Annotated in this window: 394 protein-coding genes, 4 tRNA genes, 2 pseudogenes and 3 riboswitches (1 of these 403 cut by a window edge); of the genes and pseudogenes, 214 read left to right on the plus strand and 186 right to left on the minus strand. The window is 33.8% G+C overall.

The genetic code is table 11. The features are described from left to right. Positions 1-217: 217 nt before the first annotated feature. Positions 218-874 (minus strand): 3-keto-disaccharide hydrolase, encoded by a 657-nt coding sequence (locus HYN56_RS06960; RefSeq protein ID WP_109194741.1) that lies wholly within the window; start codon positions 872-874, stop codon positions 218-220. Between the two features lie 270 nt (positions 875-1144). Between HYN56_RS06960 and HYN56_RS06965 the strand changes: the two genes are divergently transcribed. After that, positions 1145-1714 (plus strand): helix-turn-helix domain-containing protein, encoded by a 570-nt coding sequence (locus HYN56_RS06965; RefSeq protein ID WP_109191513.1) that lies wholly within the window; start codon positions 1145-1147, stop codon positions 1712-1714. A 559-nt stretch (positions 1715-2273) separates the two neighbouring features. On the opposite strand, the gene HYN56_RS06970 is transcribed toward HYN56_RS06965, so the two are convergent. Then, the gene (locus HYN56_RS06970) at positions 2274-2504 is read right to left on the minus strand and encodes a helix-turn-helix domain-containing protein (protein WP_109191514.1); all 231 of its coding nucleotides are present in this window, start codon (positions 2502-2504) and stop codon (positions 2274-2276) included. A gap of 86 nt (positions 2505-2590) precedes the next feature. Between HYN56_RS06970 and HYN56_RS06975 the strand changes: the two genes are divergently transcribed. Continuing rightward, entirely contained in the window at positions 2591-2824 is a 234-nt protein-coding gene (locus HYN56_RS06975) for a hypothetical protein (protein WP_109191515.1), read from the plus strand. Positions 2825-3099: 275 nt separating this feature from the next. Here HYN56_RS06975 and HYN56_RS06980 read toward each other — a convergent pair whose 3' ends face one another. The 4 genes from HYN56_RS06980 to HYN56_RS06995 form a co-directional block, all read right to left on the minus strand. Then, on the minus strand, positions 3100-3861 hold the full coding sequence (locus HYN56_RS06980) for a hypothetical protein (RefSeq protein WP_109191516.1): 762 nt from the start codon (positions 3859-3861) through the stop codon (positions 3100-3102). After that, complete coding sequence (locus HYN56_RS06985; RefSeq protein ID WP_109191517.1) at positions 3854-4276, minus strand: hypothetical protein; 423 nt, start codon at positions 4274-4276, stop codon at positions 3854-3856. Before HYN56_RS06985 ends, HYN56_RS06980 begins: the two co-directional genes overlap by 8 nt. After that, positions 4260-5246, minus strand: a complete 987-nt coding sequence (locus HYN56_RS06990; RefSeq protein WP_109191518.1) for an SMODS domain-containing nucleotidyltransferase — start codon at positions 5244-5246, stop codon at positions 4260-4262. Before HYN56_RS06990 ends, HYN56_RS06985 begins: the two co-directional genes overlap by 17 nt. 182 nt (positions 5247-5428) lie before the next feature. Beyond that, a tRNA-Leu gene (locus HYN56_RS06995) sits at positions 5429-5510 on the minus strand. Between the two features lie 110 nt (positions 5511-5620). Here HYN56_RS06995 and HYN56_RS07000 point away from each other — a divergent pair. The 6 genes from HYN56_RS07000 (at position 5621) to HYN56_RS07025 (ending at position 12602) form a co-directional block, all read left to right on the plus strand. Beyond that, entirely contained in the window at positions 5621-7009 is a 1389-nt protein-coding gene (locus HYN56_RS07000) for a dipeptidase (protein WP_109191519.1), read from the plus strand. 1279 nt (positions 7010-8288) lie between these two features. Further along, a complete protein-coding gene (locus HYN56_RS07005; protein ID WP_109191520.1) occupies positions 8289-9386 on the plus strand; it encodes a glycosyltransferase 61 family protein in 1098 nt (365 codons plus the stop codon). A gap of 139 nt (positions 9387-9525) precedes the next feature. Beyond that, positions 9526-9948, plus strand: a complete 423-nt coding sequence (locus HYN56_RS07010) for a toxin-antitoxin system YwqK family antitoxin (protein WP_109191521.1) — start codon at positions 9526-9528, stop codon at positions 9946-9948. Between the two features lie 11 nt (positions 9949-9959). Beyond that, positions 9960-10922 (plus strand): DUF6624 domain-containing protein, encoded by a 963-nt coding sequence (locus tag HYN56_RS07015; RefSeq protein WP_109191522.1) that lies wholly within the window; start codon positions 9960-9962, stop codon positions 10920-10922. An 88-nt stretch (positions 10923-11010) separates the two neighbouring features. Continuing rightward, positions 11011-11382 carry a BlaI/MecI/CopY family transcriptional regulator gene (locus HYN56_RS07020; protein WP_026726910.1) on the plus strand — a complete coding sequence of 124 codons (372 nt, stop codon included), beginning with the start codon at positions 11011-11013 and terminating at the stop codon, positions 11380-11382. Next, positions 11379-12602 (plus strand): M56 family metallopeptidase, encoded by a 1224-nt coding sequence (locus tag HYN56_RS07025; protein WP_167398284.1) that lies wholly within the window; start codon positions 11379-11381, stop codon positions 12600-12602. Before HYN56_RS07020 ends, HYN56_RS07025 begins: the two co-directional genes overlap by 4 nt. A 120-nt stretch (positions 12603-12722) precedes the next feature. Here HYN56_RS07025 and HYN56_RS07030 read toward each other — a convergent pair whose 3' ends face one another. Further along, positions 12723-14087 (minus strand): saccharopine dehydrogenase family protein, encoded by a 1365-nt coding sequence (locus HYN56_RS07030; RefSeq protein WP_109191524.1) that lies wholly within the window; start codon positions 14085-14087, stop codon positions 12723-12725. A gap of 186 nt (positions 14088-14273) precedes the next feature. Here HYN56_RS07030 and HYN56_RS07035 point away from each other — a divergent pair, with 186 nt between their 5' ends. The 7 genes and pseudogenes from HYN56_RS07035 (at position 14274) to HYN56_RS07065 (ending at position 22396) form a co-directional block, all read left to right on the plus strand. Next, positions 14274-14660 carry a DUF423 domain-containing protein gene (locus HYN56_RS07035; RefSeq protein ID WP_109191525.1) on the plus strand — a complete coding sequence of 129 codons (387 nt, stop codon included), beginning with the start codon at positions 14274-14276 and terminating at the stop codon, positions 14658-14660. A 301-nt stretch (positions 14661-14961) separates the two neighbouring features. Continuing rightward, complete coding sequence (gene pckA / locus HYN56_RS07040; protein ID WP_109191526.1) at positions 14962-16569, plus strand: phosphoenolpyruvate carboxykinase (ATP); 1608 nt, start codon at positions 14962-14964, stop codon at positions 16567-16569. Between the two features lie 277 nt (positions 16570-16846). Further along, a pseudogene (tssD, locus tag HYN56_RS07045) lies at positions 16847-17245 on the plus strand (type VI secretion system tube protein TssD). 12 nt (positions 17246-17257) lie between these two features. Beyond that, positions 17258-20416, plus strand: coding sequence for a contractile injection system protein, VgrG/Pvc8 family (locus HYN56_RS07050; protein ID WP_109191527.1), 3159 nt, complete (start codon positions 17258-17260; stop codon positions 20414-20416). 2 nt (positions 20417-20418) lie between these two features. Beyond that, a complete protein-coding gene (locus HYN56_RS07055) occupies positions 20419-21246 on the plus strand; it encodes a hypothetical protein (RefSeq protein WP_109191528.1) in 828 nt (275 codons plus the stop codon). Positions 21247-21278: 32 nt separating this feature from the next. Continuing rightward, positions 21279-22046, plus strand: a complete 768-nt coding sequence (locus HYN56_RS07060) for a hypothetical protein (protein WP_109191529.1) — start codon at positions 21279-21281, stop codon at positions 22044-22046. Between the two features lie 11 nt (positions 22047-22057). Next, positions 22058-22396 carry a DUF4280 domain-containing protein gene (locus HYN56_RS07065; RefSeq protein WP_109191530.1) on the plus strand — a complete coding sequence of 113 codons (339 nt, stop codon included), beginning with the start codon at positions 22058-22060 and terminating at the stop codon, positions 22394-22396. A gap of 166 nt (positions 22397-22562) precedes the next feature. Here the strand turns inward: HYN56_RS07065 and HYN56_RS07070 are convergent, their stop codons facing one another. Together HYN56_RS07070 and HYN56_RS07075 are read right to left on the minus strand one after the other, a co-directional pair. Next, complete coding sequence (locus HYN56_RS07070) at positions 22563-23621, minus strand: phytase (protein ID WP_109191531.1); 1059 nt, start codon at positions 23619-23621, stop codon at positions 22563-22565. Positions 23622-23697: 76 nt separating this feature from the next. Then, positions 23698-26508: a TonB-dependent receptor gene (locus HYN56_RS07075; RefSeq protein WP_109191532.1), complete on the minus strand. Its 2811-nt coding sequence runs from the start codon at positions 26506-26508 to the stop codon at positions 23698-23700. Between the two features lie 266 nt (positions 26509-26774). On the opposite strand from HYN56_RS07075, the gene HYN56_RS07080 reads away from it, so the two are divergent. After that, a complete protein-coding gene (locus HYN56_RS07080) occupies positions 26775-27875 on the plus strand; it encodes a DUF4407 domain-containing protein (protein ID WP_109191533.1) in 1101 nt (366 codons plus the stop codon). 141 nt (positions 27876-28016) lie between these two features. Here HYN56_RS07080 and HYN56_RS07085 read toward each other — a convergent pair whose 3' ends face one another. From HYN56_RS07085 to ruvC, 9 genes are all read right to left on the minus strand, one after another. After that, positions 28017-28718 carry a PH domain-containing protein gene (locus tag HYN56_RS07085; RefSeq protein ID WP_109191534.1) on the minus strand — a complete coding sequence of 234 codons (702 nt, stop codon included), beginning with the start codon at positions 28716-28718 and terminating at the stop codon, positions 28017-28019. Positions 28719-28827: 109 nt separating this feature from the next. Further along, positions 28828-29196 (minus strand): MmcQ/YjbR family DNA-binding protein, encoded by a 369-nt coding sequence (locus HYN56_RS07090; RefSeq protein ID WP_109191535.1) that lies wholly within the window; start codon positions 29194-29196, stop codon positions 28828-28830. Positions 29197-29202: 6 nt separating this feature from the next. Then, a complete protein-coding gene (locus HYN56_RS07095) occupies positions 29203-29553 on the minus strand; it encodes a DUF4260 domain-containing protein (protein WP_109191536.1) in 351 nt (116 codons plus the stop codon). Then, positions 29550-29951: a GNAT family N-acetyltransferase gene (locus HYN56_RS07100; RefSeq protein ID WP_109191537.1), complete on the minus strand. Its 402-nt coding sequence runs from the start codon at positions 29949-29951 to the stop codon at positions 29550-29552. The genes HYN56_RS07095 and HYN56_RS07100 overlap by 4 nt, the downstream gene beginning before the upstream one ends. Positions 29952-30139: 188 nt before the next feature. After that, a complete protein-coding gene (locus tag HYN56_RS07105; RefSeq protein WP_109191538.1) occupies positions 30140-30889 on the minus strand; it encodes a cyclase family protein in 750 nt (249 codons plus the stop codon). 51 nt (positions 30890-30940) lie between these two features. After that, positions 30941-31318 carry a GxxExxY protein gene (locus HYN56_RS07110; RefSeq protein ID WP_091494133.1) on the minus strand — a complete coding sequence of 126 codons (378 nt, stop codon included), beginning with the start codon at positions 31316-31318 and terminating at the stop codon, positions 30941-30943. A 109-nt stretch (positions 31319-31427) separates the two neighbouring features. After that, positions 31428-32558: a radical SAM family heme chaperone HemW gene (hemW, locus tag HYN56_RS07115; RefSeq protein WP_109191539.1), complete on the minus strand. Its 1131-nt coding sequence runs from the start codon at positions 32556-32558 to the stop codon at positions 31428-31430. Between the two features lie 87 nt (positions 32559-32645). Next, on the minus strand, positions 32646-33023 hold the full coding sequence (locus HYN56_RS07120) for a four helix bundle protein (RefSeq protein ID WP_109191540.1): 378 nt from the start codon (positions 33021-33023) through the stop codon (positions 32646-32648). Between the two features lie 145 nt (positions 33024-33168). Next, positions 33169-33723, minus strand: a complete 555-nt coding sequence (gene ruvC / locus HYN56_RS07125; RefSeq protein ID WP_109191541.1) for a crossover junction endodeoxyribonuclease RuvC — start codon at positions 33721-33723, stop codon at positions 33169-33171. A gap of 113 nt (positions 33724-33836) precedes the next feature. On the opposite strand from ruvC, the gene HYN56_RS07130 reads away from it, so the two are divergent. Both HYN56_RS07130 and HYN56_RS07135 read left to right on the plus strand, forming a co-directional pair. Then, positions 33837-34781 (plus strand): lysylphosphatidylglycerol synthase transmembrane domain-containing protein, encoded by a 945-nt coding sequence (locus HYN56_RS07130; RefSeq protein WP_109191542.1) that lies wholly within the window; start codon positions 33837-33839, stop codon positions 34779-34781. Beyond that, positions 34778-35881, plus strand: a complete 1104-nt coding sequence (locus HYN56_RS07135; protein ID WP_109191543.1) for a glycosyltransferase family 2 protein — start codon at positions 34778-34780, stop codon at positions 35879-35881. Before HYN56_RS07130 ends, HYN56_RS07135 begins: the two co-directional genes overlap by 4 nt. Before the next feature lie 130 nt (positions 35882-36011). Here the strand turns inward: HYN56_RS07135 and HYN56_RS07140 are convergent, their stop codons facing one another. Continuing rightward, on the minus strand, positions 36012-36497 hold the full coding sequence (locus HYN56_RS07140; RefSeq protein WP_109191544.1) for a hypothetical protein: 486 nt from the start codon (positions 36495-36497) through the stop codon (positions 36012-36014). Between the two features lie 34 nt (positions 36498-36531). Further along, a complete protein-coding gene (locus tag HYN56_RS07145) occupies positions 36532-36876 on the minus strand; it encodes a hypothetical protein (protein ID WP_146194576.1) in 345 nt (114 codons plus the stop codon). A gap of 85 nt (positions 36877-36961) precedes the next feature. On the opposite strand from HYN56_RS07145, the gene HYN56_RS07150 reads away from it, so the two are divergent. Beyond that, a complete protein-coding gene (locus HYN56_RS07150) occupies positions 36962-37462 on the plus strand; it encodes a DUF456 domain-containing protein (RefSeq protein ID WP_109191546.1) in 501 nt (166 codons plus the stop codon). Between the two features lie 291 nt (positions 37463-37753). After that, complete coding sequence (locus HYN56_RS07155; protein ID WP_109191547.1) at positions 37754-38356, plus strand: DUF937 domain-containing protein; 603 nt, start codon at positions 37754-37756, stop codon at positions 38354-38356. A 62-nt stretch (positions 38357-38418) separates the two neighbouring features. Here HYN56_RS07155 and HYN56_RS07160 read toward each other — a convergent pair whose 3' ends face one another. The 7 genes from HYN56_RS07160 to HYN56_RS07190 all read right to left on the minus strand — a co-directional run bounded on the left by HYN56_RS07160 (position 38419) and on the right by HYN56_RS07190 (position 43932). Beyond that, positions 38419-39327, minus strand: coding sequence for a pseudouridine synthase (locus tag HYN56_RS07160; RefSeq protein ID WP_109191548.1), 909 nt, complete (start codon positions 39325-39327; stop codon positions 38419-38421). 357 nt (positions 39328-39684) lie between these two features. Then, entirely contained in the window at positions 39685-40641 is a 957-nt protein-coding gene (locus HYN56_RS07165; RefSeq protein WP_109191549.1) for a geranylgeranylglycerol-phosphate geranylgeranyltransferase, read from the minus strand. A 61-nt stretch (positions 40642-40702) separates the two neighbouring features. Continuing rightward, complete coding sequence (locus HYN56_RS07170; RefSeq protein ID WP_109191550.1) at positions 40703-41293, minus strand: DUF502 domain-containing protein; 591 nt, start codon at positions 41291-41293, stop codon at positions 40703-40705. 65 nt (positions 41294-41358) lie between these two features. Continuing rightward, positions 41359-42297 carry a mevalonate kinase family protein gene (locus HYN56_RS07175; RefSeq protein WP_109191551.1) on the minus strand — a complete coding sequence of 313 codons (939 nt, stop codon included), beginning with the start codon at positions 42295-42297 and terminating at the stop codon, positions 41359-41361. A gap of 3 nt (positions 42298-42300) precedes the next feature. Further along, positions 42301-42600: a type II toxin-antitoxin system RelE/ParE family toxin gene (locus HYN56_RS07180; protein ID WP_109191552.1), complete on the minus strand. Its 300-nt coding sequence runs from the start codon at positions 42598-42600 to the stop codon at positions 42301-42303. Next, positions 42597-42818: a hypothetical protein gene (locus HYN56_RS07185; protein ID WP_109191553.1), complete on the minus strand. Its 222-nt coding sequence runs from the start codon at positions 42816-42818 to the stop codon at positions 42597-42599. The genes HYN56_RS07180 and HYN56_RS07185 overlap by 4 nt, the downstream gene beginning before the upstream one ends. A 31-nt stretch (positions 42819-42849) precedes the next feature. Beyond that, the gene (locus tag HYN56_RS07190; protein ID WP_109191554.1) at positions 42850-43932 is read right to left on the minus strand and encodes a diphosphomevalonate/mevalonate 3,5-bisphosphate decarboxylase family protein; all 1083 of its coding nucleotides are present in this window, start codon (positions 43930-43932) and stop codon (positions 42850-42852) included. A gap of 153 nt (positions 43933-44085) precedes the next feature. Between HYN56_RS07190 and HYN56_RS07195 the strand changes: the two genes are divergently transcribed. Continuing rightward, complete coding sequence (locus HYN56_RS07195) at positions 44086-44562, plus strand: TspO/MBR family protein (protein ID WP_109191555.1); 477 nt, start codon at positions 44086-44088, stop codon at positions 44560-44562. A 35-nt stretch (positions 44563-44597) separates the two neighbouring features. Here HYN56_RS07195 and HYN56_RS07200 read toward each other — a convergent pair whose 3' ends face one another. The 15 genes from HYN56_RS07200 to HYN56_RS07270 form a co-directional block, all read right to left on the minus strand. Further along, the gene (locus HYN56_RS07200) at positions 44598-45311 is read right to left on the minus strand and encodes a carboxypeptidase-like regulatory domain-containing protein (RefSeq protein WP_109191556.1); all 714 of its coding nucleotides are present in this window, start codon (positions 45309-45311) and stop codon (positions 44598-44600) included. A gap of 14 nt (positions 45312-45325) precedes the next feature. After that, the gene (locus HYN56_RS07205; RefSeq protein ID WP_109191557.1) at positions 45326-46051 is read right to left on the minus strand and encodes a hypothetical protein; all 726 of its coding nucleotides are present in this window, start codon (positions 46049-46051) and stop codon (positions 45326-45328) included. 73 nt (positions 46052-46124) lie between these two features. Continuing rightward, positions 46125-46799 (minus strand): MBL fold metallo-hydrolase, encoded by a 675-nt coding sequence (locus tag HYN56_RS07210; protein ID WP_109191558.1) that lies wholly within the window; start codon positions 46797-46799, stop codon positions 46125-46127. A gap of 60 nt (positions 46800-46859) precedes the next feature. Continuing rightward, positions 46860-47432, minus strand: coding sequence for a Crp/Fnr family transcriptional regulator (locus tag HYN56_RS07215; RefSeq protein ID WP_109191559.1), 573 nt, complete (start codon positions 47430-47432; stop codon positions 46860-46862). A gap of 3 nt (positions 47433-47435) precedes the next feature. Beyond that, a complete protein-coding gene (locus HYN56_RS07220; RefSeq protein ID WP_109191560.1) occupies positions 47436-48083 on the minus strand; it encodes an HAD family hydrolase in 648 nt (215 codons plus the stop codon). Between the two features lie 6 nt (positions 48084-48089). Continuing rightward, entirely contained in the window at positions 48090-49298 is a 1209-nt protein-coding gene (locus tag HYN56_RS07225; protein WP_109191561.1) for a BaiN/RdsA family NAD(P)/FAD-dependent oxidoreductase, read from the minus strand. 202 nt (positions 49299-49500) lie between these two features. Further along, entirely contained in the window at positions 49501-50178 is a 678-nt protein-coding gene (locus HYN56_RS07230) for a glycerophosphodiester phosphodiesterase (protein ID WP_109191562.1), read from the minus strand. A 115-nt stretch (positions 50179-50293) separates the two neighbouring features. Further along, positions 50294-51961 carry an alpha-amylase family glycosyl hydrolase gene (locus HYN56_RS07235; RefSeq protein ID WP_109191563.1) on the minus strand — a complete coding sequence of 556 codons (1668 nt, stop codon included), beginning with the start codon at positions 51959-51961 and terminating at the stop codon, positions 50294-50296. 274 nt (positions 51962-52235) lie between these two features. Beyond that, complete coding sequence (locus HYN56_RS07240; RefSeq protein ID WP_109191564.1) at positions 52236-54095, minus strand: glycoside hydrolase family 13 protein; 1860 nt, start codon at positions 54093-54095, stop codon at positions 52236-52238. 92 nt (positions 54096-54187) lie between these two features. Then, positions 54188-54805, minus strand: coding sequence for a carboxylesterase family protein (locus HYN56_RS07245; protein ID WP_205727649.1), 618 nt, complete (start codon positions 54803-54805; stop codon positions 54188-54190). A 215-nt stretch (positions 54806-55020) separates the two neighbouring features. Beyond that, positions 55021-57135, minus strand: a complete 2115-nt coding sequence (locus tag HYN56_RS07250) for a glycoside hydrolase family 97 protein (RefSeq protein ID WP_109191565.1) — start codon at positions 57133-57135, stop codon at positions 55021-55023. A 27-nt stretch (positions 57136-57162) separates the two neighbouring features. Then, positions 57163-59466 carry a glycoside hydrolase family 65 protein gene (locus HYN56_RS07255; RefSeq protein WP_109191566.1) on the minus strand — a complete coding sequence of 768 codons (2304 nt, stop codon included), beginning with the start codon at positions 59464-59466 and terminating at the stop codon, positions 57163-57165. A gap of 144 nt (positions 59467-59610) precedes the next feature. Next, entirely contained in the window at positions 59611-60267 is a 657-nt protein-coding gene (pgmB, locus tag HYN56_RS07260) for a beta-phosphoglucomutase (RefSeq protein ID WP_109191567.1), read from the minus strand. Continuing rightward, positions 60260-61777 carry an MFS transporter gene (locus HYN56_RS07265; protein WP_109191568.1) on the minus strand — a complete coding sequence of 506 codons (1518 nt, stop codon included), beginning with the start codon at positions 61775-61777 and terminating at the stop codon, positions 60260-60262. Before HYN56_RS07265 ends, pgmB begins: the two co-directional genes overlap by 8 nt. Before the next feature lie 173 nt (positions 61778-61950). After that, on the minus strand, positions 61951-62982 hold the full coding sequence (locus HYN56_RS07270) for a LacI family DNA-binding transcriptional regulator (protein ID WP_109191569.1): 1032 nt from the start codon (positions 62980-62982) through the stop codon (positions 61951-61953). Positions 62983-63217: 235 nt separating this feature from the next. Here HYN56_RS07270 and HYN56_RS07275 point away from each other — a divergent pair, with 235 nt between their 5' ends. The 4 genes from HYN56_RS07275 to HYN56_RS07290 all read left to right on the plus strand — a co-directional run bounded on the left by HYN56_RS07275 (position 63218) and on the right by HYN56_RS07290 (position 71633). Continuing rightward, complete coding sequence (locus tag HYN56_RS07275) at positions 63218-66199, plus strand: SusC/RagA family TonB-linked outer membrane protein (protein WP_109191570.1); 2982 nt, start codon at positions 63218-63220, stop codon at positions 66197-66199. Between the two features lie 35 nt (positions 66200-66234). Further along, the gene (locus tag HYN56_RS07280; protein WP_109191571.1) at positions 66235-67842 is read left to right on the plus strand and encodes a RagB/SusD family nutrient uptake outer membrane protein; all 1608 of its coding nucleotides are present in this window, start codon (positions 66235-66237) and stop codon (positions 67840-67842) included. Positions 67843-67865: 23 nt separating this feature from the next. Then, a complete protein-coding gene (locus HYN56_RS07285; RefSeq protein ID WP_109191572.1) occupies positions 67866-68681 on the plus strand; it encodes a SusE domain-containing protein in 816 nt (271 codons plus the stop codon). A gap of 81 nt (positions 68682-68762) precedes the next feature. Continuing rightward, positions 68763-71633 (plus strand): alpha-amylase family glycosyl hydrolase, encoded by a 2871-nt coding sequence (locus HYN56_RS07290; RefSeq protein ID WP_109191573.1) that lies wholly within the window; start codon positions 68763-68765, stop codon positions 71631-71633. Between the two features lie 106 nt (positions 71634-71739). Here HYN56_RS07290 and HYN56_RS07295 read toward each other — a convergent pair whose 3' ends face one another. The 5 genes from HYN56_RS07295 to HYN56_RS07315 all read right to left on the minus strand — a co-directional run bounded on the left by HYN56_RS07295 (position 71740) and on the right by HYN56_RS07315 (position 75256). Next, the gene (locus tag HYN56_RS07295) at positions 71740-71964 is read right to left on the minus strand and encodes a DUF6814 family protein (protein WP_109191574.1); all 225 of its coding nucleotides are present in this window, start codon (positions 71962-71964) and stop codon (positions 71740-71742) included. A gap of 10 nt (positions 71965-71974) precedes the next feature. Next, on the minus strand, positions 71975-73468 hold the full coding sequence (locus HYN56_RS07300; protein ID WP_109191575.1) for an MFS transporter: 1494 nt from the start codon (positions 73466-73468) through the stop codon (positions 71975-71977). Positions 73469-73706: 238 nt separating this feature from the next. After that, the gene (locus HYN56_RS07305) at positions 73707-74690 is read right to left on the minus strand and encodes an ISAon1 family transposase (RefSeq protein WP_109191576.1); all 984 of its coding nucleotides are present in this window, start codon (positions 74688-74690) and stop codon (positions 73707-73709) included. Then, positions 74683-75057 carry an ISAon1 family transposase N-terminal region protein gene (locus HYN56_RS07310; protein WP_240622667.1) on the minus strand — a complete coding sequence of 125 codons (375 nt, stop codon included), beginning with the start codon at positions 75055-75057 and terminating at the stop codon, positions 74683-74685. Before HYN56_RS07310 ends, HYN56_RS07305 begins: the two co-directional genes overlap by 8 nt. Positions 75058-75183: 126 nt before the next feature. Then, positions 75184-75256, minus strand: a tRNA-Phe gene (locus HYN56_RS07315). 103 nt (positions 75257-75359) lie between these two features. On the opposite strand from HYN56_RS07315, the gene HYN56_RS07320 reads away from it, so the two are divergent. The 7 genes from HYN56_RS07320 to HYN56_RS07350 all read left to right on the plus strand — a co-directional run bounded on the left by HYN56_RS07320 (position 75360) and on the right by HYN56_RS07350 (position 82319). After that, positions 75360-76094 (plus strand): type III pantothenate kinase, encoded by a 735-nt coding sequence (locus HYN56_RS07320; RefSeq protein ID WP_109191577.1) that lies wholly within the window; start codon positions 75360-75362, stop codon positions 76092-76094. Further along, complete coding sequence (locus tag HYN56_RS07325) at positions 76087-77316, plus strand: hypothetical protein (protein WP_109191578.1); 1230 nt, start codon at positions 76087-76089, stop codon at positions 77314-77316. Before HYN56_RS07320 ends, HYN56_RS07325 begins: the two co-directional genes overlap by 8 nt. Before the next feature lie 51 nt (positions 77317-77367). Continuing rightward, positions 77368-77922 (plus strand): LPS export ABC transporter periplasmic protein LptC, encoded by a 555-nt coding sequence (lptC, locus tag HYN56_RS07330; protein WP_109191579.1) that lies wholly within the window; start codon positions 77368-77370, stop codon positions 77920-77922. Positions 77923-77931: 9 nt separating this feature from the next. Then, positions 77932-78126, plus strand: coding sequence for a hypothetical protein (locus HYN56_RS07335; protein ID WP_109191580.1), 195 nt, complete (start codon positions 77932-77934; stop codon positions 78124-78126). A gap of 2 nt (positions 78127-78128) precedes the next feature. Beyond that, positions 78129-79385 (plus strand): hemolysin family protein, encoded by a 1257-nt coding sequence (locus HYN56_RS07340; protein ID WP_109191581.1) that lies wholly within the window; start codon positions 78129-78131, stop codon positions 79383-79385. A gap of 107 nt (positions 79386-79492) precedes the next feature. Then, positions 79493-81592, plus strand: coding sequence for a peptidylprolyl isomerase (locus HYN56_RS07345; protein ID WP_109191582.1), 2100 nt, complete (start codon positions 79493-79495; stop codon positions 81590-81592). Between the two features lie 280 nt (positions 81593-81872). Beyond that, positions 81873-82319: a hypothetical protein gene (locus HYN56_RS07350; protein WP_109191583.1), complete on the plus strand. Its 447-nt coding sequence runs from the start codon at positions 81873-81875 to the stop codon at positions 82317-82319. 24 nt (positions 82320-82343) lie between these two features. On the opposite strand, the gene HYN56_RS07355 is transcribed toward HYN56_RS07350, so the two are convergent. Both HYN56_RS07355 and HYN56_RS07360 read right to left on the minus strand, forming a co-directional pair. Further along, positions 82344-83252 (minus strand): GYDIA family GHMP kinase, encoded by a 909-nt coding sequence (locus tag HYN56_RS07355; RefSeq protein ID WP_109191584.1) that lies wholly within the window; start codon positions 83250-83252, stop codon positions 82344-82346. A 95-nt stretch (positions 83253-83347) separates the two neighbouring features. Further along, positions 83348-84670, minus strand: a complete 1323-nt coding sequence (locus HYN56_RS07360; protein WP_109191585.1) for a hydroxymethylglutaryl-CoA reductase, degradative — start codon at positions 84668-84670, stop codon at positions 83348-83350. A 182-nt stretch (positions 84671-84852) separates the two neighbouring features. Between HYN56_RS07360 and HYN56_RS07365 the strand changes: the two genes are divergently transcribed. The 6 genes from HYN56_RS07365 to HYN56_RS07390 all read left to right on the plus strand — a co-directional run bounded on the left by HYN56_RS07365 (position 84853) and on the right by HYN56_RS07390 (position 92711). After that, positions 84853-87024, plus strand: coding sequence for a S9 family peptidase (locus HYN56_RS07365; RefSeq protein ID WP_109194743.1), 2172 nt, complete (start codon positions 84853-84855; stop codon positions 87022-87024). Positions 87025-87061: 37 nt separating this feature from the next. Continuing rightward, the gene (locus tag HYN56_RS07370) at positions 87062-88933 is read left to right on the plus strand and encodes a peptide MFS transporter (protein WP_240622668.1); all 1872 of its coding nucleotides are present in this window, start codon (positions 87062-87064) and stop codon (positions 88931-88933) included. Between the two features lie 85 nt (positions 88934-89018). Beyond that, complete coding sequence (locus HYN56_RS07375; protein WP_109191586.1) at positions 89019-90818, plus strand: oligopeptide:H+ symporter; 1800 nt, start codon at positions 89019-89021, stop codon at positions 90816-90818. 47 nt (positions 90819-90865) lie between these two features. Then, the gene (locus HYN56_RS07380; protein ID WP_109191587.1) at positions 90866-91333 is read left to right on the plus strand and encodes a thioredoxin family protein; all 468 of its coding nucleotides are present in this window, start codon (positions 90866-90868) and stop codon (positions 91331-91333) included. Positions 91334-91549: 216 nt separating this feature from the next. After that, positions 91550-92002, plus strand: a complete 453-nt coding sequence (locus HYN56_RS07385) for a thioredoxin domain-containing protein (RefSeq protein WP_109191588.1) — start codon at positions 91550-91552, stop codon at positions 92000-92002. Positions 92003-92261: 259 nt separating this feature from the next. Further along, the gene (locus HYN56_RS07390; RefSeq protein WP_109191589.1) at positions 92262-92711 is read left to right on the plus strand and encodes a thioredoxin domain-containing protein; all 450 of its coding nucleotides are present in this window, start codon (positions 92262-92264) and stop codon (positions 92709-92711) included. Positions 92712-92715: 4 nt separating this feature from the next. Here HYN56_RS07390 and HYN56_RS07395 read toward each other — a convergent pair whose 3' ends face one another. From HYN56_RS07395 to surE, 5 genes are read right to left on the minus strand one after another with little or no spacing between them, the layout of a single operon-like run. Next, a complete protein-coding gene (locus tag HYN56_RS07395) occupies positions 92716-94740 on the minus strand; it encodes a ComEC/Rec2 family competence protein (protein ID WP_109191590.1) in 2025 nt (674 codons plus the stop codon). A gap of 53 nt (positions 94741-94793) precedes the next feature. Further along, positions 94794-95279, minus strand: a complete 486-nt coding sequence (locus tag HYN56_RS07400) for a C40 family peptidase (RefSeq protein ID WP_109191591.1) — start codon at positions 95277-95279, stop codon at positions 94794-94796. Positions 95280-95289: 10 nt separating this feature from the next. Next, a complete protein-coding gene (lpxB, locus tag HYN56_RS07405; RefSeq protein WP_109191592.1) occupies positions 95290-96408 on the minus strand; it encodes a lipid-A-disaccharide synthase in 1119 nt (372 codons plus the stop codon). A 51-nt stretch (positions 96409-96459) separates the two neighbouring features. Beyond that, positions 96460-96729: a hypothetical protein gene (locus HYN56_RS07410; RefSeq protein WP_109191593.1), complete on the minus strand. Its 270-nt coding sequence runs from the start codon at positions 96727-96729 to the stop codon at positions 96460-96462. Next, a complete protein-coding gene (gene surE, locus HYN56_RS07415) occupies positions 96722-97501 on the minus strand; it encodes a 5'/3'-nucleotidase SurE (RefSeq protein ID WP_167398285.1) in 780 nt (259 codons plus the stop codon). Before surE ends, HYN56_RS07410 begins: the two co-directional genes overlap by 8 nt. Before the next feature lie 213 nt (positions 97502-97714). Here surE and HYN56_RS07420 point away from each other — a divergent pair, with 213 nt between their 5' ends. Both HYN56_RS07420 and HYN56_RS07425 read left to right on the plus strand, forming a co-directional pair. Continuing rightward, positions 97715-99901 carry a carboxy terminal-processing peptidase gene (locus tag HYN56_RS07420; RefSeq protein ID WP_109191594.1) on the plus strand — a complete coding sequence of 729 codons (2187 nt, stop codon included), beginning with the start codon at positions 97715-97717 and terminating at the stop codon, positions 99899-99901. 92 nt (positions 99902-99993) lie between these two features. Beyond that, positions 99994-100785, plus strand: a complete 792-nt coding sequence (locus HYN56_RS07425) for a DNA/RNA non-specific endonuclease (protein WP_109194745.1) — start codon at positions 99994-99996, stop codon at positions 100783-100785. On the opposite strand, the gene rpe is transcribed toward HYN56_RS07425, so the two are convergent. The 11 genes from rpe to HYN56_RS07480 all read right to left on the minus strand — a co-directional run bounded on the left by rpe (position 100762) and on the right by HYN56_RS07480 (position 114235). Continuing rightward, entirely contained in the window at positions 100762-101424 is a 663-nt protein-coding gene (gene rpe, locus HYN56_RS07430; RefSeq protein ID WP_109191595.1) for a ribulose-phosphate 3-epimerase, read from the minus strand. The two genes, HYN56_RS07425 and rpe, sit on opposite strands and share 24 nt — an antisense overlap. Before the next feature lie 381 nt (positions 101425-101805). After that, on the minus strand, positions 101806-102669 hold the full coding sequence (locus HYN56_RS07435; RefSeq protein ID WP_007804760.1) for a sigma-70 family RNA polymerase sigma factor: 864 nt from the start codon (positions 102667-102669) through the stop codon (positions 101806-101808). A gap of 312 nt (positions 102670-102981) precedes the next feature. Further along, a complete protein-coding gene (locus HYN56_RS07440) occupies positions 102982-103233 on the minus strand; it encodes a hypothetical protein (protein WP_109191596.1) in 252 nt (83 codons plus the stop codon). Positions 103234-103412: 179 nt separating this feature from the next. Continuing rightward, entirely contained in the window at positions 103413-104159 is a 747-nt protein-coding gene (locus HYN56_RS07445; protein ID WP_109191597.1) for a LytR/AlgR family response regulator transcription factor, read from the minus strand. After that, positions 104152-105693, minus strand: a complete 1542-nt coding sequence (locus HYN56_RS07450; RefSeq protein ID WP_240622669.1) for a tetratricopeptide repeat-containing sensor histidine kinase — start codon at positions 105691-105693, stop codon at positions 104152-104154. Before HYN56_RS07450 ends, HYN56_RS07445 begins: the two co-directional genes overlap by 8 nt. Positions 105694-105981: 288 nt before the next feature. After that, on the minus strand, positions 105982-106380 hold the full coding sequence (locus HYN56_RS07455; protein ID WP_109191599.1) for a hypothetical protein: 399 nt from the start codon (positions 106378-106380) through the stop codon (positions 105982-105984). Positions 106381-106526: 146 nt separating this feature from the next. Continuing rightward, complete coding sequence (locus HYN56_RS07460) at positions 106527-108317, minus strand: hypothetical protein (protein WP_109191600.1); 1791 nt, start codon at positions 108315-108317, stop codon at positions 106527-106529. Between the two features lie 13 nt (positions 108318-108330). Next, a complete protein-coding gene (locus tag HYN56_RS07465; RefSeq protein WP_109191601.1) occupies positions 108331-109557 on the minus strand; it encodes a DUF4249 domain-containing protein in 1227 nt (408 codons plus the stop codon). A gap of 4 nt (positions 109558-109561) precedes the next feature. Next, positions 109562-112348, minus strand: a complete 2787-nt coding sequence (locus tag HYN56_RS07470) for a TonB-dependent receptor (RefSeq protein WP_109191602.1) — start codon at positions 112346-112348, stop codon at positions 109562-109564. Continuing rightward, positions 112349-112996, minus strand: a complete 648-nt coding sequence (locus HYN56_RS07475; RefSeq protein ID WP_109191603.1) for a hypothetical protein — start codon at positions 112994-112996, stop codon at positions 112349-112351. A gap of 276 nt (positions 112997-113272) precedes the next feature. Continuing rightward, positions 113273-114235, minus strand: a complete 963-nt coding sequence (locus HYN56_RS07480) for a helix-turn-helix domain-containing protein (protein ID WP_109191604.1) — start codon at positions 114233-114235, stop codon at positions 113273-113275. Positions 114236-114341: 106 nt separating this feature from the next. Between HYN56_RS07480 and HYN56_RS07485 the strand changes: the two genes are divergently transcribed. Next, on the plus strand, positions 114342-115418 hold the full coding sequence (locus tag HYN56_RS07485) for a fatty acid desaturase family protein (RefSeq protein ID WP_109191605.1): 1077 nt from the start codon (positions 114342-114344) through the stop codon (positions 115416-115418). A gap of 71 nt (positions 115419-115489) precedes the next feature. On the opposite strand, the gene HYN56_RS07490 is transcribed toward HYN56_RS07485, so the two are convergent. From HYN56_RS07490 to HYN56_RS07510, 5 genes are all read right to left on the minus strand, one after another. Next, positions 115490-117625, minus strand: a complete 2136-nt coding sequence (locus tag HYN56_RS07490; RefSeq protein ID WP_109191606.1) for a polyribonucleotide nucleotidyltransferase — start codon at positions 117623-117625, stop codon at positions 115490-115492. 169 nt (positions 117626-117794) lie between these two features. Beyond that, a complete protein-coding gene (rpsO, locus tag HYN56_RS07495) occupies positions 117795-118061 on the minus strand; it encodes a 30S ribosomal protein S15 (RefSeq protein WP_008466503.1) in 267 nt (88 codons plus the stop codon). A 174-nt stretch (positions 118062-118235) separates the two neighbouring features. Continuing rightward, on the minus strand, positions 118236-119180 hold the full coding sequence (locus HYN56_RS07500) for an energy transducer TonB (protein ID WP_109191607.1): 945 nt from the start codon (positions 119178-119180) through the stop codon (positions 118236-118238). Positions 119181-119275: 95 nt separating this feature from the next. Next, entirely contained in the window at positions 119276-119971 is a 696-nt protein-coding gene (locus HYN56_RS07505; RefSeq protein WP_109191608.1) for a toxin-antitoxin system YwqK family antitoxin, read from the minus strand. 34 nt (positions 119972-120005) lie between these two features. Beyond that, positions 120006-120461, minus strand: a complete 456-nt coding sequence (locus HYN56_RS07510) for a GAF domain-containing protein (RefSeq protein ID WP_109191609.1) — start codon at positions 120459-120461, stop codon at positions 120006-120008. A gap of 71 nt (positions 120462-120532) precedes the next feature. Here HYN56_RS07510 and xrtF point away from each other — a divergent pair, with 71 nt between their 5' ends. From xrtF to HYN56_RS07540, 6 genes are all read left to right on the plus strand, one after another. After that, positions 120533-121069, plus strand: coding sequence for an exosortase family protein XrtF (gene xrtF, locus HYN56_RS07515; RefSeq protein WP_109191610.1), 537 nt, complete (start codon positions 120533-120535; stop codon positions 121067-121069). Continuing rightward, positions 121059-121505 (plus strand): exosortase F system-associated membrane protein, encoded by a 447-nt coding sequence (locus HYN56_RS07520; RefSeq protein ID WP_109191611.1) that lies wholly within the window; start codon positions 121059-121061, stop codon positions 121503-121505. Before xrtF ends, HYN56_RS07520 begins: the two co-directional genes overlap by 11 nt. Before the next feature lie 47 nt (positions 121506-121552). Further along, positions 121553-121951, plus strand: coding sequence for an HYC_CC_PP family protein (locus HYN56_RS07525; RefSeq protein WP_109191612.1), 399 nt, complete (start codon positions 121553-121555; stop codon positions 121949-121951). 121 nt (positions 121952-122072) lie between these two features. Continuing rightward, on the plus strand, positions 122073-124079 hold the full coding sequence (locus HYN56_RS07530) for a TonB-dependent receptor plug domain-containing protein (RefSeq protein WP_109191613.1): 2007 nt from the start codon (positions 122073-122075) through the stop codon (positions 124077-124079). A 67-nt stretch (positions 124080-124146) separates the two neighbouring features. Further along, positions 124147-124488, plus strand: a complete 342-nt coding sequence (locus HYN56_RS07535; protein WP_109191614.1) for a heavy-metal-associated domain-containing protein — start codon at positions 124147-124149, stop codon at positions 124486-124488. A gap of 134 nt (positions 124489-124622) precedes the next feature. Next, entirely contained in the window at positions 124623-125303 is a 681-nt protein-coding gene (locus tag HYN56_RS07540) for a DedA family protein (RefSeq protein ID WP_109191615.1), read from the plus strand. Positions 125304-125461: 158 nt separating this feature from the next. Here HYN56_RS07540 and rodA read toward each other — a convergent pair whose 3' ends face one another. The 6 genes from rodA to purH form a co-directional block, all read right to left on the minus strand. Then, the gene (rodA, locus tag HYN56_RS07545; protein WP_109191616.1) at positions 125462-126697 is read right to left on the minus strand and encodes a rod shape-determining protein RodA; all 1236 of its coding nucleotides are present in this window, start codon (positions 126695-126697) and stop codon (positions 125462-125464) included. 15 nt (positions 126698-126712) lie between these two features. After that, a complete protein-coding gene (gene mrdA / locus HYN56_RS07550; protein ID WP_109191617.1) occupies positions 126713-128686 on the minus strand; it encodes a penicillin-binding protein 2 in 1974 nt (657 codons plus the stop codon). Then, the gene (locus tag HYN56_RS07555; RefSeq protein ID WP_109191618.1) at positions 128683-129189 is read right to left on the minus strand and encodes a rod shape-determining protein MreD; all 507 of its coding nucleotides are present in this window, start codon (positions 129187-129189) and stop codon (positions 128683-128685) included. The genes mrdA and HYN56_RS07555 overlap by 4 nt, the downstream gene beginning before the upstream one ends. Then, positions 129182-130012 carry a rod shape-determining protein MreC gene (gene mreC, locus HYN56_RS07560; protein ID WP_109191619.1) on the minus strand — a complete coding sequence of 277 codons (831 nt, stop codon included), beginning with the start codon at positions 130010-130012 and terminating at the stop codon, positions 129182-129184. The genes HYN56_RS07555 and mreC overlap by 8 nt, the downstream gene beginning before the upstream one ends. A 110-nt stretch (positions 130013-130122) precedes the next feature. After that, complete coding sequence (locus HYN56_RS07565; protein WP_008466528.1) at positions 130123-131151, minus strand: rod shape-determining protein; 1029 nt, start codon at positions 131149-131151, stop codon at positions 130123-130125. 56 nt (positions 131152-131207) lie between these two features. Beyond that, complete coding sequence (purH, locus tag HYN56_RS07570; RefSeq protein ID WP_109191620.1) at positions 131208-132734, minus strand: bifunctional phosphoribosylaminoimidazolecarboxamide formyltransferase/IMP cyclohydrolase; 1527 nt, start codon at positions 132732-132734, stop codon at positions 131208-131210. Positions 132735-132899: 165 nt separating this feature from the next. On the opposite strand from purH, the gene HYN56_RS07575 reads away from it, so the two are divergent. Then, entirely contained in the window at positions 132900-134147 is a 1248-nt protein-coding gene (locus HYN56_RS07575; RefSeq protein WP_109191621.1) for an ABC transporter permease, read from the plus strand. 153 nt (positions 134148-134300) lie between these two features. Here HYN56_RS07575 and HYN56_RS07580 read toward each other — a convergent pair whose 3' ends face one another. The 4 genes from HYN56_RS07580 to tamL form a co-directional block, all read right to left on the minus strand. After that, positions 134301-134900 (minus strand): hypothetical protein, encoded by a 600-nt coding sequence (locus HYN56_RS07580; protein WP_109191622.1) that lies wholly within the window; start codon positions 134898-134900, stop codon positions 134301-134303. Positions 134901-134983: 83 nt separating this feature from the next. Further along, positions 134984-135841, minus strand: a complete 858-nt coding sequence (gene accD / locus HYN56_RS07585; protein ID WP_008466538.1) for an acetyl-CoA carboxylase, carboxyltransferase subunit beta — start codon at positions 135839-135841, stop codon at positions 134984-134986. A gap of 102 nt (positions 135842-135943) precedes the next feature. Continuing rightward, positions 135944-137011, minus strand: coding sequence for a class II fructose-bisphosphate aldolase (gene fbaA / locus HYN56_RS07590; protein ID WP_012023542.1), 1068 nt, complete (start codon positions 137009-137011; stop codon positions 135944-135946). A gap of 60 nt (positions 137012-137071) precedes the next feature. Further along, entirely contained in the window at positions 137072-139645 is a 2574-nt protein-coding gene (gene tamL, locus HYN56_RS07595; protein WP_109191623.1) for a translocation and assembly module lipoprotein TamL, read from the minus strand. A 37-nt stretch (positions 139646-139682) separates the two neighbouring features. On the opposite strand from tamL, the gene HYN56_RS07600 reads away from it, so the two are divergent. Further along, the gene (locus HYN56_RS07600) at positions 139683-140411 is read left to right on the plus strand and encodes a TrmH family RNA methyltransferase (protein WP_109191624.1); all 729 of its coding nucleotides are present in this window, start codon (positions 139683-139685) and stop codon (positions 140409-140411) included. A 9-nt stretch (positions 140412-140420) separates the two neighbouring features. Here HYN56_RS07600 and porT read toward each other — a convergent pair whose 3' ends face one another. The 4 genes from porT to HYN56_RS07620 all read right to left on the minus strand — a co-directional run bounded on the left by porT (position 140421) and on the right by HYN56_RS07620 (position 143295). After that, complete coding sequence (gene porT / locus HYN56_RS07605; RefSeq protein WP_109191625.1) at positions 140421-141143, minus strand: type IX secretion/gliding motility protein PorT/SprT; 723 nt, start codon at positions 141141-141143, stop codon at positions 140421-140423. A gap of 1 nt (position 141144) precedes the next feature. Continuing rightward, positions 141145-141876, minus strand: coding sequence for a bifunctional demethylmenaquinone methyltransferase/2-methoxy-6-polyprenyl-1,4-benzoquinol methylase UbiE (ubiE, locus tag HYN56_RS07610; RefSeq protein WP_109191626.1), 732 nt, complete (start codon positions 141874-141876; stop codon positions 141145-141147). Between the two features lie 579 nt (positions 141877-142455). Beyond that, a complete protein-coding gene (locus HYN56_RS07615) occupies positions 142456-142938 on the minus strand; it encodes a dihydrofolate reductase (RefSeq protein ID WP_109191627.1) in 483 nt (160 codons plus the stop codon). A gap of 12 nt (positions 142939-142950) precedes the next feature. Further along, positions 142951-143295, minus strand: coding sequence for a 2TM domain-containing protein (locus HYN56_RS07620; protein WP_109191628.1), 345 nt, complete (start codon positions 143293-143295; stop codon positions 142951-142953). 239 nt (positions 143296-143534) lie between these two features. Between HYN56_RS07620 and HYN56_RS07625 the strand changes: the two genes are divergently transcribed. Next, positions 143535-143831, plus strand: a complete 297-nt coding sequence (locus HYN56_RS07625; protein ID WP_109191629.1) for an isoamylase early set domain-containing protein — start codon at positions 143535-143537, stop codon at positions 143829-143831. Between the two features lie 38 nt (positions 143832-143869). On the opposite strand, the gene HYN56_RS07630 is transcribed toward HYN56_RS07625, so the two are convergent. The 4 genes from HYN56_RS07630 to HYN56_RS07645 all read right to left on the minus strand — a co-directional run bounded on the left by HYN56_RS07630 (position 143870) and on the right by HYN56_RS07645 (position 147347). Continuing rightward, the gene (locus HYN56_RS07630; protein ID WP_109191630.1) at positions 143870-144721 is read right to left on the minus strand and encodes a thymidylate synthase; all 852 of its coding nucleotides are present in this window, start codon (positions 144719-144721) and stop codon (positions 143870-143872) included. A gap of 54 nt (positions 144722-144775) precedes the next feature. After that, complete coding sequence (locus tag HYN56_RS07635; protein WP_109191631.1) at positions 144776-145399, minus strand: bifunctional nuclease family protein; 624 nt, start codon at positions 145397-145399, stop codon at positions 144776-144778. A 164-nt stretch (positions 145400-145563) separates the two neighbouring features. Next, positions 145564-146532, minus strand: coding sequence for an electron transfer flavoprotein subunit alpha/FixB family protein (locus tag HYN56_RS07640; RefSeq protein WP_109194746.1), 969 nt, complete (start codon positions 146530-146532; stop codon positions 145564-145566). A 68-nt stretch (positions 146533-146600) separates the two neighbouring features. Further along, a complete protein-coding gene (locus HYN56_RS07645) occupies positions 146601-147347 on the minus strand; it encodes an electron transfer flavoprotein subunit beta/FixA family protein (protein ID WP_109191632.1) in 747 nt (248 codons plus the stop codon). A gap of 502 nt (positions 147348-147849) precedes the next feature. Between HYN56_RS07645 and HYN56_RS07650 the strand changes: the two genes are divergently transcribed. From HYN56_RS07650 to HYN56_RS07670, 5 genes are all read left to right on the plus strand, one after another. Next, entirely contained in the window at positions 147850-148827 is a 978-nt protein-coding gene (locus HYN56_RS07650) for a pyruvate dehydrogenase complex E1 component subunit beta (protein WP_109191633.1), read from the plus strand. Positions 148828-148897: 70 nt separating this feature from the next. Next, complete coding sequence (locus tag HYN56_RS07655; RefSeq protein ID WP_109191634.1) at positions 148898-151399, plus strand: DUF5686 and carboxypeptidase-like regulatory domain-containing protein; 2502 nt, start codon at positions 148898-148900, stop codon at positions 151397-151399. A gap of 245 nt (positions 151400-151644) precedes the next feature. Then, a complete protein-coding gene (gene dapF, locus HYN56_RS07660) occupies positions 151645-152511 on the plus strand; it encodes a diaminopimelate epimerase (protein ID WP_109191635.1) in 867 nt (288 codons plus the stop codon). 146 nt (positions 152512-152657) lie between these two features. Beyond that, complete coding sequence (locus tag HYN56_RS07665) at positions 152658-153188, plus strand: inorganic diphosphatase (RefSeq protein WP_091493871.1); 531 nt, start codon at positions 152658-152660, stop codon at positions 153186-153188. Positions 153189-153301: 113 nt separating this feature from the next. Beyond that, the gene (locus HYN56_RS07670) at positions 153302-155848 is read left to right on the plus strand and encodes a sodium-translocating pyrophosphatase (RefSeq protein ID WP_109191636.1); all 2547 of its coding nucleotides are present in this window, start codon (positions 153302-153304) and stop codon (positions 155846-155848) included. Positions 155849-155938: 90 nt separating this feature from the next. Here HYN56_RS07670 and HYN56_RS07675 read toward each other — a convergent pair whose 3' ends face one another. The 4 genes from HYN56_RS07675 to HYN56_RS07690 all read right to left on the minus strand — a co-directional run bounded on the left by HYN56_RS07675 (position 155939) and on the right by HYN56_RS07690 (position 158183). Further along, positions 155939-156307, minus strand: a complete 369-nt coding sequence (locus tag HYN56_RS07675) for a helix-turn-helix domain-containing protein (protein WP_109191637.1) — start codon at positions 156305-156307, stop codon at positions 155939-155941. 1 nt (position 156308) lies between these two features. Continuing rightward, positions 156309-156605, minus strand: coding sequence for a type II toxin-antitoxin system HigB family toxin (locus HYN56_RS07680; protein WP_109191638.1), 297 nt, complete (start codon positions 156603-156605; stop codon positions 156309-156311). 148 nt (positions 156606-156753) lie between these two features. After that, positions 156754-157368 (minus strand): deoxynucleoside kinase, encoded by a 615-nt coding sequence (locus HYN56_RS07685; protein ID WP_109191639.1) that lies wholly within the window; start codon positions 157366-157368, stop codon positions 156754-156756. Next, the gene (locus HYN56_RS07690) at positions 157368-158183 is read right to left on the minus strand and encodes a hypothetical protein (RefSeq protein WP_109191640.1); all 816 of its coding nucleotides are present in this window, start codon (positions 158181-158183) and stop codon (positions 157368-157370) included. Before HYN56_RS07690 ends, HYN56_RS07685 begins: the two co-directional genes overlap by 1 nt. A 215-nt stretch (positions 158184-158398) precedes the next feature. Between HYN56_RS07690 and HYN56_RS07695 the strand changes: the two genes are divergently transcribed. From HYN56_RS07695 to HYN56_RS07705, 3 genes are all read left to right on the plus strand, one after another. Continuing rightward, positions 158399-159283 carry a GLPGLI family protein gene (locus tag HYN56_RS07695; protein ID WP_109191641.1) on the plus strand — a complete coding sequence of 295 codons (885 nt, stop codon included), beginning with the start codon at positions 158399-158401 and terminating at the stop codon, positions 159281-159283. Positions 159284-159331: 48 nt separating this feature from the next. After that, positions 159332-162028 carry a carboxypeptidase-like regulatory domain-containing protein gene (locus HYN56_RS07700; RefSeq protein WP_109191642.1) on the plus strand — a complete coding sequence of 899 codons (2697 nt, stop codon included), beginning with the start codon at positions 159332-159334 and terminating at the stop codon, positions 162026-162028. A 91-nt stretch (positions 162029-162119) separates the two neighbouring features. Then, positions 162120-164375, plus strand: a complete 2256-nt coding sequence (locus HYN56_RS07705; protein WP_109191643.1) for a hypothetical protein — start codon at positions 162120-162122, stop codon at positions 164373-164375. 73 nt (positions 164376-164448) lie between these two features. Here the strand turns inward: HYN56_RS07705 and metK are convergent, their stop codons facing one another. Next, positions 164449-165699 carry a methionine adenosyltransferase gene (metK, locus tag HYN56_RS07710; RefSeq protein ID WP_109191644.1) on the minus strand — a complete coding sequence of 417 codons (1251 nt, stop codon included), beginning with the start codon at positions 165697-165699 and terminating at the stop codon, positions 164449-164451. Between the two features lie 682 nt (positions 165700-166381). Here metK and HYN56_RS07715 point away from each other — a divergent pair. The 10 genes from HYN56_RS07715 (at position 166382) to HYN56_RS07765 (ending at position 177028) form a co-directional block, all read left to right on the plus strand. Beyond that, positions 166382-166567, plus strand: a complete 186-nt coding sequence (locus HYN56_RS07715) for a hypothetical protein (RefSeq protein ID WP_109191645.1) — start codon at positions 166382-166384, stop codon at positions 166565-166567. Positions 166568-166649: 82 nt separating this feature from the next. Continuing rightward, positions 166650-167954, plus strand: coding sequence for an O-acetylhomoserine aminocarboxypropyltransferase/cysteine synthase family protein (locus HYN56_RS07720; RefSeq protein WP_109191646.1), 1305 nt, complete (start codon positions 166650-166652; stop codon positions 167952-167954). A gap of 233 nt (positions 167955-168187) precedes the next feature. Beyond that, positions 168188-169276, plus strand: a complete 1089-nt coding sequence (locus tag HYN56_RS07725; RefSeq protein ID WP_109194747.1) for a homoserine dehydrogenase family protein — start codon at positions 168188-168190, stop codon at positions 169274-169276. A gap of 648 nt (positions 169277-169924) precedes the next feature. Then, positions 169925-170125, plus strand: coding sequence for a hypothetical protein (locus tag HYN56_RS07735; RefSeq protein WP_091493836.1), 201 nt, complete (start codon positions 169925-169927; stop codon positions 170123-170125). Between the two features lie 189 nt (positions 170126-170314). After that, positions 170315-170423: riboswitch (SAM riboswitch) on the plus strand. Between the two features lie 78 nt (positions 170424-170501). Then, positions 170502-171485 (plus strand): alpha/beta fold hydrolase, encoded by a 984-nt coding sequence (locus HYN56_RS07740; protein WP_240622670.1) that lies wholly within the window; start codon positions 170502-170504, stop codon positions 171483-171485. Position 171486: 1 nt separating this feature from the next. After that, the gene (gene thrA, locus HYN56_RS07745) at positions 171487-173901 is read left to right on the plus strand and encodes a bifunctional aspartate kinase/homoserine dehydrogenase I (RefSeq protein WP_109191649.1); all 2415 of its coding nucleotides are present in this window, start codon (positions 171487-171489) and stop codon (positions 173899-173901) included. 196 nt (positions 173902-174097) lie between these two features. Further along, positions 174098-174523: an OsmC family protein gene (locus HYN56_RS07750; protein ID WP_091493828.1), complete on the plus strand. Its 426-nt coding sequence runs from the start codon at positions 174098-174100 to the stop codon at positions 174521-174523. A gap of 122 nt (positions 174524-174645) precedes the next feature. After that, the gene (locus HYN56_RS07755; RefSeq protein ID WP_109191650.1) at positions 174646-175818 is read left to right on the plus strand and encodes a trans-sulfuration enzyme family protein; all 1173 of its coding nucleotides are present in this window, start codon (positions 174646-174648) and stop codon (positions 175816-175818) included. Between the two features lie 171 nt (positions 175819-175989). Beyond that, complete coding sequence (locus HYN56_RS07760; RefSeq protein WP_109191651.1) at positions 175990-176487, plus strand: RDD family protein; 498 nt, start codon at positions 175990-175992, stop codon at positions 176485-176487. 130 nt (positions 176488-176617) lie between these two features. Next, on the plus strand, positions 176618-177028 hold the full coding sequence (locus HYN56_RS07765; protein ID WP_109191652.1) for an RrF2 family transcriptional regulator: 411 nt from the start codon (positions 176618-176620) through the stop codon (positions 177026-177028). A 78-nt stretch (positions 177029-177106) separates the two neighbouring features. Here the strand turns inward: HYN56_RS07765 and HYN56_RS07770 are convergent, their stop codons facing one another. Further along, complete coding sequence (locus HYN56_RS07770) at positions 177107-177889, minus strand: sulfite exporter TauE/SafE family protein (RefSeq protein ID WP_109191653.1); 783 nt, start codon at positions 177887-177889, stop codon at positions 177107-177109. A gap of 313 nt (positions 177890-178202) precedes the next feature. On the opposite strand from HYN56_RS07770, the gene HYN56_RS07775 reads away from it, so the two are divergent. The 15 genes from HYN56_RS07775 (at position 178203) to HYN56_RS07845 (ending at position 198140) form a co-directional block, all read left to right on the plus strand. After that, complete coding sequence (locus HYN56_RS07775) at positions 178203-179105, plus strand: TSUP family transporter (protein WP_109191654.1); 903 nt, start codon at positions 178203-178205, stop codon at positions 179103-179105. A 26-nt stretch (positions 179106-179131) separates the two neighbouring features. After that, positions 179132-179842 (plus strand): phosphoadenylyl-sulfate reductase, encoded by a 711-nt coding sequence (locus tag HYN56_RS07780; protein WP_109191655.1) that lies wholly within the window; start codon positions 179132-179134, stop codon positions 179840-179842. Between the two features lie 206 nt (positions 179843-180048). After that, positions 180049-180948, plus strand: coding sequence for a sulfate adenylyltransferase subunit CysD (gene cysD, locus HYN56_RS07785; protein ID WP_008466601.1), 900 nt, complete (start codon positions 180049-180051; stop codon positions 180946-180948). 103 nt (positions 180949-181051) lie between these two features. After that, positions 181052-182296, plus strand: coding sequence for a sulfate adenylyltransferase subunit 1 (locus tag HYN56_RS07790; protein ID WP_109191656.1), 1245 nt, complete (start codon positions 181052-181054; stop codon positions 182294-182296). Between the two features lie 82 nt (positions 182297-182378). Beyond that, positions 182379-184469: a HEPN domain-containing protein gene (locus HYN56_RS07795; protein ID WP_109191657.1), complete on the plus strand. Its 2091-nt coding sequence runs from the start codon at positions 182379-182381 to the stop codon at positions 184467-184469. After that, positions 184462-185235 (plus strand): uroporphyrinogen-III C-methyltransferase, encoded by a 774-nt coding sequence (gene cobA, locus HYN56_RS07800; protein WP_109191658.1) that lies wholly within the window; start codon positions 184462-184464, stop codon positions 185233-185235. Before HYN56_RS07795 ends, cobA begins: the two co-directional genes overlap by 8 nt. 219 nt (positions 185236-185454) lie before the next feature. Next, positions 185455-186030 (plus strand): precorrin-2 dehydrogenase/sirohydrochlorin ferrochelatase family protein, encoded by a 576-nt coding sequence (locus tag HYN56_RS07805; protein WP_109191659.1) that lies wholly within the window; start codon positions 185455-185457, stop codon positions 186028-186030. Between the two features lie 195 nt (positions 186031-186225). Continuing rightward, entirely contained in the window at positions 186226-187278 is a 1053-nt protein-coding gene (locus HYN56_RS07810; RefSeq protein WP_109191660.1) for an NAD(P)/FAD-dependent oxidoreductase, read from the plus strand. A 361-nt stretch (positions 187279-187639) separates the two neighbouring features. Next, positions 187640-187756, plus strand: a riboswitch (SAM riboswitch). Positions 187757-188091: 335 nt separating this feature from the next. Then, on the plus strand, positions 188092-189096 hold the full coding sequence (locus HYN56_RS07815; RefSeq protein WP_109191661.1) for a homocysteine S-methyltransferase family protein: 1005 nt from the start codon (positions 188092-188094) through the stop codon (positions 189094-189096). 119 nt (positions 189097-189215) lie between these two features. Next, a complete protein-coding gene (locus tag HYN56_RS07820; RefSeq protein ID WP_109191662.1) occupies positions 189216-190217 on the plus strand; it encodes a PDDEXK nuclease domain-containing protein in 1002 nt (333 codons plus the stop codon). A 243-nt stretch (positions 190218-190460) separates the two neighbouring features. Continuing rightward, positions 190461-193136 (plus strand): methionine synthase, encoded by a 2676-nt coding sequence (gene metH, locus HYN56_RS07825; RefSeq protein WP_109191663.1) that lies wholly within the window; start codon positions 190461-190463, stop codon positions 193134-193136. 161 nt (positions 193137-193297) lie between these two features. After that, complete coding sequence (gene metF, locus HYN56_RS07830; RefSeq protein ID WP_109191664.1) at positions 193298-194254, plus strand: methylenetetrahydrofolate reductase [NAD(P)H]; 957 nt, start codon at positions 193298-193300, stop codon at positions 194252-194254. 299 nt (positions 194255-194553) lie between these two features. Then, positions 194554-195207 (plus strand): class I SAM-dependent methyltransferase, encoded by a 654-nt coding sequence (locus HYN56_RS07835; protein WP_109191665.1) that lies wholly within the window; start codon positions 194554-194556, stop codon positions 195205-195207. 194 nt (positions 195208-195401) lie between these two features. Further along, the gene (locus tag HYN56_RS07840; protein ID WP_109191666.1) at positions 195402-196625 is read left to right on the plus strand and encodes a dicarboxylate/amino acid:cation symporter; all 1224 of its coding nucleotides are present in this window, start codon (positions 195402-195404) and stop codon (positions 196623-196625) included. A gap of 108 nt (positions 196626-196733) precedes the next feature. Beyond that, on the plus strand, positions 196734-198140 hold the full coding sequence (locus tag HYN56_RS07845) for a pyridoxal phosphate-dependent decarboxylase family protein (protein WP_109191667.1): 1407 nt from the start codon (positions 196734-196736) through the stop codon (positions 198138-198140). Between the two features lie 84 nt (positions 198141-198224). Here the strand turns inward: HYN56_RS07845 and HYN56_RS07850 are convergent, their stop codons facing one another. Both HYN56_RS07850 and gldA read right to left on the minus strand, forming a co-directional pair. Beyond that, positions 198225-200339, minus strand: coding sequence for an outer membrane beta-barrel family protein (locus HYN56_RS07850; protein WP_109191668.1), 2115 nt, complete (start codon positions 200337-200339; stop codon positions 198225-198227). Between the two features lie 362 nt (positions 200340-200701). Then, complete coding sequence (gene gldA, locus HYN56_RS07855) at positions 200702-201598, minus strand: gliding motility-associated ABC transporter ATP-binding subunit GldA (protein WP_109191669.1); 897 nt, start codon at positions 201596-201598, stop codon at positions 200702-200704. A 148-nt stretch (positions 201599-201746) separates the two neighbouring features. On the opposite strand from gldA, the gene HYN56_RS07860 reads away from it, so the two are divergent. Together HYN56_RS07860 and HYN56_RS07865 are read left to right on the plus strand one after the other, a co-directional pair. Next, on the plus strand, positions 201747-202328 hold the full coding sequence (locus HYN56_RS07860) for an outer membrane beta-barrel protein (RefSeq protein ID WP_109191670.1): 582 nt from the start codon (positions 201747-201749) through the stop codon (positions 202326-202328). Between the two features lie 197 nt (positions 202329-202525). Further along, on the plus strand, positions 202526-203107 hold the full coding sequence (locus tag HYN56_RS07865; protein WP_109191671.1) for an outer membrane beta-barrel protein: 582 nt from the start codon (positions 202526-202528) through the stop codon (positions 203105-203107). A gap of 49 nt (positions 203108-203156) precedes the next feature. On the opposite strand, the gene HYN56_RS07870 is transcribed toward HYN56_RS07865, so the two are convergent. After that, positions 203157-203456, minus strand: a complete 300-nt coding sequence (locus HYN56_RS07870) for a helix-turn-helix domain-containing protein (RefSeq protein WP_109191672.1) — start codon at positions 203454-203456, stop codon at positions 203157-203159. Between the two features lie 8 nt (positions 203457-203464). Next, positions 203465-203796: pseudogene (locus HYN56_RS07875) on the minus strand (type II toxin-antitoxin system RelE/ParE family toxin). Positions 203797-204293: 497 nt separating this feature from the next. Here HYN56_RS07875 and HYN56_RS07880 point away from each other — a divergent pair. Then, complete coding sequence (locus HYN56_RS07880; protein WP_109191673.1) at positions 204294-205640, plus strand: deoxyguanosinetriphosphate triphosphohydrolase; 1347 nt, start codon at positions 204294-204296, stop codon at positions 205638-205640. A gap of 71 nt (positions 205641-205711) precedes the next feature. Here the strand turns inward: HYN56_RS07880 and HYN56_RS07885 are convergent, their stop codons facing one another. The 4 genes from HYN56_RS07885 to HYN56_RS07900 all read right to left on the minus strand — a co-directional run bounded on the left by HYN56_RS07885 (position 205712) and on the right by HYN56_RS07900 (position 210222). Then, complete coding sequence (locus HYN56_RS07885; protein WP_109191674.1) at positions 205712-206713, minus strand: DUF3078 domain-containing protein; 1002 nt, start codon at positions 206711-206713, stop codon at positions 205712-205714. Between the two features lie 31 nt (positions 206714-206744). Then, complete coding sequence (locus HYN56_RS07890) at positions 206745-208532, minus strand: 1-deoxy-D-xylulose-5-phosphate synthase (RefSeq protein ID WP_109191675.1); 1788 nt, start codon at positions 208530-208532, stop codon at positions 206745-206747. Between the two features lie 67 nt (positions 208533-208599). Then, positions 208600-209454 (minus strand): hypothetical protein, encoded by an 855-nt coding sequence (locus HYN56_RS07895; protein WP_240622671.1) that lies wholly within the window; start codon positions 209452-209454, stop codon positions 208600-208602. A 9-nt stretch (positions 209455-209463) separates the two neighbouring features. Beyond that, the gene (locus tag HYN56_RS07900) at positions 209464-210222 is read right to left on the minus strand and encodes a hypothetical protein (RefSeq protein ID WP_109191676.1); all 759 of its coding nucleotides are present in this window, start codon (positions 210220-210222) and stop codon (positions 209464-209466) included. A gap of 61 nt (positions 210223-210283) precedes the next feature. On the opposite strand from HYN56_RS07900, the gene HYN56_RS07905 reads away from it, so the two are divergent. After that, entirely contained in the window at positions 210284-210727 is a 444-nt protein-coding gene (locus HYN56_RS07905; protein WP_109191677.1) for a nucleoside deaminase, read from the plus strand. 11 nt (positions 210728-210738) lie between these two features. Next, positions 210739-211371 carry a hypothetical protein gene (locus HYN56_RS07910; protein ID WP_109191678.1) on the plus strand — a complete coding sequence of 211 codons (633 nt, stop codon included), beginning with the start codon at positions 210739-210741 and terminating at the stop codon, positions 211369-211371. A gap of 8 nt (positions 211372-211379) precedes the next feature. Here HYN56_RS07910 and HYN56_RS07915 read toward each other — a convergent pair whose 3' ends face one another. Beyond that, entirely contained in the window at positions 211380-211913 is a 534-nt protein-coding gene (locus HYN56_RS07915) for a hypothetical protein (protein ID WP_109191679.1), read from the minus strand. Between the two features lie 213 nt (positions 211914-212126). On the opposite strand from HYN56_RS07915, the gene HYN56_RS07920 reads away from it, so the two are divergent. The 3 genes from HYN56_RS07920 to pbpC all read left to right on the plus strand — a co-directional run bounded on the left by HYN56_RS07920 (position 212127) and on the right by pbpC (position 221083). Then, positions 212127-217811 (plus strand): alpha-2-macroglobulin family protein, encoded by a 5685-nt coding sequence (locus tag HYN56_RS07920; protein WP_109191680.1) that lies wholly within the window; start codon positions 212127-212129, stop codon positions 217809-217811. A gap of 130 nt (positions 217812-217941) precedes the next feature. Next, positions 217942-218532: a transposase gene (locus HYN56_RS07925; RefSeq protein ID WP_109191681.1), complete on the plus strand. Its 591-nt coding sequence runs from the start codon at positions 217942-217944 to the stop codon at positions 218530-218532. Between the two features lie 175 nt (positions 218533-218707). After that, complete coding sequence (gene pbpC / locus HYN56_RS07930; RefSeq protein ID WP_109191682.1) at positions 218708-221083, plus strand: penicillin-binding protein 1C; 2376 nt, start codon at positions 218708-218710, stop codon at positions 221081-221083. Positions 221084-221085: 2 nt separating this feature from the next. Here the strand turns inward: pbpC and HYN56_RS07935 are convergent, their stop codons facing one another. From HYN56_RS07935 to HYN56_RS07950, 4 genes are all read right to left on the minus strand, one after another. After that, complete coding sequence (locus HYN56_RS07935; protein ID WP_109191683.1) at positions 221086-221829, minus strand: hypothetical protein; 744 nt, start codon at positions 221827-221829, stop codon at positions 221086-221088. 17 nt (positions 221830-221846) lie between these two features. Continuing rightward, complete coding sequence (locus HYN56_RS07940; RefSeq protein WP_240622672.1) at positions 221847-222386, minus strand: hypothetical protein; 540 nt, start codon at positions 222384-222386, stop codon at positions 221847-221849. Between the two features lie 398 nt (positions 222387-222784). Further along, on the minus strand, positions 222785-224329 hold the full coding sequence (locus HYN56_RS07945) for an Rne/Rng family ribonuclease (RefSeq protein ID WP_109191684.1): 1545 nt from the start codon (positions 224327-224329) through the stop codon (positions 222785-222787). A 381-nt stretch (positions 224330-224710) separates the two neighbouring features. Further along, the gene (locus HYN56_RS07950) at positions 224711-225001 is read right to left on the minus strand and encodes an HU family DNA-binding protein (RefSeq protein WP_007805026.1); all 291 of its coding nucleotides are present in this window, start codon (positions 224999-225001) and stop codon (positions 224711-224713) included. A gap of 140 nt (positions 225002-225141) precedes the next feature. Between HYN56_RS07950 and mutY the strand changes: the two genes are divergently transcribed. The 4 genes from mutY to gldD are packed head-to-tail and all read left to right on the plus strand — an operon-like array spanning position 225142 to position 228549. Then, complete coding sequence (gene mutY / locus HYN56_RS07955) at positions 225142-226188, plus strand: A/G-specific adenine glycosylase (protein WP_109191685.1); 1047 nt, start codon at positions 225142-225144, stop codon at positions 226186-226188. 36 nt (positions 226189-226224) lie between these two features. After that, positions 226225-226665, plus strand: a complete 441-nt coding sequence (locus HYN56_RS07960) for a single-stranded DNA-binding protein (protein ID WP_109191686.1) — start codon at positions 226225-226227, stop codon at positions 226663-226665. A gap of 26 nt (positions 226666-226691) precedes the next feature. Continuing rightward, entirely contained in the window at positions 226692-227996 is a 1305-nt protein-coding gene (locus HYN56_RS07965) for a gliding motility-associated protein GldE (RefSeq protein ID WP_109191687.1), read from the plus strand. Then, the gene (gldD, locus tag HYN56_RS07970; protein WP_109191688.1) at positions 227989-228549 is read left to right on the plus strand and encodes a gliding motility lipoprotein GldD; all 561 of its coding nucleotides are present in this window, start codon (positions 227989-227991) and stop codon (positions 228547-228549) included. The genes HYN56_RS07965 and gldD overlap by 8 nt, the downstream gene beginning before the upstream one ends. Before the next feature lie 324 nt (positions 228550-228873). On the opposite strand, the gene HYN56_RS07980 is transcribed toward gldD, so the two are convergent. Continuing rightward, entirely contained in the window at positions 228874-229251 is a 378-nt protein-coding gene (locus tag HYN56_RS07980) for a heavy-metal-associated domain-containing protein (protein ID WP_109191690.1), read from the minus strand. A gap of 101 nt (positions 229252-229352) precedes the next feature. On the opposite strand from HYN56_RS07980, the gene HYN56_RS07985 reads away from it, so the two are divergent. Next, entirely contained in the window at positions 229353-230219 is an 867-nt protein-coding gene (locus HYN56_RS07985) for a DMT family transporter (protein ID WP_109191691.1), read from the plus strand. 149 nt (positions 230220-230368) lie between these two features. Here HYN56_RS07985 and HYN56_RS07990 read toward each other — a convergent pair whose 3' ends face one another. Both HYN56_RS07990 and HYN56_RS07995 read right to left on the minus strand, forming a co-directional pair. Continuing rightward, positions 230369-232417 carry an insulinase family protein gene (locus HYN56_RS07990; RefSeq protein WP_205727650.1) on the minus strand — a complete coding sequence of 683 codons (2049 nt, stop codon included), beginning with the start codon at positions 232415-232417 and terminating at the stop codon, positions 230369-230371. 12 nt (positions 232418-232429) lie between these two features. Then, the gene (locus HYN56_RS07995; protein ID WP_109191693.1) at positions 232430-233752 is read right to left on the minus strand and encodes a M16 family metallopeptidase; all 1323 of its coding nucleotides are present in this window, start codon (positions 233750-233752) and stop codon (positions 232430-232432) included. 273 nt (positions 233753-234025) lie between these two features. Between HYN56_RS07995 and rplU the strand changes: the two genes are divergently transcribed. The 3 genes from rplU to HYN56_RS08010 all read left to right on the plus strand — a co-directional run bounded on the left by rplU (position 234026) and on the right by HYN56_RS08010 (position 236163). Further along, positions 234026-234463: a 50S ribosomal protein L21 gene (rplU, locus tag HYN56_RS08000; protein WP_091493706.1), complete on the plus strand. Its 438-nt coding sequence runs from the start codon at positions 234026-234028 to the stop codon at positions 234461-234463. A 24-nt stretch (positions 234464-234487) separates the two neighbouring features. After that, positions 234488-234748, plus strand: coding sequence for a 50S ribosomal protein L27 (gene rpmA / locus HYN56_RS08005; RefSeq protein ID WP_012023622.1), 261 nt, complete (start codon positions 234488-234490; stop codon positions 234746-234748). A gap of 119 nt (positions 234749-234867) precedes the next feature. After that, a complete protein-coding gene (locus HYN56_RS08010; protein ID WP_240622673.1) occupies positions 234868-236163 on the plus strand; it encodes a hypothetical protein in 1296 nt (431 codons plus the stop codon). Between the two features lie 105 nt (positions 236164-236268). On the opposite strand, the gene HYN56_RS08015 is transcribed toward HYN56_RS08010, so the two are convergent. Continuing rightward, entirely contained in the window at positions 236269-239028 is a 2760-nt protein-coding gene (locus HYN56_RS08015) for an AsmA-like C-terminal region-containing protein (protein WP_109191695.1), read from the minus strand. Between the two features lie 52 nt (positions 239029-239080). Continuing rightward, on the minus strand, positions 239081-239662 hold the full coding sequence (gene miaE, locus HYN56_RS08020; RefSeq protein ID WP_109191696.1) for a tRNA-(ms[2]io[6]A)-hydroxylase: 582 nt from the start codon (positions 239660-239662) through the stop codon (positions 239081-239083). A gap of 114 nt (positions 239663-239776) precedes the next feature. Between miaE and HYN56_RS08025 the strand changes: the two genes are divergently transcribed. Continuing rightward, positions 239777-241021, plus strand: coding sequence for a glycosyltransferase (locus HYN56_RS08025; protein ID WP_109194750.1), 1245 nt, complete (start codon positions 239777-239779; stop codon positions 241019-241021). Here the strand turns inward: HYN56_RS08025 and HYN56_RS08030 are convergent. From HYN56_RS08030 to porU, 8 genes are all read right to left on the minus strand, one after another. Further along, positions 241018-241908 (minus strand): helix-turn-helix domain-containing protein, encoded by an 891-nt coding sequence (locus HYN56_RS08030; protein ID WP_240622674.1) that lies wholly within the window; start codon positions 241906-241908, stop codon positions 241018-241020. The two genes, HYN56_RS08025 and HYN56_RS08030, sit on opposite strands and share 4 nt — an antisense overlap. Before the next feature lie 86 nt (positions 241909-241994). Then, entirely contained in the window at positions 241995-242525 is a 531-nt protein-coding gene (locus HYN56_RS08035; protein WP_109191697.1) for a carboxymuconolactone decarboxylase family protein, read from the minus strand. Positions 242526-243128: 603 nt separating this feature from the next. After that, the gene (locus HYN56_RS08040; protein WP_109191698.1) at positions 243129-244976 is read right to left on the minus strand and encodes a hydrolase/aminopeptidase; all 1848 of its coding nucleotides are present in this window, start codon (positions 244974-244976) and stop codon (positions 243129-243131) included. A gap of 91 nt (positions 244977-245067) precedes the next feature. After that, positions 245068-246711, minus strand: a complete 1644-nt coding sequence (locus tag HYN56_RS08045) for a pyruvate dehydrogenase complex dihydrolipoamide acetyltransferase (protein WP_109191699.1) — start codon at positions 246709-246711, stop codon at positions 245068-245070. A gap of 4 nt (positions 246712-246715) precedes the next feature. Continuing rightward, the gene (gene pdhA / locus HYN56_RS08050; protein ID WP_095928018.1) at positions 246716-247714 is read right to left on the minus strand and encodes a pyruvate dehydrogenase (acetyl-transferring) E1 component subunit alpha; all 999 of its coding nucleotides are present in this window, start codon (positions 247712-247714) and stop codon (positions 246716-246718) included. A 159-nt stretch (positions 247715-247873) separates the two neighbouring features. After that, positions 247874-248356, minus strand: a complete 483-nt coding sequence (gene cdd, locus HYN56_RS08055) for a cytidine deaminase (protein WP_109191700.1) — start codon at positions 248354-248356, stop codon at positions 247874-247876. A gap of 81 nt (positions 248357-248437) precedes the next feature. Further along, the gene (gene porV, locus HYN56_RS08060) at positions 248438-249643 is read right to left on the minus strand and encodes a type IX secretion system outer membrane channel protein PorV (RefSeq protein WP_109191701.1); all 1206 of its coding nucleotides are present in this window, start codon (positions 249641-249643) and stop codon (positions 248438-248440) included. Between the two features lie 41 nt (positions 249644-249684). Beyond that, positions 249685-253521, minus strand: coding sequence for a type IX secretion system sortase PorU (porU, locus tag HYN56_RS08065; protein WP_109191702.1), 3837 nt, complete (start codon positions 253519-253521; stop codon positions 249685-249687). Between the two features lie 214 nt (positions 253522-253735). On the opposite strand from porU, the gene gldJ reads away from it, so the two are divergent. Together gldJ and HYN56_RS08075 are read left to right on the plus strand one after the other, a co-directional pair. Further along, a complete protein-coding gene (gene gldJ / locus HYN56_RS08070) occupies positions 253736-255421 on the plus strand; it encodes a gliding motility lipoprotein GldJ (RefSeq protein WP_109191703.1) in 1686 nt (561 codons plus the stop codon). Between the two features lie 114 nt (positions 255422-255535). Next, a complete protein-coding gene (locus HYN56_RS08075) occupies positions 255536-256822 on the plus strand; it encodes a UDP-N-acetylmuramoyl-tripeptide--D-alanyl-D-alanine ligase (RefSeq protein WP_109191704.1) in 1287 nt (428 codons plus the stop codon). A 39-nt stretch (positions 256823-256861) separates the two neighbouring features. On the opposite strand, the gene HYN56_RS08080 is transcribed toward HYN56_RS08075, so the two are convergent. Beyond that, positions 256862-259741: a helix-turn-helix and ligand-binding sensor domain-containing protein gene (locus HYN56_RS08080; protein WP_109191705.1), complete on the minus strand. Its 2880-nt coding sequence runs from the start codon at positions 259739-259741 to the stop codon at positions 256862-256864. Positions 259742-260085: 344 nt separating this feature from the next. Between HYN56_RS08080 and HYN56_RS08085 the strand changes: the two genes are divergently transcribed. The 13 genes from HYN56_RS08085 (at position 260086) to HYN56_RS08145 (ending at position 283205) form a co-directional block, all read left to right on the plus strand. Beyond that, positions 260086-263316 carry a SusC/RagA family TonB-linked outer membrane protein gene (locus tag HYN56_RS08085; RefSeq protein ID WP_109191706.1) on the plus strand — a complete coding sequence of 1077 codons (3231 nt, stop codon included), beginning with the start codon at positions 260086-260088 and terminating at the stop codon, positions 263314-263316. A gap of 16 nt (positions 263317-263332) precedes the next feature. Next, a complete protein-coding gene (locus tag HYN56_RS08090; protein ID WP_109191707.1) occupies positions 263333-265039 on the plus strand; it encodes a RagB/SusD family nutrient uptake outer membrane protein in 1707 nt (568 codons plus the stop codon). Positions 265040-265067: 28 nt separating this feature from the next. Next, the gene (locus HYN56_RS08095) at positions 265068-265859 is read left to right on the plus strand and encodes a hypothetical protein (RefSeq protein ID WP_109191708.1); all 792 of its coding nucleotides are present in this window, start codon (positions 265068-265070) and stop codon (positions 265857-265859) included. A gap of 1188 nt (positions 265860-267047) precedes the next feature. Next, positions 267048-270155: a SusC/RagA family TonB-linked outer membrane protein gene (locus HYN56_RS08100; RefSeq protein WP_109191709.1), complete on the plus strand. Its 3108-nt coding sequence runs from the start codon at positions 267048-267050 to the stop codon at positions 270153-270155. Between the two features lie 14 nt (positions 270156-270169). Then, positions 270170-271681 (plus strand): RagB/SusD family nutrient uptake outer membrane protein, encoded by a 1512-nt coding sequence (locus tag HYN56_RS08105; RefSeq protein ID WP_109191710.1) that lies wholly within the window; start codon positions 270170-270172, stop codon positions 271679-271681. Positions 271682-271710: 29 nt separating this feature from the next. Continuing rightward, complete coding sequence (locus HYN56_RS08110; protein ID WP_146194577.1) at positions 271711-272586, plus strand: hypothetical protein; 876 nt, start codon at positions 271711-271713, stop codon at positions 272584-272586. 148 nt (positions 272587-272734) lie between these two features. Continuing rightward, positions 272735-274189: a glycoside hydrolase family 30 protein gene (locus HYN56_RS08115; protein ID WP_109191712.1), complete on the plus strand. Its 1455-nt coding sequence runs from the start codon at positions 272735-272737 to the stop codon at positions 274187-274189. A 78-nt stretch (positions 274190-274267) separates the two neighbouring features. After that, positions 274268-275737, plus strand: coding sequence for a glycoside hydrolase family 30 protein (locus HYN56_RS08120; protein ID WP_109191713.1), 1470 nt, complete (start codon positions 274268-274270; stop codon positions 275735-275737). 30 nt (positions 275738-275767) lie between these two features. After that, positions 275768-277240, plus strand: coding sequence for a glycoside hydrolase family 30 protein (locus HYN56_RS08125; protein ID WP_109191714.1), 1473 nt, complete (start codon positions 275768-275770; stop codon positions 277238-277240). A 115-nt stretch (positions 277241-277355) separates the two neighbouring features. Beyond that, positions 277356-278429: a glycoside hydrolase family 16 protein gene (locus tag HYN56_RS08130; RefSeq protein ID WP_109191715.1), complete on the plus strand. Its 1074-nt coding sequence runs from the start codon at positions 277356-277358 to the stop codon at positions 278427-278429. 267 nt (positions 278430-278696) lie between these two features. Beyond that, positions 278697-279536: an endonuclease/exonuclease/phosphatase family protein gene (locus HYN56_RS08135; RefSeq protein ID WP_109191716.1), complete on the plus strand. Its 840-nt coding sequence runs from the start codon at positions 278697-278699 to the stop codon at positions 279534-279536. Beyond that, complete coding sequence (locus HYN56_RS08140; RefSeq protein ID WP_109191717.1) at positions 279537-280961, plus strand: glycoside hydrolase family 30 protein; 1425 nt, start codon at positions 279537-279539, stop codon at positions 280959-280961. A 12-nt stretch (positions 280962-280973) separates the two neighbouring features. Beyond that, complete coding sequence (locus HYN56_RS08145) at positions 280974-283205, plus strand: glycoside hydrolase family 3 N-terminal domain-containing protein (RefSeq protein ID WP_109191718.1); 2232 nt, start codon at positions 280974-280976, stop codon at positions 283203-283205. Positions 283206-283467: 262 nt separating this feature from the next. On the opposite strand, the gene HYN56_RS08150 is transcribed toward HYN56_RS08145, so the two are convergent. Together HYN56_RS08150 and HYN56_RS08155 are read right to left on the minus strand one after the other, a co-directional pair. After that, positions 283468-285489 (minus strand): hypothetical protein, encoded by a 2022-nt coding sequence (locus tag HYN56_RS08150; protein ID WP_109191719.1) that lies wholly within the window; start codon positions 285487-285489, stop codon positions 283468-283470. Positions 285490-285648: 159 nt separating this feature from the next. After that, complete coding sequence (locus HYN56_RS08155; RefSeq protein ID WP_109191720.1) at positions 285649-285906, minus strand: hypothetical protein; 258 nt, start codon at positions 285904-285906, stop codon at positions 285649-285651. A 287-nt stretch (positions 285907-286193) separates the two neighbouring features. Here HYN56_RS08155 and HYN56_RS08160 point away from each other — a divergent pair, with 287 nt between their 5' ends. Together HYN56_RS08160 and HYN56_RS08165 are read left to right on the plus strand one after the other, a co-directional pair. Continuing rightward, a complete protein-coding gene (locus HYN56_RS08160; RefSeq protein WP_109191721.1) occupies positions 286194-286949 on the plus strand; it encodes an NUDIX hydrolase in 756 nt (251 codons plus the stop codon). A 29-nt stretch (positions 286950-286978) separates the two neighbouring features. Continuing rightward, complete coding sequence (locus HYN56_RS08165) at positions 286979-287299, plus strand: MmcQ/YjbR family DNA-binding protein (RefSeq protein WP_109191722.1); 321 nt, start codon at positions 286979-286981, stop codon at positions 287297-287299. A 53-nt stretch (positions 287300-287352) separates the two neighbouring features. Here HYN56_RS08165 and HYN56_RS08170 read toward each other — a convergent pair whose 3' ends face one another. The 10 genes from HYN56_RS08170 to HYN56_RS08215 form a co-directional block, all read right to left on the minus strand. Next, on the minus strand, positions 287353-287961 hold the full coding sequence (locus tag HYN56_RS08170; protein WP_109191723.1) for an alpha-ketoglutarate-dependent dioxygenase AlkB family protein: 609 nt from the start codon (positions 287959-287961) through the stop codon (positions 287353-287355). Further along, positions 287948-288193, minus strand: a complete 246-nt coding sequence (locus HYN56_RS08175) for an Ada metal-binding domain-containing protein (protein WP_109191724.1) — start codon at positions 288191-288193, stop codon at positions 287948-287950. Before HYN56_RS08175 ends, HYN56_RS08170 begins: the two co-directional genes overlap by 14 nt. A gap of 85 nt (positions 288194-288278) precedes the next feature. Further along, positions 288279-288992 carry a 2OG-Fe(II) oxygenase gene (locus HYN56_RS08180; RefSeq protein WP_109194752.1) on the minus strand — a complete coding sequence of 238 codons (714 nt, stop codon included), beginning with the start codon at positions 288990-288992 and terminating at the stop codon, positions 288279-288281. A gap of 116 nt (positions 288993-289108) precedes the next feature. Beyond that, a complete protein-coding gene (locus tag HYN56_RS08185) occupies positions 289109-289951 on the minus strand; it encodes a bifunctional helix-turn-helix domain-containing protein/methylated-DNA--[protein]-cysteine S-methyltransferase (RefSeq protein WP_109191725.1) in 843 nt (280 codons plus the stop codon). Between the two features lie 238 nt (positions 289952-290189). Next, positions 290190-290651: a GNAT family N-acetyltransferase gene (locus HYN56_RS08190; protein ID WP_109191726.1), complete on the minus strand. Its 462-nt coding sequence runs from the start codon at positions 290649-290651 to the stop codon at positions 290190-290192. 23 nt (positions 290652-290674) lie between these two features. Beyond that, complete coding sequence (locus tag HYN56_RS08195; protein ID WP_109191727.1) at positions 290675-291634, minus strand: Fic family protein; 960 nt, start codon at positions 291632-291634, stop codon at positions 290675-290677. 41 nt (positions 291635-291675) lie between these two features. Further along, the gene (locus tag HYN56_RS08200) at positions 291676-292008 is read right to left on the minus strand and encodes a DMT family transporter (RefSeq protein ID WP_109191728.1); all 333 of its coding nucleotides are present in this window, start codon (positions 292006-292008) and stop codon (positions 291676-291678) included. A 45-nt stretch (positions 292009-292053) separates the two neighbouring features. Beyond that, positions 292054-293133, minus strand: a complete 1080-nt coding sequence (locus tag HYN56_RS08205) for a hypothetical protein (RefSeq protein ID WP_109191729.1) — start codon at positions 293131-293133, stop codon at positions 292054-292056. A 10-nt stretch (positions 293134-293143) separates the two neighbouring features. Beyond that, a complete protein-coding gene (locus HYN56_RS08210; protein ID WP_109191730.1) occupies positions 293144-293428 on the minus strand; it encodes a hypothetical protein in 285 nt (94 codons plus the stop codon). A gap of 23 nt (positions 293429-293451) precedes the next feature. Continuing rightward, positions 293452-293790, minus strand: coding sequence for a hypothetical protein (locus HYN56_RS08215; RefSeq protein ID WP_109191731.1), 339 nt, complete (start codon positions 293788-293790; stop codon positions 293452-293454). Positions 293791-294062: 272 nt separating this feature from the next. Between HYN56_RS08215 and HYN56_RS08220 the strand changes: the two genes are divergently transcribed. Next, positions 294063-295901, plus strand: coding sequence for a hypothetical protein (locus HYN56_RS08220; protein ID WP_109191732.1), 1839 nt, complete (start codon positions 294063-294065; stop codon positions 295899-295901). 113 nt (positions 295902-296014) lie between these two features. Here the strand turns inward: HYN56_RS08220 and ahcY are convergent, their stop codons facing one another. Further along, on the minus strand, positions 296015-297331 hold the full coding sequence (ahcY, locus tag HYN56_RS08225) for an adenosylhomocysteinase (RefSeq protein ID WP_091493592.1): 1317 nt from the start codon (positions 297329-297331) through the stop codon (positions 296015-296017). Positions 297332-297674: 343 nt separating this feature from the next. Here ahcY and HYN56_RS08235 point away from each other — a divergent pair, with 343 nt between their 5' ends. After that, positions 297675-298325 (plus strand): 4'-phosphopantetheinyl transferase family protein, encoded by a 651-nt coding sequence (locus tag HYN56_RS08235; protein WP_109191734.1) that lies wholly within the window; start codon positions 297675-297677, stop codon positions 298323-298325. A gap of 106 nt (positions 298326-298431) precedes the next feature. Here HYN56_RS08235 and HYN56_RS08240 read toward each other — a convergent pair whose 3' ends face one another. The 3 genes from HYN56_RS08240 to HYN56_RS08250 all read right to left on the minus strand — a co-directional run bounded on the left by HYN56_RS08240 (position 298432) and on the right by HYN56_RS08250 (position 299792). Continuing rightward, the gene (locus HYN56_RS08240; RefSeq protein ID WP_109191735.1) at positions 298432-298830 is read right to left on the minus strand and encodes a group III truncated hemoglobin; all 399 of its coding nucleotides are present in this window, start codon (positions 298828-298830) and stop codon (positions 298432-298434) included. Continuing rightward, positions 298827-299114 carry a hypothetical protein gene (locus HYN56_RS08245; protein WP_091493584.1) on the minus strand — a complete coding sequence of 96 codons (288 nt, stop codon included), beginning with the start codon at positions 299112-299114 and terminating at the stop codon, positions 298827-298829. Before HYN56_RS08245 ends, HYN56_RS08240 begins: the two co-directional genes overlap by 4 nt. Positions 299115-299195: 81 nt before the next feature. Next, positions 299196-299792: a Crp/Fnr family transcriptional regulator gene (locus HYN56_RS08250; RefSeq protein WP_109191736.1), complete on the minus strand. Its 597-nt coding sequence runs from the start codon at positions 299790-299792 to the stop codon at positions 299196-299198. A gap of 94 nt (positions 299793-299886) precedes the next feature. Between HYN56_RS08250 and HYN56_RS08255 the strand changes: the two genes are divergently transcribed. The 11 genes from HYN56_RS08255 (at position 299887) to HYN56_RS08305 (ending at position 312451) form a co-directional block, all read left to right on the plus strand. Next, the gene (locus HYN56_RS08255; protein ID WP_109191737.1) at positions 299887-300615 is read left to right on the plus strand and encodes a geranylgeranylglyceryl/heptaprenylglyceryl phosphate synthase; all 729 of its coding nucleotides are present in this window, start codon (positions 299887-299889) and stop codon (positions 300613-300615) included. 30 nt (positions 300616-300645) lie between these two features. Next, complete coding sequence (gene pnuC / locus HYN56_RS08260) at positions 300646-301269, plus strand: nicotinamide riboside transporter PnuC (protein ID WP_109191738.1); 624 nt, start codon at positions 300646-300648, stop codon at positions 301267-301269. Next, positions 301230-303344, plus strand: a complete 2115-nt coding sequence (locus HYN56_RS08265) for a DUF4301 family protein (protein ID WP_109191739.1) — start codon at positions 301230-301232, stop codon at positions 303342-303344. Before pnuC ends, HYN56_RS08265 begins: the two co-directional genes overlap by 40 nt. A gap of 1 nt (position 303345) precedes the next feature. Next, a complete protein-coding gene (arfB, locus tag HYN56_RS08270; RefSeq protein WP_109191740.1) occupies positions 303346-303747 on the plus strand; it encodes an alternative ribosome rescue aminoacyl-tRNA hydrolase ArfB in 402 nt (133 codons plus the stop codon). 268 nt (positions 303748-304015) lie between these two features. Beyond that, the gene (locus tag HYN56_RS08275; RefSeq protein WP_109191741.1) at positions 304016-306193 is read left to right on the plus strand and encodes a TonB-dependent receptor; all 2178 of its coding nucleotides are present in this window, start codon (positions 304016-304018) and stop codon (positions 306191-306193) included. A 258-nt stretch (positions 306194-306451) separates the two neighbouring features. Continuing rightward, positions 306452-306733 (plus strand): hypothetical protein, encoded by a 282-nt coding sequence (locus tag HYN56_RS08280; RefSeq protein ID WP_109191742.1) that lies wholly within the window; start codon positions 306452-306454, stop codon positions 306731-306733. Positions 306734-306813: 80 nt separating this feature from the next. Further along, a complete protein-coding gene (locus tag HYN56_RS08285) occupies positions 306814-307554 on the plus strand; it encodes a GLPGLI family protein (protein WP_109191743.1) in 741 nt (246 codons plus the stop codon). Positions 307555-307618: 64 nt separating this feature from the next. Continuing rightward, complete coding sequence (locus tag HYN56_RS08290; protein ID WP_167398286.1) at positions 307619-308344, plus strand: GLPGLI family protein; 726 nt, start codon at positions 307619-307621, stop codon at positions 308342-308344. Beyond that, complete coding sequence (locus tag HYN56_RS08295; protein WP_109191745.1) at positions 308341-309051, plus strand: GLPGLI family protein; 711 nt, start codon at positions 308341-308343, stop codon at positions 309049-309051. Before HYN56_RS08290 ends, HYN56_RS08295 begins: the two co-directional genes overlap by 4 nt. Before the next feature lie 27 nt (positions 309052-309078). Beyond that, positions 309079-309780 (plus strand): GLPGLI family protein, encoded by a 702-nt coding sequence (locus HYN56_RS08300; protein WP_109191746.1) that lies wholly within the window; start codon positions 309079-309081, stop codon positions 309778-309780. 1 nt (position 309781) lies between these two features. After that, positions 309782-312451: a carboxypeptidase-like regulatory domain-containing protein gene (locus HYN56_RS08305; protein WP_109191747.1), complete on the plus strand. Its 2670-nt coding sequence runs from the start codon at positions 309782-309784 to the stop codon at positions 312449-312451. Between the two features lie 2 nt (positions 312452-312453). Here HYN56_RS08305 and HYN56_RS08310 read toward each other — a convergent pair whose 3' ends face one another. Beyond that, positions 312454-312870 (minus strand): Rieske (2Fe-2S) protein, encoded by a 417-nt coding sequence (locus HYN56_RS08310; protein ID WP_109191748.1) that lies wholly within the window; start codon positions 312868-312870, stop codon positions 312454-312456. Positions 312871-313026: 156 nt separating this feature from the next. On the opposite strand from HYN56_RS08310, the gene greA reads away from it, so the two are divergent. Together greA and HYN56_RS08320 are read left to right on the plus strand one after the other, a co-directional pair. Further along, the gene (gene greA, locus HYN56_RS08315) at positions 313027-313503 is read left to right on the plus strand and encodes a transcription elongation factor GreA (protein ID WP_091493555.1); all 477 of its coding nucleotides are present in this window, start codon (positions 313027-313029) and stop codon (positions 313501-313503) included. A 29-nt stretch (positions 313504-313532) separates the two neighbouring features. After that, positions 313533-313922, plus strand: coding sequence for an HIT family protein (locus tag HYN56_RS08320; RefSeq protein ID WP_109191749.1), 390 nt, complete (start codon positions 313533-313535; stop codon positions 313920-313922). A 54-nt stretch (positions 313923-313976) separates the two neighbouring features. Here HYN56_RS08320 and HYN56_RS08325 read toward each other — a convergent pair whose 3' ends face one another. Beyond that, positions 313977-315128, minus strand: coding sequence for a sensor histidine kinase (locus HYN56_RS08325; RefSeq protein ID WP_109191750.1), 1152 nt, complete (start codon positions 315126-315128; stop codon positions 313977-313979). Between the two features lie 159 nt (positions 315129-315287). On the opposite strand from HYN56_RS08325, the gene HYN56_RS08330 reads away from it, so the two are divergent. From HYN56_RS08330 to HYN56_RS08345, 4 genes are all read left to right on the plus strand, one after another. Beyond that, positions 315288-316163, plus strand: a complete 876-nt coding sequence (locus HYN56_RS08330; RefSeq protein WP_109191751.1) for a flavin reductase family protein — start codon at positions 315288-315290, stop codon at positions 316161-316163. Positions 316164-316197: 34 nt separating this feature from the next. Next, the gene (locus HYN56_RS08335; protein WP_091493548.1) at positions 316198-316569 is read left to right on the plus strand and encodes a DUF3127 domain-containing protein; all 372 of its coding nucleotides are present in this window, start codon (positions 316198-316200) and stop codon (positions 316567-316569) included. Between the two features lie 163 nt (positions 316570-316732). Continuing rightward, complete coding sequence (aat, locus tag HYN56_RS08340; protein ID WP_109191752.1) at positions 316733-317371, plus strand: leucyl/phenylalanyl-tRNA--protein transferase; 639 nt, start codon at positions 316733-316735, stop codon at positions 317369-317371. A 1-nt stretch (position 317372) separates the two neighbouring features. Beyond that, positions 317373-318167: an MOSC domain-containing protein gene (locus HYN56_RS08345; RefSeq protein ID WP_109191753.1), complete on the plus strand. Its 795-nt coding sequence runs from the start codon at positions 317373-317375 to the stop codon at positions 318165-318167. Here the strand turns inward: HYN56_RS08345 and HYN56_RS08350 are convergent. From HYN56_RS08350 to HYN56_RS08410, 12 genes are all read right to left on the minus strand, one after another. After that, entirely contained in the window at positions 318164-318874 is a 711-nt protein-coding gene (locus HYN56_RS08350) for a HesA/MoeB/ThiF family protein (RefSeq protein WP_109191754.1), read from the minus strand. The genes HYN56_RS08345 and HYN56_RS08350 overlap by 4 nt on opposite strands. 48 nt (positions 318875-318922) lie before the next feature. After that, positions 318923-320035: a 2-iminoacetate synthase ThiH gene (gene thiH / locus HYN56_RS08355; protein ID WP_109191755.1), complete on the minus strand. Its 1113-nt coding sequence runs from the start codon at positions 320033-320035 to the stop codon at positions 318923-318925. A gap of 40 nt (positions 320036-320075) precedes the next feature. Then, positions 320076-320453 (minus strand): GxxExxY protein, encoded by a 378-nt coding sequence (locus HYN56_RS08360; RefSeq protein ID WP_109191756.1) that lies wholly within the window; start codon positions 320451-320453, stop codon positions 320076-320078. A gap of 134 nt (positions 320454-320587) precedes the next feature. Further along, positions 320588-321364, minus strand: coding sequence for a thiazole synthase (locus tag HYN56_RS08365; RefSeq protein WP_109191757.1), 777 nt, complete (start codon positions 321362-321364; stop codon positions 320588-320590). Further along, entirely contained in the window at positions 321345-321983 is a 639-nt protein-coding gene (locus HYN56_RS08370; protein WP_109191758.1) for a thiamine phosphate synthase, read from the minus strand. The genes HYN56_RS08365 and HYN56_RS08370 overlap by 20 nt, the downstream gene beginning before the upstream one ends. Further along, positions 321976-322728, minus strand: coding sequence for a hydroxymethylpyrimidine/phosphomethylpyrimidine kinase (locus HYN56_RS08375; protein WP_109191759.1), 753 nt, complete (start codon positions 322726-322728; stop codon positions 321976-321978). Before HYN56_RS08375 ends, HYN56_RS08370 begins: the two co-directional genes overlap by 8 nt. Further along, positions 322686-323306 carry a thiamine phosphate synthase gene (locus tag HYN56_RS08380; protein ID WP_109191760.1) on the minus strand — a complete coding sequence of 207 codons (621 nt, stop codon included), beginning with the start codon at positions 323304-323306 and terminating at the stop codon, positions 322686-322688. Before HYN56_RS08380 ends, HYN56_RS08375 begins: the two co-directional genes overlap by 43 nt. A 38-nt stretch (positions 323307-323344) precedes the next feature. Beyond that, positions 323345-325168: a phosphomethylpyrimidine synthase ThiC gene (gene thiC / locus HYN56_RS08385; protein ID WP_109191761.1), complete on the minus strand. Its 1824-nt coding sequence runs from the start codon at positions 325166-325168 to the stop codon at positions 323345-323347. 112 nt (positions 325169-325280) lie between these two features. Further along, entirely contained in the window at positions 325281-325487 is a 207-nt protein-coding gene (thiS, locus tag HYN56_RS08390) for a sulfur carrier protein ThiS (protein WP_109191762.1), read from the minus strand. A gap of 68 nt (positions 325488-325555) precedes the next feature. Beyond that, a riboswitch (TPP riboswitch) is annotated at positions 325556-325652 on the minus strand. 85 nt (positions 325653-325737) lie between these two features. After that, positions 325738-326301 carry a DNA-3-methyladenine glycosylase I gene (locus tag HYN56_RS08395; protein ID WP_109191763.1) on the minus strand — a complete coding sequence of 188 codons (564 nt, stop codon included), beginning with the start codon at positions 326299-326301 and terminating at the stop codon, positions 325738-325740. Between the two features lie 639 nt (positions 326302-326940). Further along, entirely contained in the window at positions 326941-327567 is a 627-nt protein-coding gene (locus HYN56_RS08405; RefSeq protein ID WP_167398287.1) for a hypothetical protein, read from the minus strand. Position 327568: 1 nt separating this feature from the next. Then, positions 327569-328240 carry a queuosine precursor transporter gene (locus tag HYN56_RS08410; RefSeq protein WP_109191766.1) on the minus strand — a complete coding sequence of 224 codons (672 nt, stop codon included), beginning with the start codon at positions 328238-328240 and terminating at the stop codon, positions 327569-327571. 171 nt (positions 328241-328411) lie between these two features. Between HYN56_RS08410 and HYN56_RS08415 the strand changes: the two genes are divergently transcribed. Beyond that, a complete protein-coding gene (locus tag HYN56_RS08415) occupies positions 328412-330466 on the plus strand; it encodes a M3 family metallopeptidase (protein WP_109191767.1) in 2055 nt (684 codons plus the stop codon). Positions 330467-330526: 60 nt separating this feature from the next. Here the strand turns inward: HYN56_RS08415 and tsf are convergent, their stop codons facing one another. The 6 genes from tsf to HYN56_RS08445 form a co-directional block, all read right to left on the minus strand. Then, positions 330527-331489, minus strand: coding sequence for a translation elongation factor Ts (gene tsf / locus HYN56_RS08420; RefSeq protein ID WP_109191768.1), 963 nt, complete (start codon positions 331487-331489; stop codon positions 330527-330529). Between the two features lie 140 nt (positions 331490-331629). Beyond that, the gene (gene rpsB / locus HYN56_RS08425) at positions 331630-332391 is read right to left on the minus strand and encodes a 30S ribosomal protein S2 (protein ID WP_109191769.1); all 762 of its coding nucleotides are present in this window, start codon (positions 332389-332391) and stop codon (positions 331630-331632) included. A 176-nt stretch (positions 332392-332567) separates the two neighbouring features. Next, positions 332568-332954 carry a 30S ribosomal protein S9 gene (gene rpsI / locus HYN56_RS08430; RefSeq protein WP_008466792.1) on the minus strand — a complete coding sequence of 129 codons (387 nt, stop codon included), beginning with the start codon at positions 332952-332954 and terminating at the stop codon, positions 332568-332570. Continuing rightward, a complete protein-coding gene (gene rplM, locus HYN56_RS08435) occupies positions 332954-333409 on the minus strand; it encodes a 50S ribosomal protein L13 (RefSeq protein ID WP_109191770.1) in 456 nt (151 codons plus the stop codon). The genes rpsI and rplM overlap by 1 nt, the downstream gene beginning before the upstream one ends. Before the next feature lie 193 nt (positions 333410-333602). Further along, positions 333603-334415 carry a ferritin-like domain-containing protein gene (locus HYN56_RS08440; RefSeq protein WP_109191771.1) on the minus strand — a complete coding sequence of 271 codons (813 nt, stop codon included), beginning with the start codon at positions 334413-334415 and terminating at the stop codon, positions 333603-333605. 25 nt (positions 334416-334440) lie between these two features. Next, positions 334441-335187, minus strand: a complete 747-nt coding sequence (locus HYN56_RS08445) for a ferritin-like domain-containing protein (RefSeq protein WP_109191772.1) — start codon at positions 335185-335187, stop codon at positions 334441-334443. 210 nt (positions 335188-335397) lie between these two features. Here HYN56_RS08445 and HYN56_RS08450 point away from each other — a divergent pair, with 210 nt between their 5' ends. Further along, positions 335398-336423 (plus strand): LacI family DNA-binding transcriptional regulator, encoded by a 1026-nt coding sequence (locus HYN56_RS08450; protein WP_091493493.1) that lies wholly within the window; start codon positions 335398-335400, stop codon positions 336421-336423. A gap of 242 nt (positions 336424-336665) precedes the next feature. Here the strand turns inward: HYN56_RS08450 and polA are convergent, their stop codons facing one another. After that, positions 336666-339503 carry a DNA polymerase I gene (polA, locus tag HYN56_RS08455; RefSeq protein WP_109191773.1) on the minus strand — a complete coding sequence of 946 codons (2838 nt, stop codon included), beginning with the start codon at positions 339501-339503 and terminating at the stop codon, positions 336666-336668. 283 nt (positions 339504-339786) lie between these two features. Here polA and HYN56_RS08460 point away from each other — a divergent pair, with 283 nt between their 5' ends. From HYN56_RS08460 to HYN56_RS08485, 6 genes are all read left to right on the plus strand, one after another. Then, entirely contained in the window at positions 339787-339984 is a 198-nt protein-coding gene (locus tag HYN56_RS08460; protein WP_109191774.1) for a hypothetical protein, read from the plus strand. A gap of 178 nt (positions 339985-340162) precedes the next feature. Continuing rightward, positions 340163-340837, plus strand: a complete 675-nt coding sequence (locus HYN56_RS08465) for a response regulator transcription factor (protein WP_109191775.1) — start codon at positions 340163-340165, stop codon at positions 340835-340837. A 9-nt stretch (positions 340838-340846) separates the two neighbouring features. Further along, the gene (locus tag HYN56_RS08470; RefSeq protein WP_240622675.1) at positions 340847-342175 is read left to right on the plus strand and encodes a sensor histidine kinase; all 1329 of its coding nucleotides are present in this window, start codon (positions 340847-340849) and stop codon (positions 342173-342175) included. A 105-nt stretch (positions 342176-342280) separates the two neighbouring features. Then, complete coding sequence (locus tag HYN56_RS08475) at positions 342281-342475, plus strand: hypothetical protein (protein WP_109191777.1); 195 nt, start codon at positions 342281-342283, stop codon at positions 342473-342475. A 159-nt stretch (positions 342476-342634) separates the two neighbouring features. Further along, positions 342635-343870, plus strand: coding sequence for a metallophosphoesterase (locus tag HYN56_RS08480; protein ID WP_109191778.1), 1236 nt, complete (start codon positions 342635-342637; stop codon positions 343868-343870). Positions 343871-343902: 32 nt separating this feature from the next. Then, positions 343903-344247 (plus strand): thioredoxin family protein, encoded by a 345-nt coding sequence (locus tag HYN56_RS08485; protein ID WP_394336280.1) that lies wholly within the window; start codon positions 343903-343905, stop codon positions 344245-344247. A gap of 30 nt (positions 344248-344277) precedes the next feature. Here the strand turns inward: HYN56_RS08485 and HYN56_RS08490 are convergent, their stop codons facing one another. Next, a complete protein-coding gene (locus tag HYN56_RS08490) occupies positions 344278-344919 on the minus strand; it encodes a polysaccharide deacetylase family protein (RefSeq protein ID WP_109191780.1) in 642 nt (213 codons plus the stop codon). Positions 344920-345017: 98 nt separating this feature from the next. Further along, on the minus strand, positions 345018-348296 hold the full coding sequence (locus HYN56_RS08495) for a glycosyltransferase family 117 protein (RefSeq protein ID WP_109191781.1): 3279 nt from the start codon (positions 348294-348296) through the stop codon (positions 345018-345020). Positions 348297-348541: 245 nt separating this feature from the next. On the opposite strand from HYN56_RS08495, the gene HYN56_RS08500 reads away from it, so the two are divergent. Together HYN56_RS08500 and HYN56_RS08505 are read left to right on the plus strand one after the other, a co-directional pair. Then, positions 348542-348612: transfer RNA gene (locus tag HYN56_RS08500), tRNA-Gln, on the plus strand. Between the two features lie 110 nt (positions 348613-348722). Next, a tRNA-Gln gene (locus HYN56_RS08505) sits at positions 348723-348793 on the plus strand. Positions 348794-348978: 185 nt separating this feature from the next. On the opposite strand, the gene HYN56_RS08510 is transcribed toward HYN56_RS08505, so the two are convergent. The 3 genes from HYN56_RS08510 to HYN56_RS08520 all read right to left on the minus strand — a co-directional run bounded on the left by HYN56_RS08510 (position 348979) and on the right by HYN56_RS08520 (position 352297). Continuing rightward, positions 348979-349800, minus strand: a complete 822-nt coding sequence (locus HYN56_RS08510) for an AraC family transcriptional regulator (protein ID WP_109191782.1) — start codon at positions 349798-349800, stop codon at positions 348979-348981. A 63-nt stretch (positions 349801-349863) separates the two neighbouring features. Then, positions 349864-351285 carry an aldehyde dehydrogenase family protein gene (locus tag HYN56_RS08515; protein WP_109191783.1) on the minus strand — a complete coding sequence of 474 codons (1422 nt, stop codon included), beginning with the start codon at positions 351283-351285 and terminating at the stop codon, positions 349864-349866. A 187-nt stretch (positions 351286-351472) separates the two neighbouring features. Then, on the minus strand, positions 351473-352297 hold the full coding sequence (locus tag HYN56_RS08520; protein WP_109191784.1) for a universal stress protein: 825 nt from the start codon (positions 352295-352297) through the stop codon (positions 351473-351475). Positions 352298-352471: 174 nt separating this feature from the next. On the opposite strand from HYN56_RS08520, the gene rimP reads away from it, so the two are divergent. The 4 genes from rimP (at position 352472) to HYN56_RS08540 (ending at position 357795) form a co-directional block, all read left to right on the plus strand. Further along, positions 352472-352936, plus strand: a complete 465-nt coding sequence (rimP, locus tag HYN56_RS08525; RefSeq protein WP_167398288.1) for a ribosome assembly cofactor RimP — start codon at positions 352472-352474, stop codon at positions 352934-352936. A gap of 19 nt (positions 352937-352955) precedes the next feature. Continuing rightward, positions 352956-354209, plus strand: coding sequence for a transcription termination factor NusA (gene nusA / locus HYN56_RS08530; protein ID WP_109191786.1), 1254 nt, complete (start codon positions 352956-352958; stop codon positions 354207-354209). Positions 354210-354268: 59 nt separating this feature from the next. Then, complete coding sequence (gene infB / locus HYN56_RS08535) at positions 354269-357151, plus strand: translation initiation factor IF-2 (RefSeq protein ID WP_109191787.1); 2883 nt, start codon at positions 354269-354271, stop codon at positions 357149-357151. A 134-nt stretch (positions 357152-357285) separates the two neighbouring features. Beyond that, a complete protein-coding gene (locus tag HYN56_RS08540) occupies positions 357286-357795 on the plus strand; it encodes a DUF4920 domain-containing protein (protein WP_109191788.1) in 510 nt (169 codons plus the stop codon). A gap of 72 nt (positions 357796-357867) precedes the next feature. On the opposite strand, the gene HYN56_RS08545 is transcribed toward HYN56_RS08540, so the two are convergent. Then, the gene (locus tag HYN56_RS08545) at positions 357868-358257 is read right to left on the minus strand and encodes an SPOR domain-containing protein (protein ID WP_109191789.1); all 390 of its coding nucleotides are present in this window, start codon (positions 358255-358257) and stop codon (positions 357868-357870) included. A gap of 220 nt (positions 358258-358477) precedes the next feature. On the opposite strand from HYN56_RS08545, the gene HYN56_RS08550 reads away from it, so the two are divergent. The 30 genes from HYN56_RS08550 (at position 358478) to HYN56_RS08695 (ending at position 408248) form a co-directional block, all read left to right on the plus strand. Then, a complete protein-coding gene (locus tag HYN56_RS08550; protein ID WP_109191790.1) occupies positions 358478-359815 on the plus strand; it encodes a c-type cytochrome in 1338 nt (445 codons plus the stop codon). A gap of 32 nt (positions 359816-359847) precedes the next feature. Then, entirely contained in the window at positions 359848-362907 is a 3060-nt protein-coding gene (locus HYN56_RS08555) for a TAT-variant-translocated molybdopterin oxidoreductase (protein ID WP_109191791.1), read from the plus strand. Between the two features lie 34 nt (positions 362908-362941). Continuing rightward, positions 362942-364345 carry an NrfD/PsrC family molybdoenzyme membrane anchor subunit gene (nrfD, locus tag HYN56_RS08560; protein WP_109191792.1) on the plus strand — a complete coding sequence of 468 codons (1404 nt, stop codon included), beginning with the start codon at positions 362942-362944 and terminating at the stop codon, positions 364343-364345. Continuing rightward, positions 364338-364862: a DUF3341 domain-containing protein gene (locus tag HYN56_RS08565; protein ID WP_109191793.1), complete on the plus strand. Its 525-nt coding sequence runs from the start codon at positions 364338-364340 to the stop codon at positions 364860-364862. The genes nrfD and HYN56_RS08565 overlap by 8 nt, the downstream gene beginning before the upstream one ends. An 8-nt stretch (positions 364863-364870) precedes the next feature. After that, the gene (locus HYN56_RS08570) at positions 364871-365416 is read left to right on the plus strand and encodes a c-type cytochrome (RefSeq protein WP_109191794.1); all 546 of its coding nucleotides are present in this window, start codon (positions 364871-364873) and stop codon (positions 365414-365416) included. 27 nt (positions 365417-365443) lie between these two features. After that, positions 365444-366838 (plus strand): cation-translocating P-type ATPase, encoded by a 1395-nt coding sequence (locus HYN56_RS08575; protein WP_109194753.1) that lies wholly within the window; start codon positions 365444-365446, stop codon positions 366836-366838. A gap of 19 nt (positions 366839-366857) precedes the next feature. After that, positions 366858-368048 carry a cytochrome c oxidase subunit II gene (locus tag HYN56_RS08580; RefSeq protein WP_109191795.1) on the plus strand — a complete coding sequence of 397 codons (1191 nt, stop codon included), beginning with the start codon at positions 366858-366860 and terminating at the stop codon, positions 368046-368048. A gap of 30 nt (positions 368049-368078) precedes the next feature. After that, positions 368079-369881, plus strand: a complete 1803-nt coding sequence (locus tag HYN56_RS08585) for a cytochrome c oxidase subunit I (RefSeq protein ID WP_109191796.1) — start codon at positions 368079-368081, stop codon at positions 369879-369881. A 109-nt stretch (positions 369882-369990) separates the two neighbouring features. Continuing rightward, a complete protein-coding gene (gene ruvB / locus HYN56_RS08590) occupies positions 369991-371013 on the plus strand; it encodes a Holliday junction branch migration DNA helicase RuvB (protein WP_109191797.1) in 1023 nt (340 codons plus the stop codon). An 11-nt stretch (positions 371014-371024) separates the two neighbouring features. Further along, on the plus strand, positions 371025-372371 hold the full coding sequence (locus tag HYN56_RS08595) for a cytochrome P450 (protein ID WP_109191798.1): 1347 nt from the start codon (positions 371025-371027) through the stop codon (positions 372369-372371). Beyond that, positions 372371-373294, plus strand: coding sequence for a tRNA epoxyqueuosine(34) reductase QueG (gene queG, locus HYN56_RS08600; RefSeq protein ID WP_109191799.1), 924 nt, complete (start codon positions 372371-372373; stop codon positions 373292-373294). Before HYN56_RS08595 ends, queG begins: the two co-directional genes overlap by 1 nt. 490 nt (positions 373295-373784) lie before the next feature. Beyond that, positions 373785-384689 carry an Ig-like domain-containing protein gene (locus tag HYN56_RS08605; RefSeq protein WP_109191800.1) on the plus strand — a complete coding sequence of 3635 codons (10905 nt, stop codon included), beginning with the start codon at positions 373785-373787 and terminating at the stop codon, positions 384687-384689. Between the two features lie 47 nt (positions 384690-384736). Then, a complete protein-coding gene (locus tag HYN56_RS08610) occupies positions 384737-385648 on the plus strand; it encodes a PorP/SprF family type IX secretion system membrane protein (protein WP_109191801.1) in 912 nt (303 codons plus the stop codon). A gap of 12 nt (positions 385649-385660) precedes the next feature. Further along, on the plus strand, positions 385661-387748 hold the full coding sequence (locus HYN56_RS08615; protein WP_109194754.1) for an OmpA family protein: 2088 nt from the start codon (positions 385661-385663) through the stop codon (positions 387746-387748). Positions 387749-388400: 652 nt separating this feature from the next. Then, on the plus strand, positions 388401-388826 hold the full coding sequence (locus tag HYN56_RS08620; RefSeq protein ID WP_109191802.1) for a CBS domain-containing protein: 426 nt from the start codon (positions 388401-388403) through the stop codon (positions 388824-388826). A 154-nt stretch (positions 388827-388980) separates the two neighbouring features. Beyond that, entirely contained in the window at positions 388981-391272 is a 2292-nt protein-coding gene (locus tag HYN56_RS08625) for an NADP-dependent malic enzyme (protein ID WP_109191803.1), read from the plus strand. Positions 391273-391350: 78 nt separating this feature from the next. Continuing rightward, positions 391351-391932 carry a Holliday junction branch migration protein RuvA gene (gene ruvA, locus HYN56_RS08630; protein WP_109191804.1) on the plus strand — a complete coding sequence of 194 codons (582 nt, stop codon included), beginning with the start codon at positions 391351-391353 and terminating at the stop codon, positions 391930-391932. Positions 391933-391956: 24 nt separating this feature from the next. Further along, the gene (gene sov, locus HYN56_RS08635; protein WP_109191805.1) at positions 391957-399162 is read left to right on the plus strand and encodes a T9SS outer membrane translocon Sov/SprA; all 7206 of its coding nucleotides are present in this window, start codon (positions 391957-391959) and stop codon (positions 399160-399162) included. A gap of 85 nt (positions 399163-399247) precedes the next feature. Next, entirely contained in the window at positions 399248-399628 is a 381-nt protein-coding gene (gene gcvH / locus HYN56_RS08640; RefSeq protein WP_095927914.1) for a glycine cleavage system protein GcvH, read from the plus strand. Further along, on the plus strand, positions 399621-400004 hold the full coding sequence (locus HYN56_RS08645) for a VanZ family protein (RefSeq protein WP_109191806.1): 384 nt from the start codon (positions 399621-399623) through the stop codon (positions 400002-400004). Before gcvH ends, HYN56_RS08645 begins: the two co-directional genes overlap by 8 nt. Positions 400005-400118: 114 nt before the next feature. After that, positions 400119-400862: a deoxyribose-phosphate aldolase gene (deoC, locus tag HYN56_RS08650; RefSeq protein WP_109191807.1), complete on the plus strand. Its 744-nt coding sequence runs from the start codon at positions 400119-400121 to the stop codon at positions 400860-400862. A gap of 19 nt (positions 400863-400881) precedes the next feature. Further along, the gene (locus HYN56_RS08655) at positions 400882-402987 is read left to right on the plus strand and encodes an energy transducer TonB (RefSeq protein WP_109191808.1); all 2106 of its coding nucleotides are present in this window, start codon (positions 400882-400884) and stop codon (positions 402985-402987) included. A 157-nt stretch (positions 402988-403144) separates the two neighbouring features. Continuing rightward, complete coding sequence (cyoE, locus tag HYN56_RS08660) at positions 403145-404047, plus strand: heme o synthase (protein ID WP_109191809.1); 903 nt, start codon at positions 403145-403147, stop codon at positions 404045-404047. Positions 404048-404049: 2 nt separating this feature from the next. After that, positions 404050-404637 carry a cytochrome c oxidase subunit 3 gene (locus tag HYN56_RS08665; protein ID WP_109191810.1) on the plus strand — a complete coding sequence of 196 codons (588 nt, stop codon included), beginning with the start codon at positions 404050-404052 and terminating at the stop codon, positions 404635-404637. A 42-nt stretch (positions 404638-404679) separates the two neighbouring features. Further along, positions 404680-405666, plus strand: coding sequence for a cytochrome c oxidase subunit 3 (locus HYN56_RS08670; RefSeq protein WP_109191811.1), 987 nt, complete (start codon positions 404680-404682; stop codon positions 405664-405666). Positions 405667-405686: 20 nt separating this feature from the next. Beyond that, positions 405687-406037: a cytochrome C oxidase subunit IV family protein gene (locus HYN56_RS08675; protein WP_091492369.1), complete on the plus strand. Its 351-nt coding sequence runs from the start codon at positions 405687-405689 to the stop codon at positions 406035-406037. A gap of 78 nt (positions 406038-406115) precedes the next feature. Continuing rightward, on the plus strand, positions 406116-406757 hold the full coding sequence (locus HYN56_RS08680) for a hypothetical protein (protein ID WP_109191812.1): 642 nt from the start codon (positions 406116-406118) through the stop codon (positions 406755-406757). Positions 406758-406769: 12 nt separating this feature from the next. Beyond that, the gene (locus HYN56_RS08685) at positions 406770-407456 is read left to right on the plus strand and encodes an SCO family protein (protein ID WP_109191813.1); all 687 of its coding nucleotides are present in this window, start codon (positions 406770-406772) and stop codon (positions 407454-407456) included. A gap of 2 nt (positions 407457-407458) precedes the next feature. Continuing rightward, a complete protein-coding gene (locus HYN56_RS08690; protein ID WP_109191814.1) occupies positions 407459-408001 on the plus strand; it encodes a DUF420 domain-containing protein in 543 nt (180 codons plus the stop codon). Beyond that, complete coding sequence (locus HYN56_RS08695; RefSeq protein ID WP_109191815.1) at positions 407991-408248, plus strand: hypothetical protein; 258 nt, start codon at positions 407991-407993, stop codon at positions 408246-408248. Before HYN56_RS08690 ends, HYN56_RS08695 begins: the two co-directional genes overlap by 11 nt. Before the next feature lie 23 nt (positions 408249-408271). Here the strand turns inward: HYN56_RS08695 and HYN56_RS08700 are convergent, their stop codons facing one another. Then, positions 408272-409999: an O-antigen ligase family protein gene (locus HYN56_RS08700; protein ID WP_109191816.1), complete on the minus strand. Its 1728-nt coding sequence runs from the start codon at positions 409997-409999 to the stop codon at positions 408272-408274. Between the two features lie 113 nt (positions 410000-410112). On the opposite strand from HYN56_RS08700, the gene HYN56_RS08705 reads away from it, so the two are divergent. The 10 genes from HYN56_RS08705 (at position 410113) to HYN56_RS08750 (ending at position 418803) form a co-directional block, all read left to right on the plus strand. Next, entirely contained in the window at positions 410113-411642 is a 1530-nt protein-coding gene (locus HYN56_RS08705; RefSeq protein WP_109191817.1) for a transglutaminase-like domain-containing protein, read from the plus strand. A 26-nt stretch (positions 411643-411668) separates the two neighbouring features. Then, positions 411669-412307 (plus strand): hypothetical protein, encoded by a 639-nt coding sequence (locus HYN56_RS08710; protein WP_109191818.1) that lies wholly within the window; start codon positions 411669-411671, stop codon positions 412305-412307. Between the two features lie 65 nt (positions 412308-412372). After that, on the plus strand, positions 412373-413833 hold the full coding sequence (locus HYN56_RS08715; RefSeq protein ID WP_109191819.1) for a T9SS type A sorting domain-containing protein: 1461 nt from the start codon (positions 412373-412375) through the stop codon (positions 413831-413833). Positions 413834-413836: 3 nt separating this feature from the next. Beyond that, the gene (locus HYN56_RS08720; RefSeq protein ID WP_146194578.1) at positions 413837-415252 is read left to right on the plus strand and encodes a hypothetical protein; all 1416 of its coding nucleotides are present in this window, start codon (positions 413837-413839) and stop codon (positions 415250-415252) included. Between the two features lie 9 nt (positions 415253-415261). Next, positions 415262-415684 carry a hypothetical protein gene (locus HYN56_RS08725; RefSeq protein WP_109191821.1) on the plus strand — a complete coding sequence of 141 codons (423 nt, stop codon included), beginning with the start codon at positions 415262-415264 and terminating at the stop codon, positions 415682-415684. Between the two features lie 5 nt (positions 415685-415689). Continuing rightward, positions 415690-416097 (plus strand): hypothetical protein, encoded by a 408-nt coding sequence (locus HYN56_RS08730; protein ID WP_109191822.1) that lies wholly within the window; start codon positions 415690-415692, stop codon positions 416095-416097. A 45-nt stretch (positions 416098-416142) separates the two neighbouring features. After that, the gene (locus tag HYN56_RS08735) at positions 416143-416544 is read left to right on the plus strand and encodes a hypothetical protein (RefSeq protein WP_109191823.1); all 402 of its coding nucleotides are present in this window, start codon (positions 416143-416145) and stop codon (positions 416542-416544) included. A 157-nt stretch (positions 416545-416701) separates the two neighbouring features. Next, a complete protein-coding gene (locus HYN56_RS08740) occupies positions 416702-417406 on the plus strand; it encodes a hypothetical protein (protein WP_109191824.1) in 705 nt (234 codons plus the stop codon). 75 nt (positions 417407-417481) lie between these two features. Next, on the plus strand, positions 417482-418192 hold the full coding sequence (locus HYN56_RS08745) for a hypothetical protein (protein ID WP_146194579.1): 711 nt from the start codon (positions 417482-417484) through the stop codon (positions 418190-418192). A 68-nt stretch (positions 418193-418260) separates the two neighbouring features. Then, positions 418261-418803 carry a hypothetical protein gene (locus tag HYN56_RS08750; protein WP_109191826.1) on the plus strand — a complete coding sequence of 181 codons (543 nt, stop codon included), beginning with the start codon at positions 418261-418263 and terminating at the stop codon, positions 418801-418803. 187 nt (positions 418804-418990) lie between these two features. Here the strand turns inward: HYN56_RS08750 and HYN56_RS08755 are convergent, their stop codons facing one another. After that, the gene (locus HYN56_RS08755) at positions 418991-420397 is read right to left on the minus strand and encodes a DUF4403 family protein (protein ID WP_109191827.1); all 1407 of its coding nucleotides are present in this window, start codon (positions 420395-420397) and stop codon (positions 418991-418993) included. Positions 420398-420573: 176 nt separating this feature from the next. On the opposite strand from HYN56_RS08755, the gene HYN56_RS08760 reads away from it, so the two are divergent. The 7 genes from HYN56_RS08760 to tsaB all read left to right on the plus strand — a co-directional run bounded on the left by HYN56_RS08760 (position 420574) and on the right by tsaB (position 428477). After that, positions 420574-421275, plus strand: a complete 702-nt coding sequence (locus HYN56_RS08760) for an ABC transporter ATP-binding protein (RefSeq protein ID WP_109191828.1) — start codon at positions 420574-420576, stop codon at positions 421273-421275. After that, on the plus strand, positions 421268-422512 hold the full coding sequence (locus HYN56_RS08765) for an ABC transporter permease (protein ID WP_109191829.1): 1245 nt from the start codon (positions 421268-421270) through the stop codon (positions 422510-422512). The genes HYN56_RS08760 and HYN56_RS08765 overlap by 8 nt, the downstream gene beginning before the upstream one ends. A gap of 2 nt (positions 422513-422514) precedes the next feature. After that, positions 422515-423780, plus strand: a complete 1266-nt coding sequence (locus HYN56_RS08770; protein WP_109191830.1) for an ABC transporter permease — start codon at positions 422515-422517, stop codon at positions 423778-423780. A 39-nt stretch (positions 423781-423819) separates the two neighbouring features. After that, positions 423820-424935 (plus strand): efflux RND transporter periplasmic adaptor subunit, encoded by a 1116-nt coding sequence (locus HYN56_RS08775; protein ID WP_109191831.1) that lies wholly within the window; start codon positions 423820-423822, stop codon positions 424933-424935. 86 nt (positions 424936-425021) lie between these two features. Further along, entirely contained in the window at positions 425022-426473 is a 1452-nt protein-coding gene (locus tag HYN56_RS08780) for a TolC family protein (RefSeq protein WP_109191832.1), read from the plus strand. A gap of 6 nt (positions 426474-426479) precedes the next feature. Continuing rightward, entirely contained in the window at positions 426480-427769 is a 1290-nt protein-coding gene (locus tag HYN56_RS08785) for an efflux RND transporter periplasmic adaptor subunit (protein WP_109191833.1), read from the plus strand. A 33-nt stretch (positions 427770-427802) separates the two neighbouring features. Next, positions 427803-428477, plus strand: coding sequence for a tRNA (adenosine(37)-N6)-threonylcarbamoyltransferase complex dimerization subunit type 1 TsaB (gene tsaB, locus HYN56_RS08790; protein ID WP_109191834.1), 675 nt, complete (start codon positions 427803-427805; stop codon positions 428475-428477). Here the strand turns inward: tsaB and HYN56_RS08795 are convergent, their stop codons facing one another. The 3 genes from HYN56_RS08795 to HYN56_RS08805 form a co-directional block, all read right to left on the minus strand. Beyond that, on the minus strand, positions 428478-429284 hold the full coding sequence (locus HYN56_RS08795; RefSeq protein ID WP_109191835.1) for a mechanosensitive ion channel family protein: 807 nt from the start codon (positions 429282-429284) through the stop codon (positions 428478-428480). A 93-nt stretch (positions 429285-429377) separates the two neighbouring features. After that, positions 429378-429788 (minus strand): YtxH domain-containing protein, encoded by a 411-nt coding sequence (locus HYN56_RS08800; RefSeq protein WP_109191836.1) that lies wholly within the window; start codon positions 429786-429788, stop codon positions 429378-429380. A 145-nt stretch (positions 429789-429933) separates the two neighbouring features. Next, positions 429934-430833, minus strand: coding sequence for a NifU family protein (locus tag HYN56_RS08805; RefSeq protein WP_109191837.1), 900 nt, complete (start codon positions 430831-430833; stop codon positions 429934-429936). Between the two features lie 143 nt (positions 430834-430976). On the opposite strand from HYN56_RS08805, the gene HYN56_RS08810 reads away from it, so the two are divergent. Both HYN56_RS08810 and HYN56_RS08815 read left to right on the plus strand, forming a co-directional pair. Next, the gene (locus tag HYN56_RS08810; RefSeq protein WP_109191838.1) at positions 430977-431969 is read left to right on the plus strand and encodes a PorP/SprF family type IX secretion system membrane protein; all 993 of its coding nucleotides are present in this window, start codon (positions 430977-430979) and stop codon (positions 431967-431969) included. Between the two features lie 13 nt (positions 431970-431982). Continuing rightward, positions 431983-432501: a gamma carbonic anhydrase family protein gene (locus tag HYN56_RS08815; RefSeq protein ID WP_109191839.1), complete on the plus strand. Its 519-nt coding sequence runs from the start codon at positions 431983-431985 to the stop codon at positions 432499-432501. Positions 432502-432587: 86 nt separating this feature from the next. Here the strand turns inward: HYN56_RS08815 and HYN56_RS08820 are convergent, their stop codons facing one another. From HYN56_RS08820 to HYN56_RS08840, 5 genes are all read right to left on the minus strand, one after another. Next, on the minus strand, positions 432588-433304 hold the full coding sequence (locus HYN56_RS08820) for a LytR/AlgR family response regulator transcription factor (protein ID WP_109194755.1): 717 nt from the start codon (positions 433302-433304) through the stop codon (positions 432588-432590). Between the two features lie 129 nt (positions 433305-433433). Beyond that, positions 433434-434549, minus strand: a complete 1116-nt coding sequence (locus HYN56_RS08825) for a sensor histidine kinase (protein ID WP_109191840.1) — start codon at positions 434547-434549, stop codon at positions 433434-433436. Continuing rightward, on the minus strand, positions 434550-434882 hold the full coding sequence (locus HYN56_RS08830) for a DUF4907 domain-containing protein (RefSeq protein ID WP_240622677.1): 333 nt from the start codon (positions 434880-434882) through the stop codon (positions 434550-434552). After that, on the minus strand, positions 434869-435873 hold the full coding sequence (locus tag HYN56_RS08835) for a Kelch repeat-containing protein (protein WP_109191842.1): 1005 nt from the start codon (positions 435871-435873) through the stop codon (positions 434869-434871). Before HYN56_RS08835 ends, HYN56_RS08830 begins: the two co-directional genes overlap by 14 nt. Before the next feature lie 16 nt (positions 435874-435889). Continuing rightward, entirely contained in the window at positions 435890-436720 is an 831-nt protein-coding gene (locus HYN56_RS08840; RefSeq protein WP_109191843.1) for a DUF6268 family outer membrane beta-barrel protein, read from the minus strand. Positions 436721-436952: 232 nt separating this feature from the next. Here HYN56_RS08840 and HYN56_RS08845 point away from each other — a divergent pair, with 232 nt between their 5' ends. Both HYN56_RS08845 and HYN56_RS08850 read left to right on the plus strand, forming a co-directional pair. Beyond that, positions 436953-438281 (plus strand): DUF4270 family protein, encoded by a 1329-nt coding sequence (locus tag HYN56_RS08845; protein ID WP_109191844.1) that lies wholly within the window; start codon positions 436953-436955, stop codon positions 438279-438281. Next, positions 438281-439516: an aromatic hydrocarbon degradation protein gene (locus HYN56_RS08850; RefSeq protein WP_109191845.1), complete on the plus strand. Its 1236-nt coding sequence runs from the start codon at positions 438281-438283 to the stop codon at positions 439514-439516. The genes HYN56_RS08845 and HYN56_RS08850 overlap by 1 nt, the downstream gene beginning before the upstream one ends. Positions 439517-439519: 3 nt before the next feature. Here HYN56_RS08850 and murI read toward each other — a convergent pair whose 3' ends face one another. The 8 genes from murI to HYN56_RS08890 all read right to left on the minus strand — a co-directional run bounded on the left by murI (position 439520) and on the right by HYN56_RS08890 (position 447945). After that, positions 439520-440296 (minus strand): glutamate racemase, encoded by a 777-nt coding sequence (gene murI, locus HYN56_RS08855; protein WP_109191846.1) that lies wholly within the window; start codon positions 440294-440296, stop codon positions 439520-439522. A 149-nt stretch (positions 440297-440445) separates the two neighbouring features. Then, positions 440446-440949, minus strand: a complete 504-nt coding sequence (locus tag HYN56_RS08860) for an OmpH family outer membrane protein (protein ID WP_205727651.1) — start codon at positions 440947-440949, stop codon at positions 440446-440448. Between the two features lie 14 nt (positions 440950-440963). Then, positions 440964-441995, minus strand: a complete 1032-nt coding sequence (locus HYN56_RS08865) for an OmpH family outer membrane protein (protein ID WP_109191847.1) — start codon at positions 441993-441995, stop codon at positions 440964-440966. A gap of 42 nt (positions 441996-442037) precedes the next feature. Continuing rightward, positions 442038-444764 (minus strand): outer membrane protein assembly factor BamA, encoded by a 2727-nt coding sequence (gene bamA, locus HYN56_RS08870; RefSeq protein ID WP_109191848.1) that lies wholly within the window; start codon positions 444762-444764, stop codon positions 442038-442040. Then, on the minus strand, positions 444697-445437 hold the full coding sequence (locus tag HYN56_RS08875) for an isoprenyl transferase (protein ID WP_109194757.1): 741 nt from the start codon (positions 445435-445437) through the stop codon (positions 444697-444699). The genes bamA and HYN56_RS08875 overlap by 68 nt, the downstream gene beginning before the upstream one ends. 1 nt (position 445438) lies before the next feature. Then, entirely contained in the window at positions 445439-446128 is a 690-nt protein-coding gene (porG, locus tag HYN56_RS08880; RefSeq protein ID WP_109191849.1) for a type IX secretion system protein PorG, read from the minus strand. A 173-nt stretch (positions 446129-446301) separates the two neighbouring features. Then, a complete protein-coding gene (locus HYN56_RS08885; protein ID WP_109191850.1) occupies positions 446302-447186 on the minus strand; it encodes an NAD kinase in 885 nt (294 codons plus the stop codon). A gap of 99 nt (positions 447187-447285) precedes the next feature. Beyond that, positions 447286-447945 (minus strand): CBS domain-containing protein, encoded by a 660-nt coding sequence (locus tag HYN56_RS08890; protein WP_109191851.1) that lies wholly within the window; start codon positions 447943-447945, stop codon positions 447286-447288. Positions 447946-448057: 112 nt separating this feature from the next. Between HYN56_RS08890 and HYN56_RS08895 the strand changes: the two genes are divergently transcribed. The 7 genes from HYN56_RS08895 (at position 448058) to HYN56_RS08930 (ending at position 454754) form a co-directional block, all read left to right on the plus strand. Next, complete coding sequence (locus HYN56_RS08895) at positions 448058-448771, plus strand: pyridoxine 5'-phosphate synthase (protein ID WP_109191852.1); 714 nt, start codon at positions 448058-448060, stop codon at positions 448769-448771. Positions 448772-448793: 22 nt separating this feature from the next. Beyond that, complete coding sequence (locus HYN56_RS08900) at positions 448794-449558, plus strand: alpha/beta fold hydrolase (RefSeq protein WP_109191853.1); 765 nt, start codon at positions 448794-448796, stop codon at positions 449556-449558. Between the two features lie 164 nt (positions 449559-449722). Beyond that, entirely contained in the window at positions 449723-450067 is a 345-nt protein-coding gene (locus HYN56_RS08905; protein ID WP_109191854.1) for a phage holin family protein, read from the plus strand. A 114-nt stretch (positions 450068-450181) separates the two neighbouring features. Next, positions 450182-451504: a trigger factor gene (locus HYN56_RS08910; RefSeq protein WP_109191855.1), complete on the plus strand. Its 1323-nt coding sequence runs from the start codon at positions 450182-450184 to the stop codon at positions 451502-451504. Positions 451505-451902: 398 nt separating this feature from the next. Then, positions 451903-452577 (plus strand): ATP-dependent Clp endopeptidase proteolytic subunit ClpP, encoded by a 675-nt coding sequence (clpP, locus tag HYN56_RS08920; protein ID WP_008467307.1) that lies wholly within the window; start codon positions 451903-451905, stop codon positions 452575-452577. A gap of 189 nt (positions 452578-452766) precedes the next feature. Next, positions 452767-453999 (plus strand): ATP-dependent Clp protease ATP-binding subunit ClpX, encoded by a 1233-nt coding sequence (clpX, locus tag HYN56_RS08925; protein ID WP_109191857.1) that lies wholly within the window; start codon positions 452767-452769, stop codon positions 453997-453999. A 101-nt stretch (positions 454000-454100) separates the two neighbouring features. Then, positions 454101-454754, plus strand: coding sequence for a murein L,D-transpeptidase catalytic domain-containing protein (locus HYN56_RS08930; RefSeq protein WP_109191858.1), 654 nt, complete (start codon positions 454101-454103; stop codon positions 454752-454754). Between the two features lie 142 nt (positions 454755-454896). On the opposite strand, the gene HYN56_RS08935 is transcribed toward HYN56_RS08930, so the two are convergent. Continuing rightward, complete coding sequence (locus tag HYN56_RS08935) at positions 454897-455862, minus strand: GlxA family transcriptional regulator (RefSeq protein ID WP_109191859.1); 966 nt, start codon at positions 455860-455862, stop codon at positions 454897-454899. Between the two features lie 141 nt (positions 455863-456003). On the opposite strand from HYN56_RS08935, the gene HYN56_RS08940 reads away from it, so the two are divergent. The 6 genes from HYN56_RS08940 (at position 456004) to serB (ending at position 459825) form a co-directional block, all read left to right on the plus strand. Next, a complete protein-coding gene (locus HYN56_RS08940) occupies positions 456004-456414 on the plus strand; it encodes a VOC family protein (protein ID WP_109191860.1) in 411 nt (136 codons plus the stop codon). A gap of 49 nt (positions 456415-456463) precedes the next feature. Beyond that, positions 456464-456868: an SRPBCC family protein gene (locus HYN56_RS08945; protein ID WP_109191861.1), complete on the plus strand. Its 405-nt coding sequence runs from the start codon at positions 456464-456466 to the stop codon at positions 456866-456868. Positions 456869-456987: 119 nt separating this feature from the next. Then, positions 456988-457398, plus strand: a complete 411-nt coding sequence (locus HYN56_RS08950; protein ID WP_109191862.1) for a VOC family protein — start codon at positions 456988-456990, stop codon at positions 457396-457398. 2 nt (positions 457399-457400) lie between these two features. Continuing rightward, the gene (locus HYN56_RS08955; RefSeq protein ID WP_109191863.1) at positions 457401-457838 is read left to right on the plus strand and encodes an SRPBCC family protein; all 438 of its coding nucleotides are present in this window, start codon (positions 457401-457403) and stop codon (positions 457836-457838) included. A gap of 163 nt (positions 457839-458001) precedes the next feature. Then, positions 458002-458445, plus strand: coding sequence for a VOC family protein (locus tag HYN56_RS08960; protein ID WP_109191864.1), 444 nt, complete (start codon positions 458002-458004; stop codon positions 458443-458445). Positions 458446-458595: 150 nt separating this feature from the next. Beyond that, complete coding sequence (gene serB, locus HYN56_RS08965; RefSeq protein WP_109191865.1) at positions 458596-459825, plus strand: phosphoserine phosphatase SerB; 1230 nt, start codon at positions 458596-458598, stop codon at positions 459823-459825. A 276-nt stretch (positions 459826-460101) separates the two neighbouring features. Here serB and HYN56_RS08970 read toward each other — a convergent pair whose 3' ends face one another. The 3 genes in view from HYN56_RS08970 to HYN56_RS08980 are tightly spaced (at most 32 nt apart) and all read right to left on the minus strand, a layout consistent with a single transcriptional unit that may run on beyond the window. Continuing rightward, positions 460102-460611 (minus strand): hypothetical protein, encoded by a 510-nt coding sequence (locus tag HYN56_RS08970; protein ID WP_146194580.1) that lies wholly within the window; start codon positions 460609-460611, stop codon positions 460102-460104. Between the two features lie 2 nt (positions 460612-460613). Next, positions 460614-460853, minus strand: a complete 240-nt coding sequence (locus HYN56_RS08975; protein WP_109191867.1) for a redox-active disulfide protein 2 — start codon at positions 460851-460853, stop codon at positions 460614-460616. A gap of 32 nt (positions 460854-460885) precedes the next feature. Further along, positions 460886-461373 carry the 3' portion of a GH3 auxin-responsive promoter family protein gene (locus HYN56_RS08980; protein WP_109191868.1) on the minus strand. Its footprint extends 1036 nt past the window's final position, so the window shows 488 of its 1524 coding nt (coding positions 1037-1524); the start codon falls outside the window, past its right edge — the gene reads right to left on this strand; the stop codon is at positions 460886-460888.

A 461373-nucleotide genomic window follows, 5' to 3' on the forward strand; every position in this document is an offset into this window, starting at 1 on the left:
AGTATTGTCATTTCGACGTAAGGAGAAATCGCACTAGAGATTCCATAAAGCATGTCGTCAATCTTTGTCGACACCCGAGTGCGATTTCTCCTTACGTCGAAATGACAAACTAGACAGATATGCTTTGTACAATAAGAGTGTTAAATGAATTGTCTTCTACTTTAGCAGGAGGTTTAAAGGTGTAAAAAAAAGACTTTATCCCAAAAAATATAAAGTATTACTCTTTTGAAATACTTTTAATTCTAATGTTTTTAAAATCAATTGGAGAGCGTTCGTAGTTTAAAGAAATTTTACCTTCAACAGTCGAAGCTTCCGTGCATTCGTTTACTAGTTTTCCATTCAAATACTGCGTGATTTTTCCGTTGAAAGATTTAATGAGTACAGTATTCCATTCTCCATACGGATTTTCATTGGCTAAAAACTTTGGAGAAACCACACTTGCGCCGGCTTCAACCAGTTTTCCGTTTACTTTTGCTGTTACCTGATCCAAGAATATAAAGTCGCCTGTCACATTTTCTTTTATTTGAAACTGAATTCCTTTTGGCCAGATTTTATCCGATGCATCTAATGGAATATTGTACATAACGCCACTGTTTTTAGTGCCTTTCATTTTGTATTTTTCTTCCATATTCCATCGGTATTCTAAGGTAAGCTCAAAGTTTTTATAGCTTTTTTTGGTCATTAAGCAGCCGAGGTCTTCTCCGTACATACGAATCATTCCATCCTTAAATTCATATACTTTTGAAGGTTCCTGTTGTGTGGTATTTGATTTTGTAAAAGCATACCAGTCGTTCATTTCTAAGCTTTTTTGCTGAACGGCACAGGAACTTAAAATAAAAAGAAGAATAACAACAAAAGTTGATTTTTGGAACATAGCTGTAAGTTTAAAACAAAGTTGATTAACCTGAATTGAAGATTTTTTTAAAGTAAAATTAGTAATACGAACTAATATAAAAAACTGGCAATTCCGGCTTTTTTGTTTTTTATCAGAAAATAATGATTTAGATAAAAACACTTATTCTTCTCCATTAAAATTAATGATATATTAGCGACATTATCAAATGTCGTAGAAATGCCGTAAGAAAACCGTTATCAAAATAGGCTTTTCGAAATAATTTTGGATTGAAATTTAAAAACATAAACCATGAGTTATATTGGCAAAAAAATTAGCGAAGCGAGAAAATTAAAAGGCTTTACACAAGAAGAATTGGCAGAATTATCGAAAGTTAATTTGAGAACAATTCAAAGAATCGAAAACAATAATAATGAACCACGTGGCAAAACGCTGGAATTAATTTGTGAAGTACTTCAAATTGATAAGGGAGAATTGCAAGATTTAAAAACATCAGAAAATAATAGAATTGGAGCTTTCGTTGTCAATGCGATTTTTTTGATTCTTTTAAATCTTGCCATAGCGCTTGCTTTTAGTTATATGGTGACACCTATAGAAGCTAGTGCCAACAGTAAATTTGGCGCAGTTCTTTTAAGTTTTTTTATGCCCTTTACCATTTTTTATTATACGCAGAACATGACGGCAACCGAACGTATTTTTAAATTTGGAATTTGCTGGATGATATATCTTACAACCTTATTATTTGCACAAGGTTTTCGTGCTGCGCTTGGTATTGGATTTAGAACATGGATTTTTCCCTGTATTTTAATCTATTTTGGCGTACTGTTTTATGGAAAGGTTTTGTTTAAATCAGAGAAATAAAAACATAAAAGACAATTTTTATGTTTTAATCTCGCGAAGACGCAGAAGCGCAAAGTTTTTCCAAACTGTAACCATAAAGTATTGTCATTTCAACTGAAAGGAGACTCGAGCGATAGCGAACAGGCGAAGTAAATCACACAAGAGAGCCTGTAAAGTTTTTTCCACAAAGTAACCATATAGTATTGTCATTCTGAGGAACGAAGAATCTCCGTAAGTAACTCCGCAACGATAATCGCCAATCTTTGTCGAGCTTCTCGCGGAGATTGCTTTGCCAGTTTGCTATCGCTCGTGTCTTCGTTCTTCAGAATGACAAACTAGAAAGATATGCTTTATCAAATAAGAAAGTTAAATGAATTGCCTCCTGCTTTAGCTGGAGGTTTTTTTATGATTGAAAGGGAAAAGGCTTTAGCCGAAAAGAATAACCGTTCAGTAACCACAATCTTGTCATTCTGAGGAACGAAGAATCGCACAAGTTGCTCCGTATGCAAAATCGCCAATCTTTGTCGAGTTTTGAGTGTGATTCTTCGTTCCTCAGAATGACAAACTGTACGAATATGCTTTATTTCAAAGAAAAATCAAGCAATTCTTTAGGTTCAATATCTAAAGCATTGGCGATTTTTATAAGGGTTTTTATACCTGTATTTACTTTCGCAACTTCTAATCTTGCTATTTGAGATTTGTTAATATTACAGTCGTCAGCTAAACCTTGTTGGGATAAGCCTTTCTTTTCACGTAATTGTCTAACGTGAATACCAAGATTTACGAGAAAAGTTTCTTCTGAAATATTCATATTTCAAAAGTGAAAAGATTTATTTTGTTCTTAGATGCTAATTCGCCTACAAATTACTATATTTGACCCAAACAAAAAATAAGATAATGACTACAGAATGTTTTTCTAAAGAAGTAGAAACTAGACTAAAAGTTTTTTTTAGTGATGTTGTGGATGTAAAAGATATGGCGAAGATGCTCCGACAGGTCAATTATGCTCTTTCGTTAAGTTCGATGCGAGGTTGCGAAACTCTGGATTCTGAGTTGTGCCATGTCGATGATAATTTTTACTGGCTCAACAGACTGGCAGAAGTTTTAGATCCTTATTTAGGTGTAGATTAAAAGAAATTGTGCTTTAAGCACCATCATTTCGACGAAAGGAGGAATTAAAGGCATATCAACAAATTCGAAAATTCCCTACAATTTTTTTCATTGTGTAACTATCGTTGGTATGCTGGAAATGCTCCTTTCGTCAAGGTGATTGTTAATATAAGGTTACCATAAAGTTTGTCATTTCTGCGTAATTTACATAAGTAACCCTACTATCAAAAACGCTAGTTTTACTGATTTACTTATTTAGATTAATTTTGCACAGAAATGTGCAAAATTAACATGGTTTAAACCTTGCAATGTTTTTGTTTAATTTTTTCCCATTCCAAAGAAAGCTCTGCATTCATTTTATTAAACATTTTGCTGTCTAGTAAAATGCCTGCCCATGATAAGTTCTTTTCATAAATGATTATGTTGTTAATAATGTTTTGAATAATATTTTCTTCATTTACTGATTTAAAAATTAATTTATAATTGTCAAATACTGATTTAACTTTTGAATTTAATTTGTAAAGTTTAAATGTTTGCAGAATTATTGTAAATGGTAATGCGGACTGAAAAACTAGAGTAATAATTTCTTTATTTGAAAATATACAGACAGATAGAAAAATTATAAATATGATGCTCAATTTTATGTATTCCTTTGGAAGCATTTTTGAAGTTATGCATTTCGTGAAAAAAACATTTTCAAAATTGTTTATGCCTAATTTATTTATGCCGGCTTTTACTTCGTCATTGGAAAAATAATCTGTAGAATTTTTTTCTGAAAAACTCGAATCTAAACTGTTATCAATAAAATCCAAGGTTCTGATATTTTCTGCTTTATGAAAAACATAGCTTTGGATGGAATCAATAACAAAATAAATCACTGAAAAGAATGCGAGACTGCAGTTGAAGAATTCTTTAATTGCTATTTCTGAGAATTTAGAAAATTCCAAAACGAGAAGAAAAACAGAAATAATAATTGAAACAATGAGAATTGAACTAGACAAAATACTTGTCTTGTTCAACCAATCATAATAATTTGCATGTGGAACTTTTTCACTCATCTTTTTTGTTGTTTTTAATATGTTCAACTTCTGGACCAAACCATTTACCAGTTTCAAGCCATACTTCATAAAAATAAATCCATCCTGCTGTCCAAGGAACTATATCCTTAGCGATTAATTTCCCATGAGACCATTTATAATCCTTCGGGTGGTAAAGGCATAAAGACTTACTCTCATGGTAGAAATGGATTGGTTTTTCAACTAATTTAGGGCTCAATATCCTTACTAATGGTCTCAAATTTCCTCGATATGTTATTGATACGGCATATTTTGGAAATTCTGGTTTTACAATTAATTCCCCAATGAATTCAATTTCACTTCCTCTTACAATTGATCTGAATTGAGGATAACTCGACTTCATTGCCTGAATCTGAATATTTGGATTATAATACTTTTTTTTATTTATTATCCCCATAATATCCTTTTGAAGACGTAATTGTTTTTCCTACTGTCGTTGATAATAAACCAGAAGAATTAATTTTCAAATTTCCTTTAATCAGCTCATTTGAAAAATTTTTCGCCTCTTCAATGTCGGCCGTTGGAAATTCTTTTCCGAAAATTTCTTTCCAAATTTTTATCGCTTCTAATTCTTGATTCGAATTAATTAATTCTTTAGCTTCTTCAAGTTTTTGTTTAACTTCTTCTATGTTATCTTTGCTTGAATTAAATTTTTTTTCAGAAGTAAAATCTTTAAGATTTAAGTGGCTTTTAGCGTTTGAAAACCAAAGACGAATTCCCTCCTCGAGATCTGAAAACTTATCAGTTTCAAAGATGTTAATCGCGATTTCTTCAATGATATATGAAGGGATCATTTTGTCATTTTCTCTGTTCCAATATTTTACTGCCTTGATTATTTTTTTTAAACTATAGTCGCAATATTTATCAGTATCCTCTAATCTTTGGGACAATCTAATTGGATTAGTAAATGTCCAACTTTTCAAATCATGATTTGGTATTAAGTAGCCATTTCCATCTTCAAAACTTGGAAGTACATCAAAATTAATTTTGCTTAATTCAATTGTGACGCAAGGTCTGGATTGAGAGACTTTTCCTTTATAGTCTCCAATTTCATTTAGGTAATCTTTGAAATTTGTAAGAACAGTTTGCGGATTAGGTAAATTACCATCTTCATCAATCCATTCATCTTTATCGAGAACAGCAAAAACGTCAACATCATCTAGAGGTCTTAGTATTGTATCTCTTTCCCATGAGCCGTTAGTGAATGTTTCTTTAACATACAAGTCGCAATCTTCATGAGTTAATTTGTTATTTAGATTTTCAACAGATGAAGTAATGCTATCTTCCTGCTTGTCTGTAACCGATATTTTTTCAATCATTTCGGTTATTTTTTTAATTAATTTGGCCATATTAGTAAATTTTAACATAAAATTCCCAAATTTTATACCAAATAACCAAACATGACAAAATGACGTATTTTCTGCCTAAATATCTTAAGAGTTTAATATTTAAAACTTTTATTTTTTGAAGTTTACGGGAAGTCTTAGTCAGAAGAATTTAAATAAAAACAAAAAAGCTTCTGAAAAATGATTCAGAAGCTTCTTAAAAGTGCGGATAATAGGACTCGAACCTACACGCCTTGCGGCACCAGATCCTAAGTCTGGCACGTCTACCAATTTCGCCATATCCGCGGTAATTGTGGGTGCAAAGATAGGCATACTTTTGAATTATCAAAGCATTTTTTGAAAATTTTTTTTAATTCTCTTTTTTGTACTTTTGGTTTTCTATAAAAATAATTTAAATGGAAAATATTAAGTCCTACGTTCAACAACATAAAGATCGGTTTATCAACGAATTGATCGAATTACTAAAGATTCCGTCGGTAAGTGCCGACACTGCATATTCTCAAGATGTTATTGACACAGCAGAGGCTGTAAAAGAAAGTTTATCAAAAGCAGGATGCGATTTTGTCGAAACTTGCGATACTCCGGGTTACCCAATTATCTACGGAGAGAAAATTATAGATCCAAATCTTCCAACGGTTTTAGTTTACGGACACTACGACGTACAACCGCCGGATCCATTAGAATTATGGACTTCACCACCATTTGAACCCGTTATTAAAAATACAGATATTCATCCGGAAGGAGCCATTTTCGCTCGTGGCGCATGTGACGACAAAGGTCAGATGTACATGCACGTAAAAGCGTTAGAATATATGGTGCAAACAAATAATTTGCCTTGCAACGTAAAATTCATGATCGAAGGTGAAGAAGAAGTAGGTTCGGCAAGTTTGGCCTGGTTCGTAGAACGCAATCAGGAAAAACTAAAAAACGACGTAATCCTGATTTCAGATACGGGAATGATTTCCAACCAACAACCATCAATTACAACAGGTTTAAGAGGTTTAAGTTATGTTGAAGTAGAAGTTACAGGTCCAAACCGCGATTTGCATTCTGGTTTATACGGTGGAGCTGTGGCAAACCCAATTAATATTCTGGCCAAAATGATTGCTTCGCTTCACGACGAAAACAATCATATTACGATTCCGGGATTTTATGATAAAGTTCAGGAATTATCTGCAGAAGAAAGAGCTGAAATGGCAAAAGCGCCTTTTAGCCTAGAAAAATATAAAAATGCTTTAAATATCGCTGATGTTTATGGTGAAAAAGGCTATGTAACCAACGAAAGAAACTCCATTCGTCCTACTTTAGACGTAAACGGAATCTGGGGCGGTTATACTGGTGAAGGTGCTAAAACGGTTATTGCGAGCAAAGCTTTTGCTAAAATCTCGATGCGTTTGGTTCCAAATCAGGAATGGGAAGAGATTACAGAACTTTTCACCAAACATTTTACAAGCATTGCTCCGGCCGGAGTTACTGTAAAAGTAACGCCTCATCACGGCGGGCAGGGTTATGTTACGCCAATTGACAGTATTGGTTATCAGGCGGCAAATAAAGCGTATACAGAAACATTTGGAGTTCCTGCAATTCCGGTTCGTTCCGGTGGAAGTATTCCGATTGTGGCTTTGTTTGAGAAAGAATTGAAAAGTAAAACGATCTTAATGGGATTTGGTTTGGATAGTGATGCTATTCACTCGCCAAATGAGCATTTCGGAATCTTTAATTACTTGAAAGGAATTGAAACGATTCCGTTGTTTTATAAGTATTTTGTGGAGCTTTCTAAGTAGTTTTTTTACCGCAAAGAGCGCTAAGAATTTACGCAAAGTTCGCTAAGATTTTTTTAATAAGATTTTAAAAAGTTCGCAAAGCTGTGTCCATAAAGCTTTGCGAACTTTGCGTTTATAAACGTAACCTTAGAAAAAAACCTTGCGTTCTTTGCGGTTAAGTTTTACTTACTCGGAATTTTTTTTTACCGCAAAGAGCGCTAAGAATTTATGCAAAGTTCGCTAAGATTTTTTTTAATAAGATTTTAAAAAGTTCGCAAAGCTATGTCCATAAAGCTTTGCGAACTTTGCGTTTATAAACGTAACCTTAGAAAAAAACCTTGCGTTCTTTGCGGTTAAGTTTTACTTACTCGGAATTTTTTTTTTACCGCAAAGAGCGCTAAGAATTTACGCAAAGTTCGCTAAGATTTTTTTAATAAGATTTTAAAAAGTTCGCAAAGCTATGTCCATAAAGCTTTGCGAACTTTGCGTTTATAAGCCTAACATTAGAAAAACCTTGCGTTCTTTGCGGTTAAGTTTTACTTACTCGGAATTTTTTTTTACCGCAAAGAGCGCTAAGAATTTATGCAAAGTTCGCTAAGATTTTTTTTAATAAGATTTTAAAAAGTTCGCAAAGCTATGTCCATAAAGCTTTGCGAACTTTGCGTTTATAAACGTAACCTTAGAAAAAAACCTTGCGTTCTTTGCGGTTAAGTTTTACTTACTCGGAATTTTTTTTTACCGCAAAGAGCGCTAAGAATTTATGCAAAGTTCGCTAAGATTTTTTTAATAAGATTTTAAAAAGTTCGCAAAGCTATGTCCATAAAGCTTTGCGAACTTTGCGTTTATAAACGTAACCTTAGAAAAAAACCTTGCGTTCTTTGCGGTTAAGTTTTACTTACTCGGAATTTTTTTTTTACCGCAAAGAGCGCTAAGAATTTACGCAAAGTTCGCTAAGATTTTTTTAATAAGATTTTAAAAAGTTCGCAAAGCTATGTCCATAAAGCTTTGCGAACTTTGCGTTTATAAACGTAACCTTAGAAAAAAACCTTGCGTTCTTTGCGGTTAAATAAAATAACTAAATCCGTTCAGAAATGAACGGATTTTTTGTTCGTAACATTCTTGGAATTTGGGTTTTTAAAACTTGGAATTTAAATTTAAAATTTTAATGTTGACTTTGTATTTTGTTAAATAAATTAACTTATTTTTGGTTTTTTCTTTATTAAGCCCCATTTAATATTGCATATAGTTTTATATTTTTATTTTTTCTAATGTTATTTTAATATAAATTTAATTTTGGTAAATGAGCTTAATTAAAAAAAGAATTAGATTTTCGCCTATTGGCTATACCAAATACCTTAAGGGTTTAGAACAAACACATACGATGTTTCGTCAGGGAAAAGTATTGGAAAGTTTAGCTTCAAAATCCTGGGAAATTGCTCCTGGAAATAGTACTACTTCAAAAAAAGCTTTTTTTTTAGACAATCAGTTTGAGCGTATTACCAGAACTGCTTATACGGATAATCCGCAACTCATGATGCAGGGCGGTATTGTCATAAACCACGAACCCACAAAAGCTTATTTGCTGAAAAATATCTGGATGATTAATGGTTCTGTTTATAAAGGAATGCATCGTTTTTTATTACATCATCGCAATAAATTAAGTAATCAGAAGAATTATTTACCACCAGTTATTGTAGATACCGAAATCAAAAATGCATCGGTGTATAGTTCTTACGACGGGAATGAATTTTTTGGTCTTTGGCTTACAGATGATTGTACAAACTATAAACTCGCTGCATCTGAAGGAACACCAATAACAACAAACATTTTTACAAGTCCGCATATGTTCGAATATGAAAAATTATTGGGTATGAATCCGTACAGAACGAATGGGGCGTATATAAAAGATGCAGTGTTTATTGATGACGATTGGGGGAATAACAGTAAAAAACAAGAGTTGTTTGATCAGAATAAGCAAATGCTACTTTCAAAGTTCTCTGGAAGTTCTCATTCGGGAGTATTTATACTGCGTCGTAATTCCGGTAAAACCAGAATCATGTTAAACGAAATTGAAATTGCTGAACGTTTACGTGATCAATATGGATTTAAAATAGTGGATGTTACCAAACATACTGTGCAAGAAATTATTGCTGCCTGTATTGGAGCGAAAACTATTGTCGGAATTGAAGGAAGCCACCTTATGCATGGTTTAATGGTACTTGAGCCAGGAGCTTCTGTTTTGACCCTGCAACCTCCAAGCCGTTTTTGCGGTGTTCTGAAAATAACTACTGATATGCAAAATCTAAACTACGGATTTGTTGTAGGTATTCAAAAAGAAGAAGATTTCTACGTGAATTTTGAAGAAGTGGAGAGAACGCTAGCTTTATTGAGGTTCTAAGATACTAAGGCTCTGAGTTAAAATCTTAGAACCTTAGCATCTTAGTATCTCAGAAACTTTAAAAAAAATCAGCTTTTTCTTTCTCGTTTGAAAATTAATTCTACATTTGTAGAGTATAATCTATAATTGTAGAATTAAGATGATTAGAAAAATACTTTTTGCGATAATTCTGTTTTCTTTTTTTGGATGTAAATCGGTATTGAATCAAAAGATTGATAAAAAGAAAGAGGGAAAATGGGTTGACGTTTATGTTCAGGATAGTGTTACGTATAAATCTGTAGAATTTTACAAGAATGATCAGCCTGTTAAAAAATGGAAGACTTTTATAAACGGGAAATTATACAAATCAGAGAAATATAAAAACGGAATCTGTATTGTAAAAAGTTACTACGAAAACGGAAAATTAGAATCAAAAGGGAAAACGAAGTTAGAAGTAAATGAGACAGAATCACATTGGTTTTATTTTGGAGAATGGAAATTCTATTCGGATAAAGGAAAATTATTTCAGATTAGAAAATACGAAAAAGGAGAGTTAATCTCTGAACAAAAAATAAATCTTTAATTTAAAAATCTATGAACAAACTGTTGGCTTTCTTTTTTATAGTAATGAATTGTCTTTTGATTCAGGCTCAAACGTACAAAGAATGGATTAAAAAAGCAGATTCTTGTTATAATGTGGAAAATTATAAATTATCAGTCAACTATTACACGAAAGCTTTTAAGATAGAACACAAAGATTCGAAACATTTATATAATGCGGGATGTTCTGCTGCTTTGGCTAAAGAGAATAAAAAAGCCTTTAAATGGTTGGATTTAGCCATTGATAATGGTTACGAGGGTATTGCTCATATTAAAATAGATAATGATTTAAAAGCTTTACACGATACTAAAAAATGGGAAAAGACAATTAGTAAACTTCAAAAGAAAATAGATATTCTTAGTGCTAAATATGATAAACCGCTGGAAAAAGAACTTTTGGAAATTTATGCAGAGGATCAGGGGATTCGGGGAGAATTTATGAATGTTTATAAAGCCCAAAAACCTGATAAAAAGAAAATGGACAGTATTGGGAAAATAATGAGTTTAAAAGACAGTATTAATCTCATCAAAGTGATGAAAATACTGGACGAAAGAGGCTGGGTTGGAAAAGATGTAGTAGGAACTCAGGGAAATCAAACTTTGTTTTTGGTTATTCAACATTCAGATTTAAAATACCAGCAAAAATATTTGCCTATGATGAGAGAAGCGGTTAAAAACGGCAATGCAAGTCCGTCTAACCTGGCTTATCTGGAAGACAGAGTAGCTTTGAGAGAAGGAAGAAAGCAAATTTACGGAAGTCAGTCTTCAAAAAGTAAAACAGATAATAAATTCCATATTTCGCCTATGATAGATCCCGATAACGTTGATAAAAGACGTGCTGAAGTAGGATTAGGTACGATGAAAGAATATGCGGCAAAACTAAATATTGAATGGGATCTTGAAACGTACAAAAAAGAATTGTCTGAGATGGAAAAACTTGAAAAGAATAAAGAATAAATATTATCTATTCTCTTTTTTCTATATTCTATTCTCTGAAAAAAAACTTAGAAACTTAGTGTCTCAGAACCTTAGAACCTTAAAAAAAATGCAATTATCAAACGCAGAAGAACAATTAATGGAACATTTATGGAAGCTTGAAAAGGCATTCATGAAAGATTTACTGGAGGCATATCCGGAACCAAAACCAGCTACAACAACAGTAGCAACGCTTTTGAAACGAATGATTGACAAGAAATTTGTGGCTTATAACGAATTTGGAAATTCTCGGGAGTATTACCCTTTGGTAAAGAAAACGGATTATTTTTCCAAACATGTAAAAGGACTTATCAGCAACTTTTTTAATAACTCAGCTTCGCAGTTTGCTTCGTTTTTTACGACTGAAACCAATTTGTCGGCTTCAGAACTGGAAGATCTTAAGAAAATAATTGATTCGGAAATTCAAAAAAAGAAAAAATGATGCTATATATTTTAAAATCAGGTTTACTGCTTATTGTGTTTTTTGCAGTGTATAAAATACTGTTAGAAAATGAGAAGATGTTTCGTTTTAATCGTGCTTATCTGCTTGTAAGTATTATTTTTAGTTTGATAATTCCGTTGCAGTTGTTTTCGATTGATTCTCCTTTTTCAAAGAAAATCGCAACAATTCAATTGGATGGAATTATGATTGTGACAGATAGGTCGGTTTTAAACAAAATAAACTATAGCGAGATTGTAATGTACTTTTTGAGTGTTGTTTATGTTGTGATTGTGGCGATTTTAATTGTTCGTTTTATACGCAATGTATTTTCTTTTTATAGCAGAATGAAAAAGAATAAAGTTGAAATTGTAAAAGGACAAAAGGTTGTTTTAACAAAAGAACAAGTTTTACCACATTCATTTTGGAATGCTATTTTTATCAATCAGGAAGATTATAAAAATGGAAAAATTCCGTCAGAGTTAATAGCGCATGAAAAGGCACATTTGGAGCAGAAGCACACACTTGATATATTGTTTGTTAAGGTTTTACAGATTGTTTTTTGGTTTAATCCTATTTTTATTTTGTTTGAAAAAGCAATAAGGCTTAATCATGAATTTTTAGCTGATGAAGCTGTAAACAAAGAATTTGGCGAGGTGCGAAACTATCAGAATCTGCTACTAAATTTTGCTTCAAACAAACAGACCATTGCTTTGGCAAGTGCTATTAATTATTTGATAACCAAAAAGCGCCTGATTATGATGACTAAAAAAGAGTCGACAGTAAAAAAAATAGGGAAAGTATTTATTATTGGGGCTATTTGCAGTTTGTTATTATTTGCTTTTAATGCAGGAGCAATTGCACAACCAAATGCTAGTTTGACAAATCAAAATGATAAGCTAATTAATTATGTCGCAGCTAATATGAAAGAACCACAATTTCAAGGAGGAATTGAAAAGTTCTATATGTTTGTGGGGCAAAATTTTAGAGTGCCAAAAGAATTTTCCAAACATACAATGGAAGGTAAATTATTTATTGAGTTTATGGTTGAAAAAGATGGAAGTTTGTCTGAATTTAAAATAGTAAAAGATTTAGGATATGGAGTTGCAGAGGAAGCTATAAGAGTTTTGAAGCTTTCTCCAAAATGGATTCCTGCTACAGAAAACGGAAAACCAATTAGGGTAAGTTATAGTTTGCCAATTACGATTCAAACACCCAAATAAGAAAGTCCTTGCTTCTTTGTGTTTTGAAAGAAAAAAAATCCGCTTCTTTTGCATCAAAGAAGCGGATAAAATTAAAAACTAATTAAAAAAAAATTCTAAAAATAAAAATGCAAATCCAGACTAAAATAAATCCGGATTGTATCCAAAGTAAGGTACTTTTTGTTCGTTGAAAATAACTCCGTACTCTTCTAATTCTTTCAAAATAGGTTCGTAAACTTCTTTTTTTATTGGAAGCTGAACGCCTGGTGTTGTGATTTTTCCGTTTAAGATTAACAGTGTCGCAATTGCAACCGGAAGTCCAACTGTTTTTGCCATTGCAGTATACGTTTGGTCTTCGCCAATGCAGACCATTTTCGAATCGATTTGTTTCTTTTCGCCATTCAGTTCGTATCCAAATTTATGATACATCACAATCATATCTTTATCGTGTGGTTCTAAAGCCCAGCTGTCGGTTAAGATTTTTTGCAAAATCTGGGCTGGTGTGGCATTCGGAAGATTTACTTTTTTATTTGGGTTAAATAAATCCAGTTCCAAAAGTTTGTCCCACATAATATCGTCCTGATCGATTTTTAAGATCAATCGGGTTTTGATTTCTACAGAATCTGTGGGATGATAAGGAAGAAAAGAATTGATAAACTGACGGTAACTCATGTTCTCAGAGCCTTCAATGACATAACTATCATCGGTCATTCCGAGTTGTACAAACATGTTCCAAGCTCTTGAAAAACCAACTCTTCGAATAGTTCCTCGATATAAAGTCAGAATATCATCTAAACCGTAAATCGATCTGTATTTAAGGGAATCACGGTTAGAATAAGCTTCGAATTTTCCGTAGCCTTCTACTTCCAGAAATTCAGTTCTTCTAAATAAAGCGCTGTACGGAATGTATTTATAAGTGCCTTCCTGAATAAACTTTGCAGCTCCGCCTTGTCCGGCCAAAACTACATTTCTTGGTGCCCAAGTAAATTTATAATTCCACAAATTATTGTCAGATTCAGGCGCTACAAGTCCGCCGCAGAAAGATTCAAACAACAGCATTTTACCGCCTTTTGCTCTAATTTCGTCAATTACTTTCATGGCGCTCATGTGGTCGATTCCCGGATCAAGACCAATTTCGTTCATGAAAATCAGATTGTTTTTTATGGCTTCATCATTCAGAGCCTGCATCGCATCGCTGATATAAGAAGCAGTAACCAAATGTTTTTTAAATTCTAGACAGTCTTTTGCGATTTCGATATGCAAATGTGCCGGAAGCATCGAAATAATTATTGAAGCATTTTGAATTGCCGTTTTTCTTTCTTCAGCATTAAAAATATCTAAGGCAAGCGGAGTAGCATTTGGATGATTGTGCGTTTTCACTTTCGCTAACTCCAATGAAAGATCGGCTACAGTTATATGCAGTTTTTCTTCATTAGATTTGGATAATAAATATCGAATCAATGACGAGGCAGATCTTCCTGCTCCAATTATTAAAACGTTTCTCATGTCTTAAATATTTAACACAAATATATTTAAATGTTATAAATATAACAATTTTAATTAAATAAAATTGAATATATTTTTCAATTTCAGAAAAAAATAATCTGATTTTGTTCTAAATAATGTTGGGTCGAAAGCGGTTTTTTGGTTTGTTTAAAGTATTTTTGTTTCAAATTTCAAAAGATATAAATCATGAAAAGAAAACTTGTTCTTACTGGAGCTTTTATTGGGATGTTAGCTATTATTTTGGGTGCTTTTGGAGCTCATTTATTAAAAAAATATCTTTCAGTTGATCAGTTAAATACTTTTGAAGTTGGTGTTCGTTACCAAATGTATCATGCTCTTTTTCTTCTCTTCTTATCTACTCAAAAAGAAATTGCCGAAAAAACATTAAAATCAATCTACAATTTAGTAGTTGCCGGGGTTATTCTTTTTAGCGGTTCTATCTATTTAGTGGCCACAAAGGACTATACTTTGTTTTATTCTAAAATTATCGTATTCGCAACTCCAATCGGTGGTTTTCTATTAATTATTGGCTGGGCGCTATTATTCTTTGCAATTTTGAAGAGAAAATCATAAAATCCCGAAAAAAAAATTCTGTCTAAGAATTAATCTTTAATTTTGTCTCATAAATAACATATAATCTTCATTATGTGAATTTTTTCTATTTTCTGTTGTAAAACAAAAATAATATAACAAATTCTATTAGAAGGTTGTAAATAAGTAAATTAAAAGCGGTTATTTTTTTCTTTTTGTATTTTTTAAAGTGAAATTTCTCTTTTTTCGTATAAATGAAAGTGAAATTTAATTATTTTAAGAGGAATAAGAATTAATATGTAATTTTGCTTTAAACAAAAAACCACAACATAACTTAAAATTTATGGACACTAATACAGTTTTCGCGCAATCGATTTCGTTAAAAGACTTAGGAATTGAAAATGCAAAAGTTCGTTACCAACTATCTGCAGATGAATTACATGCTATTACTTTGCAGTCAGGGCAAGGTGTCGAAAATTCTACAGGAGCGTTAGCAATTAATACAGGCGAATTTACAGGCCGTTCTCCGCAAGATCGTTTTATCGTAAAAGATGATATCACCAAAGATCAGGTTTGGTGGGGAAATGTAAATATCCCGTTTGAACCACAGGCTTTTGAAAAGCTTTATAATAAAGTAACAGCATTTTTATCTAACAAAGAAGAAGTTTTTGTTCGTGATTCTTATGTATGTTCTGATGCCAATTACAGACTGAATGTTCGTGTTGTAACCGAAACAGCCTGGTCAAATTTGTTTTGTTACAATATGTTCTTACGTCCGGAAGAGTCGGAACTGGCTAATTTTACTCCGGAATGGACAGTAGTTTGTGCTCCAAGTTTTATGGCAGATCCTGCTATAGACGGAACACGTCAGTCTAATTTTGCGATTTTAGATTTTACAAAAAAAATCGCTTTAATTGGAGGAACAGGTTATACCGGAGAAATGAAAAAAGGAATTTTCTCTGCATTGAACTTTATTCTTCCGGTTTTTAAAAATACACTTCCAATGCACTGCAGCGCCAATGTTGGGGAAGATGGTGATACAGCAATTTTCTTCGGATTATCAGGAACTGGTAAAACAACTTTATCTGCTGATCCGGAACGTAAATTAATCGGAGACGACGAACACGGCTGGACAAACGAAAATACGGTTTTCAATTTTGAAGGCGGTTGTTATGCTAAAGTAATCAACTTAACAGAAGAAAATGAACCAGACATTTTTAGAGCAATCAAAAAAGGAGCTCTTTTAGAAAATGTGGTTTTCAAAGCAGGAACAAACGAAGTAGATTACGACGATGTTTCAATCACACAAAATACTCGTGTAAGTTACCCAATTACTCATATTGACAATGTACAGCCAGGTTTGGTTGGACACAACCCAAAAAATATATTTTTCTTAACGGCTGATTCTTTCGGAATTTTGCCTCCAATTTCAAAATTAACTCCAGGTCAGGCAGCTTACCACTTTATTTCCGGATATACGGCAAAAGTTGCCGGAACAGAAGCAGGTGTAACAGAGCCTCAGCCTAATTTCTCTGCTTGTTTTGGAGCACCATTTATGCCTTTGCACCCAACGCGTTATGCTGAAATGTTGAGCAAAAAAATGAAAGATGCAGGCGTAAAAGTTTGGTTGATCAACACAGGTTGGACAGGTGGCCCTTACGGAACAGGAAGTCGTATGAAACTAAAATATACTCGTGCTATGATTACTGCTGCTTTAAAAGGCGAATTAGACAATGTAGAGTATGTAGATCACAAAGTATTCGGATTAGCAAAACCACAATCTTGCCCTAATGTTCCAGAAGAAATTCTAAATCCTAGAAATACTTGGGAAGACAAAGATTTATATGATAAAAAGGCGTTAGAATTAGCTCAGAAATTCAAAGCTAACTTCGCCAAATTTGAAGAGTTTGCAAATGCTGAAATCTTAGCAGGTGCACCTATTACAGAATAAAAGGAATTAATATTGATTCAAAGTAAATAGCTTCAGAGAAATCTGGAGCTTTTTTTGTTATTAGTGTAGATTGAAAATAGAATAGCGTAAGTTCCCTTTTTATAAAAATACTTAAAATGCAAAAAAAAAGTATTTTTCTTACAAAAAAATAAAAAATTTTGTATATTGCTGATATATTTAAGACTAATATTTTGTTTACTTAAATACCACTTCTCATTATTGATTAAAGTTAGAAATATTATTTCAGTACCATAACTTAATCAATACCTATATAAATATGAGTTTTTTAGCAAAGCTAGAGTTAGACAATGAAACATTTAATGTTTTAGAGTTTGAAATTCAGTTTACCCAGCAGACAGACAATAATGGCAAGCCAGCGAGTAAAACTAAAGGCGGTCAGATTAAATTAGTCGTAGAAAGTACCCATACCGATTTATTTTCGGATTGAATGGTTTCTAAAACCAGTGTAAAAGACGGTAAAATTGTTTTTTATCGCAGAGATGCTATGAGCACGATGAAAAATGTCGTTTTTAAAAAAGCCTATTGCATTTTTTTCAAGAAAAAGTTTCAAAGTGAAGGAGTTTCTCCTATGACAACTGAAATTTTACTTACTTCTAACGAAGTGAAAATTGGCAATACCATATTCGAGAGCAATTGGAAAACAGATAACCTTTAATTCAGTTGCATAATGGCTTTACAAACTATTACCACAATAAAAATTGGACAAACCGTAGTTACCAATTTTAGCTACTTAAAAGTTGTACAAAAAATTCACGATCATCATACTTTTTCTCTAGAAGTTCGACAGGATTTCTTGGTAGGAGAATTTAAAAGTGTTATGCCGGTTTCACAGCAAATATACGGCGAGAAAATAAGTATCGAAATAAAACCTATTGATGGACTTAATGATGCTATGATTATTGCAGACCCTAAAAATTATGTCATGCAGTTTTATGGTATAGTTACAGGAGTGAGCATGAAAAAATCATGCATTGACGATATCGAAGAAAGCTTTTTGATAGAAGGATATAGTACCTCTTGTATGTTAGAAAACGGACTCGAATCAAACTCTTTTACGGCAATGACATTAAGTGAAATTGTGAACAAAGTAGTATCAGGTTACAACATCGATATGCAGGTGCGTCCCTTTTATAATGAAATACTTTCGTATACCGTACAATATAACGAAAGCTCTTTTGCTTTTCTAAACCGTCTGGCAATGCGCTATGGTCAGTATTTTTACGACAACGGCAGAGTTTTGATTTTTGGAGACTCTTCTGGTGTCGTCCAGCCTCATCTAATTTACGGAGTAAACATGCAGGAGTTTAGCTATAGCATTAAACTTTTGCCAACTTCTTTTTCCGTTATAGAAAACGACAATCGAGAAGGCGGTTACAGTACAAATAATACCTTAGACCATCGAAAAGAACTGGGAGGTTTTCATCAAGATTTTGTCAATAAATCTAATTCTGTTTTTAATAAAAAAACAATCATACAGCTTAATCAAAATGCTGTTGGCGGATATGGAAGCAATACTAGTGCAGTATATACCCAAAATAAAATGCGTGCTGTTTTAAGCAGTTTAATGGAGGTAACAGCTTCGAGTGAGGTTCCGGGAGTTACGGTGGGAAACACTGTAAAAATAAGCGGTGTTGATATACAGCAGGAAAGCGCTTATCGCGTAACCGAAGTTGTGCATACCTGCGATGATGGTGGCGGTTACGAGAATCATTTTAAAGCAGTAAATACTAGTAGCTCTGTATTTTCGCCTAATACAAATCCTGATTTAGTACCTTATTGCAACAGTCAGACTGCAGTGGTTACCGCCAATTCAGATCCTGACGGACTCAGTGCTGTAAAAGTGCAGATGCCGTGGCAGGAAGTAAAAGGGGAGACAACTCCCTACATACCATTACTGCAAGAATACGGAGGAAACGGCAGAGGAAGACATATACTACCCGAAATAGGCGATACCGTTTTGGTAGATTTTCAAGGGAACAATGCCGAACTGCCTATTGTAGTAGGAACCATAACCAGCCGAAAAGAAAAAAGTGGTTACAGTACACCAAACAATGATATTAAAGCATTGCATACCAGAAGCAATAATATGTTGGTGTTAAATGATGCTCAAGGAAGCATGTTATTGCAAGACTCTGTCAAAAGTTTTATTGAATTTGATGGCAATAGAAGAATCGAATTAAATACCGATATTTTTGAAATTAATGTTAAAAGACTGATTATAAATGCATCACAAAGTACAGAAATTACGACAAACGACTACGTGCTAAATGCTCTAAGTCAAATTTACATTTTTAGTAAAACCATGCAACAGAAAATATCTGGCTTTATGAACCTGTTTAGTGGTACAGCACTTATAAACAGCAATGATAAAATAGATATTGAAGCAAAAGTAACTAAACTACATGGTAAAGAAAAGGTTCTCTTACATTCAGATAAAGAAGCAATTGTAAACAGTACAGGAACGGCAAAAATGCATGGCACAGAAGGAAACAGTCTTACTAATACAGCAAAAACTTTTGATACAGCACCTACAGAAACCATAGCTTTAGCAGTTGTTTATTTTAGACCGTTACTATCATGGCAAGGCGAATATGGCTTTGATTGGTTAAGAGAAGCTGATAATGGTTTAGCTGATCCAAACGATCCTGCGTATGCTGGTATTATAGATGGGGGATACAGGGATGGTTTGAGCGATTATACGTCTGGAGCTACAGGAACGGCTTATGCACATTTAAAAACGGAGTATGAAAATATTACTATTACAAGAAAACCGATGCCAGCTGGTACTCCTGCGCCAGCAATTATACCCTCTTCAGATTATTACGTTCCTTATCTTACTTTGTTTTCTGAAGAGTTTGTAAATTTAATGCCCTCATCAGTAGTTAACAAGCCAAAATATGAAGTAGAGTTAAAAGTATTAGTTGAGATTGAGGAAGAAAGCGAAAAATTAGAATTTGATTTTGATAATACGTTATTTACTATTGATAAAATAACTCTTCAAGATAAAATTAAAACAACTGGATTAGTGAATTCTGCTGATGGCACTGTGAAAATTAAATGCCTTAAAGATCTAACAAGTGATAAAGAAATTAGAATTTATGTTTATCCAAAAGGGAGTGCCACAAAAACACCTCCGCAACAGTTGATGGAAAGAAAACTAGCAGGGAAGATAGTAGTACTTAAAAATGATAGCACTGTCAGAATAGAAGAAAAAATTGTATTGTCAGCGGTTAAATCTAATGTAAATGGTACGGTGAGAATAGGAGCGTTTACTCCATCTGAACTAACAGGACTGTATAATACACTGCATCAGGCCTTAATTGTTCCTATAATAGTAGAGGAAAAAATTAATATTTTAGACTTGTCTTCTAATGCTGATTTTAAATCCGGCGGAAGGTATATTGATGCATCTAATCGTTTAAATATGATAAATTTAAGTACGGGTGATACAATAAAACCAACGTTTCAGGAAATGAGAAATCTATTTTTGAACAACCCAGCTAACGCGATTTATAAGGCAGAAAACTATTATACCATTTTTAGTTCCTTAATGATCGCCAATTACCCTAGTGCAATTGGTTGTGTTGAAGATATTGGAGTACACAATGCAATTATGCTTTTAGGAAGAAGAGACACAACTTTACCACATGAAGCAATACATGGTTTAGGCCTAAATCATACCCATAAAGATTCGAGTCCTATAACAGAAACAACTAGAAAGTATAACTTTAATATAAGAACCACCACGAATGTTATCAGCTATGCACCTATACGAACTACATTATGGAAATGGCAATGGCAAATCATTAATGCAAATATTGCTTAAAAATGAAACAATTATTTATAATGCTACTTTTAATTACACAAAATAGCTGTAGCAGCCAAAACAAGAAAGAATCAAGAAATAATCAAAAAAAAATAGATACTATGAAAACTTTTAATATAGATGTATATAAAGATTGGGAGATTGATACCGATTGGTTATCAAATGAAAATGATAAACATTTAAAAAAAGGAAATGAAAGGATTAGAATAATCTGTCATGGTACTATTCAAGTAGAAAAAAATGATATTACCACTCCATATAAATATTATTATGTTTATGATTCAAAATCTAAATTACTTACAAGTTATGGAAAACTTTTCATTTTATTAGAAATTGGGAAATGGAGTTATTATGATGAAAATGGTAAACTTATAAAAGAAATAGATTTCGACAAACCTTATAAATTTTCAATATCAGATTTAATAAATAAGTTTAATAAAGAATATAATTTAGATTTAGAAAAACCCAAAACTGTTTTTAATCTCTACAGATACGAAGAAAAAGAATATTTAAATATTCCAATTTATGAAGTAGGAATAAACAAGGACGCATATTCAAGTGATATAGAATATTACTTAGTAGACGGAAATAATGGTAAAACTTTATATTCAATTAAAATTGCAGAAGGTGAAATTAAAAGTCCTCTTAATGAATATATAAAACAGGTTAAGAAACAAAAAGAAGAGGATAACGCCTATTATAGAACATATAAAGGCAAAGACTACACCAAGAAAGAATGGGAAATTTTTGAGGAAGAATGGCATAAAAATTATGAGCAGAACAAAAACAAAGGTTTTTGGGATGATATATTTCCTCAACGAAAGAAATAGTGATTTGACCCTAGTATAAAAAAAAATTAAAGATGAAAAAAAAGATATTATTACACTTAGTGATTATAATACTTTCTTCCAGTATTTATTCTCAAAATCTGCTTAACGAGTATTGGAATATTAGTGAGATTATTGGTCAAGATACAATCAATACAGGAGAATTTACTCTGCAAAGAAAGGATAAAACGGACCAATATTATTCGAGATATGGGATGAAAATCATATTTAACAAAGACAATTCACTTGCCTGCAATTATTCTGCACCATGTGGCAACGATTGCTTTCCATCATCTATTGGAACGTATAAAATGATTGATCAAAAACATATTAATTTGTTTGTTAAAGAATTTCAGCAGTTTGGTGATTGTGAAAGTAAGAATATTAAACTCGATCTTAATTTAGGGAATTATTATATTTCTAAACAATCGGATAAAACAATCAAGCTTATTAAAAGTAATGGAGATTTGTCTCAAGATAAATTGAATGAAAAGTATTCTGGTTTGATTGATAACTATATTGAAGAAATAGGAAATGGAAGTTCTAGTCTACTAAATTTTAAAACTAGACTTCGAGATAATGATCAAAGAATAAAGGAGTATATAAAAATGAAGATGGAAATCGAAAATTATAAAATATTATATACTAAAAAACAGGATGGTATTTTTCTTGTTAGCTTGATTAAAAATGAGAATATTAAAGATGATTATTTTTATATTATAAATGCATTTCATAATAATTATGAGTATCAGGTTGGTTACTATAAACTTAAGAGAAAGAAAAGAACAAACAATGAGGATTAATATGTAATATCATGCCAGAAAAAATAACAGAAAAAGCAATTCTAATCTGCAATAAAGGTGCAAAACCTAGCGAGCTAAAAGTAACAAGCCAAGATTTTTGTGTGGCAGAAAACAAGTTAATTGCGACAGAAAATGATAAACAAGCCGAAACTAATATTCCTAGTTTTAGTGCTTGCAGTATTACAAGAAGTCAATGCAATCCTGCTGTAATTAAATGGGAGAATACAGCAGAAAAAGATACAATTAATGATTATAAAATTCTTACGGATAAGTCTACTTGTGAGTGTAGTATAGGGGGTAAAATCTCCGTTCAGTTTAAAGGATATAATGAAAAACATAATCTTGTTTGAAAGAACATGTATAAACTCACTTCATTTATTTAAATTTAAATAAAGAGCTTAAAATAAAAAAGCTGTTCTTAAAAGAACAGCTTTTTTTAGTTTACAGTCTCAGCTTACAGTCTCAGTAAATTAACACTGAACACTTATACCGCGACTGCGACTGAATACTGCAAACTTATTTCTTTGCTTCGTCGATGCGTTTTTGGATCAAATCCCAAGTGTAGTAATGGAAAGTCATTCCGTTGCTCATCGCTACGAAAAGTCCGTTTTTGAATTTTGGACCTAAATCTACGCTTGTCACATCAGCACCATCACATTCGATTGTTGAAGTTGGTACTTCAGCTAATAATGGATGGTTGTTTGGATTTCCGTTTGCACCTTCTCTTGGATAAACCATAAAAGAATTCGCCTGTTGGTTAGATACTAAAATATATCCTGTAGAATCTGTTTTTTTGTAAATCGCAATTCCTTCGTGATCTGCCTTGAAATCTTTCTGACCAAAGAAAGCTAATTCCTTATTATCATTTAAAGCCGGATCTGCTTTGTATTTTCTAATTCCAACTTGTTCGTCACAGTAATACACAAAACCTAATTCGTTATCGACTGCAATTGCTTCGATTTCTTTCTTTCCGCTGTAAGTTCCGAATTTACGAACCACTTTTGCAGCAGCAAATTTTCCGTTTGCAGAAAGTTCATACTGCCATAAATAACTTCCGGAAGGTCCTGTTTTTCTTCCAACAATAGCGAAAATCTTTCCGTCACTTGGGCGAGTATATAAAGAAATTCCCATTGGATCACGTTGTGTTTCTCCTGCAAAAACTTCAATTCCGCCGTTATCAATTGGTTCTAAATCCGGTAAACTGAAAATTCTGATTTTGTTGCTTTCACGTTCTGTTGTAACTGCAACGTCTACTTTTTTTCCATCAATGATCAACCCGTAAGCGATATCAACATTGTTTGGACGTTTTAACGGGATTGATTTTTTAAGGATTTTTCCATTCAAATCAAAAGCGTACAAACCTCCGTCTGTGTCTTTATCTGTTCCCACAATAATACTTTTTGAAGCATCTGTTGGATTGATCCAAATAGAAGGATCATCTGTATCGTGAGGTAAAGCTTCTGTAACTACTGTTGGTTTTACAGCATTGGGCTGAATTGGTGCTAATTTATCGTCTTTACAAGCTGTGAATGAAATGCTTAAAAGTAAAAGAGCAACTAAAGATTTATTTTTCATTTTGTGTGATATATTTTAATGCAATTAGACAGAGCGCGAAACTCTGTCTAATTTAAGAATTTTTAAAAATTGCAAATTACAAGTCTAGTTTCAATCCGAAATTGTAACGAGGCTGGTAGTATTCCGCTTGTTTTGTATGTGCAGCAACTCCTTGGTAGTAACGTAACGGCTGGTTTGTTAAGTTATTAGCTTCAGCGAAAAAGCGAAGTTTTGGAGTAATTTTATAAGAAGCATTAGCATCTAAGAAAAACTGCTTATCATAGTAACTGTCTTTGTAAGACTCAGAACCTAATTCATCTAAATAATCAGATGTAAAGTTTGTTGAGATTCTTGCCGAAAAACGTTTGTTTTCCCAGGATAAAGATCCGTTAAACATGTGTGGTGTTGTTCCCGGAAGACTGATGTTGTTTCTTTCGTTTCCGTCTTCGTCAGCAATTCCTCTAGCTTTAGACTGTGTATAAGTATAGTTCAAATAGATACCAAAACCTTTTAAGAATTTACCAGGAAGGAAATCCAACTGACGCTGGAAAGCAACCTCAAATCCGTAAACGTCTACTTTGTCTCCGTTTCTTGATTGTAAAAATGACCAGTTTTCTCCCGCTGGAATTGGGTTTGTCTGATTTGGGAAATCTGCAGCAAATTTCGCATCAGTATATTGATTGTCGCTGTAGTTGTAAATGAAATCATTTAATCTTTTGTAGAAAACACCTCCGGAAATCAAACCAACAGATTTGAAATAGTTCTCTGCCATGAAATCATAGTTGTATGAATACGTTGCATCAAGATCCGGATTACCAGCTGTAATTTCTTTATCAGCAGCAATGTTATTTACGTAAGGAGCTAAAGCGTAATAGTTTGGTCTTGCTAAAGCCGTTGTAGCAGCAGCTCTTAAAACTAAATCTTTTGTTGCGTTGTATTGGAATGAAATACTTGGCAATACATTTGTGTAAGAGTTCGTATTGTTGATTTTGCTTTCTAATTCTTCTTCATCTAATACACGGTTTCCTGTATAATCGATATGAGTATTTTCAACACGAACCCCCATTACCATAGAAAGTTTATCATTAAAATCCTGATCCCATCTTACATAAGCAGCAGTGATTCTTTCTTTAGCATTATAATTTACCGCTAAATATTCAGCTGGATCAGTTTCTTTTTCAAATAATGTAGAGTTGTTTAAATCTAAACCTCCTAAGTAGTTTGCAGAAGCAAAAGTTCCCGGTACATATTTACTTCCCGGATTAAAATCTTTTCCATCAAAATAACTTGTTGGAACTTGTGATAATAATTCCATATCATCATTTAACGGCGTATAAGAATAGAACATATTGTTTCTTTCTTTTTCTTTTAAACGAAGTCTAAGACCAGTTCTCAATCTTCCTTTTTCTCCTGCAATTACAGAGAACGGGAAACGGATGTTTACTTTTGCACCAAATTCGCTTTCGCTAGTTTCGTCTGTGTTTTCAGTAACAGAGTCAAATTTAAATTCATCTGTAGATTCTCCTGCTGTAGTAACTAACGGAAATCTTGGATCTGTTAAGTTTTCAAATACATCAAGACCTTTTTGACGGTATTCGATATAACGTTCACCCGGACGATATTCTCTTGCTTTTGCATAGTTAGCAGACCAGTCTAAATCTAAAGTAGAGTTAATTAAATGTTCTCCGCGAAGAGAGTAATTTTGAACTCTTTGATCTTCTAATCTTCTATTTTTGTTACGGCTGTTGTCTAAACCACCTTTTGTCTGACGTTTTACACGACCTTCGAAACCAGTGATTTCTTCACCATTATAAATTGGTTCAATATCATCGATAGTCGTTCTGAAACGATTTTCTCTGTCATCTCTCCAGTTGTAGATTGCATTAGCAAAAATGGTATTGTTTTCGTTGAATTTATAATCTAAAGCAATAGATCCGCTACGACGAATACGTTGTACATCATATTTTCTAATTTCTGAAGCTTGTAAATATTCGTTTCCAAAATCATCTTTAACCCATTCGTTTTCGATGTTATCAGAACCATAATCAACATTGTTGTAAGAACCGCTTACTACAACTCCTAATTTATTGTCAATAAAACGATTACCGTAAACGAAACCTGCTGTATAAGAAGCGTGGTCACGAATTGGTAAATATCCTCCCGCAAGAGTTGCAGAAATTCTTTCTCCGTTTGGAGTTGCTCTTGTAATTAAGTTTACAGAACCTCCAATCGCGTCTGCATCCATATCAGAAGTAAGGGTTTTGTTTACTTCAATTGTAGAAATCATATCAGACGGAATTAAGTCCATTTGTACGTTTCTGTTGTCTCCTTCGGCAGATGGAATACGGTCACCATTTAAAGTAACAGAGTTCAAAGACGGTGCTAAACCTCTAATGATAATGTTACGAGCTTCACCCTGGTCATTCTGCATTGTGATACCCGGAACACGTTTCAAAGCATCTCCCACGTTCGCATCCGGGAAACGTCCCATTTGATCAGAAGAAATTACGTTTCCGATATTTTTATTGTTTTTCTGCTGATTCAGTGCTTTTGCCTGACCTTTTAAGATGTCTCCGACAACAACTTCTTTCAGTTCATTTTCAGAAGCTTTAAGAGCAAAATCAATTACATTGTTTTTTCCTTGTTCTACTTTTATTTCCTGAGATAAAGTAGTATATCCAATATATTTTACTTCAACTTTATAAGTTCCTTCGTTAATATTCAATAATTCGAAACGTCCGTTATAATCAGAAACGGTGTATTTTTTCTCGCCTACAATTTGAACCATTGCTCCAGGAAGAGGCAGCTTGTCATCGGCATCTAATATCTTTCCGGATATGATAGCTTTCTGAGCAAAACCTGTAAAGGCGAATAAAAAGAATGCTGTTAATAGATAGAATTTTTTCATTGTGTGTGTTTAGTTTGATTTTGGTTGCGAAGCTAAAACCTCAATTTTACTAAACCCTTGAAAAAAAATTAACATAGTGTTATGATTACCCTCCCGATGTTAAGATTTATTAATCTTTAAATAACATGGGAAGTATCAAATAATTGATTCCCAGTGAAAAGAAAAATAATATTTTGATTGTAATTTAAAAATTGGCGTTAAATTTGCCATATCACACGAGCCGTAAGGCGAACTGACGAAGTAATCACAATCAAAAATCATCAATCATGTTAAAACAATTTTTTATCTTATGTTCAGGAGCCGACCGTGATCTCTTGAAAGACTGCTCAGAAGGCGAACAAACCAAATATGTTGGAATTGGTGCCACTGTATTTTTTACAGCAGTTATGGCTTTTTTGGCCAGTGCTTATGCGCTTTTTACCGTTTTCGATTCTATTTATCCCGCTTTAATTTTCGGATTTGTCTGGAGTTTACTGATTTTTAATTTGGACCGATTTATAGTTTCTACGATTAAGAAAAGAGATCGTTTTCTGGATGAATTTCTGCAGGCAACACCACGTATTATATTGGCGGTTATTATTGCGATTGTAATTTCGAAACCTTTGGAGATTAAAATTTTTGAAAAGGAAATCAATACTGTTTTATTGAAAGAGAAAAACGAAATGGAATTGGCCAATAAAAAACAAATTGGAACTTATTTCAAAACAGATTTAGATAAAAACAAAGCAGAAATTGCCGCTTTAAAAGCCGATATTGTAAAAAAAGAAAAAGAGGTAAATGCGTTATACTCAACTTATATTACAGAAGCTGAGGGAACTGCCGGAACTAAAAAATTAGGAAAAGGCCCAGTTTATAAAGAGAAACGAGAAAAACACGATGCGGCTTTAAAAGAATATGAAACGCTTAAAGCAACAAACGAAGCTAAAATTGCTGAAAAAGAAAAACAAGGCAAACAACTGCAAGCCGATTTAGACAAAAAAGTTTCGCAGACACAGCCTATCATTGAAGGTTTCGACGGATTAATGGCGCGTATCAACGCCTTGAACAAACTGCCCTGGCTTCCTTCTTTTTTCATAATGCTGTTATTTTTAGCAATCGAAACATCGCCGATTATTGCCAAATTATTAGCCCCAAAAGGCGAATTCGATTTCAAACAGGAAGAAGCCGAAACGGCAATGAAAGCGACTTTATCACAAAACAAATACCAACGTGAATTATTAGTGAAAACCAGCGCCGAAATGCACGACAGAGTATATGCTGATATTGCAGAAGACAAAGGCTTATTTGATTTACAGCGAAAGAATGCAAAGGAATTACTGGAGCTGCAGTCGCATAAATTTGTCGAAAAACAGAAAGCTACGCTTTAGTCTGCTTAACCGCAAAGAGCGCAAAGATTTACGCAAGGTTCGCAAAGTTTAAAAAGAAAAAACCATCAAGAAACTGATGGTTTTTTTATGATTTTCATTGCGTGCTTTGCGTAAATCTTTGCGCTCTTTGCGGTTAGAAATTTACATATAACTTAAAATCTCTTTTTTGTAAGCGTCATATTCTCCTTGCATAATCAAACCATTGTCAAGAAGTTTTTTGTAGTTCTGTAATTTATCAAAAAGTTCTTCTTTAGATAAATCACTTAATTTACGTTCTCCGGCTGGTTGCGTTGGAAGTGGTTCGTAAGTTTCTGTAACCACTGGTGCAGCAGGTAAAATTTCTGCAAAACTAGTTACCTCTTCAGTTTCTACTTCTTCGATTTCTTCAGCTTCTTCTTCAAGAACCGGTTCAGTAGTTTCCGGGCTCGGTGCAGCGTTAGTTACTGGATTTTTAAATAAATCCAATTGTTCTTTAGCGTAAGTATAAATTTTTCTAGCCTGAATTTTCGGAATATAATCAATAGTAACTGCTAAATCTGTCTTGGTACCAAATGAAAATTCAGAACCTAAGATATTTTCTTTTACAAAAGTACTGGCAATATCATCCCAGGCATAATCTGTAAAGTTCATTGAAAGACCTAAGTTTTTAGGCTCACAGATAATGATACGTTTGTTTGTTACTACAATACTGTCCGGGAAAACAGTAAGCGCAGGTTTTTTTTGTACTGCGATATAACCAATCTCTTCACCTTTCATCAATAAATCTGTAAGTTTAGAAGTGATTTTTTCAATCGCTTTAGGATCTTGTTCTTCGTTCAGAAATTTTTTAAATTGTTCTTTCATGATGCTATAAATTGCTAATTTGCAAATTGATTCGGGTTGTTAAGTTTTGATCTTACGCTGCAAATGTAATGCCTAATTTTCTATTTGCTCCGCCTGTTCGGTAAAAAATTTACCTCGAGTCAGTAATTTCATTTTGAATTTTCTTTGTCAAACTTTTGAAAACCAATTCATACGAATGGTCTATCAATTCTTTGACAAATTTGACGGGTAAATTGCCATTTAAAGAAACCGTATTCCAATGTACTTTACTCATATGAAATCCGGGTTGAATTTCATCATATTCTGCTCTGAGTTCCTGTGCACGGTCCGGATCACATTTTAGATTTACCGATTGTTCGTTCTTTTCCCATTGTGACAAAGAAGACAAGGCAAACATTTTTCCGCCTATTTTAAAAACCAAAGTGTCTTCATCAAAAGGAAAATGTTCACTGACTCCTTTTTTTGAAAGACAATATTCGTAAAATGTTTCTAAATTCATAACTGTTTATTTACCAATTTCACCCAAATGTGTGTATTTAAAGCCCTTTTCATATTTCAGTCCGTAACCGAAAATCCGATCCATTGCAGAATGCGAAAATAAAATAATTCCTGTTAATTGAACAATTTCAATACTTAAATAACATCCAATACCATAAATTAAAAGTGCAATTCCTTTGTGATGAAAGATATTATAAGCAAAAGCACCGGTTTTATTTCCAAAAGCATAGCCAATCATCGACAGGTCTGGAGCTAAAATCAAAACCAGAAACCACCACCAATCATAACTTAAGCGGTTAAAAAGAAATATCCCCAGAATAAATAAAGCGGTTTCTTCGAGTTTTAAGACTGTTTTCATTTGACTATTTTTTCCATCATTTTTTCAGGATGATTCAGTTTTGTGAATCCGAATTTCTCGTATAAAAAGTGTGCATCAGTGGTTGCCAGTCGCCAGATTTTTACTTCTTGCAGTTGTGGTTCATTCATCATCGTTTCGATTAAAATAGACGAATATCCTTTTCCACGATATTTCTCATCAATAAAAACATCCATTAAATAAGCAAAGACTACATAATCGGTTATCACGCGTGCGAAACCAATTTGTTTATCATCCAAATAAATTCCAAAACAAAACGAAGCATCAATGGTACGCTGGACTTCTTCAAGAGTTCTTCCCGCAGCCCAATAAATGTCTTTTAAAAAGTTCTGTATAAACGGAACGTCGAGTTTAGTTTTATCTGTTGAGACACTAATCATAGTTTGTTGTTTTTTTGCCACGACCCGAGCGATAGCGAACAGGCGAAGCAATTTCACGAATTTACGCTAATTCCTATTTTTATTCTGCCACAGATTAAAAAGATTAACACAGATTAAAATCATTTTAATCCTTATAATCTGTGGCAAAAAATTAATTCGTGTAAATTGGTGCAATTAGTGGCAACCTTTTAAATCTTATATAAAATTGGTTTGCTCGGACTCGCGTCATTTTCAAACGAAGCGATTTGAAGATTTAGTATATAATTTCCATCTTCAATTTCGTCTGAGACATAAATCATTTCCGTAATTGTGGCATTAAATCTTGCGTCTGGATTTACAATATGTGTGTTTTTTATATTCCAGAATGCTTTGTGTGCTAACAATTTCCCTTCGTCATGTTCTTTGTCCACACTTGGCAAATCAATCAGTAGATGCTGAATTTCGCTTTCGCGGATGAAAACCGCAGCCTCTTCAGACAAATACGGCGGATTGGTATTCGAATATTTTCTCGATTTTTTGTCTAACTGATTTGGAAGGGTTCTGATGATTAAAGCTTCTGTTTTTTCGGTCAGTAAGTTTACAATTTGATCTTTCGTAATGACGAGATCATCTCCAATTTTCTTAGGCTCAACTGTAATCAATTTAGCAAAAAAGAAAAACTGTTTAAGAGATTGATTAATACTGTAAAAATCATTTGTAATATGTCCCAAACATTCCGTATGTGTTCCATGCCCATGCGGATTGAAGAAAATATTATTGAAATTCGTAGATGATTTTCCTTTCGAAACTTTTCCAATCCAATCACCAAAAACTACAGGTTCTATAACTGGTTTTTCGATGTACCAAGCGATTGGATTTTCATCAGTATTAGTTAATGGAATAGAGATATCAATGGATTTTGATAAGTCGATTTCGAAGTTGTTTATTTTTGCTATCATAATTTAACCGCAAGGTTCGCTAAGGTTTACGCAAAGGTCGCAAGGATTTTACTAAAGATTGTTTGCTATTCTTTTAACTCCATGCTTTAATAATGCGACATTAAAATTTATCAATAATCCTAGTTTGCAATTTGTTAGTTTTAAGTAAGTCAATAGTTGAGCAAAATGAACTTCATTTAAACAATCTACAGACTTTATCTCCAAAATTAGTTTATTTTCTACTAAAATATCTAATCGATAACCAACATCTAATTTTACTTCTTCGTAAATTAGAGGGAGAGCCTTTTGTTTTTCAACCAATAAGTTTAGTTTTTTCAACTCATAGAATAAGCATTCTTCATAAGCACTTTCTAAAAGCCCTGGGCCTAAAGTTTGATGAACTTTCAAAGCCGAATGAAACACAATTCGGGATAAATCATTCTCTGACATAAAATCAATTTTAAAATTCAAATATAACATTTGAAATGTAAAATATAATTTTATTCCTACAAAAAAATAGCGTTCTTTGCGTAAAACTTAGCGAACCTTGCCGTTAAACTTAAGATTCCAGATAAAATAAATCTGAAGCAATTCCATCCGTTAAAAATTTTCCTTTTGGAGTTGGTTTTAGAATATTGTTTTCGATTGAAAGCAAGTCGTCGTTTATGAATTTTTGAGATTGTTCTAATAAATAATTCAAATATTCCGTACTGAATTCTTTTTCGATTCTTTCTAAAGAAACACCCCAAATCGTTCTTAAACCTGTCATAATATATTCATTGTAACGATCTGAAACGGTTAAAGTTTCCGTTTCAATCGGAAGTTCGTCGTTTTGAATTGCTTTCAGATACAAGGAATTATTCGCAATATTCCAGCCTCTTTTTTCGCCATCATAACTATGCGCCGAAGGACCGATTCCGATATATTTCTTACCTAACCAGTATGCTGAATTGTTTTTGGAGAAATAATTTTCTTTTCCAAAATTGGATAATTCATAATGAATAAAACCATTCTTTTGAAGCATTTCAACCAAAATCATAAAATGATTCGAAGCTACTTCATCTTGCGGTTCAGCAATTTTTCCGGTTTGAATTAATTTGCTTAAAGCCGTTTTTGGTTCAACTGTCAAAGCATAACTCGAAATATGTGGGATACCAAAATCCAAAGCCGTCTGAATATTCTGTTTCCACATTTCGTCACTCAATCCTGGAATTCCGTAAATCAAATCCAGTGAAATATTATCGAAGTATTTTGTTGCTTCTTCCAGACATTTTTTGGCTTCCGCCGAATTATGAGCGCGATTCATCATCTTCAAATCATCTTCATAAAAAGACTGAATTCCGATGCTCAGACGATTTATCGGACTTTTTGATAATTCTAAAATTCGTTCCGCAGACAAATCATCCGGATTGGCTTCCAATGTAATTTCCGGATTTTCGACAACTTTATAGTTTTTATAAACTTCCGAAATTAAAAAGTTGATTTCATCATTTGACAGAACAGAAGGAGTTCCACCGCCAAAATAAATGGTTTCTACAGTTTCATTCGTGAACTCGTTTTTGCGCACAGCAATTTCCTTGGCTAAAGCCAAAACCATTTCATCTTTCTTTTTCATCGAAATCGAAAAATGAAAGTCACAATAGTGACAAGCCTGTTTACAAAAAGGGATGTGAATGTAAATGCCGCTCATTTTTTAGTGTTCAGGTTTTAGTATTCAGTGATCAGGTTTTTAGTGGTCAGTATTCCTCAAGCTAAAAACGGAATACTAAAAACCTGATCACTGATCACTTTTCTTAACTCCAAACTTCTCTGGGTTTAAAAGCATATAGTTTATTAGTTTTCCTATTTCAATACTTTCGGATAAAAGTTCACTGTAAAATTCGGTTGAAATATATTTACATGCAAGAGCAAATTCAAGCCAAACTTGTGTTTCAGAATTTTCTCCATCAGAATCAGTCAATTTGCTATAAAAATGTTTTGGATAGATACGTTTTCTGTAGGCTTCTGCAATAGTAACTGGAACACTTCTGGATGAACGCCTAATCTGATCGGTTAAGGAATATGTTTCTTCTTTTGGAAATCGTTTTGTAATATCAAATATTTTCATTGCTAATGAAAATGACTTTTTGTAAGCTAGTAAATCTTGAAATTTCATTATTTTTTTAATTAATACAGATAATAAATGTAGGAAAATAATTTCAAAAATTAAAAGCAATTTTCAAAACATCTGAATACTAAAAAACTGATCTCTGTATACTTGCAAAATTAACTGACCACTAAAAAATCTGACCACTGATCACTTATTTCTTAACTCTATCCTCGTTTTGTTTCACAAAAGCATCCCAACCGGAATAACTTTTTCCAGCCACAACTTTTCCGGAATTAAAATGATGACAAACCGCAGCCGCCAAGCCATCTGTTGAATCAAGGTTTTTGGGTAATTCTTTTAAGCCTAAAAGTTGTTGTAGCATTTTGGCAACCTGTTCTTTGCTGGCATTTCCGTTTCCGGTAATCGCCATTTTTATTTTTTTAGGTTCATATTCCGTAATCGGAATGCCTCTTGAAAGCCCTGCTGCCATGGCAACACCTTGCGCGCGACCTAATTTCAGCATAGATTGCACGTTTTTGCCAAAGAAAGGCGCTTCAATCGCAATTTCGTCAGGACAATGTGTTTCGATTAATTCGATAGTTCGCTCGAAAATGATTCTTAGTTTTTGGTAATGATTGTCGTATTTGGAAAGTTGCAATTCGTTCAATTGCAGAAATTCCATTTTTTTATTGATTACTTTTATCAATCCAAAACCCATAATGGTAGTTCCGGGGTCAATACCTAATATGATGCGTTCTTTTGTCAAGAGAGTTTTTGTTTCAAGTTTTTTTGTTTCAAGTTTCAGGTTTTTGAAAAGTGAAACGATTCATTTTCTCATTTTCAAGTTGCCACATTATCAAATTGATTTACTTTTGCGGCATGATTTCAATTCCTCACAAAGCTAAGCAATTCCTAGTTCTTCTGGCCAAACTTTTAATTGTTGGCGGTGCATTTTATTTTATTTACAATCAGCTGGCTAACAATGACAAATTGGACTGGCAAAAGTTTATTGTTTTGTTCAAGAAAAATCAATCAGTTTTAGGAATTTCTTTTATTTTGCTTTTGAGCGTTTTGAACCGTTATTTTGAGATTTTGAAATGGCAGAATCTAGCAGAGGTAATTCATAAAATATCACTTTACGAAGCCACAAAACAGGTTTTAGCGGCTTTAACAGCCGGGATTTTTACGCCAAACGGAGTAGGAGAGTATGCCGGAAAAGCGTTGTATTATCCAAAATCGGAAGCAAAGAGAGTAATTTTCCTAAATTTAATCTGCAACGGAATCCAGATGATTTTAACGATCATTTTTGGGATTTTTGGATTGCTGTATTTTAATGCACAATTCAATGTCATTGCGACCAAAACAGTAGCCATTTTGTTTGGCGGATTTGTATTGCTTTTGATTGTATTGTTCTCTTTAAAGAAAATCAAAATCAAAGGATATTCGATTGAAAAACTGATTCATAAAATCAATGAAATTCCGAAGACGGTTCACCGAAAAAATATTGTTTTAGGAATTTTACGTTATTTAGTTTTTTCGCATCAGTATTACTTTCTGTTTTTAGGGTTTGATGTCGATCTGCCTTATTTAACTTTAATGGCGGCAATAACTTCAGTTTATTTTTTGGCTTCATCATTGCCAACATTTCAGTTTCTGGATTTTGCTGTAAAAGGAAGTGTCGCAATATATTTCTTCGGAATTTTGGGCGTAAATGAATGGATTGTAATTTTTATCAGCACTTTAATGTGGTTTTTAAATGTCGTTTTACCAGTAGTTTTAGGAAGTTATTTTGTGCTCAATTTTAAAACCAAAACCGGAGAATGATTTTCGGATTTTTTGCAATATTAACCATTTATGTTGTTAGCATTTCTTTGCTTATTTACGGTTTTTTTAAAGTCAAAAAACATCAAAAAACAGATTTAAAAACGCAGACCAGTTTTACGATTATCGTTCCTTTTCGGAATGAAGAAGAAAATCTGCCTGTGCTTTTAGAAAGTTTTTCGAACTTAAATTATCCAAAAAACTTATTTGAAGTGATTTTGGTTGATGATAACTCTAACGAGAAATTCCAAGTTTTAAATTCCAAATTTCCGGTTTCGATAATTGACAACATTCGTGTTTCAGATTCTCCGAAAAAAGACGCCATTACAACTGCCATGCAACAAGTAAAAACCGATTGGGTAATTACCACAGATGCTGATTGTATTGTTCCCAAAAACTGGCTTTTGACTTTTGATAATTACATTCAGGAGAACCAGGTTTCAATGCTTTCGGGTGCGGTTACGTACGAATGTGCGAATTCATTTTTACATCATTTTCAGCAATTAGATCTAACGAGTTTACAAGGTGCAACAATCGGAAGTTTTGGTTTAAACAAAGGTTTTATGTGTAACGGAGCCAATTTTGCGTATAAAAAATCACTATTTGAAAATTTAAACGGTTTTGAAGGAAATGATAAAATCGCTAGTGGAGATGATGTTTTTTTGTTGCAGAAAGCCCTTGAGAGATTTCCGGATGAAGTTCATTATCTAAAAGCTCGAGAAGCAATTGTAGTTACAAAACCAACTGAAACCTGGAAAACTCTTTTTTACCAAAGAGTGCGTTGGGCAGCCAAAACAAGTTCATATAAAAGTACTTTTGGAAAGTTTTTAGGACTTGTTGTGTTCTTCGGAAATCTAACTTTAGTTATTGGCTTTTTATTGTTTGTTTCAGGAATTTTAAATTATCCGATTTTGGTTTTATTTGCCTTTTTAAAGTTCACAACCGATTTTGTTTTACTCTCTGTAACCAATCAATTTTTGACTCAAAAACCAATAAAAAGTCTTCTGTTAAGCAGTTTGTTTTATCCTTTTTTTAGTTCAATTGTAGCGTTGTACAGTTTGTTTGGTTCTTATGAATGGAAGGACCGTCAGTTTAAAAAATAAGTTCTTTTGAAAATGAAACCCTAGCCCTGATGGGAGCGGCATCTCCCGATTTAGAAAAACAAGGCTTTTTAGCCGTAGTTTTTGTTTATCGGGAATACAGCGGACAGCAGGAAATTGCTCCTTATAAAAACTATTTCTCGTCTTTTGCCTTTAAAATCACAGGCAAAATAAACTGTGTTTTTACAGGAACACCACGTTTTATAGCCGGATTTATTTTTGGAAAATTAACCAGTCGGGCGTGCAGAATGCTATCAATTTTGATAGTATCATAAGCTACAGAATCTTTAGGAAACTGAGGTTCAAATTTCATTGTAGAATTTGGAAAAACGGTTACTTTTACTTCGATAGTATCCAATTCAGGATATAAAATCGACAAAGTATCTACATTCAGTTTTTCCTGAATCAGATTGGACATTACTTCAAAAAAACATTGTTGACGAAGTTTTTTATCGGCAATTTTTTCGCAGTTAGGAACAGACGGATATTCGTCTACTTCTTTCCAGTTGATCGATTTTAATTCTTTTTGAAGCAATTCTTTTTCAGACGGAACCTGCTTCTCAAAATATTGACAAGAATTAAAAAAAATACAAATAAAAATAGGGAAAAACTGCCTCAAAGTTTTAGAATTGAATGAAGGAACAAAAATACGATTATTTTTTTTGAGATGCCTTGTATTCTAAATAATCTTCATAGTTTTCAGAAAGCCAATTTTCTTTGTTTTTCTCTGCAACTTCCTTTTGTTCAGGATATAATTTAACAAGCCTGTCCGAAAAAGCAGCTATCTGAACCGTGTAAGTATAAAATTCTGTTTTGGTTAAAACAACATCGGGATTATTCTTTTTATCGAAAAATTCAAAAAACAGTTTATCAAAGTCTTTCATCGAAAAATTCATTACTTTTTTCTTATTGCCATTATAAAGACTGTCCTGTAATAATTGGTCATCTGCAGAAAGTTTCTTAGATTGGGCATATGTATTTTCATTTATTGAAAACACAAGAAAAAGAAATAAAACTATTTTTAAACAGGTTTGCATCTTATTTTTATTGCTTAAATTGTAAGTGCTAATTTACAAAATTATTATGGATTTACTTTTAGTACTGTTGGGTTTTATCTGCGTTATTGTAGGTGTTTTTGGGAGTTTTATACCTGTTTTGCCCGGGCTTTCAAGTTGTTGGGTTGGACTCTTGCTTTTGTATCTCACGAAGGCAGTAGAAAACAATTATTGGGTTTTAGGAATCACTTTCGTTTTAATGGTAATTATCACCATTTTAGATTATGTAATTCCGGCAAAAGGGACCAAAAAATTTGGCGGAAGTTCTTATGGTGTATGGGGAACAAACATAGGTTTGATTGTCGGAATTCTGGCTCCAATCCCTTTTGGCGTTATCATCGGACCATTTTTAGGAGCTCTTATTGGTGAGTTATTATACGATTCTCAAAATCATAAACGAGCTATAAAAGCAGCAACAGGTTCTGTTCTGGGATTCTTAGCTTCCAGTTTTGTCAATTTTCTCTTTTCTGTAATTTACCTTGGTATTTTTCTTACCGTTCTGTGGCAAAATCGTTCACTGATTTTCTAATATAGTTAATTTGACTTTAAGCTTTTTCTTATATTTTTTAAATTTTCAAAAAAACTCTTAAAATTTTCAAAATAATTTTTAATCTCTTACGTTACGCCAAGCTTTATATTTACTGATATCTTTAAATTTGTAAGCTAAATACCTGAAAATCGACCCACTAAAATTTTAACTTATTTTTTGGAAATGTTAATATATTTTATATTTTTATCCCAATAAACGGTAAAAAGCCTCACTTTATCGGTTATTTTGAATAAGTTTAAATAATTGTTTCCCCTAAAATAAGTTAAACGTATGACCCCAAACCTACAAATTGAACTTAGACGTTTTATTTCATCTAATGTTGTCTCCAAGTTAAACAAGTTTTATTTTGAAAATGATGCTCTTTTGATAAAGGGAATTGATGTCTCGATCGGTACAATTTTAATGGGACTCTACAATAAAGCTGAGGAATCTGATTTTTATTCTGAAATAGTCTCCATGCTAAAAGAAGATTCAACTTTTTACCAGGAAATTGATTTTAACGCCGGCAGGATTCTATCAGTAGATGATTGTTACCGTTTAGAAGGAAATGTTTTTCTGAAAGAATTGTTCGCTAACAAAAAAGGAAGAATTTCCGAAATGGTTTCAAACGAAGTCGGAATCAAAAGCGAAACTGCCAGAGAAATACTTAACTTTTCCGGACTTCTTGTAATGTCTTACCTAAGAAACAATCTTCAGCTACTTGAAAGCCTAAAATTACTTCTTGAAGATCAAAAAAGAGACATCTTAAACAGTATTCCGCCCGGAATCAAAATCATCCTTGGTTTTTCATGTTACGAAACAGTCGAAGACAAAAGCCAGTCAATGGGAAGATCAATATTTACCCTTTTCGGACATAATTTCTTTAGTTTCTAAAAATAAAAAAATCCCATTTTCAAAGAAAACAGGATTTAGTATGATTTTAATTCGGGAAACAATTACATGTTTTTCAAATTGATAATTTCCTGATCGGTCAAAAAGCGCCAGTTTCCTCTCGGAAGATTCTTTTTGGTCAAACCAGCAAATGCTACACGGTCAATACGCAATACATTGTAGTCAAAAGACTCAAAAATAGAGCGTACTACTTTTACATTTGCAGTACGTAATCTTAAACCAACCTCACTTTTAGGTTCGTTATCTATATAGCTTACTTCTTCAACAGAAACACGGTGTCCGTCAAGAACCAAACCTTTGCTGATTTTATCCAGATCCTCAAATTTTAAGTTCTTGTCTAAAGAAACCTGATAAATTTTAGATGATTTCTGATTCGGTAAAGTAAACTTACGAATCATATCGGTATCATTTGTAAACAATAACAAACCAGTTGTGTTCTTGTCCATTCTTCCAACAGCTGCAATTTTTGCATTTGTTGCACCACGAACAAGTTCCAGAACGTTACGAAACTCCTGTCCTTCGTCAAAAGCAGTCGTAAAGTTTTTAGGTTTATTCAACAAGATGTATTCTTTCTTTTCCGGAGTCAAAGTAACCCCGTCAAAGTTTACCACATCATTAATTTTTACTAAATACCCCATTTCGGTAACCACAGTTCCGTTCACTTTTACATTTCCGGACTGAATATAAATGTCGGCATCACGACGAGAACAAACACCAGAATTAGAGATGTACTTATTCAGACGAATTTCATCTGAAGCCTTTTGTCTTTTCGGAGCCTGATTTTGTTTCTTTAATTTTTGTTCAGCAGCTTCCTTCGCCGCTTTAACCTCCGGCTTTTCTTTTTTCGGCCCTTGAGCACGTTTCGCCATTGGTGGTTTTGGCTTACTAGAGTTTGATCTTGAGCTGTTTGGTCTCGATCCGCCTCTTTTATTATTGCCTTCCTTGTTGTTCATAAAATCATTAATTTGTGCAAAGATAGTTTTTTCCTGCTAATAAATCTTAAGTTCATTGTTCTTAGATTAATAGCATTTTGTTCTAAAGGTTTTAGAAGCAATACATTTGGCATTTTTTCAGACATGGTTTCCCGCTTTCGGCTTTATCTCGCTCCGTAAACTACGCAAGGATATCGCCTCAATCGGGGCTAAATTCAAACAATTGGCTTCTTTTAAATATATTGAAAATTAGCTATTTCACAGAGATTCTCGAAGATTTACGCAGAGTTACTCAAAGAAAAAATCTATAGAAAGCTAAAAAAGAAAACTTTGTGAACCTTTGTGTAAATCTTCGAGAATCTTTGTGGAACTAAACGTTTAGTAATTAGAAATCAGTTCCCTTCCGTGCCACAAAACGCTAGGATTAATCAGAACGATACAACATACACCAGATACAATCAGAAATTTCAAAACATTATGAAGTCTTAAATATTGCTCTTTAGAATCAGACTTCCATAAATAAATAAGGAAGAAAAGTAAAACCCCAAAACAGACATAAAAATAAATGTCCATATACCCAACATCGTAAATATTAACCAATACATAAACAGGTAAAACAGTTAATAGCGTCAAAATAGTTATAATTTGCTTCGAGATTTTTTCGCCATACAAAACCGGAATTGTTCTGTAATCGCTTACTAAGTCGCCTTTCAAATTTTCCAAATCCTTTATCATTTCACGAATCAATAAAAGCAGAAACAAGAAAACCGCATGCGCCGAAATTACCACAAAATGACTCATGTGATTCTCGATTTCTTCAAACGAAATTTTGTTATAGAAATACAATAAAATGGCAAAAAAAGGAATTACCGCAAGCAACGCCGACATAAGATTCCCAATAATTGGATACTTTTTTATCTTATGAGAATAAAACCAAATCAGGAAAATGTAACCGGAAAAAAACAAAAAAGCTCTCCAGGAAACAATAAGCGCCATTAAAACAGCAAGAAAGTTCAAAGAAAAATAAACCGTCAATTTAGTTTTCTGACTTACCAATCGATCCAGCATAGACTTATTCGGGCGATTAATTAAATCCTTCTGACTGTCGTAAAAATTATTAATGATATAACCTGAAGCGATAGTAATTGCAGAAGCAAAAACAATTAAAAACAAATGAAAATCAAGCAGAATATCCAATGCTCTAATTTCCGGAGCCAGAATAAAAATGGCAGATAAATATTGTGCCAAAACAATAATTGGAATATTGTAACCCCTGACAACAGAAAACAAACTGACAATTTTCATTATTAAAAGTTTATGTTGTCTGCTCAGCATAGATAAAATTTGTGATGGGTTTGGATAAGGGAAGTTAAAGGATATTTTTGGTTTTAAAAATTTAGAGTTTGTTTTTTAACAATTCTTTAGAGCCAAAACCTAATTTTCTAATGCAGGCCAAAGCTTGTTTTTGTGTCATATCAATTTCTTTGATGTCTTTTTTCTCCACAAAAACTACAGAACCGCTCCATGGGTTTGGTGCATCCGGAACAAAAACAGTAAAGTTGTTGTCATCAATTTGTTCGATTAAAAAGGCAAATTGCAAACCCGCGTCAGTAGGAACCAAAATTACTTTTAAGTCTTCTTTGGATTCAATTCCCATTATGTTTTCATTCATGCTTTTCATAAACGAATAACCGGGAACAAAACTTAAAATGCCGTCTTCTAATTTTTGAATCAATTGTTTGGCTTTAGCTGTTCTTGCCAATAAACCTGCAGCAAAACAAATCAAAATTATAATTAGTATTCCAATCAGTTCCTGAAGTGCAACTCCTAAAACATGAACTTTTGGTAAGTTATTTACAAGGGGTAACGTGACTTTTTGTATAATACCGTATCCTTTTTCAAGAATAACCAGTAATACCACTAAAGGCGCTAAAAACAGAATTCCTCCTAAAAAAGTCGCTTTGATTATTTTAAAAATACTTTTCATAATAAATAACTTTTTAGGATGAAAACTTATAAAAATCTACTCAAATAACTTCGGCTTTTAGAAAATTAAAACTGATAAACAACTTCTAATTTATAGTCTTTCAGAGAGGCTTTTGCGCGTTCTAAATCTTCTGTAAAACCAAGAATATAACCGCCTCCGCCAGAACCGCAAAGTTTTAGGTAATAATCGTTTGTGTCGATTCCTTGTTGCCAGATGGCATGAAACTGTTCCGGAATCATTGGTTTGAAGTTATTTAAAACAACTTTTGAAAGTTTTTTAGTATTGCCAATCAAAGACTTCATGTCGCCGTGAAGGAAATTGTCAATACAGATATCAGTATATTTTACGAATTGGTTTTTAAGCATGGCACGGAAACCTTTGTCTTTTAAGCTTTCCATAAAAATGCTGATCATTGGAGCTGTTTCTCCAATAATTCCAGAGTCTAATAAGAACACAGCACCTTTTCCGTCCAAACTTTGAGTTGGAATACCGGTTGTCTGAATATTATCTTTAGAATTGATTAAAATCGGAATACTCAAATAGCTGTTCAACGGATCTAAACCAGAGCTTTTTCCGTGGAAAAAACTCTCCATTTGAGAAAATATATTTTTTAATTGTAAAAGTTTTTCACGAGTTAAATTCTCCAGAACAGTGATCTTGTTCGTAGCATATTTGTCATAAATAGCTGCTACAAGTGCACCGCTGCTTCCAACACCGTATCCCTGTGGAATACTGGAATCGAAATACATTCCGGTTTCAACATCGTTTTTAAGATTTTCTAAATCGAAAGTAACCAAATCCGGCTGCTGTGTGTGTAAAACTTCAAGGTAAGAAGCAAAACTTCTCAAACTTTTATTTGAGGCAATAGCTTCGTCTGAAGGCTCTTCAGATTTTTTCAGTGCGCCATTATAAAAGTTATAAGGAATAGCAAGACCTTTTGAATCGCGGATAATTCCGTACTCTCCAAAAAGTAATATTTTTGAATAAAATAATGGTCCTTTCATGATTTATTTTATGTCTTTCTTAATTTTATTTGGGTTTTGTCTGGTGTCGAAAAGTGACAAAAGACGAACTTCTTGAGTGTTATATTTGTAATAAAGCGTTGTTTGTTTCGAAATTACACATCTCCTAGTTTTATTCCTGCTTGAAAGAGGAAAAGTGTCAGGATTAAGCCTAATTGTTTCAATAATTTTATAAAAATTTGCTATAAACTTATCTCTAGTTGAAAGTGAAAATCTAATTTCTAAATATTCTAGTAACTGTTCAAGTTGAAATTTAGAACGACCAGAAAATACAATTCTTCTCATTTCTTGTATTTTGCCATTACATCTTCAAAAAGATAAAATTCACCATTTTCTATTTCTCTTTCAGATGCTTCAATTTCGGCCTTTTGTTCTTCTGTCAAATCATCCCACCAATCTTTCTCTTCTTTTTTAAAAATTTTTCGAATAGATTTCAGAATAGCAGGGTTTTCAGTATCAGCTAGTAGCTTTATTAATTCTAGTTTTTCTAATTGAATGTCCATAACAAAAAAATTTAACTAAAGATACGCAAAATTATAATGCAATTGCACCCTCTCCAATTTTGTCGCAAATATATTGACTATTCTGACAAAATACAACCAATTCGTTCTGAATAAATTGTAATACTTTTTCGGTAACGTTTTCTGGATAAAGTACATGAACATTGGCTCCGGCATCAAGCGTAAAACAAACCGGAATCTGGGTTTCATTTCTGAATTTCCAAATCGCATTTATGATTTGAAGTGTGTTTGGTTTCATTAAAATAAAATACGGCATTGAGGTCATCATCATGGCGTGAAGAGTCAGTGCTTCGCTTTCTACAACTTTGATAAATTCTTCTAAATTACCGCTTTCGAAAATGGCAATTAATTTATCCAGATTTTCATGTGCCTGGGCAAAACGTCTTTCTGCATACGGATGATTGTGCATTAAATCGTGCCCAACAGTGCTGGAAACTTGTTTTTCACCTTTGTCAACTAATAAAATCGTGTCTTGATAATTCTTGAAATTTTCATGAATATTGTATGGAAATTCCACTCCAAATAAATCAGTACTACCTTCAATATTCGCCTGATTTCCCCAAACAACCACATTTCCTTTTACGCTTCGGCAGGCGCTTCCAGAGCCTAAACGAGCTAAAAATGATGCTTTTTGGTAAAAGTACTCGTCGGTCATTTCAGGATTCAATAATTTTTCCAAACTCATAAAATTCATTGCCAGCGCTGCCATTCCAGATGCCGAAGAAGCAATTCCAGAACTGTGCGGAAATGTATTTTGTGTATCAATCGTAAAATGATAGTCTTTCAAAAACGGCAGATAAACTTCAACTCTTTCTAAAAACTTCTGAATTTTTGGTTTGAAATCTTCTTTTGGTTTTCCTTCAAAAAGTAAATCAAAAGAAAAAGAATTTTGGTTTGTTCTTTTTTCAAAACCTAGTTTTGTAATGGTTTTACAGTTGTTAAGTGTAAAACTTACCGAAGGATTTGCCGGAATCTGATTGTCTTTTTTCCCCCAGTATTTTACTAAGGCAATGTTACTTGGAGCGCTCCACTCAAAGTTTCCTTTTTCGATTGTTGAAGTATATGGATTTGGAATAAAATCGGCTGCTGTAAACATGAAATATAAAATTTTGGCAAAGATAACTTTTTCATTTTTCTGCCATGTAAGTTATATAAGAAATTATAAGCAGGCTTTTATTAAAATGAACTTACATCACTTCTATGGTTTAAACTTTTCTTTTAACTATTTTTGACTACAAAATTTAATACCATGAACAAGTTCGTAAAAATCGCCATAGCTTTAGTAATATGTTTAACTGTTGGATATTCTGCCAGTTTGGTAACTAGACCAAGTATTGAGACTTGGTATGTAACGTTGGAAAAACCAGTTTTTAATCCGCCGAACTGGATTTTTATGCCGGTTTGGACAGTACTTTATATTTTTATGGCAGTTGCAGCAGCTTTAGTTTGGGATAAAATTAAAGAACAAACGGAAGAAGTTAAAAAAGCATTATTGTTCTTTATAATTCAATTGATTTTAAATGCGATTTGGTCTTATTTATTCTTCGGATTAAAAAACCCGATGTTGGCTTTAATTGAAATTGCACTTTTATGGCTGATGATTTATGAAACCTATTTGAAGTTTATCAAAATCAATAAAATTTCGGGTTATTTATTAATTCCGTATCTTCTTTGGGTTGGATTTGCTACTGTTTTGAATGCCAGTATTTGGTGGTTGAATAAGTAAATTTTTTTAGTTTCAGGTTTGTCAGATGTAGAAAGCTATTTCAGCTTCTTAAATTCTTCATTTTTAGCAGTCAGAAATTCAATTGTGGTTAAAATATTTGGGTTTTCAGCAATGCTCTTAGACTTTGGGTCGGCATCGCAGAAATCAATAAAAAGTTCTTTTTGTTCCGCTGCTATTTTTAAGTTTTTTGTAAAGAAATCATTAGAGCAGGTTTTCCTTATGAGTTTCTTGAATACGCTTTCTGGTTCGTCTTTTTCACGAGATCTCCCAAGACTGAATTTAAAACTAGTCTGCATTCCGTTTGTAATGCTACCGTCATTATATTGCGGAATATACTGTTTTAAGTCCTTAGCTCTCTTGTCTCTGTCGATTTCTGCTACAGTTTCAGGATCTGGAGGCAACGGATCAAATTTGATTTCAGCTGGTATTATTACTTCCTCTAGTTCCTCAGGTTTAGGAATCATTTTAACGACTAGATTATTGGTTTGTATGTTTTCAGAAGTAACTTTAATTCTTGTGAAAAAATAATCTTTAGTAAAAAATAACAAGCTGTCTTTTGCTTTTACCAAAATAGAAAACTCTCCCAAAGCATTTGTCGTAGTGCTTGTTTTAGCCGTCTTATTTATAACCTCAACTTGATTAAGAGGATTGTTATTAGAGATGACTTTTCCGTGAAGTAATTTTTCGGTTTGAGAAATACTTAGTTGATAAGTGAAAAAAGAAATGGTTGTGAGTAATTTTACTTTCATATAAAAAAGACTTTTTAGTTTTTAATTCCAGAATTCAGTTTTTTAAATTCTTGATTTTTAGTATGTAAAAAGTCCAGTGTATAAAGTAAATTTTTTTGTTTTAGAATAAATTGAGAATTAGGATCGGCATCGCAGAAATCAATAAAGAGTTCTTTTTCCTCAGGATTTAACTTTAAATCATTTGAGAAAAAATCTAAAGGTACCGTAGCACTGACCAATTGTTTAAAAGTTAATTCATGCTTTTTGCTTTTATTTTTTGCTTTTTTATCTTTTTTCATAAACAAACTAAAAATAGCCAACAAATCGACACCGTTTGTAATGCCGCCAGTGTAAATGCCAGGATTAGATATCGCTGGTTTTGGGATTACTGTAGAATTTTCGTCTGCTGCGCTAACTTTAGGAAATTCAATCTTTGTAATTAACACTTCATCCAGTTCTTCCGGTTTCAAAACCATATTCACAACAATATTGTTTTGATCGATGTTTTGCTGAGAAATTTTTAGTCTTTTGAAAAAGTAATCTTTCGAAAAAAATAACAGACTATCTTTTGGACGAACGAGAATCGAAAACTCGCCAAATTCATTTGTCCTGGTGCTTGTTTTAGCAGTTTTATTAATTACTTCCACTTTATTAAGTGGAACATTCTGCGAAAGAACTTTTCCGTTTAATAGTTTTTCGGATTGAGAAATACTAAGTTGATAAGTGAAAATAGAAATTGTAGTAAGTAATTTTACTCTCATACAGGATTAATTAGTTGAGAGTAAAATTATTAGAATTGTCTTAACGAAAACTTACAGAATCTGTAAATTCTTGTTAATTAAACGGAATTAAATTTTTGAATGTCTCTAATTCTCCATTATTAAATAAAATGGGACCATGGCCAAAACATAATATTTTAGGTTTAAGCGAAGCCAGTTTTAGAATGGATTTTCTGTTCGTTTCCTGATGTGCTGTAAATAAATTGGGAGGTTCATGAAGACCTACTTTTGTAGTGAGAAGATTCATATTGGTCATTACATCGCCCACAATCAAAACGCCATCTTTTTCTCTAAAAAAGGATAAATGACCGCTGGAATGCCCTGGAGTTTCAATAACTGTGAATCCGCCGATTTTATCGCCTTCTTTTAATATTTCAGAAACTTGGTGTCCTTTTCCTGCCCAGAATTGTTTTTGAAATTTCGGAATAACATGATTCGGATTTGGGTATTCTGTAATTACATTTCCGTTTTCAGCGAATTCTTTTTCAGGCTCACTGCACAAAAGCGGAATGTTTAAAGTTTCGCAGATTATTTTACTGCTTCCCTGATGATCGGCATGAGCATGTGTTAAAGCATGTTTGGTAACGGATTTATTTTTAATTGCTTTTAATATTTTAATAGCAGAACTCCGAATTCCGGCATCAATTAAAACATCTTCAATCAAATAACAATTAATAGCATTTCTTGGAAATAAAGGGATTTGGTAAACGTCTTTGGCAATAGTTTTCATTTTCTTGAATTTTATATTGGCAAAGATTTGAAATCTGTTTTTCAACTCACTTGATAAATGTTAAGAAATATCCTGACGTATCCTGCTTAATGATTCCGGAGTAATGCCCAGAAAGGAAGCGATATAAATTAAAGGAGTTCGCTGGATTATTTTGGCTGGAGCCGATGCTAAAAAAGTCTGATATTTTTCTTTGGCAGGAATCATCTGCAATTTTAAAACTCGGTCTGCCATGCAAAGGTAATTCTGTTCAGCCAGAATTCTCCCGACACGTTCCCAATTTGGAATTTCATGATACAAAAACTGCATTTTCTCAAAAGTGATCGAAAGCACTTCGCAATCTTCAATACATTGAATATTCTCAAAAGAAACAGACTGATTAATAAAACTGGAATACGAAGCAATAAAGCCTTCATCAGAGCTTAAATAAGTCGTAATTTCTTTCCCATCTTTTAAGTAATAAACACGAGCTAAACCTTCAACAATAAAAAAGATTTTATTGCTGATTTTCCCCATTGATGAAAGAAATTCTTTAGCCGTAAACTTTTCACATTCAAAACAAGAATCGATCATTTCGATTTCATTTTCAGAAAACGAAGCGATCGATAGTATCTGTTTTTGTAATTCAGTATTCACGGTTTACAATATTTCGATTAATTCCGAAGCATTGTTTATAACCACTTTTGCACCACTATTTTTCAATTCATCTTCTGTTCTGTAACCCCAAGTTACCCCAACAGGAAACATATTGGCGTTTACAGCCGTTTTCATATCAATATCTGAATCGCCCACAAAAAGGATTTCTTCTGGTTTTAAATTCCATTTTTTGCTAATCTCAATCGCTTCAAACGGATTTGGTTTTTTCAGTTCCTCTGTGCTCAAACCAACCGCTGTATCAAATTGTTTTGGAAATAATTCTGTTGCAATTTTCTTAGTCAATTCATCTGCTTTGTTAGAAAAAACGGCCATTTTGATGTTTTGTGAAGTCAGTTTTTCTAGCAGTTCAACAATTCCGTCATACGGTTTTGTTTTCAACGTGCAGATTTTAGTGTATTCATCAACCATACACTCAAAACAACTTTCGATTTCATCATCAGAATTGTTTGTAGCTGGCAAAGCTTTGCTAACCAGATTTCGCAAACCGCTTCCGATAAAATATTGATAAGTATCGTAATCGTGTGTTGGATAACTTAGAGCGGTAAGTACTTTGTTCATCGCATCTGAAATGTCGTGTAATGAGTTGACTAAAGTTCCGTCTAAATCAAAAATAATTCCTTTAAATTTCATTTTATATTAAATATTTTGAGCCAGAATAAACCCGCTTGTCCAGGCATTCTGAAAATTAAATCCGCCTGTAATAGCGTCTATGTTTACAATTTCACCAGCAAAATAAAGGTTTTCATGAATTTTGCTTTCCATGGTTTTAAAGTTGATTTCTTTTAAATCAATTCCTCCAGCCGTTACAAATTCTTCTTTAAAAGTACTTTTTCCGTTTACTTTAAATTCGGCTTTGGTTAATTGCGAAGTCAGATTTTGCAATTGAATTTTAGATAAATCAGCCCATTTGGTTTCTGAATCAATTCCTGAAGCCAGAACTAAACTTTCCCATAAACGGTTCGGGAAGTCAAAAGGCGATTTTTTAGAAACGGCTTTTTTAGCGTGTTCTTGTTTTAAATCTTTCAGGATTTTTTCGGCATCTTCAAAATCAACATCGTTTAACCAATTGACAAAAATGGTAAACTGATAATTTTTATCATGCAAAATACGAGCGCCCCAAGCTGAAAGTTTCAAGATTGCCGGACCGCTCATTCCCCAATGCGTAATTAACAAAGGTCCTATAGATTCTAGTTTAGTATCTTTTACATGAACAGTAACTTGTGCAGCAACGCCTGGCAATTCTTTAATTCGAGAATCTTTGATATTGAAAGTAAATAGGGAAGGGACAGGGCTAACAATGGCGTGTCCGTGTTCCTGAAGCATTTCCCATATTTTTGGATTGCTTCCTGTAGCCATTACCAATTTTTCTGTGGCGAAATTGTCACTTTGAGTATCAATTTTCCAATGATTTTCTTTTTTGAAAATAGACTGAACGCTTTGACCTGTCAATACTTTTATGCCTAGTTTTTCGGTTGCTTTCAAGAAACAATCTATTATCGTTTGAGAAGAATTAGAAACTGGAAACATTCTGCCGTCTTCTTCAATTTTTAATTCAACACCATGTTTTTCGAACCATTCGATAGTGTCTCCTGAACAAAACTGATGAAACGGTCCTCGAAGTTCTTTTTCGCCTCGGGGATAAAATTTAACCAATTCATTAGGTTCAAAACAAGCGTGTGTAACGTTGCATCGTCCGCCACCGGAAACACGGACTTTAGAAAGCACTTCTTTTCCTCTTTCTAAAATGGCGATTTTCAGTTTCGGTTTTTTCTCTGCAATATTAATCGCAGTAAAAAAACCGGCGGCACCTCCGCCAACGATGATTATGTCGAAATTTTTGATCATATATTTTTTTGGTTGCCACGAATTACACTAATTGACACTAATTTTTTCTGCCACAGATTAAAATGATTAACACAAATTTCTCAAATTTAAATACGAATAAATTAATTCGTGAAAATTCGTGTAATTGCTTCGCCTATTCGCTATCGCTCGGGTTGTGGCAAAAGATAAAAATCCTTTTAATCTGTGTAATCTGTGGCTATTCTTATATTTTGTCTGGATTATCAGAGATAATTCCGTTTACTTTATAACTTTTTACTTTTTGAATGTCTTCTTCGCTATTTACCGTCCAAGGTAAAACCAGAAAATCTTTCTTCTGCATTTCGCTTACATTATCCGCATTCAATAATTGAAAATCAGGATGAATCGCTTTTGCTTTTATTTTTTCGGCGAAAACCAAAGCTTTATCTAAATCTTCTTCTGTTAGAACACCAATTGGTATGTTTGAATTTAAAGTTGATGTTTCTTCCAACATGTTCCAATCGAAACTTGAAATGATGAAATGATTGTAATTCCAGTTTGTGGCTGTAATATATTCCTCGATTAATGCAACAACTTTAGGTGCAGTTCCTAAACCTTTTAATTCGATATTGATTAAGCATTTTTTGTTTACTAAATCAAAAACTTCATTTAGAGTTGGAATTTGATGTTTTCCATCAATTAAAAATGATTTTAATTCAGCTAAAGAAAAACTACTGACTAGACCTTTTCCGTTAGTGGTTCTGTCGATGGTTTCATCGTGAATTACGATTATATGCCCGTCAGAGCTTAAGTGAACATCAAGTTCAATTCCGTCTGAATTTAAGTCTAAGGCTTTTTGAAAAGCTTGCAAAGTATTTTCAGGTTCGTAGGCTTTGGCGCCTCGATGTGCAATTTTTAGCATTTTGCAGTGTTTTTTCTAACCGCAAAGGTCGCAAAGTTTTACGCAAAGGTCGCAAAGTTTTTTATAATCTTTGCGAACCTTGCGATTTTCCCTTGCGACCTTTGCGGTTAAACTTTTAGATCAGTTCGAGTAAAACAATATCAAAATCATTGTCTATAATCACTTTTCCATCAATAACTTCGACTTCCTGATTTGAATAAGTATCTTTTAGTTTTGTTCCGTTTGGGAAGATATCGCCAACAGGAAGTTCTTTTCTGCCTTTTGGTAAATCTACTCCCATAACGACTTTATCTGTAAAAGAACCTTTTGTAAATGTTCTGGAAAAAGTATAAGGATACGGATTAATCAGTTTATGAACACCAGCACCAACAGCAGGATGATTTCGTCTAAACTGTCCTAATTTTTGCCAATGTAAAAGTGTTTTCTGTGTTTCAGGATTGTTTTGAATATCTTCCCAATTCATATTCGAACGTAAAGTGGCATCGCCCTGAGTTCCTTCAATAACCAAAGATCGTGCTGATTCGTCGCCGTAATACACTTGAGACATTCCCGGAGAAAGCAACAATTTAGTTCCTGCTTCTATACCTTTTACTCGGTTAGCATCAAAAGGCTGTCCGTCATCGTGTGAAGACATATAGTTTAAAACCGAATATCCTTTTAAATCATTATTCAAAGCATTCGAATATTTAGAAAATAAACCTTCATAATCATTTTGTGCGGCATTCCATTTAAACTCAAAATTGATCATGCTGTTGAAACCATTCTGAAAATAATTGACTTTTCGGTCTCCAAAATCATAATCCTGCCCACCGCTGATTCCGTAACCGTAAACTTCAGCAATGGTATAAAACGGATTCTGATCTAAAACTTGTAAAGGATGATGTTTTTTCCAGGTTTCGAATGCATAGTCGCATTCTTTTTTGAAATCTGCCCAAACGCCTTCTTCGGTATGTTTTACAGTGTCAGCGCGATAACCGTCAATTCCAAACTCTGTAATATAATCTGTAAGCCATTTTATGATGTAATATTTTGGCGTTCTTGGATAATTCGTTCTTTTGAAGAATTCGTCAAGCGAAGCAATTTCTTTTTCATAACGGCCTTCTTTTTTCCATTTTTCGATTAAGAAAGGAGGCAATTCTACATTTTGAGTGCTTTCGGTTTTTACATCCGGAAGATTTTCAACCAAAGTACACATAGTAGTATTTTCGAAAGATTTATAATCGCAGACAACGCCGGTTCTAACCCAATCTGAAGGCCAAACGGGATCTTCTGGTGTCACTGGGCCAGTATGATTGATTACACCGTCCAAAATTATTCTGATGCCTTTTTCGTGGGCTTTTTTTACGAGTTTTGCCAAGTCTTCTTTTGTTCCAAAGTTCGGATCTAAAGCCGTCCAGTCTTTTGCCCAATAGCCGTGAAAACCGTAGCTCAACCCAGTTCCTTCATCAACGCCATCATGAATCTGCTCGACAATTGGCGTAAGCCAAATGGCATTGATTCCTAGTTTTTCAAAATATCCTGATTCGATTTTTTTTGTGATTCCGATGATGTCACCACCTTCAAATCCGCGTAGTTTTCCGGGAGTTTTGGTTCGGTTAAAATTGACGTCGTTTGAAGTATCTCCGTTGTAAAAACGATCTGTAAGTAAAAAATAAATATTTGCTCCTTCCCAAACGAAAGGTGTTTTTGAAGTATTTTCGTTATTCATTGTAACTGATTTTGAGCCAGAACAACTCAATGTTAAGTATACTAAAGATAAAAAAAGGAAAGAGTATTTTTTCATTATTTAGGAATTTTTTAGACATAGATCATGTTGAAAAAAAAGCCACAGATTACAAGATTAAAATGATTTTTTGAATCTGGGATAATCTGTTAATCTGTGGCAATAAAATTTTAAACACATAGAATCATAGATTTTTCTTTGTCTAAAAAGTTAGAAAAAAATGACTAGTCATTAACACATAGTTTTACGTTGATATAACTATGTTTTTTTAAACAAGTGAAACGCCTTTTATTCAGTTAGAAAAACTATGTCTCTATGTGTTTAAATTAAAGCTTTATTCCAATTCTAAAACCAAAGCTGATTTTGGTTCTAAAGTAATTTCAGAAGCTAAATCAAATGTCTTTCCTGTGATAACATCTTTTCCGGATTTGTAGTTTTTGATGTTTTCTTTGAAACGAGCTGTTTTTACAACCTGCTCTTTTGCATTGTTATTGAAAACGACCATTACCGTTTTAGCATCTGTATATCTGAAATATACATAAGTGTTATTTTCTGGAATGTAATGCGTCATTTTTCCGAAATGAACGGCTTCGTTAGTTTTTCTCCAATTGAATAATTTGGCACTGAAATCAAAGAAAGCAGCTTGCTCGGTAGTTCTTCCTTTTTTGGTGAAAGCATTGTTTTTATCGCCATTCCATCCGCCTGGAAAATCCTGACGAATATCGGCATCTCCGCCTTTACCTTTATCACCGCCCATTCCAATTTCTGAACCATAATAAATCTGTGGGATTCCGCGAACCGTTGCCAACAAAGTCATCGCCAGTTTGTATTTTGGTAAATCATATTTAAAGTTATGATTCAAACGATCTGTGTCATGATTTTCGGCAAAAACTAAAATATTATTGGTGTTTGGATATAAAAAATCCATTGCGAAATTGTTGTAAAATTTAATCAATCCGTTGTCCCAGCTTGGTTCGTTTTCGTTGAAAGCTGAAGTAATCTGACTTTGAAGCGTAAAATCCATTACACTTGGAAGATTCGAATTGTAATTTTCGATAGCGCCAATTTTACTGTCTTTTTGCCAAAAAGCTAAATTCGCCTGATTATGCATCCAGATTTCTCCAACAATATTAAAGTTCGGATATTCGTCTGTAATGGCTTTTGCCCAATTTGCCATTGCTGTTTTATCTGAATAGTTATAAGTATCTACTCTGAATCCGTCAAGATTGGCAAATTCGATCCACCAAATGGCATTTTGCGTTAAGTATTTTGCAACAAGAGGATTTCTTAAATTCAAGTCTGGCATTGAAGGCACAAACCAGCCGTCAACACAAACTTCCTGATCGATTTTTGAAGCGTGAATATCTGTAATTACTTCACGACGGTGATGTGTTTGTGTAAATGTCTCAAATTGATTGAACCATGTTTTTGTTGGAATATCCTTCATCATCCAGTGTGTAATTCCCCAGTGATTGGTAACATAATCCATAACCAGTTTCATGTTCTTTTTGTGCATTTCTGCAGATAAACGAGCATAATCATCATTCGTTCCGTAACGCGGGTCGATTTTATAAACGTCCGATTGTCCGTAAGTATGGTACGAATGCTGTTTGTCGTTGTCTTCGCATAAAGGCGTGCTCCAAATTGTAGTTGCACCAAGAGAAGAAATATAATCTAAGTTTTTAATAATTCCTTCGATATCTCCTCCGTGGCGTCCGCTTGGGTCTTGACGGTTTCCTTTTTCAGTTAAAGAAGCATCGCTGTCGTTTTTCGGATTTCCGTTAGCAAAACGATCCGGCATGATTAAGTAAATCAAATCCGACGCATCATAACTTTTTCTGTCGGCAGAATTGGCTCTTCTTTCTTTAAGAACATATTTTTGTTTAAAGACAACTTTATTATTGTTTTTGAAAGAGAAAACCAATTCAGAAGCTTTTACGTCTTTTGTGTCTATGGTTACGAAAAGATAGTTTGGATTTTCTGTTTTTTCTACATTTTTAATCGCAACATTATTAGAAACCGAAGTTTCGTATTGAGCAATATTTTTTCCGTAGAACATAATCTGCAGCTCCGAATTTTTCATTCCTGCATACCAAAATGGCGGTTCTACTTTTTGGATTTGCGCTTTCGCGGAAGCGGAAAACAATAAAACCAAGAGGATTAATTTATATATAAATGTTTTTTGGTTTTTCATAGTTTGTATTTTTTATTTTTTCTGTTCAAGCATCCATTTATAGATTTCAGGTTTTGTTTCGTATAAATACTGAATTTCATGACCTTCATTTTCTAAACGGGTAAACTTGAATTGTTTTTGGTTTCGCATGATTCCAAACCTTTCGCAATTCTCTCCGTTTCACTAAATGGGATTTTATCATCAGCAGTTCCGTGAAAAGCCCAAATCGGAATTTTACTGAGATTGCAAACTCTTGTTAAATCGCTGTCGTTAATACCGCCGCAAAGGGCTACAACTGCTGCGAATTTATCAGGGAAATCTAAAGCTGTTATATACGTTCCATAACCGCCCATGCTAATTCCTGTTATGTAAATTCTGCTTTTATCGATTCTATATTTTGCTTCTAAATCTGCATATAATGTTTCGAACCAATTTTCAGTTGACCAGTATTTATTATCCGGACATTGAGGCGAAGCAATTATAAAATCAAAATTTTGACCTTTTTCTACCAAATAAGGTAAACCATATGTTTTGAGTTTACTTAAATCATTTCCTTTCTGGCCTCCGTCATGAAGGTAAATTACAAGTGGATATTTCTTAGTTTCTTTTGAATACTCTTTTGGCAGATATAATAGGTAGTCATATTTAACGATGGCTTTTTCCCGAGCATAGCTGTCAATTCCTGAGAAAATTATTATCAGAAGAAATAGAAATTTTGACTTACAATTCATCTTAAGAGGTGTTAGTTTCGATTCCCTGCGAGGTTTCCAAAACCTTGTAGGTATAAATTGAGTAAAGCTTTAGAAAGACCTACAAGGTTTTGTAAACCTTGCAGGACTGACCTGATATAATACCTAACAGGTTTTTGAAACCTGTTAGGATAAGCTTTTTGCAATTTAAAAAAAAGACAAGTAATCTAGGGGGAAATTACTTGTCTTTGAAAAAATTATTCGTTTTCTATAATGCTAATTGCATATCCTCCGCCCGGAGCAGAAAACTGAGATAATTTTGATTTATTTGTTACAGCAATTTTCCTGATACTATAAGCTTGCGGATTTGTTTTGTAATGCGCATCTTTTTTATCAGCATAAATTGTTGCAGTGTATTTTTTACCTTTTTCAAGGAAACTGAAATCGATGTTTGATGTACGCGCCGTTTCTCCGTTTACGTTTCCAATAAACCAGTTGTTTGTTCCTTTTGCTTTACGTGCAACCGTAATAAAATCTCCAGGCTCAGCCTCGATATATTTACTTTCAGACCAGTCAACAGCTACGTCTTTAATGAATTGGAAAGCATCTGGAAAACGGTTGTAGTTTTCCGGAGTATCAGCAGCCATTTGCAACGGACTGTACATAGTTACATATAATGCTAATTGGTTTGCCAATGTACTGTTTACATGCGATTTGTTCTCAGGATTCATTTTGCTGATATCCATTTCGAAGATTCCCGGAGTATAATCCATTGGACCACCAATTAAACGTGTAAATGGCAATACAGTAACGTGATTTGGTTTAGAACCTCCAAAAGCTTGGTATTCAGTTCCTCTTGCTGCTTCGTTTCCAATTAAGTTAGGATAGGTTCTAGCAATTCCTGTTGGACGAACCGCTTCGTGAGCGTTTACCATAATTTTATAATCAGCTGCTTTTTCGATAGCGTATTGATAGTGGTTTACAATCCATTGGCTGTAATGGTTTTCGCCTCTTGGCAAAATGTCTCCAACATAACCGCTTTTTACAGCATTGTATCCGTTATCGTTCATGAATTTGTACGCTGCATCCATATGACGCTCGTAGTTACGAACAGATCCTGAAGTTTCGTGGTGCATGATGATTTTAACACCTTTCGATTTTGCATATTCATGAAGACCTTTTACGTCGAAATCCGGGTAAGGAGTCAAGAAATCAAAAACATAATCTTTTGAGTGACCAAACCAGTCCTCCCAGCCTTCATTCCAACCTTCAACCAAAACGGCATCGAAACCATTTGCAGCAGCGAAGTCAATGTATTTTTTTACGTTAGCGTTGTTTGCTCCGTGCGTTCCGTTTGGTTTTGCTTTTGAGAAATCAGTAACACCTAATTGAACCGTTGGGTAATCATTAGTGTAAGACCAAGAGCTTTTTCCTGTAATCATTTCCCACCAAACACCAACATATTTTACAGGTTTGATCCAGGAAGTTTCCTCAATCTTAGATGGATCGTTTAAGTTATAAGTCATTTTTGATGAAAGAATTTCTCTTGCATCATCGCTTACAATAATCGTTCTCCAAGGAGAGTGATTTGGCGCTTGCATGTGACCTTTGTCTCCTTTTGCATCTGGCGTTAACCAGGATTCGAAAATCAAGTTTTTATCGTCTAAATTCAAGTGCATGCAAGAATAGTCAATTAAAGCTGCTTCGTGAAGGTTGATGTAGATTCCGTCAGCAGTTTTTAACATCAAAGAAGTCTGAACTCCTGTTGGCGAAAAAGATTTTTGAGAAACGTTTGCTGTATATGCTTTTTCAGATAAACCTCTAATTTCAGATAATTTCGATTTTGTATAATCGTATTCCTGTGTGTCATAATCTCCTGGAATCCAGAAAGCAGTATGATCTCCAGTCATCGCAAATTGTGATCTTTCTTCTTTGATTACAAAGTAAGTAAGATTTTTTTGCGCCGGGAATTCATACCTAAATCCAAGTCCGTCGTCGAATAAACGGAAACGGATAACGATTTGTCTGTCTGTTCCTTTTTGATTTAAAGTAACAGCCAATTCATTATAATGATTTCTGATGTGATCTACTTCTCCCCAAACTGGTTTCCAGGTTTCATCAAAAGTGGAAGTTTTTGTGTCAGCGATTGTAAAGTCGTTCAATAAAGATTTTTTGTCATCTTTAAGTTCAAGACCAAGTTTACTGGTTTTGATAACTTCCTTGTTTTTGTACTTTAAATTGTAAACTGGAGTTCCGTCGTTTTGAAGAGAAAATTCCATTACGAACTTGCCTTCGGGTGATTTTAATTGCTGCGCTTTTGCAACAGTGCTAAACGCAAACAAAATTAAACTTGCGAAAAATAAGTTTTTCATGTTTTTAGATTTTTAGAGTATTGTAATTTAATTAATTTGAGCGAGTTTCCCGGCCGTTATTGTTTTTCCGTTTACGACGATATCTAAATCCTGATCGCCGTCAACAGTAAATGTTGTTTCGTTTTGATTTACAGCTACTTTTAAAATTTGGTTTCTGAAATTAATTTTAAAAGAATATCCTTTCCATTCTTTTGGGATTTTTGGAGAGAAATGAAGCTTATTATTTTTAACACGCATTCCTCCAAAGCCTTCCACGATACTCATCCATGTACCGGCCATTGACGTGATATGACAACCTTCTTCAACCTCTTTATTATAATCGTCCAAATCCAAACGGGAAGTTCTTAAATAAAATGTATAGGCCATGTCCATTTTATCTAAAGCTGCAGCCTGAATCGAGTGCACGCAAGGCGAAAGCGAACTTTCATGAACTGTAAATGATTCGTAGAACTCGAAATTGCGTTTTAATTCTTCTTTAGAGAAATGATCTTCGAAGAAATAAAAACCTTGTAAAACGTCAGCTTGTTTAATGTATGGCGAACGTAAAACGCGATCCCAAGACCATTTTTGGTTAATTGGACGTTGTGAACGATCTAAATCTTTTACCGGAACTAAATCTTTGTCTAAGAAACCGTCTTGCTGTAAGTAGATTCCAAGTTCTTCAGAAATAGGGAAATACATGTCATTTGCTACTTTTTTCCATTCTTTAATTTCTTCTGAAGAAAGATTCACTTTTTCAAGAACGCGTTTGTGATCTGCAGGATATTCTGAAGCCACTTTTTCGATTTGTTCAGCAGCAAAATCAATACACCATTTTGCAATGTAATTGGTATAAAAATTATTGTTGATGTTGTTTTCGTATTCGTTTGGACCCGTAACTCCAAGAATTACATATTGATTTTTATCTTTTGAGAAAGAAGCTCTCTGATGCCAGAAACGAGCAATCCCGATTAAAACTTCTAAACCTTTTTCTGGGATATAAGAGTAATCTCCCGTGTAACGGTTGTAATTGTAAATCGCAAAAGCAATCGCTCCGTTTCTATGAATTTCTTCGTGTGTGATTTCCCATTCGTTGTGGCATTCTTCACCATTCATCGTCACCATTGGGTACAATGCAGCGCCGTTTTTGAAACCTAAATTGTCTTTAGCATTTTCAATTGCTTTATCCAATTGATTGTAACGATACGTCAATAAGTTTCTCGCCACTTGCTGATCTTTCGTAGCCATGTAAAACGGAATACAATACGCCTCAGTGTCCCAATAAGTCGATCCGCCGTATTTTTCTCCAGTAAATCCTTTTGGTCCGATATTTAAACGGGAATCTTTTCCTGAATACGTTTGGTTCAATTGGAAAATGTTGAAACGAATTCCTTGTTGTGCTTTTACGTCGCCTTCAATTGTAATATCTGACATTTCCCAGATTTTTGCCCAAGCTTCAATTTGATTTTGAAGCAGTTTTTCGTAACCTAAAGCAACAGCAGATTTGATTACTTTTTCGGCTCCAGCCAAAGTATTCTCGTGGTTTAGAGAAACCGTATAACCTCCAATTTTTTGAATGGATGAGGTTTGTCCTTTTGCAATAATAGTTCCGTAAGTATACTGAACTTTATCTGTAGTTGAATCGATTGTCGATGGCGAAACATGAATGTCTTCTCCATTTGCCAAAATCGTATTGTGCATGAAAGTCGTAACTTTAAAATGCGTTTTAAACGTTTGAGCCGTAACAAAAGCTTCGTTTGTGCCTTTTTTTACTTCAAGCGGTTCCCAGAATTTTTCTTCCCAGTTCGCATCTTCATTGGTTACACCAGCGTCAACGTAAGGTTTGTAAACGATTTTTGCATCTTTATTTAAAGGTGTAATATCGTATTTAATGATTCCGGCTTCGTCTAAATCTAACGAAAGAAAACGACGAACGTTTACTGCGATTTCAGTTCCGTTTTTTAGAACTGCTTCAAAAGAACGGTTGTACCATCCTTCTTTCATGTTCAACTCTCTGCGGAAGTTTCTAACTTCTGTACAGCTGTTTAAGTCTAGGTTTTCTTCGTTGATTTCAATGTCAATTCCAATCCAGTTTGGAGCGTTTAATACTTTGGCAAAATATTTTGGGTAACCGTTTTTCCACCAGCCCACTTTTGTTTTGTCCGGATAATAAATTCCGGCAATATAACTTCCCTGAAAAGTTTCAGCTGAATATGTTTCTTCAAAATTGGCGCGTTGTCCCATAGCGCCGTTCCCGATACTAAAAAGACTTTCAGAAGATTTTACTCTCTCCGCATCAAATCCTTCTTCAATAATAGACCAATTGTCTGGTTTTATATAATCTTGGTTCATCTTTTCTTTCAATTAGAAAATACGGCAATTTGATAATTAGATAATTGCCTGGGTTTTTTAATAACTTTTTTACATTCATTTGAGTAATTGCAGCATTAGAATATTTGTCAGTGCGATTAATTATCTCATTGACACATTTTCTAATTATCCAATTAACTCTTCGATAAAGCTTGTTGTGATTTGGGTAAAATCTTTAAAAATATAGTTAGCTTCATGTAAAATTGTTTCCTCACCAATTCCCACACTTACCATTTCTGCGATGTTTGCTGCCTGAATTCCGGCAACAGAATCTTCAAATACAATTGAATTTTTTGGATCAATATGTAATAATTGAGCCGCTTTTACGAAAACTTCAGGATCTGGTTTTGCATTGCTGACATCATTTCCGTCAACAATAACATCGAAGTAAGACAGAACTCCTGTTTTCTCTAAAATAGGTCTTGCATTTTTACTGGCAGAGCCTAATGCAATTCCTTGGTTTTTATCTTTTAATAGTTTTAGAATTTTTAAAACTCCTGGAAGAACCTCACTTTCATCCATGTCAACTAAATAAGATAAATAATCTTCGTTTTTTTGAATCAGCCATTTGTCTTTGTCTTCTTGTGAAGCCTGAACATTTCCTAATCCAAGTATAATATCCAACGAACGAACACGGCTTACGCCTTTTAAAAGTTCGTTGTCTTCATGTGTAAAATTTATATTTAACGATTTGGCAATTTTCTGCCAGGCTAAAAAGTGGTATTTAGCGGTATCTACGATCACTCCGTCAAGATCGAAGATAAATGCTTTTTTATTATTCATGGATTTCAATTTTAGTTTTACTATTTACTCTAAGAGTCAATAATCCTGCGAAAATCATTGATATACCTCCAATTATTAGAGCGTAAATAGGTTCATTATTAAAGAATTGTTTTATTACAAATCCTAATATTGTAGCGGCTACGATTTGTGGAATTACTACGAAAAAGTTAAAAACTCCCATATAATAGCCCATTTTTGCTGCTGGCAAAGCTCCGGATAACATGGCATAAGGCATTGATAAAATACTTGCCCAAGCGATACCAACTCCCAACATTGGAAGGATCAGCATTTGTTTATCACCAATGAAATAAATTGAAATTAAACCAACACCTCCAGCACACAAGGCTAATAAGTGTGTTGCTCTAACGCCTACTTTTTTTGCAATAACCGGTAATAAGAAAGCTACGGCTGCTGCAACTCCATTATAAACGGTAAATAAGACAGAAACCCAGTCGGCAGCATCATTGTAGGTTTTCGAAGTTGTATCTGTAGTTCCAAAAATATGCTGCGTAACTGCTTGAGTTGTATAAATCCACATGGAGAAAAGCGCAAACCAGGAAAAAAATTGAACCCAGGCTAATTTTTGCATTGTTTTTGGCATATTCAATAAATCGGTCATGATTATGGTAAAACCATTCTGAACTTTTTTTGTTCGCAATTGTGATGCAATTACAAATAAAACGCCCATAAAAATTAGACCGATAAATAGAATGTAAAGTTCTTTTGCCAGGCTGTTTTCGAAAATTAAAAATGAAATTAATGCTCCGATACCAACAAACAATACTCCTAAAAACAATTGTTTTTTTGTAGAAACACCGGATTCTGTTTCAGAATTTGATATGCTTTCTGAGTCTTTTTTGCTGTTAGCTTCAAAAGCATGAAGTTCTTCGGGAGTATATTCGGTTGATTTAAAAACGGTCCATAAAACAGAAAGCAGAAAAACGATTCCTCCAATATAAAACGACCATTTTACGGCATCCGGAATAATTCCTTTAGGCGCAACATTACTGACATCAAAAACATTTGTGAAAAGATAAGGCAGAACAGAACCAACAACGGCACCTGTACCAATGAAAAAACTCTGCATAACAAATCCCAAAGCACGCTGATGGTCAGGTAAATTATCGCCTACAAAAGCTCGAAAAGGTTCCATTGAAACGTTGATCGAGGCATCCATTATCCATAAAGTTCCCGCAGCAATCCATAAAGTTGGAGAGTTGGGCATTACGAACAAAGCCAATGAAGACAAAATAGCTCCAATTAAAAAATAAGGGCGTCGTCTGCCTAAACGAGTCCAGGTTCTGTCGCTGAAATAACCAATAACGGGCTGAATAATTAAACCTGAAACAGGCGCAGCAATCCACAAAATTGGGATTTCGTCTATTTTAGCACCTAGGGTTTCAAAAATTCTTGAAGTATTTGCGTTTTGCAGTGCAAAACCAAATTGTATTCCTAAGAAACCGAAACTCATGTTCCAAATTTCCCAGAAACTTAATTTACGCTTTTCCATTATCGTAATTTGAAAATTATACGATAAGCGCTTTGCTTATCAAAACTTTGTTTCTTTCGAAGTAAAACTAAAAGCCTTGACGGGCGTAAAATTATAAATTATTTTTTTATTTATGCTAATAAAAAAGTCATAAATATTTTTTACAGCTTTAGAAAGTATTGATTTTTAGAAAATTAGTCAGTAGATTCTCGTTTAATGAGATGCGTTTCTATAACTTCAGTTGTATAATTCTCATTGTGCTCTTCGTCATCGTCTTCTTCGGCTTCTATTCTTTCTATGAGCATTTTAGCTGCTTTATTCCCCATTTTTTCACCGCTCTGACTCACTGTTGTAATAGTTGGTGTAGAATATTTGGAGATAATTCCGTCAGTAAAAGCAATTACGGCTAAATCTTCCGGAACTTTTAGTCCCATTTTTGATGCGGTTTTGATAATTGTTACTGCAAAAAGCTCGTTTACTGCAAAAACGGCATCAAAAGCACGATCATGCAAAAGTTGGCTGATGGTAATTTCGCAGGTATCTACATCTTCAATTTTAATAATTAAATCTTCATTGAAAGTCAATCCGTTATCTAATAAAGCTTTTTCATAACCATCAGTTCGTAGTTTTCCAACACTCACATAATCAACGGTGGTAACCAGTGCGATTTTTTTTCTGCCATTATCGATTAAACTCTGAACGGCTTCGTAAGCAGCTGCTTTATCATCAATAATTACTTTATCGCATAAAATATCATTGGTTACGCGGTCAAACATAACAACCGGCATTCCCTGATTGATCACTTCTGTTATATGGTGAAAGTCGCCTTTAAACTGCGTTTCTTTAGAAAGAGACATGATAAAACCATCGATGCTTCCGTTGGCTAACATTTCCATGTTTAATACTTCTTTATCGAAAGAATCATCAGAAACACAAATCACTACACTGTAGCCATATTCATTAGCAACCTGTTCAATTCCATTGATTACAGTAGAGAAAAAATAATGCACAATTTCCGGAATAATAATACCGATACTTTTGGTTTTTCGGTTTTTTAAACTGAGGGCTATGTTGTTTGGTTTATAGTTGTAAAACTTTGCAAAAGCCTGAACTTTTAGTCTGGTTTCTTCTCCAATTTCGAGACTGTTTCTAAGTGATTTTGAGACAGTTGAAATAGAGACATCGAGTTCCTTTGCAATCTGTTTTAGGGTTATTTTACGTTTCATGGCGTGAATTCAAAAAAATCTAATTAATAATAAAGGTATCTGAAATTTTTATAATTGACAATTTTTGACTTAAAAGATTACAAAAAATAGAAAGTTTTCAACACTACCACGTTTTCGTAAACCAATAAAAATTGCCTCCTGTTGAGCGTGTTAATAAATTCATAATTTTGAAATTCGAAGTAAAATTAAAAACTTAACTAACATTCACAAACTCAAACTAATTTAAACAAAAAGTATGAAAACAATTTACAAAAAGTTGTTATTTTTATTCCTTCTGCTTCCGTTTACAGTGTTAGCTCAAAGCACTTTAACCGGAACAGTAACTGATCTTGCCACGGGTCAGCCAATACCGGGAGTAAATGTAAATGTACAAGGTGCCACAACTGGTACTTCTACTGATTTTGATGGTAAATTTCAGTTGCCAAATCTAAAAAATGGAGACAAAATTTTGGTTTCATTTATTGGATACAAAACATCGACTATTGTATTTAATGGTCAAAAAAACTTAGCCGTATCCTTGGAAGAAGATACTAATCAACTTAAAGAAGTTGTAGTACAGGTTGGTTACGGAACTGTAAAGAAAAAAGACGCTACAGGATCTGTATCTCAAATTGCAGCAAAAGATTTTAATAAAGGAATTAACGTTACGCCAGAAAGTTTAATTAGCGGACGTATTTCGGGTGTAAATGTAGTTGGAGGAGGAGCTCCGGGTGCGAAAGCAGATATTAGAATTCGTGGTGGATCTTCTTTAAGTGCTTCAAATGAGCCTTTAATTGTAATTGACGGACTACCAATGAGTAATGCTGTCCCAAATGGTTCAACAAGTATCTTGTCTACTATAGATCCTAATGATATTGAATCTTTTACTGTTCTTAAAGATGCGTCTGCCGCAGCTATTTATGGTTCTCGTGCAGCAAATGGTGTAATTGTAATTACAACTAAAAAAGGATCTAAAGGTGGCATTAAAGTAAACTTTAGTTCTCAGATTGGTATCAACACTGTTGCTAATACTGTTGATGTAATGAGTGCAGATCAGTTTCGTGCATTTGTAAACGAAAAAGGAACAGCTGCACAAAAAGCTTTGTTGGGTACAGCAAATACTAATTGGCAGGATGAAATTTTTCATACAGCTCTAACAACAAACAATAATATATCTGTAAGTGGTTCTTTATTTAATAAATTGCCAGTGCGTTTATCTGTCGGAAATGTTGATAATCCAGGAATCTTAAGAAATACTTCTTTTGAAAGAACTACGACATCGATATCGTTAAACCCGGTTTTATTTGATAATCATTTAAAAATTGATATTAATGGAAACATTGCATTTGGTAAAAATCAATTCCAGGATGAAGGTGGTGTAATTGGAAGTGCAATTGGATTTGATCCGACACAACCGGTTTATGATGCAAATTCTCGTTATGGAGGATATTTCGAATGGTTAGAGCCTAGTGGTAACCTGCCATTGTTACCGGCAAGAAATCCTGTAGCAAGATTAAACCAGGATAATAGAAGATCTACTTCTACAAGAAAATGGGGTAATATTAGATTAGATTATAAACTTCATTTCTTTGAAGATTTAAGAGCTGTTGTAGAAGCAGGTATAGATAAATTTAACAGTAATGGTTATACTGAAGTTAGTACGCTAAGTGCTTTAGGATATCAGCCAAATTTATTTGATAAAGGAAACTGGGTAAATTATGGAGGCTATACTCATTATACAGATAGCCGTCAGAATAAAAACCTGAATGCTTATTTTAATTACACTAAAGATGTAGGTAAATTTAAAATTGATGCAACAGCAGGATATAACTACCAAATGTTTGAAAGAGAAGGTTACGATTCTGGTCAAACCAGAGAGCCTAATCCTAAAGAAGACGTTACAACAGATCCGGATGTTAATTTACAATCGTTTTTTGGACGTGTAAATTTAGGATATGATAGCAGATATTTACTTACAGTAAATTACAGAAGAGACGGAACTTCTAGATTTTCTAAGGAAAACCGTTGGGGTAATTTTGCAGGAGCTGCTTTAGCATGGAATGTAGCAGAGGAATCATTCTTAAAAGATAATGAAACTCTTTCAAGCTTGAAATTGAGAGCAGGTTACGGTACAACAGGACAACAGGATATTGGACCACAATATGATTACTTAAGAAGAGTAACTTTAGGTACTATCAACACACAATACATGTTTGATGGTGTAATTTATAGAGCAGCAAGACCGGAAGGATATAATCCTGATATTAAATGGGAAGAATTGGCAGAGATGAACTTTGGTGTTGATTTTGGTTTCCTTAATGATCGAATTACAGGTACTGTTAACTATTTTGATAAAAAATCAAGCGACCTTTTGGCTGAAATTCCAGTTCCGGATGGAGCAAATATCAGAAATAAAGGATATAATAACGTAGGAAGCGTAAGAACTAAAGGTGTCGAATTTAATTTGCAGTCCGATATTATTAAGAATGATAAATTAACTTGGAATCTTGCGGTTAATGCAACGTACATCGATCAAAAAATATCGAATTTGGGAGTTTCTGTTCCAGGATTTCAGGGTTATATTACAGGAGATGTAATTGCCGGAGGATCAGGAAATCAGGTTTTAATTCATTCAGAAGGGTATGCGCCAAATTCATTCTTTGTATTTGAGCAATTGTACGATGCTAACAAAAGACCAATTCAGGGAGCTTTTGCTGATAGAAACGGCGACGGAGTTATAACTGATGCAGATCGTTACAAATTCCATAAACCTACTGCAGACTATACTTTTGGATTATTCTCAACTGTAAATTACAAAAAGTTTGATTTTACAATGAACTGGAGAGCAAGTTTAAACAACTATATCTACGACAACGTAAGTTCAAATTTAGGTTATGCAGAAGCAGGTTTAAGAAGACAATCTGATTTATCGAATGTTAGTTCAGATTACTATAATACAGGTTTTACTACAGAAAGTAATTCAAACGGTACACAGCGTAACTATTCAGATTATTATGTAAAAGATGCTTCTTTCATCAAGTTGGATAATATTGTATTAGGGTACACTTTTGATAAAACATTATTAAAAGCTGCTTCGCTTAGATTTACTGCCGGAGTTCAAAATGTTTTTGTTCTCACAAAATATAATGGTTTGGATCCTGAGAAATTTAATGGTATAGACAATAATGTCTATCCAAGACCAAGAACATTTTTGTTTGGGGTAAACGCTAATTTCTAATAGTAGATTGAAAATTAAATTTAAAATTAAACAAAATGAAAATATCATTTAAATATATATCTTATTTTCTCCTATTCATATTAGGATTAAGTATGACACTGACTTCGTGTACGGACGATTTGAATGTGACGCCAAAGGATGATGATGAGTTTCTTTCTGACGACTTTTTTAAAGATCCGACTTCTTATAAACAAGTCTTGGCAAAATTATATGCAGGTTTGTATGTAGGAGGGAATGATGGAGATGGGATGCCTGATATCTCTGGACTAGGTGGTGATTTTAGCAGTTACTTAAGACTTATGTTTGTTACGCAGGAATTTCCAACTGATGAGGCTATTGTAGCTTGGAATGACGATGGTTTACCAGCATTAAATATGCAAAGATGGAGCCCGAGCAATCAATTTTTGTATGGAATCTTTTCAAGAGCTTTTTATGAAATTAGTGTTGCAAATGAATTTTTGCGACAAACTACAGATGAAAAATTAACTGAAAGAGGTTTTGATTCAAATTTGAAAGCTGAAGTAGCAACTTTTAGAGCTGAAGCCCGTTTTTTAAGAGCTTTTTCATACTATAATTTAATGGATTTGTTTGGAAATGTGCCAATTACTACAGAAAAAGATCCTGTTGGTTTATTTTACCCAGAACAAAAAACGAGAGCAGAAGTTTTTGCTTACATAGAATCGGAATTGAAAGATATTGATGCTGGCTTAGCAGCTTCAAAAACAAATGAGTATGGAAGAGTAGATAAAACTGCAGCAAAATTTTTATTGGCGCAAATTTATCTTAACTCGAAAGTGTATACCGGAACAGAAAGATTTAATGACGCAGCAATTGTCTGTAATGATATTATAACTGGATCTGGCTATACTTTTGCAAATGTTCCTTACAATTATTTATTTGCGGCTAATAATGATAGAAATGGAGCTCAGACAGAAGTTATCTTCCCTGTTATTGGAGATGGTAATGCAATTAGAGCAACAGGTGGAGGGATGAGTTTTATTCTTCACGCTTCTATTGGAGGCAGTATGGATGCTGGAAAACAAGGAATGAACGGAGGATGGGCAGGTATAAGAACCAGACCAGAGTTTGTTAAATTGTTTCCGGATGTAGATGCTTCTGGAGATAAAAGAGGTACTTTCTATACAAACGGCCAAACTTTGGACGTTACCGATGCAAGTGTTTTTACAAACGGATATGCAGTTACTAAATATTCTAATTTAAATTCTGACGGAACAGCTGCTCAAAGAACTGATATTCCAGACACAGATTTTCCTATGTACAGACTTTCAGATGTGTATTTAATGTATGCAGAAGCGACACTTAGAGGAGCTTCATCAGGGAATGTTGCGACAGCATTAGGTTATGTAAATAAAATTAGATTAAGAGCTGGTGCCGGAATTGTCTCAACTTCAGATTTAACACTTGACTTTATTTTGGATGAAAGAGCAAGAGAATTGTTTTGGGAATGCCACAGAAGAACTGATTTGATTCGTTTTGGTAAATTCACAGGAGGATCTAAAATCTGGCAGTGGAAAGGCGGAGTTAAAAATGGTAGTTCTACAGATTCTTTCAGAGATCTAATGCCAATTCCGTCAACAGCTATTCAGGCTAATCCAACTTTAAAACAAAATCCAGGATACTAACTAACCTTATAAAAATTAAGAAAATGAAAAATATATATAAAATTTTAGTTGCATTCATTAGCGTTTTAGCAGTGTCGTGTAATGCAGATGATGTGGAGAACAGACCAGTAATTACTCCGGTTACAGAACCAGTCCTATTAACTCCTCAAAATGACTTTAATATTGTTCTTACTAAAGAAACAGAAAATAACGTTGCTACAACTGTAGTGTGGGACGATGCTAAATACGATGGTACACAAACTGTTGTAAATTACACTATCGAAATTGCAAAAGCAGGAACAAAATTTGCCGCACCAGTTGCTGTAACTACTACTACTGCACGTTACAAAGCCTTAACAGTTGCAGAGCTAAATTCTGCTTTAGTTAATGGTGGTTTTGTTGAAAAAGAAGAAAATAGTGTTGATATTCGTATTAAATCTACCGTAGGTATTGGAGCAGAAGCTCAATATTCAAATTTTTATACATTTAAAGCTACACCTTATCATACTCCGTTAGCAACTTCACACTGGTTAGTTGGAGCTGCAACACCGGGCGGATGGTCTTGGGATGGTGATGCTGAGACAGAATTTCCACTAGTTGTTGGTAAAACAGATGTGTATCAAGTTACAATTGTTCTTAAAAGCGGAGAAGCATTCAGAGAGTTTTTAGGAAACAATTTCACAAGTAATGGTAACTGGGATAAGAGTAATAATTACACTCATTATTCAAGTTTAGGCTATACTATAGATGATGAATTAGTTAATGCGAATGATGGAGACAGCAACTTTAAATACACTGGTCCAACTGGTCCAAGAGTATTAACAATTGATAATGGTGCGAAAAAAATAACATTAGACTAGCTTTAATGTGGTTTAAGAAAAGGGCTATCTGCAGATAGCCCTTTTTTAATCAGACTAACTAACCAGTAAACCAACATTATTATGAAAAAAACTTTACTATTATTTTTCTTTTGTTTGTCATTTGTTGCTAACTCTCAACAGATAACAGTTTCTCCGGCTGTATTTCAGGTAAATGAACCCATTACTATTACGGCTTCATTTATATCAAGTACCTGTAATACAATGGGGGCGAATCCAACAAAAGTATATATGCATGCCGGAATAGGTACAGATGCAAGTCCATGGCAGACCACTAAAGGGAATTGGGGCAGTGACGATGGTGTGGGCTTAATGACGAAAAATGCAAACGGTACCTGGAGCATCACAATTGCGCCCAGTGTCTATTTTGCATTGACATCAGGACAGCAAACTGCTGCAACTAAAATGGGAATTGTATTTAGAAATGCCAACGGTTCTCAGACTTTAAAATTAGCTCCGTCGTGTACTGATTTTTTTCTTAATGTAGGTGCGTTTCAGGTAACATTAGCAGCTCCGGTTGAAAACAGTACTTCAGTGATTAATTCAGGATCAAATTTTACTATTACTGCAACAAATACAGGAGGAGCAGGAAGTTATACCTTAAAGTCGAACGGAACAACGATCAATACAAACGCAAGTACTTCCAGTTATTCTTATACACATACAAACATTACAGGGAATCAGACTTATGAATTGATTGCAACACAAGGAACTACTACTGTTTCTAAGAAATTTGCGGTTGTGGTAAATCCGAATACAGTTTCTGAGGCTATGCCAACGGGGTTAGTCGACGGAATTAATTACAATGCAACAGATGCTACAAAGGCAACTTTGGTTTTAGATGCGCCTTTAAAAGACTTTGTGTATGTCGCAGGAACTTTTAATAACTGGCAGCCAACATCGGCTTATGCGATGAAAAAGGATCCGGTTTCCGGAAAATTCTGGCTGGAATTGACAGGATTGGTTTCAGGAGTAAATAACACTTATCAGTATTGGGTAGTAGATACAACTCCGCTGGCGAATTCACCATCAATGGTAAAAATAGCAGATCCATACTCAACTTTGGTTTTGTCTCCTTATGATGATCCTTCTATTCCTTCATCAAAATATCCAAATATGCCAGTGTATCCGGCAGGGCAAAATTTTGAGGTTACTGTTTTAAAAACAGGACAGTCTCCATATAATTGGCAGGTTACCAATTTTGTAAAACCGGAAAAAGAAAAACTGGTTGTTTATGAAGTTTTGGTTCGTGATTTTGATGCGGGCCAGAGTTATCAAAACCTGATTGACAGAATAGATTATTTTAAAAATCTTAAAATAAATGCCATAGAATTGATGCCGGTAATGGAATTTGAAGGCAATGAAAGCTGGGGATATAATACTTCATTTCATATGGCTTTGGATAAATTTTATGGAACTTCGGATAAGTTGAAAGAGTTTATTGACTTATGTCATCAAAACGGAATTGCAGTAATTCTTGACGTTGCATTAAATCATGCTTTTGGAAGAAATCCAATGGTAAGAATGTGGATGAGCGATCCGGACGGAGATGGTTTTGGTTCGCCTACTACTGAGAATCCTTACTTCAATACAGTAGCTAAACACAGTTATAGTGTAGGTGAAGATTTTAATCATCAGTCAGCAAAAACACAATATTATGTAGAAAGAGTAATCAAACAATGGATTGAGGAATACAAAATTGACGGTTTCCGCTGGGATTTGACGAAAGGATTTACACAAAACTGTACAGCGTCAGACGAGTCTTGTACAAATGCTTATCAGCAGGACAGAGTAGATATTTTAAAAAAATATGCAGATTATTCCTGGAGTTTAGATCCTACTCATTACACTATTTTTGAGCATTTGGGAACAGATGCAGAAGAAAAACAATGGGCAGATTACAGAGTGACAGAATCGCCAAGTAAAGGAGTTATGATGTGGGGAAAAATGACAGATCCTTACAATGAATTGTCAATGGGTTACACAAGTAACATTACCAGAATGTCAAGTGCAAGCAGAGGATTTACAACTAGCCGTTTAATTGGTTATGCAGAAAGTCATGATGAAGAGCGACTTATGTATAAAAATGTACAATATGGAGCAACAAATGGTACTTATAATGTAAAGACATTAAATACAGCTTTATCCAGAATGTCTGCAATTGGAGCGGTTTCATTATTGGTTCCGGGACCAAAAATGATCTGGCATTTTGGGGAGTTGGGTATGGACGATTCTATTTATACTTGTAATAACGGGACAGTAAATGATGCTTCTACTACCACTCCGGGAGATTGTAAGCTGGATACAAAGCCTCAGCCTCAATGGGTAGAAAACTGGTTGGGAGATTCAAATCGTAATAAAATTTATAACGATTGGGCAAAAATGATCACACTTAAGAAAACTGAGCCGGTTTTCTCAGGAACATCAACGATAACAAATGCAAATTCTAAAATTGTAAATATCAAAATAACCGATGCTAATTTGTCTTCGTCTCAGTTAAAAGATGTTTTGATTTTAGCCAATTTTGATACAACTGCTCAAAACGTTGCGACAGGTTTTCCTTACACAGGAACCTGGTACAATTTGATGGACAACACTACTATAACTGTAACAGATGTAACTGCTCCTATAAATCTGCCTGCGGGAGATTATAGAATTTACGGAAATAAAGTTGCGAATTTAGCTATAGATGATTTTGAAAGAGGAAGTTTGGTGAGTTTGTATCCAAATCCGGTTGCAGATTATTTTACTCTGAATGCAGGATTTACAAAAGTTCAGATTTATTCAGTTTCGGGACAATTAGTAAAAAGTTTTACTTCCAATGGAACTGCTGATTCTCAATTTGGTGTAAGCGAATTACAGACAGGATTTTACCTTGTAAAAGCTTCTGATGAAAATAATAAAACTCAGGTAATGAAGTTTATTAAAAAATAGATTTAAAAATAAATCTTACAGATTAAAAATTGGTTAGGTTAGTAACGATAAGGGCTGTTCTGCTTGTTTGCAGACAGCCCTTTTCTAATTCTTCAAATTGTTTTTCTTATTTCTTTTTATTGTATTCTCCAATTAGAGAATAGTATCCGAAAGTTCCCAATCCCATAACAATAAGCGGAGTCAGTATAAAGAGAATAATTGCACCAAATACTAAATCGTCCTGTTGTTCTGAAAGCAATTTAGGTAAACCAAATTCAAATACACAGAAATAAGCTGCTGCAGCCGCTAAAGCAATCCATAAAGCCCCTAAAACTTGTTTAATCGCATTCATTTTTTAAATTTTAAAGGTGAGTAGTTTCGTTTTTGTTGTCAATATAAATCATTCCAATAACAAAGCAGATTCCTGCAATAATAATAGGATACCATAATCCGTCAAGATAAAAATCTGTTTTGCCGGCTGTTTTGGCGTGAGATACAAAATAAGTAGAAATAGCAGGGAGTAAACCTCCAAAAATTCCGTTTCCAACATGGTAGGGTAATGACATAGAAGTATATCTGATTTTAGTTGGAAACATTTCGACTAAGAATGCGGCAATAGGACCATAAACCATCGTTACAAAGATAACCTGAATAAAAACTAAGAAAATTAAAGTCCATTTATCGCTTGAATTAATTGTTATTGAAATGCTGGTTTGAGCATCTTTTCGGTCTATGTACGTTTTTTTCTCTACCACGGATGTACCATCTGTATATTTTTTTTCAGTAGTTGCAACAGAGCTGCCATCAGCCTTTTTTTCAGTTGTAACTTGTGGTATTTCTACAATTTCAGTTTTCTTATTGATATCAGTAGTATCATACATCATTTTATAAATCGGTCTGTATGATAGTATAGCCAGAAGCATTCCAAACATCATAATGTATTTTCGACCGACTTTATCACTCAGCCATCCGAAAATAATAAAAAAAGGAGTTCCAATCAAAAGGGCGATTCCTAATAATTCATCTACCTGAGAAGAATCAATATTCATGACCGTTTTCATAAAACTCATAGCGTAAAATTGCCCCGTATACCAGACAACTCCCTGTCCCATTGTAGCACCGAATAAAGCTAATAAAACAAACTTTAAATTGTATCTGTTTCCAAAACTTTCTTTTAAAGGGTTTGTACTTGTCGTTCCTTCTTTCTTAGCTTTTGCAAAAACAGGCGATTCGTCCATGTTTTTTCTAATAAGATAAGAAACCCCAACCATAGCAACCGAAACCCAAAACGGAACACGCCATCCCCATAAATCAAAGTCTTCGGCGGAAAGTACACTTTTTGTAGCAAGAATAACCATTAAAGAAATAAACAAACCAACTGTAGCAGTAGTCTGAATCCAGGAAGTCCAATATCCTTTTTGACCGGCTGGAGCATGTTCTGCAACATAAGTAGCAGCACCACCGTATTCACCTCCAAGAGCAAGTCCCTGAAGTAAACGTAAAATTAGAACTAATAAAGGGGCTAAAAATCCAATCGTTTCATAACTTGGAATACAGCCAATTAAAAAAGTAGAGCCCCCCATTAATAATAAAGTAGCCATAAAAGTATATTTTCGGCCGATAATATCTCCAAGCCTTCCAAAGAACAAAGCACCAAACGGACGTACCACAAATCCGGCTGCAAATGTGGCTAAAGTTGATAAAAATGCTGCAGTGGGATTGTCACTGGGGAAAAATTTTGTTGAAATAACAACGGCTAAGCTGCCAAAAATGTAGAAATCGTACCACTCGATCATGGTGCCCATAGAAGAGGCAGAAATTACTTTCCAAATGCCCTTAGTAGAAGTTTCGCTCATAAAACTGCTTTGAAATCTTATTAGTAAATGAAAGATAAAATTATAGTTTTACGAATATAGAAGATATTTTTTTATTCAGTCAATACTTTTTTAACAAAAACTATTTATTTGTTGACATTTTGATTTAACCGCAAAGGCACAAAGAAAAGCGCAAAGGTCGCAAAGTTTAATAATTAAGCTTTGCGACCTTTGCGTAAACCCTTGCGGCCTTTGGCGGATCAGGTTCAAAAGTTGGGGATTAAGCAAAAAGATTCGATAATCTGAAGAGGAAAAAATCTATTTTCCTTACTCCTCTAAACTGAGCTCTAAATGCTTTTATTTTTGCGTTAAAGGATTCCGCAGAAGCATTTGTACTCCTGTTGTCAAAATAGTTTAAAATTGACTGGTAATTAACAGTTATAGTATTGAGCAGAATATTGAAGTTTTTAAAACCTGATTCTTCTACATTTCTGTACCAATGCGCCAGTTTTGTCATGGCAATATGCTTGTCATTGTTGTTGTTGTAAATGCTTCGAAGCTGCTGGTTTAGATTATAAGCAGTCTTTATGTCCGGGTATAATTCAAAAATAATCTGCGCCCTCTCTCTTTGGCTGTCAGTCCATTTTTCACGGGATTTATAAAGCAGGTATCTGCTTCTTGCCAATAATTGTTTTATAGAATCTCCGTTAGGCAAAAGCTGTTGTATATAGGTTTTATTTTCTGATTTTGCCTGCAGTATTAATTGATTTTCAAAGTCCATGGCCTCCCATCGATGCTTGATTCTAATTTCCTGTAACGCTTCCAAGGCTAATTTCTGGACGTGGAACCTGTCGGTAACCTGTATGGCTTTAGGAAAGCATTTTTTTGAGATCAATTTCATAGAATTAGCCATATCAAGTGTTATTTCCTTGACAAAAGCTCTCTTTTTATAATCAATTTTACAGATGTGTTCTATGACCTTATCCGCTTTTGTTCCCGCAATGATTGCCACCAAAGAACCTTTTCGGCCTTTGAATTTCTTATTGGTGACAATAGTATAAAGTTCTCCCTGGGACAGAGCCACTTCGTCAATTGATAAATGAGTACCCATATTTTCGGGGTAGACAATCCATTGATGTGCGTGTTCTCGTACAGGCCAGTTATTAAAGGAGCTTAAGTGGTTTTTATACTGCCTTTGAAGTTTCTTTCCCTTAACTCCGAAAAAGCCTCCAATAGTATGGCAATCTGTAGCGCTGTTATCTATTAATCTCTTTTAAAAAAGTCGCAAACTCCTGAGTCATGCGGGTTCCTTTAGCCACTAAAGTCCAATCTCTTTTTACTATTTCTCCGTTAGTTTTATTGGTCCAGCGGCGTCTTTTAATATGCAGATAAACAAACTTACCCCTTAGAGGAAAATCCTGAATAGTAATCTCATCTAAAAAACCTTTGGAAACCAATTCAATAGAAGAAAATTCACTTGGGGCACTGGCTTTCTCTTCAAAATATAAATGCAGTTTTTCTTCTGAATTTTTAAATGAAGCCAGATTAAAATTTTCAATTAAAAACTCAGGCAAAATCAATTTCAATAACTCTATATAGGATTCCAATTCTTTTTTTTTTTTTTTTTTCAAAGATCAGAATTTATTATTTATTTTCTCCCCAGGTTTTGAGATTGAGCCCCTTTGGCGTCCTTTGCGGTTAAAAAAAACAGAAAAGTATAAAAAACAAAAAACCCGAATATTTCTATTCGGGTTTCGTGGTACCTCCAGGGATCGAACCAGGGACACATGGATTTTCAGTCCATTGCTCTACCATCTGAGCTAAGGTACCGTCTTATGCGGATTGCGGGTGCAAAGATAGAATCATTTTCCGTTTCTCCAAAACATTTTAGAAAAAAAATCAATTCGTATCTTCGCAAAAACAAAAAAGAAAAATGGTTTTAACTATTGATGTCGGAAACACTCGAATTAAAGCGGCTGTCTTTGAGGAGGATACTACTTTGGAAAATTTCATTTTTGAGAAAAAAGAACTGGTAGAAAAAATTGAAAAAATTTTAAAAAAGTTTCCAAATTGTTCCGATTTGGTCGTTGCTTCAGTCGGAAATATCGAAAAACAAGCTTTTTTAACATTCGAAAAACAACTAAAAGTACATTTCTTTACACATGAAGATATTTTTCCGTTCCATAATAAATATGCAACTCCAAAAACTTTAGGAATAGACCGTATGGTTTTAGCAGCAGGAGCAACGTTAAAATTTCCAAAACAAAACCGGTTGGTTATTGATGCCGGGACTTGTATTACCTACGATTTTATCGACGAAAAAGACAATTATTTAGGAGGAGCGATTTCTCCGGGACTTCGTTTGCGATATGAATCGATGCATAATTACACTGCCAGACTGCCTTTGCTTACATTGGAAGTGCCTGAGTCCTACATTGGAAACTCGACGGCACAAGCGATGCACTCTGGTGTTGTCAACGGTTTCGTCTATGAGATTGACGGTTTTATCGATGATTATCGCAGAGACTTTTCAAATTTTATCATAATTTTAACGGGAGGCGATGCAGATTTTTTGGCTAAACGATTAAAAAATACCATATTTGCCAATTCAAATTTCCTTCTGGAGAGTTTGAACCAAACATATCAATATAAAATCGACAATGATTAAAAAAGTAATACTAAGCGCTTGTTTGCTTATATCGTTCGTTTCATTCGCGCAACAAGGTACTGCTTCTCCATATTCTTTTTTCGGGATAGGAGACGTGAGATTCAAGGGAACTCTTGAAAACAGATCAATGGCCGGGGTTGCAGTAGAGCAGGACACAATTCATTTAAATTTGGAAAATCCTGCTAGTTACGCCAGTTTGATACAAACAACTTTTACAGTTGGAGGTACTTTCGCAACTTCTAATTTAAAAACAAGTACACAGTCAGAAAAAGCGCAACGTAGTACTTTTGATTATTTGGCATTAGGAATTCCGATGGGGAAATTTGGTGCTTCTTTTGGTTTAATTCCTGTAAGTTCTGTGGGGTATAAAATTCGTAATGATAATTCAGCTACCGAAGGGGCAACGAGTTCTCAGCTTGATGGAAAAGGTGGTGTAAATAAAGTATACTTTGGTTTAGGATATAAAATCACAAAAGGCTGGAATATTGGGGCGGATGCACAATATAATTTTGGTAAAATCACCACAACTAGTGTAGAAGCTGTAACAGGAGTTCAAAATGGTACGGCAGAGGTAAATACATCTGAGATATCTGGTATGGCTTTTAGTTTTGGTACCATGTATCAAAGAAAAATCTATAAAAAAATTAGTATGTTTTCTAGTTTGAGTTATTCGTTTGCAAGTAATTTAAATTCAGATAATACAAGAGTTATATCAGTTCAGGGTGATCCGGATCCTTATGTGGCTGATGTGGAGCCAACGGAGTTAAAGTTGCCTAACAAGTTAAGTATTGGTTTAGGTGTTGGTGAAGCTAGAAAATGGCTTATTGGAGCTAATATGACTTTTCAGGGAGAAGGACAATTAAGAAACTTTTATAATACAGCTGATAATATAAGCTACGAAAAATATTCAAAATTTGCTCTTGGAGGATATTACCTTCCAAACTATAATTCATTTACAAGTTATATGAGCAGAATTACTTATAGAGCAGGTTTGAAATATGAAAAAATCGGTTTAATAGTGAATAACGAATCGATTAAAGATGTTGGAATGTCGCTTGGAGTTGGAGTTCCTATTCCGCAATCTTTTTCAAATGTAAATTTTGGAATCGAATTTGGAAAACGAGGAACTGTTTCTTCTAATTTAGTACAGGAAAACTATGTGAATTTTAGTTTAAGTTTTTCTTTCAACGACAAATGGTTTGTGAAGAGCAAATTCCAATAAACATAATATTTTATCTTTTACAAGCTCATTACAATTTACTACATTTGGCAAATGAATTTACCAAAGAGATATAGTCTGCTAGTTGTCACAGTTTTTACTGTGACACTATTTTTTGGATGCGAAAGTAATTTTAAAGAAGTTCAGAAAATTAACTTTTCTGAATTTGTTCCAGGGAGTGATGCAGATACAATTAATATTAAGTACACCGATTCAGGACGTATAACAGGTGTTTTGATAAGTCCTAAAATGCTGGATTATTCTAATCTTGAATTTCCTTTTACAGAATTTCCAAAAGGAATAGACGTTACTTTATACGATAAAAAACAAAAACGTACTTTTATAAAAGCAAATTATGCGGTTTCGTATAAAGCTACACAGATAATTGATCTGATTGGAAAAGTAAAAATTACCTCAGAAGCAGGACAGGTTTTGGAAACAGAACAATTGTACTTCGATCAGAAAAATGAATGGTTTTATACAGAGAGAAAATTCAAACTCACAGATGCCAAAGGGATATCTCATGGTCAGGGTATAGATTTCAGTAAAGATTTTAAAGTGATTAATTCACAGCGTATAAGCGGTGAAATTGAATCCGATGAAGAATAAAATAAGATTATGGGTTATTTAAAATATACACAATACGTTTACATCATAATAGCACTTTTCTTTGCTTACGATGCTATAGTGAAACTAAATGAAGGCGATGAAAGTTATCCTTTTTATTTTGTAATTGCAGGAATGTCGGCTTTTATGTTTTTCTTTAGAAGGCGATTTATCAATAAGCATAATGATCGTAACAAAAATCAGTAAAAATGGAAATTAGTATTATAATAATATGTTTAATACTAGCTGCCTTTTTTTCTGGAATGGAAATCGCTTTTATTTCCGCAAACAAAATTTATCTTGAAATAGAAAAGAAGCAAGACGATTTCTTGTCTCGGATCTTAACCAAACTTACCGAAAATCCATCCAAATTTATTGCGGCCATGCTTATTGGTAACAATGTGGCTTTGGTGATTTACGGTTTTTTTATGGGTGATGTAATTCTGAATTGGATGAATCATCTTGGTTTGTTTGTTCCGGATTGGTGGGATGTTCTCATTCAAACACTTCTTGCCGCTTTTATCGTTTTATTGACTTCAGAATTTTTTCCAAAAGTATTCTTTCAAATCTACGCTAATTCATTAATTAAAATTCTGGCTTTTCCTGCCTATCTGTTTTATAGATTATTTTATTATGTCTCCTCTTTCTTTATTTGGATTGCTGATTTTGTACTGAGTAAATTTTTTAAGTTAGAAGGAAGTCAGATTCATTTGTTCAGCAGGATTGAACTCGGAAACTATATTACAGAGCAGATGAGTACTGTTGAGGAAGATGAAGAAGTAGACTCTGAAATTCAGATTTTTCAAAATGCATTAGAATTTTCGGGCGTGAAAGCGCGTGATATTATGACACCGCGAACCGAAATTGTTGACATGGATCTTTTTGATACTGTTGATGATCTTAAAGCAATGTTTATTGAAACGGGATATTCTAAAATAATTATAAGCCAAAATTCTTTAGATGATATTGTGGGTTATGTGCATTCGTTTGATTTGTTTAAAAAACCATCGACAATAAAATCGGTTTTAATGACTGTGGAATTTGTTCCCGAAACCATTCTGATAAAAGATGTTCTCAATTTGTTGATTAAAAAGCGTAAAAATGTTGCGGTCGTTCTGGATGAATATGGAGGAACTTCCGGAATTATTACAATCGAAGATATTGTAGAAGAGCTTTTTGGAGAAATTGAAGACGAACATGATCTGGACGAAGAATTAATCGAAGAAGTGATAAGTGAAGGTAAATATTTGTTTTCTACAAGATTAGATGTGGAGTATTTAAATGAAACGTATAAGTTGATGATTCCTGAAGAAGATTCTTACGGTACGCTAGGTGGTTTTATTGTAAATCATACCAAAGAAATTCCACAAAAGGGTGACAGGATTGTAATTGATAAGTATCATTTTCTAATAAAAGAGGCGTCAAATAAGAAAATAGAACTGGTCAAATTGACAATTAAAGATTGATTTTTTAAATTAATGAAAAAAAAAGTTGAAAATAAAACGCTAGTTGTATTGTTATTAACTAGATAATTGTATTTTCGCAAACTGAATATAAAATTAACGATAATAAAATGGCAGTTTTAGCAAAAATTAGACAGCGTTCCGCTTTATTGATAGGAGTTATTGCACTTGCATTATTTGCATTTATAATACAAGACTTAATCGGTAAGGGAACATTTAGTCAAAGTTCAAAAGATGTAGGAAGCATCGATGGAAAAGATATTTCATTTGAAGACTTTAGAATTAAAGTTAGTAATGTTGAAAAAAGTGGGCAGGGTATAACTTCCACTGAAGCTGCAAACAGAGTTTGGGATCAAGAAGTTTCAATCGCTTTATTGTCATCTCAATTTGAAAAATTAGGATTAAGAGTAGGTCAGAAACACTTACTTGAGGTTTTAAAATCAGATCCAAATATTGGTAAAAACCCAATGTTCTTAAATGCAGCAGGATTATTTGATGAAGTTAAGTTTAAAGATTACTTCAGCTCAAATCCGGAAGCAAAAGAATACATCGCTCAAAAAGAGAAAGATGCTGAATTGAATGCTAAATTTCAAATCTATAATACTTTAATTAAGTCAGGACTTTACACAACTGCTAGTGAAGGAAAACTGAAGTATGAAATGGAAGCAAACAAAGTAAGCTTTGCTTATGCTGCAGCTCCTTATTCTTCTATTAAAGACAGTGAAGTAAAAATTTCTGATTCTGATATCGTAGATTATATGAAGAAAAACGAGAAAAAATTCAAAGCGGATGCAACTCGTGAAATTCAATATGTTTTAGTAGAAGACAAAGCTTCTAAAGAAGATGAGGCTGAAATTAAAGCTAAATTAACTGCATTGTTATCAGGAAGTGTTGTTTACAATGCAAAAACGGGTAAAAACGATACATTGCCAGGATTTAGAAATGCAACAAACATTGCTGAATTTGTAAATGCAAATTCTGATGTTCCTTACGATTCAACTTATGTGGCTAAAAATAACCTTCCTGCTGTAGATGCTGATAAATTATTCAGCTTACCTGCGGGAGCAATTTACGGACCATATGTGTACGGAAGATATTATGCAATTTCTAAATCTTTAGGATTTAAAGCTGGTGTTAATGCAAAAGCGAGTCATATCTTAATTGGTTACGAAGGATCTCAGACACCAAACCAAAAAGAAAAAAGAACTAAAGAAGAAGCTAAGGCTAAAGCTGAAGAAATTTTAGCTCAGGTTCAGGCTAATCCGGATAGTTTTATGATGTTGGCTTTCACGAGTTCTGATGATTCATCTGCTCAGCAAGGTGGTGATTTAGGATATTTTGGTCAGGGACAAATGGTTAAACCATTCAATGATTTTGTATTCAACAACGGAATTGGAAAAGTTGGTTTAGTTGAAACTCCTTTCGGATTTCACGTAATCAAAATTACAGACAAACAAGACGGAATTCGTTTAGCTACAATCGCTCAGAAAATTGAGCCATCTGAAGCTACTTCTGATAAAGTATTTACTTTGGCAACTAAATTCGAAATGGACGCAGCTGACAAAGATTTTAATGCAGCAGCTAAAGCATTAGGCTTAAAAGTTGCTCCGGTTGTAAATGCTAAAGCTATGGATGAGGCGTTTGGTCCATTAGGAAACCAACGTAACATTGTAAGATGGGCATTTGATAAAGAAACAGGTAAAGGAGATGTTAAACGTTTCGAAATCGCTAATATTGGACATGTTATTGCTCAATATAAAGGAGAAAACAAATCAGGTTTAGTTTCTGTTGATATGGCAAGACCTTATGTTGAGCCAATCCTGAAAAACAAGAAAAAAGCAGAATTGTTAAAAGCTAAAATGACAGGATCAAGCATTGAAGCTGTTGCTAAAGCGGCAGGAGTTGCTGTTCAGCAAGCTACAGATGTAACTTTAGATAACCCGGTTTTACCAGGTGGAGTTGGGCAAGAGCCAAGAGTTGTGGGTAATGCATTTGCTTTAACTGCAAACAAAATCTCTGCTCCAATTGAAGGAAATACTGGAGTTTATGTAGTGAAAAACATTAAAACTGTGAAAGCTCCTGCAATTGCTAATCACGCTGCTTATGTAGAGAAAGTAAAAGCTCAAAGCGCTAATGATGCTAGCAGAGTATTACCTGCATTGAAAAACAATGCAAAAATCGAAGACAACAGATTACAGTTCAATTACTAAGAACAGGTAATTAATTATCATACAAGCCCGAAACATCTTAGATGTTTCGGGCTTTTCTTTTTGCTGTAAATTCTATAATTAAATTTTGTAATATTTTTTTGTTAATTTTCTAAATGTATATAGGAATAATCGAAATTTAATATCAAAAATTTGTGATATTCAAATTATTACAGTTAATTTGTCCGAATTTTTATTTTAACATTTCTTTCTGATTTCCAAAATGTTAGAATAAATTCAAAAAACAGGACCCAAAATCAAATACCTTAACATCAAACATTTAATGTTTTCTATTTTAAAAATTTTTAAAAAGAAGCCGAGAGTTTATACCAAAATTGAAAGCCATATTTTTGGAATCATTACGGAGCTTTTAAAAGTTGCAAGCACCGACATCAACGTAGATGAGTTGGGTGGTAAATATTATTTGAGTAACGAAGAACAGCATTTTAAAGTTACAATCCTAAGTAATGATTACGTCATCCGATTAACAAATACACACGATTCTGTAGCAGAGAAATATGATAAATTCTTTGTGGAGGATGTTTTACGAGCTGTAAAAGAAGAAAAACACCGCAGAATGGAAGTGGTTTATGATTCTATTACAAATAGTATAGAAAAAATGGCTGAGCGTCTGCATAATAGACTTATCGAGTCTAACGAACAAGAAAGCAAATCTGTTCGCCGACTAGAAACAAAATCAGACAGAAACAATAAGAAGGTAAATTATTAGCTGTCCTTCTTGTATCTTATAGTGTCACAAAATCATTTCCTCGTAAGTCAGAATGGTTTCGTAACCCTTGTTGTTAAAATATTCTTTCGGATTTTCTTGAGAAACTACCATTACAAAGTCACCTCCCCAGGCTCCAAGACTTTTAATTACCCCATTAAAATCAGGAAAAATCGCTTCTTTGATAGTTTGCATTTCCAGAATGTTACTTAAATGAATTTCGTGTCTCTGTACAGCCGATGCAAATTCTTTTAATGTTTTAGCGTGAAGAATAGCATTGGTAATTTTGTTGTTTTCTGCAACGCTTCGTGCTAAATGATGATTCTTATTGTTGTTGTAAGCGTAAATAGCAGATTTGCTGTTTTGTTTCTTATTTAGATAGACAAAATAGATATGGTCTTTATAATCAGGATTAAATTCAACTGGTTTTACAATGTTGTTTTTAATTTGATAAATAACCGGTGTATTGTTTTGTGCGCACGCAATATCATAACCGCTTCCTCCAAAACTATTATTTAATAAAGTAAAAGCATTAACCTCTGCCCATTGTGCAATATTGTTTATCAGTGTTGAAGAAGTTCCTAATCCCCAATTTCTTGGAAAGGATAAATGGGTGTTAATTTTAAATCCGTTAGAATTATCTATAAATTTTGGATTTAAAATATAAGCTTCATGAAGAATGTCAATTAAAGTAGATTTTACAGTTTCAACTTTTATTTCCGGTCTGTTTACGAACTCATCAAATGAAATGGTTTCTTCAAACCATAAATGCTTGTCATAATCGTAGCTTTTCCATTCGATTTCGGTATTGTTTCCGTTTTCAATTACCAGATCCTGACCGAATTTTGTTGGTAATGCAAAGGCATCAGCTCCATCTAAAACCAGATATTCTCCAGCAATAAAAAGTTTTCCGTTACTATAAAATGTTTTCTTCATGCTTCAATTTTAAAACAAATTCCAATACTTAAAACCCAAATTCCATCATAACTGGAATTTGAAATTTTATTTAAAGATTATAATTTTTGGAATTTTTATTTATTTTGTTTTCTTAAGTTTTCAATAAAATCTACCACAGCACTGTGAGAAACGGCTGTTTTCTTAAAATGGGTCTTAATTAAATGACGCTCTTCGTTGGTAGCCTCAAATTGATTGATGATGTTGTTCAGGTGCATTTTCATATGTCCTTCCTGAATTCCGGTGGTTGTTAAGGAACGTAAAGCAGCAAAATTTTGCGCTAACCCCGCAACGGCTACAATCTCCATTAATTCTTGTGCAGAAGGATTTTCTAAAATATCTAAACACAATTTTACTAAAGGGTGTAATGAAGTTAAACCTCCAACTGTTCCTAATGCTAATGGAATTTCCAGCCAGAAAGTAAGAATGCCGTTTTCAATTTTAGCATGAGATAAGCTTGCATATTGTCCGTTTTTAGAAGCATAAGCGTGAACACCGGCTTCAACGGCTCTAAAATCATTTCCGGTTGCCAAAATTACAGCATCTACGCCATTCATGATCCCTTTATTATGAGTAACTGCTCTAAAAGGTTCGACTTCGGCGATTTGCACAGCTTGTACAAAACGCTCGGCAAATTCCTGCGGATTGGTGATGTGTTTTTCAGCTAATTCGTCGATTGGACACGAAACTTCAGCTCTGACAAGACAGTTTGGAACATAATTAGACAAAATGCTCATAATGACTTCCAGCTTTTCGTCATTTTTTAGTAAATCGGAGTTTAGAGCTTCTTCTTTTAATGTCGAAGCAAATTGTTCTAAACACGAATTGATGAAATTGGCCCCCATGCTGTCTTTCGTTTCAAAAGTAGCATGAAGCTGATAATAGTTTTCAAGTAAACTTCTTTTGTCTTTTAATTTAACATCCAGAATACCGCCGCCACGCTGCTGCATATTTTTGGTAATGCTTTGGGTTTCTGAGAAGAATTTAGGTTTTATTTCGTCGAAAAAAGTCTTTAATTTTTCTGCATCTCCATTATAGGTAAAATGAACTTGTCCGATTTTTTCGGTATTGATGATTGTTGTTTTAAAACCGCCTCGTGTAGACCAGTATTTGGCTGCTTTTGAAGCTGCTGCTACAACAGAACTTTCTTCAATAGCCATTGGAATGGTTTTGTATTTTCCGTTGATTAAAAAGTTCGGGGCAACTCCAAGTGGGATATAGAGGTTTGTAATGGTGTTTTCGATAAATTCATCATGCAGTTGCTGAAGCTTTTCGTCTGAATTCCAGTAATTTCTTATAATATTTTGAGCCTCATCGGGGTTCGAAAAATATTCATTTGCAATCCAGTTGATTTTTTCTTTTTTGGATAATTTAGAAAATCCGGCAACAGCGTTGTTCATTCTCAGTATATTAAATAATAATGTTGCTGCAAATATACCATTTTAAGAGTTTTGTTTAAAATGTATTTTAAAAATGAGAACTACGCAATCGTTATTTTTTTTAACATTTAACACTTAAAATGTGTATTATGTTTATTTTTTTTACTAAAATTGGGCTCTTTTTTATATTTAAATTAATTGTAATGAGTACAAGTAAAATTACTGTAATACTTTTATTTCTGGTTGCGACTGTTTTTGGTCAACAAAAAATCACTATCGAAAATATTTATAGCGGGGCATTTCGTGCAAAAGGAATGGATGAATTGCAATCTTTGAAAAATACAGACCAATATACTGTATTGAATGTGGATAGAGCAAGCAGAAGCATGCAGATTGATTTATATGATTTTGCAACTTTAAAAAAGGTTTCTAATTTAATTGATACAAAAAATCACGCAGCGCTTTCAGAAGGAATTGACAGCTATATTTTTGATGCATCCGAAAAGAAAATTTTAATTGCATGCAATACCAATCAAATTTTCCGCCACTCATTTACTGCAGATTATTATTTGTATGACATCGCTTCAAAATCTTTGACAAAGCTTTTTGATTTTCAGATTCAGGAGCCAACTTTTTCTCCTGACGGAACAAAAATCGCTTACGCTAGAGAAAATAATTTATATGTGTATGATATAGCTTCAAAAAAATCTACTCCAATTACAACTGATGGTAAAAAGAATGCTGTAATAAACGGTATTACGGACTGGGTTTATGAAGAAGAATTTGCTTTTGTTCGTGCTTTTGACTGGAGCAAAGACAGTAAAAAAGTAGCCTATATTCGTTTTGACGAAAGTCAGGTTCCGGAGTTTTCAATGTCAATGTTTCATAAGGATTTGTATCCAACAATTGAGACTTTTAAATATCCTAAAGCAGGAGAGAAAAACTCAGAAGTTTCATTACATATCTATGATGTAGCGGCAGGAGCAACTAAAAAAGTCGATTTAAGTAAGTATAATGATTTCTACATTGCAAGATTACAATGGACAAATGATGCAAATGTACTTTCTGCACAGGTTTTAAACCGTCATCAGGATAATTTAGATTTATTATTTGTTGATGGAAATACAGCAACAGCAAAAGTAGTCTTAAATGAAAAAGACAAAGCTTATGTAGATGTAACAGATAATCTAACTTTCTTAAAAGACAATAGTTTTATCTGGACTAGCGAAAAAGATGGTTTCAATCATATTTATTTATATGATAAAACAGGAAAACTTAAAACTCAGGTTACAAAAGGAAACTGGGAAGTGGTTTCATACTACGGTTTCGACGAAAAAACAAAAACTATTTTCTATCAATCTACAGAAAATGGTTCTATCAACAGAGATATTTACAGAGTTGGTTTAGATGGAAAAAACAAAACCCGCTTAACTACAAAAGTTGGAACAAGCGCGGCAACTTTTAGTCCGAACTTCCAATATTTTATTACTACTTTCTCAAGTAATTTAGTTCCTACGACTTATACTTTAAATGAGGCTAAAACAGGAAAAGAGCTTCAGGTTATAGAAAACAATCAGGCACTTGCTGATAAATTGAAAGGATATAACTTACCGGCAAAAGAATTCTTCGTTTTAAAAACGGCAAAAGGAAACGAATTAAACGCGTGGATTTTAAAACCAAAAGATTTTGATCCTTCAAAAAAATATCCTGTTTTCATGTACCAATATTCTGGTCCGGGATCACAACAAGTAAACAACGACTGGAACAACTCTGATGATTATTGGTTCTTATCGCTTACACAACAAGGTTATATTGTAGCGTGTGTTGACGGAAGAGGAACTGGATACAAAGGAGCAGATTTCAAAAAAGTGACTCAAAAAGAATTAGGGAAATATGAGGTAGAAGATCAAATCGATGCGGCTAAAGTAATAGGTTCTTATCCTTATGTTGATGCTTCAAGAATTGGAATTTTCGGATGGAGTTATGGTGGTTTCATGGCTTCCAACTGTATCTTCCAAGGGAATGATGTTTTCAAAATGGCAATTGCTGTTGCGCCGGTAACCAACTGGAGATTCTATGATAGTGTTTACACAGAAAGATACATGCAGACACCACAGGAAAATGCAAGTGGTTACGATCAAAACTCACCAATAAACCATGTTGATAAATTAAAAGGCAAATTTTTATTGATTCACGGTTCAGGAGATGATAACGTTCATGTTCAGAATTCAATGCAGATGATGGAAGCTTTAATCCAGGCAAATAAACAATTTGATTCTCAAATTTATCCGGATAAAAATCACGGTATTTATGGCGGAGCTACAAGAATTCAGCTATATAATAAAATGACTAACTTTATCAAACAAAATCTATAATCTAAATCTTTTAAACTTAATTAAATAAGCGAATAATATGGGAGAAAATCAAGTAAAAACTGCGCATCCAAAAGGGCTTTGGGTATTGTTTGGAACGGAGATGTGGGAGCGGTTCAATTTTTATGGAATGCGGGCTTTATTGACTTTATTTCTTGTAAATTCATTATTAATGAAAGAAGAAGAAGCTTCGTTAATTTACGGAGGTTTTCTTGGTCTTTGTTATTTAACTCCAATGCTTGGAGGTTTTGTAGCCGATCGTTATTTAGGAAACAGAAATTGTATCTTATTAGGAGGGTTATTAATGGCTATCGGGCAATTTTTATTGTTTACGAGCGGAAGTATTTTTGACGAGAATCAATCTTTAGCTAAAACTGTAATGTATTGCGGATTAGGTGTGATTGTTTTTGGTAATGGATTCTTTAAGCCGAATATTTCTAGTATGGTTGGAAGTTTGTATCCAAAACAAGAAAAAACAAAGTTAGATACTGCATTTACTATCTTCTACATGGGAATCAATATCGGTGCTTTTTTAGGACAATCTATTTGTCCTCTATTGGGAGATGTAGTTGATAAAGGTGGAGTTAGAGATATCCACGCTTTTAAATGGGGGTTTCTGGCGGCCTCAGGAGCAATGCTTTTAGGGACTTTGCTTTTTTATGTTTTAAAAAATAAATATGTAGTTTCTCCAGAAGGAAGGCCATTAGGAGGTTTGCCTTCTAAAAATTTAGCTGATGATTTTGAAGAGGGTGAAGCACAAAAAGCTAATTTCTCTACTAAATCATTAATAGGAGCTGGAGTTGCATTTGTTATTTTAGGTTTGTTTTTTCACTATGTAGTTGGACAAAATTTAATCTACACTTTGATTTATTCAAGTGGATTGGCTTTAGCGGGATTAATTGTCTCTGATTCGTCTTTAACTAAAATTGAAAGAGATAGGATTTATGTAATTTACATTGTTTCATTTTTTATTATATTCTTTTGGGCAGCTTTTGAACAAGCGGGCTCTTCGTTAACTTTTATTGCAAATAATCAAACAGATAGAAATTTTTTCGGAATTTGGGATATGCCTCCTTCGATGGTACAAATTTTTAATGGCCTTTTTGTTGTGGTATTAGCTGTTCCTTTCAGTGTATTGTGGGACTACTTAAGAGCGAAAAGTAAAGAACCTATATCGCCAGTAAAATTAGCAATTGGTTTAGTTGTTATTACGGTAAGTTTCTTTATGATCGCAACTCAGGTTTCTTACATTGGAACTTCTGGATTGTTATTGGTTAAATGGTTAATTTTATTGTATTTCTTAAATACATGTGCAGAATTATGTTTGTCTCCAATTGGTTTATCATTAGTTGGTAAATTGTCGCCAAAACGTTTTGCTTCTTTGTTATTTGGAGTTTTCTTTTTATCAAATGCTTCTGGTTATGCTTTAGGTGGAACTTTAGGGTCAATTTTGCCTCCAACTGGGGATAAATATAAAGCGGCAGAAAAAGTTAATATAGATTTACAGTCCTTATTAGATAATAAAATTGTTGCAAATGGGGCAGAATTATTTGCTTTAGCTAAACTGCAGATTGCTAAAATTGACAAGGATAAAGCAAAAGAATTTAATTTAGATGTAGAAAAAAAGATAGAAACTATAGCTGAAATTAAAAGTCAAAAAGAAATAGCTAAAAAGAAAAATGTAAAATTTGAAACAAATTTTACTGTAAAAGATACTACATTTACTGCAAAAGAATTGGATATTATAAAAGAACAAAAAGTTATAACAGTTTCTTATCCAAAGTTTGCTGGATTTGAGATTCATAACCTTTATGAGTTTTTTATGGTTTTCGTGGTTCTTACTGGTATTGCAGCAATTATATTATTTGCTTTGACTCCAATGTTGAAAAAAATGATGCACGGTGTTAGGTAATTTATAAAATAAAAGTGATGAAAAACATCAACATTAGATTTTGTCTAATGTTGATGTTTTTTTATTACTACTAATAAAGTTTACAATGGAACAAGATTTAAATTTGGAACAAATTCAAAATTTTAAAGGAAAGTATCCTAAGCAATTATGGTATTTGTTTTTTAGTGAAATGTGGGAGCGATTCTGCTTCTATGGAATGAGGGGGATGTTAGTCGTTTTTATGGTTAATCAATTGGCAATGAACGAAAGGGTTGCTAATTTGCAGTATGGTGCAACACAAGCCTTCGTTTATGCGTTTACATTTGTTGGGGGAATGTTTGCAGATAAAATTCTGGGTTATCGAAAATCACTTTTTTGGGGTGGTTTGTTAATGATAGTAGGGAGTGTAATTTTATCTATAGATCCTAAGAATTTTTTCTTTTTTGGAATTAGTTTTACTATTATCGGAACAGGATTTTTTAAGCCAAATATTTCAACAATGGTTGGTCAACTTTATAAGGAAGGTGACCAAAGAGTTGATGCAGGTTTTTCATTGTTTTATGCTGGGGTTAATTTGGGTGCTCTGATTGGAGGTTATATCTGTATTGCGGTAGCAAATGGGACTTTATGGACATCAGTAATTCCAGCTTCTTACAGATGGAATTATGCTTTTGGATTTGCTGCAGTTGTAATGATTATTAGTCTACTAACCTTTACGCAAACACAGAAAAGTATGGGTTCGATTGGTGTTTCACCATTGAGGCATTTAGAAAATTCTAAAAGACGTACATTGGAAATAGTTACTTATGTTAGTTCTTTAGTTATAATTCCTATCATCATGATGATGGTTTCTAATACTGATTATACAGATGTTTTCATGTTTCTTATAGGTCCTTTTGCTTTGATGTATTTATTTTATGAAATGTCTTCATTGAGTAATAACGATGAGTCTAATATGTTTTCATTTAATGGAAAAATTTCTAGGATTTATTACTTTTTATGTTTTAGTTGTATTGCTTTACCATTATTTTTTTTAAGACATTATTTTATTGGAAACATTGGTTTTGTGATTTTGACTTTACCACTATGCTGGTTACTTTTTAGTTTGGGAGCTAAAAGATGTAATGATTTAGGAATAAGTAGATTTACTGTATTAATTCCTTTTATTAGTTTTTATTTCTTTTTTAAAAAAGGAATAGATCATGGTGAAAATAAAAATTTAAAAGCCTCTGAAATTAAAAAATTAATTGCAGCTCTCGTGTTTATTGTATTTTCTATCTTCTTTTGGGCTTTTTTTGAACAAAGTGGGGGATCATTAAGTTTGTTTGCACTGAATAATTTGCAAAACAAAGTATTAGGGATTGAACTGGATCCAAATGGAGTTAATAATTCAGCTAATTCTCTTTTTGTAATTATTTTTGCTGCTTTAGTAGGATTGGTTTGGTTATGGATGGCTAAAAGAAAAATTGAGCCAAATACAGTTATTAAATTTGGACTTGCATTTCTGTTTCTGGCGGGTGGCTTTTGGATATTTTATTATACCAAGTTTTTTGCAGATGAAAGCGGTAGAACTTCTTTAGGGTTATTTACTTTTGGATGGTTTATTATTACTTTTGGAGAACTTTGTTTGTCTCCTATAGGTATGTCAGCAATGACAAAACTTTCGCCACTAAAAACTCAAGCAGTAATAATGGGAATGTGGTTTTTAGCTAGTGCTTATGGGCAGTATTTTGCAGGATTATTAGGTGCAAATATTGCAGAAGCTTCTGAACATGCGTCGAATATTGAAAAATTAATTGTTTACGCAGATGGTTATAAGCAATTAGCAATTTATGCTTTGATCGCAGGAATTATTTTAATTCTAATTTCTCCACTGATTAAAAAATTGATGCAAGAAGTTAAATAATGATATCGTAATCAGTTTTTGTATAAATTTGTGAAAATTTCCCCATCATGAAAAAAATACTACTTATTACTTTGTTTTTAATCGGTGCAGTCAATGTTAAAGCGCAGGAATTAAAATGGTACACAGATGTTAGAGAAGCGATTACAGTAAGTAATAAAGAACAAAAACCGATGTTGATGTTTTTTACAGGAAGTGATTGGTGTGGTTGGTGTATTCGTTTACAGAATGAAGTCTTAAAGACAGAAGAATTTAAAAAATGGGCATCTGGTAATGTAGTTTTGGTAGAGTTGGATTATCCAAGAGCTGTACCTCAAACTCCGGAGCTCAAAAACCAGAATAATGAATTGCAGCAAGCTTTTGGAATTCAGGGTTTTCCAACTATTTTCTTTACAAGTGCTGAATCTAAAGACGGAAAAGTAAATTTTAAAGGTTTGGGTAAAACAGGTTATGTTGCTGGCGGACCCTCTGCCTGGTTAACAGTAGCAGAAGGAATTGTACATCCTAAAAAATCATAAGTAAAAGAATTAAAATAAATACAAAAAGGCCTCCACACATGTGGAGGCCTTTTTTGTTTAGTAGGAAAAAGTTTTCAATGATTACAGGTGTTTTTACGTATTTTATATTTTATTGCAAATAAAAAAACACATAATGTATTTTTATAGCCAATAAAAATTGGAAAATTAAAATATAATGTTAATTTCGTCATGCTAATCTAACCAAAACCAATTAATATGACTAAAAAACTACTTATCCTACTGTTTTTTTTAGGTTCATTTATGATGCAAGCGCAAAGCTTAGCCTGGCGAACTAATATGACAGATGCCATCGCTATAAGTAATGACCAGAAAAAACCAATGTTGATTTTATTCACTGCCTCAGGTGTACCAGAGAATCTTCAAAACGAAATTTTTAAAACCCCGGATTTTGCCGTTTGGTCACGTGATAACGTGGTTCTGGTAAAATTGGATTTATCAGACATGAATGCATCTGATAGTGATCGCGAACAAAACGTGAAATTAAAGAATGCATTTGGAGTCCAGGATCTTCCGGAAGTTTGTTTTGCAATGGCATCAGTCAGAAAAAACAAAACTACATTCAGTGCTTTAGGTAAAATTGCCTATAAACCTGGTGGAGCAAAAGCCTGGATTGCAGAGTCAAATTCTATTTTGCATCCGGTGGAATAAGAAGAGTACATTCAACTTTTATTTTAATTTTTTTTTAATCCCTTTTTGTTTTACAGAAAGGGATTTTTTTATGATCAAAATTTCAACCGAGAATTTGATTATTTTAACTAGTGTTTTTTTTACATTTATTAAAAAAACATCCAATTATTATTAATTTGATTTTAATGCTGTTTGGAGGTTTATTAATTCGTTAAATAATTCGTTTGGTTCGGTTTTTATACTATTTTAGTTTTTATTAACATAACCAAAACCAAATTTTATGCCTCAAAAATTACTTATCCTACTACTGTTTTTTAGTTCATTCTTTGTCAGTGCACAAACTATAACCTGGAGAACTGATATTAATGATGCGGTTGCCGTAAGTGCAGAAAAAAGAAAGCCGCTGTTGATTTTTTTTACTGGACAGGGTGTAAATCCTCAGCTTCAGAACGAAATTTTTTCCACTCGCGAATTTGAAGAATGGTCTCGCAAGAATGTTATTCTGGTTAAATTAGATCTTTCGGATCTTTCGATTCCTGATCAAACTAAAGAGCAGAATTTAAGATTAAAAAATGCTTTTGGGATTGAAGAAATTCCTCAGGTTTGTTTTTCAGAAGTTTCTGTTCGAAAAGGCAAAACGAATTTTAATAAACTGGGACTCATTTCTTATGTTTCGTCCGGTGTTAAAGGATGGATTTCAGAATCTAATTTAATTCTAAATCCGGAATAGAAAATTACAATTTATAGTATCCCTTTTCTTTTGTAGAATGAAAAGGGATATTTTTTTTGATACAACTGTTTTTCCAAAATTTTTGAATGGAATTGGTATCTGAGCCATCTGCAATGATTAGTTTTGGATGAATGTGTAGTAGCAATCTGTCCAGATTTATTTTAGTCGTTTGGGTAAGAATCAAAATGTCTGGTTTTGACTTAACAGGATAAATATTGGTACTGTCAATTATTAGAATTTTTTTGTCTTTAAAATAAAGTACATTCTTAATGTCTTTAACCTTATTTAGAGAAACTGAATTTCCAATGAGATAAGAATTTATATTTCTGTTTTCTTTTGAAAACTTATTTCTTGTGTATAAAGTGATTTTTTTTCCGGTTCGCTCAGAAATGAGTGTGTTGTTTTTTTCGTTGTAAACAATTAATTCTTTTTCACTTTCTATTTGGATTTTAGTTAGAATAAAGGAAAGCTGTACTAAAATTATCGAGCTAAATACCAATGCCAGTTTGCGAAAGTCCGGTTTTTTAATCCATACAATCGAAGAAATTATAAGAAGATAAAAGGTAAACAAATAATAGGAATTAAAACTAATATCACGAATTACAAATGATTCAATTGAAGCTACAGCATGTATCATTAAGTTCAAAAGATAAATACTCTTTTCGAAAATTATAGTAATAAATAATGGCGGACTGGTAAATATCGCAATTATCATGACAATAATTCCTGCAATCATAATAAAGGATAAAACAGGAAGTATTATGATGTTGGTAACGAAGAACAATCCCGGAAATTGATGAAAATAATACAAGCATAAAGGAAGTGTACCTATTTGAGCAGCAAACGAAACGGTTAAAGATTCCCAGATATAAACGGTTAATTTGTTTTTTGGTTTGTAGATATTTTTAAAAAGAGGCTGAAGCCATAAGATAAAAAACAGTGCTAAATAGCTTAATTGGAAACCCACATCAAATAAAAAATAAGGTTCGAAAAGCAATATAAGCAGAATTGAAACTAATAAAGTATGGTAGATATTACCGTTTCTGCGCAAATGATTTCCTATTGCAAGAAAAGAAAACATAACAACTGATCTTAAGACGGAAGGAGAAAGTCCTGAAATAATCGCAAATCCGGCAAGAGCAATAAGAATGGATATAAGTTTAAAAAAAGAGCCTTTCTTTGTGTTTGGAATTGGTTTTAAAACGAAAGTAATAAAAAGCATTATAAAACCGACATGCAGACCGGAAACAGACAGAATATGGGTGGCTCCCGAATATTGATAGTCCTGAATAATATCCTGCGAAATATCTTGTTGTTGTCCTAAAATTAAAGCAAGGGCAACATTCATTTCTGATTTACTGAATTTTGATTTTTCGAGATTCGAAATTATTCTCGAATGCAATTTGGCACAATAATACCAAATGTCTTTTTTAATAGTTTGGTTGATCAAAAGTTCACTTTTCTGGCAATAGATTTGTGCGAAAATCTGTTTATTGGCCAAATAACGGCTGTAATCAAACTGATTCGGATTTTTGTTTGATTTGTTATGTTGTAAAATGGTTTGGATTTTAATTCGATTTCCAATTGTAAGTGGATTTTTGCTACTGTCTTTTTGAACATTGACAATTATTTTTCCTTTGAAATTCTGATTCGAAATGCTTTCGATGTGAGCCATATAGCGATCGCTATAATCATTGCTTTTTAATTTTTCGCGTAGCAATAAAACTACAGTTTGGGGTTTTTCAAATGCCTCCTTACAATTCGAATAATTATTTTTTTGTAGATTTTCTGTATGACTTAAAAGTGTGAAAACGCCAAGAATGAAAGATAGTGCATAAACAGAAAAACAAAAGGGAAAATACTTTTTGGAACTTTTTAAAGTCAGGATATAACTCGTGCAAAATAGCGCGAAGAATATGCAAAGTGCATAAGTTGTCAATGAAACGTCAAATTGCAGGTAGTAAGCAGTAATAACGCCAAATATAAATGCAGTTGTAATTTTAACTAACGGAAAATCTAATACTTTCATGGTCTAAAAGTATTAAATATTTGTAAGAAAAATAATTAATTTTAAGAAATTGTTTAATTCAGAATTCTATTGACCTGTTCAAAAGCATTCTTATAATATGGTTCTTTGGTTGAAGAAATAATTACACCTTTTGAAGTGGAAGAATGGACAAATTTTACCTCATCAGAATTCACTTCGGTGATTAGGCCAACGTGATTAATTTGCCTGCTTTTATTGGTTTTAAAGAAAATTAAATCTCCTTTTCTGGCATCATTTAACGGAATTACTTTTCCAATTTTTGCCTGTTCGTAAGAAGCTCTTGGTAATGATATATTTTCACTCTGAAAAGTGGTGTAAACTAAACCAGAGCAGTCGAAACCGCTTTTTGTGGTTCCTCCGGCTTTGTAGCGAACGCCGATATTGTCTGTTGCTTTTTCAATTAAATTATTGACAAGATTTCTGTTTTCTTTTTTTGTTTCGTTTTTACTTACGGCATTTGAGGTCGATTTACAGGAAGTAAAAACAACAGTCAAAAGCAGAAAAAGGAGTACTCTTTTCAAAATAGATTATTTAGGCATTTTTTAAATCGGCAACTATAAGTTTTGCAGTGTTTTTGCTTGCACCAACTCCACCAAGTTTTTGTTCTAATATATCGTAATTTTGTAGCACTTTATTGCGATGACCAGGCTCTAATAATTTTTGAAGTTCTTCTTTGATTCGTTTTTTATTGCAATCTCCCTGAATTAATTCAGTTACCACTTCCTGATCCATGATTAAATTTACCAGAGAAATGTATTTTAAAGTAATAATACGTTTCGCAATTTGATATGAAACTTCGCTTCCTTTATAACATACTACTTCAGGAACTTTGAAAAGAGCCGTTTCCAGAGTAGCGGTTCCGGAAGTTACTAAAGCGGCTGTTGAGGAACGTAGCAAGTCGTAAGTTTTATTGGAAACAAATGCAATATTTTTATTTTTTAAGAATTGCTGATAGAACTCGTATTCCTGACTCGGCGCGCCGGCAATTACAAATTCGTAATCCTGAAAATCATCCACAACACTCAACATTACGCTAAGCATTTTAGTAATTTCCTGTTTACGGCTTCCAGGTAAAACGGCAATAATTGGTTTTTCTCCTAAATTATTTTCTTTTCTGAATAAAGCTTCATTAAAAGCAGGCTGATTCTGAATAGCATCAATTAAAGGATGTCCAACAAAATCTACCGGATAATGATGTTTGTCTTCGTAGAAACTCTTTTCAAAAGGAAGGATAACATACATTTTATCAACATCCTGTTTGATGGCCTTAATGCGATTTTCTTTCCAGGCCCAGATCTGCGGAGAAATATAATAATGCGTTTTATAACCTAATTCTTTAGCCCATTTAGCAATTCGCATATTAAAACCAGGATAATCAATAAAAATAATGACATCGGGCTGAAACTCCGTAATGTCTTTTTTGCAGATTTTAATATTGTTTAAAATGGTTTTTAAATTGAAAACAACTTCAATAAAACCCATAAAAGCCAAATCGCGGTAATGTTTTACGAGAGTTCCGCCTGCTTTTTGCATTAAATCGCCTCCCCAGAATCGAATTTCGGCTTGAGGATCTTCGACATATAATGCTTTCATTAAGTTAGAACCGTGTAAATCTCCAGAGGCTTCACCTGCAATTATGTAATATTTCATGTTGGTTTTTTTGAAAATAGTGCTAAAATTTTAACTCAGCAAAGATAAGGTTTATAAAACTAATGTAGAAATGGCCAGTACAATCACTGCTAAAATTACGCCCCGTGCCATTATTTCTTTATTTCTTTTTAAAAGAATACCAAAAACAGCAAGGTCTAAAAGTGTGCCTATAGTGATAATTTTCCCAAGATATCCTTGTTCTCTAATAATGTGGAGACCAGATGAAATATCAAAATTTGTAAAAAAAGCAATGAATAAATAGCTGCCCAAAAGAGCAGTGAAAATTCCGATTAGAAAACCAATTAGTAATTCTTTAGTCATTTAATTTCCAGGTGTTAAGTTGTTGAATAGAGTGATGGGCAGTAAGATCAAATTGTACAGGAACGACAGAAACATAGCCATTTGCCAGTGCCCATTCATCAGTATCTTCGCCTTGATCTTCATTGACAAATTTTCCGGCAAGCCAGTAATAATCTTTCCCGAAAGGGGTTTGTCTTTTATCGAATTTTTGTGCGTAATAAGCTTTCGCCTGACGACAAACTTTAATGCCTTTAATTTCAGATTCCTTCAGTTTTGGGAAGTTTACGTTTAAAACAACTCCTGGAGGTAATTTGTTTTCGAGAGTTTCTAAAGTTATTTTTTTTACAAAGGATTTTACAGGTTCAAAATCGGCATTCCAGTCAAAGTCTAAAAGCGAAAAACCAATAGCCTGAATACCTTCTATTCCAGCTTCAACAGCAGCACTCATAGTTCCGGAATAAATCACATTAATAGAAGAATTCGATCCATGGTTAATACCGGAAACACATAAATCAGGTTTGCGTTTCAGGATTTCGTTTACTGCTAGTTTTACGCAATCTACAGGTGTTCCGGAGCAACTGTATTCTGCAATTGCATCATCGTCTTTTGAGATTTTATCAATAAATAAAGTATTATTCACTGTAATGGCATGTCCCATAGCACTTTGCGGTTTATCCGGAGCCACGACAATTACGTCTCCGATTGTTTCCATAACGCTGATAAGCGCTCGTATTCCAGGTGCCAAAATACCGTCGTCGTTTGTTACCAATATTAATGGTTTTTGGATTTTCATTTTGTGGATTTTATGTGTAATTTTAACAATTGTAAGATTTTAAAAACAAATTTAGTGGCGTATTTGCTCAGATAAGTCACAAATATTACAAAATTTGTCAACTAAGGTAAAGAACTTTTTTGCGAATTAAACATTTTTATATCTTTAACAAAAAATTATCGTGACGTTAGCTCTCGTGGCATAGTTTTTAACGTAACTTAGATAAAAAAATTGATGAATGCTATTATAAAGTTTATGAAAAGAAATTATAAGATACTCATAGCCGTATTGTGCCTATCGCTTACCTTGTTTGCATTTAAGATGAATGCTGATAGGACAATCGACCCGGATCCGAACAGAGACAAGACACTTTTAGAATTACTAGCATTTGTTATTGAAAAAGGACATTATAGTCCTGCAGAAATAAATGACGAATTCTCAAAAGGAATTTTCAAAGATTATATTGACGCATTAGATCCTTCTAAAAGATTTTTTATGCAGTCTGATATTGATGAATTTAAGCAATATGAATTAATGCTTGATGATCAGTTTCTGAATAAAGATATAACTTTCTTTAACCTGACTTATACAAGGTTGATGAAGCGTATGGAAGAAAGTAAAAAACGTTATAAGACTATTTTAGCTCAGCCTTTTAATTATAATGTTGATGAAACTTTTAATGCCGATTATGAGCATATTCCGTATGCTAAAAACTTAACGGAGCTTAACGAAAGATGGAGAAAACAGATTAAATTATCGACTCTTTCTTCTTTGGTAACCAAACAAAAAATTGAAGAAGAAAAGAAGAAAAAAGATCCTGCATATAAAGAAAAATCTTTTGAAACGTTAGAAAAAGAAACGCGTGAAAGTTCTTTAAAATCTTTAGACGATAATTTCAGTGTAATTAAAGATTTGAATAGAGAATACTGGTTCTCTGTTTACCTGAATTCTATCATGGCACGTTTTGATCCGCATACAAGCTATTTTGCACCTGAAGAAAAAGATCGTTTTGATGTAAATATCAGTGGTAAACTGGAAGGTATTGGAGCTCGTTTGACTAAGAAAAATGACTTTACTCAAATTGATGAATTGATTTCCGGAGGGCCAGCATGGAAAGGAAAACAATTAGAAGCCGGTGATTTGATCCTGAAAGTTGCTCAGGGAAATGAAGAGCCTGTTGATGTTGTGGGAATGCGTCTGGATGATGTTGTGAAAAAAATTAAAGGTCACAAAGGAACTGAAGTTAAACTTACAGTGAAAAAAGTTGACGGAAGTATCAAGGTAATTTCTATCATCAGAGATGTAGTTGAGATTGAAGAAACGTATGCTAAATCTAGTATTGTAGAAAAAAATGGTTTGAAATACGGAGTAATTTATCTTCCTAAATTCTACATCGATTTTGAAAACAAAGATGGGCGTGATGCCGGAAAAGATATCGCTCTTGAGGTTGAAAGACTGAAAAAAGAAAACATCAACGGAATTGTTTTAGACGTTCGTGATGATGGAGGAGGATCTCTTTCTACAGTAGTTGATATTGCCGGTTTATTTATTGAAGAAGGACCAATTGTTCAGGTTAAATCTGCTGGTAAAAAGAAGGAAGTTTTATACGATAAAGATAAAAAAATCGAATGGGACGGACCGCTTGTTATCATGGTAAACAGTTTCTCTGCTTCGGCATCTGAGATTTTGGCTGCTGCAATTCAGGATTACAAACGTGGTGTAATCATTGGAAGTAAACAAACTTATGGTAAAGGGACGGTACAAAACGTATTAGATTTGAATCAGTTTGTTCGTAACGCCAATTATGGAGATCTTGGGGCTTTGAAAATTACAGGACAAAAATTCTATAGAATCAACGGTGGTTCAACACAATTAGAAGGTGTTCATAGTGATGTTGTTATGCCGGATCGTTACGCTTATTTAAAAATGGGCGAAAGAGATATCGACAACGCAATGCCTTGGGATAAAATTGATCCAGCCGATTACAGTACCTGGACTTCTAATGAAAATTTTGCAAGAGCAATCAACAATAGTAAAAACAGAATTGCTCAAAATGCTCAATTTAAATTAATTGATGATAATGCAAAATGGATTGATGTTAAGAATAAAGAGAATACTTATAGCTTGAACATCCAGAGTTTTAAAGCAACTCAGGAACAAGTTGAAAATGAAGGTAAAAAATACAAACCAATCTTGGATTACAAGAATAATCTGGTTTTCAAATCGCTTCCTTATGAAGAAATTGAAACAAGTTCTGATGCTTCTTTAAAAGAGAAAAGAGAGGCTTGGCATCAGGCATTGTCTAAGGATGTTTATGTAGAAGAAGCCTTAAATGTTTTAGATGATTTACAGCCAAAAGGACTGGTTAAAAATAACAACGTTTCTCCTAAAATGAAAAAGGATAAACTAGTGAAGTCTTAAGTTCTAAAAGAATTTAATTTGTTTAAAAACGCTCTATAAATTTTGAATTTATGGAGCGTTTTTTTGTAAGTTTAACTTCTAAAAATATTTTTATGAAAGCCTTTCTAAGTTTGATTTTTGTGAGTGTTACATTGTTTTCCTGTAAAAAAGAAATTGTACAGAATGAGAATGTAAGTAATTCTGAGGTGGTTTCTTTTAAAGGAAACCCAAACAGTACAAACAGTACGGATTCGTTATATACCGTTACATATCTTCCGACTTCTACCACAAAACAAATTGTAAAACACCAGTATTATACTCTTTCATACAACGAAAAATTTGAGCAGGCGGAATGGGTGGCTTATGAATTAAAGGCAGCATATTTAAAAAACAATGATTATAAAAGACCTTATTTTATAGAAGATCCAAAAGTAACAACCGGTTCTGCTGATTGGAGAAACTATAAGAATTCAGGTTATGACAAAGGGCATCTTTGTCCAGCCGGAGATATGGAATTCAGTAAGAATGCTTATAATGATACTTTTTATACTTCAAATATTTCTCCACAGAAAAAAGAATTCAATTCGGGAATTTGGAATAGACTAGAACAGAAGACTCGTTATTGGGCTGAAAAATACAATGATATTTATGTCGTTACTGGCGGAATTCCGAAAGATTCAGATAAAAAAATAGGAACAGAAAAAGTGGCTGTTCCTAAATATTTTTATAAAATTATTTTAGCTAAATCGGGAAATGAACACAAAGCCATTGCCTTTTTAGTTCCAAACGAAAAAAGCGACAAATCGATTTACGATTTTGTAGTTCCGATTGAGACTTTGGAAAAGATGACTGGAATTGATTTCTTTCCAAATCTGAAAAATTTAAAAAGTAGTAAGGCTTTTTAATTCTGAAATCGTTTCGATTTGATTTTCTGCTTTAAAAACAAAGCTTCCGGCAACTAATACATCTGCACCGGCTTCAACTAACTGTTTTGCATTTTTACTGGTTACGCCTCCATCAATTTCAATTAGAGTTGAAGCATTTTTGCGTGTTATTAAAGCTTTAAGTCTCTTTACTTTATCATAGGTGTTTTCAATAAATGATTGTCCGCCAAATCCTGGATTTACACTCATAATACAAACAACATCAATATCGTTAATGATGTCTTCTAATAAATCAACATTGGTATGCGGATTCATTGCTACTCCGGCTTTCATTCCTTCGGCTTTAATCGCTTGCAGTGTTCTGTGTAAGTGTGTGCAAGCTTCATAATGTACTGTAAGTCCATTAGCACCTAAATCTGCAAAAGTTTTAATATAACGATCGGGATCAATAATCATTAAATGAACATCAATATATTTTTTAGCATGTTTGGAAATAGCTTCTAAAACCGGCATTCCAAAAGAGATATTAGGAACAAAAACTCCATCCATAATATCGATATGAAACCAATCTGCCTGACTGATGTTAATCATTTCGATATCACGTTGTAAATTGGCAAAATCGGCTGCAAGAACGGAAGGAGCAATAAGTGTATTTTTCATTATAGTGTGTTGTTTTTCTTTACAAAGATAAATTTTTATGCTGAAACGTACTAGTTTAACCGCAAAGGGCGCTAAGATTTTACGCAAAGTTCGCAAAGTTTTTTTAAGATTATTCAAGAATAGGAAGGTAGCAAAGCTTTGTGTTCTTTGTATCCTTTTAAAATAAAAACTTTGCGAACTTTGCGTTATCCTTTGTGCCTTTGCGGTAAAAAAAACTTTTCAGTAAAATAAAAAACTCCGGTAATCAGCCGGAGTTTCAATCATCAATCAAAAAACGAACAGTCAATCAAACTGTTGTTTGGGGTAAAATTCCAAATTATAAATTCCAAATTCCAATCTAATTGGAATTTGAGATTTTTTAAATATTGAAATTTAATATTGTTATCCTAAATAAGTTTTAAGGATTTTACTTCTGGAAGTGTGTTTCAATCTACGGATTGCTTTTTCTTTAATCTGACGAACACGCTCACGAGTTAGGTCGAAAGTTTCTCCAATTTCTTCAAGAGTCATTGGGTGCTGATCGCCAAGACCAAAATACAAACGTACAACATCTGCCTCTCTTGGCGTTAATGTTTCTAAAGAACGTTCGATTTCAGTACGAAGAGATTCGTGAATTAATTCTCTGTCCGGATTTGGAGATTCACCAGAACGTAATACGTCATAAAGGTTAGAATCTTCACCTTCAACAAGAGGTGCATCCATAGACAGGTGACGTCCAGAGTTTTTCATAGACTCTTTTACGTCGTTTACAGTCATATCAAGTTCTTTTGCAATTTCCTCAGCAGAAGGCGGACGCTCGTTAGATTGCTCTAATAATGCGTACATTTTGTTGATTTTATTGATAGAACCAATTTTATTTAATGGTAAACGTACAATACGTGATTGCTCAGCTAAAGCCTGAAGAATCGATTGACGAATCCACCATACAGCGTAAGAAATGAATTTAAAACCACGAGTTTCATCAAAACGTTGAGCCGCTTTAATTAAACCTAAGTTTCCTTCATTAATTAAATCCGGAAGAGTTAATCCTTGGTTTTGATATTGTTTAGCCACAGATACTACGAAACGTAGGTTGGCTTTTGTTAGTTTTTCTAAAGCTCTTTGATCACCAGCCTTTATTCTTTGTGCTAATTCTACCTCTTCATCAGCGGTAATTAGGTCAACTTTTCCAATTTCTTGTAGATATTTATCTAACGATGCAGTTTCACGATTAGTTACCTGCTTGGTGATTTTAAGTTGTCTCATGTTGTTGTCTCCCTATTTTTTTAAAGTGTACAAATGGTTATACGTAAGGAGTATCAATAAAGTTACAAAAAATAAATATTTTTTTTTAAAATTTATAAGTTACACCAGATTGAATCGACAAACTGTACGGTTTAGGTTCGCTGTCTTTTTTGAATGTTGTTAGATAATATTTGAAAATTGGATTGAAGTTCAGTTGAAAAGGCTGAATGTAAAACGGTAAAAACTAAAAACCCAATTCAACGAATTGAATTGGGGTTTTTAACAAGCATGCATCGGGTTGACAATTGCTTGATTAAAATGGGGGCAAAAATCTTAATCTAAATAATCGTCAGAGGTATCTAAAATGTCGTCAAATATCTTTTTAAGTGATCTTATGTAAATTGGAAATGCAATTATTAATACGAGATATTCAAATCTCATTATCGTTACATCGTCCAGAATTTTATATAAGGAAATAATAATAGCTACTAATGAGATCATAACTCCAATCCAGGGATTGCTAATTATTTTTTTTGTGAGAGTTAAAAGTTTCATGTCTGGTTGGCTGGTTAATTCGATTCTCATCTACTATTACTTTTTATTTGTTTCGGGGGTAAAAGTAATTTCGATTTTTGCTGAAGAATTAAAAAATGTCATGAGTGCCTCTTTTCATGTCATGAAATCTTTTTTTTTTAATAAGGGCTACAGAAATTTCTGCTTTAAATAAAAAAATCCCCTTTGGTTAAAGAGGATTCGGGAGGTTGTTAAGATAAAATATTGATCTTTTTTATAAAATCTTTATAAGTATCACTAAGGTTTATTTTGTGATTTCCTTTTAAAATAATCAGATTGTCTGCCAAAATTATTTCTTCAATTTTATCTGAATTGACAATCGTATTACGATGTGTTCTGATGAATTTATTTTTATCTAATAAATCACTGATTTTAGTTAGTGAAATTAAAATGACAAACTTTTCTTTTTCGGTAATAATATTACAGTATCTCTCTTCAACTTCAATGTAGAGAATGTCGTTTAAGGATACTTTTTTCAAGGTGTTTTTCTTCTTTATAAATAAAAAGTCATTGCTAATGACGGTATCTTGCTCTTCACTCAAAAACACATTTGTCTGAGCATAAAATTTTTCTACAGCCATTTCTATAGCATATAAAATTTCAAGTTCATTAAATGGTTTCATGAGGAAGCTAAAAGGTTTTGTAAGTTTTGCGCGTTCAAATATCTGGCGATCCTGAGAGCTCGTTAAAAAAACAAATGGTTTTGAAGCATTCGGAATAATATTAATTGATTCTGCAAAAGTAATTCCGTCCGGTTTTCCGTCTAAGAAAACATCTATAATAATAATGTCAACCGTGTTTTCATAAAAAAGTTTTAAGGCATCAGTAAAGTTTCTGGCAACTCCAACAACAGTAAAGTTGTTTTGCAGCAATACTTTACTTAGGGCATCACTTTGCTCCGGTGTGTCTTCAATGATTAAAACATGAATATTATCCATTGTTTGCTGTTTTTGGAAAAGTCAGAATCATTTTTGTTCCTTTGTTTAAATTACTTTCTATATTTAATTGGCCATCATTCTTTTGAATCATTTGTTTGCACAATTGTAATCCTAAACCAGTTCCTATGATTTCAGAATTTTGTTTTTTGGAAAGTAATTCACTATCAGAAAGTAATGCTTCTATAGTTTCCGGTTTCATTCCGATTCCGTTGTCCCGGATTATTAATTGACAAGAATTAGCAGTATCGTTTTCTGAATAAATGCTTATTTTTCCATCTTCGCTAGAAAATTTAATAGCATTGTCTAATAAATTTCTAAGCACAATTTTTACCGAATCCAGGTCTACGAAGATAAAGATATTTTTTGAAACTGAATTTTCAAAAGTAATTCCTTTGTCAAGAAGCAATGGTTTATAATTATACTCAATTTGTTGTACGACAGAATATAAATGTACAGATTCTTTATGAAAATATAATTGTTTGGTTTGTAACATAGCCCAATGCAATAAGTTATCCAATAAACTATAAGTACCATTTGCGATACCGCTATTTTGTACAATTAGCTGGTTTAACTCATCATAATTTTTAGTTTCTAATGACGAGGATAATTTTGCATTACTTGTTTTTAAAGCATTTACAGAAGATCTTAAATCATGACTTACAATAGAAAATAATTGATCTTTTGTAGCGTTAAGCTCATCGAGTTTATTTTTTTGAATCAATATGATTTTTGAACTTTTTACTTTTTGTGCATAAATGTAAACACCTCCGGTTAAGAGTAATAATAACCCAATTGCAGTAAAAAAGAATCCATTTCGTTGAGTATTTTTTAGTTTGTTTTCGACCTGAAGGACTTTGATTTCTTTTTGTTTTTGAGCGACAGCAAATTTTTTCTCAAAATCAGCAACGGCCCAGATTTTGTTTTTATTGTTCAAAGAATCTTTCCACTGTTCAGATTCTTTTCTGTAGGCTAAAGCTTCCTTAAAATTGCCTTTGTTTTCTTCTACAACAGACATGTTTTTAGCCGCTACTCTTTTCGTGTCAAAATCAGTAACTTTTTTTGATAATTTATAGGCATTTTCAAAATAAGGAATGGCTTGGGCATCCTTATATTGTTCATAATATAAGGAAGCAATATTGAAATAAGAGCGTATAAGTGCTAATGTGTCATTTCTGTTTTGAATTAGTTCTGAATTTTTTAATAAATAAAATTCTGCTTTTTCAAATTGATCCAGATGAAGAAAACTAGTTCCCAGATTTTCATAAACACTTTCAATACTACAATTATTATATTCAGTAGTTGTGTTTTCGACTACTTTTTGATAATGATATATTGCTTTTTTAAACTCTTCTAATTCAAGGTAAACGAATCCTAAATTAGCATTTACGTAGTCATAGAAAATAAATTTTTTAGAAATCAATAAAAACTCTTTTTCAGCTTGTTTGAATAATTTTAATTCTCGAAAACTGATTCCTCTTAATAAATGACAATAGTCAACAAGTTCTGTTTTTTTTGTAGAACTTAATTGTTTCATGGAATAGACTAAAGTTGAATCCCAATTTTGTTTTATATAAAAATATTGCGCTTTCTTGAAATTAATCTCTGACTTGTGTTTAAGAGATTCTGCAGTAATTTTAGTTTTTATAATTTGATCACAACTTTTATTTTGCGAAAAAAATGTAAATGGAAAGAGTAAGGTTAATAAAAATATATAAAAAGCTGTTTTAGACATCCGAAGGATTATTTTATACAAATTTAATCATTAATGAAATATTAATTTTGGTGGATTAATATTTCATTAATGAATCTAATTTATCAAATTTTATGGAGTTCCTGTCTTAGTTTCAGTTCCTCTTGAAGTTTCAGGATCAATGTCTTTTAAGTAAGATAAAACTTCAGTGATGTTGCTAACAGTATCAGATGTGTAATCAACTTCAACATACCAAACATCGCAACTTTCAGGAGTTTCTTCAGAGAAATCGTAGTCAAAAAACATTTGTAAAGTAGTTCCTATTTCTGTAGGCTCTTCAACAGTTGGATTATTTGGATCTTCAGAATTGATGTATAAAGTGGCTCTTATTTTTAAGGTAAGTGCGCCTCCTTTTGGTGTATAAAAGCTTGTAGAAACTAATGGAGGTACAGGATAAGTAACGGTTTCAGGGTGTTCAAAAATGAAATCTCCGGTATTGATTCTTGTGTTTTGTAAAACAGTATAAGCCATAAATAATGGTTTTAGGGTTAAAATTTATTTTTAGTATACTAAAGGTATTTTTTTTCTTTAAATAAAATATAAAAACACCTTTAGTTTTTTATCTAATTTAACTCTTGTTGGAGTGTTAACGCGTATTAAGAGTTAACATCAACTTTTTATTTTACAGTAATATTTTTTGAAACGTATACCGGCTGTCCGTTTTCAGTAAAACCTTCCAGGACAACTTCAAAGTTTCCTTTAACATCAGAGGTGTAAAAAGACAGATTATCTTCTTTTGTATCCAATTTGATATTTGGTTTCCATAACAATTGATATCTGTAATCCGGAATTCTTTGCAATTTATTTCCTGCTGCATAGTCAGGGTTATTATAGATTTTTTCTGGATTTGGACGTTGAATTTCCATTGTTTTTAGATATTTCTTAGCATAGTTTGTAGAAAACTCATTGTTTTTAGTTTCAAAACTAATTAATCCTCCATACAAATTTGGTCCATAAACGTAGGGTTCAGTTATTAAACTTACTTTGTTTACATTGGCCATGTTGTATTCGAAAAGATCACTGGGATCCTGAATCAAAAGTCCGTCAACAAGAACTAATGGCGGGCCATAAATCATTAAATCTTTTTGATTATTTCTAATGTGAAGCTGGTATTTACCATTTTCTTTTCTATAATAAAGTTCAACAATAACTTCAACAATATTTTCTTTCAAAGTTGGAAATCGCGTGTAGTCATCCAGAACGTATGATTTTTCTATTGTGGTAAAGAAAGGATTCATAACGGCTTCAGTAACCAGACTGTCTTTCTTTATTTGGTAATATGCATTTTGAATTTGACTCGCAGTGGATCTGTCTTCAATATCATTTCTTAACTCTGGTGATAAATTAAGTTTGGATGTAAACTGCAAAGAAGAAGTATCAAACTTTGGAAATGCATCTAAATGAATAATATAATCATTTGGTTTTTCGTCGAGAACCTGTACTATAGCGTTTGGAAAATTTGGAAATTGGTCTAATAAAAAAGCAAATTTCCCCTGAGCATTAGTCTTAACAATTTTTAAAACATATTCTTTTCCGGGTAATGATAAGGCTATCGATTTATTGCTTAGGTCTCTATTGTTGTTTGATGTAAGATTACCAGTAATTAGTTCAGAGCGAAGTTCAGGGATATAATCAAATGTGTTTGGTGTATTGGTATAGGCTTCAGCAGTTTTTTTAGCAAATTCTGATGGGGTTAATTGTTTTAGGGTAGGAATTTGATCGGTCTTTCTAATTGAAACAGAATAGTTTCCTTTTTCAATTGTTTCAGTTAAAGATTTTAATTTTAAATTGACTTTTTCTCTTGTATAATAGCTTTCTTTATCAAACTCAAAATCGATTCTTTTGTCGTTTCCTGAATTGGAGTTTGTTACTTGTGAAATTACTGATGCTTTCTGAGGATCAGAAATATCAAATGTTATATTCTCATTTGGTTCCTGAGACTGAAATGGATTTATGATAAAAATGTCTATTTCATGTTTTTGAGAATGTACATTATTTAACATCCATTTGGTGTAAGCGATAACTTTATAATTTCCTGTTTTTAAAGTTGTAGGTATAAAATAGTCGCCGGTTCCAATTCCGTTATCAAGGTAAATTTTGTTTTTTTGAATTGATTTTTTATCACTGTCAACAAATTCAACATAAGCAATTTTGCTGATCTGACTTGTTTTATTGTTCAAAGGATTCAGACAGTATAACTTAAAAAACAATGTCTCGCCAGTCAAAAATGTAGTTGTGTTGGAGTGAAGAAAAATAGTTTCCTGAGTTAAAGTATCAGGAAGAGAATTTTTGTTCTGTGAATTCTGAGCAAAAGTACCTCCGCTTTGGATGCACAAAAGCACTAATAAAATTAATTGTTTAATCCTAAATGAGATATTACTCTGATTATATGTAGAAAAGTTTTTCATGAATTTAAAAGAATTAATCTATCCAAAATGGAGGAACAATGTTAGAAGAAAACGTAGTACAATCACCACAGGCCGGTTTTACCATTCCATAATTATCTTGAGAATTAGATACGTATACTAATGTTCGTAATCTAATTGCGCTACGTAACTGTACACCGCTGCAAGGAGGAAGTCCTACACAATCTACAAAATCTCTAATATTACAATCTGATTCATAATAAGGAGGCAGAGGTTCTTTTGGAAATAAATCTGCATAATTAAAGAAGATTCTTTCTGAAGAAACTGCGGAAACTTCAAAGAAACCAATCACTTTTTCAGATGGATTTTCTACCGATTTTATATTACCATAAAAGAATCCGGGTTGCTTAGGAGATAGTACACTTCCTGAAGATGATAAATCTTTTAAAGTTTTATAATAAGTATATGCAGCCAGATTTTGAACATATTGTTTTACAAAAATGCTATAACGATGTGAAATTATATAATTCTGATTGCTGATAAAACGTACAGGAAAATGCACACGATCATCGCTTTGGCTATTGGTACTATTCAAAATAATATAGTCAGATTTTTTTGTAGAATAACAAGTTCTGGTTTCTCGATTTCTAAGTCTAACCTCAATTCCTTCACCTGCAGGAACACCCGGAAAATCTTCATCTGGATTTGCTGGAATGGCTGGATAATTAACCATTATAGCTTCTCTGGGATCCCATACAGGGGCTATGATTTTATAAGTTTCGGTATACTCGTATCGATAATATTTTGAAGTGTTAGTAGGGTCAACACTGTTTACATTGATTTGTACGCCGCGTTCTCCATTAACCGTTTCTACAGTAGCTGTAACATTGTCAATTTTAGTTTCGGTAGTTAAAACTTGTTCGTCAGAAGCATAGTTTTTGCCTGTACTTGTTTTGATTTTTAATTGATACTTTCTTCCTGGTTCGGCTCTGAAAGGAGTTATAGATTCGTAAACGGTATCTTTTTCCACAAATTGATATTCATTTCCCTGATCGTCTAAAATGAATACATTTGCACCTTTCTCCATCCTTGGACCGGTTTCTTCGAGTTGATAAACTTGTGAAAGTCTTATAGTTTGATTTTTGACTTCGTTTGTTATGGTTCCTTCAACCACCAGAGCACTTTCAAAATCGGTATTCTGAAAAACATATTGTTCCGTGCAGCCGCTAATTGCAAATGCTAAGATTAAGAACAAAGAGATTTTATATATATTTTTTTTCATGATTTTAGAACTTGAAATTATAAGTGATACTTGGAATTGGAATAGAAAAAATAGATGTTTTATAAGCTTTGATTTGTCCCTCTTTTGTAACAAAAAATACAGAATAAGGATTGTTTCTTCCTAAAACATTGTAAACTGAAATATTCCAAAAACTATGAGCTAATTTTTTGATTTTATGATTTCCTTCAATGTTTAAACCAACATCAAGTCTAAAATAATCAGGAATTCTAAATTTGTTACGATCGCTATAAACTGTGTATTGTTCATTGCCGTAATCGTATTTCCCAATTGGATACGTAATTGGTCTTCCGGTTTGATAAGTAAAGTTACTCGAAAAACTATAACGTTTTGTAATTCTGTAGTTTAAAACCGCACTAAAGTCGTGGGGCTTGTCAAAATTAGAAGCAAAGTATTTTCCGTCATTAACTTTTTCCTGTTGAAACTGGCTGTCAAGCTTTATTAAAGATCGTGAATACGTATAACCAAGCCATCCGTTTAATTTACCAACTTGCTTTTTGATTAAAAACTCTATTCCGTAAGCTTTACCTTCGCCCTGTAAAAGTTCCGTTTCAATATTTTCATTTAATAATAATTCAGCACCAACTTTGTAATCCAGAATATTTTTGGATCTCTTGTAATATCCTTCTAAACTAAGTTCAACATCTCCGTCTTTTAAATTTTTATAAAGACCTAAAGAAACTTGTTGAGCACTTTCCGGTTTTACATTTAAATCTGAAAGTTTCCAGATATCTGTTGGAGACTGTGTTGTATTATTGGATAATAAATGAATGTATTGATATGTTTTGTCATAACTTGCTCTCACAGAAAAATCATCAGTAATGAAATATCGTGCAGCAAGTCTTGGTTCAAATCCGCCATATCTTTTAATTACTTCATTGTTTCCATAGGTTTTGGTCTCAATTACTGTAGCATCACTAATTGGTAAATTCTCTTCATAAATTCTCTGAGTAGATTTTCCTAAAGCAGAAAAAGTTGAATATCGTAAACCAAAATCCAGAAGGAATTTATCGCTTATTTTGAAGTTGTCACCAATGTAAGCCGCAGATTCTAAACCTTTTTCAGTTTCAACATCAATTGGAATTAAAGTTGAGTTAGGGTTTGTCGGGTTTAAATATCCCGGATCAACAGAGTACAATTTTGTCGAAAGACCATAGCTAAATTTATGTTTATTGCTGTAGAAATAGTTCATTTTCAACATGGCCTGAGTTTCGTCAATTTTATATCCAAAATCAAAACTGTTTGTTCCTTCAGACTGATAATCGATATTAAACTTGTATTCGCTATTGGTAACAATTAATGAACCTTTATTTTTTTCATTAAAAGTATGGTTCCATTTTAATGTTGCTAATCTGTTGCTGTATTTATAAAGTGAATCCGAAGAAACGCTGAACTTGTCATGGCTGTAATATAATGTAGATTCAATATCGTTATTGGCATTTATCTTATGATTGTATTTAAGAATAAGATCATAGAAAGAAGCCTGACTGTTTTTTAAATTTTCATCATCCAGACTTTTTAAAATGTAATCTGAATAAGTAGCTCTTCCTCCTGCAACCAGACTTGATTTTCCTTTTACAATAGGTGTAGAAACCATCAAATTACTTGTAACTGGCCCGATTCCGCCTTCTCCCTGAAATTCATTCACGTTACCACTTTTGGACGAAATATCAAAAACAGATGATAATCTTCCTCCAAATTCAGCAGGAATACTTCCTTTGTATATGTCAACTTTTTTAGTTGTATAAGGATTCAGAGCAGTGAAAAATCCAAAAAAGTGAGACGGATTGTATAAAGTAGCATGATCCAGTAAAAATAAATTCTGATCTTCTTTACCACCTCTGACATTGAATCCGGCAGAACCTTCTCCTGCTGTTTTTATTCCGGGCATAGTTAAGGCAACTTTCAATATGTCGCGCTCACCAAGAACCAACGGAACATTTTTGATTCCTTCAGCATCAATAGTGGTTACTCCTGTTATAGCAGATTTGGCACTTTTACTTTTATTAGTTTTAATAAGGACTTCATCCAGTTGGTTTATGTTATCGGTCAATGAGAAATTTAATGCTCCATCATTATAAACCATGATATTTTTAGTCACTTTATTATAAGAGAAACTCTCTGTTTCAACAACATTTAATCCTCCGGGAACTTGAAGGCTGTAATATCCTTTTTTATCTGTTGTAGCAGAAAATTCAGAATTTGGTATTTTTACAATAATATTAGCAAGTCCGGAATTGTTTTTTCCACCTCGTATCACACCTGATAATGTATAGGTAGATTTCTTTTTTTGATTTTTAACTTCTTTACCAATAAGAACCAGATCTCTAATGTTTTTATTAGGATTTCTGGAATTCGTCTTTTTTATTGAGTCGTATTGCTGATAGAATATTGGAGTAGTGATTTGTCCATTTTCATCTCTTTCAAGAGGAATTCCAAAATAATCATCAGGTAGCTGACTGTAAATTATACTGTTGTTTGTAACAATAACTTTGTTGTCAGAAATATAGAAGTTAAAACTTGTGTTTTGAAAAACATCTTCAAGAACTTCACCAATTTTAGTGTCTTTAAATCGTTTATTTATTGAAGTACTATCATTTTCAAACCATTTTTCGTCAAAGTAAAATTTGTAATAAGACACTTTTTCAATGTCCTGAATAGCAGTTTTTATATTGGCATTTTTAAATTCAACTGATATTTTGTCGCTGATTACCTGAGAATATATGATTTGTTGAAAGGCTATTAAAAATAGAATAAGAGTAATTTTTTTCATTTAATTAGAACTTTTTTTTAAAAGACCATTGATTTGTTTTGTTAGATTTTCCATGAATTGTGGTTTGTTGGAACGTTCTAATTTTCTGTCGGTACTGTAAATACTATTTATTTCCTTTTTATAGTTTGGGAAGATTTTCTTAAAATCTTTTTCTGTTTCCACTTTGTAGAAATAGTTGTTATATTTAAGGATATAACTGATTTTATAAATGAAATTATAGTAAATAATATCTGCCTGAAGCGATTTTACTTTTTCTTTAGAATGTTTAATATAAAGAGAAACATTATCGCCAATATAGGTTTCCTCATAGATGCCTTTTATAGTAGAAGGAAATTTTATGGATTCTTCTTTAAGATTGACAAATTTTTTGTTTTTGATAAAGAAATAGTCAACCTTTTCGGTAATGAGGTTTATAGGTAAATTTTCAGAAGATCCATTTTGTTTGTAGATAACCTGATCTTGCAGAATGTCGTATTTGAGATTGACACTGGAATAAATTTGTCCTTCATAACTGATATCACCGAGATTGAATTCCTCAATATAATATCTGTTTTTGCCTGCCAAAGGGCGGAAAGGCTCACTGTGGACAATTCCGTTATTGATGTTTAGATTGTCTTTTCCAATGGCTTCATCGAAGTAATCGTACAATGACGATTTTTCAACAGATTGGGAATGTAAATACGATATGTTTAAGAAGCTTGCAAATATCGATAGATAAATGGTTTTTTTTTGGTAATTTTTCAAGGGAACGTGATTAGTTTGTTTTTGGATTGATTAGTTCCAAAAGTATTAAAAAAATGTTATAAAAATCACGCAAAGGTGTTAAAATGTAATAAAATTTTTATGTTATTAAAATGAAAAATCTCAATCCATTAGTTAATTTGGAAGAATGTTGAATATTGCGTTTAGGAAACACAGAAGTTTTTAAAATAATAAATCTACTTGCGAGTTTATCTTTTCCAGATAATAATCTATTTTTCTGATGGCGCGATTAAAGAAAAGATGCTGTTCTTTTATACCGGACTGAGCTAAAGGAATTGAGTTGAGAATTTGTTGCTTAAAAAACTGATGGACATTTTTACAGCTGTCTTCGTTGTCTGTAATGAAATAGCCTAAAAGTGTATAAGGAACAAACATGGTTAATTTCTCGTCAGTTTCTATGAGCATATTATTGTTTAATAGTATGAGTTCGTTGTAATAAATAGAGAATCTTTCGTTTGGTTCGTTACATTTTGATTTTATTAGTTCAATAATTCTTTTAAGGTCTGTGCAAAGAGCATTTGCACTTTTTAAACTCAAAAGGCCGGCTTCATAAAAATAAAGAATTTGTTGTAGACTGCTGTTTATGGTCGTGTCGTTCCATACCTCATTTACGATTGTGTTCTCGTATATCTTTTTTAATTTTTGCATGTATTCTGTAAAAGATTCATCGATTACAAAATTTTCAAATGAGGTTTTCTTTTGACTGGAATTTAAAAGATTAAGCCAGACAAATGCTTTAAATTTTGAGAGTATGGTTCCGTCCATAAAGTAAAACAGCGGAATGTCTTTAGCAGAATAAAATAACTTTGTTTTCTTATTTTTTGTTAATGCTTCTATATTTTCTGCAGATGATTTGAAATACTGAAGCATGTCTTTTAAGTTTTCGATTTCAATTGTTTTCTCAACAATTACCTTTCCCTTTTTCGAAAATAAATTATCTAAAGAAATATTGAAATGATTAGCCAGTTTAATTGTTTCATCAATAGAAAATTTGCTTTTGCCTGAAATTCTTCGGTATGAAGCATCATAGCTAATTTCTAAAACAGCGGCAATTTCATCAATCAAAGAAATGGATTGAGGTATTTTCTGTTTGATGGCTTTTAAAAATAATTCCTGTGATTTCATATTTTGCGATAATCGCAAAATTAATAAAAATTTCCATCACTTTGCGCAAATTGAAATGCGATAAATGCAATAGGTTTGCCTTGTAATTTTTTAAAAAGACACTTTTATGAAAGCTAAATATTTTAATAAATCAGAAGAAGAGAAGGTATTTTTTACGGCATTAAAAGAGAAAGTGCATGAGAAACTAAAGCATAAAACTATTTCTCACGGCGATGCCAGATTTTGGTTTAAAGGTCTGTTTTGGACTTTTATTTGTTATTCTTCTTATTCATTGCTTTTTTTGGATTCGGTAAGTAAAATGCATTTTTGGATATTGTATGTAATTTTTCAGCTAGCCGGATTGCTTATCGGATTTAGTTTTGGTCACGATGCCTCTCATAATACGGCATTCAAAAATAAAAAGGCAAATTCAGTTTTGCACTTTTTTAGTTTTCTAACGGTTGGAATAGATCCATTGCTTTGGGGTTTGAGGCATATTCGTTCACATCATTTGTATGCAAATGTTGAAGGAAGTGATATTGATATCGATAAAAATCCATTTTTGAGATTGAGTCCAACGCATCCATGGAAGCCAAAACATAAGTACCAGGCTTATTATGCGCCATTTGTTTATATGTTTACGCTGTTACATTCTGTTTTTATGAGTGACTGGGTCTATTTGTTTTCAAACGAATATGACTGGATGAAAAGAGGAGTTTCTAAACTTGAACTTTACTTTAGATTTTTACTGTATAAAGTATTTTATTTTTCTCTCGTATTAATTTTTCCATTATTATATGCTCACTTTTCCTGGTCTTTCATTGTTGTGACTTTTCTAACGGCAAGTGCTTTTACTTCGATGGTTTTTATTATAATGCTGGTAGGAACACATTTCTTTGATGGGGCAGATTATCCGCAGCCTGAAGGAGAATTTTTAGAACATACTTGGGCAGTTCATCAGCTTTATACAAGTTGCGACTGGGATGCCAATAAGAGCTGGGCAAGATTTTTAAGTGGTGGATCCAACTGTCATGCTGCGCATCATCTTTTTCCGAATATCTGCCATACCAATTATAGTGAAATTAATAACATAATTGAAGAAACAACAAAAGAATACAAACAACCTTATCATCATAAAACGTTATTTGAAATGATGTTTTCCCATTTTAAACATTTGCAAAAAATGGGAAATCCAAAAGAATAAAACTTAAAAACCCCAATTCAATAATGAATTGGGGTTTTCTATGAATAAACCTTTAGTAAACTAAGATCTGATTACTCTTTTTTCTCCTCACGTGGAGGTCTTGGAACAAGCGCTTTTTTAGACACTTTTTCTTTTTTAGTTTTAGGGTCAATTCCTAAGTATTTCACTTGGAAAACATCTCCCATTTTAACTACGTCAGCAACGTTTTCAGTACGTTCCCAAGCCAATTCAGATACGTGAAGTAGTACTTCGTTTCCTGGTGCAGCAGTATATTCTACAACAGCTCCGAAATCTAACATTTTGATTACTTTAACTTCGTAAGCTTCTCCCATTTGAGGTTTGAAAGTTAAAGCATCAATTTTAGCTAATACAGTTTTGATACCTTCAGGATCAGTTCCTAAGATTTCAACAACTCCTTGCTCGTCAACTTCGTTAATAACGATAGTAGTTCCTGTAGCTTTCTGTAATTCCTGAATTACTTTTCCTCCAGGTCCAATTAATGCTCCAATAAAGTTTCCAGGAATAGTTCTGGTAATGATTTTTGGTGCATGAGCTTTAACGTCTGCTCTTGGAGTAGCGATTGTCTCAGTTAATTTTCCTAAAATATGTAAACGTCCATCACGAGCCTGAGCTAATGCTTGTTCCATGATATCATAACGTAATCCTTCGATTTTGATATCCATTTGGCAAGCTGTAATTCCATCAGCAGTTCCGGTTACTTTAAAGTCCATATCTCCTAAGTGATCTTCATCTCCTAAAATATCAGACAATACAGCAAATTTCTCACCGTCAGTAATCAATCCCATAGCAATTCCAGAAACTGGTTTTACCATTTGAACTCCGGCATCCATCAAAGCCATTGTTCCAGCACATACTGTTGCCATAGAAGAAGAACCATTAGATTCTAAAACCTCAGAAACAACACGGATTGTGTAAGGACAATCTGCAGGAATCATATTTTTTAACGCTCTTTGAGCTAAGTTACCGTGACCAACTTCTCTTCTTGAAGTTCCTCTTAGTGGTTTTGCTTCACCAGTAGAGAAAGGAGGGAAGTTATAGTGTAAGTAGAATTTTTCTTCACCTTGCTCGCTAGGCGAGTCGATTTGGTTAGCCTCTCTAGAAGTTCCTAAAGTTACTGTAGCCAAAGCTTGAGTTTCTCCACGTGTAAATAAAGAAGAACCGTGAACTCTTGGTAAATAATCAGTTTCACACCAAATTGGTCTGATGTCTGTAGTTTTTCTACCATCTAAACGAACGCCTAATTCTAAAACAACGTTACGAACAGCTTCTTTGTTGGTTTTGTAGAAATATTTAGAAACTAAATCTCCATCAGCAGCTAATTCTTCTTCCGTAAATAAAGCTTTTACTTCTTCTTTTACTTCAGCAAATGCAGCACCTCTTTCGTGTTTAGCTGAACCAACTTTTGCAATAGCATAGATTTTATCGTATGCTGCTGCTTTTACTTTTGCGTAAATTTCTTCGTTTTCTCTCTCTCCTTCGTAAGTACGGATTTCTTTTTTACCAAAAGCTTCCTGTAAACGATATTGAGCGTGAATTTGAACTTTGATAGCCTCGTGAGCAAATTTAATAGCTTCGATCATTTCAGCTTCTGAGATTTCTTTCATCTCACCTTCAACCATTGCTACAGAATCCATAGAAGCTCCAATCATCATATCGATGTCAGATTTTTCTAATTCTTCTCTACTTGGGTTGATAACCAATTTTCCGTCGATACGTGCAACACGTACTTCAGAAATTAAGTTATAAAATGGAATATCTGAAACTGCTAATGCTGCAGAAGCCGCTAAACCAGCTAAAGCATCTGGCATAACTGTTTCGTCATGAGACATTAATTGAATCATAACTTGTGTTTCAGCATGGTAATCGTCTGGGAAAAGTGGACGTAAAACACGGTCAACTAATCTCATTGTCAATATTTCGCTGTCGCTTGGACGTGCTTCTCTTTTAAAGAAACCTCCAGGGAAACGACCTGCTGCTGCGAATTTTTCGCGGTAATCTACCGTTAACGGTAAAAAATCAACGCCTGGGTTTGATGTGCGAGCTGAAACTGCTGTTGCAAGAATCATAGTATCGCCCATTCTAACTACTACAGAACCATCAGCTTGTTTTGCCAAACGTCCTGTCTCGATTGTGATGCTTCTGCCATCACCTAAATCGATTTTTTCTACAAATAATTGTGGAATCATAAATTTTTTCCTTTTGATTATACAATGGGTTTTAGTTGTGTTGTAGTTGTTGTTGTGTGTAGTTGTTGTTATCTAAAACCCAATGAAAAACCAAACTTTTTTTCTTGTAATAGTATGCGTGTAATGTAAAAACAAAAAGAGGCACTTTCGCACCTCTTTTCTATATTGATTATTTTCTGATATTCAATACTTTGATAATCTCACGATATCTGTTGATATCTTTCTTTTTCAGATAATCCAACAAAGCTCTTCTTTTACCTACTAATAGTACAAGAGAACGCTCAGTGTTGTAATCGTGACGATTTTTTTTCAAGTGTTCAGTTAAGTGAGAAATTCTGTAAGTGAACAATGCAATTTGACCTTCTGCGCTTCCAGTGTTTGTTGCACCACCGTGTTGTGCGAAAATCTCTTCTTTCTTTTCTTTAGTTAAATACATTCCAATATTATTTAATGATTTTTATGTATGTCATACAACTTTTGTAAGACGGGTGCAAAATTAGATTAAAAAAACAAAAGAATCAAACAAAAATAAAAGAATCTTAAAATAGAGGTGTAGAAAATTGTGTTTTAATGATTTGAAGGTACTTTTTTTAAGTTTAAATTTCTATTTTTATTTTGCCATTATGGTTATTGGCAATTTATAAAGAGCTCTTACAGGAATTCCCCTGTTCTTGCCGGGATTCCATTTTTGGGCTTCTTTAATCAATTGTATGGCATTTTCATCGATACCATAACCAACGCCTTTTATTACTGTTGGCTCTACCAGATTCCCTTCTTCATCTACTATAAAGGTCATGTAAATTTTTCCGGAAACTTTTCTGGCTTCAAAAGGAATACGCATTGATTTCCCAATATAACTGTAGAACGAACTTATTCCATTTTTAGGGCTTGGCTGAAGGTATTTTGTACCATACGAATGTTTTGTATTTAAAGAGTCGGTAGTAATTCCAGAAATTAATTTTCCTTTTTTGTAAATTTCAATAAAGCTGGATTTTCTCTTGAAATCACTTCCTTTCCATGTGCCTTCTGGTTCACCATTTTTTATTTCTCCCGCTTCTTCGCTATTTTCGCTTTTATAGGAGTATTGTCCATTTCCATCTGTCACAATTTGTTCTTTTTCAGGGTTCCAAAAGTTAATTATTTTGCCCTCAACTATGCCTTCTTTATCTTCAGGATAGTCAATTTCAGATTTTATATTTCCATTTTCGTACCAGCTAAATTCTTTTCCGGATTTTTTTGAATTAACATAGTTGACAGTGTATTTTTTATTCCCGTTTTCATAGTAAGAGACAGCTTGTCCCTCAATTTTCATAATATCTCGGTCTGTTGTAGTAGCAATAAATTTTATTTTTCCAGATTTGTAATAGTCCTTATAAACGTAAGTTTTTTTATCAGAATAGTATTCTTCAATAAGTCTGGTGTACTTATAATTTTCCTGAGTACTTGGTACCCACATAGAATCTAAGTAAATTAGCTTATTAGCAGTTACAGCGTTTTGTGAAAATGCTTTTGTAGATAGTAAAACTAAAAATAAAATACGTAAAATTTGTTTCATAGGAGGATTGGAAATAAAAATTAGGCCAAAGTAATATTTTGAATACAAATAAACAAGGGGTTGAGTTTAACAAATCAAGAAAATTTTAGAGTTGGTTATTTTGACTTCGAAGTCTTCTTCCCGGATTGTTTTTCACTCAAAGAAGAGTAAGTAGTTTTTACGTTGTTGGCATCTATACTGACTCCGGAAATTAGAATTCCTTTATCATAACTATCGGTAAAGGAAATATCTTTGGACACGTCATTTCCTTGCCAAATACCTTGTTTTAAGCCGTTTTTTATTTCACCTTTTTGAGATATAGAACCTTCAGTTTCTTCATATTCTCCGTTTCCGTCAGTTACGGTTTGGGTTTTATCTTCCTTCCAGTAATTAAGAATCAGGGTTTGCGACTTTTTTGTTTTCGGATCCCAGAAATTTTGCTTCTCTGACTTCTTGTTTTGGTTTTCGTACCAGTTAATTTCTTTTCCGGATTTATGATCGTCAAGATAATTGATAACAGATTCTTTTGTTCCGTTTTTGTAATAACAAATAAATTCTCCGTCCTTTTTCAGGATATCTCTGTCCAGAGTTGAGCCGGTCATTTTCTTCCTTCCATTTTTGTAGAAATCAGTAATGACATATCTGGCACTTTTTTGAGAATAATTGGTTATTACTCTTGTGTAACTGTAATCTGGGGAAGTGGTTTCCCTATTTAATGAGTCAAGGAAAATCTTTTTCGAGACCATGTTAATCTGTGCGGATAGACCAGTTGAAATGATAACAAAAAGTAATATATAGATGTTTTTTTTCATTCTGGTCTATTTTTTTGTACTAAAAATAGGGCTTCTAGAATAATTTAGCAACCTCCTGATTTACGAATTCTAAAAATCTTTCATCAGCTTCCGTAAACGGATCAATAACATGACTGTCAATATCGATCTGACCAATATTTACTCCATTTACAAAAAGTGGTACTACGATTTCAGATTTAACGGTTAAGCTACAAGCGATATAATTATCCTGAGCTTTAACATCAGGGACTACAAAATTGGCATTGCTTTCTGCGACCTGTCCGCAGATTCCTTTTCCAAAAGGGATAACCGTATGATCTGTTTCTGCCCCAACATAAGGACCTAAGTGAAGTGTTTTACTTTCGTGGTTGGCAAAATAAAAACCTACCCAATTATAGTAATCTACATTTTCGTTTAATAATTGGCAGATAGCTAGTAGTTTTTCATCTCTAACTTTATTGTTATCAGATACTATAGCGCTTATTTTTGGTTGTAATTCTTGAAATGTCATGATTTGAAAATTTTATACAAAAGTATTTAAAGCTAAACTCAAAAAATACATAAATTTGAAAAAAAAATCTCTTGAAGAAATATTTCGTCCAGTTTAAACCGTTTTTGATTTTCGTAGGGATCTTTTTCTTGACGTACATTGTTCTGACATTACTTTATAAATTCTATCTCAATAGTTTTGAAGCACATGATCTTGATAATATAACTGTAGTTGTTAGCAAGAACACAGAACAATTATTGCAGCTTTTTAATTACGATATAATTGTTCAGAAAAGTGCTCAAAATCCGTGGATGAAAGTTTCTCTCAATGGTAAATTTTTAGCTCTTATAACAGAAGGATGCAATGCAGTTAGTGTTATGATTCTTTTTGTTTCTTTTGTGGCTGCTTTTTCGGGAAAACTAAAACAAACCTTACTGTTTATATTATTTGGAGTTTTTTCTCTTTACATCCTGAACGTTATTAGAATTGCAGTACTAACAGTTCTTTTGTTTAATTTTCCGGAACAAAACCATTTCCTTCACGGAGTTGTATTTCCGTTGATTATTTACGGATATGTATTTGTTTTGTGGATTTTCTGGATCAATAGATTTTCAAAATATGCTCGATAACTTAAAAGAAAATAAACTTCAGATTTTTATTGCGGTAATCGTAATACTGTGTTTCGCTCTCGTAAGAAGTCTTGAGACGCAATTATTTTATGATCCTTTTTTGAATTATTTTAAAGGTGATTTTGCAAATAAACCTTTTCCGAAATTTGATAGTCTAAAACTCTTTTTTGGACTTTTTTTTCGTTATTTCCTGAATTCTGTTTTATCTCTGCTACTAATTTATGTATTGTTTCAGAATCGGGATATTCTTAAATTCAGTTTTATTGTCTACGGTTTTTTTCTGGTACTATTGTTAGGAGCATTTTTTATAATTCTGGAATTTTTTCCTGATTCGGTCTGGTTGCTTTTTTATGTGCGACGATTTGTAATTCAGCCTGTTTTAGTATTACTTTTTATTCCCGGATTTTATTATCAGCTTCAACAATCTAAAAAATAACATTTATTTTGGTTTTTTTATCGGCAGTTTTTGAATAGTTTTGCAGTATGAATTTAAAAAAGTGTACAGGACTATTTCTAGCATTCCTATTATTGGTTTCCAATATTGGGTTTGCTCTTGATGTACACTATTGCGGCGGAAAAATCGCTTCTATTTCTTTAAATACAACTTCAAAACCTGTAGTGGAAAAGAAATGTTGCGGTTCTAAAGAAAAAAAGAATTCCTGCTGTAAAGATAAACACGTTCAGATTGAGAAAAAATCAGATAATGCAACGCTTAAGTTTTTCTTTTTTCAATTTGATTTTCCAGCAGTTCAGCAAGATTACAAACCTTTAGTATTTTTAGAACTTCCGGGTTTTAAAAAGAAAGAAGCCCTTTCTTATTACGCTGATGCAAATGCGCCCCCCTTATTCAAATTATACCATCAGTATATTTTCTATTCCTGATTTTAATGTTTTAAGATAAAATGCAAGCCTTAGTTTGGGCTTTGCGTTTACATTTTTATTGTTTTTTGTTTTCGAACAAAGATTAAAAATGTAATTCTATTCAACATTAAAATCATTTTTTATGCAAAAAAATATAATGCTTTTTATGGCATTTTTGCTTTCTGTTGCTGCTTTTTCGCAAGAAGATTTAGAGGAAGTAAAAATCAATAAAAAACAAAAAGGAATTAAAAAATCCTTCACCGTAACAGCCAATACATCTGTTATTACCAGTAAAGAATTACTAAAAGCGGCCTGCTGTAATCTGGCAGAAAGTTTTGAGACCAATCCATCCATCGATGTTAATTTTTCGGATGCTTTAACGGGAACTAAGCAAATTAAAATGCTTGGATTAACCAGTCCGTATTTAATGATTACAGAAGAAAATATTCCTTCTGTACGTGGCGCTTCACAAGCTTACGGACTATCATTTACTCCTGGAACATGGATTGAAAGTGTTCAGATTACCAAAGGAGCAGGAAGTGTTATCAATGGTTACGAAAGTATTTCGGGGCAGATCAATACAGAACTTTTAAAACCATTAAACGATATTCCTTTCTTTCTGAATGCTTATGGCTCAACTGATTCCCGATTCGAATTAAATACGCATTTCAATAAAAAGATATCTGATAAATGGGCCACAAGTTTATTTGTTCACGGAAATGCACGTGTAGCAAAAAACGATATGAATAATGACGGATTTTTGGATAATCCGTTAGGAAAGCAAATCAATGTTTTGAATCGTTACCAATATTACAATCCGGAAAGCGGTTTGGTTAGTTTTATCAATTTCAGATATATGAATGATAAAAAACAAACTGGAGAAGTGGATTTTGATAAAGATCACGATCGCGGGACAACTAATTATTGGGGTTCTGAAATTAATACAGAACGTTTCGATATTTCAACCAAAATTGGATATGTATTCAAGGATATGCCATATCAGAGTATTGGTTTTCAAAATGCCTTTAATAGTCATAAACAAGATTCCTATTTTGGCTTAAATCTTTACGATATCAGACAAAATAGTTTTTATTCTAATTTGATTTTCAATTCAATCATCAATAATACGATGCACAAGTTTACAACGGGTTTAAACTTTACTTACGATCAGTATCAAGAGTTTGTAAATGTTGTGGATTACAGCAGAATCGATAATTCGGTTGGAGCATTTTTTGAATATACTTATGATAATACAGATAACTTTAGCTTGATTTTAGGCGGAAGGGTTGATAATCATAATCGTTTAGGTTTCTTTGTAACACCAAGATTACACATGAGATATAATCCGTGGAAAAATGGTGTGATTCGTTTTTCGGCTGGAAGAGGAAAGCGTACGGCTAATATTTTTGCCGAAAACCAACAGCTTTTTGCCAGTTCAAGAACTTTTTCAATTTTAGATTCGAGTGGAAAAGTATACGGTTTGAATCCGGAAATTGCTTGGAACTATGGAATTAGTTTTTCTCAGAAATTCAAGATTTTTGGTAAAAATGCTGACGCCGGTTTTGACTTCTACAGAACCGATTTCCAAAATCAGGCTGTTGTAGATGTAATGCAGAGTCCACAGCAGGTTTTGTTTTATGATTTAAAAGGAAGTTCTTTTGCAAATAGTCTTCAGGTAGAATTTAATTATGAATTGATTCATAATTTAAATTTGAGAACAGCTTATAAATATTACGATATCCAAACGGATTATTTGAGAGGTTCGTTTCAGCGTCCGTTACAGGCAAAACATCGTTTCTTAGGAAATCTGGAATACGAAACCACTTTAAATGATGATAAGCAATGGAGGTTTGATTTTACTTATAACTGGTCAGGAAAACAGCAATTGCCGTATACGGCTTCAAATCCTGAGGAAGATCAATTTCCTGATTTTTCTCCTGCTTATGCTGTTATGAATGCACAGGTAACTCGTGTTTTTTCTTCTGTTTTTGAAGTGTACATTGGAGGAGAAAATATTGGAAACTATAAACAGAAAAAAGCAATTTTAGGAGCAGAGAATCCTTTTGGACCTAATTTTGATGCGTCTGTTGCATATGCGCCAATTTTTGGACAAATGTATTATGCAGGATTACGATTTAAGATCAAATAACAATTTCAATAAAAATTTCAATATCAATATAAAATTTCAATTTTAATAACAATAAATATTTAATAACATGAATAAATTACTTTTAATAGCAATGATTGCTTTTTTTGGTTTTTCGGTGCAGGCTCAAACTAAAAAGAACAAAAATTTAAAATACACAACTGAAGTAAACGGTAACTGTGAGCAGTGTAAAAAACGTATTGAAAAAGCGGCTTATGGTGTTCCTGGAGTTAAAATGGCTACATGGGATATTAGTTCTCATCAGCTTGCGGTTATTCTAAACGAAGAAAAAGCTTCTCCTTTGGATTTAAATAAAGCAGTTGCAAAAGCAGGTCATGATACTAAAGAGATTAAAGCGACAACTGAAGATTATGACAATCTTCATAGCTGCTGCAAGTATGTGAGAGAATAATTATAACTAAAAGCCCGGACCTATGTCCGGGCTTTTTTTAATAGTTAATTTATGTTTAAAATACTGCATTTTATTGCGGTTGAGGTAAATTATTGTTACTTTCACAAACTTATAAAAATAACCAATCTCATTTTATGAATAATTTTGAATGGACCCAGTTACTAAACCCTGAATTTTATATTACTTTAAGCGTCGGTGGTTTTCAAATTGGGTTGTTTATTGTGCTGTTTATAGTCTTTGCTGAAACGGGACTTTTTGCAGGTTTCTTTCTGCCTGGAGACAGTTTGCTTTTTTTAGCTGGTATTTATAGTCGTGATTTAATTGAGAATGTTGTTCATATTCCAAATGATTTTATTAATGTGTTTCTTCTTTCAACAGCCGTAGCAATAATGGGGGTTTTAGGAAACATGACCGGATATTGGTTTGGAGCCAAAAGTGGTTATTATTTATTTAAAAAAGAAGATACTTTTTGGTTTAAGAAAAAATACCTGCTTCAGTCAAAAGATTTCTTTGAGAAATATGGTGGAAAAGCAATCATTTATGCTCGTTTCCTTCCAATTTTCAGAACATTCGCTCCGATAGTTGCAGGAATAGTTTCGATGGACAAAAAGAAGTTTATGTTTTATAATATCTTAAGTTCTTTCCTTTGGTCGTTCATCTTAATCTTTGCAGGACATTATTTGTATGGTGTCTTCCTGAAACAAGGAATAGATTTGAAAAAACACATAGAATATATCATTATAATAATCATCATAATATCAACATTCCCGGTCTTATTAAAGCTTTTAAAAAAGAGACCAAACGAACAGATATAATTAAAGAAATAAAAAAATCCGAAGCTTAAACTTCGGATTTTTTTTATGGTATATTTTCTTATTTTATAATTAATTAGAGCTTATCGGTTAAAAATCCCCGTAGCAAGCAAAGTTCAGCTTGGAATTTGGAATTTTTTAAGAATTGAATCTTTTCTAAATTACCATTCATTTACTTTGTTGGCATCCATTTTAAGGAAAATGAACAACAATATTGTAAATCCCCAAAGTCCGGATCCTCCGTAAGAAAAGAAGGGAAGAGGAACCCCAATTGTAGGGAAAATTCCAATTACCATGGCAATGTTTACAAAGAAGTGTATAAAGAGAATCCCTGCAACACAATAACCATAGACCCGGCTGAATTTTGTTTTTTGCCTTTCGGCCAAATAAATAACTCTAAGAAGCAATGACACAAAAAGTACAATAACGGTCAAAGAGCCTGCAAATCCCCATTCTTCGCCCACAGTTGTAAAGATATAATCGGTATGTTGTTCCGGAACAAAGCCTCCTTTGGTTTGTGTTCCTTCTAGGAAGCCTTTTCCAATCCATCCTCCGGATCCAATCGCAATTTCAGACTGATTGGTATTATACCCAATACCTTTCATGTCGACTGTTTTTCCCAATAAAATATTGAAACGGTCTCTATGGTGTTGTTTAAAGACGTTATCGAAAACATAATCAACAGAGAAAACAAAACCGGAAATTAAAGCTAATAAGATAGCGCTTAATAACAGATTTCTGTCAACAACTCTTCCTTTGAAATAGATAATTGCCAAAACCACAAAGGCTATAATAATAACTACATAAGGTTCCAGGACTAATGTAAGAACGAAAAGTACAATGGTAATAAAAGCTGTCCATACATACCAGGAAGGTAGTCCTTCTCTATATAAAACCAAAAGAAAGACACTGTAAATTAAAGCACTTCCAGGATCTGGTTGTGGTAGAATCAACATTACGGGCAAAAGCATAATTGCTAAAGCCTGAATCTGTCTGTTGGTTTCTTTCAGGTTAATTTGTGTGTCACTTAAGTATTTAGCTAAAGCTAATGACGTTGCAGCTTTGGCAAACTCCGAAGGCTGTAAAGTAAAACTTCCTATAGCATACCAGCATCGCTGTCCGGCAATTGTTTTTCCAAAAATAAACAGTCCTGCCAGCGATAATAGTGAAACTCCAAAGATAATACTGGCGTATTTTTCGTAAAATTTACCATCAACAAAAAGTACAACAAATATCAAAGGAATTGTACAGCCAATGAAAATAAGCTGTTTTTGATAAGTTCCATCTGTTGATAATAGGGAAGACGAATAAATATTCAGCCAACCTAAAACTACCAGCGCAATGTAGATAAAGACACTTATCCAGTCAATATTATTTTTTACACTTTGATTTTTCATTTGAAATACTCTCTCTTAGTTTTTCTTAGTAGTGTCTACTGCTGTTTTTTTAATTTCCGTTTTTGGCGTTACTGTAACAGGCGCTTTTGGTTTTATAATTTTTGCTTGTAAAACAGAATCTTTTGGTACCGATTCGATTTTGCTCGCTTCATTCATTCCGCCTAATTTTGCATATTCAGCAACTAAGCTTTTATTTAATACTCTCGTTTCTAAGTCGGTTCTTGTAATTTTGTTTCTTAGATATTTTTCAATCATTAAACTCGCAATCGGACCCGCGACTGTTGCTCCAAAACCTCCGTTTTCAATCATAACGGCAATCGCAATTTTCGGATTATCTTTTGGTGCGAAAGCAACAAAAATAGAGTGGTCTTTAAGCTTTTCTCTTTTTCCGTTTATTTTGGCATAGTTCTCTGCTGTTCCTGTTTTTCCGCAAATATCAATTCCTTCTACTCGAAGCGCGTAAGCCGTACCTTTATTATAAACATCAAATAATCCACTGATAACCGGCGGGAAATATTTTTGATCAATGGTAGTGACATGCTTTGTAGTGAACTTTTCGTCTATTTTCTCCCCTTCAATCTTTTTAATGATATGAGGTGTATAGTAATATCCTTGATTGGCTACAGTCGCCATCATATTGGCTAACTGAATAGGAGTCATCAAAACCTCTCCCTGGCCAATTGCATTCGATACAATGGTTGAACTTCTCCATCCTCCGTTAGGATAAATCCTTTTGTAGGTTTTAGAAGTCGGAATATTTCCTCTTTTTCCGGTAGGCAAATCATATCCCATAAACTGTCCTAATCCAAAACTTTTTACGTGACCGCTCCAAACATCAACAGCTTGCCCCGGATCTTTATATTTATTGATGGTAAGCATGTAAGCTTGACCGAAATAAGTATTACAGGAATTGTAAATTCCGTTATGTAATTGATGTGGTCCAAAACCGTGGCATTTCATAAAACGACCTCCACCATAACTAAAACCGTGATGGCACATAAAAGTCGTTTGTTCGTTTACAACGCCTTCCTGAAGTGCAATCAAACCAGTCAAAATCTTAAAAGGAGAGCCTGGAGGATATTCGGCCAGCAATCCTCTGTCGTACAGTGGTTTTGCTATAGAATCATTATATAAAAGCGTATAGTTTTTAGACCTTTGTCTTCCCACTAAAATTCCGGGATCGTAAGATGGAGCGGTAACAAGTGCTAAAATTTCACCAGTTTTTGGCTCAATCGCAACGATTCCACCTCTTTTATTAATCATTAATTCCTCGCCATATTTTTGAAGTTCGGCATCAATAGTTAAATTGATATCTTCTCCGGCAACGGCAATCGTATCATATCGCCCTTCTTTATAAGAACCAATTTCTCTGTTATATTTGTCTTTTTGAATGTATTTAACGCCTTTAATACCGCGCAATATTTCTTCATAACTTTCTTCTACGCCTTGTCTTCCAATCAAATCTCCACTGTTATAGTATGGATTTTTTGCAATTTGATTTTCATTTACCTGGGTAATAGAACCAAAAATATTAGCTCCATAATCTACTTCATAATCGCGAAGAGATCTTTTTTGGAAATAGAAACCATCATATTTTCTGATTTTTTCCTGAAAAGCAGCAAATTCATTCTTATTCAATTGTGATAAAAATACAGATGGAAGTCTTGGGCTGTACACTTTTGCTTTTTCAATACGCTTATGATAGTCTTCCTCAGTAATGTTCAAAAGTGCACAGAATTCTGCAATATTTAAATCTTTTTTTACCTCTCTTGGGATAACCATGATGTCATAAGAAGCCTGATTAGCCACAAGAAGTTTCCCGTGTCTATCGTAGATGTAGCCTCTTTCAGGATAGTCGTAGACTTTTTTTATCGCATTACTTTCTGATTTCAGTTTGAAGGAATCGTCAATAATTTGCAGGTAAAAGATCCTAATCACTAGCAAAGATGCTGCAATAATAATTATAGTGGGCAGCAGAACTTTTCTCATCGTTTATTGGGCTTAATAAGATAAATTATTATTATGGAGGTGATTATAGTAAATATTGAGCTAAATAAGGTTCGGAGTAAAATATCCCAGATGAATTTGAATTGAAATGCTTCAAGCACAAACAATACAATATGGTGCATTAAAACCGAGACCAGAATAAATGAAAATCGCTCTGGTGTTAAAGATTCGTTTAATTTTATAGTTTGGTATTCGTAACTAAGTCCGAACGAAAACTTGAAAATATAGGGTCTGTAATAAGCCAGAATTACACACGCAGTTGCGTGTATTCCTCCGGAATTACAAAACATATCCATCATTAATCCAAGTAAAAAGCTAGAGATTATAAGGCCTGCTTTATTACTGTTTACAGGGTATAAAATGATATATAAGATATACGGAAAAGGACTTATGTATCCTAAGAAATTCATATTGTTGAAAATAACAATCTGAATTGCCAGCAGCATAATAAATCGAAAAATATTTACCAACAAAGCGCTATTCATCTTTCTCTTTGCTTTTGTTTTCTAAATTAATAAGTTCTTCTCTTCCTTTACTTTTAATGATATAAACGTGTCCTAAATTGGTCATGTCGTTAAACAATTTCACTTTTATAACATAAAAACTAGTACCTTCTTTTTTGTACACTATGTCTACTGTTCCAATATTAATTCCTTCAGGGAAAATTACAGATTGACCACCGGTAACAATAGTGTCACCTTTTCTGATAGAAGCTAATCTAGGCACATCTTCTAATTGTACATATCCTGTGCTTTTTCCATTCCATGTTAAAGAACCAAAATGATTTGATTTTTTAATCTTCGCATTAATATGCGATTTCATGTTCAGAATGCTAACAACAGTCGAGTAGTTTGGTGACGTATTATCAATAACTCCAACAATTCCTAAACTGTTGATTACTCCCATATCTTGCTTAACTCCATCTTTACTTCCGGAGTTTAAAGTGATATAATTTTCGTGAGTATTATAGGAGTTATGAATAACCTTAGATACAATAATATCCGAAGGTTTTACACCTTTTATACTGTCTGGTGTAGGTGGTTTTGTAGTGTCTTCTTTGTTGAATAAAAGACTTTTTAATCTTGCGTTCTCAAGTACAAGTTCGTCGTTTTCTGCTCTTAAATTCAAGTATTCATTTACACGATTGATTCTTTCGTAAACACCGCCACTTAAAAAATTAGCAGAACTGATTACTCTGCTTCTGTGAAAGGAATGTGATTGAATTGTGAGTCCTAACGATATACCTAAAAGCAGCAAAAACAGCAATCGATTACTGTTTCTTATAATGAAATTAAATATTTGCTGCATTTCTTGTCTGGTTATTTTGTTTCAGGATATGCTTTATGGTTTCAAGTTTTATAAGGATCAAATATTGAAAATTTGATCCTTATAAAGTAAATTGATTGTTATTTTGAATCTTATTTGATTAAGATACTTTTAAATTTTGCAATGTTTTTAAGAGCCATTCCGGTACCGCGAACAACAGCTCTTAATGGATCTTCTGCAATATAAACTGGTAAATCTGTTTTTTGAGAGATACGTTTGTCAAGACCTCTCAACATAGATCCTCCACCAGCTAAATAAATACCAGTGTTATAAATATCGGCAGCTAACTCAGGCGGAGTCTGAGATAATGTTTCCATTACCGCATCTTCAATACGCTGAATAGATTTGTCTAATGCTTTTGCAATCTCACGGTAAGAAACATCTACTTGTTTTGGTTTCCCTGTAAGCAAATCTCTACCCTGAACTGACATATCTTCTGGCGGACCATCTAAATCTTCGATAGCAGCTCCAATTTGAATTTTGATTTTCTCAGCAGTACTTTCTCCAACAAATAAGTTGTGCTGTGTACGCATGTAATAAACGATGTCATTTGTGAAAACGTCACCTGCAATTTTTACAGATTTGTCACATACAATTCCACCTAAAGCGATAACAGCGATTTCAGTAGTACCACCTCCGATATCTACGATCATGTTTCCTTTTGGTTGCATGATATCGATTCCAATACCGATTGCAGCGGCCATTGGTTCGTGAATCAAATAAACTTCTTTTCCGTTTACACGCTCACAAGATTCTTTTACAGCACGCATTTCAACCTCTGTAATTCCGGACGGAATACAAACTACCATTCTTAAAGCTGGAGTAAACATTCTCTTTTTTAATGCAGGAATGCTTTTAATGAACATGTTGATCATTTTTTCCGAAGCATCAAAATCGGCAATTACACCATCTTTCAAAGGCCTTATGGTCTTGATATTTTCATGTGTTTTACCTTGCATCATGTTGGCTTCTTTACCAACAGCGATGATTTTGCCTGAAACTCTGTCGCGTGCTACGATAGAGGGGCTGTCAATAACAACTTTATCATTATGAATGATTAAAGTGTTTGCGGTACCAAGGTCTATTGCAATATCCTCGGTCATGAAATCAAAAAATCCCATAAGTTTTTTAGGGGTTTAAAATGTTATAAATTATTTATCGAACAAAGTTAAACAAATTAATGTTTAAAATGACGAGTTCCAGTAAATACCATTGCAAGATTATTTTCATTGCAATAATTTATGCTTAATTCGTCTTTTATCGAACCTCCTGGCTGAATTACAGCAGTTATTCCTGCTTTTTTGGCTAATTCTACACAGTCCGGAAATGGGAAAAATGCATCACTTGCCATCGAAGCTCCATTTAAGTCAAATCCAAATGCTTTTGCTTTGTCAACTGCCTGAATTAAAGCATCAACTCTTGAAGTCTGACCTGTACCGGATGAAATCAATGTTCCGTTCTTTGCAAATACGATTGTGTTTGATTTTGTATTCTTGCAGATTTTAGAAGCAAAGATCAAATCTTCGATCTCCTGAGCAGTAGGTTCTGTAATGGTAACGGTTTTTAAATGCTCTTTATTATCCGTAATATTATTTCTGTCCTGAATTAACAAACCATTAAGACAAGTTCTTACTTGACGAGCTGGTAATTCTACTTCGTTTTGAACTAAAATAATACGATTTTTCTTCTCTTGTAAAACGGTAACAGCCTCATCATCATAAGCTGGAGCGATTACCACTTCGCAGAATAATTTGTTGATTTCCTGAGCTGTTTCTAAATCAATTTTAGTATTAGAAATTAACACTCCTCCAAATGCTGAAGTAGGATCACAAGCCAAAGCTGCTAAATAAGCTTCACTGATTGTTTTTCTTGAAGCTAAACCACAAGCGTTGTTGTGTTTTAGAATAGCAAATGTTGGTCCGTCAGTTTTGAACTCAGCGATTAAGTTAACTGCAGCATCAACATCAAGCAAATTGTTGTATGATAATTCTTTTCCGTGAAGTTTATTGAACATTGCATCAAAATCTCCAAAGAAGAATCCTTTTTGATGAGGGTTTTCACCATATCTTAAAACCTGACCATTTGCAATGCTTTCTTTGTAAATAGTCTCGTCTGTGTTGAAATAATTAAAAATTGCTCCATCATAGTGAGATGAAACATGGAATGCTTTAGTAGCAAACAATCTTCTGTTTTCTAAAGTTGTTGCTCCATTTTGCTCTGTAATCAAATCTAAAAGTAAGCTGTACTCATTTACCGAAGCAACAATTACAGTGTCTTTGAAGTTTTTAGCACCTGCACGAATTAATGAAATACCACCGATATCAATTTTCTCAATAATGTCTTGTTCGCTTGCTCCCGAAGCAACCGTTTTTTCGAAAGGATATAAATCAACAATCACTAAATCAATTTGAGGAATGTCAAATTCTTTCATTTGCTGAACATCGCTTTCATTATCCTGGCGGTTCAAAATTCCACCAAAGATTTTAGGGTGTAATGTTTTTACTCTTCCACCAAGAATTTCAGGGAAAGAAGTAATATCTTCAACAGGAACTACCGGAATACCAAGGTTTTTGATGAAATCTTCAGTTCCTCCAGTTGAATAAAGTGTTACATTTTGTTCGTGTAATTTTCTAACAATTGGTTCTAATCCATCTTTAGAAAAAACAGAAATTAATGCCGATTGTATTTTTTTTGTTGTGCTCATTGTGTAGTTATGATTTTGAGACTGCAAAAGTAGTTTTTTTATATGTTATTTTAAAAAAAAATCATGTAACAAAATGCCAAAAAAATCTACTGATGAGTAAGTTAACTTTTATTAGGTTTTTGATTTTAAATTATTGAATTTTACTTTATTGAAAAATATAAAAATATGCTTGTTTATTTAAGATTGTTAAAAGAAAGTCTAAGCTTTGCTATCAATGCTTTGCGAAATAATAAATTACGTACGTTGTTGTCGCTTTTGGGTGTAACAATTGGTATTTTTTCAATTATCGCTGTTTTGGCTGCTGTTGATTCTCTTGACAAAAAAATCTCTAAAGATTTGAGCAGTTTAGATAAAAATACGATTTATTTAATGAAATTCTGCTTTGGTCCATCTGAAATTCCACAATGGAAAAGAGAGCAGTTTCCAAACGTAAAATACGATGAATATATCGGTTTAAAAAATTCAATGAATGATACGGATCAGGTAGGATATCAGCTTTTCGTAAATAGAGAAACTTTGAAATACGATTCCAAAACAGTCAGTGATGTAAATATTATTCCTGCGTCAAGCGAAATGGTCGATATTGACGGATTAAGTTTTGATAAAGGAAGATTTTACAACGAATCAGAATCTAATTCAGGAACCGCAGTTATTGTTTTGGGTTATGACATTGCAGAAGGACTTTTTGGAGCAACTGATCCGCTTGGGAAAAATATTCGTTTATACGGTCAGCGTTTTACCGTAATTGGAGTTATCGCCAAACAAGGTGCCGGTTTTTTTGGAGACAGTAATGATACTTCGGTTTATCTTCCGGCTAATTTTCTGCGACGAATGTATGGAGACAGTGATGCTATGACTCCGGTGATTGTTTTAAAACCGGTGAAAGGTGTCGATATGGATGCTTACAAAGCGGAAATTGCACAAAAACTGCGTGCTATACGTGGGATAAAAGCAGGGGAAATGGATAATTTTTTCATTAATGTGCTTTCCGGATTTACGGACTTTATTGATGGTATTTTGGGGCAAATGAATTTCGTAGGCTGGATTATTAGTGGATTTTCTCTTTTGGTTGGTGGTTTCGGAATTGCTAATATTATGTTTGTTTCAGTAAAAGAAAGAACCAATCTTATCGGAATTCAAAAGTCATTAGGAGCGAAAAACAAATTTATCTTATTTCAATTTTTGTTTGAAGCTATAATTTTATCTGTTATTGGTGGAATTATCGGTCTTTTGATGGTTTGGGGAATTGCCATTGGTTTAACAAAATTACTGGACTTTGAATTTGTATTAAGTTTGAAAAATATTCTCTTAGGAACTGGCTTGGCGGCTTTGATTGGTTTGGTTTCCGGAATTCTTCCTGCGATTTCTGCTGCGAATCTTGATCCTGTTGAGGCGATTAGAACAGGGATGTAGTTTTTTTTAAGATACTAAGATTCTTAGATACTGAGTTGCTAAGTTTTGTTTAATAAAATTCCGTAGGAATGAATCATTTTGCAGCAACGGATTTTTAATCCGTTGAGAAATGAAACCACAAGATTTATAAGTTCCGAGGAACGGCACATATTCTTATTTGTTGTTTGGAAGTTTAATCTTTGTTTTATCCCATTTGATTGAATCAGGGTAGTAATAGACATGTCTGCTTTGGTTGTTTTTATATCTTAAAACAGTGTCTTCTTCTTGAGTAGTTCTTCGAATAAAGTAAGTGCCGATATTTTTCGTGTTTAAGAATTCAAAAAATGATGGATTTTTAATGGTGTCGTTTTGAGAAGCAATAATTAAAATCTGTCTGTTTTTTTCTTTAACTAAGATATTTTCTGAAAGAAAATCAGTTAAATTTTTAGGTGGAATTCTAATAATGTCTTTTGGTTCTAAATGTAAAAAATGAGGAAGAGTATCATTTTCACTGCCATAACTGCATAATGCCAAAAAGTGCTCTCTTTGATAAAAATATAAATTTCCTTTTTTGTCAATTATTAATTGGCTTTCTCCATAGAAAAATCCTTTTGTTGATGGAGGATGTACTGCTAATGAATCGTAATATTTTTCAAGTTCTTTATCCTCATAGGAGATGATATAAGGTTTGTTTTTAATAATAGCTTTTTCCTCTTTTTTAGCACAGTTCAAAAGAAGCAAACAAATCACAAACCCAATAAAAACTCTTTTCATAGAAAGTCAGATTTAAAATAAATATATAAAAAAAATCCCAAGAAATTGCTTCTTGGGATTTTGTGTTTAAAAATAGTGTAATACTATTTTCTAATATCATTATTTTGAATCAAATCGATATATAAGTTGATCTTATCTTTCAATTCTTTTCTCGGCGTGATAAAGTCTAAGAAACCGTGCTCTAATAAGAACTCAGCAGTTTGGAAACCTTCCGGCAAATCTTTTCCTGTAGTATCGCGAACAACACGTGGACCAGCAAAACCAATCAAAGCGCCTGGTTCAGAGATGTTAATGTCTCCTAACATAGCATATGATGCAGTTGTTCCTCCGGTTGTTGGATCTGTACAAAGAGAGATATAAGGTAATTTAGCTTCAGCTAATTGAGCCAGTTTTACAGAAGTTTTTGCTAATTGCATTAAAGAATAAGCAGCTTCCATCATACGAGCTCCGCCAGATTTAGAGATCATAACAAAAGGTAGTTTATTTTTGATTGCGTGATCAATACCTCTTGCAATTTTCTCACCCACAACAGCTCCCATAGATCCACCAATAAAAGCGAAATCCATACAGCAAATTACAAGTTCTCTTCCTTTAGATTTTCCTACTCCTGTACGTACAGCGTCTTTTAGATGAGTTTTTTCCATTACATCTTTCAAACGGTCTGCGTATTTCTTTGTATCCACAAAGTGCAGAGGGTCTTTTGATGTCATGTTTTTGTCCAACTCAACAAATTCGTTGTTGTCGAATAAAATTTCAAAATAGGTTGCGCTTCCAATTCGAACGTGAAAATCATCTTCAGGGCTCACGAACAAATTTCTCGCTAATTCGTCAGCATCAATAATTTTTCCAGTAGGAGATTTGTACCACAACCCTTTCGGAACGTCCATCTTGTCTTCAGTAGCGGTCGTAATCCCTTTTTCTTGTCTTTTAAACCAAGCCATTTCTTTTAGTATTCAGTGTTCAGTAATAAAATTTCAGTGTTCAGTTGTATTCAGTTTTAAGTATTCAAACTGAACACTTAAAACTGTACACTGATTACTTTTTTATAACGTGTTTACGTTATTTAAATCAGCAAAAGCTTGTTCAAGTCTTGCGTTGAATGTTACTTCGCTTTCACGAACCCATCTTCTTGGATCGTAGTATTTTTTGTTTGGAGCATCCGGACCTTCTGGGTTACCAATTTGAGATTTCAAATAGTCAAGGTTTTTAACCATATAATCACGGATACCTTCAGTGTATGCAAATTGTAAATCTGTATCGATGTTCATTTTGATAACTCCGTAGCTAATTCCTTCTCTGATTTCTTCAAGTGTAGAACCTGAACCTCCGTGGAAAACGAAGTCAACTGGATTGTGTCCTGTGTTGAATTTGTTTTGTACGAAATCCTGAGAATTTTTTAAGATTTTTGGAGTTAATTTTACGTTTCCTGGTTTGTAAACACCGTGAACGTTTCCAAAAGCAGCAGCTATAGTAAATTTAGGGCTCACTTTAGATAATTCTTCGTAAGCATAAGCTACTTCTTCTGGTTGAGTATATAATTTTGAGCTGTCAACATCAGAGTTGTCAACACCATCTTCTTCACCACCTGTAATACCAAGTTCGATTTCCAATGTCATGCCCATTTTGCTCATTCTAGCTAAATATTCTTTACAGATCTCGATGTTTTCTTCGATTGGCTCCTCAGACAAATCGATCATGTGAGAACTGAATAATGGTTTTCCTGTTTCTGCGAAGTGTTTTTCAGAAGCATCTAATAAACCATCAATCCAAGGTAAAAGTTTTTTTGCGCAGTGGTCAGTGTGTAAGATTACAGTTGCACCGTAAGCTTCTGCCAAAGTATGAATGTGTTTTGCTCCTGCGATTCCTCCCGCGATTGCTGCTTTTTCACCTGCATTTGATAATCCTTTTCCAGCGTTGAATTGTGCTCCACCGTTAGAAAATTGAATGATAACTGGCGCGTTTAGTTTTGCTGCAGTTTCAAGAACTCCATTAATTGTGCTAGATCCAGTAACGTTTACTGCTGGAAGAGCAAAACCCTTCTCTTTCGCATAATTAAAGATCTCTTGTACTTGATCTCCTGTAGCTACTCCTGGTTTAATGTTGTGTGCCATTGTAATTTTTTTTATAGTTGTTTTTAGTTTTTAGGTTGCAAAAATAAGAATTAAATACCATTAGAACGGATAATTTATACCAAAATTTAAAACCGAGTGTCCAAAATTGTATTCTTTAAACCATCGCTCTCCTTTGTCATGTGCCGGATTATAAGTCTTAAAGCCTAAATCTAAACGAATAACAAAAAAGCTTAAATCGTATCGTAATCCAAATCCTGTTCCTAAAGCAATTTCTTCTAAATCGTTTAAGTTGTCAAATTTTGCTTTTGGATCTGTCACATTATCGAGTACATTCCAGATATTTCCGGCGTCTGCAAAGAGCGCCCCTTTAACATCTCCAAAAACTTTGAAACGATATTCAAGACTCGCTGCGATTTTCATATTTGCTTCGTTAAAGTCATTCACTGCGTTGGTGCTTCCTGGTCCTAAAGCATATGGTTGCCAAGCACGGTTGTCATTTGAACCTCCGCCATAATAACTTCGTGAAAACGGAATATAATTGGAATTTCCAAACGGAATTGCAATTCCAAAGAAGCTTCTAACAGCCAAAACTTTTTCTTTTCCAAAATCCCAGAGTTTGATATAATCAAACTCTGTTTTTATGTATTCAGAATATTCTAAGTTAAAAATCTCGTAGTTTCCTCTGGAGTTCTTTGGTAAATTTCCAATTGCTGAAACCGCTGACAACAAAGTTCCTGCAGATTCAATTTTAGTTCTGAATTGATAGAAATTATTGTCGGCAAGATCTTTTTTGGTTGTTTTGGTAAAAGAATAACTGGTCGCCAAGATAAAGTCGTTTTCGGTCAAACGGATTCTTCTTTCTTCTATACTTGAAACTTCCTGATATTGAGAATTACCTGGTGTTAAGGTTGTTCCTCCAGTTAATACGTCATTGGTAAATCCTGCAGTTCCTTTAGGTATAGTTAGATTTTTATTCTGTTGCTGTTCTGTTGTGTCTCCCCAGTTGGCAGGGTTAACATTATAGTCTTTTCCAATATTATTTAAATCATCATAAGAAGAAGTATAGACATTAAAATAATTATCCGGATTCAGATTACGAACAAATTGTGCATTTAATAATTCCAGTTTTGCTGTATTGTGACGTTTTGGAGTCCAGTTATATGAAATACCTCCTGTAAAGTTTTCTTTGTCCAGACCAATATTTCGCTGTTTCGAAAAACCCGAAGTTATAGAGGTATACGGAATCATACTTTTTGGAATAATTTTCTCAGTTCCAAAAGGGAAAAGAATCCTTGGGAAATTTAATTTCATATCCAGACCATATTCCGAAACATTAAAGAAATTATTGTTAGGATTTGCCATATCTCTCGAAGAACCGATATTTAAGCGGGCTGAAATTTCCAGAGTCTCGGCACGATTGAATACATTTCGAATGGTCTCTGAAATACTTGCTCCAATTCCGAAATCCTGAATGTTAGAATGTGTAACGTCAAAAGTAGCTCCGAAACTGTATTTTTTTCTTGGAGTCAAATAAACATTTGCGATAAGAGATTGCGCTGTAGAATCTCTTTTATCAACTTCGTACTGAATAGATGGATAGTTGAAAATCTTCAGATTATTTAAATATCGGGAAGAAAGAGTGGTTCTGAAATCGGCAAAAGTACTCCCTTTGGTAATAAAAATAGCATCTGTAATAGCACGCGGCTTGTACTTTAGTGTTTTGTAACTGTAAAGATTAAAGTTGTTGTAAGTTGTACTGTCAGTTGGTTTTTTCTTTGCATTTGCGGCAGAATAATCCGTATAAATATTTACATCACTGATAGTATATAATTTGAAAGGTTCAGTTCGGCTTGAATCTCTTCCCTGAATAATATTATTGCTGATATTTAATCTTACATTGGCCTGATTCTTTTTGCCAATGGTATCAATATCGAAAGTTACATAAGTAGGCTGAAAGTAATAAGCACCGTGATTTCTGAAATAAGTCGTAATACGGTTTTTTTCTTCTTCAAAATCGGTAGTTTTGTATTGATTTCCGGATTTTAGTAAAGAAGGTTCATTACTGGTTTTATATAATGAATCTAATGCAGGAGTTGTTATATTAGTACTGATGGTGTCTAATTTATAAGCTGGACCTGTTGTAATGTTGTAATTAATTGCAGCTCTTTTTTTACCAACAGTATCAATGGTGTAACCTGTCTGAACATTAAAAAAACCATTGTTGAAATAATAATATTTTAAACGCAGCAATGATTTTTTTGTTTTTGCAGTGTCGATAATTACGGGAGGTTCACCGGTATTTTTTAGAAACTCATGAATTCCTTTGTAATAAAAAGACTGGCCAAGTCGGTCTACTTGTTTTGCAGAGAAAATTTTAGACATTCGTTCGTACTTTCCGGGATTGTTTTTGAATTTTGCCTGATAAGTTGAATCCGGATTTAGATTGGCTAAATTGTATAAGTTTAATCTAAGTTTGTAGCCTAAAAGTTTACCATTTGGTTTCTGGTACATCTGATTAGCTGCAACTTCATCGTTTGTTGATTTTCCGTTAACCAGAATATTATTTTTTACAAGAAGGTTTTTTCCATCGGGAACTCTTTTTACGGCATTACAAGCGCAAATAAGTATTGCAATTAGAAGAAATGCTATTATTTTTGTGGAATTATTTTTCAAGTGTTTTTTAATATTTAATTCAAAAGTACATTATTTTATGGTTAGTAAAAACCAAATAAAACTTATCTCAGGTTTACATCAAAAAAAGCAGCGTTTTGCAAATCAATTATTTTTTGCTGAAGGAGTAAAAGTAATTCAAGAATTGCTGCAATCCAATTTTGAATTAGAACATTTATACACCACATTAAATGATTTTGAAACGGTTCATGCTTCAAAACGAACGCTTGTTAATGAACAAGAACTGAAAAAAATAAGTGCTTTGTCGACTCCAAATTCCTGTTTGGCAGTTTTCAAAATGCCGGCCGAAAAGGCTATTGCCAATTCTGGTTTAATCATTGCTTTAGACGATATCAGAGATCCCGGAAATCTGGGGACTATTTTGCGTCTTTGTGATTGGTTTGGCATTAAACAAGTAATTTGTTCAAAAGAAACAGTCGACATTTACAACCCAAAAGTGGTTCAGGCCACAATGGGATCAATTACCAGAGTAAATGTGAATTATATTGACTTAAAAACTTTTCTTGCTCAAACTAAACTGCCTGTTTTTGGAACCTTTATGGACGGAGCAAATATTTATCAATCAGAATTACCAAAAGAGGGAGTCATTATTATGGGTAATGAAGCTAATGGTATTTCAGAAGAAATTGAAAAAATAGTAACTTCCCGTCTGTCAATTCCAAGATTTGGAGAGCTGCAAAAAACCGAAAGTTTAAATGTAGCTACTGCAACTGCAATTATTCTTAGTGAATTTAAACGAAATAGTTAAGATTTTGTTTTAATGAAAAGTGAAATTTATTAAAATCGCTCTGGATTTCATAGAATCGATATTATCTGTATAAGGGCTAACCGGATGCTCGGCTGTTACATTATCAGGAATAATTTCATTGGTGATACCAAACATACCTCTTACAGAAGGAGAAAAGATAAAATACTCGGTAAAAATATCGATTCCAAATCCAACTTCATAAGCAGCGGTCCATTGTTTTACTCTGAATTTTTGCTGCCAGTTATCATCCTGAGATTTAGCATTACTGGACAGATTTAAAGTAGTTGACATACCTCCAACTAAATACGGACGAATATTTCCTGTACGTAAGGCAGAAAATTTCAACAATAATGGAAAGTGAATATAAGTACTGTTTACTTCTCTTAAATAATCATTTTCAGTACTTCCTACACCAGGAAAATAAAGGTCACGTTTTGTATAATACAATCCCGGTTCAAAACGTAGGTTAATATATTCCTGTAATCTTAAATCGGCTACAACTCCCACGTTAAAACCAGTAGTTTTTTTTACCTGAATATCATTTTGTACCGGAGTTTTGTAATCAAATTTAAAATCAAAACTGTTAAAACCTAAATAATAACCAAAGTAAACACGTTGCTTTTGCCAGTTTTCAAGGTTAATAATAGGGTCTTTGCTAAACATGTTTTTAGCAAATTGCGAATGCCCTTTTGTTGTTAAGACTAATAAAATTAAGATTACAGCTTTTTTCATACTATTTTTTAGATGCAGAATAAATCGTTGCGACACCAAAAGTTTGCGGCATTGCCACAACATCTATAAACCCAGTTTTTCTCAAAATATTGTTTAAGGCTTCTCCATACGGAAAAGCAGCGGCAGATTCAGACAGATAGCCATAAGCATCATTGTCTTTTGAAAATAATTTACCAATAAGAGGTAATATATTTTTGCTGTAAAAATTATAACCTTGTTTATAAGGGAATTTGTCCGGAACAGAAGTTTCTAAGATAACAAAAACACCATTTGGTTTTAAAACCCTTAGGATTTCAGAGAAACCTTTTTCAAGATTTTCAAAATTTCTTACTCCAAAACCAACAGTGATTGCGTCAAAGTAATTATCCTCAAAAGGCATATTTTCAGAATCGCCTAAAACCAATTCGATAACATTAGAAAGATTTTTTTCCTGAACCTTCTTTTTTCCAACTTCCAACATTCCGGCAGAAATATCCAGACCAATAATTTTTTCGGCTTTAGTCTGAGCTAATAAAATAGCTAAATCACCAGTTCCTGTAGCGATGTCTAAAACAACTTTAGGTTTTTTGTCTGATACTATTTTTAATACTTTTTTACGCCACTTAACATCAATACCAAATGAAATGACACGATTTAAATTGTCGTAATTCCCAGAAATGGTGTCAAACATTTGGGTTACCTGCTCTTTTTTACCTAGTGAAGAGTCTTTATACGGAGTTACTTTTTCAGACATTTTTTTAATTTGGACAAATATAAACAATCTAGTTTAACTGTAATTGAGTTTTTTGATTTGTAAAATAAATGTTTTGGATGATTTGTTTTAAGGTTAAGAATTAGGATGTTTTGGCATCCCTAAATTTAGGGATATTAATAAAATCCCTAAATCACGGTATTGTGTAATCCCTCTAATATGAACAACTTTGCTAAAGTAAAAATGATTAAAGTTTTAATGATTGATAATTGTCACTATGACTTAAGCAAATGGTTACTGTTTTTGCGCTTGTAAATTCATTTGTTCTTGAAAAAGTTTTGTAAGTATTATTCTTGGGGGGAAATACTAATTAATAGTGCAAAATACGTTCTTAGGATTAAATTTGTTTTTGGAAATTTTAATTTTCTGCCTTTAATATCTTAGTGGTATTTGTTGTTAAAGGCGTTTTTGAGATTTAGGTCTCAAATAACATAAAATGTTATTCAGTTATTTCAAATGTTTTCAACATTTGTGATTTTTAAACAAAAACTATTCTTGAGAGAGTCAGGTCAAAAATCAATTGTTTTAAAAACATCCTCTATTTTAGAGGATGTTTTTTATTTATTTTCTAATGTAAGTTTCGTAAGTGTAATCATAAAGATGTTTTTCATCTTTATAATTTTCTTCAGATTCTACTAAAAGCCATTCGCTTTTATTAATTTTCGGAAAGAAAGTATCAGCATCAAAACTGTGGTGAACTTTAGTTAATTCTATTATGTCTGTAAACGGAAGTGCAAGATTGTAAATTTCACCGCCACCAATAACATAACTGTCATCATTTTCCGGGCATGCAGCGATTGCTTTTTCTATGCTGTCAACAACAATGCATCCTTCAGGCTGATAATTCTCCTGACGGGTAATTATGACATGTACTCTGTTTGGTAATGGTTTAGGAAAACTTTCAAAAGTTTTTCTTCCCATAATAATATGATGACCGGTAGTAAGTGATTTAAATCTTTTAAAATCATTTGGCAGGTGCCATACTAATTCATTGTTTTTTCCAAGCGCATTATTTTCGGCCGCAGCCGCTATCATTATAATCATGGTATGCTTAAACTAAATTTTATTTTCATTCTCTTCATTAATTGAAGATTCGAGCTGACCAATTCTTTTTTGCTGTAAAGCAACTAGTCGGTCAATTTGTTCTCTTTCCCATTTTTTATTCATAAAACGGTCAGTGATGTACACTTTTATAAAATGCAGAATAAAAAGAAATAACCAAATGGTAATACCCCAGATACACCAATTTTGAGTGGTGCCTTCGCCAAAACCAAAAAATCTATTGGCAATAAATAAAAATAAACTTCCCAGAAGGAAAAGAACAAAATGAAAATAAAGGATTTTTTTTTGTCTTAACCGGCGTCTGGCATATTCGTATTGTTCGTGCACTTCTTTTTCCATAAGATAAAAATGAGATTATAAAGTTAAAATTTATTTTGGAAAGTCAATATTTTGCGAATAGAATATTTGATTTGAAATGATCTAAGAATTTGAAAAGCAAAATTTTATGTGGGATAAATTACAGATATAGCTAAAATTGTGTGCCGATTTTGGTATTATCATAAATCGATTAGTGTCGTAGTGAGGATTTGAACGATTTTACTTAATTTTAGAGGTATAAATCTAAAAACTAAATAGTTATGTCTTTGAAAAAACAATTTATCAAAACGAAGCCAGTTTGTAAAGTAACATTTTCTATAGATGCCAAGGATGCTGATTCGGCAGCAGTTGTGGGAGATTTTAACAACTGGAATCCTTCAGAAGGAACTTTAAGTAAGTTAAAAAACGGAACTTTTAAAGCAACTTATGACTTGGTTAAGGATGCGATTTACGAATTCAAGTACATAATTGACGGAACATATGTAAATGATCCGGAAGCCGATTCTTATAAATGGAATGATTACGCAGGAAGTGAAAATAGTGTTTTAGTTGTATAAAAAAATCCGCTTATTTTTTTAAGCGGATTTTTTGTTTTTTATACAGCGACACTTCCTTTTATAGCAGGATGCGGATCGTAATCTACTAAAGTGAAATCATCATAATCAAAATCAAAAATGTTTTTAATCTCCGGATTCAAAATCATTTTTGGTAATGGTTTTGGTTCACGGGTTAATTGTAATTCTAATTGTTCAAAATGATTATTGTAAATGTGTGCATCACCAAAAGTGTGTATAAATTCACCTGGTTCCAAATCGCAAACCTGAGCAATCATCATTGTAAATAATGCGTAAGAAGCAATATTAAAAGGAACTCCTAAAAATATATCGGCACTTCTTTGGTATAACTGGCAGGATAATTTTCCTTTTGTTTCTCCTTTTTCTAAATCCGGTGCTGCTACATAAAACTGAAAAAAAGCATGACAAGGAGGTAAGGCAGCTTTGTTATTTGCAACATTCTCCTCAAATGATTTTTTAGTATCCGGAAGAACTGATGGGTTCCATGCAGAAACCAACATTCTTCGGCTATTCGGATTTGTTTTTAATTCGGTAATTAATTCAGATATCTGATCAATTTCTTCACTGTTCCAGTTGCGCCACTGATGCCCGTAAACAGGCCCTAAATCTCCATTAGAATCAGCCCATTCGTCCCAGATTTTTACTCCGTTTTCTTTAAGGTATTTGATGTTAGTATCACCTTTTAAAAACCAAAGTAATTCGTAGATAATTGATTTTAAATGAAGCTTTTTTGTTGTAACCATCGGGAAACCTTCACTTAAATCAAAACGCATCTGATAACCGAAAACACTTTTTGTTCCGGTTCCGGTACGGTCTCCTTTTTGATTGCCGTTTTCTAAAACGTGTTTTACTAAATCTAAGTATTGTTTCATGTTTAGGTTTATTCGTTTGACTGTTTAATCGATTTAACGAATGAACAGTTATAATTATCTTCTAGAGATTTCGTCTCTGATTTTAGCTGCTTTTTCGTAATCTTCCTGAGAAACTGCCTGATCTAAAAGATCATTTAGTTCCTGCAATGTGTGTTTTGCATACACATCACCGGATTGATTTGTTTCTTCCTCATGTCCAAAAGTTTCCGGATTAGAAAGTACATCATCAATTTCCTGAGCTCCCTGATCAGAATCTGAGGCGTTTGATTTTAAATAAATTCCGGCTTTGTCCAGAATGTTTTTATAAGTAAAAATCGGAGCATTAAAACGTAAAGCCAAAGCAATAGCGTCTGATGTTCTGGCATCGATAATTTCTTCGATTTTATCTCTTTCACAGATTAAACTGGAGTAAAATACGCCGTCAACAAGTTTATGAATAATGACTTGTTTTACTACAATGTCAAATCTTTCTGCAAAGTTTTTGAACAGATCGTGCGTTAACGGACGAGGAGGTTTTATTTCTTTTTCTAAGGCAATAGCTATCGATTGGGCTTCAAAAGCGCCAATAACTATAGGTAATTTTCTTTCACCATCAACTTCATTCAGAATTAAGGCATAAGCGCCATTTTGAGTTTGACTGTATGAAATTCCTTTTATAGATAATTTTACTAGACTCATATATGTTTGTAAAAAAGGCACTTAGCACCTCATTTTATTGCTTTTTTTGATTGGAAAATAAAGCTGCAATTTTAATCAAAAAATATGGAACAAAAAAGCTGCCTTAAAACAAAGATACGATTATCTTGTTTTTAGGCAGCTATATTTTAAGAGAGAATTTTAATTTAAGAATGTTGAGCTTTAAAAGCTTTTAATTTCTCTGTTAGTTGTGGTACAATTTCGAAAGCATCACCAACAATTCCGTAATCAGCTACTTTGAAGAAAGGAGCTTCCGGATCATTATTGATTACCACTTTTACTTTTGATGAGTTAATACCCGCAATATGCTGTATAGCTCCGGAGATACCAATAGCAATGTATAAGTTTGTTGCAACCGGCTTTCCAGTTTGTCCAACGTGCTCGCTGTGAGGTCTCCATCCTAAATCTGAAACCGGTTTAGAACATGCAGTTGCAGCGCCTAAAACTTCAGCTAAATTTTCAATTAATCCCCAGTTTTCAGGACCTTTTAAGCCACGTCCGCCAGAAACTACGATGTCAGCATCAGCAATAGAAACTTTTCCGGAAACCTTTTCAACAGAATCTACTTTAATTCCGAAGTCGTTATCTCCAAGTGTTGGGTTAAAATCTTCCGCAGCAGCGGCTCCTGTACTTTCAAAAATTCCGTAAGAATTTTTAGCTAAACCAAGAACTTTTACATCGGTATCGATTTGAGTGATGTTGAAAGCTTTGTTTGAAAAAGCATTTCTTTTTACCTGGAATGGAGAAGTACTTACTGGTAATCCAACAACATTTGAAGCAAAACCAGCATTTAAAGCTACCGCAACTAATGATGAAAGATAGATACTGTCTGTTGTAGAAGAAAGTAAAACTACTTTTGTTCCTTCTTTTTCAGCAGCCTGTTTGATTACATCAGCGTAAGCCTTAGCAGTAAAGCCAGCTAATTTATCGTTGGTTACTTTTAATACTTTATCAACTCCGTATTTGCCTAATTCGCTTACATCGCTAATGTTTACAGTCAAAGCTGTAACAGTTGTTCCTAAAGATTCAGCTACTTTTTTAGCATAAGAAGCTAATTCGAAAGCTACTTTTTTAAATTTTCCTTCTGCAGATTCTGCATATATTAATATTGACATGATTTTTTTGTTTTGAGGTTTCATGTTTCAGGTTTCACGTTTGAAAACTGAACACTAAAAACTGATTACTAGATTACTTTCGCTTCGTTGTGTAATAAATTGATTAACTCATCTAAATTATCTGCAGAAACCAATTTTACTGCCGATTTTGGAGCTGGTTTTTCAAATTTCACCGCTTTAGTATTTACAGGAGCCTCAACTGGCTCAAGAATAGTTAAAGCCTTAGTTCTTGCAGTCATGATTCCTCTCATGTTTGGAATACGAAGATCTTTTTCTTCAACAAGACCTTTTTGAGCGCCAATAATTAAAGGCAGAGTAGTGCTTACAGTTTCTTTTCCACCGTCAATTTCACGAACTGCTTTTACGTTGTTTCCGTCAACAGTTAAGTTTGTACAAGAGTTTAAGAAGTTAGAACCTAAAATACCAGCAATCATTCCAGGAACCATTCCTCCATTATAATCTAAAGATTCTTTTCCTGCAATTACAAGATCATAACCTCCGTTTTTAATTACTTCTGCTAATTGTTTTGCAACAAAAAAACCATCAGTTGGATTTGCGTTTACACGAATTGCTTCGTTTGCTCCAATTGCCAAAGCTTTACGCAATGTTGGTTCAGTATCAGGGCCTCCAACGTTTACGACGGTTACATTTGCACCTTGCTGCTCCTGGAACCAAATTGCACGTGTAAGACCAAATTCGTCGTTAGGGTTAATTACATATTGTACGCCGGCTGTATCAAATTCTGAATCACCGTTAGTAAAGTTAATTTTAGAAGTAGTATCAGGTACATGGCTGATGCAAACTAGTATTTTCATAAGTATATATTTTGAATTTATAATATGCTTTTACAAATTTAGAATTTAATTTGGAATAATTATACTATGCATGCATAATATTTTTTAAAACTATTACGATTTCGCAGATTATGCGGTTTTAAGTGATTTTCATCGGAATCTAAAAATGAAAAAACATTCATTTTGCCTGATTGTTAGGAATTTTGCAATTATTAGAGTGTTCTGGTAGATTTAAATTTTGTATAAAAAATACTATTTTTCGGTTTTTTACGTTTTGATGAATGAATTCTGGAGAAACAAGAATTAAACAAATAGATAAAACTTTGTATAAAAAATATTTTTAGCCTAACTAAGTGTGGATTTTATGTTATTATATCGATTTCGTAAATATCACAATAAGCATAAAAAAGTTAAAAGCTCAAGATGTAAAGAAGTTCATGCGATTTTAAATTCAATTTATGCTTTTAAGTTATTTAAAATATTTATTTTTGCTCTTCAGAAAATTCAATATACAATATAAAATATGAGAACAATACAATTTAGAGAGGCCATTTGTGAAGCGATGAGCGAAGAAATGCGTCGCGATGAATCCATATATTTAATGGGAGAAGAGGTTGCAGAATACAATGGAGCTTACAAAGCTTCTAAAGGAATGCTTGCTGAGTTTGGTGAAAAAAGAGTAATTGATACTCCAATTGCTGAGCTTGGTTTTTCAGGAATTGCAGTAGGTTCTGCAATGAACGGAAACCGCCCTATTGTAGAATATATGACATTCAACTTCTGTTTAGTTGGTATTGATCAAATTATAAACAACGCTGCTAAAATGCGTCAAATGACAGGGGGACAATTTAATGTGCCTATCGTTTTCCGCGGACCAACAGCTTCTGCTGGTCAATTAGGAGCAACTCACTCTCAGGCTTTAGAAAACTGGTTTGCAAACACTCCGGGTCTTAAAGTTATTGTTCCTTCAACTCCTTACGATGCAAAAGGATTATTGAAATCAGCTATCCGTGATAATGATCCTGTAATCTTCATGGAGTCTGAGCAAATGTACGGTGATAAAGGTGAAGTGCCAGACGGAGAATATACAATTCCAATTGGTGTTGCTGATGTTAAACGTGAAGGAACTGATGTAACTATTGTTTCTTTCGGAAAAATCATCAAAGAAGCTTTTATCGCTGCTGATGAATTAGCTAAAGAAGGAATCTCTTGTGAGATTATCGACTTAAGAACAGTTCGTCCAATGGATAAAGATGCGATTCTTAAATCGGTTAAAAAAACAAATCGTTTAGTAATTCTTGAAGAAGCTTGGCCAGTTGCCAGCCTTTCTTCTGAGATTTCTTATATCGTTCAAGAGCAAGCATTCGACTTCCTTGATGCGCCAATTCAACGTATTACAACTGCAGATACTCCTGCGCCTTACTCACCGGTACTATTAAAAGACTGGTTGCCAAATGCTGGTGATGTAGTAAAAGCAGTTAAAAAAGTATTATACAAATAATACAAATTTAAAATACTCACAAAACTTCATCATTCATAGTTAATTGATGAAGTTTTTTTTTGCCCGGACAATGAAAAGAATAATTTTACTCAGCCTATTTTTTGTATTCGCATTTGCGGCTATTGCTACTGCACAAACGAAAGTGAGTGGAATTGTTTTGGACAAATCTAATCAGCCGATACCTTTTGCAAATGTTGTTTTCAAAGGTTCTAATACCGGAATTGTTTCCAACGAGGACGGTCGTTTTTATTTAGAATCACCAAATACTTATACGGCATTAATAGTGACTTCTGCAGGGTTTTCAGATAAAGAAGTTCCTTTAGAAAAAGCAGTCAATTATAATTTTAAAATTGTTTTAGGCGAAGCCGAAGCATTGAATGAAGTTGTAATTTATACAGGTAAGACTTCCAAAAAAAACAATCCGGCATTAGATATTTTGAGGAAGATTTGGGAAAGAAAGCGTAAAAACGGACTTTACCAATTCAATCAATATCAAATGCAAAAGTATGAAAAGGTTGAGTTTGACATGAACACGATTGATAGTGCTTTCATGAAAAACAAGCTTTTCAAAGGAATGGAGTTTGTCTTTAATCATGTTGATACTTCAGATGTTACGGGAAAAACGTATCTGCCGATTTTTATAAACGAATCGGTTTATGATGTTTACGGAGATAATAAATTAAAGAAAGTAAAAGAAAATATTACTGGAAACAAAATGTCTGGTTTCAATGGGAATCAACAGATTTTGGCTTTCGTAAAAGACCTTTATTCAGATTATAATATTTACGATAATCACCTTAAGTTTTTTGATAAAAGTTTTACAAGTCCATTGTCACGAACAGGAATTGATGTTTACAATTACGTATTGAAAGACAGTGCTTATATCGACAAAAAATGGTGTTTTAATATTGTTTTTTATCCGAGACGTAAAAATGAGCTGACGTTTAAAGGAGATTTCTGGGTAAATGATACGACTTTTGCTATCAAAAAAATTAATATGGGTGTTACTAAAAGCGCCAATATTAACTGGGTAAAAGACATTTACATCGAGCAGGAATTTGATGTAGAAAATGATTCTATTTTCCTTCTGACCCGCGATTATATGATGTCTGATTTTGCTTTGAATAAAAAAGAAAAATCAAAAGGAGTTTATGGAAAACGAACGACTTTGTATCGTAACCATAAATTCAACATTCAGAAACCGGAGAAATTCTATAAAGAAGAAGTCAATTTCATAGACAATGCGGTCTATGATCGACCGCCTGAATTCTGGGAAGAAAATCGTTTTGAAAAACTAAATAAAGATGAAGCGGGTATTTATAAAATGCTCGATACACTGCAGACGGTCAAGCGATTTAAGCAGCTCTATAATCTCGTCTCCATTTTAGGAAGCGGTTACGTTGAATTTAAGAACTTCGATTACGGACCTATTTATTCGACTTTTGGTTATAATGAAGTCGAAGGTTTACGATTGAGGGTAGGAGGAAGAACGTATTTCGGACCAAACGATCCTTGGCGTTTGCAGGCTTATACCGCTTACGGATTTGATGATAATAAATTCAAATATGGAGTTTCCGGTAAATGGATGGTCGACAAGAAAAACCGCGTTATTATTTCCGGAGGAAACAGGCGCGACATCGAACAGATTGGAGCCAGTTTAACCACGACAAATGATATTTTAGGCCGAAGTTTTGCCTCTTCTGCTTTGTTTACAACAGGAAGCAACGGAAAACTCACGAATATTAATCTGAGTAATCTCTCGGTTGAAATGGAAGCCAAGAAGAATTTTGTTGTTTCGGCGGGATTTTCGTATCGAACATTAGAATCGGCTTCAAAAACTTTTAGTTTAGATTATTATACTACTTTGCCAACGGCCGCAAATCCGACAGGAGTTATCAAAAGCGATGTAAAACAAACAGAAGCGAATATTCAGTTTGAATATATGCCAAACCGAAAAACAATTGGTTATGGTGTAGAAAGAGATTTAGTGGACAGTCCGTTTAGCCATTTCTTTGTAAACTTTAGTTATGGTCTTAAAGGAGTTTTAGACAGCGATTTTGCTTACGAAAAAATTCAGGTTTTCTACAAACAGCCAATTATAATTGGACCTTTAGGAAGATCGAATATTATTATAGAAACAGGAAAAACATTCGGAACAATTCCGTTAGGATTAATGAGTGTGATTCCGGGTAACCAGACTTATTTTACAATCGAAAATACGTTTAGTAATCTTAACTTCTACGAATTCGTAACAGATCAATATACAACGTTGCAATGGAATCATGATTTTGGCGGAAGATTATTCGCCAGAGTTCCATTTATGAGAAAATTAAACTGGAGAGAATTTATTGGAGTTAGAGCAGTGCACGGAACAATTTCTGAAGCTAATCGCGCTATCAATGCTTCTGGATTGCCTTATAATGCTCCTGAAAATGTATATTGGGAATATCATGCCGGTATTGGAAATATTTTCAAAGTTTTTAGAATTGATTTCTCCTGGAGAGGAAATTATTTAGACATGCCGGACGCTCACAAATTTGCTGTAAAAGGATCTTTTGGATTCTATTTCTAGTCGGATTAATAAAATAGGATTGTCCGCTAAGCGGATTAATAACTTGAAGAGCACAATAATGACGCAGATTAGACGGATTTACTTCGTAAAAATGCGGATTAAAACAGATTTTCTACTTAAATTTTAAACAGATTAATAAAGGATCCGTTTTAATCCGCGTCTTCGCTTTGGCGAATCTGTGTCATCCATGTGCCATTTTCAAAATCAGTACAGCTAACGAATAGTTATAAAATATAATAAAACAAATGAACAAGAATTTCTTTGTAAAAACTCACGGATTAGGTAATGAATATATAGTGCTGGACAGCCAGAATATTACATTTGAACTAACTCAAAAAGCGATAACAAGAATCTGCAATGTAAATTTCGGAATAGGCTCTGATGGTATTTTGTTATTGGTTGATTCTGATCGCGCTGATATCGGTTTACAGATATTCAATCCAGACGGTTCTGAAGCAGAGAAAAGCGGAAACGGATTGCGTATATTCTGTAAATATGTTTTTGATTATGGAATAATAACGAAAAACGAATTTACTGTTGAAACAAAAGGCGGAATCGTAAAAGCTACGATTGAAGAAGCAGTAAATAATAAGGCAAAAATTATAACTGTCGATATGGGACAGGCCATTTTCAAATCAGATTTGATTCCTACAAAGTTTGAAACTCCTGAAGTAGATAATGTTACGATTGAAGCAAATGGTAAATCTTTTGATGTAAACTGTGTTTCTGTTGGAAATCCACATTGTGTTATTCTGAAAGAGGATTTGAGTATTGATGAAATCAAACAATTTGGTCCGTTTTTAGAAAACCATTATATGTTTCCGAATCGAATCAATGTGCAGTTTGCAAAAGTCATTAATCGAAATGAAGTAGAAGTATTGATTTGGGAAAGAGGAGCAGGATTTACCCTTGCATCAGGAAGTTCTTCCTGTGCTGTGGCAAGTGTGATGAAAAGGAAAGGTTTAGTAGATGAAAATATTACAATTAAAATGCAGGGAGGAACATTAAAAATCAAAGTTGATCCTGATTTTAATATTAGAATGACAGGAGAAGTTAGAGAAATTTGCTCGGGTATTTTGAGTGAAGAACTGATAGAAGATGCTGATTTGTAAAAACTTTTATTAACTCACTGTTAGATAACTTAGAAAGTACATTAATTTATGAATAAACTTCATCGATTAATGTACTTTTTTCATTGTAAAAAGGGATTGTTTAGTTATTTTTGCAAGCGAAATTATAGAAACAATAAAAAACGAAAATGACCGCAGACAAATTAACGACTTTCGATGTCTTAATCGAAATACCAAGAGGAAGCAGAAATAAATACGAGTACGATTTTGAAATTAAAAGAATGCGTTTCGACAGAATGTTATTCTCATCAATGATGTACCCAGCTGATTACGGATTTATTCCGGAAACTTTAGCTTTAGACGGAGATCCTCTTGACGTATTAGTTTTGGTAAACGAGCCAACTTTCCCTGGATGTGTGATGGAAGTGAAGCCAATTGGAGTTTTCCACATGGCAGATGACAAAGGACCAGACGAGAAAATTATTTGTGTACCAGTTTCAGACCCAATTTGGAATTCATTAACTGATTTATCAGATATCAACCCTCACTTAGTAAAAGAAATCGAGCACTTCTTCCAGGTTTACAAAGATCTTGAAAACAAAAAAGTAGATGTTGAAGGATGGGGAGACGTAAAAGAAGCATTCGATATTATTGCTGAATGTACTAAGCGTTTTAACGATATTGAAAATAAACCAGAGGGATTATTTAGTATTAAATAATTTAAGTACTCATAATATATAAAAAAAGCAATACTGCCGTCAGGAGTATTGCTTTTTTGTTTAAATTCGTTTTAGTTAGATTGTTGACTATTAACCAAAACCATTACTATATTATGAATGCATTTATGATTTACCTGCCAATTGTTATGGCAGTTTTAGGATTACTTTTCATGGGAATAAAAAGGAGTTGGGTTTTAAAACAAGACGCCGGAGACGGTAAGATGAAAGAGATTTCAGATTACATCTACGAAGGAGCCTTAGCCTTCCTCAAAGCTGAATACAAGTTATTAACCATATTTGTAATTATTGCCAGTTTAGCCTTAGCAGGAATTACTTTTATCCCGGGAGTTAAAACACATTTATTAATAGTAATTGCATTTATTTTTGGTGCTTTATTTTCGGCTTATGCAGGAAATATTGGAATGAAAATAGCAACTAAAACAAACGTTAGAACTACTCAGGCAGCGCGTACAAGTTTACCTCAGGCTTTAAAAGTATCTTTTGGCGGAGGAACGGTAATGGGATTAGGTGTTGCAGGGCTGGCGGTTTTAGGATTGACAGCTTTTTTTATAATCTTTTTTAATTTATTTTCTGGCGGTGTCTGGAAAGATACTGATACTATGACGGTTGTTCTGGAAACTTTAGCAGGGTTTTCATTAGGTGCTGAATCAATTGCTTTATTTGCAAGAGTTGGAGGAGGAATCTATACAAAAGCAGCCGATGTTGGTGCCGATTTAGTAGGTAAAGTAGAAGCAGGAATTCCGGAAGATGATCCGCGTAATCCGGCGACAATTGCTGATAATGTTGGAGATAATGTTGGAGACGTTGCGGGAATGGGAGCCGATTTATTTGGTTCTTACGTAGCAACTGTTTTAGCGGCAATGGTTCTTGGAAACTACGTTATAAAAGATATGGGCGGAAGTATTAACGATGCTTTCGGCGGCATTGGGCCAATTTTACTTCCAATGGCAATTGCCGGTTTTGGAATTATATTTTCGATTATCGGGACACTTTTAGTAAAAATTTCAGATGATAATGCCAGAGAAGCTCAAGTACAGAAAGCATTAAATGTAGGAAACTGGGTTTCTATTGTTTTGACTGCTGTGGCTTGTTTCTTCTTAGTACAATATATGCTTCCGGAAACTATGCAAATGAGTTTTTTTGGAGAAGGTTCTAAAGCTATTTCGTCAATGCGAGTTTTCTACGCAACCTTAGTCGGATTAGTGGTTGGAGGAGCTATTTCTTCCGTAACGGAATATTATACAGGATTAGGTACAAAACCAGTATTAGCAATTGTTCAAAAATCATCTACGGGAGCAGGAACAAACGTTATTGCAGGTTTGGCGACAGGAATGATCTCGACATTTCCAACGGTATTGTTATTTGCTGTTGCCATTTGGATTTCTTACGCTTTGGCGGGATTTTATGGAGTGGCATTAGCGGCTTCAGCAATGATGGCTACTACTGCAATGCAATTAGCAATTGATGCATTTGGACCAATTTCTGATAACGCAGGAGGAATTGCTGAAATGAGTGAATTACCAAAAGAAGTTCGTACAAGAACCGATATTTTAGATTCTGTTGGAAATACTACTGCTGCAACTGGAAAAGGGTTTGCTATTGCATCTGCAGCCTTAACATCATTGGCTTTATTTGCAGCTTATGTAACCTTTACCGGAATAGACGGAATTAATATTTTCAAAGCGCCGGTTTTAGCCATGTTATTTGTCGGCGGAATGATTCCTGTGGTTTTCTCTGCTTTAGCAATGAATTCTGTTGGAAAAGCAGCAATGGATATGGTTTACGAAGTACGTCGCCAATTCAAAGAAATTGCCGGAATTATGGAAGGAACTGCAAAACCGGAATACGGAAAATGTGTTGAGATTTCTACAAAAGCCGCTTTACGTGAAATGATGCTTCCTGGAATTTTAACTATCGGATTTCCAATTTTGATTGTATTGATTGGGAAATTGGTTTATTCAGATAATAATCAGTTAATTGCTGAAATGCTAGGAGGGTATATGGCTGGAGTTACTGTTTCGGGTGTTCTTTGGGCAGTTTTCCAAAACAATGCCGGAGGTGCTTGGGATAATGCTAAAAAATCTTTCGAAGCGGGAGTTATGATTAATGGAGAAATGACATACAAAGGTTCAGATGCACATAAAGCGGCTGTGACCGGAGATACTGTTGGAGATCCGTTTAAAGATACTTCAGGACCATCAATGAATATCTTGATTAAATTAACTTGTTTGATTGGATTGGTAATTGCTCCGATTTTAGGAGAAGGTCATTCGCCATCTGATATTGCAGGAAAAGCTTCTTGCTGTGCAAAAACAGAAATGCATGCAGATGGATTTTCTAAATGCGGTGACATGTCTGGAATGACAAAAGAAGAATGTATTAAAATGTGTAAAGAAAAAGGCTGTTCTCCGGAAGAAACTGCTAAATGTTTAGCACATTTTGATAAAACTGGAAAATATCAAAAGACCGATTGTTTTGACACCAGTAGATATGAGAAAAAATCGGTTAGTGTTGAGGTTAAAAATATAAACGGAAAAACTACAGGAACCGTTACTAAAACAGAAAATGGTAAAACAATAACTGAAGTTTTTGAAGGAACAGAAGAAGAAGTTTTGGCGAAAGTGGAAGCAGCAAAATAGAAAATAGATAACTATTCAGACTTATCCTAACAGGTTTTACAAACCTGTTAGGATATCTAAATAAAAAGCCTCCAATTTTGGAGGCTTTTTTTATTGATTCAAAACATATTCTTTAATTAAGGTCGAGGCGGGAATATGAAGTTTTTCATTAAGAACTCTAATTTGTTTTATTGTCAACGCTCTTTTACGATTAAACAATTCTGAAACTCTGGAACGACTATTTAGAATGACTCCCAAATCGGCATCAGTTAAACCATTTTGTTCCATCATAAACTTAATAGCTTCAATTGGATCGGGTTCGGGAATAGGATAATGAATCTCTTCATATTTTTCTATTAATGTAACTAGAATATCGAGCTCATCTCCTTCAGGTGTATCAGGTTTTGCATCAAAAAGAGAATTAGCTCTTTCCAAGGCTAGATTGTAATCTTGCTCTGTTTTTATTGGCTTTATATTCATCTTACATGTTTTTTATGTCTGTTAAATCATCATATTCCTTATGTGTGCCTACAAAGAGAATGTATATGATTTGAGTTTCGTAATTAATCTTTACAATTAAGCGATAATGATTACCACAAATATTGAATACAACTTTATTGTTGCCTATGAAATCTGCTGTTCCAAAGAGTGATTTTATATCATTTGAATTAGCAAAATTATTTTTATCAAATATTTGATACCAAGCTAATAATTGTTGTTTTGAATTTGGGAATCGTTCCCAAAAATTTTGCAACGTTCTTTTGGCTATTATTCTCATACTGTATTTTGCAAATGTAATCATTTTTCCCAAAACGGGAAATTACTTTTTCTAATTATAAAAGTAAGAAAATATTTAAATAAAAAAGCCTCTAAAAATTAATTTAGAGGCTTTCATATATTTTCGTGTAAATCTGTGAAATTAGTGTTTAAAACAAACCGTTTAATTCAGCATCAATCCTGTTAATGATGTCACCTAAATCTTCAGGATTATCAACAAAATTGATATTATCAACATCAATAATCAATAATTTTCCTTTGGAATAAGTCTGAATCCAAGCCTCGTATCTTTCGTTCAAACGGCTCAAATAATCGATCGAAATAGAGTTTTCATACTCTCTCCCTCTTTTGTGAATCTGTCCAACCAAATTTGGAATAGAACTTCTTAGATAAATCAATAAATCGGGAGCTTTTACCAGAGATTCCATTAATTCAAACAAAGAAGTATAATTTTCAAAATCTCGGCTTGTCATTAACCCCATTGCATATAAATTGGGAGCGAAAATATGCGCATCCTCATAAATAGTCCTGTCCTGAATGATTTTTTTTCCGCTTTCGCGAATTTGCTGCACTTGACGGAAACGGCTGTTTAAGAAATAAATCTGAAGATTAAACGACCAGCGTTCCATTTGATGGTAAAAATCATCCAGATACGGATTATCAACAACATCTTCATAATGAGGTTCCCATTTAAAATGTTTGGCTAATAGTTTGGTCAGAGTGGTTTTTCCTGCGCCTATGTTTCCTGCTATTGCTATGTGCATTACGGTGTTACGATTTTATAATTGGAAATATCTGTAGCTGTAAAAATAGATAAAATTTGGTCTTTGTAATAAAAATTGTCAAAGGTTTTTTCTAAAATTTTAATCTCAGAAATTACATCAGAATTTGTTTTATCAAACCCTTTAAAGTACAAAATATTGTCTTTGCTAAAAATATATTGTGATGTACTTATGATTTCGATTTTATTAAAATCAGGTGCTTTTCCGTTCGAAGTTATTTTTCCGAAAATATCACAGGAAAACCAATTATTATTTTTATCAATCCAGTTGAAAGTATTGAAATCCGTTTGATAATATTTAATGGGTTCAGTCAGTGGAATCGAAACGGTTTTATATTCATTTTTTAAATAATCAAAAAGACCAATCTGTTGATTTAAAGTGTTATAAATCCATAACTGATTTTGTGTTGACATTCCGATTGCATCAACTACAATTGGTGTTGGACTCTGTGAGAAATTAATCTCAGTCATTTTATTCAACTGATTGTCTAATAAAACAACACTATTGAAATCTCCATAAAATAAAACAATTTTCAACGGATTTTGAAGATCAACTTTTGTGATTTTTCCCAGAGAAACATTTTTGTATTCAAAAAGTTCAGTTCCTTTAGTTTTACTGAAAACATTGTTTTTAATTTGATAAGAATAGCCAAAAGAGTCATACCCTAAAAAAACATCGGCATTGCTTTTATACTTAGATAATAATTTTGGATTAATACTTGAATCCTGTGCAAACAGTGCATTCGAAGTGCATGAAACAAATAAAATGAATAAAAATAATTGCACTGTTTTTGGCATTGGATATTGATTTACAAGAATACCAAATTACAAAAAAACTGGCATTAGAAATTCATTTTTAGCCTTTAAACCTTTTATAAATCTAATAGTCTAAAAAATAGGCGATTCTGTCTATAGACGGGACGCATTAATATATTTAATTTTTTGAATCTTAAAATAAATAATACATTTGAATGTAAGTTTTTTCTAACTTACCCACTTTTAAAGTAAATAAAATGAGAAAGATATTTTTTTATATGACATTGATGCTTGTTGGGACACAAATTCAGGCTCAAAAAGATTTTCAGGGAATGGCTGTTTACGAATCAAAAACGCAGGCACCTAAGTTTGAAATGCGTGGCAACAGAGATATAACTCCGGAAATGCAGAAAAATATGGAGGAGCGTATGAAAAAAATGCTCGAAAAAACATTTATTTTAAATTTCGACAAATCGGCATCGATTTATAAAGAAGAAGAAAAATTAGACGCACCGGGACAACAAAATGGCATGCGTATGATGTTTGGTTCACTTACCGGTGGTGGAGGAACTTTCTACAAAGACATAAAAACTAAATCGTATACTGTTGATAAGGAATTTATGGGTAAGGAATTTCTTGTGGTAGATTCTCTGCCAAAATTAGACTGGAAATTAGAGCAGGAAACCAAACAAATTGGAGGTTATAACTGCTATAAAGCAACTGCGGTAAAACAAGCCAGTAAAACCGATTTCAGAAACTTCAGACCTAAGAATAATGATGATAAAAAGGATGAGGTTAAAAAGACTTCGGGAGATACTAAAACCAATTTTACAGACAATTTCGAAATCCCAAAAGAGATTGTAGTAACAGCTTGGTATACACCGGAAATTCCGGTTAATCAAGGGCCTGAGAATTATTGGGGACTTCCAGGTTTGATTTTAGAAATAAATGATGGAACAACAACTATTTTATGTTCTAAAGTAGTTTTAAACCCTAAAGATAGAGCACAAATAAAACCTTCTAAAAAAGGAAAAGTAATATCTCAAAAAGAATACGACGAAACGGTAATTAAAAAAATGGAGGAATTTAGAGAAATGAACCGTGGACGCGCAGGCGGACCACCACCTCCAATGGGAAGATAAAACCTTTTAAATTCCAATTTTCAATTTCCAAATTACAATATTCTGATAATGAATAAGACACTTTTTATTTTCGCCTTACTTTTTACTTCTATATGCTTCTCTCAAAGTGTCCGTTTTGACGGTTTGATTCAGGATGAACAGAAAAATCCCTTGGAAATGGCCAACATTATGGCGATTAACAATGGTACAAAAGCAATGGATTCTTATGGAATTACCAATGATAAAGGAAAATTTCAGCTGACTCTAAAACCAAATACTTCTTATATCATAAAAGTGAGCTATCTCGGAATGAAATCCAAAGACATTGCCTTAACTACTAAAAGCGAAAATATTACTCAGAATGTAGTTTTGGATGGAGCCGGAATAGAATTGGAAGGTGTCGAAATTGTTCGTGAAATGCCTGTTTCTATAAAAGGAGATACGATTGTATATAATGCAGATTCATTCAAATCAGGAACAGAAAGAAAATTAGAAGATGTTCTAAAAAAGCTTCCAGGTGTTGAGGTAAATGCCGATGGAGAAATTGAAGTGGAAGGAAAGAAAGTTAGTAAATTAATGGTAGAAGGAAAAGACTTTTTTGACGGGGATACAAAATTAGGCGTTAAAAATATACCGGCAGATGCTATTGATAAAATTCAGGTTTTAAGAAATTACAATGAAGTAAGTCAATTAAAAGGTTTAGAAAACGATCAAGATAATTTGGCTATGAATATTAAACTGAAAGAAGGGAAAAAGAACTTTTGGTTTGGTGATGTAACCGCAGGAATTGGAGTTGGCGAATTGGATAGTCGTTATATTATTAATCCAAAGCTCTTTTATTACAGTCCAAAATACAGTATCAATTTAATTACCAATTTCAATAATATTGGAGAATTGCCTCTTACGGCCCAAGATTATTTTAAATTCACGGGCGGATTTAAAAACCTAATGAAAAAAGGAGGAAGCAGTTTTAATGTTTCTTCTAATGATTTAGGAATTTCACTTTTGAGAAATAACAGGGCTAAAGAAATTGAAACCAAATTTGGAGCAACAAACTTTGCTTATTCAGTTAATAAAGCTTGGAATTTGAGCGGTTTCGGAATTCTTTCGACTTCAAAAACTCAATTAGAAACAAAATCCCAGACCACGATTTTAGATTCCGGAGATCAGCAGAAACGTGACGAAAATACAAGTCAAAAGAATAATTTAGGCCTTTTTAAATTAAGTTCAACCTATAAGCCAAGTGATAAATTTCAGTTTGACTATGATATCTTATCCAAATTGACCAAACAGGAAGAATACTCCGATTTGTTTAGAGAACAGATTGTTCAGAATGTTGCTACGCCGGAAACTATTTATACAACAAAAAAACAAGACCCAACTTCTTTTAATCAGAATTTGAATTTGTATTATACACCAAGTGCCAAAAATATTTTCGCTTTTGAGATGCAGCATTTGTATCAGGATGAAAATCCGTTTTATAATGCCAACTTGCATACAATGCCTTTTAATGATGAAGATTTGACAGGATATAACGTTGATCAATCCAGAAATGATTACAATCAGAATCGTTTTGTAAAAACGAATAAACTGGATGCTAAACTGGATTATTATTATATGGTTACGCCAAAAAGTAATTTCAATGTTACAGTAGGAAATACGTATTCTTATCAAAACTTCAATTCTCATATCTTTCAAATGTTAGATAATGGAGATAGAAATGATTTGAATGATCCGGCGAATAATAACGACGTAGATTACAGATTTAATGATGCTTTTGTAGGCTTTCATTATAAAATCTTAACCGGGAAATTTACTTTAACGCCTGGGGTAAGTCTGCATACCTACCAAATGACAAACGGACAGGAAGGAACAGATTATTCTCAAAGTTTTACCAAAATACTGCCGGATTTCTTCGCTTTATACCAAATCAAAAAATCTGAGACATTGACGTATAATTTCTCTTTGACGAATGATTTTACGGATATTAATCAATTGGCTGCAGGTTATGTTTTATCAGATTACAGTAGTTTATTTCGTGGAAATCGTACTTTAGAAAATGCTACTTCGCAAGTTCATTCGCTTCGTTATTTCAAGTATAATATGTTCAATTTCGAAAACATTTTTGCGAACGCAACTTATACCAGAAAAGTGGACGCCATAAAAACAGAAGCTCAGTTTGATGGAATTAATCAATCTTCAGTTCCCTATAATTCCAATTTAGCCGATGAAACTTTCTCTGGAATGGGGGCTTACGGACGTTCCTTTTTGAAAAATTACAAGGCCTCAGTAAATGCAAGTTTAAACTGGTCAAAGTTTAATAATAAACAAGATGGTAATGTAAGAACAACAGAAAGTTTTGTACAGAGTTACACCGTAAGGGCTTCGACAAATTATAAAAAGCTTCCAAATATCGAATTCGGATACAATCTTTTGGTAAATAAATACAGCGGTTCTACTTTTTACACCGATAAACCATTTGCCAAATTAGATTACTATTTCTTAGACAGTTTTTCTTTTGTTTCGGAATATGAATTCTATCATTATTATAACGGAGATAAATCGGTCGATAACGAATATGATTTCTTAAGTGCAAGTTTAATTTATCAGAAGAAAAACAGTAAATGGGAATACAAAGTTTCAGCTACAAACTTGTTAAATACAAGATATTTGAATGATGATAACTTTACGCAGTTTTCTACAAGAGTTTCACAATATACGGTACAGCCTCGCTACATAATCTTCTCAATGAAATACAATTTATAGATGATTTGGCTGAATTTTGGAGTTAAGACATTTTAATTTTAGTAAGAATGGAATATCTTTACGTCAATATTAATAGCCAAATTTTTATATTATGCGCAATTTTATTTGGAGTTTATTGCTGTTTACTTCGGCAATTTTTACGAGTTTTTCTCAAACAAAAGGCAGCGAAAAAGGAACCTATTTGTCTACAAACAAAGGTCAGAAAATCAAACTCAATTTATTAGACGATAACAAATACGAACTTGTATTCTATTCGGGAGATTATATTGTAAAAGGAGATTCGTTATTATTTGCTAAAAATACTGAAGCACAAACCAGTTTTGACCTTTCTTTTAAAGTAGATAAAAAAGCTAAAAATATAAAAGTAAAGTTTTTAGATCCTTCCTATTATTCATTTTACATAGGAACTCAAAAAGGAAAAGAAGAAGTTAAATACCAAAGACTTTCAGATATTAAGACCAAAATAGATCCGGACTGGGCAAAAACCGATTTGGAATTCGAGATCGAGAAAGCAGACTTTTTGTATTTGGTTTATGAAGAATACGGAGGAAAAAGCAGTGTCAATAAATATGCTTTACCAAAAGATGTTTCTGAAGTGACGATCAACTATGAATTAGCTGTTTTAGGAGATTTGCAGATAGCAGGATTCTTTGACAGAAGTACAAATGAATTGAAAATCTCTGAAAAATCAGGATTGAATCCGTTGGTTTTTATTAATGAAAAAGACCCGCAGCCAGCTAAGAAAACAGCAAAGGTTCTTCCTCTTGAAAGTCAGTCTGTTTCCAATTGGACTTATCCCGGGAAAGAAGATGCTTTACTGAGTGATGATTTCGGAACAGGGCTTGTTGCGACCGATAGTGTTGCTACAGCAGCAGCTGACTATTCTATTCCTCCGCCAGCATATACACGTTACGACTTTAAATTAAAAGTTGAAAACAGCTTAAAAAAAGCAATTGACGCAACAAAAGGTTCTGCCAATAAATTTTTGGTTGTGTATGCTGATAGTAATACTAAGCCAGCAAAAGAGAGTTTTGATGCTATCGTAAAAGAGCAGGAAACACAGACAGGATATAATATGTATGATAAATATGTCGCTCTTTACGATGTTTATAATTTTTATTTGGCTGGAGCCGATGATAAAAAATGGCTTAAAACCAATAAAATTACCAACGATCCAAGTGTGCTTGTTTTAAATGGAGAAGGAAATATAATAGCTGTTGCAAAATCTGATTTAACAGCACAGCAGTATCAGTTTGGCTATTATAGTGAATTTTACAGACAGCTTTTGAGAGCAGATGCTTTAATCTCAGTTAATAATGCTGTAAAAAATAAGAAAGCAACGGATGCAGATTTAATCAATGCTTTTAATAAAACGGTTCTATTAGAAACTACCTATAATTATGATCCGGTAGCTCCTGCAGATGATATTAATTCTAAAGAATTTGTGATTACCAAAACAACAGTAGATCAAAAGGAAGTAACAGCAGCCTGGAAAAAATTAATTGAATCACACCAAAAAGATAAGACTGCTAATTTGTATTTAGCAGAAATAATTGTAAAAGAGATCAAAAATCAAGGATTTACAAAACAGCTTTTCAACCAGGACAGAATCTTAAATGATACCGATTTCCTTGCAATTGATTATTTGTTGAAGCATTCTGAAGAGATTGAAAAAAATCGTACTGACTTCAATAGTAAAGAAGGAGAATTGCATACACTTGGAAATATTGTTTCTGAGATTTCTAATGCATTGCAGCAAAATGTTTATACTTCTCAGGATGGAGTTACAGGAGAAATTAATAAAGAAAAGGTAAACTCGGTTTATAAAAAGATAATTGAATCCGGTAAAGGCAATTTTGAAGCCTACAAAAATTACTTTGATTATCTGTCGATGGCTGAAGATCAGGATACTTCGAATACCACCTATTTAAGAGAATTCAACACCTATTTTAATGCAAATCTGGCTGGAGGAAATCCAATAGAAAAATTAGATGCAATTTATTCAACAATAGATTCAAATTCAAGTTATTCTTATGATGGATGGAATGCTTTTAAAGAGTATCATTCAAATCTGTGTAACAATGCAGCATGGACAGTAGTTACAAAAGCTCAAAATTCCAGCTTCCTAAAAGATGCCATAAAATGGTCTGAATACAGTTTATTGGTAACCAAAAACAATCCATATTATTTGGATACTTTGGCTCAGTTGTATTATAAAGACGGACAGAATGAAAAAGCCATCGCAACGCAGACTTTAGCTGTAAAATATTTAGATGCAAACATGGATGGGGTTACAGCAACTGATATAAAAGATACCTTAACAAAAATGCAAAACGGAACATATTAAGGAATAAATAATAATAAAAAGAAAGGCTGTCTAAAATTATAGACAGCCTTTTTTATTTTGAATTTAGATTGAATTACAATCCAAATGCAGCTTTTACCTGGTCAACAAAGTCAAGTTTTTCCCATGTAAACAATTCAACAGTAACTGTTTTTTCTTGTCCGCCTGGAGCGTGGAAAGTTTTAGTTACAGTTTCTGGTTTACGTCCCATGTGTCCGTAAGCAGCAGTTTCGCTGTAAATTGGGTTCCTTAATTTTAATCTTTGCTCAATAAAGTACGGACGCATATCAAAGATTGCTTCTACTTTTTTAGCGATTTCACCGTTAGTTAAGTTTACTTTAGAAGTTCCGTAAGTTTCAATGAAAATTCCCATTGGTTCAGCAACTCCAATTGCGTAAGAAACCTGAACTAAGATTTCGTCAGCAACACCTGCAGCAACTAAGTTTTTAGCGATATGACGAGTTGCATAAGCAGCACTTCTGTCTACTTTACTTGGATCTTTTCCAGAGAATGCACCACCACCGTGAGCACCTTTTCCACCGTAAGTATCAACGATAATTTTTCTTCCAGTTAAACCAGTATCTCCATGAGGTCCTCCGATAACGAATTTTCCTGTTGGGTTAATGTGGTAGTTGATTTTATCGTTAAATAAGTGAGCGTGCTCTGGGTTCTTAGCGATAATTCTAGGAATCAAGATTTCAACAATATCTTTTTTGATTTTAGCCAACATTGCCGCTTCTTCATCAAAATCATCATGTTGAGTAGAGATAACAATCGCATCGATACGAGTTGGTTTGTTGTCGTCGCTGTATTCTAAAGTTACCTGAGATTTAGCATCTGGACGTAAATAAGAGATTTCTTTGTTTTCTCGTCTTAAAATTGCTAACTCTTGTAATAATTTATGAGATAAATCTAATGCCAATGGCATGTAGTTTTCAGTTTCATTTGTAGCGTAACCAAACATCATTCCCTGGTCACCTGCACCTTGCTCTTCTGGCTTAGCTCTGTCAACACCTTGGTTAATGTCTGCAGACTGCTCGTGAATTGCTGAAAGAATTCCACAAGAATTCGCTTCAAACATATATTCACTTTTAGTATATCCAATTTTACGGATTACCTCACGTGCAATATGCTGTACATCTAGATAAGTATTCGATTTTACTTCACCTGCTAAAATTACCTGACCAGTTGTAACTAATGTTTCACAAGCTACTTTTGAGTCAGCGTCAAATGCCAAAAAGTTGTCAATTAAAGCGTCCGAAATTTGATCTGCAACTTTGTCTGGATGCCCTTCACTAACAGATTCTGACGTAAATAAATAAGCCATAATAATGTAATAAAAATGTATTAATTTTAAATTTAAGCGAGGAAATGATTGCTAAAAAGGGCTAAAGGAGAGTGTCTGCTTTAGCATTTTTTACTGCTGAAAGGATTCTTTCGGCATTCATAATGAATCATTTCATTATGAAGAGGTTGCAATCAGTTCAAATTTTTCCTCTGTTTCGGGTGCAAAGGTATAAAACCATTTTGATTTGCAAATTAAAGTTCAACTTTTTTTATTTTTTATAGCAGAAATTTAACAATAGCATAGTATTTTGATAGGGTAATGGAAAATAATTTGATTTTTGTTTGGTGGTTTGAAAAAAAGTTCTCAAATTTGCCCTGTAAAACAATAAGAAAATGAATTTAACTGCTAAAAATATGTGTTGTATGATGTCGGAACAATCCGCAGAGTAACTCTATTGTTTAGTACTTAAGTCTACAAAATACAATAAGAACCTCTGCCCAACAGCAGAGGTTTTTTTATTAAATCAAAAATTAAAGTAATTAAGAAATGAAAAATTCAACAGTAAATAAAATGATGATGTGTTGTAAGATGCCAATGTGTATCCAAAGTTGCTGTTGCCAAAAGTGAAAGATCGAATCTTTGTTATAGTTTCAACTATAAGCCCTTTTGGTAAGCCATCCGAAAGGGCTTTTTTTATTTCAAACTCTTAAAATTTTAAATCATGAATACATTAGATATCAATACAATTGCATTTCAATACTTATTAAGAAATAATTCTTTAAATAATAATACTGAAGAATCATCAGAAACGGTAAAATACAATCCGGAACAAAGTGTTAAAACTCAAAAATCATTACTGTTTCATTTGTATGATTTAGAAGAAGCTGCAGAAGATCTTTTTGCTTAAATCAAATACAAGAACAATTTTAAAAATCAATATCAATTAAAATATATAAACGTATTAACAATACCTAAAAAACTAAGAAATCATGAGCACACAAAAATTCGCAACAAACGCACTTCACGCAGGACACGACGTAACTAAAAACGCAGGAACCAGAGCCGTGCCTATTTATCAAACATCTTCATACGTATTTAATAATGCAGATCATGCAGCCAATTTATTTGGTCTAGCCGAAGCAGGATTTATCTACACAAGATTGAACAATCCAACAAACGATGTTTTAGAACAGCGACTTGCCGCACTTGAAGGTGGAATAGGAGCTGTAGTAACTGCTTCTGGAGCATCGGCAATTTCGACCACTTTATTGACTTTGCTAAAAGCTGGAGATCATATCGTAGCGTCGAACAGCTTATATGGAGGAACGTATAATCTTTTAAAAGTTACATTACCAAGATTAGGAATCACAACCACATTTGTAGATCCGTCAAAACCGGAAAACTTTACTAAGGCAGCAAAAGAAAATACAAGAGCTTTCTTTGTGGAATCTCTTGGAAATCCAAAATTAGACGTTTTGGATTTAAAAGGAATTTCGGTGCAAGCCAAAGCATTCAAAGTGCCATTTATAGTAGATAATACAGTTGCGACACCTTATTTATTAAACCCAATTAAATACGGTGCCGATATTGTAATTCACTCCTTAACTAAATATATCGCTGGAAACGGAACTTCATTAGGAGGCGTTATTGTTGATGCCGGAAATTTTGACTGGGCAAACGGAAAATTCCCTGAATTTACAGAACCATCTGCAGGTTACCACGGATTAGTATATCATGAAGCTTTAGGAAATGCGGCTTTTATTGCAAAAGTTCGAATTGAAGGGCTGCGTGATTTTGGTGCCGCTTTGAGTCCGTTTAATGCTTTTCAGATTATTCAAGGTTTGGAAACACTTCCAATTCGAATTAAGAAGCACAGCGAAAATGCTTTGGCTTTGGCTGAATGGTTAGAGAAACAAGATGAGGTGGTTTGGGTAAACTATCCAGGACTGAAATCAAATAAATATTATGATTTAGCTAAAGAATATCTGCCTGAAGGTCAAAGCGGTATTATCACTTTTGGACTTAAAGGAGGTTTTGACGCTGCTAAAAAAGTGGTAGATGATACTAAATTATTTTCTCTGCTGGCTAATATTGGTGATACAAAATCATTAATCATTCATCCGGCAAGTACGACGCATCAGCAATTAACAGATGAAGAACAAATCGAAACAGGAGTTTCTAAAGATTTGGTTCGTCTGTCTGTGGGAATTGAAGATATAGAGGATTTAATTGCTGATCTGCAAGCTGTTTTTGAAAGTGTTTCGCTTTCGCAATACAGCATCAATAAGAACTAGGTTTTTTTGTTTTTTGTTTGAAAGATTGCCTTTAGCGAGTGGTTTTGCTAAAGGTAATTTTTTATGAAAAACATCTTTATAAATTAAACCATATAAGTAATATAAGTTCATTTTAGAAAAAATGCACTGTAGAGACGCACAGCAGTGCGTCTAATTTTAAATCAAAGAACTGCTATATACACGGCAATTAAATGAACTTATTATTGCTTATATGGTTTCAAAAATTAAAAATTATGTCAAAGCTTAAAATAAATATCATCCTTTTTGGAATTGGGAATATCGGAAGTACTTTGATTAATCAGATTATCGAAAGTCAGGAATTTTTTCTGGAAAGTAAAAATGTCGATTTTCATTTTCCAATTATAACCAATTCGACGGTCGCTTTTTTTGAAAAAGAAGGAGTAGGTTATGCCTGGGAAACCAATTTCAGACAATTGGCAGTTCCTTTTAAAGTAGAAGATATAGTCGAATTTGCACAAGAAAATGAATTCGAAAACCTGATTGCCGTAGATGCAACAGCAAGTGATGAATTGGTGAAACATTATAATACGTTAATCAAAAACGGATTTAATATCGTTGCTGTAAACAAAAAAGCCAATACACTTCCGATAGACTTATACAAAGAACTAAGGGCTGATCTTAAAAAGTATGACAAAGAATTTCTATATGAAACTTCAGTAGATACCGGAATTCCGGTTTTGCAGACTTTGAGAGATTTGTATTATTCCGGAGAAAAAATCACCAAGATTCGGGGCGTTTTCTCAGATAATTTGAGTTATGTCTTCAATAGATTTTCGGCAGAAGATGTTTCGTTTTCTTCAGTTTTAAAAGATGCCAGTCTTTTAGGATTAATGAAATCTACATTTAAAGAAGATTTATCCGGAAATGACACAGCAAGAAAGCTTTTGATATTGGCCAGAGAAATCGGAAAAGATTTTGAGTTTTCAGACATTCAGATAAAACCCTTTATCACAGATGAGCACCTGGAAAAAAATGGGGTGCTGAATAAAGATGCTATCGACAAATCTTTTAAAGTCGCTAAGATTACACAGGCAGAAAATCATGTTTTAAGATACATTGGTGAATTTGATGTCGAGAAAAACAAATTGGAAGTCAAATTGATTTCGGAACCTGCTGATTCTCCAATTGGAAAATTAAAAGGATCCGATACCATTTTTGAAATTTTCACACAATCTTACGCCAATGTTCCAATTGTGATTCAGAGTGCTTCTGCTTGTAAACAAGCAATTTCAAGAGGAATAATAGCCGATATTCTAAAAGTAACCGAAAAAATTAGAAATAAAGAAGCTGTATGGTTGTAATAATTTGAAAAAAATATACTGAAAATCAATTAATTGTTCTTTGATAAACTGATGCGTTAAGGAATTTTAGAAAGTTAAAATTTGTAATTTTTGTAAGTTTTTTACTTTATTTTATCATGATTGCTGTTTTTTGCAATTTTTTTTAACACAAAACAATAGTTTTTTAACGTTTTTTGTAATTAAATTCCTGAATATTATTTGTGTAATAAAAATAATAGTTGCATATTTGTTGTACCCAAAAACTACTAGAAATCAAGATGAACTTAAAAGTCAACAAAATGTTTTGTGCCATTTCGGTTATAACCGAGGCTGGGTCGCCTATTGCTTAAATAATTGTAAAACACAATATATTAGTAAAAGCCTCCCAAAGAACATTGGGAGGCTTTTTAATTATAGAAAAATGCAGAATTTAAATAAACAATATAAATCACAGATGAATAAATCCTTACAGATGAACAAGATGTTTACTGTCGCGCTTATTTGCGCACCCGTCTGTTGATACTAAAAGTATAAATGAGTTTGAAAAACTTAAACCCTTTTGGTATCTAAAAAACCAAAAGGGTTTTTTTATTTCATCAAGGGGCTTAACAGAAAAATAAAATAGAAATAAAGATTATAAAACGCAACTTAACTTAAAAACTTAATATCATGAGCACATTGAACTACTTAGCAAAAAAGATTTCTGACTTGAAAGAAAAAAGGACAAGAAGAAACAATCCGCCGCCAACAAACGAATTGGCTCATCCAAGATTTGGAATGAACGAAACGGATAAAAGCGCTGAAAAAAAAGCACCCAATTCTTTATTGTTTTTGATGTATTCAAAAGAAAATGAAACGCTTTTCATCTAAACTGCAAAGCGACATAAACTAGGGTAAAACCTGCTTAATTTTACTGGGCATTTTTGTTCGGTAAATTTTTGCGTATAATAGTTTTTGCTAAAGTAAGTCTCAGAAATTTAACAAACACTTTTAGATAAAATTTGTTTGTTAAAGAAAATAGTAGTTAATTTGCACTGTTAAGTTCAAACACGTATTGAAATGTTATAAAGAAAGGACGAGGGATTAGACCCGATGAATCCTTAGCAACCCTTCGGTAAAACGAAGAAGGTGCTACATTCTACCACGCCCAAACGTGGAAAGATAACAACAAGATTTTTTTCTAGTTTACTCTAGTTTTTTCTTTCTAATATTTCCATATACAAATCATAATACAACAGATTTGAAATTGGAAAATATACCAAACCCTATTATAATTCAGGAATTCATCACAGAAAGTGATGCATCTTATCATGATATACCATTACGTTTTACATTGGCAGGCCAGCCCCTGCACAGTGCGCCAATCGTTTTGGTTAATCACGCCTTAACAGGAAACTCTCAGGTTACAGGCGAAAACGGTTGGTGGAATGACTTAATTGGAGAAGGTAAAACCATAGACACTGCTGTTTATACCATTTTAGCTTTTGATGTTCCGGGAAATGGAACCAATTCTTTTTTAATCGAAAACTATCTTGATTTTACGGCCAGAGATATTGCCAGAATCTTTATCGAAGGTATAAAAGCTTTACAGATTGAAAAACTTTTTGCGATTATCGGAGGTTCAGTTGGAGGTGGAATTGCCTGGGAAATCTTAGCTTTAGAACCAAACATCACAGAAAACCTTATTCCAATTGCGAGCGACTGGAAATCGACAGACTGGCTTATTGCTAATTGTTTTCTGCAAGAACAAATTTTGAATAATTCTTCAAAACCAATCGAAGACGCTAGAATTCATGCTATGCTTTGTTATCGTTCGCCAGAATCTTTCAAAGAGAAATTCCAAAGAACAATCAATCAGGAGCTACTGATTTTTAATATCGAAAGCTGGCTGGCACATCACGGAAAAAAACTGCAACAAAGATTTCAGTTGTCTTCTTATAAATTAATGAATCAGTTGCTTAAAACAATTGATATTACCAGAAATAGTGAAAGTTTCGAAGACTTATTGTCCAAAACAAAAGCTTCAATTCATATCGTAGGAATCAATTCAGACTTATTTTTTACGGCCAAAGAAAATGTCGAAACCTACGAAGAATTAAAGAAATTTAAAGACAATGTTTTCTATAGCGAAATTGATTCGGTTCACGGACATGACGCTTTTTTAATCGAGTACAAACAATTAGATCATTTACTTGCCGACATTTTTAAGGCAGAAACAATAAAGAAATAAAATGAAAGTATTAAAATTTGGAGGTAAATCGTTAGCAAACGGAGAAGGACTTAACAAAGTTGTTTCAATCATTTCTGATAAAGTAAATCAAGGTGAAAAAATTGCCGTTGTAGTTTCTGCACGCGGAAATGCTACAGACGAATTGGAATTTATCTTAAGCATTGCTGCTAAAAACGGCAGTTATAAAGAGTTATTAGAAAACTTCAAAAAATATCAAATATCAGATTATCCACAAGTTGATTTGTCTGAAGAATTTAATGTCTTAGATAAACTTTTTGAAGGTGTAAGTTTAATTGGCGATTACAGCAAAAAAATTAAAGATCAGATATTGTCTAAAGGTGAATTACTTTCAGCTAAGCTGTTGACAGCTATTTTAGTAGAAAAAGGAATTCCAGCCAATTTTGTAGATACAAGAGATTTGCTGAAAACCGATTCTAAATTTGGCGATGCACAGCCTTTAGAGCAGCTTTCTAAGAAAAACGTAGTAAATTATTTTAAAGAACATAACGGAGAAACGGTTAATATAGTTACAGGCTTCATTGGATCTAATAACAACAACGACACAACTACTTTAGGTAGAAATGGCAGTAACTATACCGCTTCGTTAATCGCAAATTATTTAAATGCCGAAGAATTACAAAACTTCACGCATGTAGACGGAATCTATACAGCAAATCCTGATTTGGTTGCCGATGCTAAGAAAATTGAATATTTATCTTTCAACGAAGCAAACGAGCTGGCAAATTTTGGAGCTACAATTTTGCATGCCAAAACGATTATTCCATTATTAGAAAAAAATATTCCGCTTCGTATTTTAAATACTTTTAATCATGAAAACAGAGGAACTTTAATCACTTCAGATTCTTCTAAAGAAGGAATTAAGACGCTTTCTGTTTTAGAAAATGTATCTCTTGTAAATCTTGAAGGACGCGGATTACTTGGAAAAGCGGGAGTTGATGCCCGAATTTTTAAAGTAATGGGAGATCACAATATCAGTGTGAGTATTATTTCTCAAGGTTCATCAGAAAGAGGAATCGGATTGGTTGTAGCGACTGATAAAGCAACTACAGCAGTTGTAGAATTAGAAAAAGAATTCGAAAATGACTTTTATTCTAAAGATGTAAATCAGATTACGGTTACAGACAATGTCTCTGTAATTTCGATTATCGGACAGGATTTAAGTACTTTCCACAAACCTTACACTGCTTTAATTAAAAATAAAATTGTTCCTATTTTATTCAACAATACCGTAACCGGTAAAAACGTGAGTTTGGTTGTTAAAAAAGAGGAATTAAACAAAGCGCTGAACGTTATTCACGGAGAGATCTTTGGAGTTTCAAAGAAAATCAACATTGCGATTTTCGGTCACGGATTAGTGGGCGGAACTTTAATCAATCAGATTTTAGAATCGGCTTCGGCAATTGAAAAACGTAAAGACATTAAATTGAATGTTTTCGCTATAGCGAATTCTAAAAAACTGCTTTTAAACAAATATGGTGTTAATGGCAATTGGAAAAGCGAAATTGAAAACAAAGGTGAAGCTTATACTATAAAAGATATTATTGCTTACGCCAATGAACATCATTTAGAAAACTTAATTGCGATTGACAATACGGCAAGTGCAGCTTTCGTTGAGAATTATATTCCGTTAGTAGAAAGCAGTTTCGATTTGATTTCGTCTAATAAAGTGGCTAATACATTAAGCTATGGTTTCTACAAAGAATTAAGAAAAGCTTTGGCAGAAAACCAAAAGAATTATTTATACGAAACCAATGTTGGTGCAGGATTGCCTTTAATTGATACAATTAAATTATTGCACCTTTCGGGTGAAAATATTACAAAAATAAAAGGAGTTTTCTCTGGAACATTAAGTTATTTATTCAATAATTTCTCTGCAAAAGAGGCGCCTTTCAGCGAAATCTTGCAGGAAGCGATTGATAACGGATATACAGAACCAGATCCGCGTGAAGATTTATGCGGAAATGATGTTGGTAGAAAATTATTAATCTTGGCAAGAGAGTTAGATTTGCAAAATGAGTTTGAAGAAATCTCAATTCAGAACCTAATTCCGGAGCATTTACGTGAAGGAAGCGCTGCCGATTTCTTGACGAAATTAAAAGAATTCGATCCAATTTATGCTAAAATAAAAGCAGATCAACAGCCAAATCACGTGTTGAGATATATTGGAGAATTGTCTGGAGATTTGCAGAATGATAAAGGAAATCTAGAAGTAAAATTAGTTTCAGTTCCAAAAGATACAGCATTAGGTGGATTAAAAGGTTCTGATTCTTTCTTCGAAATTTACACAGAATCTTACGGAGATCGTCCAATCGTTATTCAGGGAGCTGGTGCAGGTTCTGCGGTAACAGCGAGAGGAGTTTTCGGAGATATTTTGAGATTGTCAGACAAAGGGTAATTGATTTTAGATTGCAGATTTTAGACTGTAGATTTTAGATTTACAAGTTTAGTTTGTCATTTCGAGGAACGAGAAATCTCCGCAAGTAGCTCGACAAAGATTGGATTGTCGTTGCGGAGTTACTAACGAAGATTTCTCCCTTCAGTCGAGATAACAAGATTGACAAGAATAAAAAAAATAAAAAAATAACAACACAATGAAAGTAACCTTAAACAGAGTAAACGACGCATTTCATTTCAAAGTAAAAAATGAACGCGGCCACATAGTTGACGTTGATAGCAGAGCCGAATTTGGCGGAAGCGATTTAGGCGCAAGCCCAATGGAATTGGTATTAATGGGCGTTGCAGGATGCAGTGCTATTGATATGATTTCGATCTTAAAAAAACAGCGTCAGGAAATCACTTCTTTCAACGCTGAGGTTGAAGGGACACGAGTTCAGATCGAAGAAGCAAAACCTTTTAAAGAAATCGATGTGGTTTTCTATTTAGAAGGAGAAATCAATCCGGAAAAAGCAAAAAAAGCAGCACAACTTTCTTTCGAAAAATATTGCTCAGTTGCCAAAACAGTTGAACCAACAGCAACCATTAGCTACAAAGTTGTCCTGAATAACGAAGCTTTGTAAAATTAGATAATTAGTTAATTAGAGAAATTAGATAATTTCTTTAGACAGTTTGAATTTTAAGTTTAGTAATAACTTGAAACATTAAACCTGAAACTTCAAACAAAAAAAACAAAAACAACACAATGAATACAGAAGAATTTGGTTTTGAAACACAAGCCATTAGAACACATTTAGAAAAAACGCAATTTCAGGAACATTCAACGCCTTTGTACTTGTCTTCAAGTTTTATATTTGAAGATGCAGAGGATATGAGAGCATCTTTCACAGAAGAAAAAGTTCGTAATATTTACTCTCGTTTCAGCAATCCAAATACAACTGAATTTGTAGATAAAGTTTGTGCAATGGAAGGGGCAGAAGCGGGTTATGCTTTTGCAACCGGAATGGCTGCAATCTACTCTACGTTTGCTGCATTGTTAGATTCAGGCGATCACATCGTTTCAGCAGGAAGTGTTTTTGGTTCGACACATGCTTTGTTTATGACCTATTTTCCAAAATGGAATATTGAAACAACCTATTTTGATATCAATAAACCAGAAACAATAGAAAGTTTCATTAAGCCAAATACTAAAATTTTATACGCAGAAACACCAACAAATCCTGGTGTTGATGTAATTGATTTGGAGTTGTTAGGTCAAATTGCAAAAAAACACAATCTGATTTTAATAATTGATAACTGTTTTGCAACACCATATATTCAGCAACCTATAAAATATGGAGCACATATTGTAGTGCATTCAGCAACAAAATTAATAGATGGACAAGGTCGTGTTTTAGGTGGAGTTGCTGTGGGAGAAGCAGAATTGATTCGTAAAATTTATTTGTTTTCAAGAAATACCGGGCCAGCGATGTCTCCATTTAATGCTTGGGTTTTGTCAAAAAGTTTAGAGACTTTAGCTGTTCGTGTAGATAAACATTGCGAAAATGCTTTAAAAGTGGCTGAATTTTTAGAAAGTCATCCAAACGTTCAAAGTGTGAAATACCCATTCTTGAAATCACATCCAAAATATGAAATCGCTAAAAAACAAATGCGTTTAGGCGGTAACATTATTGCAATCGAAATTAAAGGTGGTCTTGAAGCAGGAAGAAAATTTTTAGATAAAATTAAATTATGTTCTCTTTCGGCAAATATTGGTGATGTAAAAACAATTGTTACACATCCGGCTTCTACAACACATAGCAAATTATCTGAAGAAGATCAGTTAGCGGTTGGAATCACGCAAGGTTTGGTTCGTGTTTCTGTTGGTTTAGAAACTGTAGAAGATGTAATTGCAGATTTAAAACAAGCGCTTTCTTAATTTTAGATTGCAGATCTTAGACTTTAGATTTTCAATTTCTATATAAAGACGATTTTTAATAGTAAGGTTTGCTATTAGGAATCGTCTTTTTTTTATGATTGCTTTTTATGTAAAAAAGCTATTTTTGTCAATAGTGAAGTTTATAGATAATAATTAAAAAACTAAATATACTTGAGCGATTCTACTTATGTTCTACACAAGAAGTTATTGACGTCTGATCGTGATCGTTTTTTTAACTGCATTATTGATTTTGTTTTTATTTCAGTTTTCATATTTGTTTTTTCATTTTTTGTTGTAATTATTGGCAATGTTTTTCAGTGGAATGCTTATGGTGCTTGGGTAGAAATTATGATAAACCTTGGAGTAATAGGAACTTACCTTTCTTTTGCGATAATCTACTACTTGATATTTGAATCTCTTTTTCCCAGAACTATAGGAAAAATTGTTACTGGAAGTATCGTGGTGAATGAAAATGGAATAAAACCTAATTTTGAAATGGTTTGTCTGAGAACTGTGTGTCGTTTAATTCCTTTTGATGTGTTTTCTTTTTTAGGAAAATCGGGAAGGTTTTGGCATGATTCCTTATCAAAAACTTATGTTGTCGAGAAAAATGACTTGGAAAAAGACATGGAAATCTTTTATAATTTAGACGCAACAGGAAGTACATAGAAGTAATTTGATAGAATTAGTAGAATTTAATTTTATTCTGCTGTGATAGTTCAAACAAAAAGCATATTTTTGTTGTTTAATAATTTGTAGATGTTTCATAATCATAACGACTACAATCTAAAACATAAAGATGCTTTCAAAAAAGACAAAATACGGAATCAAAGCTTTGACTTATTTAGCCAGACGCGAAAATAATGAACCAGTACAGATTGCCGAAATTGCGAAAAGTGAACACATTTCGATAAAATTTTTAGAAAGTATTTTACTGCTTTTAAGGAATTCCGGTTTTCTTGGAGCAAAAAAAGGAAAAGGCGGAGGTTACTATCTGATAAAAGACCCGAAAGATATTAGTATGGCAAAAGTCTATCGTATTCTGGAAGGTCCAATTGCATTATTGCCATGTGCTAGTCATAATTTCTACGAAAGATGTGATGATTGTGATGACGAAGCAACCTGTGCAGCTCGTCGATTAATGACTGAAGTTAGGGATAATACACTTAAAATATTAGAAAGTAATTCTTTGGCAGATATTGCTTTTTAGAAATGTTTTAAATCAAATAAAAAAGACCAATTCATTATTTTTTGAATTGGTCTTTCTGTTTTTATATGTTTTTGAATACTAAAATACCAATTTATATCCAGCAAGGAAAAGCATTACTGCAATGGCATTTCTAAGAAATTGATCTGGCACTTTTCCGCTTAACATACTTCCCATGTAGATTCCAGGAAGTGATCCCATCAATAATTGGCCTAATAATCCTAAATCTAAATTTCCCATAGAAGCATGTCCGATTCCGGCAACTAAAGTTAAAGGAACTGCATGAGCAATTTCGGTTCCAACCAATTTTGGGGTTGGTAATAAAGGATAAAGGAAAAATAAAGTTACTGTTCCTAAAGCTCCGGCACCAATTGAGGTTAGAGTTACGGTTGCTCCTAACAAAATCCCAATTCCGATAGTAAGCATGTTTTGAGTGTGACTTTCACTATGAAATTTATCGCCGGCATGTTTCTGTGAAAACTTCATTAATTTCTGTTTGAAGATAATCGCGACAGAAGTAAATAATAATGCCCAGCCTAAGCTTTGTTTGATAACACGATTTATAGTTTCGATATCTGTTTTAATGCTGTGAAGTATCCATAAAGTAACCAAAGCGGCGGGAACACTTCCTAATGTAAGCCAACCTGTAATTTTCCAGTTGATGTTGCCTTTTTTATTGTGTACAAAAATTCCTCCGGCTTTAGTAAATGCGGCATAAAGTAAATCGGTTCCAACGGCTGTTGTAGGCGGTATATTAAAATATAATAAAATAGGCGTCATCAAAGAACCGCCTCCTACACCAGTTAATCCAACAATAAACCCAACTACTAAACCCGCAATGACAAGACCAATCTGAAAATCCATAAAAAAAATTTGGCGCTAAAATAATAACATTTTTATAATTATCCTATAGATTTGGTAGAGATTAAATGTGTATTTTTACAAATCACAAAATTAGGGTGTGCTGTTAAGATTTTAAGAGGCAGTACATAATTTGTTAAATTAATTTACTAATCGTTCTTTAAACATCTTTTATGTTGGTTTAGAGTAGAATAGCTGTTGTAAAAAAATAAATATATTGTTTTGATATTTCGAAATATGTAGTACATTTGCAAAGTAATCTACTAAGCCGATAGGGTAATGGATTTTTAAGAACAAAAAAACAAATTCTTAAAACATGGAAAATGAACTTAAGTTAAACAACACAGCGGTAAAGTCTAATGCTTTATCAAAGGAGAATTTATGGGTTGTGATACCTGTAGTTTTGTTGTTAGGTTTGGTAGCTACACTAATCTATAATCATCATGCAGAGTTTTCTTGGGATGGTTTAGTACAAGGTTTTGATGAAAATCTTTTAGCGTTCTTTTTAATTGGTGTTTTTGCACAATTAGTAGATGGTGCCTTAGGAATGGGATATGGAGCCACTTCAACATCGTTTTTATTAGCGTATGGAGTTCCGCCGGTTGTGAGCAGTACAGCGGTTCACGTTTCAGAAATGTTTACAACGGGAGCGTCGGCACTTTCGCATCATCGTTTTGGCAACATCAATAAAAAATTGGTAAAGCATTTGTTGATTCCGGGAGTTTTGGGTTCTATAACAGGAGCTTATTTATTGTCTGATGTAATTGACGGTGATGTCATTAAGCCTTTTATTGCAGTTTACATGATTGTTTTGGCTGCGATTATCATCAAAAAAGCATTGAAGAAAAATGTTGAGAAAAAGAAAACTAAAAAATTAGGCGTTTTAGCTGTCTTTGGAGGTTTTATGGATTCAGTTGGCGGTGGAGGCTGGGGGCCAATCGTAACTTCAACATTATTAGGAAGAGGAAGAAACCCTAAATATACAATTGGTTCTGTTAATGCTGCTGAGTTTGCGATTTCATTTGCAAGTGGTATAACATTTATGCTTTTTGGAGGTATTCACGGTTGGCAGGTTATTATCGGATTAATTGCCGGAGGAGTTATTGCAGCACCAATTGCAGCATTTTTAGTAACTAGAATTAAAAGAAAACCAATGATGATTGCCGTTGGGATTCTAATTATAATATTGAGTTTAAAAACATTATCTAAATTATTGTAAAAGATAATTTTAGAAAGGAGAGATTTATGAGTGCGAGTATTGTACAAGAATTATTAGAGAAAACTGCAGCTCTTTCGCTTGACGAAACCTTAGTTTTTTTAGCAAAAGAATTTCCGGGAAAAGTAACTTTTTCGACTTCTTTCGGTCAGGAAGATCAGGTAATTACCGATTTCATTGCAAAAAGTAATACAGATATAAAGGTATTTACTTTAGATACAGGAAGATTATTTCAGGAAACGTATGATGTTTTTCACAAAACATTGAAAAAATATAAAAGACCGATTGAGGTTTATTTTCCGGAAGCGGCATCAGTTGAAAAACTATTGCAGGAAAAAGGTCCTAACAGTTTTTACGATTCGGTAGAAAACAGAAAAGAATGCTGTTTTATTCGAAAAGTTGTTCCATTAAGAAAAGCTTTGGCAGGAAACTCAGTTTGGATTACGGGATTAAGAGCCGAACAATCAGAAAACAGACACGATTTAAATCTGTTTGAATACGATGGAAACTTCGAAATCATAAAATTCAATCCGTTGTTAAAATGGACTTTAGAAGAAGTTGAAACGTATTTGTCAGAAAACAATGTTCCACAAAATGCATTGCACAAACAAGGTTTCGTAAGTATTGGATGTGCACCTTGTACCAGAGCAATTTTCCCAGGCGAAGACATCAGAGCCGGAAGATGGTGGTGGGAATCAAGCCATAAAGAGTGCGGGCTTCACAGTGCGAAAAAAGAATAAAGAATAAAGAAGCAAGAGCAAAGAAAATAGAATATAGATTTAAAGTTCCGAAGGAACGATCCATATTGTAGTGCCGGATTTTAATCCGGGGGAGATTAGCGAGAATAGAATATAGAATATAGAATAAAGAGTGGAGATTTTAGATCAGGCAACTTGAAACCTGAAACTTAAAACTTGAAACTCACAAAATATCAAACAAAAAAACAATGAGTTCAGTATTAAAAACAAACGCTTTAGAGAGTGAAGCGATATACATTTTCAGAGAAGTAATTTCACAGTTTGACAAACCGGTTTTGCTTTTCTCAGGAGGAAAAGATTCTATTACATTGGTGCGTTTAGCGCAAAAAGCATTTTTCCCTGCTAAGATTCCGTTTCCTCTTTTGCACGTTGATACGGGACACAATTTCCCTGAAACAATCGCTTTCAGAGATAAATTAGTAGAAGAATTAGGTTTAGAGTTGATCGTTCGTAATGTTCAGGATGCTATTGATGAAGGAAAAGTGGTGGAGGAAACTGGAAAATATTCAAGCCGTAACAGCTTACAGACAACAACACTTTTAGATGCCATTGAAGAATTTAAGTTTGATGCTTGTATTGGAGGCGCACGTCGTGATGAGGAAAAAGCAAGAGCTAAAGAACGTATTTTCTCTGTTCGTGATGATTTCGGACAATGGGACGAAAAAAATCAGAGACCAGAGTTGTTTGATATATTAAATGGAAAAATTGAAAATGGTCAAAACGTTCGTGTTTTCCCAATTTCAAACTGGACAGAATTAGATGTTTGGAGTTATATCGAGAAAGAAAAAATCGAGATTCCGTCAATCTATTTCTCACATAAAAGAAAAGTTTTTTTGAGAGACGGTTTAATCTGGTCACATTCTCCTTTTGTGTACCAAGAAGAAGACGAACAAATCGAAGAAAGAATTGTTCGCTTCAGAACCGTTGGAGATATGAGCTGTACAGCAGCTGTTGAATCTTATGCAGCAACAATCGAAGAAGTAGTTGGAGAAATTAGATCATCAACCATTTCTGAAAGAGGAGCCAGAATCGATGATAAACGTTCTGAAGCTGCAATGGAGAAAAGAAAACAACAGGGATACTTTTAAAGATTGTATAATGTATGAAAGTATATTGTAAAACTGTTTTACGATATACATTTTATAAAAATACAATATACATTTTACAATAATTACAATATACAATTTAAGAATGGACGTTTTAAAAATAGCAACAGCAGGAAGTGTAGATGACGGAAAAAGTACTTTGATCGGGAGATTATTGTACGATACAAAATCGTTGACGACTGATAAAATAGAAGCAATCGAAAAAAGCAGTAAGCAAAAAGGATACGATTATCTTGATTTTTCTTTGGCAACTGACGGTTTAGTGGCAGAAAGAGAACAAGGAATCACGATTGATGTTGCGCACATTTATTTTTCGACTGCAAAGAAAAGTTACATTATCGCCGATACTCCAGGGCACGTAGAATATACAAGAAACATGGTTACAGGAGCTTCGACTTCTCAGGTTTCTATCATTTTGATTGATGCCAGAAAAGGAGTAATTGAGCAAACATACCGTCATTTTTTTATCAATAATTTATTGAGAGTAAAAGAGGTAATTGTTGCGATTAATAAAATGGATTTAGTTGATTATTCGGAAGAAGTTTTCAATAAAATCAAAGCCGATTTTCAGGCATTAAATGCAAAAAGTACATTCAAAGAGCAAAACGTAAGCTATATTCCGTTAAGTGCAATCAACGGCGGAAACGTTGTGGACAAATCAGAGAATATGCCTTGGTATGAAGGACAAACGGTTTTAGAGCATTTAGAAGGATTGCATTCTCATGATGTTTTTGAAGCTGGAAAAGCACGTTTCCCGGTTCAGACAGTTATTCGTCCAAAAACAGAAGAATACCACGATTTTAGAGGTTACGCAGGAAAATTATATGGTAACTCAATTAAAGTTGGAGATGCCGTAACAGTTCTTCCTTCTTTAACAGAATCAAAAGTATCTAAAATTCACTTTTTCGATAAAACATTTGACGAAGCTGTTGCAGGTTCTTCAATTACAATCGAATTAGAAAATGATATCAATGTTACAAGAGGCGATATGATTGTGAAATCAGATGAACTTCCAAAAATTGAAAAGGACATCACGACTACAGTTTGCTGGATGGACAGTAAAAAACTGGTTCCGGGAACTAAATATTTGGTACAACACAATACAAACAGAGTTTTAGCAAAAGTAGAAAGCATTAAAAATACAATTGCAACAGATTACTCGGGAACGACAGAAGCTTCACAATTAGCAATTAACGAAATTGGAGAAGTAACGATCAAATTAAGCAAACCGTTATATTTTGATTCATACAACGAAAACAAATCAAACGGAGCTTTCATCTTAATTGATACAGCAACTAACACAACAGCAGGAGTAGGATTCATTCGCTAGTTGATAGTTGATGGTTTTTGGTTGATAGATATTCTGCCAGCAAACCAACAACCAGCAACTGACAACCAACAACTAAAGAGAAATGGAAAGTTTTAGAACAGAAATAGAAAATCCGGTAGTTCAGAAGGAGATTATCGAATTAGAAAAAAAGATTCACTTATTCCGTGGAGGAAAAATTGATGATGAGCGTTTTCGTAGTCTTCGTTTAGCGCGTGGAATCTACGGTCAGCGTCAGGATGGCGTTCAGATGATTCGTATCAAATTGCCTTACGGTAAAGTTACCAGCGAGCAATTGGTGCGTATTACTCAGGTTTCTGATGAATATTCTACGGGACGTTTGCACATTACAACACGTCAGGATATCCAGATTCACTATGTGAGTTTAGACAGAACTCCTGAGCTTTGGGCAGATTTGGCTAAAGACGATATTACGCTTCGTGAAGCTTGTGGAAACACAGTTAGAAATATTACAGGAAGCGAATTGGCTGGAGTTGATGTAAACGAACCATTTGATGTTTCGCCTTATGCACACGGGCTTTTTCAATATTTGTTAAGAAACCCAATCTGTCAGGAAATGGGACGTAAATTCAAAATTTCGTTCTCTTCTTCAGACGAAGATACCGCTTTGAGTTATTTGCACGATTTAGGATTTATTCCGAAAATTAAAGACGGACAAAAAGGTTTCAAAATCATGTTTGGAGGAGGTTTAGGATCTCAGCCAGCACATGCTGAATTGCTTTCAGAATTCGTTCCAGTAAACGAAATCATTCCAACAGCAGAAGGAATCATTCGTATTTTTGACAGATACGGAGAACGTGCTAAAAGAATGAAAGCGCGTATGAAATTCTTAATCAAAGAAATGGGAAGAGATGTTTTCCTTGATTTGGTTGAACAAGAGAAAAAAGCCATTGCTTTTGAGACATACGAAATTGATACAACTGCTTTTGATGGTCCAATTCCAGAGCCATTATTAGAAGTTCCGCAAGTTACAATCGAAGATACAAAAGCGTATGAAGCGTGGAAAAATTCGAATGTAATCAAACAGAAACAAGACGGTTATTATGCTATCGGAATCAAAGTTTTATTAGGTGATTTTTATACTGATAAAGCCAGATTATTAGCCGCTTTAATTAAAAATTACGCAGCAAATGAATTACGTTTTTCATTGCGTCAAAATATTGTAATACGTCACGTAAAAGAAGAGAATTTACCATTCTTTTACCAAGAATTAGCCAAATTGGATTTTGTTCAGTTAGGATATAATTCAGTTGGAGATATTACGGCATGTCCAGGTACTGATACTTGCAACTTGGGGATTGCAAGTAGTACTGGTATTGCAGAAGAATTAGAAAGAGTTTTAACGGCTGAATATCCTCAGTATTTAAACAATCGCGAAATCGAAATTAAAATTTCTGGTTGTATGAATGCTTGCGGACAGCACAATATGTCTGCAATTGGATTCCAAGGAATGTCTATCAACTCAGGAAAATTGGTTGCTCCGGCTTTACAAGTTTTACTTGGTGGAGGAAGATTAGGAAATGGAGCAGGACGTTTTGCTGATAAAGTAATCAAAGTGCCTAGCCGTAGAGGTCCTGATGCGTTGCGTACCATTTTAAATGATTTTGATGCTAACGGAAGCGGACAAAAATTCCTAGATTATTATGATACAAAAGGAGAAAAATATTTCTACGAAATCTTAAAGCCTTTTGCAGATGTAACCAATTTAACAGAAGCTGATTTTGTAGATTGGGGTAATGCAGACAATTACGTAAAAGCAGTTGGAGTTGGAGAATGTGCTGGAGTTGTGATCGATTTAGTGGCGACATTATTGTTTGAAGCGAAAGAGAAATTGATTTTGGCTCAAGAATCTTTCGACGAGAAAAAATGGTCAGATGCAATCTATCATGCTTATGCAGGATTTGTAAATGGAGCAAAAGCATTGTTATTGTCAGAAAACCAAAAAACAAACCACCACGCTGGAATTGTAGACTTGTTTGATACTGTTTTTATCGATACTAATAAAATTGAATTAAACTCAACTTTTAAAGACTTGGTTTACCAAATCAATAAAAATGAACCATCTGAAGCTTTCGCTAAAGATTACATTGCGCAAGCAACAGTTTTCTTTGATAAAATCGAAACTTTCAGAGCACAGGAATTAGCAAATGCATAATATAAAACCCAAAATAACTTTAGTCGGTGCAGGTCCGGGCGATCCCGATTTACTGACGCTGAAAGCTGTAAAAGCATTGGCTGAAGCAAATGTGGTTTTGTACGACGCTTTGGCCAACGAAGAAATTCTGGATTACGCACCAAAAAATGCTATTAGAATTTTTGTTGGAAAAAGAATCGGAAATCATGCTTACTCGCAGGATCAAATCAATCAACTGATTGTGGATAATGCTTTGACTTACGGAAATGTAGTTCGATTAAAAGGCGGAGATCCATTTATTTTTGGAAGAGGAAGCGAAGAAGTGGAATTTGCAGAAAGTTTCGGAATAGAAACCATTGTAGTTCCGGGAATTTCATCAGTAGTTGCCGTTCCGGCAAGTCAGGGAATTTCAATTACAAAACGTGGAGTTTCAGAAAGCTTTTGGGTAATTACAGGAACAACTTCTGATAGAAAATTATCTTCGGATATTGCTTTATCAGCCAAATCTTCTGCAACCGTTGTGATTTTGATGGGAATGCACAAATTGCCTCAAATCATCGATTTGTTTCAAAAAGAAGATAAAGGGAATTTACCCGTAGCAATCATTCAAAACGGAACAACAGCAGAAGAAAAAGTAGGCGTAGGAACCGTAGATTCGATTTTAGAAGTTGTAAAACAAAAAGAATTAGGTTCACCAGCAATAATTGTTTTAGGTGAAGTGGTTCGGGAAAGCAATAAACTAAAAGGATTTTACGAAGAATTTCTATCAAAAGAAATCGCAAGATAAAGTTCCGAAGATAGCGTTCCGAAGGAACAATTCATATTGTAGCGTCGGGTTTCAACCCGATGTTGTCAAAGGGAATCGTCCGGAAATAGAGTTCCGAAGGAACGATCCATATTGTAGCGCCGGATTTTAATCCGGGGGACAACGATTAACATTGAAATATTAGATTTTCCTAATGTTCAATAAAATCATCTAATTTTGTTTAGATGAAATTAAATTAAAATGGAACAAAACGAATTATATCCAATATTTCTAAAGCTTCACAATTTAAATGTACTGATTGTAGGCGGAGGAAATGTAGGTCTGGAAAAGCTTTCTTTCTTGCTCAAGTCAAGTCCGAATGCTAATGTTGAGGTAGTGGCAAAAGAATTTCATTTAGAAATTAAAGTTTTGGCCGAAAATCATCCTTCGATAACATTGACAAAATCGAAGTTCAAAAAGAAAATGCTCAAAAAACGTCACATGGTAATTGCCTGTACAGACGATTTGAAAGTAAATAAAAAGGTTTACGATTTAGCGAGAAAACGCTATTTGATTTGCAATATAGCCGACACACCAGATTTATGTGATTATTATCTGGGCGGAATCGTAACAAAAGGAAATGTCAAAATTGCGATTTCAACAAACGGAAAATCACCGACAACGGCGAAAAGGCTTCGAGAGTTTTTCGAAGAAGTAATTCCGGAAGATATCAATCAAATGGTTGAGAATCTGAATGAATACCGAAAAACCTTAAAAGGTAATTTTGAAGATAAAGTAAAGAAGATGAATGAAATAACAGCTTCTTTAAAGAAATAAAGAACAACAAAAAAGTTCCAGAGGAACGGTTTATATTGTAGCGCCGGATTTTAATCCGGGGTACGCAAGATAATAACGTCGGGTTTCAACCCAATGAATGAAATTTCAAAAGAAATGAATGATAAAAATCATTGAAAGTAGAATAAATTATTCGTTTCTTTGTATTATTAAGAATGATTATAAACAACAACCATAATGATTAAAACAGATATACTTATAATTGGAGCAGGCCCAACAGGTTTATTTGCCGTTTTCGAGGCAGGATTATTAAAATTAAAATGCCACATTTTAGATGCTTTGCCTCAGCCAGGCGGACAGCTTTCAGAATTATATCCTAAAAAGCCTATTTACGATATTCCAGGTTTTCCAGAAGTATTAGCCGGAGATTTAGTTGACGGTTTAATGGAACAAATCAAGCAATTTGAGCCAGGATTTACATTAGGAGAACGTGCTGAAACTATTGATAAACAAGAAGACGGATCTTTCATTGTAACCTCAAACAAAGGAACTAAATTTCACGCGCCAGTTATTGCAATCGCGGGAGGTTTAGGGAGTTTTGAGCCTCGTAAACCACTTATCGAAGATATCGAGTTTTATGAAGATAAAGGAGTAAAATACTTCATCAAAAATCCGGAGAAATTCAGAGATAAAAGAGTTGTAATTGCAGGAGGAGGAGATTCAGCTTTAGACTGGTCAATTTTCTTAGCAAACGTAGCTTCCGAGGTAACTTTGATTCACAGAAGAAACGAATTCAGAGGCGCTTTAGATTCTGTAGAAAAAGTACAGGAATTAAAATCAGCTGGAAAAATTAAATTAATCACGCCAGCTGAAGTTATAGGAATCAACGGTGCTGAGCATGTTGAATCATTAGATATCGAAGAAAACGGCGCACACCGTAAAATCGAGTGTGACTATTTCATCCCACTTTTCGGATTAACACCAAAATTAGGTCCAATTGGAGACTGGGGATTAGAAATAGAGAAAAATGCCATCAAAGTAAATAATGCATTAGATTACCAGACGAATATTCCGGGAATCTTCGCTATTGGAGATATCAACACTTACCCAGGAAAATTAAAGTTGATCCTTTGTGGTTTCCACGAAGCAACTTTAATGTGCCAGGCTGCTTATTCAATCATCAACCCAGGTAAGAAATACGTATTGAAATATACAACAGTATCTGGAGTAGACGGTTTCGACGGAACTCGTAAAGAAGCGCCAAAAGCGGTTGTGAAGGCGATAGTCTAAGGTTTTAAGTTGCTAAGACACTAAGATTCTAAGATTTTTATATAGAAAGCTCAAACTTTTAGTTTGGGCTTTATTTTTTTAGAAAACACATAAAAATATAGCCAGTGGTTTCAACCACTGGAACACAACGAATAGACACAAAGTATTACCGCAACATATAAACACAATGTATAATTACAATACGTTTCCCGTGGTTAAAACCACGGGCTATATTTGAAAACAAGAACTAAATTTCAAACTTGGGATCTCAGCATATCAAAACTTAGAACCTTAGCATCTTAGTCCCTCAGCACCTTACAAAAAAAACATTTGCAAATCGAAACCCTATTTCATACCTTTGCGCTGTTCTTAAAATTATTGTTCGTTATCACGAAAGGCGGAGGGATAGACCCGATGAAACCTTAGCAACCCTTTATCATAAAGAAGGTGCTAAATTCTACTTTATACGACATTTTCCAGTATTAAAGATAGATAACACAAATACATACTCGTATTTCTCAAAACTTTTCTCGATAACATATAATATTTACTGAAACAGATTCTGTATCAGGAGCGAATCATTGGCGCATTTTTGCAGTCAGTAGTTCCCGCTTTTCGTTGCAATCATTTTGTCCGCCGCGGCGGACAAAATGATTTCCACTTCAATCGGGGCTAATGAGCCAGCAATAGTGCACTTTTGGAATTAATGTGAAAAAAATATCCGAAGTTTAAACCTAACAGGTTTTAAAAACCTGTTAGGTTTAAACTTCACAATCATAATAAAAAACTTAGCATCTTAGAACCTTAGTGTCTTAGAAGCTAAAACAAAAGAATATGGCAATTACGATAAAAGAAGCAATAAAAAAAAATATCCTAATCCTTGACGGAGCAATGGGAACAATGTTGCAGCGCTATAATTTCTCTGAAGAAGATTTTAGAGGAGAGCGTTTCAAAGATTTTCCGCATCCATTAAAAGGAAACAACGATTTACTATCCCTAACACAACCACAAGCGATTCGCGATGTACATGCCGCTTATTATGAAGCCGGTGCTGACATTGTAGAAACCAATACCTTTTCAGGAACGACAATCGGTATGGCCGATTATCACATGGAAGATTTGGTTTACGAGTTAAACTACGAATCGGCAAAAATCGCAAGACAAGTAGCCGATGAGTTTACCGCAAAAAATCCGGAAAAACCACGTTTCGTAGCCGGTTCAATCGGGCCGACAAACCGTACAGCAAGTATGTCACCAGATGTAAACGATCCAGGTTACAGAGCCGTAACGTTCGACGATTTACGAATTGCGTACAAACAACAAGCAGAAGCTTTAATGGACGGTGGCTGTGATTTGCTTTTAGTAGAAACGATTTTCGATACTTTAAACGCAAAAGCGGCGCTTTTTGCAATCGAAGAAGTAAAAGAAGAACGCAATCTTGATATTCCAATCATGGTTTCAGGAACGATTACAGATGCTTCAGGAAGAACACTTTCAGGACAAACTGTTGAAGCATTTTTAATTTCCGTTTCGCATATTCCGTTATTAAGTGTAGGATTCAATTGCGCTCTTGGAGCCGATTTATTGAAACCGTATTTAAAAACATTAGCGCATAACACAAGCTTTAATGTTTCGGCGCATCCAAACGCAGGATTGCCAAACGCTTTCGGACAATACGATGAAACACCAGAACAAACTCAAGTTTTTATTAAAGAATATTTAGAGGATAATTTGATTAATATAATCGGTGGTTGTTGCGGAACAACGCCAGATCATATCCGATTAATGGCTGAGGTTGCGAAGGATTATAAACCTAGAGTTGCGCCGGTTTTTGAGTAATATTCACATTCCTACAAGGTTTTCAAAACCTTGTAGGTTAGGATGAAGAAAAAAGTTCCGAAAGAACAATACATTTTGTAGTAAAGGAATTTATTCCGTTGAAATTGTAAAAGACAATTATGAGTTTAGAGAAACAACCTTATAATGAACTTATAGATAAAATTGGTAGTTTGTTGCAACAAGGAAGGCAACAGGCTGTGCAATCTGTCAATACAATTTTAGTGCAGACTTATTGGTATGTTGGTCAACATATTGTAGAGTTTGAGCAAAAAGGAAATCAAAAAGCTGAATACGGAAGTCAATTACTGGATACGCTTTCTAATGATTTGACACAAAAGTATGGTAAAGGTTTTGGTCGTTCGAATCTTTTTCAGATACGTCAATTTTATATCAAGTTTCAAAATATCCAGACACTGTCTGGACAATTAACTTGGAGTCATTATACAGAGATATTAAAATCAAATAATGATTTAGAATTGGGTTTTTATGCTAAACAATGTCAGCATGAGCGTTGGAGCGTAAGAGAATTAAAACGTCAAATGAAGAGTTCATTGTTTGAAAGATTAGCTTTAAGCAAGGAAAAAGAAGGCGTTTTGAAATTGGCTAAAGAAGGACATATTGTAGAAAATGCAGAAGATTTGATTAAAGATCCATTTGTATTGGATTTTTTAAATATTCCTGAACAATATCAATATTTAGAAAATGAACTGGAAGAAAAAATCATTTCCAATTTACAGCAGTTCATTATGGAAATGGGAAAAGGATTCGCTTTTATAGGCAGACAATACCGAATGAGCATTGGGGGAAAACATTTTTATTTGGATTTGCTTTTTTATCATCGAATATTGAAATGTTTTGTTTTGGTAGATTTAAAAAGAGGCGAAATTGATCATCAGGATATTGGTCAAATGAATTTGTATCTGAATTATTTTAAAAAGGAAGAAGCAACAGAAGGAGATAATGAACCAATTGGTATTGTATTGGGAGCACACAAAAATCATATTTTGGTTGAATATGCAACGGATAGTATAACAAATAAAGTGTTATTGAGTAAATATCAACTGTATTTGCCAGATAAAAAAACACTTCAAAATCAGTTGGACAGATTGTTGGAAGAATAAAGAATAAAAAATAGGAACTCGGTAAACATAAACGTCTTATGAAACCAAGTTTGCGTGAGGGATAGAAGTGAAAAGCCCACAGCCTGACGAAGGAAGAGCGAGGACTTGTAACGGATAGCCCGGTTCGCCGCGGCGAAACACGCCCAAAATATTAAAAGAATAGAGGTTTAAAAACCTTAAAAAATATAGAATAAAAAAACTTAGAACCTTAGTATCTCAGGATCTTAGTAACTTTAAAAAAAAATGAAAGAAAAAAGAAGAGACCTTGTATTATCAGGATTAGAACCGTTGATCATCACGCCGGAAAGTGTTTTCGTGAATGTTGGTGAGCGTACAAATGTAACAGGTTCAAGAAAATTCTTGAGACTAATCAAGGAAGAGAAATATGACGAGGCGCTTGATATTGCAAGACAACAGGTAGAAGGCGGGGCACAGATCATCGATATTAATATGGATGAAGGAATGCTTGACGGTGTTACTGCAATGACTAAATTTTTGAATTTAATTGCGGCTGAACCAGACATTTCAAGAGTTCCGATTATGATTGACAGTTCGAAATGGGAAATCATTGAAGCAGGTCTAAAAGTAGTACAAGGAAAAAGCGTTGTAAACTCGATTTCGTTAAAAGAAGGAGAAGAAGCTTTTATTCACCACGCCAAATTAATCAAACGTTACGGAGCGGCGGCGATTGTTATGGCTTTCGACGAAGTAGGTCAGGCGGATAATTACGATCGTCGAGTAGAGATTTGTCAGCGTTCGTATGATATTTTGGTGAACAAAGTAGGATTCCCTCCGCAGGATATTATTTTCGATTTGAATATTTTCCCAGTTGCAACGGGAATGGAAGAGCATAGATTGAACGCATTGGATTTCTTTAGAGGAACAAAATGGGTTCGTGAAAACTTGCCTCATGCACATATTAGTGGTGGAGTAAGTAATGTTTCGTTTTCTTTTAGAGGAAATGATACAGTTCGTGAAGCGATGCACTCGGTGTTTTTATATCACGCAATCAAAAACGGAATGACGATGGGAATCGTAAATCCGGAGATGTTGACGATTTACGATGATATTCCGAAAGACTTATTAGAACACGTTGAAGACGTAATTTTAGATAGACGCGATGATGCTACGGAACGACTTTTAGATTTTGCCGACAGCGTAAAAGGTGAAGCAAAAAGCGATGAAAAAACGGTTCAGGAATGGCGTTTAGGAACGGTTCAAGAGCGTATTACACATTCTCTTGTGAAAGGAATTGACGCTTTTATTGAAGAAGATGTAGAAGAAGCACGTTTGGCAGCAACAAAACCTATTGAAGTTATCGAAATCAATTTGATGACGGGAATGAATGTGGTTGGAGATTTATTCGGAAGCGGAAAAATGTTCCTGCCTCAGGTGGTAAAATCGGCTCGTGTAATGAAAAAAGCGGTGGCGTATTTATTGCCTTTTATCGAAGCGAGCAAACAAGCGGGGGACAAACAAGGAAACGGAAAAATCTTGATGGCAACCGTAAAAGGCGACGTTCACGATATTGGTAAAAACATCGTTTCGGTGGTTTTGGCTTGTAACAATTATGAGATTGTAGATTTAGGTGTTATGGTGCCTCCGGAAAAAATTATTTCGGCTGCAATTGAGCATAATGTAGATATCATCGGATTAAGCGGATTGATAACGCCTTCGCTTGACGAAATGGTGTATTTGGCCAAAGAATTAGACAAACAAGGAATTAAAATCCCGATTATGATTGGTGGTGCAACCACTTCACGCGCGCATACGGCCGTGAAAATTGCACCTCAATACAGAGAAACTGTAATTCACGTTAACGATGCTTCGAGAGCCGTTACCGTTGCCGGAAACCTGTTAGATCATAACAGAAAAATATACGCGGCAGATATTCGTGCAGAATATGATTCTTTTAGAGAAACGTTCTTAAATCGTTCAAGAGACAAAAATTTCTTAACGATTGAAGATGCTCGTAAAAACAAATTACCATTGGATTGGAGTGAATATACTCCAGTTAAACCAAAAGTAATTGGTGCACAAACGATCGAAGTAGAATTGGATGTTTTGGTTCCGTATATCGACTGGACGCCATTTTTCCAGACTTGGGAATTGTACGGAAAATATCCAGCAATTTTAACGGATGAGGTTGTGGGCGAACAAGCGACTTCGGTTTTTAACGATGCTCAAGCAATGCTGAAAGTAATTCTGGAAGAGAAAAAACTGAAAGCAAAAGGTATTTACGGAATTTTCCCTGCAAATCAGGTAAATGACGATGATATCGAATTACGCGATGAAAACGGAAAAGTTTTAGAGAAATTCTTAACACTTCGTCAGCAGTCTCAAAAAACTAAAGGTGCACCAAACATCGCTTTAGCCGATTTTATTCTGCCAAAAGAAAGCGGAATAGAAGATTACATGGGAGCTTTTTGTGTAACAACTGGTTTTGGTGTTGACGAATGGGCTGCGGAATACGAAAAGAATTTAGACGATTATAATTCGATTATGGTGAAAGCGCTTGCCGATCGTTTTGCTGAGGCTTTCGCCGAATATCTTCACGAGCGAGTTCGTAAAGATTTCTGGGGTTATGACAGCGAAGAATCGTTAACCAACGAAGAATTGATTAAGGAAAATTATAAAGGAATTCGTCCGGCACCGGGTTATCCGGCTTGTCCTGATCACTTAGAAAAACCAACGATTTGGAAACTTTTAAATGTAGCCGAAGAAATTGGAGTGACTTTGACAGAAAGCATGGCGATGTGGCCAGCTTCATCGGTTTCAGGATATTATTTCGGAAATCCAAAAAGCCGCTATTTCGGACTCGGAAAAATAAAAGAAGATCAGGTTGTAGATTACGCCAAACGACGCAATGTTCCAACGGATTACGCCATGAAATGGTTAAATCCTAATATAGCAGATTAAAAATATAGTCGAAAGTCAAAAGTCGTAAAGTCCGAAAGAAAAGGCTTTGGACTTTAGACTTTCAGACTTTAAACTAAAAGATTGATTTAAGTTTTTGATTTCAGATTTTTTACACGAACTAAAAACTCAAAACACTTAACTCATAACCCATAACTTAAAAAATGAAAGTAACAGAGCATATAGAAAACGCCAAAGGAAAAACATTATTCTCATTTGAAATTATTCCGCCTCAAAAGGGGAAGAGCATTCAGGAATTATACGATAATATTGATCCGTTGATGGAATTTAATCCGCCATTTATTGATGTAACGACTTCTCGTGAAGAATATATTTACATTGATAAAGGTAACGGACTTTTGGATAAGAAATTAACTCGTATGCGTCCGGGAACGCTTGGAATTTGCGCTTCTATAAAACACAAATACAATGTTGACACTGTTCCGCATTTGCTTTGCGGTGGTTTTACCAAAGAAGAAACCGAGTATATGCTGGTTGATTGTCATTATTTAGGAATCAACAATGTAATGGCGCTTCGTGGTGATGCAATGAAAGACGAACAGTCTTTTGTGCCAAAAGCAGGAGGAAATCATTACGCAGTTGATTTGGTGAAACAAATTAAAGATTTAAACTGCGGGCAATACCTTCACGAAGTAATCGATACCGATAACAAAGCAGATTTTTGTATTGGTGTTGCAGGATATCCGGAAAAACATTTAGAATCTCCATCTTTACAATCTGATTTAAAAAGATTAAAAGAAAAAGTAGACGCAGGAGCTGATTATGTGGTAACACAAATGTTTTTTGACAACTCAAAATATTTTGCCTTTGTAGAAAAAGCAAGAGAAATGGGCATCACAATTCCGATTATTCCTGGAATTAAGCCAATTGCTGTTCAAAGACATTTACAGGTTTTACCGCAAATTTTCAGAATCGATTTACCTGAAGATTTAATCGATGCGGTTGATAAATGCAAAAATAATGCTGAAATCAAACAAGTCGGAATCGAATGGGCGATTCAGCAGTCATTAGAATTAAAAGCTGCCGGAGTTCCGTTTTTACACTATTATTCAATGGGGAAGTCGGAGAACATTCGTCAGATCGCGAGTCAGGTTTTTTAAGGTTTTTTTCCTGATACAACGTTCGTTTTGTCATTTCGACGAAGGAGAAATCTTCACGAGAAGCTCGACAAAGATTGGATTCTCTTTGCGGAGTTACTTGCGAAGATTTCTCCTTCGTCGAAATGACAAGAATGTGACTAAAGTGTAGTTTGTCATTCCGAGGAACGAGGAATCTCACTCGGGTGTCGACAAAGATTGGCAATCTACTTTGCGGAGTTTTTAGTGTGATTTCTCTTTCGTCGAAATGACAAAAAGCTTGGAATTTGGTATTTTTTTTATTGGAATTTAATTTAAGAATTATGAAAAATGAAGAACTACAAGCCATAGCCTCTCAATTAAAACATCCATCGGGAGAAAAAGGAATCGAAATGGGAAATATGATGAACGAAACGAACATCAATATGACCAAACATTCGATTCTGAATCTAAATATTTCAAACGAAAATAGAATTCTGGAATTGGGTCACGGAAACGCAGGTCACGTTGAATTTTTGTTTGAACAAGCCGAAAAACTTAAATATTATGGACTTGAAATGTCGGAACTGATGTTTCAGGAAGCGCGCCAGATCAACCGAAATTTTGTTTCTCAAAAACAGGCTTTCTTTTCACTTTACGATGGAAATACAATTCCGTTTGAAGATGAATTATTTGATAAAATATTTACCGTAAACACGATTTATTTTTGGCAGAAGCCGGAAGAATTGCTTTCAGAAATCTACAGAGTTTTAAAACCAAACGGTAATTTCTGTTTGACATTTGCCGAAGAAGATTTTATGAAGAAACTGCCTTTTACGCAATTCGAATTTGAATTGTATAGTACTGAAAAAGCACAGGATTTAATCAAAAAATCGGATTTTAAAATCGTTTATACCGAAACACAAACAGAACAAGTAAAAAGCAAAACCGGTGAATTGGTTGAGAGAGCTTTTACTACTATTGTGCTAGAGAAATAAAGTTTTGCCACAGATTACAAAGATTAAAAGGATTTTTTTCTTTTGCCACTAATTTCACAAATTTCCACTAATTAATTTGTTCATTTTAAAATCTGTGTAAATCATTTTAATCTGTGGCAAAAAAAATTTTCGCAAGTTTTTCAGTACTTTCATTCTTTATTATTAACCTTTCTGAATTATAATTCTCTTCAATTATGGAAGTTAAGAAAATCAATTTTTTGCAGAGTTACAGCAGTATTTTATGGCTTCTTGGCGGTATTATAATTGGAAGTATTTTCGGATTAGTGTTTGGGGAAGATGTGCTGATCATAAAACCGTTGGGAGACATTTTCCTGAATTTACTTTTCACAGCCATTATTCCGCTTATCTTTTTCACGATTGGTTCTTCGATTGCGAATCTGGAGCGAACAGAAAAATTAGGAAAATTGTTCTTTATCATGATTTTGGTTTTTCTTGCTACAATCTTGATTTCGGCTATTGTAATGATTTGCGCAGTTTATCTTTTTCCAATTCATGAAGATATTGCAATTGCCAGAGTTCCCTTTGAAGAAATAACGTCAGGATCAGCTGGAGATCAAATTGCAAAACTGCTTACAGCAAATGATTTCTTCGAATTATTGTCACGAAAAAGCATGCTGGCGTTGATTATCTTTTCATTTCTAATTGGTTTTGCCACATTACAATCGGGAGAAAAAGGGAATGCTTTCAAGAGTTTTCTAGATTCAGGAAACGAGGTAATGAAACAGCTTTTGAACATTATAATGAAGTTTGCCCCAATTGGTTTAGGAGCTTATTTTGCTTATCAGGTTGGTGTTTTTGGTCCACAATTGTTGGGAGTTTATGCAAAACCTATGGCCGTTTACTATGCAGCCTGTATTTTCTATTTCTTTGTCTTCTTTAGTTTATATGCACTTGTTGCTGGCGGAAAAATAGCTTTTAAAGTTTTCTGGAGCAATAATATTACACCGTCATTAACTGCAGTAGGAACTTGCAGCAGTATTGCCACGATTCCGGCAAATTTAGAAGCAGCAGAAAAAATGGGAATTCCGGCACATGTTCGTAATTTGGTAATTCCACTTGGTGCACCTTTGCATAAAGACGGTTCAAGTATGTCTTCTATCTTAAAAATAACCTTTTTGTTTGCTATGTTTGGTAAAGATTTTTCAGATCCGATGACGATTCTTTTAGTACTTGGGATTACAGTTGTAGTTTCAATTGTTGAAGGAGGAATCCCAAATGGAGGCTATATTGGCGAAATCTTAGCTATTACCGTTTATGGCTTTCCTATGGAACAAGCTTTACCAGTTGCCATGATTTTAGGAACTCTGGTTGACCCCATTGCGACTTTACTAAATGCCAACGGAGACGTAATTTGTTCTATGATGGTTTCACGATTTTCGGAGAAAACCAAATGGTAGCTTCATTATAAATACCACATTTTTTACTTTAAATTATTATCATTTCATAACTAAAGGTTTCGACTCCCTCAGCCGGACATTAGTATGAGATCAATTACTATATAAATTATGAATTCAATATTACAGCAGGATTTAAACAATTTCGAAAAAATTTTAGAAAAGGCGAAGCAGCAGGGAATTAATTTCTTGAATAACCTGGAAAATATACCAACTTCAAACAAAAACACAATAGATTCAAAACGTAATTTAAATGAATTAGGTTTAGGTTCTGAAGAAGCTTTAAAAGAATTTAATAATAGATTAGCTCCTTTATTAGTTTCTTCTCCTGGACCCCGTTATTGGGGATTTGTAACCGGCGGTTCAACTCCGGCTTCTATTGTGGGCGACTGGCTGGCATCGGTTTATGATCAAAACACACAATCTGTAACTTCACAGGGAGGGAATTCAGCTTTAATAGAACTTGAAACAATTAATTTACTGCTTCAGTTATTAGAACTTCCAGATTCCTTTTTGGGCGGATTTGTTACTGGAGCTACAATGTCAAATTTTACCAGCTTAGCCGTTGCCAGACAATGGTTTGGGAAACAATTTGGAAAAGATTATGCTAAAAACGGAATTTCTGAAACCATCAATATTTTAACTGCAACGCCGCATTCATCTTCAATCAAATCATTATCGATGTTAGGAATCGGAAGTCAGAATTATACTGTTGTAAAAACAACTGAAGGGAACCGTGAAGCTTTAGATATAAATGATTTAGAAGAAAAAATAAAAGCTTTAAACGGAAAACCCTTTATTTTGATTTCGAGTGCAGGAACGGTAAATACGGCCGATTTTGATGATTTTGAAGCGATTAGTGAGTTAAAAGAGAAATACAATTTCTGGTGGCATATTGATGGTGCTTTTGGAGGTTTTGCTGCGGTTTCAGAAAGATACAAACATTATGTAAAAGGCTGGGATGGAGCAGACAGTATTACAATTGACTGTCATAAATGGCTGAATGTCCCTTACGAAAGTGCTTTTTATTTAATTAAAAAAGATCATATCCATCTACAGATTGAAACCTTTCAAAATTCAAATGCACCATATTTAGGAAATGCATTGGAGAATTTTAATTATTTGAATGTAGTTCCTGAAAATTCACGTCGTTTAAGAGCATTGCCGGTTTGGTTTTCTTTAGTGGCGTACGGAAAAGAAGGTTTTCAGGATTTGATTGAAAAAAGTACATTATTAGCACTTCATTTTGGAAATGCTTTGGTTGATGACGGAAGATTTGAACTTTTGGCACCAATCAGACTTAACAATGTATGTTTTACTTTGAAAGGAAATGAAAATCAGGATAATGTAAATAGCTTTCTAGCAAAATTAAATGATACAGGAAAAGTGTTTATGACGCCGACTTTTTATCAGCATAAGAAAGGTATCCGCGCTTCTTTTGTAAATTGGAGAACAACTGAAGAAGATATTAAAATGGTAATGGAAGTGATGAAGAATATTATTAATGATAATTTCTAAAATATAGAAGAGCCTGTTTGAAGGAACAGGCTCTTAACTAACACAAAAAAAAACAAAAAACAAGGTATTTAAAGAACGAAACTTTTATATACGGTATGTAAATGCAATTGTCGCAATTCGATTGTCAAGATCATATCTCTTGTCAATGCTTGTCTGCGCAACTACAGATTTGATGTAGAAATTATTGGTATTAAAAACATCGGTGAAATTCAATTTAATGTTTCCTTTTTTGGCTAAAACTTGCTTGGAAATTCCGATGCTGAAATCGAAGAATCCATCTCTTTGATAAACCCCCAGATTAGATTTCGATTGATATTGTGCATTTCCTTCTGCTTTCCAGGTATCTGTAATAGTGAAAGAATTCTGAACGCTTACATTTAACGTCATTATCGGATCGATTGTAGAACTGTTTAAGACATTCCCAGCAAACTTGTTCTCAAAAACATTAAATAAAGTATTTACAGACCACCATTTATTTAATTCGGTAGTATTAGTAATGTTTACTCCGTAATTATAAGACTTGTCCACATTGATCTGAGTCGTAATTGTCGTATTAGTGTCCGGGTTATAATTGTAAACTTCTGTGAAAACATCTTTTGTGCTATTGAAATAAACCGAAGCCATAAAATTACTTTTCCAGGCGTAACCAATTTCCATAGCATGCGTAATCTCTGGAATCAGGTTCGGATTTCCCTGTGAATAATTGAATGAATCATCATAGAAACGAAACGGATTCAAATCAAACTGACTTGGTCTGTTGATTCTTTTACTGTAAGAAGCATGAGCCGAATGATTGCTTGTGAATTCATATTTTAAAGAAAGACTCGGAAACCATTTCAGATAATCATCCTTATGTTCTTCGTTCAGCGTTTTCTGATCAATGTTTATTGCAGTGTATTCAGTTCTTAAACCAGCCTGAATATTCAATTTTTCCAACTGATATTTATAATTCGCATAAGCAGCATAAATCTGTTCGTTATACTCAAAATAATTGGTCGAATTAAAGTCGATTAACCATCGATTGTTGTCGTAATATTCGTAAACAGAAGGATTATCGTTATTCTTAATGCTGGCTTTGAAACCCCATTCAATACATTGTTTTTCTTTAAACGGATTTACAAAATCAACTTTTCCGGTGAAAACTTTTAGTTGTGAAGGAATATATCCTCGACGATCATTTACTGTTGTTGCATTAGCGCTGTTGTCAGCACTTTGAAATTGGTTCGATCTGAATTTTGAAGTTTCGTATTCAAAATCAAAAGACATGTTTTTTCCTTCTGTATTAAATTTATGTATTCCGGAAAAAGCATAGGTATAATCAAACCATTTTTCTTTACTGTCATTATAAGTCAGAGCATCAAAAATAGGCTGATTTGCTGTGTTTACAACCGTATTTGTTCCGTTGGCCATATTTTGATAACGACCAATTTTGGCATCAACATAAACTTCTAAATTAGTTTTAGGAGAAACTTCATATTGCGTTCCAATCTTGAAATTATTAGAAGTCAAAGGCTCGTCTGTAATTGAGGTCTGATGATTTTTACTGGCAATTTCCTGACGTGTCTGATCTGTAAACTGTATCTGATTGAATTCTTTATGTTCTTCTTCGCCTCGGAAAGTATAACTGTAGTTTCCAAAAACGCCCCATTTGTTTTTATTATAATTTAAATTAAAACCAGAATTCGTTCTGTTTTTTCTGCCTCGTCCATAACTAGTAAAAGCAGTTCCTTTTAATCCGGATGCATTAGGTTTCTTTAAAATAATATTAATGATTCCGGCTTTTCCGGCTGCATCATATTTAGAAGAAGGATTTGTAATAACTTCAATTTGTTTAATATTGGATGAGGTTGTAGCTTTTAAATAATTAGCTAATTCTTTTTGAGAAAGTTGGGTTAATTTACCATTTATCATAACAGCAACACCTTGTTGGCCGCGAATAGACAAATCACCATCCTGAGACACCACAACGCCAGGGGCACGCGATAAAACATCAAGTGCGGTACCACCTTCAGATACAATGCTGTTTTCTACATTAAAAACAAGACGGTCTGACTTTTGCGTATATAAAACTTTCTTTTTGCTAATCACAATTTCATCTAATGCATTTATAGTGGTTTCAACAATACTGTCATTCTCTTTTTCTTGTGAAAACCCATATACCGAAAAAGCAAGCATAAGGGAGGTTATAATATTTTTCATTTTGTTTGAATTTTGGCATCCTCTAAATCATGATTTAAAAAACAATCTTTATAAGTTTTTTTAATTAGAAATTTATTGCAGTACAATTTTTTCTAATCGATTTGAAAACTTCTTTTGAAGATTTGATGCATAAATTGAAACAGTAGAAATGTTCTTTTTAAAGGGGTGGAGTGTACGTAACATACTTGTGGCATTTATATTTTGATTTGCCAAAGATATAACTATTTATAATAAGTCTAAATAAAAATAGAAATTAATTTGTGTTTTTTTGTTTAGTTTATTGGTTAAGAGTGTTTAATGAAATAGAAAAGCGGTTTGTTTTTAATTAAAAACAAACCGCTTTTCTACTGATAACTGTAAAATTACTTAGTGATTTCCCTAAAAACAGCTTCTAAATTTTTATTTTTTTGATTCAGTTGTAAAGTTTTTAAACCATTTTCATTGGCAAAATCAAAAATAGCAGGACGCATATCTTTATCTGTAATAAAAGTTAATTCCCAGGTCATGTCATGTGTATTTATATAAGAAGAGATGTTTTCCAATTTAGCTAAAAGCTGTTCTTCTACTTTATAATCAAACTCAACTTCAATGACTTGCTCTTTATCTGCAGAAACTAAATGATCTAATTTATTGTCGGCAACGATTTGTCCTTTGTCAATAATTATGACACGATCGCAGATTGCTTCGACTTCCTGCATAATGTGTGTTGACAAAAAAACAGTTTTATTTTTACCTGCATTTTTGATCACATTTCGAATTTCCATTAACTGATTCGGATCCAGACCGGTAGTTGGTTCATCCAAAATTAAAACTTCCGGATCATGAAGCAAAGCATTTGCTAAACCCACACGCTGGCGGTATCCTTTAGAGAGCTGGCTGATCTTTTTATGGCTTTCCGATGTCAGTCCTGTCAGTTGAATAACTTCTTCGATTCTTGATTTTGGCATATTATAAACATCGGCATTAAAAGCCAAATACTCACGAACATACAAATCTAAATACAAAGGATTATGCTCCGGTAAGTAACCGATCGAGCGTTGTACTTCTTTGGTGCTTGTCATGACATCGTGACCATTTACAAGGGCTGAGCCACTATCGGCAAGTAAATAAGTGGTCAAAATTTTCATCAAAGTAGATTTTCCAGCTCCGTTTGGACCAAGAAATCCTACGATTTCTCCTTTCTCAATTTTAAAAGAAATTTCATTTAAAGCTTTTTGCTCTCCGTAACTTTTTGATATACTGTTTACTTCTATCGACATGACTTTTTGTTTGCTACAAAAGTAAACAGAAATAGTTTCGATTGCTACATTTTAGCTTCTAAAGTAATTATTAAAAAAAACTTAAAGTCCTTTATCCACGGCATTGTTATTGTTAAAGGAATGCTAAAATTAAAAATAAACCCAAATCATGAAAAAAATTCTAGTGATGGCTGCATTAGCTATCTGCAGTTTTGCAAATGCACAAAAAGGAACAATCTTAGTTGGTGGTAGCATTGGTTACACTTCTGAAAAATCAGAATTCAGATTTACTGAAGCTAAAGCAAGTACTTTTACTTTCTCTCCTAAAGTAGGTTACCAATTCCACGAAAACTGGACAGTTGGAGGAGAACTTTCATTAAGCTCAACTGATGTTGATAATCCAAATGAAAAATACAAAGACAATAAATTTAGAACTGGAGGTTTTGTACGTTATACAAAATCATTAAGCCAGACTTTTTCTGTTTTTGCAGATATGGGAGCAGGTTTCCAAACTGTAAAAAACAAAGATTATGCTGCTAATAATAGTTATGTAAGATACAAAGGAGATGGTGCTTATGTAGATGTAACTCCGGCACTTTTCATCAACATGAAAAAAGGTTTTGGTCTTAACTTCAGTATTGGTGGTTTAGGATACGAAACATTAAGCTATGACGATAATGGAGAAGATTACAGTAATTTCTACTTCAATTTCGGTAAAACATTTAATATTGGAATTTCTAAAAACTTCTAATCTTAAGTTTTATAAAATTCAATTTCAGAAAGCATTCGCCATGGCGAATGCTTTTTTTATAACTATTTCTTTCATTTTTCTTAACCTTTTGTTGTTAATTGAAAGATTGATATTAATTAATGATTAAGAAAATTACTACTGATTTATGTTGGTATTTTAATTGTTGTTTATATATAAAATTTAAATAAACATAAACAATGAAAAAAATGCTACTTATTCTTGCATTGTCAGTATTTGGCTTTGCAAATGCCCAAAAGGGAACAATTTTAGTTGGTGGAAATATTGGTTACACTTCAACTAACAGAGAATTTCAAACAGGAAAAGACAAAAACAATCAGTTTAATTTTTCTCCCAGAGTGGGTTATCAGTTTAATGATAACTGGACTGTTGGGGGTGAATTTGTTGTAGCTTCAACAAAAATTGAGTCTGAAGGTGTTGCAGATTCAAAGTTAAATAATTTTAAAGCAGGTGCATTTGTTCGTTATTCAGTTCCATTGAATGAAACTTTTTCAGTATTTGCTGATTTAGGAGCTGGTTTCCAAAATGAAAAGAATAAATTAAATTCAGCAATAGGCGAAAGCGAATCCAAAGCAGACGGCTTATATGCTGGTCTGACTCCGGCACTTTTCATCAACATGAAAAAAGGGTTTGGCCTTAATTTCAGTATTGGAGGTTTAGGATACGAAACATTAAGTTATGACAATAACGGACCAGATGTTAATAGTTTTTACTTCAACTTCGGTAAAACAGTAAATATTGGGATTTCTAAAAACTTCTAATTTTAGCTTTTATTTAATGATAGAAAGCACTCCAAATTGGGGTGCTTTTTTATAAAAAAGTTAATCCGACTCTTTTGTTTAAGCCAGTTTCAAAGATTCTAATTAGAGTTGAAAGCTGGACATTGCCTTTTCCATTTTCAAGTTTTGAGATGTAACTTTTTTTAGTTCCGGTTTTGTCTGCTAATTGTTCTTGAGTTAAATTAGCTTCTTTACGGGCTTCTTTTAGCATTTCACTAATAATGAACATTTGTGATTTTTCTTCAAATTGGTTTCTGCTCTCGCTGCCAATTTTTCCATGCTCAACTTCAATGAGATCATCAAAAGATTTTATGTTTTTATAATTTTTCATAGTGGTATTTATTTTTGTTGAAAATATTCAGTCATTAATTTCTTTGCTTTGTCTAATTCTTCTTTTGGTGTTTTTTGTGACTTTTTTTGAAAACCATTAAACAGAATCACTAGTTTCCATGATCGAAACAGCAAAATATTCTATAAATATCTGATTTTACTTCAATTCTTATTTCATAAAGTCCGTCAGTGTCTGATATGTGTTTTAAAAATTTATCAGGAACTCTATCAACTTGTTTTATTAATTCAAGAACGTACTGAATTTTTAATTTAACCTTTTCATTTTGGGCTTGATAAAATTCAATGAAATAATTTTTATGAAACAGAATTGTTCTTGCCATTTTACAGAGTTATCTTAAAAGTGAACATTTTGCAAATATAATATATTTTATTATTTAAAGTAAATTCTTATGAAAATTAAAACTTCTACTCTAGCCCCGATAGGAGCGGTATCCTTTTGTGTTGGGGTTCAACACAAAAGATATAGCGGATAGCGGGACTGAACGTGATTTTGAAACTGGAAATTTTCTGCTCCAAAAAAAGAATAACAGCGAAAGTAAAAACGAAACGAATTATAACTAAATCCGGTCTCATTTGTTGGGATGAAAACACTATGGGAGAAATTAAGCACAGTACTGCATTAGAATTTTGGAATGTTTTACGTCACAAATTTCACGAATTAATTTTAGTACAATCATTTGTGAAAATTCGTGAATTCGTGGCAAACAAAACTTAAATCAAATTAATCTATAGCCTATTTTTATCCTAAAATAAAACGTATTTTTGACGTTTAGATGAATAATCTAATAATCTAAATTCAGAAATCTAAAATTCAAAAATGAACTGGGAACAACTTTTATCCTTAAGACGTCAGGGAGATACAAGCAAAAGATTACGTGTAGAACAAGATGATACTCGTTTGGGGTTTGAGGTAGATTATGACCGAATTATTTTCTCATCTGCTTTTAGAAGTTTACAAGATAAAACACAGGTTATTCCGCTTTCTAAAACCGATTTCGTACATACCCGTTTAACGCACAGTTTGGAAGTTTCGGTTGTAGGACGTTCGCTTGGGCGTTTGGTTGGAAAAAAAATCATAGAGAAATATCCGTATTTAAAAGAAGTTCATGGTTATCATATGAACGATTTTGGAGCTATCGTGGCGGCGGCTTCTTTAGCGCACGATATCGGTAATCCGCCTTTTGGACATTCGGGTGAAAAAGCAATTGGAGAATATTTTTCTATCGGAAACGGGCAGAAATTTAGAAATCAGCTGACTGATAAACAATGGCAGGATTTAATTGATTTTGAAGGAAATGCCAACGGATTTTCTGTATTAACAGCAAGCCGTCCGGGAATTGAAGGCGGACTTCGTATTTCGTATGCTACTTTAGGTGCCTTTATGAAATATCCAAAAGAAAGTCTTCCGAAGAAACCAACTAACAATATTTCAGATAAAAAATACGGTTTCTTTCAATCTGATAAATTATTTTTTGAAGAAGTGGCCAAAGATATGGGAATGATTGCCAATAAATCCGGAGAGAATATTGGTTTTGAAAGACATCCTTTAGCTTATTTGGTTGAAGCGGCAGACGATATTTGTTATACCATTATTGACTTTGAAGACGGAATAAATTTAGGTCTGGTTTCTGAAGATTATGCTTTAGAATATCTGATTAAATTGGTAAAAGATAATATTGGTGTTGCTAAATACAAAACATTAGAAACCAAAGAAGACAGAATAAGCTACTTGCGTGCACTTGCAATCGGTTCTTTAATTAATGATGCTGTTGATGTTTTTATTGAAAATGAAGAAGCGATTCTGGCTGGGAAATTTCCGTATGCTTTGACAGATAAAAGTAAATACAAAGCGCAGATGAATGATATCATCAAATTAAGTATTGAGAAAATTTATCAAAGCCGCGAAGTGATTGAAAAAGAGATAGTGGGGTATCAAATTATCCAGACTTTATTGGACAAATTTATTACCGCTTTCAATAATAAATATGAAGGAACGGCTTCAAACTACGATAAGTTGATTTTGAAAATGTTGCCGGAAAAACACCATTTAGACAAGGGGAATTTATATGAACGTTTGTTGCACATTTGTCATTACGTTTCATTGCTTACAGATGGAAATGCATTGGAATTGTATGAAACAATTCAGGGACAGAAAAAGCGTTAATCGGTATTTGTCTGAAATGAAAAAGCATCTTTTAGAATTCTAAAAGATGCTTTTTTTATATTGTTTTTTGTTTATTTGAAAGCATAAACCAAACCAACTCCAAGTACTTGTCTTAACTGCATTCTTGGTCCGTCGTTTACTTGTGTTTTTGTTCCTGTAGACGGATCAACAACATCTTTTTTAGTTTTAATATCGTCATCATAAATTAAGTGAACGCCAATATTTGCTTTTACATAAGCATTTACTACAAGATCCAAACGGGTATCATAATCGATATCGACATTTCCGAATTTGTTCAAATAATCGGTATATAAACTTAATCTGTTTTCGTAAAAGACATTTTTATAGATTTCATTTTTCATGTAACCTGTAAAAAGAATACCAAATTCAGCTTTTACTTTTTGACCTTCTTCAATTAATATTTGCTGTGTAGGATCAAGCGGATCAGCTGCATAAACCGCTTTTTTAACCCCGAAAGAACCTTGATTAGCAAGATATTGATCTAATACTAAAGTGGTTTTTAACGTAATTGGAGAGAAGTAAAATACTCTGTTTTTAGCTTTATTCGCATTCTCGGCTCCGGCTCCCAGAAAGATATATGCCGGTGCAAAAGGTTTAGAGATTGCAACATCTCGGTTCGGATAATTATAACCGTTTGTAAACTGAGTATTGAAATTTAGTTTTGAAGAGTAGTACCAGTTTGAAGCTGTATCTTTTCTAAACCCGTAAGTCGAGTTAAACTGGAGAGCGTCATCGGTTTTTCTTAATTCGGTTCCGTCTTGTTTATTTAAACCATATTTTACGATAAGTTCGTTTACCCATTTATGGTTTTTCTTTGCGTAAGTTCTTCCGAATTCTCCTTTAAAAAGACCTGAAATAGAGCTGGTTCCCCCGGCGCTCCAGTTCACAAAAGCAATTTCGGAAATATCAAAACCCAGTTGATTCTTTTTTGACCAGTTAGAAGGCGGTTTTGGCGCCTGATTCGGACTCAAAGTCGTTTGTATGATCTGTGCGAAACTGCTCGAGACAGATAAAAGTAAAAATAATAAAAGGGTAGAACGCAATAATTTCATTAGGTAATTTTTTTTTGGTATCGCAAAATAATTATTTTGAACGGTTAGAAAAAAGGTTTACTAAACTTTTAACGTCAATTTTACAGATTTGTTGCAGTTGGGTTACTGTTCCATGCTCGATAAATTCGTCTGGAATGCCCAAAATTTCAATGCTGTTTTTGAAATTGTTAGATGCTGCAAACTCTAAAACTGCACTTCCGAAACCACCATTTTTAACCCCGTCTTCAATTGTAATAATATGCTCGAAAGTTGAAAATATAGTTTTTAAAGCACTGATGTCTAATGGTTTAATAAAGCTAAAATTGTAATGGGCGATACTTTCGGAATGTTTTGATTGTTCCAAAGCTTCTATAACATTATTTCCAATTGTTCCGGCCGACAGAACTGCAATTTTCGTACCATCTTTTAAGCATTTTGCCTGACCAAATTTAATTTTTTCGTAATGTCCGAAATTTTCTACTTCCCAATTTGCAATTACACCGCGTCCTCTCGGATATCGAATGGCGATTGGATGATTTATTCCCAACTGAACAGTGTACAAAATGTTTTGTAGCTCAATTTCGTTTAATGGAGCATAAATAATCATATTTGGAATAGAACGCAGATAAGCGATATCAAACACACCGTGATGTGTTGCACCATCTTCACCTACCAAACCTGCCCGATCTAGACAAAAAATAACGGGCAAATCCTGTAAAGCCACATCGTGAATAACCTGATCGTAGGCACGCTGCAAAAAGGTCGAATAGATATTGCAATATACAATCATGCCTTGAGTCGCCATTCCGGCAGCAAGCGTTACGGCGTGCTGTTCGGCAATTCCAACGTCAAAAGCACGTTCGGGCAATTCTTCCATCATAAATTTTAATGAACTTCCTGATGGCATTGCAGGTGTGATGCCGATTATTTTTTCATTCTTTTTGGCTAAATCTAAAATGGTTAAACCAAAAACATCCTGATATTTTGGAGGAAGATTTTCTTCTGATTTTAAATGAATTTCTCCGGTTGAAGCATCAAATTTTCCGGGTGCATGATATTTCACCTGATTTTCTTCAGCCTGTTGTAAACCTTTTCCTTTTGTGGTAACAATATGGAGAAATTTTGGGCCTTTTATCTTTTTTAATCGGTTTAATTCTTTGATTAAAGTCGGAAAATCATGTCCGTCAATAGGACCGGAATAATCAAAATTCAATGATTTTATAATGTTATTTTGTTTTGGGTTTTTTCCGTTTTTAACAGCAGTAAGATATTTTTTTAAGGCGCCTACGCTTGGGTCAATTCCAATAGCATTGTCGTTTAAAATGACCAAAATATTGGCATCTGTAACTCCGGCGTGATTTAAACCTTCAAAAGCCATTCCGCTTGCAATAGAAGCATCACCGATTACGGCAATATGTTCTTTTTCGAAATCGCCTTTTAGTTTGGATGCAATCGCCATTCCGAGTGCTGCAGAAATAGAAGTCGAAGAGTGTCCAACGCCAAAAGTATCGTAAACACTTTCGGTTCTATTTGGGAAACCGGAAATTCCGTCGATTTGTCTGTTGGTATGAAAGATTTCTCTTCTTTCGGTTAAGATTTTATGACCGTAGGCTTGATGGCCAACGTCCCAAACTAGTAAATCGTCTGGAGTATTAAAAACGTAATGCAGCGCAATTGTCAATTCAATAACGCCAAGACTTGCACCTAGATGCCCTTCTTTTACCGAAACAACATCAATAATAAACTGACGTAATTCTTGCGCAACCTGAGTAAGCTGTTCTTCTTTTAAAAGACGTAAATCGGCTGGATTGTATATGTTGGAAAGTAAATTGCTTTTCATTGTAAGGTAAAAAGCAAATTTACGGTTTTAAATTTAATTTTAGCGATGAGATATGTTACAGGAATGACTATTGCAGTGTAATAGGCAAAGAATATTGTCTTTTTACTTTCTTACCGTCTGATTGCCCCGGTTGCCATTTAGGACATAATTTTAAAACTCTGATAATTTCATTTTCAAGTGTTTGATCAACTGCAGGTGAACATTCCAGAAAAGATACGGAACCATTTTTTTCCACCGCAAATGCAAGTCTGGTTTTTGTAACATCAGAACTTTCCGGTTTTTTAAATTCTTTGGCAAAAAAGGTGTAGAATTGATCAATACCGCCTGGGAATTCTGCATTGGTTTCGGAGGCAATTTCACCACTAACATAAATGGGTTTCTTTACAGAGCTGTTTTTTTTGCCACTGATTTTATCTGATTTTGATTTGCTGTCATTGACTGGTTTTACAAATTTAACCTGATCTGTTTTGGGAGGCGGTGGAGGTGGTACAACAGCTTGTTTTGTGCTTTCTTCATCGATAGCTGGTTCTCCAACAGCTATATGTGAGTTTGCATCTGAATCTTTTACCACTTCAACTTTGTCGATTTTTTGTTTTTGTCCGTCTTTATTTTGACAGCTAAACAAAGTGGTTCCCATAGCAACAAATAGTGCTAAAAGAAAAATTTTATAATAATTGGTTTGTGTATGCAAAATTCGATTTGGAATTTGAATTGTTATGCTGTCTAATTGCGATTTTCTAAATCTTCCGCAAATTTTATCATTTTTATTTTGAATAAAAAAATGCTGCATTTCTTCTGGAAGCATAGAAGTAAAGTCAACAACCGTTTTAGAACAGCTCATACAGAAACGACCATTTTCATTTGGTGTCATTTTGTTCCAATCTTCATGGCAGGGCTCAGGAATGGTTATTTTATGTTTCATTCTTTATAATTACTTAAAGGGAATTTGAACAGCGTAAGTGGAGCGAACAATTCGATTTTTTCGTTTACCGGGAATCCACTTTGGCGTTTTTTCTAAAACTCCAAGAATGTCTTTTTCGCTTGCTGAAGTTGTATTTTTAAGGATGTTAAAATTACTAAGACTTCCGTCGCCTTCAATTACAAATAAAAGGGATATTTCTCCTTGTTTTGCAGTGATAAGTTTTCTTGAAAAATTAGATTTGAATTTTTTTATTCCGTTTTTTGGTAAAGATGCAACGTCTAAATCACTTGAATTGTAAATAATTCCGTACTGTCCGGATTGAGGTTCTTCAGAATGTTCTTCGGCATTTAATTTGTTTACAGGCGTCAAAATAACTCCGGTAGTAACGTGTTGCTCTGGTTTGACATCTTCTACAACTTCAACGTTATCTATTTTTTGTTTATTTCCGTCCTTGTCCTGACAGCTAAAGAGTGTAGTGCCCATAGTAATAAAGAGTGCTAATAAAAACATTTTACGATAATGGATTTGGCTGTATACTATTTGAGACGGAATCTGAATATTTATTTTACCTAACTGTTCATTTTTAAGTCTTCCACAAACATTTTTGTGCGAACTAAAATACTGTTGAATTTCCTCCGGAAGCATTGACGTAAAATCCACAACCGTTTTAGAACAGCTCATACAGAAACGGCCATTATCTTTTGGCGTCATTTCATCCCAATTTTCATGGCATGGTTCAGGAATTGTTATTTTGTAATTTCTTTCCATTATTCAAATTTCAGAATTTAAATGTAATAAAAATAAAGTGTAAAGTTCTATTTTTGCAACTATGATAAATCCTTTCACTGACGAATATTTCATGAAAAAAGCTTTACAGGAAGCCGAAGAAGCCTTTGAAAAAGGTGAAATTCCTGTTGGAGCTGTTATTGTGGTTGCAGATAAAGTTATTGCAAGAAGTCATAACTTAACAGAATTGCTAAATGATGTAACAGCTCATGCTGAAATGCAGTCTATAACGGCAGCTGCAAATTTTCTGGGAGGGAAATATTTAAAAGATTGTACGCTTTACGTTACGCTTGAACCTTGCCAGATGTGTGCAGGCGCTTTATATTGGAGCCAGATTTCTAAAATTGTTTTTGGTGCAAGAGACGAACAGCGCGGTTTTATCAATATGGGAACCAAACTACACCCAAAAACGACTGTGGTTTCGGGCGTAATGGCTAACGAAGCTGCGGATTTAATGAAACGCTTTTTTCTGGAAAGAAGAAAATAATACTAATTATCATGACGGATTTCTCAACAATAAAAAAGCTTTTTAATATTACCGAATCTAATGGATTTAGCTCAAATGAGATTCAAACGATAAAAGATATTTTTGGAAAGCTTCCAGAAGTTTTCATTGATTATTATACTGAATTGGGTAAAATCGAAAATCTAAATAATACACAGGATTCTTTAAACAAACCAGATCAATTTCAATATTTTAAACATAATGATTATTTGATTTTTTATTGTGAGAATCAAAGAGTTTGTGTGTGGGGAATTCATAAGGATGATTTGTCACATCCAAATCCTCCTGTTTACATGAGTCATGATGAAAAAGAGTGGAAAAAAGAAACCGAAACTTTAATGGATTTCTTTATAGCGATGGCTTTTCTTCAGGCTGGTTTTGCTCTAGAATTTAATTCGGAGTGTTTTTATGAAATAGAGGATAATGAATTGGCTTTTATTAAAGAGAATTTTAAAAATAAAGGCGTGTCTTTTAAACAGTGGGCGGAAGGAATTAATTTCTACGGAAATAACGATGATGATGTAATTGTAATAATGAGTGATTATCAAGTTTTTTATTCGTCGGCAAGTCAGGAACATTTTGATGAGCTGGATGAAGTTTTATCAAAACTTGGAACAGAGCTTTAAAAATTCTTTTAAAACAAATATCCTCCCATATAGACGCATATAAATATCATAAAGCAATTAAAACAAACTATATTGTAAAATGTGTTTTCTGAAAAGCCTTTTTTAGAAAGTAGTATTTTTATACTTATTCCCAATGAAATAAGAAGTATAAGACAGGTGTAAAATTGAATTCCATTAATACTTAAACCGTTAGAAAGTACATAATAATAATTTTTTGTTTGTGACTTTACCTTTGTTACAGATTTAAAGAATAAAGAAGTTTCAATTACAATATTATTTTCGTCAATGAATTCTTTTGCTGTAGAAAAAGTAAATCCTTTTTGTGTAAAAAAATGATAAGAAACTTTCTCTTTGGATTTCCCTGAAGTTCGAACTGCATAATGAGTAATTACATCATTCGTCCGTGAAACAGGTAATACATAATAATCTGTAAAAGCAATTAAAACAAAAAATGCTATTGTGCCCAAAAGATATACAATTACATTTTTGTTTTTTAAAATAAATTCATTCTCGAAAGAATATTGATTTGAATTCGTAGGCATTCTTATTTTAATTTAAAAATGTGAATATAATATTTTAGCAATTTGTTTTTGCAAAACTTCAACAAAAGTTAAATAAAAAAATCAAAGAATTTTCTTCTTAAAGAAATTGAAAAATACGTTACTTTTATCCTAATTTAATTTGTATTTTGTTGTTATGACTTTTAGCAGCAAATCATATTTTTTTATTTGTTAACCAATTAATTCTAAATAAAAGTGAAAGTAAAAGGTTTGGTTCTCGTATTTTTCGTATTTTTTATTTTTCAATCCTGCGGCAGAAAATCGGCTGCCGATTTCAATTCGGATTTTTCATTATTCAAAGATTATATAACCAGTTTCACAGGCGGAATTGTTTCCTCAGATTCTGATATCCGTGTGGTTTTGGCTTTTGATAAAAATGACTGGAAACCCAATCAGGAATTAGATGATGATTTGTTCGATATTTCGCCAAGTGTGAGCGGAAAAGTCGTTGCGCTTTCGACCAATACCTTAGCTTTTATTCCGGAGAAAAAATTAAAACCGGGAACAGAATATCAGGTTACTTTAAACTTAGATAAGCTGACTGCCCTTCCAAAAGAGAAAGAGGCAGCGCTTTCCAAATTCAATTTTACAGTTAAAACGGTAAAACAGGATTTTACTATCAATACAGGCGATATTCAATCTTATAGCAAAGAATATCAATATTTAAACTGTGTTTTAAAAACAGCCGATAATATTGATTTGGAAACCGCTCAAAAATTGGTTGAAGCCAAACACAATGGAAATAATCTTAAAATTAAGTTTGAGAAAACAAACGGGCCAGCAAAAGAATTCCGTTTTATAATTGACAGTATTCAGCGTCAATCTGAAGCTTCAAACTTGGAGATCATTTACGATGGAAGTGATTTTGATATTGACCAGAAAGGACAAATCGATTTTCCGATAACAAGTATAAATGAATTTAAAGTCATAAAAGTTGAAGTTCCGGACGGAAACAATCAGCAGGTATTAATTAATTTCTCTGAGCCTTTAGAAAAAGGACAGGATTTTGCAGGATTAGTTTCGATTCAAAATACTAATAATCTTAAGTTTTCAACTCAAGGAAATTTACTGAAAGTATATTTTACCAATCAAAATGCGCCTAAAAAAGAAGAACCAGTTGCAGTGGCTGTTACAGAACCAGTTGCGGTTGCGGTAGATTCAGCTGCTGTTATGGTTGATTCGGCCGCAGTTGCAGTAGATTCAGCGGCCGCAGTTGTTGAGGATGCCGTTGAATATGTTCCGGATGAACAACCTGAACAAGTTGTAACAGGAGAATTGTTGCTTGAAGTTTTTGAAGGAATCGAAAGTCAATACGGTAAAAAATTAGAATCAAATTATTCGGAGAAAATCTCTTTTGATCAGATAAAACCAAACGTTCGTTTTATTAAAAACGGAACAATTCTGCCAAGTTCAAATAATTTAAAACTGAATTTTGAAGCTGTAAATTTAAGTGCTATTGATGTAAAAGTTTATAAGATTTACAAAAACAATATTCTGCAGTTTCTTCAATACAATGAATTAAACGGTGGACAGAATCTCAAGAAAGTAGCGCAGCCAATTGCTAAAACCACTTTGAATTTAAAGGAAAGCACGCTCGTAAATCTGGCAAAATGGAATATGTATGCTTTAGATTTATCTAAAATCATTAAACCAGAACCAGGAGCGATTTACAGAGTTGAGTTTGTTTATAAAAAGAAATATTCGCTTTATAAATGTGAAACATCAGATAATAGTGAAGATGAAGCGGAGGAAGAAGAAGTTGATGAAAATGATGTAAACTACAGTGGAAACTCTTACGACGATTATTATTACTACGATGATTACGATTGGAGAGAAAGTCAAGATCCTTGTACAGGTTCGTATTATTACAATGCGAGAATTGCAACCAATATTTTAGCTTCAGATTTAGGAGTTATTGCAAAAAGAGGCGAAAATAAATCGTATTTATTTGCTGTTAACAATATCGTTACAACAGAGCCGGTTTCAAACGCAAGAGTGGATTTATATAATTTCCAACAACAGAAAATAGCAACTCAGGCCACGAGTAGTGAAGGAATTGCATCTTTCCAATTAGACAAATTCGCCTATTTTGCTATTGTCACTTTGGGAGATCAGTCAACTTACGTGAAACTGGATGACGGACTTTCATTATCTGTCAGTAATTTTGATGTTGCGGGTGAGACTTTACAAAAAGGTTTAAAAGGTTTCATCTATGGAGAAAGAGGCGTTTGGCGTCCGGGAGATAATTTGTATTTATCATTTATTCTGAATGATCAAGCGAATAAACTTCCGAAATCGCATCCAATTAAATTTAGATTGAATGACCCGAATGGAAAAACAGTTTATCAAACCATTCAGAAAACAAACGATTTAAATCATTACTCTTTTATTGTACCAACCAATCAAGATGCACCAACAGGAAATTGGGAAGCAATGATAAGCGTTGGAGGAGCCAAGTTTTATAAGAGCATTAAAATCGAAACGATTAAGCCAAATCGTTTAAAAATTAAAAATACATTTAGCAGAAAAACACTTTCGGTTTCATATCCAAACACAGATAACCTTGAAGTGACTTGGCTTCATGGGGCTATTGCTAAGAATTTGAATGTAGAGATGCAGGCTAAATTCTCTCAGCAGGCAACCACTTTTAAAGGTTATGAAAAATTTAGTTTTGACGATTTAGCCCGTCAGTTTAGTACAGAAGAAATCAATGTTTTCTCTGGTAAATTAAATGAAAGCGGAAAAGCTTCGGTAAATATTCAGCCGAGATTGCAAGGTCAGGCTCCGGGAATGTTGCGCGCTTCATTCATGACAAAAGTATACGAAGAAGGCGGTGATTTTAGTACAGATGTGATGTCGACAACTTATTCACCATATAAAACTTATGTTGGACTTAAAACTCCTGAACTCAACAAATACAATATGCTTGAAACGAGAACAAATAATCGTTTTGAAGTAGTTACAGTTGATGAAAGCGGTAGACCAAAAGCCGTTAGAAATCTGGAAGTTAGAATTTATAAAGTAGACTGGAGATGGTGGTGGGATTCGTCAAGCGATAATTTATCGAATTACAATTCATCAAATTCAACAACAGCTTATAAATCTATTGTAATTAATACCAATTCAAGCGGGAAAGGAAGTTTCCAATTTGCTCTAACCGATGAAGAATGGGGACGTTATTTAATTCGTGTTGAAGATGGGGAAAGTGGACACGCAACAGCCCTAACTGTAAACATCGACTGGCCAATCTGGTCTGGAAAAACACGAAACAGAGATGCTTCAACAGCCAATATGTTAGTTTTTTCTACAGATAAAAAGAATTATGCGGTTGGAGAAAAAGCGCAGATTTCTTTCCCTTCCAGTGAAGGCGGACGTGCTTTGATTTCTGTTGAAAACGGATCCAGAGTGGTACAGACCATTTGGGCAGAAACTCAAAAAGGAGAAACAAAAGTTGAGGTTCCAATTACAGGAGCAATGGCACCAAATGTATATTTTAATATTACATTATTACAGCCACATGCTACAACCAAAAACGATTCGCCAATTCGTATGTATGGAATTGTTCCGATTGAAGTGGTGGATAAAAACACGATTTTGGCACCAACTCTGAACATGCCAGATGTATTAAGACCTGAACAGCCTTTCACAGTAAAAGTGGGCGAAAAATCAGGTAAAGAAATGACCTATACTATTGCCGTTGTAGACGAAGGACTTTTAGATTTAACCCGTTTTAAAACACCAAATGCATGGGATAGTTTTTATGTTCGCGAAGCACTTGGAGTAAAAACATGGGATATTTATGATGATGTAATTGGCGCTTATGGCGGAAAAATAAATCAGATTTTCAGTATTGGTGGAGATCAGGATTTAGGTGGCGGAAAAGCTAAAAAAGCTAATCGTTTTAAACCAGTTGTATTATACTATGGTCCATTTAAATTAGGAAAAGGAGAAACAAAATCGCATGACTTAAAACTTCCAAAATATATTGGTTCTGTTAGAACAATGGTTGTAGCAGGAGAAGCAAATACAAGTGCTTATGGAAGTATTGAAAAAGCAACTCCTGTTAAGAGTCCACTAATGGTTTTAGCTTCGTTACCAAGAAAAATTTCGCCATCAGAAAAAGTAACACTTCCGGTAACGGTTTTTGCAACGGAAAACAAAATTAAAAATGTAACGATTCAGGTAAAAACCAGCAACGGATTAAAAGTAGCTGGAAGTGCGGTTCAAAAATTAAGTTTTGCACAGCCAGATGAGAAAATGGCTTATTTTAATTTGGTTGTTGGTTCTGCAACTGGGATTGCAAAAGTTCAGGTAATCGCAACATCTGGAAGCGAGAAATCAACTTATGATGTTGAAATCGATATGACGAACCCAAATCCAGTTACGAGTACTTTTACGGATGTTGTTTTAACTCCAAATAGTCCCAAAACAATTTCATGGAAAACATTTGGTATTGCTGGAAGTAATAAAGCAAGGTTAGAAGTTTCATCTATGCCATCGATGAATTTGAACGGAAGACTGCAGTTCTTAATTCAATACCCGCATGGTTGTGTAGAGCAGACTACTTCTTCGGTTTTCCCTCAATTGTATTTAAATGATGTGGCAGATATTGATGCGAAACGAAAAGATTTAATTCAAAAAAATATTGCCGCAGGAATTGCCAGATTAGGAAATTTCCAATTGTCAAATGGTGGGTTGCCTTACTGGCAGGGGAATGCGGTTCCGGATGATTGGGGAACTTCTTATGCCGGACATTTCTTAATTGAAGCAGAGAAAAAAGGATATGTTTTGCCAATTAATTTCAAATCTAAATGGTTATCATATCAACAAAAAGAGGCGAAACAATGGCGTTTTGAGCAGAAGTACGGAAATGATTTAGCTCAGGCGTATCGTTTGTACACTTTAGCTTTAGCAGGAAATGCTGATTTATCGTCAATGAATAGACTTCGCGAGACAAAAGGAATTTCAAACGAAAGTATGCTTCGTTTGGCAGCGGCTTATGTTTTGGCAGGTCAGAAATCAGCCGGGCAGAATTTACTGTTGCGAACAAGCATTGATGGTTCTGATGGTTATAATTATTACTATTATGGTTCCAGTGAAAGAAACAGAGCAATGGCTTTGGAAACAATGTTACTTTTAGGGCAGCAGCAACAAGCATTTGCAATGGCTTCTAAGTTGGCTAAAGAAATGTCAGCTAATCAGTGGATGAGTACACAAACAACCGCTTATTGCTTGTATGCAATGTCGAAATTTGCCGTGAGCAATGGTCCAAAAGGAATCAATATTCAGTTTAGTAAAAACGGAAAAGGCGAGACGATAAACACAGGCAAATCGATTGCAGATCGTAGTTTGTCTGTAGCTTCTGGCACAAACAGTATTACTTTGAAAAACAATAAAAACAATACCGTTTATGTTCGTGTATTGAATACAGGAATATTACCAATCGGACAAGAAAATGCAACGCAAAATGATGTTTCGGCAAGTATTGTATTCAAAAACAGAAAAGGAAGCGTAATCAATGTTTCCAGAATAAATCAGGGAACGGAGTTTGTTGCTGAGGTTACGATTAAAAACCAACGAAATGAAAGGGTTCAGAATGTAGCTTTATCGCAGATTCTGCCTTCAGGTTTTGAAATCGTAAACACTCGTTTCACAGATTACGGAGACGCTGTAAATAATATCGCTGATTATATTGATATTCGTGATGACAGAACGAATTTCTATTTTAGTCTGGCAAGCAGAGAAACAAAAGTTTTCAGAATATTGTTGAATGCATCATACTTAGGAAATTATTATTTACCAGGATTACAATGCGAAGCGATGTATGATAATACATTCCTAGCCAGAACAAAAGGATTCTGGGTTGAGGTTGTGAAATAAAATTTATGTAGTTACAAGTATCCTAACAGGTTTCCAAAACCTGTTAGGTATCATATTAAGTCTTTAGGAAAAGAAAAAACATACCTAAAAGGTTTTGAAAACCTGTTAAGATATTAAAAAGAATAAGATTGTGGAGAAGGACGTTTTTGAGGTAGGAAAATATTATCATGTCTATAACCGAGGAAATAATAGTGAGAATATTTTTATTGAAGAGAAAAATTACAATTACTTTCTGGAAAAGGTTAAAAAATATATTTTACCAATAGCAGATATTTATGCCTACTGTTTACTTAAAAACCATTTTCATATTGTTCTAAGAATTAAAGATAAAATTGATCTGCCTGAAAAGTTTAAAGAAAAAATTCACCTGCCATTTTCTAATTTATTTAATTCTTATTCTAAGAGTATAAACAAAGCTTATAATCGGACAGGAAGTTTATTTCAAGAGCATTTAGAGAGAAATAGAATAGAAAATGAAGAATATTTAAGGCAGTTAATTTTGTATGTTCATTTAAATCCAGTGAAGCATAAATTTTTAAAAGATTTCCAATCGTATAAGCATTCATCTTATTGCTCTTATTTATCTGATAAGCCAAGTAGTATTGATCGAGAGTTTATTATAGAATTATTCAACGATCTGGAAAATTTTATATTTTGCCATGATGAAAGAAAGTTGATTTATGAAGGTGTGCTTAGTGATGTAAATTTACTTGATCAATAGAAAATTGGATTCAACTATCCTAACAGGTTTTAAAAACCTGTTAGGTATTTTATAGATATAGTGAAGTAATTTTTATTTTTTTTAGGAATAGAAAATGTTTTTTTCTTTTAGGAATGAATAAGGAATACCTAACAGGTTTTTAAAACCTGTTAGGATACGAAACAATAAGATAATTTTGAAAAATAAACTAAAAGCGTTTCTTCAGCGCATTATAAACTGGATAAAAAGAAACAAAATAAAATCAGCAATTGTATTTGTGCTCTTGCTGATTTACTATTTTTCTATACCTCGAACATTGTTTAAAGAACCTTACTCCACAGTTATAGAAAGCAAAGAAGGAGAATTATTAGGTGCAAAAATCGCACGTGACGGACAATGGCGTTTTCCGGCACAAGATAGTGTTCCAGATAAATTCAAAAAATGTATTGTATATTTTGAAGACGAATATTTCTATAAACATCCAGGATTTAATCCCGGAGCGATGATTAATGCTTTTCAACAAAATAAAAAAGCAGGAAAAGTAGTCAGAGGCGGAAGTACATTAACACAACAAGTTATCAGACTTTCCCGAAAAGGAAAAAACAGAACCTATTTTGAGAAAATCATCGAAATTATTCTCGCCACCCGATTAGAATTAGGATATTCCAAAGATGAAATTCTCGAAATGTACGCTGCTCATGCACCATTTGGAGGAAATGTTGTTGGGTTGGAAATGGCCTCGTGGCGTTATTTTGGCGTTCAGTCCAATCAATTATCTTGGGCTGAGAATGCAGTTTTGGCCGTTCTGCCAAATGCACCAAGTTTAATTTATCCAGGAAAAAATCAGATAAAATTACTTAATAAACGCAACCGACTTTTACTGAAACTTCACCAAGAGGGAATAATTGACAAGCAAACGTATGAACTTTCAATAGAAGAACCTCTGCCTCAAAAACCGTATGATTTGCCTCAAATTGCACCACATTTACTGCAAAGAGTAGCTAAAAATGAAGAAGGAACGCGAGTAAAAACAACGATAGATTATGCGCTTCAAAATCGTGTAAATCAGATTGCGAGATATTATTACAATCAGTACAAGCAAAATGAGGTTCATAATCTGGCTATTTTGGTAATTGATGTTCAAAATAGAAATGTAATGAGTTATGTTGGAAATTCTCCAGCAGATTTAGATCATCAGAAAGATGTAGATATTATTGATGCACCAAGAAGTACTGGAAGTATTTTAAAACCACTTTTATACGGCGCAATGTTAGACGACGGAGAATTACTGCCTAATACTTTAGTGGCCGATGTTCCAACACAGATTTCGGGATATACACCGCAGAATTTCAATTTAACGTTTGACGGAGCTGTTCCGGCACATCGTGCATTATCACGATCTTTAAATATTCCAGCAGTTTTAATGCTTCAGGAATTTACGGTCAATAAATTTTATGAGGAATTGCAAAAGTTCAAATTGAAAAATATAAATAAAACTCCAGATCATTACGGTTTGTCACTTATTTTGGGTGGTGCCGAAAGCAATTTATGGGATTTATGCAGAACGTATGCAAATCTGTCTTCAACGCTGAATTATTTTACTAAACATCAGGCAAAATACAGAACAAATGAGTTTACAGAACTAAATTATAAAAACGATTTTAAGTCTGATTTTGGTTCAGAAACAAATCAGAAAAATATTCTGGGTGCAGGGTCAATTTGGTTAACGTATAATGCAATGGAAGAGGTTAACAGGCCAGAAGCAGATGAAGCTTGGAAGTTTTATGATAGTTCTTTGAAAATTGCATGGAAAACCGGAACAAGTTTCGGAAATCGAGATGCTTGGGCCATCGGAACCAATTCCAGATATGTGGTCGGCGTTTGGGTTGGAAATGCAACCGGAGAGGGAAGGCCAACTCTAACTGGAGTTACCAGTGCAGCACCTATTTTATTCGACGTTTTTAACGTACTGCCAAGGCAAAGATGGTTTGATACGCCTTACAAAGATTTGGCTGAAGTTGAGGTTTGTCGTTTAAGTGGTTATTTAGCTAAAGACAACTGTCCGAAAATCAAGCAATGGGTTACTAAAAAGGGGAAATCAACCAAAGTTTGTCCTTATCATAAAACAATTCATTTAGATAAAACGGAACAATTTCAGGTAAACAGCAGCTGTGAAAATATTGAAAATATTGTGACTAAAAACTGGTTTGTACTGCCTCCCGTTATGGCATGGTATTACAAAAGCCAGCATATTGAATATCTGCCTCTTCCGCCTTTTAAAGAAGGATGTGAAGGAACACAAACCACCACAATGGATTTTATTTATCCGAAAGCTAACAGTAAAATTTATTTGACTAAGGATTTTAATAGTAATGTTCAGCCAGTAATTTTAAAAGTAGCTTATTCTGAAAGAGATAAAGAATTGTTTTGGTATGTTGATGATGTTTATAAAGCTACAACCAAAACCTTTCATGAACTGCCTATTACGCCAACAACAGGAACGCATTACATTACAGTTGTGGATGCTTCTGGAAATGAAATCAGACGCAGAATTGAGATTGTAAGGGAATAAGTTTATTGTATGATATTAAGTTTGGTATACACATCTTTATTTTTTGTAATTCGGAATGTGAGTGAAGTTGTGAACCCCTGATAAGCGGGGATTTTTTCTTTATTATATGGAAATGAATAACCAAAACCTAAATCCATCCTGTTAAATAAAGTAAAACCACCCATTGCATAAGCATTTTTCGAAGAACTGCCTGCTTTTAAAAACAAAAGATATTCTGTATTGTATGATAGATGCACATCAGGAAGACCGTAATATTTTCTATTGTAGCTATTGGTAATTCCGTATCCAGCACCTAAAAAAAGTTTATTTTTATCTTTACAATTCAAACAAAATTCAAGACCACCTGTTAGAAGACTTTTGTTGACTATTGAATAATTTAAATTAAATATCAAGAAGTCGGATACGATATCTTGTTTTGTACGGAAGTAATCTAATTTTGTAATAGTTTCATTTTCATCATACCATCTTGCATTTCCAGTTAGATGTTTTCCATTTTCATCTGTCGCATAACCTTCAAAATAAGGTTTGTTGCTTTTCACATAGTAATAGTTTATAGCTTGCAGTAATTTCTTATTAGATTCAAAAGAGGAATGTTCTGCAATATTGTTTTTCTCTTTAATTCTATAATAAACAGCAAATTCTCTAGTAGTATTCTTCAAATTGCTGTCAACAAAAATAGTGTCGTTTTGAGCTGTTATTTCAGCTGAAAAAAGTAATGTGATAATTATAAAGATGTATGTTTTCATTTATAGGATCAGATTATTTAATATCCAATGAATTGACTATAAGCTTTTTTGTTTCTCGTAAACCTTAAATTAAGGCTCATTGTAAATCCTTCAAATGCAGGAGCTTTATTTTTGTCATAAGATAATGAATATCCAAATCCTAAATCTATGAAATTCATTAGGGTTAATCCTCCCAATAGATAACTATTTTTATGGGTTGTTCCAATTTTTGCAAATAAAATAGAAACATTGTAGGATAGATGAAGATCGGGCAGACCATAATATTGTCTATTATAACTATTGGTAACACCGTAGCCAAGACCTAAAAATAGTTTTTTAGGAGTTTGACAGTCCAAACAAAATTCATAGCCTGCAGTTAAAAGGCTTTTATCAGCAATGCTATAATTTATGTAAGTGATTGGCGAACTAGGAATTCTAAATGTACCTGGAGCTGGTTTGTTGAAATCTCTTGAGTACATAACGGTTCCGTCTTCTTTGTACCATTTGGCTTTTCCAACATTATTGTTTCCTTCTGCATCTTTTGTATAGCCTTCGAATTGTCGTATATTATTTTTCACATAGTAATCTTTAATAATATACAGTGAGTCTATGTCTGGTATTTTTCGCCCAATAGCTTTTTTAGTTTTTATTTTGACAGGTTTTATTCTATAATAAACAGCGGAATCTTTTGTGATAATTTTCCAATTTGAATTAAAGAAGATCGTATCATTTTGAGCGGATAATTTTGGTGTAAACAAAAAAAGAACAGCAATTAGAGAATATATATTCTGTGTTTTAAATAACGAAAAAAGACATGTAATTACGGTCATGTAAATCAATTGAAATTTGGCAAACATACTATTCAGTAAATATTTTAATAGCTGTTAGAAGTCTTTTTTGTGCCATTATCAGACATAAAAATATTTTACAAAAAGACACAAAAAAACCGCCAATCTCACGAAAGGCGGTTTTGTTTTTATTCTGAAATAACATTTCCTTTTTTATCGTAGAAATGGTATTCTAAGTACGTGTAAGCGTCACGAGGTATGATTTTCACCCACTTTTTATGTTCAAAAAACCATTTTGAACGTAATGATGGAAAACCTTTACTGAGGTATGCAGCCACAAACGGATGTGTGTTTAGTACAACTTTATTGTGGGTTTTTAAAAGTCTTTCTAAATCAGAGGTGATCTTGTCAATTATTAATATTGGCGCTTCAATTTCGCCATTGACTTTATTTGGATCTTCTTCTCTGGTTTTAATATTAACTTCTGGTCTTACGCGCTGTCTTGTAATCTGAACAAGTCCAAATTTACTTGGCGGTAATATTTTATGCTTTGCTTTATCGTCGCTCATTTCTTCTCGCAAGAAGTCGAACAAAACTTTCCTGTTTTCAGGATTAGACATATCGATAAAATCAACAACTATAATTCCGCCCATATCTCGCAGACGTAATTGTCTGGCGATTTCTGCTGCAGCAATCATATTCACTTCCATGGCTGTGTCTTCCTGGTTGGTCGCCTTGTTGGAACGGTTCCCGCTGTTTACGTCAATAACGTGCAGCGCTTCAGTGTGTTCTATGATTAGGTAAGCACCTTTGCTCATGGAAACAGTTCGGCCAAATGAAGTTTTGATTTGTCTCTCTATATTGTATTTCTCAAAAATCGGAGTGTCATTTGATTGATAAAACTTGACAATTGATTGTTTGGAAGGTGCAATTTCTTGCAAATACTCCTTCGTTTGATGGTACAACTCTTCATCATCTATTTGAATACCGCTGAAGGTATCGTTGAATACATCTCTTAATATTGAAGAAGCTCTGTTAAGCTCTCCTAATACTTTTGATGGATGATGAGCAGTTGGTAATTTTTTACACATTGCAGACCATCTGCCAAGCAGGTTCTGCAAATCTTTTTCTAATTCGGCTACGTTTTTGCCTTCGGCTACTGTACGAACAATAACACCAAATCCTTTAGGTTTGATCGATAGAACAAGTTTTTTTAGACGATCCTTTTCTTTTTTGTCTTCTATTTTTTGAGAAATAGAAACACGATCAGAAAAAGGAACCAGAACGATAAATCTTCCGGCAAGAGAAAGCTCAGCACTTATTCTTGGGCCCTTGGTTGATATAGGTTCTTTAACTACTTGAACTAAGACAGATTGATTGGCACTTAAAATATCAGTAATGATGCCATCTTTGTCAATCTCTTTTTCAAACTGAAAGGTTTTTAGGGAGAAATCTTTTAATTTACCTGCGCTTACAAGTTTTATGAATTTCAGCTGAGAAGCTAGATTTGGACCCAAATCGTGATAATGTAAAAAGGCATCTTTTTCAAAGCCTACATTCACAAAAGCAGCATTAAGTCCTGCAACTGGTTTTCTGATTTTGGCAATAAAAATATCACCAACCTGAAAGTTGCTTTTTTCTTCTTCTTTGTGTAATTCAATTAGTTTTCCATCTTTTAATAAGGCAAAATCTACTGCTTCAGAACTAGATCTAATGATTAATTCTTTATTCACACTGTAAATTTTTATCCAGACTTTTAGTTTCAGGTTTCAGGTTTCAAGTTTCAAGTTTTGCAACTCAATAACTCATGACTCATAACTCATAACTGAATTGTAAGGATGGATTAAACAATATTTTTAACAGGTATTAACCCGGAGAAAACTAGCTGGCAGTTTGCAGTTTTAAGTAATCAGTGGACTGAACGCTAAAAACTGATGACTGAATACTAATTTTCAATTTCAATGAACGTTTAAAAAGAAAAAAGTAGTTTAAAACTACTTTTTCTTTTTGTGGCGGTTAGCTCTCGCTCTTTTCTTACGTTTGTGAGTAGCTACCTTATGTCTCTTTCTTTTTTTACCACTTGGCATATCGTGTCTGATTTATGTTAATTAATATTATTTTGCTTCGTTGTTTGTTTTAACTCCTTCTACAAAAACTTTTGCAGGTTTAAACGCAGGAATGTTGTGTGCTGGAATCTTAATTGTAGTGTTTTTAGAAATGTTTCTTCCAGTTTTTTCAGCTCTAGTTTTAACGATAAAACTACCAAAACCTCTTAGGTAAACATTGTCTCCAGTTTCTAAAGAAGTCTTAACTTCTTCCATAAAAGTTTCTACTGTTGCTTGAACGTCTCCTTTTTCAAGACCTAGTTTCTCTGAAATCTTCGCTACGATATCTGCTTTCGTCATTTTCTTTCCTATTTTATTTTATAAATGGTGTACTATTTTTTTGAGTTTGCAAATATAGGAATTAAAAAAATAATTAATCAAGCTAATTCGTTAAATTTTAATTACATAAACATTTACTTTTGTATTCTAAGTATTTTCGAATGGATTTTTCTAACATATTGATAAAATGGTATTTACAAAACAAGCGTGATTTACCATGGCGAAAAACGGTCGATCCGTACCAAATTTGGCTCTCAGAAATTATGCTTCAGCAGACAAGAGTTGCGCAGGGAATGCCATATTTTTTTGCATTTACCAAGGAATTTCCTACCGTGAAAGATTTGGCTGATGCACCAGAAGAAAAAGTTTTGAAACTTTGGCAGGGTTTAGGGTACTATTCAAGGGCTCGAAATCTTCATAAAACAGCTCAATATATTGCCTATGACCTAAAGGGAGTTTTTCCGGATTCTTATAAAGAACTTTTAAAACTTAAAGGTGTCGGAGAATATACCGCTGCAGCAATTGCTTCTTTTTCTTATAATGAATCGGTTCCTGTGGTTGACGGAAATGTTTTTCGCGTATTGTCGCGATACTTTGATGTAGAAACTGATATCGCTCTTCCGTCTGCTAAAAAAGAGTTTACTGCTTTGGCAAATGAAATTATGCCTAAAGATAATCCGGCAGTATTTAATCAGGCCATAATGGAGTTTGGTGCTTTGCAATGTGTACCGAAAAGTCCGGATTGTACAAATTGTAATTTTAACGAAAGTTGTGCGGCTTTGCAAAAAGGAAAGGTGAGTCAGCTTCCTGTAAAATCTAAAAAAGTAAAAGTTACTAATCGTTATTTTAATTATCTGATTTTAGAAGATGTTTTAGGAAATACTTTAATTCAAAAAAGAACAGAAAAAGGAATCTGGCATAATTTATATGAATTTCCACTTTTGGAAACACAATCTGTTGTTGGTTTTGATGTGGTTTCAAAAAGAGGGAGGGAAGAATTATTTCCATTATATACTATTATAGGTATAGAAGAATGCAGTGAAGCTACGGTTGTGCATAAACTTTCGCACCAACATCTGCATATACAATTTTGGAAAGTTAAAGTGAAAGAGAAAATTGAAAATGGAATCAATGCTGAAAAATTAAAAACATTTCCTTTTCCTATTGTGATTTATAATTTTATAGAAAAGCAGGAAATAAATTGCTAAAAAAATGTATCTTTGGTAGAAATACCACCAAAAACTATGAACGGAACATTAAATAAAGTGATGCTTATTGGCCATTTAGGCGATGATGTGAAGATGCATTATTTTGATGGAGGAAACTGCATCGGACGTTTTCAGCTGGCTACCAATGAGGTATATATCAACAAAACGACCAATGAAAAAATAACTTCCACAGAATGGCATAATTTGGTTGTTAGAAACAAAGCAGCGGAAATCTGCGAAAAATATCTTTCTAAAGGAGATAAAATATATGTAGAAGGCAGGATTAAATCTCGTCAATGGCAGGCAGAAGACGGAACTACTAAGTACACAACAGAAATTCAGGTGACAGAGTTTACTTTTTTGACTACCAAAAAAGAAACTGCTCATACCAGACAAAATCAGGAGGCAGAATCAACAAAAAATACTAACTTTGATGCTGCTAGCGAAGGGCTTCCAATTAATGATTTGCCTTTCTAAGCGATGTTTAACTAATTTCATACAATTTGGACCCGGAGCCCAGTTTACTTTTTTCTACAAATCTAGACACTAATTTAATTATTGGTTTTGTCGGCATATTTATATTGTTATTTCTTTCAGCTATAGTTTCAGGTGCTGAAGTCGCTCTCTTCTCTTTGTCACAACAGGATATCGATGATACTCTAAATGATCATCAGGCAAAAGGGAAAATTATTTCCAGTTTATTAGATAAACCTAAAAAACTATTGGCAACACTGCTTGTCGCAAATAACTTTTTCAACATAGGTGTTGTAATTCTGTTTGCTTACATAGGACAGAATATTTTTGAAGACATAAATTCGGCGGTGCTTAAATTTACTTTGGAAGTTATTTTAGTTACTTTCCTTATTTTGTTATTTGGCGAGGTTTTGCCGAAAGTGTATGCCAGCAGAAATAGTAAAAGTTTCGCAAAAAGAGTCGCTTATCCTTTAGCGTTTTTAGATAAAGTGCTTTCGCCAATAAGTTTGCCAATGCGTGCTGTAACGATCTATTTTCAAAATAAATTAGGAAAGCAAAAAAGTAACTTTTCTGTTAATCAACTTTCTCAGGCTTTGGAGCTTACCGATTCTGAAGGAACTTCAACAGAAGAACAAAAGATACTTGAAGGAATCGTTTCTTTTGGAAATACCGATACAAAGCAGGTAATGAGTCCAAGAATTGATATTTTTGCATTGGAAATATCAGAAACATTTGCTGAAATTTACCCTAAAATAATAGAAACAGGATTCTCTAGAATTCCAGTTTACAGAGATAATATTGACCAGATTGAGGGTGTCCTTTTCGTAAAAGATTTATTGCCTCATATTGATAAAGAAGAGTTTGACTGGACTTCTTTAATTAGAGAAGCTTTTTTTGTTCCTGAGAATAAAAAACTCGATAATTTATTGAAAGATTTTCAGAGCTTAAAAAGTCATTTGGCGATTGTGGTTGATGAATACGGAGGAACATCAGGATTGGTTTCTTTGGAAGATGTAATCGAAGAAATCGTTGGTGATATTAGTGATGAGTTTGATGATGAAAATCTGAACTTCTCACAAATAGATGAAAATAATTTTCTTTTTGAAGGGAAAATAAACCTGAAAGATTTCTACAGAATTGTGGATGTTGACGAAGATGTTTTTGAATCTCATAAAGGAGAAGCCGAAACACTGGCAGGATTTATTCTGGAAATTTTAGGTAATTTTCCAAAAAAAGATCAAAAAGTGCCTTTTGAAAACTGTGTCTTTACAGTAGAAACAGTAGACAAAAAGCGCGTAAAACAAATAAAGGTAACGATAAATAAAAATGTTTAATAGAATACTTTCAGTAACAGCAATTTTGCTTAGTTTAACGGTTATAAGCTGTAAAAATGATGTTCTGCCCAAACCGGCAAGTTTTCTGCGATTGGATTATCCGGAAGCGAAATATGTGAATTTTGAAAATAGTTGTCCGTTTGCTTTTCAAATGAATGAGGATGCGATTATTAAAGGCGAAAAAGAATGCAGTTTTGCTATTACTTATCCAAAAATGAAAGCGACTATTTATTTGACCTATAAGCCAGTAAATGGCAATATAGATAAATTGTTGAGAGATGCTCAAAAGTTAACTTATGAGCATGTTATAAAAGCTGATGATATTTTGGAACAGCCTTATATAAATCAGCAGAAAAAAGTTTATGGTATGTTTTATCAGGTAGATGGAAATGCGGCTACAAATTCTCAGTTTTATGTTACCGACAGTACAAAACACTTTTTAATTGGTTCTATGTATTTTTATGCAAAACCAAATTTTGATTCGATTATGCCGGCCGCGAGTTATGTTAAGAACGATATGCAGCGTTTGATGGAAACATTGAAATGGAAATAAAAAATAAAAGGGCTGTTTTAAAAATTGAAATAGCCCTTTTTTATTGCAATTGTTTATGTTTTAATCTTGAACTTTCATTCCGTAGGAATGTTTCGTTGGTAGAAGAAAAATATAACCAGATGTATTTACGTTCCATAGGAACGTTTGACATGCAATTTTCAGAAAAAACAATTTAAAAATCATACGTTCCTACGGAACGTAAAATCTGGATGATAATATAATTTTCTACCGACGAAATGTTCCAACGGAACAATGTAGAATAAAAATAAAAACGGCTGTTTCAAAAATTGAAATAGCCGTTTTTTATTTCGTTGAATTTTAAATTTAAGATTTAAAATTCGAAACTTTATATGTTTTTCCATCTCCAGTTTCCTGAACCACTTTTGTTAAAGATTCTGAGTTTTGGATGGTTTTATCAAAACTTACTGTTGCTGTTTTTTTATCAAAATCAACTGTTGCTTTTTCAACTCCGTCAAGATTGGCTAATTCTTCTTCGATTGTTTTAGCACATCCAACAGCACAAGTCATTCCGTCGATTGTAAAACTTGCTGTTTGTAAATTTTCTGCAGCAATTGGTTTATGTTCTTTTGGAGCGCTTTTTTCTGCATTTACAACCTGAAGACTTTTGTCTTCTTCTTTTTTGCAGCCAACGAATACCAAACCAGCGATTGTTGCGGCGATTAAGATTTTTGAAATTTTCATTATATATAAATTTTAAATTGCTAATTAATTGGTTGCAAAATTAATAAAAAGAGCGCCGTTAGTTCGTAAAATAATTACAAATTTGCAGTAAAACTTGATCTATGGATACAAAACAGTTAAAATGGCTGTACTTAGGGATTCTTTCTCTTATTTGGGGAAGTTCTTTTATTCTAATAAAAAAGGGATTAATTGGTTTGACTGCCATTCAGGTTGGTTCCTTCCGAATCATTTTTGCCGCATTGTTTTTATTGATTTTTGGGTTTAATAGTTTAAGAAAAATTTCCCGCCGTCAATGGAAGTATGTTGCTATAACTTCATTTTTTGGGACTTTTATGCCGGCTTATCTTTTTGCTATCGCCGAAACCAAAGTAAATAGTTCGATTGTGGCAATTTTAAATTCGCTAACGCCTTTAAATACATTAATTTTAGGAATAATAGTTTTTGGAATTCAGTTTCAGAAAAGACAGGTTTTAGGAGTTTTTATCGGTCTTGTTGGTTGTTTACTATTGGTTTTAAGTGGAGATTCTGCTGGCGGAACTCAAAATTATTTGTATGTGTTGTTGGTTGTTATCGCTACACTTAGTTACGCCATAAACGTAAATCTTATTAAAAAATATTTACATGACTTAAATTCGATAAGCATTACAACCGGAAACTTTGCGGTGCTTTTTCTGCCTTCATTAATCATTTTAAGTACAACTGGAATCAGTCAGAAAATACATTTTGCAGAAACGCAACATTCGATATTTTTTGTAATGATTTTGGGAGTTTTAGGAACCGGTATAGCTAATATTCTTTTCTTTAAACTGATTCAGATGTCATCTCCGGTTTTCGCAACATCGGTAACGTATTTGATTCCAATCGTTGCTTTTTTCTGGGGATTATTAGATAATGAAATGTTGACGCCAATTCAGTCGGTAGGTGCATTTATTATTTTGATTGGGGTTTATTTGTCGGCTAAGAAATGATTTGAAGTTATGAGTTTTAGGTTATGAGTTATGGGGACGAAGGTACATTGTTAATAAAAAAAGCTTTGTCAAAGTTTTAAACTTTGACAAAGCCTATGAGAAAAAAACTTAGCATCTTAGTGTCTCAGAACCTTAGCGTCTCAGTATCTTTAAAGAAAATCTGCATCAGAAACACCTTCATTAATTTTAATATCAGACATTTTGATATCTAATTCAAAACCAACATTCTGAACTAAATTAAAAGGAACTTTGACGCCTTTTACTTCTTTATAATCATTGAAATTAGTGATTTGAGTTGCTGATTTTCCGCCTTGTTCGCGAACTTTTGATTCCGCTGTTTTTAAACCGGATTTAACATCATAATAATAAGTTGTTTTGCCGTCTTTGATAACGTAGGCATCACTTCCGTTAACAGGTTCAATTCCCTCTACTTTCAGGTCAGTTCTTTTTGCAAGTTGTAATTCTTCAAAAGGAGCGGCACTTGCTTTCATTTCTACTAAATCATCACCTTCAAGATTTTTTCTTTGACCTTGTTGTTCGATGTATGCAGTTTTGCCGTTTACAACCTGTTTCATCAAATTCATAGTTCCCATAGAAAGTGAAACCATCATTTTACCTTTAGCATCTAATTTCGAAACAAAAGTTAGTGGAGTGGGAGCCTGCGGAATAGTTGTTGATCCATTCATATAAAGAGTTTTTACTGCTGTAACCGCTTTTTCTCCTCCAATTGCTTTGATGTAATTTTCGAAAACAGTTTTGGCTGTAATATCTTTCGGAGCTTCTTTTTTAGTTGAAGGTTTTTCAACAGGATTTCCGTATTTGTCAAAATAGGATATCGGAATTTGAAGTTTTTCCAGAGCGGTAAGAACATCAGAACCTTTTCCTACAATTACAATTCGCATGTTGTCCAGTAAAAAGTATTTATTGGCAACACGGTAAATATCATCGGCAGTAACATTATTGATGGTCTGAATGTATTTTTCGTAGAAATCAGCTGGTAGTTTTTCTGTTTCAATGTTTAATGCATAACGGGCAACAGCCTGTGGTTTTTCAACCTGCATTACAAATCTTCCAATATAACCAGCTTTTACATTTCTTAAAACTTCAGGATCGACTCTTTCGGTGCGGATTCTTTTAATTTCTTTAATAAACTGAACAACTGCACTATCTGTAACGGTATTTCTAACGGCTGAATTAGCTTTAAATTTAGTTACATATTTTCCGCTTCCAATGCTTGAGCTTGCACCGTATGTCCAGGCATGTTGCTCGCGTAAATTCATGTTTAAATAACTGTTGAAGTCGCCTCCTAAAATTTGATTTGCAATAACTGCGGGGAAGAAATCAGGATCGCTCATTTTTAAATTCACAGTATTTACCAATGAAATTTCAGACTGAACTGCATTTGGAACATCTACAAAATCAATTTGTAATTTTGATGGGTTAGCAGGGTCAGGATAGGAATTTTTTGTTACGCTTTGTTTTTTCCATTTGCTGAATAGTTTTTCAACTGCTGATTTTGCTTCTTTAAATTTAATGTCGCCAATAACCACTAAATAAGCATTTTCAGGAACAAAATGAATGTTATAGTTGTTTTGAACATCTTCTAATGTTACGTTTTTTACTGTTTCTTCAGAAAGATATTCTCCGTTTGGATGGTTTTTTCCAAATGCTAAAACATCAACAACACGGTTTGAAATTGCAGGAACGCTTTTTTCGTCTGCTTTAAGTCCTTCGAGTAGTTTTGCTTTTTCTTTGTCAAATTCAGTTTGAGTGAAATTTGGCTGTAAAGCACCTTCTGCCAAAAGCTCTAAAACTCGTCCGGAATATTTAGACAATGCACTGGCATAAGCACCCTGAGAAGTAAAGTTGATACTGGCTCCGTAAAAGTCAATTTCTTCATTAAAAGCTTCTTTGGTTGTTTTTTTAGTTCCATTTCCGATTAAGCTGCTGGTCAATTCATCAACACCTTTTTTATTGCCTTCAGTAAATGGTGGATTATCTAAGGTAAGTGTGAAACTTACTCTTGGTAATTTATGATTTTCAACAATCAAAACTTTCATGCCGTTTGCCAAAACAAAAGTCTGCGGTTTTTTGATGTTGACTACTGGGGCGTTTCCTGGTTTGGGTTGTGGACGATCTTGTGCTTGCATAATTCCAGTTAGGAATAAAAAGATTAAAAAAGTATATATTTTTTTCATGATTCGATATTCTTAGTTTTGAGATTTAGGCGTCGGAATATAATCTAAAATTAAGCGCTGATTTGGATTCAAATATTTTCTGGCAACTTCTCTAATTTCTTCTCTTGTTATAGAATGATAAATGTCGATTTCTGTATTAATTAAATTTACATCACCATATAAGAGATAATAAGAAGCCAGGTTTTCTGCAATTCCTTCAACACTTGCGTTAGCATTCACATAATTATTATCGAATTTGTTTTGTAGTTTTTCATAATCTTTTTCAGAAATAAGATCGGTTTGGATTTTTACAATTTCTTCGTCTATTTCTTTTAAGATATCAGCGGTTGTGTTGGGTGCCATTGGTAAACCGTATAAAATGTAGGTTCCATAATCTTCCTGACTAAATCCAACAGCTCCAATTTGTAGTGCCATTTTTTTGTCGTCAACGATTTTTTTGTAAAGTTTAGAACTTTTCCCATCGCTTAAATAAGAAGAAATTAAATCTAAAACACGAGCATCTCTGGTTTTCATTGAAGGTGTTCTGTACGAAGCCACAATCATTGGTATCTGAATGTTGGGATCTTCGTAAGTAGCTTTAATGGTCTGTGTGATTGGCTCTTCGGTAAAAGTTTGTTTTTTAACTTCTTCGCCTCTCGGAATTGGCCCGAAGTATTTCTGAATCCATTCTTTTGTTTTTGTTTTTTCGAAATCTCCGGCAACAACTAAAACAGCATTGTTTGGAGTGTAGAACTTTTTATTAAAAGCCTGGAATTCTTCAAGAGTTGCTGCGTCCAGGTCTTTCATAGACCCAATAGTTGTCCATCTGTAAGGGTGATTTTTGAACATGTTTTTCTTAACCTCCGCCAGAATATTTCCATACGGCTGATTATCATAACGCATTCTTTTTTCTTCTTTTACAACTTCATTTTGAGTATCTACACCAACCTTATTGATAATAGGATGCATTAATCTTTCAGATTCCATCCATAATCCAAGTTCCAGACTGTTAGAAGGGAAAACTTCGTAGTAATACGTTCTGTCGTCAGATGTGTTGGCATTATTAACACCTCCGTTTGCGGTAACGATTTTCATCCACTCACCACGTTTGATATTTTGTGTTCCTTCAAATAATAAGTGTTCAAAGAAATGTGCGAATCCCGTTCTGTCAGGACGTTCGTCTTTTGATCCAACATGATACATTACTGATGTAATGACAACAGGAGCAGAAGGATCATTGTGCAGAATAACATGCAATCCATTATCTAAATTATATTCTTCAAAAGCTACTTTTTGAGCATGAGCTACTCCGCCAAGCATTAATGCAGCACTTAACATCATTATTGATTTTTTCATAAAGATTAATAATTTTATATATCAAACAAGAGTAGGTAGACCAGAGTTGATTTTAGTTACATCAAAAATAGTTTTTTTTAATTATCAATTCCAGTTTTGTTTGTAATTAGATGATATTTTAACAATCTTTTACTTTAAATAAAATGAATTTTTAATTTAAAACGGCTTGATATACAGCGTTTTTTATGAATAAAATATTTTTGCTTCTACGGGTTGCATAGTAAATTATTAGTTGTATATTTGCAACCTTAAAATTCAATAAATCAATTTGATATGTATGCAATCGTAGAGATAGCAGGGCAACAATTTAAAGTAAGCAAAGACTTAAAGGTTTATGTTCACCGTTTAGCTAACGAAGAAGGTTCAAAAGTTACTTTTGACAAAGTTCTTTTATTAGATGATAACGGAAATGTAACTTTAGGCGCCCCAGCTATAGAAGGTGCTTCAGTAGAAGCTAAAGTGTTACAACACTTAAAAGGTGATAAAGTTATCGTTTTCAAAAAGAAAAGAAGAAAAGGATACAAAAAAAGAAATGGTCACAGACAATATCTTACACAAATTGTAATTGAAGGTATTTCTGCAGCAGGAGGAACTAAAAAAGCAGCAGCTAAAAAAGCAGTTGTAGCAGAAGAAGCAGCTACTGAAGAAGTAGAAGCTCCAAAAGCAAAAAAAGCAGCTCCAAAAGCAAAAAAAGAAGCTACTAAAGAATAATAACAATATTTAAACTCATACGTCATGGCTCACAAGAAAGGTGTCGGTAGTTCGAAGAATGGTAGAGAATCAGAATCAAAACGTCTAGGCGTTAAGATTTATGGTGGACAAGCTGCTATTGCTGGAAACATCATCGTTAGACAAAGAGGTTCAAAACACAATCCAGGTGAAAACGTTTACATTAGTAAAGATCACACTCTTCACGCAAGAGTTGCTGGAGTTGTTAAGTTCCAAAAGAAAAGAGATAACAAATCTTATGTTTCTATTATCCCATTCGAGGCATAATAATCACAAAGATTTACTTTTTATAAAAAACCCGTTCTGAAAAGATCGGGTTTTTTGTTTTTAATGATTTTCATAAGACTTTAAAACTTACATTTGTTTTGCTTCTTAAATAAAAAAGTTTGAAAAAGATCTTATTATTGTTTTTGTTGTGCTGCTTTAGTGCTTATGCAGAAACATCTTCAGAAAATATTGTAAGTCATTTGAGTTCATTGAATGAAAAACAAAAAAATGTTTTATATGAATTTGAAGTTTTAAAAAGGAATGGTTGTAAAACAGATCAGTTTTGGAAGGAAAACAAAAATCAGTTTTCAGAACTTGATGCTAAAACAAGAGACGAATTAGCACAGCAGATTTTTGAAAATTCTACTGTTGTTTATAAACCTCAAAAAAACTCTGCAGTTCAAATTTGGATGCAAACACAATTGTTTACCAATTGGATGTTTTATCTATCTGCCTTTATTGCGATTTGCGCTGTTATTGCCCTTTTTAAAAAATACTGGAGTTTGTTAATTGGATTCCTTTTGAAGCGTTTAGAGCCTCTCTTAAGGTATTTATTTTCTCCTTTGTTGCTGACTTGTGAATTGTTGGCGCTAGGCATTGCTTGTGTTTTTTATGCCGTTACGATTGAAGATTTTGTATTACGAACCGTAATCATTCATTTAGGATTGTTCTTGTTGTGGAGTCAGTCTACAGCTTTGTTTACCAAAGAATATTGGGTAAAAAAATATATTTTTGAGATCGAAAGTAATTTCTGGGGAAAAGATCCCTGGGAAACCATCAAAACAATATGTCTGCCGGCTGTGTTGGTAACATTGGCTCTTTCTTATGTTTTGTATAAAGTTCCTGCTGATATTTTTTATAATTATGAAATTGTGATATCAGGAATTGCCTTTGTATATGCATTACCTTTTTGGCGTTTTGTAGAAAAGTATATTTATCCGGTTTTGTTTCCTTTTAAGAATGAAGGTTACAGGGCAAGAAGTATAAATTCTCTTGGAGCATGTACAGTGATAGCGCTTATTTTGACGGTTGTTTTGATTTTACAAGGGAATGCTGTTTTTTATAATGTTATTGCCGCATTCATAAGTTTGGAGATTTTTTCATTTTTGATTTTATCCTCAAAAGAGAATCATAAGTATAATTTAGGTAACTATTATTACTTACAGTTTGTTATCGTTCTTTTTCTCGTTTTGACTTTTTTATATAGTTATCAGATACATTCAAACGAAATAATCTGGTTTTCGTTAATTGGAAGCTGTTTCTTTATAATTCTAAAATATCTGGAGATTTTCTCTTTCTTTTCAAGCTGGAAAAGAGGGAATTCTTGGGCTTGGAAATTGTTGGGACTTGCAGCTTTATTGTGGGTTTTAGGGAAAGGAATTTTGCTTGTTTCTAAACAATTTTTTACGGTTTAATTTATCTTTAAAAGAAAACCTTTGTCAAAGTTCAAAACTTTGACAAAGGTCTAGAATTGTTAATTATGTAGAGATTTGGAATTTGGTACTTCAAATATTTGGAATTTAATTCTCAGTATCTTTAGTCTCTTCTAAATCTTCAGTTTTGCGTCCTACTTTTACTTTAGGATTGTCCTGAGTTCCTGTAACAGTTAATGGAATTCCGAAAATTCCAAAAGGAGGAAGTCCTAAGCGCATTTTTAAGTTCAGTTTTCCGTCCAGACTTGTTGTGCCTTCAATTCTTGGTCTAAATCCTGCAAATTTAAATTTAAAGCGATCTACAGTAATGATGTTGTTTTTAACTGTAGTTTTAATGTCAACTTTAGACAGATCCGGATTCTTCATAGATTCTGAATTGGTTTGTTTGCTTACAGCATTGAACATTTTCAGACCACGAACTTTTACATCTTTTACAGAAAGCGTTCCGCCTCCCACAAGTGAAGGATAAACCGGTTCCATGTTTGAGTTTAAACGTCCTTTTAGTTTATAATCTAAAGAAACAATTCCTTGTGCTTTTTCTGCAGCGCTAGCCATTTTTCTGAAAACTTCGATTTCATTGTAAGCTCTTTTAATGTCAAAATCATTAGCTTTTATGGCATAATCAAAATTGGCTTTTTTGGTTGTTACAGCCTGATAATTGGCTGTCATATCCACTTTACAGCCAATTAAATCAAAACCTGTATTTTGCATTGTCAGCTTTCCTTGTTTCATCTTTAAGTTTCCGACTGCATTGTTTAAGGTTAGTTTTTCAAAATTAACTTTTTGAGCATTTGCCAGTAACTGTAAATCTAAGTTGGTTGGAATTACAATTACACCAGTTTCATTTGTTGCTGTTTCTTTTTTAGGAGCAGCTTTTTCTGTCTGTGTTACCGGTGTGCTTTCCGGCGCGTTAGACATAAATTCATCAATGTTGATATATCGTGCCGAAACTTTAAAAGAACCTCTTAAAACACCTGTATTTGTGGTAACATAATTAATGACATTCTGCAAATAACCATTCATTTTAAAATCAGACTGCCCGTAAGCGGCCAAGAAATTATTGAAAGACATTTTATCGTTATTAATTTTGAAAATCCCTTCTTTAATTATGAATTTCTTTGGAAGAAATTCTGAGGCAATTCCGATGTTTCTCAATTCAAGAGTTCCTTTGTTGTGCAATTTGCTGTAATTTCCTTTTTCAGCATCGCTTTGTTTTCCTTTTAAAACCAAATCAGCTTTTATAAAACCATCTAAATCAAGTCCTTTTTGAGAGAAAACTTTATAGATTTTATTAACGTCCAATTCGCCTTTTGCTTTTACATCATAAGTCAAATCATCAAAATTGCTTAAGTCAGCTTCCACAAAAACAGGTTTTCCTTCAAAAGTAAATTGAGTTGGTTTTAGGTTTACCTTCAAATCCTGAAAAGTTCCTTTTTGATTCTCAATTTTAGATTTGATGGTAATATTCGTAATTGGATTTGGGTAATATGGTGTTTTTAAATAACCATTTTCCAGATTAATTGTACCGTTTGTTGCCGGAAAACGTTTGTTTTTCTGGTCAAATACTCCGTTTGTTTTGATATCGCTTACTAAAGATCCTTTAAGTTTAATATCAGGAATTCCAAGTGCGTTTACTAGTTTTTCAAGATCAATTTTAGCTTTAAAATCTCCGTTAATATCGGGAGTGTTTACACCTTTAACCATAAACTTCGATTTCAAATAATCCTGATTAATGTTTAAAGATAAATTTTGAGCATCAACAATTACTAAGTCCGGATTTAAAGACGGAACTTTAGTTTTGATGTCTAAATTAAGGTTGGAAACCGGAAAAGCGCTTTTGTTATAATTGACAAAACCATCGTTTATTTTTACATCTAGATTAAGATCTGGCGCTATATTTTGTGATGTGATATATTTGCCTTTCAGAGTAAAAAGAAGATTAGTGTTTCCTTTTAATTCAGTTTGAGCCAGCCAGGTAATGTATTTTGGAGGAAAAGCAGTAAAAACGTCGTACAACTTGCTGTTGTCAGATTTAATTACAAAATCCATGTTGTAACCATCTTTTAAAATGTCAAATTTCCCTTTAAAATCGACCAAAAGCTGATTGATTTTTAGGTTATTCTGCTGGAAAAAGAACGAAAGCGAGTTGATGTTTACTTTAGTAATCAAATCGGCATCAATCTTTTTGTTCATTAAATACGGCTCATCTTCATAAACGATATTTAATTTTTCGATTTTGGCTTTAGAATACAAATCAAAAACGGCTTTGTTTAAATCGCCTTTTCCTAAATAATTAAATCCAAAAGCATCAAAATGAACTTTTGTAGATTTGTCATCGTAAACAATTTTACTGTTTAAGATTTCAATTCGCTCTAATTTTAATGCAGTATCGCTACTGTCTTTAGGGTTTGAAGCTTGTTCCTGCGATTTGTAAATGTTGTAATTCGCTTCTCCGTTTGGATTCACTTTTACATTGATAAAAGAATCAGACAAATAAATCTGATCAATTTTTACCGATTTACTGAAAATCAAACTAGCAACGTTAATTCCAAAAGAAACCTCTTTTGCCGTAATAAATTTTTCGTTTTTATACGGAGCTGAACCGTTTAGACTTAAATTGTCTAATGTAAGCGTTAATGAAGGGAAATGACGAAAAAATGAAACTGAAACATCAGAATAATTAAGCTCTGCGCTTAATCTCTCGTTAGCCGTTTTCTTAATTTGTTCCTTAATCTGATCTTCAAAAACGATAGGCGTTAAAAATAGTAATCCTAAAAGAACAGCGAAAGCGATTCCGAAATACTTCGCAATTTTAAATACGATTGATCTGGATTTACTTTTTTGCATAACGAATTGTGGGTGTTAAAGTGTGAAATGACGTCAAAAAAACGAGTATAATTTATCCGTGAACGGTTTCGCTTTTACCATAATTGGTAATAATAGAACCTTCATATTCAATCCATTCTTTCCATCTTTTATCAATGTCAATATTGTCCTGATATTTTCTGGCGAATCCTAGAAAAGTGGTATAATGTCCGGCTTCAGAAATCATTAAATCACGATAAAATTTAGCTAATTCGGGATCTTGTATATTTTCAGAAAGCACTTTAAAACGCTCGCAGCTTCTGGCTTCAATCATAGCAGAAAATAATAAACGGTCAGATAACGCATCGCGTCGACTTCCGTCTTTTTTCATGAATTTAAAAAGCTCATTTACGTAATGATCTTTTCTTTCACGGCCTAAAGTAAGTCCGCGTTGTTTTATGATATCATGAACCATCTGAAAGTGCTCCAGTTCTTCTCGAGCAATTACAAGCATTTCGGTTACCAATTCTTCTATTTCAGAATTGTAAGTCACAATGCTAATCGCGTTTGAAGCCGCTTTTTGTTCGCACCAGGCGTGATCCGTTAAAATTTCTTCGATATTTGATTCCACAATATTTACCCAGCGAGGGTCTGTAGCTAATTTTAATCCTAACATAATTTCCAGGCATTTAGATTTTGCAAAATTAGTGTTTTTTTACGACCGAATTTCAGGAAATTGGGTGCAAATCCGCGGAAAAAAGCATTATTTTGTAAGATGAAACCAATTACAATGAATCAGCTAAAAAAACTTTTAATTATTGGGTTTGTCTGGCCTGAGCCAAAGTCTTCTGCAGCAGGCGGAAGAATGATGCAGTTGATTTCGATTTTTAAAGAAAAAGGATTCGAAATTACTTTTGCAAGCGCAGCTCAAGACAGTGATTTTATGATTGATTTAGCTGAATTTGGAGTTGAGAAAAAAAGTATAGAACTTAATTCTTCGAGTTTTGATGATTTTATTGCAGGATTAAATCCTGATGTTGTTTTGTTTGATCGATTTATGATCGAGGAACAATTTGGATGGAGAGTGATTGAAAACTGTCCGAAAGCAATTCGAATTTTAGACACTGAAGATTTGCATTGTCTGCGAACAGCAAGACAAAAAGCGTTTAAAGAAAATAGAAATTTTGAACTTCCGGATTTATTGTCTGAAGAAGTTGCAAAACGAGAAATCGCCAGCATTTTGCGTTGCGATGTATCACTGATGATTTCTGAATTTGAAATGGATATTCTAAAAAATGTTTTCAAAATCAATGAAGATTTACTGTTTTACCTTCCTTTTTTAGTAGATAAAATGAATGAAGAAGAATTGCAGAAATTACCATCTTTTGAAGAACGTAAAAATTTTGTTTTCATCGGAAATTTTCTTCATGAACCCAATTGGAATACCGTTCAATATTTAAAAGAAGCTATTTGGCCATTCATAAAAAAAGATTTTCCAGAAGCAGTTTTAGAAGTTTACGGTGCCTATCCATCGCAAAAAGTATTGCAATTGCATCAGCCGAAAAATGGTTTTTTTATCATGGGAAGGGCGGGAGATGCGAACGAAATTGTAAAAAAATCAAGAATTGTTCTCGCACCAATTCGCTTTGGAGCGGGTTTAAAAGGAAAATTATTAGAAGCCATGCAATGCGGAACGCCAAGTGCGACCACAACAATTGGTTCCGAATCCATGCACGCAAATTTGCCTTGGAACGGTTTTATTGAAGATAATCCCGAGGAATTTTCTAAAAAAGCAATTGCTCTGTATCAGGATGAAAATCTTTGGAAACAAGCTCAGAAAAAAGGAATTACAATCATTAACGAATGCTATCAAAAAAGCAAATATTCCGCTCAGCTGATTTCGTTGGTAAATTCACTTTTAATAAATTCTGAGAGACATCGTTTACATAATTTTATGGGAAATCTGCTGCAGCATCATGCTTTCAAAAGCACCATGTATATGTCAAAATGGATTGAAGCTAAGAACAAAAATTAAGCTTCCATTTTACCAAAACCAACAGTTTCACGATACATTTGAGGAGAAACATCTGCATTGGTTTTAAAGAAACGGCTGAAATAATGTTCGTCGTCATAACCCAATTCATGCGCAATTTCTTTTACCGTTTTGTTAGTCATATATAATTCTCTTTTAGCTTCAATAATGATTCTTTCCGAAATTAAATCGGTTAAGGTTTTATTGAAATAATTCTTTGATATTTTTGCTAATGCTTTTGGAGAAATATTTAGTAAATCAGCATAATTTCCAGCTGAATGTTTGGTTTTGAAATTCAATTCAATTGCATCTTTCAGGTTTTGAAGAATAACAGGTTCTTTAGAATCCGGAACCGATTTCATTTCTTCCAATTGTTCTGTTTTTAATCTCGAAGCGGTAATTAAAAAGATCTTTAAATACGAAATCAACAATTCATATTGTGCCAATTCAGCATTTTGGATTTCGGCTTTCATTTGATCAATAACCATATTAAAAGTTTGCTCCGCTTGTTCTGTAACCTGAACATACGGTGGCTGATAGATATTGTTGAATAAAACGCCATTACACGAAACCTCTTTTTGATGCATGTGAATACAATAAAAATCAGGATGAAAATGAATCGCGATTCCTTCAATTGGTTCGCTCACACAAAGCATAAAGGGCTGATAAGGTGAAAAGGCGAGAAGAGAGTTTTCTTCAAAATGATGTTCAGCAAAATCGGCTTTTACTTTGCCTTTTCCTTTGGTTACCCAGATTAAAGAATAATAATTATTTCGCTGTAAATGATCAAAATGACTGTTGTTATCAAAAGGAAGAATTTTGAAAGCCAAATTACCATTCTGCGGATTTATTAAAGTAAAAACATTTTGAGAGCTCATATTCAGTTTCATTTTTGAAAGCATAAAGATAGTTATGAAATAAATTCACAACTATCTTTATAAATTGTTTTTTGTTATAATGATTGTGCCACTTTTGATTAAACAGTTGGGAAATCAATTTCTGTGTTTGCTACGTTGTTGAAATAGTTTGTTAAAACATTTAAAGCTACATGACCAATAGTTTCTGCAATTTCAGCATCAGAAACCCCTGCATTTTTGGCTTTATTCACATCTTCATCATTTACTAAACCGCCTTTGCTTATTAATGTTTTAGCCAATTGTAAAATCGCTTCAGTTTTAGCATCTGTAGAATTTCCTGATCTTGCTGCGTGTAAAACTGCCGGATCTGCTTTTATTAATTTTTCTCCAATAAAAGTGTGCGCTGCCAAACAGTAATCACACGAGTTGCTTTCTGAAACTGCTAATGCAATTAATTCACCTGTTTTTGCACTTAATTTTCCATGGCTTAATGCGCCGCTTAAATTTAAATATCCTTCCAAAACTGCCGGAGAATTTCCCATTGTTCTCATCATGTTTGGTACAACGCCTAATTTTGCCTGAACTGCGTTGAATAAATCTTTAGTTTTTCCTGTTGCTTCTTCTGGGTTTAATGCTGTTAATCGTGCCATCGTATTTAATTTTTAATGTTATTATTAGTTGTTGTCTTTTGACATTACAAAGTTGCGACGATTGCAGATTTTAAAACATGGAGAATGTACGCTATGTGATGGATAATTTTCCCTGAGTTTTTTTCAGGAGCTAATCCAGCTTTCCGTTTCAAGTCCTCGCACAAAACTCTAATTTTCTAAACCATAAAACGAGCTTCCGTTGGTCGCTGTTTTCTGGCAAGAAAATTAGAGTTTTGCGCTCCGGGCTTTCCACTTCAATCTGGGCTAGGGCACTCGGTTTCAAAAGAGTATTTTCGTCTAGTTTATCATCCTGACGAAGGAAGGATCTCCGCAAGTAGCTCCATAAAGATTGTCGATTCTCATTGCGGAATTTCTAGTGTGATTCCTCGTTCCTCGGAATGACAAGATTGAGAAAAGTTCTATCCCGTCTAGTTTGTCATCCTGACGAAGGAAGGATCTCCGCAAGTAGCTCCATAAAGATTGTCGATTCTCATTGCGGAATTTCTAGTGCGATTTCTCGTTTCTCGAAATGACAAATAAGTCGTAAAAAAATAGGTTGTTCCTTAGGAACAACCTATTTTTAAAATTATATTCTAGAAAAACTTACTTCAAAACCCCTTCAACAGCCTGAATAGTCGTTGCATGATAACCGGACTTTGCTTTATCAAAAACCTGTTTAGCCCAAACTTTTCCTTCCGGAGTTTTAGCCATCTCTTTATAAAGCATCATAACAGAACCTGTTCTGCTGATTCCAATCAAAAATTGTTCAATTGCAGGATCAGCAGCTTTATATTTATGACGAATTGCCTGTACAAACCATTGGCGTTTGATAATGAAGTTTCCACCTTTTGTAAAATTGAATTCTTTATCAATTGCTTCCATTTCTTTTGCTGTAATATCAGATGGAAGATGATCTATAAAATGTTGTTTTTCCGCAGTTGTGGTGATTTTTTTGCTTAAACCTGCAACGCCAGTTTCTCTCCAGCTTTTTTGAATGGCGTCAATAGCATCAAATTCTGCAGAACTTACCGGAAGGATATTTGATGGAATTCCTGGTTTGTAAATCCAGTTGTCTAATTGGATTTTATCGGCTAAGGCTTTATCTCCTTTTATAAGATTTTCGTTTAAATACTTTACAAAATCTTCTGTAGTGATCGATTGGAAAGCGTGAGAATCGAAATAATTCTTAATAAACGGATCGAATCTATCGCGTCCAACAGCATTTTCAATAACTCTTAAAAAAGCATATCCTTTTACATAAGGGATTTGACTGATTCCGTCGTCAGGATTTCTTCCTGTCAAGCTAACTTTTAATCTCGTATCTGGATTTGTGTCTCCGTATTCTGCAACATTATCAGTCAATTCTTTGTTGGTGATAACGTTTTGCATGTCAAATTCTTTCTTTCCAAAGATTGCTTCACCAATTCTGTGTTCAACATAAGTTGTAAAACCTTCGTTTAGCCAAATATCATCCCAAGTTGCGTTTGTAACTAAGTTTCCGCTCCAGCTGTGTCCTAATTCATGTGCTAACAAGCTTGTTAACGAACGATCTCCAGCGATTACTCCCGGAGTTAAGAAAGTCAAGTTTGGATTCTCCATTCCGCCATAAGGGAAACTTGGAGGTAAAACCAAAACATCATAACGTCCCCAACGGTAAGGGCCGTAAAGTTTTTCTGCTGCATTTACCATTTTTCCTAATTCAGCAAATTCGTAAGCTGCACTTTTTAAAACAGATGGCTCTGCATAAACGCCGGTTCTGTTGTCAATGGCTTGAAATTCGATATCACCAACAGCAATTGCCATTAAATAAGAAGGAATTGCTTTGTCTTGTTTGAAAGTGTAAATACCAGTATCATTTTTCTTCTGCGGATTTACAGCACTCATAACCGCTAATAAATCTTTAGGAACCGTAACTTTTGCATTATAAGTAAAACGAATTCCCGGCGAATCCTGGCAAGGAATCCAGGTACGAGACCAAACGCTTTCTCCCTGAGAAAATAAAAATGGTTTCTTTTTGTCTGCTGTTTGTTCTGGTTTTAACCATTGTAAGGCAATCGCATCTTTAGTAGTGTTGTAGTAAATGTTTACTTTCGTTGTATTTGGTTCGATTGCAATATGAAGCGGTTTTCCATGAAATTCAGTGGCTGCACCAAGCTCGAATTTGGTTTCTTTTTCATCGTTACCTAAAGTTACTTTGGTGATATTTAAAGTGTTTTCGTCGAAAATAATTTCGTTTCCTTTACTGATATTGTCTATTGTCCAGGACGCTTTTCCTGAAATGGTCTGTGTGTCAAAATCAACTTTAATATCAAGATCAAGGTGTTTTACAACAGCAAGTTCTGGTTTGGAGTAGCTATGTTCGTCTGTAACTGCAACTGTTTTTTCTGTTTGCTCTTTTTTCTGGCAGGCAATTGCTGTCAGAAATAAAGCGACAAGAATTAGTTTCTTCATTTTGTGAGGTTTTGAATTTGAGGATGAAAATTAAACAAAAAATCCCGTTTTGAATAAACAAAACGGGATTTAATTATAAAATTAACAACGATTACGCCAGCATTGTAACTGGGCTTTCGATGTATTGTTTTAATGTTTGTAAGAACTGAGCTCCAGTTGCTCCGTCAATTGTTCTGTGGTCACAAGCTAATGATAACATCATGGTGTTTCCAACTACGATTTGACCGTTTTTAACTACTGGTTTCTCAACAATTGCACCTACAGAAAGGATAGCAGAGTTTGGCTGGTTGATAATTGAATTGAATTCAGTAATACCAAACATACCAAGGTTAGATACTGTAAAAGTACTTCCTTCCATTTCTTGTGGTCCCAATTTTTTGTTTTTAGCTCTTCCGGCAAGATCTCTTACTGAACCACCAATTTGAGATAAACTCATAGCGTCAGTAAATTTCAATACAGGAACTACTAATCCATCTTCAACAGCTACAGCAACACCAATGTTTACGTGGTGGTTGATGATGATAGCATCTTCTTTCCACTGAGAGTTGATTTTCGGGTGTTTTTTCAATGCTAATGCACAAGCTTTAATTACCATATCGTTGAAAGATACTTTTGTATCCGGAACGCTATTGATAGCAGCTCTAGCCTGCATTGCTTCGTCCATGCTTACTTCGATCACTAAGTTGTAGTGAGGAGCAGTAAATAAAGATTCTGCAAGACGTTTAGCAATGATTTTACGCATTTGAGAGTTTTTGATCTCTTCTGTGTAAACTTCTCCAGCAGGAACAAATACTTTAGGTGCAGCAGGAGCAGAAGCTTCTTGTTTAGCAGCTGGTGCAGCAGTAGAAGTTTGTGCCTGAGCAGCAGGAGTAAAGTTTTCGATGTCGCTTTTCACGATACGTCCGTTTTCTCCAGATCCTTTAACTTGATTTAATGAGATTCCTTTATCAGAAGCGATTTTTTTAGCTAATGGAGAAGCTAAGATTCTTCCTCCGTTTGAAGTTTCAGCAACAGCTTCTGTAGCTTGTGCAGCAGCAGGAGCAGCAGTTTTTGTTTCTTCAGCAGCAGGAGCACTTGCAGTTGCAGCGCCACCAGCAGTAAAGTTTTCAGCAACTCCGGAAATGTCAGTTCCCGCAGGCCCAATGATAGCTAATAAGCTGTCAACAGGAGCAGTGCTTCCTTCCTGAATTCCAATGTATAATAATGTTCCGGCATTGAAAGACTCAAACTCCATTGTAGCTTTGTCTGTTTCAATTTCTGCTAAAATATCTCCTTCAGCTACAGTATCGCCAACTTTTTTCAACCAGGTTGCTACTGTACCTTCAGTCATTGTATCGCTTAAACGAGGCATAGTTACAACTATAACCCCTTTTGGTAATTCAGCTGCTTTTGCGGGAGCAGCAGTTTCAGTTTTTGCTTCAGCAGCAGGAGCATCCGCTTTTGGAGCTTCGGCAGCAGGAGCATCACCACCGGCTAAAAGAGCAGAAATATCTTCTCCTTCTTTACCAATGATGGCTAATAATGAATCAACAGGAGCAGTTTCTCCTTCTTGAATTCCGATATGTAAAAGAGTTCCTTCGTTAAAAGATTCGAACTCCATTGTTGCTTTGTCTGTTTCAATTTCAGCTAAGATATCACCTTCGCTTACTTTGTCGCCTACTTTTTTAAGCCAAGTTGCTACCGTTCCTTCAGTCATAGTATCGCTCAAACGAGGCATTGTTACTTTAATCGCCATGATATTATAATTTATGAGGTGTAAATGGATAGTCTTCTTGTGCGTATACTACGTCGTATAATTGTTGTAAGTCTGGGTATGGAGATTCTTCAGCGAATTTCGCACACTCTTCAACTAAGTCTTTAACTCTTTGGTCAATTACTTCAATTTCTTCTTGTGTAGCATATTTTTGATCCAAAATTACATCAAGAACTTGCGTAATTGGGTCGATTTTTTTGTACTCTTCAACCTCTTCTTTAGAACGGTATAATTGTGCATCAGACATAGAGTGTCCTCTGTAACGGTACGTTTTCATTTCAAGGAAAGTTGGTCCGTCTCCGCGACGCGCTCTTTCGATAGCTTCGTGCATTGCTTCGGCAACTTTTACAGGATTCATTCCGTCAACAGGTCCGCAAGGCATTTCGTAACCTAAACCTAATTTCCAAATGTCAGTGTGGTTTGCAGTTCTTTCTACAGAAGTACCCATTGCATAACCGTTGTTTTCAACGATAAATACAACCGGAAGTTTCCATAACATAGCCATATTGAAAGCTTCGTGAAGAGAACCTTGTCTGGCAGCTCCATCACCAAAGTAAGTCATGGTAACACCGCCAGTGTTAAAATATTTGTCTGCGAAAGCAATACCAGCTCCCACAGGAATTTGAGCTCCTACAATTCCGTGACCACCGTAAAAACCGTGTTCTTTAGAGAAAATGTGCATAGAACCTCCCATACCTTTAGAAGTTCCTGTTGCTTTTCCTAAAAGTTCAGCCATTACGTTTCTGGGATCAACTCCCATACCAATTGGTTGTACGTGGTTTCTGTAAGCAGTAATCATTTTGTCTTTGGTCAAATCCATAGCGTGCAGTGCGCCAGCTAATACAGCTTCTTGACCATTATATAGGTGTAGAAAACCTCTAACTTTTTGTTGAATGTATAATGCTGCAAGTTTGTCTTCAAACTTTCTCCAAAGTAGCATGTCTTCATACCACTTTAAATATACCTCTTTTGTAACTTCTTTCATCTGAATTCTTTCTTTTGCTAAAGTTGTTTGTGTTATCGATTATTGTGCCTGTAACGCAAAATAGTTTCCTCCCACAAATTTGCGCCCGAAAGGTCGGGATGCAAAAATAAGACATTACATTTAAGAACTAAAATTTAATGACTACTTTTTGGCTTTTTTTTACAAGAACTTTTTATCAAACATCAAAGGGAGCAAATTTTTCAATGATGATGATTTATAAACTTCGCCAATTTCACCCATAAAATAGATTTCAATAGGAGTTTCTTGTTTTATCTCATATTCTGCAATTGATTGACGGCAGGAACCGCAAGGCGGAATAGGAGCAGTAGTTTGGTTGGTGTCTGAAGCTGCTGTAATTGCCATTTTTAAAATTTTGGCTTCCGGATATGCGCTTCCTGCGTAAAAAATTGCAGTTCGTTCTGCACAAAGTCCGGATGGATAAGCTGCATTTTCCTGATTCGAACCTAAAATTACTTTTCCATTATCTAAAAGTAAAGCAGCACCAACTCTGAACTTTGAATAAGGTGCATATGCTTTTTTTCTTATTTCAATTGCCTGGTTCATTAAGTTCTGAATTTCTTTAGGCAGTTCGTTTAAATTCTCAAAAATTGTAAATGAAGTTGTTATATTGATTTCTTTCATCTGTTTTTTAAGGGAAAAAAAATCCAAATTCCTAAAATGCCGGAATTTGGATTATGTTATTTTTATTTTAGTCTTTTGTCTTTAATACGTTTCGTATTTGTCTCCAAAGTTAAACGTTAAAGAGAAACGAAGTGTGTTCTCTAAAGGGTTTTTTATTTTCGAAGCTGAGAATAGGTAAGAAACATCAATTTTCATGATGTTGTATTTGAAGCCTGCTCCTAAAGAGAAAAACTGTTTAGCACCTTTTTCAGGACTTTCGTGATAGTATCCTAAACGCATTGCAAATGCGTCCTGATACATATATTCTGCAGCAAGGCTGTAGGTTACTTCTTTCATTTCTTCGCTGAATCCGCCCGGAGCATCTCCAAAAGATTTGAATATCCCCGAAACCCAACCTATGTTTCTGTAATTGTTATAGGCTGCGTCTGTTGCTTGCTGTTGTGTAATGTCTTCAGGATCGTCAAAATCACCATCGCCGTTTCCGTCAACAGCTGCTTGGATTCCCGGAGGGGTTGGAACTAAAAGTTTGGTAAGTTCGGCACTTACAGCAAGTTTGTTGTAATCATCAAAAATAAATTCAAATCCGCCTCCTAATCTTAAATTGGCAGGTAAGAAGTTTGAGCTTAAATCATCTCTGTCATAACTGATTTTTGGCCCCATATTCTGAAGGTTTATACCAGCTCTCCATCTTCCATTGAAGTCCTGATAGGCAATTTCTTCAGACTGGTAAAAAGCGGCAACATCAACAGCAAATGAACTTGCAGCTGATGCATCAACTTCTTCTGATGCAACTTTTAAATTTGAGTTTATGAAACGTGCGGCAACTGCCATAGAGAATTCTTCGCTTAATTTTAGAGAGTATGAGCCATCTAAAGCAAATTCGTTTGGATTTACTTCACGTACGGCTTCGTTTGGATCTCCGGTATATCTTAATTCGATTCCTCCGAAACCAAAATAACGAAAACTTCCGGCAAAAGCACTTCTTTCGTTAATTTTGTTGTAGTATGTTACCTGACCTAAAGAAATATCATTAGCAAGATCTGTCAAATAAGGAGTGTAACTAATAGAAAGACCTTGTGCGTCTTCTGAAAAGGCATATTTCGCCGGATTCCATTGTTGCGAGAATACATCGGCAGAAGTAGCGACACCCTGATCGCCTAAACCAGCTGCTCTTGCGTCTGCGGCAACTAATAAGAAAGGAACTCCGGTTACTATTGGCCTGGACTCCTGAGCCTTTGAATTATAAAGGGTAAAAAGGCAAATTAATAAAAGTGATAGTTTTTTCATTTAAGGGACTTATGTTTTTGGTGGTGCAAATATAGATAATATTATAGGATGACAAGCTTTTCGTACTTTTCTGCTTTTTTATTTGTTAAATTTGATTTTACAGTTAGTTTGTAAATATACACTCCTTTTCCAATTCTATCGCCAAAATCGTCTTTTCCATCCCATGTAATTTCTCTTGACAAAAATCCTTCTGTTGTTATGGTTTGGTTTTTTGTCCAGACTACTTTTCCGGTTATGGTCATTACCTGTACTTGTACATCCAGAGGCTCATAAGGTCTGTTGTGGGAAAACCAAAACTGCGTATAAGTTGAAAAAGGATTGGGATAATTAAGAACATGTGATAATGTCAGCGACTCGTCTCCAACAACTGTAAACTGAATTTCGCTTGTAACAGGATTATTGTAAACGTCCCAGGCGGTAAAACTTATAGTATGAAGCCCCGGAGCTAAGTTTCTAAACGGGAAACGTAAATTTCCATTAGTATAATCGTCTAATTTTGTCTGATAATAATCATTCAAAATGTATGGATTGCTTACATCTCCATCTAAAATTGCTACAATATCATGTCCGATTCCGCTTGCTGTATTTATTCCGTTTTCGTCTTCCAGGAAGGCTAAAAGAAAAGGAGACTCGTTTGTGATACCTCCGGATACAAAAGTTTCATCGTTCATATATAACTTCACTTTTGGACTAATATTGTCCTGAGGAGCATTTTCGTTAATTCCTCCAATTTTAATGGTGTTGTTGTAGCCTGTCTGATTTTCCAGAGCTGCATTTTTCTTCGAATAAAAACTAATTTTTCCGTTATCAACAGGAATTCGAATGTCTCTTGGAACAACGAAACTAAACTCAAATTGACCATTTGTAACGGAAGCATTTCCTCTAAAAATAGTTTCTCCTAAAGTTTTAAACTGCATCGGCGGACTAAAGCCGTCATTGTTTAAGGTTGTATTTGTAATCATTTTGTCAAAAATGGCAGTTGCTAATTCTCCATTATAATTACTTAAAAGAATATTGTTTTCGTCTGTAATCTCTCCTGATATTTTGATTTTGGATAATGATTTAAAGTCAGGGATTGGTTGTGAGATCGCAATATCATTTACTTTTGTCAGGTTGATTCTTGGTTTTGGAATGGCCAACATTAAGGCGGGATCGCCTATATATGTAACGACATTGCTTCCGGAGCTAGGTTTTTCATTTTTTGAAATCCTTAGTGATTCAGCTATACTGTTATATTGGTTAGAGCCGTAGGATAAAAGATTTTTGCTTAACTCGTCGTTGAAATTTTCTCCATTAATCTGACCGATTTCACGAATTGTAGTCAACATAGAAATTGCGCCTCCTTTAGGATTCCAATAAACATATTCTCCTGCTGTTGGTCTTGTTGGGTCATCAAATCTTGAAAATTCACAAGTTATGGTTATAAATAAAGGATACTTATATTGATTGTTCAGATTTTGACTGTCTGATTTTTCCCAAATTCTTTCGCTGGCTAATCCGTCTTCACCTCCGTGGCCTAAATAATTAAAAATTAGAGCGCCTTTTTCAAAAGCATTAAAGAAATCTGTTCGGGCTTTAGGATATCTCGATCCTCCTGCAGATGCTTCTTGTGTGTAGGCATCAAGGAATATTTTTTCAATATTAAAAAAAGGTTTTTCAGTTGCGATTAAATCGGCCAATGTATTTTGACGTGTCTGTAATGTTTCATCGCCGGGTTTGTCCGAATCATCACTAACTAAAACAAAGTTATTTCGCCAGTTTCCGTATGATTTTGTATCGTGGTATTCTAGAACTTTATTAACCATTTCCTGTGCCTGTGCATTGTCTGAAACCAACATTCGTCCTACAGCAATGTCTATTCCGTTGAAAGGATCTCCAACAATTCCTTCATCAGGATCCATTAATCCGTAAAAGTCATCAGAGGCAAATCCACCTTCGCCTACAGTGTTGCTTCTGAGGGCCTGATATATAGGTACAATGTTGTTGTTGTTTGGAATTCTGTCTTTATAGTCGTAAGAAGCATCTCCAAACAGATTTAGGTATTTTATTCTTCTTTCTGAAGAAGAAGCGTTCTCATAAATATATTTTACAAAATTTCTAATCCCTGCAATGTCCTGTTTTCCTGAAGAGAATTCCTGATAGATATTTTCGAGTGAAACCACTTTGACATTCAGATTTGAATAATTGCGATGAAAAATAGCTAATCTTTCTGCTTGAGAAACCAGAGATTTTTGTGTTATGATTAAGTAATCTATGTCCTGAAAAGTATTTTGACTGTTTCTAAAAATAGTTCCTTTTAGATTTTGGTTTGCAATTTTTGATTGGTTTTCTTTTGAAGGTATATAATAATCAGACGCGTCTATTGCGACATATTTTCTTACTTCTCCCAAATTGGCTTTAAAGCTAAAACTGGTTTGATTTTGTTTCTCAATTTTGGATATATTATATAGGTCTGTAATATCCCATATTTGTGATATTCCTGCGGCGTTTCCAATAGTATAATTGACCACTCCAGCGACGGAACCTGCATCGTTATATTGGAAGAGGAATTGTTTTCCTGTTCCCAAAAGTTTTCGTTTTGCGGTTAACGCAATATAATCCAGATAGCCTTTTGATCCGGGTACTCCGTTATTGTTATAAGCGAGTTTAATTTTGATGTTGTCGGCTCCTGTGAATGTTGTGTTTGTTGCTAAACTATCAAGGTCGTATTTAATGTCTGAATTTACAGTTAAGAAACTATGATTAATGGTTCCCACATTTTGTCCGTTAGCAGAAACAGTAAATGATGTGTTGGTAAAGGCGGCAGATGCTGTAGTTGTTCTTATTTTTACCGGAATAGAGGTGTCAAGATTAGGGAAATTAAAAGAGAATTCCTGTTCCGGATTGATGTCAAATGATTCCCCAAACCATTGACGGCCTAAATGTACAATGTTGGTTTGGTCGATTTCGTGAAATTGATAGTCATCAAACGTGCTCAGTTCTAATGTGCTGTTTGCGGTAGGCTGATTAAGGTTTTGGATTCTTTTTCCGTCTCCACCAGCGACCGTGATATAATAATAGGCTTTAGTATCGTATAGATTTAAGTTAGTCTGACTTTCAGAGTTCCAGTTTTCAACTCCTTCTGCATAGAAAAGAATGTAGTCTTCATTATTAAAAACACCATCATTTTCTCCGGCTATCTGAATTGCGTTTTCTGTTAAATCATCAGGATAATAAATATTGTTGGCTAACGGAAGCATTCTTCCTCCATTTCCGTAAATTTTTATTCTTCGTGGATCAACTTTTGAAGGATCAAATCCTAAACTTTGTAAAAATGAGCGTGTTATTTTGTAAACACCGGATTTTTGAATATAAAATCGATACCAGTCTCCTGATGCTAATACAGAATTGGAAATTGCTGCCGTTTTTTGAAAAATAGTTCGACTTGAGCTTCTTGCGGTAGAATTGTTGATATTGTAAGAAAAAGACTTGATTCGTTTAAAGCTGTTTCCATCTTTTATGATAGGATTTAAGAAAAGAAAAGTATGTTTTAAGTCTCTTGCATTTGTTATTATTAATGATTCGTTTGGTTTGTCAGGGATGTTTTCTATTCCTAAATCCCCTAAGTCAGCTCTGGAAAGTGACTCATAAATAACATTGCTAATTTGTACAGAACTGCCACTTGAAAGGTTTGATATGTTTAAATTTTCCAGTAATGTTATGTTTTTTTTAGTCATATTGAAGCGAAAGCCGCCTCCTGTAAAGTATGGAATAATGATTTTATTTTCGCCGTAATTTGTTTCTTTTTTATCCTGCCAATTAATTGTCAAGCCCCCATTTAACTGAGAAAATGTGAGAATTGGAATTAGAAAAAGAGAGATGAAAAAAAGCTGTTTCATTGGTTTAAAAAGCGAAATTTAATTAAAAAATAATTAGTAAGTAAAAATATAGTATTTCGTGTTACAGTAAATAATAAAAAGTATATTTTTGCGTTCGTAACTAAAGGTTATTTTTCTGGTAAAAAACAGCTGAATAAAATTATTAGAACAGATGTTGCCAATTAAATGTTAATTATTATATTGCAGCACCTAAATTTATCACCTAAGAATGAGTATGAAAGTAAACAAAATTGTAGTCTTGCAATTAATGATGTCAATGGTATTGATGTTGGGCACGGCTAGTTGTAGCAAAAAATCGAGTTCCACTCACGCTTCAAGAGCCACTGGTTGGGACGTAGATAGTCAGAATGGAACTGCTGCCAGAAATGCAGGTAAAAAACAACAGGCTGGTCCTGGTTTGGTTTTTGTTGAAGGAGGTACGTTTACAATGGGTAAAGTACAGGATGATGTTATGCATGATTGGAATAACACACCAACTCAACAACACGTTCAGTCATTCTATATGGATGAAACCGAAGTTACAAACGGTATGTACTTAGAATACCTAGAGTGGTTAAAGAAAGTTTTTCCACCTACAGAAGAAAATTACAAAAATATTTACGAAGGAGCATCGCCAGATACTCTTGTTTGGAGAAATCGTTTAGGATATAACGAAACGATGACTAATAACTATTTAAGACACCCTTCTTATGCTAACTATCCTGTAGTTGGTGTTAACTGGATTCAGGCTGTTGAATTTAGTAAATGGAGAACAGACCGTGTAAATGAGGCAGTTTTAGAGAAAAACGGGTACCTTCAAAAAGGTGCTAAAACTAATGATGTAAATGCTGAAAATGCATTTAATACTGAAGGATACTTAATGTCTCCAAGTACATCACGTGGTGCAAGCGAAGAAATTGTTTTAAAGAAAAATCCAACTGGAAGAAGACCAAAAGCTGGAAAAGATGGTGTAGTTCCTGAAGAGAAAAATGTGTACGCACAACGTTCTTCTGGAATCATTTTACCAGAATACAGACTTCCTACTGAAGCAGAATGGGAATATGCAGCTGCTGCAGATGTTGGACAAAGAGAATATAACATCTACAAAGGACAAAAGAAATATCCTTGGTCTGGAGATTATACTCGTTCTAACAAGCGTAAAAACAAAGGAGATCAATTGGCTAACTTTAAACAAGGAAACGGTGATTACGGTGGAATTGCAGGTTGGTCAGATGACGGAGCAGATATTACAAATGCTGTGAAAAGTTATGCTCCAAACGATTTCGGATTATATGATATGGCCGGAAACGTTGCAGAATGGGTTGCTGACGTTTACAGACCAATTATTGATAATGAAGCAAATGATTTCAACTACTACAGAGGAAACCAATATGCTAAAAACAAAATTGGTAAAGATGGTAAAATCGAAATTGTTACAACTGCTACAATTAAGTATGATACTTTAAGTAACGGTAAAGTTATTGCAAGAAACCTTCCTGGAGAAATTGCTCAGGTTCCGGTTGATGAGCAGGAAACTTATTTGAGACAAAACTTCAGTACAAGTGATAATATCAACTATAGAGATGGTGATAAACAATCTTCAAGATATTTTGACTTTGGCGATTCTGAATCAGGTTCAAAAGCAGATCAGGCAATGTACAATTCTCCTAAACATAATGTAACTACAGATAGTTTAGGTAAAATGATAAGAAAATATGATAATTCTAGTAAACGTACTACTTTAATCGATGATAAAGTAAGAGTTTACAAAGGAGGATCTTGGAGAGACAGAGCTTACTGGCTAGACCCGGCTCAAAGAAGATACTTCCCTCAGGATATGGCAACTGATTATATTGGATTCAGATGCGCAATGTCAAGAGTGGGTTCAAAATCTGAAAAGAGAAAATCTCCTAGAAACTAAGATTTAGAATTTCTGACATAAAATTCCAAATTCCAAATGCTGAATATTCAGTCTGGAATTTGGAATTTTTTTATTGTTTTTTTCTACTTTTATAGTCTATTTAAAATTTTATAAATGAATATTCAGGACATTCATAACTTATTTTTACAATGTAGTTCTCTTTCTATTGATACTAGAAAGATTGAAAAGAATTCGATGTTTTTTGCGATTAAAGGAGAGAATTTTGATGCCAATACATTTGCTAAAGAAGCCTTAGATTTAGGTGCTTTATTTGTCGTTATTGATAACAAATCATACTATATAGATGAAAGGACTATTTTGGTTGAAAATAGTTTGCAAACACTTCAGGAACTGGCGAAATTTCATCGGTCTTATTTAGGTCTTCCAATTGTTGCTTTGACTGGAAGTAATGGGAAAACAACAACTAAAGAGTTAATTAATGTTGTCTTGTCTAAAAAGTTCAAAACAAAAGCTACTATTGGTAATTTAAACAATCATATTGGTGTTCCCTTAACTTTGCTTTCGTTTACAAAAGAAACTGAGATTGGAATTGTGGAAATGGGAGCGAATCATCAAAAAGAAATAGAATTTTTGTGTGAGATTGCTCAACCTGATTTTGGATACATAACCAATTTCGGTAAAGCACATTTAGAAGGTTTTGGTGGTGTTGAAGGGGTAATTTCCGGAAAAAGCGAAATGTACAAGTATTTGGCAGCAAATCAAAAAACAGTTTTTGTAAATCTTGAAGATCCAATTCAGATTGAAAAATCAAAAGGAATTAAATCATTTACTTTTGGTGTAAAAAAACAAAGTGCAGATTTGAATATTCAGGAAATTACGGCAAATCCGTTTGTGGCGATCAGTTATGATAATTTCAGTATTGAATCGCATTTAATTGGGCTTTATAATGCAAATAATATTAATGCGGCTGTTTCGATAGGTAGTTATTTTAAAGTAAATGAAAGCGATATAAAGAGTGCTATTGAAAATTATATTCCTGCGAATAACAGATCTCAAATGATGCAAAAAGGTTCAAATGAGATCATTCTGGATGCTTATAATGCTAATCCGAGTAGTATGGCTGTTGCAATTTCAAACTTTCTTCAATTGCATAAAAACAATAAGATTATGATTCTAGGAGATATGTTCGAATTAGGAGACGAGAGTCTTTATGAGCATAAGGTTATTGTAGATTCTTTAGCAGATCAGGAACAAGCATTGTGTTTTTTAATTGGCAAATCATTTTATGTAAATCAGGTTGAAAAGGAAAACATAAAGTTTTTTGAGACTTTTGAGACATTTGCAGACTTTCTAAAAAATTTCAAGTTTGATTCTAATACTATATTAATAAAAGGTTCGAGGGGAATGGCTCTTGAGCGAGCTTTAGAATATATTTCATAAAAAAAACGAAAGCCATTCAAATTTGAATGGCTTTCGTTTTTAAATAGTCATTAAGAATCCAATTAAGTTTTCTTTTTTATTTAGACCTAATTTTTTTCTTAAACGGTAACGGGCTAATTCTACACCGCCAGTTGAGATGTTCATGATCTCGGCTATTTCTTTTGTGGACATATTCATTAATAAATAAGTCGATAAGTCTAATTCTCTTGGAGAAATTGTCGGATATTGTCCTTTTAAACGCTTTAAGAATTCAAAATGAACGTTTTTGATATGCTTTTCTAAGTCTTTCCAGCTCTTGTCGGTATTAACTTCTTTTACAATACTTTTATGCAATTTGCTGAATTCGGATTTGGTAGTTTCGTCTAATATGTTAGTATCTATGTCTTTAAGTTTATGAATAATTCCATTTAGGACTTTATTCTTCTTTACAACTTGTAAAGAGTTGTTTACTAGTTCTTTATCTTTGGCTAGGATTTTAATTTGAAGCTTGTCATTCTTTAGCTTTTCGATTTCTTTCTCTAAATCATGCTGCTCATGTCTGATTTTTGACTCTTTTTCAAGGTATAATCTACGTTGTTCAATTGTTTCGTAATATCTGTTTTTTCTAATCTTCAGTTTAACTCTGACAGAAATGAGATACGCTCCCAATAAAATTAAAATCAGATAAAACAAATAAGCAAGGAAATGTCTGTACCAGGGTGGAGAAACGGTAAATTCTACTTCACTTATGTTGGATTCTATGCCATAGCTGTTTCTGGCTTTTAATTTCATTACATAATTACCTTCCCTTAAATTGGTGTATTCTTTAATAGCTGTCGAAGACCAGCTACGCCAGTTCTCTTCAAATGGTTCTAATTTATAGGAGTATTCCACATTTTCCTGATTTTCATAGGTCGGCGAAGCAAAGGTAAATTTGACGCGGTTATACTTGTAGGGAAGGCTGTAAGGTTCTGTTGTGTTGACAAGATTTCCGGTTAAGATAGTATCTCCGGGAAATGAAAAACTTTCTATGAAAGCTTTTGGTTTTGTCATAAATGTATTGGGTATGTTAGAATTATAATGTGTTAACCGATCGGTCAATCCAATAAAAATGTTTTGAGGATCAATCGCATTTACAGAAATGTAATTATTTACCAGATTTCCGGTAAGGTTAGAGAATATGGCTTGTTTTTTATTATAACTGCCATTTTTATTTTTGACTAAAACGCCGAGAGATTCATCAAATGCGTACCATAAATTCCCTGAAGGATCTTCAATTAAGGTGTTAATCGTTGGAATTCCTTTGAATAAATTGGTGATTTTCTTGTCTTCGAAAAAAGTCTCCTGTTCAACTGAATATCTGTAAAAATGGTTTTTAACCTGAAAATAAACCTTATTATTAATGTTTTGAAGGCTGTTAATTCCTTTATAGTTTTCAGATATGTTAACGTGTTTTTTTATAAAATCAAATCGTTGTAAATCGTCAGATAATTTTACCTGGTATAAGAACGGATTTTTCTTAAGCCATAAATAATTTTCGTCTATTTCTACAGAGAAATTATTAGTGGTTTCATCAAAACCTTTTACCTGATGCAGGTAATCATATCCTGAGCCGGATTTTTTGAAGACAGAAAATCCATTGTAACTTTCTCCTATTATATAATCCGGGTGATCAGGAATTTTTTTGAATCCAAAATATCCTTTTGTATCCAGAATTTTTGAAACTCTGTTCTTTTCAATAACCAATGCACCACTGTTACTGGCACAGATAAGCACATCATTTAAAACCTGGATATTCCAAACCTGAGAAATTGTTCCCTCTACCCGCGTAAACGGACTGTCTTTAAAAGATGTCCCCCAGGGATGATAAAATAATCCCTGATTTGTGGCTACATAAAGATTGCCCTGAAACGTTGTAGAGGCATAAACCGTCCCAATGTTGTAGCTGTAATCAAAATAAGAAAACGGAGAGTTTTCGTTTATAAATGTAATCCCGTTGTCAAGACCAAGCCAGATATTGTTTTTGTTATCAATAAATGAAGCTAAAATAGTATTGTTTTGAAGGCCTTTCTGTCTGTTTAAATGCTGGATTATTTTTCCGTTTAAATCACAAATAATAGCGCCGTCTAATACGGAATTAAGCACAATGAATTTATTTTTAATTATAGATCCGCCAAGAGAGGTGTTTTTCTTTATAAAATCATTTGCTTCAGTTGTCCAGGGTTTGATGGTACCATTTTCAGAAACAAAGAGACCTTTTTCTAAGGTTGCATAAAGAAGTCTGTTGTTCGGTAAAGGAAAGATAGACCAAATCTCTTTGTCATTAAAAACGGTTGTACCGGATACAGGTATTAGTCTTCTGTTTTTATATTCTAAAACACCTAAAGTCTTATCCTGAAAATAAAGACGATTATTTACTAGAAATGAAAACTGGAATTTATGTGGAGCGTTTAAGGTTGTGATTTTCTCCCCTTTTAAGAAAAAAACTTTTGTAAAAGATTGAAAAATAACCTCTCCTTTAAAGATATGGATTCTCCAGATTAAGTTTATGTTTTCTTTATCTATCGGACTTAGCAGATTGTATAAAGAATGATATCTTAAAATTCCTTTGTCATCAATTTTGAAATATCCAAATTCGTTATTTCCTCCCACAAATATTCTTCCTAAAGCATCAATTTTTAAGCTTCTTATTTCTGATTTATTAGGAAGTGAGTATTTATGCCAGTTTGAGCCATCAAACTGGATTAGTCCGCTGTTGTTTGCAAAATAGATATTGTCATTTTTATCCTGGTCAATACTCCAGTTTTGAGTTCCACCTTTATATTCTGATCTTTTGTAGTTTTTGATGTCTGGAATTCCAATATTTTTTACTTGAGAAAAACTTATTGATTGTATGAAAAATAGTACTATTAGCGTCAAGGGTCTAACTGTGAATTTCATAAAATTTTAAATGTATTTTTATTAGAAATGCTTAATAATGCGATTAAAATATTGATTTTTCAATCTGAATAAATCTAATTTTTTAAATTATTTTTAATTTATATCGTTATAGTTGATATTAAACTAATGTAATATACAATTTTTTTAATTAACATTTTTATAACAATTTTTTTTAAAATCTAAAGTACAGTAAATTAATTAATTAAAAAAAAAATGTTGTGTTTTTGTAGTGTGTTGATATTTAGTTTGAAGTGTTTTTGTAAAGAATTTTAATTCTACATTATTAAAATTTAACATTATAATTGCATGAAATTACTAATTAATTAACCAAAATTTTTAGAAAAATGAAATTGACAAAATTACTTATTTTTTGTGTTTCGTCTTTACTGTTTTCAGTTATCGCATTTGCTCAGGATGTGACGGTAACGGGAACAATTAGTGATGAAAGCGGATTGCCCGTCCCAGGGGCAACGATTTTAGTAAAGGGGACTAATAAAGCAACTGCTTCTGACTTTGATGGGAAGTTTCAGATTAGTGTTCCATCTAATGGAACTTTGGTAGTTAGTTTCGTTGGTTTTGAAACTGCTAATGAAGCAGTAAACGGAAAGACAAAGCTTAATGTTGTACTTAAAGCAGTATCGCAAAGTTTAAATGAAGTGGTTGTTATTGGATACGGTACCCAAAAGAAAGCTTTGATTACTGGTGCTTCGACCAATTTAAAAGGAGAAACAATTCAGGATTTAAATACGGGTTCTGCCATGGAAGCACTTCAGGGTATAGCACCTGGTATTAGTATTACCAGAAATAGTGGTGCTCCTGGCGCTGGAACTAAGGTAACTATTCGTGGAATTGGCACAGTTGGAAATTCAAATCCTTTGTATATCGTAGACGGCGTACCGGTTGGAGATATAGATTATCTAAATCCTTCAGATATTGAGTCTATAGATGTTTTAAAAGATGCTGCTTCGGCAGCAATTTATGGTTCAAGAGCTGCTAATGGAGTTGTTTTGGTAACGACTGTAAAAGGACGTAAAGGAAGGCCGGCTAGAATTAGCTATGACTCTTACTTTGGTATTCAAAACATTTATAAAAATTTAGATCCTTTGAATGCGCAGGAATATATGTATATTATGGATGAAGGAAGAGTTAATGATGGACTTGCGCCAACTGATTGGAAAGCTACGCTGACCAATAATAGCTGGCTGGAAGCAAATTATCCTGGTGCAGGAACGCAATTAGGAAATGAAATTTGGGATAAGTTGCAAAATGGGTGGACTGGGACTAACTGGGTTAATGAAATGTCTAAAAAAGACGCACCAATTGTTAGCCACTCTATAAACATGACAGGTGGAAGTGAAGATATTATTTATTCATTAGGATTTTCTTATTTTGATCAAGACGGGATATTAGGAGGAAATCTTGTAGATGCAGGATTTAAGAGATTAACAGCGAGAATGAATACTCAAATGGTATTAAAAAAGAATGAAAGCCATAGTATTATAACAATTGGAGAAAATTTAACTTATACAAATATTCAAAAAAGAGATGTGTCTTCGGGCGATATTTATGGTAATGATTTGCATAATGCCCTTGCACAGAATCCATTGCAGCCTGCATATTGGCAGACGGCTATTGATAGAAACATAAGCCCATACGGATTTACTCCTACTCTTGAAGGTATATCTACCAATCAGACTAATCCATTAGCTGTAATGTATTATAGAAGTAATTATAATTATCCAAGAGATCATAAAATTATAGGAAATGTCTTTTTAGAGGTTGAACCAATTGCAGATCTTCGTTTTAAATCTGTTTACAATGTTGATTCCTGGTTTGGATACAGTAGATCAATGAATCCGACTTATCATTTAGGTGTACTTTATAATGATTCAGTAGACGGTGCTACACAATCTCAATATTTTGGAGCAAACACAACTTGGACAAATACTGTTTCCTATCAAAAACAGTTTGGAAACCATAATCTTAATGCTGTGATTGGTACTGAGTTACTGCAAAATGTAGTTAACACCGATGTTTCAGGTACTAGAAACGGATTAACATTTCCTGGAGATCCAAAATATGCTTATTTGAATAATACACAATCTCCAACTTCTGTAGCGGCGATTAACACTTCGGGTAAAGATACGGCTGCTGGTGGTGGTGGTTTAATGTCATATTTTGCAAGAGCTCAATATGACTACAAAGAAAAATATCTTCTATCTGCTGTAATTCGTCGTGACGGATCTTCTAATTTTGGCGACGGTCACAGGTATGGTAATTTCCCTTCTGTATCTGCGGGTTGGGTTATATCCAAAGAAGATTTTATGTCTGGTATATCAAAGACTCTTAATTTCTTAAAATTAAGAGGAAGCTGGGGGCAAAATGGAAATCGATATACGGATTACGATTTTTATTATACGTCAAGTATTGCTTATGCATTTCCTGGATACTTTTTTGGAGATACTAAGCCGGTTTCTGGTCAAACAGCATATCCATCAAAAGTTCCAAATCCTAATGTTAGTTGGGAAACATCTGAGCAGCTTGATTTTGGATTAGATGCTTCTTTATTTGATTCAAAGTTAGGAATCACTTTTGACTGGTATAATAAAACAACTAAAGACTGGTTGGTTATAGCTCAGCTTCCAGGTACTGCCGGAGCAGGATTTCCTTACATTAACGGAGGGGATATTGAAAACAAAGGTTTCGAATTTTCTGTAAGCTGGAAAGATAAGGTTGGCGGATTCAAATATGGTATTACTGTAAGTGGTGCTGCAAACAAAAATAAAGTTACAAAAGTTGCAAATGCTGATGGTATAATTCATGGTGTTAGTAATGTATTATCGCAAGGAACTTCGGAAATTTCAAGAGCACAAGTTGGTTTCCCGATAGGATATTTTTACGGGTATAAAACGGCAGGGATTTTACAAAATCAACAAGAAGTGAATGCTTATGTTGGGCCATCTGGACAGCCGTATTTTAATGATCAGCGCCCTGGAGATGTTCGTTTTGTAGACTTAAATAACGACGGTGTTATCGACGAAAAAGATAAGACAATGTTAGGAGATCCGAATCCTGACTTTCAATTAGGTATCCAATTAAACTTTGAATTTAAAAATGTTTATTTAAATACTACAATGGCAGGTAAATACGGTATGCAGGTTATGCAATCTTACAGATCTTTTGCTGATATGCCTAAACAAAATTATACTTCAGATGTTTTTAACCGTTGGCATGGTGAAGGTACTTCTAATACAATGCCTCGTTTAAGTTCGGTTTCAAACAGAAACTCAAATTATATTTCTGATATATATATGCATAATGCAGATTATTTAAGAATTAATAATTTAACGGTAGGTTATAATTTTAACGAAATATTGAAAGATTTTAAATTTATCTCTAACCTTAAATTCTATGTTGCGGTAAATAACTTATACACATTTACTAAATATGATGGTATGGACCCGGAGGTGCGTTGGGCAGGAAACAATACAACTACTCCTTGGGCTTCAGGAATCGATCTTGGTTTGTATCCACAATCCAGAACAGTAATGTTTGGATTAAGTGCTGATTTTTAATATTAATACATTCAAAATGAAAAAACTAAAATATATTATAGCGATTTCAGTAATTTTTACAACCTCAAGTTGTGATGATTATTTGGATCAAGACAATATTACCGAAAAGAGTTTAGCGAGTTTTTATAAATCTCCTACGGATATAGATGAGGCGATGGCAGGTGTTTATAACGCTATCTATGCAAATGCTATAACAAGTGAAGAGCAAGTTGCGGCTAATTTGATGGACAATATGATGTTAGGAGGCGGAGGCCCCGATGACAAAGCGGCTAAGTGGGTAGATAATTTTGAAGATCCAACTGAAGATACTTATCGTGATATGTGGGTACAGTCATATAATGGAATTTCGAGAGCAAATGCTATTATAGAAAAAGTACCATTAGCTGATTTTTCTACCTATTTTAATACACCTGCAGAGGCGATAGATTTTAAAAATCAAGCATTGGGAGAAGCTTTGTTTATGAGAGCTTTCTTTTACTTTAGACTGGCTAAATTTTTTGGAGGAGTACCGCTAATAATTACCTATGATGGCGATAGACGTGCTCCAAGAGCTACTTATACAGAAACCTTTGCTCAAATTGCTTCGGATTTAAAATTAGCAATTGAAACTATGCCGGCTACCCCTTTTACAAGTATTCCTACAGCAAGATATGGGCATGCTAATAAATGGGTTGCTGAGGCTTATTTAGGGCGTGTGTTTTTGTTCTATACGGGCTATATGTCTAATATAGAAAATCAGGCAACGACAGATTTACCGCTTGTTGGAGGAGGTACTATAACAGGTACACAAGTAGCGACTTATTTAAGTGATTGTATAAACAATAGTGGTCATAAATTAGCTTCAGATTTTAGAAATCTTTGGCCTTACTCTTATTTAAATAAAGCTTCAGGAAGTAATATATTGCCGTGGGCAACAACTGAAGGTTTGGCATGGGTTGGTCAGGACGGAGCTAGTCCAACGTTTGGGACAGGAAACTTAGAGACTATGTTTGTACAAAGGTTTTCATTCGGAGACTGGGGTTGGACAAATGGTAATATTTATACTAATAGAATGACTTTGTTTAATTCGATGCGTGGAAATTCATTGGTTCCTTTTGGCGAAGGCTGGGGATGGTGTACTGTAAATCCTAAATTATACAGTGGATGGTCAGATCTTGATCCAAGAAAAAGAGGCTCTATTTTGGAAGTCGGAAGAGTTGACCAAGGAACGGGAGGTTATGCTAAAGATAAAGGTGATCATGAAACTGGTTTGTTTAATAAAAAATATGCGTCACTTCAATATGACAATGGTAAAGGTGCTAATGTAGGGATGTTTGTACAATTGTATGGCTGGACTAATGCAGATATGCAGTTAATGCATGCACAGGATTTTATTTTCATGCGTTTTGCTGATGTGTTATTAATGCATTCAGAAATTACTAAAACTGCTGACGGTATGAATGCTGTGAGATTACGAGCAAAATTAGGCCCTGTAGGATATTCTTTAGATGCAATAAAAGAAGAGCGTTTACATGAATTTGCTTTTGAAGCTTTACATTGGTTTGATCTGGTGCGTTGGGGAGATGTTAATACGGCGTTTAATGATGTTATTCAGGTTAGAAATTCTGGTGTTGACGCTAATTACAGTGCAAAATACAGACCGGAAACAAAAGGATTAGTTCCGATTCCGGAGACGGAAATGAGGCTTTTAAACGGAATTTATACTCAAAATCCAGGATGGTAATATTTAATAACTATTAATAATTAGAAAGATGAAAATTCACAATATAAAATATTTATTAATTGCTGCGTTTATGCTGGTCTTTTCCGCATGCGATCCAATCGTGGATGAGCAGCATTTATCGAATAGTACTGATGTTGCGGGGGTTAACTTAAAAGTAACCCATAGCACGCCTGGAGGTAATAAAATTACTTTGACTATGGATACACCTGGTGTTACTGGTTACTGGGATTATAATTTAGGAAAAGCCCTGACAAATGAAGCAACAATTGTTTATCCAATTCCAGGGAAATCTACATTTACTTTTGTAGGGACTTTAGGAGGTGAGTTTTTTGCGAAAACTATTGATGCTCAAATTGATAAGCTGGACACTCCTTTAGATCAGGATTGGTATGATTTAGTAAGTACTAATACAGCTACTGGAAAAACATGGGTTTTTGACGGGGCAGCGGGTACAGGTGCAGCTTATTGGTTTATGTCCCCTCCGGACAATCCGGACTCAGCAATGAGTGCATGGTGGAATGCTGGAGATTGTTGTCCGCCTCTTGATGTAGCAGGAAACATGCATTTTGATTTGAACGGTGCAGCAAATTATAATCATTACCAAACCGCTTCTGCAGCTGCAGAAAAAGGAAGTTTTGTCTTAGATGTAGCAAACAAAAAGCTATTTATTCAAAACTCAAAAATTTTAGGCTATGAAGCAGGAAACACTGCTAATGAGTATAATATTATTACGCTTACAGCAGATAAATTAGTGTTATATGTGCCAAGAAGTTTAAAAGATGCTGGTACAGGTTGGACATTTGTTTACAAACCTCAATAATATTTTGTGTTAGTTATAGTTATTTTCGAAAAAGGAAGATTCAAACATTCCTTTTTCGAATTTTCACCATTTTTATCTTGCTCGACAATACAGAGCAAAATAATAGAAAGTTTAAACTACTATGGTTAGTTTAAGTTAAGTTTATTGCCTGGATAGCCCATAATTTCGATTATGGGCTATTTTTTTTTGTTTCTAACAGAAGAACTCTAAGATGCGTTATTTCTCAGCTTAATTGTCTTCTGTATGTATCATTAATTCGCTTTTTGGGTTGTTTTAATCTTTTATTTTTTATTGAAGCCTTAATTCAGGGCTTTTATATAGTTTTTAGTCTTAATATCAGCATTTTTCTTGCTTTTCTTGCTTTTTTTTGATGTCGTTTTGGTAATCATCAAAAAAATATTTAGTTAAGAAGTACTTATGTAATATTAATTTGCCTTAAAATCCAAAATTAATCAACATCAGTCTGCTTTTACAAATACAAGACTTCTTTTGTTAAGGTGTTCTGTTGCTTATTTATTTAAATACTAAATCCTTTCACTTTAAGAGAGCGACAGGCTGAAATCTTCAAATCATTAAAAATAAAAAGACATCGAGTTTAAACTTTCTTTCTCATGTTTTTTTGGAATAAATTCAGAGACTTTAGTGACTACAGCTTCAAAAATTGTATTTAAAATTCAATTTTTACCTTTCTTCACAATGAAAATGACTTAAAAAACGGTGAGCAAAACTGCTTTTTTGTAGGTAAAACCTATGTAAAAATCTAAAAATAAGAATTTTCTTCTGTTGAAATTTTTATCAATAACGTAAAAAAACTAACCTAAAAATATCATATTCTCTGTTTGGGCTGTTTTGAAGATTTTATAGAGATTTTAGTTTTAAATGTTTGTAAAATAAGTGTTTGTGTAGCTATTTGTACTACTATCACGTTGTAGTTTTATAAATTTTGGGTATAATTTTATCAAAAAAAATTATGTAGTGTTTATTTTTAAAATTAACTTTTCTTTAGTACTACTTTTTATTTTTTTAAAATGTTATATATCAATTAATTATATTTTTTTTGATGTGTTTTTATAATATTAAAATTTTCAATTTGATGTGTTTTTGTATGGATTTTTAAATACGAAAAACAAAAATTTAGTTTTAGTATTGCATCGAATTACTAATTAATTAACCAAAATTTTTAGAAAAATGAAATTAACAAAATTACTTGTTTTTTGTATTTCATCTTTGTTATTCTCGGTTATTGCTGTGGCTCAGGATGTCACAGTAAATGGAATGATAAGCGATGAAAGTGGAATGCCTGTTCCAGGTGCGACAGTTTTATTAAAAGGAACTACTAAATCAACAGCTTCCGATTTTGATGGGAAGTTTCAGATGCAGGTACCTTCAAACGGAACTTTAACAATCACATTTATTGGTTATACTACAGTAAATGAAGCTGTAAATGGTAGAACAAAAATCTCAATTCAATTAAAACCGGAATCACAATCTTTAAATGAGGTTGTTGTGGTTGGATATGGTACTCAAAAGAAATCTGTTGTTACTGGAGCAATTTCCAGTGTAAAAGCACAAGATCTTGAAAAAGTACCAAACGGGCGTGTTGAACAAGCTTTACAAGGTAGGGTTGCCGGTGTTACTATTGCAGCTACTTCTGGACAGCCTGGTGCAGCTTCTAAGGTTCGTATAAGAGGTATAACTACTTTTAGAGAAGGTGGAAATGATCCGTTATGGGTTGTTGACGGAATTGCTATTGATGCTGGTGCAGTTGGTTTTATCAACCAATCTGATATTGAATCTATTGAGGTTCTTAAAGATGCAGCTTCGGCAGCAATTTACGGTACTCGTGCAGCAACTGGAGTTATTTTAGTGACTACTAAAAAAGGAAAATCAGGAAAAATTTCTGTGAATTATAGTGGTTTTGCAGGAGTTGCCGCTCCGGCAAAAAAATTAAACCTGTTGAATGCAAGTCAATATGCAACAATTATGAATGAAAAGTCTGTTGCAGATGGTGGCGCTATAAAATATGCAAATCCAGCGTCTTATGGTAAAGGTACAGACTGGCAGGATGCAGTTTTTAACAATTCCGCTTTTAGATATACACACGAACTAAGTTTTAGTGGTGGTGGAGAAAAATCTACTTTTTATGCTTCTTTTGGAGTTCAGGATCAGGAAGGTATCGTTGCAACGGATATTTCAAATTATACAAAGAAAAACTTCCGTTTAAATTCAACACACAAAATTTCGGACTATTTTACTTTTGGACAAACGTTTGGATATACTCATCAAAAAACAAAGGATATTGGAAATATTAATAGTGAATTTGGCGGGGTATTAAGTTCTGCAATTAACTTAGATCCTATTACTCCGATAGTTGCAGATCCTTCAGTAATCGGCTCAGGTTTTTATAACAGTCCAAATATTGTTTTGGATTCTCACGGGAATCCTTACGGTATTTCTCCTGTAGTACAACAAGAGATGACAAATCCACTAGCTTATACACAAACTAGATTGGGAGGTTATAACTGGTCTGATGATTTTGTTGGGAATGCTTACTTAGAAGCTAATATTACTAGTCACTTAAAAGTAAGATCAACACTTGGAGGTAAATTAGCGTATTGGGGCAAAGAGATGTTTACACCTGTTTTCTACCTGAATCCAAACATGAAAGCGGATAGAAACAATTATAGCCAGGACAACGAAAAAGCATTTGCATGGAATATAGAAAACACGCTTAACTATACTAATAAATTTGGAGATCACTCTATTAATGCTTTAGTAGGACAAGGTGCTTATGTAGAAAACATCGGAAAAACAATTGGTACTACATTCTATGGCTTGCCAATTACAAGTTATAAAGATGCTTCATGGAATTTTAACCTTCCACAAGATGATATGGTGAGTAGAGCAAGTGATAAAATTGAGCATAAGTTATCATCTTTATTTTTCCGTCTAAACTACGATTACAAAGAGAAATATCTATTTACAGGAATTGTTCGTCGTGACGGTTCAACAAGATTTGGAGAAAACAAGAAATTTGGAGTTTTCCCTTCATTCTCTTTAGGATGGGTAATTTCGAAAGAAGGATTCTGGACAGAAAACAATATCGTTAATACGTTAAAACTTCGTGGAGGTTATGGAGTTGTTGGTAATGATAATATTTGGGATTTTAAATATAGAGGTTTAGTTGTTGGAGGATACAATTACGCTGTTGGAAATGATGGGTCAATTACTACAGGTTACGGAAACTCTACTTTACCAAATGCAGATTTAGGATGGGAAGAAACATCACAAACTACTGTTGGTCTTGATGCTAAACTTTTTAATGATTTCACTCTTACTTTAGACTATTATAAAAAGAGAACAACAGGAATCTTAAGAGACGTTGTTATTCCTGGTTACGTTGGAGTTGTTGATGCACCAGCGGCAAATATTGCTGATATGAACAACAGTGGTTTTGAGGTTGAAGCAGGATACAAGAAAAGACTTGGTGATTTTAATTTAGGAGTGAATGCCAATTTTGCCTATTTGAAAAATGAAGTTACTTACGTAGGATCTAATACAAACTTTATCGCGGGTGATGCTAGTTTCCAATCTATGGGGCAAGTAACAAGAACTCAGGTTGGACATTCATTCAATGAATTTTACGGTTTTAAAACTGCTGGAATATTTCAAAATGAAGCAGAAGTTGAAGCTTACAAAAATGCTTCAGGCGGTTTAATTCAACCAAATGCAAGACCAGGTGATTTCCGTTGGGTAGACAATAATGGAGATGGAGCTATTACAGATGATGATAAACAATACTTAGGAACTAACATCCCTAAATATACTTTCGGATTTACTGTAAACTTAGATTACAAAAATTTCGATTTCATGGCGTTTACTCAAGGTGCTGCAGGAAGCAAAATTTTCCAGGGATTAAGAAGACTTGATATGTTAACAGCAAACTATCAAACTGAAGCTTTAGGACGTTGGGTTGGAGAAGGAACTTCAAACGATTATCCTAGATTGACTAACAACGATCCAAATAAAAACTTCAGTAACATGTCTGATTTCTACCTTGAAAACGGAAACTACTTACGTTTGAAAGTTGTGACTCTTGGATATACAATGCCAACTGGTTTATCCTCTAAAATTGGAGCAGACAGAATTCGTTTTTATGTAACTGGAGAAAATTTAATCACTTTCACAAAATATACTGGTTATGATCCAGAAATTGGAGGTCAGGTTTTCGGTGTAGATAAAGGTGTTTATCCACAAGCAAGATCTATTCTGTTAGGAGCTAACGTTCAATTTTAAAAATTAAAAGAATTATGAAAACTATAAAATTTAAATATATATACTTTGCCGTAGCATTGGCAGCCTTAGCAGGAGCTTGTTCTGAAGATTTTGTGAGCATTGATCCAAAAGGACAATTCGATTCAAGTACCTACTTTTCTAACGAACAACAATGTTATGCAGCCTTAATTGGAGTTTATGATCCATTAAGAAAAAATACTGGTGGTTTCGAAAACCTGGTTGCTATGCTAAATGCGGGTTCAGATGATTTTTATGCCGGGGGTGGTAGCGCAACAGATGGAAACGGAATCCAGAACTTTTCTAAACACTCTCTTTCATCAATTAGTATTCCAAGTAGTTACTGGGATGATCATTATCAGGGTGTTTCAAGAGCAAACATGTTAATCTCAAAGCTTCCGGCAGCAACAATGGGCGAGGATGTAAGAGCGAGATTTACTGCAGAAGCAAAAGCACTAAGAGCATTTTACTATTTCAATCTAGTTAGAATGTTTAAAAATATTCCATTGGTTTTAGTTCCTTTAAACACTCAGACTATCTATGATCCGGAACAAGTTACACCAGAGGTAATTTATGCACAAATCGAAAAAGATTTATTAGAAGCTATTCCAAATTTACCTAATACTGTTGATGCAAAGACAGAGTCTGGAAGATTTAACAAAGGAACAGCTCAGGCAATTCTTGGAAAAGTTTATTTGTTTGAAAACAAAAAGACTGAAGCTGCAGCTGTTTTGGCTGAAGTAAATGGTACACCGGGAGCAACAAATCAATACGGAAATAAATTACTTACTAAGTTTAGTGATTTATGGGTAACATCAAATAAGTTTAATGCAGAATCTATATTAGAAGTATCTCATAGTAGTGCGGGTAATTCTGATTGGGGTTTCTGGGGACAAGGTAAAGACGAAGGAAACTCTTTAAACGTTATGGTTGGACCAAGAGGTTATTCAAGACCTGACGGTTCTGATGCACCAGATCTTCCTGCAGGTTGGGCCTTTAACGTGGCAACTCAGAAATTATATGATGCTATGAAAACAGATCCAAGATTTGAAGCTACTATTTTTGATTTGAAAGCTTTAAAAGCAGCTGGTAAAGCAGATTATATCCCAGCTTATCAGGACACAGGTTACTTCCTGAATAAATATCTTCCTAGACAATCAGATGTAAGAACTGGAGGAGGAGCTGCTGAGTTGAACTACAAGCAAAACTCTTATGTAATCAGACTTGCAGATACGTACTTAATGGAAGCAGAAGCTTTAGGATCTGGAGCAAGAGCGCAGGCTTTACTGGATGCAGTTAGAGCAAGAGTTGGACTGCCATCTGTTCCTGTGACATTAGCTGCTATCAAAAATGAGCGCAGAATGGAATTGGCTGGAGAAGGACACAGATTCTTTGACTTAGTTAGATGGGGAGATGCAGCAGCAGCACTATCAGACAGAGGTTTTGACGCTGGTACAGATGAGATTTTCCCAATTCCTTTCAAGGAGTTAAATGGTACTAAATTGAAACAAAATCCTAATTATCAATAGTAGTCTCTAACTAATAAACCAAAAACAAAATGAACCTAAATATAAATTTAAGAAAGAGTGTATACCTAATGCTAGTTTTAGCATTAGGTACACTAAATAGCTGTGATGACAGTGTTGATACAAATCCGCTTACGGCTACCGATGTTGATGCTTCGTTTACTATAACGCCGGTTGAAGGAGCAATGAATACCTATCTTCTAACCGCTCAGACAAAAGGAGTTATCTTATCAAAATGGGATACTGGAGACGGAGCTTCAGTTGGAAAAATGAATCAGGTAATTTCTTTACCGGATGCTGGTACTTACACTATTACGCATACTGCTATTGGAGCAGGTGTTGCAACCGGAACTGCTTCTAAACAAATTATTGTAGAAAAAACAGACCCAGCTAAAGGAAACTTAGTGCAGGGAGGAACTTTTGCTACAGCTGCAGATCAGGCTAAATGGACAAATGCAAAACTAAGTCCATCAGGTGCAGCTTTTTGGTCTTTCGGTGCTAATGGTGCTACAATTTATTCACCGGGAGGATGGGCTCAGGAAGGTATTTATCAGGCTATCGAAGTTGTAAAAGATAGAGAATATACAGTTGATATGACAGTTTCTTGTCCTAGTGGTTTAAAAGAAACTTTTTTTGAAGTATATGCCGGAACATCAGTGCCAAAACCAGGTGTTGAGTACAAAGATAACTTAGTGATGGGTATAGGTACTTGGGATGGTTGTGGATTATCTAAGTTTTCAGGAAGATTATCTGGAGTTGGATGCAAGAAAAACGCTGTAACTAACACCGTTTCTAATGTTGTTAAATTCGCTCAAAGCGGAACAATCTATCTTTTAATCAGATCCGGAAGCAACGCTACGGGTAATGAACCAATTACTGTTACAAAGGTTGAATTTAGAGGAAAATAAAGAGTTAAGTTAAGTTTAAGTTTAAGTTTGGTTGTAAAATAGCCCGTAATCATTATGAGTATGGGCTATTTTTAAATTCTTTAAAAGGATTAGAATCAGGTTTAGATTTCTCCAGAACTTCAATTAAAACAAAAATAATTGGGAGCAAATGAAAAAAAATAGTCTAAAAATTTTATGCCTTTTGTTTGCTGCTGCGGCTTTTGCGCAACAGCCAAAAACAAAAAAAGAATTTACAACCAATGGTAAAAAAGTAACCGTTTATACTACAGCAGAGAACTCAAAGTTAAGATTGACATCAACAGATAATTTGACTTTTTCTGCAGCAAAACAACCTCTGGAAACTGAAACATCTGTATTTGTAGAACCAGCTAAAAAGTTTCAGACTTTTATGGGAATTGGTGGCGCTATTACTGATGCAAGTGCCGAAATATTTGCCAAACTTTCAAAAGAAAAACAAGCAGAATTCTTAAATGCTTATTACGATCAGCAAAAAGGGATTGGTTATTCTTTGCTAAGAACAACAATTCAAAGTTCTGATTTTAGCAGTGGAAGCTATTCTTATATCGAAGAAGGCGACAAGGATCTAAAAACTTTTTCTATTGATCATGACAGACAATATAGAATTCCTTTAATAAAACAGGCAATTCAAAAAGCGGGAGGAAAACTAACTACTTATGTAGCACCGTGGTCACCAAATGCTTTCATGAAAAGCAATAAAAATGTATTGAAAGGAGGAACATTACTTCCTGAATATTATCAAACCTGGGCAAACTTTTATGTGAAGTTTATCAAAGCATACGAAAAAGAAGGAATTCCAATTTGGGGAACTTCTACTCAAAATGAACCAATGGCAGTGCAGACTTGGGAATCTTGTATTTACACAGCCGAAGCAGAAAGAGATTTTATTAAAAATTATCTTGGACCGACTTTGAAAAAAGAAAATCTGGGAGATAAAAAAATCATCGTTTGGGATCATAACCGTGATTTAATGAATTACCGTGCTAATGTAATTTACTCTGATCCTGAAGCATCAAAATATGTTTGGGGAATGGGATTTCACTGGTACGAAACATGGTCTGGTGGAGCGCCGATGTTTGATAATGTTGCCAAAGTAAATGAAGCTTATCCAAACAAAAAACTAATGTTTACAGAAGGATGTATCGAAAAATTTGATGCATCAAAATATCAATTCTGGGGCAATGCAGAACGTTACGGAATCAATATGATTAATGATTTTAACAACGGAACTGTGGCCTGGACAGACTGGAATATTTTACTAGACCAAAAAGGAGGACCTAATCATGTTGGAAACTTTTGTTTTGCACCAATTCATGCAGATACAACAACAGGCGAGTTAATTTACACTCCATCTTATTATTACATTGGACATTTCTCAAAATTCATTCGTTTGAATGCAGTAAGAGTAAGTACAGCAACAAGCCGAAGCGCATTATTAAGTACATCATTTTTAAATACTGACGGAACAATGGCAACTATCGTCATGAATCAGTCAGCAAATGAACTTACCTATAATTTGATTATTGGAGCTGAAAAAGCGGTCGTTAAAATTCCGCCAAGAGCCATACAAACACTTGTTTATTAATATTTTGTAGTAAAGTAGAGAAGAGGACTAAATTGAATCATCCAAATTAGTCTTCTCTTACTTTTAATTTTAAACAATATGAAAGTAACAAAAGTATTTTTATCAGCCTTTATCATAATACAATCAAGCTGTTTTGTCTCAAAGATAACAGCTCAAAACACCAGTGCTTCATCACAAAAAAACAATAAAATAAAGGTTTTTACTACTGCCGAAAATTCCACTTTGAAATTATCATTATCCAATGATTTAATTTTGAAAAACAACACTACACAACAAAAAAATCCAACAGTATCTATTATTGTAAATACTGAAAAAACAGATCAGACCTTTATTGGAATTGGAGGTGCAATTACAGATGCAAGTGCAGAAGTTTTTGCCAAATTATCTCCTAAAAAGCAGCAGGAATTTCTAAATGCTTATTACGATAAAAACAAAGGAATTGGTTACACTCTAGCAAGAACAAATATTCACAGCTGTGATTTCAGCAGTGACAGTTATACTTATATTTCAGAAGGTGATAAAGAGTTAAAGACTTTTAATATTGATCACGATCGAAAATATAGAATCCCATTGATTAAAAAAGCAATTGAAACAGCCGGCGGAAAACTAACCTTATTTGTCAGTCCATGGAGTCCCCCAGCTTTTATGAAAGATAATAATGATATTTTACACGGCGGCGTTTTGTTGCCTGAGTTTGCCTCTTCATGGGCTCTATATTATGCTAAATTTATTAAGGCTTATGAGAAAGAAGGAATTCCGGTTTGGGGATTAACGATTCAGAATGAGCCAATGGCAAAACAAAGATGGGAATCTTGTATCTACACTCCTGAAGCGGAGAGAGATTTTCTTAAAAATCATTTAGGGCCAACTTTAGAAAAAGAAGGATTAGGTTCTAAAAAAATTATTATCTGGGATCATAACAGAGGAGACATGTTAGAGAAACGTGCTAATCTGGTTTTCTCAGATCCGGAAGTTTCAAAATATGCATGGGGAATTGGATTTCACTGGTATGAAACCTGGAACGGCGGGCCTCCACAATTTGAATCTGTAGCAAAAGTACACGAATCTTTTCCAAACAAAAATCTAATATTTACAGAAGGCTGTATTGAAAAATTTGATGCATCAAAGTATCAATTTTGGGGAAATGCAGAACGTTATGGACTCAATATGCTTAATGATTTCAATAATGGAACTGTGGCCTGGACAGACTGGAATATTCTTTTAGATCAAAATAGAGGTCCTAATCATGTTGGTAATTTCTGTTTTGCACCCATTCATGCCGATACTACAAAAGATGAATTAATCTATACTCCGATGTATTATTATATTGGACATTTCTCCAAATTTATCAGGCCAAATGCTAAAAGAGTTTTAGAAACAGTAAGTGATAAATCGTTATTAAGTACTTCTTTTAAAAATTCTGACGGACAATTGATTACTATCGTGATGAACCAATCTGATAAAGAGATTGTTTATTCTTTGGAAAATCAAAAATCAAAAAAAATCATTACTATTCCCGCACATGCGATACAAACTATAGTGTACTAAACATGCGTAATTAACCTTAAAACCAAAGCAATGAAATTGAATATTAAAAATACTATAAAAGCATTTTTCTTTATGACAGCCGTACTGGCTCAGGTAAAATGTTCTTCTTCCAACGATGTTGTTGAGAATCCGCCAGTAGTAAACCCACCTGTGGTAAATCCGCCGGTGACGACAAACGATGTCGATTTTTGGCTGACAAAAGGTGACCAAAGTGTTTTACTGGCAAAACAATCCGGAATATTGGGATTCGGAACAACAGTAAATGCATACAGTACTATAGAGGTTAAAGATTCTCAGAAATATCAAACTGTTGATGGTTTTGGTTACACATTAACCGGAGGAAGTGTAGATGTAATCAATCAATTAAATCCAACAAGAAGAACTGCCCTTTTGCAGGAATTATTTGGCTCAGCCGAAAATGCCATCGGAGTAAGTTATATCAGAATAAGTATCGGGGCTTCAGATTTAAACGCTGAACCTTTTACTTACAATGATCTTGCGACAGGAGAAACAGATTTGAATCTGGCTAAATTTAGTTTACAAAAAGACAAAAATCTAATTGCTATGCTAAAAGAAATTCTGGCAATTAATCCTAAAATCTTAATCTTAGCAACACCTTGGTCGGCTCCTATTTGGATGAAAGATGTAAACAGTTTTAAAGGAGGAAAACTGAAAACAGAATATTACGATGTTTATGCCAAATATTTTGTAAAATACATTCAGCAGATGAAAGCAGAGGGAATCACTATTGATGCGGTAACACCTCAAAACGAACCACTTCATGACGGAAATAATCCAAGTATGTATATGTCTGCAGTTGATCAGGGAAATTTTATTAAAAATAACTTGGGACCTGCATTCAAAGCAGCAAGCTTAAATGTGAAAATTATTGCTTACGATCATAACTGTGATAATCCAAATTATCCAAAAACCATTTTGGCCGATGCTGATGCTTTTCCTTATGTTGACGGATCTGCATTCCATTTGTATGCAGGAGATATCAGTGCTTTACTGAATGTTTACAATTCGTATCCAACAAAAAATGTGTATTTCACAGAACAATGGACTTCATCAGAGGGACAGTTTGCCGGGGATTTAAAATGGCATCTTCGAAATGTAATTATCGGTTCAATGAGAAATTACAGTAAAAATGCATTAGAATGGAATGTCGCTAATAATTCAAGTTTTGGCCCTCATACAGATGGTGGTTGTACAATGTGTAAAGGAGCTATAACGATAACTTCCGGTGATGCTTATCAGCGAAATGTAGCGTATTATATTATTGCCCATGCGTCAAAATTTGTTCCAATGGGTTCTGTTAGAATCGAAAGTAATTCAGGAGGAAATTTGCAAAATGTAGCTTTTGTAACTCCTTCAGGAACAAAAGTTTTAATTGTTGAAAATGATGGAACTGCAACAGAAACTTTTAATATCAAGTTTAACGGAAAATGGGTGGCAACTTCTCTTGAAGCTGGATCTGTTGGAACATATACCTGGAAGTAAATTACATTTTCAATTTGAACTATTTTGATTTTGTTTTGAGCAAAACAAAAAAGTAGCCAAAATAATATTTATCTTGATAGTCAATTTATTAACTAAACCACTAAAATAAATAAAGATGAAAATGATTAATCTCGCAAATAGAGCAGGACTGTTTACTTTAATTCTGTTATTCGTATTTCAGTCTTGTAGCAGTAGTAATGATTCGACTGATAATCCGGAAGTAGTAACACCTGATAAAATTACGGTTCAGGTTGATATAATTGGAAAAACGGCTGAATTGCCAAATGGAGATGGCAGCGGAAAAATAAAGTTGAATATTACAGCCGCAAATGCAAAATCGTATAAGGTAAAGATCAATAATGAAACAAAAGAGTTTACAACAAACGATTTTACCTATGAATTTACAGAACCAGGAACTAAAGTATATACCATTGAAGTTACAGCTTTTGATGGTTTAAAATATACAAATGCTTCTACTACAGTAAACATTTTCGTGGCAAGAAAACTAATTTTTTCAGATGAGTTCGATGTTAATGGTGCACCAAATCCTGATAAATGGGATTATAATACCGGAACCGGAGACGGCTGGGGAAATAATGAATTGCAATATTACACCAAACGCCCTGAAAATGTAATTGTTGAAAACGGAATCTTAAAAATTAAAGCAATTAGAGAGGATTATATGGGAAGCCAGTATACCTCTGCAAGAATTTTAACGAGAGGAAAATTTTCATTCAAATATGGAAGAGCCGAAATGCGTGCAAAACTACCAAGCGGTGGCGGAACCTGGCCTGCATTCTGGTTGTTGGGTGATAATCTGGATACTGTTGGCTGGCCTGCCTGCGGAGAAATAGACATTATGGAAGAAGTAGGGAATAACCCAAATGTAATTCATTCGTCTTTACATTCTCCGGGACGTTCAGGAAATACGCCTGATACAGCTACAACAAAAAATCCTACAGCAATGACCGAGTTTCATATTTATGCTGTCGAATGGTCTGCTGAAACACTTAAATTTTATGTAGATGATAATTTATTTTATACCTATAAAAATTCAGCTACAACACCATTTAATGCTAAGTTTTTTGTGATTTTAAATTTCGCTATGGGAGGAAATTTTGGAGGAACAGTTGATCCGAATTTCAAAAATGCAACTTACGAAATTGATTATGTAAGAGTGTATAATTAACATCCCGTTAGAGGGATTAAAAAAATAAACACATAGAAACATAGGTATTTATTTATCTTAAAATAGAAATCAAAAAGAAACGAGTTTCTAACACATAGTTTGCTATGTATATTAATGCAAATGAAATGCCTTTCAGCGGCTGTAAAACTATGTTTCGATGTGTTTAAAAATAATCACTTCCAACTGATTAATTAACATAACTTTTAAATGGATTTTTTTCTCTAAAGCATCGTAAAGACTAGCTTTACGGGATTAAAATTTTTAAACATGAAAAAGATAAACAAACTTGTTTTAGCATTTCTATTCCTTTTAGCAGGAAATTCATTTTATGGTCAAAACCTGAAAATTATGACCTATAATATTCGTCTGGATGTCGAATCTGACGGAGAAAATGCATGGCCAAAACGAAAGGATTATTTCAATGCGCAAATAGGTTTTTACAGTCCGGATATTTTTGGAGTTCAGGAAGCAACGCCAAATCAGGTCACAGATATTGCATCGGCTCAGGCAAATTATAACAAATTTGGAATAGGAAGAGAAGAAAACGGATTAGGAGAAGCTTGTACGATTTACTATAAAAAAGAGCGTTTTAAGGTTGAACAGTCCAATACTTTTTGGCTGTCTGAAACACCAGATGTAGTTTCCAGAGGCTGGGATGCCGCTTGCAACCGAGTTTGTACTTACGGACTTTTTAAAGATTTAAAAACAAAAAAAACGTTTTGGGTTTTTAATCTTCACTTAGATCATATGGGAGAAGTAGCCCGAGTAAAAGGCGTACAGCTTGTCTTGTCTAAAATTGAGGCATTAAACACCAAAAAATATCCTGTGTTTTTAATGGGAGATTTTAACTCAGAACCAGACACAAAACAGATTGCCGAAATCAAAAAAGTGATGAATGACACCAAAGATGTTTCTAAAGAAAAACCTTTCGGGCCTTCAGGAACTTTCAATGATTTCAAACATAATGAACCCGTAACATTATTATTGGATTACATTTTTGTATCCAAAAATAGCGGACTTACAATTCAGAAACACGCAGTGCTGAGTGATTCTAAAGATTTAAAATATCCTTCGGATCATTTGCCTGTTTTAATAGAAATAGATTAAATGAAAAACATCAACAAAAAACTTCAAATTCTGGTTTTACTGCCTTTAATTGCAATGCAGTTCAACTGCGGATCTTCAAAAAGTGTAACAGCTAATTCAGGAAAAGTAGGATCCTGGATTACGACTACAGACGAAACATCAAAACTTAAAAAACAACCTGATTTAGTTTTTGGTTCAGAAACAAATTCAAATCAGACAATTGAGATAAATTCAGCTGAGAAATTCCAAACCATTGAAGGTTTCGGGTTTTCTTTAACCGGAGGAAGTGCTCAGGCGATTATCAAACTGGACAAATCAAAAAGAGAAGCATTGCTTCAGGAATTGTTTTCCAGAAAAGATGATGCGATTGGTTTAAGTTATTTAAGATTGAGTATTGGAGCATCTGATTTGAATGAAAAAGTTTTTTCGTATGATGATATGCCGGAAGGACAAACCGATTTAAATCTGGAACATTTTAATTTGGGTCCGGATTTAAACGATGTGATTCCGGTTTTAAAAGAGATTTTAGTCATAAATCCGAAAATTAAAATAATGGGTTCTCCGTGGTCACCTCCCGTTTGGATGAAAGATAACGGAAGCTCAAAAGGCGGTAGTTTACAGCCAAAATATTATGAAGTATATGCACAGTATTTTGTGAAATATATTGAGGCAATGAAATCGCACGGAATTACAATTGACGCAATTACGCCACAAAATGAACCATTGCACCCGGGAAATAATCCGAGTTTATTAATGCTGGCAGAACAACAGGCAGATTTTATCGGAAATCATTTAGGTCCCGCTTTCGCGAAAGCAGGAATCAAAACCAAAATCATTGTTTACGATCATAATTGTAACAAACCGGAATATCCTTTAACGATTTTAAAGGATCCAAAAGCAAATCCGTTTGTGGCAGGTTCAGCTTTTCACTTGTATGAAGGAGATATTAGCGCTTTGACTACTGTTCATAATGCTTTTCCGAATAAAGATTTGTATTTTACCGAACAATATACAGGTTCAGGAAGTAATTTTGAAAACGATTTGAAATGGAGTGTGAAAAATGTAGTAATTGGTTCTATGCGCAACTGGAGTAAAAATGCACTTTCTTGGGGATTGGCAAATGATGAATTTTATAAACCTTTTACACCAGGAGGATGTTCAACCTGTAAAGGAGCTTTGATGATTGATCAGAATCAAAACATCAAAAGAGAGGTAGGATATTATATTATCGGACATGCTTCTAAATTTGTTCCGGAAGGTTCCGTTAGAATTGGAAGTAATATCGCAGGGAAACTGCATAATGTTGCTTTCAAAACGCCATCAGGACAAATTGTTCTCATTGTAGAAAATGATGGAGCTTCAACAGAAACTTTTAATATTAAATACAACCAAAAACAAACTTCAACCTCACTAAACGCGGGTGCAGTTGCAACTTACGTTTGGTAAAAATGTAAACTTATGAAAAAAGTAACCACAATCACGTTGTTAATGTTTTCGCTTTTTGCGTCGGCACAACAGCAATCAATAGATCAGAAAGTCAATGATCTGTTGAAGAAAATGACAATTGAAGAAAAAATAGGTCAGTTAAACCAATACACTGGCGACAATCAGGCAACAGGACCAATTACAATTAATCCGAACAAACAAAACGAAATCAAACAAGGTTTGATTGGTTCGATGCTAAATGTTATTGGAACAAAATATACCAGAGGATATCAGGAATTGGCCATGCAGTCAAGATTAAAAATTCCGTTGTTGTTTGGTCAGGATGTTATTCACGGTTACAAGACCACTTTCCCGATTCCGTTAGCAGAAGCGGCAAGCTGGGATTTAGCAGCAATTGAATTAGGCGCAAGAGTTGCCGCTACAGAAGCTTCGGCAAGTGGTATTCACTGGACATTTGCGCCAATGGTTGATATTGGCCGTGATCCTCGCTGGGGACGCGTAATGGAAGGAGCAGGAGAAGATACTTATCTGGGTTCTAAAATTGCTTATGCAAGAGTAAAAGGTTTTCAGGGAAATAAACTGGGAGACTTAAACTCGGTAATGGCCTGTGTAAAACATTTTGCAGCTTATGGTGCGGGAGTTGGTGGAAGAGATTACAATTCTGTAGATATGAGTGAAAGAATGCTTTTGGAAACCTATTTGCCTCCATTTAAAGCCGCTTTAGATGCTGGAGCAGCAACATTTATGAATTCATTTAATGATATCAACGGAATTCCGGCAACCGGAAATGCACATTTACAAAGAGATATCTTAAAAGGAAAATGGAACTTTCAGGGGTTCGTAGTTTCAGACTGGGGATCAATTGGAGAAATGGTAGCGCACGGATACTCTAAAGATCTTAAAGAAGCAGCTTATTCAGCCATTACAGCAGGAAGCGATATGGATATGGAAAGTAATGCATACCGTAAGAATTTAGCGGAATTAGTAAAAGAAGGCAGAGTTTCTATTGATTTGGTTGATGATGCTGTAAGACGTATTCTTCGTAAGAAATTCGAATTGGGATTATTTGATGATCCTTACAAATATTCAGATCCAAAGAGAGAAGAGAAAGCTTTGACAAATCCGGACCACAGAAAAGCAGCTTTGGAAATGGCGGAGAAAAGTATTGTTTTGTTAAAGAATGAAAAACAAACTTTACCGATTTCAAAAAATACCAAAACAATTGCTTTTATTGGACCAATGGTAAAAGAATACAAAGCCAATATGGGATTTTGGGCTGTAGAATTACCGGAAGTTAATTATGATAAATGGGTCGTTTCACAATGGGACGGTTTGCAGAATAAAGTGGGTAAAAACACGAAACTACTGTACGCAAAAGGATGTGACGTAACGGGAGACAATAAAGATGGTTTTGCAGAAGCGGTTGCAACAGCTAAACAAGCAGATGTTGTGATTTTGAGTGTTGGTGAAAGACACGATATGAGCGGTGAAGCAAAAAGCCGAAGCGATCTTCACCTGCCAGGTGTTCAGGAAGAGTTGATAAAAGCAATTCAGGCAACAGGGAAACCGGTTGTAGTTTTAATTAATGCCGGAAGACCACTTGTTTTCAATTGGACAGCAGACAATGTTCCTGCAATTGTGTACACTTGGTGGTTAGGTTCTGAGGCTGGAAATGCCATCGCAAATGTTTTATTTGGAGATTATAATCCGTCTGGAAAATTACCAATGACTTTCCCAAGAGAAGTAGGGCAGGTGCCAATTTATTACAACCACTTTAGTACAGGAAGACCGGCAAAAGATGAAAATTCAACCAATTATGTTTCTGCATATATTGATTTGAAAAACTCTCCTAAATTCCCATTCGGATATGGATTGAGTTATACCACTTTTGATTATTCAGCATTGAAATTATCTTCAACTAAAATAAAAAGCGGCGAAACTATTAAAGTTTCTTTCCAATTAAAAAACAGCGGAAAAGTGGCAGGAGAAGAAGTAGTTCAGTTGTACTTGAAAGATAAATTTGGATCTGTAGTGAGACCGGTTTTAGAATTGAAAGACTTCCAAAAAGTGAAATTAAATGCAGGAGAATCTAAAACAATTGAATTTACAATTGACAAAGAAAAACTTTCATTCTACAATAATAAATTAGAATGGGGAACAGAACCTGGAGATTTTGAAGTAATGATTGGAGCTTCGTCAGCAGATATTAAACTAAGATCAGATTTTGAATTGCTGGCAAATTAATAAAAAAAGTTTTTAGCCACGAATTGCACCAATTTCCACAAATTAATTCGTGAAAATTGGTGCAATTCGTGGCAAATATTAAGCTTTCCAATCTTGCAGAATGTCTAACAAGTAAGTCTATTTCCACATAGACTATGTGTATTTATGCAAGTGAAACGCCTTTTTTAACAACAGTAAAATCTATGTTTCTATGTGTTTTAATAAATACTCATTCCAACAATAAAAAAAATGGAGCCGTTAAAAGCTCCATTTTTTATTAAAATTATTTCAGACGTTTCTTGAAATTGAATTTCAAACGATTCAATAAACCTTGTTCAATAATATCAATTCCAATTCCAAAATTACTATCAGCAATAGTGTGATGGTCGTTTCTAAATTTTTCAAAGTCTGCTGAAGGAATTTCTAAATTGACCAAAGGCTTAAAATCAACAACTATAGAAGCACTATTTTTAGTTACTTTTTTACGGCTTGTAAAATCGAAATACGGATTATTGATTGTACTTTCCTGGATCGTAAATTTTTCTTCAGTATCTATTCTTTGATCAGTCTTAAGATTGATTTCGTATTTTTCATTATCAAAATTATGCCAGAACGGAATGTCTTTATGCATAAAATCCCGTGCATTATTTTTTATCACATTTCGGTCAAAATACATTAAGAATCGGTTCTTTTGATTGTCAATAAAATATGGATTATCAATAGAAGCGCTGTATTGAATGGTGAATTCGTTTAATTTTTTATCATCGTTGACAATTTCAATTACGGCATTATTAAAAATCGTCCTGATATCGGTTCCTTCACGATCTCCGGAGTAATTTAAAGTATAAAACAAGAAATTATTCCAGCTGTCTATAATCTCTCTTTTATTGGTGTTTTTAAAATACTTACGCATGTAGTTGGCACGATTCCCTTTGTAAGTGGTTATAAGTTTGAGATCACCTTTTTGATTTTGAGCCGTAAGGTCTACCTTTTCATTAATTCCATAATAAGAAAATTTATGCGGTTTTCTAACTTCCAGTTGTTTATTTGGTTTTACTTCCAGATAATGCAGGAAGTAGATAAAACCACGATTTTCAATCAACCCAAATTCGTCTCTGGTTGTGGCATCTATAAAATATGTTTCGTCTTTGTAATTAATTTTTACAATTACATGATTAAAAGTCAGCAGAGATGGCAGATAATGAGTGATATAATGATCAGAATTAAAATTGACTAAGACCACAGAAGAGTCAATGTTGATGTAGTCTAAAACAACTTTTAATAAAACAGATTTTGCTTTACAATCTCCTTGCTTATTTTCATAAGTTATGGCTGGTTCCTGCGGTTTGTGTCCGTTCATTTCATCAGCATTGTACACATAATAAATATGATTTTGTACATAATCTATTGCGAATTGTAGCTGCTCATCTTTGTCTGTAATGGCATCCAGTTTTTCAACCAGTTTTGGAGCAAACTCTTTTAGAGAAGACTTATTGTAGATTTCTTCATAAAGAGGAGAAATATAATTAGATAAATCAGTCCAGTTGCGGTCCGTTGCAAAATCGATATACGGAGCAATCTCTCTATTAGCATCAAAAGAGTTAATGTAATTTTCCTTTTCGATTACAAAACGTTCTCCTTTTTTCAGGTAATTAATTTCGGGTTTCAAAACCTCTCCATTATCATCTCTAAAGAATGTTTTCTTATAAGCAATAGTTTCTTTTCGGTCATTAATAAAACTAAATTTATAATTTCCGTAAGCCCAATATGTATTTGGAGTAATGTAAACATATTTCAAAAACTCTTTACGAAGGAAATCGCGATCAGTAAAAATTTTCACTCTTGAATCTTCCGTAATTAAAACATCATAAAGACGTAGATCTTTGATCGTAATATTTACTTTTTTGCTGCTACTCAAAACACCGCCTTCACTTTGATTTTCATTGTCCAAAACTTTAATTTTTGTATCTGAAATTTTATCAATCAGAACCCCTTCTCTTAGCACACTAATTCTGTGAATGATGTAGGTTTCATTTTCTTCTACAACCACATCTCTTGCAGAAGCGCTTTCCAGGTTTCCAGGTTCGTTAAGAGTATAAGCAACGCAGGCATATTCGCTGTTTTCAGTGTCGCTGGTGTAATAAATTTTATCTAAAAAGTAGCAGAAATCGCGTCCTTCCTCGACTTGCTTATTTGAAAAATCGGATTCTTTTATGTAATCGATCAGTTGATTATCATCAATTTGTGAAGCCCAATGCTCCGGTTTTTGAATTTTATAATTTTCTGATTCCAGGATGTTTTCCATATTTATAATTTTACGGGAGTATATTCTTACTTTTAAAACAGCTAAAATAAGTAATAATGCCTGATTTTGCTCAATAAAAATGTGAAATTTATGACAATAAAAAAACCTCACCGGAAAGAAGTGAGGTTAGCATTATAAATTATAGAAATGTGTAAATGGTTATTTTAAAACGGTATTTATGAAATCCATTGCGCCTATTCCTTTATACGAAGCAAACAACGCTTTCTCATAAGTTTCTTGTTTTGCTTTTTTATTTTTAACGTCTTTTTCAACAATCATTTCGTTGAAAATTCTCTCTTGTTCAGCGCTATATTTTAAAGAAGCTTCCAGAAGATAAGTTTTTGAAACAAATCCGAATGATGTCCAGATTTTCGTTCTAATTTTTTGATTAATATTTTTTAATGGATTGGCAATCATAACTTCTGTATTTAAATTTCTACGCTCACTTGAAGAAAAATGGAACAGTTTGTATTATTTTTCTTTGTTTTAATTGAATTTTTAACAATCAGAAATTGTTAATGTGTTATTATGACGCAATGTAATTATTTTTTTTAAATTTGACTTTAAATTTTAGTTAAAATTGTGATTTGTACACTTCTGATTTTTGTTAAAAGTAAAAGCCTATTTTTTAAAAAGACAATAGGATTTATAAAAATGAAGTAAATTGCAGGGTATTTAGAGAAAGAATTTATACAAACATTTGAATGTTAAAAGACATTATAGATAATAACGAAAACTATCAGCCCGGACTTTCTATTGACTGCGTAATTTTTGGTTTTCACGATAATCAGCTCAAAGTTTTATTGATTAAGGTAGAAAGAGCAAATAAATGGTCTTTGCCCGGTGGATTTATTCCTGTGGATCAGGATATTGATACTGCCGCTATTACGGTTTTAAACGGTCGAACCGGCGTAGAAGGTGTTTTTTTAAGACAATTTGCAACCTTTGGAAAAGTAAAACGAAATGAACAGCATTTTGATAAAAAGACATTAGAATATCTGCAGATTGAAGAAGAAAAAGGAAAATGGCTTATGCGCCGTTTTGTAACAATAGGATATTATGCTTTAGTAGATTTTTCAAAAATTCTCCCGAATCCCGCCAATAAACATGAAATCGTGGAATGGATTGATCATAAAGAAGTTCCTGAATTGATTTTAGATCATCGTGAAATTCTGGATAAAGCATTAGATACTTTGAGAGTAGAATTGAATTTAATGCCGATTGGATATAATTTATTGCCGGAAAAATTTACAATTCCGGAACTTCAGAAACTGTACGAAACCATTTTGGATAAAAAACTGGATCGAAGGAATTTTTTAAGAAAAATAACCAATATTGGAATTCTGACTAAACTGGACGAAAAGAAAAGTAACGTAGCACACAAAGCGCCAAACTTGTATTCTTTTGATAAAGAAAAGTATGATGAGGTTTTAAAAAATGGATTAAATCAGGGGTGGTAAATTAAGGTTTAACTTTAAAATTTACAATTATGGTTAGTATTGAGAATTTTAGAAAAACGGCTTTGTCATTTCCAAATGCAACAGAAGAACCCCATTTCGAGAAAACCTCATTTCGTGTCAATAAAAAAATATTTGCCACTTTTGACGAAAAGAATAATCATGCCGTTTTAAAATTAAACGAAATAGATCAGTCTGTTTTCTGTGCTTCTAGCGAAATGATTTTTTATTCAATTCCAAATAAATGGGGAAAGCAAGGCTGGACAATTGTTGAACTTTCAAGAGTAAGACCGGAAATGTTTGAAGATGCTTTGAAGCTTTCTTATGAGAATGTTGCACCTAAGAAAAAATAAACTTAAACAGACCTAACAGGTTTCCTAAACCTGTTAGGTCTTTATGTAAATTTCTATTCCACAATAGTTCTAAAAGTCAAATTTACTCGTGGTTTGTGAGTTGTCTTTGTTGGTGGTAAACGATGAAGCCAGTAAGTCTGTGTTTCATCTTTCATAACTAATAAACTGCCGTGTTCTAAAATTAGAGAAATCTTTACCATAGATTCTTTATGTTTGAAAGCGAACTTGCGCTCAGCACCAAAACTTAAAGAACCAATTGCGCCATTTTTCTTTAAATCTTTTTCGCCATCACTGTGCCATGCCATTCCTTCTTCGCCGGAATGATATAAATTTAGAAGACAAGAATTGAATGTTTCTCCTGTTTTTTCTTCAATAATCGTTTTTAGTTTTAACAATTCAGGTGTCCACGGAAGCGCTTTTTTCGTCGTATTGGAATAGGTGTATTCAAATTCCTTCTCGCCATACCACGCTACTTTTCTTTTAGTTAAGATTAGTTTTCCAAAGATGATGGCTTCGTCGTTTTTCCATTCGATAGTATTCAGTAAAATATCTCGATAGTAATCGGCTTCTTCTCTCGAAAATAATTTTCCGTAATAATTTACAGTTCCATCCTGAGGAAGTAAGTTGGTATTTTCGTCTGGTTGAGGATTAAATAAGTCCATTTTTCCATTTTAGATATTCGGGTTTCATGCAATGTCCGCAAGGTCTGAAACCATTTTGTCTGGCTTCAATCTCTGAATAAAAGAAAACACGGTTTTCCCGTTTCATTCTTTTCCCTGAAGAACATTTTAATGTCCCGTAGATTTTTAGTTTTTGGTTGCCACCGAAACAAATTTCCGCATTTTTAATTTTATTTCGAAGTTCTGAATCTGAAATTTTAGAATGTTGAATCATTTCTTTTTTAGTTGCAGAGGTTCAAAGTAACAAAGAGACAAAGGTTCTCAATCTTTGTGCCTTTGAACCTTTGTCTCTTTGTCACTTAATTTAACGCATTATGAAAAATAATTCCCAGTGTAAAACGTTCGCCTGAATGCACTTCGCTTACGCCGTGTTTCATATTCACGCGATAATATCCTTTTGTTCCTTTTACTGGTCTGAAATTGGTTGTAAAAACTAAAATATCTCCTTTTTTAGGTTTCAAAACAATAGCTTTAGATTGCGCTCTTGGAGTTTGCTGTGTCAAAACAAATTCGCCACCCGTAAAATCTTCATCTGGTTCTGAAAGGAAAAGTACGATTTGAATTGGAAAATAAACATCTCCATACAAATCCTGATGCAAAGTATTGAAACCGCTTTTGCCATATTTTAAAATCAAAACCGTTGCTTTCAGTTGATTATTATCGTGGCATTGTTTTAATAGTTCTTCATGTTTATTCGGAAAAGAAGTATTGATATTTAAAGCTTTCATCCAGGCATTTGCAATTGGAGCCAATTTGGCATAAATCGAAGTTCGAATGTTCTGAATTAAATCCGGCAAAGGATAATTGAAATATTTGTATTCGCCCAAACCAAATCTATAACGTTCCATTACAACCGTTTTTCGATAAAGATTTGGATTATCATAATCGGATTTTAAATCTTCACATTGTTCGTTATTCAATACGTTTGGAATTATTGCGAATCCATTTTCGTGCATAGATTCGGTAATGCTTTCCCAGTTTTGGGAAGCAATTTTTTGTTGTATATTTTGCATAAGAATTTTTAGATTGAGATTTTTTTTGCCATGAATTACTCGAATTAGCACAAATTTTACTTTTGATCGATAAAAATAATTCGTGCTAATTCGAGTAATTCGTGGCTGAAAAAAAATTAAAGATTTACCTGAGCGCCTTCCCAACCAATTATGGCTGTTTTACGTGTATTTCCCCACATATAACCACCGAAAACTCCAGAAGATTGAATTACGCGGTGACACGGAATTAGAAAAGCAACGGGATTACTACCAATCGCTGTTCCCACGGCTCTGGATGCATTTGGTTTTTCAATTTGTTGGGCAATTGTTCCGTAAGTCGAAAGCTGTCCCATTGGAATTTTTAGCAAAGTTTCCCAGACTTTCAGTTGGAAATCGGTTCCTTTTAAATGGAGTTTAATTTCAGCTAATTTACTCCAGTCATTTTGAAAAATAAAAAGGGCGTTTTGCTGTACTAAATCTAATTTTCTAGAGAATTCAGCATTCGGGAATTTATCTTTTAAAGCTGAAAATCCATTCGCTTCATCTTCGGCGAAAGCCATAAAACAAATGCCTTTTTGTGTAGAAGCCACAATAATATTCCCAAACGGACTTTCGGCAAAACTGTAATTTATAGCTAGGTTTTTTCCGCCGTTTTTATATTCAGCTGGCGTCATTCCTTCTATATTGACGAATAAATCGTGAAGTCGGCTGGTTCCTGAAAGTCCGGTTTCGTAGGCTGTTTCAGAGATTGTAGCCTGATTTTCTTTGAGTAATTTTTTAGCGTGTTCCAGACTTGTATATTGCAAAAACTTCTTCGGACTTGTTCCTGCCCAATCGCTAAAAAGTCTCTGAAAGTGAAACGGACTCAAATGCACTTTTTCAGCCACTTCATCAAGATTAGGCTGTTCTTTAAAGTTCGCTTTGATATAATCGATGGCTTCAGCAATGCGATTATAATTAATGGTTTCCTGTGTGTTCATCTTCATTCAATTTTATAAGACAAAGATCGATTGGTTTGTGCTGGAATAAAATCCGAAACTTGCTGAGTTTTTTTCTAACCGCGAAGAACGCTAAGGCTAACGCAAAGTTTTCGTCTTTTTTGTCATTTCGACGAAGGAGACTCGAGCGATAGCGAATAGGCGAAGCAAATCTCCAGAAGTAACTCTACAAAGATTGGCGAAAAATTTTGAAATTAATTTCTATGAAACACTAAACTTATTATAATCCTTTTTCCATTTTATAATTAATCAATTCTACGCCTAAACGTTCATTTTTTTGTTCTGCCTTAACAATAAATCCTCTCTTTTCAAAAAATGGCCTTGCAGTAATGCTGATATCCGAAGTTATGGTTTTTGAATGCTGATTTTTGGCTTCCATTTCTAATTCGATCAAAAGTTTATCTGCAATTCCTTGTCGCTGAAAATCTTTATGAACATAAAAGAAATCAATATAATTTCCGTCTTTTAAAGTTCCGTAACCGGCAATTTTGTTTTCAATTATTGCTAGTAAAACGTATTGTTTTTCAATTACTTCAATCCATCTTTCCTTGTTGTTTACACCATAAATCCAGGCTTCAATCTGTTGTGGATTGTAATCGTTTTTGCAAACCGATTTGATGGTATCTACATACAATTCCTGCATCTCGTTTAAATCTGAAATTGTGGCTTTTTTGAGAATCATTTTAATAGTTTGATGAAAGAAAATTAATATTCAATTAAAGTGTATTTGGCAGTACTTTGCTTTCCAGTAATGTTAAAAAGATTCAATGCTAAACCTTTTTTTAAATCTCTGCTAGCTGTAGCTGCAGAAATATCTTTGAAAATATGCATATAATCTTTTCTTGTAAATTCTTTAATTTTTAGAGAACAAAAATACTCTAAACGATCAATGTCTTTTATTGTTCTGTTTTCATAATTAAGTAGGCTCTCTAGAGATTTATTGATGACATCGAGCATGTATTCAATAAAGTGAGTTGATTTGCCTGCGTTGTCACTCATAGCAAGTGATTTGTAATAACGTTCTTGTGTTTTGCTTATTAATGTTTCAAAAGGTAAAAATTCAAAAACAGGATATTCTTCCATTAATATTATAGTTTGCCACAATCTTCCCATTCTGCCGTTTCCGTCCAGAAAAGGATGTATAAATTCCATTTCGTAATGGAATACACAACTTTTGATTAAAGTCAGCTCATCTTTGTTTTTTAAATATTCAAATAAGTCATTCATTAAAAATGGAACATTCTCATAAGGAGGAGCGATGTGTGCCACTTTTGTACCTTTTACAATTCCAACTCCCTGTCTGCGATATTTTCCAGCATCCGAAACAAGATCTTTCATTAAAGACTGATGAGCATTTAAAAAACTTTTCGATGAGGTGGATTTATATTTTTCTAAATTTTCATAAACTCGAATTGCATTTATGACTTCTAATATATCTTTTTGTGGGCCAATTACTCGTTTGTTTTCTATCAGAGCGGTTATCTGTTCTTCTGTTAAAGTGTTTCCTTCAATTTGTAGAGAAGAATGAATTGTTTTGATTCTATTTTGTTTTCTAAGTTGAGGAGAATGTTTGTACAGATATACAGCATTTATTGCCCCAATCTTTTCGGAGATAGAACTTATCAGTTTTAAAATGACGGGAGTAATGTCATAAGGAGGTTTCATGATAGTATCATTTGATACTATCAAAAATACTGTTTTTTGATTTAATGCGCTGTAGTTTTAGAAAAAACATTAATTACAACAACTCCAATTATAATCAAACACAATCCAATTATAGCAGGTAAATCTGGTATTTCTTTAAAGAAAACAGCACCAATTGCAGTTATTAAAACAATCCCGACTCCGGACCAAATTGCATAAGCAAACCCGACAGGAATAGTTCTTATAGCAAAACTTAAACAGTAAAAAGCACCGCAATAACCAATAATGGTAATGATGCTTGGAAGGAGTTTTGTAAATTCCTGGGACTTTTTTAATGCTGTTGTAGCAATGATTTCGAAGATAATGGCAGTAAGTAAAAATAAAAAATTCTTCATGGTTTACTTTTTTTACAAAGTTAACTTTTATTGAAAAGAGATGATTTATTTAAGATTATCTTTTGCATCAGAAACGCTAATCAATTTGTAGCCGTTTTCAGTTCGTAAAAACTGAATATGATCCTGTTTGAAATCGGTTTTGTTTTTGGTGTTGATGATAATGCTTTTAACGGGATAAAGCCATTCTTTGGATTCTCTGCAATTGTTGAAATAAGCATCATATTCTTCAGTTTCAAAAATAAACTGATTCAGTCCGTCTGTTGAGACAAAATAATCTGTTTTTGGATTTTTGAGTTCCTCCAGTTTTAATTTTAGATAAGTATAATTCTGATCAATAAATTTAATTTTAGGTGCACTTATCCATCCTTCTAATGCTTTATAAAAGGTAATTTTAGCAAAAGAATGTTTTTCTAAGCCAGCTTTTGATAAATCTTTAAGGAGTGTATTTTGAAGCCAATGTTTAAATTCTTTTTCAAAATTTACAAAAGAATAATATTGTCCGTCAACTCCAAGAAAGTTGTCTCTGATTGGATCTTTGCTCGGTTCTTTTGATTTTTCAAGGGAATAAAAATTCAAATCGTCGTTGTAGGCGAAATTTTCAATTAGAACTTTATTATTGGTATCAATTAGAAATTCTTTGCCTCCTGTCCAGAAGAAATGTTCTCCGTCTTGTTTTTTTTCAGCGTCTTTTAAAACGATAATCATTCCGTTTCTGACTTTGGTCAAATTGCTGTAAACAGGTGGAATAATGATTTTTCCATCACCGTTAAACATTCCCATTTTATCGGTTTTATGATCTGTAAATCTTATAAAGCCTTCATTTTCACAATCCGGTCCGTTATCAAAAACGTATAAACTGTCGCGACCAACTATTTTTCCTTTTTTGGTTAAATAGTAGCTTTCCCATTTTTGTCCTTTTTCTTCGCTAACGGCAATAATGTTTTCAAATTTATGAGCGATTATCATTCCCATAAATTTGGGTTCGATTTTAACAATGCCATTTTTATCTTTAAATCCGATATGAGTGGAGTCTTTATCCCAAAAGGAAATCCAGGTATCCTTATTTTGAGCAAATACGGATAAATTAAGGCATAAAAACAGGCAAATAATTAAAGTCTTTTTCATGAGAATTTATTTATCGGAGATGAGCTTCTGATTCTTTGTTTTTTGCTTCTTCAAAACAATCGGAGCATAACATTTTAAAATCGGCTTTGGCTTGAAAAATGTCTGTCCATTCTTCGCCATTATCCAAAAGATATTGTTCACATTCTGCACACCAGGCAATTTGCGGTAAATCTTCTTCGGCTTCGGAATAGAAAAAACCGACTTGCTTTTTAGAGTCTGTTGCCATTGCAAGATGAATACAAGAAAAAGACATTTCTTTTGACCCATGGATGTCACATATAATTTTTTCGATCATAATTTTGTGTTGAAAGAGCAGTGCTACATTACTTCAATTAACTTAAAACGTAATGTATTATTGTTGAATTCGGTGTGTAAAGTTAATTCTGTTTCTTTGTTGTCGGAGGTAAATAATTTTGTCTCGATTCCGAATCCTTTCATTGAATCATATTTAAAGATACTGAAATTAGTTTCAAGGATTTTTAGTTTTGGGAGATCTTCGGTTTCAAAATAGTCGAATAATTCTTCTTTTATTTCTTCAAAGACAGCTGAGCTGATTCCGAAATTGGTTTTTAAGCTTTCGAAATTCATAGAATTGATGTTTTCTATTAATTCGATATTTAATTGAAATATAGTTTGGGAGGTCTTTTTGTCAATCATTTTATAAGTTTATACTTCAAATTTAAAGTTATAAAGTTTAAAGACTATAAAGATCTTGTTAATTTAATTGGTTCTTGGGCTACGTAAGCGTGAGGGATAGGAATAAGCTACCGAAGTAGCATGGATAGCCCGACAGCAACCCGATAAAAGGGCGTGTAAGCGTAAAGTATTTTGCCCTTTTATCGGGTTGGTGGCACGCCCAAATACAAGGTCAGTATTAAATTAAGATTGGTTTTTTAATATAAAAAAATGTACTTTTCAAAAAAAAATATATGAAGAGAATTTTATTGGTTTTAATGGGGATTAGTCTTTCTGTGTTCTCGCAAAAAAAGCAGCCTAGCCAAGAGGAAAAAGATATGATTTATAAAATGACTTATTATGCAGGTCAGGAAATTTTTAAAACTCCAGATCTTCCTTTTAAAAAAATAAGCAGCAAGGAAAATGAAAATCCAAAGAAATCCATTCAGTCTGCTGAGGTTATAAATTCTTCTATAGATACGCTTATATCGAGAGGTGTCTTGAAACTGGAAAAATCGGAACATGGATATGATTTACTTTTTAATTCTAGATTTCCTTCGTATTTTAAAGAGAATGATGACCCTACCATCATATCTTTTCACCCAGTAATAAGCAAGTTGTTTAATTCAAAAAAAGAGTTAATTGAAATTAAGAATGTTGGAGGAACTTCTTATGGAAGTGAATTTTTATTTAAACTCAGCAACGGCAAATCAAGTAATTTGAATTTTACAACGCTTCGCAAGCAAGATCAACTAAATAATGCAGTAGATTTTAAAAATAATAATGAACTTTCTGAAATAAAGGGCAGTGTAGTTTATAATATTAAATTCATTACGGATCAATCTGAAGTAAAACTTTCTAAAAAAAATATCGGCACTACATTTAAATTGAATAGTGTTGATTACAAATTGGTTGATATTATAAATAATGTGGTTTTAATTGAATTAGTAGATCCGAGAAATAAAGGAAAAAATGAAATACGTCTGATAAATTATGATGAGATGGGAAACGTTTTGGTCAGTTATTCCTATAAGGAACTTGAGCAGTTAAAAAAGAAGAATAAAAAAATTAATATAGAAAAAGCTGGTTTTAGTGGTTTAAGAGGATCGATTGACAAACGTATTTTTGATACTTTTAAAAATAATCCGCAATTAACTTTTGAGGAATATGAAAAAACATTTTCTATCGCTGATATAATAGATCAGGAGAGTAGATATATGTTTATTCAAACTATTGCGCCAGTTAAAAATGATTTTGTTCTTTATGCGCCAATTTATGGTGTAGAAAGAACTTTTGAAATGATTCTCAATGAAAAGAAGCCAGAACCCAAAAAAATGGTTGCAGCAGATTATAATGCGCCTCAAGTATCTGCAAATTGGGAAGAGAAATTATATGGAAATATAAAAGAATACACAGAAAACTTTTATTATGCATCAAAAAAGAATGGTAAATATGTAAAAGGCAAAATGCAAAATTATACCACTTTTAAAAAGAATGCGAACGGAGAGTTTGTTGAAGATAAATTCTTTCCTAAAAAGTCTGATTATGATGAAAACAAGTATAATTCTTTAAAGCAAAAGATTGAATCAATATCGTATAATGATGATGAAAAAGTGACTGGAAGGTCGCTGTATCGTTATGGCGCTGAAAATAAATTGCTTGAAGAGAAAATGTATTCTGAAAACGATACTTTAAGAGCTGTAGTGAAATATGAATACAATAAGAATCATGTTTTAAAGACCACTTTTAGTTACGATTATTCTAACGGTAAAGCAGAAATAACTGATGATTCACAAGTGGAGTATGTTTATGATGAGAGAGGAAACCTTATTGAAGAACATTTGAAAAACAAACTAGATTCTGTTTATAAAGATCAAATAGTAATCTATAGAAAATACAACTCAGACAACAGAAGAATAGAAGAATCAAGTTCGGATACACTTTTTGGAGATGGGAAAATTGCGTTAGATACTAAACTGGAATATCTTAAAATAGATGATGAAAAAAACTGGACAGAAATGTTTTTTGAGGGAGGCCTAAGTTCGAAAAAACAGGATGCGAATTTTGTAGAGCGAATTTTTGTATATGAATAACATTTTGAGAATTAATTTTAGAATTGAAATTGAAAAAACAAAACCCGACAGATTTTAAAATCTGTCGGGTTGAATATGTATTAAAAATCTAAGATCTACAATCTTAAATTAATTTAGTATCTGTAGTATTCCGGTTTGAATGGACCTTGAACTTCAACACCAATATAAGCAGCCTGATCTTCTCTTAAAACTTCAAGTTCAACGCCTAATTTTGCTAAGTGTAAAGCAGCAACTTTTTCATCTAAATGTTTTGGTAACATGTAAACTTCATTTTTGTAAGCTGCGCTGTTGTTCCATAATTCGATTTGAGCTAAAGTCTGGTTTGTAAATGAGTTACTCATTACAAAACTTGGGTGACCTGTAGCACAACCAAGGTTTACTAAACGACCTTCAGCTAAGATGATAATATCTTTACCGTTGATGTTGTATTTGTCAACTTGTGGTTTGATTTCGATTTTAGATGCACCATGGTTTTTGTTTAACCAAGCCATATCAATTTCGTTATCGAAGTGACCAATGTTACAAACAACAGTTTTGTCTTTCATTTGTTCGAAGTGCTCTCCAAGAACGATATCTTTGTTTCCTGTAGTGGTAATGATGATATCAGCATTAGCAATTACAGTGTTTAATTTTTTAACTTCATAACCGTCCATTGCAGCTTGTAAAGCACAAATTGGATCGATTTCAGTAACTGTTACGATAGAACCAGCACCTCTGAAAGAAGCTGCAGTTCCTTTTCCAACGTCACCGTATCCACAAACTACCACTCTTTTTCCAGCTAACATTAAGTCAGTTGCACGACGTACAGCATCTACAGCAGATTCTTTACATCCGTATTTGTTGTCAAATTTAGATTTAGTAACAGAGTCGTTAATGTTGATTGCAGGCATTGGTAAAGTTCCAGCTTTTACTCTTTCGTAAAGTCTGTGAACACCAGTTGTAGTTTCTTCAGAAAGACCTTTAATTCCAGGAACTAATTCCGGGTAACGATCGATAACCATGTTAGTTAAATCTCCACCGTCATCTAAAATCATGTTCAATGGTTTTCTGTCTTCACCAAAGAATAAAGTTTGCTCAATACACCAGTCAAATGATTCTTCGTCAAGACCTTTCCAAGCGTAAACTGAAATTCCGGCAGCAGCAATAGCAGCAGCAGCCTGATCCTGAGTCGAGAAAATGTTACAAGAAGACCAAGTAACCTCTGCACCAAGAGCAATTAAAGTCTCGATTAAAACTGCAGTTTGAATAGTCATGTGTAAACATCCGGCAATACGAGCACCTTTTAAAGGTTGTTCGTCTTTGTACTCAGCACGAAGCGCCATTAAACCTGGCATTTCAGCTTCAGCTAGTTCAATTTCTTTTCTTCCCCAAGCAGCGAGAGAAATGTCTTTTACTTTGTAAGCCACATAAGGCGTAGTCGTTGTACTCATTTATAGTTTAAATATTATATTTGTATAATTACTTCGTCCGTTCGCCTTTCAGGGCTCGGGTGTAAAATTTTTGCAAATTTAAGGAATAGCTTTTTATTTTTACTAATTTCTCTAAGATTTGTGAAATCTTTAATTTCTTAATCTCTAGAATGTTAGTTTGTGAATCTTGATTAAACCATATAAGTAATGCAAGTTCATTTAAAAAAGATTCTGAAACTATTACCTTTGTAGTGAATTGCTTATATTTACTAATACATTTTTTGAACCAACAGTTATATTTTCTTATATCATTTATCTGGTTTAAATTAACCACTCACTATTTATAATTTACAATTAAAAAGTAATGCCTTTATTTCAGACCATACAATTTAACGAAACGACTAAAATCTTAATTTGGGAAATTACAGAATCTTTTGATGAACTGTATAGTCAGGTTACATTAAAAGAAAAGACACAGCGCAGACTGGACGGAATGAAATCGCAGATGCATCAGCGTGCTTTTTTGAGTGTAAGAATGCTGATTCAGGAAATGGGTTTTACTGATAAGGATTTACATTATGATGAGTTTGGGAAACCTTATTTTGATTGTCATAATCATATATCAATTACGCATTCTTATCATTTTGCAGCTATTATTATAAGCCACAAAAAGGTTGGAATTGATATGGAATTACAGCGCGAAAAGATTCAGAAAATTGCGGATAAATTTACGGATTATGAATGTGATTATTTAGAACCGAAATTTACAGAAGAATACATAAAAAAACTTACCGTTATCTGGGGTGCCAAAGAGGCAATCTTTAAAATCAGAAATGAAAAAGGGATTAGTTTTAAAGATCATATAAGGGTCACAGATTTTTCTTTAGATAAAACCCAAACGCAGGCAAGTCTTCATTTTGATGATTTGATTAAAGATTTTGATGTGCATTATCAGGAAATCAAATCGGATAATTTTGAGGGAACTTTTACTTTAGTTTATGCTTTTGAGAAATAAAATTCCAAATTCTCAATTCCAAATTCCAAATTTGAAAATTTACCATTCTGAGGAAAGAGGAATCTTTGCAAAGTAAATCGTAAGCCTTTAAAAAAATAAAAGAATTTTAAACTTCACTTTCTTTTTGTCTGTGCTGAAACATGCTCATATACAAAAAAGTGCTCATTTTTCTGGCACGACGTTTTAAGGTTTCTACATTTTCGCCTTCAAAATGTTCGTCTAAAGTCTGCGCCCAATGATTGAGCCAGATTCCGAATTCGTTTGCTGTTATTTTTTCGTCAAAATGTGCGTCGACTTCATTGTGAACCGCATGAGGATTTCCTTTGTATTTGCGAACGGCAAATAAATTGGTTTCCCAAAAATCGGTTAGTTTTTCCAGATGCAAATCCCAATCGGTAATCATTTCATTAAAATAAAAGCCGATTTCCTTATCGGCTCTTATTTTAGAATAGAACTGATTTACTAAGAATGAAATATCTTCTCTGTTTTCTATTTGCTTTTTCAAAATACAAAACAATTTAAAAGTATAAACAAAATACTTATGAATGTGCTTAGTGCAATAAGGTTGAAGACTACTTTGTGTTTCATTTGCGCTAAAATTGAAGTGTTTGCGAAAACACAAGCTAAAACAATAATGCCTAATTGAATCATTTGAGGAATTGAAGTTCCGTTAGCCAAAACATACATTGCTGCAGCGCCTCCTAAACAGCTTTGTCCAATTACTGCCATTGCAGCAGAACCCATATAATTTCTATTGAAAATGTCGAATGTGGTTTGATATAGTGTCATGATATTCAGATTTTTATAGGACAAAGATACGGTCACAATACAACTGCATTTTATGATTAAAATCATAAAACGAGAACTTTTTTATCTGTATACTTTTCGATTAATTATCTTTAATTCACCCTTTTTTTCCAAAGCTTTAATGGCTCTGATAACTGTTTCTACCCGTAAACCGGTCAAATCTCCAATCTGCTGTCGGGTAAAATTGATTAAATAACCATCGGCTTCTTTTTGGAAATTGAAATAAGCAATTCCGTGATCTATTAATTTTAAAACACGGTGTTCCGGTTCGTGTGTAGAAATTTCGGCCGCCATAACCGATTTGTAATACAATCTTTGTGCAAGATTTTCGATTATTTTGATGCTGATTATCGGATTTTCTTCCAGCAATTTTATAAAACTTGATTTTGGAACTAAAAGAATCTGACTGTCTTCAACGGCAATTGAATTGGCAGGATATTTTTGGTTTAAGAACAAAGGCGGTTCTCCAAAAGATTGTTCTTTGTAAAAGATTCCCTGTATGAATTCTCGTCCGTCATCATTGTAATTGCACATTTTAATTTCGCCTGAAATAATCTGGTAATAGTGTGTTGGCAGGGTTCCTTCTTCAAAAACAATATCATTTTTCTGGAAAGATTTTTTTACTACACCGTATTTCTCCAATAATTCAACTGCGATCATAAAGTTTTTCTTTTATTGTTAACAGAGAGTTTACAAATATAATTCATTCATAATAGTTCTTCTGCACTAAAAAACTTTTACTTTTACACCCACGATGCAGGAAGAAATAACAACAATTCGCCAACAAATTTTAGAAGCAAAAAATAACGGGCAAAAGCTACTCGCAGTACTTTTGGACCCCGATAAAATTGTGCTTGAAAGTTTGGAGCATTTAATTGAAAAAATCAATCAGTCACCTGCTACCCATATTTTTGTTGGCGGAAGTATTGTTCAAACCAATATTTTAGAAGAATTGATTTCTGTATTAAGGCAAAAAACAAATTTACCGGTGATTTTGTTTCCCGGTGATCCTTCGCAGATTTCGCCACAGGCCGATGCTATTTTGTTTCTATCATTATTATCGGGACGAAATCCGGATTATTTAATAGAATATCAGGTTCAGGCTGCTCCAATATTAAAAAAGACGAATCTTGAAGTTATTTCGACAGGATATATTTTGATTGAAAGCGGAAATGAAACTGCTGTTGCGCGTGTAAGTAAAACAAAACCTTTAAGTCGCGATAATCTAGATTTGGTTCTCGCTACTGCGCAGGCAGGAGAAATGTTAGGAAATCAGTTGATTTATCTGGAAGCCGGAAGTGGTGCGAAACAGCCAGTTCCATTAGAAATGATTGAACTCATTTCGCAAAATATTGCAATTCCTGTTATTGTTGGTGGTGGAATTATAGATTTACAGGGAATTCAAAAAGCATATAATGCCGGTGCAGATTTGGTTGTGATTGGTACAGCTTTTGAAAATAACAGTCATTTTTTTGATTTATAAATAAAACTAAACGCCTTTAAATACCACAAGATGATCGATTTTTTTCTGGATAGTTATAAAAATGCTACTTTATGGCATATTGCTTTGGAGTTTTTAGTATTTGTTTTTGGAATTTTAAGCGTTTGGTTTGCTAAAAAAGAAAATATCTGGGTTTACCCAACAGGTTTAATAGCTACGGTCATCTCGGTTTATCTGCTTTACATAGCAGGGTACATTGGAGATATGATTATCAATGCTTATTTTTCGATTATGAGTATCTACGGATGGTATGTTTGGGCAAAAGGAGGAACCGTTGAAGACAACCTTCCAATTACTCGTACAACTTTTAATGAAAAAATAATTGGAATCTTACTGTTTATTGTAACCGTTTTTGTAGTTTTCGGGATTTATAAATATTTTGACTACGAAATCCATCCGGACAATTATGTTGATATGATTTCGTCGGGAATATTTTTCGCAGGAATGTGGTATATGGCCAGAAAGAAAATAGAAAACTGGACACTTTGGATTATTGGTGATATTATTGTTGTACCGCTCTATGCCTATCGTGGTTTAGGGATGCTGTCACTTCAGTATATAATTTTTACAATTTTGGCTATTTCAGCTTATTTAGAATGGAGAAAGATCTTAGACAGCAAAAAACAGCTATCATAAAAATTGCTTTGTTTGGACCTGAAAGTACGGGGAAAACCACACTGGCAAAACAACTTGCAGATTACTATAAAACCGAATGGGTTCCTGAGTTTGCACGTGATTATTTACAAGAAAAATGGGAAGAAAATAAGCATATCTGTGTAGCAGATGATATGATGCCTATTGCTTACGGGCAAACTGCATTAGAAAACAAAAAATTGGAAACAGCAAATAAATACTTGTTTTGTGACACCAATTTGATGGTAACCAAAGTTTTTTCTGAGATGTATTATGGTTTTTGCGATCCGCTTTTAGATGAAGCGGCAAAAAAGCATGAGTATGATTTATTTTTTCTAACAGATATTGATGTTCCTTGGGAAAAAGATGATATTAGGGATTCTCCGGAAGGAAGAGAAACTGTCTTCTCTGTTTTTAAACAAACTTTGATTGATACCCAAAAGCCCTATATAACGCTTTCAGGAGATAAGGAATGTCGATTGAAGAAAGCGGTTTCGATTATAAATGATTTAGCTCTGGCAAAAGAAAATGATTTTTCATCAGATGATTTTGTTCAGATATATAATAGAGGAATTTCTTTTGATACTATTTTAAAACAATTAAAGAATTTTGAAAAAGGAATTGCAAAAAGCAGTCTGATAAGACCGGCAACCATTAATGACGGAATTTTGAGTCTGTCTCAAAATGAGTTTCAGGAAAAGGCATTATTTTTTGATACTCAAAAAGAGCAGTTTAAGATTAAGAAGTTTGTTCCTGCGTCTGGAGCAGCTACGAGAATGTATAAGTTTTTGACTGCATTTTTAAATGATTTTGACATCTCAAAAGAAACAATAAACGCTTATATCAATAGAAAAAATGATAAAGAACTTGCCATTTTTATTGTAGGAATGGAGAAGTTTCCTTTTTTTGAAACAGTAGATAAAAAACTAAGAGAAATTTATCCTGATTTTGAAAATTTAGAAAGAGATTATAAAAACTACTATTTTATAAAACTGTTGCTTTCTCCGGATCATTTTAATTCGGCAAACAAACCAAAAGCAGTTTTGCCTTTTCATTTATATAAAACACATATTGCCAATCCGATTGAGGAACATTTAAATGAATGTGTGCATTATGCATCTTCAAAAAATGTATCTCATCTGCATTTTACGGTTTCCGAAATACATCAGGATTTGTTTGAAAAAGCGGTTCTTGAGGTTAAAGATAAGATTGAGAAGCCTTCAGGAATCGATATTAATATTGGATATTCATACCAAAATAAAAGCACAGATTCGATTACTATTGATGCGAACAATAAATTGGTAAAAGACCAAAGTGGAAATTTAATTTTCAGACCCGGCGGACATGGCGCTTTAATCGAAAATTTAAATGAACTCGATGCTGATATTATTTTCATTAAAAATATCGATAACGTAATCCAGAATCATATCGAGGAAATTACATTGTATAAAAAAGCATTGGCAGGAATATTAATCGAGATGCAGCAAAAGGTTTTTTCATGTCTGCATACTATTGATCGTAATGAAATTAATGACAATTATTTAGAAGATATTCTTCTTTTTCTAAAGGAAAAGCTAAGTATTGAAATGAATGATGATTTCAATAAGTTTACTTTTGAAAACAAAATCACTAAAATAAAAGAATTGTTGGATAAGCCAATTCGTGTTTGCGGAATGGTTAAAAATGAAGGAGAACCAGGAGGAGGGCCTTTTTGGGTAATCAATGATAAGGGAGTTTCTTCTCAGCAAATTGTTGAAACTTCTCAGGTCGATTTGACTAATAAAAAACAGCTTGCCGTTTTGGAAGCAGCAACACATTTTAATCCGGTTGATTTAGTTTGTGCAACTAAAAATTATAAAAACGAGAAATTTAATTTGTTACGTTTTGTAGATCAAAATGCGGGATTTATAGTAGAGAAAAGTGTTGATGGTAAAACCGTAAGAAGTTACGAATTACCAGGCTTATGGAACGGATCTATGGCAAATTGGTTGACTGTTTTCGTTGCGGTTCCTTTGATCACTTTTAATCCGGTAAAAACAGTAAATGATTTACTGAAAGCGGCACATCAGCCACAATAATATGGATGCAGAAAAAATCATATCAGAATTAAGTTTTAAAGCTGTTCGAAGCAGCGGGTCTGGCGGGCAAAACGTAAACAAAGTTTCGTCTAAAGTCGTTTTGAGCTTTGATATTAGTGCTTCGCAAGCTTTAGCTGAAGAAGAGAAATTACTTTTGCAAACCAATATTGGTGCTCGTCTAACAACTGAAAACATCCTGATTTTAAACTGCGATGAAGACCGAAGCCAGCTTAAAAATAAAGAAATTGTTACCAAAAGATTTTTAGAACTAATCAAAAAAGGATTGTATGTTCCAAAAATTAGAAAAGCTACAAAAGTTCCAAAATCAGTAATTAAGAAAAGAATAAAGGATAAAAAAAATATCTCTGATCTAAAACAATCGCGTAGAAAACCAGATTTTTAGTATTAAGACCATAGAATTAAGTATTAAGAAAACTCAAAGACTAAAAATCTTAATACTTAATACATTTATCTTAATACTTTTTTATATTTGCACTGTCTCAAAGGGGTGCTCTAAATAACGAGCTGAGATCATACCCAAAGAACCTGAGCGAGTAATGTTGCTAAGGGAAAAACGACACTATCGAGCGTGCACACTTTATTTTGTCGTGAAACACATTTATTAATTTAACAAAAGAATAATTCCCCCTTTTATTCGTAATTCTTTACGAATGAAAACACTTTTTAAAGTTACAAAGTTACAAAGTTGCAAAGTTGCAAAGCTAAGCAACAAATCTATTTTCTTTACTCTATTCTCTATTTTCTTTACTCTAATTTCTTTTGCACAGCAGCAAGATTCAACAAAAGTAAATTCTCTGGATGAGGTTTTAGTTTCTGCAGTTCGTGTTACGACAAAAACTCCGGTTACGTTTAGTAATATGGATAAAAAAGAAATCAAATTCCGAAATTTGGGTCAGGATATTCCTGTTCTGATGAATTATCTACCATCTGTAGTAACAACTTCTGATGCGGGAGGCGGAATTGGTTATACCGGAATTAGAGTCCGTGGTAGTGATGCTACAAGGGTAAATGTGACCATAAACGGAATTCCGTACAATGATGCGGAAAGTCAGGGAACTTTTTGGGTTAATATGCCCGATTTTGCTTCTTCTGTGGAGAGTCTGCAATTGCAGCGCGGAGTTGGAACTTCTACAAATGGTTCCGGAGCTTTTGGCGCAAGTTTAAACATGCTTACAGATAGTTATGCAACTAAAGCTACAGGAGAAATTTCGAGTTCTTTTGGAAGTTTCAATTCCAATAAAAATACTGTAAAATTCAGTACGGGCTTAATGAATGATCATTTTGAACTTGCCGGACGTTTGTCTACAATTAAATCGGATGGTTATGTAGATCGTGCGAGTTCTGACTTGAAATCGTATTTTCTGCAGGGAACTTATGTTGGAAAAACAACTTTGATTAAAGCATTGGTTTTTGGAGGAACTCAAAAAACTTATCAGGCCTGGAACGGAATAGACGGAGAAACATTAAACACAAACCGTACTTATAATTCTGCGGGAGAATATAAGGATGAACTTGGAAACATTCGTTATTATGATAACGAAACAGATAATTACAATCAGGATCATTACCAATTACACTGGAGCGAATCTATTTCTGATAAATGGAGTACTAACCTGGCATTCCATTATACCAAAGGAAAAGGTTATTTTGAGAATTATAAATATGATGAGCCAATTGCAGGATATGGCCCAATTGAATCTACAAAAATGGTTGAGAATGATTTAGGCGAATTAGTTCCGGGAACTGATTTAATTCGTCAAAAATGGTTGGATAACGATTTTTACGGAACCACTTTTTCTGCAAAATATAAAGACGAAAAACTGGATGTTATTGTGGGCGGAGCCTGGAATAAATACGAAGGCGATCATTATGGAAAAGTAATCTGGGCTCGAAATTCTGCAAATTCAGAATTGGGAGATCATTACTATGATGATTTCTCCACAAAAACAGACGGTAATATTTTCGCGAAAGCAAATTATCAGTTTACAGATCAATTAAGTTTCTACGGAGATTTGCAATACAGAAGAGTTCGTTATCAGGCCAATAGTGCAGAAACCGGTTTGGTTGATGATACTTTCAATTTCTTTAATCCAAAAGCTGGTTTAAACTATGCTTTTAATGAAAAAAACACGCTTTATTTCTCTTATGCTCGTGCGAACCGCGAACCAAACAGAACAGATTACGAAGGCGGAAATGTAAAACCAGAAAAACTAAATGATTTTGAATTAGGATGGAGATTCAATTCAGAGAAATTTCAATTGAATTCGAATGTTTATTATATGGGATACAAAGACCAGTTAATCTTGACAGGAAGATTGGATGATGTTGGAAACCCAATTCGTTCCAATACCGACAAGAGCTATCGTTTAGGTCTTGAAGTTGATGCTACAATTGCACTTTCAGAAAAATTCACATTAAGACCTAATTTTACTTTGAGCAGTAACAAAAATGTTGACTTAGCTGTTGACGGTGAATTTTACGGAACAACTAAAATTGCTTATTCTCCGGAAGTAATTGCTGGAAACGTTATTGTATATAAACCAATCGAAAGATTATATATATCATTGTTACAGAAATATGTTGGAGAACAATATATGAATAACATCGAATTGCCTTCGGCTAAACTGGCAGATTACTTTGTAAACGATTTGAATGTTTCTTACGAAATAAGACCAAATGCTATTTTCAAATCAATTACCATTACCGGAATGGTGAATAATATTTTAGATAAAAAATATGTTTCAAACGGAGCCATGTGGGATATTTATCCATACTATTATCCACAGGCAGGAATTAATTTCTTAGCTGGTTTGACGTTGAAGTTTTAAAACTTTTTTAAATAATGAGAAAAGCCCGAAGGTGTTATTTACACTTTCGGGCTTTTTTGTTTAATACTTGTCATAATTAGTTTAGATTTTTTAAATCTAAAAAGTACTAGTGATGATTAAAAGTATTTATCTTATTTAACATAAAATCTTGTTAATTAAATGTTAAAAATAGGTTTTTTCTTATTTTGTTTAAATTAATTTTAGATGTTTGAATTGGTTAACCAATAACAGAATTATAAATTTTAAACCATTTTAATTATGAAAAAATTAATTTTTACTGCTTTTGCAGTAGTGATGTTTAGTTCAATTTCAACAGCAAAAACAGCTGAAGTTTTAAAAGATTGCTCAGGATATGCTGCAACAAAAACAAATGCTGATGAAAGCAAGAGAGAAACTGATGGTAGGGGATGCTACAGCTCTGGTCAATATAATAAAATCTACCAGATTTATAAAATGGAGTGCGAAATGTCATCTATGATGATGGTGCCATTAGAGGAAGAAGAATTTTTCTTTGAAGAGCTGATAGTTTTTCAAGAATAAATTATTTTAAGAATTTATAAACCCTTCAGGCAAATTTATCTTTGTTAGATAAATTTGCTTGATTTTAAATAAAAATATTAATGAAAGTAATTTTAAAAAAGAACATTTTTTTTCTCTTTATTTTGTTTAATAACATCATATATTCTCAGTCAGAATCAATAACTAAAGTTCTTTACAAACTAGTGCCATACGCAATTCCTTCTGATAGAGGACTGACAAAAGAGCAAAAGGAAGGCATCGTTAAAGAAAATTTTGCAAGAGATAAAGTAGAGTGCGAACTTACTTTCACAAAAAACAAAAGTGTGTTTAGTTTGATAGAAAAGCCACTACTAAATAGGGATTTTGATTATTTAAAAGAAGCCGTATTAGTGAGTGATAAATATTATAATGATGTGGTAAACCAAAAGAAAACACGTTTTGAAGAATTAGGAGGGGAAAATTTGAATATAATTCTTCCTTATCATCAATACAATTGGGAAATTACCTCTGAAACAAAAAAAATAAATGATTATACCTGCTATAAAGCAATCTGTAGATGGAATGATTTTAATATGAGAAGAAACTCAACAGATGTGTTTAGTGCTGAAGCTTGGTTTACTCCACAAATACCGTCATCTTTTGGGCCATTAGGATTAGACGGTTTGCCTGGATTGGTTTTAGAGGCAAATTATGGAGCATCAGGAATCCATTTTTATATTGTTAAGATTGAATTTAATGTTGAGAATCCTAAAGTAAAATTTGATCCGCCAACGGTTCAGTATATTACTGAGGAAGAACATCAAAAAAGATTAGCAAAAGAATATGAAAATATGGGGAGATAGTAGCAAATTTAGTAAGCTCTTTTTTATATCTAAATTTTCATTCTTTCCTTACAAAAAAAGAAGCATGAAAAAATTAACATTATTATTTTTTTGCCTTTTTTTTAATGTATCGTTTTCTCAAATAAAAAATGGGTCTGTTGTTTATAGTGTTACACCGGTAGAAACTGAAAGTAATCTAGATAAAATGTCTCAAGGTATAGCTCCCGGATTAATGGACAGAGTAAAAGAACTCGATTTTAATCTAATTTTTGATTCCTATAATGCGTACTTTGATATTAATAAAAAGTACAAATATGATAAATCTAATGAAACAGTATTTGCTAAACTAAAAATAGAGTTTAGTGGAGAAATTTGGCAGACAAAGGATAGTGTTTACAGTGATGTAAACTTAGGATACCTAGGAAATAATCTAATTCTAAAAAAAGAAACAGAGAAGAATTGGATTTTGCATAATGAAACAAAAAAAATAGACAGATTTGTTTGCTATAAAGCTACTACAGAAATAGTAAGAGTTGCACCGCAAAAAACATTTAGATTTCCAATTACAGCATGGTATTGTCCTGAAATAAATGTTCCTTTTGGACCTGCAGGATTTGGTAATCTGCCAGGGCTTATTTTGGAGCTTCAAACAAAAGACGCAGTATTTGGAGTAAAAACAATCTCAATAAATCCAGAAGAAAAGATTGAAGTACCCAAATTGAAAAAAGGTAAAATACTTTCCGAAAAAGAGCTGGATGGAATTATTACAAGGTATAATGATGAGAAGAATTCTAATAATTCAAAAAGATGAAATATTGCAGAAAATTATTTTTTTTAGTTCTGTTTTTGTCATTCACAGCTAATGCGCAAAGTAAAAAGATTACTGTTGACTATAGTGCAAGGATTGAGAAAGAAGAGGGATTATTTGGGAATAATGTATTATACAAAAATCTTCTTGATAAAGCTATGGCTGATTGTTATAAAATAACATTTCAATTGATTATAACAGAGAATGGAGCTAAATTTTTTAATAAAGAAAATTTAGAGAGTGATATTAATAGAGGCGTAAATGGATTTGCTCTTGGGATGTTACATTATGGAGGAATTGTTTATAGCTTAAAGGATAAGGTTTTAGAACAGCATTCACAGTTAGGAGAAAATGTTTATACATCGCAAGATTTAAAAACAGACTGGGCTTTAACTAACGAAACCAAACTAATAGATAATTATTTGTGCTATAAAGCAACCAATATTTACAAGGTTGAATATGGTGCAAAAGTTTTTAATCATCCTGTTACGGCTTGGTATTGTCCTGCATTGCCCTATTCTTATGGGCCAATAGGCTATGGGAATTTGCCAGGATTAATTTTGGAGCTTCAGGTAAGAAATGCCGTTTTTGGTGTAAAAAATATCAACCTTCAAAGTGAACAGGATTTTGATATTAAAGTATTAAACAAAATAAAAATTTTAAGTAGAAAAGAAATGGAAGAAGCTTTTGATAAGTTAAATGGTCTTTGATTAAGACTTGTTTTTTATAATTATGTTATGAAAAAGAATATCCTAATTATCATTTGTCTTTGCTGTTTAAATTTGCATAGCCAGATTTCTTCAGGAAAGATTATATACAATGTACTGACACAAGATATTGAGTCAAATTTGAAGGACCCTAAATCTCTTTTATTGAATAAGTTGATAGTAGAAAATGCCAGAAAACAATCTTTTATTTTAGAATTCAATAAAAACAAATCAAGTTTTACAAAAATAGAAAAATTAGCACAACCTTCTTATAAAGAAAAACTTGTTGAAAGTATAGCTTCAGGTTTTCTGACAACTCCTAATAGCTACTTTTTAGATCAAGATGCAGAAAATTATTTGTTACAAACGGAAGAAGGAATTCTAATTCGAAAACCTTTCAAATCTTTAAATTGGGAAATTCTAAAAGAAAGCAAGATGGTCGATGATTATCTATGTTATAAAGCAATTTGCAATAAAGTAATTATAAATATGAAAGGAGAAGAAAAAAACATTTCGGTAATAGCTTGGTTTGCACCAAGTTTGCCTTATCATTTTGGGCCTAAGGAGTTTTATGGTTTGCCAGGGTTAATTTTAGAATTGGAAGAAGGCAAAACTACATTTTATGCTACTGAAGTATCTTTTCTTGATTTAAAAAAAGAAATAGAATTTCCGCGTGGGAAAACCATTACTGAAGAAGAATATCGTAAAAGTGTAATGGCGCAACAATATTGATATGAAATATTTTATCTTCCTTTTTTTGCTTATTTTTTCATTCTCATATTCTCAATCAAAAAACTTTATCGGAGTAGTTTCCGATGAAACATCAAAACCTTTAGAATCTGCAAATGTAATTGCTAAACCTTTACAGGAAAAAGCAAGTTTAAAATTTGCTATTGCTGATAACAAAGGACGTTACAGATTAGAGCTTGAAAAGGAAGTGAAATATGAAATCACAGTTTCGTATATTGGTTATGTTGAAGAAACTTTTATTCTGGAATCATCTTCAGATATAAATGTACACGATTTTCATCTCAAAGCAACCGGAGAAAACCTCAAAGAAATCGTCATCAAACACGAGTTCAAACCTATTGTAGTTAAAAAAGATACTCTGGTTTTTGATGTTAATAGTTTTGCGAATGGAAACGAACGCAAGATGAAAGAAGTTCTTGAAAAACTGCCTGGTGTTGAGGTCGATAAAAACGGAGGGGTAACGGTACAAGGTAAAAAAGTAACCAAAATGCTAATAGAAGGAAAATCATTTTTTGGTGGCGGTTCTAAACTGGCTGTAGAAAATATTCCTGCAGATGCTTTGGATAAAATTGAAGTCATAGATCATTTTAATGAAGTAGGTTTTATGAAGCAGGTTTCAGACAGTGATGATTTGGCTATGAATGTTAAACTTAAAGAAGAAAAAAAGAAATTTGTTTTTGGAGATGTAGAAGCTGGAGCAGAGGTAGGAGCAGGCGACAACGGTTTTTATTTGGCACATACAGCTTTGTTTTATTACAGTCCAAAAACAAATGTAAGTTTTATAGGCGATGCCAATTCTATTGGTAAAAGTACATTTACATTTGATGATTTAATGCGGTTTGGAGGCGGAGTAAGTAGTTTCCTATCAGGCAGGAAATCACTGTCTAATTTGTCTTCTTTTTCTAATGACAATACCGATGTTTTGAAAAACAAATCACAATTTGGTGCCTTTAATATAAGTCATGATATTTCTGATAAGCTTTCTGTTTCGGGTTTTGGAATATTTTCTAAAGTTTTAATGGCTTCAAGAATTGAAAATAATATTGAATATTTAAACAACACTGCTGTAGCATTTGAGAATAAAGGCAGAAATGCAAAAAATAATGCTATACTTGGTATTGGAAATGTAAAGCTTGATTATTCGCCATCTAATAAAGAAAAATGGTATTACAACGGACAATATCAATCAAGTACAAATGATCTGATGAGTACTTTAAATTCTGTAACAAATTTAGGATCTTCTGTTTTTGAAACCATAAACCAAGCCGATAATGTTTCTGTAAAACAGTATATTGAATGGCATAAAAGGTATAATAAAAATCATACTACCACTTTTGTTGTTAATCAGGCTTATAATAAAACTACACCACTCAACAATTGGTTTACAGATCAGCCTTTTCTGCAGGGATTAATTCCTTTAGAAAAAGATGACAGTTATACAATCAGCCAAATAAAAAAATCAGAAGGAAACAGTATAGATGCACTTTTCAAACATTACTGGATTATAAATAACAACAATCATCTATATACCAACATTGGTAATAATTATGAATCATCAACTTTTCAAACAGCAGAAAAACAAATTCTAACAGATGGTTCTGTAAATGACTTTGCATTAGCAGGTTTTGGTAATGACATTAAATACCAATTGAATGATGTTTATGTAGGTTTGGAATATAAATTCAGAATAGGAAAATGGGTTAACAAGCCAGGTTTGTATTTACACAGGTATGATCTAAATACGATTCAAAATAATAGTGATTATATTGTTACAAAAACACTTTTTCAGCCACAATGGAATAGTGACTATGAATTTAATAATTCTGAATCCATAAATTTTACGTATAAATTAGAGAATAAATTTCCAGTTGCCAATCAATTGGCAGACAGGTATACATTACAATATTATAATTCAGTTTTTAAAGGAAATGCATTACTGGAAAATGAAAAATACCATTCAGCTAGTTTGTTTTATTCAAAAATGAATTCATATCGTGGAATTACTTGGAATGGAATGCTGAATTATTCTAAAAAAACAAAAGTTATTCGCAATGAAGTAGATTTGGATGGGATAAACCAGTTTAATACTCCAATTTTGACTGATAATCCTGAAACTGATATTGGTTTTAGTGGTTCTTTTTCTAAACGTATTTACCGATTCAATCTTAAATTGAATGCAAGATTATCTTGGTTTGAATATTCACAAACGATAAATGAAATTGTAACAATAAACAACAGAGACAGCCAGAATATTGGTTTAGTTTTTAAAACAGCCTATAAAAAATGGCCGGTTTTTAGTGTTGGTTACAATAAAGGGTTCAGTAGTTTTTCTGGAATAACAAAATCTCATTTTCAGTCAGATGTATTAACAGGAGCATTTGAAGCTGTATTTTTTAAATTCTGGAAATACAAAATCGATTATGATTATCTCAAAAATACGGATAATCAAAAACAATCCAACTCTTATGACATGATAAATACATCCTTATTTTATCAGAAAAAAAATAATCCTTTTGGTTTTCAGTTAAGTGTCGCAAATTTGCTAGATATAAAGAAAAAATATAGCAACAAGTTCTCAGATTATATGATAAGTGAACAGTCGACATATATTTTACCAAGAGCTATTATGTTTTCTATATCTTATAAATTGTAGATTTAATTATATACGTGGACTACGCTTCCAGAAAATTCCACACGATATTGTTTCATTGGGTATTCTTTTTCTCCGAGTCCGGTAAATAAGTTATATCGAGCTTTATCGCAAGAGCATTCGGCATAAATTCCGTCAATTGTCATAGCAGTGCAGGAGGTAAGCGCCTGGTTTGGACATGCGGCGTCAAAAGCGGTATAAGTTCCTTCTCCGGTTTTCATTACTATAATTCCTTTCGCGCCATAATTGGCAACATAAACAGGATTACTTGGGTACAATAGTTTATTGTAAGTCGGCAGGTTGGTATCCAGATAAGCGTTTATAGAATAATTCGGAATATACGGATTGTTATTGCTTCTGTTATTGTCACTGCAAGAGAATAAAACAGCGGTAAATGCGATAAAGAACCAGATTTTTTTCATTATTTGAATAAGAATTAGTGAAACAAAAATAATTTATTTAGATTTGAAATCTATATGATTAACATATAATTATGTACTATTAAAAATTATAGTATATTTGTGGTAAGAAAATCCCGTCGCGATGGGATTTTTTGTATTTATATAAACGATGAAGTTATGAGTAAAGTATCTTATTATACAGCAGAAGGACTAAAAAAGTTAAAAGATGAATTGGAGCACTTAAAAAGTGTAATGCGTCCAAAAGCATCTCAAGATATTGCAGACGCGAGAGATAAAGGTGATTTGTCTGAAAATGCGGAATATGATGCAGCAAAAGAAGCACAAGGTTTATTAGAAATGAGAATTTCTAAACTGGAAGAAGTATATGCTAATGCAAGATTAATTGATGAGTCTCAGTTAGACGTTTCTAAAGTTTTGGTTTTATCAAATGTAAAAATCAAAAACCAAAGTAACGGAATGGAGATGAAATATACTCTTGTAGCAGAAAGTGAAGCTGATTTAAAAACAGGTAAAATTTCTGTAACATCTCCTATTGGTAAAGGTTTACTAGGAAAATCTGTTGGAGAAGTAGCAGAGATTACAGTTCCAAATGGAGTTTTGAAATTTGAAATTCTTGAAATTACAAGAGACTAACTTTAGTTGAAACAATTAAACAAAAAACAATGAGTTCAATATTCACTAAAATAGTAAACGGAGAAATTCCAGCTTATAAAATTGCTGAAGACGAAAATTATTTAGCTTTTTTAGATGTAAATCCCAATGCGAAAGGACATACACTTTGTATTCCAAAACAAGAAATCGACAAGATTTTTGATATGGATGAAGAGTTGTATTTAGGTTTAATGAAGTTTTCTAAAAAGATTGCTGCGGCTTTAGAAAAAACAGTTCCATGTAAAAGAGTAGGTGTAGCTGTAGTTGGACTTGAAGTGCCTCACGCACACGTACATTTGATTCCTTTAAATGAAATGGATGAAATGCGTTTTATCAATAAAGTTTCGCTTACAAAAGAAGAGTTTGAAACTTTGGCAAAAGATATTCAATCAAATTTGTAAAGACTTCGACTTCGCTCTGTTTGACAAAAAATAACTAAAAGTGCAGTAAAAATTTTACTGCACTTTTTTATTGAAAGATACTTGAAAAGTCGTTCCTTTTCCAAGTTCAGAACTCAAAACTTTAATCTTTCCGTTATGGTATTCTTCAACAATTCTTTTAGTTAAAGAAAGACCAAGTCCCCAGCCGCGTTTTTTGGTAGTAAAACCAGGTTCGAAAATCGTTTTAAACTGTTTTTTCAAAATTCCTGTTCCGGAATCTTTTATATTGATTTTAATATTGAAAGCATCCTGTTCAATTTGAAGATCAAGAGTTCCTCTCCCTTTCATGGCATCAATGGCATTTTTAACCAGATTCTCGATAGTCCAACTGTGCAGTGTTGGGTTTATCATAACATAAATTGGTTCTGCTGGTGCTTTGAATGAAAAAGCAACCTGTTTAGAAAAACGAGACTGAAGATATTCGTAAGCATTTTTGGTTTCTTCAATAATATTTCGAGGTTCGAGAACTGGTATTGAACCAATTTTAGAAAAACGATCTGTAATAGTTTGAAGACGTTCAATATCTTTTTCGATCTCAAGACTAATCGACGGATCGATATCTTCCGTTTTTAATATTTCAACCCAGCCAATTAAAGACGATAAAGGCGTCCCGATTTGATGCGCCGTTTCTTTTGCCATTCCGGCCCAAAGTTTATTCTGAGTTGCCATTTTGGTGCTTTTATAAAAATTATAAATCAAAGCAACACACAAAACAATAATCAGAAATAAGGCAATGGGATAATATTTAAGTTTATTTAATAATCCTGAATTCCCGTAATATAAGGTCTGATATTTTCCGGGCGCATATTCAAAAGTGATTGGCTCATTTTCATTTCTTAATCTATTCAGATAAGAGTTCCTTTTTTTCTTGTCCTTGAGAACTTCGTCAGGAACATTAGTAGCACTTACTACCTTGTCAAATAATATTACTACAGCCGGAATAGAAGTGTTATTATTGATAATTTGAAGAGGCAATTCTACATCGGTATTTTCGTTGGCATTCAAAATTGTAATCTGCGCATTTACGAAAAGCTTCATCTTCAAACGTTCCTCATTCTTAAAGATTTGGAAGAAAGTATAAGTATTCCAAAGAATTAGAGAAATGATTAAAAAGCAAATAGAAATTATAATCCAGCGCGTTGTATTTGTTCTTTCAGAAAAAGACATATTCATTTTTTTGTGGTATAAATATAACGAAATATACCTATTCTATATTTTGCCGAAGCCGAAAGTTTTTTAGTTTTATCTGCAAAACTATTTTTCATAATTAAACGATTTCAATACTTTTGCAGGTACCAAAATGAGATTTGGTTTAAATCAAAAAGTATGATCAGCATTAACCCAAAAGAGATACCAACGGCCAAGTTGCAGGGCTATCTGCAGAGTTCGATAGGTCCAAGACCAATTGCTTTTGCCAGTACAATCAGCGAGAAAGGAATTCCGAATCTGTCACCGTTTAGTTTCTTTAATGTGTTTAGTGCCAATCCGCCAATTTTGGTTTTTTCGCCTTCGCGAAGAGTCCGAGATAATACCATAAAACATACTTTAATTAATGCCGAAGCAACTAGAGAAGTGGTAATTAATGTGGTAAATTTTGATTTAGTACAGCAGACTTCTTTGGCGAGTACAGAATATGGTGACGGAGTAAATGAATTTATAAAAGCTGGATTAACACAGATTCCTTCAGATTTAGTAAAACCTTATCGTGTAAAAGAATCTCCAGTTCAGTTTGAATGCAAGGTAACGCAGATTATTCCGTTAGGAGAAGAAGGAGGAGCTGGAAATTTGATTTTATGTGAAGTAGTGAAGATTCACATTCACGAATCAATTTTGGATGAGAATGGAGCAATCGATCAGCATAAGATTGATTTGGTTTCGCGATTAGGAAATAATTGGTATTCAAGATCAAATCAAGGACTTTTTGAAGTGGCAAAACCCTTGACAACACTGGGAGTAGGAGTAGATGCCATACCCAATTTTGTAAAAGAAAGCGCCGTTTTTGACGGGAACGATTTGGGCAAATTAGGAAATATTGAAGCCTTGCCTACGAAAGAAGAAGTTAGTATATTTGTGAAAGAAAATTTTGCTGTCAAAGGAGTTTTAAGCTCAGACGATCAGCAAAAAGTGCACTTAGAAGCCAAAAAATATTTGGATAATGGAGATGTAGAAGCGGCATGGAAAGTGCTTTTAGCTAAGAAATAAAAAGAAATAGAAACAATAATTAATATAGACGAAGATGGAAGTTACAGGAAAAGTAAAAGTGGTAAACCCAGAGCAGCAAGTTAGTGCCTCATTCAAAAAAAGAGAATTAGTTGTTACTACTGAGGAACAGTATCCACAACATATTTTAATCGAATTTACACAAGACAAATGCGATTTATTGAGTAGCTATAAACAAGGAGAGGCAGTAAAAGTTTCTATCAATTTAAGAGGAAGAGAATGGGTTAATCCACAAGGAGAAACCAGATATTTCAATAGTATTCAGGGTTGGAGAATCGAAAGATTAGCAGACGCCGCGCCTACACAAGCACCACCAATGCCAACAGCAGAAACTTTTGCTCCGGCAACAAATGTAAGTGACGACGAACCAGACGATTTACCGTTCTAAAAAAGGTTTAAATTCCAATATTATAAATTCCAAATTCCAATTCATATAACTGAATTTGGAATTTGGAATTTTGTTTTTGAGCTTTTACAGCATCTCAAGATTGTGAAAAATTGGAATTTGGAATTTCGTTTTTGGAATTTTTCAAAATTGAATATTTTAAAAGATGTATTTTTTATTTGATAATTTATATTTCCCTCCAGTTACAGAAGCTGATGAAGAAGGTATTCTTGCAGTCGGTGGTGATTTAAGTCCCGAACGTTTAAAACTGGCTTATAGTAGAGGTATATTTCCCTGGTTTAATGAAGGAGAATCTATTCTTTGGTGGGCTCCAGATCCGCGTATGGTCTTGTTTCTGGATGAACTGAATGTTTCCAAAAGCATGCGTAACATTTTGAACCGCAATGTTTTTACTGTTACCTTTAATACTCGTTTTAGGGAAGTAATTTTAAACTGTCAGCAGATATTAAGAGATGGGCAGGATGGAACATGGATTTCAGATGAAATAGTTGAATCTTATTGTGAATTACATAATCAGGGAATCGCAAAATCGGTTGAGGTTTGGCAGGATGAGGTTTTGGTAGGAGGTTTGTACGGAATTGATCTGGGCCATATTTTTTGTGGAGAAAGTATGTTTTCTAAAGTGTCCAATGCTTCAAAAGTAGGTTTTATATCTTTAGTGAATCATCTGAGAAAAGAAAACTATAAATTACTGGATTGCCAGATTTATAATCCTCATTTAGACAGTTTAGGCTGTCGTGAAATTGATCGCGAAGAATTTATGACTATTTTAAACAGTAAATAAGATGAGTACAATTCATGTTGTAACAGAAATTTATATTTATCCGATTAAAAGCCTTGCCGGAATTAGTCTTCAGTCTGCAAAAACGGAAGAAATGGGATTTGAAAACGACCGAAGATGGATGCTGATTGATGCTGAAAATCAAATGCTCACTCAAAGAGAACATCGTATTATGAGTCAGTTTTATCCGCAGATTGAAGGTGGAAAAATCAGTATTACTTTTGAGGATCAAAAACATGAATTTTCTATTGATGAATCTTTAGAAAATATACTTGAAGTAAATGTTTGGGATGATAAAAGCGAAGTAGTTGAGGTAAATAATGAAACTTCAAAATGGTTCAGTCAGCATTTGGGTTTTGAGTGTAAATTGGTCAAAATTCTTAAAAATGGATCTCGTAAACACGAAAGTTCCAGATTACAAGAAATATTCAACGTAAGTCTGGCAGATGGTTATCCTTATTTATTAATTGGAACAGAAAGCCTTGATTTTTTAAATGATAAATTGGACGAAAAAATCACCATTAAAAGATTTCGTCCAAACATTGTTGTAAGAACAAAAAAGGCTCACGAAGAAGATGATTTTACAAATTTCAAAATTGGAGAAGTTCAGTTTAAAAACATAAAACCTTGCGGAAGATGTGTAATGGTTAACAATGACCCAGAAAATGGACGATTAAAAAAAGAACCTTTAAAAACGTTGAGTAAATACAGAAATGTAGATAATTCAGTTTTATTTGGAACCAATATTGTGAGTTTGAACACGGGAAATATTTCAGTTGGAGACACAATCGTTTTTTAGAAATTCAGTTTTGTAAAGTTCCAGTTTAACGTATTAAAAATTATCAATTCGTTCTTTAAAGTTGGTAGTTCTAAAATTAATTTTAAGGTTTCATGCGCCATCATATTACCGATAATTCCTGGTAAAGTTCCCAGAACGCCATTCAGATTACAATTTGGAACATCTTTTGGATCTGGCATTTCAGGGAATAAATCGCGAAGATTTTTACTTCCATTATGATTGAAAACAGCTATTTGACCTTCAAATTTTAAAATACTTCCATAAATCAAAGGTTTTCCAAGTTTTACACAAGTGTCATTGACCAAATAACGCGTCATAAAATTGTCCGAACCATCTACAATTATATCATATTGCTCAATAATTTGAGAAGTATTTTCTAAAGTCAGTTTCTCATTAATTGCAACAGCTTCTATTAACGGATTGAGTTTCGAAACTACTTCTCTGGCAACAATCGATTTTTGTTTTCCAATTTCATTTTCGGTATATAAAATCTGTCTGTGGAGATTGTGAATTTCAATTGTATCAAAATCCATGATTCCGATAAAGCCAACTCCAGCGGTTGCAATATATTGTAAAATAGGACAGCCCAAACCACCGGCGCCAATTACTAAAACTCTTGCTTTTTTTAGTTTATCCTGGCCTTCATCACCAATTTCAGGTAGAATGGTTTGTCTGTTGTAACGAAGGAATTCTTGTATGATACTCATTTTTTTAATTTCAGATTTCAGAGTTTAGATTTTAGATTGTTGGAATTTTTAAGCAAAACTCTTATCCCAATCTTTCCAAACTGGTTCGTAGCCTTTGTTTTTTATGATTTTTGAAATTTCTTCTGCCGAACGTTCATCACTGATTTCGAATTGTTCCAAAGACTGAGGATCTACCACATAACCACCCGGATTTGTCTTAGATCCAGCACTCATATTGGTCACGCCAATTGGAATAATATTGTTTCTGAATTTCTCGTTTTCTCTTGTTGAAATCGATATTTCCAGGTCCTCATTCCATAATCTGTAAGCACAGATTAATTGCGTCAAATCTTTATCGTCCATAATAAAATTAGGTTCGATAATTCCCTCGGCAGGTCGCAGACGAGGAAACGAAACCGAATATTTGGTCTGCCAATATTTCTTTTGAAGATAATCTAAATGCAAAGCGTTAAAAAAACTGTCCGTTCGCCAATCTTCCAAACCTAATAAAACGCCTAAACCAATTTTGTGAATTCCTGCAGTTCCAATTCTGTCTGGAGTTTCTAATCTATAATCAAAATTTGATTTTTTGCCTTTTGTGTGATATTTTTTGTAAACTTCCTGATGATACGTTTCCTGATAAACTAAAACAGAGTAAACTCCAGCATCATGCAAACGCTGATAATCTTCTGTAGAAAGGGGCTGGACTTCAACAGAAATAATCGAAAAATCATTTTTAATCTGTTTTATGGCATTCAGAAAATAATTGATATTTACAGTATAATTTGCTTCGCCAGTCACTAATAAAACATGATCAAAACCTGTATTTTTTAACGCTTCAACTTCGAGTTTTATTTCGCCATCAGTCAGTGTTTTGCGTTTGATTTTATTGTCGAGACTGAATCCACAATAGGTGCAAATGTTTTGACATTCGTTGCTTAAATATAATGGAGCATACATTTGGATTGTTTTCCCAAAACGTTTCTTGGTAATTTCATGGCATTTCTGTGCCATTTCTTCCAGATAATTTTGTGCAATAGGAGAAATCAGAATCAAAAAATCATCGAGATTGAGTTTGGTTTTCGCCAAAGTTCGTTCGACATCTTTTGATGTGGTTTGGTATATTCGGGATTGAATATCATCCCAATTATATTGCTCAAAAATAGATTTGAATGTTTTCATTTTTTATTTTGTTTCCCGCAGATTTTGCAGATCGTGCAGATTAAATTTTATTAGCAACACGATGAATATTTTCAAGGATATTAGCACAGTTGAAATTGACTAATAATCCAAGTTTTTTATTCGTCAATTTTAAATAAGTATTTAGCTGTTTAAAATGTATAGGTTTTATTTCGTCCACTGATTTTAATTCTATAATTACTTTATCCTCAACTAAAATATCTAGCCTAAAAGTTATGTCTAAATAGACATCATCATATTTAACTGGTAAATCAATTTGTTTAACTACTTGTAATCCATATTTTTCCAATTGATAGTAAAGTGCACTCTCATATACCGATTCTAATAATCCTGGCCCAAGAGTGTTATATACTTTAAAAATTGCTCCTCTAACTTTATATGAAATCTCATTTTCAGACATATTTTTTTAATTTAAAAATAAGGAAAAATCCTTCTTTTTTTAAGACTTGGTTAAAAAATCATAATAATATAGATTTAGTAGTCTCAACATAAAATTATCTGCCAAATCTGCGAGATCTGCGAGAGAAAATCAATTTACTGATAAAGGAAAGACGTCAAAGGACTAGAAGCGACAGCAAAGTTTTGCTGATTGGCAACTTTAGCTTCAAAAGCTTTTCTTCCTGCTATAACAGCTTCTTTGAATGCTTCAGCCATTAATTTTGGATTTCCGGCAACCGCAATTGCAGTATTAACCAAAACAGCATCGGCACCAATTTCCATTGCTTTTGCAGCATCAGATGGCGCGCCAATTCCAGCGTCGACAATTACAGGGACATTGCTTTGTTCAATTATTATTTCTAAGAAATCTATCGTTTTTAAACCTTTATTGCTTCCAATAGGCGAACCCAAAGGCATTACTGCTGAAGTTCCAACATTCTCTAGATGTTTGCATAAAACAGGATCAGCATGAATATAAGGCAAAACAATGAAACCTAATTTGGCCAATTCTTCAGTGGCTTTTAACGTTTCAAGAGGATCCGGCATTAAATATTTTGGGTCGGGATGAATTTCTAATTTAACCCAGTTTGTTTCTAGAGCTTCACGAGCCAATTGCGCGGCAAAAACGGCTTCTTTCGCATTTCTTGCACCAGAAGTATTCGGTAATAAATTAATATTTGGATGCTTTAAATGTGATAAAATAGCATCAGTATCGGTTTCTAAATCAATTCGTTTTAGTGCAACAGTAACCAATTCGCTTTCTGAGGCTAAAATGGCGCTTTCCATTTCTTCATTCGATCCAAATTTTCCAGTTCCTAAAAACAATCTGGATTTGAAGCTCTTATCTTCAATATTAAACAATGACTTTTGCATATAATTTTTCGTTTAATTGTTCAATTAATAGTTTTTTTTCAAGACTTTCTGTAATAATTCCGGAAACGGCAATTCCATAAATTCCTGTTTCTATTAACGGATTAACATCTCTTAATGTAATGCCTCCGATGGCATAGACAGGAACCTCAATTTTGTTTTTTTTCATTTTCTGAAGAATATCAAAATAGCCGGACAGCCCTAAAATTGGACTTAATTTCTCTTTCGTAGCAGTAAAACGAAAAGGCCCTAATCCGATATAATCACAGCCATTTTTTACGTGATTTTGTATGTCTTCAAAAGTATTTGCTGTTCCGCCGATGATTTTAGTTGAACCTAAAAGTGCTCTTGCTTCGTCAATTTTAGTATCGGTTAATCCCAGATGAACTCCATCTGCAGCAATTTTTTCGGCAAGATGTAAATCATCATTGACAATAAAGTTGGCCAGATATTCTTCGCATAAAAGTTTTACCGCTTCTGCTAAAGTATAAGTGTCTTTGATAGTTTGATTTTTAAATCGCATTTGCACCCATTTACATCCGGCATCAAGAGCCTGATGAATGTTGCGCAATTGTTCGTCGATTGTTTCGCCTTGTGAAATATATTGCAGTTTGTTATACATAATGATATCCAATTAAGGTTGATGTTGAACTCAGGTATTTTTCGATGTAGGTTTTGGCATTTTTACAAGCCATTTCTAAAGATTGATTTAGAGCTAAATTCGAAGCAATTGCAGAAGAAAGCACACAGCCGGAACCGTGTTTTTCAGCACAGTCTTTTTCTGATGGAAACAGATCGATAATTTTATTTTTCAGAAACAATTGATCTTTTCCAATTTCATTTAAATTGTGACCGCCTTTCAGTAAAATGGCTGTAGAGATTTCGTTTTCAATCCAAAGATTATCCTTTATAAAACCGGGAACTAGTTGTTCGATTTCGATATAATTTGGCGTTATCAAATCGATTTTTGACAGAATTTTGTTTAAGTCTGACCGGTCTTCAATGTTCAGAAAATCAAATTCAGTAGTCGATTTTAAAACCGGATCCCAGACAATTTTTGTAGTTGGAGAAATTAATTTTATAGTCGAAAGAATTCGGTTTAAATACGAAAGCGATGGCACAATTCCGATTTTAACCGCGCTGATTTTATAGTTTTGAAACAAGACTTCAATAGATCTGATTACGAAACTGATATCGATCCATTCGATTTTATGAAACTCATTTTCTGTCTGGATGGTATTAGCCGTCACAATGGCAAAACCGCTCACTTTATGTTGTTCAAATGTTTTAATATCAGCCAAAATTCCGGCACCGCCAGACGGATCTAAACCTGCGATTGTAAGTACGAAAGGACGATTTGCTGACATAGTTTAAATTCTTTTAATGGATTTTTGCTGTTCCAGATAGCGCCCAAAAGAGCGAAATCGTCAAAGTCATTTTCCAGTGTTTTTTGAATATTCTTTGAATCTATTCCACCCAAGGCGATTATTTTTGTTTTATGATTTGTTCTTGATTTTATTTCTTCGAAAAAATCAACTTTTGGCTTATAATTTTCTTTTGAAATACTTTTGAAAACAGGGCTTAGAAATGCATAATCAAAATTTTTAAGAGAATTGAATTCTTGGATTGAGTGCGTTGATGTCGATTTCGATACGTTTTTATACCTACAAGGTTTTGGAAACCTTGCAGGAATGTTTGAATCATTTTTTCTTTCTTTTTCAGAAAAATGTAATCGGTTAATTCCAAAATCTTCTGCTAGTTTATGATGATTGTGTAAGACAAGTTGATTACGAAATTCCAACTTAATCTGATGAATAAACTGCGCCATTTCCAACTCAGAAAAATTAGGTTTCCGAATATGAAGCAAAGGCAACCCTTCCTCAAACAAAGAATGAATTGTCTTGATTTCGTTTACAACAGCAAAAGGATTTGAAATTAAAATCATATCTTTTTCTATATTCTTTCCTCTATTCTCTAAAAAAACTAAATATAAATCTCTTTCCCCTGTTCAATAAATTCCTCTGATTTCTCCTGCATTCCTTTTTCTGCAGCTGCAACATCTCTGATTTCCTGAGATATTTTCATAGAGCAGAATTTAGGCCCACACATCGAACAGAAATGAGCGACTTTTGCACCATCGGCAGGAAGGGTTTCGTCATGGAATTCTCTTGCAGTATCTGGATCTAAAGCCAAATTAAACTGATCTTCCCATCGGAATTCAAAACGGGCTTTACTCAATGCATTGTCACGATATTGTGCTCCCGGATGACCTTTAGCCAAATCAGCCGCATGAGCAGAAATTTTATAAGTAATCACACCGTCTTTTACGTCTTTTTTATTTGGTAGACCAAGATGTTCTTTTGGCGTTACATAACACAACATTGCACAGCCATACCAGCCAATCATAGCCGCACCAATTGCCGATGTAATATGATCGTAACCCGGTGCAATATCAGTTGTTAAAGGACCTAAAGTATAAAATGGAGCTTCATGGCAATGTTCCAATTGTTTGTCCATGTTTTCTTTTATCATGTGCATCGGAACGTGTCCCGGACCTTCAATAAAAACCTGAACGTCATGTTTCCAGGCAATTTTAGTAAGTTCTCCCAAAGTTTCTAATTCAGCAAATTGAGCATTGTCATTCGCATCAGCAATCGAACCTGGACGTAAACCGTCTCCGAGAGAAAATGCAACATCATATTGTTTCATGATTTCGCAGATTTCTTCGAAATGTGTGTACAAAAAGTTTTCCTTATGATGAAATAAACACCATTTTGCCATAATCGATCCGCCACGAGAAACGATTCCAGTAACACGATTTGCGGTTAAATGAATATAGCGAAGTAAAACTCCAGCATGAATGGTGAAATACGAAACACCTTGTTCAGCTTGTTCAATTAGAGTATCTCGGAAAATTTCCCAAGTTAAATCTTCGGCTATTCCTTTTACTTTTTCCAAAGCCTGATAAATTGGAACAGTACCAATTGGAACCGGAGAATTTCTAATAATCCATTCTCTGGTTTCATGAATATTTTTTCCAGTTGATAAATCCATAATCGTATCGGCACCCCAACGGCAAGCCCAAACGGCTTTCTCAACTTCTTCTTCAATGCTTGAAGTCACAGCGCTGTTTCCAATATTGGCATTAATTTTCACAAGGAAATTACGCCCTACAATCATCGGTTCACTTTCCGGATGATTGATATTGTTTGGAATAATAGCTCTTCCGCAAGCCACTTCAGAACGTACAAATTCTGGAGTGATTTTGCTTTTCGGAGTATTTGCGCCAAAACTTTGTCCGCCGTGCTGACATTGCATGGCTTTAGTTTGTTCATTTAAAAGCTCGATACGCTGGTTTTCGCGAATGGCGATATATTCCATTTCAGGAGTAATAATACCTTGTTTGGCGTAATATAGTTGCGTTACATTGGCGCCTTTTTTAGCTCTTTTTGGTTGATGCAGATATTCAAAACGAAGATGATTTAAACTTTCATCTTTCAATCGGCTTTGACCGTAATCGGAAGTGATTTCATCTAAGATCTCAACATCATTTCGATCTAGAATCCAGCTTTCGCGTAAGCGAGGTAATCCTTTCCGAATATCAATTTCAACATTGGGATCGGTGTAAGGTCCGGAAGTATCATAAACTGTTACCGGTGGATTTTTTTCAATTCCGCCATTTGATAGTTTGGTATCGCTTAAAGCAATTTCCCGCATAGCGACTTTTATCGGATGAATTTCTCCATCTATATATACTTTTTTAGAGTTTGGAAATGGGGTTCTGGATATTTGTTCTTCGTTTGTCATAAGAAAAGAAGTTATGAGTTATAAGTTATGTGTTGTTGTAGAGACGGACTGCGGTGCGTCTACATCCAGTATACAAGTGGAATTTGGATTTTTTAAATTGGAATTTTGGCCCTTATCCTCCCTGTGTGGCAGAAATAATGAGGATTTCGTCAGTTTCTTGTACGAGGAATTCGTTCCAATTGGTTTTTGGAACAACAGTATTGTTGACAGCAACAGCAATTCCGTTTTGTTTTTGCGGAATTTCGAGATCGAGCAATGATTGAACGCTTAGCGATTCAGCATTGAAAAATTTAGTTTGTTGATTGATTTTTAGTTCCATTCCTTTCGAGTTTAGTGTATAGTTATACACAATAGGAATGGCTGCAATAACGCACAGAAATGCGTTTAAGAAGTCATCTTACTTTTCCCTACGCTAGTATGAACTAGATCAGGTTCAGAGGGTAAAATCTCAGCCTGCGTGATGCAGACACCCCTAAAGTGTGAAGCAAATGTAATAAAATTTGTTTGAAAGTTTCAGGTTTCAGGTTTCAAGTTTTTGAAAAACTGAAAACGGAGACTGAAAACTGCGACTATTTTCCCTCGCGGATAAAGCAATCTTCCGCGTGATCATTGACCATTCCGGTGGCTTGCATGTGAGCATAAATAACAGTTGAACCCACAAATTTAAATCCTCTTTTTTTTAAATCTTTGCTGATTTCATCTGAAAGTGGCGTAGTGGCCGGAACTTCTTTTGAAGTTTTAGGATTGTTTATGATAGGTTTTCCATTGGCATATTTCCAAATATAATCTGAAAAACTGCCAAATTCTTCCTGAACCTTCATAAAAGCCTGAGCGTTGGAAACTGCAGCTTTTATTTTTAATTTGTTGCGGATAATGCCAGTATTTTGCATTAACTCTTCAATTTTTTCTTCAGAATATTGAGCTACTTTTTTGTAATCGAAATAATCAAAAGCAGCTCTAAAATTGTCTCTTTTATTTAAAATCGTAATCCAGCTTAATCCGGCCTGAAAAGTTTCCAGAATTAAAAATTCAAATAGAGTAGGATCATCATAAACCGGAACTCCCCATTCTTCATCATGGTATTTTTTGTATAAATCACTGGAGGTGCACCAGCCGCATCTTATCGGTTCCATTTTTTTGTTTTAAAGGTATAAAAAAACCTCAAATTGTTTAGTTTGAGGTTTTATGATATATTATTTTGTTAATTTTATAAATTGCGATTTAAAACTTTCTAGTTTGATTAAGTAAAAAGTTGTAAAAATTAATACCCAGGCTATATATGTTAAAAATAGATTGGTAAAGTTAAAGCTATAATCCAAAATATCTAAAGACTGACAAAGAAATCCTAAAAATATAATTGCTATAAAATTAAATAAAATACTGTTTTTTAGGCTCATTTTGAAACTGCCTGATAAAAAGTTCCAATTTACAAGTTCGTCTCTTATTATAGTTTTATTATGATTCGATAGGTCTATTATGACATTTTGTGAAAAATCAAGCTTTACCTTTATAATGTTATTATTCAGTATGCATTTATAATTGTAGCTTTCCAAAACTTTAATAATTTCATCAGACTTCATTTTATTTCAAAGATATTAGACTTAAATTTAATAATGTCAATAAATAACGTGTTATATTTTTTTTATGTTTTATTAAAATTAAGAGGTTAGTATTTTATAAATGTAGTCCTTTTGTTTGATAATAAACTTTTTTTGAAGGTAAATTCTTTTAAAAAAAATATACTTGGAAAAGTATATGTCATCTAATTAGTTTCATTTCCCAATTTTCCAGTGATAACCTTTTACGCTCGGTATATAAGCTTTTGTTCCAATTATGATTAAGTCGGTATAAACTTTCTTTTTGTATTTAATTCCGATTGCTTGTCCGGAAGTATATATTTTATTCGCCTCAAACTTGAATTTAATTTTCGCATCATTAAATTTTGCATCCGAAATCTTTTCAATAAACCAAGTCGATTTCCATTTTACTTCAATTTCATCTTCTGCGGTTTTGGTAATGCTTTTTATTAATTTAATTCCATCAGCAGGAATATTGTGGTTTTCAATAAGTTCTTTTTGCGTTATAGTCTCTCCTGTTTTACAGTCGGCTATAAACTTCCTAAAAGCGGTAATTCCTAAAAACTTTTCATTTTCAGTTTCTGCATTTACTGCAATGCTATCAGTTAAAGGTTTTACATTCTCAGAAGTTGCTTCCGTTGTTGTGATTTTGTCTACAATGGATTGTTTATATTCATTTACGGTTTCAACAGTACTTTCCGAAATAGTTTCTATTTTATTCGTAATCTTATCAGTAACTTCTAGTAGTTGTTTCTTAACGTCTTTAGAACAACTTACAAAACTTAACAGCATGATTGATAGTAATATTTTGCAATGCTTCATTCTATTGTTCCTGATTTTTATGGTGCTTATCGTTTTCCAAATACTTTTTAATTAAGTGATGTCCTAAATAAATGGCAGGAGTTAATAAAATGGCAATGGCTAATTTGAAAGTATAGCCAATTAATCCTGAAGAAATAAAAGTGTCAAAATCAATTTTTCCGGGTAACCAAAAAGCAATTCCAAGAACAATAAACGAATCAAATAATTGTGAAATTACTGTAGAACCTGTAGCTCTCAGCCATATTTTCTTTTCTCCTGTTCTGTTTTTGAAAAACCAGAAAATCCAGACGTCAATTAGCTGCGAGGCCATAAAGGCAATTAAACTTCCGACAATGATCCACATACTCTGCCCAAAAACAGCTTGAAATTGATCGTCGTTGACGGGACTAATTCCTTTAGCAGCCGGAATAGTAATGGCCATAAATAAGATCAGAAAAGCATAAGCAATTAAACAGGCTGTGATAAAAGAAAGTTTTTTTACTCCTTTTTCGCCAAAATATTCATTAATTAAATCGGTTGTCAGAAAAACGATCGGCCAGGGCAAAATTCCTATACTCATTACAAAAGGGCCAACCTGAATTAATTTTCCTCCAATAAGCTCTGCTACAACAGCATTCGTGATAAATATTCCTGCAAGAATTACAAAAACAATCTCTTTTCTGGTTTTAAACATGTTGTTTTGGTTATGAAGTTTCAAATTTAAGCTATTTTTTAAAACCTGATATTAGTAAATTTTTAAAATAACATCCATTTGAAGTTTGATTCTGATTGGTTACTTTTGAGATTCTGACGCTTCTTAATTTTAAGAAAAGTGCAAGGAAGAACTTTATAAAATGATTTGATTATGGAAAAAGAAACTAATCCGTTACTTCAGGAATGGTCAGGGCCTTATGGAGGCGTGCCGGATTTTACAAAATATAAAATATCTGATTTTAAACCCGCAATTGAATTTGCAATTCAGGAAAAATTGGAAGAAATTGATTCCATTGCGAACAATTTAGAAAAACCGACTTTTGATAATACTATTAAAGCTTTAGAGCTTTCAGGAGAAAAACTGGATCGCATTCATGCGGTTTATGGAATTTATAGATCTAATTTAAGCAGTCCGGAATTTAATGTTGTAGATACAGAAATGTCGCCAAAATTAGCTGAGATTAGCGATAAACTCTATCAAAACGAGAAACTGTTTTTAAGGATAGAAGAATTGTATAAATCAGAAGAAAGTAAAAACCTGGATTCTGAACAACAGCGTTTGCTTTGGTTGTATTACACTGATTTTGTTAGAGAAGGAGCAGAGCTGAATAAAGAAGATAAATCAGAAGTAGCAAAAATTAATCAGGAACTTGCCGGACTTTTTACGCTTTTCAGTCAAAAACTACTGGCAGAAGAAAATGATCAGTATTTGGAATTAAATTCAGAGAATGATTTGGACGGTCTTCCGGAAGAATTTAAAAACGCAGCTATTGCTGAAGCAAAAGAAAGAAAGCTGAATGTTTTGGCTTGTATCGGAAACACCAGATCTTCAATTGAGCCTTTTTTGACTTTTTCTAATCAAAGAAATTTAAGAGAAAAAGCATTTGATATTTTTGTACAAAGAGGCGATAATGATAATTCAAATAATACAAATGAAACGCTTGTTTCAATTTTAGAGTTAAGAGCCAAGAAAGCAAAAATATTAGGATTTAAGAATTTTGCAGAATGGAGTTTGTCTAATAAAATGGCAAAAGATCCTCAGAAAACATTGGATTTAATGCATTCGGTATGGAAACCAGCTGTTGAAAAAGTAAAAAACGATGTTTCAGCTATGCAGGAAATGGTGAATGAAGAAGGCGGGAATTTTAAAATTCAGCCTTGGGATTATCGTTTTTATGCAGAGAAGGTCCGCAAAGCAAAATATGATTTAGATCAGAACGAAATTAAGCAATATCTTCAGTTAGAGAATTTGCGTGAAGGAATGTTCTGGACTGCAGGAGAGTTGTTTGATCTTGGTTTTAAACAATTGTTTGATGTTCCTGTTTATCATCCAGATGTTCGGGTTTGGGAGGTCAATCATAAAAATACTGGTGAAGTTGTAGGTTTGTGGTATTTTGATCCTTATGCGCGAGTAGGCAAGCGATCAGGAGCCTGGATGAACTCTCATAGAGATCAGCAGAAAATAAACGGAAAAGTGCTTCCGATTGTTTCTAATAATTGCAATTTCATAAAAGGAAATGCCAGCGATCCTGTTTTGATTTCCTGGGATGATGCTACGACATTATTTCATGAATTTGGCCACGCTTTGCATGGTTTATGTTCGAATGTGACCTATCCGAGTTTATCTGGAACTTCAGTTGCGAGAGATTATGTGGAGTTTCCTTCGCAGTTGTTGGAACATTGGCTGGCCACTCCGGAAGTGTTGAATAAGTTTGCGCTTCATTATAAAACCAATGAACCTTTGTCTCAATCATTAGTAGATAGAATAGGTCAGGCCGCTAATTTTAATGAAGGTTTTGCAACGGTAGAAACGATTTCGAGTTCATTCGTAGATATGAAGTTGCATTTAACTACCGAAAAAGTAAATCCGCATCAATTTGAGAAGCAAATTTTGGAGGAAATTAATATGCCATCAGAAATTGTAATGCGACATAGAATTCCACAATTTGCCCATATTTTTTCAAGTGACGGATATGCGGCAGGCTATTATAGTTATTTATGGGCTGATGTTATCAATGCCGATGCTTACGAAGCTTTTTTAGAAGGAAACGGACCTTTTGATAAAGAGGTTTCCAAACGCCTTTACGATATTGTTTTAAGTGCAGGAAATACGGTTGATAATGAAACTATGTATGAAAATTTTAGAGGGCATGCGCCAAAATCGGATGCATTGATGCGTGCAAGAAATTTTCCGGTTGAAAGTTAATCTATATAAAAAAGCCCGAATAAGTAAATATTCGGGCTTTTTAAATATTGAAATAATATATTAACCTAAAGTAACTCTTTTGAAACCTGTGATTTCAACGTTGAATCCTTTAACATAATCACCAACTTTTTTACTGTCATCTTTGATGAAGTTTTGATCTAAAAGAGCTTTCTCTTGATCTAAAGTAGTGTTGTCAGAAATGAAACGTTGAACTTTTCCTGGAAGGATTTTGTCCCAGATTTGCTCTGGTTTTCCTTCAGCTTTTAATTCAGCTTTAGCATCTTCTTCTGCTTGTTTGATAACTTCAGGAGTTAATTGAGAGAAAGAGATGTATTTAGGAACATTTTTTAAAGTTTTTCCTAAACGTGCAGCTTCTTCATTGTCTTTTTCGATTACAGCAATACGTGCAGCAAGTTCAGATTCAACGAAAGCAGGATCAAAATCTTTGTAAGATAATGTGTCAGCTCCCATAGAAGCAACTTGCATAGAAACATCTTTAGTTAAAGTCTCAGCATTAGCAATTGGAGCAGAAATAGCTGTTAAAGCAGCAATTTTGTTAACGTGAACATAAGATCCAACGAAAGCACCTTCTAAAATTTCGAAACCACCGATTTCGATTTTCTCACCGATAACACCAGTTTGCTCGATTAATTTCTCAGCAACTGTAATTCCGTTGAAATCAGAAGCTAAGAATTCTTCTTTAGAAGAGAAATTGATAGCTCTTTCAACTAGATCTTTGGCTAAAGTTACGAAAGCTTCGTTTTTACCTACGAAGTCAGTTTCGCAGTTTAAAGTAAGGATAGCTCCTTTAGTGTTGTCAGCATTGATGAAAGAAACAGCAGCTCCTTCAGAAGACTCACGGTCAGAACGGTTAGCAGCAACTTTTTGTCCTTTTTCTCTAAGGATTTGAATCGCTTTGTCGAAATCTCCTTCAGCTTCAACTAGGGCTTTTTTACAGTCCATCATTCCGGCACCTGTAGATTGTCTTAATTTATTTACGTCTGCAGCAGTAATTGTTGCCATAATATTTTAAGTTTTAATGTGTTTAAAAGTAAAAAATTCCAGCTTTTAAATCCCAAACTCCAATTTTAATAAATTATCAACATAACGTTTTTAATTCTGACTGGATTTTGGAATTTAAAATTTGGAATTTAAATTTTGATTTATTCTTCAGTTGCAGGAGCTTCAGCTTCAACAGCAGGAGCTTCTTCAGCAGCTTCAACTTCTTTTTCTGCACCTCTGTCAGAAAGACCTTCGATTACAGCAGTAGTTACTAAAGATAAAATTTTGTCAATTGATTTAGAAGCGTCATCATTTGCAGGAATCACGTAATCAACCTCTCTTGGGTCAGAATTCGTATCAACCATTGCGAAAACTGGAATGTTTAATTTTTGAGCTTCTTTTATTGCGATGTGTTCAGCTTTGATATCTACTACGAACAATGCTGCAGGTAGTCTAGACATATCAGCAATTGAACCTAAGTTTTTCTCTAATTTAGCACGTAGACGATCAACTTGTAAACGCTCTTTTTTAGATAAAGTGTTGAAAGTACCATCTTTCTTCATTTTATCGATAGAAGACATTTTTTTAACTGCCTTTCTGATAGTTACGAAGTTAGTCAACATACCACCTGGCCATCTTTCAGTGATGTAAGGCATGTTTGCAGCTTTTGCTTTATCAGCAACGATGTCTTTTGCTTGTTTTTTGGTAGCTACGAATAAGATTTTTCTACCTGATGCAGCGATTTTTTTCAAAGCTTCATTAGCCTCTTCAATTTTAGCTGCAGTTTTATATAGATTGATAATGTGAATACCATTACGCTCCATATAAATGTAAGGAGCCATGTTTGGATCCCATTTTCTAGTCATGTGTCCGAAGTGAACACCTGCTTCTAGTAATTCTTTTACTTCTATTTTGTTTGCCATTTTTGTACTAGTTTACGTTCTGTTGATTAGCAATGTGTGAATGGCGATTTCTCTGGCTTCATACATTTAGATGCTAAACTATATCCTACCTCGGTAGGAGAGCAACAATAACTGTGTTTTTTAATTTCAATAAATAATTGATAATGTCTTGTCTCATCTGAACAAGACAGGTAATATTAACGTTTAGAGAACTGGAATCTCTTACGAGCTTTCTTCTGACCGAATTTCTTACGTTCAACCATTCTTGGGTCTCTTGTTAATAAACCTTCTGGTTTAAGGATAGCTCTGTTTTCAGCGTTAACTTCACACATTACGCGTGCTAATGCCATTCTTACAGCTTCTGCCTGACCAGTTGTACCACCTCCGTAAACGTTTACTTTTACGTCAAAGTTACTAGCGTTTTCTGTCATAGAAAGCGGTTGTAAAACTTTGTACTGTAAAGTTGCAGTTGGAAAGTAAGTTGCGAATTCTTTTTTGTTTACAGTGATGTTTCCAGTTCCCTCAGAAACGTATACACGTGCAACAGCGGTTTTTCTTCTACCGATTTTGTGAATAACTCCCATTACTTAAGATCATTTAGGTTAACAGTTCTAGGTTTTTGAGCTCCGTGTTTGTGCTCAGCTCCTACAACAACATTTAGATTTCTAAAAAGTTCTGCTCCTAATTTATTTTTAGGTAACATACCTTTTACAGCTTTTTCTACTAATAATGCAGGGTTTTTAGCTTGCAATACTTTAGCAGTTAAAGTTCTTTGTCCTCCTGGGTAACCTGTATGACGCATGTAAATTTTGTCATTCAATTTTGTACCTGTAAGGTTAATTTTTTCTGAGTTGATAACAATTACGTTATCTCCACAGTCAACGTGCGGTGTGTAACTTGGCTTGTACTTACCTCTTAAGATCATTGCAACTTTAGAAGCAAGACGTCCTAAGTTATGACCTTCAGCGTCAACAACAATCCACTCTTTAGTTACAGTGGCTTTGTTAGCTGAAACCGTTTTGTAGCTTAATGCGTCCATAATATTATTTTAATTAAACATTCCATCCCCAATAAAGGGGATGCAAAAGTACAATTAATTATTTTAAAACCAAATACCTGAAAGAATATTTTATCTGCTGAAAATCAGGGGTTCAGTTTTTTAATTAATTGAGGAATAAAAAAACCGTCTCTACAATAAAGTAAAGACGGTTAAATATTTAGAAAAATTAGTATTATACAATAAATATATTGGCAATGTCAACCACTTGTTGAGTCGTAAGTGGTTCATCATAAGCTTCTGAGCCGGCTTCTGCTCCAAATGCTGTTGCAGTATTGAATCCCGCCTGCATTGTTACACCTTCACCATCATATACGGCTTGTGTTGCGGCAGGCATACCGGCGCCTCTATCGGCATTAGAAATCCATCCTTTTAAACCTCGAAGTCTTCTTACTTCAGAAGCATGACGGGCTTCGACAGAATGAATCTGAAGTGCTGCAGTTAATAAATCCGGAGCAGTAATTAGATTGGCAGCTTGTCCTTTATAAGCTCTCACACCAGTATCCTCAAAGGCTTGAGCTAGAGCTAAAAAGGTTGGGTAATCACCAAAAGGATTAAATGCTCCCCCAACCGTAAAATCAAAAGTTGGTTTTGGAACAAAATTAGCACTTGCAGTTCCGCCTAATCCCGCTATTAAAAATTTTACGTGATCAGATTCGTGTGCGGCAATTTGTTGAAATACTTTTAAATCACGCCCTCCATTTTCAGAAGCAGGAATGACGCCTGAATCTAGTGCCATTGCATAAAATTCATTTTCAAGATATTCTAATGTTAGTGCAAATTGCAAAGCTCCAATTGGAGTTGCAGGTGTTGCTGTAATGTCTTTTGCGAATGCTTTATTGGCCAGAGCCGATAATCCAAAAGGGATTGATGCTAAGGCTAAATTTTTTCCGATATTTCCAAACTGAGCAAAACTGTCTCTTCGTGAACCAGTACTATTCATTAAATTGTCATCAGTAAAGGATTCTATAAATTTTAAAATGTTCATAATTTCTAAGTTTTAGCGGTTAGGATTAAGGCAGATATTTAGCTGTAAATTTTGTGGTAATAAAATTCGCGGCAATTGGAAGAATTTTAGAAGGATCTTTGGCATCATCTAAACCTGTTGACATATTAACAATATCATCTCCGGCAAAATCCTTAGAATTAGGATTAATTAAACTTCTTATCGCTGATGCATGTCTTGCTTCGACAGAAACGATTTTTCCTGCTAGTAACAAGTAGTCTGCAGTTTTGATCAGTCTGCCGGCTCCATTATAAGCAGCAACACCAGTGTCTTCAAGTGCTTTTGCGGTAGCTAAAACTTCTGTACGACTGTTGAAATTTAAAGAACCGTAATTAAAAGCTAAAGTTGGTAGTAATTGAGAGCTGGGATCTGGAAGTGCTCCAGTTAAAGCTGCTTTGAAGAAGTCTCTGTGAACCACTTCATGATGATACAAGTCTGTTAATACCTGACGTTCAACTGAGCTGAATACGGTATTGAAACTGCTTGCATTGACAACTTTTGTATAAAAATCGGCCTCTAATTGTTCTAAAGCGTAGGCATAAGTAAGAACGCCAAAATCTCCGGAACCTAAATCGAAGACGCCATTTCTAATTCCTGGAAGAGAGGTGTCTTCCATATGATCATCATTATCATTGTCGCTGCAACCCGCCATAACCAAACCTGCGGTTACTAATGTTAGTCCACTGAGCTTAAGAAAGCTTCTTCTGCTATCCAGGGAAGGATTAACTTCCTGAATTTTAACTTCGTTTTTCATAATTACGTTTTTTAATAGTTAACAACATTGGTCTTTTAGTTATTAGGTATTTAAGTATTAACGAAATTTTAGGATATACGGTTTCAGAAAAATCATTCTTTTTTGGTTTTATTTCGAATAGAGGGCATAATTTGAAATACTGCTGGTTGTTTTTTGTTTTATTTTCGGTAATTCTACTATATTTGTATTAATTACTTAAACTTTTAATGGATGAAAGCTAAAGCAACTCTAAAACAAATTGCAAAAGAACTGGGGGTTTCCGTGTCAACTGTGTCTAAGGCGCTGAATGACAGTCCGGAAATCAGTGAGCAGACGAAGGTCAAGATTAAAGAGTATGCCAAACTCAAAAATTATAAACCGAATGTTATTGGTTTGAATTTAAAAAATCGTAAAACCAAAACGATTGGAGTAATTATACCTAATATATTAAACTCTTTCTTTGCAAAAGTTTTTAGTGGTATCGAAAAGGTTGCCGATAAAAAAGGATATAATGTAATTACTTGTATTTCTAATGAATCTCTTGAAAAAGAAGTTCACACATTGGAAATGCTGAGCAACGGAACTATCGACGGATTTATTTTGTCAGTTTCTCAAGAGGCTCAAAAACTTCAGGATTACAATCATTTCTCTGAAATCATAAACGATGGAACACCAATCGTTATGTTTGACCGTATTGCAGATGAAGTGGATTGTGATAAAGTAGTGGTAGACGATTATGATTCGGCTATCAATTCGACACAGCATTTAATTAATTTAGGTTGTAAAAATATCGCTCTGATTTCTTCTGTAGATAATATTAGTGTTGGAAAACTAAGAACAGAAGGATATTTAAAAGCTTTAAAGGACAATAATATCCCTATAAACGAAAAAATTATTCTTCGTACCGATTCTGAAGAAGATATGAAAGCTAAAATTGAAGGGATTTTTGATCACAAAATCGATGGAATCTTTGCTTTAGATGAAAATGATTCTGTTGCTGCTTTAAGAGTAAGTTTGAAAAAAGGATACAGAGTACCGGAAGATATTTCGATTATTGGTTTTGCCGATGGAATCTTAGCTTCCAGACGTTTATCACCAAGTTTGACAACTGTAAGTCAGCATGGAGTTGAAATTGGAGAAGTGGCAGCCAAAAGGTTAATCGAAAGATTGGAAGAACCGGAGGGAACGGTTTCTGAATATGAAACGATTGTAATTAAGACGAAGTTGAAAGAACGAGAATCTACTAGAAAAGTATAATAGATACAAGATTAAAAATTAACAAAAAAGGACTGTTCTCTGAACAGTCCTTTTTTTATGCATAATTTATGTCATTTCGACGAAGGAGAAATCTCCGCGAGAAGCTCTACAAAGATTGGCTTATTAGAACGGAGTTACTTGCGGAGATTTCTCCTTCGTCGAAATGACAAGATTGAGTTGTCTCTTGATAAAAAAATCTAAAATCTAAAATCTAAAATCAACAATCTGAAATCTAAAATAAATTAATGCGCTTCTAACCAATCTTTCCCCATTCCTAATTCAACTTCCAACGGAACCGACATTTTAAAAGCATTTTCCATTTCGTGTTTAATCATTGGTTGGATTTTTTCGAGTTCATCGTTGTGAACATCGAACACAAGCTCATCATGTACCTGAAGTAACATTTTAGATTTCCAGTTTTCGTCACGAAGTTTTTTATGAATATTGATCATGGCGATTTTAATCACATCTGCTGCACTTCCCTGAATTGGTGCGTTTACAGCATTTCTTTCAGCGGCACTTCTTACCACGGCATTTGCAGAATTAATATCTTTTAAATAACGACGACGACCTAAAATAGTTTGTACATAACCTTTTTCGCGTGCAAATTCAACTTGTTCAGAGATATAAGATTTAAGACGTGGATAAGTCTTGTAATAAGCATCAATCAAAGCGGCACTTTCGCTTCTTGATAATGAAGTTTGATTGCTCAATCCAAAAGCAGAAACACCATAGATAATTCCGAAGTTTACCGTTTTAGCGTTGCTTCTTTGTTCGCGTGATACTTCATCCAAGGCAACATTGAATACCTTTGCAGCAGTTGCTTTATGAATGTCTTCACCATCTTGGAAAGCTTTAATCATATTTTCTTCTCCACTCAAAGCTGCAATAATTCGCAATTCGATTTGAGAGTAATCGGCAGAGATTAAAGTGTAATTTTCATCGCGTGCTACAAAAGCTTTACGAATCTGACGACCTCTTTCGGTACGGATTGGAATGTTCTGTAAGTTTGGATTATTCGAGCTCAAACGTCCCGTTGCGGCAACCGTCTGCATATAATCGGTATGAACGCGTTGCGTCTTTATGTCAACTTGTTCTGGTAAAGCTAAAATATAAGTGCTTTGCAGTTTTACCATTTGACGCCAATCCAGGATTTGTTTTACGATCGGATTGTCATTTGCTAAATAAGTTAAAACTTCTTCTCCGGTTGCGTATTGACCTGTCTTGGTTTTCTTTTGTTTTGCTCCGCCAATTTTAAGCTTTTCAAATAAAATATCTCCTAACTGTTTTGGAGAAGCCAGATTGAATTTCTCGCCTGCAGTTTCATAGATTTGTTCTTCAAGAGATTTGATTTCAACATCCATCTCTTTAGACATTTCTTTTAAAAACTCAACATCCAGACGAATTCCCTCGGTTTCCATATCAGCTAAAACACTTACTAATGGAATTTCGATTTCGTCAAATAACTTTTTAGTTTCGGTTTTGTCTAATTCAGTAGTGAAGATTTCTTTAAGTTGTAAAGTAACATCAGCATCTTCGGCAGCATATTCTTTAATATCTTCTAAAGGAACATCACGCATTGAAAGCTGATTTTTTCCTTTTTTGCCAATCAAAGTCTCGATTGATTTTGGAGAATATTTTAAATAGGTTTCTGCTAAAATATCCATATTATGACGCATATCCGGGTTGATCAGATAATGTGCAATCATCGTGTCGAAAAGTTTTCCTTTTACAGTTACGTCGTAATTAGAAAGTATTTTTAAATCGTATTTTAAATTCTGACCGATTTTCTCAATGTTTTCATTTTCAAAAAACGGAACAAATTTCTCAATCAAAGCTTTTGCTTCTTCCTGACTTTCCGGAAACGGAACATAAAAAGCTTTTCCTTTTTCATAAGAAAACGACATTCCAACCAATTCAGCATGTAAAGCATCAATTCCGGTTGTTTCGGTATCAAAACAAACAGAAGTCTGTTTTTCTAAATTCTGCAAAAGTAATTTTACACCTAAATCACCCTGAACGGTTTGATAAGAATGTGGAGTGTCTTCTAAAGTATTATAAAATGAAGTTCTTGGAGCGTCTGCATTATCTTCTGTCAAAGTGCTTCCAAAAAGATCAAATTGGTCTTCGTTTTTAGGCTGTGGTTTTTTATACAATTTAGCATCAGAAGCTGGAGCTGTAGTTTGAGTTCCATCTGTTTTAAATAAATTGTCAAACTGTTCAGCCATTCTTCTGAATTCTAATTCCTGAAAAATAGCATCCGTTTTTTCAATATCCGGACGCGAAAGTTCGTAGTCATCTTCATTAAAAGTAACATCACAATCTGTAATGATTGCAGCCAGTTTTTTAGAAAGAATTCCTTTTTCTTTATTGGCTTCAATATTTTCTTTCATTTTACCTTTTAGTTTATCCGTATTTGCTAAAAGGTTTTCCATTGTGCCAAATTCTTTCAGGAATTTTTTAGCAGTCACTTCACCAACTCCCGGAAGTCCAGGAATATTATCGACAGCATCACCCATCATTCCAAGAAAATCAATTACCTGTTCCGGTCTTTCGATTTCAAATTTTGCCAAAACTTCAGGAACTCCCCAAATTTCGATTCCGTTACCCATACGGGCAGGTTTGTACATAAAAATATTTTCAGAAACCAATTGAGCAAAATCCTTATCAGGAGTTACCATGAAAACTTTGTAATTCTGTTTTTCGGCTTGTTTAGCGATTGTTCCAATTAAGTCATCAGCTTCACAGCCTTCCACTTCAATAATTGGAATGTGCATAGCTCTCAATAATTCCTGAATATATGGAACAGCAATTTTAATCGCTTCTGGAGTTTCATCACGATTGGCTTTGTATTCAACGAACATTTCGGATCTTACATGACTTCCGCCTTTATCAAAAGCAACAGCCAAATGATCTGGTTTTTCTCTTTTAATAACATCTAAAAGTGAGTTCATAAAACCCATAATTGCAGATGTATCCATCCCTTTTGAGTTGATTCTCGGGTTTTTAATAAAGGCATAATAACCACGAAAAATTAGTGCATAAGCATCTAGAAGAAAAAGGCGTTTTTGAGTCGACATATTAAAAATATTAGTCTGTAAAAATAAACAATTGGGTTTTAAAAACAGATTTGTTCATGAAAATTAATTTGGTTTCATGATTCTGTAGAGACGCACCGCAATGCGTCTAACTTGTCATCATTAAATTAAATGAACTTATATAACGTATATGGTAGAAAAAGAGCAAAGAGTTAATATCAAGTTAAAATGTTTAGAAGTAGTCTTTTCTTCATGCTTTCTTCATTTTCGGAGGGTAATTTCGAACTGTAAAATAAAAGGTTATTAATTTAAATATTTAGAAATCATGAGAAATTTATTAATGTTACTAGTGGCAGTTTTAGGAACAAGTGTTATGGTTCATGCTTTCCCGGCAAAAACAGGAAAAGAAGCTCCGGCTAAAGAAGTAAAAGCTACCAAACATCGCAAACACAAATCTGACAAAAAAGAAAAATCAGAAAAAAGTGAAGCTCCAAAGACAGAAACTGCAAAAGTGAAAAAATAATATGTTTTTTGTTTTGTTTTCGAATGATTGTAAGGAAACAAAACAGGAAGGATAATTATGAGAATGCTGATGGAAAAGCTGATGAAGAAATTTATCAGCTTTTTGCGTTAATGTTTTTACAACTCAGCTATTTCTTCTTTTTAAATGATTAATTTTAATTACGCTTAAGTATATTGTTATGAATATTTTGATTGTTGAAGATAATCGGGAACTTGCGGTAGAAGTTTATGATTTTTTGTGTAATGCGGGTTATATCTGCAAGATTACACATACATGCGCAGATGCTTTGGAGGAATTTGGGAGCAATGATTATGACGCGATGCTTTTGGATTTAGGACTTCCGGACGGAGATGGTTTTGAGGTGTTACAGACGGTTAGAAAAACGAAATCAAAAATGGCAGTTATTGTTTTGACGGCAAGAGGAGAACTGGACGACAGAATTAACGGTTTACATCTTGGAGCCGATGATTATTTGACAAAACCTTTTGCTTTGACAGAACTCAGTGCAAGATTGTTCGCTGTGATTAGAAGAATTCATGGATTTACTTTAAACAATCTTACAATTCATGGTTTTGTTCTACAGCTTCAGGATTATAAAGTCAGTTTTAATGATAATCCAATCAACCTGACGAAAAAGGAGTTTGATATTTTTCAGTATTTGGTTTTGAATAAAAATCGGGTCATAACGCGTTTACAGCTTACAGAACATATTTGGGGAGATATTCTGGAAGTCAATTCTGATTCTAATTTTATTGATGTTCACGTTCGAAATCTTCGAAAAAAATTAGATAAACATGCGCCGATTGATTGGTTCGAAACAGTTAGAAATGTAGGGTATCGTATAAACGAATAAAGTATTCCTGTGAAAATAAAACATCAATTAGCCATCTTTAACGCACTAACAAGATTGTTGGTTATTGTAATTTTATGGCTAATGCTTCCTATATTGGTGGAAAATGTCGTTTACCATCATATTAATAATAGTCTTCTTGAGAAAAAAAAGAAGTTTATTGAACATTTAAATCCCGAAGAAATTAAGGATTTCTTAGAGAATCCGGATGATTCTACAGAAACGTTTTCTGAGTTTTCCACACTTCATAGCGAGTTTTTGGTTCTTTCACGCGTTCCAATTAAACCACATCAGAAAAAAACATCTTTCAGTAATGATTATCGGGTAATTGAAGGGGAAGAGAATGAATATCGAATTCTGCAACATCATTTTAATTATCAGGGTGAAGATTATCAGCTGGAAATCGGAAGCAGTTTAAGTGAAGTAAACGACTTAACATTTGTGATTCGATTTTTTATATTGATTGTTTTTGTAGTGATTCTTTTTGTTACTTTTTTAGCAGATACCTTTTATATAGAATATCTTCTTAAACCTTTTTATAAAATTATTGATACCAAAATCAGGCGTGTCAATGAACCGGAAACTTTTGATCACACTCCTATAAAAGCAGCTTCGAGAGATTTTAGAGAACTCGATTTTGTTTTAAATCAAATGATGGATCGTATTGCAGAAGTTTTTAAAAAAGAAAAACAGTTTATTTCTAATGTTTCACACGAATTGCTAACGCCAATTGCACTTCTAAAAAATAAATTGGAAAATTTATTACAGAATGAATCTTTGGATGATATTGCTATTGATAAAATTGCAGGTTCGCTGAAGACTTTAGATATGCTGAAAAAAATTATCAATAACTTATTGCTGATTTCCAGAATTGACAATAATCAGTACGAAGCAAATGAAGAAATCAATCTAACCGAAATAGTTTCAGATTTGCAGGAAGATCTCCAGGATCGTATCGAGGATAGGGAAATTCAGTTTGAAAATAAGATGCAGGAGCACTTTGTTTTTACAGGGAATAAAACTTTAATTCATATTCTGATTTATAATTTGGTGACTAATGCCATAAAGTACAATAAACCAAAAGGAAGCATTACTGTTGTAGATGGTTTTGCAGAAGAATATTATTTTATTTCTGTAAAAGATTCAGGAATTGGAATGGATGAATCACAGCTGGAAAAAATATTCAGCCGATTTGCCCGTATAAGTTCAGATCAGGAAGGGCAGGGGTTAGGACTTGCAATTGCGCAGAGTATTGCCTCATTTCATCATATCCAGATTAAGGTAGAATCGGTTTTAAACCAAGGGACTGCATTTACTTTAATATTCGAAAAAGCCAATTAAAAGTTAAATTTATTTGTAAGGCTTTATCTTCATTTTGTCTTCATTTTACGATTATACCTTTGACTTATAAATAATGAAACAATAATAATCATAAAATTTAAAGTCATGAAAAAATTAGCAATTTTAGCAGTAGCAGTTCTAGGAACATTTTCAATGGTAAACGCTCAAACAACTCCAGCAGCACCAGCTCAATCAAAAGAAGTAAAAGTCGCTAAACACGACAAAAAAGGAAACAAAAAAGCCAAAGGCGATAAAAAAGCAGAAGCTGCTATAAAACCAGAAGCTCCAAAAGCAAAATAAAACAACATTAAGTTGTAAAATTAAATAGTTTTAAAAGGTTGGTAGGTTAAAGCTGAAAGAGGACTCTTTCAGCTTTTTTACTTTTAACAGCGTTAAATTTTTTATAATAAAAAGAAATAAAATTTTCATTCTTTGTTACTTTGCTTAAAACTATAACAAATGATCCTTCGTTTTGTAATTCTATGCGCTCTTTTTTTATTTATTGAGTTCTATTCTTATCAGGCTTTTCGAACTTTAATCAAAGTAAGATGGGTTTTAATAAGTTATCAGATTATAAGTGCACTACTTTTAATTTTTATCATATATTCTTTCTCTCAAATAGACCGTTCAGTTGGTCAGACCAGACAATTTATGTTTACGACTGGTTTGATGTTGACAATTTATGTTCCTAAAATTGTACTTACACTAATAATGTTTGGTGAAGATATTTTTAGGATTGGAGCCAGTATTGTGAACTATTTTGTTTATAATGCTCCAAGAAAAGAAATGATGCCGGATCGACGAAAATTTGTAAGTCAGATTGCATTGGGACTCGCGGCAATTCCTTTTCTGTCTATAATTTATGGAATATTCGAAGGGAAATATAATTTCAAAGTAATCAAGCAAACGGTATTTTTTCCTGATCTTCCTGATGCTTTTGATGGTTTTAAAATCACTCAGATTTCGGATGTTCACAGTGGAAGTTTTGATAATCCTGAGAAAATCAATTATGCGATTGACTTAATAAATCAGCAGGAATCAGATCTGATTTTGTTTACCGGTGATATTGTAAATACTCATGCAAAAGAAATGCATCCGTGGCTGGAAACTTTCAATCGTATTAAAGAGTATAAATACGGAAAGTTTGCTGTTTTAGGAAACCATGATTACGGTGAATATGTGACTTGGCCTTCGGAAAAAGAAAAAGATGAAAACTTTCAGGCTATTAAAAAACTGTACGGTCAGATTGGTTTTAAGCTGATGCTTAATGAACATACTTATATTCAGAAAGGCGATGATAAAATTGCTCTTATCGGAGTAGAAAACTGGGGCGTTAATTTTAAGAAAGCCGGAGATTTAAATAAAGCTTCAGAAAATGTACATAAGGACGATTTTAAAGTTTTAATGAGTCACGATCCAAGTCATTGGGATGCCGAAATTAAAGATCACCCAAAGAATTTTCATTTGACTTTTGCAGGTCACACACACGGAATGCAATTCGGAATCGAAATTCCGGGATATTTCAAATGGAGTTTAGCACAATACATTTATAAACAATGGGCGGGGTTATACGAAAACGTCGGAAGATACGTTTATGTTAACCGCGGATTTGGTTTTCATGCCTATCCGGGACGAGTTGGTATTATGCCCGAAATAACGGTCATTGAACTAAAAAAAGGCCGTAATGTCGCTTAATTCGTTAAAAATGCTAAATTTGTATTATATTTATTTCTTTTAATAGATTTAAAAAACTTAAAATTTTTGGTTTTATGTCAAAATTTGGAGAACTAATAAATGCTCAGGTTCCAGTGTTAATTGATTTTTACACAGATTGGAATGAATCTTCAGTTTCTATGCATCCTGTTATTAAGGATGTTGCTGCTGCGCTTGGTGATAAAGCTAAAGTAATTAAAATTGATGTCGATAAAAATCAGGAACTGGCAGAAGCTCTTCGTATAAAAGGACTTCCAACGTTAATGATTTATAAAGATGGACAAATGATCTGGAGGCAATCCGGAGAACTTGATGCGAATACTATTATAGGAATTGTTCAAGAGCAATTTAACGTTTAAATTACTTCCTTTTTTGTTGATATTGTCTCTCTAGTGAATAATATCAAACTTATATCCGTTTTCTTTTAAAAAATGCAATGTTCTTGGCAAAGCGAATCTCAAATTAGGTGAAGCTTTTATACTGTCATGAAAAACAATCACACTGCCGGATTTTACATTCTTCGTCACATTTTCAAGACATTTTTCAGGAGTTATGCTTTGGTCAAAATCTGCGCTTAAAACATCCCACATCACAATTTTATAACCTAAATTTCGTAAGATTTTAGATTGTGCCTTTTTGATTTTTCCATAAGGAGGACGAAACAATAAACGGCGAGGTGTTTTTTCTTGTTCGTCTAAAACTTCAGCACAGTTTTTTACATTTTCGATGTATTCGTTAGTGTGAATTTTCCACCCGTTAACATGATTCATGGTATGGTTTCCAATAGAATGTCCATCGGTAATTAGCTTTTCAAATAAAGCTAAGTTGGCTTTGATATTTTTTCCGATGCAGAAAAAAGTAGCTTTTGCATCAAACTTTTTCAATTCAGATAAAACCCAGTCTGTAATTTCAGGGGTAGGGCCGTCATCGAATGTTAAGTATATTTTCTTTTCATTGTTAGGAATGTCCCAGCAATATTTAGAAAATACCTTTTTAATAAATGAATTAGTTTTTACCCAATAAAAGCTCATCTTGAATTGAATTTACATCGTATGTAAAATTAAAAAATGCAGCGCTATTTATCAAACAGCGCTGCATTTTTTTAATTGTTAAGATTTTCGTATATTATTTATTCTTTTTCACGTCCAAAACGTTCAAAAACATTTACATAAGTGTTAAATGTTGTTTTGTGCTGGTTGTAAAAAACAGTGTCTTTATTGTCCTGCATTACGTGTAATAAACTTCTGTAACGCTCAATATCTGTAATAATATCCATTGCTAAATCAGTTTGGTCAGAAGGAGGTAGTGTACCGTAATAATTTAAATTCTCCTTGTATTTCTGAACCAGTTTGTTTAGAAGGTCTTGTGCTTTTGCTTTTTCACCTACTTTGTAATAACCATCAGCAAAAGGTTCAACTAAAGAATAATATCCAAATTTATCTAAAGGCATTTGAGTTATAGCTAAATTAATCACATTTTTAGCTTTATCAATTTTACCTTCTTTAATAAGCTGGTTCATTAATCTTGAAAGGTTAGTACGATATGTAATGCTATTTCTTCTTGTTTCAGGATCGTGATAGATGTTTCCGTTGCTATTGCCCCAGTCCCATTTCATTACAATATCATACATTTTATCAGCATCAATTTGTCCCATATCCAATGGTCCTCCGTCTTTAGAAGGAGTATTTTTTATTGGAACCAATTTATAAACCATTCCGTCCAGTTGCAGATAATCTTTTAACCATAAGTAATCTTCATCATCAAAAGCACCTCCGCTGAAATAAATAGGCCTTTTCCAATTGTTATTCGCTAAGATATCAAGCATCATTAAACGGTTTTTGTATAACGCGCTTCCTTTGATGTTAATGTCTAAATAAGGAACAATAGAGTCGTTGTATTTAGGATTAACTACTTTGTTTTTAATGATTGCATCTTTATCGACATTTACTCTGATTTTATTAGTTGGGTAAAAGTGAATAGTTTGTCCATTTTGTAACCCAACAGTTGATTTAGGATTTTTGATGAAATCAATAAAATCGGTAATGTTCCAGCGAGTATCAATTTTCTGGATGTATACAGTATAATCCAGTCTGTCTCCAACATATTGATCGTGTGTAAAAGAAATAGGAAGCGGATTAGACTCGTATGCTTTGGCTTTCATTTGATCAATGTACCAATCAGTCATAAATAAACTTGTATTTACAATTTTAACATCCGTTCTAAAATGCTCAATTTCCTGTGCATACCAAAGCGGAAACGTATCATTGTCACCAATCGTAAATAAAATGGCGTCTTTATCGCAAGAACTCAGATAAGCTTTTGCCATAGCTACAGCTGTATATCTTCCTGATCTGTCATGATCGTCCCAGTTTTGAGCAGCCATTAAAACCGGTGCAGCTAATAAACTTCCTGCAATAATAATCGGTCCTGCGATTTTTGGAGCAAGATATTTCTGGATGCTTTCATAGAGCGAATAAACACCAAAACCAATCCAAATAGCAAACACATAGAATGAACCAACAAGTGCGTAATCTCTTTCACGAGGCTCAAAAGGTCTTTCGTTCAAATATATTTTTAGTGCAATTCCTGTAAATAAGAAAAGTGCTAAAAGGACATAAAAACTTTTCAAATCTTTATTGGCATGGTACATCAAACCAATTAAACCTAAAATAAATGGAAGGAAATAATAAGCATTACGTCCTTTGTTGTTTAATACGTCAGTAGGAAGGTTATCCTGAGACCCTAAATGAACAGAATCTAAAGCTTTGATACCGCTGATCCAGTTTCCGTCCAAATTATCATATTTACCCTGAACATCATTTTGGCGTCCAACAAAGTTCCACATTAAATATCTCCAGTACATGTATCCAAATTGATATTCAAACATAAAAGCAAAATTGTCTGCTGTTGTTGGTTTTTCAACTAAAAGATATTTGCCGTAGCTTCTTAAAAATTTAACATAACCTTCATTGTCAATTTGTTTTTGAGCAAAGGCATGTCTGAATTCAGAAACCGTTTTTTCAACTTCATTACGCAATTGAGCTGTAGCTTTGTTGTATTCGTCTTCGGTCAATTGGCTGGCGTCAATTCCATATTCAGCTAAATCTTCATCATAACTGTGATTTGGGTCAATTCTGAATTTAGGAGGATTGGTAAAGTTGATATAGTTTTGAATATGAGCAGTTTCCGTACTCCACATTCTAGGCAGAATTGCTTTCTGATTGTCATCAGAATTTTGTTCTGCATTTTTATAATTATTGGTAATAATGTATTTACCTGTTTTATAATCTCTTTCGTAGTTTGGCTTTTTGTCTAAATACGGAGTTTTAGCATCAAGACCGGCAAAAAGTTCAGTGTATTGAGGTCCGTAAAACAAAGGATTTACACCGTATTGCTCACGATTGTAATAAGCCAAAACCTCAGTAGCATCTGAAGGTTTATTTTCGTTAATAACTGTATTGGCATTGGCACGAACCGGAAGCATTAACCAGGTTGAGAAACCAATCAGAATGAATAAAATACACAATATAATAGTGTTGTAAAATATTAATCCTTTTTGTTTGGTAAATTTTAATCCAAAATAGAAGAAAGCTACAAATAATAAGGCAACAAATATAGTTCCTGAGTTAAAAGGAAGTCCCATGCTGTTTACCATGAAAATTTCAGTTTTTCCGAAAAATGCCATAGTTAATGGAAGCAATAATTTGAAGATAAACAACAAGATTCCGATAACTACTACATTGGCAATAAGGAAGTTTTTGATAGTAACTTTTTCGTAATGCTTGAAATAATACAAAAACCCAATTGAAGGAATAGTTAAAAGGGCCATGAAGTGAACTCCAAAAGATAGTCCGACAACCAAAGAGATGATTAAAAGCCATTTGTTTCCTTTTGGTTTGTCCATGTCTTGTTCCCAACGTAAACCAAGCCAGAAAAGCAATGCAATTAATAAAGAGGCCATAGCGTAAACTTCGGCTTCAACTGCATTAAACCAGAAACTATCAGAAAAAGTGTAGGCCAAAGCTCCAACAAAAGAGCTTCCTAAAATAACAATGGAGTTGTTTTGGTCAATCTCGGCAAAACGAGCCACAATCTTTTTTAAGATCATAGAAGAAGACCAGAACATAAATAATATGGTAAATGCGCTAGAGAAAACAGACATCATATTAACCATTACAGCTACATGCTGTGCATCTATTGCAAACATTGCAAAAAATGCGCCCATCATTTGAAAAAGAGGAGCCCCTGGTGGGTGACCTACTTCAAGTTTGGCTGCGGTTGCAATATATTCTCCGCAATCCCAAAAGCTCATTGTAGGTTCAACTGTTAATGTGTAGGTAATTAAAGCGATTGCAAATGCAAACCAACCAATAATTGTATTCCATTTATTGAAATTGAATTGTGCCATATTTAGGTGTTAAAAATTTGAAAGTTTTCTATCCTACAAAGAAAATGTTTTTTTATGTAAAGAATGGAGCATTAACAAAAAATTCTATAAAACTATCAGAAGGAACTAATTTATTGTGTTTGAAGCGCTTCTGAAGTTAAGAGAAATTTCAAAGTGAAAAAAAACTTAAAAAATGATTTTTTTTGGTTAAAAAGTTTGCACAAACTAAATAAAGCCTTAAATTTGCACTCGCTTTACAGCACTGCTGGTCTATGGTGTAATGGTAACACTACGGTTTTTGGTGCCGTCTTTCTAGGTTCGAGTCCTAGTAGACCAACATAAAAAGCCTCTCAGAAATGAGAGGCTTTTTTTTATGCAAAAAAAGTTGTTTGAAAATTTGCATAAACTAAATAAAGTTTTAATTTTGCACCCGCTTAACCGCACTGCTGGTCTATGGTGTAATGGTAACACTACGGTTTTTGGTGCCGTCTTTCTAGGTTCGAGTCCTAGTAGACCAACATAAAAAGCCTCTCAGAAATGAGAGGCTTTTTTTATGCTATAAACTCAGGCTTTTTTTAGATATTTTTTTAACGCAATGGGCGCTGAGGTATACGCAAAAAGTGCGCTAAGTTTTTTTAGGATGCAAAGCTCGCAAAGCTTTGTCTGTGATATTTTTCAAGTTTTTTTAACATAGCCCGTGGTTTCAACCACGGGAAACGTATTTTTGATTTAAAGAAGAAGGAACAATTCCGAATTTCTTTTTAAAAGAAAATGAAAAATGCGATAAATCTTCAAAGCCAACTCCTATATAAACTTCGGATGGTAATTTTCCCTGACTGATGAGATAATAGGCTTCTTGTAGTCTTTTGTTTAAAAGCCATTTTCCGGGTGTTTCCTGAAATACTTTCTGAAAATCTCTTTTAAAAGTGGCTAAACTTCTTCCGGTCAGATAAGCGAATCGTTGCATTTGTACATTGAAATGGAAATTTTTGTTCATAAAGGCTTCCAGGTCAATTTTGCCGGGTTCGTTAAAATCGAATAAAATGTCTTTTAGTTCGGGATTGACTTTTAGTAAAAGGTGAACAGCTTCTTTTATTTTTAGGTTAAACAAAGTTTCGTTGCTCTCTTGTTCAACTGCGAGATACGATAATAGCGATTCCATGAAAGATTGGTAAAGTGGATTTGGAGCTAATGAAAACATAGCTTCAGAATCTGCTTTCTTTTCGGATTTGTAATTGTATTCTTTACTGATTTCACGTAAAATTTCCTGATCCAGAAAAATAGAAATGGTTTTGAATTCTCCTCCTTCCGGCGGGATTTTAGTAAACTTCGCTAAATGATTTCTTCTGCTAAAGCGAAAATCTCCTGGTTTAGAATGAAAAGTGTTTTTGTTGTCAGAAGCAATCATTTCGCCGGAAATCTGATAGCTGAAAACATGTTCGGGTATAAAATGTTCTCCTTCACGACTTCGTGAATAGTAGCAAGAATATAAAATCTTGGGTTTTGTATTAGTCTTTGGGCTCATATTGTAAAGTTACTAAAAGATCCGGAAAATCTTTTTCAGAAAAGACTTCCGGATCGGTGAAAATTATTTTTGCTGAATTAAGGCTTTAGGTTCTAAATAAGCTTCAAGTCCTAATACTCCAAATTCGCGTCCAATTCCGGATTGTTTAAATCCTCCAAAAGGAGCCATGGTGTCGTGTCCAATTCCGTTTATTTGGACTCTTCCGGCGTTAATTTGCGAAGCGATTCGATGAGCTCTTTCTTGATTAGCGGAACTTACATAGGCTTGTAGTCCGTAATTGGTGTCGTTGGCAATCTCAATTGCTTCTTCTTCTGTTTTATAAGTGATAATAGATAAAACAGGGCCAAAGATTTCTTCTTGTGCGATTCTCATTTTGTTGTTTACATTGACGAAAACAGTTGGTTTTACAAAATTTCCTTTTTCAAGACCTTCTGGTTTTCCTAATCCGCCAGTTAAAACTTCGGCGCCTTCGTTAATTCCGATTTGAATGTAATCCTGAACGCGGTTAAATTGTTTTGCGCTTACCATCGGTCCAACTGCTGTATTTGGGTTTTTTGGGTCGCCCACGATTGTGTTTGAAATTACTTCTTTGATGATTGTTTTAGTTTCTTCTAATTTGCTTTCAGGAATTAATAATCTGGTTCCGGCAATGCAAGCCTGTCCGCTGTTCATAAATGCAGCGATTACGGCTAATGGAATTGCTTTTGGTAAATCCGCATCATCTAAAATAATGTTTGGAGATTTTCCTCCTAGTTCCAGTGTAACACGTTTCATGGTATTAACGGCTTCTTTTGCTATAATTTTCCCAACAGTTGTGGATCCTGTGAAAGAGATTTTTGCGACATCCGGATTACGACTTATTTCGGATCCAACTACTTCGCCTAAACCGTTTACGATGTTAAAAACGCCTTTTGGGAGTTTGGCTTCATGTAAGCATTCTGTAATTAATTGTGTTTGTTGCGCGCTCATTTCGCTTGGTTTGATGACTACAGTGCATCCTGCTGCGATTGCTGTGGAAAGTTTGCTGCAGATAAAGCCATTGCTTGAATTCCATGGAATAATGATTCCGACAACTCCAATTGGTGTCATTTGTACTTCGGATTCTCCCATTGTTTTGGTAAAATCATAAGTGTTTAATAATTCGATTGCTGAGTCAAAACTCTTTTGCATATAAATGAAGCTGTTAGATGCGAATTGAAATGTTCCGCCGTATTCTTCTGTAACAACATTTATAAATTCGTCTTTTCTTTTTTCAATTGCGGCTTTGATGTTTTTAAGAAATTGAATTCTTTCGTTTATACTGGTTTTTGAAAAAGTTTTAAAAGCAGTTTTGGCAGCGTTAATTGCGTTTTGCGTGTCTTCGGTATTTCCTAAAAGTACTTTTCCGAGTTTTTCATTTGTTGTTGGGCTGATAAGATTGAAATATTCAGTTCCTTTTGGAGTAACAAATTCTCCGTTAATGTAAATTTTGTCTATCGTTTTCATGTTGTAATTTTTAATAAATTTTTATTTGACAAATTTCTTTATTAATTAAGTGTTTAGCTTTGTTGAAAAGCTCAAAGGTGCTGTGTTGAAAAGCTCATTTTTGATTGGTGAAATTTGGGTGAAAATGAGTGTATAAAAAAAAGCTTCTCAATTGAGAAGCTTTTTGGTTATTTGAGTTTTGTATTCTTTATATTTTTAAAGTGATTACAGGCCTAACGGCGTGGTTAACTAATCCTTCGCTAATGCTTCCGTTGAAGAAGTGTGCAAAACCGGTTCTGCCATGAGTGCACATTCCAATTATGTCGGCATTAATTCTGTTGGCGAAATTGATAATCCCTTTTTCAATATTAGTGTCATTATAAATTTGAGTAGTGTAATTATTGATGTTGAATTGATCTACAAACTCATTAATAGCTTTTTCTGCGGAATGAGTTGGTTTAAAGCTGTTTGGTGTACAAATATTGACAAGGTGTATTTTTGAGTTAAATAATTTGGTGAAATTCAAAAGTTTCTCAAAAGGCTTTTTGGCTTCCTCGGAAAAATCAGATGCAAACACAACATTAGCGGCATTGAAATTAGAGATGTCCTTTTTAATTACTAGAACAGGGATTTCTGAATTGCGAACTACTTTTTCGGTGTTGGAGCCAATTAGTAATTCTTCAACACCTGAAGATCCATGCGATCCCATTACAATTAAATCAACATCGTGTTCTTTGCTGATTTGTGTAATTCCATGAATAGGTTTGTCCATTTTTACGATTTCGGTTACCTCAATTCCGTCCAGATAATGCTTTTCAGAGACTTGGTCCAGCATTTCATTTGCCTTTTTCATAAAAAGCATGCTTTCGGGAATGCTGATTCCGCCCAATATAGCATCATTGGTTTGATGCGGTAATTCCAGCATGTGCAGAATAATGATTTCGGAATTGCTCTTTTTTGCTATTTGTGCAGCAACTTTTAGAGCGTCTTCTGCGTGTTCTGAAAAATCGGTAGGTACTAAAATTCGTTTCATGATTTTGAGGGTTAATAATATGAATAATTCATTTTTTGAATGCTATTATAAAGGTAAGAAATATTTTTAGAGCAATCTATTTATTTGATTTATAAAAAAAACACTATATTTGCACTGTTATTTATTAAAATCTAAATAATGAGGGGACTAAGTGTCCCCTCTTTTTATAAAATTATGACATTTAAAGAAAAAGTAAACGGATTAATTACAGAAGCTCTTCTGGAAAAACCATCAATCTTTTTGGTTGATTTGGCAGTTTCGGATTCTTTTAAAATTAGTGTCGGTTTAGACGGAGATAATGGGGTGGCGCTACAGGACTGTATTGACGTAAGTCGTGCAATCGAGAATAATCTGGATCGTGAAGAGCAGGATTTTTCGCTTGAAGTAGCATCAGTTGGAGTAGGGACACCTCTTAAAATGATAAGACAATACAAGAAAAATATAGGTAGAACGCTGATTGTTACTACAAATACAGAAAAAATCGAAGCAGAATTGGTTGAAGCTAACGATGTTTTCATAATTTTGTCTTGGAAAGCAAGAGAACCGAAAAAAGTAGGAAAAGGAAAAGAAACAGTTCAAAAAGAGCAACAAATACCTTATACAGAAATTAAAGAGGCAGTTGTTACGGTAACATTTTAATTTTAATTAAAAAATTCGCATGGAAAATTTAGCATTAATCGATTCATTCTCAGAGTTTAAAGACAATAAACTTATTGATCGTGTAACGCTTATGGCAATTTTAGAGGACGTATTTAGAAATGCATTGAAGAAAAAATACGGTTCAGATGAAAATTTCGATATCATTATTAATCCTGACAAAGGGGATATGGAAATTTGGAGAAGAAGAGTAATTGTTGCCGATGAGGATCTTGATTTTGAAAATGAGGAAATTACATTGACTGAAGCGAGAAAGATTGAAGCGGATTTTGAAATTGGAGAAGAAGTTTCTGAAGAAGTAAAATTGATTGATTTAGGAAGAAGAGCTATCTTAGCGCTTCGTCAGAATTTGATATCTAAAATTCACGAACACGATAATACAAACTTGTACAAACAATTTAAAGATATTATCGGTGATATTTATACGGCAGAAGTGCACCACGTACGTCCAAGAGTTGTAATCTTGGTTGATGATGAAGGAAATGAAATTGTGCTTCCAAAAGAAAAACAAATTCCATCTGACTTTTTCCGTAAGGGAGATAATGTTCGTGGAATTATTGAAAGCGTCGAATTAAAAGGAAATAAACCTCAGATTATTATGTCCAGAACTTCAGAAAAGTTCTTAGAAAAATTATTTGAGCAGGAAATTCCAGAGGTTTTCGACGGATTAATTACAGTGAAGAATGTAGTTCGTATTCCGGGTGAAAAAGCAAAAGTAGCGGTAGATTCTTATGATGACAGAATTGATCCGGTTGGAGCTTGTGTGGGAATGAAAGGTTCTCGTATTCACGGAATTGTTCGCGAATTAGGAAATGAAAATATTGACGTAATCAATTATACAAACAATATTCAATTATTTATTACAAGAGCTTTAAGTCCTGCTAAGGTTTCTTCTATCAAAATTGATGAAGATAACAAACGTGCTGAAGTATTCTTGAAATTAGAAGAGGTTTCTAAAGCAATTGGTAGAGGTGGTCACAATATTAAATTAGCTGGTCAGTTGACAGGTTATGAGCTAGATGTTATTCGTGAAGGAGATGTTGCTGGTACTGTTGCAGATGAAGACGATGTTGAATTAACAGAGTTCTCAGATGAGATCGAAGAATGGGTAATTGAAGAGTTTGCAAAAATCGGTTTGGATACTGCGAAAAGTATCTTAAAACACGATGTAGAAGATTTAGTAAGAAGAACAGACTTAGAAGAGGAAACAATTCTGGATGTTATGAAAATACTAAAAGAAGAGTTCGATAGTTAAGCGATAGCTGAATGTCTGCTCTAACAACACAACGAAAAAGGTAATAATAAAAAGGTTATATGTCTGAAGAGAGAGTAATAAGAATAAACAAGGTTTTAAGGGAATTAAATATTTCGTTAGAGAGAGCTGTAGATTATCTAAAAGATAAGGGAATTGCTATTGACGCAAATCCAAATGCAAAAATTTCTGATAGCGAGTTTAATATCCTTCAAAGCCAATTTGCGGGCGATAAGGGGAATAAGGAGGCTTCTAAAGAAGTTGGAGAAGAGAAAAGAAAAGAAAAAGAAGCATTACGCGTAGAGCGTGAGAAAGAAATTGAAGACAAACGCAGACAAGAAGAGGAGCGTCAAAAACAGCAGGAAATAATCAAAGCAAGAGCGGTTGTTTCCGGACCTGTACAAGTTGGTAAAATTGACCTAAATCCTAAAAAACCTGCAGTTGCTCCTTCTGAGGAAACAGCTAAAGTTGAAGAACCAAAAGCTGTTGTTGCACCAGTGCAAACAGAAAAACCTGTTCAGAATGAAACTGCAAAAGCGGAGCCAGTTGTGGCGCAGCCGGTTTCAGAAACTAAAAAGGACGAACCTATTATTACTGAGAAAAAAGAAGTTAAAGCAGAATCTTCAAGAGTTGCTCAGGAGCCAATTGTGTCTACTGACCCAACAACTTCAGAAGAGACAATTACGACTCAATATCAAAAACTTTCAGGAACAACTCTTACTGGTCAGACAATTGATTTATCTCAATTTAATAAACCAAAGAAAAAGAAAGAGGATCCAAAAGCGGCTCAGAATAAACCTGGAACTCCAGGAGTTGGGAATAATAATAACGCAAATAAAAATAAGCGTAAAAGAATTGCTCCTAAACCAGGTACGCCAGGTGCTCCAAAGCCTGTAACAGGAAATAATCCTCAAGGTGGAAATCAAAATCCTAATAAGCCAAATCAAAATAATAATGGTGGTGGTTTTAATGCTAACAGAAGTCAGAGACCAGGTTTTGTAAAAGGAAATCGTCCGGCAATTGTGGCGAAAGTTGAGCCGACAGAAGAAGAAGTAAAAAACCAAATTAGAGAAACTCTTGAAAAACTTCAAGGTAAAGGAGGGAAATCTAAAGCGGCTAAATATAGAAGAGATAAAAGAGAGACACACCGTCAAAAATCTGATGATGAACAAAGAGCTCTTGACGAAGGAAGTAAAACTATCAAAGTTACAGAATTCGTTACAGTAGGTGAAATTGCGATCATGATGGATGTGCCGATTACTAAGGTAATTGGGACTTGTATGTCTCTTGGTATCATGGTTACCATGAATCAGCGTTTAGATGCTGAAACTTTAACTATCGTTGCTGATGAGTTTGGTTATGATGTTGAATTCATTACGGTTGATATCGAAGAAGCAATTGAAGTTGTAGAAGATAAAGAAGAAGATTTAGTAACCAGAGCGCCAATTGTGACAGTAATGGGTCACGTTGACCACGGTAAAACATCTTTACTGGATTATATCCGTAAAGAAAATGTTATTGCTGGTGAGTCTGGAGGTATTACTCAGCACATTGGAGCATATGGAGTTACTTTAGATAACGGACAGAAAATTGCGTTTTTAGATACTCCGGGTCATGAGGCGTTTACTGCGATGCGTGCACGTGGAGCTCAGGTTACCGATATCGCTATTATTGTGGTAGCGGCGGATGATGATATCATGCCACAGACAAAAGAAGCAATTTCTCACGCACAGGCTGCGGGAGTGCCAATTATATTTGCGATCAATAAAATTGATAAACCAAATGCTAATGTTGATAAAATTAAAGAGCGTTTGGCCGGTATGAATTTACTTGTTGAAGACTGGGGTGGAAAGATTCAGTCACATGATATTTCTGCAAAAGTTGGAACAGGGGTTAAAGAATTATTAGAGAAAGTTTTATTAGAAGCGGAGATTTTAGATTTAAAAGCAAATCCAAATAAAGCTGCACAAGGAACTGTTGTTGAAGCTTATTTAGATAAAGGAAAAGGATATGTATCTACAATTTTGGTACAGCAAGGTACTTTAAAAATTGGAGACTACATGTTGGCAGGTAAGCATCATGGAAAAGTTAAAGCGATGCATGATGAAAGAGGTCATACTGTTTTAGAAGCAGGTCCTTCAACTCCTGTATCAGTTTTAGGTTTAGATGGTGCAGCTACAGCGGGTGATAAGTTCAATGTGTTTGAAGATGAAAAAGAAGCAAAACAAATTGCATCTAAGCGTTCTCAATTAATGCGTGAACAATCAGTTCGTACACAAAGACATATTACACTTGATGAGATTGGACGTCGTATTGCTCTTGGTCAGTTTAAAGAATTGAATGTGATTCTTAAAGGAGACGTGGATGGATCTGTGGAAGCACTTTCTGATTCGTTCTCTAAACTTTCAACAGAAGAAGTTCAGATCAATATTATTCATAAAGGAGTTGGAGCTATTACAGAAACTGATGTTAACTTGGCTTCTGCATCTGATGCGATTATTATTGGATTTAATGTTCGTCCTGCAGGAAATGCAAGACAGCTTGCTGATAAGGAAGAAATTGATATCCGTTACTATTCTATTATCTATGCTGCTATCGATGACTTGAAAGATGCGATGGAAGGAATGTTAGCACCAGAGATGAAAGAAGAAGTTCTAGGAAATGCTGAAATCCGTGAGATTTTCAAAATTTCTAAAGTGGGTTCAATTGCTGGTTGTATGGTGACGGATGGTAAGATCTTGAGGACTTCTAAGATTAGAGTTATCAGAGATGGAGTTGTTGTTCATACAGGTGAGTTAGTTGCCTTAAAACGTTTTAAAGATGATGTTAAAGAGGTAACTAAGGGTTATGATTGTGGTATCCAGATTAAAGGATTTAATGATATTGAAATTAACGATGTTATTGAAGCTTACCATGAAGTAGCAATCAAAAAGAAATTGAAATAATATTTCAAAATATATTTGAAAAGTCCTGACGAAAGTCAGGACTTTTTTTTAGAATCGATTTATAAAGTAGTCTTAGATGATAATTCAATTTCGAATTTTAGTCTTATTTTTGATTTAAATTAAAATAATACGATATGAAATTTAAGATGTATACTGCTGTTTTGTTTTTGAGTTTTTCTTCTTTTTGTTTTGCTCAGGAAGATGTAGAGAAACCGGCACCGCCACCAGGAAATGCATTAATTGGAGATTATTATGGCGCAGATGTTTCGGCTGTGTCTGTGAAGAATGCGATTTCTGTGACTAAATTAGAAGATAAATTAAAGGCGGATAGTAAAATTGAAAATGTTACTGTAAAAGGGGAGGTTATCGGGGTTTGTCCAAAAAGTGGATGTTGGATTAGTCTTAAAACAGAAGATGGAGCTTCTTTCTTTGTAAAAATGAAAGATTATGCTTTTTTCGTGCCAACTGCTGCAACAGGAAAAAATGTTGTTTTAGAGGGAGTGGCTGAAAAGAAGATTACTTCTGTTGAGGAGTTAAAACATTATGCAAAAGATGCTAAAAAATCCAAGGTCGAAATAGATGCAATCAAGATGCCTAAAGAAGAAATAAGATTTATGGCTAGTGGAATAAAGGTTGTGAATTAGGTTTTTTTAAAGCCTTTTTAAATGATAAAAAAAGCGAGATTATTATCTCGCTTTTTTTGTGGGTTGAAAAAATTATTTTCCGGGCTTAAGCAGGAAAACGCTTTTGTATCTGTTTTTAATTTCGGCCAGATTTCTTTCTGCCTCGATTCTGGTTTTAAAATTACCAACTATTACTTTATAGTTCGGTGTGCTAAAAATGATGGTTCCGTCAATACTTGGATTTTCTCTTTTAAAATCCGAAAGTGTTTTTTTTGCTTCATCGCTTTTGCCGCTAAAGATTTGGATTCTGTAAGTATCGTTTGTATTTATTGACGTGTTAATTTTACGCTTCTCGTTTAACAATTGCTCAAATTTAGGATCCTGATTCAATGTTAAATTTTGGTCTTGTGCATTAATATTGTGCGCAAAAGCAATCGTTGTAATTGTTAATAAAAGGTTTTTAGAGGGACTTAAAATTCTCATAATGTGATGGTTTTTATGCAAAAATACTATTTAAAGTTTGAGTGTAAAATTTTAATATTATTTAGAATTGATATAAATTGATATTTAAGGGTATTTTAAGGTTTTGAGAATAGTTCATAAGTCGTATTTTTGTGCAAGTTTTAAAAGAGGGTATAGATTTTTCCTGAGTTTAGTACAGAAAAAATCATACCAAAAATTAGTAGACAATTATTTATACTATATGAAAAAGGTGGGTAACCATAATTCGATCTCAAGAAAATTGCTGTTTGGCTTATCGCTGACGTTAATTTTCTCCCTAACTTCATTCGCTCAAGATCCAGCTGCTGCTCCGGCGGCGCCTGAAGCTGCTGCGGCTGCTCCAGCTGCGGGAGGCGGTGATCCAGTAAAAGGGAAGGAACTTTTTAATGCAAATTGCGCTGCATGTCACAAATTAGATGCTAAATCAACTGGTCCCGCTTTAAGGGGGGTAGCTGCTAAGCATGATATGGCTTGGATTTACAAGTGGGTGCATAACAGTTCTGACATGATTAAGTCAGGTGATCCTGTTGCTGTTAAACTTTTTGAGGAAAATAACAAAGCTGTTATGACTTCTTTTCCTCAATTGTCTGAAGGAGATATTGATAACATTATAGCTTATACTTCTGAGCCTAAGGCTGAGCCTGTAGCGGCTGCTGGTGGGGCTGCAACGCCTCCAGGTACTAATGTTGATGGTGGCGGAATTTCAAATAATATTATTTTAGGCGCTCTTGCTCTTGTAATGGCTATTTTAGTTGTGATGTTGTTCATGGTGAACAAAGTATTGACTAAAGTTGCAAATAAAAACGGTATTGAGATTGCTCCAAAAGAAGCTAGGCTTCCAATTTGGAAAGCATTTGTTAAAAATCAATTTTTGGTTTTAGTGTCTGCAATCTTTTTGCTTTTGGCTAGTGGTTATTTTGTGTACGGCTACTTAATGCAGGTAGGTGTTGATCAGAATTATGAGCCGATTCAGCCAATTCACTATTCTCACAAAATTCACGCTGGTGATAACGAAATCAATTGTAAATATTGCCACTCTGCTGCTCGCGTAAGTAAAACAGCTGGTATTCCTTCATTAAATGTTTGTATGAACTGTCATAAAAATATTTCTGAGGTTGCTGAAACTACTGCTACTCCTGAGTACAGCAAAGCTTTTTACGATGCTCAGATCCAAAAATTATATGATGCTGTTGGATGGGATAAAACTAAACAGGCTTATACTGGAAAAACAATGCCTGTAAAATGGGTTCGTATTCATAATCTTCCTGACTTTGTTTACTTCAATCACTCACAACACGTTTCTGTTGCCGGAATTGAGTGTCAAACTTGTCACGGTCCGGTACAGGAATTCGAAATCATGAAGCAATACTCTAAATTAACAATGGGATGGTGTGTTGATTGCCATAGAAAAACTGATGTTAAAATGGAAGGTAACGCTTACTATGATAAGATTCATGCTGAACTTTCTAAAAAATACGGTGTAGAGAAATTAACTGCAGCGCAAATGGGAGGTTTAGAATGCGGTAAATGCCACTATTAATCGATTTATTAAGATTTTAATATATATATACAATGTCATCAAACAAAAAATACTGGAAAAGTGTTGAGGAGCTAGAAAACAGCTCTATTGTTGAGGCGCTTAGAAATAACGAATTTGTTGAAGAAATTCCTACTGATGAGTTTTTAGGTAACGCTGAGGCTTTATCTACATCTGGGACTTCACGTCGTGACTTTTTAAAGTACGTAGGGTTTAGTACTGCAGCTGTTACTTTAGCTGCTTGCGAAGGTCCGGTTCGCAAGTCTATCCCTTATGTATTACAACCAGAGCAAATCATTCCTGGTGTTGCAGATTATTATGCAACTACCGTTTTTGATGGTTTTGATTTTGCTAACCTTTTGGTTAAAACTCGTGAGGGTCGTCCAATTAAAATTGAAAACAATACAATTGCAGGAGCTAAATTTGCTGCGAACGCTAGAATTCATGCATCTATCCTAGGATTGTATGATAGTGGTCGTTTGAAAGAGCCAAAAGTAGATGGTAAAAATTCTTCTTGGTCTGCTGTTGATTTAAGAATCAAATCAAGTTTAGCTGATGCAAAAGCTAAAGGTGGTCAGGTTGTATTGTTAACTAATACGTTAGCAAGTCCATCCACAGAGAAATTAATTGCTGAGTTTATTGCTAAAAATCCAAACGCTAAACATGTTGTTTATGATGCAGTTTCTTCATCTGAAGCTTTAGATGCTTTTGAAGCTGTATACGGGCAAAGAGCTTTAGTTGATTACGATTTTTCAAAAGCTTCTTTAATTGTATCTGTTGGTGCTGATTTCTTAGGAGACTGGCAAGGTGGAGGATATGATTCTGGATATGCAAAAGGACGTATTCCTCAAAATGGACAAATGTCTCGTCACTTCCAGTTTGAATCAAATATGACATTATCTGGAGCTGCTGCTGATAAGCGTGTTCCAATGACTACAGCTGCTCAAAAACAAGCTTTAGTTCAAATTTATAATATTATTGCAGGTGCTTCTGTTCCTGTGGCTTTAGAAGGAAATGCTAAAGCTGAAGTAGTTAAAGCTGCACAACAGCTTAAAGCTGCCGGGTCAAAAGGAGTTTTAGTATCTGGAATTGAAGATAAAAATGCTCAATTATTAGTTTTAGCTATCAATCAAATATTGGCTAGTGAAGCTTTTAGTACTGCCGGAGCAAGACAAATTAGAAAAGGTTCTAATGCTGTTGTTTCACAGTTAATTAAAGATTTGAATGCAGGAAGTGTTCATACTTTAATTATGAGTGGTGTAAATCCGGTTTATACATTAGCTGATTCAGAAGCTTTTGTTTCAGGATTGAAAAAAGTTAAAACTTCTGTTGCTTTTGCATTAAAAGAAGATGAGACTGCATCAGTTGTAACAATTGCAGCTCCTGCTCCTCACTATTTAGAAGCATGGGGTGACGTTGAAATTACAAGCGGTACTTATAGTTTAACACAGCCAACTATACGTCCTATCTTTAATACAAAACAATTTCAGGATGTTTTATTGTCGTTGAATGGTACTGCGGGTACTTTCTATGATTATTTAAAAGTTAATTCTGCCGCTTACACTGCTGGATCTTCTTGGAATAAAGTATTACATGACGGTGTTGCTGTTGTTGGATTTGCTGCATTGTCCGGAGGAGCTATTGATGCTGCTTCTGCTGCAAATGCGGTTGCAAAATCTAAATCTGCTGGAGAGTATGAATTAGTATTATACACTAAAACAGGTTTAGGAGACGGACAACATGCGAACAATCCTTGGTTACAAGAATTTCCTGATCCAATTACAAGAGTTTCTTGGGATAACTATGTTACTGTTTCAAATGCTGATGCTAAGAAAATCGGTTTATCTAATGAAATCGTTGCTAATGGTGGTTTAAATGGTAGTTATGCTACTATTACTACTGCTGATGGTGTTAAATTAGAAAATGTTCCGGTTATTGTTCAGCCAGGTCAGGCAGTAGGCACTATTGGTTTAGCTGTTGGTTATGGACGTAAAGCTTCTCTAAAAGAAGAAATGCAAGTAGGTTTAAATGCTTACGCTTTATATAAAGGATTTAATGGAGTTCAGTCTGTATCTATCGTTAAAGCTGCTGGAGAACATGAGTTTGCTTGTGTTCAGGGGCAAAAAACGTTGATGGGTAGAGGAGATATCATTAAGGAAACTACTTTAAAAATATTTAATACTGAAGATGCAGAGCATTGGAATGAAAAACCAATGGTATCTTTAGATCACCAGGAAGTGGAAGCGACTACAGTTGACCTTTGGGAATCATTTGATCGTACAACTGGTCACCACTTTAATCTTTCAATTGACTTAAATGCTTGTACCGGTTGTGGTGCTTGTGTTATTGCTTGTCATGCTGAAAACAACGTTCCTGTTGTTGGTAAAGCTGAAGTAAGAAGAAGCCGTGATATGCACTGGTTACGTATCGATAGATATTATTCTTCTGAAAGCACTTTTGAAGGTGATAATGAAAGAAAAGAAGGAATTGCTGGTTTATCTAGTTCATTGTCTACATTCAATGAAATGGAAAAACCTGGAGATAATCCACAAGTTGCATTCCAGCCAGTAATGTGTCAGCACTGTAATCACGCACCTTGTGAAACAGTTTGTCCGGTAGCTGCTACATCTCACGGTCGTCAGGGGCAAAACCACATGGCTTACAACAGATGTGTTGGTACTCGTTACTGTGCAAACAACTGTCCTTATAAAGTACGTCGTTTCAACTGGTTCTTGTACAACAAAAACAGCGAATTCGATTATCATATGAATGACGATTTAGGTCGTATGGTATTAAACCCAGACGTAAACGTTCGTTCTCGTGGAGTTATGGAAAAATGTTCTTTCTGTATCCAAAGTACTCAAGCTGTAATTCTTCAGGCTAAGCGTGAAGGTAGAGTAGTAGCAAAAGATGAGTTCAACAATGCTTGTGCTTGTTCTGCAGCTTGTTCTTCCGGAGCTATGGTCTTTGGAGATGTAAATGATAAAGAGAGTGAAGTTGCGAAACTTGCTGAAAGCGAAAGAGCATACCACTTATTAGAGCATGTTGGTACAAAACCAAATGTTTTCTATCATGTAAAAGTTAGAAATACTTAGTAAAATTATTAATTAAGAAACAATATAAAGGATTATGTCGTCTCATTACGAAGCACCCATTAGAAAACCTTTAGTTATAGGTGATAAATCATATCACGATGTAACTGTAGATGTGGCAGCGCCTGTTGAAGGACCTGCAAATAAACAATGGTGGATTGTATTTACAATCGCATTAGTAGCCTTCCTTTGGGGGTTAGGTTGTATAATTTACACCGTATCTACCGGTATCGGAACATGGGGATTAAATAAAACAGTTGGTTGGGCTTGGGATATCACTAACTTCGTTTGGTGGGTAGGTATTGGTCACGCCGGAACATTAATTTCTGCGGTATTATTACTTTTCCGTCAACGTTGGAGAATGGCTATTAACCGTTCTGCGGAAGCAATGACTATCTTCTCAGTAGTTCAAGCAGGTCTATTTCCAATCATTCACATGGGACGTCCATGGTTAGCATACTGGGTATTACCTATTCCAAACCAGTTTGGATCGCTTTGGGTAAACTTTAACTCGCCATTACTTTGGGACGTATTCGCAATTTCAACTTATCTTTCAGTATCGTTGGTTTTCTGGTGGACTGGTTTATTACCTGACTTCGCAATGCTTCGTGATAGAGCTATAACTCCATTCAACAAAAGAGTTTATTCTATCTTAAGTTTTGGTTGGAGCGGTAGAGCAAAAGACTGGCAGCGTTTTGAAGAAGTATCTTTAGTATTAGCTGGTTTGGCTACGCCTCTTGTACTTTCTGTACACACAATTGTATCTATGGACTTTGCTACTTCTGTAATTCCTGGATGGCATACAACAATTTTCCCTCCATACTTCGTTGCTGGAGCGGTATTCTCTGGATTCGCGATGGTAAATACATTGTTGATCGTTATGAGAAAAGTTTCTAATCTTGAAGCATACATTACATTGCAGCATATCGAGTTAATGAATATCATTATCATGATTACTGGATCTATTGTAGGTGTTGCTTACATCACTGAGTTATTCGTAGCTTGGTATTCAGGTGTAGAATATGAGCAATATGCATTCTTAAACAGAGCTACCGGACCTTACTGGTGGGCATATTGGTCAATGATGACATGTAACGTATTCTCTCCTCAGTTCATGTGGTTCAAAAAATTAAGAACTAGTATCATGTTCTCATTCATTATTTCGATTGTAGTAAACATCGGTATGTGGTTTGAAAGATTCGTAATTATTGTTACTTCTTTACATAGAGATTACCTTCCATCTTCTTGGACAATGTTCTCACCAACATTTGTTGATATCGGAATTTTCATTGGAACAATTGGTTTCTTCTTCGTATTGTTTTTACTATACTCTAGGACATTCCCTGTAATTGCTCAGGCAGAGGTTAAAACAATTTTGAAAGGAACAGGAGATAATTATATTAGAGAAAGAGCAAACAGTAAAGATTCACATCATGAGTAATAAAGTTATATACGCCATTTATAATGACGATGACGTTTTGATGAGTGCAGTAAAGAAAACCAGAGCTGCTCATCATCATATTGAAGAGGTTTTTACTCCGTTCCCGGTTCACGGATTGGATAAAGCCATGGGATTAGCACCAACAAGATTAGCAATATGTGCTTTTTTATATGGATGTGTTGGTATTTCTGTTGCTACAACAATGATGAGTTACATCATGATTCATGACTGGCCACAAGATATTGGAGGTAAACCAAGTTTCAGTTTCATTCAGAATATGCCATCTTTCGTGCCTATTATGTTTGAGATGACAGTATTTTTTGCTGCTCACTTAATGGTAATCACTTTTTATATGAGAAGTAGATTATGGCCTTTCAAAGAAGCTGAGAACCCAGATGTGAGAACAACTGATGATCACTTCTTAATGGAAGTTGCAGTAAATGATAACGAAGCAGAATTAGTTTCTTTCTTTGAAGGAACTGGTGCTGTAGAAGTTAAAGTAATTGAAAAGAATTAATTGTAGCTATGAAAAAGATATATAAAATAACACTATTAGTTGGTTTAACTATTTTAGTTTCATCTTGCCACAATAATTCGGCACCAAACTATCAGTATTTCCCAAATATGTATGAGTCTGTAGCTTATGAGCCATATACAGAAGCTAAGATATTTAAGGGAGGAAAAGAAGGACAGCTTCCTGTTGCAGGAACTATAAATAGAGGTTTTGAACCTTATGAATACGAAAATTCTACTGCTGGTTACGAATTAGCAAAAGCTAATTTGAAATCACCTTTGACAGAAGAAGAAAGAAATTCTGGAAAAGGTAAAGAACTTTTCGAAATTTACTGTATCAGCTGCCATGGTGCAACTGGTAACGGTAAAGGTAAATTGGTTGAAAGAGAAAAATTTCTTGGAGTACCTAGCTATAAAGACAGAGTTATCACTGAAGGAAGTATCTTTCATGTTGAGACTTATGGTTTAAATGCAATGGGTTCACATGCAAATCAATTAAGTGCTCACGAACGTTGGTTAGTTGCTGACTATGTTCTGAAACTAAAAAGCCAATTATAATTGTTGAACAAACTGATCGTAATAGATATGTACACATTTTCAAGTAAATTAAAAACTTTTTCTATCATCTTAATGGCCGTTGGTTTATTAGGAATTGGGTATGGTTTTTTAAGTGCGCCAAAAGATATTCAAGAAGTTGAAAAAATACTAGCTGCAGATGAACATGGTTCTCATGGTGCTGCACATGAAGAGAAAGCGGAGGCATCTCACAAAGAGGCAGGTCATCATGAAGCTGCTGAAGCATCACATGATGCTCATAAAACAGGAGCACATGCTGAAGTTTCTGGTGCTAATGAGCATGAAAAACATTTAGAGCATGTATTGCACCAATTACAAAACAAACCTTGGTCTGCAGTATATGTAGCTTGTATCTTCTTTTTACTGCTTTCAATGGGGGTTTTAGCATTTTATGCTATTCAACAGGTTGCTCAGGCAGGTTGGTCTCCAGTATTATTTAGGGTAATGCAAGGTATTACAGCTTATTTACCAGCAGGATCTGTAGTTTTCTTTGTTATTTTAGTTTTATGCGGATTACATTTTAATCACATATTTGTATGGTTAGGTGAAGGTGTAACAGATCCTAAAAGTGCAAATTATGACGCAATCATTGCTGGAAAATCAGGATATTTAAATTTCCCTTTCTGGATTGTAAGAGCTTTTATCTTTTTATTAGGATGGAATATTTACCGTCATTTTTCTAGAAAAAACTGTTTAGCTCAAGATGAGGCTAATGATGATCTTTACTACAAAAAGAATTTTAAAGCTTCTGCAGGATTCTTAGTATTCTTTATTGTTTCTGAGTCTATCATGGCTTGGGATTGGATTATGTCTTTTGATCCACACTGGTTCAGTACTTTATTTGCTTGGTATGTATTCGCATCTTTCTTTGTAAGTGGTATCACAACTATAGCTTTAGTTACTATTTACTTAAAATCTAAAGGATATTTAGAGTATGTAAATAATAGCCATATTCACGATTTAGCTAAATTTATGTTTGGTATCAGTGTATTCTGGACTTATTTATGGTTTTCTCAATTCATGTTGATCTGGTATGCTAACATTCCGGAGGAGGTAACTTATTTTGTGACAAGAATTCAATTATATAACCTTCCTTTCTTTGGAGCGGTTGTTATGAACTTTGTTTTCCCATTATTAATATTAATCAATACAGATTTCAAACGTCTTAACTGGGTTGTTGTAATGGCAGGTATTGTGATATTATTAGGTCATTATGTTGATTTCTTTAATATGATTATGCCGGGTACAGTTGGAGACAAATGGTTTATTGGAGTTCCTGAAATTGCATCGATTCTTTTCTTCTTAGGTCTATTTATATTTGTTGTATTTACTGCATTAACTAAATCTCCTTTGCTTGCAAAAAGAAATCCTTTCATCGAAGAAAGTAAACATTTTCATTATTAATATTTAAAGAAGTAAACAGATGACAAGTTTGTTGGTAATTATAGTTTTAGTTTTATTAGCGGTTGCATTATGGCAATTGACCAAGATATTTGATCTTACTCAGGTAGGAGCATCTTCGGACGATTCTCAGGTTGCATCAGATAATGACAATAACATTCAGGGATATATTATGTTTGGCTTTTTAGCTTTCATTTATATATTTACTATTTATGGTTTACTAAAATGGGGTGATTTGCCGCTTCATACTCCAGCTTCGGAGCATGGTAGTTTAGTTGATAGTTTAATGAATATTACTTGGGTTTTGATCTTTACAGTTCAAGTTATTACTCAAGGTTTATTATATTGGTTTTCTTTTAAATACAAAGGAAATAAAGATAAAAAAGCATTATTCTTCGCGGATAGTAATAAATTAGAAGCAATTTGGAGTATTATTCCATCTGTTGTTTTAGCATGTTTGATTCTTTATGGATTGTATGCATGGAATAATATTATGTTCGTTGATAAAGACGAAGATGTTATCGAAATTGAATTGTATGCACAACAATTTAAGTGGACAGCAAGATATGCAGGTCAGGATAATGTTTTAGGTAAAGCTAACGTACGTTTGATTGAAGGAGTAAATACATTAGGTGTTGATATGTCTGATAAAAATGCTCAGGATGATATCGTAGTTACAGAATTGCATATTCCTAAAGGTAAAAAAGTACACTTTAAAATGCGTTCTCAGGATGTATTGCACTCAGCTTATTTTCCACATTTTAGAGCACAAATGAACTGTGTTCCTGGTATGGTTACTGAATTTGCTTTTGTTCCTACTTATACAACTTCTGAGTACAGAGAGTTACCATTTATGGTTGAAAAAGTTGCAAGAATCAATAAGCTTAGAGCAGAAAAAAGTGTTGAATTAGTTGCAAAAGGAGGAACAGCTTTAGATCCTTATACATTTGATTATTTATTATTATGTAATAAAATTTGTGGGGCTTCTCACTACAACATGCAAATGAAAGTAGTTGTAGATACTCCTGAAGATTATAAAAAATGGTTAAGTGAGAAAACTACTTTAGCTCAGGATATTGCAGCGGCAAAAGCTGCTGAAAAACCAGCTGAAGGAGCTGCACCAACTACAGATTCTACTGCTAAAGTAATCGACACAGTTAAAGCTGTTGTAGATACTGTTAAAACAGCTGTAGCTAAAGTTGCAATGAAATAATATTATTAAGAAAATTTAAAGTATACATATATGTCAGCAGAAGCGCACGATCACGATCACGGACACGATCACGAGCACGAACATCATCATAAAGACACGTTCATTACTAAATATATTTTTAGTATTGATCACAAAATGATTGCTAAACAATACTTGATTACTGGTATTGTTATGGGAGTAATTGGTATTGCAATGTCCTTGCTTTTCAGAATGCAATTGGCGTGGCCAGAAGAGTCTTTTAAGATATTTAATGTTTTATTAGGAGATAAATTTGCACCTGATGGTGTAATGGCAAATGATATTTATTTAGCTTTAGTTACTATTCACGGTACCATCATGGTATTCTTTGTACTGACGGCTGGTTTGAGTGGAACTTTTAGTAACTTACTTATTCCACTTCAGATTGGAGCAAGAGATATGGCTTCGGGATTCATGAATATGATTTCTTACTGGTTATTTTTCTTATCAGCTGTTGTAATGTTATGTTCTTTATTTGTTGAAGCTGGTCCAGCTTCTGCAGGATGGACAATTTACCCTCCATTAAGTGCTTTGCCACAAGCGATTCCTGGATCAGGAACTGGTATGACTTTATGGTTAGTATCTATGGCTATTTTTATCGCATCTTCTTTGATGGGATCTTTAAATTATATTGTTACTGTTCTTAACTTAAGAACTAAAGGAATGTCTATGACTAGACTTCCACTTACAATCTGGACATTTTTCGTAACAGCTATTATTGGTGTTATTTCATTCCCAGTATTATTATCTGCTGCATTATTATTAATCTTCGATAGAAGTTTTGGTACTTCATTCTTCTTATCAGATATTTATATTGCAGGAGAAGTTTTACACTACCAAGGAGGTTCTCCAGTATTGTTTGAACACTTATTCTGGTTCTTAGGACACCCTGAGGTTTACATTGTAATCTTACCAGCGATGGGTCTTGTTTCTGAAATTATGGCTACGAATTCTCGTAAACCAATCTTCGGATATAGAGCGATGATTATGTCAGTTCTTGCAATTGCATTCTTATCAACTATCGTATGGGGTCACCACATGTTTATTTCTGGTATGAATCCTTTCTTAGGATCTGTATTTACCTTTACAACTTTATTAATTGCAATTCCTTCTGCTGTAAAAGCATTTAACTGGATTACAACTTTATGGAAAGGTAACTTACAATTTAATCCTGCAATGTTGTTCTCTATTGGAATGGTTTCTACTTTCATTACTGGAGGTTTAACGGGAATCATTTTAGGAGATAGTACTTTGGATATTAACGTTCATGATACTTACTTCGTAATTGCTCACTTTCACTTAGTAATGGGTATCTCTGCACTTTATGGAATGTTTGCTGGTATTTACCACTGGTTCCCTAAAATGTACGGAAGAATGTTAAACAAAAACTTAGGTTATATCCACTTCTGGGTAACTGCAGTTTGTGCTTATGGAGTTTTCTTCCCAATGCACTTTATCGGATTAGCCGGTTTACCAAGACGTTACTATACAAATACTAACTTCCCATTATTTGATGATTTACAAAACGTGAATGTTTTAATTACAACATTTGCTCTTGTAGGAGGTGCATTCCAGTTAGTATTCTTATACAACTTCTTTAGCAGTATTTTCTACGGTAAAAAAGCTGTTCAAAACCCATGGAGATCTACAACTTTAGAGTGGACTACTCCGGTTGAGCATATCCACGGAAACTGGCCAGGTGAAATTCCTCATGTATATCGTTGGCCGTATGACTATAGTAACCCAAATCATGATGTAGATTTTGTTCCTCAAAATGTACCGATGAAAGAAGGTGAAGAAGTTTTGCACCACTAAAAATATTTTAAAAGACCGTCAGAGATGACGGTCTTTTTTATTTAGTTAAAGTTTTAAACGTTCATATTTACTATTTTAAAGAACTAATTACTTTCTATATCTTTGTAGAATGAACGAAAATCTTGATCCTACAACGAAAGGATATAACTCAGAAGAATTAGATCTTGAAAAAAGATTGCGTCCGCTGTCATTTGATGATTTTGCAGGACAAGATCAGGTTTTAGAAAATTTGAAAGTTTTTGTTGCTGCAGCAAATCAAAGAGGTGAAGCTCTTGATCATGCTTTATTTCATGGACCTCCTGGTTTAGGAAAAACTACACTTGCCAATATCTTAGCAAACGAGCTTCAGGTAGGTATTAAAATAACTTCCGGGCCTGTTTTAGATAAACCGGGTGACTTGGCGGGTTTACTTACAAACCTGGATGAAAGAGATGTATTATTCATTGATGAGATTCATCGTTTAAGTCCTGTAGTAGAAGAATATTTGTATTCGGCTATGGAAGACTTTAAAATTGATATTATGATTGAATCTGGACCAAATGCCAGAACAGTTCAAATCAATTTAAATCCATTCACACTTATTGGAGCTACAACTCGTTCGGGATTACTAACTGCACCTATGCGTGCTCGTTTTGGTATTTCTTCACGTTTGCAATATTATTCTACTGAACTTTTAACGACAATTGTTGAACGAAGTGCAGGAATCTTAAAAATGCCTATTGCTCTTGAAGCTGCAATTGAAATTGCAGGCCGAAGCCGTGGAACTCCTCGTATTGCTAATGCCTTATTGAGAAGGGTGAGAGACTTTGCGCAGATAAAGGGTAATGGAACTATAGACCTTGAAATTTCTAAGTATGCACTAAAAGCGTTGAATGTAGATGCTCATGGTCTTGATGAAATGGATAATAAGATATTATTGACTATCATTAATAAATTTAAGGGTGGGCCAGTTGGTCTTTCTACTTTGGCGACTGCCGTATCTGAAAGTAGCGAAACTATAGAAGAAGTTTATGAACCTTTCCTGATTCAGGAAGGATTTATTATGCGTACACCACGTGGAAGAGAAGTGACGGACAAAGCTTATAAGCATCTGGGAAAGATAAATATGAACAATCAGGGAGAGTTGTTTTAATTTAAGTAGAAATGTCTTCTGTTAAAAAATATAATTATCCGCCCAAACTTTCTATTTTAAGATTTTTTTTGGATGCCGAAGGAGTTCGAAGAAATCCTATTCCTTATCATGAAAAATATTTCAAAAGATTTGGAGATTCTTTTTCTATCAAAATTGGAAGTTCAAAACATATTATTTTGTCGCGAGACAATGAAGTAGCACAGTATATTCTTCAAAAGAATCAAAAGAACTATCATAAATCTAAATTTCAATCTGTTTACCTTTCAAAATATCTTGGAAAAGGACTTTTGACTGTTGATGGCGATTTTTGGCTGAAACAGAGAAGACTTATTCAGCCCGCTTTTCATAAACAAAAAATGAATCAGTTGGTTGAAAACATGAAAGCGACGATTATTTCAGAGTTAGATCAGATTAAGACTGATGAAGAAATGGATCTTTTTCCTGTAATGAGTGAGCTAGCATTTAATGTTGTAGCTAAATCTCTATTTGAGTTTTCAATATCACAAGAAAAGCTGAATCGAATTAAATTTATCATTGAAGAAGTTCAAAATTTCCTAATAAAAGAAATTAGACTTCCTCATAAAGCATGGTGGTTTTCTATTAGTGGACAGATAAAAAAGCATCTCCAATTAGCAGAGGAAAATAATAACATTATTAGAGAAATTATTGAAGTTAGAAATGCTTCAAAGGATGAATTTAATGATTTACTTAATATGTTATTGGAAACCAGATACGAAGATACTGGTGAAGGAATGTCTGTAAAACAATTAATAGATGAAATAAAAATTCTATTCATTGCCGGACATGAAACAACTGCTAATGCCTTAACTTTTACTTTGTATCTGTTAGGCAATAATCCAGAAGTGCAACAAAAGGTTTTGGAAGAGATTTTAAAGATTGAATCTGAAACTAATGATGTTGTAGAACAACTTCAGAAGATGACTTATACAAATGCAGTTTTAAACGAATCAATGCGTTTGTATCCTCCGGCCTGGATTACAGATCGGCAAAATGTTGAAGATGATACTTTGGCTGGATTTAGTATAAAAGAGGGAACTTTAATAGGGGTTTCTTTTTATGAATTACATCGAAACCCTAAATATTGGAATAATCCTGATAAGTTCGATCCAGAACGTTTTTTAGGAGAACAAAAAAAACATTCTATGCAGTATTTCTATCCTTTTGGTGCTGGACCAAGAATGTGTATCGGCGCTGGTTTTGCTATTTACGAAATGTGTTTGACTGTTTCTTATATTATAAAAAAGTATAAGATTACTTCAGTTGGAACCGATGTTAATTTTAATCCACTAATTACCTTAAAACCAGTTGGTGTAAAAGTTATTTTTTCTGAGAGATAATGATTAATTCTAAAGAGAAATATTCAAAGTTTATAAAGGCTGAAGCTAAAAGACTTGGTTTTCTTTCTTGTGGAATATCCAAAGCCGGATTTTTGGAACAAGAAGCACCAAGACTTGAAAAATGGCTAAACAATAACCATAATGGTCAAATGGCTTATATGGCGAATCATTTTGATAAACGTTTGGATCCTACTTTATTGGTAGAAGACGGTAAAAGTGTAGTTTCTCTTTTGCTTAATTATTACCCCCATTCAGTTCAGAATGATGAAAGTTTTAAAATTTCTAAATATGCTTATGGGCAGGATTATCATTTTATTATTAAAGATAAATTAAAAGAATTTTTACATTCAATTCAGGAGAATATAGGTGAAGTTTCAGGACGTGCTTTTGTCGATTCAGCTCCGGTTTTAGATAAGGCCTGGGCAGCAAAAAGTGGCTTAGGATGGATAGGAAAAAATAGTAACTTAATTACTCAGAAAGTCGGCTCTTTTTACTTCATAGCCGAACTTATAATTGATTTAGATTTAGAATATGACTATGCGGTAACAGATCACTGCGGAACCTGTACCGCTTGTATCGATGCATGTCCAACTCAGGCAATTGTTGCGCCCTATGTGGTTGATGGAAGCAAATGTATCTCGTATTATACTATCGAATTAAAAGAAAATATTCCTCAGGAAATGAAAGGAAAGTTTGATGATTGGATGTTTGGCTGTGATACTTGCCAGGATGTCTGCCCCTGGAATCGATTTTCCAAATCTCATTCAGAACCCTTATTTAACCCTAATCCAGATTTACTCTCTTTTACAAAAAAAGACTGGATTGAAATAACTGAAGAAACATTTAAACTTGTTTTTAAAAACTCTCCCATTAAAAGAACAAAGTTTGAGGGACTTAAACGTAATATTAAGTTTTTAGGTTAAGTTTTTAAATGTTTGTATTTCAGTTAATTGTGCATTTTATTGTAAGTTAAAGCTTATTTTTAAATCTTACGAATTTTAATTTTTTATCAATATTTTCTGTAAGAATTTAATTTATTCATAATTCTTTAAGAAATTATGATCTCTTCATTGTCAAATGTTTACGTTTTTAACATCACAAAGTTATGAACACTTGTTAAATTATGTTGTTTGACGACTTTCTTTGCATTTTATCGACTAATATCGTCGGAAACCTAGTCTTTCCTATACTTTCGTAGCTCCAAAACTACTAATTTAATCCTGAGACGACTATTTAGATCTGTCTTGTGCTATGAAAGACTTATGGTAAAACTTTACTATTGCGGAGTTGAAAAAACTTTTTTCAGCCAAACAAAATCCAATTTTGACAATTTTTCGTATTTCACTTATATGCTAAAAACTATCATCAGTTTTTCAGTGTCTTATATCTCTGTTCCACAAACTCAAGTTGTCTATGCGTAACTTTACTTTTAATCAGTCTAAATTTTTTAGACTAATTTTTCTTGTTTTTTCTTTGTTATTCATTAATTATAATGCTTCAGCTCAGTTTTTTACGAAACATTATATTGCTCCAGCACCATGGCAATATTTTAGTAGGGCAAATGAAATTGTTATTGCTACTAATTCTACAAGCCCTGTTACTTTTACTATAACAAAAAGTGACGGTAGTGCTGTAAGTTTGACAAAAGATGGTACAACAATTAGTTCATCTTCTCTTACTACTGTAAAAGGAGCTCCTGCAGTTTATAGATTTGTTGGAGATCCTAATACTGCCGCTTTAACTTATAATAGTGCTGGTACTGTTTATAATGATAGAGGTATAATAGTTACAAGTACTACTAATAGCGGAGCTATTTCTGTAAATTTAAGAAATATTGCATCCGATGCTATTGGACAAGGTGGAGATTCTCATATTAAGGGAAATGCCTCATTAACTAGTTTTGGTGATGCTGGCATTGGTGTAGAATTTAGAGTGGGGTATTATAGGAATGTTGGATCAACTGATCAGGATAAACCTTTCTATAGTGTAATGGCTATTAATAATAATACACAAGTAAAATTAAATGGAAGTGTAATAACAACATTAGGAGCTGGACAAAGTTATTTATTTAATGCAGCAATTGGTTCTTTAGTTGAATCATCTGGACCAGTTGTAATGAATACAGGAGTAAGAATAGATACACCTTTAGCTTGTGGAGATGGAACTTTTGATCAACTACCTCCAACATCTGTTTTAGGTAAGGAATATTTTCTTGAAAGAGGAAAAGGTAATGATGTTGCAGAGCAAACAACTATTGTCGCAACCAGAGATAATACTGTAGTAACGATAAATACTTACAATGCTACGAATGGTAATGAAGTAGGAACGCCAGTAACAGTAAACCTTAATGCAGGTGGATTTCATACTTTTCAAAACGGAATTGCAGGTACACAGCTTTCTGCTTCAAGAATTGTAGCAAATAACAACGTTGCAGTTTATTCAGGTACGGCAGATAAGTGTGAAGTTGATGTTTCGACAATTGCTCCCGTATCGGCTTGCGGAGGATCTGTTTTTGTAGAAACCTCGACTTTTAAAGGATATAATAATGCTTCATTAGATTATTTTGGTTATGTATTATTGCAAAGCCAAACGGCTACTGTTTTTCTAAATTCGGCTAATTTAGAGACCACGATGCAGACTACTCGACGTCAGTTAGGTAACACAGGTTGGTATATAATTGATTTTAATAGAGATAAAATAGGGAATCCTAATACAATTTCTCTTAATAGTTCTGCAAAACTAACCGTTTCCATAGCACAGCAGGGAGATGGATATTCTATGGCTGCATTTTTCTCGAATTTTGCACAACAGCCCTCAGCTCCCAAAGAAACTTATATTGGGGTAGCTGGTTGTCTAAAACAATCAGCGACATTAACTACAGATCCTGGTTTTGCACCATATGTGTGGCGTTATAATGGTACAGTTATTTCAGGGCAAGTTTTAAATTCTATAACAGTTACTAAAACAGGAACTTATACTGTAACATCAACATTGTCTTGTGGTGTTAGTTCGCAATCTACTCCTATTACAGTTACGCTTTGTAGTGATGTTGCAGTGGAAAATAAGGTGAATGTTTCCAGCCAGTGTGTTGGATCAAATGTTGTTTTTACTGTAACGGCTAAAAATTTAGGGCCATCCAACGCAGAAGGTGTTTCAGTAACAGATAAACTTCCTTCAGGGTATACTTATGTTTCTTCAGTAGCTCCAACTGGAACTACTTATGACAGCAGTACTGGAGTTTGGACGATTTCTGGTCTAGATAGTGGAGCAAGTGCCGTTCTTACGATAACTGGAACAGTTAAAGATTCTGGAACTTATGCCAATACAGCAACAATTACATCATCTAATGTGGATGATCCTACAGGTAATAATACTGCTACAGCGACAGTAACAGCCAATGCTTTACCAGTTGCAGCTACACTTAGTACAAATAGTCCTGTATGTTCAGGCTCGAATGCTATTTTTACAATATCAGGGACGCAAGGAAATGTTGTTACTTATACAGGAGCTGCTTCTGGAACCACTACAATAGGAACTGATGGAAAGGCTACAGTTACAATATCAAATGTAACTGCCAATTCTACTTTAAATCTAACAAATGTTAGTAATGGGACTTGTAATCGTGCGCTATCGGTTACTGGTACAGTTATGGTAAATCCATTACCTGCAGCACCTTCGATCTCAGCAGGCGGAGCAACAACATTCTGTTCAGGTGGCAGTGTTGTACTGACATCATCAGCATCGTCAGGGCACCAGTGGTATAAAGACGGAGTTGCCATTACAGGTGAAACTAACAAAACATACGCAGCAACGGCGACTGGTTCATATACGGTTACTACTAATAATGGAACCTGTACAAGTGCTCAATCTGCGTCGTTATCGGTAACGGTAAACCCGACACCATCGGCACCGACGGTTGCAGCACAGACTTTCTGTTCATCAGAAAACAAAACGATTGCAGATTTGGCTTCCCTTGGAGCATCTTATAAATGGTATTCGGCCTCAACAGGTGGTTCTGCCCTTGCAGGTACTACGGTTTTGGCGACAGGAACCTATTATGTAAGCCAGACCTCAAGCGGATGTGAGAGTACAAGAGCATCGGTATCGGTAACGGTAAATGCTACACCATCGGCACCGACGGTTGCAGCACAGACTTTCTGTTCATCAGAAAACAAAACGATTGCAGATTTGGCTTCCCTTGGAGCATCTTATAAATGGTATTCGGCCTCAACAGGTGGCTCTGCCCTTGCAGGTACTACGGTTTTGGCGACAGGAACCTATTATGTAAGCCAGACCTCAAGCGGATGTGAGAGTACAAGAGCATCGGTATCGGTAACGGTAAATGCTACACCATCGGCACCGACGGTTGCAGCACAGACTTTCTGTTCATCAGAAAACAAAACGATTGCAGATTTGGCTTCCCTTGGAGCATCTTATAAATGGTATTCGGCCTCAACAGGTGGCTCTGCCCTTGCAGGTACTACGGTTTTGGCGACAGGAACCTATTATGTAAGCCAGATCTCAAGCGGATGTGAGAGTACAAGAGCATCGGTATCGGTAACGGTAAATGCTACACCATCGGCACCGACGGTTGCAGCACAGACTTTCTGTTCATCAGAAAACAAAACGATTGCAGATTTGGCTTCCCTTGGAGCATCTTATAAATGGTATTCGGCCTCAACAGGTGGTTCTGCCCTTGCAGGTACTACGGTTTTGGCGACAGGAACCTATTATGTAAGCCAGACCTCAAGCGGATGTGAGAGTACAAGAGCATCGGTATCGGTAACGGTAAATGCTACACCATCGGCACCGACGGTTGCAGCACAGACTTTCTGTTCATCAGAAAACAAAACGATTGCAGATTTGGCTTCCCTTGGAGCATCTTATAAATGGTATTCGGCCTCAACAGGTGGTTCTGCCCTTGCAGGTACTACGGTTTTGGCGACAGGAACCTATTATGTAAGCCAGACCTCAAGCGGATGTGAGAGTACAAGAGCATCGGTATCGGTAACGGTAAATGCTACACCATCGGCACCGACGGTTGCAGCACAGACTTTCTGTTCATCAGAAAACAAAACGATTGCAGATTTGGCTTCCCTTGGAGCATCTTATAAATGGTATTCGGCTTCAACAGGTGGTTCTGCCCTTGCAGGTACTACGGTTTTGGCAACAGGAACCTATTACGTAAGCCAGAGTTCAAACGGATGTGAGAGTACAAGAGCATCGGTATCGGTAACAATAACAACAAATCCGGTAAAACCTATATTAGGTTCTATAAATCAGCCTACTTGTAGTATATTTACAGGAAACTTTACAATTACAAATTATAATTCTTCTTATACTTATACAATAAGTCCAAATGGAGCAACACTAAATAAGGCTACAGGGGTTGTTACTGCAACAAAAGGAATTTATAAAGTAACAGCAACTTTAAATAGTTGTGCTTCTGAGATTTCTGATGAAGTTGGAATTAATTCAATTCTATGTGCCAATGCAGATCCATTCGGAACCAAAACATCAGGCGCGACAACGGTAACTGTTGGAAACGTAAAAACAAATGATACCTTAAACGGAGTTGCCGTTACAGCGGACAACACTACGGTAACGCCAAAAACAGACGGTGTACTGAGTGTGGATGCAGCGGGAGTGGTTACTCTTGCAGCCAATGCACCAAGTGGAAGCTACAGCATTGTTTATGAAATCTGTGAGCTAAATACAACCAATTGTAAAACGGCTACGGCTACCGTTGATGTTGTAAACGGACTGGTTGCCAATGCAGATCCATTCGGAACCAAAACATCAGGCGCGACAGCAGTAACTGTTGGAAACGTAAAAACAAATGATACCTTAAACGGAGTTGCCGTTACAGCGGACAACACTACGGTAACGCCAAAAACAGACGGTGTACTGAGTGTGGATGCAGCGGGAGTAGTTACTCTTGCAGCCAATGCACCAAGCGGAAGCTACAGCATTGAATACACAATCTGTGAACTGAACACAACCAATTGTAAAACGGCTACGGCTACCGTTGATGTTGTAAACGGACTGGTTGCCAATGCAGATCCATTCGGAACCAAAACATCAGGCGCGACAGCAGTAACTGTTGGAAACGTAAAAACAAATGATACCTTAAACGGAGTTGCCGTTACAGCAGACAACACTACGGTAACGCCAAAAACAGACGGTGTACTGAGTGTGGATGCAGCGGGAGTGGTTACTCTTGCGGCCAATGCACCAAGCGGAAGCTACAGTATTGTTTATCAAATCTGCGAACTGAATACAACCAACTGCAAAACAGCTACGGCTACCGTTGATGTTGCAAACACATTGGTTGCCAATGCAGATCCATTCGGAACCAAAACATCAGGCGCGACAGCAGTAACTGTTGGAAACGTAAAAACAAATGATACCTTAAACGGAGTTGCCGTTACAGCGGACAACACTACGGTAACGCCAAAAACAGACGGTGTACTGAGTGTGGATGCAGCGGGAGTGGTTACTCTTGCAGCCAATGCACCAAGTGGAAGCTACAGCATTGTTTATGAAATCTGTGAGCTAAATACAACCAATTTTAAAACGGCTACGGCTACCGTTGATGTTGTAAACGGACTGGTTGCCAATGCAGATCCATTCGGAACCAAAACATCAGGCGCGACAACGGTAACTGTTGGAAACGTAAAAACAAATGATACCTTAAACGGAGTTGCCGTTACAGCGGACAACACTACGGTAACGCCAAAAACAGACGGCGTACTGAGTGTGGATGCAGCGGGAGTAGTTACTCTTGCAGCCAATGCACCAAGCGGAAGCTACAGCATTGAATACACAATCTGTGAACTGAACACAACCAATTGTAAAACGGCTACCGCCACAGTTGATGTCGTAAACGGACTGGTTGCCAATGCAGATCCATTCGGAACCAAAACATCAGGCGCGACAGCAGTAACTGTTGGAAACGTAAAAACAAATGATACCTTAAACGGAGTTGCCGTTACAGCAGACAACACTACGGTAACGCCAAAAACAGACGGTGTACTGAGTGTGGATGCAGCGGGAGTGGTTACTCTTGCAGCCAATGCACCAAGTGGAAGCTACAGCATTGTTTATGAAATCTGTGAGCTAAATACAACCAATTGTAAAACGGCTACGGCTACCGTTGATGTTGTAAACGGACTGGTTGCCAATGCAGATCCATTCGGAAACAAAACATCAGGCGCAGCAGCAGTAACTGTTGGAAACGTAAAAACAAATGATACCTTAAACGAAGTTGCCGTTACAGCGGACAACACTACGGTAACGCCAAAAACAGACGGCGTACTGAGTGTGGATGCAGCGGGAGTAGTTACTCTTGCAGCCAATGCACCAAGCGGAAGCTACAGCATTGAATACACAATCTGTGAACTGAACACAACCAATTGTAAAACGGCTACCGCCACAGTTGATGTCGTAAACGGACTGGTTGCCAATGCAGATCCATTCGGAACCAAAACATCAGGCGCGACAGCAGTAACTGTTGGAAACGTAAAAACAAATGATACCTTAAACGGAGTTGCCGTTACGGCGGACAACACTACGGTAACACCAAAAACAGACGGCGTACTGAGTGTGGATGCAGCGGGAGTGGTTACTCTTGCAGCCAATGCACCAAGCGGAAGCTACAGTATTGTTTATGAAATCTGCGAACTGAATACAACGAATTGTAAAACAGCAACAGCTACCGTTGATGTTGTAAACGGACTGGTTGCCAATGCAGATCCATTCGGAACCAAAACATCAGGCGCGACAGCAGTAACTGTTGGAAACGTAAAAACAAATGATACCTTAAACGGAGTTGCCGTTACAGCGGACAACACTACGGTAACGCCAAAAACAGACGGTGTACTGAGTGTGGATGCAGCGGGAGTGGTTACTCTTGTGGCCAATGCACCAAGCGGAAGCTACAGTATTGTTTATCAAATCTGCGAACTGAATGCAACCAACTGCAAAACAGCTACGGCTACCGTTGATGTTGCAAACACATTGGTTGCCAATGCAGATCCATTCGGAACCAAAACATCAGGCGCGACAGCAGTAACTGTTGGAAACGTAAAAACAAATGATACCTTAAACGGAGTTGCCGTTACAGCAGACAACACTACGGTAACGCCAAAAACAGACGGTGTACTGAGTGTGGATGCAGCGGGAGTGGTTACTCTTGCAGCCAATGCACCAAGTGGAAGCTACAGCATTGTTTATGAAATCTGCGAACTGAATACAACGAATTGTAAAACAGCAACAGCTACAGTTGATGTTGTGAATGAAATAAAAGCGGTTAAAGAAACAACGACTGCTATTAATGGAAGTATAGGTGGAACAACTATAGCATTAACGACGAATGATACTTTAAATGAAAATCCAGTTAGTATAGGAAGTAATTCTGGACAAGTAAGCATTAGTATTGTTGGTACATTACCAACAGGATTAACCTTAAATGCTAATGGAACAATCACAGTTGCTCCAAATACACCTGCAGCAAATTATAATGTGGAATATACTATTTGTGAAGTTGGTGCTAATCCAGTAAACTGTTCTTCAGTAATTTCAGTTATACCAGTTACAGCAGGAGATTTAGTGGCCAATCCGGATACCGTAGCATCAGTTACAGGATCAAATATTCCGCAAACATTAGGAGTAAACGTTCTGGATAATGATACTAAAAACGGAGTAAAATTAAATCCTGCAGATGTAATATTGACAGAATCAACACCGGATCCAAAAGGATATTTGGTATTGAACCCTGACGGAACAGTAACTCTTGGAGCTAACGCACCGGCAGGAGATTATGAACTGACTTATACCATCTGTGAAAAACTGAATACAGACAACTGTAAATCAAATACAGTTACTGTGACAGTGAAAGCGCCGACTATCGATGCCGTTACAGAAACAACAGTATCGATCAACGGAAATACAGGAGGAACAACAGCTTCATTAACAACAAACGATACCCTTGACGGAAAATCATTTGTTGTAGGAACTAATCCTGGAGAAGTAACTATCAGTATTGTTGGCACATTACCAACAGGATTGACATTGAATGCGAACGGAACAATCACGGTTGCTCCAAATACTCCAAAAGGAAATTACAATGTAGAATACAGAATCTGCGACAACAACAATTCAGGAAACTGTGATACGGTGACTTCAGTTGTACCGGTTACAGCAGGAGATTTAGTGGCCAACCCGGATACAGTAGCATCAGTAACAGGATCAAATACTCCACAAACATTAGGAGTAAATGTTCTGGACAATGATACTAAAAACGGAGTAAAACTAAATCCTGCAGATGTAATATTGACAGAATCAACACCGGATCCAAAAGGATATTTGGTATTGAATCCTGACGGAACAGTAACTCTTGGAGCTAACGCACCGGCAGGGGATTACGAACTAACTTATACCATCTGCGAAAAACTGAATACAGACAACTGTAAATCAAATACTGTTAAGGTAACAGTGAAAGCGCCTGTTATTGATGCAGTTGGAGAAACATTGAGTCCATCTATTAATGGAAGCATTGGAGGAACAACTGCAGACTCTGTAATTGGAAACGATACATTAAACGGAAGTCCTGTTGTTATTGGAACACTTGCTGGTCAGGTAAAACTAACAGCAGTAAATGTTCCGGCGGGATTAACATTAAATGCAGACGGAACTGTAACTGTAGCTGAGAATACGCCATCAGGAGTTTACGATGTAGCATACCGAATTTGTGAGATTACGAATCCTTCAAACTGTGATGACGCAATTTCAAAAGTGGCAGTAAATAATGGAGTATTGGTTGCAAACTCAGATGATATACCTTCTGTTACACCGTCAAATACAGGAAAGAATTTAGGAGTTAATATTTTTACAAATGATACTAAAAATGGTCAGCCTTTAAGTCCTTCAGATGTAACATTGACAGTTTCAAAACCAGATTCAAAAGGATACTTAACAGTTGATTCTGACGGAAACGTTACTTTAGGAGCAAATGCACCAGTAGGAGATTACGAACTTACTTATACAATTTGTGAGAAGTTAAATCCTGACAACTGCAGTTCAAACACAGTAAGAGTAACAGTAAATACTCTAATAATTGATGCAGTAGGAGAAACTTTAACACCTTCTATCATTGGAAGTATTGGAGGAACAACTACAAGTTCAGTGATTGAAAATGATACATTGAACGGAAGTCCTGCTGTAATCGGTACATTAGATGGTCAGGTAAAATTAACACCAATAAATGTTCCGGCAGGATTAACATTAAATGCAAACGGAACAGTAACTGTAGCGGTTAACACGCCTTCAGGAATTTACAATGTAGAATACAGTATTTGCGAAAATACAAATCCTTCAAACTGTGATACTGCGATTTCAAAAGTGGCAGTTAATAATGGAACATTGATAGCAAATGCAGATACTATTCCATCTGTTAAAGTATCTAATACGACACAGAATTTAGGAGTTAACATTTTTACAAATGATACTAAAAACGGTACTGCGTTAAATCCATCAGATGTAAATCTGACAATATCAATGCCGGATCCAAAAGGATATTTAACAGTTAATCCAGACGGTACAGTTAGTTTAGGAGCAAACGCCCCGGCTGGTGACTACGAATTGACTTATACAATCTGTGAGAAATTGAATTCAGATAACTGTAGTTCAAATACAGTTAGAATTACGGTAGAAAGTAATCTTGTGGCTAATTTAGATTCAGTGCCATCAGCAGTTGGTATTAATACGCCTCAAACACTAATTAATGTTTTTGCAAATGATACTAAAGATGGAAATGCTTTAGTACCATCAGATGTAATTCTAACAACAACTGTTCCTGATTCAAAAGGTTATTTAACACTGGATGCAAATGGAAATGCAATATTAGCTCCGAATGCACCGGCAGGAGATTATGAATTAACATACTCAATTTGCGATAAGTTAAATACCTCAAATTGCAGCACAAATGTTGTAAAAGTGACGGTTAAAGCACCAATATTGAATACAATCATTGCAAATAATGATGAAGATGGGCCAATTGACGTGAAAAAAGGAATGAATGCAACAATTAACATTTTTGCAAACGACCTTTTAAACGGAGTGAGACCAAATGCATCAGATGTTGTTTTAACAACTGTAGTAACGAATCCAAATGTAACACTAAACGCAGACGGAACGGTGAGCATTGCTCCAAATACACCAAATGGAGTTTACAACGTAACATATCAAATCTGTGAAGCTGCAAATACCTCAAACTGTAGTCAGTCGGCATTAGTTAAAGTTACGGTAGTTAACAGTGTGGATCCTACTAATCCGGAACCTCCAGCACCAAATAAGATCACTTTAGTTGATGATACTAATATTAGTGTTGACGGAATTAATGGAGACTTAGAGTTTGTAAATGTTTTAGCAAATGACCTGATAAACGGACAGCCAATTAATCCGGCAGATGTTATCGTGAAGCCTTTAACAACTGACAACTATTTTGAGTGGAATGCGGATGGAACTGTAAGTGTAAAACCAAACACACTTGGAAAAACGTATACAATAACGTATCAGGTTTGCGAAAAAGCAGATCCATCAAATTGTTCAACAGCTGTACTGACTGTTTTTGTTGAAGTACCAGCAATTGCAGTTATTAAAACAGCAACATTAAATGACGAAAACAAGGACGGTTTTGCAAATGCAGGTGAAACAATTACGTACAAATTTACAGTAACCAATACAGGAAATGTGCCGCTTACAGGAATTACAATAAACGATCCATTGCCAGGCGTAGTAGTTTCAGGACAAGCAATTGATTTAGCTGTAAATGCTTCAAACGAAACTAATTTCATTGCAGTTTATAAAATAACTCAGGATGATATTAACAAAAAGTCTGTGACTAATCAGGCAATTGCAAAAGGAAGCAGTGTAAGAGGAGTTGTTGTAGAAGATAAGTCAGATGATTCAACTAACAGCGGAGATAATCCAACTGTAATCAATTTAGACGGATGTACAATTGAAGTATTAAAAGCTTTCTCTCCAAATGGAGATGGTAAAAACGAGAGATTCTACATTAGAGGAATTGAATGTTATCCGGATAATACAGTTGAGATTTACAACCGTTGGGGAGTTCTGGTTTTCAGTATAGATCAGTATAATAATAATGATAAAGCGTTTAGAGGATATTCTAATGGACGTTCGACTATCAAACAAACAGAAGGTCTGCCAGTGGGTACCTATTTCTATATTTTGAAATACAAAGACAATGCTAACGCTCCACAACAGAAATCAGGGTACTTGTACATTAATAAATAAAATAGATTACGGATTAGTGTAAGCTAAGCCGTTTTAAAGCTTACTAAATGAAAAAGTTAATTTTAATTTTTATGTTTTTTTCGATTGTGTCTCATGCTCAGCAAGATGCTCAGTTTACACAATACATGTACAACACAATCGAAGTCAATCCAGCTTACGCAGGTACACGTGGTGTAATGAGCGTTTTTGGATTGTATCGTACCCAATGGGTTGGTTTAGAAGGGGCACCTCAAACCAGTACATTTTCTGTTAATACGCCTTTAAGTAATAGTGATTTAGGGCTTGGTGTTTCTTTGGTAAACGACAAAATCGGACCTACTACAGAAAATACATTATCAGCTGATCTGTCTTATACCATACCAACTTCGGCAACCTGGAATTTGTCTTTTGGTATAAAAGGAACGGCAAATCTTTTCAATATCGATATTAATAAATTGACGACAGAAGATCAGGACGATCCACAATTTCAAAGTCTAAAAAACAGATTTTCGCCAAACGTTGGAGCAGGACTTTATTTTCATTCAGACCGGGCTTATATAGGATTATCTGTTCCAAACTTTATTGAAACCGATCGTTATAATTCTGATGATACTGCAATTTTTAAAGACAGAATCAATTACTACTTAATTGCCGGTTATGTATTTAATCTGGATCGTTTAGAATACATTAAGTTCAAACCTGCCCTGATGACTAAAATGGTAGAAGGAGCGCCTCTTCAGGTGGACGTTTCCGGAAATTTTATGTTCAATGACAAATTTGTTTTGGGACTTGCTTATCGTTGGAGTGCTTCAGTTAGTGCAATGGCTGGTTTTCAGGTAACAAAAGGAATGTACATCGGTTACGGTTACGATCATGAAACTACCAGATTGAGAAAATACAATTCAGGATCACATGAAATTTTCCTTCGTTTTGAGTTTTTCAATAATTATAATAAAATGATATCTCCAAGATTCTTCTAATTAATGCCAGTTATGAAAATTAAAAAAATAGGTTATACAGTTTTATTAGTTTGCTTTTTTTTCCAGTTAAATGCGCAGACAAAAACTGTAAACAAAGAAGATAAAGCTAAAAGTAGTAAGCAGGCAAAACTTGCAAAAAAAGAAGAAAAACTAAAAAAAGCAAATGAAAAGCTGATAAGCAAAGCAGATAAAAAATACGATGATTACGAGTATGCAGATGCCGTAAAAGCATATAAGCATATCTTAAAGAAAGGGATACAGGACGAAAAAGTATTTCAAAGATTGGCCAATTCGTATTATTTTACCGGAGATTTAAGAAATGCTGAAAAATGGTATGGAGAGCTTTTCAGAATAAATAAAGAGCAACTGCCAGATTATTTGTATAGATATGCACAATCTTTAAAATCGGTAGGGCATTATGAAAAAGCAGATAAAATTTTAGAGATATTCAATACAAAAGCGACTTCGCAAAATAGAGCTGCTTTGGTTAGAAATGACAAAAATTATTTAGCCGAAATTAAGTCCAATTCTGGCAGATATGAAATTGCTGATGCCGGGGTTAATACTAATTTTTCAGATTACGGCGGAACTGTTTACGACAATAAAATTATTTTTACCTCTGCAAGAGATACGGGCGGAATAGCTAAAACGAATTTTAAATGGATGAACAAATCGTTCTCTAAATTTTATACAGCAGATTTATTGCCTGACGGAAGTGTTGGCGTAGTAAAACCTTTTCACAAAAGAGACAACGGAAAATACAATGAATCTTCTCCAATTTTTACAAAGGATGGACGTACAATGTATTTTACCAGAAATAATTTCATTGATGGTAAAAGAGGAGAAAACAGTAAAAAGGTTACACTTTTAAAATTGTATAAAGCAGAATTGGTTGATAACGAGTGGAAAAATGTAAAAGAGCTACCATTTAATAGTGACCAATACAGTACGGCACATCCGGCTTTAAGTATAGACGAAAAAACATTATATTTTGCTTCGGATATGCCGGGAACTTTAGGTGAATCGGACTTATATAAAGCAGCAATTAATGCAGACGGAAGTTTTGGAACACCCGAAAATTTAGGTGCAGTTATTAATACAGAAGGAAGAGAAACATTTCCGTTTATATCTGGAGAAAACGAATTGTATTTTTCTTCTGACGGACGTCAAGGCTTAGGAGGACTTGATGTGTATGTGACCAAAATTAATGACGACGGAACATTCGATGATATCCAAAATGTAGGACAGCCGGTAAATAGTAAGCAAGATGATTTTGCTTTTACGATTGATAGTAGAAACAGAAACGGATTCTTTTCTTCAAACAGAGAAAGTTCACATGGCTTGGATGATATTTATAGATTTACTGAAACCAAAAGACTGGTATGCGAGCAAGAGCTTTCAGGATTAATTACAGATGCGGAATCTAATGAAATTGTAGCAAATGCATCTCTTGTTTTGTTCGATGAGAATTTCAATACTTTACAGACGATTGAATCAGATGAAAAAGGACATTATGTCTTTAACAAAGTAAAATGCGGAAAGAAATATTCAATTAGAGTGGTTAAAGAAGGCTATAATCGCAAAGATGTTTCGGTTAATTTGAAGAAAGAAAATGGTAAAACAGATTTCCCAATTTCACTTCAAAAAATCATTAAACCAATTGAAGTAAAACAAATCGCAGTTAATAAAGTAGTAGTAAAACCTGTAAAAGTTGCCAATATTAACATTGGAGCAGATTTAGTAAAACTACTTCATATTCCGATGAACTTTTTTGATTTAGGAAAAGCAACAATCAAAAAATCGTCAGAACCGCAATTAATGAAAGTGGTAGGAGCATTTAACCAATATCCGAATTTAAAATTAGATATTCGTTCGCATACCGACAGCCGTTCTTCATCTGAAAGCAATCAGATTTTATCAGACAAAAGAGCGCAGTCAACGAGAGACTGGTTAATAAGCAAAGGAGTAGATCCAAGCAAATTGACGGCTAAAGGATACGGCGAAACACAATTAGTCAATAAATGTGCAGATGGTGTAAAATGTACAGAACAAGAACACCAGCTAAACAGACGAAGCGAGTTTATTGTTGTAGAAATGTAAAATAAATTGAAACCTTTTCTAGATTTTAGGAAAGGTTTTTTTTATTTCTTTAACATTAGAATTTACATTATCAGCATATCATTCCGTAAGAATGTTTCGTCGGTAGAAAAATAATATTGATATAAAAGAGCCGTTAGGCTCGGAACATTTTGTAGGGCCGGATTTTAATCCGGTTTAAATAGACAACCCAAGATTAAAGAGCCTTAGGTTCAACACATATTTAGCAAACAAATGAACCGTTCCTATGGAACTCATTTGAAATTGTTCAATTTATTTCAACGGATTGAAATCCGTTGCTACAATATTTTTCATTCCTCCGGAATTTTTGAAATATCTATAATGAATATTTCCCTTACAATTAAAAAGCCCCAGCGGGGCGAAATGTCGCTACTTCAGATTTTTTTCTACAGTAATTTTTATTACTATAAAAATGAAATAACTCCGTTAGGAGTTACTCGTCGGTAAAAGTTAAAAAATCAAATTTTCATCAAAAAACAATTCTAAAAAATTTCATTCTTTACGTTATAATTTTGAAAATTTAGATTTTGATGTATTTTGTTTAAAATGAATTAGTTGTGTTTTTAAAAAATCGATTTCGTTGCAGATTGTGTTGGTTTTTATTTTAACTTTATAAACCTAAAAACTTTTCATTATGACTGTAGATCAAATACTTAAAGCAAAAGGAAGAAATGTTTATTCTGTTGTTTCCAATTTAACGGTTTATGAAGCCTTAAAAGTAATGGGAGAAAAAAATATTGGAGCAATCTTAATTATTGACGACAATAATTTAAAAGGAATATTATCGGAAAGAGATTATGCCCGTAAGATTGTTTTAAAAGATAAATCTTCCAAAGAAACTTCTGTTCATGAGATTATGGAAAGTAATGTTTTCACAGTAAAACTTTCAGATAATCTTGAAGATTGTATGGAACTTATGAGCGAAAAAAGAATAAGACACCTGCCAGTTCTCGAAGATGGAATCGTCGTTGGAATCATCTCGATCAGCGATGTAGTTAAGGCAATCATCGAAATTCAGAAAGATACCATTCAGCATTTGAATTCTTATATTTCTCAATAAAGCATGCCCAAAAACGATAAAAATTTAAAAGGAGTCCAATTTCTATTGGACTTTTTTTATTTATCCAAACGGAATTTCGGAAAAGAAAATGCTAAAAAGACGCCATTTTAAAACAAGACTTATATCTTTGTAAGCTAGAATAAAAGCTAAAATAATGAACAAAGAGAGTAAAAAAAGAGAAGCGTTACTGTATCACGCAGAACCGACTCCAGGAAAAATTCAGGTAGTTCCAACAAAAAAATATGCAACCCAGAGAGACTTATCATTGGCTTATTCGCCGGGAGTTGCAGAACCGTGTTTAGCAATTGCAGAAAACATTGATGACGTTTACAAATATACAGCAAAAGGTAATTTAGTTGCCGTAATCTCAAACGGTACAGCAGTTTTAGGTTTAGGAGATATTGGCCCGGAAGCAGGAAAACCTGTAATGGAAGGAAAAGGTTTATTATTTAAAATATTCTCTGATATTGACGTTTTTGATATTGAAGTAGATACCAAAAATGTTGAAGAATTTATTCAGACCGTAAAAAATATCGCTCCAACTTTTGGAGGAATTAATCTTGAAGACATCAAAGCGCCGGAATCTTTTGAAATCGAAAGAAGATTAATCGAAGAATTAGACATTCCGGTAATGCACGACGATCAGCACGGAACAGCAATTATCTCTTCAGCAGCTTTAATCAATGCGCTTGAATTAGCAGGAAAAAAAGCCGAAGATGTAAAAATGGTAGTTTCAGGAGCAGGATCGGCAGCAATTGCTTGTACCGATTTATATGTTTCATTAGGAGTAAAAGTAGAAAACATCTTAATGTTTAATAGTAAAGGACTTTTAACAAAAGACAATCCTTCACTTTCAGAACTACAATTAAAATACGCTATTGATGGCGCTAAAATAGATTTAGCAGAAGCGGTAAAAGGAGCTGATGTTTTCATTGGATTATCTTCAGGAAATATCCTTTCTCCGGAAATGTTGCTTTCTATGGCTAAGAGCCCAATCGTTTTTGCAATGGCAAATCCAAACCCGGAAATCGATTATAATCTGGCTGTAGAAACAAGAAAAGACGTTATTATGGCGACAGGACGTTCAGATTTTCCTAATCAGGTAAACAACGTTTTAGGTTTCCCATATATTTTTAGAGGAGCATTGGACGTTCGTGCCAGAAAAATTAACGAAGAAATGAAAATGGCGGCGGTGAAAGCTTTAGCCATTTTAGCAAAAGAACCAGTTCCGGAGCAGGTTAACGTTGCTTACGGAGCTACAAAATTAGGTTTCGGACAAGAATATATTATTCCAAAACCATTTGATCCTAGATTGATCACAGTTGTTGCGCCTGCGGTTGCAAAAGCAGCAATGGAATCCGGAGTTGCAAAAAATCCTATTACAGACTGGGCTGCTTATGAAGATAAACTTCGTGAGCGTATGGGGAATGACAATAAAATGGTTCGTTTAATTACAAACCGTGCAAAATTAGATCCTAAGAAAATTGTTTTTGCTGAAGCAGATCAGTTAAATGTTTTAAAAGCAGCGCAAATTGTATATGAAGACGGAATTGGATTCCCAATTTTATTAGGAAACAAAGAAGTTATTTTAGAATTAAAGCAAGAATTAGGTTTTGATGCTGATTTAGAAATTATTGATCCTAAAACTGATGAAGAAGCAGAAAGACGTAACCGATTTGCAAAATCTTTTTGGGAAACAAGAGGACGCAGAGGAGTTTCGAAATTAGACGCAGAGAAATTCATGCGCGAAAGAAACTATTTTGCAGCCATGATGGTGAATGAAGGTGAAGCTGATGCATTAGTTACAGGACATTCAAGAAGTTATCCTTCTGTTGTAAAACCAATGATGCAGTTAATCCCGAAAGCACAAAATGCATCACTTATTGCAACTGCAAACATGATGCTTACTTCACGTGGGCCAATGTTTTTATCAGATACTGCAATTAACATTAATCCATCTGCACAAGATTTGATTAATATTGCAATTATGACTTCAAAAACAGCAAAAATGTTTGGAATTGAGCCGGTTATTGCGATGGTTTCGTTCTCAAACTTTGGTTCTTCAACTAGCGAAAGTGCTTCGAAAGTTAGAGAAGCTGTAGCTTATTTGCACAAAAACCACCCAGAAATGATTGTGGATGGAGAAATTCAGGCAGATTTTGCTTTAAATCAGGAAATGCTTGAAGAAAAATTCCCATTCTCTAAACTGGCTGGTAAAAAAGTAAATACATTGATTTTTCCTAATCTGGAATCGGCAAATATCACGTACAAATTGTTAAAAGAATTGTACAAAGTGAATTCAATTGGACCAATTATGATGGGTATGGGTAAACCAGTTCACATTTTCCAATTAGGCGCAAGCGTAGAAGAAATGGTAAATATGGCAGCCATTGCTGTTATTGATGCACAGGAAAAAGAAAGTAAAAAGAATAAAGTAACACAATAAACGTTCCTGTTGGGATTGGATAAATTTGTCGTAGTTTTATGGCATTTTTGTTATATTTGATACTAATAAAATACATTTATGATAGCACATTTGCAGGGAAGATTAGTAGAGAAAAATCCGACAGAGGTTGTAATTGATTGTGGAGGTGTTGGTTATCAGGTAAATATATCTTTGCATACCTTCTCTTTATTACCAAATTCTGAAAATATAAAATTGTATACGCATCTTCAAATCAAAGAAGATGCGCATACTTTATATGGTTTTGCTGAGAAATCGGAGCGTGAAATTTTCAGAATGTTACTTTCTGTTTCGGGAATCGGAGCTGGTATTGCCAGAACGATGCTTTCTTCAATAGAACCAAAACAAATTATAAATGCTATTGCATCCGGAGATGTTGGCATAATACAGTCCATTAAAGGGATTGGAAACAAAACAGCACAAAGAGTTATACTTGATTTAAAGGATAAAGTTGTTAAATTGTACGATATTGACGAAGTTTTTGCAGTTCAAAACAATAGAAACAAAGATGAAGCGTTATCTGCTCTAGAAGTTCTGGGTTTTGTTAGAAAAGCTTCTGAAAAAGTAGTAGAAAAGATTGTGAAGGAAGATCCTGAAGCTACTGTAGAAACAATTATCAAGAAAGCTTTAAAAAGCTTATAAATTCATTTCATATAAAAGAATTCTATGCGTAAAATTTGTATTTTGTTGCTGGTCTTACTCTGCGGTAATGTTTTGCGTGCGCAGGTTACCCCGGCAACTCAAGATACAACTAAAACTCAGTTTTCAGTTGGTAAAATTGAGCTTGAAGATCCCCCAAGTGTATTGTCAGCTTACAAATACGATCCTATCACAGATCGCTATATTTATACCAACTCTGTTGATGGTTTCTCTATCAACTATCCTTTAATTCTGACGCCTCAGGAATACGAAGATTTGCTTCTAAAAGAATCCAGAAGAAATTATTTCAGAAAAAAAATGGATGCCATTGATGGCAAAAAAACAGGAGCAGAAGCTGCTAAAAAAGATCTACTTCCACGATATTATATCAATTCAAGTCTGTTCGAAAGTATTTTTGGAAGTAATACCATTGATGTAAAACCCACAGGATCAGTTGAAATGGACTTAGGGATGCGTTATACCAAACAAGATAATCCTTCATTCTCACCAAGAAACAGATCCAGCTTAACTTTTGATTTTGATCAGAGAATCAGTATGAGTTTAATGGGGAAAATCGGAACTCGTCTGGAAGTTAATGCCAACTACGATACACAATCAACCTTTGCATTTCAAAACTTATTTAAACTGGCTTACACACCTTCTGAAGATGATATCGTTCAGAAAGTAGAAGTGGGGAATGTTAGCATGCCATTAAACAGTACATTGATTAGAGGTGCGCAAAGTTTGTTTGGGGTTAAGGCACAGCTGCAATTTGGTAAAACTACAGTTACGGGAGTATTCTCAGAACAAAAGTCTCAAACCAAAAGTATAGTCGCAGAAGGTGGAGGGACAGTTCAGAACTTCGATTTGTTTGCATTAGACTATGATAATGACCGACATTTCTTCTTATCACAATATTTTAGAAATAAATATGATGCTTCTCTGAAAAGTTATCCGCTTATTGATAGCCGTGTTCAGGTTACAAGAATAGAAGTATGGGTAACCAATAAACAAAACAGAGTAACCACGACAAGTAACAATTTAAGAAATGTTATTGCACTTCAGGATTTAGGTGAAGGCCAGGTAACGGGCGTGCCGGATAATGAAGTAGTAGTAATTACAAATCCTGCAGGATTTTTTAATAATGGTATAGATTCTCCAACAGACAATACCAATAATAAATACGATCCGGCTTCTATAGGAAAAGCTGGAAGTTATTTAAATTCTAATATTAGAGAAATTGTTACAGCCGGTTCCGGATTTAATAATACAAATGTAGCTGAAGGAACAGATTATTCGATCTTGGAAAATGCCAGAAAGTTAACCACAAACGAATATACGTTTAATGCCCAATTAGGGTATATCTCGTTACAGCAACGTTTGGCCAATGATGAAATTTTAGCAGTTGCGTTTGAATATACAGTAGGAGGAAAAGTCTATCAGGTTGGGGAATTTGGTAGTGATGGTGTAGATGCAACTGTTGTGACAGGAAGCAACAATAATAATCAGGCTGTAATTACACAGAGTTTGGTTTTAAAAATGCTGAAAAGTAGTTTGACAAACGTTAAAAATCCGGTTTGGAACCTGATGATGAAAAACGTGTATCAAATTCCACAGGCTTACCAAATCAAACAAGAAGATTTTAGACTTAATATTCTGTACACAGATCCTTCGCCGATCAATTATATTACACCGGTAACAGGGACAACGTTTCCGGCAAATCCGGCACCGGATGATATGGTAGAGAAAACACCTTTACTAAATGTTTTCAATCTGGACAGATTAAATTATAATAATGACCCTCAAACAGGAGGAGATGGTTTTTTTGATTATGTTCCGGGAGTAACGGTGGATGTACAAAATGCCCGAATCATTTTTACCACAAAAGAACCTTTTGGAGAGCTTTTATTTAGAAAATTAGGAGGTGGAAACTATAATGATCCAACGACGTACAACGACAACCAGAAAAAATATGTATTCCAGAATATGTATAGAAATACTCAGGCTGCCGCTTTACAGGAAGGACAGAAAAATAAGTTTTTGCTTAGAGGGAAATACAAATCGTCAGGAAGTAATGGTATTCCAATTGGGGCATTCAATGTGCCTCAGGGATCTGTTGTGGTAACCGCAGCAGGAAGAGTACTGGTTGAAGGGATCGATTATAGTGTAGATTATCAATTAGGAAGAGTACAGATTTTAGATCCGTCGCTTCAGGCTTCTAATACTCCAATTGAAGTTTCGTTAGAGAATAATTCCATTTTTGGACAACAGACCAGAAGGTTTATGGGATTCAATATCGAACATAAAATTTCAGAAAAATTTGTTATTGGTGGAACGTTCTTAAAGATGACAGAACGTCCTTTTACCCAAAAATCAAGCTATGGACAAGAATCTGTAAATAATACCATTTTTGGTTTTAACGGAAATTATTCAACAGAAGTTCCGTTCTTAACAAGATTAGCCAACAAACTCCCAAATGTGGATACAGATGTTCCTTCTAATCTTTCTATCCGTGGAGAAGTTGCGTTTCTAAAACCGGATGCTCCAAAAGCAAGTGATTTTGAAGGAGAAGCTACAATTTATATTGATGATTTTGAAGGATCTCAAACCACAATCGATATGAGATCTGCTTATGCCTGGAGTTTGGCTTCGACACCAATGATAAACGATATAACGGATAATACTTTTAATGCCAATTATAATACATTAGAATACGGTTACAAACGTGCAAAACTTTCCTGGTATACAATTGATCCTGTTTTTTATGCTTCAAAACCTTCAGGTATTTCAAATGATGATTTGTCTTTAAACTCTACTAGAAGGGTGTACAGTCGTGAGTTATATCCAAATACCGATATTGCTCAGGGACAGATTCAGGTTATTAATACACTCGATTTAACGTATTACCCATCAGAAAGAGGACCATATAATAATAATCCTGATTTCGGAACGATGAATCCTTCTACTAATTTTGGAGGTATTATGCGTGCTCTGAATTCAACCAATTTTGAGCAGGGTAATGTTGAGTATATTCAGTTTTGGGTTTTGGATCCTTATGTTGGAAATGGACAGGCTCAGCCGGGAAATAGTGGAAAAATCTATTTCAATTTAGGTGAAGTTTCCGAAGACGTTCTTAAAGACGGAAGAAAACAATATGAAAACGGATTAGGTCCAGATCAGGTTATGGTAAATCCACAACCAATCTGGGGAGATGTTCCGGCATCACAATCATTAATCTATGCTTTTGATACTAATTCAGATAATCGTAAAAATCAGGATGTTGGTTTAGATGGTTTGCCAAGTTCAAGAGAGGGGTCTGTTTATACCAATTATGCAGGTGAAGTCGATCCGGCAGCAGACGATTATACCTATTATTTAAATACGACCGGAGGAGTTTTAGATCGTTATAAAAATTATAACGGAACAGAAAATAACTCTGCAGTAAGCGTAGATGATCCAAATCGTGGTTCTACTACACTTCCTGATGTTGAAGATATCAATCGTGACAATACTATGAGTACTATCAATGCGTATTACGAATATAGTATTGATATAAAGCCGGGAATGGATGTAGGAGATAAATATGTTACAGATGTTCGTCCGACTACTGTCGAACTTCCAAACGGAAGTACGACCAATGCAAGGTGGATTCAGTTTAAAATTCCGGTTTCTCAGCCACAAAAAACAATTGGAAATATTACGGATTTTAGATCAATTCGTTTTATGCGTATGTTTATGACCGGATTTAATGATCAAATGACAGTGCGTTTTGGATCTTTAGATTTAGTTAGAGGAGAGTGGAGAAAATACACTGGTTTATTAGATGCAAATTATACTAATCCAACAAATGATGGTGTTGAATTTGATGTAGCTGCAGTAAACATTCAGGAAAATGGAACAAAAGAACCTGTAAATTATGTAATTCCTCCAGGTGTTCAAAGAGAGCAGTTGTATAATAACAATACAATCATTAATCAAAATGAACAGTCACTAGCGTTGAGAATTGGCGGGTCTGGTTTACAATATCAAAATGCAAAAGGAGCGTTTAAAAGCGTTAGTGTCGATATGCGACAGTATAAAAAGCTAAAAATGTTTTTACACGCAGAATCTATAAGAAATGAAGTTCCTTTAGAAGACGATGAAATGATAGGATTTATTCGTTTTGGAAATGACCTTACCGATAACTTCTATCAGGTTGAAATTCCTTTAAAAGTGACTAAAACGGGAGGCTCTGCAGCTATAAGCCCGGATTTGGTATGGATGGACGAGAATAATATTGATTTAGCCATGTCATTGCTGACAAGAATGAAAATTTTAGGAATGAAAATTGGTCCTAATGATGCCAGAAGAGATATTAATGGTATTTATTATCCTGATAAAGATCCAAGCGTTGAAGGAGGAGATGAAGACAGTAAATTAACTTTAGGTATAAAAGGAAATCCTAATTTCGGTTTAGTCCGAAACTTAATGGTCGGAGTAAAAAGCCAGGCAGATCATAAGGATTTGAAAGGAGAATTCTGGTTTAATGAACTTCGTATGTCCGATCTTGAAAATAAAGGCGGTATGGCAGCTTTATTGAACGTAGATACCAACATGGCCGATTTGATGACTTTGTCTGCATCCGGTAAAAAGAGTACGATTGGTTTTGGTTCTCTGGAACAAGGAGCAAATGAAAGAGATCGTGAGGATATTCAGCAGTATAACATTGTAACCAATATTAATTTAGGGAAATTAATGCCTAAAAAATGGGGTATTAATCTTCCGTTTAATTATGCCATTGGAGAAGAAGTTATTACTCCGGAATATGATCCATTTAATCAGGATATCAAGTTAAAACAATTAATCGCAGAAACTACAGATCCGGCAGAAAAAGATAATATAAGAAAACGTGCAGTAGATTATACTAAACGTAAGAGTATTAATTTTATTGGAGTAAGAAAAGACAGAGCGCCAGAGCAGAAACCTCATGTTTACGATGTGGAGAATTTTACATTCTCTCAATCGTATAATCAGGTGGAAAGACATGATTATGAAGTTGAAACTTATGAAGATGAACAGTCTAATACAGCTGTAAACTATGCTTATACTTTCCAGCCAAAAGAAATAGTGCCGTTTAAGCAAAACAAATTCATGAAGAAAAGTGATTATTGGAAAATGCTGAGCGACTTTAATTTTAATTATCTTCCTTCAAACATTTCTTTTAATACCAATATCATCAGACAAAGTAACCGTCAGCAATACAGACAGGTGGAATTAGAAGAGGGAAGTATCGGTCTTGATCCGTTGTACAGAAGAAATTTTGCCTTTAATTATCAGTATGGTTTCGGATTTAATTTGACAAAATCGTTAAAATTAAATTATACAGCAGCTTCTAATAATATTGTTAGAAACTTCCTGAATGATGATAATACACCAAAAGAGGATTTTAATATCTGGGATGATTATTTTGATATTGGTATTCCAAATCAGCATTTGCAACAGTTGGTTTTAAACTATGAAATTCCAATCAATAAAATTCCGATTTTTAGTTTTGTAAAAGCAAATTATTCTTATACTGCTGATTATAACTGGCAGAGATCTTCTACGGCAATGTCTCAATATATCGATGAAAATGGCACGCCTTGGGATTTAGGAAATACAATTCAGAATGCGAATTCGAATACTTTTGCTACAACATTAAATATGAATTTATTGTATAAGTATTTAGGTTTAGTTCCGGGAGGAAAACCTGCGGCAAAAGCAAAACCTGCCGGTCCACCTAAACCAGGAGAAAAAATTGTAAACACCGCGAAACCCGTTACAAGCAGTAGCCCTTTTTATGATGGCTTGATTGGCGTGTTAACCAGTGTTAAAAACATTCAGGTTAATTACACCAAAAATAGCGGAACTGTTTTACCGGGTTATGTTCCGGGAGTTGGTTTCTTTGGTACATCAAAACCATCTTTAGGATTTATTTTTGGAAGTCAGGATGATGTGCGTTATGAAGCGGCTAAAAATGGATGGTTAACGGATTACCAGAATTTTAATCAGAACTTTACACAGGTAAGCAATAAACTTTTGAAAATTACAGCAAACGTAGATTTGTTTCCTGATTTGAAAATAGATTTGGCAATGGATCGTTCGTATTCTGAAAACTCTTCAGAACAATATACAGTTAGAGATTCTATTGGTCAATTGTTTTATAAGCCGTTGTCTCCATATACTTATGGAATGTTCTCTATTTCTACAGTAATGATAAAAACAGCTTTTGCTACAAGTACAGAAACGGAATCTTCTGCTTTTGATGATTTTAGAAGTAATCGTTTGATTATTGCAAACCGTTTAGCAGAACAGCATTATGGGGCGGGTGCCGAAATTCCGAGATATGGTGATGTAAATAATCCAATTCCGGCAGAGACAGATCCAAATTATAAAATATATGTAGCCAATGTTGGTTATCCTATAGGATTTACGAAAAGTAATCAGGCTGTATTATTACCGTCTTTCCTGGCAGCATATACTGGAGGTGATGCTGAAAAGAGTTCTACCGGGATTTTCAGGAGTTTTCCAATCCCGAACTGGTCGGTGAAATATAACGGTCTGATGCGCTACAAGTATTTTAAAGATCGTTTTAAGCGTTTCTCTTTGCAACATAATTATAGAGCGTCTTATACGATTAGTCAGTTTAGATCTAATTTTGATTATTTGGAAACTCCGAACGGACAAGATGTTAATACCAATTTCTTTAATAAAACGATTATGTCAAATGTCAATTTAGTGGAGCAGTTTAGTCCGCTTCTACGAGTTGATTTTGAGTTGAAGAATTCTTTCCGTTTGTTAACAGAGGTTAAAAAGGACCGTGCTTTGTCTATGAGTTTTGACAATAACTTATTGACAGAGGTAAAAGGAGTAGAATATGTTATAGGTTTAGGATATCGTTTTAAAGATGTTATTTTCTCCTCAAGACTCGCAGACAATCCAACCGGAATTATTAAAAGTGATATTAATTTAAAAGCAGATTTTTCATTTAGAAATAATGAAACATTAGTTCGATATTTAGATTACGATAATAATCAGTTGGCAGCGGGACAGAATATATGGACTTTAAAGTTAACGGCTGATTATTCTTTCAGTAAAAACTTAACCGCGATATTCTATTATGATCATTCGTTCTCAAAAGCTGTGATTTCAACATCATTCCCTTTAACGAACATTAGATCAGGTTTCACACTTCGTTATAATTTTGGAAATTAATTTTAGGTTTCTAAACTAGATTTCATTAGAAGATTATTACATTTGTGGCTTAAATTTTAAATTATCAATTTTCAAACATACTATTATGAGCATACCAGCAAATTTAAAGTACACAAAAGATCACGAATGGGTTAGCATCGAAGGAGATGTTGCGACTGTAGGAATTACTCATTTTGCACAAAAAGAGTTAGGGGATATCGTGTATGTTGAGGTAGAAACTTTAGATCAGACACTTTCAAAAGATGAGGTTTTTGGAACTGTTGAGGCTGTAAAAACAGTTTCAGATTTATTCTTACCATTAACAGGTGAAATCATTGCTTTTAATGAAGATTTAGAGAGTGCTCCTGAAACTGTAAATTCTGATCCTTACGGAGCTGGATGGATGATTAAAATTAAGATTGCTGATGCTTCAGAAATTGATACTTTATTATCTGACCAGGCTTATAAAGAATTAATCGGTGCCTAAACAACTCTTATTAATCTGGGCAATTATTTGTTCCGGAATTATCGCTTATCTGTGTTTAACAGATTCGGGTAACTTGCCGGTAGTTAATTTCCCAAGTTTGGATAAAATTGTACATTTCTGTTTTCATTTTGGATTTACAATTTCGTGGATTTTGTTTTTCAAAAAAGAATTAAAAGGAAAAGAAGCGGATGATTATAAAGCGTATTTGATTTCGTTTATATTCTCTGTTTTTTTTGGAATTACAATCGAGATCCTGCAAAATGCTCTTACAGTAACAAGAGCGGCAGATATTTCAGATGTTTTGGCCAATGCACTTGGAGCGTTTATGGCAGTTTTTTGTGCTATTGCTTTCAAGAAGCAGATCGATAAGATATAAAAATGAAACCCACTTCGGTGGGTTTTTTTGTACAAGAAAATCAAAGTTTTAAAAGACTGTTTTTTATCAATATAAAATGTACTTTTGTGCTGGTTTTCTGCAACTTCTGTTATTATGAATATAAAGCAATATTTAGATTCCACTTATTTAAAAACTGCCTCGCAAGCTGGTCTTTCTGAAGCAGAAAATAGGATTGTGGTAAAAAATGCGATTGCCGAAGCCATTCAGGAAGGTTTTAAATTAATTATGATTCGCCCGGAATATGTTTCTTTAGCCAAAGAAATGATAATAGAAGCTAATTCCGTTTTATTGGTTGGAACTGTAATTGATTTTCCGGAAGGAAAATCAAGTCTCGAAACTAAGATTAAAGAAGCCAATGACGCAATTGCAAACGGAGCAGATGATTTGGATTTTGTTTGCAATTATGAAGCTTTTAAAAATGGCTACACAGATTTAGTGAAAAAAGAAATTCTGATAGGAACCCAGATTGGTTTAGCCAATAATAAAACCGTAAAATGGATTATAGAGGTTGCTGCTTTAACAGATAAAGAGATTATTCAGTTATCTGCTTTAATCAAAAATGTAGTGGTTTCTCATTTCAATGAAGAAGAGTTTGGATCTGTTTTTGTAAAATCGTCAACTGGTTTTTATAAAACAGAAGACAATATTCCGAATGGAGCGACAGTTCCAACGATAATTATAATGCTTGAAAATGCTTCGCCATTACCGGTAAAAGCAGCAGGAGGTGTTCGGTCGTTTGAAGAAGCTGCAGAAATGATTCGTCTGGGAGTTAAACGTATAGGAACTTCGGCGGCAAAGGCCATTTCAAATGGAGAAAATACCCCAAATCAATATTAAACAAATACCAATATTTTAAGTGAATAAGTTTTTTTTGTCCCTTGTTTTTATTTTTTCATTTTTCATTGCTTCTTCACAAGTGCAGTCTGGCTTTACAGCAGAAATATTTCCGATTTTTTCAAATTGTGAAAATTTAGATGGTAAAAAACTGGAAAATTGTTTTTATAAAGAAGTTCAGGATTTTGTATTTGCTAACTTTCAGATTCCTGAAAATTTAAAACAAAATAATTATAAAGGACAAGTAAAAGTGCTTTTTGAGGTAAATGCTGATGGGGAATTTAAAGTAATTTACGTTTCGGCAGCAAATGAAGAATTATCCGAAGAAGCTAAACGTGTATTTGGTAAATTTCCAAAAATAAAACCTTCAACTTATAACGGAAAGGCAACTTATTCTAAATATACAATTGCTATTGATATTCCTCTTAAAAGTTCGGAACAATTAGCAGCAGAAGCTTTGGCAGCAGCCGAAATTTTAAAACCTATCGAAAAACCAATGACAGAATTGGATAGTATTGTGTATAAAAAATACAATAATCCAGAATTTGAAAGTCATTTAAATATTCCGTTTTCACATAGTTATTATGCGCAGTTTGATGCGGCAATGAATCAGGTTGGGAGTAATAATCACACCGCCTCTAAGCCTTATACGTATGCTGAGGTTTCGAAATATTATAATTTGAAAGCCGTTAATCAATCCTTGCAAAAGAATGTTTCATCTTGGCTGGGAAGAAAATGGTGGAACGAAAATATGGTTCAGATTCAGGGAGAAGATTACTGGTTTTCTTTAAATCCGATTGTGGATTTACAACTTGGAAAAGCTTCAGATCTTGATGCTTCATATACTTACGTAAATACCAGAGCATTGAATTTTAGAGGAGGTTTAGGAAAACAAATCAATTTTACGACTACATTTTTTGAAAGCCAGGGAAGATTTGCAGGTTATTTTAATGATTATGCCGAATCTATTAAACCTTCCGGAGGAAATCCGGCCATTATTCCGGGAGTTGGAATTGCGAAAAGATTTAAAACAGATGCTTACGATTTTCCTTTAGCGGATGCTAATATTACTTTTACGCCAAACAAGATTTTTGATCTTCAGTTGGGGTATGGACGAAATTTTATTGGAGATGGTTACCGTTCACTTTTGGAAGGAGATGGAGCAAGCCCTTATCCTTACTTTAAAATCAATACCAATTTCTGGAAAATAAAATATACCAATACCTATATGTGGATGAAAGATGTTCGTCCTGAGGTTACAGAGGAAAGAACATATGCTACCAAGTTTATGGCTAATCATTATCTAAGCTGGAATGTTTCCAATAGATTAAATCTTGGTTTTTTTGAATCTGTAGTCTGGACAGATTCTAATAACAGAGGCTTTGATATTAACTTTGTAAATCCAATTATTTTTTATCGTGCAGTAGAATTTGGATCTTCATCTAAAAGTGGAAATGCTCTTTTGGGAATCACAGGCAAATACAAATGGAATAACAGTATTAATCTGTATTCTCAATTTCTTATCGATGAATTTTCAGTTTCCGATGTTGGAGCCGGAGATCAAAGTTGGAAAAACAAATTTGGTTTTCAGTTAGGGGCAAAGTATTTCAATGCATTTAATGTAAAAGATTTATTGGTTCAGGTTGAATTTAATCATGTTCGTCCTTATGTATATTCTCATAGTGCAGTGATTACCAACTACGGACATAATAACCAAAGTGTTGGGCATCAATGGGGAGGAAACTTTAAGGAGTTAATTTTAATAGGTCGTTATCATAAAGGACGTTTGTTTGGAGATGCTAAATTTACAATGGGAACAAGAGGTTTGGATTTTGATACAGCCGAAGATTCTTATAACTACGGAGGGAATATTTATAAAAGTTATGACGTAAATCGTCCATACGATACCGGTGTCAAAGTAGGGCAGGGAAATAAAACCAATATTTTTATAGCAGACATTCAGGGAGGTTATTTGATTAATCCAATGACGAACCTGAAATTGTTTGGAAGTCTTATTTATAGAAATTTTGATCCGACTCAGGAAACGGCAACCACTTTTAAACAAAGTACAACCTGGTTCAGTATCGGATTACGCTCTGATATTTTTAACTGGTATTTCGATTACTAATTTTTAATAAGATTTTTCGAAATAATAGTGTTAAAGATTTGTGAGTTCTTATTTTGTGCAGGTTTTATTGAAAAAAATCTATTTTTATAGGTTTATATTCTACAATCTAATTTGTACATTTGCACCACTCAAAAAAAATACACAAACAACAACGGTATTGAACGCTGCAAAAAATACATTATCAATCAAATCAATATTTCTGGATTTCAAAGAGATTACTAAAGCCGGTTTGGCTATTAGTGTTTTGTTTTCTTCTATCGCGGGATATTTATTAGGAGTTGATTCTGAACATCCTTTTAAATGGAGTGTTTTAGTAATTTTATCTATTGGTGGTTATTGCATGGTTGGGGCTTCAAATGCTTTTAATCAGGTAATTGAAAAAGATATCGATTCTTTAATGGATCGTACTAAAAATCGCCCGGTTCCTTCAGGGCGAATGTCTCCAAAAGTGGCGCTACTAGTAGCAAGTTTACTTACAATTCTGGGTATTGCGCTTCTTTATACTATAAATGCAAAGTCAGCAATGTTTGCTGCAATTTCTATATTTCTTTATACAAGTGTATATACACCATTAAAAACAGTTACTTCATTATCTGTTTTTGTTGGCGCTTTTCCGGGAGCAATTCCATTCATGTTAGGCTGGGTGGCAGCGACAGGAGAATTTGGAATTGAAGCGGGGACTTTGTTTTTAATTCAGTTTTTCTGGCAGTTTCCTCATTTCTGGTCTATCGGATGGTTTTTGTATGAAGATTATGAGAAAGCAGGAATTTTTATGCTTCCAACAGGAAAGAAAGACAATGGAACTGCATTGCAGATTATTTTGTATACAATTTGGCTTATAATAGCATCATTATTACCGGTTTTAGGTTTTACAGGACAATTATTTATTTCTCCAATTACAGCAGTTTTAGTGTTTCTATTGGGAATTTGGATGCTTTTTTATGCAGTTAAACTTTATAATTTAAGAACTGCAAAAGCGGCGAGGACATTAATGTTAGTAAGTGTATCTTACATTTCGCTGTTGCAAATTGTATTTATAGTAGATAAATTTTTAAGATAGTTATGGAAATGACAATGAAAATAAGCGAAGAACAAGTAAGAAAGTCTAAATCAGCAAAATTGATTCTGCTTTTTGCAATGGTAAGTATGACCATGATGTTTGCAGGATTAACAAGTGCATTTGTGGTAAGCAAATCCAGAGCAGACTGGTTGAAAAATTTTGAACTTCCTTCTGCGTTTTACTGGAGTACAGCAGTGATTATTGCTTGTAGTGTTACTTTTTATCTGGCAAAAAAAGCCATCCAGAAAGATAGCAGAAGCGCAGTTACAGGTCTACTTTTAGGAACTTTGGCTTTGGGAATTTTATTTATAGTGTTACAATTTCAGGGGTTTGGACAAATCGTTGAACAGGGGTATTATTTTACTGGAGAAGGTAGTTCAATTACTACAACTTTCCTTTATGTAGTAACGGTAACACACTTATTACACCTTGCAGGCGGATTAATTTCACTTTTAATTATAATTTATAATCATTTTAAACAAAAATACAATTCGACTCAAACTCTTGGTATAGAACTAGGTGCGATGTATTGGCACTTTTTGGATTTATTGTGGGTGTATTTATTTTTATTTTTATATTTCTTTAAATAAGAAAAAAACGTAAATTTGGGAACTTTTTAACGAATATCTTTTATGGGAGCGACAGTTACTACTGCAAACAACGACGAAAAAACTTGGGGAGGCGGTCATGAGATCCAGCCACTAGGATCAAGTTATGGTAAAATGATGATGTGGTTTTTTATCGTATCAGATGCCTTAACATTCTCTGGATTTCTGGGAGCTTATGGTTTTTCTAGATTTAAATTTATCGAAACTTGGCCTTTGGCTGATGAAGTGTTTACTCACTTTCCATTTATGCATGGTGTTGCGGCTCCAATGTATTATGTAGCATTAATGACTTTTATTTTGATCTTTTCTTCTGTAACAATGGTTTTGGCTGTTGATGCAGGTCACCAATTGAAAAAGACAAAAGTTGCAATTTATATGTTCTTAACTATTATTGGAGGTCTTATTTTCGTTGGTTCTCAGGCTTGGGAATGGAAAAACTTCATTAAAGGTGAATATGGAGCAGTTGAAACAGTTGGAGGAAGTTTACTTCAATTTGTGGATAAAGATGGTAAAAGAGTAGCTCTAGCTGATTTTGCTGTTAAATTGCCAGAACAAAGAGAAGCTTTAACAAGAAGCCACTCAACTTGGTTTATGGAAGATGCAGAATCACAACCAAGCTTTACAGTAGCTGAAGTTCAGGCTGGATTTAAAGCACATCCTGAAATTTTAATTAGAACAGAAAAACTTACTGATAAAAAGAAAAAAACAGTTTTATCAAGAGAAGAATCTGAAAAACATTTAGCAAGTGCTAAATACGTAGTAGAAGGAGCTAACTTGATCAGAAACGAATATGGTAATAAATTATTCGCTGATTTCTTCTTTTTCATTACAGGTTTCCACGGATTCCACGTATTCTCTGGAGTTATCATCAATATCATCATTTTCTTTAATGTATTATTAGGTACTTACGAGAAAAGAAGAAGCTACGAAATGGTTGAAAAAGTTGGTTTATACTGGCACTTCGTAGATTTAGTTTGGGTATTTGTATTTACAGTATTCTACCTAGTTTAATCTTTTAGAATTTAATTATTATGTCACACGAGCACGTATCAAATACAAAAAGAATCTGGTTTGTTTTCGGATTACTTTCAGTAGTAACTACAGTAGAAGTTATTTTAGGTATCTACAAACCTGCATCATTAGAATTCACGCATTTTATCGGTTTGAATTTGTTAAACTGGATTTTCTATATCCTTACCATTTTCAAAGCATATTATATTGTATGGGCATTTATGCACATGGAAGGTGAAAAAAGCAGCCTTAGATGGTCTGTAGTTTCTCCTGTTATCTTCCTGGTTTTATATTTATTGTTTATTCTGTTAACAGAAGGACATTATATTTATGGGGTTTTTAAAGATTCTACTATTAAATGGAATTTTTAACATGATATTAATTCGAAAAGAAGCTCCGATTTACGGAGCTTTTTTTATTTTTGTACCTCAATAATTTCCGTTAATACAATGAAAAAAAATATAGTTCTATTTGTACTTTTTGTTTTGCCAATTGTAGCTTATTTGTTTTTTGCTTCTGGTGTAAATAGTTTTACAACACTTCCTGTAATAACACCAAAAGTGGCTGATTTTGGCAACTGGAAATCATTAAACGGAAAAAAAGTTTCTCTCGATAAAAAAATAACTGTTCTTGGTTTTTCGGGTTCAAATATTTTAGAGAATAGAGGGAATTATTTCAACTTAAATGAAAAAATCTACAAACGATACAATGGTTTTGAAGATCTTCAGTTTGTAATTTTGTGCCCGCTTGGGACCGAAAAAGAAGCACAGAAAATTGTTGATGCTTTATCTCCTTTTACAGATGTTAAAAACTGGAATTTTGTTTTTGCATCAAATGAAGAAATTCAGCAGTTTTATGATCAGCTTCATTTAAAAGGAAAACTAAATCAAAATCTGGGAACTTCTAATGTTTATATTGTAGATAAAGAACGTAATCTTAGAGGAAGAAAAGATCAGAAAGAATATAAAGATGGATACGACACTTTTCATCCTTCAGAATTAAGTAATGAAATGCTGGATGATTTCAAAATCATTTTATACGAATACCGCGCCGCTTTAAAGAAAAATCATAACGCTACAAAGCAACTTTAATACTCATTTATAATGTTTAAAAATAAATCATACATAGGAATCTCCTTTATCATTTTGATTTTTGGGATTTATGCTATTCCTAAAATCGTAGAACGTGTTAAAAACGGAGATGTTGTAAAAGGAAACCGTCTGGATAATGTTGAAGCAAAATCTTCAAAAGAAGCAAAACTTCTAACCATTGGCCCGGCTCCAAAATTCGAATTGACCAATCAGGATAATGTAAAAGTTTCTAATGAAACTTATAAAGGAAAAGTTTATGTTTTAGAATTCTTTTTTACAACTTGCCCTTCAATTTGTCCAAAGATGAATATGAGTATGCTGGAGATTGAAAAGACTTTTTTCGGTAATCCTAATTTTGGAATCGTTTCAATTACAATAGATCCCAATCATGATACGCCGCAGGTTCTAAAAGATCATGCTAAGCTGTTAGGAGTAAAATCTTCAAACTGGAATTTCCTGACAGGAGATAAAAACGTGATTATGGATTTATCAAACAAAGGTTTTAATCTGTATGCAGGCGAAAATGATAAAGTGAGCGGTGGTTTTGAGCATTCCGGTTTGTTTGCCTTAATTGATAAAGACGGGAACATTCGTTGCAGAAAAGACGAATTCGGGAATCCTAATATTTATTACGATGGTTTAGATAAAAAAGGAGTTCGCGATATTCAGCAAGACATTAAAATTTTATTAGAAGAATAAAAATGGAAGATAATACTTTAGAGAAAAAATACAGTAAATTCATTATTGCCGTTTCAATTATAATTCCCGTTGTAGTTGCAATTTTGTTTGGGGTTAAATTAAAAGATTTTGGTTTTAATGTGGAGCCTTTATCGTTTTTGCCTCCAATTTATGCAACAACAAATGGTATTACTGCTGTGGTGTTGGTTTGGGCTGTTTTGGCGATTAAAAAAGGAAACCAAAAATTACACGAAAGATTAATGACTTTTGCTATTGCATTATCAGTTGCATTTTTGGTTATGTATGTAGCGTATCATATGACTTCAGATTCGACAAAATATGGAGGAGAGGGAGTATTGCGTTATGTGTATTTCTTTATTCTTGTAACACATATTTTATTGTCAATTGCAATTATTCCACTTGTTTTAATAACTTATGTTAGAGCGTTGGCTCAACGCTTTGACAGACACAGAAAAATAGCTAAAATCACTTTTCCTCTTTGGTTGTATGTTGCTGTAACAGGGGTAGTGGTTTACTTAATGATTTCACCATATTATGTACACTAATAGTAAAATACAAAAATCAAATTCCAATTTCCAAAATCTTATTATTCTAATTTGTGTTTTTTTAATTGGAATTTCAGCCAATGCACAATGTGCTATGTGCCGAGCGGCTTTATCTGGAGATTCTAATGTTAAAAAGGCAGAAGCGGTAAATGACGGAATTGTTTATTTAATGGTTATTCCGTATTTGCTCGTAGTAATAATAGGATATTTGATTTATCGAATGTATCAAAAGAAAAAAGCAGTGTAATTTTTTTACACTGTTTTTTTTGTTTATTTTCTTAGATATTTTTTTGCTCTTTCTTTAAAGAGTTCTGTTTTTTTTGAAGGAATTTTTATTGGTAGTGAAAGTATTTCCTGGGCTATTTCTCTTGCCTTTTCTTTTTGATTTGTTTTTAGATAGAGATCAAATAAATCCATTCTTGCATCAAACCTGTACGGTTCTACATTTTTATTGTAAATGTAAATTTTCTCCGCTTTTGCAAAGTTCCCCATTCTTTCAAAAAGCTTTGCCAGCTTTTTCCCCAAGCTCGGTTTTCCAGATTGTTTAAAACCGCTTGTCAAATAACCGATTCCCACATTCGTATAATTGTTTTTAAAAAAAATGATGCCTGCAATAAAAAGTTGTTCTCCATTTGCATCAATTTTTGAAACATAATTCTCTGTTTTTTTTAGACTAAAAACTTTTTCTTTATTATAAATCTCTTTCAATTTATATTCTGCATTTAATCTTAAAACAATAATGGTTGAGAATGTAACCAGGAAAATAAAAGAGATAAGTGTAAATAAATTATTTTGTTTTAGAGAAAAAACAGACTTGGTTTTTGTTTCGTTAATAATAAACACAGCGAAAACACAACCTAAAACCACAAATAATGGTAGAGGCAGAATCGTATTTGTAAAGGAAAAAATGATGATGCAAAGAACCACGGAACTACGTGTTTTTGTAGTGTTGCTATTTACTTTACTAAACAGCATTATAATAAAAATGAAAAAGACTGTAATCCACAGTATTCCTAATTCATAGCTTAATTCTAAAAAATCATTATTTGCGTTGTAAATATAACCTGCATTTCGCATCTCCTCCCAGGATCTTTCAACTGTAAAGTAATCTGCCTTTGCTAGATTATATCGTAACGAAAATGAATCAAAACCATAACCTGTAAAGAATCGATTTTCAAGCTGTGCTAATGATTGTTTGATAATAAAAAACCTTCCTGAAACTGACTCTGATTTAGATCTATTAATATTCCATACTACTGCAAGCAAACTAACCAGAATAGCAAAAGTATATAGAGCTTTCTTAAAAATGTTAGATTCTTTATTGCCTTTTTTAAAATTAATAATATTAAATAGGATCGCAATAAACAGCGCAGTGTATGCTCCTCTGCATTTGGTTAAATATAAGCTGTAAATCAAAATAACAAAGCAGATGTAAAATAGTATTTTGCTAAGTAGCGAATTATTCGATTTAATTAATTCAATCAAACTTAAAATGCCAATAGCAAGAAATAGCGCTAAATGGTTGGGAGAGTAAAATAATCCTGTGACCTGAAAGTATTCATTTGCAGATGATACTAATTGAATTTTTTGAAGTATTGCTATTACAGCATTCAGCATAGCCGCGAAAAATAGCAGCTGAAATACCGTTTTTGTGATTCCTAAAATGGTGTTTTTATCATGTAGAGATTGCCTTAAGATTATGTATAGCAACAAATAGGCGATTATATTCCAAACTTTTAAGTTAAAAACTTTTGCATTAGACAGATATATAAAATTCCATAACCCCATACAAAATAAGATAAATACACAAATATCAAATCTATTTATTATCCATTTCCTATTCCTTTCCTGAAACAAAAAGGCTAGGCTTCCTGCAGCGATAACAAACAGCCAGTAAATATATTTCCCATTTAAAAATGGCAGAGTGCCTAAACTGAATCTTATCATTAATGAGAACAGCAAAAGTGCTGCAAAAATAAAGAGTTGTTTTTTTTTCATTTTGCTGTAATTAAGTAACCTATTATTGCATAATTTTCAAATTTAACAATTTTAAATTCTTTTTCTTACATATTTTAACTATAATTGTCAGTCAATACTTATTTTTTTAGACAATGAAATTGTATCTGACATCTCTACTTTTAGTGTATTCTACTTTGTTTTCTCAATCGATTTCGGATTTAAGATTGAAAAAAAATAAGTTGGAAACGGCATTGTTTGAACGTTATAAATCTGAAATTGAAAAGAAAGAGGCTGCAAAGTTTCTAATTGATAATTTAGAAATTCATTATAGTGAAAACTATAACTGGATTGACAAGCAAAACAAAAAAGTTGATTTTAACGAATTAAACTATTCCGATTTTAAACGGGCGGAGCAGGTATTTAAAAAACTGCAAGATAGTGTCAAGCTAAAACCAAAAACATATCAGGTCAAAGATATTGATGTAATTACACCTGAATTTCTTATTAAAAATATTGACCAAGCTTTTCAGGTTTGGAAAAATAATCCTTGGTCGCATTCTTACAATTTTAAAACCTTTTGCGAATACATTCTTCCTTATAGAAGTTTAACAGAACCATTGGAAGATTGGAGAAGTGAATATTTGCAGTTGGTTGCTCAGGCATCATTGAAGGCAAAAAATGTGAACCAGCCTGTTGATGTAGCTACCCAAACTATTCTAGAACTCAAAAATTTCAGATTTTTGGACAGCCGCCCAGATCCAATTCCGTACTTAAGTCCTAAACAATTACTTTTTAGAAGAGAGGGTGCTTGCAACGATTTGGCAAATCTTACATTGCTTGCCTGTAGGTCTATGGGGCTTGCCGTTACATTTGACTTTACGCCAGAATACGGAGCCTCGTCAAAAAGGCATTTTTGGGATACTGTTATTGATGAAAATGGCAAACACATTCCGTTTAACGGAAATTGTTTCGGTAATCCACAAGGGCTTCCTTATGCCTATAATGCTACAGAAAAAAGACTGGCAAAAGTGTTCAGGAAAACTTTTTCGATTCAACAAAGTTCCCTTGCCGCAATAAAAGATACAGCAGTAATTCCTAATGGATTTTTAAGAGAAAAAAATATACTCGATGTGACAGAAGAATATGTTGCAACAGGTAAAATTAGTTATCCAATAAATCCGGAAAGCAAAAATACAACAGCTTATTTAAATGTTTTCAATCTTGCAAAATGGAGAGTAATCGATTGGGGACAGAAAAAAAGTAATACAATCGAATTTCAAAATTTAGGAAGCAATATAGTATATCTGCCAAGTTTTTACGATCCAGCATCAAAAAAGATGAGTTATGCAAAATATCCTGTACTTCTTGATAGTAATGCAAAACAGCAAATACTCAACCCTAATTACAATAAGACCTTTTCCTATAACCTAACAAGGGACAAAAACAAAAAAGGACCAGGACTTGATTTCAATTCGTTTGAAGTTTTTGAAAATGAAGTTTTTTCGCTTTATGTATGGGACAATGGCTGGAAAAAATTGGAAGAAGCTAAAGCAGAAAAAGATTTTATAAAGTTTTCTAAAATTCCAGACAATGGACTCTTTCTTACGCTCTGTCCTAAAAGCAATGGCTACGAACGCATTTTTAGAATAAACAGTAATACAAAACAAGTAGAATGGTATTAAAAAGAAACGCTCTTAAAAAATAAATGATGAAGACAAAATTATTTCAAACCCTGACAATACTTCTTTTTGTAAACGGAATAGTGGCACAAAATTATACGCAGCCCAAAAACGATACAAAAGAAAGATTCTATGAAAATGCAAAAAAAGCAGGAATGACAGAAACTAAGACAGAAGAGCTTTTAAAAATAATAGACGACAGAAACAAGGTTTTAAAAGATCTGGATACTAAAAAGAAACAGGCAGATGCCCCTTACAGTATTCAAGACCCTGGCACGCTTTATAACTTTAAAATTAATAGTGCCAGAACTTATTATGCAAAAAAAATAAGCACACTTCTAACCTATAAAGAATATGCTGAATTTACAGCTGACGATTATAAAAAAGAAGCAAATGAAAATGCAAAAATAGAATATGAGCAATTGATTAATAACAATACCACCTTAACAGAAAAACAAAGAAAGGAATTGTATTTATTGATCTATAACTATCATTTAAACCAGTTTTTAACAACGGCTTATTACAGTTTTGATAAAACCGAGCAGAAACCAAAACTAGGCATCTTGCGCTTCACTTTTGAAAAAGAGTTTAAGAAAAGATGTAAAGAGTATAATATAAAAATCCAAGCGCCGAGTGGAGAGAATACCAATGGTTTCGAATGGAACTAAAATGAACTAGACAAAAATCCAAAAACATACTAACTATATCATTAACCAATTAATTTAATACAGCGATGAAGAAAAAATTTACATTTATTTTTTTATGTACTGTTCTCTTTGCCTCGGCACAAATGAACTGTGAAGAAAAGCTTGAAAAAGCGAGGAAAATCCTGGACGACAAAAAACTGTATAAAAATTACGAAAGCCTGTTTCAGGATATGATTGTTTGTGCAGAAAATGGTGAACCATTGGCGCAGAACTATGCAGGTCTTATGTATGTATACGGTTTGGGCGTGGCAAAAGACGAATCTAAAGGTTTTGCTTATGTCGAAAAAGCGGCAAAAAGTGGCAATGCTGTAGGCGAGTACAATCTTGGGAAACTGTACAGTGAAGGGCGTGGCTGTACACTTGACATGAACAAAGCTGTTGAGTGGTACAAAAAAGCAATAAGCCAAAACAACCAGCGTGCAGCTTATAATTTAGGCTATATGTATCTAAAAGGTTTTGGCGTACCGCAAGACTACAGCCAAGCGGTATCATGGTTTCAGAAAAGTAATTATGCCATGGCAAAACACTGGTTGGGCGTTTGTTATTATTTAGGTTACGGTGTTTCCCAGAATACAGAAAAGGCATTAGAATACCTGTATGGAAACACAACGCCAAATAGTGTGGCCTTTTTAAAAAATATCGAAAACGAAAAACGTAGCAAGGTTTTAAGTCAAACAGAAAATGCGATTGATGAAGCCAATAAGGGCACTAAAAAAATTGAGTCTGAATTGATTGCTGAAAGCAGGGAAATTATAATTGCTGACGAAACACAAAACCAAAAAATAAAACCCAAAAACATATTGGGAGAATGGACAGGCCGTTACATAGAATACGATTGGTCTGGAACAACTCCATTACGAGTGTTGCCTATAAATATCAGTTTCAGCAAAAAGGATAAAGAAGCCTTAAAAACCCATATAGACTTTAACGGACAAACTTTTTACGAAACCGTATCGCTACAAGAAAATACATTGTTGGTGAACAATTTTAAATTTAAGCAGGAACAACTGTATGCACACGATTTTAAAAACGACAAATTAGAGTATGATGTTTTAGGAATGAGTCTAAGCCAGAAAAGTTATAACAATATACCTTACCTGCTTGTAGATGTAAATAGTTTTATAGATTATTGGAGAGAACCTGGTCCTCCAATTACTATGGTATTAAGACCCAAAAATACTCTTTCAGGTTTTGATGATGAAGCGCTATTGTTGGCACTGGCGTCGCAGAAAACAGATTTTATTAAAGTATATCCTGTACCTTTTAATGAGCAGCTTTATGTGGCTTTTGATCTTGCAGCACCTGCCAAAATAGATCTGAAACTAGTTAATACAGCCACTGCACAAACTGTAAAAACAGCCACAGCCAACCTAGAAGCAGGAACACAATCTTTTACTTTGGATACAAATAATCTGCCAATAGGAATTTATATAGTGCAGATACAAGAGAACCAAAAAGTACACACCAAAACCATTATAAAACAATAAGCCATGAGAGAATTTTTTAAGCGAAATAATATATTCTTCTTCTTATTCATTCTATTGTTTCTTTTTAGTAACAGAATGAGTGCCCAAAATAGTGAGACCGATGGTGGTTTTGACTGGGATGGGATGAACGAACTAGATAATCTAGATCTCTGGGCAGATAACGGAGGATATGACGATTCCTGGGATCACGCTTCGTTATATTGGGATACAGAACCAAATGACTACGGCTCAAATTACGACGATTATTATGAACCCTATGATTGGAGAGATAACAATAATAATCATAATGACCAAGATACTCGAAGAGACCAAGAGCCTGCTAAAGAGCCCGAATCAAAAATTGTTTTAACCAAAACAGTACTGCCTGGAGAAACCCATGTACAGGAAGTCAAGGTTATTAGGGATCCCGAAACCAGTGCAGAGAAAAAAGTAATAGACCTCACGGTTAATGGAGAAAAAGTAGGAACGATTACGTTTTCTGACCCTATAATAGATGTCAATGGAGTAGATATTTATTCTAAAATGACTATAGAAGTTTTTCCCGAATGTCCTATAGCCATAACGACTATTACATTTGACAGTCCAGAAACCTCAAGATACGATGATACGAAAGACAGCATCAACGGCAATCTAGAGAATGCTATAGTAAATTTGAGTTTGTACAAAGATTATGGTATTATCGATTTTACCTCGCCAATAAACGAAAAAGAAAATATTGTGATTACAGGAAGTACTGATGCTGTGCCAAATTATCTAAAAATAAAAAAAGACCCTTGCGCAGTAGCAAAAGAACTCAATGTTATAGGAGCCAATCCGGTCTTTAAAAAAGCGGTACAGGATATAAGGGATACGCCGGATTTTTATAAAAAGGAATATAGTATTCCTCTAGGTATAAATAACAGCTCACAGATTTACGCTGGAGAAATAAACTCAACAGGTACATTAACAGGAGTAGAAGTAAAACATTATTCTGTACAAAATTTTTTTCTAGATCTGCACAATCATCCTAGTTTATTTTCACATTCTCCAGGTGATATCTATAATAGAATTGTCTTAAGTAAAATGTACCCAAATTATAATGGAGGTATTGTTCTGACAGATACTGAAGTCTATGCGGCAGTAGTGACAGATTTAGCAGCAGCTCAAAATTTTGCATCGAAATATATAATTATATCAACATCTGATAACAAAATTTCTTATACTGAATCCGTACAAGAAGAAATTTCTTCTGCATGGAGTAAAATGGATACATATCTTACCGAAGGTCAAACAAAAGCAAAACAAATTGTATTGAGTAAATATAACGCTGGCATAACTTTTTTTAAACAAAATAATGAGGGAACCTTCTATCCGCTGATAACTAAACAAACTAAACAGCCTAATGGCCGAGTAACCTATTCATTAATTCCTTGTATATAATTTAAAATCATGAAAAATATAATAAAATTTTTTGTTGTCTCATATTTATTATTAATTAATGACGCAAATTCACAACAGATGGTTCAAAATATAAATGATGTTTATAAACTAAAAGAAAATAAAACTTTATTTATAGATAGGCCATTAAAGGACTTATTAAAAGAAATTAGACCCGAGATAAAAACGGCTCACGTATTTAATGAAGACTACTTTGTTTTCATCTTTAAATTTACAACAATAGAGCAACAAAGGCAAGATCAAGGTTCATTTTTAGAACGTGTTGCTCTCTTTGTTTATGTAAAAGATTCTATTCCATGGGGATGGAAAGAAAAGCCGAAAGGAACTGAATTAAATTGGACATCTGATGATGTCCAAAAATTTGGAAATTTTATTGTGACAAATGTAAGTGTAGTCTATCCAAAGCAAGATTAAACTGTATGAAAAATTTATTTAAAATTATCATTTTATGCCTACTTTTTTGTTATTCCAGTTATGCTCAACAATTAGTAGAAAATACGAAAGACATGTCTCTATTAAAAGAAAATGAGTTTCTATTTGTTAATAAACCTTTAAAAGATTTGTTGAAAGAGATTAGACCTGAAATTAAGACGGTTTTTGTTATTGATAGATACTTTTGTTTTAACTTCAGAACTTTAGACGAATTTAAAAAAGATGAAGGAAGTATAGATGATTCTGTTATGCTTTTTGTGTATGTAAAAGATTTTATTGAATGGAAATGGGAAAATCGTCCAAAAAATACAGAAACAGTTTGGAGCAAAGAAGATGTCGAAAAATATGGCGGATTGCAAGTTGCTCGTATAGAAATTATTAACGGTAAGGATTGATTTTGAAAATTTTCAAATGATCAAATTACCTTTTTGATTTATAATATGAAAACAATTATAAAACTTTTTACAATATTGTTTGCAATGCAAATGGTACACTCACAACAGTTAGTACAGAATATCGATGATATTAATAAGTTAAAAGAAAATGAAGCAATATTCATCAACAAGCCATTAAAAGATTTACTAAAAGAAATAAAACCAGAAATAAGAGGTGTTTTTGCACATAGTGATCCTTACTTTTTTAATTTTAAATTTATCACTAGAGAACAACGAATAAAGAAAGAAGGTAATAGAGTCTCTCTTTTTGTATATGTTCAAGATATGATTGATTGGAAATGGGAAAATAGACCAAAAGGCAAGGAAACAGTTTGGACTAAAGAAGATGCCGAGAAATACGGTAATATGATAGTTACTGGTATCAGTATTGTATATCCAAGAAATTAATAAAATACTTTTAATGTGTTAATTCTAGAGCCAGCTAAAATTGGCTCTGGAATTTTGGGAATAGTTTTTAATAAAATACAAGTGTTATCATTGGCTCAGCATATTGATAAAGTCATCTTAGACAGACCAATTAACATTATTAAAAATCAAACAATTTATGAAAAATTTTATTCTAATCTTCTTACCCTTTTTTATATTAAAAGGCTTCGGGCAAAATAGTATTGAAGTTCCCAAGCCATTCAAAGAAATAATTACGCCAAGAGCTGGGAGTGATGAATGGTATAAATTAAACAATGCTAACAATGAATTTCAAGTTTCAATTACAGACGGAAAACTAGAAGTCTCAAAATATAATGCCAGCAAATCATGTGAAATCAAAACTCAGGATGGCAAAATTATTGGAATAGATGTTGGGGAATGGGGAGGAATATTGTTTTTTGTACCAACAGAAAGTGCAAAAAAAAGTTTTGTTATAAAGGAGGGAAATATAAAATTTATATTCAGCTACAAGGATAAAATCTATTTCATTGAAGGACTTACGCATATGATTATTAGTGAAGGGGCTTTATTTGAGCTTGATATTTCAGGTCCTACTATCAGTTATAAAAGAATATTAGATTTTGATGACTCGCCAGAAGCCTTAACTATTTATCAGGATCAAATTTTTATTGCTGGGTATAAAAACTTTTATATTATCAACAATCTTAAAAAAGAAGTAATTTTTGAAAACACATTTTGGAGTTCTTTATATCCAAACTCAATTGCAGTATTTAATAACGAAAATGTTTTTGTTGGAATGAGAGGTGGAATCGTAAAACTTGATCTTACTAAAAAAAGTTTAAACTTTTATAAAAACGATTAGAGGAAAAATGCCTCTTCGGCTAAAATAATGGAATTCTAATGAAATACAAGCATAAACATTAAAATACTATTTTTTATGAAAAAATTTATTGTATTCTTCTTGTCCTTCTTTATGTTAAAAAGTTTTGGGCAAAATAGTATTGACGTTCCCAAGGCATTCGAAAAAACAATTCCGCCAAAAGCCTGGAGCGTTGAGTGGGATAAGTTACACAGTTCAAAAAATGAATTTAAAGTTTCAATTATAGACAAAAAACTAGAAGTTTCAAAATATAAGGAAAGCAAAATATGTGAAATCAAAACTCCAGATGGCAAATTTGTTGGAATAAATTTTGCCGAATGGGCAGGAAAACTGCTTTTTGTACCCGCAGAAAGTGAAAACAAAGTTTTTACAATAAAGGATGGAGACATAAAATTTATATTTAGCTATAAAGATAAACTCTATTTTATTGAAGGAATCTCAGTTATGCATAATAGTCCAGGTGCTTTGTATGAAATTGACACTTCAGGTGCTGCTATTAGTTATAAAAAAATATTAGATTTTGATGATGTGCCTAAAGCCTTTACTATTTATCAGAATCAAATTTTCGTTGCTGGGTATAAAAACTTTTATATTATCAACAATCTTAAAAAAGAAGTAATTTTTGAAAACACATTTTGGAGCTCTTTAGATCCAAATTCAATTGTGGCATTCAACTATGAAAATGTTTTTGTTGGAATAAGAGGAGGAATCGTAAAACTTAATCTAAATAAAAAAAGCATAAAGTTTTACTCATTAAAACAAGTTTAGTAGACTTGTTAAAGACACGATGTAAATTATCAGGAAATAATCTGAGTTTAAAATAATATTTCTTCTTTATGGACAATATGGATTCTATTTTTAAAAAAATGATTTTTTTCTTCTTCTTTTTAACAGTTTTAAGCTGTAAGAATGAAGAGAAACCACAGATAAAAAAGATTGATTTAGTTTCTGAAGGAAGAAGTTTAATCAGGCAATATAGTAACGTGCTAATTGATTCAGTGGAACAATTTGATGTAAGGCCAGAGCATGAAAAAAATGATGCGCCAAAAATAACAATTGGTTTAATTGATTCTATACCTAAGCGAAATGAAAAATTAAATCTAGGAACAACAAACGGGCATACATTTGTTTCATTTAAGTTAGAAAAGGAAGATTTAATTAATTTTAAATCTCCATACAAGCTTAATTTGGTGAAGGAAAATAATAATGATGTTAATATAGTGTTTGTAACTATTTTAGAGTTAAGTATAAACGGCGAAAAAGCTTATGTTGCAGTCAAAAAAGTCAGGGGAATAGGTATGGTAGAAGATACTTATTATTTTAAAAAAGAAAATGGCAAATGGATTTTTTTAAGAAAAGGGTTATCAACTATTGGATAGATGAAATTCAGAATAGTCACGAAAATTGGGTTTTTATTAGTAAACAACAAACAAGTATGGGATAGCTTTTAATGTATAACTTTTGCTTTACATTGTAATAAAACGGAGTATTGTTCCTAAAATTATAAAAAAGCCACTAAAATCATTTGAATTTTAGTGGCTTTTGGGTTTTTCAAAATAGTTGTAATTACTTCAATCCGTTGACCGAAACATTAACCGTTCCGTTTATCTTTATAAAAGCGATAATTGCTTGATTGGTGAGTTGGATTTTGTCAAACTGAATATCTTCCATTTTACCATTTACAAATACACCTGGCATTGGCGAATAATTTTTAAGATAACCTGCCATGTTTTTTTTGCCTTCATCCAAATTAGGCTGAATAGAATAGCGACAGCTTTCTTCCATTTTTCTCAAAATGTATCCTTGTCCGAGCCAGCTTGCAGTTCGCATCAACTTGCTTTTAGTATCTAATACATAATCTAATTTCTCAAAGTAAATTTCTTTTGTCTGAGGATTGTATGATGGAAAACCATTCAAATAAAGTGTTCCGTTGATAGATCCTAAAACATCTAACGCGATAACCATTTTGCCATCTTTATGCCATATAGAAACATTTTTTACGGTTATTTTTTTACTTCCTGAACCAAATTCCTGACCGGCAAAATTCTTGGTCATAATTTTCGAAGCGTCAACATAACTCGAGATTGCAGCAATATTAGCCGAAATCTGATTCGGAATCTTGGCAACCGGTTTTAATACAATTTTATTTGCATTAAACTTTGAATCAGGCTGTTTACCTACAATGGTTTCCATATTGCATTTCATGCCCATATCAAGCAAAAACGAATCATTTTTAAGTTTGGCATTTGTAGAGTAGATTTCGATAGGAACAATTCGAAGCCAACTTTCATAAGTATCACTCATTTGGAATGGTGTACATATTTTTTCAACTGCCTGAAGTACATTTGGTTTAAAATCCATAGATTTCTCAATAGCTTCATCAATTGTTTTTTCCAATTTGCCTTTAAAAATAGAAATAGCCGGATTTATTAAATAAGTAATCGGCATATTTTTACCAAAAACGTTCATAGTTGGGCTTTCGCTCCAGTCAATCGATTTGAATTCGGTTTTTGTGGTAAGTTTCCAGTTTGTTAAAGCAGTTTCACTGGATAATGTTATGGTTCCGTTTAGATTAAATTCTCTAACGTCGTACAATTCTACACCTAGTTTTTTAGTACCAATGCGATACTTAATATTCGCTTTAAGCGGTAAAATTGTTTTTATTCTTTTGTCCGGATTTGCCGGATCGTTCTGGATTTTGATTGGACCTTGTTTCCATATTTTCATTTCAATATCATCGTCTTCAATGTTATTGTCTTCATAAATTAAACCATTTAATAGGGCGTTTGTCTGATTTTCGATATCGCTTAATTTTATGGTAATTGGTAAATTGATAAAGGAAGGACTGCTGTCGTAAACCAAAGGAGTTGCATCGTCTGGTTCCGGTTTTAAAGTTTCTAATTTTTGAGCAGTAGAACAGCCTGTTAGTATAGCAAGTGCTGTAAATATTGAAATAATAGAAGTAAGCTTCATTAAGGTAGGTTTTAAAAACGTAGTAAAATTACGAAAACAATCATATTTTATTAAAAAAGTGTAACAATTACTAAATATGGAAGTCTAATACAAAATAGGTAACAAAATTATTAACTTTTTATTATCATAAATTACTTAATAAAAATGTTATTATTGTCTAAAAATTTAACAATACCATGATCGAAATCAAAGATTTGCACAAGTCCTATAAGATGGGAAGTTCAGAATTACACGTACTAAAAGGTATTAATTTTAATATTGAAGAAGGTGAATTAGTTGCGATCATGGGATCATCTGGTTCTGGTAAATCTACACTTCTAAATATATTAGGAATATTAGATGAAGCCGATTCCGGAAGTTATATTTTAGATAAAACTCCAATCAAAAAATTAAACGAAACTCTTGCTTCAAAATATAGAAACAAATTCTTGGGGTTTGTTTTTCAGTCTTTTAATTTGATTAATTATAAAACAGCATTGGATAATGTTGCAATGCCATTGTATTATCAGGGAATTAAAAGAAAAGAGCGTTATGAGATCGCTATGAGATATTTGGAAAAAGTAGGTCTGGGATCTCATTCACATCACTTGCCGAGCGAACTTTCAGGAGGTCAGAAACAACGTGTGGCTATCGCAAGAGCATTAGCTTCCAATCCGAAAGTTTTACTGGCAGATGAGCCTACGGGAGCATTGGATACTAAAACTTCTTATGAAGTGATGGAACTGATTCAGGGAATTAATGATGAAGGTAAAACGATTCTGATTGTTACTCACGAACCTGATATTGCCGCAATGTGCAAAAGAAACGTGGTCCTGAAAGATGGATTAATTATCGACGATAAAAAAGTAGAACAAGTTAGAGCTTCGTCTTATGTTTAATATTGAACGCTGGCAGGAAATATTTGAAGCTATTTCGAAAAACCGTTTGAGAACATTCCTGACGGGAATTTCTGTAGCTTCGGGGATTTTTATTTTGGTGATCTTACTTGGAGCAGGTAAAGGTCTTCAAAACGGAATTGAAAAACAATTTGAGCGTGATGCCGCAGGAATTATAGAAGTTTGGTCCGGAACTACAACTAAAGAATATAAAGGACTGAATCCCGGCAGACAAATTCAATTTAGAAATAGTGATTATAATCAATCTGTTCAAAAATTTGAGGACAAATTAGATTTAAGGGCTTCAACAAATAATTATTGGGGACAGCCTTTTGCTTATGGAAAAGAATCGGGTAGTTATCAGTTTAGGGGAGTTAATCCGGATTACGGCGGAATAGAGAATTTAACCATTGTTCAGGGACGTTATATAAATGCAAAAGACATTGAAAATAACGCAAAAGTAGCCGTTATTGGAATGAAACTAAAAACAGATCTTCTTAAAGATAAAGAGGCCATTGGAGAAGAAATCCTGATTAATAATATTAATTTTAAAGTAGTTGGAGTCTTTACTGATCCCGGTGGAGAAAGAGAAGAAACCCGTGCTTATTTGCCATTAACGACTGTCCAAAAAACGTTTGGCGGTGGAGATAAAATAAGCAATTTGTTTTTTACACTAAAAAAGACAAAAGATTATGATGAAGCTTTAGCGCAATCTGAAAAATTCACGCAGGATTTAAAAGATTTATTAAAAAGTAAAAATATGGTGGCTCCTGAGGATGATAGTGGTGTAGGAGTTTATAATTCGGTTAAAGATGCTAAGCAGTTTTACGATTTAAACCTATATATCAGACTCTTTTTCTGGTGGGTTGGTATTTGTACGATTATAGCCGGAGTAGTAGGAGTGAGTAATATCATGCTTATTATAGTGAAAGAAAGAACAAAAGAAATTGGAATTAGAAAAGCACTTGGAGCTTCACCATTTTCAATTATTTCAATGATTCTTCATGAATCAATATTTATCACTACCATTGCCGGATTTGTTGGATTATTAGGAAGTTTGCTTTTGCTGGAATTTGTAGGGCCTATGGTCCAGAGTGAATTTTTCAGAAATCCGGAAGTAGACTTTAGTGTGGCGTTGACAACCTTAATTTTGCTTGTATTTGCAGGTGCGATGGCAGGTTTTTTTCCAGCATACCGAGCAGCCAAAATTAAACCTATTGTAGCACTTAGAGACGAATAATCATGTTTAGCAAAGATAATTGGGACGAAATTTTACAAGCTTTAACAGCAAACGTATTCAGAACGGTTCTGACCGCTTTTGGGGTGTTTTGGGGAATATTCATTTTGGTAATATTGCTGGCAGCAGGTAATGGATTAGAAAACGGTGTTAAGAAAGGTTTTGACGGAATAGCAACTAATACAATGTTTATGTGGAGTCAAACCACTTCTAAAGCATATAAAGGTCTGCCTAAAACACGTCGTTATGATTTTAGAAACAGTGATGTTGCCGCTTTAAAGCAGGCAATTCCTGATTTATTATATGTTTCTCCCCGAAATCAGCTTGGAGATTTCAATGGAACTAATAATGTGGTAAGAGGAACGAAAACCTCGGCTTTTACAATTTATGGAGATTATCCTGAATTGATAAAACAACAGCCAATGGATATTATTAAAGGACGTTTTGTAAATCAGCAGGATATTAATGAAAGACGAAAAGTAGCTGTTATTGGGAAAGGAGTTATTAGCGAACTTTATGGTAAAGAAGAAGAGTCTGTTGGTACATACATAAAAATCAATGGTATTAATTTTATGGTTGTCGGAGTTTATGCTTCTAAGCAGCAAGGAGGAAATGCAGAACAGGAACAAAAAAATATTTTTATTCCTTTTACTACTTTTCAACAAGCTTTTAATTATGGAGATAAAGTTGGCTGGATGGCGCTTACTGCAAATGACGAATCATCGATTACAGAATTAAAACCTAAAATATTAGAAATTATTAAAGCGTTACATTCTGTAAATCCTACAGATGAAAGAGCAGTAGGGAATTTTGATTTATACGAACAGTTTAATAAAGTACAGAGTTTATTTAACATTCTAAAAGTAATTGCTTATTTCGTAGGTACTTTGGTTTTGATTTCGGGCGTAATCGGAATTTCTAATATTATGCTTATTGTAGTTAAAGAACGTACAAAAGAAATTGGTATCAGAAGAGCTTTGGGAGCAACACCCGGAGCTATTAGAAGTCAGATATTATCAGAATCAATATTTTTGACTATTATTTCAGGTATGCTTGGAATTGCAGTTGCAACCGGAATTATCGCACTTTTAAATATGGCACTCGATTCGATGCCGCCGGGAGGTAATACCATGTTTGCCAATCCAAGTGTAGATTTACGAGTAGTATTTGTGGCATTATTAATATTGGTGGGATCCGGTTTGCTTGCGGGATTTATTCCTGCACAAACGGCAATCAATGTGAAGCCTGTAGATGCATTAAGAACAGAATAAAATTATCAATCAAAATAAAATCGATTAAACCAAAAACAAATGAAAAAAGGAGTAACCGTTACCATTTTAATATTTATTGCGATCGTTTTCTTTGGCGCACTTTATTATTTGTATGCTAAAAATCAGGAATCGCCAATTGTATTTAAAACGGAAAAAGCAGAAACGAAAACAATTGTAAAGAATACAATTGCGACTGGTAATATTCAGCCTGATGAAGAGGTATTAATCAAACCAAATATTTCAGGTATTATCGAAGAGGTGTATATCAAAGCAGGTGAAAAAATCAAAGCAGGAGATATGATTGCTAAAATTCGTGTTGTAGCAAACGTTTCTAATGTTAGTAATACACAGAATCAGGTTCAGACAGCTAAAATTGCTTTGGATAATCAGGAAAGACTATACAAAAGACAGAAAACTTTATTTGAAAAAGATGTAATTTCTGCTAATGATTTTGATGCTGCTCAGGTAGCTTATAATCAGGCTAGACAGACTTATCTTGCAGCAAAACAAAGTCTTGATATTGTTAAAACAGGAACAACTGCTTCTTTTGGAAGTTATGCTAATACTTTAATCCGTTCTACGGTTAACGGAATGGTTCTGGACGTTCCTGTAAAAGTTGGAAATCAGGTAATTGAAAGTAATAATTTTAATGAAGGAACTACAATTGCCAGTGTTGCAGATGTTGGAAGAATGATTTTTATTGGAAAAATTGATGAATCTGAAGTGGGGAAAATCAAAGAAAAAATGCCTATCGAAATCACGATTGGAGCTATTGAAAATAAAAAATTTGAAGCTGTTTTAAATTATATTGCGCCAAAAGGAGTAACAGAAAACGGAGCAATTCAGTTTGAAATTAAAGCTCAAATGGTAAACAGAGATGATATTTTTATTAGAGCCGGTTTAAGTGCAAATGCTTCAATTATATTAGAAAAAGCAGATAAGGTTATGGCGATAAAAGAATCATTGGTGCAATTTGACAAAAAAACACAAAAGCCTTATGTTGAGATTGAAACTACTCCGCAAAAATTCCAAAGAAGGGATTTGGTTCTTGGAGTGAGTGACGGAATATATGTTCAGGTTAAAAGCGGTTTAAAAGCTACAGATAAGATAAAAATCTGGAATCAGGGATTGATTAATGAAGGTGAAAAAAAATAATTTAATTTGAAGGTTTAAAGGATTTTTTGGTTTTAAAAAATGTTAAATTTGCGTAGTTCGGTTTACTGCGCTTTCATCAAAAATATATGAAAATAAATAAATATAATAGTCTGGTTTTTGCAATGTTATTCGGTTTTGGATTAACTGGACAAGCGCAATCAAAGCAATGGACACTTGAAGAATGTGTGAGATACGCATTAGAAAATAATATTACAATAAAATTGACGGAATTAGATTTGAAATCTGCCGCAATTGATAAAAAAGGTGCAATTGGAAATTATTTACCATCTGTAAATGCAAATGCATCACACTCCTGGAATATTGGTTTGAATCAGAATATTACAACGGGTCTACTAGAGAATCAAACAACACAATATTCATCTGTAGGAGCTTCTGTAGGTGTAGATATCTACAAAGGACTTCAGAATCAGAATAATTTAAGAAGAGCCAATCTTTCTATTGTGGCTTCAAAATATCAATTATTAAAAATGCAGGAAGACATTTCTTTGAATGTTGCCAGTGCATTTTTGCAGATATTGTCCAATAAAGAAGATTTAAAAGTTAAAAAAGAGCAATTGGCCATTGATGAAAAACGTTTTGCACGTTCTGAAGAGATGGTCAATGCAGGAACAATTCCTCGTGGTGATTTGTTTGATTTAAAGGCAACTGTTGCAACGGACAAACAGAATATTGCGGTTTCTGAAAACAATTTACTGATTTCTAAATTAAGTTTAGCGCAGCTTTTACAATTAAAAGAATTTGCTGATTTTGATGTTGTAGATAATAATAATCTGGCCGACGAAAACAATATTTTGGCACAGACACCGGTTGAAATTTACAACAAAGCAAAAGATATCAGAACTGAATTAAAACTGGCTCAGACGAACCTTGAAATTGCTGAAAAAAATGTAGCAATTGCAAAAGGAGCTTATCAGCCAACATTAAGTGCTTTTTACAATTTTAATACCAGAGCAAGTTATTCTGATATTATTACAGGATCAACTCCCAATACAGTAAACCCTACATCTCAAATTGGATTTGTTCAGGGAACAAACCAGCCGGTTTTACAAAATAATTATTCTCCGGTTCTTGGGGGTCCTGCTCCAATTTTTGATCAGTTTAATGACAATAAAGGACAGTCTTTTGGATTACAGCTTTCTGTTCCAATTTTTAATGGTTTTGCTACACGAAATAATGTTGAAAGAAACAGAGTAAGTTTAGAAAAATCTAAAATAGATTTAGAGCAAAAAAGTTTAGATTTGCAACGTAACGTTTATACTGCTTTTACAGATGCTAAAGCTGCTTTAAATACTTACGAAGCATCTACTGTAACTCTGGAAGCAAGACAACAGGCTTACAATTATGCAAAAGAAAAATATGATGTTGGTTTAATGAATTCATTTGATTTCACGCAAGCCCAGACATTATTGACAAATGCACAGTCTGATGTGATTAGAACAAAATACGATTATATGTTTAAAATTAAAATACTTGAATTTTATTTCGGAATTCCAATCGTTCCAATTATTACAAAATAATTCATTATGAAGAAAAAAACAGTTTATCTCTTACTTGGTATAGCAACATTTCTTATAATAGCTTTAGTTGTGGTTAAAAAAGGGATAATAGGAAACAAAGACGAAGGAAAAGAAGTAGAAATTGCAAAAGTAACCGCTTCAACAATTGTGGAAACAGTGTCTGCAACAGGTAAAATTCAACCTGAAATTGAAGTTAAAATTGCTTCAATGGTTTCGGGTGAGATTATTGCGTTAAACGTAAAAGAAGGTCAGGTTGTTAAAAAAGGAGAATTATTAGTAAAAATAAACCCAGATTTATATACTTCAGGATTAGAAAGATCTGTTGCGAATTTAGCAGGAACAAAAGCTAGCTTAACACAATCAGATGCTAGTTTTAAAGAAGCAAAAGCAAATTATGAGCGTAACAAAACATTGTATGACAAAGGCGTAATTTCAAAATCAGACTGGGATAAAGCTATTTCGACATATGAAGTTGCAAAAGCTACAAAGCAGAGTGCTTATTATAATGTTCAGAGTGCTTCGGCATCGGTTACAGAAGCCAGGGATAATTTAGGACGTACGACAATATATTCTCCGGCAGACGGAACAATTTCTGTTTTGAATGTAGAGTTGGGAGAAAGAGTTTTAGGAACTCAACAGATGGCTGGTACTGAGCTTTTGCGTGTGGCGAACCTTAACAATATGGAAGTTGAAGTTGACGTAAACGAAAATGATATTGTCAAAATTAAAATTGGTGATGAAGCAAATGTTGAAGTCGATGCCTATCTAAAAAAGAAATTTAAAGGAGTTGTAACCAGTATTTCAAATTCAGCAAGTACAACTTTAACATCAGATCAGGTAACAAACTTTAAAGTTAAAGTTCGTATTTTAAAAGATTCTTATCAGGATTTACTGGAAGGAAAACCAAGTACGTATTCTCCTTTCAGACCCGGAATGACCGCTACGGTTGATATCATTACAACTACAAAAACAAACGTTCTGGCTGTGCCAATTAGTTCTGTTGTAGTAAAATCGGATACTACAGCTGTAAAAGAATTTAAAGTTGAAGATCCGAACGAAGATAAAAAAGCTGCTCCTAAAAGTGATAAGAAGTTCGAATGTGTATTTGTGAAAGTGGGTGATAAAGCTAAAATCAGAATCATTAAAACCGGAATTCAGGACGATACCAATATTGAGGTAACGTCTGGTTTAAAACCGGGTGATGTTGTAATAACCGGACCATACACTACAGTTTCTAAAGACCTTAATTCAGGAGACAGAGTAAAGCTTAAAACAGCAGAAGCTCCTAAAAAATAATATAACGTAATACTAAATTTAAAATCAAATATTTTGTCTTTTATTCTCAATATCGAAACGGCTACTAAAAATTGTTCAGTATCTGTCGCAAAAGATGGTAAAACCATTGTTTGCAGAGAACTTGCAGAGGAAGGATATTCGCATGCCGAAAAATTACATGTTTTTATTGAAGAAGTAATCGCTGAAGCAGGAATTTCTGTTCAGGATTTAAATGCAATTGCGGTAAGTCAGGGACCGGGATCTTATACCGGTTTGAGAATTGGTGTGTCGGCGGCAAAAGGATTGTGCTATGCCTTAAATATTCCATTAATAGCAGTTGATACACTTCAAACTTTAGCTTCTCAGGCAGGAGTTACAGACGGAAAAATTATTCCGATGTTAGATGCTCGCAGGATGGAAGTTTACAGTGAAGTTTTTAATGCAGATTTGACTGTTGAAAGAGCTATTAAAGCTGAAGTTATAGACGAGAACTCATTTCAGGAATATACAGCTAAACTTTACTTTGTTGGCGATTGTGCTGAAAAATGTAAAGTAGTTTTAACTAAAGAAAACTTTGTGTTTTTGGAAGATATAAAATATCCTTCGGCACAAGCTATGAGTAAAATTAGTTTTGAAAAGTATCAAAAAAGCGACACTGTAGATGTCGCTTATTTTGAACCTTACTATTTAAAAGATTTTATGATTACTCCTCCTTCTAAAAAAGAGTAATTATTTCTGTATAGTATACGGCTGCACTGCAATTCCGGCTTCGTCCAGTGCAGCTTTACAATTCTCAAGAGTTTCAGAAAAAACAGATCCATAATTGGCGTTTTTTGCCCAGGGACGAACTGCAAAATCAACAGAACTTGCTGATAAGTTTTTTACAAAAACCTCAGGTGCCGGATTTTCAAGTACTTTTGGGTTTTTATGTAAGACGTCCAAAAGAACTTCTTTTGCTTTTTTAATATCAGAGTCATAGGAAACAGAAAAAGTCAAATCAGCTCTTCTTTCTCCCTGCATAGAATAATTGATAATGGTTCCGTTTGATAAAGCGCCATTTGGTACAAAAACAGTCTGATTATTTCCTGTCAACATTTTAGTGACAAAAATCTGGATTTCTAAAACCGTTGCAACAACGCCCTGCGCTTCGATTGTATCACCAACTTTAAAAGGTTTAAAAACAATTATCAGCATACCGCCGGCAAAATTAGAAAGTGAACCCTGTAAGGATAGACCAATTGCAAGCCCCATTGCTCCTAAAATAGTTACAAACGATGTAGTAGGAATTCCGAGATTTGAAATAAAGGTTACAAACAATAAAATTCGGAGTGCCCATAATAAAATGTCTGCTAGAAATTTAGTCAATGTTGGATCTAAATTTCGTTTCACCATTATTTTTCTGATTGATCTGTTTATCAATCTTATCGCATACAGACCAACAAATAAAACAATAAAAGCAGATATTAATTTGGGTGAATAATCTACTAATATGTTTATAATCGCGTTGGCATAACTGCTTAATTGTTCCGGGCTCATAATTGTGTTTTAAGTATAAAAAAAACCTTCTCAAAAGAGAAGGCAGATTGGTAGTGCAAATATAAAAATTTTTACTTTATGAGAAAATAGACATTACGCCTTGTCAGCTTCGTCGCCAATTTCTTCTACAGCTGCAGCCGATTTTTCGCTTACGTCAGCAACTGTTTCAGTAATAGTTTCCGGAGTATCAGCATCACTTGTTAAAGAAGCCGTTTTTTCTTTAACGGTATCAATAACATCGCTTATGGCATCAGATGCTTTATCAGCATATTCACTTACCGTTTCTTTAGCCTGATTGGCATAATCTGCAGCTTTGTCGATATAAGGTTCAGAAACTTCTTTTACTTTGTCAATAGTTTCTTCTGCAAAAGTTTCTGCTTTTTCAATATACGGTGCAGCAGCTTCTTTTGCCTGTTCAAAAGTACTTTCGGCATTATTTGCCAATTCAGTTACCGATTCTTTGGTCGAGCCAAATAAATTCTTAAAAAATGAAGATAATCCCATGGTTTTTAATTAATTGGTTATTAATACAATATTAATTAATTTTATAGAATTACTAGTTTTTTTACAGATAAATAATTGATAATTAATGTTTAAGTATAAAAAAAGCGCCTCAAAAGAGACGCTTTCAAATATTTTTTGATTTAGATTAAGCATTTGAAGCTTCTACTTTTATTGCTTCATCGTTTAGCATGCTTTTCAACATGTTTTCGATACCGCTTTTTAAAGTAAATGTTGAAGAAGGACAACCGCTGCAAGCACCTTGTAAAAGTACTTTTACCGTTTTATCCTCTTCATTGTAAGATTCAAAAGCAATGTTTCCACCGTCAGCAGCTACTGCAGGTTTTACATATTCTTCCAAGATATTAATGATTTGTTGTGAAGTAACATCTAACTTGTCAAATGCTTCATCTTTCGTAACTTCATTTTTTGTTGCTGTCTGGATTAGACTTTCGTCTAAAACAGTACCACCATTTTCAATAAATTGTTTAATGAAAGTTCTTAATTCCAAAGTAATTTCAGACCAGTCGTTAATCTCATATTTTGTTACCGAAATGTAGTTTTCATCAATAAAAATTTCTTTTACATAAGGGAATTTAAATAATTCCTGTGCTAATGGAGAAGAAGCCGTCTGATCGATGTTTTTGTATTCTACAGCATTACGTGTTAACATTCTGCTCACTACAAATTTTAAGGCAGAAGGATTTGGAGTAGTTTCTCCATAAACTGTAATAGGTTGTTTTTTTGCTTTTGTTTCGTCAACTTTAATAATTACTCCGCCTTTTTCAACAAAAGAACTAATTTGCTCTGCTACAGCGTCTTTAACATCATCCCAGTCTACAATGCTGTATCTTTCGATAGCAATAAAATTTCCGGATATATAAACAGTCTTAACGAATGGTAAATAGAATAGTTGTTGAGCCAAAGGAGAAGCTTGCGCCTCGTCAATATTTTTGAACTCAAAGTTTTGATTTTGAGTAATAAAATCCTCAAACTCGAACTTTAAAATAGTCGGGTTTTGAGTTTCTTTTATAACGATTTTTGTCATGGTAGTATATTTTTTGCAAATTTACTAAAGTTATTTTCTACTAATACCTATATTTGGTTTTTTAATAAAATAATTAAGACTATTTTCAAGGAAATCGTGTTAAATTGCAGGAGTAAAAATTATATCGATACAAAATTGCCTATATGAAATTTAAAATCAGGGTTTTATTAATTTTTCTTATTTCTTCTTATTTTTCTTATTCACAGGAAGGAATACCTGTTTATTCAGACTATTTGTCTGATAATTATTACTTAATTCATCCATCAATGGCGGGTGCGGCCAATTGTGCTAAAATAAGACTGACAGCAAGAAAACAATGGTTTGGGCAAGAAGATGCACCTACTTTGCAGACTTTAAGTTTTAACGGAAGAGTAGGAGAGCGCTCAGGAGCAGGTATTATTGTTTTTAATGATAAAAACGGATATCATTCTCAGAAAGGAGTTAAGCTTACTTATGCTCACCATATTATGTTTTCCAGAGATGAGATTGATCTGAATCAACTTTCTTTTGGTATTAGCGGTGGATTAATACAGAGTCAGTTGGACGAAACAAAATTTGGAGGAACTTTTGATCCAATTGTATTTGGTTCTATTCAGAAAGACTCGTATTTTAATATGGATATTGGAGCTTCTTATAACTTTATGGACTTTTATGCACATGCAACTGTTCAGGGCTTGTTAGAAACAAGAAGAGAGTTGTATACAGAATATGAAAGTGATAATCTGAGAAAATTTTTACTAAGTGTAGGATATGTTTTTGGGAAAAATAATAGCATTACCTGGGAACCTTCCATTCTTTTTCAATATTTTGATAAGACCAAAGAAAAAACGCTTGATTTAAATATAAAAGCTTATAAAAGCATGGACTTTGGAAGTCTTTGGGCTGCTTTATCATATCGAAGAGGTTTTGATGGGGCACAGTATCTTGCAGGAAATAATGGTGTTGCTTCTCAAAAATTACAATTTTTTACGCCTATAGTTGGTGTTAATTTCAAGAACTTTATGTTTGCTTATACTTATTCTCAAGTAATGGGAGATGTTAAGTTTGATACTGGTGGTTATCATCAGATTACTTTGGGTATTAATTTATTCTGTAGAAAAGAACGTTACGACTGTAATTGTCCTGCAGTTAACTAAATATTATTTTTTTATGCTGATTAAGTCTGTAAACGGAAAAGCGCCTCAGATTCCGGAGGATTGTTATGTTGCCGAAAATGCTACCATTGTAGGAGATGTTACTTTTGGGGATTCTTGTAGTGTATGGTTTAATGCAGTGATTAGAGGAGATGTGCATTACATTAAAATAGGAAATAAAGTAAATATTCAGGATGGCGCAATTATTCACTGTACTTATCAAAAACATCCAACAATAATTGGTAATAACGTTTCAATTGGGCATAATGCTATTGTTCATGGCTGTACCATTCATGATAATGTTTTGATTGGCATGGGCGCTATTGTAATGGACAATTGTGTGGTAGAAAGTAATGCAATTATTGCTGCCGGAGCAGTAGTAACACAAAACACGGTTGTAACTTCCGGAAGCATTTATGCAGGCGTTCCTGCCAAAAAAGTAAAAGATATTAACCAATCTGATTTTGCCGGCGAAATTGAACGCATTTCGAATAATTATGTAATGTATTCTGGCTGGTTTAAAAACGAAGAATAAAACTAGAAATTCCAAAAATAGAAATTCCAAATTCCAGAAGTATCAGGTCTTGGAATTTGGAATTTTATTTATTGGAATTTGAGAAATTATAGATTGATTTTCTCAAAAAAGGTGTTCTTATAGCTTTCGCTAATTGGAATTCGCTTATCGCTTATTAAAACCTTGTTTTTTTGAATAGATTTTACATGTTTGATATTAATAATGTATGACCTGTGAATTCGTGCAAAACCTTTACTGGAAAGCAGATTTTCTAATTTGATCAAACTAATTAATGTCAGAGTAAATTTATTGTCAGTAGTGTAAATTTTTACATAATCTTTTAAGCCTTCAATAAAGAGGATATCAGCAAAGTTTAACTTCACATTTTCATATTCGGCCCTTACAAACATAAAATCCTGTTCGATTTCAGGAGTATTTGTATTTTCAGAAATTGTCTGATTTGTAACTGCAGGCTGCAAAACTTGTTGCGCTCTTACAACGGCTTTTAAAAAACGATGAAAAGGTATTGGTTTTACTAAATAATCTACAGCACCAAGATTAAAACCTTCTACAGCGTAATCTGAATATGCTGTTGTAAAAATAACTAAAGGTTTTTTCTCAATGGTATTTATAAAATCAATTCCGGAAAAATGAGGCATTTCAATATCCAGAAAAATTAAGTCAACATTATTCTGATTAATAAACGAAACAGCATCAATTGCATTATTAAATGAGCTTATTAATTCCAGCGAATCTACTTTTTTGACAAAATCCTGCAATAGTTCTACAGCTAAAGGTTCGTCATCAATAATTACACATTTCATTTTTTCAGAATTAAGTTTTATAATTTGTTTTGGCATTCAAAAGTAATTTTAAACCAGTAAATTAAGTTTTAAAATTTTCATAAAATACTGATTCCTAAAATAAAATTATGTTTAAAAATAGTATTTCATTTAATGAATGCCGGTTTTAATCTCATCTAATTTTAAATGTAAATGAACTTTGTAATATTTATTATCCTGAGTAATGGCTAATTCGTGTGCATTTGGGTAAAGCAAATCAAGACGATTTTGAATATTTACCAATCCTATTCCTGAATTTTCCGGATCTTTGACATAATTTTCGATTGTATTTTCAATCCAGAAATCAAGGTTATTATCGGTAATCAGGATTTTAATTTTTACATGGGCGGCACCTTTGTAGTCTGTTCCGTATTTAAAAGCATTTTCAACAAAAGAAATCAATAACAATGGTTCAATGAATTTATTTTTGGTGTCGCCATGAACATTGATTACGATGTCCTCAATATTGTTTAATCGGAGTTTTTGCAGTTCGATGTAATTCTGAATATAGTTTACCTCTTTTTCTAAAGCCACCGTTTTGTTATCGGTCTCATAAAGCATATAGCGCATGAGCTCAGATAACGTTACGATGGCATCAGGGACCAAATCAGATTTTTTATGTGCTAAAGAATAAATACTATTCAGAGAATTGAATAAAAAATGCGGATTAGTTTGTTTACGCAGATATATCAATTCTGTATTTGTTCTGTGTGTTTCGGCAATCAGTTTATTTTGCTGATTATTATAAAATTCGGTTAATGTTCTAATAATAGCACTAATTGTTATGATTAGAATATAGAAAAAAGACGGACCAAGTTTAAAGAAAATCGGTTGTCTCATTTCAATTCTTCGGGGCATATAATCTGTTCTTGGAAAGAAATGCGGACCTTGCGGTATGATTCGCGGAGGCATTATGTTTTCGGGTCTTAAGTGTCTGAATTCAGGAATAGAATAATTTATTCTGAGAATCATAAAAGCAGCAATAAGACCAAAAGCAAACAGAAAATAAAGCCAGTATTTTTTTTGTAAAAGATAATTTGGAACCAAATAAAAATAGTTCAGATAAAACAAAACAATTCCTGTAACCCATTGTACATAAAAATCATTACTCATTTTAAACGGACTTTCGTAAAACTGAATTAGAGAAGTTAAAATAAAGAAAACCCATATTGCGCAATGAAACAGAATTTTGTTATAGCCGGTATTTTTTAAGGTATCTAACTGCATTTATAATTTTATTTTTAATAAAATTAAATCTTTTTTGGTTACCGTAGGAGATAAGTTTTGTTTGAGTTTTTCTTTTACAAGTTGAGCAACTTTTAGGGCATCGCCTTCTGTTGCAAAACTTTTGTTTTCGGTTATTACCGGAATAACAGTTTGCTTAATTAAGATTTTTTCTTTGTAAGCAATTGTATATCCCCATCCTGAATTTGTTCTAAAAGCAGCTGATGTAAGAGCTTCTTTTTTGGTACAGGAAATAAAACATAAAAGCAATACACAAAAAAGGAAACACTTCCGGATATTACTCCAGAAGTGCTTTTTTATTTTAGTTGTCATCATCACTTTGCTCTTCTAATGGTCTAAACTCCCATGCATCATCAAAGTAAGAAGAACCAATTCTTCCTAACATATAAAAACCTCTGTTGTTTATAGCAAAAGCAACAGCATCAGTTCTGGTTGCGCCTTCCATTGGTGTTCTCTCTTCCCATAAATCGGTTGACGGGTTATATTCCCAAATTGTTTTGGTACTTTCGCCTCCTACAACATATCCTAATCCATTTATAGAGAAACTGGAAGCATTTGAACGTACAATTGCATAATCGTCATTGTATGAGTAATCATCGTCAGTATCTTTGTCGATATCTCTTTTTCTTGTCCAGGTATCTGTTGATGGATCAAATTCCCAGAAATCCTCCTGATAAGTACCGTTGTTGATTCCGGTTACTAAATAAGCTTTGTCTGCAATTACAAAAACTGTTGCATTACGTCTTTTGTTTCCGCTGAAACCGTTTACAAGTGTCCATGAATTAGCCTGGTCATCATACTGATAAAAATCTTTTAAATAATTCCCATCATATCCGGTACCAAAATAAGCTTTTCCTCCTGCCTGGAAACCTACAGCCGCATATCTTGCTGTTCCTCCAAAATCTGCTTTTTGTGTCCAGCTGTTGCTTGAAGGGTCGTATTGATAAAAATCTTTCAGTTTGTTTGTTCCGTCATAACCAAGACCAACATAACCTTTTTCATTTAGTGCAAAACTAGAAGCAGAACTTCTTCCTACGCCACCAAAATCTGCTTTTTGTTCCCAATAATCTCCGGTAGAGTTATAAATCCATAAATCTTTTAAATATTCGTCGCCTGTATAACCGCCTACAACATAGGCGAAATCTCCAATAACGAAACTTGTTGCACTAGATCTTGCCGGGCCGTCAAAGGCTGATTTTTTAATCCAGTTTCCCATTAATTCGTCATCTTCATCATTACTGCAGCTTACAAAAAAAAGGCTCGAAAAAAGCGCTGTGAATAAAATTCCTTTTTTTAGATTAATCATAGTGTATTAATTTTATTTATTGTTTGTATTTGATCCCTATTCCTAAAACGTAGCCATTTCCTATATTGTAGTCGTATATTTGATGGTTGCTACTGTCTGTTAATTTGTATTTTTTATTAAAATCATAACCCGCCTTAAAATTTAGAAACCAATTTTTACTGACATTACGATCATATTCAAGCGCGGTGGTTATTTGTGATAAAACTGCTTTTTCGCTTGTATCCGAAATATCTAAATGATAAAAGTTTCCATTAAAACTGTTTGTTATTTTAAATTCATTTCTTTCATTGTTCGCATACTTAATTTGAGAATCAGGAAATCCGATTCTTAAATTGGTTTTGTCATTGAATTTATAATCTAAAGCTGCAATTGGAGTAAATTTTGGCGCTCCAAAAATGGATGTTCTTCCTGCTCCAATCACAATATTTAATTTAGAATTCAATTGCTGATTAATGGTTAAATCTCCTAAAACAGTAAGGTCTGATACATCTAAATTTTGCTGAAAATTGGCTGTAGGAATAATAGAAAATTGCCATTTTGTTTTTTCTGAGATTTCATGCGAAAATTCAAATTTGTTTTGAATCTGGTTGAATTTATCCTGATCGTGGTAAAAATCAAATTGATTCAGTTCATAATTCGCTTTTAAGTTTGAGTACTCTAACGTATTGGCTATTTTGTATTTCGTTCCCAGATTCTTTTCATAAGAAACGGCAATTTCAGTTTCATTAAAATTTATTTTATCTGTTGGCTCTATTTTAATATTCGCGTAAGCGGCAAAATTTTCTTGTGCCTTTATGCTTAAGAACGAAACTGAAAAAAGAGAACAAATTAAAAGCCGTACTATCATTATTTATTTTATTGGTTTCAAAAGTAAGCGGATAGCTTCCTTAAAAAAAAGAAGATATATATATGACCTGTTTTGATAGACTAAATCCTCTTTTTTAAGGCTGAAATGAGTTTTGTGAGTATAAATGACATTATAGATTATTTTGCTGTATTTGTAGCCTAAAAAAGCGCGATGGTATATGTTATAGTGTAGCGCGAAAGCTTGCCTTTTATATTTGTTCAAAAAATGAATTATGCACAAGTTTATATTGATCTTGCTTTTTGTATTAACCCTTTTTTCATGTGGTACAGATACTGATACGGGTGAGTTTACGGTTGGGTCAGATTATCTGGCTTTAAGTAATAAGGTGGTTTTGATTGACACGGCTACTGTTAGTATGTCTACTATTAATTTTGACTCCCTTGCAACGTCAAGTCGTGGAAGAATTCTAATTGGAAATTATGATGATCCTGTTTTCGGAAAAGTAAAATCGGATAGTTATTTTCAGCTTTCTGCAGATACTTATGCTTTAAATAGCGTTGGTTCGGATACAGAATCTATTAATTATGTTTTCGATTCTATATCTATGATTCTTAAATATGACAGATATTATTATGGAGATACAACAAAAGTACAGACATTTAATATTTATAGATTAACTCAAAAAGTTAAACCTAACAAAGACGATAATAATTTTTATAATAATTCGACTCTGACATACAGCTCTGAAAGCCTTGGAACAATATCTTTTAAGCCAAGGCCAAGAGAAAAAGATTCTATCAATATTCAAATGGATAAAGTGTTTGGGGAAGCTCTTTTCCAGAAAATAAAAAAGAGAGAGGTTACAGACTTTGACAGTTTTACAGAATATTTAAAGGGATTTGTTTTAGTACCGGAAAATTCCAGTTCCTCAAATGTTATTGGATTCAGTGTTTCCACAAGTAAAGTCAGGTTGTATTATTCTAAATATCAGGCAGACAATGAAGCAGCGTCACTTATAGTAGATTTCTCCATTTTAGATACTTCCAAGCAGTTTAATTCTATTTCTCTGGACAAAACGGGCACTATTTTACAAAATCTCCCCGCTTCTACCAGTAGATTGTCTAGTTTGTTGACTAACAATCAGGGATTTATTCAGTCGGGAACCGGAGTAGCCTGCCGGATTGATTTTCCTAACATAAAACAGTTTAAAAATATTTCGACTAATGGAGCAATCGTAGATGCACAATTAATTTTAAAACCGGTTAATAATTCTTATTCCGAGAAATACCCTTTGGCCGATTCCTTAACGGTTTATGTTGGAGATAATTTGAACAGAATTAGTGGAACGCTTTTAAATTCTGCCGGAGCATCAGTTTATGGGAAATTGAGCCAAAAAAGCGATGAATTCAACGAAAATGTTGGTTATTCAATTTCAGTTGGAAGTTTTCTTCAGAAAGAAATGCTGAAACAATCCGATTCCAGATCTTCTCTAATATTGACTTTGCCAGGAATTGCTCAGTCGGTTAACAGATTAGTTTTAGGCGATCAAAAGCATGTAAACAATAAAATTCAGCTTAAAATTTATTATATCTCCTATTAATGAAAAATAAAATTGTTTTATGGAGCTGCTTCATTTTGATGTCGTTGACTTCTTTTGCTCAAAGTATTTCAAGTTCGCCGTATTCCTTATATGGCGTAGGAAGTTTATATGATTCGGATTTTGGTTATCTGCCTTCAATTGGTTCTTCAGGAATTGCTTTACCTTCAGATACTTTTATTAATAATTTAAATCCGGCTTCGTTAGGATTTATGTATCAAAATCACTTTTTATTTGATATTGGGGGAAAGGCAATAGCTACGACATATCAGACAGGTTCGCGCCAGGAGAGTCGAAATAATTTTCAATTTTCGCACTTGGCATTTGCATTTCCGGTTACTAAAAAATCGGGTTTGAGCCTTTCTCTTCGTCCATATTCCAGTTCTACATTTAAAATTTCAAATTTGAAATTGCCTATAATGGACGGTCAGGAATATTATTATGTTTCAGCAGAAGGATCTGGTGGATTAAATAGTCTGGATTTTTCATATGGATACCGTTTAGGAACAAAACTTACAGTGGGACTTACAGGAACTGTGCTTTTTGGAAATACGGTCGATGATCGTTCTTTTTTAATTGGGAACTCTATTACAACAATTCATAAGAAAACGGACTACAATGGAGTGCGTGCCACATTAGGAGCGCAGTATAAAATTGATTCTACTTTTACGATTGGAACCACATTTAAAGTTCCTTCACGAATCAATGCAACTAAAGTACAATCTGTAACTGCAATTGCAGATGAGGTTCAGTCTTCTATTGAATCTGATACGTCTTCTGATACAGATGATTATTACATGCCTCTGGAAATTGGAATTGGGCTAAGTAAACGTTTCAAAAATAATCTGAATCTGACTTTGGATTATGAGAGAAGTTTGTGGGATGATACCAAGCAATCTGAACTATATGGTAATTTTGTGAATCAGGATCGTTTTGCATTTGGATTTACATATAGTTCCAAAAAGAACCCACGAAAATATTGGGATAGAGTAGGGTACGCTGCAGGGCTAAGTTATGATACCGGTTATCTTGAAGTTGATGCTCATCGTGTTAAAAATGCCTCGTTTTCAGTTGGGTTGAATTTGCCAATAGATAATACTTTCTCTTCACTTAATATTTCGTATTCATACGGTCAGAAAGGAAGGGTTGCAAATGATCTTATAAAAGAAAACTACCATAAAATATCGCTTAATTTATCGTTGGACGGCATTTGGTTTGTCAAACGAAAATTTGAGTAAGACCTAAAAATCTTTTTTAATAACAGGATATTTAAATTCTAAGATAGACTCCAACACTTTCGGGTCTGAATTGACATAAAATATTGGATCATTTTGCGTGATCTCTGAAAAGCCTACTTTATCCTGAAGTAGGTTTTTTGTTTGTCTGGCTACAGCTTCACCAGAATCAATAATCTTAATATGATCCGGAATAATTTTTTTTATTTGAGGAATTAAATACGGATAGTGACTACAGCCTAAAACAAGATAATCGATATTGGCTTCAACCATTGGCTTTAGATAAGACTCCAAAAGTTGTGTCATTTCCGGTGAATATAGATTTCCATCTTCGATAAGTTGTACCAGTCCGTAACCAACTTGTTCAATTATTTTGGTGTTCTGAAACATTTCGGCAGTCTTGTTAAACAATTCACTGTTTAAAGTTCCTTTTGTAGCCAAAATTCCAATCACCTGTGTTTGAGAATTATTTGCCGCAGGTTTAATAGCAGGTTCTATTCCTACAAATGGGATATCATAATCTGCACGAAGTTCTCGTATTGCATTTGTGGTAGCAGTGTTACAGGCAACAACAATAAGTTTGCAATTATTCTCGAGTAAAAATTCTACATTTTTTTTGCTTAATGCTACAATTTCATCCTTAGTTTTCTGGCCATACGGAGCATTTTTGCTGTCTGCCAGATAAATAGTTTTTTCATTTGGAAGTAAGTCATGAATAGCGCTCCAGATGGATGTTCCGCCAATACCAGAATCAAAAACGCCTATAGGATTATTGTTTGTCATAAAGCAAAATTACTATTTTTTAGGTAAAATTTATTACTCTAAGTTAATTCAATTCCTGAAATTATACCAAGGATTAGTTTTAATTTTTTGTAAAAAAAAACTGCTCAATTGAAAGAATTGAACAGTTGATTTTTTAAGTTTTGAATTTCTTAGAATCCTAAATCTTTTTTAACGTCAGCAGTGATGTTTGGACCATCAGCTAATAATAAAGTAGAACCATCTAAGATATATTGGAAACCTTTAGCTTTTCCAACTTTTTGGATAGAAGCTCTTACTTTTTCCATTAAAGGTTTTACGATATCAGTTTCTTTTTGTTGTAGTTCTTTTTGTGCATTGTCTCTGTAATCAACAATTCTTTTTTGCATGTCCTGAACTTCTTTAGAACGCTCACCGTTAACAGCATCAGTTACTGTAGCAGCTTCTGTTTCATACTTTTTGATTTTTACTTGGTATTCATCAACCATTTTTTTGTATTCAGCATCGTATGTACCACTTAATTTTTGCAGTTGATTTTGAGCATCCAGCATAGCAGGCATTTTCGACATGATCTCGCTTACATCAACATGAGCTACCTTCGCTTGTGCGTTCATTGTGTTACTTGCTCCTAAAATAAGAATTGCAGCAATTAGTAAAGTTTTGATTTGTTTCATCATTTTTAAAATATTAATTAATTATTGGTCGTATTTGTTTTTTGTGTTTCGGCCTCTTTTGCTTTTTTGGCCGCTTCTCTTTCTTCTAAAATTTTCTTTCTCTTTTCTTCTAATTCTTTTTTGCGCTGTTCGTAAAGCATTTGTCTTTCTTCAGCTTTAGTCATAGTTGGCTCAGTAGTAGTTGGCGTTTGTTCTGTACCGGTTGCTGCTGGTTTAGCAGTAGTGGTTGTTTTTGCCGCCTCTGTAGCTGCCTGAGTTTCTGTAGCCGGTTTAGCTGTTTCAGAAACCGTGCCATTTTTTTTAGCTTCTCTTTCTGCTGCTAAGGCTTTACGTCTGTCGTCGTATTCTTTTTTCTTAGCTTCCTGCTCTAATTTTCTATCCTGAATTAATTTTTCTCTGGCTGCTTTTTTCTCATCCAAAGCTTTTTGACGTTCTGCCATTGCAGGATTATCGTCTATTGCATTTTCAAGATTTTCTTTTGCTTCCTGCTCTTTCAGTTGTTTTTTTGATAATTGTTCACGTTTTTCTGTACGATTTAAAACTCGTAAAACCTGATCGCTGATATCAAATCTTTTGTTACTGAAAAGCATTGTCAAATCGGATGATTTATCAAAGATAAAATCATAATTTTTAGCTTCTGCAATATCCTGAACGGCAGTAAAAACCTGATCCTGGATTGGCTTTGCTAAAGCTGCTTTTTGTCTCATTAAATTACCGTCAGAACCAAACTGTTTCTGTTGGTAATCCATCATTTCCTGCTCAAGAAACTTAATTTCAGTTTCTCTTTCTTCAATTAATTCTTTTGTAAGTAAAGCTTTTTCTGTTTTTAAGCTTTCCTTAAGTGTATTTATATTTAATTTTTTAGCCTCAACTTCTTGTTTCCACTTTTGAGCTTTTTGCTCTAATTGTGATTTAGCTTCTTTATAATCGGAAACATTTTCTAAAATATATTCCATGTCGATGTAGCCAATTCTAGTCGTCTTACCTTGTGCCTGACTTGTATTTGCTACAATCAAGGCTAAAAATATAAATAAAAATTGTTTTCTCATAACATAACTTTATTTGATGATTTTTAACCAAACGTTATTTCTCTAAAATTGTTGTCCAATAATAAAGTGTGTTTCCCATCCATTAGGTTTTGATTGTCCTGGAAGAGCATCAAATCCGTAACCAAAGTCAATACCTAATAATCCAAATGCAGGCATAAATACACGTAATCCAGCACCAGCAGAACGACTCAAGTCAAACGGATTGTAATCTTTGAACGTTGGATATGATGATCCTGCTTCTAAGAATGTTAAAGCATAAATAGAAGCCGATGCTTTTAATGTAATTGGATAACGTAATTCCATAGAGAATTTGTTATAAATTGTTGCCCCAATTGCATCACCATTTGTGTTTACCGGAGTTAAAGAGTTGTTTGGATAACCTCTTAACTGGATAGTCTCTCTACCATCCATTGAGTAGTTTGCCATTCCATCTCCACCTAAGTAAAAACGCTCAAACGGAATTACACCTCTGTCCTGGTTATAAGCTCCTAAGAAACCAAATTCTGTAAGGGTTCTTAATACTAATTTTCCATAAACTTTAGTATACCAGTCTCCTTTAAATTTAACTTTATAGTATTCTAACCAGTTGTATTTTTGTTGATCCACTTTTGAAGCATCAGCAGCAGCTTCCTGATAAGTACTTACTTTATTTCCGTTTGCATCAAGATAATCTCCTTTTTTAATCATCTGTCCGTTAGCATCTCCGGTTGTTGCATCTGCGGTAGCTCTTAGTTTATATTTTTCCTGATTTCCTAAATCAGCATAATCAATTCCATTAAACAAAGAATAAGGAGGTGTAACTTTAGCAGAAATACTAAACTCAGAACCATAAGTTGGGAATATTGGGTTAACCCCTTTATTACTTCTTGAAATTCCAATTGTATATGCTAAGTTTCTTGATGCACCATTACCAAAAGTAAATAATCCGGTGTTGTAATTATTTAAATCATAATGCTGATAACTTACAGACTGTGATAATACAAAGTAATCATCCGGAACAGTTAACCTTTTTGCTAAACCAACCTGAACTGTAAAAATATTAAAACTTTTGCTTCTGTCAACAGTTCTGGTAATGTAATTGTTAAGAAATTGCTTACTGTATGAAATAGATGAACTAAATTGTACTGGTTTCTTTCCTCCAAACCAAGGCTCAGAGAATGATAAACTGTAGGTTTGGAAATAAGTACTTCCCTGTAAACGCAAGGCAACTTTTTGTCCGTCTCCCATTGGTAAAGGCTTGTATGCTTCTTTATCAAATAATTTTCTTGCAGAGAAATTGTTAAATGAAAGTCCTAATGTTCCGATGAAACCTCCACCGCCATAACCTCCCTGAAGCTCGACCTGGCTGGATCCTTTTTCTACAACATTATATTCAATATCAACCGTTCCTGCTCCGGCATCTACGTTTTTGAACTTTGGATCGATTGCCTCAGGATCAAAGAATCCTAATTGTCCAATCTCACGAATAGTTCTTACTAACTGTTCTTTACTATATTTTTCTCCCGGTTTAGTTCTTAACTCACGATAAATTACATGGTCATTTGTTTTATCGTTTCCAACAACTGTAATTTTGTTGAAATAAGCAATTGGACCTTCCGTAACTCTAATTTCAAAATCGATTGTATCGTTTACCGTTTTTACCTCTACCGCATTGATGTTTGAGAATAAATAACCATTGTTTTGGTATAAATTGGTGATATCTTCTGCGTCAGGTTTAGACTTGTCTGCAATTCTTTTTTCTAATAAAACTCCATTATAAGTTTCACCTTTTTTAATTCCTAAATAGCTCTGTAAAAGGCGGTCAGAATAAACAGTATTTCCTAAGAATTTAATGTTACCAAAGTAATATTTATTACCTTCTTCTACATTAATCTTAATAGCAAGCATGTTTTTTTGCTTGTTGTATTTTACAGAATCGTAAATAATACGAGCATCACGATATCCTTTTTCTTTATAGGTTGCGATTACTTTTTCTAAGTCAGTTTTATATTTTTCAGGAATAAATTTAGACGCTTTAAATACACGGATAAAGTTCTTCTGTTTAGTATCTTTCATTGCTGCACGCAATTGACTACCAGTAAGTTGTTTGTTTCCGGTGAAGTCAATACTGCTGATTTTTACTTTGTCTCCTTTGTCAATCCTGACAAGCATGTTAACCTGATTGCCTGCAATGGTATCCGGAGTAGTCGTAATGGTTACTTTTGTGTTGTAAAAACCGTCTTTTTTATATTTATTTTCAATATAATTTTTAGTTGTTGTAATTAAGTTTTCATTGACTATTTTGTTTTTAGTCAGGTTGTTATCCTTAATTAATGCTTCGGTTTTGCTTTTCTTAACTCCGACAATTTTTACTTCATTTAATTTAGGAAGCTCAATAATATCTAAGTCAAGATAAATACTGTCATTTTCTACTTTATTAACATAGAATGCGATTTCATCAAATAAACCCAGTTTACCTAATTTTTTAATTGCACTACTAATTTCTTCTCCAGGAACTGTAATTTCCTGACCTTTTTGCAGACCCGAAAAGGTTACAACGGTTTGCTCGTTGAAGCTTATTTTACCAACTACAGAAACTTTGGCTAGAATATATTTTTTTCCCTGATCAAAAGGAACTCTTTCTTGTGCTTTAATTTGTGAAAAACTACCCAACATTAAAAGGGTAAGGACTATTTGTATTTTTTTTTGCAACACTAAAAAATTATTTAATTTGTTCACTGGTCTTTCCAAATCTACGTTCTCTTTTTTGATAACTAATAATAGCCTCATATAAATCTTGGTCTTTAAAGTCTGGCCACAAGACATTAGTAAAATACAATTCTGCGTAAGCGATCTGCCAAAGCAAAAAATTACTTATTCTATGTTCTCCACTGGTTCGTATTAATAAATCTACGTCTGGTAAATTTTGCGTGTAAAGATGCTCATTTATAATTGAATCGTCAATAGTGTCGATTGAAATTATATTATTTTTAACTTTATCACTTATTGCTTTTACGGCACTTACCAGTTCTTCCCTAGATCCATAGCTTAGAGCAAGAGTTAGTGTTAGGCGAGAATTATCTTTAGTTTTTTCAATAACATCCAAAAGCTCTTTTTGGGCTGTTTTTGGTAATTTATCAAGATTTCCAATCGCATTTAAACGAATATTGTTTTCCTGAAGGGTAACAAGTTCTTTTTTTAATGAATTGATCAATATTTTCATCAAGGCCTGAACCTCAAGTTTTGGTCGGTTCCAATTTTCTGTAGAAAAAGCATATAAGGTTAAATACTCAATTCCCAGCTTAGCCGAAGTTTTGATTATTTCTTTTACAGATTTTGTGCCGTTTTCATGTCCAAACGCACGCAGATAGCCTTGTTGTTTTGCCCAGCGTCCGTTACCATCCATAATAATGGCAAGGTGTTTTGGTAAGTTTGTGTGATCTATTGATTCTATTAAGTTCATTTTATTCTGCGCAATAGCAAGGTTTTTTTCCAAAGGTATATGTTAAGGTAACACCTGAAAAAACATACCAGTCATTATTATTTAAATTTCCAAACTTTAAAATGTTTGAACTACTTGTTTTAGGATTACTTCCGTCAATATTATCCGTAAAAGTATAACGTACTCCAGCTTCAAGTCCTAAAACAAAACGTGGCGTTATGTTTGATTTTATACCTAATATAATTGGTATGGCGAAAGAGCTTGAATTTTCAGAGTAAATTACATTCGGGCTTGTAGTATACCTATATAAGTTGTCGAAGATAAAGAAATTTAACCCCGAATACACATAAGGCGTAATTTTTGTGTGATAATCGTGCAGGTTGAAGTCGAAAAAATTAAATTCCAGTCCGGCAGAAAGCTCCTTAATATTGTTGTCAAAACGGTAACCTCTTTGATTTCTTCCTGTTTCATCTGATTTGAAATCATTGCCACTAACTTCTGATTGTGTATAAGAGAATCTCCATGAGTGTCTTGGGCTTCTGTTCCATTTGTAAAGGACACCAAAAGCTATCTTTTCCGGGGCGATATAAGTTGTTTTGCCAACATCACCAACAAAGTTACTTCCGCCAAGAAAAACACCAAGCTCATTGATCTGAGCATTTAGTGTAATAAAGGGGAAAAAACATAACAATAAATTAAAAATTTTCTTCATTTAATTCAAAATTGCGTGCAAATATAATAATTATCAATACGAATCAAAGTTACTTCGGTTAAATGTGCTTTTTTTTCAATTTACATTATGATTTTGAGCCATTTAATGATGATTCGCTATATGCAGAACGAGAAAATATAGTATTATCGTATAGCAGAGAATTATAAAAGAGTTTAATTTCTTTTATCTTCTCCCCAGAGTAATTTGTTTCTCAAGGTTTTCAAGAAAGTCTCACCCGGAATTTCGACCATTTTAATTTTGTAGTCTGTTTTTTTTATTTTTAAAATAGATTCGTTTTTCACCGAAGAGATTCTCGAATCTAACGAAACCAAATATTGGTCTTCTCTTCCTGTAACTCTTAAAGTTATTTCAGTATCATCCGGAATTACAAGAGGTCTGGCGGTTAAATTATGTGGAGCTATTGGTGTGATTACAAGACTTTTTACGTCGGGAGTAAGTATTGGTCCGCCACAACTTAAAGAATATCCTGTAGAACCGGTTGGTGTAGAAATGATTAATCCGTCTGCCCAATAGGAATTTAAATATTCATTGTTTAAATAAGTTTCAACAGTGATCATCGAAGTGGTGTCTTTTCTGCTGACAGTGACTTCGTTCATAGCAAAATTTAGTTTTTCAAACGCTTCGTTTTTTGGTTCGGCTGTTAATCCAAGTAATGTACGCTCAGAGGTAGTATAATTTTGGTCAATAACATATTGTAGCAGAATGTCGATATTTTCCTTTTGTACTTTGGCAAGAAAGCCTAGTCTTCCTGCATTTATACCTAATAAAGGAACGCCTGAATTACGAACAAAAGCAGCGGCTCTCAAAATGGTTCCGTCACCCCCAATACTGATAAGCATTTCAAAACTATTATCTAAGGCAGTATTTGAAGGGAATGTTTTGTAATCTTTCTTTACAAGTTGTTTCTCATAAAGCATTTTCAGGAAATTTTCTTCAATTACCATCTCAACATTATTGGAGTTGAAGAACTGAAAAATGTCTTTTATAATAGGTTCTGTACTGTTTTGATAATATTGTCCGTAAATGGCTATTTTCATTCTGTGTTAAATTAGAGAATTTGTCAATGTGTCAATTAGATAATCGGGAAATGTGAAAATTATCTAATTAACTAATTTTCTCATTGGCACATTCATCACTTATATGTTAAGATATTTGTCTAGATAATCTGAGCGTTCTTTTAAACTATTAATATAGGTGTCTTCCTGATGTTCTGAAATAATTTCATAACCATATCTTCTGTATGTTTGGATGATTTCGTTAATTGCTCCCAAACCAATCTTTACAGTAATCTGAACATTTTCTGTATCGGCTTCGGAAACAAAGCATCCTAAAACTTTTCCGTTGTTACTTTCTACAATCTGAGTTACCTCACTCATAGAATAATCTAAAAGGCCTTTTTGGATAATAATAATTGCTCCTGGTTCTTTTAAAAATGGAGTTTCCTGAAAAAACTTCATGATATCTTCCATTTCATAATAGCCAATGTAAGTATTATTCTCGTCAAGAATAGGAAGGATGTTGGTATGGTTTTTAGCAAAAACTTCCAGAACATCCAGCCAGATCATAGATTTTCTGGCAAAGAAACGCTCTAAAGTATATTTGTAGTCAATTGCTTTTTTATCAGTATCAAACGTTTCTACATCTTCAGAAGAGATACTTCCGATAAAGATCCCGTCTTCTAAAATGGGAAAATGAGAAAAATTTACATCGATAAAAAAGTCCTGAATCGATGCTATCGTTTCCTGACTATCAATCGCTCTGAAATCGTTGGTGATATAGTTTGTAATTTCTGTCATAAATCGTTGAAGATATTTGATGCAAAATAATCAAAAAATACCGAAAACCGCTCTGTTTTACTTTGTATTTTTGTCGTAACAATAGTGTTACTAGAATTAATTATCTATTTATATGACAAAGTTAAGTGTAAATATCAATAAAATTGCAACGCTTCGAAATGCAAGAGGCGGAAATGTTCCTGATTTATTAAAAGTAGCCGCCGATATTCAGCGTTTTGGCGGACAAGGAATTACGATTCACCCACGCCCGGATGAGCGCCACATTCGTTATCAGGATGCACGGGATTTAAAAGCAATTGTTACGACAGAATATAATATTGAAGGAAATCCGCAACATAATTTTATTGATTTGGTTTTAGAATGTAAACCGGATCAGGTAACCCTGGTTCCGGATGCGATAGGTGCAATTACTTCGTCTGCAGGCTGGGATACAATTAAAAACCAGGAATATTTGACAGAAGTTATTCAGGAGTTTCAAAGAAATGGAATCAGGACTTCGATTTTTGTTGATCCGATTTTGGAAATGATTGAAGGAGCAAAAAAAACAGGAACAGACAGGATTGAATTATATACAGAATCTTTTGCGCATCAATATGATTTAGGAAATAAAAGCGGAATTGATCCTTATGTGAAAGCGGCAGAACTGGCAAATGAATTAGGTTTAGGAATTAATGCAGGACATGATTTAAGTCTGGATAATATTCAGTTTTTTAAACAAAATATCCCTGGATTACTGGAAGTTTCAATTGGACACGCATTAATCTCAGAAGCACTTTATCTTGGTTTGGATAATGTTGTGAATATGTATTTGAATAAATTGAAGTAATTCTTCATATAAAAAATAAATTATGCTTTACTCAAAAATAGAAGGCGAAGGAAAACCTTTTGTCATCATGCACGGATTTCTTGGGATGTCTGATAACTGGAAAACATTAGCAGGACAATATGTCGAGGCAGGATTTCAGGTTCATATTTTAGATTTACGAAATCACGGACGCAGTTTTCATTCAGATGAATGGAGTTACGAAGCAATGGTTCAGGATGTATTTGAATATTGTCAGGCAAATAATCTGACCAGAATCGATCTTCTTGGACATTCGATGGGAGGAAAAGTTGCCATGTTATTTGCAACGACTCATTCAGAGATTGTAGATAAATTGATTGTAGCAGATATTGGTCCCAGATTCTATAAACAACATCATCAGGAAATTTTAGAAGGATTAAATGCTGTCGATTTTTCAATGAAACCAAGTAGAAACGATGTGGAAGAAATAGTCTCGCAATATGTTTCTGATTTTGGAACACGTCAGTTTTTATTAAAAAATCTTTACTGGAAAGAGCCGGGACAATTGGCTTTCCGATTTTATTTAAATGCCTTCAATAATAATTTGGATGCGATTGGAAAACCTTTGCCGGAAAATCTCGTTTTTAATAATCCGACTTTATTTATTCGTGGAGGAAATTCGGGTTATATTCAGGATTCAGATTTAGACGGAATTCGTAAGCATTTCCCAAATTTTAAATTAGAAACCATTCCAAACGCAGGGCATTGGTTGCATGCAGAAAATCCAAAAATGTTCTTTGAACTGACAACCGAGTTTTTAAAAGAATAATTTTATAGCCACAGATTGAAAGGATTTAAAAAGATTTTTTCTTTCAGATTTATAAAACTGCTAATCTGTGAAAATCTTTTAATCTGTGGCAAGAAAAAATAAATTTCAGTGGTTTGAGAATATAAAAAGTAGTACTTTTAAATAAATTTAAAACCTGAATAATTATGAAATTATTACTTAGACTCCTTGTTACTGCTGCCCTTGTTTTGTTGTTGTCTAACATTTTAACCGGAGTGCATGTTACGAGTTTCGGTACAGCTGTAATTGTCGCAGTAGTTTTAGGATTGCTGAATGTTTTTATAAAACCAATTTTGGTCATTTTGACGCTACCCGTAACATTTGTTACGCTGGGTTTATTTTTGCTGGTAATCAATGCTGTAATTATTTTACTATGTACTAAGATTGTTGGCGGTTTTGCAGTCGATTCGTTCTGGACAGCATTAATTTTCAGTATTATTTTGTCTCTTCTTCAATCTATTACTTATAAAATACTAGGAGACGATAAATAAAAACAAATACAGCAGATTAAAACTGCTTCAAATACAATAGATTAAAAACTTGGTTGGGTTGCAAAAATTTTATAATTTTGCAACCCAATTTTATTATGTAAATTAAAGAAGAAGATGGATATTAAAAGAGTAGCAATAGACGCTGTTAACGAGACAATTGTGATGAACGTTGTTCACATGGATTATAAAGGTCAAGTAGCAAAAAGAATTAACGAAAAAATGCCTTTAGCGCAAGTAAAAGGATTTAGAAAAGGCGCTGTGCCTAAAGATCTTGTTGAAAAACAATACGGAAAAGCTATTAAGCAAGAAGAGATCAAAAAAGTAGTTGATTTGGCTTTAGAGCGTTATATTCAATCTGAAAGATTAAATCTTTTAGGAACTCCTCTTGCTAAAGTAAACGAAAATTTTAACTGGGATGCTGAAGAATTAACTTTCGAATACGAAATTGGTTTAGTGCCAAACTTCGAAATTGATCTTGAAGCTAAAAATAATATCGTGAAATATATCGTTACTGCTGATGATAAATTAATCGACGGACAAGTTGAGCGTATCCAAAAACAATTTGGAAAAGCAGTTCCTCAAGAAGTGTCTGATGCAAAATCTGACTTAACTGGAACTTTCTCTAACGAAGCAGAAGGAATCAACAATACAACTACAATTGCTGTTGATGCATTCAGTAAAAAAGCTCAAAAACAATTCACAGGTAAAAAAGTTGGAGATGTTGTTACAGTAAGCACAAAAGGTTTATTTGAAGACGATCACCAATTAATGGATTACTTAAAAGTAGGTCACGAAGGTGTTCACGGTTTAGATGTTGAAGTAAACTTTACTATCGAAGCAATCAATGGTTCTGAGCCAGCTGAATTAAACCAGGAATTGTTCGATAAACTTTTTGGTGAAGGAAAAGTAGCTTCTTTAGAAGATTTAAAAGCTAAAATTAAAGAAGACGCTGAATCTCAATTCGCACAGCAAGCAGACCAAAAATTATTATTAGACGTTCAGGATTTCTTAATCGAAAACACAAAATTCGATTTACCAGCTGAATTCTTGAAAAAATGGTTGCAAACTGTTGGAGAGAAAAAATTAACTGCTGAAGAAGCTGAAGTAGAATACGCAAGATCTGAAAAAGGTTTACGTTTCCAATTGATCGAAGGAAAAGCAATGGCTCAAAGTAACATTCAAATTACATTTGAAGATTTGAAATCATTTACTTCAGGTGCAATCAGACAGCAAATGGCTCAATTTGGTCAAACAAATCCAACTGACGAAGAAGTAGAAGGAATTGTAGCTAGAGTTTTATCTAACCAAGAAGAAGTGAAAAGACTTTCTGAGCAGGTTGTAGCGGCTAAATTGTTAGATTTATTCAAAGAGAAAGCAAATCCAACAACTAAAGAAGTTACTTACGAAGAATTTATTGCTGCGTCTTACGGAGAATAATTTCTAGAGATACATTATATATGGGAGCGTCAGGATTTTTTTCCTGACGCTCTTTTGTTTTAATTAATTTTTGATTACTTTTCAGGAGCTAATCCAGCTATCCGTTTCAAGTTTTTTTACGGCTGCCTTTTTTTGTTGGTAAAAAAAGAGCTTCCGTTGGTCGCTTTTTTTTACCAACAAAAAATAGTTGCCATTTCAAAAAGCTTTCCACTGCTATCTGGGCTATCTAAGAAGCAGGTTGAAAACTTGAAACTTGACCCGAGGCTGAAAGCCGAATTGGCGAAGCAAACAAAATTAAACCTGAGACAAAAAATAAGACAAATTGACATCCTTTAGAAAGAGGTACAACCTTTGATGAAAGAATATATTATAAACGTAAAACTTAGAACACTTAAAATATGAACTACGGTAAAGAATTCAAAAAATTTGCTACAAAGCACCAAGGAGTAAACGCAATGTATTACGATAAAATCGTAGCTGCAATGACACCAACAAACATGACTCCATATATTATCGAAGAACGTCAGTTGAATATTTCTCAATTAGATGTGTTCTCAAGATTAATGATGGACAGAATTATCTTTTTAGGAACTGGTATCGACGATCAAATCGCGAATATCGTTCAGGCACAATTATTATTTTTAGAAAGTGCTGATGCTTCAAAAGATATCCAGATTTACTTAAACTCTCCGGGAGGAAGCGTTTATGCAGGTTTAGGAATCTATGACACGATGCAGTACATCAAACCAGATGTAGCTACGATCTGTACAGGAATGGCGGCTTCTATGGGAGCAGTTTTATTATGTGCAGGAGCAGCAGGAAAACGTTCTGCATTGCCTCACTCAAGAGTAATGATTCACCAGCCATCTGGAGGAGCGCAAGGTGTTGCTACAGATATGGAAATCAACTTACGCGAAATGTTGAAATTGAAAGATGAGTTATACAACATTATCTCTCATCATTCAGGACAGACTTTCGAAAGAGTTCATAAAGACAGTGAGCGTGATTACTGGATGAAAGCTGACGAAGCTAAAGAATACGGAATGATCGACGAAGTATTAAGAAGAGGATAATTTATTTAAAAAGATTCTAAGTTGCTGAGATATTATCCCGATAGCTATCAGGACTAAGTATTTCTTCTTAACTTTAAAATCAAACAAAAAATAAAGGTTTAAGCTGCAAAGGATTAAGTTTTTAAGTTTTTATTAAATTAAAAAGCTTAGAAACTTAGTATCTTTGCAGCTTAGTAACTTAAATAAAGAATGGCAAAAGTAGTATTAGAATGTTCGTTTTGTGGAAGAAAGAAGCCAGAAACTAATTTATTGATTGCTGGAATCAATGCGCATATCTGTGATAAGTGTATTGAGCAGGCACACGGAATTGTATTAGAAGAATTAAAATCCAGTGGAAGCGCAAAACATATTGGGGACTTAATTTTAAAGAAACCAAAAGAAATTAGAGCTTTCTTAGATCAATATGTAATTGGTCAGGACCAGACTAAAAAAGTGATGTCGGTTGCGGTTTACAATCACTACAAACGTTTAATGCAACAGCAATTGGATGATGAAGTAGAGATTGAAAAAAGTAACATCATCATGGTGGGTCAAACCGGAACCGGAAAAACATTGGTGGCAAAAACAATTGCAAAAATGTTAGACGTTCCTTTGGCTATTGTTGATGCAACTGTATTGACAGAAGCCGGATATGTTGGAGAAGATGTTGAAAGTATTTTGACTCGTTTGCTTCAGGCTGCTGATTATGATGTAGCGAAAGCAGAAAGAGGAATTGTATTTATTGACGAAATTGATAAAATTGCCCGTAAGAGTGACAATCCTTCTATAACGCGTGATGTTTCTGGAGAAGGAGTACAGCAGGCATTATTGAAATTGTTAGAAGGAACTGTTGTAAACGTACCACCAAAAGGAGGACGTAAACACCCGGATCAAAAGTTTGTTGAGGTAAATACTCAAAATATATTATTTATTGCAGGAGGAGCTTTTGATGGAGTAGAACGTATTATTTCGAAACGTTTAAACCGTCAGGCAGTGGGTTATTCGACTTCTAAAAATGTAGATAATATCGATAAAGACAATTTACTGCAATATATCATTCCAAAAGATATTAAAGACTTTGGTTTGATTCCGGAGATTATTGGTCGTCTGCCAGTTTTAACGCACATGGATCCTTTGGATAAAGAAACACTTCGTGCCATTTTAACTCAGCCTAAAAATGCATTGGTAAAACAATATCAGAAATTATTTTTAATGGATGATGTTGAACTTGCTATTACAGATGAGGCTTTAGATTTTATTGTAGATAAAGCTTTAGAATACAAATTAGGTGCTCGTGGATTGCGTTCTTTATGTGAAGCTATCTTAACAGATGCCATGTACGAACTGCCAACGTCTGATGACACAGCTTTAACAATTGATAAAGAATACGCAGAACATACTTTAAGTAAAAACTTATTGAAACGTATGGAAATTGCTTCTTAATTTTTAAAAATATATTTCTAAAACCTGTTCAATTTTTGAGCAGGTTTTTTTTATGCTTTTTAATCAAGTTTTTCATTGCAGATTTTATGTAAATTGTCATCATGAAAAATATGATTTTTGCCCTTGGTTTAGCTTTAATTTTATCTTGTAATCAAAAAGATAAAAAGGAAATAGCGGTTTCTAAAAATGAACATAAAATAGAAACAATAATACAAAAGAAGTCTCTGGTTGAAATCAACTACAATAATTATTATAAAGAAGCAGCACAATACTGCAAAGAAAATAACCTCAATCAAAACAAATTTATATTGATTGATTTAGGATTGCATTCTGGCTTAAAACGATTTTTTGTTTACGATTTTAAAAAGAAAGAGATTTCGAAATCCTATTTGGTAAGTCACGGTTGTGGCGATAATCAATGGGGAAGAACTTCTTCTAAAGAGAAACCGCAAATAAGCAACGAATTTGATTCGCATTGTTCTTCGCTTGGGAAATATGTTATTCTGGATCGAGGTGTTAGTCAATGGGGAATAAAAATAAATTATATTTTGCAGGGAAAGGATAAAACCAATTCCAATGCCCGAAGCCGTGCCATCGTTTTGCATTCCTGGGAAGCGGTTTCGGATAATGAAGTTTATCCGGAAGGAACACCGGAAGGCTGGGGTTGTCCGGCAGTTTCCAACGAAAGCATGAAAGAAATTGACGAGCTTTTGCAAACGAATAAAAAAGTCTTAATGTGGATTATTAAATCCTGATTTTTTCGAACTTATGAAATTAGAACTTTCTAATTAGCCCTGATCGAAACGGTATCCTTTTACTGCGGGGTTCGCAGTAAAAGATATAGTGTAGAGCAGGACTAAAGGTGCTTTTGAAAACGAATCGATCTGCTCCTGAAAATTACTGAACTCTAAATTTTTCTCTATATTCAATTGGTTTCATACCAACCATTTTATAAAATACTTTTCTAAAGGCTTTTGGGTCGTTGTAACCCGTTTTTTCAATAATTTCTGAAATCGAAAGCTGTGTTTGTTCCAGGTATTTTTTAGAGCTTTCTACTCTTATATTCTGAAGGTATTCAATTGGCGGAATTCCCGTGACTTGTTTAAAACGACGTGTCATGTTTCTGGAGCTGGTTGGAATGTCTTTAGTAATTTCTTCCAGTTTTTCGATAGTGTGATACTGACTTTCTATTTTTTGCTGTAACATAGCAACCAAAGTGTCATTGTGTAAATGATTAGGTCTGAAAGTGCTGAAATAACTTTGTTTGTACCGGTTTAAATCGATAGAAAAGATCTTGGCAATTTTAACTGCCATTTCGTTACCGCAGAATTTCTGAACCAGAAGAATCAATAAATGAAAAGTTGAGGTCGAACCGCCGCTAGTGTACAGGCTTCCGTCGGCAGTCAAAGTTTCGTCGGGTTTTAGTTTTACCATCGGAAAAGCTTTGGTGAAAGCGCTGCAGGCATCAACGTGTGTTGTGGCGAGTTTTTCGTTTAATAAACCGGAAGCGGCAAACAAAAATGCTCCTGTACAGAAACTTGCTAACTCAGCTCCGGCCCGATGCTGTTTTTGCAGCCACGGAATGAAATTTCTGTTCTTTTTTATCATTTCGCTCATGTTGTCGGTCGTAAAGGCTGGAATCAAAATGAGGTCTAAAATACTGTCTGAATTTTCAATAGAATGGCTTTCGTACCCAAATAAATTTCCCTGATCGGGTTGTTCTTTGGATTGAAAAATCATGATTTCGAATGGTTTTTCTGTAGGCGGACTCAATTTGTTTGCCGTTTCAAATACTTCCAGAATGGCAGCAATACTTAACAATTTGTAGTCGTGAGGTACTATTAATCCTAGTTTCTTGCTCATGATTTTTGTGGTTTTTGAAAATTCAGTTCCAGGCAAAAATACGCATTTTGTCTCAAATGCCCCTAAAAATGACTTTTATTGACATTTTAAACTAATCTTAAAAAATTAAATTTGTTTTAATTAATTCGTAATTTTATAAAGATGAAAACAAAAATCTTCTTAAATCTTGCCGTAAAAGATTTAAACAAAGCAGTTACTTTTTATAATGAACTTGGTTTTTCGACCAACCGACAATTCACAAATGAAAAGGGAGCTTGCATTGTTATTGATGAAAATATATTTGTAATGCTTTTGGTAGAGGAGTTTTATAAAACTTTTACCAAGAAGGAACTTTGCGATCCTACAAAATCCAGTGAGGTTCTTACTGCTATTTCTGTGGATTCACGTGAGGAGGTAGATGCAATGATGGAGAAAGCAATTAAAGCAGGCGGAACAGATTATATGCAGTCACAAGATTATGGATGGATGTATCAGAAAACATTTTTAGATATAGACGGACATCATTGGGAAGTTTTTTATATGGATGAAAGTCAGGTTCCTCAAAATATGTAATCCATTAAGAAAGTAAAGTTCTTGAGATATAAATTTTAATAACACTAAAATGATAACAGTACAAACAACAGTAAAGAATACAATAGACAAAGTTTGGGAATTTTGGAATCAGCCTGAACATATTACAAAATGGGCATTTGCTTCTCCGGAATGGCATTCGCCCCGAGCAGAAAACGATTTAAAAGAAGGAGGGAAATTCTCAACAACGATGGCTGCTAAAGACGGAAGTATGAGTTTTGATTTTGTTGGAGAATATACTTTGGTGAAAGAAAATCAAGCCATCAATTATACAATGGGTGACGGAAGAAAAACCGAAATTACTTTTAAAGAAATTCCTGAAGGTGTTGAAATAATTGAAAAATTTGATCCGGAATCGCAAAATCCTGAAGAAATGCAACGTGGCGGATGGCAGGCTATTTTGGATAATTTTAAAAATTACGCAGAAAATAATTGATTTTTTTTTGCAGGTTCAAAGTGAAGGCTCAAAGGTGCAGAGCTACTTAAAATAACTTATTTCTATTCTATGGTTTAAAAAAGAATAACTATCTAACTAACTCAAAAAAAACAAAAAAGATGACAAAACAAATATGGTTAAACCTGCCTGTGAAGGACGTGGCAAAAGCGAAAGATTTTTTCTGGAAAATTGGATTTTCGTTTAATGAGCAACACGATACACCAAGTTCGACTTGTATGGTTGTAGGCGAAAATAATTTCGTGATAATGCTTTTTGAAGAAATGTTGTTTTCAAGCTTTTCTCAAAATGGAGTTATTGATACGAAATCCGGTTCTGAAGTTCTGATTTCGATCGATGCAGAAAGCAGGGAAGAAGTAGACGAATTGGCCGAAAAAGTAAAAGAAGCGGGCGGAACTGTTTTTGCTCCTCCGGCAGAAAGTCAAGGCTGGATGTACGGCTGTGGTTTTGCCGATTTGGATGGTCATCGCTGGAATGTTTTATTTATGGACTTTAGTAAATTACCTCATTAAAAATGGAAAAATTAGTGTTTAACAGTGAGATTAAAGCTTCTAAAGAAAAAATTTGGAAGGTTTTATGGGATGATGAAACGTACAGAAAGTGGACAAACGTTTTTGCCGAAGGAAGTTACGCTGAATCGAATTGGAACGAAGGTGATAAAATTTATTTTTTAGGACCAGGCGGAGGAGGAATGAATAGCATTATTGAAAAGAAAATTCCGTACGAATATATGGCTTTTAAACATTTGGGAGAAATAAAGGATTTTAAGGAAGTGCCTATTGGTGATAAAGCGAATGAATGGAGCGGTTCAATGGAAACATATAGACTGGATCAAAAAGGCGATTTTGTAGATCTTCATGTTGAAGTAGATGTAATTGAACAACATTTGGATTATTTTAAACATGCTTTTCCTAAAGCTTTAGAAATTATTAAGGAATTGGCTGAAGGATGAGAAAATAGAGAATAGAGAATAGAAAATAGAAAATAGAAAATAGAAAATAGAAAATAGAAAATAGAATAAAGAGAATAGAATTAAGAATTATTTTTTATAAACAACAAACAACAAACAACAAACAACAAACAACAAACAATTAACATTAAAAACATAAAACATCATGGCAGCAATAAATCCATATTTAATGTTTAACGGAACTTGCGAAGCAGCGTTCTTGTTTTATAAATCAGTTTTTGGCGGTGATTTTCCATATATCGGAAAATATAAAGATGCTCCAACAGAAGAAGGAGATGCACCACTTTCAGAAGAGGCTTTAAACCGAATCATGCATGTTTCACTTCCAATTGGAAATACTATTTTAATGGGGAGTGATAGTCATCCAAAATACGGAGATGTAGGTTTTGGAGATAATTTCTCTATTTCTGTCAATACAGAAAGTAGAGAAGAGGCAGATAAAATCTTCAACGGACTTTCAGCAGGAGGAAAAGTAGAAATGCCTATGGATGATACTTTCTGGGGATCTTATTTCGGAATGTTTAAAGACAAATTCGGCGTAAACTGGATGGTGAGTTTTGACAAAAATATCCCGGCGGGAGAATTTTAAAGTTATGTTATTTTAATAGTAGAACATAATTGTTAAATTACTTGATAAAGCACATGAAAATGTGCTTTATCGTTTTAAAAAAACAAAGATTATTCTTTTTTATAAACAAGAGATTGCCGATTTTTGTCGCTTTAAAATCAAGAAGATAAAATGGCAGTAGAAGATAAAGAAATAATTTTATTAAAGGTTTCAGGACACGATAAAATTGGAGTTACAGCGGGTTTAACAGCCGTGTTGGCAGCATACGATGCTAATATTTTAGATATTGGCCAGGCCGATATTCACGATACACTTTCTTTAGGAATTTTGTTCGAAATTGCTGCAGGATCTTCGTCTGCACCGGTTTTAAAAGATCTTTTGTTTAAGGCTTACGAACTGGAAATCAAAGTTAAATTTATTCCAATTTCTATAGACGACTATGAAAAATGGGTAAAATCGCAATCAAAACAACGTTACATTATCAATATTTTGGGTGAAAAACTGGCAGCTTCTCAGTTGGCCGCAGTAACCAAAATCATGTCAGATCAAAACCTGAATATCGATTCGATTATAAGATTAACAGGAAGAACTTCTATTGTCGAAAAAGAACAATATCCTCGTTCTTGTATTCAATTATCTGTAACAGGCGAAATTGTAAACAAAATTATCATGACGGCAAGTTTCATGGAAATTTCCAGAACGCTTAATGTCGATATTTCATTCCAGGAAGATAATATTTACAGAAGAAACCGTCGTTTGGTTTGTTTCGATATGGATTCAACTTTAATCCAAACCGAAGTAATCGACGAATTGGCTGAACTAAACGGAGTAGGCGATCAGGTTCGCGCCATCACAGAATCGGCTATGAATGGAGAAATTGATTTCAACGAAAGTTTCAAAAAACGCATGGCTTTGCTGGAAGGTTTGAGTGAAGAAGTATTGCAGAAAGTGGCAGTTAATTTGCCAATTACGCAAGGAGCACATCGTTTAATGAAAGCCCTGAAATATTACGGTTATAAAACAGCCATTCTTTCCGGAGGATTTACTTATTTTGGAGAATACCTTCAAAAAGAATTAGGAATAGATTACGTTCACGCCAATCAATTAGAGATAAAAGACGGAAAACTAACCGGTAAATATATCGGTGATATCGTTGACGGTCAGAAAAAGGCCGAATACTTAAAAGCAATTGCCGAAAAAGAAGGAATTCATATCAATCAGACAATCGCAGTTGGTGATGGAGCAAACGATTTACCAATGCTGAATTTAGCTGGTTTAGGAATCGCTTTCCATGCCAAACCAAAAGTAAAAGAAAGTGCATCAACTTCTATTTCCAGTTTAGGATTGGATGGTGTTTTATATCTTTTAGGATATCATGACCGATATATTGATATGATGTAACAAGATTGTCACCCTGAGCGAAGTCGAACGCTTTCATGTCGAAAAGGGCTTCGACTTCGCTCAGCCTGACAACGTATTTTTGTCATTTCGACGAAGGAGAAATCTCCGCAAGTAACTCGACAATCAAAATAAAAAAGCAAAAACCTCAGTCTTTCTAATAAAGAGCTGAGGTTTTTTATATAGGCATGTCCCTCTGGGGCGGGCTATCCGTTGCACACGAGCGATAGCGAACTGACGAAGTAATCTTTTGTGGTGAACCTAAAAATAAATGTATTTTTAAAAATTATAAAGTTTTTTTTCTTGTATGATTTTGTAAATCTGACTATAAATTTCTTCATTTTTTCCTTTAACCAAACTTAGTTCTGTTTTTATAGCCAAATTATCAGGATTGGTAAATTTAAACATGATTTTTGAAAGCAAACCTTTTAGCTGTTCCGAATATTTTTCTTTATCTCTTAAAATGAAACGAACAAAAGAGTTTCCTCTAAGCGAAATTAGATCAGCTTTACTAATGTATGACCATCGAATTTTAATATCATTTATGTGGTCAATTAAATAATCATCTGTTAATTCTAATGCCGGAAGTTTTTTTAAATTTCTATATAAATTTTTAATTGTTTTTCTAAAATGTTTCCCTGTTATTGTTAAAACAATCAGAGAGGCAATAATACCTAAAGGTTGATTATTACTTAAAGCAAATAACAATATCAACCCGCTAAATAGAATTAGAAAAAGCAATGAGTCAACCCATAATTTGAGAGCGAAATATGGATAAAGAATTTTCACCTTCAATTTCTAGACTCCAATTCCTTCTTAATCTCTCTCAAAGTATTCATATTCAAAATAAAAATAGGAAGAAGTGCAATCGGGATAACATTCGAGGCGCTAAAACCTTTATTGGCAATCAAAAAGATGTTAAGACCAAATAAAAGAAGTAAAATGACACCAAATAAATAGGTCACCGTTTTTAATGATTTCTGAGTTTTGATTAGTTCATCACTAGTCATTTCGTTGAACTTCTTTTTCATTTTGGTTGGTTTTGTTGGAATTTGGGTAAAATTTATATTTTGGTTGGTTGCATTTCTTTCAACTGTTCCAGATAATCTCTCTGGTTAGAAAGTCTTGGAATTTTATGCTGTCCGCCTAATTTATCTCTTTCTTTCAGCCAGTCATAAAAAAGATTTTCTCTGGCTACATTAATCACCAGCGGATTTAAAGTCATATTATTGTAGCGTTTTGCCTCATAATCAGAATTTAAAGTCTGCAGGGTTTCATCCAGAACTTTTTGGAAAAGACCAACATCAGCCGGTTTTTTCTTGAATTCGATCATCCATTCATGGGCACCTTTTTCTTTGTCCTGCATAAAAATTGGTGCAACGGTGTAATCGATAACTTCTGTTTGTGTTACCTGACACGCTTTTGCAATCGCCTGATCGGTATTTTCGACCATTAATTCTTCTCCAAAAACATTGATATGATGTTTGGTTCTTCCCGTAACTCTAATTCGATACGGATTCAATGAAGTAAAACGAACCGTATCGCCAATTA

This window comes from Flavobacterium crocinum (genome assembly GCF_003122385.1).
Taxonomy (GTDB): domain Bacteria; phylum Bacteroidota; class Bacteroidia; order Flavobacteriales; family Flavobacteriaceae; genus Flavobacterium; species Flavobacterium crocinum.

Coding starts and splice junctions, on each gene's coding strand:
- HYN56_RS08620 (WP_109191802.1), top strand. CDS start 388,401: ATGACTGTAGATCAAATACTTAAAGCAAAAGGAAGAAATGTTTATTCT.
- HYN56_RS07525 (WP_109191612.1), top strand. CDS start 121,553: ATGAATTTAAAAAAGTGTACAGGACTATTTCTAGCATTCCTATTATTG.
- HYN56_RS08565 (WP_109191793.1), top strand. CDS start 364,338: ATGAGTAATAAAGTTATATACGCCATTTATAATGACGATGACGTTTTG.
- HYN56_RS08605 (WP_109191800.1), top strand. CDS start 373,785: ATGCGTAACTTTACTTTTAATCAGTCTAAATTTTTTAGACTAATTTTT.
- HYN56_RS08945 (WP_109191861.1), top strand. CDS start 456,464: ATGATAACAGTACAAACAACAGTAAAGAATACAATAGACAAAGTTTGG.
- HYN56_RS07455 (WP_109191599.1), bottom strand. CDS start 106,380: ATGGCTTATACTGTTTTACAAAACACAAGAATCAATACCGGAGATTTC.
- thiS (WP_109191762.1), bottom strand. CDS start 325,487: ATGGAACTAAAAATCAATCAACAAACTAAATTTTTCAATGCTGAATCG.
- HYN56_RS08295 (WP_109191745.1), top strand. CDS start 308,341: ATGAAATATTGCAGAAAATTATTTTTTTTAGTTCTGTTTTTGTCATTC.
- HYN56_RS07655 (WP_109191634.1), top strand. CDS start 148,898: ATGAAAAGAATAATTTTACTCAGCCTATTTTTTGTATTCGCATTTGCG.
- HYN56_RS07395 (WP_109191590.1), bottom strand. CDS start 94,740: ATGAAAGTATTAGATTTTCCGTTAGTTAAAATTACAACTGCATTTATA.
- HYN56_RS08745 (WP_146194579.1), top strand. CDS start 417,482: ATGAAAAAATTTATTGTATTCTTCTTGTCCTTCTTTATGTTAAAAAGT.
- HYN56_RS08175 (WP_109191724.1), bottom strand. CDS start 288,193: ATGATTCAACATTCTAAAATTTCAGATTCAGAACTTCGAAATAAAATT.
- HYN56_RS08615 (WP_109194754.1), top strand. CDS start 385,661: ATGAAAATTAAAAAAATAGGTTATACAGTTTTATTAGTTTGCTTTTTT.
- HYN56_RS08905 (WP_109191854.1), top strand. CDS start 449,723: ATGAAATTATTACTTAGACTCCTTGTTACTGCTGCCCTTGTTTTGTTG.
- HYN56_RS07580 (WP_109191622.1), bottom strand. CDS start 134,900: ATGAAAAGAGTTTTTATTGGGTTTGTGATTTGTTTGCTTCTTTTGAAC.
- HYN56_RS07480 (WP_109191604.1), bottom strand. CDS start 114,235: ATGAAATCACAGGAATTATTTTTAAAAGCCATCAAACAGAAAATACCT.
- HYN56_RS07420 (WP_109191594.1), top strand. CDS start 97,715: ATGAATGCTATTATAAAGTTTATGAAAAGAAATTATAAGATACTCATA.
- HYN56_RS08715 (WP_109191819.1), top strand. CDS start 412,373: ATGAAGAAAAAATTTACATTTATTTTTTTATGTACTGTTCTCTTTGCC.
- HYN56_RS07775 (WP_109191654.1), top strand. CDS start 178,203: ATGGAAAATGAACTTAAGTTAAACAACACAGCGGTAAAGTCTAATGCT.
- HYN56_RS08395 (WP_109191763.1), bottom strand. CDS start 326,301: ATGGAACCGATAAGATGCGGCTGGTGCACCTCCAGTGATTTATACAAA.
- HYN56_RS07355 (WP_109191584.1), bottom strand. CDS start 83,252: ATGAAGAAAACATTTTATAGTAACGGAAAACTTTTTATTGCTGGAGAA.
- HYN56_RS08100 (WP_109191709.1), top strand. CDS start 267,048: ATGAAATTAACAAAATTACTTGTTTTTTGTATTTCATCTTTGTTATTC.
- HYN56_RS07950 (WP_007805026.1), bottom strand. CDS start 225,001: ATGACGAAAGCAGATATCGTAGCGAAGATTTCAGAGAAACTAGGTCTT.
- HYN56_RS08935 (WP_109191859.1), bottom strand. CDS start 455,862: ATGAGCAAGAAACTAGGATTAATAGTACCTCACGACTACAAATTGTTA.
- HYN56_RS08585 (WP_109191796.1), top strand. CDS start 368,079: ATGTCAGCAGAAGCGCACGATCACGATCACGGACACGATCACGAGCAC.
- HYN56_RS07910 (WP_109191678.1), top strand. CDS start 210,739: ATGACGGATTTCTCAACAATAAAAAAGCTTTTTAATATTACCGAATCT.
- HYN56_RS08690 (WP_109191814.1), top strand. CDS start 407,459: ATGGAAGATAATACTTTAGAGAAAAAATACAGTAAATTCATTATTGCC.
- HYN56_RS08115 (WP_109191712.1), top strand. CDS start 272,735: ATGAAAAAAAATAGTCTAAAAATTTTATGCCTTTTGTTTGCTGCTGCG.
- HYN56_RS08770 (WP_109191830.1), top strand. CDS start 422,515: ATGTTTAGCAAAGATAATTGGGACGAAATTTTACAAGCTTTAACAGCA.
- HYN56_RS07055 (WP_109191528.1), top strand. CDS start 20,419: ATGAAACAATTATTTATAATGCTACTTTTAATTACACAAAATAGCTGT.
- HYN56_RS08780 (WP_109191832.1), top strand. CDS start 425,022: ATGAAAATAAATAAATATAATAGTCTGGTTTTTGCAATGTTATTCGGT.
- hemW (WP_109191539.1), bottom strand. CDS start 32,558: ATGAGCGGCATTTACATTCACATCCCTTTTTGTAAACAGGCTTGTCAC.
- HYN56_RS07295 (WP_109191574.1), bottom strand. CDS start 71,964: ATGAATGCGATTAAACAAGTTTTAGGGGCTTTATGGATTGCTTTAGCG.
- HYN56_RS07960 (WP_109191686.1), top strand. CDS start 226,225: ATGAACGGAACATTAAATAAAGTGATGCTTATTGGCCATTTAGGCGAT.
- HYN56_RS07735 (WP_091493836.1), top strand. CDS start 169,925: ATGAGCACATTGAACTACTTAGCAAAAAAGATTTCTGACTTGAAAGAA.
- HYN56_RS08520 (WP_109191784.1), bottom strand. CDS start 352,297: ATGAAACGAATTTTAGTACCTACCGATTTTTCAGAACACGCAGAAGAC.
- HYN56_RS07465 (WP_109191601.1), bottom strand. CDS start 109,557: ATGAAAAAAAATATATATAAAATCTCTTTGTTCTTAATCTTAGCATTT.
- HYN56_RS07635 (WP_109191631.1), bottom strand. CDS start 145,399: ATGAGTCTAGTAAAATTATCTATAAAAGGAATTTCATACAGTCAAACT.
- HYN56_RS06960 (WP_109194741.1), bottom strand. CDS start 874: ATGTTCCAAAAATCAACTTTTGTTGTTATTCTTCTTTTTATTTTAAGT.
- HYN56_RS07065 (WP_109191530.1), top strand. CDS start 22,058: ATGCCAGAAAAAATAACAGAAAAAGCAATTCTAATCTGCAATAAAGGT.
- HYN56_RS08280 (WP_109191742.1), top strand. CDS start 306,452: ATGAAAAAATTAATTTTTACTGCTTTTGCAGTAGTGATGTTTAGTTCA.
- HYN56_RS08360 (WP_109191756.1), bottom strand. CDS start 320,453: ATGTCTGAAAATGAGATTTCATATAAAGTTAGAGGAGCAATTTTTAAA.
- HYN56_RS07425 (WP_109194745.1), top strand. CDS start 99,994: ATGAAAGCCTTTCTAAGTTTGATTTTTGTGAGTGTTACATTGTTTTCC.
- HYN56_RS07225 (WP_109191561.1), bottom strand. CDS start 49,298: ATGATCAAAAATTTCGACATAATCATCGTTGGCGGAGGTGCCGCCGGT.
- ruvB (WP_109191797.1), top strand. CDS start 369,991: ATGAACGAAAATCTTGATCCTACAACGAAAGGATATAACTCAGAAGAA.
- HYN56_RS07795 (WP_109191657.1), top strand. CDS start 182,379: ATGGAAAGTTTTAGAACAGAAATAGAAAATCCGGTAGTTCAGAAGGAG.
- HYN56_RS08150 (WP_109191719.1), bottom strand. CDS start 285,489: ATGGAAAACATCCTGGAATCAGAAAATTATAAAATTCAAAAACCGGAG.
- HYN56_RS07705 (WP_109191643.1), top strand. CDS start 162,120: ATGCGCAATTTTATTTGGAGTTTATTGCTGTTTACTTCGGCAATTTTT.
- HYN56_RS08105 (WP_109191710.1), top strand. CDS start 270,170: ATGAAAACTATAAAATTTAAATATATATACTTTGCCGTAGCATTGGCA.
- HYN56_RS07625 (WP_109191629.1), top strand. CDS start 143,535: ATGTCTTTGAAAAAACAATTTATCAAAACGAAGCCAGTTTGTAAAGTA.
- pckA (WP_109191526.1), top strand. CDS start 14,962: ATGGACACTAATACAGTTTTCGCGCAATCGATTTCGTTAAAAGACTTA.
- mreC (WP_109191619.1), bottom strand. CDS start 130,012: ATGCAGCAAATATTTAATTTCATTATAAGAAACAGTAATCGATTGCTG.
- HYN56_RS07470 (WP_109191602.1), bottom strand. CDS start 112,348: ATGAAAAAAATTACTCTTATTCTATTTTTAATAGCCTTTCAACAAATC.
- HYN56_RS08410 (WP_109191766.1), bottom strand. CDS start 328,240: ATGTTTAAAACCAGAAAAGAGATTGTTTTTGTAATTCTTGCAGGAATA.
- HYN56_RS07565 (WP_008466528.1), bottom strand. CDS start 131,151: ATGGGATTTTTTGATTTCATGACCGAGGATATTGCAATAGACCTTGGT.
- HYN56_RS07120 (WP_109191540.1), bottom strand. CDS start 33,023: ATGAAATTTCAAGATTTACTAGCTTACAAAAAGTCATTTTCATTAGCA.
- HYN56_RS08710 (WP_109191818.1), top strand. CDS start 411,669: ATGAAGACAAAATTATTTCAAACCCTGACAATACTTCTTTTTGTAAAC.
- HYN56_RS08550 (WP_109191790.1), top strand. CDS start 358,478: ATGAAAAAGGTGGGTAACCATAATTCGATCTCAAGAAAATTGCTGTTT.
- HYN56_RS08665 (WP_109191810.1), top strand. CDS start 404,050: ATGGAAATGACAATGAAAATAAGCGAAGAACAAGTAAGAAAGTCTAAA.
- HYN56_RS08815 (WP_109191839.1), top strand. CDS start 431,983: ATGCTGATTAAGTCTGTAAACGGAAAAGCGCCTCAGATTCCGGAGGAT.
- HYN56_RS07270 (WP_109191569.1), bottom strand. CDS start 62,982: ATGAAACGTAAAATAACCCTAAAACAGATTGCAAAGGAACTCGATGTC.
- HYN56_RS07990 (WP_205727650.1), bottom strand. CDS start 232,417: ATGAAAAAAATATATACTTTTTTAATCTTTTTATTCCTAACTGGAATT.
- miaE (WP_109191696.1), bottom strand. CDS start 239,662: ATGTTAGGATTAAAATTAGCTACAGACCCTCGCTGGGTAAATATTGTG.
- HYN56_RS08760 (WP_109191828.1), top strand. CDS start 420,574: ATGATCGAAATCAAAGATTTGCACAAGTCCTATAAGATGGGAAGTTCA.
- HYN56_RS07205 (WP_109191557.1), bottom strand. CDS start 46,051: ATGAGAGTAAAATTACTTACTACAATTTCTATTTTCACTTATCAACTT.
- HYN56_RS07895 (WP_240622671.1), bottom strand. CDS start 209,454: ATGAAACATAAAATAACCATTCCTGAGCCCTGCCATGAAGATTGGAAC.
- HYN56_RS08555 (WP_109191791.1), top strand. CDS start 359,848: ATGTCATCAAACAAAAAATACTGGAAAAGTGTTGAGGAGCTAGAAAAC.
- HYN56_RS07235 (WP_109191563.1), bottom strand. CDS start 51,961: ATGAAAAAATACTCTTTCCTTTTTTTATCTTTAGTATACTTAACATTG.
- HYN56_RS07190 (WP_109191554.1), bottom strand. CDS start 43,932: ATGTTTACAGCAGCCGATTTTATTCCAAATCCATATACTTCAACAATC.
- HYN56_RS08200 (WP_109191728.1), bottom strand. CDS start 292,008: ATGAAGAATTTTTTATTTTTACTTACTGCCATTATCTTCGAAATCATT.
- HYN56_RS07030 (WP_109191524.1), bottom strand. CDS start 14,087: ATGAGAAACGTTTTAATAATTGGAGCAGGAAGATCTGCCTCGTCATTG.
- HYN56_RS08155 (WP_109191720.1), bottom strand. CDS start 285,906: ATGATTGCCAATCCATTAAAAAATATTAATCAAAAAATTAGAACGAAA.
- HYN56_RS07440 (WP_109191596.1), bottom strand. CDS start 103,233: ATGAGAATCGAATTAACCAGCCAACCAGACATGAAACTTTTAACTCTC.
- HYN56_RS08030 (WP_240622674.1), bottom strand. CDS start 241,908: ATGAAACTGAATATGAGCTCTCAAAATGTTTTTACTTTAATAAATCCG.
- HYN56_RS07630 (WP_109191630.1), bottom strand. CDS start 144,721: ATGAAACAATACTTAGATTTAGTAAAACACGTTTTAGAAAACGGCAAT.
- HYN56_RS08785 (WP_109191833.1), top strand. CDS start 426,480: ATGAAGAAAAAAACAGTTTATCTCTTACTTGGTATAGCAACATTTCTT.
- HYN56_RS07695 (WP_109191641.1), top strand. CDS start 158,399: ATGAGAAAGATATTTTTTTATATGACATTGATGCTTGTTGGGACACAA.
- clpP (WP_008467307.1), top strand. CDS start 451,903: ATGAACTACGGTAAAGAATTCAAAAAATTTGCTACAAAGCACCAAGGA.
- HYN56_RS07530 (WP_109191613.1), top strand. CDS start 122,073: ATGCAAAAAAATATAATGCTTTTTATGGCATTTTTGCTTTCTGTTGCT.
- pdhA (WP_095928018.1), bottom strand. CDS start 247,714: ATGAAAGAAGTTACAAAAGAGGTATATTTAAAGTGGTATGAAGACATG.
- HYN56_RS08335 (WP_091493548.1), top strand. CDS start 316,198: ATGGAAGTTACAGGAAAAGTAAAAGTGGTAAACCCAGAGCAGCAAGTT.
- HYN56_RS07840 (WP_109191666.1), top strand. CDS start 195,402: ATGGAAGTTAAGAAAATCAATTTTTTGCAGAGTTACAGCAGTATTTTA.
- HYN56_RS07520 (WP_109191611.1), top strand. CDS start 121,059: ATGCTCGATAACTTAAAAGAAAATAAACTTCAGATTTTTATTGCGGTA.
- HYN56_RS08095 (WP_109191708.1), top strand. CDS start 265,068: ATGAAAATTCACAATATAAAATATTTATTAATTGCTGCGTTTATGCTG.
- HYN56_RS06985 (WP_109191517.1), bottom strand. CDS start 4,276: ATGGGGATAATAAATAAAAAAAAGTATTATAATCCAAATATTCAGATT.
- cdd (WP_109191700.1), bottom strand. CDS start 248,356: ATGAAAGAAATCAATATAACAACTTCATTTACAATTTTTGAGAATTTA.
- HYN56_RS07390 (WP_109191589.1), top strand. CDS start 92,262: ATGCCTCAAAAATTACTTATCCTACTACTGTTTTTTAGTTCATTCTTT.
- HYN56_RS08955 (WP_109191863.1), top strand. CDS start 457,401: ATGGAAAAATTAGTGTTTAACAGTGAGATTAAAGCTTCTAAAGAAAAA.
- nrfD (WP_109191792.1), top strand. CDS start 362,942: ATGTCGTCTCATTACGAAGCACCCATTAGAAAACCTTTAGTTATAGGT.
- dapF (WP_109191635.1), top strand. CDS start 151,645: ATGAACAAGAATTTCTTTGTAAAAACTCACGGATTAGGTAATGAATAT.
- HYN56_RS08285 (WP_109191743.1), top strand. CDS start 306,814: ATGAAAGTAATTTTAAAAAAGAACATTTTTTTTCTCTTTATTTTGTTT.
- serB (WP_109191865.1), top strand. CDS start 458,596: ATGGCAGTAGAAGATAAAGAAATAATTTTATTAAAGGTTTCAGGACAC.
- HYN56_RS08460 (WP_109191774.1), top strand. CDS start 339,787: ATGAGAAATTTATTAATGTTACTAGTGGCAGTTTTAGGAACAAGTGTT.
- greA (WP_091493555.1), top strand. CDS start 313,027: ATGAGTAAAGTATCTTATTATACAGCAGAAGGACTAAAAAAGTTAAAA.
- HYN56_RS07645 (WP_109191632.1), bottom strand. CDS start 147,347: ATGAAAATACTAGTTTGCATCAGCCATGTACCTGATACTACTTCTAAA.
- HYN56_RS08250 (WP_109191736.1), bottom strand. CDS start 299,792: ATGATCGCAGTTGAATTATTGGAGAAATACGGTGTAGTAAAAAAATCT.
- HYN56_RS07035 (WP_109191525.1), top strand. CDS start 14,274: ATGAAAAGAAAACTTGTTCTTACTGGAGCTTTTATTGGGATGTTAGCT.
- sov (WP_109191805.1), top strand. CDS start 391,957: ATGCGTAAAATTTGTATTTTGTTGCTGGTCTTACTCTGCGGTAATGTT.
- HYN56_RS07460 (WP_109191600.1), bottom strand. CDS start 108,317: ATGAAAAACTTTTCTACATATAATCAGAGTAATATCTCATTTAGGATT.
- HYN56_RS08670 (WP_109191811.1), top strand. CDS start 404,680: ATGGGAGCGACAGTTACTACTGCAAACAACGACGAAAAAACTTGGGGA.
- HYN56_RS07445 (WP_109191597.1), bottom strand. CDS start 104,159: ATGGATAATATTCATGTTTTAATCATTGAAGACACACCGGAGCAAAGT.
- infB (WP_109191787.1), top strand. CDS start 354,269: ATGTCTGAAGAGAGAGTAATAAGAATAAACAAGGTTTTAAGGGAATTA.
- HYN56_RS08320 (WP_109191749.1), top strand. CDS start 313,533: ATGAGTTCAATATTCACTAAAATAGTAAACGGAGAAATTCCAGCTTAT.
- HYN56_RS07935 (WP_109191683.1), bottom strand. CDS start 221,829: ATGAAAACATACATCTTTATAATTATCACATTACTTTTTTCAGCTGAA.
- HYN56_RS07340 (WP_109191581.1), top strand. CDS start 78,129: ATGGAAATTAGTATTATAATAATATGTTTAATACTAGCTGCCTTTTTT.
- bamA (WP_109191848.1), bottom strand. CDS start 444,764: ATGAGGCTATTATTAGTTATCAAAAAAGAGAACGTAGATTTGGAAAGA.
- HYN56_RS07860 (WP_109191670.1), top strand. CDS start 201,747: ATGAAAAAAATTCTAGTGATGGCTGCATTAGCTATCTGCAGTTTTGCA.
- HYN56_RS08755 (WP_109191827.1), bottom strand. CDS start 420,397: ATGAAGCTTACTTCTATTATTTCAATATTTACAGCACTTGCTATACTA.
- HYN56_RS08265 (WP_109191739.1), top strand. CDS start 301,230: ATGGAGAAAGATCTTAGACAGCAAAAAACAGCTATCATAAAAATTGCT.
- HYN56_RS08305 (WP_109191747.1), top strand. CDS start 309,782: ATGAAATATTTTATCTTCCTTTTTTTGCTTATTTTTTCATTCTCATAT.
- porU (WP_109191702.1), bottom strand. CDS start 253,521: ATGAAACAGCTTTTTTTCATCTCTCTTTTTCTAATTCCAATTCTCACA.
- HYN56_RS08125 (WP_109191714.1), top strand. CDS start 275,768: ATGAAATTGAATATTAAAAATACTATAAAAGCATTTTTCTTTATGACA.
- HYN56_RS08110 (WP_146194577.1), top strand. CDS start 271,711: ATGAACCTAAATATAAATTTAAGAAAGAGTGTATACCTAATGCTAGTT.
- HYN56_RS07900 (WP_109191676.1), bottom strand. CDS start 210,222: ATGGAAAGAAATTACAAAATAACAATTCCTGAACCATGCCATGAAAAT.
- HYN56_RS07810 (WP_109191660.1), top strand. CDS start 186,226: ATGATTAAAACAGATATACTTATAATTGGAGCAGGCCCAACAGGTTTA.
- HYN56_RS08185 (WP_109191725.1), bottom strand. CDS start 289,951: ATGAACACACAGGAAACCATTAATTATAATCGCATTGCTGAAGCCATC.
- HYN56_RS07770 (WP_109191653.1), bottom strand. CDS start 177,889: ATGGATTTTCAGATTGGTCTTGTCATTGCGGGTTTAGTAGTTGGGTTT.
- HYN56_RS07370 (WP_240622668.1), top strand. CDS start 87,062: ATGGGAGAAAATCAAGTAAAAACTGCGCATCCAAAAGGGCTTTGGGTA.
- HYN56_RS08840 (WP_109191843.1), bottom strand. CDS start 436,720: ATGATAGTACGGCTTTTAATTTGTTCTCTTTTTTCAGTTTCGTTCTTA.
- thiC (WP_109191761.1), bottom strand. CDS start 325,168: ATGACAAACGAAGAACAAATATCCAGAACCCCATTTCCAAACTCTAAA.
- HYN56_RS07185 (WP_109191553.1), bottom strand. CDS start 42,818: ATGGACATTCAATTAGAAAAACTAGAATTAATAAAGCTACTAGCTGAT.
- HYN56_RS08820 (WP_109194755.1), bottom strand. CDS start 433,304: ATGAAATGTGTAATTATTGATGACGAACCTTTAGCTGTAGAACTATTG.
- HYN56_RS08720 (WP_146194578.1), top strand. CDS start 413,837: ATGAGAGAATTTTTTAAGCGAAATAATATATTCTTCTTCTTATTCATT.
- accD (WP_008466538.1), bottom strand. CDS start 135,841: ATGGCTTGGTTTAAAAGACAAGAAAAAGGGATTACGACCGCTACTGAA.
- HYN56_RS08700 (WP_109191816.1), bottom strand. CDS start 409,999: ATGAAAAAAAAACAACTCTTTATTTTTGCAGCACTTTTGCTGTTCTCA.
- HYN56_RS07335 (WP_109191580.1), top strand. CDS start 77,932: ATGGGTTATTTAAAATATACACAATACGTTTACATCATAATAGCACTT.
- HYN56_RS07820 (WP_109191662.1), top strand. CDS start 189,216: ATGAGTTTAGAGAAACAACCTTATAATGAACTTATAGATAAAATTGGT.
- HYN56_RS07680 (WP_109191638.1), bottom strand. CDS start 156,605: ATGAGAATAATAGCCAAAAGAACGTTGCAAAATTTTTGGGAACGATTC.
- HYN56_RS08940 (WP_109191860.1), top strand. CDS start 456,004: ATGAAAACAAAAATCTTCTTAAATCTTGCCGTAAAAGATTTAAACAAA.
- HYN56_RS08350 (WP_109191754.1), bottom strand. CDS start 318,874: ATGAGTATCATACAAGAATTCCTTCGTTACAACAGACAAACCATTCTA.
- HYN56_RS08575 (WP_109194753.1), top strand. CDS start 365,444: ATGTACACATTTTCAAGTAAATTAAAAACTTTTTCTATCATCTTAATG.
- HYN56_RS07765 (WP_109191652.1), top strand. CDS start 176,618: ATGCTTTCAAAAAAGACAAAATACGGAATCAAAGCTTTGACTTATTTA.
- HYN56_RS07620 (WP_109191628.1), bottom strand. CDS start 143,295: ATGGAAAAAGAAGTGCACGAACAATACGAATATGCCAGACGCCGGTTA.
- HYN56_RS08860 (WP_205727651.1), bottom strand. CDS start 440,949: ATGATGAAACAAATCAAAACTTTACTAATTGCTGCAATTCTTATTTTA.
- HYN56_RS08950 (WP_109191862.1), top strand. CDS start 456,988: ATGACAAAACAAATATGGTTAAACCTGCCTGTGAAGGACGTGGCAAAA.
- HYN56_RS08165 (WP_109191722.1), top strand. CDS start 286,979: ATGGTTAGTATTGAGAATTTTAGAAAAACGGCTTTGTCATTTCCAAAT.
- porV (WP_109191701.1), bottom strand. CDS start 249,643: ATGAAAAAACTATCACTTTTATTAATTTGCCTTTTTACCCTTTATAAT.
- HYN56_RS07100 (WP_109191537.1), bottom strand. CDS start 29,951: ATGATTAGTGTCTCAACAGATAAAACTAAACTCGACGTTCCGTTTATA.
- aat (WP_109191752.1), top strand. CDS start 316,733: ATGTATTTTTTATTTGATAATTTATATTTCCCTCCAGTTACAGAAGCT.
- HYN56_RS08865 (WP_109191847.1), bottom strand. CDS start 441,995: ATGAGAAAACAATTTTTATTTATATTTTTAGCCTTGATTGTAGCAAAT.
- HYN56_RS07245 (WP_205727649.1), bottom strand. CDS start 54,805: ATGAATTGTAAGTCAAAATTTCTATTTCTTCTGATAATAATTTTCTCA.
- HYN56_RS07715 (WP_109191645.1), top strand. CDS start 166,382: ATGAATACATTAGATATCAATACAATTGCATTTCAATACTTATTAAGA.
- HYN56_RS08375 (WP_109191759.1), bottom strand. CDS start 322,728: ATGTCAGCAAATCGTCCTTTCGTACTTACAATCGCAGGTTTAGATCCG.
- cysD (WP_008466601.1), top strand. CDS start 180,049: ATGAGTTCAGTATTAAAAACAAACGCTTTAGAGAGTGAAGCGATATAC.
- HYN56_RS08215 (WP_109191731.1), bottom strand. CDS start 293,790: ATGATTGACAAAAAGACCTCCCAAACTATATTTCAATTAAATATCGAA.
- HYN56_RS07015 (WP_109191522.1), top strand. CDS start 9,960: ATGAACAAACTGTTGGCTTTCTTTTTTATAGTAATGAATTGTCTTTTG.
- clpX (WP_109191857.1), top strand. CDS start 452,767: ATGGCAAAAGTAGTATTAGAATGTTCGTTTTGTGGAAGAAAGAAGCCA.
- HYN56_RS07155 (WP_109191547.1), top strand. CDS start 37,754: ATGACCCCAAACCTACAAATTGAACTTAGACGTTTTATTTCATCTAAT.
- rpsB (WP_109191769.1), bottom strand. CDS start 332,391: ATGGCAAACAAAATAGAAGTAAAAGAATTACTAGAAGCAGGTGTTCAC.
- HYN56_RS08960 (WP_109191864.1), top strand. CDS start 458,002: ATGGCAGCAATAAATCCATATTTAATGTTTAACGGAACTTGCGAAGCA.
- HYN56_RS07020 (WP_026726910.1), top strand. CDS start 11,011: ATGCAATTATCAAACGCAGAAGAACAATTAATGGAACATTTATGGAAG.
- HYN56_RS07905 (WP_109191677.1), top strand. CDS start 210,284: ATGATAAATCCTTTCACTGACGAATATTTCATGAAAAAAGCTTTACAG.
- HYN56_RS07230 (WP_109191562.1), bottom strand. CDS start 50,178: ATGCTAAAAATTGCACATCGAGGCGCCAAAGCCTACGAACCTGAAAAT.
- HYN56_RS08515 (WP_109191783.1), bottom strand. CDS start 351,285: ATGAAAACGATAGACAAAATTTACATTAACGGAGAATTTGTTACTCCA.
- HYN56_RS08795 (WP_109191835.1), bottom strand. CDS start 429,284: ATGAGCCCGGAACAATTAAGCAGTTATGCCAACGCGATTATAAACATA.
- HYN56_RS08695 (WP_109191815.1), top strand. CDS start 407,991: ATGTACACTAATAGTAAAATACAAAAATCAAATTCCAATTTCCAAAAT.
- HYN56_RS07080 (WP_109191533.1), top strand. CDS start 26,775: ATGTTAAAACAATTTTTTATCTTATGTTCAGGAGCCGACCGTGATCTC.
- HYN56_RS08135 (WP_109191716.1), top strand. CDS start 278,697: ATGAAAAAGATAAACAAACTTGTTTTAGCATTTCTATTCCTTTTAGCA.
- rpe (WP_109191595.1), bottom strand. CDS start 101,424: ATGAAAAATACACTTATTGCTCCTTCCGTTCTTGCAGCCGATTTTGCC.
- rodA (WP_109191616.1), bottom strand. CDS start 126,697: ATGAAAAATCAAAGTGTAAAAAATAATATTGACTGGATAAGTGTCTTT.
- HYN56_RS08900 (WP_109191853.1), top strand. CDS start 448,794: ATGCTTTACTCAAAAATAGAAGGCGAAGGAAAACCTTTTGTCATCATG.
- HYN56_RS08910 (WP_109191855.1), top strand. CDS start 450,182: ATGGATATTAAAAGAGTAGCAATAGACGCTGTTAACGAGACAATTGTG.
- HYN56_RS07985 (WP_109191691.1), top strand. CDS start 229,353: ATGGATACAAAACAGTTAAAATGGCTGTACTTAGGGATTCTTTCTCTT.
- HYN56_RS07280 (WP_109191571.1), top strand. CDS start 66,235: ATGAAAATATCATTTAAATATATATCTTATTTTCTCCTATTCATATTA.
- thrA (WP_109191649.1), top strand. CDS start 171,487: ATGAAAGTATTAAAATTTGGAGGTAAATCGTTAGCAAACGGAGAAGGA.
- HYN56_RS07385 (WP_109191588.1), top strand. CDS start 91,550: ATGACTAAAAAACTACTTATCCTACTGTTTTTTTTAGGTTCATTTATG.
- HYN56_RS08490 (WP_109191780.1), bottom strand. CDS start 344,919: ATGAGCTTTTATTGGGTAAAAACTAATTCATTTATTAAAAAGGTATTT.
- HYN56_RS08170 (WP_109191723.1), bottom strand. CDS start 287,961: ATGGACTTATTTAATCCTCAACCAGACGAAAATACCAACTTACTTCCT.
- ahcY (WP_091493592.1), bottom strand. CDS start 297,331: ATGAGTACAACGACTACGCCTTATGTGGCTTACAAAGTAAAAGACATT.
- lptC (WP_109191579.1), top strand. CDS start 77,368: ATGAATTTACCAAAGAGATATAGTCTGCTAGTTGTCACAGTTTTTACT.
- metK (WP_109191644.1), bottom strand. CDS start 165,699: ATGGCTTATTTATTTACGTCAGAATCTGTTAGTGAAGGGCATCCAGAC.
- nusA (WP_109191786.1), top strand. CDS start 352,956: ATGGAAAATTTAGCATTAATCGATTCATTCTCAGAGTTTAAAGACAAT.
- HYN56_RS07010 (WP_109191521.1), top strand. CDS start 9,526: ATGATTAGAAAAATACTTTTTGCGATAATTCTGTTTTCTTTTTTTGGA.
- HYN56_RS07815 (WP_109191661.1), top strand. CDS start 188,092: ATGGCAATTACGATAAAAGAAGCAATAAAAAAAAATATCCTAATCCTT.
- HYN56_RS08275 (WP_109191741.1), top strand. CDS start 304,016: ATGAAAACACTTTTTAAAGTTACAAAGTTACAAAGTTGCAAAGTTGCA.
- pnuC (WP_109191738.1), top strand. CDS start 300,646: ATGATCGATTTTTTTCTGGATAGTTATAAAAATGCTACTTTATGGCAT.
- HYN56_RS07435 (WP_007804760.1), bottom strand. CDS start 102,669: ATGAGACAACTTAAAATCACCAAGCAGGTAACTAATCGTGAAACTGCA.
- HYN56_RS07510 (WP_109191609.1), bottom strand. CDS start 120,461: ATGACATTTCAAGAATTACAACCAAAAATAAGCGCTATAGTATCTGAT.
- HYN56_RS07285 (WP_109191572.1), top strand. CDS start 67,866: ATGAAAAATATATATAAAATTTTAGTTGCATTCATTAGCGTTTTAGCA.
- HYN56_RS07130 (WP_109191542.1), top strand. CDS start 33,837: ATGATTTCAATTCCTCACAAAGCTAAGCAATTCCTAGTTCTTCTGGCC.
- pgmB (WP_109191567.1), bottom strand. CDS start 60,267: ATGAATAATAAAAAAGCATTTATCTTCGATCTTGACGGAGTGATCGTA.
- HYN56_RS08750 (WP_109191826.1), top strand. CDS start 418,261: ATGGACAATATGGATTCTATTTTTAAAAAAATGATTTTTTTCTTCTTC.
- HYN56_RS07165 (WP_109191549.1), bottom strand. CDS start 40,641: ATGCTGAGCAGACAACATAAACTTTTAATAATGAAAATTGTCAGTTTG.
- HYN56_RS07265 (WP_109191568.1), bottom strand. CDS start 61,777: ATGGAAAAGCGTAAATTAAGTTTCTGGGAAATTTGGAACATGAGTTTC.
- HYN56_RS07980 (WP_109191690.1), bottom strand. CDS start 229,251: ATGAAAATTTCAAAAATCTTAATCGCCGCAACAATCGCTGGTTTGGTA.
- HYN56_RS07615 (WP_109191627.1), bottom strand. CDS start 142,938: ATGATTATAATGATAGCGGCTGCGGCCGAAAATAATGCGCTTGGAAAA.
- HYN56_RS07000 (WP_109191519.1), top strand. CDS start 5,621: ATGGAAAATATTAAGTCCTACGTTCAACAACATAAAGATCGGTTTATC.
- HYN56_RS07805 (WP_109191659.1), top strand. CDS start 185,455: ATGGAACAAAACGAATTATATCCAATATTTCTAAAGCTTCACAATTTA.
- HYN56_RS07850 (WP_109191668.1), bottom strand. CDS start 200,339: ATGAAAAATATTATAACCTCCCTTATGCTTGCTTTTTCGGTATATGGG.
- HYN56_RS08850 (WP_109191845.1), top strand. CDS start 438,281: ATGAAAAATAAAATTGTTTTATGGAGCTGCTTCATTTTGATGTCGTTG.
- HYN56_RS08245 (WP_091493584.1), bottom strand. CDS start 299,114: ATGACACTATATCAAACCACATTCGACATTTTCAATAGAAATTATATG.
- HYN56_RS08625 (WP_109191803.1), top strand. CDS start 388,981: ATGAACAAAGAGAGTAAAAAAAGAGAAGCGTTACTGTATCACGCAGAA.
- HYN56_RS08015 (WP_109191695.1), bottom strand. CDS start 239,028: ATGCAAAAAAGTAAATCCAGATCAATCGTATTTAAAATTGCGAAGTAT.
- HYN56_RS07380 (WP_109191587.1), top strand. CDS start 90,866: ATGAAAAAAATACTACTTATTACTTTGTTTTTAATCGGTGCAGTCAAT.
- HYN56_RS07880 (WP_109191673.1), top strand. CDS start 204,294: ATGAACTGGGAACAACTTTTATCCTTAAGACGTCAGGGAGATACAAGC.
- HYN56_RS06980 (WP_109191516.1), bottom strand. CDS start 3,861: ATGAGTGAAAAAGTTCCACATGCAAATTATTATGATTGGTTGAACAAG.
- HYN56_RS08220 (WP_109191732.1), top strand. CDS start 294,063: ATGAAGAGAATTTTATTGGTTTTAATGGGGATTAGTCTTTCTGTGTTC.
- HYN56_RS08685 (WP_109191813.1), top strand. CDS start 406,770: ATGTTTAAAAATAAATCATACATAGGAATCTCCTTTATCATTTTGATT.
- HYN56_RS08465 (WP_109191775.1), top strand. CDS start 340,163: ATGAATATTTTGATTGTTGAAGATAATCGGGAACTTGCGGTAGAAGTT.
- rpsI (WP_008466792.1), bottom strand. CDS start 332,954: ATGGGAGTTATTCACAAAATCGGTAGAAGAAAAACCGCTGTTGCACGT.
- HYN56_RS07915 (WP_109191679.1), bottom strand. CDS start 211,913: ATGCCTACGAATTCAAATCAATATTCTTTCGAGAATGAATTTATTTTA.
- HYN56_RS07650 (WP_109191633.1), top strand. CDS start 147,850: ATGAGAACAATACAATTTAGAGAGGCCATTTGTGAAGCGATGAGCGAA.
- HYN56_RS08140 (WP_109191717.1), top strand. CDS start 279,537: ATGAAAAACATCAACAAAAAACTTCAAATTCTGGTTTTACTGCCTTTA.
- HYN56_RS07835 (WP_109191665.1), top strand. CDS start 194,554: ATGAAAAATGAAGAACTACAAGCCATAGCCTCTCAATTAAAACATCCA.
- HYN56_RS08830 (WP_240622677.1), bottom strand. CDS start 434,882: ATGATGACAACTAAAATAAAAAAGCACTTCTGGAGTAATATCCGGAAG.
- HYN56_RS06990 (WP_109191518.1), bottom strand. CDS start 5,246: ATGTTAAAATTTACTAATATGGCCAAATTAATTAAAAAAATAACCGAA.
- HYN56_RS08235 (WP_109191734.1), top strand. CDS start 297,675: ATGCCTTTATTTCAGACCATACAATTTAACGAAACGACTAAAATCTTA.
- HYN56_RS07665 (WP_091493871.1), top strand. CDS start 152,658: ATGACCGCAGACAAATTAACGACTTTCGATGTCTTAATCGAAATACCA.
- rplU (WP_091493706.1), top strand. CDS start 234,026: ATGTATGCAATCGTAGAGATAGCAGGGCAACAATTTAAAGTAAGCAAA.
- HYN56_RS07410 (WP_109191593.1), bottom strand. CDS start 96,729: ATGACTAAAGAATTACTAATTGGTTTTCTAATCGGAATTTTCACTGCT.
- HYN56_RS08580 (WP_109191795.1), top strand. CDS start 366,858: ATGACAAGTTTGTTGGTAATTATAGTTTTAGTTTTATTAGCGGTTGCA.
- HYN56_RS08890 (WP_109191851.1), bottom strand. CDS start 447,945: ATGACAGAAATTACAAACTATATCACCAACGATTTCAGAGCGATTGAT.
- HYN56_RS08080 (WP_109191705.1), bottom strand. CDS start 259,741: ATGAAATTCACAGTTAGACCCTTGACGCTAATAGTACTATTTTTCATA.
- HYN56_RS08405 (WP_167398287.1), bottom strand. CDS start 327,567: ATGAAGCATTGCAAAATATTACTATCAATCATGCTGTTAAGTTTTGTA.
- HYN56_RS08190 (WP_109191726.1), bottom strand. CDS start 290,651: ATGATTCTCAAAAAAGCCACAATTTCAGATTTAAACGAGATGCAGGAA.
- HYN56_RS08545 (WP_109191789.1), bottom strand. CDS start 358,257: ATGAGAATTTTAAGTCCCTCTAAAAACCTTTTATTAACAATTACAACG.
- HYN56_RS08835 (WP_109191842.1), bottom strand. CDS start 435,873: ATGATTAATCTAAAAAAAGGAATTTTATTCACAGCGCTTTTTTCGAGC.
- HYN56_RS08885 (WP_109191850.1), bottom strand. CDS start 447,186: ATGAAAATAGCCATTTACGGACAATATTATCAAAACAGTACAGAACCT.
- purH (WP_109191620.1), bottom strand. CDS start 132,734: ATGAGCACAACAAAAAAAATACAATCGGCATTAATTTCTGTTTTTTCT.
- HYN56_RS07600 (WP_109191624.1), top strand. CDS start 139,683: ATGGTTAGTAAAAACCAAATAAAACTTATCTCAGGTTTACATCAAAAA.
- HYN56_RS07995 (WP_109191693.1), bottom strand. CDS start 233,752: ATGAAAAAATCAATAATGATGTTAAGTGCTGCATTAATGCTTGGCGGA.
- HYN56_RS07195 (WP_109191555.1), top strand. CDS start 44,086: ATGAACAAGTTCGTAAAAATCGCCATAGCTTTAGTAATATGTTTAACT.
- HYN56_RS07290 (WP_109191573.1), top strand. CDS start 68,763: ATGAAAAAAACTTTACTATTATTTTTCTTTTGTTTGTCATTTGTTGCT.
- HYN56_RS07720 (WP_109191646.1), top strand. CDS start 166,650: ATGAGCACACAAAAATTCGCAACAAACGCACTTCACGCAGGACACGAC.
- HYN56_RS08480 (WP_109191778.1), top strand. CDS start 342,635: ATGATCCTTCGTTTTGTAATTCTATGCGCTCTTTTTTTATTTATTGAG.
- HYN56_RS07890 (WP_109191675.1), bottom strand. CDS start 208,532: ATGAAAAGCAATTTACTTTCCAACATATACAATCCAGCCGATTTACGT.
- HYN56_RS07365 (WP_109194743.1), top strand. CDS start 84,853: ATGAGTACAAGTAAAATTACTGTAATACTTTTATTTCTGGTTGCGACT.
- HYN56_RS08090 (WP_109191707.1), top strand. CDS start 263,333: ATGAAAAAACTAAAATATATTATAGCGATTTCAGTAATTTTTACAACC.
- HYN56_RS08370 (WP_109191758.1), bottom strand. CDS start 321,983: ATGTATAACAAACTGCAATATATTTCACAAGGCGAAACAATCGACGAA.
- HYN56_RS07085 (WP_109191534.1), bottom strand. CDS start 28,718: ATGAAAGAACAATTTAAAAAATTTCTGAACGAAGAACAAGATCCTAAA.
- HYN56_RS07505 (WP_109191608.1), bottom strand. CDS start 119,971: ATGAAAAAAAACATCTATATATTACTTTTTGTTATCATTTCAACTGGT.
- HYN56_RS08495 (WP_109191781.1), bottom strand. CDS start 348,296: ATGGCACAATTCAATTTCAATAAATGGAATACAATTATTGGTTGGTTT.
- HYN56_RS08130 (WP_109191715.1), top strand. CDS start 277,356: ATGAAAATGATTAATCTCGCAAATAGAGCAGGACTGTTTACTTTAATT.
- HYN56_RS07275 (WP_109191570.1), top strand. CDS start 63,218: ATGAAAACAATTTACAAAAAGTTGTTATTTTTATTCCTTCTGCTTCCG.
- murI (WP_109191846.1), bottom strand. CDS start 440,296: ATGACAAACAATAATCCTATAGGCGTTTTTGATTCTGGTATTGGCGGA.
- HYN56_RS08930 (WP_109191858.1), top strand. CDS start 454,101: ATGAAAAATATGATTTTTGCCCTTGGTTTAGCTTTAATTTTATCTTGT.
- HYN56_RS07345 (WP_109191582.1), top strand. CDS start 79,493: ATGGCAGTTTTAGCAAAAATTAGACAGCGTTCCGCTTTATTGATAGGA.
- HYN56_RS07135 (WP_109191543.1), top strand. CDS start 34,778: ATGATTTTCGGATTTTTTGCAATATTAACCATTTATGTTGTTAGCATT.
- rpmA (WP_012023622.1), top strand. CDS start 234,488: ATGGCTCACAAGAAAGGTGTCGGTAGTTCGAAGAATGGTAGAGAATCA.
- HYN56_RS08330 (WP_109191751.1), top strand. CDS start 315,288: ATGATCAGCATTAACCCAAAAGAGATACCAACGGCCAAGTTGCAGGGC.
- HYN56_RS07220 (WP_109191560.1), bottom strand. CDS start 48,083: ATGAAATTTAAAGGAATTATTTTTGATTTAGACGGAACTTTAGTCAAC.
- HYN56_RS07210 (WP_109191558.1), bottom strand. CDS start 46,799: ATGAAAACTATTGCCAAAGACGTTTACCAAATCCCTTTATTTCCAAGA.
- HYN56_RS07485 (WP_109191605.1), top strand. CDS start 114,342: ATGAAAGCTAAATATTTTAATAAATCAGAAGAAGAGAAGGTATTTTTT.
- HYN56_RS07675 (WP_109191637.1), bottom strand. CDS start 156,307: ATGAATATAAAGCCAATAAAAACAGAGCAAGATTACAATCTAGCCTTG.
- HYN56_RS07845 (WP_109191667.1), top strand. CDS start 196,734: ATGAATTCAATATTACAGCAGGATTTAAACAATTTCGAAAAAATTTTA.
- HYN56_RS08610 (WP_109191801.1), top strand. CDS start 384,737: ATGAAAAAGTTAATTTTAATTTTTATGTTTTTTTCGATTGTGTCTCAT.
- HYN56_RS07700 (WP_109191642.1), top strand. CDS start 159,332: ATGAATAAGACACTTTTTATTTTCGCCTTACTTTTTACTTCTATATGC.
- HYN56_RS07375 (WP_109191586.1), top strand. CDS start 89,019: ATGGAACAAGATTTAAATTTGGAACAAATTCAAAATTTTAAAGGAAAG.
- HYN56_RS07750 (WP_091493828.1), top strand. CDS start 174,098: ATGAAAGTAACCTTAAACAGAGTAAACGACGCATTTCATTTCAAAGTA.
- HYN56_RS07865 (WP_109191671.1), top strand. CDS start 202,526: ATGAAAAAAATGCTACTTATTCTTGCATTGTCAGTATTTGGCTTTGCA.
- HYN56_RS08045 (WP_109191699.1), bottom strand. CDS start 246,711: ATGGCGATTAAAGTAACAATGCCTCGTTTGAGCGATACTATGACTGAA.
- HYN56_RS08325 (WP_109191750.1), bottom strand. CDS start 315,128: ATGTCTTTTTCTGAAAGAACAAATACAACGCGCTGGATTATAATTTCT.
- HYN56_RS08975 (WP_109191867.1), bottom strand. CDS start 460,853: ATGAAAAAGAAGTTCAACGAAATGACTAGTGATGAACTAATCAAAACT.
- HYN56_RS08145 (WP_109191718.1), top strand. CDS start 280,974: ATGAAAAAAGTAACCACAATCACGTTGTTAATGTTTTCGCTTTTTGCG.
- HYN56_RS07250 (WP_109191565.1), bottom strand. CDS start 57,135: ATGAAAAACTTATTTTTCGCAAGTTTAATTTTGTTTGCGTTTAGCACT.
- HYN56_RS07685 (WP_109191639.1), bottom strand. CDS start 157,368: ATGCACATAGCAATAGCAGGAAACATAGGCGCAGGAAAAACCACTCTG.
- HYN56_RS08895 (WP_109191852.1), top strand. CDS start 448,058: ATGACAAAGTTAAGTGTAAATATCAATAAAATTGCAACGCTTCGAAAT.
- HYN56_RS08205 (WP_109191729.1), bottom strand. CDS start 293,133: ATGAAAAAGACTTTAATTATTTGCCTGTTTTTATGCCTTAATTTATCC.
- HYN56_RS06975 (WP_109191515.1), top strand. CDS start 2,591: ATGACTACAGAATGTTTTTCTAAAGAAGTAGAAACTAGACTAAAAGTT.
- HYN56_RS07090 (WP_109191535.1), bottom strand. CDS start 29,196: ATGAATTTAGAAACATTTTACGAATATTGTCTTTCAAAAAAAGGAGTC.
- HYN56_RS07575 (WP_109191621.1), top strand. CDS start 132,900: ATGCTTGTTTATTTAAGATTGTTAAAAGAAAGTCTAAGCTTTGCTATC.
- HYN56_RS07110 (WP_091494133.1), bottom strand. CDS start 31,318: ATGTCAGAGAATGATTTATCCCGAATTGTGTTTCATTCGGCTTTGAAA.
- HYN56_RS08705 (WP_109191817.1), top strand. CDS start 410,113: ATGAAATTGTATCTGACATCTCTACTTTTAGTGTATTCTACTTTGTTT.
- HYN56_RS07075 (WP_109191532.1), bottom strand. CDS start 26,508: ATGAAAAAATTCTATCTATTAACAGCATTCTTTTTATTCGCCTTTACA.
- porG (WP_109191849.1), bottom strand. CDS start 446,128: ATGAAGAAAATTTTTAATTTATTGTTATGTTTTTTCCCCTTTATTACA.
- HYN56_RS07490 (WP_109191606.1), bottom strand. CDS start 117,625: ATGATTCCACAATTATTTGTAGAAAAAATCGATTTAGGTGATGGCAGA.
- HYN56_RS08540 (WP_109191788.1), top strand. CDS start 357,286: ATGAAATTTAAGATGTATACTGCTGTTTTGTTTTTGAGTTTTTCTTCT.
- HYN56_RS08040 (WP_109191698.1), bottom strand. CDS start 244,976: ATGAAGAAACTAATTCTTGTCGCTTTATTTCTGACAGCAATTGCCTGC.
- HYN56_RS07500 (WP_109191607.1), bottom strand. CDS start 119,180: ATGAAACAAATTTTACGTATTTTATTTTTAGTTTTACTATCTACAAAA.
- HYN56_RS08310 (WP_109191748.1), bottom strand. CDS start 312,870: ATGAAAAAAATCTGGTTCTTTATCGCATTTACCGCTGTTTTATTCTCT.
- HYN56_RS08765 (WP_109191829.1), top strand. CDS start 421,268: ATGTTTAATATTGAACGCTGGCAGGAAATATTTGAAGCTATTTCGAAA.
- HYN56_RS07180 (WP_109191552.1), bottom strand. CDS start 42,600: ATGAGAAGAATTGTATTTTCTGGTCGTTCTAAATTTCAACTTGAACAG.
- HYN56_RS07870 (WP_109191672.1), bottom strand. CDS start 203,456: ATGAAAAATTATAAAAACATAAAATCTTTTGATGATCTCATTGAAGTT.
- HYN56_RS08825 (WP_109191840.1), bottom strand. CDS start 434,549: ATGCAGTTAGATACCTTAAAAAATACCGGCTATAACAAAATTCTGTTT.
- HYN56_RS08875 (WP_109194757.1), bottom strand. CDS start 445,437: ATGAACTTAATAGAATCAATAGATCACACAAACTTACCAAAACACCTT.
- HYN56_RS07255 (WP_109191566.1), bottom strand. CDS start 59,466: ATGAACCAAGATTATATAAAACCAGACAATTGGTCTATTATTGAAGAA.
- HYN56_RS07200 (WP_109191556.1), bottom strand. CDS start 45,311: ATGAAAGTAAAATTACTCACAACCATTTCTTTTTTCACTTATCAACTA.
- HYN56_RS07450 (WP_240622669.1), bottom strand. CDS start 105,693: ATGAAACAATTAAGTTCTACAAAAAAAACAGAACTTGTTGACTATTGT.
- HYN56_RS08035 (WP_109191697.1), bottom strand. CDS start 242,525: ATGGCACGATTAACAGCATTAAACCCAGAAGAAGCAACAGGAAAAACT.
- HYN56_RS07150 (WP_109191546.1), top strand. CDS start 36,962: ATGGATTTACTTTTAGTACTGTTGGGTTTTATCTGCGTTATTGTAGGT.
- gldA (WP_109191669.1), bottom strand. CDS start 201,598: ATGTCGATAGAAGTAAACAGTATATCAAAAAGTTACGGAGAGCAAAAA.
- HYN56_RS06965 (WP_109191513.1), top strand. CDS start 1,145: ATGAGTTATATTGGCAAAAAAATTAGCGAAGCGAGAAAATTAAAAGGC.
- rimP (WP_167398288.1), top strand. CDS start 352,472: ATGACATTTAAAGAAAAAGTAAACGGATTAATTACAGAAGCTCTTCTG.
- HYN56_RS07725 (WP_109194747.1), top strand. CDS start 168,188: ATGTCAAAGCTTAAAATAAATATCATCCTTTTTGGAATTGGGAATATC.
- metF (WP_109191664.1), top strand. CDS start 193,298: ATGAAAGTAACAGAGCATATAGAAAACGCCAAAGGAAAAACATTATTC.
- HYN56_RS08450 (WP_091493493.1), top strand. CDS start 335,398: ATGAAAGCTAAAGCAACTCTAAAACAAATTGCAAAAGAACTGGGGGTT.
- ubiE (WP_109191626.1), bottom strand. CDS start 141,876: ATGTCTGAAAAAGTAACTCCGTATAAAGACTCTTCACTAGGTAAAAAA.
- HYN56_RS07670 (WP_109191636.1), top strand. CDS start 153,302: ATGAATGCATTTATGATTTACCTGCCAATTGTTATGGCAGTTTTAGGA.
- HYN56_RS08195 (WP_109191727.1), bottom strand. CDS start 291,634: ATGAAACCTCCTTATGACATTACTCCCGTCATTTTAAAACTGATAAGT.
- rpsO (WP_008466503.1), bottom strand. CDS start 118,061: ATGTATTTAACTAAAGAAAAGAAAGAAGAGATTTTCGCACAACACGGT.
- HYN56_RS07175 (WP_109191551.1), bottom strand. CDS start 42,297: ATGAAAGGACCATTATTTTATTCAAAAATATTACTTTTTGGAGAGTAC.
- polA (WP_109191773.1), bottom strand. CDS start 339,503: ATGTCGACTCAAAAACGCCTTTTTCTTCTAGATGCTTATGCACTAATT.
- ruvA (WP_109191804.1), top strand. CDS start 391,351: ATGATAGCACATTTGCAGGGAAGATTAGTAGAGAAAAATCCGACAGAG.
- HYN56_RS07360 (WP_109191585.1), bottom strand. CDS start 84,670: ATGAACAACGCTGTTGCCGGATTTTCTAAATTATCCAAAAAAGAAAAA.
- HYN56_RS08595 (WP_109191798.1), top strand. CDS start 371,025: ATGTCTTCTGTTAAAAAATATAATTATCCGCCCAAACTTTCTATTTTA.
- arfB (WP_109191740.1), top strand. CDS start 303,346: ATGGATGCAGAAAAAATCATATCAGAATTAAGTTTTAAAGCTGTTCGA.
- HYN56_RS08180 (WP_109194752.1), bottom strand. CDS start 288,992: ATGCAAAATATACAACAAAAAATTGCTTCCCAAAACTGGGAAAGCATT.
- HYN56_RS07170 (WP_109191550.1), bottom strand. CDS start 41,293: ATGAAAAGTATTTTTAAAATAATCAAAGCGACTTTTTTAGGAGGAATT.
- HYN56_RS08380 (WP_109191760.1), bottom strand. CDS start 323,306: ATGATTTTAATTTCAAATCCTTTTGCTGTTGTAAACGAAATCAAGACA.
- HYN56_RS07025 (WP_167398284.1), top strand. CDS start 11,379: ATGATGCTATATATTTTAAAATCAGGTTTACTGCTTATTGTGTTTTTT.
- HYN56_RS08255 (WP_109191737.1), top strand. CDS start 299,887: ATGCAGGAAGAAATAACAACAATTCGCCAACAAATTTTAGAAGCAAAA.
- HYN56_RS07160 (WP_109191548.1), bottom strand. CDS start 39,327: ATGAACAACAAGGAAGGCAATAATAAAAGAGGCGGATCGAGACCAAAC.
- HYN56_RS08025 (WP_109194750.1), top strand. CDS start 239,777: ATGAATCAGCTAAAAAAACTTTTAATTATTGGGTTTGTCTGGCCTGAG.
- HYN56_RS07755 (WP_109191650.1), top strand. CDS start 174,646: ATGAATACAGAAGAATTTGGTTTTGAAACACAAGCCATTAGAACACAT.
- HYN56_RS07535 (WP_109191614.1), top strand. CDS start 124,147: ATGAATAAATTACTTTTAATAGCAATGATTGCTTTTTTTGGTTTTTCG.
- HYN56_RS07790 (WP_109191656.1), top strand. CDS start 181,052: ATGGACGTTTTAAAAATAGCAACAGCAGGAAGTGTAGATGACGGAAAA.
- HYN56_RS08475 (WP_109191777.1), top strand. CDS start 342,281: ATGAAAAAATTAGCAATTTTAGCAGTAGCAGTTCTAGGAACATTTTCA.
- HYN56_RS08440 (WP_109191771.1), bottom strand. CDS start 334,415: ATGAACATTTTAAAATTTATAGAATCCTTTACTGATGACAATTTAATG.
- HYN56_RS07350 (WP_109191583.1), top strand. CDS start 81,873: ATGTTTTCTATTTTAAAAATTTTTAAAAAGAAGCCGAGAGTTTATACC.
- HYN56_RS07320 (WP_109191577.1), top strand. CDS start 75,360: ATGGTTTTAACTATTGATGTCGGAAACACTCGAATTAAAGCGGCTGTC.
- HYN56_RS07780 (WP_109191655.1), top strand. CDS start 179,132: ATGAGTGCGAGTATTGTACAAGAATTATTAGAGAAAACTGCAGCTCTT.
- metH (WP_109191663.1), top strand. CDS start 190,461: ATGAAAGAAAAAAGAAGAGACCTTGTATTATCAGGATTAGAACCGTTG.
- HYN56_RS08300 (WP_109191746.1), top strand. CDS start 309,079: ATGAAAAAGAATATCCTAATTATCATTTGTCTTTGCTGTTTAAATTTG.
- surE (WP_167398285.1), bottom strand. CDS start 97,501: ATGAAAATCCAAAAACCATTAATATTGGTAACAAACGACGACGGTATT.
- HYN56_RS08735 (WP_109191823.1), top strand. CDS start 416,143: ATGAAAACAATTATAAAACTTTTTACAATATTGTTTGCAATGCAAATG.
- HYN56_RS08805 (WP_109191837.1), bottom strand. CDS start 430,833: ATGACAAAAATCGTTATAAAAGAAACTCAAAACCCGACTATTTTAAAG.
- HYN56_RS06970 (WP_109191514.1), bottom strand. CDS start 2,504: ATGAATATTTCAGAAGAAACTTTTCTCGTAAATCTTGGTATTCACGTT.
- HYN56_RS07070 (WP_109191531.1), bottom strand. CDS start 23,621: ATGAAAAATAAATCTTTAGTTGCTCTTTTACTTTTAAGCATTTCATTC.
- HYN56_RS07105 (WP_109191538.1), bottom strand. CDS start 30,889: ATGATAGCAAAAATAAACAACTTCGAAATCGACTTATCAAAATCCATT.
- gldD (WP_109191688.1), top strand. CDS start 227,989: ATGTTTAATAGAATACTTTCAGTAACAGCAATTTTGCTTAGTTTAACG.
- HYN56_RS08345 (WP_109191753.1), top strand. CDS start 317,373: ATGAGTACAATTCATGTTGTAACAGAAATTTATATTTATCCGATTAAA.
- mrdA (WP_109191617.1), bottom strand. CDS start 128,686: ATGAGAAAAGTTCTGCTGCCCACTATAATTATTATTGCAGCATCTTTG.
- HYN56_RS07640 (WP_109194746.1), bottom strand. CDS start 146,532: ATGTCAATATTAATATATGCAGAATCTGCAGAAGGAAAATTTAAAAAA.
- HYN56_RS08085 (WP_109191706.1), top strand. CDS start 260,086: ATGAAATTGACAAAATTACTTATTTTTTGTGTTTCGTCTTTACTGTTT.
- HYN56_RS08075 (WP_109191704.1), top strand. CDS start 255,536: ATGAATATTCAGGACATTCATAACTTATTTTTACAATGTAGTTCTCTT.
- HYN56_RS07325 (WP_109191578.1), top strand. CDS start 76,087: ATGATTAAAAAAGTAATACTAAGCGCTTGTTTGCTTATATCGTTCGTT.
- HYN56_RS08810 (WP_109191838.1), top strand. CDS start 430,977: ATGAAATTTAAAATCAGGGTTTTATTAATTTTTCTTATTTCTTCTTAT.
- HYN56_RS07540 (WP_109191615.1), top strand. CDS start 124,623: ATGAATAATTTTGAATGGACCCAGTTACTAAACCCTGAATTTTATATT.
- HYN56_RS08775 (WP_109191831.1), top strand. CDS start 423,820: ATGAAAAAAGGAGTAACCGTTACCATTTTAATATTTATTGCGATCGTT.
- HYN56_RS07060 (WP_109191529.1), top strand. CDS start 21,279: ATGAAAAAAAAGATATTATTACACTTAGTGATTATAATACTTTCTTCC.
- HYN56_RS08415 (WP_109191767.1), top strand. CDS start 328,412: ATGGAAAAAGAAACTAATCCGTTACTTCAGGAATGGTCAGGGCCTTAT.
- HYN56_RS08570 (WP_109191794.1), top strand. CDS start 364,871: ATGAAAAAGATATATAAAATAACACTATTAGTTGGTTTAACTATTTTA.
- thiH (WP_109191755.1), bottom strand. CDS start 320,035: ATGAAAACATTCAAATCTATTTTTGAGCAATATAATTGGGATGATATT.
- queG (WP_109191799.1), top strand. CDS start 372,371: ATGATTAATTCTAAAGAGAAATATTCAAAGTTTATAAAGGCTGAAGCT.
- fbaA (WP_012023542.1), bottom strand. CDS start 137,011: ATGGCACACAACATTAAACCAGGAGTAGCTACAGGAGATCAAGTACAA.
- gcvH (WP_095927914.1), top strand. CDS start 399,248: ATGAGCATACCAGCAAATTTAAAGTACACAAAAGATCACGAATGGGTT.
- HYN56_RS07240 (WP_109191564.1), bottom strand. CDS start 54,095: ATGAAAAACCAAAAAACATTTATATATAAATTAATCCTCTTGGTTTTA.
- HYN56_RS08675 (WP_091492369.1), top strand. CDS start 405,687: ATGTCACACGAGCACGTATCAAATACAAAAAGAATCTGGTTTGTTTTC.
- porT (WP_109191625.1), bottom strand. CDS start 141,143: ATGAAAAAAGCTGTAATCTTAATTTTATTAGTCTTAACAACAAAAGGG.
- rplM (WP_109191770.1), bottom strand. CDS start 333,409: ATGGACGCATTAAGCTACAAAACGGTTTCAGCTAACAAAGCCACTGTA.
- cobA (WP_109191658.1), top strand. CDS start 184,462: ATGCATAATATAAAACCCAAAATAACTTTAGTCGGTGCAGGTCCGGGC.
- HYN56_RS08120 (WP_109191713.1), top strand. CDS start 274,268: ATGAAAGTAACAAAAGTATTTTTATCAGCCTTTATCATAATACAATCA.
- HYN56_RS08730 (WP_109191822.1), top strand. CDS start 415,690: ATGAAAAATTTATTTAAAATTATCATTTTATGCCTACTTTTTTGTTAT.
- deoC (WP_109191807.1), top strand. CDS start 400,119: ATGAATATAAAGCAATATTTAGATTCCACTTATTTAAAAACTGCCTCG.
- HYN56_RS07690 (WP_109191640.1), bottom strand. CDS start 158,183: ATGCCAAAAACAGTGCAATTATTTTTATTCATTTTATTTGTTTCATGC.
- HYN56_RS08740 (WP_109191824.1), top strand. CDS start 416,702: ATGAAAAATTTTATTCTAATCTTCTTACCCTTTTTTATATTAAAAGGC.
- mutY (WP_109191685.1), top strand. CDS start 225,142: ATGGATTTTTCTAACATATTGATAAAATGGTATTTACAAAACAAGCGT.
- HYN56_RS08365 (WP_109191757.1), bottom strand. CDS start 321,364: ATGCAAAAGTCATTGTTTAATATTGAAGATAAGAGCTTCAAATCCAGA.
- HYN56_RS08210 (WP_109191730.1), bottom strand. CDS start 293,428: ATGATCGAAAAAATTATATGTGACATCCATGGGTCAAAAGAAATGTCT.
- HYN56_RS08160 (WP_109191721.1), top strand. CDS start 286,194: ATGTTAAAAGACATTATAGATAATAACGAAAACTATCAGCCCGGACTT.
- HYN56_RS08290 (WP_167398286.1), top strand. CDS start 307,619: ATGAAAAAATTAACATTATTATTTTTTTGCCTTTTTTTTAATGTATCG.
- HYN56_RS07300 (WP_109191575.1), bottom strand. CDS start 73,468: ATGAGCGAAACTTCTACTAAGGGCATTTGGAAAGTAATTTCTGCCTCT.
- tsf (WP_109191768.1), bottom strand. CDS start 331,489: ATGGCAACAATTACTGCTGCAGACGTAAATAAATTAAGACAATCTACA.
- HYN56_RS08510 (WP_109191782.1), bottom strand. CDS start 349,800: ATGAGCCCAAAGACTAATACAAAACCCAAGATTTTATATTCTTGCTAC.
- lpxB (WP_109191592.1), bottom strand. CDS start 96,408: ATGAAATATTACATAATTGCAGGTGAAGCCTCTGGAGATTTACACGGT.
- gldJ (WP_109191703.1), top strand. CDS start 253,736: ATGAAAGTAAACAAAATTGTAGTCTTGCAATTAATGATGTCAATGGTA.
- HYN56_RS07005 (WP_109191520.1), top strand. CDS start 8,289: ATGAGCTTAATTAAAAAAAGAATTAGATTTTCGCCTATTGGCTATACC.
- HYN56_RS08445 (WP_109191772.1), bottom strand. CDS start 335,187: ATGAAAAACGAAGTTAAAATTCAGGAAGTTAATCCTTCCCTGGATAGC.
- HYN56_RS07555 (WP_109191618.1), bottom strand. CDS start 129,189: ATGAATAGCGCTTTGTTGGTAAATATTTTTCGATTTATTATGCTGCTG.
- HYN56_RS07885 (WP_109191674.1), bottom strand. CDS start 206,713: ATGAAATTATTGCGTTCTACCCTTTTATTATTTTTACTTTTATCTGTC.
- HYN56_RS08725 (WP_109191821.1), top strand. CDS start 415,262: ATGAAAAATATAATAAAATTTTTTGTTGTCTCATATTTATTATTAATT.
- HYN56_RS08845 (WP_109191844.1), top strand. CDS start 436,953: ATGCACAAGTTTATATTGATCTTGCTTTTTGTATTAACCCTTTTTTCA.
- HYN56_RS07050 (WP_109191527.1), top strand. CDS start 17,258: ATGGCTTTACAAACTATTACCACAATAAAAATTGGACAAACCGTAGTT.
- HYN56_RS07095 (WP_109191536.1), bottom strand. CDS start 29,553: ATGAAAACAGTCTTAAAACTCGAAGAAACCGCTTTATTTATTCTGGGG.
- HYN56_RS08680 (WP_109191812.1), top strand. CDS start 406,116: ATGAAAAAAAATATAGTTCTATTTGTACTTTTTGTTTTGCCAATTGTA.
- HYN56_RS08800 (WP_109191836.1), bottom strand. CDS start 429,788: ATGGGATTATCTTCATTTTTTAAGAATTTATTTGGCTCGACCAAAGAA.